The 461373-nt window shown below is 44.4% G+C and carries 449 protein-coding genes, 7 tRNA genes and 1 pseudogene (3 of these 457 cut by a window edge); 187 read left to right on the top strand and 270 right to left on the bottom strand.

The window, feature by feature from the left end; translation table 11 throughout:
- Nucleotides 1-920, top strand: partial view of a CDP-glucose 4,6-dehydratase gene (gene rfbG / locus AAAA78_RS07885; protein ID WP_340593634.1) — the 3' portion only. It extends 154 nt beyond the left edge of the window; the window shows 920 of its 1074 coding nt (coding positions 155-1074); its start codon lies beyond the left edge, outside the window; it ends in the stop codon at nt 918-920.
- The gene (locus tag AAAA78_RS07880) at nt 920-1810 is read left to right on the top strand and encodes an NAD-dependent epimerase/dehydratase family protein (RefSeq protein ID WP_340591257.1); all 891 of its coding nucleotides are present in this window, start codon (nt 920-922) and stop codon (nt 1808-1810) included. Before rfbG (AAAA78_RS07885) ends, AAAA78_RS07880 begins: the two co-directional genes overlap by 1 nt.
- 31 nt (nt 1811-1841) lie before the next feature.
- Here AAAA78_RS07880 and AAAA78_RS07875 read toward each other — a convergent pair whose 3' ends face one another.
- Entirely contained in the window at nt 1842-2525 is a 684-nt protein-coding gene (locus tag AAAA78_RS07875; protein ID WP_340591255.1) for a hypothetical protein, read from the bottom strand.
- A 217-nt stretch (nt 2526-2742) separates the two neighbouring features.
- On the opposite strand from AAAA78_RS07875, the gene AAAA78_RS07870 reads away from it, so the two are divergent.
- Nucleotides 2743-3183, top strand: coding sequence for a hypothetical protein (locus tag AAAA78_RS07870; protein ID WP_340591254.1), 441 nt, complete (start codon nt 2743-2745; stop codon nt 3181-3183).
- On the opposite strand, the gene AAAA78_RS07865 is transcribed toward AAAA78_RS07870, so the two are convergent.
- From AAAA78_RS07865 to AAAA78_RS07840, 6 genes are all read right to left on the bottom strand, one after another.
- Nucleotides 3164-5281, bottom strand: a complete 2118-nt coding sequence (locus tag AAAA78_RS07865) for an alkaline phosphatase D family protein (RefSeq protein ID WP_340591252.1) — start codon at nt 5279-5281, stop codon at nt 3164-3166. The two genes, AAAA78_RS07870 and AAAA78_RS07865, sit on opposite strands and share 20 nt — an antisense overlap.
- Before the next feature lie 164 nt (nt 5282-5445).
- The gene (locus tag AAAA78_RS07860) at nt 5446-7308 is read right to left on the bottom strand and encodes a polysaccharide biosynthesis protein (protein ID WP_340591250.1); all 1863 of its coding nucleotides are present in this window, start codon (nt 7306-7308) and stop codon (nt 5446-5448) included.
- Nucleotides 7309-7321: 13 nt separating this feature from the next.
- Nucleotides 7322-7927, bottom strand: coding sequence for a sugar transferase (locus AAAA78_RS07855; RefSeq protein WP_340591249.1), 606 nt, complete (start codon nt 7925-7927; stop codon nt 7322-7324).
- A complete protein-coding gene (locus AAAA78_RS07850) occupies nt 7918-9108 on the bottom strand; it encodes a DegT/DnrJ/EryC1/StrS family aminotransferase (RefSeq protein ID WP_340591247.1) in 1191 nt (396 codons plus the stop codon). Before AAAA78_RS07850 ends, AAAA78_RS07855 begins: the two co-directional genes overlap by 10 nt.
- A gap of 70 nt (nt 9109-9178) precedes the next feature.
- A complete protein-coding gene (locus tag AAAA78_RS07845; protein ID WP_340591246.1) occupies nt 9179-9853 on the bottom strand; it encodes a class I SAM-dependent methyltransferase in 675 nt (224 codons plus the stop codon).
- A 65-nt stretch (nt 9854-9918) separates the two neighbouring features.
- Nucleotides 9919-11145 (bottom strand): glycosyltransferase family 4 protein, encoded by a 1227-nt coding sequence (locus AAAA78_RS07840; RefSeq protein ID WP_340591244.1) that lies wholly within the window; start codon nt 11143-11145, stop codon nt 9919-9921.
- A gap of 95 nt (nt 11146-11240) precedes the next feature.
- On the opposite strand from AAAA78_RS07840, the gene AAAA78_RS07835 reads away from it, so the two are divergent.
- On the top strand, nt 11241-11885 hold the full coding sequence (locus AAAA78_RS07835; protein ID WP_340591243.1) for a PIG-L deacetylase family protein: 645 nt from the start codon (nt 11241-11243) through the stop codon (nt 11883-11885).
- 22 nt (nt 11886-11907) lie between these two features.
- Here the strand turns inward: AAAA78_RS07835 and AAAA78_RS07830 are convergent, their stop codons facing one another.
- The 16 genes from AAAA78_RS07830 to AAAA78_RS07755 all read right to left on the bottom strand — a co-directional run bounded on the left by AAAA78_RS07830 (nt 11908) and on the right by AAAA78_RS07755 (nt 29464).
- The gene (locus tag AAAA78_RS07830; RefSeq protein WP_340591241.1) at nt 11908-12828 is read right to left on the bottom strand and encodes a hypothetical protein; all 921 of its coding nucleotides are present in this window, start codon (nt 12826-12828) and stop codon (nt 11908-11910) included.
- Between the two features lies 1 nt (nt 12829).
- Nucleotides 12830-14224: an MBOAT family O-acyltransferase gene (locus AAAA78_RS07825; RefSeq protein WP_340591240.1), complete on the bottom strand. Its 1395-nt coding sequence runs from the start codon at nt 14222-14224 to the stop codon at nt 12830-12832.
- A 78-nt stretch (nt 14225-14302) separates the two neighbouring features.
- Nucleotides 14303-15154 carry a UDP-3-O-(3-hydroxymyristoyl)glucosamine N-acyltransferase gene (locus AAAA78_RS07820; protein ID WP_340591239.1) on the bottom strand — a complete coding sequence of 284 codons (852 nt, stop codon included), beginning with the start codon at nt 15152-15154 and terminating at the stop codon, nt 14303-14305.
- A 2-nt stretch (nt 15155-15156) separates the two neighbouring features.
- Complete coding sequence (locus AAAA78_RS07815) at nt 15157-16005, bottom strand: AAC(3) family N-acetyltransferase (RefSeq protein ID WP_340591237.1); 849 nt, start codon at nt 16003-16005, stop codon at nt 15157-15159.
- Nucleotides 15999-17237, bottom strand: coding sequence for a hypothetical protein (locus tag AAAA78_RS07810; protein ID WP_340591236.1), 1239 nt, complete (start codon nt 17235-17237; stop codon nt 15999-16001). The genes AAAA78_RS07815 and AAAA78_RS07810 overlap by 7 nt, the downstream gene beginning before the upstream one ends.
- 2 nt (nt 17238-17239) lie before the next feature.
- On the bottom strand, nt 17240-18319 hold the full coding sequence (wecB, locus tag AAAA78_RS07805) for a non-hydrolyzing UDP-N-acetylglucosamine 2-epimerase (protein WP_340591235.1): 1080 nt from the start codon (nt 18317-18319) through the stop codon (nt 17240-17242).
- A complete protein-coding gene (locus tag AAAA78_RS07800) occupies nt 18316-19431 on the bottom strand; it encodes a glycosyltransferase (protein WP_340591233.1) in 1116 nt (371 codons plus the stop codon). Before AAAA78_RS07800 ends, wecB begins: the two co-directional genes overlap by 4 nt.
- A 15-nt stretch (nt 19432-19446) precedes the next feature.
- Nucleotides 19447-20553, bottom strand: coding sequence for an N-acetyl sugar amidotransferase (locus AAAA78_RS07795; RefSeq protein ID WP_445291976.1), 1107 nt, complete (start codon nt 20551-20553; stop codon nt 19447-19449).
- A gap of 91 nt (nt 20554-20644) precedes the next feature.
- Nucleotides 20645-22063: a hypothetical protein gene (locus AAAA78_RS07790; RefSeq protein ID WP_340591230.1), complete on the bottom strand. Its 1419-nt coding sequence runs from the start codon at nt 22061-22063 to the stop codon at nt 20645-20647.
- Nucleotides 22060-22830, bottom strand: a complete 771-nt coding sequence (locus tag AAAA78_RS07785; protein ID WP_340591228.1) for an AglZ/HisF2 family acetamidino modification protein — start codon at nt 22828-22830, stop codon at nt 22060-22062. The genes AAAA78_RS07790 and AAAA78_RS07785 overlap by 4 nt, the downstream gene beginning before the upstream one ends.
- Nucleotides 22830-23450: an imidazole glycerol phosphate synthase subunit HisH gene (gene hisH, locus AAAA78_RS07780; protein ID WP_340591226.1), complete on the bottom strand. Its 621-nt coding sequence runs from the start codon at nt 23448-23450 to the stop codon at nt 22830-22832. Before hisH ends, AAAA78_RS07785 begins: the two co-directional genes overlap by 1 nt.
- 21 nt (nt 23451-23471) lie before the next feature.
- Nucleotides 23472-24767 (bottom strand): oligosaccharide flippase family protein, encoded by a 1296-nt coding sequence (locus tag AAAA78_RS07775; RefSeq protein WP_340593633.1) that lies wholly within the window; start codon nt 24765-24767, stop codon nt 23472-23474.
- A 129-nt stretch (nt 24768-24896) separates the two neighbouring features.
- Nucleotides 24897-25472 (bottom strand): acyltransferase, encoded by a 576-nt coding sequence (locus AAAA78_RS07770; protein WP_340591225.1) that lies wholly within the window; start codon nt 25470-25472, stop codon nt 24897-24899.
- Nucleotides 25469-26359, bottom strand: coding sequence for a Gfo/Idh/MocA family oxidoreductase (locus AAAA78_RS07765; RefSeq protein WP_340591223.1), 891 nt, complete (start codon nt 26357-26359; stop codon nt 25469-25471). The genes AAAA78_RS07770 and AAAA78_RS07765 overlap by 4 nt, the downstream gene beginning before the upstream one ends.
- Before the next feature lie 3 nt (nt 26360-26362).
- Complete coding sequence (locus AAAA78_RS07760; protein WP_445291998.1) at nt 26363-27667, bottom strand: nucleotide sugar dehydrogenase; 1305 nt, start codon at nt 27665-27667, stop codon at nt 26363-26365.
- A gap of 126 nt (nt 27668-27793) precedes the next feature.
- A complete protein-coding gene (locus tag AAAA78_RS07755; RefSeq protein WP_340591219.1) occupies nt 27794-29464 on the bottom strand; it encodes an LTA synthase family protein in 1671 nt (556 codons plus the stop codon).
- A 114-nt stretch (nt 29465-29578) separates the two neighbouring features.
- Here AAAA78_RS07755 and AAAA78_RS07750 point away from each other — a divergent pair, with 114 nt between their 5' ends.
- Complete coding sequence (locus tag AAAA78_RS07750; protein ID WP_340591217.1) at nt 29579-30817, top strand: O-antigen ligase family protein; 1239 nt, start codon at nt 29579-29581, stop codon at nt 30815-30817.
- A 2-nt stretch (nt 30818-30819) separates the two neighbouring features.
- On the opposite strand, the gene galE is transcribed toward AAAA78_RS07750, so the two are convergent.
- The 9 genes from galE to AAAA78_RS07705 all read right to left on the bottom strand — a co-directional run bounded on the left by galE (nt 30820) and on the right by AAAA78_RS07705 (nt 37790).
- Nucleotides 30820-31803, bottom strand: coding sequence for a UDP-glucose 4-epimerase GalE (gene galE, locus AAAA78_RS07745; RefSeq protein ID WP_340591214.1), 984 nt, complete (start codon nt 31801-31803; stop codon nt 30820-30822).
- Nucleotides 31804-31808: 5 nt separating this feature from the next.
- Nucleotides 31809-32639 carry an N-acetylglucosaminyltransferase gene (locus tag AAAA78_RS07740; protein ID WP_340591213.1) on the bottom strand — a complete coding sequence of 277 codons (831 nt, stop codon included), beginning with the start codon at nt 32637-32639 and terminating at the stop codon, nt 31809-31811.
- Between the two features lie 20 nt (nt 32640-32659).
- Nucleotides 32660-33664 carry a hypothetical protein gene (locus AAAA78_RS07735; RefSeq protein WP_340591212.1) on the bottom strand — a complete coding sequence of 335 codons (1005 nt, stop codon included), beginning with the start codon at nt 33662-33664 and terminating at the stop codon, nt 32660-32662.
- Between the two features lie 9 nt (nt 33665-33673).
- Nucleotides 33674-35008, bottom strand: coding sequence for an MBOAT family O-acyltransferase (locus tag AAAA78_RS07730; RefSeq protein ID WP_340591211.1), 1335 nt, complete (start codon nt 35006-35008; stop codon nt 33674-33676).
- A 174-nt stretch (nt 35009-35182) separates the two neighbouring features.
- Nucleotides 35183-35518 (bottom strand): helix-turn-helix domain-containing protein, encoded by a 336-nt coding sequence (locus tag AAAA78_RS07725; RefSeq protein WP_340591209.1) that lies wholly within the window; start codon nt 35516-35518, stop codon nt 35183-35185.
- 30 nt (nt 35519-35548) lie between these two features.
- Complete coding sequence (locus tag AAAA78_RS07720) at nt 35549-35863, bottom strand: hypothetical protein (protein WP_340591208.1); 315 nt, start codon at nt 35861-35863, stop codon at nt 35549-35551.
- Nucleotides 35864-36104: 241 nt separating this feature from the next.
- Complete coding sequence (rfbG, locus tag AAAA78_RS07715; protein WP_340591206.1) at nt 36105-37184, bottom strand: CDP-glucose 4,6-dehydratase; 1080 nt, start codon at nt 37182-37184, stop codon at nt 36105-36107.
- 4 nt (nt 37185-37188) lie between these two features.
- Nucleotides 37189-37497 carry a hypothetical protein gene (locus AAAA78_RS07710; protein WP_340591204.1) on the bottom strand — a complete coding sequence of 103 codons (309 nt, stop codon included), beginning with the start codon at nt 37495-37497 and terminating at the stop codon, nt 37189-37191.
- Nucleotides 37498-37568: 71 nt separating this feature from the next.
- On the bottom strand, nt 37569-37790 hold the full coding sequence (locus tag AAAA78_RS07705) for a BrnA antitoxin family protein (protein WP_340591202.1): 222 nt from the start codon (nt 37788-37790) through the stop codon (nt 37569-37571).
- Nucleotides 37791-37960: 170 nt separating this feature from the next.
- On the opposite strand from AAAA78_RS07705, the gene AAAA78_RS07700 reads away from it, so the two are divergent.
- Complete coding sequence (locus tag AAAA78_RS07700; RefSeq protein ID WP_340591201.1) at nt 37961-38344, top strand: hypothetical protein; 384 nt, start codon at nt 37961-37963, stop codon at nt 38342-38344.
- 64 nt (nt 38345-38408) lie between these two features.
- Nucleotides 38409-39359 carry a hypothetical protein gene (locus AAAA78_RS07695; protein ID WP_340591199.1) on the top strand — a complete coding sequence of 317 codons (951 nt, stop codon included), beginning with the start codon at nt 38409-38411 and terminating at the stop codon, nt 39357-39359.
- Between the two features lie 84 nt (nt 39360-39443).
- Here AAAA78_RS07695 and pstB read toward each other — a convergent pair whose 3' ends face one another.
- The 4 genes from pstB to AAAA78_RS07675 all read right to left on the bottom strand — a co-directional run bounded on the left by pstB (nt 39444) and on the right by AAAA78_RS07675 (nt 43125).
- Nucleotides 39444-40211: a phosphate ABC transporter ATP-binding protein PstB gene (gene pstB / locus AAAA78_RS07690; RefSeq protein WP_295902734.1), complete on the bottom strand. Its 768-nt coding sequence runs from the start codon at nt 40209-40211 to the stop codon at nt 39444-39446.
- A 5-nt stretch (nt 40212-40216) separates the two neighbouring features.
- A complete protein-coding gene (gene pstA / locus AAAA78_RS07685; protein WP_413944813.1) occupies nt 40217-41089 on the bottom strand; it encodes a phosphate ABC transporter permease PstA in 873 nt (290 codons plus the stop codon).
- Between the two features lie 86 nt (nt 41090-41175).
- Entirely contained in the window at nt 41176-42051 is an 876-nt protein-coding gene (gene pstC, locus AAAA78_RS07680) for a phosphate ABC transporter permease subunit PstC (protein ID WP_340591196.1), read from the bottom strand.
- A 72-nt stretch (nt 42052-42123) separates the two neighbouring features.
- The gene (locus tag AAAA78_RS07675; RefSeq protein WP_340591195.1) at nt 42124-43125 is read right to left on the bottom strand and encodes a PstS family phosphate ABC transporter substrate-binding protein; all 1002 of its coding nucleotides are present in this window, start codon (nt 43123-43125) and stop codon (nt 42124-42126) included.
- A 118-nt stretch (nt 43126-43243) separates the two neighbouring features.
- Here AAAA78_RS07675 and AAAA78_RS07670 point away from each other — a divergent pair, with 118 nt between their 5' ends.
- Nucleotides 43244-44773 (top strand): PAS domain-containing sensor histidine kinase, encoded by a 1530-nt coding sequence (locus AAAA78_RS07670; RefSeq protein ID WP_340591193.1) that lies wholly within the window; start codon nt 43244-43246, stop codon nt 44771-44773.
- On the opposite strand, the gene AAAA78_RS07665 is transcribed toward AAAA78_RS07670, so the two are convergent.
- Entirely contained in the window at nt 44767-45216 is a 450-nt protein-coding gene (locus AAAA78_RS07665) for a Fur family transcriptional regulator (RefSeq protein ID WP_295902710.1), read from the bottom strand. The genes AAAA78_RS07670 and AAAA78_RS07665 overlap by 7 nt on opposite strands.
- Before the next feature lie 35 nt (nt 45217-45251).
- Complete coding sequence (locus AAAA78_RS07660; RefSeq protein ID WP_340591191.1) at nt 45252-45977, bottom strand: EI24 domain-containing protein; 726 nt, start codon at nt 45975-45977, stop codon at nt 45252-45254.
- 54 nt (nt 45978-46031) lie between these two features.
- Between AAAA78_RS07660 and AAAA78_RS07655 the strand changes: the two genes are divergently transcribed.
- Complete coding sequence (locus AAAA78_RS07655; RefSeq protein WP_340591190.1) at nt 46032-46625, top strand: histidine phosphatase family protein; 594 nt, start codon at nt 46032-46034, stop codon at nt 46623-46625.
- Here the strand turns inward: AAAA78_RS07655 and AAAA78_RS07650 are convergent.
- Nucleotides 46617-48950 carry a fatty acid cis/trans isomerase gene (locus AAAA78_RS07650; RefSeq protein WP_340591189.1) on the bottom strand — a complete coding sequence of 778 codons (2334 nt, stop codon included), beginning with the start codon at nt 48948-48950 and terminating at the stop codon, nt 46617-46619. The genes AAAA78_RS07655 and AAAA78_RS07650 overlap by 9 nt on opposite strands.
- A 102-nt stretch (nt 48951-49052) precedes the next feature.
- Between AAAA78_RS07650 and AAAA78_RS07645 the strand changes: the two genes are divergently transcribed.
- Nucleotides 49053-49571 (top strand): hypothetical protein, encoded by a 519-nt coding sequence (locus AAAA78_RS07645; protein ID WP_340591187.1) that lies wholly within the window; start codon nt 49053-49055, stop codon nt 49569-49571.
- Here AAAA78_RS07645 and AAAA78_RS07640 read toward each other — a convergent pair.
- From AAAA78_RS07640 to AAAA78_RS07615, 6 genes are all read right to left on the bottom strand, one after another.
- On the bottom strand, nt 49568-50557 hold the full coding sequence (locus tag AAAA78_RS07640; RefSeq protein WP_340591186.1) for an HD-GYP domain-containing protein: 990 nt from the start codon (nt 50555-50557) through the stop codon (nt 49568-49570). The two genes, AAAA78_RS07645 and AAAA78_RS07640, sit on opposite strands and share 4 nt — an antisense overlap.
- 57 nt (nt 50558-50614) lie before the next feature.
- Nucleotides 50615-51364 carry a tyrosine-protein phosphatase gene (locus tag AAAA78_RS07635; RefSeq protein ID WP_340591184.1) on the bottom strand — a complete coding sequence of 250 codons (750 nt, stop codon included), beginning with the start codon at nt 51362-51364 and terminating at the stop codon, nt 50615-50617.
- 57 nt (nt 51365-51421) lie between these two features.
- On the bottom strand, nt 51422-52009 hold the full coding sequence (locus AAAA78_RS07630; RefSeq protein WP_340591183.1) for a mobile mystery protein B: 588 nt from the start codon (nt 52007-52009) through the stop codon (nt 51422-51424).
- Nucleotides 51966-52478, bottom strand: coding sequence for a mobile mystery protein A (locus tag AAAA78_RS07625; RefSeq protein WP_340591181.1), 513 nt, complete (start codon nt 52476-52478; stop codon nt 51966-51968). Before AAAA78_RS07625 ends, AAAA78_RS07630 begins: the two co-directional genes overlap by 44 nt.
- 249 nt (nt 52479-52727) lie before the next feature.
- Nucleotides 52728-53243 (bottom strand): GNAT family N-acetyltransferase, encoded by a 516-nt coding sequence (locus tag AAAA78_RS07620; RefSeq protein WP_340591179.1) that lies wholly within the window; start codon nt 53241-53243, stop codon nt 52728-52730.
- Between the two features lie 6 nt (nt 53244-53249).
- A complete protein-coding gene (locus tag AAAA78_RS07615; RefSeq protein ID WP_340591177.1) occupies nt 53250-54173 on the bottom strand; it encodes a polysaccharide deacetylase family protein in 924 nt (307 codons plus the stop codon).
- A gap of 115 nt (nt 54174-54288) precedes the next feature.
- On the opposite strand from AAAA78_RS07615, the gene AAAA78_RS07610 reads away from it, so the two are divergent.
- The 3 genes from AAAA78_RS07610 to AAAA78_RS07600 all read left to right on the top strand — a co-directional run bounded on the left by AAAA78_RS07610 (nt 54289) and on the right by AAAA78_RS07600 (nt 56860).
- Nucleotides 54289-54365, top strand: a tRNA-Pro gene (locus AAAA78_RS07610).
- A 37-nt stretch (nt 54366-54402) separates the two neighbouring features.
- On the top strand, nt 54403-54813 hold the full coding sequence (locus AAAA78_RS07605) for an NUDIX domain-containing protein (protein ID WP_340591176.1): 411 nt from the start codon (nt 54403-54405) through the stop codon (nt 54811-54813).
- Between the two features lie 100 nt (nt 54814-54913).
- Complete coding sequence (locus AAAA78_RS07600) at nt 54914-56860, top strand: hypothetical protein (protein ID WP_340591175.1); 1947 nt, start codon at nt 54914-54916, stop codon at nt 56858-56860.
- A gap of 31 nt (nt 56861-56891) precedes the next feature.
- Here the strand turns inward: AAAA78_RS07600 and AAAA78_RS07595 are convergent, their stop codons facing one another.
- From AAAA78_RS07595 to pheS, 4 genes are all read right to left on the bottom strand, one after another.
- The gene (locus AAAA78_RS07595) at nt 56892-57437 is read right to left on the bottom strand and encodes a MerR family transcriptional regulator (protein WP_340591174.1); all 546 of its coding nucleotides are present in this window, start codon (nt 57435-57437) and stop codon (nt 56892-56894) included.
- Complete coding sequence (locus tag AAAA78_RS07590; protein WP_063208455.1) at nt 57406-57744, bottom strand: integration host factor subunit alpha; 339 nt, start codon at nt 57742-57744, stop codon at nt 57406-57408. The genes AAAA78_RS07595 and AAAA78_RS07590 overlap by 32 nt, the downstream gene beginning before the upstream one ends.
- A 93-nt stretch (nt 57745-57837) precedes the next feature.
- Nucleotides 57838-60279, bottom strand: a complete 2442-nt coding sequence (gene pheT / locus AAAA78_RS07585; protein ID WP_340591173.1) for a phenylalanine--tRNA ligase subunit beta — start codon at nt 60277-60279, stop codon at nt 57838-57840.
- Nucleotides 60276-61301: a phenylalanine--tRNA ligase subunit alpha gene (gene pheS, locus AAAA78_RS07580; RefSeq protein ID WP_340591172.1), complete on the bottom strand. Its 1026-nt coding sequence runs from the start codon at nt 61299-61301 to the stop codon at nt 60276-60278. Before pheS ends, pheT begins: the two co-directional genes overlap by 4 nt.
- A gap of 109 nt (nt 61302-61410) precedes the next feature.
- Here pheS and AAAA78_RS07575 point away from each other — a divergent pair, with 109 nt between their 5' ends.
- From AAAA78_RS07575 to AAAA78_RS07560, 4 genes are read left to right on the top strand one after another with little or no spacing between them, the layout of a single operon-like run.
- Nucleotides 61411-62280, top strand: a complete 870-nt coding sequence (locus AAAA78_RS07575) for a 16S rRNA (guanine(527)-N(7))-methyltransferase RsmG (protein ID WP_340591171.1) — start codon at nt 61411-61413, stop codon at nt 62278-62280.
- A complete protein-coding gene (locus AAAA78_RS07570) occupies nt 62280-63407 on the top strand; it encodes a winged helix-turn-helix domain-containing protein (RefSeq protein WP_340591170.1) in 1128 nt (375 codons plus the stop codon). Before AAAA78_RS07575 ends, AAAA78_RS07570 begins: the two co-directional genes overlap by 1 nt.
- On the top strand, nt 63404-63817 hold the full coding sequence (locus tag AAAA78_RS07565; RefSeq protein WP_340591169.1) for a hypothetical protein: 414 nt from the start codon (nt 63404-63406) through the stop codon (nt 63815-63817). The genes AAAA78_RS07570 and AAAA78_RS07565 overlap by 4 nt, the downstream gene beginning before the upstream one ends.
- A gap of 12 nt (nt 63818-63829) precedes the next feature.
- Complete coding sequence (locus tag AAAA78_RS07560) at nt 63830-64588, top strand: TrmH family RNA methyltransferase (RefSeq protein ID WP_340591168.1); 759 nt, start codon at nt 63830-63832, stop codon at nt 64586-64588.
- Here AAAA78_RS07560 and AAAA78_RS07555 read toward each other — a convergent pair whose 3' ends face one another.
- From AAAA78_RS07555 to rpmI, 9 genes are all read right to left on the bottom strand, one after another.
- Nucleotides 64589-65425: a trypsin-like serine protease gene (locus tag AAAA78_RS07555; protein ID WP_340591167.1), complete on the bottom strand. Its 837-nt coding sequence runs from the start codon at nt 65423-65425 to the stop codon at nt 64589-64591.
- Between the two features lie 88 nt (nt 65426-65513).
- A complete protein-coding gene (locus AAAA78_RS07550) occupies nt 65514-66215 on the bottom strand; it encodes a DNA alkylation repair protein (RefSeq protein WP_340591166.1) in 702 nt (233 codons plus the stop codon).
- Between the two features lie 28 nt (nt 66216-66243).
- On the bottom strand, nt 66244-67131 hold the full coding sequence (locus AAAA78_RS07545) for a mevalonate kinase family protein (protein ID WP_340591165.1): 888 nt from the start codon (nt 67129-67131) through the stop codon (nt 66244-66246).
- Entirely contained in the window at nt 67121-68101 is a 981-nt protein-coding gene (locus AAAA78_RS07540) for a diphosphomevalonate/mevalonate 3,5-bisphosphate decarboxylase family protein (RefSeq protein WP_340591164.1), read from the bottom strand. The genes AAAA78_RS07545 and AAAA78_RS07540 overlap by 11 nt, the downstream gene beginning before the upstream one ends.
- Complete coding sequence (locus AAAA78_RS07535) at nt 68098-69072, bottom strand: hypothetical protein (RefSeq protein WP_340591163.1); 975 nt, start codon at nt 69070-69072, stop codon at nt 68098-68100. Before AAAA78_RS07535 ends, AAAA78_RS07540 begins: the two co-directional genes overlap by 4 nt.
- A complete protein-coding gene (locus AAAA78_RS07530) occupies nt 69008-70324 on the bottom strand; it encodes a hydroxymethylglutaryl-CoA reductase, degradative (protein ID WP_340591162.1) in 1317 nt (438 codons plus the stop codon). The genes AAAA78_RS07535 and AAAA78_RS07530 overlap by 65 nt, the downstream gene beginning before the upstream one ends.
- Complete coding sequence (fni, locus tag AAAA78_RS07525; RefSeq protein ID WP_340591161.1) at nt 70321-71364, bottom strand: type 2 isopentenyl-diphosphate Delta-isomerase; 1044 nt, start codon at nt 71362-71364, stop codon at nt 70321-70323. The genes AAAA78_RS07530 and fni overlap by 4 nt, the downstream gene beginning before the upstream one ends.
- Before the next feature lie 58 nt (nt 71365-71422).
- Nucleotides 71423-71770 carry a 50S ribosomal protein L20 gene (gene rplT, locus AAAA78_RS07520; RefSeq protein WP_295904695.1) on the bottom strand — a complete coding sequence of 116 codons (348 nt, stop codon included), beginning with the start codon at nt 71768-71770 and terminating at the stop codon, nt 71423-71425.
- Nucleotides 71771-71839: 69 nt separating this feature from the next.
- Nucleotides 71840-72031 carry a 50S ribosomal protein L35 gene (rpmI, locus tag AAAA78_RS07515; RefSeq protein WP_011164102.1) on the bottom strand — a complete coding sequence of 64 codons (192 nt, stop codon included), beginning with the start codon at nt 72029-72031 and terminating at the stop codon, nt 71840-71842.
- Nucleotides 72032-72335: 304 nt separating this feature from the next.
- On the opposite strand from rpmI, the gene AAAA78_RS07510 reads away from it, so the two are divergent.
- The gene (locus AAAA78_RS07510) at nt 72336-72872 is read left to right on the top strand and encodes a hypothetical protein (protein ID WP_340591160.1); all 537 of its coding nucleotides are present in this window, start codon (nt 72336-72338) and stop codon (nt 72870-72872) included.
- Between the two features lie 39 nt (nt 72873-72911).
- Complete coding sequence (locus AAAA78_RS07505) at nt 72912-73943, top strand: alpha/beta hydrolase (protein ID WP_340591159.1); 1032 nt, start codon at nt 72912-72914, stop codon at nt 73941-73943.
- A 9-nt stretch (nt 73944-73952) separates the two neighbouring features.
- Here AAAA78_RS07505 and AAAA78_RS07500 read toward each other — a convergent pair whose 3' ends face one another.
- Nucleotides 73953-74429 carry a hypothetical protein gene (locus tag AAAA78_RS07500; RefSeq protein ID WP_340591158.1) on the bottom strand — a complete coding sequence of 159 codons (477 nt, stop codon included), beginning with the start codon at nt 74427-74429 and terminating at the stop codon, nt 73953-73955.
- Between the two features lie 339 nt (nt 74430-74768).
- Between AAAA78_RS07500 and AAAA78_RS07495 the strand changes: the two genes are divergently transcribed.
- The 13 genes from AAAA78_RS07495 (at nt 74769) to AAAA78_RS07435 (ending at nt 87867) form a co-directional block, all read left to right on the top strand.
- Entirely contained in the window at nt 74769-75458 is a 690-nt protein-coding gene (locus AAAA78_RS07495; protein WP_340591157.1) for a MotA/TolQ/ExbB proton channel family protein, read from the top strand.
- Nucleotides 75459-75460: 2 nt separating this feature from the next.
- Nucleotides 75461-75931: an ExbD/TolR family protein gene (locus AAAA78_RS07490; RefSeq protein ID WP_340591156.1), complete on the top strand. Its 471-nt coding sequence runs from the start codon at nt 75461-75463 to the stop codon at nt 75929-75931.
- 5 nt (nt 75932-75936) lie between these two features.
- On the top strand, nt 75937-76431 hold the full coding sequence (locus AAAA78_RS07485) for an ExbD/TolR family protein (protein ID WP_340591155.1): 495 nt from the start codon (nt 75937-75939) through the stop codon (nt 76429-76431).
- A complete protein-coding gene (locus tag AAAA78_RS07480; RefSeq protein ID WP_340591154.1) occupies nt 76428-79388 on the top strand; it encodes a tetratricopeptide repeat protein in 2961 nt (986 codons plus the stop codon). The genes AAAA78_RS07485 and AAAA78_RS07480 overlap by 4 nt, the downstream gene beginning before the upstream one ends.
- A complete protein-coding gene (locus tag AAAA78_RS07475) occupies nt 79385-79654 on the top strand; it encodes a hypothetical protein (RefSeq protein ID WP_340591153.1) in 270 nt (89 codons plus the stop codon). The genes AAAA78_RS07480 and AAAA78_RS07475 overlap by 4 nt, the downstream gene beginning before the upstream one ends.
- Nucleotides 79655-79665: 11 nt before the next feature.
- Complete coding sequence (locus AAAA78_RS07470; protein ID WP_340591152.1) at nt 79666-80895, top strand: AgmX/PglI C-terminal domain-containing protein; 1230 nt, start codon at nt 79666-79668, stop codon at nt 80893-80895.
- 14 nt (nt 80896-80909) lie between these two features.
- A complete protein-coding gene (locus AAAA78_RS07465; RefSeq protein ID WP_340591151.1) occupies nt 80910-82277 on the top strand; it encodes a hypothetical protein in 1368 nt (455 codons plus the stop codon).
- Complete coding sequence (locus AAAA78_RS07460) at nt 82274-83023, top strand: outer membrane beta-barrel domain-containing protein (protein ID WP_340591150.1); 750 nt, start codon at nt 82274-82276, stop codon at nt 83021-83023. The genes AAAA78_RS07465 and AAAA78_RS07460 overlap by 4 nt, the downstream gene beginning before the upstream one ends.
- Nucleotides 83020-84066, top strand: coding sequence for a hypothetical protein (locus AAAA78_RS07455; protein ID WP_340591149.1), 1047 nt, complete (start codon nt 83020-83022; stop codon nt 84064-84066). The genes AAAA78_RS07460 and AAAA78_RS07455 overlap by 4 nt, the downstream gene beginning before the upstream one ends.
- The gene (locus tag AAAA78_RS07450) at nt 84063-85319 is read left to right on the top strand and encodes a hypothetical protein (protein WP_340591148.1); all 1257 of its coding nucleotides are present in this window, start codon (nt 84063-84065) and stop codon (nt 85317-85319) included. The genes AAAA78_RS07455 and AAAA78_RS07450 overlap by 4 nt, the downstream gene beginning before the upstream one ends.
- A 239-nt stretch (nt 85320-85558) precedes the next feature.
- On the top strand, nt 85559-86725 hold the full coding sequence (locus AAAA78_RS07445; RefSeq protein WP_340591147.1) for a hypothetical protein: 1167 nt from the start codon (nt 85559-85561) through the stop codon (nt 86723-86725).
- A gap of 175 nt (nt 86726-86900) precedes the next feature.
- Complete coding sequence (locus AAAA78_RS07440; protein ID WP_340591146.1) at nt 86901-87050, top strand: hypothetical protein; 150 nt, start codon at nt 86901-86903, stop codon at nt 87048-87050.
- Between the two features lie 10 nt (nt 87051-87060).
- A complete protein-coding gene (locus AAAA78_RS07435) occupies nt 87061-87867 on the top strand; it encodes a helix-turn-helix domain-containing protein (protein ID WP_340591145.1) in 807 nt (268 codons plus the stop codon).
- On the opposite strand, the gene dtd is transcribed toward AAAA78_RS07435, so the two are convergent.
- From dtd to AAAA78_RS07410, 5 genes are all read right to left on the bottom strand, one after another.
- Nucleotides 87864-88301, bottom strand: coding sequence for a D-aminoacyl-tRNA deacylase (gene dtd, locus AAAA78_RS07430; RefSeq protein ID WP_340591144.1), 438 nt, complete (start codon nt 88299-88301; stop codon nt 87864-87866). The genes AAAA78_RS07435 and dtd overlap by 4 nt on opposite strands.
- Nucleotides 88302-88312: 11 nt before the next feature.
- Entirely contained in the window at nt 88313-88924 is a 612-nt protein-coding gene (locus tag AAAA78_RS07425; protein WP_340591143.1) for a hypothetical protein, read from the bottom strand.
- Between the two features lie 228 nt (nt 88925-89152).
- On the bottom strand, nt 89153-89827 hold the full coding sequence (gene infC, locus AAAA78_RS07420; protein ID WP_340593632.1) for a translation initiation factor IF-3: 675 nt from the start codon (nt 89825-89827) through the stop codon (nt 89153-89155).
- 17 nt (nt 89828-89844) lie between these two features.
- Nucleotides 89845-91809, bottom strand: coding sequence for a threonine--tRNA ligase (gene thrS / locus AAAA78_RS07415; RefSeq protein WP_340591142.1), 1965 nt, complete (start codon nt 91807-91809; stop codon nt 89845-89847).
- 106 nt (nt 91810-91915) lie between these two features.
- Nucleotides 91916-92443 (bottom strand): PilZ domain-containing protein, encoded by a 528-nt coding sequence (locus AAAA78_RS07410; RefSeq protein WP_340591141.1) that lies wholly within the window; start codon nt 92441-92443, stop codon nt 91916-91918.
- Between the two features lie 355 nt (nt 92444-92798).
- Between AAAA78_RS07410 and AAAA78_RS07405 the strand changes: the two genes are divergently transcribed.
- Entirely contained in the window at nt 92799-93128 is a 330-nt protein-coding gene (locus tag AAAA78_RS07405; protein ID WP_340591140.1) for a hypothetical protein, read from the top strand.
- A 38-nt stretch (nt 93129-93166) separates the two neighbouring features.
- On the opposite strand, the gene AAAA78_RS07400 is transcribed toward AAAA78_RS07405, so the two are convergent.
- Nucleotides 93167-93706 (bottom strand): hypothetical protein, encoded by a 540-nt coding sequence (locus AAAA78_RS07400; protein ID WP_340591139.1) that lies wholly within the window; start codon nt 93704-93706, stop codon nt 93167-93169.
- A 136-nt stretch (nt 93707-93842) separates the two neighbouring features.
- Here AAAA78_RS07400 and AAAA78_RS07395 point away from each other — a divergent pair, with 136 nt between their 5' ends.
- Nucleotides 93843-94781 (top strand): universal stress protein, encoded by a 939-nt coding sequence (locus AAAA78_RS07395; protein WP_340591138.1) that lies wholly within the window; start codon nt 93843-93845, stop codon nt 94779-94781.
- Here the strand turns inward: AAAA78_RS07395 and AAAA78_RS07390 are convergent.
- The 10 genes from AAAA78_RS07390 to AAAA78_RS07345 all read right to left on the bottom strand — a co-directional run bounded on the left by AAAA78_RS07390 (nt 94778) and on the right by AAAA78_RS07345 (nt 106911).
- Complete coding sequence (locus AAAA78_RS07390; protein ID WP_340591137.1) at nt 94778-95251, bottom strand: GNAT family N-acetyltransferase; 474 nt, start codon at nt 95249-95251, stop codon at nt 94778-94780. The two genes, AAAA78_RS07395 and AAAA78_RS07390, sit on opposite strands and share 4 nt — an antisense overlap.
- A 163-nt stretch (nt 95252-95414) precedes the next feature.
- The gene (locus AAAA78_RS07385; protein WP_340591136.1) at nt 95415-96614 is read right to left on the bottom strand and encodes a molybdopterin oxidoreductase; all 1200 of its coding nucleotides are present in this window, start codon (nt 96612-96614) and stop codon (nt 95415-95417) included.
- A gap of 7 nt (nt 96615-96621) precedes the next feature.
- Nucleotides 96622-97200 (bottom strand): c-type cytochrome, encoded by a 579-nt coding sequence (locus AAAA78_RS07380; protein ID WP_340591135.1) that lies wholly within the window; start codon nt 97198-97200, stop codon nt 96622-96624.
- A 2-nt stretch (nt 97201-97202) separates the two neighbouring features.
- The gene (locus tag AAAA78_RS07375; protein ID WP_340591134.1) at nt 97203-97724 is read right to left on the bottom strand and encodes a DUF3341 domain-containing protein; all 522 of its coding nucleotides are present in this window, start codon (nt 97722-97724) and stop codon (nt 97203-97205) included.
- Nucleotides 97724-99085, bottom strand: a complete 1362-nt coding sequence (nrfD, locus tag AAAA78_RS07370) for an NrfD/PsrC family molybdoenzyme membrane anchor subunit (protein ID WP_295905103.1) — start codon at nt 99083-99085, stop codon at nt 97724-97726. The genes AAAA78_RS07375 and nrfD overlap by 1 nt, the downstream gene beginning before the upstream one ends.
- Nucleotides 99082-102216: a TAT-variant-translocated molybdopterin oxidoreductase gene (locus tag AAAA78_RS07365; RefSeq protein ID WP_340591133.1), complete on the bottom strand. Its 3135-nt coding sequence runs from the start codon at nt 102214-102216 to the stop codon at nt 99082-99084. The genes nrfD and AAAA78_RS07365 overlap by 4 nt, the downstream gene beginning before the upstream one ends.
- A gap of 17 nt (nt 102217-102233) precedes the next feature.
- The gene (locus tag AAAA78_RS07360) at nt 102234-102773 is read right to left on the bottom strand and encodes a cytochrome c3 family protein (RefSeq protein WP_340591132.1); all 540 of its coding nucleotides are present in this window, start codon (nt 102771-102773) and stop codon (nt 102234-102236) included.
- A gap of 172 nt (nt 102774-102945) precedes the next feature.
- Nucleotides 102946-104586, bottom strand: a complete 1641-nt coding sequence (locus AAAA78_RS07355; protein ID WP_340591131.1) for a cytochrome c biogenesis protein — start codon at nt 104584-104586, stop codon at nt 102946-102948.
- Nucleotide 104587: 1 nt separating this feature from the next.
- Nucleotides 104588-105988, bottom strand: a complete 1401-nt coding sequence (locus AAAA78_RS07350) for a cytochrome c biogenesis protein ResB (protein ID WP_340591130.1) — start codon at nt 105986-105988, stop codon at nt 104588-104590.
- Between the two features lie 110 nt (nt 105989-106098).
- Nucleotides 106099-106911 (bottom strand): N-formylglutamate amidohydrolase, encoded by an 813-nt coding sequence (locus AAAA78_RS07345; RefSeq protein ID WP_340591129.1) that lies wholly within the window; start codon nt 106909-106911, stop codon nt 106099-106101.
- Nucleotides 106912-107013: 102 nt separating this feature from the next.
- Between AAAA78_RS07345 and AAAA78_RS07340 the strand changes: the two genes are divergently transcribed.
- From AAAA78_RS07340 to AAAA78_RS07330, 3 genes are all read left to right on the top strand, one after another.
- Nucleotides 107014-107589, top strand: a complete 576-nt coding sequence (locus tag AAAA78_RS07340) for a cob(I)yrinic acid a,c-diamide adenosyltransferase (RefSeq protein WP_340591128.1) — start codon at nt 107014-107016, stop codon at nt 107587-107589.
- On the top strand, nt 107589-108719 hold the full coding sequence (locus AAAA78_RS07335) for a hypothetical protein (protein ID WP_340591127.1): 1131 nt from the start codon (nt 107589-107591) through the stop codon (nt 108717-108719). The genes AAAA78_RS07340 and AAAA78_RS07335 overlap by 1 nt, the downstream gene beginning before the upstream one ends.
- Before the next feature lie 94 nt (nt 108720-108813).
- Nucleotides 108814-110301: a hypothetical protein gene (locus AAAA78_RS07330; protein ID WP_340591126.1), complete on the top strand. Its 1488-nt coding sequence runs from the start codon at nt 108814-108816 to the stop codon at nt 110299-110301.
- On the opposite strand, the gene AAAA78_RS07325 is transcribed toward AAAA78_RS07330, so the two are convergent.
- Together AAAA78_RS07325 and AAAA78_RS07320 are read right to left on the bottom strand one after the other, a co-directional pair.
- A complete protein-coding gene (locus AAAA78_RS07325) occupies nt 110298-111776 on the bottom strand; it encodes a methyl-accepting chemotaxis protein (RefSeq protein WP_340591125.1) in 1479 nt (492 codons plus the stop codon). The genes AAAA78_RS07330 and AAAA78_RS07325 overlap by 4 nt on opposite strands.
- 72 nt (nt 111777-111848) lie before the next feature.
- The gene (locus AAAA78_RS07320; protein ID WP_340591124.1) at nt 111849-112418 is read right to left on the bottom strand and encodes a hypothetical protein; all 570 of its coding nucleotides are present in this window, start codon (nt 112416-112418) and stop codon (nt 111849-111851) included.
- Between the two features lie 175 nt (nt 112419-112593).
- Between AAAA78_RS07320 and gspC the strand changes: the two genes are divergently transcribed.
- The 15 genes from gspC (at nt 112594) to AAAA78_RS07245 (ending at nt 128326) form a co-directional block, all read left to right on the top strand.
- Nucleotides 112594-113511, top strand: a complete 918-nt coding sequence (gspC, locus tag AAAA78_RS07315) for a type II secretion system protein GspC (RefSeq protein WP_340591123.1) — start codon at nt 112594-112596, stop codon at nt 113509-113511.
- A gap of 25 nt (nt 113512-113536) precedes the next feature.
- Nucleotides 113537-115831, top strand: coding sequence for a type II secretion system secretin GspD (gspD, locus tag AAAA78_RS07310; RefSeq protein WP_340591122.1), 2295 nt, complete (start codon nt 113537-113539; stop codon nt 115829-115831).
- 5 nt (nt 115832-115836) lie between these two features.
- Nucleotides 115837-117528, top strand: coding sequence for a type II secretion system ATPase GspE (gene gspE, locus AAAA78_RS07305; RefSeq protein ID WP_340591121.1), 1692 nt, complete (start codon nt 115837-115839; stop codon nt 117526-117528).
- 68 nt (nt 117529-117596) lie between these two features.
- Nucleotides 117597-118814 carry a type II secretion system inner membrane protein GspF gene (gene gspF, locus AAAA78_RS07300; RefSeq protein WP_340591120.1) on the top strand — a complete coding sequence of 406 codons (1218 nt, stop codon included), beginning with the start codon at nt 117597-117599 and terminating at the stop codon, nt 118812-118814.
- A 180-nt stretch (nt 118815-118994) separates the two neighbouring features.
- Nucleotides 118995-119414 (top strand): type II secretion system major pseudopilin GspG, encoded by a 420-nt coding sequence (gspG, locus tag AAAA78_RS07295; protein WP_340591119.1) that lies wholly within the window; start codon nt 118995-118997, stop codon nt 119412-119414.
- Nucleotides 119415-119421: 7 nt separating this feature from the next.
- Nucleotides 119422-120009 (top strand): pilus assembly FimT family protein, encoded by a 588-nt coding sequence (locus AAAA78_RS07290; protein ID WP_340593630.1) that lies wholly within the window; start codon nt 119422-119424, stop codon nt 120007-120009.
- On the top strand, nt 120006-120509 hold the full coding sequence (locus AAAA78_RS07285) for a type II secretion system protein (protein ID WP_340591118.1): 504 nt from the start codon (nt 120006-120008) through the stop codon (nt 120507-120509). Before AAAA78_RS07290 ends, AAAA78_RS07285 begins: the two co-directional genes overlap by 4 nt.
- Entirely contained in the window at nt 120509-121357 is an 849-nt protein-coding gene (locus tag AAAA78_RS07280) for a type II secretion system protein GspJ (RefSeq protein WP_340591117.1), read from the top strand. Before AAAA78_RS07285 ends, AAAA78_RS07280 begins: the two co-directional genes overlap by 1 nt.
- Nucleotides 121308-122561, top strand: a complete 1254-nt coding sequence (locus tag AAAA78_RS07275; RefSeq protein WP_340591116.1) for a type II secretion system minor pseudopilin — start codon at nt 121308-121310, stop codon at nt 122559-122561. The genes AAAA78_RS07280 and AAAA78_RS07275 overlap by 50 nt, the downstream gene beginning before the upstream one ends.
- A 345-nt stretch (nt 122562-122906) precedes the next feature.
- Nucleotides 122907-124574, top strand: a complete 1668-nt coding sequence (pilM, locus tag AAAA78_RS07270; RefSeq protein ID WP_340591115.1) for a pilus assembly protein PilM — start codon at nt 122907-122909, stop codon at nt 124572-124574.
- Nucleotides 124571-125251, top strand: coding sequence for a hypothetical protein (locus AAAA78_RS07265; RefSeq protein WP_340591114.1), 681 nt, complete (start codon nt 124571-124573; stop codon nt 125249-125251). Before pilM ends, AAAA78_RS07265 begins: the two co-directional genes overlap by 4 nt.
- Nucleotides 125252-125253: 2 nt before the next feature.
- On the top strand, nt 125254-126219 hold the full coding sequence (gspN, locus tag AAAA78_RS07260; RefSeq protein ID WP_340591113.1) for a type II secretion system protein GspN: 966 nt from the start codon (nt 125254-125256) through the stop codon (nt 126217-126219).
- A 162-nt stretch (nt 126220-126381) separates the two neighbouring features.
- A complete protein-coding gene (locus AAAA78_RS07255) occupies nt 126382-126822 on the top strand; it encodes a single-stranded DNA-binding protein (protein ID WP_340591112.1) in 441 nt (146 codons plus the stop codon).
- Nucleotides 126823-127003: 181 nt separating this feature from the next.
- Complete coding sequence (locus AAAA78_RS07250; RefSeq protein ID WP_340591111.1) at nt 127004-127399, top strand: hypothetical protein; 396 nt, start codon at nt 127004-127006, stop codon at nt 127397-127399.
- Nucleotides 127400-127408: 9 nt separating this feature from the next.
- Entirely contained in the window at nt 127409-128326 is a 918-nt protein-coding gene (locus tag AAAA78_RS07245; RefSeq protein ID WP_340591110.1) for a hypothetical protein, read from the top strand.
- On the opposite strand, the gene AAAA78_RS07240 is transcribed toward AAAA78_RS07245, so the two are convergent.
- The 13 genes from AAAA78_RS07240 to AAAA78_RS07180 form a co-directional block, all read right to left on the bottom strand.
- Nucleotides 128298-130910 (bottom strand): ATP-binding protein, encoded by a 2613-nt coding sequence (locus tag AAAA78_RS07240; RefSeq protein WP_340591109.1) that lies wholly within the window; start codon nt 130908-130910, stop codon nt 128298-128300. The genes AAAA78_RS07245 and AAAA78_RS07240 overlap by 29 nt on opposite strands.
- Nucleotides 130897-133113 (bottom strand): RelA/SpoT family protein, encoded by a 2217-nt coding sequence (locus AAAA78_RS07235; protein WP_340591108.1) that lies wholly within the window; start codon nt 133111-133113, stop codon nt 130897-130899. Before AAAA78_RS07235 ends, AAAA78_RS07240 begins: the two co-directional genes overlap by 14 nt.
- Before the next feature lie 188 nt (nt 133114-133301).
- Complete coding sequence (gene rpoZ, locus AAAA78_RS07230; protein WP_295906055.1) at nt 133302-133541, bottom strand: DNA-directed RNA polymerase subunit omega; 240 nt, start codon at nt 133539-133541, stop codon at nt 133302-133304.
- Between the two features lie 49 nt (nt 133542-133590).
- The gene (gmk, locus tag AAAA78_RS07225; RefSeq protein WP_340591107.1) at nt 133591-134148 is read right to left on the bottom strand and encodes a guanylate kinase; all 558 of its coding nucleotides are present in this window, start codon (nt 134146-134148) and stop codon (nt 133591-133593) included.
- Nucleotides 134145-135023, bottom strand: coding sequence for a YicC/YloC family endoribonuclease (locus AAAA78_RS07220; RefSeq protein WP_340591106.1), 879 nt, complete (start codon nt 135021-135023; stop codon nt 134145-134147). The genes gmk and AAAA78_RS07220 overlap by 4 nt, the downstream gene beginning before the upstream one ends.
- Before the next feature lie 35 nt (nt 135024-135058).
- Nucleotides 135059-135991, bottom strand: a complete 933-nt coding sequence (gene miaA, locus AAAA78_RS07215; RefSeq protein ID WP_340591105.1) for a tRNA (adenosine(37)-N6)-dimethylallyltransferase MiaA — start codon at nt 135989-135991, stop codon at nt 135059-135061.
- Complete coding sequence (gene mutL, locus AAAA78_RS07210) at nt 135991-137871, bottom strand: DNA mismatch repair endonuclease MutL (RefSeq protein ID WP_340591104.1); 1881 nt, start codon at nt 137869-137871, stop codon at nt 135991-135993. Before mutL ends, miaA begins: the two co-directional genes overlap by 1 nt.
- 20 nt (nt 137872-137891) lie before the next feature.
- A complete protein-coding gene (locus AAAA78_RS07205) occupies nt 137892-138473 on the bottom strand; it encodes a hypothetical protein (protein ID WP_340591103.1) in 582 nt (193 codons plus the stop codon).
- 67 nt (nt 138474-138540) lie between these two features.
- The gene (locus tag AAAA78_RS07200; protein ID WP_340591102.1) at nt 138541-138819 is read right to left on the bottom strand and encodes a BrnA antitoxin family protein; all 279 of its coding nucleotides are present in this window, start codon (nt 138817-138819) and stop codon (nt 138541-138543) included.
- Nucleotides 138820-138823: 4 nt separating this feature from the next.
- Entirely contained in the window at nt 138824-139069 is a 246-nt protein-coding gene (locus AAAA78_RS07195; RefSeq protein WP_340591101.1) for a BrnT family toxin, read from the bottom strand.
- Between the two features lie 212 nt (nt 139070-139281).
- Complete coding sequence (locus AAAA78_RS07190) at nt 139282-140130, bottom strand: SH3 domain-containing protein (protein WP_340591100.1); 849 nt, start codon at nt 140128-140130, stop codon at nt 139282-139284.
- Nucleotides 140105-140800, bottom strand: a complete 696-nt coding sequence (locus AAAA78_RS07185) for a polyprenol monophosphomannose synthase (RefSeq protein ID WP_340591099.1) — start codon at nt 140798-140800, stop codon at nt 140105-140107. Before AAAA78_RS07185 ends, AAAA78_RS07190 begins: the two co-directional genes overlap by 26 nt.
- A gap of 45 nt (nt 140801-140845) precedes the next feature.
- Nucleotides 140846-141196: a hypothetical protein gene (locus AAAA78_RS07180; RefSeq protein WP_340591098.1), complete on the bottom strand. Its 351-nt coding sequence runs from the start codon at nt 141194-141196 to the stop codon at nt 140846-140848.
- A 231-nt stretch (nt 141197-141427) separates the two neighbouring features.
- Here AAAA78_RS07180 and AAAA78_RS07175 point away from each other — a divergent pair, with 231 nt between their 5' ends.
- From AAAA78_RS07175 to AAAA78_RS07165, 3 genes are read left to right on the top strand one after another with little or no spacing between them, the layout of a single operon-like run.
- Entirely contained in the window at nt 141428-142087 is a 660-nt protein-coding gene (locus AAAA78_RS07175) for a hypothetical protein (RefSeq protein ID WP_340591097.1), read from the top strand.
- Nucleotides 142088-142094: 7 nt separating this feature from the next.
- Nucleotides 142095-142769, top strand: coding sequence for a hypothetical protein (locus AAAA78_RS07170; protein ID WP_340591096.1), 675 nt, complete (start codon nt 142095-142097; stop codon nt 142767-142769).
- Nucleotides 142770-142809: 40 nt separating this feature from the next.
- Nucleotides 142810-143385, top strand: a complete 576-nt coding sequence (locus AAAA78_RS07165) for a YIP1 family protein (RefSeq protein ID WP_340591095.1) — start codon at nt 142810-142812, stop codon at nt 143383-143385.
- An 8-nt stretch (nt 143386-143393) separates the two neighbouring features.
- Here AAAA78_RS07165 and AAAA78_RS07160 read toward each other — a convergent pair whose 3' ends face one another.
- The 13 genes from AAAA78_RS07160 to AAAA78_RS07100 all read right to left on the bottom strand — a co-directional run bounded on the left by AAAA78_RS07160 (nt 143394) and on the right by AAAA78_RS07100 (nt 157273).
- Nucleotides 143394-143648 carry a hypothetical protein gene (locus AAAA78_RS07160; protein WP_340591094.1) on the bottom strand — a complete coding sequence of 85 codons (255 nt, stop codon included), beginning with the start codon at nt 143646-143648 and terminating at the stop codon, nt 143394-143396.
- Between the two features lie 179 nt (nt 143649-143827).
- A complete protein-coding gene (dut, locus tag AAAA78_RS07155; protein ID WP_295903897.1) occupies nt 143828-144277 on the bottom strand; it encodes a dUTP diphosphatase in 450 nt (149 codons plus the stop codon).
- Between the two features lie 30 nt (nt 144278-144307).
- On the bottom strand, nt 144308-145576 hold the full coding sequence (locus AAAA78_RS07150; protein ID WP_340591093.1) for a M16 family metallopeptidase: 1269 nt from the start codon (nt 145574-145576) through the stop codon (nt 144308-144310).
- Nucleotides 145577-145578: 2 nt separating this feature from the next.
- Nucleotides 145579-147672, bottom strand: a complete 2094-nt coding sequence (pnp, locus tag AAAA78_RS07145; RefSeq protein WP_340591092.1) for a polyribonucleotide nucleotidyltransferase — start codon at nt 147670-147672, stop codon at nt 145579-145581.
- A 98-nt stretch (nt 147673-147770) separates the two neighbouring features.
- A complete protein-coding gene (rpsO, locus tag AAAA78_RS07140) occupies nt 147771-148040 on the bottom strand; it encodes a 30S ribosomal protein S15 (RefSeq protein ID WP_295903891.1) in 270 nt (89 codons plus the stop codon).
- Nucleotides 148041-148159: 119 nt separating this feature from the next.
- Entirely contained in the window at nt 148160-149083 is a 924-nt protein-coding gene (gene truB, locus AAAA78_RS07135; RefSeq protein WP_340591091.1) for a tRNA pseudouridine(55) synthase TruB, read from the bottom strand.
- A complete protein-coding gene (gene rbfA / locus AAAA78_RS07130) occupies nt 149073-149468 on the bottom strand; it encodes a 30S ribosome-binding factor RbfA (RefSeq protein WP_340591090.1) in 396 nt (131 codons plus the stop codon). Before rbfA ends, truB begins: the two co-directional genes overlap by 11 nt.
- The gene (gene infB / locus AAAA78_RS07125) at nt 149468-152368 is read right to left on the bottom strand and encodes a translation initiation factor IF-2 (RefSeq protein WP_340591089.1); all 2901 of its coding nucleotides are present in this window, start codon (nt 152366-152368) and stop codon (nt 149468-149470) included. Before infB ends, rbfA begins: the two co-directional genes overlap by 1 nt.
- A 33-nt stretch (nt 152369-152401) precedes the next feature.
- Nucleotides 152402-153799: a transcription termination factor NusA gene (gene nusA, locus AAAA78_RS07120; protein ID WP_340591088.1), complete on the bottom strand. Its 1398-nt coding sequence runs from the start codon at nt 153797-153799 to the stop codon at nt 152402-152404.
- Nucleotides 153800-153814: 15 nt separating this feature from the next.
- The gene (rimP, locus tag AAAA78_RS07115; protein WP_340591087.1) at nt 153815-154336 is read right to left on the bottom strand and encodes a ribosome maturation factor RimP; all 522 of its coding nucleotides are present in this window, start codon (nt 154334-154336) and stop codon (nt 153815-153817) included.
- Between the two features lie 214 nt (nt 154337-154550).
- Nucleotides 154551-154949 (bottom strand): GNAT family N-acetyltransferase, encoded by a 399-nt coding sequence (locus AAAA78_RS07110; RefSeq protein WP_340591086.1) that lies wholly within the window; start codon nt 154947-154949, stop codon nt 154551-154553.
- A gap of 42 nt (nt 154950-154991) precedes the next feature.
- On the bottom strand, nt 154992-155942 hold the full coding sequence (locus AAAA78_RS07105) for a hypothetical protein (protein ID WP_340591085.1): 951 nt from the start codon (nt 155940-155942) through the stop codon (nt 154992-154994).
- 116 nt (nt 155943-156058) lie between these two features.
- Nucleotides 156059-157273 (bottom strand): hypothetical protein, encoded by a 1215-nt coding sequence (locus AAAA78_RS07100; protein ID WP_340591084.1) that lies wholly within the window; start codon nt 157271-157273, stop codon nt 156059-156061.
- A 277-nt stretch (nt 157274-157550) separates the two neighbouring features.
- Between AAAA78_RS07100 and AAAA78_RS07095 the strand changes: the two genes are divergently transcribed.
- Nucleotides 157551-158444 (top strand): S1 family peptidase, encoded by an 894-nt coding sequence (locus AAAA78_RS07095; protein ID WP_340591083.1) that lies wholly within the window; start codon nt 157551-157553, stop codon nt 158442-158444.
- A 138-nt stretch (nt 158445-158582) separates the two neighbouring features.
- Here AAAA78_RS07095 and AAAA78_RS07090 read toward each other — a convergent pair.
- From AAAA78_RS07090 to AAAA78_RS07070, 5 genes are all read right to left on the bottom strand, one after another.
- A tRNA-Leu gene (locus AAAA78_RS07090) sits at nt 158583-158668 on the bottom strand.
- Between the two features lie 121 nt (nt 158669-158789).
- Entirely contained in the window at nt 158790-159254 is a 465-nt protein-coding gene (locus AAAA78_RS07085; protein WP_340591082.1) for a hypothetical protein, read from the bottom strand.
- 10 nt (nt 159255-159264) lie between these two features.
- Nucleotides 159265-160110 (bottom strand): hypothetical protein, encoded by an 846-nt coding sequence (locus AAAA78_RS07080; RefSeq protein ID WP_340591081.1) that lies wholly within the window; start codon nt 160108-160110, stop codon nt 159265-159267.
- On the bottom strand, nt 160107-160853 hold the full coding sequence (locus tag AAAA78_RS07075; protein ID WP_340591080.1) for a TIGR02147 family protein: 747 nt from the start codon (nt 160851-160853) through the stop codon (nt 160107-160109). Before AAAA78_RS07075 ends, AAAA78_RS07080 begins: the two co-directional genes overlap by 4 nt.
- An 8-nt stretch (nt 160854-160861) precedes the next feature.
- Complete coding sequence (locus AAAA78_RS07070; RefSeq protein ID WP_340591079.1) at nt 160862-166780, bottom strand: alpha-2-macroglobulin family protein; 5919 nt, start codon at nt 166778-166780, stop codon at nt 160862-160864.
- 175 nt (nt 166781-166955) lie between these two features.
- Here AAAA78_RS07070 and pbpC point away from each other — a divergent pair, with 175 nt between their 5' ends.
- Nucleotides 166956-169100 (top strand): penicillin-binding protein 1C, encoded by a 2145-nt coding sequence (gene pbpC, locus AAAA78_RS07065; protein WP_340591078.1) that lies wholly within the window; start codon nt 166956-166958, stop codon nt 169098-169100.
- Here pbpC and AAAA78_RS07060 read toward each other — a convergent pair.
- A complete protein-coding gene (locus tag AAAA78_RS07060; RefSeq protein ID WP_340591077.1) occupies nt 169097-170008 on the bottom strand; it encodes an SDR family oxidoreductase in 912 nt (303 codons plus the stop codon). The two genes, pbpC and AAAA78_RS07060, sit on opposite strands and share 4 nt — an antisense overlap.
- A 2-nt stretch (nt 170009-170010) precedes the next feature.
- A complete protein-coding gene (locus tag AAAA78_RS07055) occupies nt 170011-170820 on the bottom strand; it encodes a TIGR02147 family protein (RefSeq protein WP_340591076.1) in 810 nt (269 codons plus the stop codon).
- Between the two features lie 245 nt (nt 170821-171065).
- On the opposite strand from AAAA78_RS07055, the gene AAAA78_RS07050 reads away from it, so the two are divergent.
- Nucleotides 171066-171935 carry a hypothetical protein gene (locus tag AAAA78_RS07050; RefSeq protein ID WP_340591075.1) on the top strand — a complete coding sequence of 290 codons (870 nt, stop codon included), beginning with the start codon at nt 171066-171068 and terminating at the stop codon, nt 171933-171935.
- Here the strand turns inward: AAAA78_RS07050 and AAAA78_RS07045 are convergent.
- Together AAAA78_RS07045 and AAAA78_RS07040 are read right to left on the bottom strand one after the other, a co-directional pair.
- A complete protein-coding gene (locus AAAA78_RS07045) occupies nt 171932-172687 on the bottom strand; it encodes a hypothetical protein (protein WP_340591074.1) in 756 nt (251 codons plus the stop codon). The two genes, AAAA78_RS07050 and AAAA78_RS07045, sit on opposite strands and share 4 nt — an antisense overlap.
- A complete protein-coding gene (locus AAAA78_RS07040; protein ID WP_340591073.1) occupies nt 172675-173055 on the bottom strand; it encodes a hypothetical protein in 381 nt (126 codons plus the stop codon). The genes AAAA78_RS07045 and AAAA78_RS07040 overlap by 13 nt, the downstream gene beginning before the upstream one ends.
- A 114-nt stretch (nt 173056-173169) precedes the next feature.
- Here AAAA78_RS07040 and AAAA78_RS07035 point away from each other — a divergent pair, with 114 nt between their 5' ends.
- The 3 genes from AAAA78_RS07035 to AAAA78_RS07025 all read left to right on the top strand — a co-directional run bounded on the left by AAAA78_RS07035 (nt 173170) and on the right by AAAA78_RS07025 (nt 175678).
- Nucleotides 173170-174024 (top strand): LysR family transcriptional regulator, encoded by an 855-nt coding sequence (locus AAAA78_RS07035; RefSeq protein WP_340591072.1) that lies wholly within the window; start codon nt 173170-173172, stop codon nt 174022-174024.
- 89 nt (nt 174025-174113) lie between these two features.
- Nucleotides 174114-174809, top strand: coding sequence for a CHAD domain-containing protein (locus AAAA78_RS07030; RefSeq protein WP_340591071.1), 696 nt, complete (start codon nt 174114-174116; stop codon nt 174807-174809).
- A gap of 83 nt (nt 174810-174892) precedes the next feature.
- Nucleotides 174893-175678 (top strand): methyltransferase domain-containing protein, encoded by a 786-nt coding sequence (locus AAAA78_RS07025; RefSeq protein WP_340591070.1) that lies wholly within the window; start codon nt 174893-174895, stop codon nt 175676-175678.
- 29 nt (nt 175679-175707) lie between these two features.
- Here AAAA78_RS07025 and AAAA78_RS07020 read toward each other — a convergent pair whose 3' ends face one another.
- The 3 genes from AAAA78_RS07020 to AAAA78_RS07010 form a co-directional block, all read right to left on the bottom strand.
- Nucleotides 175708-178827 carry an efflux RND transporter permease subunit gene (locus AAAA78_RS07020; protein ID WP_340591069.1) on the bottom strand — a complete coding sequence of 1040 codons (3120 nt, stop codon included), beginning with the start codon at nt 178825-178827 and terminating at the stop codon, nt 175708-175710.
- A 2-nt stretch (nt 178828-178829) separates the two neighbouring features.
- Entirely contained in the window at nt 178830-180107 is a 1278-nt protein-coding gene (locus tag AAAA78_RS07015; RefSeq protein ID WP_340591068.1) for a TolC family protein, read from the bottom strand.
- Between the two features lie 89 nt (nt 180108-180196).
- Nucleotides 180197-180649, bottom strand: coding sequence for a host attachment protein (locus tag AAAA78_RS07010; RefSeq protein WP_295900923.1), 453 nt, complete (start codon nt 180647-180649; stop codon nt 180197-180199).
- Nucleotides 180650-180794: 145 nt separating this feature from the next.
- On the opposite strand from AAAA78_RS07010, the gene AAAA78_RS07005 reads away from it, so the two are divergent.
- Nucleotides 180795-181925 (top strand): baeRF3 domain-containing protein, encoded by a 1131-nt coding sequence (locus AAAA78_RS07005; RefSeq protein WP_340591067.1) that lies wholly within the window; start codon nt 180795-180797, stop codon nt 181923-181925.
- Between the two features lies 1 nt (nt 181926).
- Here AAAA78_RS07005 and AAAA78_RS07000 read toward each other — a convergent pair whose 3' ends face one another.
- From AAAA78_RS07000 to AAAA78_RS06990, 3 genes are read right to left on the bottom strand one after another with little or no spacing between them, the layout of a single operon-like run.
- The gene (locus tag AAAA78_RS07000) at nt 181927-182931 is read right to left on the bottom strand and encodes a Ppx/GppA phosphatase family protein (protein WP_340591066.1); all 1005 of its coding nucleotides are present in this window, start codon (nt 182929-182931) and stop codon (nt 181927-181929) included.
- Entirely contained in the window at nt 182931-184763 is a 1833-nt protein-coding gene (gene kefC, locus AAAA78_RS06995) for a glutathione-regulated potassium-efflux system protein KefC (RefSeq protein WP_340591065.1), read from the bottom strand. The genes AAAA78_RS07000 and kefC overlap by 1 nt, the downstream gene beginning before the upstream one ends.
- Nucleotides 184763-185287, bottom strand: a complete 525-nt coding sequence (locus AAAA78_RS06990; protein WP_340591064.1) for an NAD(P)H-dependent oxidoreductase — start codon at nt 185285-185287, stop codon at nt 184763-184765. The genes kefC and AAAA78_RS06990 overlap by 1 nt, the downstream gene beginning before the upstream one ends.
- A gap of 172 nt (nt 185288-185459) precedes the next feature.
- On the opposite strand from AAAA78_RS06990, the gene AAAA78_RS06985 reads away from it, so the two are divergent.
- Together AAAA78_RS06985 and AAAA78_RS06980 are read left to right on the top strand one after the other, a co-directional pair.
- The gene (locus tag AAAA78_RS06985) at nt 185460-185702 is read left to right on the top strand and encodes a DUF883 family protein (protein ID WP_340591063.1); all 243 of its coding nucleotides are present in this window, start codon (nt 185460-185462) and stop codon (nt 185700-185702) included.
- Between the two features lie 55 nt (nt 185703-185757).
- Nucleotides 185758-186306, top strand: coding sequence for a hypothetical protein (locus tag AAAA78_RS06980; RefSeq protein ID WP_340591062.1), 549 nt, complete (start codon nt 185758-185760; stop codon nt 186304-186306).
- Here AAAA78_RS06980 and AAAA78_RS06975 read toward each other — a convergent pair.
- The 3 genes from AAAA78_RS06975 to AAAA78_RS06965 all read right to left on the bottom strand — a co-directional run bounded on the left by AAAA78_RS06975 (nt 186300) and on the right by AAAA78_RS06965 (nt 188640).
- Nucleotides 186300-187268: a sigma-54 interaction domain-containing protein gene (locus AAAA78_RS06975; protein WP_340591061.1), complete on the bottom strand. Its 969-nt coding sequence runs from the start codon at nt 187266-187268 to the stop codon at nt 186300-186302. The two genes, AAAA78_RS06980 and AAAA78_RS06975, sit on opposite strands and share 7 nt — an antisense overlap.
- Nucleotides 187250-187984, bottom strand: a complete 735-nt coding sequence (locus tag AAAA78_RS06970; protein ID WP_340591060.1) for a type 1 glutamine amidotransferase domain-containing protein — start codon at nt 187982-187984, stop codon at nt 187250-187252. The genes AAAA78_RS06975 and AAAA78_RS06970 overlap by 19 nt, the downstream gene beginning before the upstream one ends.
- Before the next feature lie 89 nt (nt 187985-188073).
- Complete coding sequence (locus AAAA78_RS06965; RefSeq protein WP_340591059.1) at nt 188074-188640, bottom strand: DsbA family oxidoreductase; 567 nt, start codon at nt 188638-188640, stop codon at nt 188074-188076.
- Nucleotides 188641-188745: 105 nt separating this feature from the next.
- Between AAAA78_RS06965 and AAAA78_RS06960 the strand changes: the two genes are divergently transcribed.
- From AAAA78_RS06960 to AAAA78_RS06950, 3 genes are read left to right on the top strand one after another with little or no spacing between them, the layout of a single operon-like run.
- Nucleotides 188746-189366 (top strand): murein L,D-transpeptidase catalytic domain family protein, encoded by a 621-nt coding sequence (locus AAAA78_RS06960; protein ID WP_340591058.1) that lies wholly within the window; start codon nt 188746-188748, stop codon nt 189364-189366.
- Nucleotides 189367-189379: 13 nt separating this feature from the next.
- Nucleotides 189380-190102 carry a pseudouridine synthase gene (locus AAAA78_RS06955; protein WP_340591057.1) on the top strand — a complete coding sequence of 241 codons (723 nt, stop codon included), beginning with the start codon at nt 189380-189382 and terminating at the stop codon, nt 190100-190102.
- Nucleotides 190103-190151: 49 nt separating this feature from the next.
- Entirely contained in the window at nt 190152-192209 is a 2058-nt protein-coding gene (locus AAAA78_RS06950) for a M1 family metallopeptidase (protein ID WP_340591056.1), read from the top strand.
- A gap of 200 nt (nt 192210-192409) precedes the next feature.
- On the opposite strand, the gene AAAA78_RS06945 is transcribed toward AAAA78_RS06950, so the two are convergent.
- Entirely contained in the window at nt 192410-193237 is an 828-nt protein-coding gene (locus tag AAAA78_RS06945; protein WP_340591055.1) for a phosphatase domain-containing protein, read from the bottom strand.
- Between the two features lie 46 nt (nt 193238-193283).
- Here AAAA78_RS06945 and AAAA78_RS06940 point away from each other — a divergent pair.
- Both AAAA78_RS06940 and AAAA78_RS06935 read left to right on the top strand, forming a co-directional pair.
- Nucleotides 193284-193359, top strand: a tRNA-Arg gene (locus AAAA78_RS06940).
- A gap of 12 nt (nt 193360-193371) precedes the next feature.
- Nucleotides 193372-193902 carry a GNAT family N-acetyltransferase gene (locus AAAA78_RS06935; protein ID WP_340591054.1) on the top strand — a complete coding sequence of 177 codons (531 nt, stop codon included), beginning with the start codon at nt 193372-193374 and terminating at the stop codon, nt 193900-193902.
- Nucleotides 193903-193918: 16 nt separating this feature from the next.
- Here AAAA78_RS06935 and AAAA78_RS06930 read toward each other — a convergent pair whose 3' ends face one another.
- The 3 genes from AAAA78_RS06930 to AAAA78_RS06920 all read right to left on the bottom strand — a co-directional run bounded on the left by AAAA78_RS06930 (nt 193919) and on the right by AAAA78_RS06920 (nt 197216).
- Complete coding sequence (locus AAAA78_RS06930) at nt 193919-195244, bottom strand: chloride channel protein (protein WP_340591053.1); 1326 nt, start codon at nt 195242-195244, stop codon at nt 193919-193921.
- Between the two features lie 88 nt (nt 195245-195332).
- The gene (locus AAAA78_RS06925) at nt 195333-195689 is read right to left on the bottom strand and encodes a hypothetical protein (RefSeq protein WP_340591052.1); all 357 of its coding nucleotides are present in this window, start codon (nt 195687-195689) and stop codon (nt 195333-195335) included.
- Between the two features lie 84 nt (nt 195690-195773).
- Nucleotides 195774-197216 carry a helicase HerA-like domain-containing protein gene (locus tag AAAA78_RS06920; protein ID WP_340591051.1) on the bottom strand — a complete coding sequence of 481 codons (1443 nt, stop codon included), beginning with the start codon at nt 197214-197216 and terminating at the stop codon, nt 195774-195776.
- 162 nt (nt 197217-197378) lie between these two features.
- Here AAAA78_RS06920 and AAAA78_RS06915 point away from each other — a divergent pair, with 162 nt between their 5' ends.
- The gene (locus AAAA78_RS06915) at nt 197379-197762 is read left to right on the top strand and encodes a hypothetical protein (protein WP_340591050.1); all 384 of its coding nucleotides are present in this window, start codon (nt 197379-197381) and stop codon (nt 197760-197762) included.
- 1 nt (nt 197763) lies between these two features.
- Here AAAA78_RS06915 and AAAA78_RS06910 read toward each other — a convergent pair whose 3' ends face one another.
- From AAAA78_RS06910 to AAAA78_RS06840, 15 genes are all read right to left on the bottom strand, one after another.
- A complete protein-coding gene (locus AAAA78_RS06910; protein WP_340591049.1) occupies nt 197764-198996 on the bottom strand; it encodes a putative porin in 1233 nt (410 codons plus the stop codon).
- Nucleotides 198997-199004: 8 nt separating this feature from the next.
- Entirely contained in the window at nt 199005-200129 is a 1125-nt protein-coding gene (locus tag AAAA78_RS06905; RefSeq protein ID WP_340591048.1) for a hypothetical protein, read from the bottom strand.
- The gene (locus AAAA78_RS06900; RefSeq protein WP_340591047.1) at nt 200126-200770 is read right to left on the bottom strand and encodes a hypothetical protein; all 645 of its coding nucleotides are present in this window, start codon (nt 200768-200770) and stop codon (nt 200126-200128) included. The genes AAAA78_RS06905 and AAAA78_RS06900 overlap by 4 nt, the downstream gene beginning before the upstream one ends.
- Nucleotides 200767-201342, bottom strand: coding sequence for a YceI family protein (locus AAAA78_RS06895; protein ID WP_340591046.1), 576 nt, complete (start codon nt 201340-201342; stop codon nt 200767-200769). Before AAAA78_RS06895 ends, AAAA78_RS06900 begins: the two co-directional genes overlap by 4 nt.
- Before the next feature lie 2 nt (nt 201343-201344).
- Nucleotides 201345-203936, bottom strand: a complete 2592-nt coding sequence (locus AAAA78_RS06890) for a hypothetical protein (RefSeq protein WP_340591045.1) — start codon at nt 203934-203936, stop codon at nt 201345-201347.
- 12 nt (nt 203937-203948) lie between these two features.
- On the bottom strand, nt 203949-204770 hold the full coding sequence (locus AAAA78_RS06885) for a PstS family phosphate ABC transporter substrate-binding protein (protein WP_340591044.1): 822 nt from the start codon (nt 204768-204770) through the stop codon (nt 203949-203951).
- Between the two features lie 197 nt (nt 204771-204967).
- Entirely contained in the window at nt 204968-205396 is a 429-nt protein-coding gene (locus AAAA78_RS06880) for a ferritin-like domain-containing protein (protein WP_340591043.1), read from the bottom strand.
- A 72-nt stretch (nt 205397-205468) separates the two neighbouring features.
- Nucleotides 205469-206224, bottom strand: a complete 756-nt coding sequence (locus AAAA78_RS06875) for a type 1 glutamine amidotransferase domain-containing protein (RefSeq protein WP_340591042.1) — start codon at nt 206222-206224, stop codon at nt 205469-205471.
- A gap of 81 nt (nt 206225-206305) precedes the next feature.
- Nucleotides 206306-207712 carry a sigma-54-dependent transcriptional regulator gene (locus tag AAAA78_RS06870; RefSeq protein WP_340591041.1) on the bottom strand — a complete coding sequence of 469 codons (1407 nt, stop codon included), beginning with the start codon at nt 207710-207712 and terminating at the stop codon, nt 206306-206308.
- Nucleotides 207713-207751: 39 nt separating this feature from the next.
- Nucleotides 207752-209329, bottom strand: a complete 1578-nt coding sequence (locus AAAA78_RS06865; RefSeq protein ID WP_340591040.1) for a two-component system sensor histidine kinase NtrB — start codon at nt 209327-209329, stop codon at nt 207752-207754.
- Nucleotides 209330-210547 carry a type II secretion system F family protein gene (locus AAAA78_RS06860; protein ID WP_295905130.1) on the bottom strand — a complete coding sequence of 406 codons (1218 nt, stop codon included), beginning with the start codon at nt 210545-210547 and terminating at the stop codon, nt 209330-209332.
- A gap of 1 nt (nt 210548) precedes the next feature.
- Nucleotides 210549-211592, bottom strand: coding sequence for a twitching motility protein PilT (locus tag AAAA78_RS06855; RefSeq protein WP_340591039.1), 1044 nt, complete (start codon nt 211590-211592; stop codon nt 210549-210551).
- Complete coding sequence (pilB, locus tag AAAA78_RS06850) at nt 211592-213295, bottom strand: type IV-A pilus assembly ATPase PilB (protein WP_340591038.1); 1704 nt, start codon at nt 213293-213295, stop codon at nt 211592-211594. The genes AAAA78_RS06855 and pilB overlap by 1 nt, the downstream gene beginning before the upstream one ends.
- Before the next feature lie 104 nt (nt 213296-213399).
- The gene (locus tag AAAA78_RS06845; protein ID WP_340591037.1) at nt 213400-214176 is read right to left on the bottom strand and encodes a hypothetical protein; all 777 of its coding nucleotides are present in this window, start codon (nt 214174-214176) and stop codon (nt 213400-213402) included.
- A 28-nt stretch (nt 214177-214204) separates the two neighbouring features.
- A complete protein-coding gene (locus AAAA78_RS06840; protein WP_340591036.1) occupies nt 214205-215152 on the bottom strand; it encodes a bifunctional riboflavin kinase/FAD synthetase in 948 nt (315 codons plus the stop codon).
- 72 nt (nt 215153-215224) lie between these two features.
- Here AAAA78_RS06840 and AAAA78_RS06835 point away from each other — a divergent pair, with 72 nt between their 5' ends.
- From AAAA78_RS06835 to AAAA78_RS06825, 3 genes are read left to right on the top strand one after another with little or no spacing between them, the layout of a single operon-like run.
- Entirely contained in the window at nt 215225-217105 is a 1881-nt protein-coding gene (locus AAAA78_RS06835; RefSeq protein WP_340591035.1) for a CHASE2 domain-containing protein, read from the top strand.
- Entirely contained in the window at nt 217102-218514 is a 1413-nt protein-coding gene (locus AAAA78_RS06830; RefSeq protein ID WP_340591034.1) for a sigma-54-dependent transcriptional regulator, read from the top strand. The genes AAAA78_RS06835 and AAAA78_RS06830 overlap by 4 nt, the downstream gene beginning before the upstream one ends.
- A 24-nt stretch (nt 218515-218538) precedes the next feature.
- Nucleotides 218539-219231, top strand: coding sequence for an RluA family pseudouridine synthase (locus tag AAAA78_RS06825; RefSeq protein ID WP_340591033.1), 693 nt, complete (start codon nt 218539-218541; stop codon nt 219229-219231).
- Between the two features lies 1 nt (nt 219232).
- Here AAAA78_RS06825 and AAAA78_RS06820 read toward each other — a convergent pair whose 3' ends face one another.
- Both AAAA78_RS06820 and AAAA78_RS06815 read right to left on the bottom strand, forming a co-directional pair.
- Nucleotides 219233-220324: a glycosyltransferase family 9 protein gene (locus AAAA78_RS06820; protein WP_295904968.1), complete on the bottom strand. Its 1092-nt coding sequence runs from the start codon at nt 220322-220324 to the stop codon at nt 219233-219235.
- Nucleotides 220227-221408, bottom strand: a complete 1182-nt coding sequence (locus AAAA78_RS06815) for a glycosyltransferase family 9 protein (protein WP_340591032.1) — start codon at nt 221406-221408, stop codon at nt 220227-220229. Before AAAA78_RS06815 ends, AAAA78_RS06820 begins: the two co-directional genes overlap by 98 nt.
- A gap of 102 nt (nt 221409-221510) precedes the next feature.
- Here AAAA78_RS06815 and AAAA78_RS06810 point away from each other — a divergent pair, with 102 nt between their 5' ends.
- A complete protein-coding gene (locus AAAA78_RS06810; RefSeq protein WP_340591031.1) occupies nt 221511-222644 on the top strand; it encodes a cyclic nucleotide-binding domain-containing protein in 1134 nt (377 codons plus the stop codon).
- Nucleotides 222645-222646: 2 nt separating this feature from the next.
- Here the strand turns inward: AAAA78_RS06810 and AAAA78_RS06805 are convergent, their stop codons facing one another.
- The 15 genes from AAAA78_RS06805 to AAAA78_RS06735 form a co-directional block, all read right to left on the bottom strand.
- Entirely contained in the window at nt 222647-223264 is a 618-nt protein-coding gene (locus AAAA78_RS06805) for a response regulator transcription factor (protein WP_340591030.1), read from the bottom strand.
- A 78-nt stretch (nt 223265-223342) separates the two neighbouring features.
- The gene (locus tag AAAA78_RS06800; RefSeq protein WP_340591029.1) at nt 223343-224440 is read right to left on the bottom strand and encodes a DUF3108 domain-containing protein; all 1098 of its coding nucleotides are present in this window, start codon (nt 224438-224440) and stop codon (nt 223343-223345) included.
- The gene (locus tag AAAA78_RS06795; RefSeq protein WP_340591028.1) at nt 224440-225321 is read right to left on the bottom strand and encodes a lysophospholipid acyltransferase family protein; all 882 of its coding nucleotides are present in this window, start codon (nt 225319-225321) and stop codon (nt 224440-224442) included. Before AAAA78_RS06795 ends, AAAA78_RS06800 begins: the two co-directional genes overlap by 1 nt.
- The gene (gene lpxK / locus AAAA78_RS06790) at nt 225293-226312 is read right to left on the bottom strand and encodes a tetraacyldisaccharide 4'-kinase (protein WP_340591027.1); all 1020 of its coding nucleotides are present in this window, start codon (nt 226310-226312) and stop codon (nt 225293-225295) included. Before lpxK ends, AAAA78_RS06795 begins: the two co-directional genes overlap by 29 nt.
- Entirely contained in the window at nt 226309-227460 is a 1152-nt protein-coding gene (gene lpxB, locus AAAA78_RS06785) for a lipid-A-disaccharide synthase (RefSeq protein WP_340591026.1), read from the bottom strand. The genes lpxK and lpxB overlap by 4 nt, the downstream gene beginning before the upstream one ends.
- 1 nt (nt 227461) lies before the next feature.
- A complete protein-coding gene (locus tag AAAA78_RS06780; RefSeq protein WP_340591025.1) occupies nt 227462-228388 on the bottom strand; it encodes a Gfo/Idh/MocA family protein in 927 nt (308 codons plus the stop codon).
- Nucleotides 228381-229205: an acyl-ACP--UDP-N-acetylglucosamine O-acyltransferase gene (lpxA, locus tag AAAA78_RS06775; RefSeq protein WP_340591024.1), complete on the bottom strand. Its 825-nt coding sequence runs from the start codon at nt 229203-229205 to the stop codon at nt 228381-228383. The genes AAAA78_RS06780 and lpxA overlap by 8 nt, the downstream gene beginning before the upstream one ends.
- A gap of 81 nt (nt 229206-229286) precedes the next feature.
- A complete protein-coding gene (locus tag AAAA78_RS06770; protein ID WP_295904313.1) occupies nt 229287-229787 on the bottom strand; it encodes an OmpH family outer membrane protein in 501 nt (166 codons plus the stop codon).
- A gap of 29 nt (nt 229788-229816) precedes the next feature.
- A complete protein-coding gene (gene bamA, locus AAAA78_RS06765) occupies nt 229817-232207 on the bottom strand; it encodes an outer membrane protein assembly factor BamA (RefSeq protein ID WP_340591022.1) in 2391 nt (796 codons plus the stop codon).
- A gap of 205 nt (nt 232208-232412) precedes the next feature.
- Nucleotides 232413-234221, bottom strand: coding sequence for a hypothetical protein (locus AAAA78_RS06760; RefSeq protein ID WP_340591021.1), 1809 nt, complete (start codon nt 234219-234221; stop codon nt 232413-232415).
- Between the two features lie 258 nt (nt 234222-234479).
- Nucleotides 234480-235163, bottom strand: a complete 684-nt coding sequence (locus tag AAAA78_RS06755) for an ABC transporter ATP-binding protein (protein WP_340591020.1) — start codon at nt 235161-235163, stop codon at nt 234480-234482.
- On the bottom strand, nt 235156-236385 hold the full coding sequence (locus AAAA78_RS06750; RefSeq protein WP_340591019.1) for an ABC transporter permease: 1230 nt from the start codon (nt 236383-236385) through the stop codon (nt 235156-235158). The genes AAAA78_RS06755 and AAAA78_RS06750 overlap by 8 nt, the downstream gene beginning before the upstream one ends.
- Nucleotides 236382-237518: a peptide chain release factor 2 gene (prfB, locus tag AAAA78_RS06745; RefSeq protein WP_295904319.1), complete on the bottom strand. Its 1137-nt coding sequence runs from the start codon at nt 237516-237518 to the stop codon at nt 236382-236384. The genes AAAA78_RS06750 and prfB overlap by 4 nt, the downstream gene beginning before the upstream one ends.
- A 293-nt stretch (nt 237519-237811) precedes the next feature.
- Entirely contained in the window at nt 237812-238261 is a 450-nt protein-coding gene (gene ybeY, locus AAAA78_RS06740) for an rRNA maturation RNase YbeY (protein ID WP_340591018.1), read from the bottom strand.
- 2 nt (nt 238262-238263) lie between these two features.
- Nucleotides 238264-240678: an HD family phosphohydrolase gene (locus tag AAAA78_RS06735; protein WP_340591017.1), complete on the bottom strand. Its 2415-nt coding sequence runs from the start codon at nt 240676-240678 to the stop codon at nt 238264-238266.
- A gap of 124 nt (nt 240679-240802) precedes the next feature.
- Here AAAA78_RS06735 and mazG point away from each other — a divergent pair, with 124 nt between their 5' ends.
- Nucleotides 240803-241621: a nucleoside triphosphate pyrophosphohydrolase gene (gene mazG, locus AAAA78_RS06730; protein WP_340591016.1), complete on the top strand. Its 819-nt coding sequence runs from the start codon at nt 240803-240805 to the stop codon at nt 241619-241621.
- 151 nt (nt 241622-241772) lie between these two features.
- Complete coding sequence (locus tag AAAA78_RS06725; protein WP_340591015.1) at nt 241773-242417, top strand: hypothetical protein; 645 nt, start codon at nt 241773-241775, stop codon at nt 242415-242417.
- A 195-nt stretch (nt 242418-242612) separates the two neighbouring features.
- Here the strand turns inward: AAAA78_RS06725 and AAAA78_RS06720 are convergent, their stop codons facing one another.
- Nucleotides 242613-243638, bottom strand: a complete 1026-nt coding sequence (locus tag AAAA78_RS06720) for an HNH endonuclease (RefSeq protein ID WP_340591014.1) — start codon at nt 243636-243638, stop codon at nt 242613-242615.
- A gap of 1274 nt (nt 243639-244912) precedes the next feature.
- Between AAAA78_RS06720 and AAAA78_RS06715 the strand changes: the two genes are divergently transcribed.
- From AAAA78_RS06715 to AAAA78_RS06650, 13 genes and pseudogenes are all read left to right on the top strand, one after another.
- Nucleotides 244913-245980: a hypothetical protein gene (locus AAAA78_RS06715; protein WP_340591013.1), complete on the top strand. Its 1068-nt coding sequence runs from the start codon at nt 244913-244915 to the stop codon at nt 245978-245980.
- Between the two features lie 11 nt (nt 245981-245991).
- Entirely contained in the window at nt 245992-246609 is a 618-nt protein-coding gene (locus AAAA78_RS06710; RefSeq protein WP_340591012.1) for a PilZ domain-containing protein, read from the top strand.
- Complete coding sequence (locus AAAA78_RS06705; protein WP_295906188.1) at nt 246584-247291, top strand: MotA/TolQ/ExbB proton channel family protein; 708 nt, start codon at nt 246584-246586, stop codon at nt 247289-247291. Before AAAA78_RS06710 ends, AAAA78_RS06705 begins: the two co-directional genes overlap by 26 nt.
- Before the next feature lie 49 nt (nt 247292-247340).
- Nucleotides 247341-247886 carry an ExbD/TolR family protein gene (locus AAAA78_RS06700; protein ID WP_340591011.1) on the top strand — a complete coding sequence of 182 codons (546 nt, stop codon included), beginning with the start codon at nt 247341-247343 and terminating at the stop codon, nt 247884-247886.
- A 3-nt stretch (nt 247887-247889) separates the two neighbouring features.
- Entirely contained in the window at nt 247890-248387 is a 498-nt protein-coding gene (locus AAAA78_RS06695; protein WP_340591010.1) for an ExbD/TolR family protein, read from the top strand.
- 4 nt (nt 248388-248391) lie between these two features.
- On the top strand, nt 248392-252102 hold the full coding sequence (locus AAAA78_RS06690; RefSeq protein WP_340591009.1) for a tetratricopeptide repeat protein: 3711 nt from the start codon (nt 248392-248394) through the stop codon (nt 252100-252102).
- 14 nt (nt 252103-252116) lie between these two features.
- Entirely contained in the window at nt 252117-252368 is a 252-nt protein-coding gene (locus tag AAAA78_RS06685; protein ID WP_295905808.1) for a hypothetical protein, read from the top strand.
- Between the two features lie 17 nt (nt 252369-252385).
- Nucleotides 252386-253858, top strand: coding sequence for an AgmX/PglI C-terminal domain-containing protein (locus AAAA78_RS06680; RefSeq protein WP_340591008.1), 1473 nt, complete (start codon nt 252386-252388; stop codon nt 253856-253858).
- 15 nt (nt 253859-253873) lie between these two features.
- Nucleotides 253874-254644, top strand: a complete 771-nt coding sequence (locus tag AAAA78_RS06675; protein WP_340591007.1) for an outer membrane beta-barrel domain-containing protein — start codon at nt 253874-253876, stop codon at nt 254642-254644.
- 23 nt (nt 254645-254667) lie between these two features.
- Complete coding sequence (locus AAAA78_RS06670; protein WP_340591006.1) at nt 254668-256788, top strand: tetratricopeptide repeat protein; 2121 nt, start codon at nt 254668-254670, stop codon at nt 256786-256788.
- A 16-nt stretch (nt 256789-256804) separates the two neighbouring features.
- Nucleotides 256805-257458, top strand: coding sequence for a hypothetical protein (locus AAAA78_RS06665; protein ID WP_340591005.1), 654 nt, complete (start codon nt 256805-256807; stop codon nt 257456-257458).
- Nucleotides 257459-257911: 453 nt separating this feature from the next.
- Nucleotides 257912-258504 (top strand): annotated as a pseudogene (locus AAAA78_RS19685) (methyl-accepting chemotaxis protein).
- Between the two features lie 173 nt (nt 258505-258677).
- Nucleotides 258678-260324 carry a methyl-accepting chemotaxis protein gene (locus tag AAAA78_RS06650; protein ID WP_340591002.1) on the top strand — a complete coding sequence of 549 codons (1647 nt, stop codon included), beginning with the start codon at nt 258678-258680 and terminating at the stop codon, nt 260322-260324.
- Here AAAA78_RS06650 and murJ read toward each other — a convergent pair.
- Nucleotides 260296-261804: a murein biosynthesis integral membrane protein MurJ gene (gene murJ / locus AAAA78_RS06645; protein ID WP_340591001.1), complete on the bottom strand. Its 1509-nt coding sequence runs from the start codon at nt 261802-261804 to the stop codon at nt 260296-260298. The two genes, AAAA78_RS06650 and murJ, sit on opposite strands and share 29 nt — an antisense overlap.
- Before the next feature lie 117 nt (nt 261805-261921).
- On the opposite strand from murJ, the gene rpsT reads away from it, so the two are divergent.
- Nucleotides 261922-262185, top strand: coding sequence for a 30S ribosomal protein S20 (gene rpsT, locus AAAA78_RS06640; RefSeq protein ID WP_295904469.1), 264 nt, complete (start codon nt 261922-261924; stop codon nt 262183-262185).
- Here the strand turns inward: rpsT and AAAA78_RS06635 are convergent.
- From AAAA78_RS06635 to AAAA78_RS06625, 3 genes are all read right to left on the bottom strand, one after another.
- Nucleotides 262178-262534: a PilZ domain-containing protein gene (locus AAAA78_RS06635; RefSeq protein WP_340591000.1), complete on the bottom strand. Its 357-nt coding sequence runs from the start codon at nt 262532-262534 to the stop codon at nt 262178-262180. The two genes, rpsT and AAAA78_RS06635, sit on opposite strands and share 8 nt — an antisense overlap.
- Nucleotides 262535-262599: 65 nt before the next feature.
- Nucleotides 262600-263622 (bottom strand): DNA polymerase III subunit delta, encoded by a 1023-nt coding sequence (holA, locus tag AAAA78_RS06630; RefSeq protein WP_340590999.1) that lies wholly within the window; start codon nt 263620-263622, stop codon nt 262600-262602.
- Between the two features lie 17 nt (nt 263623-263639).
- Nucleotides 263640-264215 carry an LptE family protein gene (locus tag AAAA78_RS06625; protein ID WP_295904464.1) on the bottom strand — a complete coding sequence of 192 codons (576 nt, stop codon included), beginning with the start codon at nt 264213-264215 and terminating at the stop codon, nt 263640-263642.
- A 65-nt stretch (nt 264216-264280) separates the two neighbouring features.
- On the opposite strand from AAAA78_RS06625, the gene AAAA78_RS06620 reads away from it, so the two are divergent.
- The 3 genes from AAAA78_RS06620 (at nt 264281) to AAAA78_RS06610 (ending at nt 267791) form a co-directional block, all read left to right on the top strand.
- A complete protein-coding gene (locus AAAA78_RS06620) occupies nt 264281-265447 on the top strand; it encodes a pyridoxal-phosphate-dependent aminotransferase family protein (RefSeq protein ID WP_340590998.1) in 1167 nt (388 codons plus the stop codon).
- Entirely contained in the window at nt 265444-266430 is a 987-nt protein-coding gene (locus tag AAAA78_RS06615; protein ID WP_340590997.1) for a D-2-hydroxyacid dehydrogenase, read from the top strand. Before AAAA78_RS06620 ends, AAAA78_RS06615 begins: the two co-directional genes overlap by 4 nt.
- 62 nt (nt 266431-266492) lie before the next feature.
- Nucleotides 266493-267791 carry an adenylosuccinate synthase gene (locus AAAA78_RS06610; RefSeq protein ID WP_340590996.1) on the top strand — a complete coding sequence of 433 codons (1299 nt, stop codon included), beginning with the start codon at nt 266493-266495 and terminating at the stop codon, nt 267789-267791.
- A gap of 60 nt (nt 267792-267851) precedes the next feature.
- Here the strand turns inward: AAAA78_RS06610 and AAAA78_RS06605 are convergent, their stop codons facing one another.
- From AAAA78_RS06605 to AAAA78_RS06595, 3 genes are all read right to left on the bottom strand, one after another.
- Nucleotides 267852-268448, bottom strand: a complete 597-nt coding sequence (locus tag AAAA78_RS06605; RefSeq protein ID WP_340590995.1) for a YdeI/OmpD-associated family protein — start codon at nt 268446-268448, stop codon at nt 267852-267854.
- Nucleotides 268449-268598: 150 nt separating this feature from the next.
- Nucleotides 268599-268674: transfer RNA gene (locus tag AAAA78_RS06600), tRNA-Glu, on the bottom strand.
- 26 nt (nt 268675-268700) lie between these two features.
- Nucleotides 268701-268776 (bottom strand) — tRNA-Lys (locus AAAA78_RS06595).
- Between the two features lie 244 nt (nt 268777-269020).
- On the opposite strand from AAAA78_RS06595, the gene AAAA78_RS06590 reads away from it, so the two are divergent.
- Together AAAA78_RS06590 and AAAA78_RS06585 are read left to right on the top strand one after the other, a co-directional pair.
- Nucleotides 269021-269503 (top strand): hypothetical protein, encoded by a 483-nt coding sequence (locus AAAA78_RS06590; RefSeq protein ID WP_340590994.1) that lies wholly within the window; start codon nt 269021-269023, stop codon nt 269501-269503.
- Nucleotides 269504-269574: 71 nt separating this feature from the next.
- Nucleotides 269575-272379 carry a hypothetical protein gene (locus AAAA78_RS06585; RefSeq protein ID WP_340590993.1) on the top strand — a complete coding sequence of 935 codons (2805 nt, stop codon included), beginning with the start codon at nt 269575-269577 and terminating at the stop codon, nt 272377-272379.
- Between the two features lie 59 nt (nt 272380-272438).
- On the opposite strand, the gene AAAA78_RS06580 is transcribed toward AAAA78_RS06585, so the two are convergent.
- On the bottom strand, nt 272439-273110 hold the full coding sequence (locus tag AAAA78_RS06580; RefSeq protein WP_340590992.1) for a hypothetical protein: 672 nt from the start codon (nt 273108-273110) through the stop codon (nt 272439-272441).
- Nucleotides 273111-273309: 199 nt separating this feature from the next.
- Between AAAA78_RS06580 and AAAA78_RS06575 the strand changes: the two genes are divergently transcribed.
- Both AAAA78_RS06575 and AAAA78_RS06570 read left to right on the top strand, forming a co-directional pair.
- On the top strand, nt 273310-273678 hold the full coding sequence (locus AAAA78_RS06575; RefSeq protein WP_340590991.1) for an ArsR/SmtB family transcription factor: 369 nt from the start codon (nt 273310-273312) through the stop codon (nt 273676-273678).
- Complete coding sequence (locus tag AAAA78_RS06570; RefSeq protein WP_340590990.1) at nt 273662-274615, top strand: SRPBCC family protein; 954 nt, start codon at nt 273662-273664, stop codon at nt 274613-274615. The genes AAAA78_RS06575 and AAAA78_RS06570 overlap by 17 nt, the downstream gene beginning before the upstream one ends.
- A 35-nt stretch (nt 274616-274650) precedes the next feature.
- On the opposite strand, the gene AAAA78_RS06565 is transcribed toward AAAA78_RS06570, so the two are convergent.
- On the bottom strand, nt 274651-275385 hold the full coding sequence (locus tag AAAA78_RS06565) for a class I SAM-dependent methyltransferase (RefSeq protein WP_340590989.1): 735 nt from the start codon (nt 275383-275385) through the stop codon (nt 274651-274653).
- Nucleotides 275386-275578: 193 nt separating this feature from the next.
- Here AAAA78_RS06565 and AAAA78_RS06560 point away from each other — a divergent pair, with 193 nt between their 5' ends.
- From AAAA78_RS06560 to AAAA78_RS06545, 4 genes are read left to right on the top strand one after another with little or no spacing between them, the layout of a single operon-like run.
- Nucleotides 275579-278722, top strand: coding sequence for a S8 family serine peptidase (locus AAAA78_RS06560; protein WP_340590988.1), 3144 nt, complete (start codon nt 275579-275581; stop codon nt 278720-278722).
- Between the two features lie 50 nt (nt 278723-278772).
- Nucleotides 278773-279285, top strand: a complete 513-nt coding sequence (locus AAAA78_RS06555; RefSeq protein ID WP_340590987.1) for a VOC family protein — start codon at nt 278773-278775, stop codon at nt 279283-279285.
- Nucleotides 279282-279953: a glutathione S-transferase family protein gene (locus tag AAAA78_RS06550; RefSeq protein WP_340590986.1), complete on the top strand. Its 672-nt coding sequence runs from the start codon at nt 279282-279284 to the stop codon at nt 279951-279953. The genes AAAA78_RS06555 and AAAA78_RS06550 overlap by 4 nt, the downstream gene beginning before the upstream one ends.
- A gap of 48 nt (nt 279954-280001) precedes the next feature.
- Nucleotides 280002-280652, top strand: a complete 651-nt coding sequence (locus AAAA78_RS06545) for a YkgJ family cysteine cluster protein (RefSeq protein WP_340590985.1) — start codon at nt 280002-280004, stop codon at nt 280650-280652.
- Here the strand turns inward: AAAA78_RS06545 and AAAA78_RS06540 are convergent.
- The gene (locus AAAA78_RS06540; RefSeq protein WP_340590984.1) at nt 280649-280891 is read right to left on the bottom strand and encodes a BrnA antitoxin family protein; all 243 of its coding nucleotides are present in this window, start codon (nt 280889-280891) and stop codon (nt 280649-280651) included. The two genes, AAAA78_RS06545 and AAAA78_RS06540, sit on opposite strands and share 4 nt — an antisense overlap.
- 203 nt (nt 280892-281094) lie before the next feature.
- Nucleotides 281095-281364: a hypothetical protein gene (locus tag AAAA78_RS06535; protein ID WP_340590983.1), complete on the bottom strand. Its 270-nt coding sequence runs from the start codon at nt 281362-281364 to the stop codon at nt 281095-281097.
- A gap of 128 nt (nt 281365-281492) precedes the next feature.
- On the opposite strand from AAAA78_RS06535, the gene AAAA78_RS06530 reads away from it, so the two are divergent.
- The gene (locus tag AAAA78_RS06530; RefSeq protein ID WP_340590982.1) at nt 281493-281945 is read left to right on the top strand and encodes an OsmC family protein; all 453 of its coding nucleotides are present in this window, start codon (nt 281493-281495) and stop codon (nt 281943-281945) included.
- Between the two features lie 82 nt (nt 281946-282027).
- Nucleotides 282028-282540, top strand: a complete 513-nt coding sequence (locus tag AAAA78_RS06525; RefSeq protein ID WP_340590981.1) for a hypothetical protein — start codon at nt 282028-282030, stop codon at nt 282538-282540.
- 39 nt (nt 282541-282579) lie between these two features.
- Here AAAA78_RS06525 and AAAA78_RS06520 read toward each other — a convergent pair whose 3' ends face one another.
- Complete coding sequence (locus tag AAAA78_RS06520) at nt 282580-285849, bottom strand: Ig-like domain-containing protein (RefSeq protein ID WP_340590980.1); 3270 nt, start codon at nt 285847-285849, stop codon at nt 282580-282582.
- A 265-nt stretch (nt 285850-286114) separates the two neighbouring features.
- Here AAAA78_RS06520 and AAAA78_RS06515 point away from each other — a divergent pair, with 265 nt between their 5' ends.
- From AAAA78_RS06515 to AAAA78_RS06505, 3 genes are read left to right on the top strand one after another with little or no spacing between them, the layout of a single operon-like run.
- Nucleotides 286115-286543 carry a pentapeptide repeat-containing protein gene (locus AAAA78_RS06515; RefSeq protein WP_340590979.1) on the top strand — a complete coding sequence of 143 codons (429 nt, stop codon included), beginning with the start codon at nt 286115-286117 and terminating at the stop codon, nt 286541-286543.
- Nucleotides 286540-287715 carry a hypothetical protein gene (locus AAAA78_RS06510; protein WP_340590978.1) on the top strand — a complete coding sequence of 392 codons (1176 nt, stop codon included), beginning with the start codon at nt 286540-286542 and terminating at the stop codon, nt 287713-287715. The genes AAAA78_RS06515 and AAAA78_RS06510 overlap by 4 nt, the downstream gene beginning before the upstream one ends.
- Entirely contained in the window at nt 287712-288986 is a 1275-nt protein-coding gene (locus AAAA78_RS06505; protein WP_340590977.1) for a PQQ-binding-like beta-propeller repeat protein, read from the top strand. The genes AAAA78_RS06510 and AAAA78_RS06505 overlap by 4 nt, the downstream gene beginning before the upstream one ends.
- On the opposite strand, the gene AAAA78_RS06500 is transcribed toward AAAA78_RS06505, so the two are convergent.
- Complete coding sequence (locus AAAA78_RS06500; RefSeq protein WP_340590976.1) at nt 288976-289605, bottom strand: hypothetical protein; 630 nt, start codon at nt 289603-289605, stop codon at nt 288976-288978. The two genes, AAAA78_RS06505 and AAAA78_RS06500, sit on opposite strands and share 11 nt — an antisense overlap.
- A gap of 120 nt (nt 289606-289725) precedes the next feature.
- On the opposite strand from AAAA78_RS06500, the gene AAAA78_RS06495 reads away from it, so the two are divergent.
- From AAAA78_RS06495 to AAAA78_RS06480, 4 genes are all read left to right on the top strand, one after another.
- Entirely contained in the window at nt 289726-290349 is a 624-nt protein-coding gene (locus AAAA78_RS06495; RefSeq protein WP_340590975.1) for a hypothetical protein, read from the top strand.
- Between the two features lie 138 nt (nt 290350-290487).
- Complete coding sequence (locus AAAA78_RS06490; protein WP_340590974.1) at nt 290488-292338, top strand: hypothetical protein; 1851 nt, start codon at nt 290488-290490, stop codon at nt 292336-292338.
- Nucleotides 292339-292340: 2 nt separating this feature from the next.
- Nucleotides 292341-292778: a pentapeptide repeat-containing protein gene (locus AAAA78_RS06485; protein ID WP_340590973.1), complete on the top strand. Its 438-nt coding sequence runs from the start codon at nt 292341-292343 to the stop codon at nt 292776-292778.
- The gene (locus tag AAAA78_RS06480) at nt 292775-293980 is read left to right on the top strand and encodes a hypothetical protein (RefSeq protein WP_340590972.1); all 1206 of its coding nucleotides are present in this window, start codon (nt 292775-292777) and stop codon (nt 293978-293980) included. The genes AAAA78_RS06485 and AAAA78_RS06480 overlap by 4 nt, the downstream gene beginning before the upstream one ends.
- Here AAAA78_RS06480 and AAAA78_RS06475 read toward each other — a convergent pair.
- A complete protein-coding gene (locus tag AAAA78_RS06475) occupies nt 293977-295545 on the bottom strand; it encodes an FAD-dependent oxidoreductase (protein WP_340590971.1) in 1569 nt (522 codons plus the stop codon). The genes AAAA78_RS06480 and AAAA78_RS06475 overlap by 4 nt on opposite strands.
- 223 nt (nt 295546-295768) lie before the next feature.
- Here AAAA78_RS06475 and AAAA78_RS06470 point away from each other — a divergent pair, with 223 nt between their 5' ends.
- From AAAA78_RS06470 to AAAA78_RS06450, 5 genes are all read left to right on the top strand, one after another.
- Nucleotides 295769-296878, top strand: a complete 1110-nt coding sequence (locus tag AAAA78_RS06470) for a GGDEF domain-containing protein (RefSeq protein WP_340590970.1) — start codon at nt 295769-295771, stop codon at nt 296876-296878.
- Nucleotides 296879-297057: 179 nt separating this feature from the next.
- Entirely contained in the window at nt 297058-297981 is a 924-nt protein-coding gene (locus tag AAAA78_RS06465; RefSeq protein ID WP_340590969.1) for a S8 family peptidase, read from the top strand.
- A 66-nt stretch (nt 297982-298047) separates the two neighbouring features.
- Complete coding sequence (locus tag AAAA78_RS06460; protein ID WP_340590968.1) at nt 298048-298548, top strand: thermonuclease family protein; 501 nt, start codon at nt 298048-298050, stop codon at nt 298546-298548.
- A 36-nt stretch (nt 298549-298584) separates the two neighbouring features.
- Nucleotides 298585-298926 carry a VOC family protein gene (locus AAAA78_RS06455; protein ID WP_340590967.1) on the top strand — a complete coding sequence of 114 codons (342 nt, stop codon included), beginning with the start codon at nt 298585-298587 and terminating at the stop codon, nt 298924-298926.
- A gap of 18 nt (nt 298927-298944) precedes the next feature.
- Nucleotides 298945-299604, top strand: coding sequence for an HD domain-containing protein (locus tag AAAA78_RS06450; protein ID WP_340590966.1), 660 nt, complete (start codon nt 298945-298947; stop codon nt 299602-299604).
- On the opposite strand, the gene AAAA78_RS06445 is transcribed toward AAAA78_RS06450, so the two are convergent.
- The 3 genes from AAAA78_RS06445 to AAAA78_RS06435 all read right to left on the bottom strand — a co-directional run bounded on the left by AAAA78_RS06445 (nt 299605) and on the right by AAAA78_RS06435 (nt 301482).
- The gene (locus AAAA78_RS06445) at nt 299605-300090 is read right to left on the bottom strand and encodes a MarR family winged helix-turn-helix transcriptional regulator (protein WP_340590965.1); all 486 of its coding nucleotides are present in this window, start codon (nt 300088-300090) and stop codon (nt 299605-299607) included.
- A gap of 121 nt (nt 300091-300211) precedes the next feature.
- Nucleotides 300212-300895, bottom strand: coding sequence for an RluA family pseudouridine synthase (locus AAAA78_RS06440; protein WP_340590964.1), 684 nt, complete (start codon nt 300893-300895; stop codon nt 300212-300214).
- Complete coding sequence (locus AAAA78_RS06435; RefSeq protein WP_340590963.1) at nt 300892-301482, bottom strand: RlmE family RNA methyltransferase; 591 nt, start codon at nt 301480-301482, stop codon at nt 300892-300894. Before AAAA78_RS06435 ends, AAAA78_RS06440 begins: the two co-directional genes overlap by 4 nt.
- A 105-nt stretch (nt 301483-301587) precedes the next feature.
- On the opposite strand from AAAA78_RS06435, the gene AAAA78_RS06430 reads away from it, so the two are divergent.
- A complete protein-coding gene (locus AAAA78_RS06430; protein ID WP_340590962.1) occupies nt 301588-301749 on the top strand; it encodes a hypothetical protein in 162 nt (53 codons plus the stop codon).
- On the opposite strand, the gene AAAA78_RS06425 is transcribed toward AAAA78_RS06430, so the two are convergent.
- Genes AAAA78_RS06425 through AAAA78_RS06410 form a run of 4 tightly spaced genes read right to left on the bottom strand, consistent with a single transcriptional unit; the run spans nt 301740 to nt 305506 of the window.
- On the bottom strand, nt 301740-302999 hold the full coding sequence (locus tag AAAA78_RS06425; RefSeq protein WP_340590961.1) for an MFS transporter: 1260 nt from the start codon (nt 302997-302999) through the stop codon (nt 301740-301742). The genes AAAA78_RS06430 and AAAA78_RS06425 overlap by 10 nt on opposite strands.
- Entirely contained in the window at nt 302968-303807 is an 840-nt protein-coding gene (locus AAAA78_RS06420; RefSeq protein WP_340590960.1) for an ABC transporter permease, read from the bottom strand. Before AAAA78_RS06420 ends, AAAA78_RS06425 begins: the two co-directional genes overlap by 32 nt.
- The gene (locus AAAA78_RS06415; RefSeq protein WP_340590959.1) at nt 303804-304631 is read right to left on the bottom strand and encodes an ABC transporter permease; all 828 of its coding nucleotides are present in this window, start codon (nt 304629-304631) and stop codon (nt 303804-303806) included. The genes AAAA78_RS06420 and AAAA78_RS06415 overlap by 4 nt, the downstream gene beginning before the upstream one ends.
- Complete coding sequence (locus AAAA78_RS06410; protein ID WP_340590958.1) at nt 304628-305506, bottom strand: ABC transporter ATP-binding protein; 879 nt, start codon at nt 305504-305506, stop codon at nt 304628-304630. The genes AAAA78_RS06415 and AAAA78_RS06410 overlap by 4 nt, the downstream gene beginning before the upstream one ends.
- A gap of 29 nt (nt 305507-305535) precedes the next feature.
- On the opposite strand from AAAA78_RS06410, the gene AAAA78_RS06405 reads away from it, so the two are divergent.
- Nucleotides 305536-306582, top strand: coding sequence for a polyamine ABC transporter substrate-binding protein (locus AAAA78_RS06405; RefSeq protein ID WP_340590957.1), 1047 nt, complete (start codon nt 305536-305538; stop codon nt 306580-306582).
- Nucleotide 306583: 1 nt separating this feature from the next.
- Here AAAA78_RS06405 and AAAA78_RS06400 read toward each other — a convergent pair whose 3' ends face one another.
- The 3 genes from AAAA78_RS06400 to AAAA78_RS06390 form a co-directional block, all read right to left on the bottom strand.
- Nucleotides 306584-306847 (bottom strand): hypothetical protein, encoded by a 264-nt coding sequence (locus AAAA78_RS06400; protein ID WP_340590956.1) that lies wholly within the window; start codon nt 306845-306847, stop codon nt 306584-306586.
- A gap of 149 nt (nt 306848-306996) precedes the next feature.
- On the bottom strand, nt 306997-307791 hold the full coding sequence (locus tag AAAA78_RS06395) for an alpha/beta fold hydrolase (protein ID WP_340590955.1): 795 nt from the start codon (nt 307789-307791) through the stop codon (nt 306997-306999).
- Complete coding sequence (locus tag AAAA78_RS06390) at nt 307788-309413, bottom strand: ABC-F family ATP-binding cassette domain-containing protein (RefSeq protein ID WP_295899639.1); 1626 nt, start codon at nt 309411-309413, stop codon at nt 307788-307790. Before AAAA78_RS06390 ends, AAAA78_RS06395 begins: the two co-directional genes overlap by 4 nt.
- Nucleotides 309414-309582: 169 nt before the next feature.
- Between AAAA78_RS06390 and AAAA78_RS06385 the strand changes: the two genes are divergently transcribed.
- The 3 genes from AAAA78_RS06385 to AAAA78_RS06375 all read left to right on the top strand — a co-directional run bounded on the left by AAAA78_RS06385 (nt 309583) and on the right by AAAA78_RS06375 (nt 313153).
- Complete coding sequence (locus tag AAAA78_RS06385) at nt 309583-310386, top strand: hypothetical protein (RefSeq protein WP_340590954.1); 804 nt, start codon at nt 309583-309585, stop codon at nt 310384-310386.
- 92 nt (nt 310387-310478) lie between these two features.
- Nucleotides 310479-312260, top strand: a complete 1782-nt coding sequence (locus tag AAAA78_RS06380) for a DEAD/DEAH box helicase (protein ID WP_340590953.1) — start codon at nt 310479-310481, stop codon at nt 312258-312260.
- Between the two features lie 188 nt (nt 312261-312448).
- Entirely contained in the window at nt 312449-313153 is a 705-nt protein-coding gene (locus AAAA78_RS06375; protein ID WP_340590952.1) for a hypothetical protein, read from the top strand.
- 17 nt (nt 313154-313170) lie between these two features.
- Here the strand turns inward: AAAA78_RS06375 and AAAA78_RS06370 are convergent, their stop codons facing one another.
- Together AAAA78_RS06370 and AAAA78_RS06365 are read right to left on the bottom strand one after the other, a co-directional pair.
- Complete coding sequence (locus AAAA78_RS06370) at nt 313171-313824, bottom strand: cytochrome b/b6 domain-containing protein (protein WP_340590951.1); 654 nt, start codon at nt 313822-313824, stop codon at nt 313171-313173.
- A gap of 72 nt (nt 313825-313896) precedes the next feature.
- A complete protein-coding gene (locus tag AAAA78_RS06365; protein WP_340590950.1) occupies nt 313897-314247 on the bottom strand; it encodes an STAS domain-containing protein in 351 nt (116 codons plus the stop codon).
- Between the two features lie 148 nt (nt 314248-314395).
- On the opposite strand from AAAA78_RS06365, the gene AAAA78_RS06360 reads away from it, so the two are divergent.
- Together AAAA78_RS06360 and AAAA78_RS06355 are read left to right on the top strand one after the other, a co-directional pair.
- Nucleotides 314396-315673, top strand: a complete 1278-nt coding sequence (locus tag AAAA78_RS06360) for an acetyl-CoA C-acetyltransferase (RefSeq protein ID WP_340590949.1) — start codon at nt 314396-314398, stop codon at nt 315671-315673.
- A 69-nt stretch (nt 315674-315742) separates the two neighbouring features.
- The gene (locus AAAA78_RS06355; RefSeq protein ID WP_340590948.1) at nt 315743-317083 is read left to right on the top strand and encodes a TolC family protein; all 1341 of its coding nucleotides are present in this window, start codon (nt 315743-315745) and stop codon (nt 317081-317083) included.
- A 66-nt stretch (nt 317084-317149) separates the two neighbouring features.
- Here the strand turns inward: AAAA78_RS06355 and AAAA78_RS06350 are convergent, their stop codons facing one another.
- Nucleotides 317150-317530, bottom strand: coding sequence for a hypothetical protein (locus tag AAAA78_RS06350; RefSeq protein WP_340590947.1), 381 nt, complete (start codon nt 317528-317530; stop codon nt 317150-317152).
- On the bottom strand, nt 317476-317838 hold the full coding sequence (locus AAAA78_RS06345) for a hypothetical protein (protein WP_340590946.1): 363 nt from the start codon (nt 317836-317838) through the stop codon (nt 317476-317478). The genes AAAA78_RS06350 and AAAA78_RS06345 overlap by 55 nt, the downstream gene beginning before the upstream one ends.
- Nucleotides 317839-318095: 257 nt before the next feature.
- On the opposite strand from AAAA78_RS06345, the gene AAAA78_RS06340 reads away from it, so the two are divergent.
- Nucleotides 318096-318650: a hypothetical protein gene (locus AAAA78_RS06340; RefSeq protein ID WP_340590945.1), complete on the top strand. Its 555-nt coding sequence runs from the start codon at nt 318096-318098 to the stop codon at nt 318648-318650.
- 2 nt (nt 318651-318652) lie between these two features.
- Here AAAA78_RS06340 and AAAA78_RS06335 read toward each other — a convergent pair whose 3' ends face one another.
- Together AAAA78_RS06335 and AAAA78_RS06330 are read right to left on the bottom strand one after the other, a co-directional pair.
- A complete protein-coding gene (locus AAAA78_RS06335) occupies nt 318653-319588 on the bottom strand; it encodes a hypothetical protein (protein ID WP_340590944.1) in 936 nt (311 codons plus the stop codon).
- A gap of 6 nt (nt 319589-319594) precedes the next feature.
- The gene (locus AAAA78_RS06330; RefSeq protein ID WP_340590943.1) at nt 319595-320044 is read right to left on the bottom strand and encodes a nuclear transport factor 2 family protein; all 450 of its coding nucleotides are present in this window, start codon (nt 320042-320044) and stop codon (nt 319595-319597) included.
- Nucleotides 320045-320272: 228 nt separating this feature from the next.
- Between AAAA78_RS06330 and AAAA78_RS06325 the strand changes: the two genes are divergently transcribed.
- The 3 genes from AAAA78_RS06325 to hflX are packed head-to-tail and all read left to right on the top strand — an operon-like array spanning nt 320273 to nt 324143.
- Nucleotides 320273-321865 (top strand): ABC-F family ATP-binding cassette domain-containing protein, encoded by a 1593-nt coding sequence (locus AAAA78_RS06325; protein ID WP_340590942.1) that lies wholly within the window; start codon nt 320273-320275, stop codon nt 321863-321865.
- Nucleotides 321862-322701, top strand: a complete 840-nt coding sequence (locus AAAA78_RS06320; RefSeq protein ID WP_340590941.1) for a CvfB family protein — start codon at nt 321862-321864, stop codon at nt 322699-322701. Before AAAA78_RS06325 ends, AAAA78_RS06320 begins: the two co-directional genes overlap by 4 nt.
- Before the next feature lie 8 nt (nt 322702-322709).
- Entirely contained in the window at nt 322710-324143 is a 1434-nt protein-coding gene (hflX, locus tag AAAA78_RS06315; RefSeq protein ID WP_340590940.1) for a GTPase HflX, read from the top strand.
- Here hflX and AAAA78_RS06310 read toward each other — a convergent pair.
- Entirely contained in the window at nt 324140-324478 is a 339-nt protein-coding gene (locus AAAA78_RS06310) for a hypothetical protein (RefSeq protein WP_340590939.1), read from the bottom strand. The genes hflX and AAAA78_RS06310 overlap by 4 nt on opposite strands.
- Before the next feature lie 128 nt (nt 324479-324606).
- Entirely contained in the window at nt 324607-328671 is a 4065-nt protein-coding gene (locus tag AAAA78_RS06305) for a DEAD/DEAH box helicase (RefSeq protein WP_340590938.1), read from the bottom strand.
- A 129-nt stretch (nt 328672-328800) separates the two neighbouring features.
- Between AAAA78_RS06305 and AAAA78_RS06300 the strand changes: the two genes are divergently transcribed.
- The gene (locus AAAA78_RS06300; protein ID WP_340590937.1) at nt 328801-329310 is read left to right on the top strand and encodes a hypothetical protein; all 510 of its coding nucleotides are present in this window, start codon (nt 328801-328803) and stop codon (nt 329308-329310) included.
- A 54-nt stretch (nt 329311-329364) separates the two neighbouring features.
- On the opposite strand, the gene AAAA78_RS06295 is transcribed toward AAAA78_RS06300, so the two are convergent.
- A complete protein-coding gene (locus AAAA78_RS06295) occupies nt 329365-329847 on the bottom strand; it encodes a hypothetical protein (RefSeq protein ID WP_340590936.1) in 483 nt (160 codons plus the stop codon).
- Nucleotides 329848-329902: 55 nt separating this feature from the next.
- Between AAAA78_RS06295 and AAAA78_RS06290 the strand changes: the two genes are divergently transcribed.
- From AAAA78_RS06290 to AAAA78_RS06280, 3 genes are all read left to right on the top strand, one after another.
- Nucleotides 329903-330595 carry a pseudouridine synthase gene (locus tag AAAA78_RS06290; protein WP_340590935.1) on the top strand — a complete coding sequence of 231 codons (693 nt, stop codon included), beginning with the start codon at nt 329903-329905 and terminating at the stop codon, nt 330593-330595.
- A gap of 36 nt (nt 330596-330631) precedes the next feature.
- Nucleotides 330632-331597 (top strand): cysteine synthase A, encoded by a 966-nt coding sequence (locus AAAA78_RS06285; protein WP_340590934.1) that lies wholly within the window; start codon nt 330632-330634, stop codon nt 331595-331597.
- 66 nt (nt 331598-331663) lie between these two features.
- Nucleotides 331664-332977, top strand: coding sequence for a hypothetical protein (locus AAAA78_RS06280; RefSeq protein WP_340590933.1), 1314 nt, complete (start codon nt 331664-331666; stop codon nt 332975-332977).
- On the opposite strand, the gene AAAA78_RS06275 is transcribed toward AAAA78_RS06280, so the two are convergent.
- Together AAAA78_RS06275 and AAAA78_RS06270 are read right to left on the bottom strand one after the other, a co-directional pair.
- Entirely contained in the window at nt 332974-333864 is an 891-nt protein-coding gene (locus AAAA78_RS06275; RefSeq protein ID WP_340590932.1) for a PA2778 family cysteine peptidase, read from the bottom strand. The genes AAAA78_RS06280 and AAAA78_RS06275 overlap by 4 nt on opposite strands.
- A gap of 38 nt (nt 333865-333902) precedes the next feature.
- Nucleotides 333903-334259 (bottom strand): PA2779 family protein, encoded by a 357-nt coding sequence (locus AAAA78_RS06270; RefSeq protein ID WP_340590931.1) that lies wholly within the window; start codon nt 334257-334259, stop codon nt 333903-333905.
- 154 nt (nt 334260-334413) lie between these two features.
- On the opposite strand from AAAA78_RS06270, the gene AAAA78_RS06265 reads away from it, so the two are divergent.
- A complete protein-coding gene (locus AAAA78_RS06265) occupies nt 334414-335268 on the top strand; it encodes a hypothetical protein (protein ID WP_340590930.1) in 855 nt (284 codons plus the stop codon).
- Here the strand turns inward: AAAA78_RS06265 and AAAA78_RS06260 are convergent.
- Entirely contained in the window at nt 335265-335723 is a 459-nt protein-coding gene (locus AAAA78_RS06260) for a hypothetical protein (RefSeq protein WP_340590929.1), read from the bottom strand. The two genes, AAAA78_RS06265 and AAAA78_RS06260, sit on opposite strands and share 4 nt — an antisense overlap.
- Nucleotides 335724-335902: 179 nt before the next feature.
- Between AAAA78_RS06260 and AAAA78_RS06255 the strand changes: the two genes are divergently transcribed.
- Nucleotides 335903-336784 carry a pirin family protein gene (locus tag AAAA78_RS06255; RefSeq protein ID WP_340590928.1) on the top strand — a complete coding sequence of 294 codons (882 nt, stop codon included), beginning with the start codon at nt 335903-335905 and terminating at the stop codon, nt 336782-336784.
- A 33-nt stretch (nt 336785-336817) separates the two neighbouring features.
- Here AAAA78_RS06255 and AAAA78_RS06250 read toward each other — a convergent pair whose 3' ends face one another.
- Nucleotides 336818-337207, bottom strand: coding sequence for an OsmC family protein (locus AAAA78_RS06250; protein WP_340590927.1), 390 nt, complete (start codon nt 337205-337207; stop codon nt 336818-336820).
- A 9-nt stretch (nt 337208-337216) separates the two neighbouring features.
- The gene (locus tag AAAA78_RS06245; protein ID WP_340590926.1) at nt 337217-337774 is read right to left on the bottom strand and encodes an NADPH-dependent FMN reductase; all 558 of its coding nucleotides are present in this window, start codon (nt 337772-337774) and stop codon (nt 337217-337219) included.
- Nucleotides 337775-337931: 157 nt separating this feature from the next.
- Here AAAA78_RS06245 and AAAA78_RS06240 point away from each other — a divergent pair, with 157 nt between their 5' ends.
- The 3 genes from AAAA78_RS06240 (at nt 337932) to AAAA78_RS06230 (ending at nt 340712) form a co-directional block, all read left to right on the top strand.
- Nucleotides 337932-338834, top strand: coding sequence for a LysR family transcriptional regulator (locus tag AAAA78_RS06240; protein ID WP_340590925.1), 903 nt, complete (start codon nt 337932-337934; stop codon nt 338832-338834).
- A gap of 128 nt (nt 338835-338962) precedes the next feature.
- Nucleotides 338963-339529: an SRPBCC family protein gene (locus AAAA78_RS06235; RefSeq protein ID WP_340590924.1), complete on the top strand. Its 567-nt coding sequence runs from the start codon at nt 338963-338965 to the stop codon at nt 339527-339529.
- 10 nt (nt 339530-339539) lie between these two features.
- The gene (locus AAAA78_RS06230; protein ID WP_340590923.1) at nt 339540-340712 is read left to right on the top strand and encodes a zinc-dependent alcohol dehydrogenase; all 1173 of its coding nucleotides are present in this window, start codon (nt 339540-339542) and stop codon (nt 340710-340712) included.
- On the opposite strand, the gene gntA is transcribed toward AAAA78_RS06230, so the two are convergent.
- Complete coding sequence (gntA, locus tag AAAA78_RS06225; RefSeq protein WP_340590922.1) at nt 340709-341392, bottom strand: guanitoxin biosynthesis heme-dependent pre-guanitoxin N-hydroxylase GntA; 684 nt, start codon at nt 341390-341392, stop codon at nt 340709-340711. The two genes, AAAA78_RS06230 and gntA, sit on opposite strands and share 4 nt — an antisense overlap.
- Nucleotides 341393-341550: 158 nt before the next feature.
- Between gntA and AAAA78_RS06220 the strand changes: the two genes are divergently transcribed.
- The gene (locus AAAA78_RS06220) at nt 341551-341949 is read left to right on the top strand and encodes a hypothetical protein (protein WP_340590921.1); all 399 of its coding nucleotides are present in this window, start codon (nt 341551-341553) and stop codon (nt 341947-341949) included.
- 54 nt (nt 341950-342003) lie between these two features.
- Here AAAA78_RS06220 and AAAA78_RS06215 read toward each other — a convergent pair whose 3' ends face one another.
- Complete coding sequence (locus tag AAAA78_RS06215; RefSeq protein ID WP_340590920.1) at nt 342004-342627, bottom strand: hypothetical protein; 624 nt, start codon at nt 342625-342627, stop codon at nt 342004-342006.
- A 218-nt stretch (nt 342628-342845) separates the two neighbouring features.
- On the opposite strand from AAAA78_RS06215, the gene AAAA78_RS06210 reads away from it, so the two are divergent.
- On the top strand, nt 342846-343610 hold the full coding sequence (locus AAAA78_RS06210; protein ID WP_340590919.1) for a substrate-binding periplasmic protein: 765 nt from the start codon (nt 342846-342848) through the stop codon (nt 343608-343610).
- Between the two features lie 41 nt (nt 343611-343651).
- Here AAAA78_RS06210 and AAAA78_RS06205 read toward each other — a convergent pair whose 3' ends face one another.
- Nucleotides 343652-344941: a beta-sandwich domain-containing protein gene (locus AAAA78_RS06205; protein ID WP_340590918.1), complete on the bottom strand. Its 1290-nt coding sequence runs from the start codon at nt 344939-344941 to the stop codon at nt 343652-343654.
- 283 nt (nt 344942-345224) lie between these two features.
- Between AAAA78_RS06205 and AAAA78_RS06200 the strand changes: the two genes are divergently transcribed.
- Entirely contained in the window at nt 345225-346130 is a 906-nt protein-coding gene (locus tag AAAA78_RS06200; protein ID WP_340590917.1) for an alpha/beta hydrolase family esterase, read from the top strand.
- A gap of 17 nt (nt 346131-346147) precedes the next feature.
- On the opposite strand, the gene AAAA78_RS06195 is transcribed toward AAAA78_RS06200, so the two are convergent.
- From AAAA78_RS06195 to AAAA78_RS06180, 4 genes are all read right to left on the bottom strand, one after another.
- A complete protein-coding gene (locus AAAA78_RS06195; RefSeq protein WP_340590916.1) occupies nt 346148-346693 on the bottom strand; it encodes a hypothetical protein in 546 nt (181 codons plus the stop codon).
- Nucleotides 346694-346803: 110 nt separating this feature from the next.
- Nucleotides 346804-347502: a hypothetical protein gene (locus AAAA78_RS06190; protein WP_340590915.1), complete on the bottom strand. Its 699-nt coding sequence runs from the start codon at nt 347500-347502 to the stop codon at nt 346804-346806.
- 188 nt (nt 347503-347690) lie between these two features.
- On the bottom strand, nt 347691-348719 hold the full coding sequence (locus AAAA78_RS06185; RefSeq protein WP_340590914.1) for a phospholipase D-like domain-containing protein: 1029 nt from the start codon (nt 348717-348719) through the stop codon (nt 347691-347693).
- Nucleotides 348720-348805: 86 nt separating this feature from the next.
- On the bottom strand, nt 348806-349426 hold the full coding sequence (locus AAAA78_RS06180) for a DUF1232 domain-containing protein (protein ID WP_340590913.1): 621 nt from the start codon (nt 349424-349426) through the stop codon (nt 348806-348808).
- A 126-nt stretch (nt 349427-349552) separates the two neighbouring features.
- Here AAAA78_RS06180 and AAAA78_RS06175 point away from each other — a divergent pair, with 126 nt between their 5' ends.
- Nucleotides 349553-350212 (top strand): GNAT family N-acetyltransferase, encoded by a 660-nt coding sequence (locus AAAA78_RS06175; RefSeq protein WP_340590912.1) that lies wholly within the window; start codon nt 349553-349555, stop codon nt 350210-350212.
- A gap of 106 nt (nt 350213-350318) precedes the next feature.
- On the top strand, nt 350319-351380 hold the full coding sequence (locus tag AAAA78_RS06170) for a P1 family peptidase (protein ID WP_340590911.1): 1062 nt from the start codon (nt 350319-350321) through the stop codon (nt 351378-351380).
- Between the two features lie 390 nt (nt 351381-351770).
- On the opposite strand, the gene AAAA78_RS06165 is transcribed toward AAAA78_RS06170, so the two are convergent.
- From AAAA78_RS06165 to AAAA78_RS06140, 6 genes are all read right to left on the bottom strand, one after another.
- Nucleotides 351771-353489, bottom strand: coding sequence for a DEAD/DEAH box helicase (locus tag AAAA78_RS06165; protein WP_340590910.1), 1719 nt, complete (start codon nt 353487-353489; stop codon nt 351771-351773).
- Nucleotides 353490-353528: 39 nt separating this feature from the next.
- Nucleotides 353529-354494, bottom strand: coding sequence for a S1 family peptidase (locus tag AAAA78_RS06160; RefSeq protein WP_340590909.1), 966 nt, complete (start codon nt 354492-354494; stop codon nt 353529-353531).
- 184 nt (nt 354495-354678) lie between these two features.
- On the bottom strand, nt 354679-355146 hold the full coding sequence (locus AAAA78_RS06155) for a DUF899 family protein (protein WP_340590908.1): 468 nt from the start codon (nt 355144-355146) through the stop codon (nt 354679-354681).
- A 110-nt stretch (nt 355147-355256) separates the two neighbouring features.
- Complete coding sequence (locus AAAA78_RS06150) at nt 355257-355775, bottom strand: YaeQ family protein (RefSeq protein WP_340590907.1); 519 nt, start codon at nt 355773-355775, stop codon at nt 355257-355259.
- A gap of 13 nt (nt 355776-355788) precedes the next feature.
- Complete coding sequence (locus AAAA78_RS06145; protein ID WP_340590906.1) at nt 355789-356205, bottom strand: nuclear transport factor 2 family protein; 417 nt, start codon at nt 356203-356205, stop codon at nt 355789-355791.
- A 99-nt stretch (nt 356206-356304) separates the two neighbouring features.
- Nucleotides 356305-356381, bottom strand: a tRNA-Asp gene (locus AAAA78_RS06140).
- A gap of 199 nt (nt 356382-356580) precedes the next feature.
- Here AAAA78_RS06140 and AAAA78_RS06135 point away from each other — a divergent pair.
- The 4 genes from AAAA78_RS06135 to AAAA78_RS06120 all read left to right on the top strand — a co-directional run bounded on the left by AAAA78_RS06135 (nt 356581) and on the right by AAAA78_RS06120 (nt 359114).
- Nucleotides 356581-356856 carry a heavy-metal-associated domain-containing protein gene (locus AAAA78_RS06135; protein ID WP_295904419.1) on the top strand — a complete coding sequence of 92 codons (276 nt, stop codon included), beginning with the start codon at nt 356581-356583 and terminating at the stop codon, nt 356854-356856.
- Nucleotides 356857-356963: 107 nt separating this feature from the next.
- On the top strand, nt 356964-357374 hold the full coding sequence (locus AAAA78_RS06130; protein ID WP_340590905.1) for a response regulator: 411 nt from the start codon (nt 356964-356966) through the stop codon (nt 357372-357374).
- A 78-nt stretch (nt 357375-357452) separates the two neighbouring features.
- Nucleotides 357453-357974, top strand: coding sequence for an oligoribonuclease (orn, locus tag AAAA78_RS06125; protein WP_295904416.1), 522 nt, complete (start codon nt 357453-357455; stop codon nt 357972-357974).
- A 6-nt stretch (nt 357975-357980) separates the two neighbouring features.
- Nucleotides 357981-359114 carry a DNA alkylation repair protein gene (locus tag AAAA78_RS06120; protein WP_340590904.1) on the top strand — a complete coding sequence of 378 codons (1134 nt, stop codon included), beginning with the start codon at nt 357981-357983 and terminating at the stop codon, nt 359112-359114.
- Between the two features lie 309 nt (nt 359115-359423).
- Here the strand turns inward: AAAA78_RS06120 and ahcY are convergent, their stop codons facing one another.
- The 3 genes from ahcY to AAAA78_RS06105 form a co-directional block, all read right to left on the bottom strand.
- Nucleotides 359424-360830, bottom strand: coding sequence for an adenosylhomocysteinase (ahcY, locus tag AAAA78_RS06115; RefSeq protein WP_340590903.1), 1407 nt, complete (start codon nt 360828-360830; stop codon nt 359424-359426).
- 24 nt (nt 360831-360854) lie between these two features.
- The gene (gene map / locus AAAA78_RS06110) at nt 360855-361619 is read right to left on the bottom strand and encodes a type I methionyl aminopeptidase (RefSeq protein WP_340590902.1); all 765 of its coding nucleotides are present in this window, start codon (nt 361617-361619) and stop codon (nt 360855-360857) included.
- A gap of 132 nt (nt 361620-361751) precedes the next feature.
- Complete coding sequence (locus AAAA78_RS06105; RefSeq protein ID WP_340590901.1) at nt 361752-362141, bottom strand: SWIB/MDM2 domain-containing protein; 390 nt, start codon at nt 362139-362141, stop codon at nt 361752-361754.
- 260 nt (nt 362142-362401) lie between these two features.
- Between AAAA78_RS06105 and AAAA78_RS06100 the strand changes: the two genes are divergently transcribed.
- From AAAA78_RS06100 to AAAA78_RS06085, 4 genes are all read left to right on the top strand, one after another.
- Nucleotides 362402-362806, top strand: a complete 405-nt coding sequence (locus AAAA78_RS06100) for a J domain-containing protein (protein WP_340590900.1) — start codon at nt 362402-362404, stop codon at nt 362804-362806.
- A gap of 111 nt (nt 362807-362917) precedes the next feature.
- Complete coding sequence (locus AAAA78_RS06095) at nt 362918-364195, top strand: sensor histidine kinase (RefSeq protein ID WP_340590899.1); 1278 nt, start codon at nt 362918-362920, stop codon at nt 364193-364195.
- 68 nt (nt 364196-364263) lie between these two features.
- Nucleotides 364264-366960, top strand: a complete 2697-nt coding sequence (locus tag AAAA78_RS06090) for a hypothetical protein (protein ID WP_340590898.1) — start codon at nt 364264-364266, stop codon at nt 366958-366960.
- 67 nt (nt 366961-367027) lie between these two features.
- Nucleotides 367028-371107: a tail fiber domain-containing protein gene (locus tag AAAA78_RS06085; RefSeq protein ID WP_340590897.1), complete on the top strand. Its 4080-nt coding sequence runs from the start codon at nt 367028-367030 to the stop codon at nt 371105-371107.
- A gap of 194 nt (nt 371108-371301) precedes the next feature.
- On the opposite strand, the gene ettA is transcribed toward AAAA78_RS06085, so the two are convergent.
- Complete coding sequence (ettA, locus tag AAAA78_RS06080; RefSeq protein WP_340590896.1) at nt 371302-372972, bottom strand: energy-dependent translational throttle protein EttA; 1671 nt, start codon at nt 372970-372972, stop codon at nt 371302-371304.
- Nucleotides 372973-373065: 93 nt separating this feature from the next.
- Here ettA and AAAA78_RS06075 point away from each other — a divergent pair, with 93 nt between their 5' ends.
- On the top strand, nt 373066-373311 hold the full coding sequence (locus AAAA78_RS06075) for a hypothetical protein (RefSeq protein ID WP_340590895.1): 246 nt from the start codon (nt 373066-373068) through the stop codon (nt 373309-373311).
- Nucleotides 373312-373395: 84 nt separating this feature from the next.
- Here the strand turns inward: AAAA78_RS06075 and AAAA78_RS06070 are convergent, their stop codons facing one another.
- The 4 genes from AAAA78_RS06070 to AAAA78_RS06055 form a co-directional block, all read right to left on the bottom strand.
- The gene (locus tag AAAA78_RS06070; RefSeq protein WP_340590894.1) at nt 373396-373725 is read right to left on the bottom strand and encodes a BolA family protein; all 330 of its coding nucleotides are present in this window, start codon (nt 373723-373725) and stop codon (nt 373396-373398) included.
- Nucleotides 373726-373728: 3 nt separating this feature from the next.
- Nucleotides 373729-374316, bottom strand: coding sequence for a hypothetical protein (locus tag AAAA78_RS06065; RefSeq protein WP_340590893.1), 588 nt, complete (start codon nt 374314-374316; stop codon nt 373729-373731).
- A gap of 9 nt (nt 374317-374325) precedes the next feature.
- Nucleotides 374326-375255 carry a ParA family protein gene (locus tag AAAA78_RS06060; protein WP_340590892.1) on the bottom strand — a complete coding sequence of 310 codons (930 nt, stop codon included), beginning with the start codon at nt 375253-375255 and terminating at the stop codon, nt 374326-374328.
- 70 nt (nt 375256-375325) lie between these two features.
- Nucleotides 375326-375586, bottom strand: coding sequence for a hypothetical protein (locus AAAA78_RS06055; protein ID WP_340590891.1), 261 nt, complete (start codon nt 375584-375586; stop codon nt 375326-375328).
- 215 nt (nt 375587-375801) lie between these two features.
- Between AAAA78_RS06055 and AAAA78_RS06050 the strand changes: the two genes are divergently transcribed.
- A complete protein-coding gene (locus tag AAAA78_RS06050; RefSeq protein WP_340590890.1) occupies nt 375802-376476 on the top strand; it encodes an RluA family pseudouridine synthase in 675 nt (224 codons plus the stop codon).
- Between the two features lie 68 nt (nt 376477-376544).
- Nucleotides 376545-377054 carry a hypothetical protein gene (locus tag AAAA78_RS06045; protein WP_340590889.1) on the top strand — a complete coding sequence of 170 codons (510 nt, stop codon included), beginning with the start codon at nt 376545-376547 and terminating at the stop codon, nt 377052-377054.
- 1 nt (nt 377055) lies between these two features.
- On the opposite strand, the gene AAAA78_RS06040 is transcribed toward AAAA78_RS06045, so the two are convergent.
- From AAAA78_RS06040 to AAAA78_RS06020, 5 genes are read right to left on the bottom strand one after another with little or no spacing between them, the layout of a single operon-like run.
- Nucleotides 377056-379074 carry an ATP-dependent helicase gene (locus AAAA78_RS06040; protein ID WP_340590888.1) on the bottom strand — a complete coding sequence of 673 codons (2019 nt, stop codon included), beginning with the start codon at nt 379072-379074 and terminating at the stop codon, nt 377056-377058.
- Nucleotides 379075-379096: 22 nt separating this feature from the next.
- A complete protein-coding gene (locus tag AAAA78_RS06035; protein WP_340590887.1) occupies nt 379097-379537 on the bottom strand; it encodes a hypothetical protein in 441 nt (146 codons plus the stop codon).
- A gap of 13 nt (nt 379538-379550) precedes the next feature.
- Nucleotides 379551-380480, bottom strand: a complete 930-nt coding sequence (locus AAAA78_RS06030; protein ID WP_340590886.1) for a hypothetical protein — start codon at nt 380478-380480, stop codon at nt 379551-379553.
- A gap of 1 nt (nt 380481) precedes the next feature.
- Complete coding sequence (fumC, locus tag AAAA78_RS06025) at nt 380482-381873, bottom strand: class II fumarate hydratase (protein WP_340590885.1); 1392 nt, start codon at nt 381871-381873, stop codon at nt 380482-380484.
- A 28-nt stretch (nt 381874-381901) separates the two neighbouring features.
- A complete protein-coding gene (locus tag AAAA78_RS06020; protein ID WP_340590884.1) occupies nt 381902-382669 on the bottom strand; it encodes an SDR family NAD(P)-dependent oxidoreductase in 768 nt (255 codons plus the stop codon).
- A gap of 146 nt (nt 382670-382815) precedes the next feature.
- On the opposite strand from AAAA78_RS06020, the gene AAAA78_RS06015 reads away from it, so the two are divergent.
- From AAAA78_RS06015 to AAAA78_RS06005, 3 genes are read left to right on the top strand one after another with little or no spacing between them, the layout of a single operon-like run.
- Complete coding sequence (locus AAAA78_RS06015; RefSeq protein WP_340590883.1) at nt 382816-383259, top strand: YchJ family protein; 444 nt, start codon at nt 382816-382818, stop codon at nt 383257-383259.
- Nucleotides 383259-383717, top strand: a complete 459-nt coding sequence (locus AAAA78_RS06010; protein WP_340590882.1) for an EVE domain-containing protein — start codon at nt 383259-383261, stop codon at nt 383715-383717. The genes AAAA78_RS06015 and AAAA78_RS06010 overlap by 1 nt, the downstream gene beginning before the upstream one ends.
- A gap of 3 nt (nt 383718-383720) precedes the next feature.
- Nucleotides 383721-384671: a tRNA dihydrouridine synthase gene (locus tag AAAA78_RS06005; protein ID WP_340590881.1), complete on the top strand. Its 951-nt coding sequence runs from the start codon at nt 383721-383723 to the stop codon at nt 384669-384671.
- A 3-nt stretch (nt 384672-384674) separates the two neighbouring features.
- Here AAAA78_RS06005 and AAAA78_RS06000 read toward each other — a convergent pair whose 3' ends face one another.
- The 10 genes from AAAA78_RS06000 to AAAA78_RS05955 all read right to left on the bottom strand — a co-directional run bounded on the left by AAAA78_RS06000 (nt 384675) and on the right by AAAA78_RS05955 (nt 393094).
- Complete coding sequence (locus AAAA78_RS06000) at nt 384675-385229, bottom strand: class I SAM-dependent methyltransferase (RefSeq protein ID WP_340590880.1); 555 nt, start codon at nt 385227-385229, stop codon at nt 384675-384677.
- 110 nt (nt 385230-385339) lie between these two features.
- Nucleotides 385340-386428: a tRNA-dihydrouridine synthase family protein gene (locus AAAA78_RS05995; RefSeq protein WP_340590879.1), complete on the bottom strand. Its 1089-nt coding sequence runs from the start codon at nt 386426-386428 to the stop codon at nt 385340-385342.
- 41 nt (nt 386429-386469) lie between these two features.
- Nucleotides 386470-387735, bottom strand: a complete 1266-nt coding sequence (locus AAAA78_RS05990; protein WP_340590878.1) for a hypothetical protein — start codon at nt 387733-387735, stop codon at nt 386470-386472.
- Between the two features lies 1 nt (nt 387736).
- Nucleotides 387737-388480: a TIGR02147 family protein gene (locus AAAA78_RS05985; RefSeq protein WP_340590877.1), complete on the bottom strand. Its 744-nt coding sequence runs from the start codon at nt 388478-388480 to the stop codon at nt 387737-387739.
- A gap of 70 nt (nt 388481-388550) precedes the next feature.
- Nucleotides 388551-389069 carry a DUF6580 family putative transport protein gene (locus AAAA78_RS05980; protein WP_340590876.1) on the bottom strand — a complete coding sequence of 173 codons (519 nt, stop codon included), beginning with the start codon at nt 389067-389069 and terminating at the stop codon, nt 388551-388553.
- 71 nt (nt 389070-389140) lie between these two features.
- The gene (gene acs, locus AAAA78_RS05975; RefSeq protein ID WP_340590875.1) at nt 389141-391078 is read right to left on the bottom strand and encodes an acetate--CoA ligase; all 1938 of its coding nucleotides are present in this window, start codon (nt 391076-391078) and stop codon (nt 389141-389143) included.
- 47 nt (nt 391079-391125) lie between these two features.
- Nucleotides 391126-391911, bottom strand: a complete 786-nt coding sequence (locus tag AAAA78_RS05970; protein WP_340590874.1) for a sulfite exporter TauE/SafE family protein — start codon at nt 391909-391911, stop codon at nt 391126-391128.
- Between the two features lie 10 nt (nt 391912-391921).
- Nucleotides 391922-392356, bottom strand: coding sequence for a YeeE/YedE family protein (locus tag AAAA78_RS05965; protein ID WP_340590873.1), 435 nt, complete (start codon nt 392354-392356; stop codon nt 391922-391924).
- Between the two features lies 1 nt (nt 392357).
- Nucleotides 392358-392774, bottom strand: a complete 417-nt coding sequence (locus tag AAAA78_RS05960) for a YeeE/YedE family protein (protein WP_340590872.1) — start codon at nt 392772-392774, stop codon at nt 392358-392360.
- A gap of 2 nt (nt 392775-392776) precedes the next feature.
- Nucleotides 392777-393094 carry a rhodanese-like domain-containing protein gene (locus AAAA78_RS05955; RefSeq protein ID WP_340590871.1) on the bottom strand — a complete coding sequence of 106 codons (318 nt, stop codon included), beginning with the start codon at nt 393092-393094 and terminating at the stop codon, nt 392777-392779.
- A 176-nt stretch (nt 393095-393270) separates the two neighbouring features.
- On the opposite strand from AAAA78_RS05955, the gene AAAA78_RS05950 reads away from it, so the two are divergent.
- Nucleotides 393271-394131, top strand: coding sequence for an MBL fold metallo-hydrolase (locus tag AAAA78_RS05950; RefSeq protein WP_340590870.1), 861 nt, complete (start codon nt 393271-393273; stop codon nt 394129-394131).
- On the opposite strand, the gene AAAA78_RS05945 is transcribed toward AAAA78_RS05950, so the two are convergent.
- Both AAAA78_RS05945 and dnaK read right to left on the bottom strand, forming a co-directional pair.
- Nucleotides 394114-394719: a Crp/Fnr family transcriptional regulator gene (locus AAAA78_RS05945; protein WP_340590869.1), complete on the bottom strand. Its 606-nt coding sequence runs from the start codon at nt 394717-394719 to the stop codon at nt 394114-394116. The two genes, AAAA78_RS05950 and AAAA78_RS05945, sit on opposite strands and share 18 nt — an antisense overlap.
- A gap of 67 nt (nt 394720-394786) precedes the next feature.
- The gene (gene dnaK, locus AAAA78_RS05940) at nt 394787-396709 is read right to left on the bottom strand and encodes a molecular chaperone DnaK (protein ID WP_340590868.1); all 1923 of its coding nucleotides are present in this window, start codon (nt 396707-396709) and stop codon (nt 394787-394789) included.
- Between the two features lie 410 nt (nt 396710-397119).
- On the opposite strand from dnaK, the gene AAAA78_RS05935 reads away from it, so the two are divergent.
- A complete protein-coding gene (locus AAAA78_RS05935) occupies nt 397120-397419 on the top strand; it encodes a hypothetical protein (protein WP_340590867.1) in 300 nt (99 codons plus the stop codon).
- Nucleotides 397420-397431: 12 nt separating this feature from the next.
- Here AAAA78_RS05935 and AAAA78_RS05930 read toward each other — a convergent pair whose 3' ends face one another.
- The 9 genes from AAAA78_RS05930 to AAAA78_RS05890 form a co-directional block, all read right to left on the bottom strand.
- Nucleotides 397432-397842 carry an HVO_A0114 family putative DNA-binding protein gene (locus AAAA78_RS05930; protein ID WP_340590866.1) on the bottom strand — a complete coding sequence of 137 codons (411 nt, stop codon included), beginning with the start codon at nt 397840-397842 and terminating at the stop codon, nt 397432-397434.
- Nucleotides 397832-398149 (bottom strand): hypothetical protein, encoded by a 318-nt coding sequence (locus tag AAAA78_RS05925; protein WP_340590865.1) that lies wholly within the window; start codon nt 398147-398149, stop codon nt 397832-397834. The genes AAAA78_RS05930 and AAAA78_RS05925 overlap by 11 nt, the downstream gene beginning before the upstream one ends.
- Nucleotides 398150-398284: 135 nt before the next feature.
- Entirely contained in the window at nt 398285-399217 is a 933-nt protein-coding gene (locus AAAA78_RS05920) for an HNH endonuclease (RefSeq protein ID WP_340590864.1), read from the bottom strand.
- 302 nt (nt 399218-399519) lie between these two features.
- Nucleotides 399520-399771 (bottom strand): hypothetical protein, encoded by a 252-nt coding sequence (locus tag AAAA78_RS05915; protein ID WP_340590863.1) that lies wholly within the window; start codon nt 399769-399771, stop codon nt 399520-399522.
- Between the two features lie 53 nt (nt 399772-399824).
- Complete coding sequence (locus AAAA78_RS05910; protein WP_340590862.1) at nt 399825-400169, bottom strand: cytochrome c oxidase assembly factor Coa1 family protein; 345 nt, start codon at nt 400167-400169, stop codon at nt 399825-399827.
- Nucleotides 400170-400179: 10 nt separating this feature from the next.
- Nucleotides 400180-404163: an RHS repeat domain-containing protein gene (locus AAAA78_RS05905; RefSeq protein WP_340590861.1), complete on the bottom strand. Its 3984-nt coding sequence runs from the start codon at nt 404161-404163 to the stop codon at nt 400180-400182.
- A 106-nt stretch (nt 404164-404269) separates the two neighbouring features.
- Nucleotides 404270-405391: a molecular chaperone DnaJ gene (gene dnaJ / locus AAAA78_RS05900; protein ID WP_445291997.1), complete on the bottom strand. Its 1122-nt coding sequence runs from the start codon at nt 405389-405391 to the stop codon at nt 404270-404272.
- A 110-nt stretch (nt 405392-405501) separates the two neighbouring features.
- Nucleotides 405502-406182 carry a tetratricopeptide repeat protein gene (locus tag AAAA78_RS05895; RefSeq protein ID WP_340590859.1) on the bottom strand — a complete coding sequence of 227 codons (681 nt, stop codon included), beginning with the start codon at nt 406180-406182 and terminating at the stop codon, nt 405502-405504.
- A gap of 16 nt (nt 406183-406198) precedes the next feature.
- Nucleotides 406199-406810, bottom strand: coding sequence for a type IV pilin protein (locus AAAA78_RS05890; protein WP_340590858.1), 612 nt, complete (start codon nt 406808-406810; stop codon nt 406199-406201).
- A gap of 231 nt (nt 406811-407041) precedes the next feature.
- Here AAAA78_RS05890 and clpS point away from each other — a divergent pair, with 231 nt between their 5' ends.
- The 6 genes from clpS to AAAA78_RS05860 all read left to right on the top strand — a co-directional run bounded on the left by clpS (nt 407042) and on the right by AAAA78_RS05860 (nt 415956).
- Nucleotides 407042-407386 carry an ATP-dependent Clp protease adapter ClpS gene (clpS, locus tag AAAA78_RS05885; RefSeq protein WP_295906214.1) on the top strand — a complete coding sequence of 115 codons (345 nt, stop codon included), beginning with the start codon at nt 407042-407044 and terminating at the stop codon, nt 407384-407386.
- Complete coding sequence (gene clpA / locus AAAA78_RS05880; RefSeq protein WP_340590857.1) at nt 407383-409710, top strand: ATP-dependent Clp protease ATP-binding subunit ClpA; 2328 nt, start codon at nt 407383-407385, stop codon at nt 409708-409710. Before clpS ends, clpA begins: the two co-directional genes overlap by 4 nt.
- Before the next feature lie 69 nt (nt 409711-409779).
- Nucleotides 409780-410676 (top strand): protease HtpX, encoded by an 897-nt coding sequence (htpX, locus tag AAAA78_RS05875; RefSeq protein ID WP_340590856.1) that lies wholly within the window; start codon nt 409780-409782, stop codon nt 410674-410676.
- 40 nt (nt 410677-410716) lie between these two features.
- Nucleotides 410717-412879: a lytic transglycosylase domain-containing protein gene (locus tag AAAA78_RS05870; protein ID WP_340590855.1), complete on the top strand. Its 2163-nt coding sequence runs from the start codon at nt 410717-410719 to the stop codon at nt 412877-412879.
- A gap of 161 nt (nt 412880-413040) precedes the next feature.
- Nucleotides 413041-414420 (top strand): Fic family protein, encoded by a 1380-nt coding sequence (locus AAAA78_RS05865; RefSeq protein WP_340590854.1) that lies wholly within the window; start codon nt 413041-413043, stop codon nt 414418-414420.
- A 150-nt stretch (nt 414421-414570) separates the two neighbouring features.
- Nucleotides 414571-415956: a S8 family peptidase gene (locus AAAA78_RS05860; protein ID WP_340590853.1), complete on the top strand. Its 1386-nt coding sequence runs from the start codon at nt 414571-414573 to the stop codon at nt 415954-415956.
- Nucleotides 415957-415960: 4 nt separating this feature from the next.
- Here the strand turns inward: AAAA78_RS05860 and AAAA78_RS05855 are convergent, their stop codons facing one another.
- Nucleotides 415961-416311, bottom strand: coding sequence for a type II toxin-antitoxin system PemK/MazF family toxin (locus AAAA78_RS05855; RefSeq protein ID WP_340590852.1), 351 nt, complete (start codon nt 416309-416311; stop codon nt 415961-415963).
- Nucleotides 416308-416547, bottom strand: coding sequence for a hypothetical protein (locus tag AAAA78_RS05850; RefSeq protein WP_340590851.1), 240 nt, complete (start codon nt 416545-416547; stop codon nt 416308-416310). The genes AAAA78_RS05855 and AAAA78_RS05850 overlap by 4 nt, the downstream gene beginning before the upstream one ends.
- Before the next feature lie 275 nt (nt 416548-416822).
- Between AAAA78_RS05850 and AAAA78_RS05845 the strand changes: the two genes are divergently transcribed.
- Nucleotides 416823-417146 carry a hypothetical protein gene (locus AAAA78_RS05845; RefSeq protein ID WP_340590850.1) on the top strand — a complete coding sequence of 108 codons (324 nt, stop codon included), beginning with the start codon at nt 416823-416825 and terminating at the stop codon, nt 417144-417146.
- 26 nt (nt 417147-417172) lie between these two features.
- Here AAAA78_RS05845 and AAAA78_RS05840 read toward each other — a convergent pair whose 3' ends face one another.
- On the bottom strand, nt 417173-418006 hold the full coding sequence (locus AAAA78_RS05840; protein ID WP_340590849.1) for a hypothetical protein: 834 nt from the start codon (nt 418004-418006) through the stop codon (nt 417173-417175).
- Between AAAA78_RS05840 and lnt the strand changes: the two genes are divergently transcribed.
- The 3 genes from lnt to AAAA78_RS05825 are packed head-to-tail and all read left to right on the top strand — an operon-like array spanning nt 418005 to nt 423393.
- The gene (gene lnt / locus AAAA78_RS05835) at nt 418005-419615 is read left to right on the top strand and encodes an apolipoprotein N-acyltransferase (protein ID WP_340590848.1); all 1611 of its coding nucleotides are present in this window, start codon (nt 418005-418007) and stop codon (nt 419613-419615) included. The genes AAAA78_RS05840 and lnt overlap by 2 nt on opposite strands.
- On the top strand, nt 419593-421923 hold the full coding sequence (locus tag AAAA78_RS05830) for an endonuclease MutS2 (RefSeq protein WP_340590847.1): 2331 nt from the start codon (nt 419593-419595) through the stop codon (nt 421921-421923). Before lnt ends, AAAA78_RS05830 begins: the two co-directional genes overlap by 23 nt.
- 21 nt (nt 421924-421944) lie before the next feature.
- On the top strand, nt 421945-423393 hold the full coding sequence (locus AAAA78_RS05825) for a lipase maturation factor family protein (protein ID WP_340590846.1): 1449 nt from the start codon (nt 421945-421947) through the stop codon (nt 423391-423393).
- Between the two features lie 3 nt (nt 423394-423396).
- On the opposite strand, the gene AAAA78_RS05820 is transcribed toward AAAA78_RS05825, so the two are convergent.
- Entirely contained in the window at nt 423397-424893 is a 1497-nt protein-coding gene (locus tag AAAA78_RS05820; RefSeq protein WP_340590845.1) for an FMN-binding glutamate synthase family protein, read from the bottom strand.
- A gap of 203 nt (nt 424894-425096) precedes the next feature.
- Here AAAA78_RS05820 and AAAA78_RS05815 point away from each other — a divergent pair, with 203 nt between their 5' ends.
- The 3 genes from AAAA78_RS05815 to AAAA78_RS05805 all read left to right on the top strand — a co-directional run bounded on the left by AAAA78_RS05815 (nt 425097) and on the right by AAAA78_RS05805 (nt 427516).
- The gene (locus AAAA78_RS05815) at nt 425097-426002 is read left to right on the top strand and encodes a DUF6635 family protein (protein WP_340590844.1); all 906 of its coding nucleotides are present in this window, start codon (nt 425097-425099) and stop codon (nt 426000-426002) included.
- 138 nt (nt 426003-426140) lie between these two features.
- Nucleotides 426141-426581 carry a hypothetical protein gene (locus AAAA78_RS05810; protein ID WP_340590843.1) on the top strand — a complete coding sequence of 147 codons (441 nt, stop codon included), beginning with the start codon at nt 426141-426143 and terminating at the stop codon, nt 426579-426581.
- Nucleotides 426582-426763: 182 nt separating this feature from the next.
- The gene (locus tag AAAA78_RS05805) at nt 426764-427516 is read left to right on the top strand and encodes a hypothetical protein (RefSeq protein WP_340590842.1); all 753 of its coding nucleotides are present in this window, start codon (nt 426764-426766) and stop codon (nt 427514-427516) included.
- A 34-nt stretch (nt 427517-427550) separates the two neighbouring features.
- Here AAAA78_RS05805 and AAAA78_RS05800 read toward each other — a convergent pair whose 3' ends face one another.
- Nucleotides 427551-428417 carry a PBECR2 nuclease fold domain-containing protein gene (locus AAAA78_RS05800; protein ID WP_340590841.1) on the bottom strand — a complete coding sequence of 289 codons (867 nt, stop codon included), beginning with the start codon at nt 428415-428417 and terminating at the stop codon, nt 427551-427553.
- A 162-nt stretch (nt 428418-428579) separates the two neighbouring features.
- Here AAAA78_RS05800 and AAAA78_RS05795 point away from each other — a divergent pair, with 162 nt between their 5' ends.
- The 3 genes from AAAA78_RS05795 to AAAA78_RS05785 all read left to right on the top strand — a co-directional run bounded on the left by AAAA78_RS05795 (nt 428580) and on the right by AAAA78_RS05785 (nt 430872).
- Nucleotides 428580-428897 carry a hypothetical protein gene (locus AAAA78_RS05795; RefSeq protein ID WP_295900282.1) on the top strand — a complete coding sequence of 106 codons (318 nt, stop codon included), beginning with the start codon at nt 428580-428582 and terminating at the stop codon, nt 428895-428897.
- Between the two features lie 351 nt (nt 428898-429248).
- Nucleotides 429249-429557, top strand: a complete 309-nt coding sequence (locus AAAA78_RS05790; RefSeq protein WP_340590840.1) for a hypothetical protein — start codon at nt 429249-429251, stop codon at nt 429555-429557.
- 31 nt (nt 429558-429588) lie between these two features.
- Nucleotides 429589-430872, top strand: coding sequence for an Hsp20/alpha crystallin family protein (locus AAAA78_RS05785; protein ID WP_340590839.1), 1284 nt, complete (start codon nt 429589-429591; stop codon nt 430870-430872).
- Here AAAA78_RS05785 and AAAA78_RS05780 read toward each other — a convergent pair.
- The 3 genes from AAAA78_RS05780 to AAAA78_RS05770 form a co-directional block, all read right to left on the bottom strand.
- Nucleotides 430835-431131 carry a helix-turn-helix transcriptional regulator gene (locus AAAA78_RS05780; RefSeq protein WP_295900289.1) on the bottom strand — a complete coding sequence of 99 codons (297 nt, stop codon included), beginning with the start codon at nt 431129-431131 and terminating at the stop codon, nt 430835-430837. The genes AAAA78_RS05785 and AAAA78_RS05780 overlap by 38 nt on opposite strands.
- A gap of 100 nt (nt 431132-431231) precedes the next feature.
- Entirely contained in the window at nt 431232-431468 is a 237-nt protein-coding gene (locus AAAA78_RS05775) for a hypothetical protein (RefSeq protein ID WP_340590838.1), read from the bottom strand.
- Between the two features lie 109 nt (nt 431469-431577).
- Nucleotides 431578-432219, bottom strand: a complete 642-nt coding sequence (locus AAAA78_RS05770; protein ID WP_340590837.1) for a matrixin family metalloprotease — start codon at nt 432217-432219, stop codon at nt 431578-431580.
- A 461-nt stretch (nt 432220-432680) separates the two neighbouring features.
- On the opposite strand from AAAA78_RS05770, the gene AAAA78_RS05765 reads away from it, so the two are divergent.
- The 4 genes from AAAA78_RS05765 to AAAA78_RS05750 are packed head-to-tail and all read left to right on the top strand — an operon-like array spanning nt 432681 to nt 435836.
- Nucleotides 432681-433679 carry an isocitrate/isopropylmalate dehydrogenase family protein gene (locus AAAA78_RS05765; RefSeq protein WP_340590836.1) on the top strand — a complete coding sequence of 333 codons (999 nt, stop codon included), beginning with the start codon at nt 432681-432683 and terminating at the stop codon, nt 433677-433679.
- 6 nt (nt 433680-433685) lie between these two features.
- Complete coding sequence (locus tag AAAA78_RS05760) at nt 433686-434411, top strand: coenzyme F420-0:L-glutamate ligase (protein WP_340590835.1); 726 nt, start codon at nt 433686-433688, stop codon at nt 434409-434411.
- A gap of 40 nt (nt 434412-434451) precedes the next feature.
- On the top strand, nt 434452-434916 hold the full coding sequence (locus tag AAAA78_RS05755; protein ID WP_340590834.1) for a hypothetical protein: 465 nt from the start codon (nt 434452-434454) through the stop codon (nt 434914-434916).
- The gene (locus AAAA78_RS05750) at nt 434916-435836 is read left to right on the top strand and encodes a hypothetical protein (RefSeq protein WP_340590833.1); all 921 of its coding nucleotides are present in this window, start codon (nt 434916-434918) and stop codon (nt 435834-435836) included. The genes AAAA78_RS05755 and AAAA78_RS05750 overlap by 1 nt, the downstream gene beginning before the upstream one ends.
- Nucleotides 435837-435860: 24 nt before the next feature.
- On the opposite strand, the gene AAAA78_RS05745 is transcribed toward AAAA78_RS05750, so the two are convergent.
- Nucleotides 435861-437036, bottom strand: a complete 1176-nt coding sequence (locus AAAA78_RS05745; protein ID WP_340590832.1) for a sensor histidine kinase — start codon at nt 437034-437036, stop codon at nt 435861-435863.
- Nucleotides 437037-437161: 125 nt separating this feature from the next.
- Between AAAA78_RS05745 and AAAA78_RS05740 the strand changes: the two genes are divergently transcribed.
- Nucleotides 437162-439333 carry a phospholipase D-like domain-containing protein gene (locus AAAA78_RS05740; protein ID WP_340590831.1) on the top strand — a complete coding sequence of 724 codons (2172 nt, stop codon included), beginning with the start codon at nt 437162-437164 and terminating at the stop codon, nt 439331-439333.
- Here AAAA78_RS05740 and AAAA78_RS05735 read toward each other — a convergent pair.
- Nucleotides 439330-440229 carry an Hsp33 family molecular chaperone HslO gene (locus AAAA78_RS05735; protein WP_340590830.1) on the bottom strand — a complete coding sequence of 300 codons (900 nt, stop codon included), beginning with the start codon at nt 440227-440229 and terminating at the stop codon, nt 439330-439332. The two genes, AAAA78_RS05740 and AAAA78_RS05735, sit on opposite strands and share 4 nt — an antisense overlap.
- An 83-nt stretch (nt 440230-440312) precedes the next feature.
- Between AAAA78_RS05735 and AAAA78_RS05730 the strand changes: the two genes are divergently transcribed.
- The 3 genes from AAAA78_RS05730 to pruA all read left to right on the top strand — a co-directional run bounded on the left by AAAA78_RS05730 (nt 440313) and on the right by pruA (nt 444472).
- Entirely contained in the window at nt 440313-440804 is a 492-nt protein-coding gene (locus tag AAAA78_RS05730; RefSeq protein ID WP_340590829.1) for a SixA phosphatase family protein, read from the top strand.
- On the top strand, nt 440801-441388 hold the full coding sequence (locus AAAA78_RS05725; RefSeq protein ID WP_340590828.1) for a fumarylacetoacetate hydrolase family protein: 588 nt from the start codon (nt 440801-440803) through the stop codon (nt 441386-441388). Before AAAA78_RS05730 ends, AAAA78_RS05725 begins: the two co-directional genes overlap by 4 nt.
- Nucleotides 441389-441523: 135 nt before the next feature.
- Nucleotides 441524-444472, top strand: a complete 2949-nt coding sequence (gene pruA / locus AAAA78_RS05720) for an L-glutamate gamma-semialdehyde dehydrogenase (protein ID WP_340590827.1) — start codon at nt 441524-441526, stop codon at nt 444470-444472.
- 73 nt (nt 444473-444545) lie between these two features.
- Here pruA and AAAA78_RS05715 read toward each other — a convergent pair whose 3' ends face one another.
- On the bottom strand, nt 444546-444701 hold the full coding sequence (locus AAAA78_RS05715) for a hypothetical protein (protein WP_340590826.1): 156 nt from the start codon (nt 444699-444701) through the stop codon (nt 444546-444548).
- A complete protein-coding gene (locus tag AAAA78_RS05710) occupies nt 444698-445087 on the bottom strand; it encodes a hypothetical protein (RefSeq protein ID WP_340590825.1) in 390 nt (129 codons plus the stop codon). The genes AAAA78_RS05715 and AAAA78_RS05710 overlap by 4 nt, the downstream gene beginning before the upstream one ends.
- 160 nt (nt 445088-445247) lie before the next feature.
- Here AAAA78_RS05710 and AAAA78_RS05705 point away from each other — a divergent pair, with 160 nt between their 5' ends.
- Nucleotides 445248-445625 carry a hypothetical protein gene (locus AAAA78_RS05705; protein WP_340590824.1) on the top strand — a complete coding sequence of 126 codons (378 nt, stop codon included), beginning with the start codon at nt 445248-445250 and terminating at the stop codon, nt 445623-445625.
- 281 nt (nt 445626-445906) lie between these two features.
- Here AAAA78_RS05705 and AAAA78_RS05700 read toward each other — a convergent pair whose 3' ends face one another.
- From AAAA78_RS05700 to AAAA78_RS05650, 12 genes are all read right to left on the bottom strand, one after another.
- Entirely contained in the window at nt 445907-446794 is an 888-nt protein-coding gene (locus AAAA78_RS05700; RefSeq protein WP_340590823.1) for an endonuclease I family protein, read from the bottom strand.
- A gap of 100 nt (nt 446795-446894) precedes the next feature.
- Nucleotides 446895-447842, bottom strand: coding sequence for a rhomboid family intramembrane serine protease (locus AAAA78_RS05695; RefSeq protein ID WP_340590822.1), 948 nt, complete (start codon nt 447840-447842; stop codon nt 446895-446897).
- Complete coding sequence (locus AAAA78_RS05690; protein ID WP_340590821.1) at nt 447839-449053, bottom strand: RDD family protein; 1215 nt, start codon at nt 449051-449053, stop codon at nt 447839-447841. The genes AAAA78_RS05695 and AAAA78_RS05690 overlap by 4 nt, the downstream gene beginning before the upstream one ends.
- 39 nt (nt 449054-449092) lie before the next feature.
- Complete coding sequence (locus AAAA78_RS05685; RefSeq protein ID WP_340590820.1) at nt 449093-449710, bottom strand: hypothetical protein; 618 nt, start codon at nt 449708-449710, stop codon at nt 449093-449095.
- Nucleotides 449711-449880: 170 nt separating this feature from the next.
- Nucleotides 449881-451086, bottom strand: coding sequence for a S41 family peptidase (locus tag AAAA78_RS05680; protein ID WP_340590819.1), 1206 nt, complete (start codon nt 451084-451086; stop codon nt 449881-449883).
- A gap of 76 nt (nt 451087-451162) precedes the next feature.
- Complete coding sequence (locus AAAA78_RS05675; protein WP_340590818.1) at nt 451163-451594, bottom strand: helix-turn-helix domain-containing protein; 432 nt, start codon at nt 451592-451594, stop codon at nt 451163-451165.
- Between the two features lie 198 nt (nt 451595-451792).
- A complete protein-coding gene (locus AAAA78_RS05670) occupies nt 451793-452107 on the bottom strand; it encodes a helix-turn-helix domain-containing protein (RefSeq protein WP_340590817.1) in 315 nt (104 codons plus the stop codon).
- Nucleotides 452108-452118: 11 nt separating this feature from the next.
- On the bottom strand, nt 452119-452340 hold the full coding sequence (locus tag AAAA78_RS19680) for a type II toxin-antitoxin system mRNA interferase toxin, RelE/StbE family (RefSeq protein WP_445291996.1): 222 nt from the start codon (nt 452338-452340) through the stop codon (nt 452119-452121).
- 297 nt (nt 452341-452637) lie between these two features.
- Nucleotides 452638-453144: a Dps family protein gene (locus AAAA78_RS05665; protein ID WP_340590816.1), complete on the bottom strand. Its 507-nt coding sequence runs from the start codon at nt 453142-453144 to the stop codon at nt 452638-452640.
- A gap of 201 nt (nt 453145-453345) precedes the next feature.
- Entirely contained in the window at nt 453346-453894 is a 549-nt protein-coding gene (locus AAAA78_RS05660; protein WP_295905913.1) for a hypothetical protein, read from the bottom strand.
- 192 nt (nt 453895-454086) lie between these two features.
- Nucleotides 454087-454572 (bottom strand): hypothetical protein, encoded by a 486-nt coding sequence (locus tag AAAA78_RS05655; protein WP_340590815.1) that lies wholly within the window; start codon nt 454570-454572, stop codon nt 454087-454089.
- A 79-nt stretch (nt 454573-454651) separates the two neighbouring features.
- Nucleotides 454652-455425, bottom strand: coding sequence for an AMP nucleosidase (locus tag AAAA78_RS05650; protein WP_295905911.1), 774 nt, complete (start codon nt 455423-455425; stop codon nt 454652-454654).
- A gap of 45 nt (nt 455426-455470) precedes the next feature.
- On the opposite strand from AAAA78_RS05650, the gene AAAA78_RS05645 reads away from it, so the two are divergent.
- Together AAAA78_RS05645 and AAAA78_RS05640 are read left to right on the top strand one after the other, a co-directional pair.
- Complete coding sequence (locus AAAA78_RS05645; RefSeq protein WP_340590814.1) at nt 455471-456352, top strand: pirin family protein; 882 nt, start codon at nt 455471-455473, stop codon at nt 456350-456352.
- Nucleotides 456353-456480: 128 nt separating this feature from the next.
- On the top strand, nt 456481-457560 hold the full coding sequence (locus tag AAAA78_RS05640; protein WP_340590813.1) for a M23 family metallopeptidase: 1080 nt from the start codon (nt 456481-456483) through the stop codon (nt 457558-457560).
- Nucleotides 457561-457600: 40 nt separating this feature from the next.
- On the opposite strand, the gene AAAA78_RS05635 is transcribed toward AAAA78_RS05640, so the two are convergent.
- Complete coding sequence (locus AAAA78_RS05635) at nt 457601-458464, bottom strand: LysR family transcriptional regulator (RefSeq protein ID WP_340590812.1); 864 nt, start codon at nt 458462-458464, stop codon at nt 457601-457603.
- 90 nt (nt 458465-458554) lie between these two features.
- Here AAAA78_RS05635 and AAAA78_RS05630 point away from each other — a divergent pair, with 90 nt between their 5' ends.
- The 4 genes from AAAA78_RS05630 to AAAA78_RS05615 all read left to right on the top strand — a co-directional run bounded on the left by AAAA78_RS05630 (nt 458555) and on the right by AAAA78_RS05615 (nt 460618).
- The gene (locus AAAA78_RS05630) at nt 458555-458998 is read left to right on the top strand and encodes a hypothetical protein (RefSeq protein ID WP_340590811.1); all 444 of its coding nucleotides are present in this window, start codon (nt 458555-458557) and stop codon (nt 458996-458998) included.
- 13 nt (nt 458999-459011) lie between these two features.
- Nucleotides 459012-459815 (top strand): nitroreductase family protein, encoded by an 804-nt coding sequence (locus AAAA78_RS05625; RefSeq protein ID WP_340590810.1) that lies wholly within the window; start codon nt 459012-459014, stop codon nt 459813-459815.
- Nucleotides 459816-459875: 60 nt separating this feature from the next.
- Nucleotides 459876-459951, top strand: a tRNA-Arg gene (locus AAAA78_RS05620).
- 67 nt (nt 459952-460018) lie between these two features.
- Nucleotides 460019-460618 (top strand): hypothetical protein, encoded by a 600-nt coding sequence (locus AAAA78_RS05615; RefSeq protein WP_340590809.1) that lies wholly within the window; start codon nt 460019-460021, stop codon nt 460616-460618.
- Here AAAA78_RS05615 and AAAA78_RS05610 read toward each other — a convergent pair.
- Nucleotides 460608-461373, bottom strand: partial view of a TPM domain-containing protein gene (locus AAAA78_RS05610; protein WP_340590808.1) — the 3' portion only. The gene runs 47 nt beyond the window's last position; the window shows 766 of its 813 coding nt (coding positions 48-813); the start codon falls outside the window, past its right edge; the stop codon is at nt 460608-460610. The two genes, AAAA78_RS05615 and AAAA78_RS05610, sit on opposite strands and share 11 nt — an antisense overlap.
- Nucleotides 461317-461373, bottom strand: the 3' end of a protein-coding gene (locus tag AAAA78_RS05605; protein ID WP_340590807.1) for a TPM domain-containing protein. It continues 681 nt past the right edge of the window; 57 of the gene's 738 nt are visible here — the last part of the coding sequence; its start codon lies off the right edge, out of view — the gene reads right to left on this strand; its stop codon occupies nt 461317-461319. The genes AAAA78_RS05610 and AAAA78_RS05605 overlap by 104 nt, the downstream gene beginning before the upstream one ends.

Genomic DNA, 461373 nt, shown 5'->3' with positions numbered 1-461373 from the left:
ATTTGACAAATCTCTCGAAAGAAATGGCTTCCTACGAAGGCAACACTCTTGATTTTGAAAAATTTCAGAATGTTATTAAATCTGAAAAACCAGAGATCGTTCTTCATTTAGCAGCTCAGCCTATTGTCAATGTTTCCTACGAAGACCCTGTCGAGACATTTCAATCCAACGCTATGGGAACTATTCACCTTTTAGAAATCATGAGAAAAACGGATTTCATAAAAACAGGTGTCTTCATCACAAGTGACAAGTGTTACGAAAATCAAGAATGGCTCTGGCCTTACAGAGAAACCGAAACCTTGGGTGGTCACGATCCTTATTCAGCCAGTAAGGCCATGGCTGAAATCGCGATTTCAGCTTACTATCGCTCTTACTTTAAGAAAACGGGCGCTGGAGTCGCTTCAGCACGTGCCGGAAACGTCATTGGCGGTGGAGATTTTGCGAAAGACCGCATTATTCCTGACATCGTTCAAGCAATGGATGAAAAACGTCCCGTTGTTCTTCGCAATCCTCAGGCCGTGCGCCCTTGGCAGCATGTCTTAGATGTCGCTCGTGGATACTTAACTCTCGGAATGCATTGTCACTTAAATCCATCCGAACACTCAACTCCCTACAATTTGGCACCACAGGGAGTTTTAAATAAGCACAATGTTCTCTACATCACCAAAAAATTTATTGAAGTTCTTGGCCATGGAGAATTTCAAATTGATCCCGCATCTGGAAAGTTTCACGAAGCAAATCTTTTAAGACTTGATCCTAGTAAAGCCATGGAGTTTTTAGGTTGGACTCCAACTTTTACTCCGGATGAAACTGTCTCTTTCACGGCTGCATGGTATGGTGAGTTTTTAAAGAACAAAGAGAACCTAAAATCTGTCACGCTAAGACAGATTCAGGAATACTTAAAGCTAAGTGAGGGATAATGAAAGTTTTTGTTACAGGAGCCACCGGTGGCATTGGCCCCTTCGTGGTTCAAGAACTATTAAAACAAAACTTTCAAGTCGCTTGCTTGGCAAGAGATCCTAGCAAGCTCAAACAAAATGTAACAGCCATTCAAGGTGATCTTTTAGACATTCCAAAAATCGAAGAAGCCTTTGCGAATTTTAAACCAGACACAATTGTTCACTTGGGATGGATCGGTGTTGATAAAACCGCAAAGGGAAACGATTCACAAATCGTGAACTTGCAAGCGGCTGTGGATCTGCTCAAGCTTGCACAAAAGTGTTCAGTTAAAAATTTTATCGGAATGGGATCTGAAGCTGAGTACGGTGTTCACAACAAGAAAATTGATGAATCAGCGAAGACTCTTCCGCTCACAAAGTACGCCATCGCCAAACTTGCAACTGGTCTTCTTTGCGAAAAAATCTGCAAGGATCACGGAATTAATTTTGCGTGGCTGCGATTGTTTTCTTCGTATGGCCCTGGGGACCGTCCCGGCTCGTTGATGTCTATACTTATTCAAACCTTATTAAAAAAAGAGCCGATGAAGCTATCCGAGTGCATTCAAGTTTGGGACTATGTGCATGCGAGAGACATTGGAAGACTTATCGCAATGATGGCACCTGAGGTGAAGGAATCTGGGTTTTATAATTTAGGTGGCGGACAAGCGCAGCCTATCAAAAATGTTGTTTTGAAAATTGCGAGCTTAATTGATCCCGCAGCAGAGCTTCAGTTTGGCGCTATTCCTTATGGCGTGAATCAGAATATGCATTTGGAGGCGGATATTTCGAAGCTTAAGAGGGTTTATGGGTGGGAGCCGGTTGTGGGGCTTGATGAGGGACTCAAGGAGACTGTTCGGCATTTTTTTAAATAACTAAGAACAATCTCTCGTTTCCTGATTCGGCTTATTGAATTTTAAGCTCCCAAAGTTCGACATCATCATCAGATAACACTTCGCTAAACTTAAGTTTCCTGAGCAACTTTCTCATGGTATTGACGCGAACTTGGTCAGCTTTCAAACTCAATTCTTTCTGTATTGTGATACCCTTCCCCTTAGCATCTGCAATCAATTCCTCCAAAAGAAGTTCCTCAAGTCCTTTATTTTCTACCGACGCTGTCACCTTAGAAATTTTGTATACACCTTTGTCATCTGTGATAGCCGTCAAATCAGAATGGCAGTTATCATAGTTATCCATATACTTCGCATATATTTTTACAGATTTTTTCCAAACTCCAGTCAGCGTGAAAGACACCTTTGGAGGAGACGGAGCGACATATTGTGAAATTTTGCCCGTTTGCACCAAGGTTTTAAAGCGGTCATAACAAGGATCAGGGTCTTTACTTGAGTCGTGGATATATTTATCATCATTCATCCAGACAAAATGAACGATATTTTCCTGCTTTAGAACCTCATAGAAAATACGATATTGGCTTAAAACATCAGCAGCCTTGTACTGACCTGTTCCTTTCTTATAGTCATCTCTATTTTCAGGATCAAGCAGCACGGCCGACACTGCCTTTAGGGCATTTTCATACCTCTGCTTCTCTTTTTTATTCCCCTTTTGCAATCGCAGAAGCTCCACTTTCAAATCGGCAGAATAAGCCTTTTTCCACATAATACGTCCTATACTGAGATAAACTCGCCTAACGACTCACTTGTGCATACGTTATTGACACATAGTACCGATTTTCGTCTAGATTTGCAATTATTTCATGATACTTTGTGCTAAAAAATCAATAAAAAGCTAAATTTTTGGATAAAAATACCGTTATTATGTATATATCCATAAACCTTAGAGGTAGGAAATGGCAAAAATGAATAATGAGCTTACCGTCAAAGATATCGTAAACAGTCTAGAACAGGCACTGAACTGCTCTCAGAAGTTTATTGCTCAATGTGCCGGGGTCGCCGAAAACACCATCTCTTTGAATCTGGATAAAAAAATCAAAGAGGTCGCAACTAAAAAAACAGGTCGACGACTTCTTGGCCTTTATGAAGCCGTTCACGCTCTTTCCTCGAACGCAGTTTCCTCAGTTGCTATTCACGAAGCCATTTCGGAGCATGTTTTTGAGGATTTAGAAGGAAATGCTGATTCTGTCATCTCAGCTCTTTCATCGGATAAATATCCTCGCTCTGTTTTAGTGAATATTGCAAAGCTGGGACTACAGCAGTACGTCGAAAAACTTCAAGCACGTGATAAAGTCTACCCAGCATTCAAAGAGACTGTCACTGCTCTAAGAGCGTAACTTCCCGTAAAGCACCAATCCCTACTATTCCCTTCGGACCGCATTGACAACCAAGCGGTCCCATCTTCTGAGCGACCATATCTTCAAAATAAAATTCAACTTTAATCCCACCATCTCTGCTGCCGCAGTCTATAATCGCAAAATTTCTTTCAGAACGATAAAAGATATTGAAGGCTTCCATCGTTAAATCACCAACTTGAGGCTCTCTAATTTCTTTTGTTGTCGTCAACATCTCTGCTCTGTGATTCATCGGCTCATAGGTTATCGGAGAAGATACAATTTGCGGAATTCGCACAACACTGTCCTTAGATTTTGCCGACACCATAGAAAGCCCACCTGTGTGAATATCTCCGGATAAAATATAGGGGATGATTTTTCCTTTTCTATCTAAAATGAGTTTCAAAAATTTATGTAACTCCCCTCTATTAACCTCGGAACTCCAGCCATCTTTAACGTCATCGTCAATTCCCGCAGCTTCGTCTAACAAGTTAAGAGACTCAAGAAAGGCCACGATTAGATAAAATAAACTCAACAACAAAGCCACTGTGTTTATTAAGTGTCCCCACTGCGGTTCTCTGTCAGGGAATCCAGTCCACGCAAGAGCCGCAACGGTGCCCAGTGCTAGAAGCGCCAACACAATTGCACGAAGCTTGGGCCACTTAGATTTATTTAACAAAGACACCACATAACCACCAACAACAAGAGACAAAGCCGCCGCTAAAACCTCCCAGTTATCCAAGAACACATTTGGAATGACACTCTTAAATTCTTGTAAGTAATCACCAACTGAATACCATGCATTCTCGCGCATTAGATTTAGAAGTATCGCCGCCGAAGCCAGCCCCCCGAAAATTCCTCCTGCGAACATCATAAGTTTATGCACTGTTTTGGAGTTCTTTTTATTATTACGAAAATACTCACTAATCAGAAAAAACAACGCTAGAAAAAAAAGAACTATTGAAGATCCAAAATGGGCCCCGGCCTTCGATGGAATTTGAGTTGAAAGGAACAACATAGCAAAAAAGGAAAACCACACAAGAGCCTTAATCAAACGACTTCCGGGCAATTTCTCAATCCAACGCAAAGTATTCCAAAGGTAGTTTGCAAACTCTGCAATATTCCCTTCCGTGTATTCATCCATTCGGAAATAGGTCACTGGAGAAACGAAGAAGTGACGCTTCCCATTTTTTGTACGAGAAGTCCTTTCCTCGAGTTGAGTCCAAGCGTCATCTCCCATAAGGATACCCTGAAAACTATTTCTTTCGGATCGTAAATCCAAGATATGGAAGTGATCGCCATTAACCTCCACAGATGTAGAGAAGTTTTGAATTTCGCCTACTTTAAATTTTATTTTGCTTGGATTACGAACAGCCTGCATTTCATAAAAAGCCTGAGTGAGTTTTTTTCGATATTCACTAAAGATCCCTTCTTCTTTTCCACTCTTATTAAACTGGTCATTGCGGGAACCGAAGCCATCTAGAAGATCATGATCATCCCACATCAGAAATGACGGGATTCGGGAAATAACTCTCAGATATGCAGGATCACTCCAAAACTTGTAGTATACATCATAGATTGATTCTGAATTTGCGTTCGCAAGCTTTCCCTCGAAAGCTTTATCCATATAAACTTGGTCACCTGCTAACACTACAAAATCTACATCGTCTTTTTCTACCCTCTCCGCGAGCACATTCCACATATTGAAGGTACTTCCGACAGAAGCTTTTTCCTTTGTGATTCTTTCTTCCCAGGTATCGACACCATGACAGCTTACAAGAGCGAAGCGGTTACTATTTTCAACTCCACTTAGAGTTTTAAAGCTGTATCCCTCTTTTGTTACATTCGGAAGAAGCTCACCGTTTATGAAGATTTCGTATCGATATTTAGTGCCGGGATTCAACCTGTCGACATTGGTTATAAAAACATTGTAAACAGAATTTTCAAGACGCTGAAACTTAATAAGGTTTGCCGATCCCTCAATTTTTATTTCAACTTTAACGTCTTCGAATGGACCGGGCCCAAACGCCAACCAAAATCCCATCGAAGATGTTGTTGGTTTCATTAGAGCAGGTCCCAAGATTTTTGTAATTTGTTTCAAGGTGTGCCTCCGGAAGTTTCCTTTTAATGATATTCGGCGGAAGCATTAAAATAAATATGTTTACCGATTGCTGCGAGGTATTAACTTTTTCCTGTTTACCAAAGAACCCAATGAAGTACGAGTCGTCAAACTCAAACAAAATAGTCCGCTAAACTCTTTGATTCTCAAGTTATAAGTTCCGAAGCAGGTTTATATTCACAGACAAGTTCTTTGAGAAGTAGTTTAGATTTCTCAACCTCCCCTACCTCACATGCTTGCCTCATTAATTCTAATTTGGAGAAGAGGATGGAAGCTTCGATCATTCCCTCTACAGCTCTCATAATTCGCGGATGATGGGTTTTTTCAACATTATCCCCGATGAGAAGCTCCTCATACAATTTTTCTCCAGGACGAAGACCTACGTACTCGATAGAAATATCTCCAGCTCCAGTCAGTGGATCCCGAACTTCAAGACCACTGAGCTCAATCATTTTCTTTGCGAGATCTACAATCTTAACGGGCTCACCCATATCAAGTACGAAGACATCTCCCCCTTTACCCATAGCCCCTGCTTGAAGAACTAACTGAGCAGCTTCGGGAATTGTCATAAAATATCTCGTAACCTCAGGATGTGTTACGGTTACGGGACCACCAGCACGAATTTGCTCTTTGAATAACGGCACAACTGAACCCGAAGAGCCTAAAACATTTCCAAAGCGAACCATCGTAAATCGCGTTGGATTTTTCTCTGACTTTGCAATGGCTTGCAGAACCAGCTCGGATAAACGCTTAGATGCGCCCATTACATTCGTCGGTCGCACAGCTTTATCTGTTGAAATTAGAACAAAGTTTTCTACACCGCTTTCAATACTAGCTTGAGCGACGGTGAGCGTTCCAAACACATTGTTTCTGACACCGGGAATAATATTCGCTTCCACAAGCGGAACGTGCTTATACGCAGCCGCATGATAAACAGTTTGCACGCGATATTGGTTCATTGTTTTTAAAAGATGTTCTTTATTTAGAACGTCTCCAAGAACAGAGTGAATTTCAAGATAAGCGTAGTTTTTTCGCAGCTCTTGTTCGATTTTGTACAAAGCAAATTCGTTCTGCTCGAAGAGAATAATTTGCTTTGGACCGTTCTGAACGATTTGACGACACAACTCTGAACCGATGGAACCACCAGCTCCCGTCACCAAAACACTGCGATCTAAAATGCAACTTGCAATGAGATCTTGGAACGGCGGAACGGGATCTCTTCCTAAAAGATCCTCGACACCAACATCACGGATGTCTTCGATACGCACGCGCCCATTAACCAATTCCCCCATACCAGGAAGAGTTTTTAATACAACGTCTTTTCCTTCAAATTTTTGAATGATTTCCTTGCGGCGAGTTCGTGTCGCCGAAGGCATCGCAATGAGTAGTTGTCGGCAATTATTAACAGCCATGACCTCAAGAGCGTCTTCGGGATCATGAACACGAATGCCAGCAACGTTTCTTCCTCTTAACTCCTCATTGTCATCAAAAAATGCAACGGGACGATACTCAGGGCCTGATAAAAGGGCGATCGCAGTTTGCAATCCTGCCCTTCCCGCTCCGTAAATAGCCACAGGTTGTCTGTGATCTTCAATTCGCTCAAGACTTCGCATTAGACCACGCGCAATGAAGCGACTCGATACGATATAAGCGACAGCAATAACCCAATAGATAATGACTGATGAACGCGGCAAGGCCGTTGCTCTTCCCATCACAACAACTGCAAGCAACAACAAAACTGAGAGAGTTACACCGTAAATAACTGTATAGATAATTTTATCATCCAAATAACGGATCACCGCACGGTAGAGGCCAATGCGAATAAAAATAGGCACCGTGACAAAAGGAACTGCAAAAAATAACCAAAGGTAGCTTGATACATCAGGATCGAATGAGCCAACACGCAAAGCAACTGCTGACCAAAGGGCAAGAGGCAACAATACGACGTCGCAAATAAGCATCAATAGAATTTTATACTTACGGGGCAAAGTCGCAATTATTTGAAACATGGACCTCTAACCTTTAACGAGAAATAAATATCTCTTTAAGGGTCAAAAATATCAACTTTAAATCTTCTGATAACGAAGCCCTAGCTACATATTCAAGATGGTATTTTAACTTGATAGGTAGAATTTTTTCGACATAGTCCTTTTCGGGATCTGCGGAGCCACCTAATATTTCGTTTTCATCTTTGAATTCAATTGAGGCTCTATCGGTGATTCCAGGGCGTACTGACAGTGCTTTTTCTTTCACGCCAGCTGGATACTTATCAACATATCGCGGCACTTCGGGGCGAGGCCCCACAAAACTCATGCTCCCCACCAGCACATCTATGAGTTGGGGCAACTCGTCAATTTTATACTTTCTTAACAATTCGCCAGAACGAGTGACCCGTGCATCGCGCCCTACAGTTAATTGCGGACCAATCTTTTCAGCATCGGTCCTCATCGTGCGAAACTTATGAATTCTAAAAACTCTTCCGTTAAGTCCCACTCGGGTTTGACGAAAAAAAATGGGGCCAGCGGAATCCATTTTAATCCATAAAGCGATTAGAATAAACAAAGGCGAAAGAACGACCAATCCGATCATCGCCAACACGAAATCAAAAACGCGTTTCCCTAACCACATAGAATCTCACGAACCGCCTTAATGACTCGTTGCTGATCTTGATCCGTCATTTTCGTATACAGTGGCAAACTCACGGCATTGTTGAAGCTCTCTGTTGCCATCGGGAAATCCTCAGATTTCAAAGAGTAGGTATCACTCCAGTAGGGTTGCAAATGCAGAGGAATAAAATGAACGCTTGTTCCAATGCTTCTTTCTGCCATTTGTACAATAAATTGTTCTCTAGAAACTTTTGGAGTTTGCAAGCGAACAACGAAAAGATGCCATGCATGCAGATCTGTCGGTTTTGCCGCCAACGGTGGAAGTTCCAGAGGTAAATCAGCCAATTCTTTTAAATAAACTTCCGCCATTTGCTGACGACGTTCCTGGAACTTATTGGCTTTTTTCAACTGATGAATACCCATTGAAGATGCGATGTCAGTCAGGTTGTATTTAAATCCTGGAGCAATCACTTCATAGAACCAAGCCGGTTTTGTCGAAGTGTATCTATCAAAGGCATCGCGACTAATTCCGTGCAAACGCATGACTTTCATTCGCTTTGCCAATGCCGGATCGCGCGTAACAATCATACCACCTTCACCTGTCGTGATGGTTTTCGTGGCATAAAACGAAAAGACCGTAATATCTGTCTCTAAGGTCCCGATAAGTTTTCCGTCATATAGAGTCGGCAACGCATGAGCGGCATCCTCTACGATTTTCAAATTGTGCTTACGAGCAATACGAATAATTTCGTTCATATCACAGGACAAACCTGCAAAGTGGACTGGAATGATGGCTTTTGTTTTTGCCGTGATTTTTTCTTCGATTTTTTTCGGATCGATATTGAAAGTTTTAGGATCGATATCTACGAACACTGGGTGCGCTCCGAGATAACGGATCACTTCGCCCGTCGCCGTGAATGTGTAGGTTGTTGTGATGACTTCATCACCGGGGCCAATGCCCAAAGCCTCTAACGCTAGATGCAATCCAGCTGTGGCAGAGTTCACGGAAATCGATTCTAAGCCGTCACCCAAGTATTCCGTGAAGTCAGATTCAAATTGTTTTGTTTTTGGTCCCGTTGTCACCCAGCCCGATCTGAGCGAATTGACAACTTCTTGAATTTCTTCTTCTCCAATATCCGGCAAGGCAAAAGGCAAAAAACTAGTCACTTGAATACCCCACAATGCGCAGGCAGTCTCCGCCATTCTCTATCCCGGCGCAAGTACAAACTGCATACCTTCTGAAAACAAGAACTAGATTTTCCTCACCGGACTTCTATTTTTTCTTCAAGACAGCCGTAGTGATGTATTTAGAATTATCGGATAAAAAACAATCGAAGTGGCGGTCAAAAAGATAAAATAAACTTCTCATCCTTTTGCCAATGGCAAAGGGAGCTAAAAAGCCAATACTTTTAAACTCGACAAACTCGAAGTCCTCAAAAATTTCACGCATTTCATCTGGAGTAAAATAGGACCAAGAATTTCCCCAACGACGAAATACTCTCCTCACTAACCGATGTAGGAAAGTTCCTGACGCATTTTCTGCAAATAAAATAAGCCCACCTGGTCTCAAAGCTTTCGACAATTCTTGCGCAACGGATTTCGCCAGCTTAATATCATTTCTTCGAGCGACTCCCCCTAAGACAGACTTGAATATAATGACGTCGAATTCATTCTGTAGACCAATGTTATGCACATCTAGAGCTTTATAGTGGATTTGCCCAGAGTACTCAAACCGCTTATGAGATTTATAAGCCACTGTCTCAGGACTCTCCAAATCCGAACAAACAACAAAATTTCCGTTCATAGCCAGCATCAGAGACAACCCACCTCTTCTTGCTCCGATCTCTAGACATCTTGCACGGCCACTAGGAATGTAATCCCGCCATACTTCATAGCTACGAGACCAGTTAGGTACATCCCATTCAAAATATAATTTCATTAAATCCATCACGTAATTCAATAGTACACTCTTTATCGATATTCACTAAAAACTTGTTTATCGCTTCTTATGACTTAATCAAAAATTCCTTCGATGAATTTCTGGGCCAAATATGGGTACGTCTTCGACCGCAGGACAAACTCACGACCGTTATTTCCCATCTTTACTCTTTCTTCAGTCGACATTCTCATTACATCTCGAATAGCTTGGGCTAGCTCCGCAGCATTCTCCGAACTTACTGAAATACCGCTCTTCGACTCATCGACCCAATTATTTCCGGCTTCAATAGCATATAGAATTGGTTTTCCAGCCATCAAATAATCCAGAAGTTTATTGGGGGAAACTCCATAGCGATAGAGAGAACTCTTCGGTGCCCCGATAAAAGTTGCATCAACTTCGGCCAAAAAACTCGGGATTTGTTGTTTCTCAATCGAGCCATAAAAATAAATATTCTTTAGGTCCTCTGCCTCACACATCTCGATCAATTTTTCTTTTTCTGGTCCACTTCCAAGAATAACAAGAGAAACGTTTTCTTTCTTCAAAAATTTAATGGCGTCGACTAACGTACCAACAGAGTTGGCTAAACCTAAATACCCAGTGTAGCCTAGTATCAAATGTTGCTTTGCACGTAATTTTTTACATAGATCATCAAGATCTTGCGGCATAGCTTTCACAGAGATCCATTCGTCTTCAACGACACCATTAGAAACAGCGACAAAACGGTCCTCAGAAAGCCCATGTTCTTGCATATATGGGAAAGCGGCTTCGAGCATACTCACAACTCTATCGACGTTACGGTATGAAAAGTTCTCCGCCCACTGAAGCAACACAACGAAGGGATTCATTTTCGAAAGCCCTCCAATTTCAGTCAAAGTAAGCGGCCAAAGATCATGGACTTCATGAATGACTTTCGCCTTTGAAAATTTAGCAATTAACAGCGCAGGAATAACATCCAATGGATAGGTTGATGATGCCACAACTACCTGCGGCATAAATTGTTTAGCAATTTTTCGTGAATTGAAAAGAAGCTTAAATACAAAAGTAAAGATATTCAGTAAACGGCCTAGCCCATTACCAGTGTATTCGGGGGTTTTAAACCAATAGTAGGAAAGTCCCTGAATGTCTTCGAACTGAAAATCCTCGGACACTACCGGATTCTTTTGTCGCAAATGCGAATAAGAAGCTCCCAAAATGGCGACTTTGTGTCCTTTCTTACTCCACTCACGCCCTAGATAAAAGGGACGAAACTCCATTCCCAACTTAGGAGCTCCAGCATAGTGATTGATAAAAAGTATATTCATTTTAAGCTCCATGCTGCAATGACGATAAGTTATAGAATACGGCTTTGTTGACTGCAATACATATGCTCTGATTAATTATAAATTTTGAGGTTTCAATGATTTCGAGCAATCAGGTTAAAAGAGTACTTGTTTTAGCACCACACACTGACGATGGTGAGTTTGGGTGCGGTGGTAGTATAGCTAAGTTGATCGAAGAAGGGGCTGATGTTTACTATGCGGCCTTCTCGGCCTGCGAACAGTCTGTTCTTAAAGAGTTCCCTCCCGACATACTTATTTCTGAAGTTAAAGAGGCCACAGCTGAACTTGGAATAAAGAAGGAGAATCTGATTTTATTTAAATATGAAGTCAGAACTTTTAACTTTCGACGACAAGAAATTCTACAAGATCTTGTCGATCTAAAAAAGAATATCAATCCTGATCTCGTCTTCATGCCAGCTACAAGCGATATGCATCAAGATCATAGCACGATTGCTCTTGAAGGCTTAAGAGCCTTCAAGTTGACAAGTATATTAAGTTATGAAGTCCCATGGAACAATCTTAGCTTTAATACTTCGTCCTTCGTTCATCTTGAGGATAGACATGTGGAAAAGAAAATCAATGCTCTTCGCCTTTATAGGTCACAAGCTCATAGACCTTATGCCAATGAAGAGTTTATTAGATCCTTAGCACGAACAAGAGGTGTCCAAATTGCAACTACTTATGCAGAAACATTCGATGTCGTGCGATGGATAATTAAATAATTTTTTACCAAGGTACGTAAATCTATTTAGAGGTCATTGTTTCCTTCGAGCGCCTGCCGACCGCTTCGGCAAGAACACGACTCAACCTAACGGCATCACCTGCCGTTAAATGGCTTCCATCATAAGAGGTCCACTCACCTTCAACAGGTATCTGCATTGCCCCAGCGTCCGAAAGTAATTTAAAAATATTTGATGAATAAAAGCCAGTTTGCTTTTCTTCAACATCCCAAAGATCTTTCGATATAGGGGGAACGAAAAAATAGACCTCTATTTTTTCATTTTTCCACTTTTTAATTCTATCGAGAAGTCCCTCAATTACGTGCCCCGATATATGATTTTTCTCAAATGTTTCTTTATAGGACTTAATTGCCTCTCGACTATTTCGAACTTGATAATCTGAAGCCACAAACCCATTGAGATGATATGTTTGAAGATAATTTTTATCTCCATTATTTAGCTCAAATAATTTAGGCCCTGTCAGTATCATGAAAGACTCACAACAAAGTATTGCAAATCGATCAATAGTGGGCTTCAGTGTCCACTCTTTAAGATGAAGATTCTTAGCTGATTCCTCGGTCAATGAATTGGCCGTAAGACCAATAATTATTATTCTTTCCCCATTAGATCTCAAAAAACTTTCAGCTAGATCAAAAAGAGGTGAACTCATTCCCGCGCTTGAGAACCCTAAGTTCATACCATTCATATCTAAGTAGCTCGAGATAATTTCAGTATCTACACCTCGATAAATGCGAGAATCTCCAATCACTACAAAATCTTTATCTTTCGTAGGGGTTGATTTTGCAGCCCACATCTGTCTCGAACGGGCCTCGACTATTATATTTTCCACGGAAACAACTCCGCGAGAAAATAGGTATAAATACATAACTCCAGTAAGAATTATAGATAGGAGAAGTATAAATTTAATGTTTTTAAGTGCACTCATATTAAAACTGAAAGTAAATAAACGTTGAGCCAGGCCCACGACCAAAAATACAAAATACTATCATTGTTGCCATCACGATCTTTACGAGCCTAGTAGGATAATACTGTTCAATCGCAGTTTTTGATTTTGAGAATTCATATAAATGAGGCACCAGCGCTAGCAAAATTAAAAAAATCTGCTTTAGGGAAATCAAATTGTCACCTCCGCTTAAAGTAAGCATCGCGAGATATATATTCTTTGCTTGTTGAAGACTCTCAGCCCTGAATAAAACCCAGGCGAAAGTTACCATCAAAAATGTAATAAGCACGACGAGATGCTTATTGATCTTTTGATGCCAACGTACTTCGTGTTCAAATGATAAAAACATCGCATGAAGGGCTCCCCATGCAACAAAAGTCCAACTAGCTCCATGCCAAAATCCGGATACTAACATTGTGATCCACGTATTTAAGTGACTACGGATTTTTGAAACTTTACTCCCACCAAGCGGTATATAAAGATAATCTCTAAACCAAGAGGATAAACTTATGTGCCAACGCCGCCAAAAGTCCGAAAATCCATGCGAAATATATGGCGAGTTGAAATTAAGTTTAAATTCAAACCCAAGAAGATTTGCGAGCCCTCTTGCGATGTCCGAATACCCACTAAAATCACAGTAAATCTGAATAGAGAATGAAAACATAGCTATCCACCAACTGAGGCCAGAAACCGAATGCGTTCGGGCGAAAGCTTCATTGACATAGGGGGCAAGATTATCCGCAATGACGAGCTTTTTAAAGTATCCCGCCAATATTAAATTAAATCCTTTCCAAACCATCTCGTTACTAGGCTGGGGATTGCGTTCAAGCTGCGGTAATAAATTGGCAGGACGCTCAATTGGGCCAGCCACTAGCCTTGGAAACATCGAAAGAAATGCAAAATACTGAAACACATTTTTTGTAGGTTTAATATGACGGTGATAAACATCAATTGTGTAACTTAAAGATTCAAAAGTATAAAAGCTAATACCTATTGGAAGCACCAGAAACACACTAGGAATATTGCTTGTCAAAGAAACATTCCAACCGAAATATTGGCCCAGTTCCTCAAAGTTATTAGAGAAAAAAACAGTGTATTTAAAAAGTGCCAAAACTGTAAGATTTGATATGACAGAAAAACACATCAAAATCAGTCGTTTGTTATCCCCTTTTGTACGATCTATCGTCAGAGCTAATATAAAATCAAATAGTCCCGTAGCAATCAAAAGACCTAGAAATTTCCAGTCCCACCAACCGTAAAAGAAGAATGAAGCAACCGTTAAAAGAAACCATCGACCTTCGCGGCGATTTCGAAGAAAATACCAGATCGAGAAGAATACTCCGATAAATATAAAGAACGCGAAAGATGTAAAACTCATGTTAAAAACAATTTAAATATAAAAAAGTTATCAATATACTGAGACAAAAAATCCTGCTAATTGTACTACTCGATCTACTCAATCAATCTTACGGAGAACTCTCCCCGGGTTTCCAACAATTACAGATTTAACCTCCACGTTTTTTAAAACTACCGATGCCAAACCAACATAAGACTCATCCTCAATCTTAATTTTTTCCTTTATAGATACATTGGGACCGATCCAGACTTTATTTCCTACCTGAACCCCACCGCTAAATTCGGCACAAGCCGTAATTATAGATGACTCCCCAACAGAACAATTGTGTCCGAAATGAACATGATCATCAAACTTCGTATTGTTTCCGATCATTGTTGGCTCCATTGTACCTGAAACCACAGTGACTAGAGCTCCTATGTCGACATTATCGCCGATAATAACACCTCCAACATGAGGTACATGAATTGGAACTCCATGTTCATCTCGTTCGTATCCAAAGCCACGGTTGCCTATCACAGAATTCGGCCCTATAATACAGTTTTTCCCGATTGTAACGTTTGAGCGAATAACTGCATTCATTCCAATTATGGTATTTTCACCAATTACTACGCCATCCTCAATTACAGCATTTTGTCCCACACGAACTGATGGGTGGATATCATGACGATCACCGAAGCTATCTAGATACCCATTTTCAATTAGATATTTAAGAGCCCTTGCATAATACAATCTGGGAGCGGGTACTTCAAAACCGCTACCTTCTGAAATAGCGGGAGCAATCACGCACCCCTTGAATGAGCTGCCTAATGGCTTACTGGAGAATGTTAGTGATTCCTCGTTTGCTTTTGTGAATGGTGCTACATTGCCAATTAAAAAGTCTGTCCCTTTGGAAGACCAACCCAAATAAGCCGCAAGGTCATATAAAGAAACTTTCTTTCTCAAATTTTTCATAATCACCTCTTCCCAAAAATTTTCTTTAGAAATAATGCAACGATTGTTTTTGGAATTCGCAATAATTCGTAACCACGCATACCACAAGTAAGACAATCAGCACGACCGCAGTCCACAAAAGTTGGATGTCCCTTTAGCAAATCCAACTCAGTTCTAAGAGCATTTCTAGCAGAAGGAACTACAAGAGTATATGCACTCCCAATCCAACCGGAGATAAGATTTTTATCTTCTATGTAGGACAAGTAGAACTTCCCAAAACTAAGACTACAACCTGGACTCTCGATAGGAAGCCACTTTTTAATAATGTTTTCTTTTTGGATCCATCCCCTTTGGAGATATCGGACAAAATGTTTCTGACTCAATCCTAGTTCGAATTGAGCAACGTGAACTGTCGAAAAACCAGGGCTTTCGTTCACACATCCCATGAGAATCATCTTCCCATTCATCTCAGCAAGGTGCTTGATAGGCAGAAAACAGGCCGCACTCTCGTCATGTCCACTCAATAGATCTAATGCCTTAGGGCCAATTGCGACAAATGAGTGAGAAGGGTGACTCGACCTTTTCATTTCTGGATGCTTCAAAAAAAGTTTAGAGACAGCTCCAGAAATAGGAATAGTATCCAAAGAAATGAGGTTTTTTTTCTTCTCAAAAATATTTTGAATCTTATTAAATGCCGGTGCGAGAATTGTTCCTTGAGGCCCCACTGCCTCTTTTAGGCCATTTACAATGACATCAAATAAGTCTCCATCGACTTTTCCTAGAGCTCCTAAGCTAGCTCTAATATAAACTATGTCGTTTTCCTGAATTCCAAGGCTTTTTATCTGCCTTACAAACTCTTCTTTAGTTAGCATGATATAAGCCCCTTAATAGCTTTTAAAAGTTCATTTTGAAAACCCAAGGCAAAATCGCCGCGAAGATCAAATAGAGGAATAAAATCTTTTCCTTCGTATCCTCCCTCATCGACCTGATCTTCCGTGGGAAGATAACCAAAAACGTCCTCGAAATAACTACAGATAAAAACTTTTCGTCCCCACCTGTTACTAATGATCTCTTGATATTGTGATGAAACTTCCGCGCCGACAAAAAGGAAAATACTATCGCCGACGCCCGAAAGAACTCCCAACGGATATTTGATGTCTTCTCCAGAGAGGCGGCTAAGGGACTTTAAAGCAAGACTTACCCGAGACCATTTGGGCGTTGACGAAACAGTAATCTTTGCTGAATCAAATGCATCTAGAATGGCATCACTCAAACTTTTATTAAAATATTCATACTGAGACTTTGTCGGATATGAAAAAAAAGTCGATTGAAAAGGAAACCGTAAACGACGAATAAGTTCCGTCTTGCCTGATTCATTTGTAAAAGCAGGCCGCACATCACCTGCAGGACCCGGCAAAAATACAACAGGTAAATTTTCGTTATTTAGTTTCTTTCTAAAGTAGGTTCGAATCGCCCCAGGGTAATCCGAAGAAATTTGCTCTCTTCCTGGAGTCGTCACAGGATGACACGTGAAACGCCAGAAGATGGCCGTCACTACGCCTCCGGCATCGCGAACAAAAAAACATGTCACACGTTGATCAATAGAAATATCTGGATTTGGTAAAAGGGCTACCTTGTAAGCTAAAAATGGGTTGCGGGCGAAAAGACCAAAAGCCTTTTTTCTACGAAAAACAGCCACATTCGCCTGACTTTCACCACAATATATTTCGGATTTTTGAGTCGTCGATCGTTCTTTTATGGCTTCAACAAGCTTATCTGCAACAATCTCAAAATATTCTTGATCATAGATACCAAGTTTCGTTTTATTCCGATCAAGAAAAGGAGCTCCATGCGTGTGAGAGGCTATAAGAACCGCTTGCACACCGGTCCTCTCTTCAATAATTTTTCGTAACTCACTAGTCACATAAAGAGTATCAAGCTGAATAAGGGCCAGCGGTTTTTCACAATTTTCCCAAACTAACCCATTGGCTTCAAGACGAGAAAATACTTTTTCGATGTTACGATCTAAACTTCCGTATCCTGCCACATTGCAAGGTAGATTTGGAGTGATGTCTACCTTAAAACTCGAAATCTTTAAATCCAAGCTCAAACTCCCCTGACCATAGCATCAACAATCGCCTGTGACGCCTTTCCATCGCCGTATGGAAAAATTTTTTTCCCCATTCTGTTCAATCTAGAAAGTACGCCATCACGGACAACCTCTTTAGATAGTGGAGGCACAAGAATATTCCAGCCACCCTCGATGAGCTCCTCCCATTCAGTCTCATCCCTCAAGGTTACACACGGAACTTCATAGAAAAAAGCTTCCTTCTGAACCCCTCCAGAATCCGTCGCAATTAAGGCAGAGGTATGTTCCAATGTAACCATATCAAGATATCCAATTGGATCAATAAGCTTAAGCTCCTTTGAAGGTTTAAACCATTCCGCATCGAGTAAATACTTTTTAGTGCGCGGATGGATTGGGCAAACTACAGGCATTTTTTCTGCCACATCGTTTAACCCCAAAAAGATTGCCTTTAACCGATCTATATTATCGGTATTCTCCTGTCGATGGCAGGTTAGCAAAATAAACTTTTTTTCTTCCAGTCCGAGACGTTGTAATAAGATCTTATTTTTATTAGCCAATGAGCCATAGTACTGAGACACGTCATACATCACATCGCCCACTACTGAGATCTTCGTACTAGGGATTCCTTCTGAAATTAAATTTTTTCTTCCCAGTTCCGTTGGGGAAAACAAAATAGAACTAAGGTGATCGGCCATGATACGGTTCACTTCCTCAGGCATCGCGCGATTAAAGGAACGAAGACCTGCCTCCACATGAGCAATAGGAATATGCAATTTAGCTGCCGCTAGGGCTCCTGCCAGCGTAGAATTGGTATCACCATATATAAGAACCCAATCAGGCTTTTCCCCAAGCAAAACAGTTTCGATAGATTCAAGCATTCTTCCTGTCATTTCTCCGTGCCGAGAGCTTCGAATTTCAAAATTGTATCGCGGTGTAGGAATCCCCAACTCTTTAAAAAAGATATCAGACATATTTGCGTCATAATGCTGCCCAGTATGGACTATAACTTCCTCAACATTTCTTTTGGGAAACTCTCGAGAAACCGCAGAGGCTTTAATAAACTGAGGTCTCGCACCTACTACCGTTACTACTTTCATCTTACCCCTCGTTCCAAAATACTCTGATATAGTTGTACCAGCTTCTTTTCTTCCGATCCCCAATTCAAGTGAGCTTCGACGGCATTTCGCCCTCGCTCTCCCATATTCTCAATATTTTTTTCAGACTCTAAAATTTTTAAAAGCCCTTTTCTTATTTCGTCTACGTTTTGAGGATCCACACAAACACCGGCATCATACCCTTCAACAATGCTTCTCCATAAATCAAAGTGAGATGCCAAAACCGGAAGTCCTACAGCCATATACTCAAAAAGTTTATTTGGCTGTGCATCCGTATGATTTGGTTCAGGATGATATAGCAAAAATCCCAGAGAAGACGTCTCCATTACCTCAAAAACTCTAGCTCTTTCTACACTACCAAGATAACAGACATTTTCCCAACCTGGGGTACTTTCTAATTCACTCTTTAATTGTTGATTTTCCATTGGACCAGCCATCACCAACTTAACATCAAGACCTTGAAGAGCGCGTACCATCTCCAAAGCCCCCCGAACTCGTGTGATCCCGCCCGTATAACAAATTTGCTTCGGGTCACGTTTTCTTAAAGACTTAGCCACAATTTCTTGCTCTAGAGGATAATTGTTAACGACAACTACCGTCCGGTTTATATGAGAGAATCGCTTGCCAATATGTGGAGTCGCCGTAACCACGGCTATTAGTCGTCGAGATACAAAGTTTTCAAAGATTTCGACACAAAATGATATGACATTGCGAAGCCACAGCGGAATGTAGTGTTTGCTATAGATCTGGCGAGGAAGATCCTCGTGGGAATCATAGATAACCCGAAACCCTTCTAACCTAAGAAGCAATCCTACTATTAGCAACTCAGGATCATGAAACTGATAAATATCGGCATTGAGCTTTCTTGCCTTAGCCCAAACTTTCCATGGCATTATAAAAAAACGACTCCAACGCCCTCCTCTGTGCCCCAGGTCCAAAAGCTGAACTCCAACTTTTTCTTCGTCTCCGGCGCCATCGGCCACAACCATGAATACTTCAAAACCAGCTTTTGCAAGACTAGCACACTCTTTCAAGAGAATGCGTATATCATGTCGCGGGTGAGCTGATGTTAAATGTGCTATCCTCTTTTTCATATTGCGATCCTAGGCCTACGAATAAACTCTTACTTTTCGACGTAAAGTTCTCTCTGCGATTTTTTGCAACATCTTGAGTCGAGCGTGAAGATTATTCCAATTTGCAAAGTCAGTGTAATCATGAATAGGAGCTTGCATACAACGTTCAAATTCCTCACGAGAGATTCTAAGTTTTTTGCAGAAATAAGAAATATCAGTTTCCAACTCATTGGCATCATAAAGAGGTTTCGCTAACTCAGCCAACGCTTGTTCTCGCGTCATCTGACCGGAGACTATCAGACTAGATAAATGTGGCTTTCTCTTATCGAATCCAAATTTTGTAGGAAGATAATAGTTCTGGAAAAATTTTGTAAAAATAGATTCCCCATGCTTGCGCCCATACGGACGCCATCCGATTTCCTTTTGCAAGAACTCAACAGCCATATTTTTATCGTATGGCATATAGTTGAGAGGACGGAATGTACGCATACCTTTAATAAAGGGATAATAAAAATAATACTGAAAGAAGCTGATCAGAGGGTAACTCTTCAGCTTACGACTACCAAAAGCCTTATGAATCGCTTTCAAGTTAATGGCGTCCATAGCGCTTCCATGCCACGTTTTAGGAGATATCCCTTCGGTAGCAATATTTCCACCGCTCAGAATATATTTAATATTATTCTTCGTAGCATAGTGATACAAGGCTGCAAAAAAAGCGTGATCCTGCGGAACATCCTGATTAGCAATAGCAGATCTGAAATACGCCAATTGCAAATCTCTCATGTCCTCCCAATCAATAACGTGAGTATGAAGATCATAGTTACAATGCTTTACAATTTTTTCGATATTTCCTACGGCAATTTCACTATTCCACCCGGCGTCGACATGTACAACCAAAGGTCGTAACCCCCACTCTTTCACCTTCAGCGCCATATAAGAACTGTCGATGCCACCACTAAGACCTATGATACAATCATATTCCTGCCCACGACCTTCCTTCTTAATATTCTCGACAATGGCTTCAAGACGCTTTTTTCCCTCAGCATTAGGAAACCAGTTTTTTGTCGTCACACTATCAAACTCAGAACAATGACTGCAGACCCCTTTTTCATCAAAGGTAATGTTTGAATCAGTCGTATCCATCACACATCGAACACATTGACGATAAGCAAGTTCACTTTTCTCCACTAAATTTCCCTTTTTCTGTTATCCAAAAAACATGAACAGATTTTTCTTAACAATCTGTAGTCTGCCTTTGCCAAATCCAACGGTTAAGACAATAAAGTACAATAACAATGCCCACTAGTAAAAAATAGCCATGACTTAAAATGACGGTCGCATAACCGGTCTGTGCAAAAATAAAACTATAATAAAGACACATAGCCATAAATGGAACTGACAAGACGCGCCCCAGAGTTCCGGCCAATATGAATGCAAAATCCATTGCTAATATGCCCAAAACCGACATCAAAATTGACCAATAGCCAAAGTAAATAAAATTAACAAAAACAAACGATGTGGGGGCCATAATGGATTCACCGGCTTGATATTCTTCTCCATAAATTCGCTTCACATATTTTTGGGCAAAAACATTCGCCATTTTTTTACTTTCAGGAGAATATAAATAGTACGGCCGTGCGCCAGAATAGATGCCTTCCTCTACATACCAGCCAGATATTGCAGCAGGAACAATAAAAATTCGATTAATAATTCCTTCAAAATAGCTGAGAAAACCATCCGTTCTTTGTGTTGTCCAAGATACCGGTGAATCAGCGTCCAATTGTTTCAACTCATAATTGTTAACTGCAAATAAAGAACAAATTCCTCCACGATTAGCCTCGGAATCATCAATCCGATTTACCCATGCCATACTAATCAATGCAGCAAGAGACAAGGCTCCAACAATAGTAAGCACTGCTGCTGGCAAAAACTTTTTAAATGATAAGCGATACCAAAGAGCCCCCAAAACAGCTAACGCGCAGTTCAGTATACCGACTCTTGCACCCGTAATTAGGAGATAGAATAAGACAAAGAGTAAAAGCGGCATTCCAAAAACTAGTAATGCAACTATATTTCTCCCTTTTGCGTTCAAAATTTTATCAACCCACAGAACGCACAAAAAAGGACAGACGCAAGAAAAACCAATTAGGTAAACATATCCCAGCCATTGTATCCCGGCCAACTTAAGAGACATTTCCCTTAATATAACAAAATGTTTTGGATCACAGAGTAAAGAATAAAGTCCCGTATGCATGAAGCTAATCTGAGAGAAATACAAAGTAACGCACGTAATTAAGGAGCCCACTAATCCCAGAAGAACAACCGACTTATACTTCTCTGAAAACTGCGAAGATATCTTCGGAGAATTGTTCTCCGTCTTTTTATAAAACCAGTAAATTGCACACAAAGAAAAGAAAATAACAGCAGATAATAGCAAAACTGCATTATCTATGAAAGGAGACATTCGCTTAATATGCTCATTAAGCAGTTGAGATGGAAGCAGATAAACACAATAAAGAAAAGCCACAAAAACAATTGACGGTCGTACGAAAAAAGAAAGTTCTCTTTTGAAAAAAAGTAACCAACCAACAAATGAAATGGTTGCGAGGTTAAATATAATACTAAATAAAAACGGCAAAGAAGCTGACATCATTGACTGACCTTACTATTCAGAGCGCTAAGATCATCACTACTAGGATAGCTAATAAGAACGGCGCGGTGCTTTCCATGAAATACGAACATGCTGCCCGCAGCAACAGCAGACGCACCCACCCTAAGCGCTTCTGAGAAATGAAATAATTCGCCAGCTCCTCCTACAGCAACGACAGGAATCGATACGGCAGAAGAAACTTCCTTAATAAGCTTTAAGTCATATCCTTTCATTACTCCATCATTTTCGATGGCACTTACTATAATTTCCCCCGCCCCAGCCTGTTCCGTCTCGCGGGCTAAATTTTCTGGTGATATCTTTAGATCAACTGATCCGGAACTCCCATAGCAAGAATACCCACCCAAAAAGACTTTTTTCTTACAATCAATTGAAACCACAATACTTTGACTTCCGAATACTGCAGCCGCACTCGACACCACGTCCAAATTTCTTGCCGCCGAGTTGATTGTAATTTTCTCCACACCGCAATCAAAGACCCTTCTAATTTGATTAAGATTGGAAAGTCCTCCTCCATAATTGACAGGCATAAAACATTCGCCAGCAATTTCCTCAATCAAAGAGTAATCAGGCTCTCGGTTCTCGCGAGTTGCAGAAATATCAAAGATAGTAAGCTCGTCGACTTCTTTTTCGTTGAATATTCTAACGGCATTTACAGGATCACCGACATAAACTGCGTCCTTAAACTGTTTCGTCTTCACAAGACTTCCATTATCGATTAATAAAACTGGAATTACACGATTTCGATACATTATCTTGCCTCGAGAAAACTTCTTAGAAGTGACATACCGAACTTATGACTCTTCTCAGGATGAAATTGGACACCGTAAATATTTTCTTTCACGACTCCTGAGGCAAAATCATGTCCATAATATGTATTAAATAAAACTTGAGACGAGTCGTGAACATCCATATAGTATGAATGCACAAAATAAAATCGTGGATCTTGCGGCAGATCTCTGGTAACTGCACACATGTTTCTTGTACTCACAAAGTTCCAACCCATATGCGGAACTTTTAGATTACCTTCAGGAATAAATTTACGACATTCAAAATCTAACCAACCCAAGCCTAACTCTTTCCCTTCCTCACTGCTTCTCCCTAAAAGCTGGGAGCCTAGACATATGCCGAGAAAAGGAATTTTTGCTTCGAAGGCAAGCTTCGTCAAAGGATCTATAAACTCTCTCTCCCTTAACTTCTGCATACCCGCATCAAAAGCCCCGACGCCCGGTAAGATAACTCTTGCTGCTCCCGATAGCTCCCTTGGGTCTTTTGCCACGGTCGCTGAGTAACCAATACGTTTTACCATATTTACGACAGACGCAATATTCCCTGATCCGTAGTCAATAATAGTAACGTCACAATTCGACATCTATCCCCCCATGCAACATCATCATGCCCGCAATAGACTCAATAGGCTCATCCAGTCTTTTTTTAAAAGAAGATAAAGCCCAACAATACTTAAGAGCAGCAAAAGCGAAAGACCAGTAATTGCACTCCCTCCCGCATTCTGGACCAACAGCAGGAAGGAAAAAGATCCAAAAATAAATCCAATACAGCTAAAGATATAAATCAGGATGGGCGCAGTACTGACACCCATTTTTTTAAACAAAAACAATACCCAGTGAGAATAGTAAATAGAAAACAGAAGCGCCAAGACAAACACCGCGACCTTTGGATCTTCCAAAACTAAAATCAGATACGAGCCAAGTAAAATACCCGCAAGGCCATAGAAACACTCCATCAGAAAAACAATCTTCTGAAGTTTCAAAATATCATAGGCCCTATCTAGCCAGTTCGTGCATAGTAACAAAAATGATGGGATCAGCATTGTTTTGAATAACCAGGCTCCGCTGACCCATTGTTTTCCTAAAATTAGTGTTATGATTTCATCAGAATAAAACATCAAAACGCCGACGATAGGGGCTCCGCAAAACAAAATACTCTTGAAGATACTCCTCAGAGGCTTCTCTACATTATGAATACCAACCTCTGCAGCATATCGGAAGAATACAGGACGCACTGATGCACCCAGCAACGCACTAGGGGCATTCAATAGACGATCCGTTTGTGCGTAATAACCCAAAAAAGATGGATCTTTATAAGCACCAAATATAAGATAAAGCGCACGAACACGAATAAGTGAGAAAAAGGCGAAACCCATAGAGTATTTAGGAAATTGTGAATGAGCCCTAGCAATTCCTTTCAAACGTAACAGAGTCACCCTTTGCCAATGTACTCCAGTGTATTTTACAGTAGCAGACAATGAGATAAACTGCCCCGAAAAGCCTGCTATTATGATTGAAGTACCGGTCGCCCCCAATACTTGGCCTGCAAGAAATTGGAAAAGACTTGGAAGTACAGACATAGTTAAAATTGAAATGGAATATAAAGAAAACTTCCTGTGCCTGACTAACATTTGCAAGCACGATAAATGCACACAAAAAACAAGGACATTTATAGGAATCAGCAAGGCTCCATACCCAGTAAGGTACCCCAGAGACCATAACACGGGACTTAGGAAAACAGACAAAGTAGAAAATGCCAAGCCGATCAGTAGACATAGCATAAACATTATTCGCGCATTCTTTTCCGTTTTTATCAGAACCAAAGAATCCGAATATCGTGCAGTAGAAATACCACCGACAATCGTCACAATTGTGAAGTATATTGCCCATTGAGAAAACACTTCAGGCAAATAAGTACGAGAAATGAGAGGTATGAAAAGGAAGTTTGCTAATTGCCCAGCAAGAAGGGCCGATGATGTCTTAAATATACTGCGAAATGCTCCAAAACTCAAGCAATGCCCCAACCCTATCTACTCAGATAGCAATACATCACCATTGAGAACATATGTATCACCGGTCTTCGTACAAACCCACTTGCCTTTCCCAGATAGAGGTAACTCCACCCTTTCTCCATATTTACTCATCCAACCAATTTGTTTAGCAGGGACTCCAGCAACAAGCGCATACGCCTTTACATCCTTATTAACCACAGCACCCGCTGCAACAAAAGAGTATTCTCCTAAGGTTATACCACAAACAATTGTAGCATTTGCGCCGATAGAACTACCTTTTTTCACACGAGTATCTAAGTACTCATCTTTACGTACGACACCCGAACGAGGGTTAATTACATTGGTAAAGACCATACTAGGTCCGCAAAACACATCGTCTTCTAAGAACACATTGTCATAGATAGAAACATTGTTCTGAACTTTGCAGTTATCACCAATGACTACATTATTCCCAACATAAACATTTTGACCGAAAGAACATTTTTTTCCGATTTTAGCTTTTCCGCAGATATGGACCCAATGCCAAATGCGAGTTCCTTCACCTATCTCAGCTCCCTCATCGACGATAGCGGTCTCGTGTTTCGTGAAACTCACTTCATACCTCGAATTTGCTCAACAATACGAATAGCAGAACGAGCAGCCTCTAAACCATATCCCTTGCCTGAAAGAATATCGCCATAGACTCTTTTATGAAGCTCAGTAAATCCTTCCGAGAATTCGAACTCGGAACCATCAATTTTAATAGAACGGAAAGTTGTTTTTCCTGTCTTCACAGCTTCCGCAGGAAGCAAAGAACGGTCGATAGTTAAAGACCAACTCACATGGGCATTTTTTAATTTCAAGGTACCCTTTTCAACCGTCGCAGATTTTTCACTAACATCAACTGAGAGTGGTTCTCCAAAAATCCAGGTCAGCATGTCAAAAAAGTGAACGCCGATATTTGTAGACAATCCACCCGACTTGCGAACGTCGCCCTTCCAAGATTCGTGATACCATTGTCCACGAGAAGTCATATAAGTCAGATTGATCTCATGAGAATCTTTTTTCTCTGACTCAATCTTCTTTTTCAATGCAAGAATGGCATCATGAACGCGGAGCTGAAGAACCGTGTAGACCTTCTTGTCGAATTTTTTCTCATACGTCGCAAGCTCATCAATATCTTTTTCATTCAACACCAGCGGTTTTTCACAAATGGCGTGAGCTCCGTGACTAAGTGCAAACTTGATATGGGAAGAATGCATATAATTGGGCGTACAAATAGAGACATATTGAATCTCCTCAGATGTGCCCTTTTTTGAATCAATAAAAGATTCAAATCTCTCGAAATCGGTAAAGAACTGACAATCGGGAAAATAACGATCCATAATTCCTACGGAATCATTATGGTCGTAAGCCGCTACCAACTGATGTCCTAGTTCTTTGATTGCCTCTAAATGACGAGGAGCTATGTAACCACCAACGCCGATAATCGCAAAGTTCATATATTACGCCTTCACCAAATTCGGAACTGATTGACGGAACTTACCGCGTGTATCAACAAGCAACTTCGCATTTTTCAGAATCATATCGTAATCAAACTTGTCGTGATCTGTCGTTAGGACAACACAATCATAAGACTTGATGATTTCTGGGCTAAGCGACACTGATTTTAAATCAAACTTATGCTCGCGCATTTTTGGGAAAACTGGGACGTGCGGGTCACAGTAATCCAACTTAGCTCCATCATCTCTGAGTTTTTCCATCAAAAACACTGACGGAGATTCGCGCATGTCGTCGATATTCTTCTTATAAGAAATACCAAGAACCAAGACTTTAGAGCCTTTCACTGATTTCTCTCGTTCGTTGAGAGCTACAGCGATTTTCTTCATCACGTAGTTTGGCATTGTCGTATTGATTTCGCCCGCCAACTCAATAAAGCGAGTATGAATACCGTACTCTCGAGCCTTCCATGTTAGATAGAAAGGATCGATCGGGATACAGTGACCACCGATACCAGGGCCTGGACGATAAGCAACAAAACCAAACGGTTTTGTTGCGGCAGCATCGATAACCTCGTGGATATCAATGCCCATTTTATCAGCCACAATTTTCATTTCGTTAACAAGACCAATATTCACAGCACGGTGAATATTTTCTAATAGTTTTGTCATTTCAGCAGCTTTAGTTGATGAAACAGCCACTACTCTATCAATGACGGCACTATATAGTTCCAATCCCGCCTTCAAACAATTTTCAGTATGCCCACCCACAACCTTTGGAATTGTTCTCGTTGAAAAGTTCGGATTACCTGGGTCCTCACGTTCAGGAGAGAATACCAAAAAGATGTCTTCTCCAACTTTTAGTCCCTTGGATTCCACACGAGGCTTAAGTTCCTCATCTGTCGTTCCAGGATAAGTTGTACTCTCTAGGGATACCAATTGCCCCTTTTTTAAATATGGTACAATTGAATCAGTGGTATCCAAGACAAAGCTCAAATCTGGCTCACGGTATTTATTTAAAGGAGTCGGCACGCACAGAATGATAGCATCAACTTCAGAAATTCGTTGAAACTCAGACGTTGCTGAAAAGCCCGCAGACACGGCCTTTCTCACAGAGTCACTAGAAATATGCTCAATGTAACTTTGTCCGTCATGAATTTTTGAAACTTTGTTTTTATCAATGTCAAAGCCTAAGACTTTGAATCCCACTTCAGAAAAACGAAGAGCTAGTGGCAAGCCAACATATCCAAGGCCAACAATCCCAATATTCAACTGTTTGTCTGCTGCCCTCTTCAAAAAAACACTCAACACTTCAGACACAAAACTCCCCTTGCGATAGCATGAAATAGTGGAACAATATGACTATTCAATGACACTGTAAATAGGTGATTTATAAGCACAAAAAAGTTGCGCAGCATGGCGACAAAAAATCAGAAGCTATTTAAACAGCCGATCAGCATAAACCGCCTCAGGGTAATACTGACCAAGTACTTTCAAATCTACCAATGCCTCAGGATCCTTGCGGCAGACATCGGTAGAATATTGAAAGAACGCCTCTCGAACTCCAATATCTGCAGCTATTAACGCTGGAAGGCAGAACAAAGGACGTTCTTCCATCTTCTTCACGAATTCACTAATAAGAGACGAGTTCCCCAGCCCATAACCCTTAGCATACATAGGCACCTTGCCAAAAACAATCTGCTGGGCCTTGTCCAAATCTGCAAAGCGGAAGGACTCATTTCTAGAGCCAGTTAAAGTAAAGTAATCATCATTGAACTCATGTCGCTTATAAAACGACACCGTCATCGCCGGTTTATGATCCCCAAAAATCACAAACACTATAGGCCGATTACGACTCGCGGCCAGCTTCGCCGCTGCAGTTTGAAAGTCTAAAAACTGTTGCGTCGTTTTTTCAACCTTATCTTTATATGCCTGCTCGCCCCCGTCCCCATTAACATCGGGATAAGGGCCGTGAGTATATACTGTAATCAAAAATCCAAAGGTCTTTTTACCCGCTTTTAAATTAGCTTTATATTTACTCAGGACGGAATCAAAAAGGATTCGATCTTCGGCATACTTACCCCGCTCCGCTCCCTTGATATCGTCTACGAAATAGGATTGATGAAAACCAAATTTAGGGTGAACGATTTCTCGTTTCCAAAAGAAACCTACATTGGCGTGGGCGGAAAAAGTATCGTAACCGTGGTCCGCAAAAACTCTAGGAACAGCCTTTGCGTCCCCTGAATACTTTTCAGCATAATACTGAAAATCAATTCCTTTATGACGTCGACTAGGAAGGCCCGTCAGTACCTCGAACTCTGCCTCGGCCGTCATTCCACCGTAAACCGGGGAAACTACCGTTGCGTAAGAATACCCCTGCTCTTCAATTTTAGAAATCGGAGTGATAAAATTTCCGTTACTACTGGTGTAACAAGATTCACATAGAACAAGAAAAACATCTGGCGCATCTTTATCCAAAAATACTGATGCCGTAGCTGAGGTATCTTTGTATGGCAGGCTTCCTTTAGCAGGCACTCCCCCCATCGATAAAGTTAAAAAGACATGATTGAATATTCCATTTTCTTTAACATTTGTGACAAGATTCCAATCAACGTAAGTCACTCGTGCAAGTCGAAAAAGATAACTCACAGGATTAGTCTGTATTTCCGTTGGATGACTTTCCTGTACGCAGGATACCGATAAAAGGATGAACACGGGAAAGAAAACCCATTGCCTTTTTCGCAATGAAAAACCTTTCACCACACAGATTATAAGCCCCAACACCATTAACGGAATCACCCAGTCACTATAACTCTTTAAAAACAAAGCCTGCTTCCACGCAAAAATGTCCTCAACCTCAAACGGCGTATTGGTTAAAGCCAATTTCATCAAATGAATCCGAACTAAGAGACATTCCAAAAGAAAAACAAAAGTCGCGGAGGCATAGGGCCGCAAAACAACCAGAAAAGAAAAGTACATCAACCAAGGCATCAACAATTTAGACAGAAGTGTGGAGTGAAAAACGAGACCCTGCAGAGTCATACTAAAGATACTTAAAAATAGTAATGCCCAAGCCGTCTGGTTTTTTTGTGGCAGTTTAAAACGCATAAACCTGTGTAACACAGATTCTTAAAATTCTTAAGACCAGCTGTCACAATGTGCCATAATCCTGCTAGACGAAATCCCAGTGACAACCGAAAAAAGAGAAAATACTGTTCCTGGATGTCTATAACTAAATCATATTTTTTTTCGACTTTACTCATCTTCTTTTTCCCCCTCTCACTGGCCATTAATTTAGTCAACTTCTTCTGGATGGATATCGTTTTCGTTTTAATGACGTTTGCCGCGATCGCCGTTTCAGAAAAGACCTGGCCAAAAATTCAATCTACTTTTGGTTTAAAAAGTAAACTTTTGCTTTGCCTTTTCGGGGCTTATTTTCTATCTGGCATCCTTGGTTATGTTCTCTATAGCCCGATGCAGGCCAACGAACTTACTAAAATTGGAAATCTTAGATGGATCTGGGGATTCTTCGCGTGTTTTTCAGCAGGCTATTTACTAGCAAAAAGAAAAATTCAATTTAACTGGTATTTCTCTGCTCTTGTTTTGGTATTAATTTTTATTATCGCCAAACAATTGGATGAAACTTCAGGAACACTGATTTCTCGGGAACATCGAATTCAGGGACTTTATAGTAATCCCAATTACTTTGCTATGGCTGTTGCATTGGTTTGGGCAACCATGCTGCCTTTTGCAATCTATAATCAAAACAACAAGTCGCGAATTGGCGCAGCATTGGTTCTATTCTTTGCGGGGGTCATACTCATTGCCACTTACACTCGTACATCATGGATTGCTATGCTGGCAGCAGTGTCAGTGGCCTTGATCTACAGCAAGAACAAAAAAGCATTTGCTATATCGGCATTCGTCATCGGAGTTTTTTCACTGGCAATTCTGCTTAACTGGTTCGACCTAAAAGATCGCATTCTTTATTCATTTAATATTCAGACAAACAATTCCCAAGGAGAACGCTTTGCAGTATGGAACGCTGCTTGGCATCTCTTCCTTGATCACCCAACATTCGGAGTAGGTTTTGAATATGCTGCAAAATTATTTCGAGAGTACTATGTTAAATTGGGACAATCTACTTCGTACGTACCGGGACACACCCACAATCAGTTTTTTGATGTTCTAACGGGGGCGGGCATTGTGGGTCTTGCTGGCTTTCTAGGAGCATTTATTTCGGGTCTGGTTTTCTTTCACAAAAAATTCAAAAGCGCCACAGAAGTCATAGAGAAGCAACTGTCTTTGGGCGCCATCCTTTGCATAGTAGCCTTCTTCGGTTGCTCTTTCACAGAAACGCCAATTATCCAACAAGGACCTAGGAACTATATTCTAATCATCCTAGGATTCTCATACGGATACCTTTCAGGAAAAGATAAAAAGCAATTATCTTCAGAATAAGATTACTTGCTAAGCGTCTTTTCCCAATTCAAAGCCGTACGGCAAATTGTATCAATATTATTTCTTTTCGGAACCCATCCTAGTAGAGTCTGCATCTTTCGAGAATCCGCAACAAGACTCGCAGGATCTCCTGGACGACGAACTGCCTCTTCAACAGGAAACTTAGTTTCTGCAATATTCAATGCAGAGGATATAACCTCGCGCACAGAGTATCCTTCTCCGTAGCCGCAATTTAAAGTGGCACTTTCCCCACCTCTTAAAAGATACTCCGCACCTAATACATGAATATCAGCGAGGTCCTCGACATGAATGTAGTCACGGATACAAGTTCCATCCGGCGTAGGATAATCTGTCCCAAAAATTTTTAGTCCCTGCCTCTTACCGACACCAGCCTGAGACGCCAAGTGCACAAGGTGATAAGCATTCGCCGTTCGTTGCCCATTAGATCCATCCTCTGAGGCACCAGCGACGTTAAAGTATCGGAAAATTACATGATTGATTCCAAGCAAGTCACCGATATCGCTCAACAACCTTTCGCTGATTAATTTCGACCAACCGTAAGGATTTAAAGGACTCGTCGGCGTGTTCTCTGAAATAATTCCGTCAGTACAAGAATCACCGTACACCGCTGCCGTTGAAGAAAAGATAAAATTCTTAACTCTACTTTTTTCACAGGCTTTTAAGAGAGACAGTGTTCCGCCCACATTATTGTCGTAATATTCCACGGGCTTTATAAGAGATTCCGCAACATTCAACTTTGCCGCAAAGTGAATCACAACTTCTGCGCCAACTTTCTTCATAACTTCCGCCACAAAGTCAGAATCTCGAACATCACCAAAATAAAACTCTGCCTGCTTTGGAATTGCTTCTTCAAAACCAGTGTTAAGGTTATCAATGACCGCAACTTTATGGCCGGAGAGCAACAGTTTTTGAACGGTGTGCGAGCCGATATAGCCCGCGCCTCCAGTAACTAAAACACGAGCCATATAAGTTACTCCCCGAGAATTAAGTTTGCGTATTTAGAAGTATTCTGCTGCACGTATTTTGGCAAACGATCTAGTCCAACACGCTTAAACTTCATCGGACGGTTAAAAATATCTTTGCCAGCACGAACATGAGATTCGACCCACTGAGGATTGAACATTTCCTCTGTCATATATTCAGTGTGACTATAGGCCTTCATCTTTTTAAGGATCATTTCGGTCCCACCCATGAATGAAAAGTGCCATCCCCCATCCATAACCATTGTATGCTCCTTATCTTTATAACTTCGATAAGTACGCATTTTGTGAGGCGTATACTTTTTAAAATAAGAGTACGATGCCATCACAGTTCCATGCCAAGGAATATAGTCCTTGTACATTTTGTTTGGTTCTGGATGCTCATATGCCAAGTTATTTAGATAGTAATAGAATAGCTCTTGATAAAATGTTTTGATTCCTGGGGTCTGTAAATACTCTGTGATTTTTTCTGGAGCTGGAATTTCATCTACGTCAGAAAGCAAAATCACATCGTCCGGCTTACAATTTATCAAATGCTTCGACAAAGCATTACGCTGATAATCTTCACGATCCCAGTTACTAAACAGACGAAGTTTACACCAATTGATTTTTGGAAAATCCTCAACAACCACATGCATGATTTTTGGTAGAAACTTCGCGAAGCGTTCTTTGTTTTCAACGTAGAATAAAGGCTTGTCTGTTCCACGGAATGTTTTTTTAGATTCGATGATAACGAACTTATCAACAACATCGTTAAGTACATTCAGGCGGATTTCTAACAAATCCAATTCATCGTAGAAAACAAAACAATCGTAAACCATATTCTTCCTTAGCAACCAGCTTAGAGAGCTTTATCAAGCATTATCATCATTGACTTGCAAGTTGGGTGAGCTCCATCATCCCAAAACGCCGGCCCTTCGTCATCCCCTGGAATTCCGTTCCAAAAAGAACTGACACGAATTCTATCTGACTGCAATGAATTAAGATAATCAAACCATTGTTGATGCAATTTTAAAGAATCCGGAGCATCTTTCGCTAGCCGCGCCATAAAATCGGGATGAAATGGAGGGACCAAAATCAAAACTTCAACTCCGTCTTGCGCAAGCATTTGTACGGATTGCCTTAAAGCCTCCACATAAGAATTATTGAGCCTAGAACGAAGAGTCGGGCCGAATGTGGAGTAACTAATGTCCACCTCTTTGGAAAGAACCTCCGCAGGAGTTTTTCCTTTAAAATCCGGAGATGCGCAAGCTTGGTAGTCGATATCCACACCACTTTGCGGAATTTCAAAAGTCTGAGTCAGACTTTTCTGTGCCAGTGACGCCTCAAAACTGTTGTGATCAATCAACCTTTGCAAAGACTCAAAACGATTCTTAAGCCCTCCTATTTCGGAAAGCTCTTGAGTAAGATACCTGCGTAAAACAGGTGTCTGTCGAACTTTCACGTCCGTTACCTCTCCAGCTACTTCAAAGTAATCGGCAATCCAGATAACTTTTTTTAGAGGTAGTTTGTATTCTTGTGCTATTCGCAACAATGCAAGCTTAAGTAAAACGCCAGCTCCGCCTTTAGAAAGATTAAGTGTTTTCATTCCAGTCCGGCTCTGTACCCAAACTTCCGGAGTAGTCTGCCCTCGAGACGACCCCAGAATAATAACCTCAGAGTCAGGATTAGCTGCAATCAATTGCGCAGCCTCGTAGTACACATTCTGTGTAGGGCGCTGAACTTCTATGGAATCACAACGATAGTAACACATAGGATCCGCATAAAAATTAAATGCGGCAACTCCTCCCAATAAAAGAATCGCAAAGAATGCAAAGGACAATATTACTTTTATCGTCTTATCCATCATCCCCGCCTAAAATTGGAAGTAAAGAAATGGGGACTCTTCCCCCATATAGGCCAAACAAATAACAAACATCAAGGCCAACAAGGCTGCACGTAAATACGAAGGAGTGAATTTCAGCTCCCAAGTGTTCTTTGCAAACAAAGCCGCTAACAATCCAATACCCATTGATGCAAAAAAACGGTCTTTATGTTTTAACGGAATCAGCGTGATATCCCAGCTCACTTTTCCATTGAGGAAAAATACTTTTTGTAGCCACAGAATCGCCTGTTCAAGATTGTGAGCACGGAAAAACACCCAGCCAATGCACACTAAGAAAAACGTCAGTGTCCAACTTAAGTATTTATTACTAATCACATGCCAGCCACGGTTTTTAAAGAAGCGCTCAATCCCAAGAAGCACACCATGAAAACATCCCCAAATGACGTAAGTCCAATTGGCTCCGTGCCATAGCCCACCAATCGCCATCGTAAGAAATAAGTTACGATAGGTCTTAATGGCCCCTTCGCGATTTCCTCCCAAAGAAATGTAAAGATAATCTCTCAACCATGATGACAACGTAATATGCCAGCGCTGCCAGAATTCTGTGATGGATTGTGACTTATAAGGAGAATTAAAATTCGGTGGGAACTGAATATTCATCATCAGCCCCAGCCCCACGGCCATGTCAGAGTAGCCGCTAAAATCAAAATAAATCTGCATTGTGTAGCCGATCATCGCAATCCAAGCTTCCGCTGTTGATGCTCCAGCCATATTCATGACCAACGGATCCACGACGGCGGCAATACGGTCTGCAATTAACATTTTTTTCGCAAGACCAAATACGAAGAAATAACAACCGTTCCAAAAATTATCTGCGTGAAAAACGTAGGTCTTTGAACTTTCAAGCTGTGGAACGATTTGATTATGCCTTACCAATGGACCTGAAATTTGATGCGGGAAAAGGGTCACGTAACCTGCGAACTCCAACAAATGGGCGTGCGCATCTGAAACCCGACGATATACATCGATCACGTAAGACATGGACTGAAATGTATAGAATGAAATACCAATTGGTAAAACGACATTCAGAATAGGAAGGACTTCTGCGGAAGCTCCACCTAAGTGAAAAAGTCCGTTCAACGAATCCGCGAAAAAATTGTAGTATTTAAAGAATCCTAAAACGGAAAGGTTCGCAATGATTGACGTTAACAGCAGCGCTTTTCGAACTCTCTGTGTTTTTGCGTAGTAAATATTTTTAGCGATGTAAAAATCTAGAACAACTGTGAAGAGCAAAAGAAATACGAAGGTTTTGCTCCAATATGCATAAAAGAAAACGCTCGACAGAAACAGAAACCAAAGCTGCATTTTCTTTTTAGTGATTAAGTAATAACCAAGCAAAGTTATTGGCAAAAACAAGAAAAGAAACGAATACGAATTGAAAAGCATGCCACTTGAAATAATGGATGCCTAAGTATTTGTCTATTCAGATTCGAAGCGCCGCGACGAGTTGGGGCGCCAATGAGAATAATCTTATTTATTTCATCCAATTTTCTTTTTTAAAAGAGCCTGCCCTCGCTTCGCTATCGCCCTTAACTCCTCGCTCGACTTATTAAATCCTTGCGGATACAGCAGAAGGCTTGGATGGATACCGAAGAAAGCAGCCAACTTTTCAGCATAGTAAGAAGACATTTCAATTTTTTCGTTTTCAAGTGCACTTAAGTTCGTAATTTGAATTCCTGTTACATCAGATACATCTTGAAGAGTTAAATCAAAATTTGTTCTAAATGCCCGACAAGTTCGACCTGGGCTCAGCGGAGTGGGATCCAACTCATTTAAAAAGTCTTTGAAAGATTGCACTGATTTATTTGATTTCACGATATAAACTCCTTTCTCCCATATCAGACCTCAATATTTATGATCTGGTGTAACTTTTAAAATTTCTATAATTTGAATTTTGTTATCCACTACTTTATAAATGATGCGACCCAATCTACTAAAACTTGAAGATCGACATCCTTTTAAGTGACCATCAAGATCGTGATCATTCCACAAATTCACTATTCTTAGTTCACGATTTAACACATCAGGGTTCATTCGATCCCCTCTACCCCACACTTGCCTTAATGAATCAGGCCCGTATGTTTCCACCTGCTCAACCCACTCTTTGATAACTATAATGTCATCAGTTGTTAGGCGACCAGCTTGGAAGTCTTTTTTCATCGAGACATCCACACTGGGAGCTCTTTTGATAGTCCATCTCATGCAGCTGCTTTCTTATTTTTAAATATAAGTTATTTTTAACTATAAGTAAAGTTTCAAATATAGGAATGTCCTTGCTGCATTCTCATGCCAAGCCCCAAACGCAAAGACATGAATTCTGAAAAACAATGTATTTTCAATCACTTAGAGCAGCATGCAAGCTATTGAAATGAACTTGGATCTTCCGAATCCCGGAAGGGTATCACGACCCAACAGAAAAATATTCTCTTACTGACGCAGTCAATTGCTCTGGTAAGGAATTTCCAGAAAAGTATTTCTGATACCATTTGGAAGTCTCAAGCAAAGCTTTCGTTAAGTCCCAAGAAGGAGCCCAACTAAGATCTTTTTTAGCCAACTCGCTATTAAGTCGTCCATGCAAAGACAAAAAAGATTTTCCTGTATTTTCAGATATGGAAGACCATGTTGTTCCCCATACCTGACTGAACTCCTTTATCACCTCACCGACACTCTCATACTCAGCAGCACCCAAGTTGTAAGTCTCAGCAAGTTTCGGCCCTTTCACATACAGCGCTTCGGCCAGTTTCAAAATCCCATCAACCTGATCTAAAACATGGATCCACGGGCGCACTGATTGAGGATTGCGAATATCAAAAGGTTTTTTATTTAAAAAACTCTGCACTGCTTGCGGGATCAAAGACGTTTCAGAAAAATCTCCGCCCCCAATGGCAGAACCAATTCGCGCCGTCGCAATGGCTATTTTATGTTTATTATATTTTTCCGGAGAGAAAAAAGTATTCCGATAAGAAAGAGCCGCAAACTCAGAACAAAGCTTCGCTGTCGGTAAAATGTCTTGAGCCGCAATTTTATCCGTTTCCGACAACGCCTTATTATCGGCTGCCCGAGAATAAACTTTATCTGAACTAACAACAACCACGGAGCGCACAGAAGCCGTTTCACGCAAAAGCTCCATCAATGTTGCTGTTCCTAAAACAGATTTAGAAAAAATCTCTAGCGGTTTTTTTTCAGCTTCCGTTAGAAGACCTGTTTCCCCCAGATGCAGGACAATATCCGCTTGGGCAAACTGCAAAACCTGACGGAAGGCCTCTTCGTCACGAAGGTCTCCGTACGTCATAGAAATACGCTGAGCTAAATTAGTGAGATCAAAAAGATTGGGAGTCTTCCCCGCCGTTTCAGAAAATCCAAAAACCTGAGCGCCAAGATGCTCTAAAGCTAAAGCCATCCACGCGCCCAAAAAACTTGTCGGATAAGTGATAAAAACCCGCTTGCCTTGCCAGAATGAAGACGCGGTTTTGCCGTCCATAAGATTAACCGAGAAGACCTTGCTCAACGCCTTGCCCACGGTGCTCTGGGTGAACCCAATGAGCCAGCACCTGATCTTCAAACTTCCAGTAAAAACCAATGGGATCGGTTTCATAGATTGCTACACGAAGCACGCCTTTGCCTTCAGTTGCTTTCATCTTAAGCAAAGTCTGCGCAAGAGAAGCTTGATTCAGAACTCCACTGCTTGCAGACGGAATACAATGTTCTTCATAAAGGCGAGCTAACAAAGAGAGCTCAACAAGATTGAACAGCGATTCGCGAATAAAATATTTGTCAGAGTGAAGTGCTTTCATACACAAAAGCCTAACGGCGGAATCATTTAGCTGGCACTTATTTCTGAGTTATGACGCATCGCCTAGAGGGACTACTTCTTCTTTCTTGCCCAACTCAAATCCGGCTGAAGATTTTGGCGCACACAATCTTTCAGAAATAGATTAATCAGCGTTTGATAGGGAATTTCTGTTTCGTCGGCTAAGTTCTGAAAATACTCGATAACATCTTCATCTAAGCGAATGGTCGTTCTAGTTTTTAATTTTTTTGCGTAAGGATTTTTTTTCGCCTTACCAAAATCGTATTCCTTCTTCATGAAGGCAGCCTATCACTGATTTGATATATGTACATACAATATATGCACGCTTGAGAAACAACCGATCTCCGGAACAATATGTGTTAACTCTCAACTCCCCGCATCGAAACACCGTGTCTTGACCCATCCACAGAGCACTTTCAATATGGCCACACAACAGGGAGCCCAAGATGGATGCCACAGCACAAGGGGAAAAAGTTTTAATCCAAGCCAACGTTGGTGACGAACGTCGCACTGACGGTTTTGTTTACATAAAGCATTTCTCTCCACCTGAACGAATGTCGCAAGCTCTTAAGAAACTGGCTCTGTTTTGGGGGATTGCTCTTGTTTCGGTTCTTATCCCCGTTTTCCATTTTGTGACGGTTCCTCTTTTCTTTTTTCTGGGACTGTTCTTTGCGCGACGAACTTATAAAAGCGAAGGCCGCGTTTTAAGCGGAGAAACCCGCTGCCCTCACTGCCAAACCGAAGTGAAAGTAAAACCCGCCGAACTTCAATGGCCGATCACGGAGATCTGCCAGAACTGCGCGCGCGTCGTTCGTATCGAAAGAATATAGTTCCCACTCCGAAATAATATTACGACTTGTAAGGCGTCAAAGAGGCTTCTATGCTGAAAAGCGTATGACAAAAGCCTCTTGGATATTTTTTGCCTTTATCTTTTTTACGCTTTCATCGCATGCCTTTGAACTGACTTCGGGACTGACACCTCCGAAGATGCAAAAGACGATGCTGAGCTACTCAGGACTTTTTCACGACAAATCGGATTTTCCTCAAGAGCGCGCTTCGACGTCTTACCAATCGATGAATTTTATCGCACCAGTTTACAAAACCGACGACGAGGCAGTGTCATTTTCATTAAGTGGTTCACAATTTTCCGTTCGTCCGGCGCAAAATAATTTTTCAGAACTGTACGACATGCAAGTCGGCCTTGGTTACACAAAAGCTTTAGACGAACAACGCCTTTGGTCTGTCTCCGCACGCTATGGATCTGCGAGCGACAAACCATTTGAAGATTCCACGGTCACAACACTGGGGATCACTGCATTTTATTCTTATCCAAGCGACGACACCAGCCGTTGGCTTTTGCTTGTAGACTATTCAAACAACCGTCCGATACTAAACGAAATTCCACTTCCAGGCTTTGCTTACTTCTATGCTCCTTCAAAAACTTTCCGCGGAGTTTTCGGCGTTCCTTTTGCTTCAGTAAACTGGGACTACGCTGAAAAATGGGGGCTTGAAGTCTTCACTCTCGTTCCCTGGGTTTTCAAAGGCTCGATCAATTACAAACTCAATGAATACGCTCGTATTTATACGGGACTCGATTTTTCGCAAGTCACTTATTATTTGTACGGCAGAGCCAACCGCAACGACCGCTTGTTTTACGACGAGAAAAAAATTTTCTTAGGTATTAAGTCTCCGCTTTCAAAATCTGTTTTCGCAGAGTTCGAAGCAGGACACGCCTTTGATCGCGCCTTCTTTGTTGATGAAAACTACACAACGGATCCCAAGAATCCCGTCGACATCGGCAACGCCTTTTACGGCAAAGTCACTTTAAGATTTGTGTTTCTTTAACTTAAGAGACAGCTCGTCCATAAGTGATAGTATCAAATGATACTATCATAACCTGGCGCGTTTCAAAAAGGTACGGCGTACCTTCTATCCGAAACGGCCTGTGATGTAGTTTTCTGTGCGTGGGTCTTTTGGGTTTGTAAAGACTTGGTCGCTGGCGCCGAATTCAATCAAATCGCCCAAGTACATAAACGCTGTGAAATCAGAGACACGGGCTGCTTGATGCAGACTGTGCGTGACAATGGCAATCGTCACCTCTTTACGAAGTTCTTGAATCAGTTCTTCGATGTGACGAGTGGAAATCGGATCAAGAGCGGATGTTGGTTCATCCAACAACAAAATCTCGGGCTCTGTTGCTAAGGCACGCGCAATACAAAGACGCTGCTGCTGTCCACCTGATAAGGCTGTCGCAGATGAGTTCAAACGATCTTTCACTTCATTCCAAAGACTGGCTTGTTGCAAAGAGCGCTCAACACGTTCTTCGATAAAACTTTTCTTTTTTACGCCACGAACCTTGAGGCCGTAAGCGACGTTTTCATAAATACTTTTTGGAAACGGATTTGGTTTTTGGAAAACCATTCCGATACGCATGCGCACTTCCATAGGATCAATTTCTTTACCCAGGATATTACGACGATCCGGGTGAAGTAGGATTTCCCCTTGATAGTTGGCATTTGGATAAAGGTCATGCATGCGATTAAAACAACGAAGCAATGTCGTCTTCCCGCAGCCTGAAGGTCCGATCAAAGCCGTCACACGATTTTCGTAAACCGGCAAAGTCACGCCGTTGAGGACTTTTTTATCCCCGTAAGAGAAAAGCAAATTTTTAACTTCGGCACGAAGCTGTAGTTCCATAGTCATTACCACTTCATCTTTTTACGGAAGCGAAGGCGCAGATAAATAGCTCCTCCGTTCATAATCAAGGTCATCAACAAAAGAATGACCCCGGTCGCCGCCGCATTCACGTGAAACTCAGGCTGAGGACGCGACAACCAGTTAAACATCTGAATCGGCATCACGGTAAACGGATCCATGAGCCATTTAAAATTAACAAAAGGAAAATGCCCCTCGACAGGAGGAGTTGGCAAAAACGCAATAAACGTCAAAGCCCCAATCGTAATCAAAGGAGCTGTTTCACCAATTGCGCGCGACAAAGAAATAATCACGCCCGTGAGAATACCCCCAGAGGAGTAAGGCAGAATATGATAACGGATAGTTTGCCACTTACTCGCCCCCATCGCGTAACTGGCTTCACGGATGGTGTTTGGAATCGAGCGAATCGCTTCACGAGTGGTCACAATAATGATCGGCAAAACCAAAAGTCCTAATGTCAGACCCGCCGTCAAAATACTTTGTCCTAGTTTTAACTTATAAACAAAAAGCCCCAAAGCCATCAGACCGTATGTGATCGAAGGAATCCCCGCCAGATTGATGATATTCAGTTCAATTAATTGCGAAACCCAATTTTTCTTTGAGTACTCTTCAAGATAAACGCCGGCGGCTACTCCCAAAGGAATTGCGCAAAACGCCGTTGTCAGCATAATGCAAAACGAGCCCACCCACGCTGACAAAATCCCCGCTCTTTCAGCAAATCGCGACGGAAAATTGGTGAAGAATTCAAAATTAATACGAGGCACACCGGTGATCGCGAGATCGATAATCAAAGTCAAAAGTGTGACCAAAGCAAAAAGCAAAGACATTAGTCCCAAGACAGCAAAAATAAAATCCCACATCTGACGACGTTTGATATTGCTCAGAATATCTTCTTTTGCTTCGATGGCACTGGGTTTTGAAATTTGCTGAGACTGTGACAATTCCATCACTCTTTCTCCTGAAACTTCTTACGAAGCCAAAGGCCGATCACGTTAAAACACAACGTTAAAACAAGAAGACTTAAGCCCGCGACGTAGATCGACTGATAACCAATAGAACCGTGAGGCAAATCACCTAAGCTCACTTGCACGATAAATGCCGTAATCGTTGCCGCAGGTTCTGTGGGATTCAAAGTCAGATTTGGTTGCATACCGGCAGCAATCGCCACAACCATGGTTTCACCAAGCGCACGGGAAATACCTAAAATATACGCTGAAGAAATTCCCGAGAAAGCTGCAGGAATCACCACGCGAAATGCTGTTTGCATGCGAGAAGCGCCCACAGCAAACGAAGCCTCACGCAAATGTCCAGGGACTGAGCGCATAGCATCTTCACTAAGACTGCTCACATAAGGAACGATCATGATTCCAATCACAATCCCTGCACTTAAAACGTTAAAGCCCCCCAAAGATGGAATTACCTTTTGCAAAAGTGGCGTAACAAATAACAAAGCAAAGTAACCGTAAACTACCGTCGGAACCGCCGCTAATAATTCAAGAAGAGGTTTTAAAATTTCACGCAAAGAAGGACGGATGTACTCACTTAAAAATGCCGCTGCCACAGTTCCAAGTGGAATTGCTACGGACAAAGCAATCACTGTTGATAGGAAAGTCCCACACAGAAGAGGCAGAATTCCGTAATGAGCATTTTCAAAAAGAGGTGTCCATTCCGTATCCGTCAAAAAATCTTTCAAAGACACATGACTAAAAAACGGAATGCTTTCCACAACCAGAATTCCGACAATTCCAGCTGTCACAAGAACAGAAGAAGCTGCCGCTAAGAAAAGCACCGTTTCAATGGCGCGTTCTCTTAAACGACGCATCCGCCGGACCGGGTGGTCGGCGGATGTAAATTCAGATAGTTTTTTGAGTTGGCTTTTACTCACAGGGATAAACTACAACGAACCTTCACGTTTCATCAACTCATCAATTTTAAGACCTACTTCAGAGTGACCTCCGAAAACAGTTCCTAGCTTGCCTTTTTTAACGTGTTCTTTGCCTGTTTCGTAAGCTTTCGCTGGCAAAGCAACGTATTTCACTTGAGGAACAACCTGTGCGGAGTTGCTCAAGTAGAAGTTCACGAAGTCTTTAACTTCTGCTTTTTTCAATGCCGCTTCGCTTACATAAATAAAGATCGGACGAGACAATGGGAAGTAAGTGCCTTTTTCAACTGTCTCACGAGAAGGAGGAACGGCCTCGTTCTTTTTAGGAGCTTTGTCGCCGCCAACAATAGCTACAACTTTAAGCTTCGCTTTATTCTCTTCGTAGTAAGCAAGAGGAACGTAACCCAATGCGTACTGATCATTAGCAACGCCCGTTACAAGAGTGTTGTCATCTTCACTTGCCGTGTAGTCACCACGAGAAGATTTCGCTTTACCAACGATCGCTTCAGTGAAGTAATCAAAAGTTCCAGAGTCAGAACCCGCACCGTAAAGTTTCAAATTTTGTTTTGGCCAAGCTGGGTTCACATCGCTCCATTTAGCGATTTTACCTTGAGCTCCTGGCTCCCACATTTTTTTAAGCTCTGCCACAGACAGAGATTTAACCCATGAGTTCTTTGGATTTACAACAACCGCTGTCGCATCATAAGCGATAGGAATTTCGATGTATTTTACACCGGCTGCACGACAGGCTTCCATTTCAGAAGTTTGGATTGGACGAGAAGCATCTTGAACATCCGTTTCGCCACGGCAGAACTTTTTAAAGCCACCGCCCGTGCCAGAGATACCTACTGTCACGCGAACTTTTCCCTTTTGTGCCGTTTGAAACTCCTCAGCCATGGCTTCCGTGATAGGAAACACAGTGCTGGAACCATCAATCTTAATAACTGGGACTTGGGCATGGGCCGCAGAAGCACCCACCACAAAAGATAAAGACAGAATGATATTCTTCAACATAAACTCTCCTCAATATGGCTAAAAGATCTAGCACCAATATGCCGCCCTGTATTGTTAGGGTTTTATTATGATTTAGCCGTTTCGCGTTAGGCAAAAGCCGGGTAAACTAAACAAAGTTATGGATAAAAAACAACTTCAAGACGAAGCCGCGATCCTTGAGAAAATCAATAATGCTATTTCCGATAGCATTTATATTTTTGATCTTAAGGAAGAGAACCTTATTTGGCTTAATAAACGCGGTCCTGAACTTTACGGCTACACCCTTGAAGAAATTCGCCGCATGGGGTCTGAGTATTATGCTCGGACTATGCATCCGGACGATATTCCCTCTCTTCGCGAAGGTGTTGCCAAATCCCGCAATCTCAAAGACGGCGAAGTTATGTCGCTAGAGTATCGATTTAAAGATCGTGACGGTAAATATCACTGGCACAGTGACCGTATCACAGTTTTTTCCCGCAACGAAGCCGGCGAAGTGACCGCCATCTTAGGTGTTGCAACGGATATCAATGACCGTAAGGAGTTTGAAGAAACTCAAAAAAAGACCATTGAAAAACTCAATCTGTCTTTGTCGGCAGCCAAAATGGGAACGTGGGAGTGGGATGTTGAGAAAAATCAACTTCTTTGGGACCAGCGTATGTACGAAATCCACGGTGTCCCGAACATTCCTTCCATGAATCCGCTTGAAGAAGTCTGGAAGCGTTCCAATCGTGAGGACATGGAAATCGTGAATATGAAAGTCCAAGAAGCTGCTGAGAAACATCAGGACTTTTATGTCACGTATCGTATCACTCACAAAAATCAAGAAGTGCATCACATTCGCTGTTACGGAAAATATCTTTCCAATGAGTCTTCACAACGCATGTACGGTGTCGCGTGGGATTCTACAGAGGAAATTCTAACAGAGCAGCAGATCAACGAGGCCAAAGCGAAATTGATTTCTGCAGCAAAAATGGCGGCTCTTGGTGAAATGTCTGGCGGCATAGCTCACGAGATCAACAATCCCCTCACCGTCATTCAGGCGAGAGCTTTTCAACTTTCGCAAATGGTGGAGAACGGCAAGACAGATCCCGAAAAAATCAAGCAAGCAGCTGAGAGTATCAGTCGTACGGCAGATAAAATCGCCCGCATTGTCAAATCTCTCCGCTCTTTTGCGCGAGAGGGAGCTTATGACCCTTTTGAAGTCGTTTCACTTAAACAAATTATCGACGAGACATTGGAGTTTTGCCGCACGCGTTTCTACAATCACGGTGTGGAAATTGAAGTCGGAAAAATTGACGAAGAGCTGGAAGTCGAATGCCGATTGATCCAGATCGAACAAGTTCTTTTGAATCTTCTTAATAATTCTTTTGATGCTATTCAATATTTGGAAAATAAATGGATTCGTATTTCAGTAAAAGAATGGGTCGACTCCGTGGAAATCACCGTCACCGATTCGGGTCCTGGAATTCCCTCTGATATTGCCAATCAGATGATGCTTCCTTTCTTTACGACCAAAGAGGTTGGCAAAGGAACCGGTTTAGGTCTGAGCATTTCTGCAGGAATCATGCGCGCTCACAAAGGTTCATTGAGTTTAAATCACAATTCTGCCAATACGAGTTTTGTGATTCATTTGCCAAAATGGCAGCAAGAAGAAGCTTTAAATTATTGACAGCGTGAACACACGCCAAAGAAATCCAGACGATGAGAGACCTGCTTGTAGCCCATGGTCTCAACCATTTTGATATGTTGATCAAGATCGCAAATATGCAACGGTTCAACTCGTTGGCAAAGACGGCAGATCACATGGTGATGGTGGTGACCGGACTCAAGAGTCAACTCAAAGCGCGCTACACCGTCACCAAATTCCAAACGCGAAACCAAAGCCGCTTCTTCAAATTTTTTAAGAATACGGTAGATCGTAACGAGGTCCATGCCGTCTGATTTGTTATCGAATTTTTTAAAAATTTCATCGGCTGAAATGGGCTCTGGATGATTGAGCAAAATCTTAAGCAATTGACTGCGCTGAGAGGTGAGTTTCATCCCCGCTTTGCGCACTCTCTCGTTGAGAGAATCAATATCGATATTTTTTCGCTCGTGGCCGCACTTCGTCATGCCCCATAGATACACCAAAGGCCCTTAAAAATCCACTAGGTTTCGCCACTTCGGCGCTCTTGCAAAGCATTCAGGCCATAATAAGTGTAAGAAAGTGCTGATAAAACCGGAACAAAGAAGATCGCTAGCGGGATATATGAGAGGAGTCCTAATAAAAGCCCCAATCCATAAAGAGCTCCTGATTCTTCACGCTCAATGGCTTTTCGTTCGTCAGGGCTCGCGTAGTCTTGAAGAACGTCATAAACGAAAATCTTTTTGTTAAGCCATGCCGTAAGAAAAAGTGGAACAACGACCTGACACCCAGGAATAAGCCACAACGGCAAGGTCACAACAAAGGCCACGATAAAAATTATCGTCGTCCAAAGCGTATTCCACAAACTTCCTACCGTGGTGCCGCCCTTTTTCTTTTCAAGATGCTTAAAATCCGAACCTGCCACTCGTGAAAGAACAATGGGCATCACAAAAATAGATGTGAGTAAAACAGCGCCTAAATACGCTAGAGGAATAAACACAAGAATAAGAAAAATCACCGCCGTCCATGAGGCAAAACCGTTAAGTCCCGTGAGACTTTGCAGCCACTGAAAAATCGACATCTGCGCAAGAAAGTTCCCTAAGCCTGTCACCCAGGCTGACCAGAAAATAACAAAAAGAACAAAAAATCCGAAGACGGATAAGAATGGCGGCAACAAAATCAACCAAAACATTTGAAGACGCAAAAGAGAATCAAAGGCTTGTCGAAAAGCTTTTAAAATAGCAGTCATATTTAGATCTTTTCCCTTTCCGTTCCCTCTGGCAAGTGCTTCAATAGGGGCACTATGCCAAGAATCATACACATCTTTCGACATGGGCAAACAGACTGGAACAATCTTCGTCGCATGCAAGGCCACACTGATATTCCTTTGAATGAAGAAGGCCGCAAACAAGCGCAAAGCTTGCAGACTTTCTTTAGTGAAAATCCCATTGATGTTATTTTTAGCAGCGATCTTGTCAGAGCCCAAGAAACAGCCCACATCGCAAATGCTCACTTAGACCGCCCGGTGCATCTTTTGACGGAACTGCGTGAAGTTTCTTTAGGTGTTCTTGAAGGTATGATTCAAGATGATGTTCACTCTCAGTTCGGCATGGATGCATGGCAAAAGTGGACATCGATTGATCCAGAAAATTTAGATTTTCATTTTCCTGCGGCTGAAAGCGCTCGTGAGGCCATTGCACGCTTTGATTCCGCTTTAAGGAAAATCTGCAAAGAACATGTTTTTAAGAATGCGGCGATTTCTACTCACGGTTTTGTGATGAGACGATTTCTGCACATGCTTCGCCCCGATCTCACAGAGATTCTTCCCACCCCGAACTGCGTGGTTTACACGGTTCTTTGGGATGAGAAGAGCGAAAAATTTTCTTTCTTACTTTAATTCGTAACGAGTCAGATCCAAGTAGCCAAAATTAACTGGATCCGTTCTTTTCTGATGAGCCGTCATTTCATCATAGTGCATCCAGAAAGACTCTTGAGATCTGTGCACGCCAAAATCTGTGACAAGCTTTTGATAATCCTTGGCTGATTTTATTTTCTTAACGGCACTCACAAAAATCGGAAGATTTTCTTCCTTCACATCGAAAATCATATTCGGATAAGAGCCCCAATAGCCTTCACGTAATGTCAAAGAATCTTCTTTCGGAGCCATTCGCAGTGATTCGCCTAAAATCCAAGAAATGTTTTCGTGCTCTTTATTGTGAATTAAAGAGAAAACACGAATGTCTCCTTTAGCCGGTTGAATCTTAAGATATGCAAAGTCCGGAAAGAAACGCGCAAAAGGAGTGTCATTGGCGGCCTTAACAGATGCTATCTTTCTGAGCTCAGCTTCCACGCCGGAAACCTTCCATTGGTTCTTAAGACTTTCAGGAACTTCCAAAACTTTCCAGTTCACAGTATCAAAAGAACCACGGACTTTTTCATTCATACGGTAAAACAAAATCTTTTCGACCATTTGTTTTTTTGTACTTTTGCTGTCCTCATTAAAGCGTACTCCCGTGGGCTCGGCCGACCCCACCGTAGGGAAGATGTATGTCATCTTCGCTTGCGCCAAAAGGCCCTGATACCATTTACGGCGATAATCCAGACGCTGTTCCGGCGGAAGGAACATCAAGAAAAGCTCTTCGGCCTCCATACGAATCATGTCCATATAAACGCGAGTTAGAAGTTGATGGCTGATGTTTCCAAAGACGTCGAAATTCACCACAAGATTGTAAACGAGACGCTCAAACAAGGCGTAATCCATCACAAAAGCCGTCTTTGATAAGTCTCCAACAGCTCCTTTTAAAACAACGGCGTTGTCGTTATGGCGGAACACGGTCAAGACAGCGTTCGGATTTGTTGTATCACCGTTCCAAATATCGCTGAGGTCATACCCTTGGGGTTTTAATTTTTTAAGCCATTCGGTACGAAGTTTTCTATAATTTTCGCGATGATCAACTAAGCGTTTTAAGAATACCGGTGTGTCTTTGATTTCAATATCACTTCCCCACACTCCCGGCATCATAAGAAGTCCCTGAGCCTGCCCTTCATATTCTTTTGATAAAAGCATATTGTCAGAATCAGGATTCAAGAAAAAGACGTAGAACTGTTCCTGAATCGAATTCACTGCCATGCTGCCGTTACAGACAGGTCCCTTAATAAAGGTACTCACGTGGTATTGAGCATCGTCAAGCAAGAACAGATAACGAGCCTTCACCGGGATTTGATTAAAGGCGATGAACGGATTTTCCGCCACGCCCGCTTCATAGCTCGGTAGCGTTTTTACCTCCCACTCTGTTTCCCAAAATAGTTTTCTATAACGAGCTAGTTTGGCAGCGTTCCATTCATAGGGAATATGAGTTTTCATGACGACTGTGCCGGGGAATTTTTGAAGACAATAAAAGAAACGTTTAACTCCTGGGTCGTCATTAGGCCTGCGAGTGGCAATCTCTTCAATACCGTGAGAACAATTTGTTTTTGAGCGCACCAAACGGAAGAATTCATTTTTCTTTTCAGGGAAATAGATGTGAGCCAGAAACAAATGCTCATACAAGTAACGACTGACGAGCTGGTGCGAAAGAGGCTTTTCGTTTAAAAACTTCTCCCATTCTTCGATCTGCTTTTGTATTTCAACAGGATTTTTCGCCCACTCTTTTTTGGTTTTTTCTAAAGGACCCGGAGCGCCTTTGGTAATCCACGTTTCAAGCATTTGGATTTCAGAAGCGCTTAAAGTCGGTAAACCATAGGGCATGCCTAATTGCGGAGAGCTTTTGGCTACAGTGGCAAAGTCGGTCATGGTGGCAGCACAGACTTGAGTGTCAGCGACTTGCTTTTCAATGGCTTTAGCCGGATGTTCTTGGCGCAGTTTCAGGAAACTTAAAAAAAGATTTTCCTCAGGCTTTTTAGAGGTATTGACGTCGTAAAATCCACGTTTTCGCCATTCGGAAACACCGTGCGCATCGATCCAGATTCGTGAGGGTTCTACACTTTTTGTGCGCGTTCCATCATAAACATTAAGCTTATTTGCACCACGCTGGAACGCCTCATAGTTCTGCAAATTAAGCTGGCAGGGGGCATTAAAGCAGCTGTGGCAAGCTAAGCAGCGATTGTCAAAAATCGGCTGCACCTTATGGGAATAAAAATCCAGATTCGGTTCATCCGCATTTGAGACGCTCATCATCAGAACTGAAATAAAACAAAGCATCGCCGCCGTAATAAATTGCATATTTCTACACTCCCCGTGTATTCTGCAAATATAAAACTCTTTCTTGATTATGGGAAAGACAAAGTAACGAAAAAAACTGAAGAAAAAACAAAAGAGGCTCTCATGGAAAAAATCCCGTTTCAAACTGTGCAAAATTCGATTGATAAAATCTGCAGTATCACGGAAGAAAGTGACCTCGAAAAAGCCTCTCAACATCTTTTCGAAGTACAACCTGATCTTGCGGGTTTCTTTATGGAGTTCATCGAAGACATGAGCGAAGGCGCTCAAGACTTGGGTTTCATGATGGCCCTTATCCTTAACAAATCTTTTGAAGAGCAGTATCAAAACCTACGTAAAATGAATGAAGAAGAAGTGGTTGAGCGTTTTGAGAAAAACGAAGCAGAGTTTGAAAAATATCTGCAAATCAACGATGACGTCATCGCTGACCTTCAAGAAAAATCAATGAAAGAAGGTCAACCTGAGATTTTGAACTACATCATTGAAGAGCTTTTCATGTCTCCGGAATTAGAGCCGGCCTTGGAAGCCAATGAACAAGTTCATTTGTTCATCATTTGCAAATTCTTTGTTGATTGCTTGCATGAGCTTGCTAACGAAACAGCTCCAGAGCTTGTTCGTCACTAGATCACTTTCTTAACAGTCGCAGGAGCAGGCCCTTGCAGGGCTTGCTTCAAAGCCACAAATGCGGGCTTATGAAACGGCTGTCCTAACGTCACTTCAATAAATTGAATCGCAGCTATAGCACTTTTAGGATGCGGATTATTCGGTGATTGCATCACAATCTCTGCAAAACAATCGGCTAATGCCACCACACGGGCAAAGGGATTAATCTTTATATCGCGCAAACGACGAGGATAACCCTGCCCTGGCGCGTTTTCATGATGCTCTAAAACGATAGAGATAATATCGTCAGAGATCGAAGGCATGCTTCTTAAGATTTCAACACCACGGTGGACGTGAGACTCATAAGTCGCGGCCTGATCGCGGCTCATAGCGTGTCTTGGCATCTCTAGAATTTCATCGGGAAGCTCTTTCATTCCGACGTCGTGAAGCAAGGCTCCTAGAGCTAATTTCTCTAAGTTTTGTGCCAGCGTCCACTTCATGGATTTAGCGATAATCACAGAGATCGCTGAGACCATCATCGCATGACGAATCAGTTCATCGCTGAGGTTTGACATCATATTAATGACAGCCGCGATATCAGGCTTATTTTCAACCAGCGTTTGAATGGATTTACTGACGATCTTTGAATGCTCTAAAGCTTGGTGATCAAAACCGAGGTGCTCAATTTCTTTAAAAATTGAATCTGCGGCCTTAGACAGAAAAAGCGTTTTCTTTTCTTCGCTGATTTTGTCACTGTCGATCACAATGCCTGCAACGGTCAACGTTTGCCCAACGCATTTGTGATAGTCTGAACGGCGCACGTAAAGCCATTCCGCTTTTTCAGGAAAGTGCATTTGATCAAAGCTGACCTTGGCACCTTCCTTTAAAATCATCACATAATTTGTTTCGGAAAGTTTAAGGAAGATATCAACCGGCACCTGCGTGCCCGCAATAAATTCGTCCCTGGAAACTGCAACGTAATCGTCCGGATTGAACTTCGTGTCCATGTCTCACTTATCGGTCATGCGAGACAAAGCTAGAGGGAGCGTCTCAGTTTGAGACGCTTATTCTAAGAATTTTGTTTGTAAACTTTGGCGTTTTTCTGAAGAAAGCGAGAATTCATTCGCAAAATAACTTTCCATACTTCCGTAACGCTTTTCAATCTCCCCAAACGCAGCATGAAGGAACTGCTCATTGGCCGACATCATATAGTGAAAACGCTTTAAAGCTTCGGTACTAAGACTGTGCTCAATTTGGTTAAGAATCTTTATACGGAAGGGATGAAGTGTTTGTTCAGTTAAAAGATAATCTTCAACGACCGTTTGTTTTGGAACTCCCAAAGACAACAACAGCAAAGCCGAACCTACGCCCGTGCGATCTTTTCCCACCGCACAATGCTGAACCAGGGAACCGTTTTGCAAGTTTTCAACTCTTTGAAAAAGTTTTTGATACGCAGGATTCGCAAAAGGAAGACGTTGATACAATGTCTCCATGAAATCTTTTGGCAAAGCTTCGAGCCTTTGTGATGTAAAGAAATCACCATCATCCGCAGAGGAGGCATGACTTGCCGGATTCGCCGGACAGCATTCATAATGCACTCCCTGCCACAATTGATCTTTGTCGTTTTCAGATTCGTGATGATCGCGGTAGTCGATGATGTGTTTTACCGGAAGGGTTTGCAGAACTTCGCAATCTTTCATTGTTAATCTAGAAAGAGACCCTGAACGAAAGAAGTGTCCCTTTTTCACACGACGGCCGTCTGCTGTAAGATAACCACCGAGATCTCGAAAATTAATGCCACCTTCTAATTTCATTCGGAACTCCTCTTTACAGAAAACACTATGATAACACAATTGATGGTAAAAACCGTGTTAGCTTTTCATAAAACGAATCAAAGGATCATAGTCTTGATGCTGGTCGGCGATTTTAAGAGCTTTAATATAAGTCTCTCTTTTCTCACCCATTCTTCCTAAATGCTCTTGGCCCCAGGAAAAATTTATTCCCTCATATTGCCTCATCAAGAGATCCGCTGCCAGACGAGAAAACCGTCCATTTCCATTGGGAAATGGATGAATCCACACAAGACGATGATGAAAGCGGGCGGCGATTTCTTCCATGGAAAATGTTTGATGAGCGAGCCAAAACTTCACGTCATCTAAAAGAATCGCCAAATTATTTTGAATGGATTCGGGAGAAACGCCGATGTTTGTTTCTTTTTTTCGAAACTGTCCGGCCCACTCCCAGGTTTCTTCAAACATTTTTCTGTGCAAAAGACAAAGCCCCGAGGCACTAAGAAGATCTTTCTTTAAAGTGCGGCTGTTAAAAGCCCAAAGCAGCGCTCGCGCAATTCCAGCGGCCTCAAACTCGTCAAGCTCCCCTTGGGTCGTAAGCCCCGGAATGAGCCCGCGTAAAGTTTCATCGTCGAGAGGCGTGGCCCCTGGAGGACTTTGGATTTTCACTTGGCGCTCTCCATATTCTGCGATCCTCTTTCAACAATAGTTCCTGCACGATGTTTTCAATCAATTGCTGTTGCGACTGGCGCGACGTATTTTGCTGCTCCAGTTGCATCGTGTGCTCTGTGCTGCGCACGATATCTCGCGCGGCTTTACGAGCTTGTTCTTCCAAAGTGCGCTGCAGTCCTTCGCCCTTGGGAACAAAGAAATAAACCAAATCACAATTGAGCGCTCCGGCTGTCTCTTGCAGAGTTTGTAAAGTCAGCTTCCCTGTCACTTCATCTTTTTCAATGCGCTCTACTCGTTGTTTGATCACTCCGAGTCGCTCTCCAAGATCTTGCATCGTCATCCCAAGAGCCTGGCGGATCTCTTTGACCCATCCGTACTTAGGCGCTTTGCCAAGAAGAAATGTCTTATGCTCGTTAAAAAATCTATCGAGCTGATTTCTGCGGAGCTTTGCCGTCTTTGTTCCCATAAGGCCACCTTATTAGTCTATCTATATGTAGACATATAATAACATATCGTCTATATATAGATAGACCTTTAGATATAAAAAATCTATTTATATATAGACAAATATAAGCGCTTTGGGATTTTTAACTCTAGAAAGAGCCTTCAATAACGATACAAAGGCCAAAGACTAGAGTCAAACGAATATGTAAATTATGTGTATGTTTAAGAAAAGGTCTAGGGTTTTGATTTAAAAATCAATATATGTCTTGAACTAAGTATTGATCCAGTAGCGACGAACATATTCCTCCTTAGTTTCGTCAAAAATTTTGTTCTCTAAAGAACCGCCAAATTTTTCAATGATTCTCCACGACGCCACATTGTGATCGGCACAGGTAATTAGTAATTTTTTAATTCCGAGTTTTTGGCAATATTGAAGCCCTTGACGGAATATTTCGCTCGCGTACCCTTTTTTGCGATGACGAGGACTTACGGCATAGCCGATGTGCCCGCCTCTTTCCAGGAGGTAGGTATTCAAACTGTGACGAATGTTCAAGCGTCCCACAATTTCTCCGTCGACAAAAGCGTAAAGCATGGACGATGGAACTCTGTTTGGAGGAATCTTCTTTGCATCTTTCGCGTCTTCGAGAATTTGCAAATGCTCTCTATGAGACATCCCCGGCTTCCACTCAAATGTGTACCAAGTAAGGTCTTCACCTTTCCAGTCTTCCATGCCCTTTAGAAAAGCCGCTTCGTCTTGCAAGGTAAGCTCACGCAAAATCAGATTCATAAAATCCTACTGGCAAATTGTTTGAAGTTTCTCTTCCGGATAGTCTTCGTATTTCTTTAATCCGACATCTGCTAATTTTAAATTGCGCGCATTCATGAACTGATATGTGAGTTCAGATCCTCGTTTTGCAGGCAAAGCCGGATCTAGAGAGTACACTTCATCTTTCTGTGCTTCAGAAAGTGGAATAAACTCCACACCCTTTTTCTTATACTCCGTAATAAGCTTATCAATCATTTCTGCATCGAATGCACCGATATGCAGAAGCAGCACATGCGGAATGCTGCGCTTAAAGAGAGACTGAGAAAGAACTTCCGCACGATCCAGCATGTCTATCGCATTTTTGATGTACGTCTGCTCTAGCCATGCAATGGATTCTTGATCTTGCTTTGCCACACAACGAGAGTAAGGGCCGTTCCAGCTCCAATCTTCAAAATCAATTGTCACTTGCGCTATTTGATATCCATGATCTTTCAAGAAACTGCGGATAGTATTTCTCGTTTCAAGTGTCTCCCCTTCACGCAGATAAGGATAACGGAAAAATTTCCAGTTCGATTTACCACTTAACTGTTTCAACATGGGCTCATTAAGTTCGATAGATTTTTTATAATCTTCCAGAGAAACTTTGTTGATATCCTCATGCAGATAAGTGTGATTGCCGAAAGGATATCCCGCTTTTTTCCAAATTTTTAAAACTTCTTTAGACTCATTTTTCTTTTCGACTTTACCTGCATTAATGAACCCATAGACTTCAGGGATTTTATGTTTACGAAGAACCTGGGTCATTTTCTTGGCGACCATTTCACGCGTCACCCCTGGAGGAAGATCTTGATGTGTGGGAAGATCATCGACAGTGATAGCCACTTTGATGGACGCAAATACAGAAACCGCAACAAACTGAGATAGCACAAAAAAGAGAAAAGATTTTTTCATAGAACAAGCATAGGATTCCCAACAACACTTTGTCCTCGTATTTCACACAATTGACATGTCATGCCGCTCCTTGCGCAAGTTAAATGTCATTTAATAAACTTAAGAACAACTTGATCTGCGCGTGGCTCAGCTTGGTAGAGCACTTGCTTGGGGTGCAAGAGGTCGCTGGTTCAAATCCAGTCGCGCAGACCACTTCACTTGCCACGGAGCAATTATGAGTGCCCCCTCAATGAAACGTTTCTCCGCAGGAATTGTTCCCATCTTCAAGGAAAATCACGAGATTTTATTTTTACTTTTGCGCTCTTACAACTACTGGGACTTTCCCAAGGGCGAAGTAGAAAAAAACGAAGATCCTCTCGCCGCTGCCAAACGCGAACTTCAAGAAGAAACCGGCATCGAAACAGTGCAATTTCCTTTCGGCGAGGTTTACAAAGAAACTCCTCCTTACAGTCAAGGAAAGGTGGCTCGCTATTATATTGGCGAAGTTAAAACCAAGGATGTCACCTTAGGAATCAACGAGGAATTGGGACGCCCCGAACATCAGGAATATTGTTGGGTGAACTACAAAAATGCCAAAGCCCTTCTTGGAGATCGCGTGGGCGCTATTCTTGATTGGGCGAATGAGGTTTCCAAGATTTAGGACGGAATCGTCCGAATACCGTCCATAAAGCAATATATTCGAATACAGCGCGGCACTGACATTGAAATATCCGGTTTCATAACTAAAATCGGAGGTTCCAATGAACTACAAAAAACGACTTCTTCCCCTTCTTGCCTGCACAGCCCTGATGGCTTGTCAGAAAGACAATTCCACGAATAAAGCCCTAACACCTTCACCGATCAATCCTAAACCCGTCGCCGAGACAGATTACAAAACTCCAAAAACCATCATCGATGAGAAAACAGGTCTTACCGTCACAACTCAAGAAGTGACCGATGAAGCCTTAAAACGCCTTAAACAAGAAGCGCAACTCACAACGCTCACTCCTTTCCCCGTAGATCCCCGTTACAATGCCCAGCTCTTTACATTAGATCAAAAAGAGTACGGAGATTTTGTTTTTATTGCTCCCAAAGTTTATGCTTTCTCCACCGCTGATGGCGCACGCGTTTCGATTCTTGAAAATGAAGATGGCACCGTGAGCATTCCATTTCATGTCACCATGGTTTCCGGTCTTGAAAACAAAATCCCGGGTCCTAAAGGGCAAGATCTTATCAATGTGCCTGAAAGTTATTTGATTAAAAAGACGGATGACCTTAGAACTGAGATCTCTTCGCGCAGTCGCAACAAAGTCGCCTTGCTTCCCGGATGCCCTAAGGCTTTTTCAATCAAGGTTGTTGATCGTGAGTTCGATGTCACGCCAAAAGACCTTGCTGTTTCTGACTACTGTGACTTAACGAAGCCTTTCACCGTGGCGTTACGTACAAGCAAAAGCATGGCGCAATATATTTTGCAAAGTGCACTTTACAACAACACGGTGGATCTGCGCGCCGACTACCAAACGATGGTTCCTTATTTAACTTCTAAAGTGACGGTGACGTTTGACAAACGCCGCATCTACGATGAATTGGAAATTCACTTTAAAGCGAACTACAAAGGCATTGCTTCAGTCGATGCCCGCTACTACACAGAAAAGATCATGCGCAATCAGACGTTGAGTGTGGATATCCGCGGCAACTACGATCAGCAATTGAAATTCGCTGTGGATCAAGCGATGGAGCTTTTCTTTGTTAACGTTCCTGATGTAAAAAAAGTGGAGTTAGAGTGCTCGGGAGCCATGGCGTGCGTTACGTTCAACCGCGATTATCGCGACTTCCAACAAAATCTTTCATTTAGTTTCGAAAGAACGGAAAACACTTTAGGAAGCCGTGTTTTTAGAAGCACAACGCGCTTGCAACCTCTGAACGACCGCTCTGTTGTTATCGGCGAAGCGTCTGCGGAAGTCGCAGACCAGGGCCTCAATCGACCATCTCTTTTTAACAATGATTCATCGATTGAAACAGGATTGACGATTCAGCAAGGTGATCTTTTAGAGATTTCTCCCAGTTATTTAAATATCGAAGAACGCGAACTTGAAAAACCGAAAACAACAAAAGCTTCCAATAACGTTTGTGTTGAAAGCTCAACGAAGTCTGTTTGCCATTCAGTTCCTGCCACTTGTATCAATAGATCCGTAGGCCCTGAAGTGGCATCGTGCCGTCGCGAAAATGTCTGCGAAGAAGTTAGAACTTGTGGACGCTATGAAGATCAATTCATTGTCACGACAGAATATTCTTCAAGCCTCTCCCGCATGAGAAAAGTGGAACGCCCCGTAGGACAGTTTAAAGAAATCTATGAAGGGCTAACTTTGAAGTTCACAGTGGCGACTTACGAAAAAAATGAAACAAAGTTCACGGACGTAGTTTGCCCACTAAGATACTTCCAGCGCGAGGGCAATGGTGACAGTTTGACAGTGAGAATTGAAAATCAACCGGGCTGTGAGATCTTTAAAAAGAATCAAAATCTACCGATCTTACACATTAAGAACGACATTCAAATGCCTAGAAAATTCCGAACGGGTGTCGACAAAGTAAACTGGAAGGGCGAAGTCTTGCAAAGACACTCCGAAGAGACTTTTAATCCTAAAATTGGTTTTGGCGGTACGATTCGAATTCGCGGCTATAGAATTGACAGCCAACATTTAAACTAAGAAAAGGCGGTCTCCCTTCCGGGAGATCGCTTTATTTAAAGATCTGACGAACTTTACGGATATCTAGAATAAGGTCTTCAACTCTTTCGTTGAGATTTTCTAGCTTGTGATAAACCTGGCTCATGTCTTTTTCTTTGCGGACATGGGCTTTTAATTCTTTCATCGCGTTTCTTGCACCTTCAATCGAGAAACGATCGCGGTGCAAAAGCTTGCGGATCAAAAGAGCATTCTCAACATCTTTACGTGTGTACATACGTTGATTGTTGGAAGCTTTTTTCGGACGAAGGATTTCAAACTCTGTCTCCCAGTAGCGAAGAACGTATTGTTTGATTCCCAAGATCTCTGCCACGTCACCGATTTTAAATCCCATTTTGTCTGGGATAGCGTTGATCTCTTCAAGAAGTTTATCATCACAAAGCATTGCTGGGATCGAAATCGGAGCTGACGCTGTGATAGGACCCGATGTCTCTTCAACTTCTTCGATAAACTCCAGTTGTTGATCCCCAAGTGAAAGTTCAGACACTTCCACTTCGAGATTCTCAGGACTATTCGTTGTCATCGTAATCGTCGTCATCATCATCGTCCTCATCTTTTAAGTGAGCATACTCTTCACCGTTCAACATCGCCTTCAAAACTTGAGACGGACGGAACGTAAGAACGCGACGAGCGGAGATCTTGATCTGCTCACCTGTTTGTGGATTGCGACCAATTCTTTCATTCTTTCCGCGAACAACGAAATTACCAAATCCCGAAATCTTAACCTTGTCGCCGTTTTGCAAAACATCCTTCAAGGTATCGAAGCACAACTCAACAAGTTCAGAAGCTTCCTTTTTCGAGAAACCGATCTTTTGATAAACGTTCTCGACGATATCGGCCTTAGTCACCGTTGATTTACCTAAGTTCTGGCCTGCCATATTATAACAACTCCATAAGTTACTTACCTTGAGCCTACCAAGCCCTCGAAAACAATCAAGAATTTATCTCACAGAAAGATCAAAATTCTTTTTGAGACTCTCTAGCACCTTGTTAGTCACTTCGTTGATTTGCGTTTCTTGCAGCGTGGCATTTTTATCCTGAAGCCATAGACGAATAGCGACGGATTTTTTGCCTGCTTCCATCTTCTCCCCTTCGTAAAGGTCAAAGACGTCTACATTCACAAGCAATCCCGCAGCTGCTTTGCGGATGTCTTTCATAACGTCGCCGACTTTCAAAGTCTTCGGCATCACGAAAGCGAAATCGCGCTCTACCACTGGGAACTTAGAAACACTTTGAATACGATATGGACGAGGTTGACCCTTATAAAGCTGATCTAAATCAAGCTCAGCAAGGGCCGCTGGCACACGGATCTTGTTATCATCCAAGAGAACCGGATGAAGAGTTCCGATAAAACCAACCTTCTTACCTTCAACCAATAGTTGAGCATATTGCCCTTGGTGCATAAACGCTGGCACCTCGGCCTTGTTCGCCGGCGTTACCCACGTATAAGAAGAAATATTCAAAGATTTGAGCAACACTTCAACCGCTGCTTTAAGTTCAAACACGATAGGATAATCCAAAGACTTGTTCCAAAGGTTTGAAGATTTACCCCAAAGAGCCAATCCCAAACGACTGCTTTCGCCGTAAGAGCCATCGTCTTTCACTGCGAAAGTGTTTCCGATCTCAAACAAACGACCTTGCATATTTCCATAGTGGAAATTTGTGTTCAGGTTTTTGAAAAGACCATAGCTCAATGAAGATCTCATCACGTCCATCTCTTCATTCAAAGGATTCATAATGCGAATCTCTTTTTCTGAAGAAGTCAGACCTGCCGCTTTCATTGTTTCTAAAGAACCCAAGAAAGCCTTTTCACCTTTGGAACCCACAAACGCAAAGTTGAACGCTTGCTGGAAACCTTCCGCACGCATCAACTCACTTGTTGTTCGATTGAGCATAAATGCTTTGTCATGATGAGAAGGTGCCGAAGCAAATACCGGCAAGGATTCTGGGATGTGCTCGTAACCATTGAGGCGCGCATACTCCTCAACCAAGTCCATGTCCTGCTCAAGGTCAAAGCGGAATGTCGGAGGAAGAACTTTGTAAGCGCTTCCCATTTTTTCCACTTCACAACCCAAACGCTTCATGAAATCGACAAATTTATGTTCTTCCGCTTCATAACCCAAACGATCTGAAACCGTTTGCACAGAAATAGAAACCGGAGTTTTCTTCACTGGGTTTGGATAGAAGTCATGATGATCACCATAAGCTTCGCCACCAGCCACTTCCAAAATCAAAGCGGTTGCACGGTTCAAACCACGAAGTGCTCCATCTGGATCAACCCCGCGAGAGAATCTATAAGCAGAATCCGTATCAATACCGTGAGAGCGAGATGTTTTACGCGCACTCATTGGCAAGAAGTAAGCTGCTTCCAAGAATACATTCGTAGTTGTATCGCTAACTCCAGAATTTTTTCCACCCACAACGCCGGCCAAACACACCGGATGAGACGTATCACGGATTGTGAGCTCTTCACCGTTCAAAGAAATTTCAGATCCATCCAAAGTGATGAATTTTTCGCCCGCTGTTGCGCGATCCACGATGATTTTTTTACCACCAATGAAAGCCGCATCAAACGCATGCAAAGGCTGCCCTAGTTCCATCATCACGTAGTTCGTCACGTCGACGATGTTGTTGATGGAATTAAGTCCGACACTCTCGATACGTTTTTTTAGCCACTCCGGAGAAGGACCAACTTTAACACCTTTAATAAAGCGGCCTGTATAACGAGGGCACAAATCAAAAGCTTTCACTTCAAGAGCGATTTCTGATTTTGTCGATTGAGAACTTGTTTTTGGTTCCGCTTTCGGGGCTTTCAATTCTTTACCGAAAAGACAAGCGACTTCGCGAGCTAAACCATAGTGGCTTAAACAATCCGCACGATTCGGAGTCACCTTTAATTCAAAAGTGATGTCGTCATATCCAGCATACTCTGCATAAGGTTTTCCAACCGGAGCATCCGCAGGCAAGATCGCAATACCATCAGATTCCTTCGCCAGTCCTAGTTCTTTCAAAGAACACAACATCCCTGCTGAATCCACACCACGAACGGCTGATTTTTTAATAGCAAAGTTTCCTGGAAGAACCGCACCCGGCAAAGCCACGATCACACGGTCACCGGCTTTGTGGTTTTGCGCTCCACACACGATTTGATGAACAACACCCTCGCCTGTCGAAACACGGCACAAAGACAATTTATCCGCATTGGGATGTTTGTCTTTTTCAAGGATGTGCCCAATCACTACGTGATTAAAATCTTTTGCGCGATTTGTGATCTCTTCAACTTCAAGGCCTGCGCGAGTTAATGCCTCAGCAAGTTCTTCCGGCTTTTGGAAAAACTCTGCTACGTCTACATAATCTTGGAGCCATTTTAAACTGATCTTCATTTTACAAACTGCCTTAAGAATCTTACGTCGTTTTCAGGGAATAAACGGATGTCTTCAATGCCGTACTTGATAATCGCCATGCGCTCGATACCAAATCCAAACGCGAAACCTTGCCATTTTGGATATTCGATTTTTGCTGCTTGGAATACTTTCGGATTCACAAGACCGCAGCCACCGATTTCGATCCATCCAGAGTGCTTACAAAGGCTGCAACCTTTGCCTTTACAAATCGGGCAAGAGCAATCCACTTCCGCAGACGGTTCCGTGAATGGGAAAAAACTTGGACGGAAGCGAGTTTTCAAACCCGGACCAAAGAATTCACGAACGAAGAAACTGATCGTGCCCTTTAAATCCGCCATCGAAACTTTTTCATCCACACACAAAGCTTCAATCTGATGGAAGTTTGGCAAATGCGAAATATCACTGTCACAACGGAACACAGGACCTGTACCGATCACACGCAAAGGCAACTTCTCTGTTTCAAGTGAATGAATTTGAATCGGAGACGTGTGCGTTCTTAACACATGAGTCTTATCGATAAAGAATGTGTCTTGCATATCACGCGCGGGATGATCCGCCGGAATATTCAAAGCTTCGAAGTTATAATAATCTTTTTCGATGAGTGGACCCGTGCGAACGCTGTAACCCAAACGCGCCATCACTGTGAAAATCTCTTCCGTCACAATGTGAACGGGATGTTGCGTGCCTTTAGGTTGCGTGAAAGCAGGAAGAGTCATATCGATTTCTTCTGCTGACATCTTTGCTGAGATCTCTTTCTTTTTGAGATTTTCTTCAGCTTCCGTGTAAGCCACCTCAAGAAGTTGCTTCACTTCATTTACTTTTTTACCAAAAAGAGGCTTCTCTTCTTTTGGCAAAGTGGCCATTTCTTTCATGATCTCTGTAAGAGATCCGCTTTTCCCCAAGTATTGAACTTTGAGGTCATAAAGGTCTTTGGTGCTCGGGGCCGCTTTAAAAGCCGCTAGAGCTGTTTCTTTGATGGATTCAAGTTTGGTCGTCGACATAGTCCCGTATAATCACCCCAGAACCACGTATTTTCAAGCGTTTAGCTTTTTCACACAGTGCAAAAAAGGCTTGAGATTGGGGGACTTTAGCTCTATCTTCCCCCGACCCATGGCTCATAAGAATAAGACCAACTACAGCCCCTATAAAGCTCGCCAAGAAAGCCGCAAAAAAGGCCTTGGAGGCGCAAGTTTGTCGTCCTCGGGACCACAAATGGGGCGTCATAAAAAGCCTGAGTTGATTTATGAGCTTAATGAGGCCAACGATCGTCTGGCCGATGTCTTTCGCAATCATGATTTCACGATGGTCAATCACGAGCAAAGAATGCAACTGGCGCATTTCTATCGTCTTTTGATGCTGAACCAAGAAAAAGAAAACTTCACTCGTCTTCTGAAGTTGCGCGACATTGCTATTAAACACTTCATCGATAGCATCATCATCATGAAGTATACAAAACTTCAGTTTCCTCTTTTAGACGTAGGCACAGGCCCTGGATTTCCCGGAATTCCTCTTAAAATCATGTTCCCTGAAGAAAAAATTCTTTTGGGAGAAGGCGTGCAACGTCGCGTGGAGTTTTTAAAACACGTGCGTTCTGAGATGAAACTTAAAAACTTGGATATCTTGGGTCGCAATATTAATAAATACTGCGTTTATCCCGTGAATGGCGCAATCACTCGTGCGGTGGAAGATATTGGAAACACTCTTGGCAACGTGATGAGCTGTTTGCAAATTGGCGGTCGAGTTTACTTTATGAAAGGTCCCGGAGTTGATCCCGAAATCATCGCCGCAAAGAAAAACTGGAGCGAGTACTACAAACTTGTCGAAGACGTTGCTTACTCTTTGCCAAACTCTCCACACGAACGTCGCTTGGTTGTTTACGAAAAAATCAAGAACATGCCTTTACCTGAAGAAGATGAAGGCGAAGAACTTCTTTTAGAAGAACTCTCTGGCGAAGAGAAAAAGCGCTGGGCAAAATACTGATGACGACACAAATCCCTCACCTCTTACAACTAGCTCGATTGCAAGCGCGCAAAGGCGACTTGCACGAAGCCCGTTTGACGGCTGGTGATGGTCTCGCTCTTTTTTCAAAAGAAAAAGAAGCGGCATTTTGGCTTGAGTCAGCCCGTATCTATTTCCAATCTTGCGTAGAGCTTGAGGAAATCCCTTTAGCGCAGTCCGTGATGACAGAAGTTTTAGATCTTCTTTCCTCCGGAATTCTTTCGGATGCTCACCAGGCGCAAGCTGAAACATTGATCGGCTCTTGGTTGCGCTCTCAAGGCAAAACGGATGAGTCTCAAGCTTACTTAAATTCGGCGATTGCGAAGGCGACACAAAGCCGCGATTTGGACACATTGGTTCGCGCTTTAGTCATTTGTGCCTTCAGTCTTTCTTTTGATCCTAAAAATCATTCGCAAGCTCTTTTGAATCTGGACAAAATTGAAGTTCTTCTGAGCGAAATTGACAATCCTGAACTGGATTTCACCGCGAAAACAATTCGCGGTTATATTTATATTGAAAAAGGTCTTTACGATCAGGCTTTGGATGTCCTGTGGAAAAACTATGAACACGCCAAGCAGCAAGGTTTTCTTCTGTCGATCTCGGGCGTTCTAGCCCAGTTAGCTCGCGTTCATCGTCTGCAAAACCAAGACGAGCAATTTAAGATATACGGAGAACTCGCGCTTAAAGGTCTGGAACGCACAAAAGCGCCAAGACTTTATAAATCTATTGCCGCGATCTGTCCTGAAAACTTAAACGGCCTGAAGCCTCATTATGACTTCCAAATTGATGAGAAGAGCCGTTTTGTCCGCGAGAAAACTAGAGGGCCTATTGATTTCAAAAATCAACACATCCTTTTTGATCTCGCACTGCTCTTTATTAAAAATCCGGGTCAACGTTATTCGAAAGAAGATTTGGTCTCTAAAATCTGGAGCCAGATTTACGATCCGGATTTGCACGACAACTTAATTTACGTTTCGATCAAACGTCTTCGAACTTTGATTGAACCGGACTTAGAAAGTCCACGCTACATCCTGCGCGACCGCAAAGGATACTATTTTAACCAACAGTCTATTGTCCAATTTAAGAACTTGGAGGAAGCATCTCTATGAAGTTCCTAACCTCACTCCTATTGATTCTTATTAGCGTTTTTGCTTTTGCACGCTCCGGCGACGGGCCTACAGTTCCATGGCCAACAAGTGTTGATCGCGAATCTATCTTCACTGAAGATCTTCAAGGTGAATGGGTCGCTTTTGGTCATAACTCCGTTTGGTATATCAATATTGAGCAAAGTGATATGGAACCACAGCGCTCTACAATTCAAATTCAATCTGCGGCTCTTTTCACTCGCAAGGCTTCAGGCTGGTTTATGTCAGCAGACCGCATTTTCTATGGTCACCTTAAAATGGATGAAAAACATGAAGCTGCGTTTGTGATTTTCAAAGATCATGAAGGCACGAAGCTTCGTATCGCAACAGGTTCGCACCGTTTCCTGGATCTAAAACTTTATCGCACGAAATAGGACTTTCTTTCTGTGATCGAAATCAGTTCCAAAACCAATGACCATTTCAGACGTTGGGCGGATCTTTCCTCCGCTCGCGGCATTAAGAAACACAATGAGTTTATCCTTATGGGAGAAAAACTGATTGGCGAGTTTTTGGAAAATCCGAATTTCAAAATCAAAGGTGAGATCGTTCACGAGGATCTTAAGTCCGTCACTTTGACAGCTCCCACATTGCGCGGCCAGCGTATTCCTGTTTTTAAATTGCCAAAGGCTCTTTTTAACGAAATCGATGTTGTCGGCACTCACTACAATCTTTTAGTGCTTGAGCCTAAAGAGATTGAACCCTTAACTTCTGCAAGTACTCAGGGCTTGGAAGTGGTTTCTCCTTTGGGAGATCCTTCCAATCTGGGCGCTTTGGCTCGTTCGGCACTGGCGTTTGGTGCGAGCAAAATGATTTTGACGGAAGAAAGCTGCAACCCCTACCATCCAAAAGCTATTAAGGCTTCAGCAGGTGCTTTGTTGAAATTGCCTTTGGTGAAAACCGGAAAGTTTGCTGATTTTGTAGCGAGCAACAATGAAGAGATTTTTGCTCTCGATATGAAAGGCGAAAATGTCGCGACTTTCAAATGGCCGAAGAATGTGCGCCTGGCTATTGGCGAAGAGGGCCCTGGCTTTAGTGGACTTAAAGGTCTTAAAAGACTTTCAGTCCACACTCAAGGCGTTGAATCTTTGAACGCGACAGTGGCTGCGAGCATTGCCCTGTTCAGTTACGCTTCCTTTCAGAAGTAACTATTTGCAAAGCAGTGCTTTGGTTTCAGCATCAGAGACTTGCTTTGCGATATCGCACATCTTTTGATCTAAAAGTCCGTAGACATCCCAATTGGAAAACAGTGTTTCAGCGCGGCCTTTTACGACGCCGAGTTGTTTCCATTCAGTTCCAATTCTTACGAACAGAGGCGCACCGCTGTCGCCAGCTTGAACACGGGCTTTTGATTTTGATTCTAAATTACCCGAACCCTTTGTGAGGTTATCTAACTTCGCCATTCTTTTTGTATCGTTCGTTGAAATCTCCTCGAAGGGATTGATCGTCACGACTGTGGGCCAATAATTTAAAACCTGAGGCAGAACTCCGGCTAGGTCTTTTGCTGAAGCGATTTGCGTGAAACGGAAGTTTTCTTTGAGCGACAACGGTTTATCAAACACTACGACAGCCACATCTTCTGAGGGGCCAATTCTTAGACGAACACCTGATGAATCCAAACGACGTTTAAGGTCTTGAGTAAAGAAAAACTGCGCGTTTACTTTTTCACGAAGAACAGGAGCATAACCGATGCGACGTGTTTCGCCTGCTGGTGTTTTCACGTAACGGTACTCGCCCACTTGAAGATCAATCTCGCGGGACTTCAAAGCTTCTGCAATAAAAACACAGTGAGCGGCGGTCACCATCACACGATTCGAAACCAGATTACCGTTGCAGTAACCAGGCATTTCTTCTTTAGCTTCTGGATCATAAGAAGTCGCGCTGTAAAACACAGCCGATTCTAATTCCGGTGTTTCCGCAGGAATCGCATTTGTTAGCGCAAAAGATTGCACACTCCACAATAGAATAAAAAAGAGTCCCCTCATACTCCCTCCCTCTTAAGATGGAGACCTATTGCAGGGGTTATAGAGTGTCACCAAAAATACGGATGACGCACAGAGATTTTGAGGACAGCTATTTCAAATCCAAATAATACCGACGGTCTTTGGGAGAAAATTTTTCGATGGCGTAGCGAAGCATGGTCCTAGGCATCTTAGAAGCGTATTTCTCAAGAAATCCCCGGAGTTCCTTTTCACTCACACGTTTTCCCATTTCTCTTAGCATCCAACCACTCGCTTTGTGAATAAGGTCGTGCTCGTCTTTTAAAAGAATCCTGGCAATACGAAGGGTATCTTGGTATTCGCCCTTCTTGATAAAATGAAAAGTCGAAAGCATCGCAATTCGACGTTCCCACAGACTTTTGGATTTAGCGAGTTGTTGCAGAACTTTTCGATCTTTGTCATAGAGATAACCGCCGACAATGTATTCAGCAGATGTATCAACGAGATCCCAATTGTTTATGTATTTTGTGTTCTTCAAATAAAGTTTGTAGATCTGAAACTTCTCACGCTCGTCAGATTTTGCAAAACGATTGGATAAAATGATCAAAGCAATCAAACGCTCTTCATGAATTTCAGATTTTAAAAGAACCTCAAGATCTTTAAGAGGAGTTTCAAAATATTTTTTTGCAAAGGCTCGTGACTGAGGAACTGTGAGTCCAATAAAGACATCGCCTTCTCCATACTCACCCGGATCCGTCTTAAAAAATCTTTTTAGATTTTTGGCACGAGTCGCATCGGCAGATTTACGAATGTCTTTTTGGATTTCTCTGATCATAAGAAAAAGGTACCAGGTACCTTTTTTCTTAACAAGGGATGAGTTTTTCTAAAACTTCAGCGGCAGGTTCGCGGTCCCAAAGTGACAACACATAACCGCCACCGCCGGAACCTGTTGGTTTCACGGCCAAGGCGCCGTGTTCACGAAGCCACTCGATATGTTTTGCTGGAGCACCTTCGTTAAGGCTCCATTGGTCAAAACACTGACCGGCTAGATCAATGGCCTCTGCCAAGACTGGAAGACCTTCTTTGGCGTCCATTTTTAGGGCGCGCTCCGCAATTTCAACGGCTTTACCCATTTTTGCGTCGATCTTTTCACCAAGGCTTGGATTTTTAAGAAGCAAGTCCTTCACCTTGTTCACAGCATCGACGGTGACACCCCTTTTGCCGGAGTAAGAGATGTACCAATGAGGTTTCCACGCCGTTTGCAAAGGTTTGCGTTCACCATTGCGGATAAAGTAAAGACCTTCGCCAGAAAGTGCCACGGCGATATCAACACCGCTGCTTTCGCCGTGAAAAAGATTTTCTAAAGTGCGAGCGAACTCGTAGTACTCTTCTTCTTTCACGTAACCTAAAAAACCCAACCAGCGAGTCAAAGCGACACACAATGCCGCCGAAGCTCCCATGCCCGCACCTACAGGAATTGAAGACTCAAGAAGCAAAGTTCCTTTAAGATCGCTGCGAGAGATTTTTTTTAATTCACAGGCTTTTTCTAAAACACCCCAGACGAGCAATTGCAGATCTTTACCGTGATCACCAATCAAACGAAGTTCTAAAGGATTTTCGCCCTGGGAATAACTAAGCTCTAGGTTGCGCGATTGAATGGGAAAAACCAATGCAGGGATGCCACGCAAAACCGCATGCTCCCCGGCTAGAATCCACTTTCCAAAAGCTTTGCAGGTGAAGTTAATGGACATTTTCTTTAACACCTTCAAAAGCTAAAATCTTAAAATTCTTTTTAAAATGCTCGCGGTACTCTTCAAAAGTTTTCTTTTGATCGTATCTGAAAAGCATGTGTACATTGGCACCTGCATCCATTGTCACAAGCGGACCATCCTGCCATCTATTCCAGAATTTTTGACAGTCTTCCAGGACGGCTTTTGAAGCGTCGGTCATATAGCTAAACGCAGGCTGACTTGTTTCAAACAAACGGTGCATATCGATGAACTCATCCCACACAATTTGGCGGGCCATGTGCCAGTCGTTAAACTGCAAAGCTTGAGATAAATCCGCCAAACGAAGTTCCGCACGCTCGGGACGCCCGTGGAATCTTGGACTTGTTGTTACAAGCTTGTGTGCCTCTGAACTTGAGACCTCTTTTTTAGAGGCTTCCACCACAACCACCATGTGATGCATATGCGTGATAGGAAGATTCATCGGTTGAGCGTATTCTTCTTTCCATAAAGCCCATGGGCTGTACAAAGAACGGCAAGAAGAGCCTGACCCTTGACGGGAAAGCTCAGATAAAACTTTTTTGTCATCTCCCCAGGGTTGAGGATGGATTCTTTGAAACATTTCAGACGCTGCCAACGTGAGTGCTGCAAAACTAGAAGCGGAACTAGCAAGACCACAGTCTGAAGGAAAGTTATTTGCAGACTCAATCAAGAAACTTTGAGTAACGCCCCATTTAGATTTCAAACTTTGCAAGTGCTTGATAAAGCGTTGCTGCCCTTTTTCAGAAAGCTCGATTTTTTCAAGATCCTCGCGAACCAAAGGCTTCCATTGATCTTGGTTGCCTTCAATTTCCGTCAAACGCACAAAAGTCCTCAGGTTCTCAAGAGTATAAGACAAAGACGCATTGGTCGGCTTATTTCCTGTGCCTTCGATTTTCCCCATGTACTTAATAAGAGCAATATTTGACGGAGCAGAAACTAAAACTTGATTCATAACGAGCCTCGAACCTGAAGTCCTGAAGAAATTTTTCCAGAAGAAGAAAGAATAGAAAGAGAATGCTGAGAGCAGTAATCGTGAAGAGCTTGATGTTCACCCTTTGTCGTCACGGCAAGAACGACATCCGCCCCTAAAGCTCCACAGCCTTTAACGGCTTTGACATCGTCTAAATCTTTAAGCTTTTCTAAAAGCTGCAAAGTTTCATCACACGTGAATCCCAAATCTTTTAAGGCTGCCGCATAGGAATTCACACCCTCGACGAACAATTCACTTTGTTGTTTGTCGAAAGAATCACGGATGAACGTAAAACTTTTCTCTAAAGTGCTGCTGTCAAAGTCAGATAATTTTTTAAGATGTTCGTGAGTTGCGACTTTGTTACCTGTGTGGATTAAGAAAAACTCTAAATCCTCAAACGGCCAACTTTTAACCGAGATCAAACCTTGGCGTTTATCAAAAAACGTCAATGCTCCTTTAAGCTGTCCAACGAGATCCGCACCACTCGGTCTGCGACCCACACCATTCCAAGCGACGTCGTAGTACGCTTCCAAGAGATGTTTAAAGTCCAAGATCTTTTCCATATCTTGATGATAAGCTTCTTTATGAAGCCACAAAGCATACACACCTAAAAACTGCGCCGTTGAAGCCCCAAAGCCTCCACGACCCGCGTAGGCATCTTTAAAGTTCAAATCAAATTGCAGAAAATAATCTTCATGCTTTTGCATAAAGCGGCCCGCCGGAGATTCCTTGTGAATCGTTCCTTTACCACCTGCACCTTTAGTCACTTCCAGTTCAAAACAAGGTTGAGAAAGAAAAACCAGTGCCGGCCCTCCGTGAAGGGCCAGGTATTCACCAGCTAGAAATGTTTTTCCTGGAACCGAATAGACCAAAGACATGGCCGCACCCTTAAGAGTGATGTTGCGGCGTCGAAGAAGCTCTTTGCGACGAACGAAGCTCTTTAAGAACGTCAATCGCGTTGCTTAAAGAAATACGCTTACGAACAGCCAAGATCTCTTCTAATTTCTTTTGCACCAGAGGAATTTCTTTTTCTTCAGCTCCCGCACCCAAAGCTAAATTCTTTGTGTGAAGTTTCATGTGACCTTCGATGATTCCCACGGTTGTTAAAGCTTTCAAAGCTCCCAAGTTTTGTACCAGGCCGACGGCTGCAATCACGCGAGAAAGTTCATTTGCTGAAGTCGTTCCAAGCATCTTCATGCACATCATCGCCGTTGGATGAAGAGTCGTCACACCGCCGACAGTTCCCACGATCAAAGGAGCCTCAAAGATCCCTTTAAGTCCACCCTCACCGTCACGGAACCAACGAGTGATAGAACGGTATTGACCGTCACGAGCCGCATAAGCGTGAATACCCGCCTCAACCGCACGCCAGTCATTGCCGGTTGCGATCAAAATTGGGTCGATACCATTTAAGACGCCTTTATTGTTTGTTGCCGCACGATACGGGTCTTGCTGCGCAAACAAAGAAGCTTCTTCAATTTTTTCGGCCAATTCAGGATCGATGTCTGTGATGTGAACGATCGCACGAGTGATTTTAGAATCCACAAGATTTGAAAGGATGCACATTGTGACCTTTTCACCTGTGAATGTCTCAATCGGCTCTTTTAAGTATTCACAAACCTGATTCATGATGTTTGCACCCATAGCGTCGCAAGGGTCCATCAAAACGTGAACCACCGCCATGTCGGTGCCATCACCGCGAGGCACACGGCGCACTTGAATATCGCGCACTCCGCCGCCACGACGAACAAGTCCGAACGCCACTTCACGGTTGGAGATTTCAATAAGATAGTTTTTCTGCGCTAAGATTTGTGTTTCAAATGTCGCGTAATCTTTAATTTTCGCACATTGAATTTGACCAATGATTTCAGTTCCCACAACTTCCGTTGTGATAGAGCCTGATTCACGAATCCATTTCGCCGACTTACAAACTGCAGCCACGATCGAAGTTTCTTCGACCGCCATAGGGATGACAAAGTCTTTACCATCAATACGGAAGTTTGTTGCAACTCCCAGAGGAAGTTGGAAGTAGCCAATCACGTTTTCAATAAACTTTTCGCCCAAAGCCGTGTCACGAAGACCGCCTTTAGCGATGTAGTCCACGTCTGAATCATGAAGTACGCCGACTTCCATCAGAGCTTTAAGTCTTTCCTCGCGGGAAAGTTTTGAGAAACCTTTGAAGATGTCATGGAGTTGTTTTGTCATTGTGTCACCCTCTTCGTCTGAAGATCCTTCAGCGTTCTTGAACCGGTACAGAACATCGTGATCTTCAGTTCAAGTTCGAGTTTATTAAGAAGCTCTTCCAAAGCTCCGTCCCCATTTAAAGCTGCTTCTAAGAATGGTTTTGCCACTCCGACTTTCGCAGCCCCCAAGGCACATAACTTACCAATTTCTAGACCATTTCTTACGCCGCCAGAAGCCCAGATTTCATAGGGCACACGAGCTTCCTTCGCATTGAGTATCGATTGTACAGTGCTAATACCCCAATTCGAAAAAGTCTGAGCCACTTTGTAAAGCATCTCAGATTCTTGAGAGCGATAGCCTTCAACACGGCCCCAATGCGTTCCGCCTTTGCCACTCACATCCACGGCAAAAATCCCCGTGCCTTCAAGTCGTTTCAGAGTTTCTTTTGAAAACCCGCAACCGACTTCTTTCACGACAACAGGAACATTCACCATCTTCACAAGATTTTCGATGGCATTAAGACCATTCTTGAAATCGCGAGTTCCTTCAGGTTGCAGAACTTCCTGCAAAGGATTGAGGTGAACAAACAATGCCACAGCCTCTGTTGAGTCGACAAGACGGCGAACTTTATCTATCGGAGATTTAATCAGCTGAGCGATTCCAATATTTCCAAGAAGTTTTGCTTTCGGCGCTTGTTTGCGCACGCGAGCCCACTCTTCAGCAGCATTGGAATCTTCCAGCTCACGACGTTGTGATCCCACGCCCATCAAGATTTGGCGGCGGTCGCTGAGTCTGGCTAAAGCTTCATTGATTTCGCGGCCCTTTTCATGACCCGCTGTCATAGAGGAAATAAAGATCGGAGAAGAAAGAGGAATTGCATCCCCATTAAAAACAAAAGAGGTCGAAATATCGACCTCTTTAAAATCCATTTCAGGCAGAGCCTCATGAATCAATTCGATCGAGTCTAATCCATTTTGTCCATCGGTCTGAGACCTTGGATCCAGCGCAATCCTGATATGATCGCGCTTTCTTTGTTCAAACTGGGAGTTAGACTCGCTCATGGCTGCTCCTTCAAACAGAGCTTATGGCCTACGCCAAACTGTTAAGTTGGCGTTGTCTTTAGGCCAACGCGTGTTTGCAAAGTGCAGTGAATGCTGCTGCGTCGTTGATAGCAAGGTCAGCCAAGATTTTACGATCTACTTGGATGCCAGCTTTAATCAAGCCACCGATCAAACGAGAATATGTAGTTCCGTTCAAACGAGCTGCTGCATTGATACGTTGGTTCCACAATGTGCGGAAGTTACGTTTGTTAACTTTACGGTCGCGGTAAGCATATGCCATACCACGGTCGTTTTTCTCTACCGCGTGGATGTACGCGCGAGAACCAGCGCTGTAGTAACCTTTTGCTCTTTTAAGAACTTTTTTGTGACGAGCACGATTTGTTTTACCAGATTTTACACGAGCCATTTTAAACCTCTATTACGCCACGGACTTTGCCGGGCACCGAAAGACAATTAATTTCTTTAATTTTTAAAACTAGAATACCAAGCAACGACGAACTTGTAGCATGTTCGCGTCTTCAACGTATGATGTTTTACCTAGTTGTCTTTTCGTCTTAGAGCTCATGTGAGAGTTCAAGTGACGCATGCGAGTGCTTTTCTTTTTAACTTTACCGCTTGAAAGAACTTTCAAACGTTTTTTAGCGCCTGAGTGTGTGCGCATTTTCATAGTAATACCTTCCACCGATAAGGCGTCTCTCCCGATAGGGACAGCTCTTAACCATTGCCTTAGACAGTCATAATTACGGACTCATCGTTTTAGGTCGATTGACAGGTAAAAGCAAGCTTTTTTAAGGAGTTAGAAGAGTTTCAGCCCTTCCCGGCCCTGCCCACGAAAATCGAGCATTCTTAACTGATTTCAATAATTTAAGGAACATTATACTTATTTATAACGTCTTTGCTCCAGTTCTTTGGTAGAAGCGCTTTGCCTAAAAGTAAGGCTATTACCACTTCCAAAATCAGGAGTTTCTCATATGTATAAGATCCTTGGCCTCGTCCTTTCTGTTTTTGTCACTCTTTCCGCGCATGCCGATGACGTTCGCGATTTTCAAAAAGTAAACAGCAATAAAGCTATCGTCAGCATTGAAACGGAGGACAAAGATGGAACGCAAGCCGCTGCCTACCTGGATGGCGCTGAAAATCCTCAGTTCATCAATATGCTTTTAGATGATCCGCAATCGCGCTTGAGTTTGCTTAAACAAACCTTGGAAATGGAACACTGTCAGAAAATCAGCGCCACTCCTGATGGATGGATCGATGGTTGCGGCGCTGTTGAGGTGACAGAAATCATCCGCACTTCTTTTGGCCGTGGAGGTTGGATGGAAGGCGCTTCGGATTACACTTTCTTTGTGGGCTTCCGCTCTGCCGGAACAGGACGCTACTTTGAATCCACGCACATGGTGACCTTCACAGAGCACGCTGTGGCTAATACGGATGCGAATATGAAATATCTTGGCTCTGTCACGAAAACATTGGAGCTAGGAAAGATCGTCAAGCTTCCTGTTCAATAGTGTTTGATAGATCTCTGTGAAGATGCCAGACTTTTCTTCATGAAAACAACAGAGATCTTAAAAAATTTTCGCGCTTATGATGTTGAGCACTTTCAAATTGAAACTCTGAAAATTGAAAGTGCTCTTCTTAAAAACAATCCTTTAAAAGATCCAACAACTCGCTACAACGCTCTTTTAGTTCCTCGCTCTGAGGGACCGTGGCCTGTCGTTGTTGTGCTTAGCGGTTTCACCGGCAATGCGCCTTATTATTTTAATCCGAAGTTTCACGAGCAAAATGCGATTCAAGTGATTGATCAGTGTTTCGGTCGAGGCGAAGCGCCGGAAGCTTTGTATGTTTTTGTCGATGCATTGACATCTTGGGGCGGCTCGCAGTTTATCAACTCCGCTGCGACAGGAAATTATGAAGACTACATCATGCAAGAACTTATTCCTGCCGTGAAAGAACACTACCCGGTTTCACACAAAGTGAGCGACTGGTGTGTGACCGGAGGTTCTAGCGGCGGTTACGGTTCTTTGCACTTAGGTTCAAAGTATCCTGAAGTGTTTGGTTATGTAGGTGCTATTGCCCCGGATTCTTTTTTTGAAGCGAGCCTTTTGCCGGAACTTTATCACGCACTTCCTCTTTGGGAAAAATATAAAGAGTCAGGGCTTCGTGCACTTGAAGAACTTCGCAATGGGAAACTGATGAAGATGCGCAACTGGCACACCATTGTAAATGCTTTTGGAATGGCTGCTTGTTATTCGGCGAAGGGCACTCACGGTGATTTTGAGTTTCCTATCGATACGCATACTGGAGAAAAAATCCCCTCGATTTGGAAAAACTGGCTTGCAAAAGATCCTCTGCACTTTTTGCCGGAAAGAATTAGCAATTTAAAAAAGCTTTCGGGAATTTATTTAGATTGTGGATCTAAAGACAACTTCCACTTGCAATATGGATCTCGACAGATTTCAAAAATCTTGAAGTCTCATCAAGTTCATCACGAGTATGTGGAGTTTGATGGAAATCATTTTGATATTGGTGAACGCCGTCCTGAAGTCTGGAAATGGTTAGCCTCTAATTGGAGAAATTAACGAAGATCGCTATCTTGTTCCCGTGGCTCTAGTGATAGGTGCTGGAGCCGGCATTTGAATTTCTGGAAGACGCCCGCACTTTCCTGTGAGGAGTCCCGTGCACACCATTCCCACTTGAATTGTTTTAACTAAAACCGAAGGCCCCGCGACTTCTTTATAAGTCGTCATCTTACGAATTTTCTCTGCAAGATCTTCGTCGGAAAGACGACGTGGATCGAATTCCATTTTTAGAAGACCTTTTTCTTTAAGCTTTGCAAGTTCTCTGCGGATGTTTCTAAAAATCGGCTCCATATCAGAGCGGTATTTTTGATCGGCCTTGATAAATTCATTCAGTGCCTCGACAAGAGCGTCGAGATCTCTTTCATCAATCGTCTGCACCGAAGATTCGACTTCCGTTTTGTACTTAGTATCTAAAGGATTTCCTGCTGTCGCAAAGGCACAGGAGGAAGACATCACGATAAGACTGAGGAGAATGAACGAACGCATGCGCTGCTAAACCTCTTAGTGATTGTAGCAAAATCACATCCTTAAAGAAAAGAGGTTTTAAGGTGAAAGACGCCAATTTGCGGCACCTATCTGAATCATTTATATCAAAATGGTCATCTTGAGGTTTTCCCCGTCTTTTAAATTTCCATATCATGGATAGAGTATTGAAAGTTCTTAGAAAAACTTCGCGTCTCTATTCGAAACAAAGGCTTCGCCGTGTTCCGAGGGCCCCTTTTTGTCACTTTTTACTTCTGAAAAGTTCGCCGGGCCAACAGCTCCCCTATTCTGGCACCCCCCTTGCTCCTAAGACCGCAGGATTTACCGTTGGAGGATTATTATATGGAATTCCTATTATCACTTGGTCGCGGATTTACTTCTGGCGATGCTATTTGGATGTGGGCGATTTTGGCAGCTCAAGTTGTTTCAATCGCTATTATTGCGGAAAGAGCGTTTGCCCTTTTCGGTTCTCGTAAAACCAACCAAAAAGAGCTTTCTAAAGTTCTTGCCGAAGATATTCGTGCTGGAAACTTGGATAAAGCTTTGCGCCGCTCTCTACAAATGGGCACAAAAGAGCCATTGGGAGTTGTTGCTTCTGCAGGTATTCAAGCTGCAATGGATATGGGTGGTAAAGAAGAAATCCAACTTAAAATGGATGAAGTTCTTCTTGAAGAAAACTCTCGCGTTGAAAAGCGCATCGGTTTCCTGGCGATGTTTGCGAACGTAGCAACATTGTTGGGTCTATTAGGTACAATCACAGGTTTGATCCACTCTTTCGCAGGTATTTCTAATGCGAACCCTGCTGAAAAAGCGACGATCCTTTCTCAAGGTATTTCACTTGCAATGAATACGACAGCTTACGGTTTGATCGTGGCAGTTCCTGCTTTGATCATGTATGCGGTTTTGCAAAACAGAGCGTCTCGTTTGACGGACGACCTTAATAAAGGTGCTTTGAATTTGTTCATCCAATTGGGCTACCACTACGAGCCTGTTACTGCGAAAAAAGAAGTTCCGGCTCAACTTGGGAGATAATCATGGGCATGATGGGCGGCGCCGGTGATGGCGACAAAGATTTGAATTTTGAACTTAATATTCTACCGATCTTGGATATCTTGTCGGTTCTGATCTGCTTCCTTCTGTTAACAGCAGTATGGATTCAAATCGGCACAATCGACACGCGCCAAGCGATCGGTGATAACTCTGTGGCTGGAGCTAAAAATCCTCCTTCCTTGTATATCACGGTAAACACACAAGGAGCTGTTCAACTGTCTTTGCGCGATCTTCCTGGTGCCAAAACCCATGAAGATAATATTCAAGCCGCAGGCAAAGGTGTGAACTGGGCCGCGCTTGAACAAAAACTTCAAGCTCTTCGCGAAAAGTTTCCGGATCTTAAAACCGGCATCGTACGTCCAGAAGCAACCGCTTCCTACGGCGATGTGATTCGCATCATGGACAAACTTAAACAGTTTCAATTTGACGGAGTGGGCTTGTCCCCTCTTGGGTAGGACTTATGAAAACATCGTCCTTTGCAAACGTTGGTAAAAAAAGATCTCCTCTAGGTGACTTGCAAAGCTTGAAACCTGGAATGAAGAAGAAAAAGTCTGCGGCGGCGAACTTGGCTTTGGCGCTGCCTTTGACTTCTTTGATCGACGCTTTTTCGATCATCGTGATCTATCTTCTGATCGGAACGCAAAACAGCGGTATGGAATCTAAAATTCCATCAAAGATGTCTTTACCAATGGCTGAACACAGTGTCGGCATTGAAAAAGAAACTCCGATTTTGACAATTCAAAAAGGCATTTACCGTTTGAACGACGAAGTCATTCCGGTGAAAGCTCTTGGCGAAAAATTGGCGGAGTTAAAAAACAAATCTCAAGAAAAAGCCATGGAACTTTTGGTTCAAGCTGATCAAGAGATGAAATACGAGGACTTGGATCCTCTTCTTAAAGCGAGCTCTTTGTCTGGCTTTGAGAAAATGAAATTTGCGGTGGTACCTGCACGATGAAAACACTTAACGACATCCTTATTCTAGGCGCTTTTGTTACGGGAATCTTGAGTTCTCCTCAAGCCTTTGCTGATAAAATGAATGCAGAGACTCAGGATCTCGTTATCAAAAAGATGGAAAGAGTTCTTTCCGCAATGGAAAAGTCAGACGGTGCCTGGTTGTCAAGCCAGCAGCGTTTGGCCGATCTTCTATCTGAAAGAGCGCGCACGCGCTTTATGCTTGAAGTGGAAGCTAACTGCGACGGTTGCAAGGGTTCTAAAGATGACCGTCAAAAAGCTATCAAAATTTACGAATCCATTCTTCAAGAAGTAAAAGTTAACGAACACGGACCGATCCTTTTCCAATTGGCGCACTTGTATGAAATGGCCGGCCAAGTGGATAAGGCTATTTCTCTTTATGAAAGCATCATCAAAGATGCGAAAAAGAAAAACATCTCTGCTGAGATCGTCACTCGTTCGCACGTAGGCCTGGGAGATCTTTTATTCCAAAAAGGTCGTTTTGCAGAGGCACGTGAAAACTATAAAATCGCTTTGAAAGATAAAAATCTGCAAAATCGTTATTTGACGGTTTACAATGTGGCTTGGTGTGATTTCAACACGGACAACTTGAAATCCGCTATCGCAACCTTGGAAGGTCTTTTAAAAGATCCTTCTCAAATCACTCGCGAAACGGAAGAAGGCAGCAAATACGATGCTCCTTTCCATACAGATGTTTTACGTGACCTTGCTTCTTTCTATACAAAGCAAGAAGTTACAGCTCGCGAAATCAATACATTTGAAACTTTAACTCCGGTTGAAAAGCGCAAAGACTTGATGCTTTACTTTGCCAAAGAAACAGACCGTATCGGTCAAAAGAAAGCCGCTCAAGAAATCATGAGCCGCTACTTGGCGGACGCTGCTCTTTCTAAAGAAGAGCGTGTCGAAGCTTCTATTCAGTTAGCACAAATCAACTATGACCGCGGTCAAACTAAAGAATCGGTAGCAGAGTTTTCTAAAGCGGCTATGGCTCTTCAAAAATCCGGTTGCTCTGGTGAGAAGTGCGAAGAGTTGCAAAAATCCATGAAACGTTATGTAACGGAACTTCACCGTTCTAAAAAATTAAATCCGGACCAGGATTTGATGGATGCCTATCTCACGTACAATAGAACATTCCCACAAGACATGGAGATGACTCAACGTGGGGCCGCTGTGGCGATGGAGCTTAACAATTACCCTGTTGCGGTTTCTTTGTATCGCACTATCAGCGAAAGCCGTCAGTTCTCTTCTAAAGAGCGCGAAGAAGCTTTGTTGAATGAAGTTTCTGCGGCAGAAAAATCTAAAAATCCGGCGTTGCAAAAAGAAGCTTATGTTCACTACTTGAAATATGCTTCTAAGAGCGAAAAGTCTTTCGAAGTTAGATATCAATTGGCTTACTTGAGCTACCAACAAAAACAGTTTGCTCAAGCCGCCGAAGATTTCGAGGATTTGGCTAAGGATAAATCTGGTAAGGCGGATCTTCGCAAGAAAGCCGCGGACCTTTCTTTGGACTCTTTGGTTCAAACAAAAAATGAAACGGCATTGGAAGAATTGGCTTGGGATTACTCTGAGATTTTCCCTCAGGCCCGTGCTGAATTTGAATCTATCGCCCGTAAATCTTTGATGAACAGAGTGGCGCGTGTTGCCAATGATCCTCGTTCGACAAAATCGGATCTAAAAAAAGCTTTGAACAGTCTTGATGCCCGTAAGATTCAAACAGCAAGCAATCAGGAAAAGATCTTGTTCTATAATAACCAAAGCGTTCTTGCACAAAAATTGGGTGAAGAAAAAATCTACGTTGAATCTTTGGCGTCTTTGATGGCGATCCCGGGCTTAACGAAAGAACAACGTGAAAACACTTTGGAGCAATTGACTGGTTTCTACGAAAAACGTTTGGACTTTAAAAACGCCTATGCGACAGCTTTGCGTTTGGAGAATCCAAAGATTTCTGAAAAGGAAAAAGAATTCCGTCTTGGAACATTAGCGGATCTTGCAGGTCTTAATGCTTCTAAACATTACCGTAAAGCTTTGGATGCAGGCCTTCGCGGCGAAAGATCTTTGATCGTTCGTTCTCGCCTGGTCTTAACTTCTGAAAATCCGGTAAGAGAATTAAAAGCGCAAGCTCCTGAGTTGAAACAAAGACCAGCTCTCTTAAATGAAACGACTTTGTTGGTTTATGCTCAAACTGGCAATGCTTCGGCGTTAAAGTCTGTTCTGGAGATGAAAGAACTTCGTCGCCAATCCGCTCCCCTTTTCGTGAAGAAACAAGATTTCTATGAAAAGGTTCAAAAAGAGAAATCTTTGATTGCTTCTCACCAGTTGAATTCTAGCAAAGATCGTTTGTTGCAAAAAACTATTGCGGAACGAGTAAGTCTTCTTAAGAAGGCTGATAAGGTTTTGGCTGAAAGTTTGACGTTGAAAGACGTGACAGCTCAAATGATGGCGTTGAATTTGGTTTCCTCTGAGAACGAACGTATGGTTCGTGATTTGGCTGGTTTGCCAATGCCTCAGGGTTTAACTCCGAAAGAACAAAATCAGTATATTTCATTGCTTAAAGCTCAATCAAAACCATTCTTGTATAAAGCGAGAGTGGCTCAGCAAAAGCAGCAGGAAATTTGGAATAGATCCTCGGCTTTGGCTCAAACAATTAAAGACTACCAAACAGCACGCCCTGAGCTTCGTAATTTGCTTGCGCGTGAATTGACGTTGCTAAATCAAGTGCCAGGAAAAGGTGCGATGAAAACAGCGTTGGAAAACGCTTTGGACGAGAGACCTTTTTCGTCACGCGACCTTATCGCCGCTCGCAATACAGTGGCAGAAGACCCTATGAATCCCCGCAACATTGAAAAATTGAAACAGATCGAGACGAAAATTGGCCATCCTTTGATGCCCGCTTACTTGGAAGCTCGTTTAAGCCATCTACAGAGAGGAAAAAGCTTATGAAATCAGTGATTTCTTTGGCCCTCATTTTGCTGTTGTCCCATATGACTTTTGCCGCCGGAAAACCTGCAGAGAAAAATGCAAAACCAACGGCGACAAAAAGACAGCTTGGAACTTCGTTTAAATTCAACGGGTCCTCGCTCAGAGGTAAATACCAAAGCTCCATGGGCACGGCAGCAACGGTAGAGAACGACAAACTTTTAGAAGATCTTTTGAAAGGCAGAACTCAGTTTGAGGACCGCCAAGAAAAAGAAACAGAACGTAACTAAAGGCAAAGATTATGAGCGCAGCGAAACTTCTAATACTCGAAAATCAGTTAGGCCAAAAGGTTCGCACTTTCGCGGTTGAATCAGATTCTTTGAATTTGGTTTACTTGAAAGACAGCCGCCGTGTTGAAGCCTTTGCTCATCTTAATGATCTTGATGAGAACAAAGTTAACTACACTTTGCTTAAAGAAATCCAATTGTCTCAACTTTCTGAAAACGGTCTTGAACTTCAAGGTTTGGGTCGCGTTCGCCTTTACCCTGCTTCGGGTGTTCAAAACAGCCCGACACATTCTTTGGCTCAAGAAGACGACAACGAACAGCTTAAGACAATGTTGCAGAAAACTGCAGCTGGTCACATGATCGCTGTATTCTTCTTGATCTTGGGTTCATGGGTTTACTTGAATTACTTCAGCAAAACTCAAGAGCCACCTCTTGTGACGATCATGCTTCCACAGGAAGAGCCCGTGGTAAAACAAAAGCCAGAAGCTCGTCCGACTGTGAAAGTTTCTAAAACTAAGATTAAACAAACGAACAAAGTCTACAGACCTGTTGCTAAGAAGCTTTTGACGAAGGCTTATAAAGTTAATACGGCAAAAGCTACTGATGTTCGCCGTGTTGGTGCCTTGGCAGCCTTAGGTGGTCTTAAAACAGGCCACAAAGGTGCTGAAGGTTTGGATATGCAGTCTTTGAAAAATATCCGAGCTGCAGGAACTGGCGCTGGTGGCGGCGGTATCGGTAATGCGGGCCGTGGCGGTGCGAAAGGTTATATGCCTGGTAACGGTTTGATCGCGGGTTCCGCTGGCGAAGGTGCGCGTGCACAAGGTGCCGGTGGTTACGGAACTAAAGGTTCTGGTGGCGGTCGCGCTGGTTACGGCAAGATCTCTATGGTTGGTGGAACTGCCGCAACAAGTTTACCTCTTGATGAAGAAGTGACTGTTGAAGGTGGTTTGGATCAAGACCAAATTATCGCTGTGATCAACCGTAACAAAGGTCAAATCACATACTGCTATGAAAAAGGTCTTCAGGCTCAACCAACAATCGGTGGCCGCGTGGCTGTAAGTTTTGTGATTGGTGCTTCAGGCCGAATCACAGTGGCAAAAGTAGCAGAGTCTTCTTTGGGCTCACGCATGGTTGAAAACTGCATGCTACAAAGAATGAAAACATGGCAATTCCCGCGTCCAGTTGGGCAAGTGAACGTTGACGTACTTTATCCTTTCGAACTCACTCGCGTGAGTGCTCGATAAGAGGAGATGTGAAAATGAAAAACACCAAAACTCTTCTCCCGTTAGTAGCTTTGACTCTCGCAGCGGTTGGTTGCGGCGAGTATAAAAAAGATCCAGCTTCGGGTCTTGCAGAAATGCGTAAGAATGCCAAAGTTCAAGTTCAGCAAGGTCCCGACAAACCTCGTGAGATCACAAACACAGTGATCGTTGAAAAACCTGTTGTGGTTGTTAAAGAAGAGTCTACGATCGACGAAAAATTCATCGTCATCACTCCTGATGCACAAATGACTTTCAACGAAGGTCAACAAGCGCAGTTTAAAATCCGCGCTCGCGTGCTTGTTCCAGGGATCGAGATCAAATTGACAGCTTCAGGTCTTCCTGAGGGTGCGAAACTTGAAAAATCAACTCAAGAAAAAGATCTTTATATTTTGACTTGGACTCCAGCCCTTTACACGGTTCCAGCCAATGCAGCTATGAAGAGTTATACAGCGAAAGTTTCTGCGGAAGTGACTTCTTCAAGCAGCCAAGTTGACGCTGACAAACTAAAAGGCCTTGTTCGTGAAAAAGAATTTAATATCTTCTTGTTCCGCAACCAGGAAGCTCCTTCGGCTTTGACTGTTGCAGGTCTTGCTTCCGAAGTGAATGAAGGTTCTTTGGTTCCTTTCACTGTAACAGTGAAAGTTCCTGGGACTGATAATAAAGCTCCGCAAAAACCTCGCCTTGTTGTGAGTTATGATGGCGTAAGCTACACAGCAGGTAACAGCTTCCTGGAACTTGATGGTGCTCGTTACGTTGTCGCTGATTTGAATAAAAAAGAAGCTGAGTATCTCGGTGACTCTAAATGGAAATTCACTTTGATCTTTGATACGAAAAATATCTCTGTTCAACCTCAATTGGCTAAAGATGGTTCGATCCTTTCTAACGCTGATGGCACTCGCGTTCGTTTGAGCTTTAAGGTGTACAGCCCTTACGGTCTTTCGACACCGGAATCTTTGACTCAGGTTAAAGTTCGTTACACAAAACCAATTGCAGCTCCCCGTTTTGATTTGTCGGGTCTTGGTCAACAAGGTTTGCAAGTGTCTCCGGGTCAAAACGTGACTTTGAATTTCATTGTTTCTTCAGCGGATAAAGACGCTGTTGTAAAGGTAGAACCTGCGACTTCAAGTTTGCCAGGTTCTCCAAAAGTAGAATGTAAAGCTTCAGCAGCAACGGCTGCAAAACAAGAATGTGTCCTTACTTGGTCCGTTCCTTGTGATGCAACTGCTGCGAACTTGGGTGGGGAAATCTCTATGAATGCTCAAAGCGTGGTGAACGGCAGAAATTCTGACGTAACTGCGTATAAATTGAAGGTTCTTGCTTCTCAAGAAGACAAGAAGCTCTGCCCAGCGGAGGCTGCAAAATGAAAACTATGAACATCATCGCAATCGCATTGCTTGCATGCTCTTTGATGACGACAACGGCTCAGGCTGCGTCTTCAAAAAGTAAATCTGCTGCAAAACAAATCAATGCTTCGGAAGATATTGACTCACTTGGTGGCAATCAAGAATTGATGGAGATGGCGCAAAAGATCAAATCAACAAGCCGTTCTCGTATCGTTCAAGAGCGTATCGTGGATCGCAATAACACTCTTGAGTTCGGTCTTTCTTACGGCAGTGTTTTTGGTGGTGATGCTTACGTTAAAACGCAAAGCTTGGGTGCTCAAGTGGACTACCACATCACTCCTCGCTGGTCCGTGGGTGTTCGTTACTACGACTTCGGTAACAGCCTGACTAGCGAAGGTCAACGTATCTATGACGACGCTAAAGCCGCTGAAGCAGCTGGTGGTCGTGCTCTTCCTGTAGACATCGACTATCCGTTGAACTCTACTATCGCGGTCGTGAACTGGTATCCTATCTACGGTAAAACAAGCTTCTTGGATATGGGTGTGACTCAGTTTGACCTTTACCTTTTGGCTGGTGGCGGAAATATCACTCTTTCTAGCGGCAGCACATCTGTGATGACAGGTGGTTTGGGTCTAGGTGCTTGGATTTCTAAACACGTTTCTGCTCGCGCGGAAGTTCGTTATCAACGTTACGAAGACCAAATTGCAACAGGCGCTCGTAAACTTGATATCGTAATGGGTTCTCTTGGTCTTGGATGGATTTTATGATGAAGCTGGTATTCGCTCTTAGCACTATTGCGATTGTTGTCTGTGGTTTGCACTCGCAAGCTATGGCGGCGGATCGCACGTCAGCATCTGACTGGGCCAAGTCTTGGGTGAAGTCTTTGGAAAGCAAGGGAGCTTCCTCTTTCAATACGTCTTCTTTAGAAAAGAAAGCTCTTGGTTCTTGCAGTGACTGCGACAACAAAGCTTCATTGAAAAAAGCTCGCAGCCAGTTTGCAAAAGGTCAATTTGACGAAGCTATCAGTACTTATAACGAAATTCCTCGCGGCAATACTTATTGGTTGTCAGCGGTGGAAGAAAAAGGCTGGGCTTACTTCCGTCAGGAAAACTACGAAAAAGCTTTGGCGCAAACTAAGACTTTGCTGGCGCCTCAGTTTGCGGAAGTTTCAAATTCGGAAGCATTCTTATTGCAATCATTAACTCAGTTGAAGATCTGTGATTACAAAGGCGTTTTTGAAACTCACCAGATTTTTAAAGACAAACAAAAAGCTCGTATCATGGAAGTTCAAAATCTTGCGAAAGCTGGATGGAACGATTCTTTGGCGCAGGTTCTTCGTAAAGTGGATGAGTTCCCTTTAACTTTGGACGATATGGGTGACTCTGTTCAACGTCTCCCTTTGATGATCTACAAAGATGTGGAGTTCCAAAAACAAGCTCTTCGCTTCAAGGCTTCGCAACGTGCGATGGAATTGGTGGGATCAGACTACCCTCGCGTGAAAGCTTCTTTGGATAAGATCAATCAAGAAGCTTTCCGTGCATTGAAAGACCGTGTTCAAGAGTTGGCTCAAGAAGAAACAAATGAAAACTTCAAGATCATTCAAAAATTGAATCTTGTTGAAGTCGAAGCGATTCAACGTGTTCACACTGATATGAACATGGCTGAAGAGCTTTACAAAAAAGGTAAATTTCAAGAAGTTACGGATGATAAATTGGTCTTTATGGATGACGGCAGACCTTGGATCGACGAACTTGATAAGTTCGAAGTAGCGGCGAAAACGTGCGCTAAAGGGATCAGGAGGAAGATGTGAGAAGCCTCGTTGTCATCTGCATTTATATGTCAGCTTTGATGCTCGTTGCGGCATGCAGCCCTGAGTCTGCAACTTTGAAAGTTGAAAGACCTTTGGTTCAGCCGGAAGTGCAAATTCCTCAATATGAAAAACCGATTATTAAACCCGCTGAGTGGATCACTGAAGACGGCGGCCAAAGCCAGCTCGACTTCAATCCTCAAGTAGATATTTTGTTTGTGACTGACAACTCGGACAGTATGAAGTCCGCTCAAGAAAACCTTGTGCGTAATATCGATAAATTTACGGCGGGTGTTCTTAAAAACAGAATGATCGATTACCACGTGGGTGTGATTTCTGTTTGGGATAGTTCAGATCGTTATATCCAAATGAAGAAAGACCAGTATCAAATTGGTGATCTTCGTTTTATTAAAAACTCTCAAGGTCAATCGGCGTCGAACCGTCGTTTCGTTGCGAAGTCGGATAACAATAGCAAGTTGATCGCTTCGACTTTGAATATTGGTGTAACTCCTTATGCTCAAGGTGGACCTGAGTTTGAAGAATTGTTTTCTCCCCTTGCTGCCGCTATCGAAAAAACCGGCCGTGGTGCTACGAATGAAGGTTTCTTCCGTCAAGACGCTCAATTGGTTGTCGTGCTTTTGACGGATGCCGATGACTCTTCTAAGAGTATCAATCCTGAAGAGATGGCTCAGAAGCTGATCGACTTTAAAGGCGGTCGCGCTGAGAAAGTTTCAGTCTATGGTGTGCTTGTTCGTCCTCAAGATTCTGACGACTATAAAGATTGGGATTTGAGAATTCATCCTAAGTATCACCCTGAGTGCTTTGATATGACTTCGCAAAAAAATCCAAAGAACAACGGCAAGTGTACTGGTTTTGGTCCTGACCGCCTTGAGAAATTTATTGTGGCAGCCAACCAAAACGAAGGAACTCCGGATCAAATTCGTGCGAAACATATCATGAGCATCGTAAGTCCTAAGTTCGGTGATGATCTTGCGAAGATCGGTTCTGATATCACTGTGAAGACTTTGGCGAAAGAGATCTTCTTGAGTCAACGTCCTCGCACGGATAAGAACGGTCAATTGATGGTTCGTGTTCGTTATGGCAAACAAGTGATTCCACAAAAAGCCAAAGGTGGATGGTTGTACAATCCTGAAAACAACTCCATCGAGCTTTCTGGCGATATCGACTATGAATATGTTGAAGGTGCTCGTTTCTCGGTAGACTTGGCTCCTTTGACTTTGAAGCAGCAGCAATAGTAGGCCTCTTTAAATTTTGATTCTTTAAAAACCCACGACTTTTCCGAGTCGTGGGTTTTGTTTTTTGATGTTCAGAAAATTAGGCGGAACGAGGACTTCGCGCACTCGTTTTGCATTAACTCTTCCTATGTTTATAGGCTGTCGATAATGGCGTCGCCGTGTTCCGTCGAACACTGTGAAGACACCATGAGGGTCACAGTGTTTAAGACTTAGATAGCAGTTCTTGAAGGAGTCTTGTTATGAGAAAAATGGCGTTGCTTCCTCTTCTGGTGTCGACCTTGTGCTCTCTTAGTACTCCTTTGGTTTGGGCTTTGGAAAAAGCCCCTGCTCGAGCGGATCTGCAGATTCTAAATATTAAAGATGTGGGTTTTAATGCTGCAGGTTTGAGTGATGAGTTGGCATTTCAAGTCCCTGCAAATACCAAAAGCTTTCTTGTTCAATTTTCGTCGAACTCTGATTATGCAGGAATTCACTTTGAGTTCATGTCGGATCCAAACAGTCACTTTGTTCTTGGGAAGTCGGCTCGTCACTTTGATTATATTAACAAAGAGGCCCACATTCCCTATATGGAGTGGGAAAATCCGGTGGCTCCTTCTTTTACTGGCATTACGACAGCTTTGATTGGCAACAATACTACGACCAAAATTATTCCGGGCACATGGAAAATGAAATTTTCTTGTCGGTCAGAGAATTCTGAATGTCGAAACTTAAAAGGTCTTGTGCAGATTGTTTTTAAAAAGAATGCGTCTGGTGGCGCACAAAAACCGACGATCCCACTTCGTTTGCATTTCGCGGGAAAATCAATTTGGGATGCGAAGTCTGCCCCTAAGAATAAAGATTTTAAGCTTTTTATGAAAGTGCTTGAAGATATTTATAAGTTCGCTGGAATCAACATCCAAGTTCTTTCACTAGACGACACAGCCGATGTCGTCTTTGATAGTAAGGGCCAAGGGTTGCAGCATATGCTGAAATATTCCAAAGGCGACGCTGTGAATGTTTATTTTGCGAAGACGACTTTTAATTGGGTTGGCGGTGCGATAATTGCTTATGCGGATCAACTCCCTGGTGGCTACATGTCGCCTTACACGACGGGCATAATGGTTCGGATGAAGACGATTCTTTCGGAGAAGGAACGCAAGAGTCCCAACTCTCTTGATTACGTGACAATTGATTCGCGTCTGTCGATGCCTGATTATGCGTTAACGGTGGCGCACGAGATCGCTCACTATTTGGGGCTTTTCCATGTCTGCGAAGTCCCCGTATTTGGCGTACCGATGGGCGTGCGTGATCCTTTAAATAGTGCGTGCGATATTAAGAACATGATGTTTCCGTCTACGGGTCAGGGGAATTTTTATTTAACGCCAGCGCAAGTGGAAGTAATTAGCCGTCATCCGTTGGTTTATTAAAGCTGGTTCTCGAGAGGTCATAAAAAGATACTATTTCCATAAAATTAGCCAAAATATTGATAAAAAGATCATTATTTGATACTTTTGTTTTGACCATTGAAGACTTCAATCAGGTCGGGCAATTTAAGCTTTATGAACGGTCGCAATTCAGCAACCGTTCAACAAAGGAAGTATCATGACAACACTCATCACTTTGACGAAGCATGGTTTGCAAATTTTGTTTAAGAGCCCGATTTTGACTGTCAGCTCGTCTTCTCACTCTTTAAATAGTTTTGGTGGCGGAACTGTCATCATCATTCAACGTCACGACTATTCAGCAGACTAAAGGTGACACCATGACCGATTTTAAATCGCAACAAATTAAGGATGTTTTAAAATCTCTTCTTCGTAAGAAAAAAATGACTTACGAAGAAGTTGCAGAAGAACTCGATTGCTCTGTGCCTACGGTGAAACGAATTTTAGGACCCGAGGAACTTAGTCTTTCACGTCTGTTAGAGTTTTGTGAGATTTTAGATGTTACGTTGAGTGATATTGAAGTTTTAACGAAGTCCGACTCTGATAAAAAAGAAGAATTCACTGAGGAACAGCAAATCTTCCTCGCGAAGAATAAATCATTTCTTTCTTACTTAATTCTTTTGTACAACATGACTCCAGCCGAAATTGCTGAGAAGTATAAACTTACACAACGCTCAACGGATAAGTATCTTATTGGGCTTGAAAAACAAGAACTGATTCGCGTGACCAGCAAACAGAAGGTTAAACCTCGCTACAAAGAGCTTCCAACCCTTGGTCATGGAGTTTTGGCGAAAGCTTATTACGAGAATTTCATTGCTACGGGTGCAAAGTTTTTTACTCGCGATATCTCTGACAGTCTTTATTCAGGAGCAAAAGATGGTGATAGTACCAAAAAAGGCTTTTCAATTAACTCCGTGAGAGTCTCTAGAGCCACTTATCTGGCATACATCGAAGAACGCCTTAAAGCACAAGGTGCTTTTCTGAAGCTCGCCAGCTATGAGGAAAAATCCCAACCTAAGGAATCCCTAATGACTGGAGTGATGATGGATGCTTGGACTCTCGTTGAGAACGAAAATAAAAACTTGTCTTTATTGGAAAATACATTTGCTGATATTACGAATCTTTAGACTTCGATGATCAAAGTTACTGGGCCGTCGTTGAGAAGATTTACTTTCATGTCGGCACCGAATTGGCCGCCGAATGTGGGAATGCCTTGAGCTTTGCTTAACTCCAAAGCTTTTTCGTAGAGTTTGTTGGCGATGTCTGGGGCCTCGGCACCAATGAAACTCGGGCGATTTCCTTTGGAGGCGTCTCCTAAAAGTGTGAATTGCGAGACGATCAAATGCGAGCCTCCGATGTCTTTCAGTGATAAGTTCATCTTGCCGTTTTCATCAGGAAAAATTCTAAGAGCGATGATTTTTAAAATCAGTTTTTGGAGTTGTTCTTCCGTGTCGCCTTTTGCAACTCCAAATAAAGTTAAAAATCCTTTATCGATGGAAGAAATCATTTTTCCATCAACAGTGACAGAAGCATTTTGAACTCTTTGAACTACGGCTTTCATAACTCAGGCACCTATTTGATGGGGCGGAGTTTGAATTCCATTTTTGGGAAGACGAAGCCTCCGCCGATTCCTACTTTGATTGCCGCGTGAAAGAGGTCGTGATTGCGATTTTTGGCTGGCATCCAGGATCCTTCGAGTCCTAGCAACGCGTCGGCAACGATGCCGATACCGCGACCGTAGACGGCGCCATCAAGTTGATCGACTGTGACTCCTCTTGGGATGAAGGTGAACATCCATTTGTAGGCGATTTCGAACTTCAGGCCACCATTATGAAAGTCGCATGAGTAAAGATCATGAATTGTGACGAGTTCCTGACTCCCCGGCACTTTCATTGTGGCGTCGAAATTCCAAATATCATGATCGACGAACAATGCGCCGTTCATGCCGCTAGAATAGAGATAACCTTCGATGGGAATTCTTTCGTCCGGCTTTACGTCGAATTGTTTTTGCAAAACTGAGATAAGACCGTCGATTTGTTCTTGGCTTAGGTTCGTGTTTTTCTTGAGAGAGTCGGCCAACTCAGTTTTTGAGATTCCGTTATCACTCACGTCTTGAGCGAAAGCTGTATTGAAAGGAAGAAGTGAGAAAATGAGAATACAACAAGCAATCAGTTTCTTGGTCATGGTCTGCCTCCGACTGTAGGCCCTAATCAAATCATTCTTAATCGAAAAGACCAACGCTATTTTTACTGCAATGTAGACGTAAAAAATCCCCTGGCACTTTTTTGCGGTGTAGCCAGAATAACTGCCGTGGGCCCTCCTGCGGAGGGTGCGGCAGAAGGCACCTAAAAAGAAAGGGAGCCTTTCGACTCCCTTTGCTGCGGTGTAGACCCAAAAAAGAAACAGGCACCTTTAGTCTTCGTCTTCTTCTGTGACTTCTTCTAGTTCGGCTAGTTCTTTTGTGTCTTGTTTTGATTTGTTTGGATGAAGCTTTTGGTATTCTTTGATCTTGAGTGGATCAGGTCCGAGCATCAAGAACATGTTCTTACCTTCCATTTTTGGTTGCGCTTCAACCATGGCCAAATCGTTGACGAAAGCGATCGCTTTTTGCATCACTTCCATACCCAACTCTTGATGGGCCATTTCACGACCCATGAAACGCAATGAAACTTTCACTTTGTCGCCTTCCAAAAGGAAACGACGGGCGTGATTCATCTTTGTTTCAAAGTCATGCTGGTCCGTACGAGGACGCATTTGGATTTCTTTGATTGTTACAACAGTTTGTTTTTTACGAGCTGCTGTAGCTTTCTTTTTATTTTCGTACTTCCACTTGCCGTAATCCATGATTTTGCAAGTAGGTGGAGTTGCTGTTGGAGCAATCTCAAGAAGATCGAGGCCTCTATCTTCTGCAATACGTAACGCCTCAGGAACAGACATGACTCCAAGCATGTTACCTTCATCATCGATAACACGGATTTGTTGTGCACGAATTTCACGGTTTACTCTTAATGAGTCTTTAGAGTCTTTTTTGCGATCACGGTCGAAACGTCCGCCACCACCTCTAAAATTACCTTCGAACTTGCTAATGGGAAACCTCCAGGGTTCTAGTTAGTCGTTGCAGACTTCGCAAGTGAAGACTGCAATTGTCTTGTTTTAATATCGTCTAAAATCGTTTTCATTAATTGATCCACAGTCAAACCTTTGTGCTCAGAACCATCTCTTAAGCGCAAAGAAACTGTTTTCGTCTCGGCCTCTTTATCCCCTACGATAATCATGTAAGGAACCTTTTGAAGCTGAGCCTCGCGGATCTTATAGTTTAGCTTCTCATTACGGCGATCAAATTCAACACGAACTTTGTTCTCCTTGAGAAGTTTCATCAAATCTTCACAGAATGTGTTCACGCGGTCCGTAACGTTCAAGATCGCGACTTGAGTTGGACACAACCATGGCGGCAAATGCCCTGCCGTGTGCTCAATGTAAACACCGATAAAGCGCTCTAAAGAACCCAAGATCGCGCGGTGAAGCATGATCGGACGGTGCTCCTTGTTGTCTTCGCCTGTGTATTTCAAATCAAAAGCTTGCGGCAAGTTTGGATCTACTTGCAGAGTCCCCAACTGCCAAGGACGGTTCAAAGCGTCCACGAACATGATATCCAGTTTTGGACCATAGAACGCACCATCACCCGGGTTCAAAGTGAATGGCAAATTCAAAGAGTTTAAGGCCTCGGCCAAAGCACCTTCAGCCATGTCCCAGTACTCTTCACTGCCCATGCGGTTGTCTGGACGAGTTGAAAGATAAATCTTGTAATTGCTCATACCTAGTTTGTCGTAAACGCGGTTGAGCAAGTTCATGAACTTCGCGATTTCCTCTTGAAGCTGATCCATGCGGCAGAAAATGTGTGCGTCGTCCTGACAGAACGTACGAACACGAGTCAAACCGTGCATCGCTCCGGATTTTTCATAGCGGTGCAAACGGCCGAAGTCCGCCATTTTGATTGGCAAATCACGGTAAGAGTATTTCTCAGAGTTGTATAACAAACAGTGAGAAGGACAGTTCATCGGTTTTGAAGCAAAATCACGCTCGTCCACTTTCGTGAAGAACATGTTTTCTTTGTAGTTCTGATAGTGACCCGAAGTATGGAACAAGTTCACGTCGAAGATTTGCGGCGTGATCACTTCCTGGTAACCCGTTTCGAAATACAATTCACGCAAGAACGTTTGAAGTTCTGTGTAAACAGTCGCACCCTTTCCTGTAAAGAAAGGAGATCCCGGAGCCAATTCATTAAAGTGGAAAAGTCCCAACTCTTTGCCAAGCTTACGGTGATCGCGTTTCTTTGCTTCTTCGATATTGTGCAAATAAAGATCGAGATCTTTTTTATCATTGAAAGCTGTCGCGTAAACACGTTGAAGTTGCGCGTTCTTTTCGTCCCCTCTCCAGTAAGCTCCCGCTACCGAAAGAAGTTTGAACGCTTTGATTTGGCCTGTGCTTTGGATGTGTGGTCCGCGGCAAAGGTCAAACCAACCTTCTCCGTTAAAGTAAATACCTACAACGGTTTCACCTTTAGCAGCGAGGTCCTCAATCAATTCAACTTTAAAGCGCTCGTTCATTTTTTTGAACGTTTCAATGGCTTTTGCGATCGGCCAGTTTTCTCTGTGAATAGGCAAATCTTTCGCAACGATCTCGGCCATCTTCTTTTCGATTTTCTCGAAATGCTCTTCAGTAAAAGCAAACGGAGAATCGAAGTCGTAGTAGAAACCATTTTCAATCACAGGACCGATTGTGACTTTCACTTCCGGCCAAATTTCTTGAACGGCTTGAGCCATGATATGCGCGCAAGAGTGACGGATCACTTCTACGGATTCAGGGCTTTTGGTGGTGACAAGTGCGATCTTGGTTTGATCTTTAAGTGGAGTGCGGAAATCAGAAATCTCTGAAGATCCGTTGATGTGAACGCCCAATGTCTCTTTAGCCAAACGAGGGCCAATAGACTGCGCTACTTCAAGCGCCGTGGGTTCATGGTCAAACACCTTGGTAGAATTATCCGGCAGAACGATTGTAATTTGTGACATTAGCTTGCGTGCACTCCGGTTGTGCCGGAGTAAGAAATAGTTAGAAAATGTGATGAAGAATTATGCATTTGCATCACATAAGTAGTAGTCCCGTAGCCGCTTGGGGTCAAGCACTCACAGCAAGAAATTGCACACCTATAATCTGGTCTCCGTTTGCGGCCGACACGACCCAGCGAACCTGGGACTCCACCGACACCCATTGACCATGGCGATTGCGGTACATGAGGCTGATAAAGTCCTTCAAACGCACAGTTCCCTGAGTGAGGGAGATCTGCGCCCCGCCCTTGGAGAAATCCTGCATCTGGCCTTCCCGGATGAACTGGACCCCTCGACCAGTGGGAGACTCTTCAGCTAAGACGGACTTTTTGAGCATCACTTGAGACTGCACGGCCATGCGCTCTTGTTTGCGGCTTTTTACGGGAAGCCCCATGAGGCGACGAGTCACGATATCGGTGATACGAAGACCCTCGGATTCAAAAATGAAGAGCAGCTGATTGTTGGCGAAAGCCACCTGTTGTGCTGCTTTTTCAATAGTTTGCGCGATAATGATAAAAGACAACTTCATGTTTGTCTTACCCCAGCTAATAAAGGCCTGAATCAAACGTTGGGTCATGGTTTCCACTCGAATAATCACGAAGGTCTCTCCTTGTTGAGACATAAGGTATCGCTTTAACTCTTCCGCGTTCTGACAAAAATGCCAACGCACGTCCTTCAGCGATTGAAGATACGGCGGCAAAGAATGACTCGAACTGAGATAAACGAGATTCCTTATGGGGGCTATCTGCATGAGACACTTCCATTGCAAATCGGAAGCCCAAGGTGGGCTCGCTTATAGAGCGTCTCATCGTCAAGAGCGTGGACAGGCGTAAAGAAAGCTTTAAACAACATTGCTAAATTACTGATTTACCAGAGCTAAAATACACAAGACTATCAACCTACAAATAGCGGCGTCGCCGCACAAAATAGAAGCCATAACGAAAGGAAAAAATATGAAACATTTTTTCATGACTCTTGTGACTTTGCTGGCGTTTGCCTCTTTCTCTCACGCGGAAGAGACGGTGGGCGAAAAGGTTGATAGAGGTATGCAGACCACTTCCGACAAAGCCAAAGAAATGGGTGAGAAAACCAAAGATGAAACTAAAAGGCTCGGAAGAAAAACCAAGCGCATGGCTAAAAAAGGTATGCACAGAACTCAAGAAGTCGTGTGCATGGAAGGTGACGTCGAGTGTGCGGCAAGAAAAGCTAAGCATCGTGCTGAAGAGGGCAAAGATTCTGCTGTCGACACGATGAAAGACACGAAAGATCAAATGTCGAAGTAGTTTGGCGAAAGTGCCTGGACCTTTCCAGGCACTTCGATTTAACGGCATTGTTCAGCAATTTCCCTGATCTCGCTGATTTCATCACATTCAAATTTCGAAATGCGTGAACAAACGTAATCAATGCATGAGGAATCGATGAGTCCCCGACACATATCGGTGACTTCAAAAATCTCGACCTTTTCATCACAGGCAAAACGACTGACGTGACTGCACACTGTGCGCACACAGCTGCCATCGACGTTGCGGCAAGCTTGGGTCACTTCAATCATATCGTCGCGATCATCGCATTCAAAACGGCTCATCTGCTGACAAACGGCCTCTATACAATCCGTAGGAAAATGCGTTGGAGGACAATTCGGAGGACGAACCGGTGGTCTTTCTGGAAGAGGTGGATTATTGCTATCCGGTGGATCTGGCAAAGGACGGGGTCGCGGAGCCGTCCCAAGAAGCTTACTCCACACGGTTTTTTGAATGTAGTATCCGTCGACAAGTTTTTTAATTTTCGCTGAAGGCGCCGCCAAACTGTCGAGTGAAATAAGCAAAAGAAGAATAAAGAAACTGGAAATAAGAAGACGCATAAACCCTCCCCTCTTCATGCTCGGGACGAAAGAGAAGAACCTCAACTGCTGGGTTTTGTGGAAGTCAAAATACAAGGATCTTTACCTAGAGCCTATTCGGGAGATTGCTATAATAAACAAGAACAGGGAGTGAACCATGGCGACAAATTCCATCTTAGTTCCGGATGACTTGGCCGAACGAAGCGCCCCAGGAAGACTGCGCTCTCGAATGATTCGCGATATCGCTGTTGAGTTTGCACAAAATCTTCATTGGGACATCGAACTTCTGTATGTCAAAAATCTAAAACCCGGTTTTTTTAAAAGAAAACAAGTCGATGCTCTTTTAGAAACTTATGCCGACATTGAAACGTCGATCATGAAGCAATTCATGAAAGCCTACGTAAAAGGCCGGGTGAAAATCACCTCGGGAAATCCCGCCGAAGAAATTCTTACGTGCATCAATGCTTCGGAAGGAATTTCAATGGTGGTCATGGGCACCCACGGAAAGAAAGGCCTAGAAAAAATGTTCTTAGGCAGCGTCGCCGAAGAAGTTTTAAGAAATACGGACGTGCCCGTTTTAGTTTTAGGTCCGACGGCTCAAGAAAAACAAAGAGAGTTTAAGATAGATCAGGACTTTAAAATTCTCTTACTGTCAGACCTCTCTGAAAGCAGCACCGAAGCAGAATCCTTCGCTCAAAAACTAGCTAAAGAACTTTCTTGCGAAGTAACGATGCTCCACTCCGTCGGAGACCAAATAAGAAGGACACGTCAGAGCTTGTACGGATCAGGCTATATTCCATTTGATATGGAAAAGATGTTCACGGATCTGATCAAAGACACCCAACGAAATCTAGAAAAACGAAATCGCCGCTGGCAAAAAGAAGGCTTAAAAATAAAGTCCGAAGCCACCGCAAAAGAAGAAACCTTAGATAAAACCCTGCAAAGAAAAATAAAAGAAGGTTTCGACTTAATCATCATGGGCACACACTCTGACCAATTGATGAAAGCCTTCCTAGGAAGCTCAGCAAGAAAAGTGATTTTATCGTCACCCATTCCTGTGATCGTGGTCAGATCTAAACCAGAAAAAAGTTCTTAGAGAGAAAGCAGATATTCAGAATAAGAAACAAGCTGAGGAAGCTCTTCAACGCATTCACCATTGTAAGCAAAAGAAGCTTTAGAAAGTCCACGAACCGAAGCTAGATTCCCTTTGCGAGTAAGAGCCCGAATATATTTGTAGTGAGAATATTTATTTCGGCAGTGAGCGATCAAAGCTTCCAGCAAAGAAGCAAAATATCCCTGCCCGCGAAAGGATGGATGAATAATATAAAAGATCCCTACATTGATAGGCTCCTTATCAGGATAAACCCCAACAAACCCAATAAGCTTATCCCCACTCCAAGCCGCAAAATGAAACTCAGGAGAATAAACCTCAAGAGCCAGCTTCTGCTCAATCGGAGACATTTCAGAAAATCGTTTTAAAGGAGCATCAGGCTCTTTCGACTCAAAGTAGGAGTCGTGCAAAATAATCAGTTCACTCAAAGTGAGTTCTTTAAAAACAATCTTCATAAAACCAACCTAACATTTACTAACGCAACCGCACTACCAAAAGTAAGTCCGTACTTCTCGAAAAAAGAAAAAGGGAGCCAGAAAAAGGCTCCCTTGCGCGAGGACTGTCTGAGCGTTTTGCTAGCGGCGGCACCCCACTGCTAGCAAGCCGGACCCTCGAAGTTTAGTAAGCAACGTGGTGATTGATTGCTTCGTGAATACGTGGATCTTTCAAAGGAACCAAACTGTGTTTGCTCCAGAAAGACATGATAGTCAGCAAGAACAATCCCGCAAAACCAGCAAATACACCGATTTCCCAGAATCCGAAAGTAACCTGACCTTCGAAGAAATTTGGATACACCATCCAGTAGATGTCTACGTATTGCATGATCAATACAATCGCAGAGATCAACAAAACGTTCGCATCATTTCTTTTCGCTGCACGAGGAAGCAATGCCAAGAATGGAACCACGAAACGGAAGATCAAAAGAAGCATGGAAATGCTCATCCAGCCGCCTTGAGCTCTCATGATGTAGTACTCTGTTTCCTCTGGCAAGTTAGCGTACCAAATCAACATGAATTGAGAGAACGCAATATAAGCCCAGAAGATGGAGAAACCTTTAAGGTACTTCACAACGTCGTGTTGGTGTTCTTCAGTCACATAACCTTTTACGAAGCCAGCGCGTTTCATCAACACGATAACGATCGCAAGGAAAGCCATGCCCGCTTGGAACATACCTGCAAAAGTGTAAATACCGAAGATTGTTGAGTACCAAGTTGGCAACAAAGACATCAACAAATCCACGCTGAAGAAAGAGAATGCCAACGCGTAGAATACGATGAATCCAACTGCTGGAGACACGTTTTTATTCGTTAGGTTCTCATCACCCGTTTGGTCTTGTTTCAAAGAGTTTCCAACCATCACCCATCTGAAAATCATGCAACCGATGGCGAAGATGAACAAACGCACAACGAAGAAGCCTGCATTCAAATAGCCTGTTTTAGCTGCGATCACTGGGTTTTCAGCAACGATCTCAGGATTTGCCCAAGGATAAAGATGCTTAAAACCAACTAGCAACAACAAACCACCGATCAAGATCGCTGGGATGAAAGAAGTCGTCGCTTCAGCGTAACGACGGATTGTTACAGACCATCCTGTTTTTGCTACGTTATTGATAGCAATCCAGAAAAGTCCGCTCACTGCCATTGCAGAGAAGAAGAAGAAAGCTACAAGGTATGATGTCCAAAGTCTTTCTGGACTTTTCATCAAACCCACTACGAAAGTCAAAAGACCGATCGCAATCAAAGCGAAGCTGATTGTTTTCAACTTCGCCGGAGCTTCAAATTTAGATACGTGTAGATTTACGTGATTGTGTTCGCCCATTTTAAACCTACTTAGATTGCTTCTCTAGGAAGCGAATGTAGTTAACAACTTGCCAACGATATTTTTGTGGAATGTGAGAAGCATAAGGCCCCATCACACCTTGGCCCATCGTGATCACATGGTAAAGGTGACCATCTGGCCATCCTTTTACTTTGTCGGTCAGGATTGAAGGTGGTTTCAAAGCCATTTTCTCAGACACAGAAGACTTCGACTCAGTTCCACCCTCGCCTTTAAAGCCGTGGCAGATCGCACAGTTTGTCTCGTAGTATTTTTGACCTACAAGCAAAGTCTCTTCGTCCATTTTATCAGCCAAAGGATTTTTCAAATTCTTCGCGGCACCTTCCACATCAGTCGCATATCTGTACGGTTCAAAACCAACAGGCGCTGTGTGTTCAGGCGGAACTCTCATTCCACTGTGGTGAGGAGATGTTTCGTCGTACTCCTGAGCTTTGATCGCCGGAGACTCCATCATATCTTGGATGATTTCGACATTGGGTTTGTTACCGCGCGGACCGCAGCTCGACAATGCGATAGCTGCCAAGCCTGCCGCTGCTACACCCATGGATAAATTCACAAGGCTTCTCATCTTTAGTACTCCGTCTTCTTCACTTCTTTAGCGCCAAGCTCTTTGAACATCTTTTCAATTTTGGATTCGTCATACCCTGTATCATTGTGAGGGATGAAAACCGCAAATTTATGAGAGCTCAAATCAGGATCAATTGATGGCGGATCAATGCGCGGAATTTTGCACGCATAGAAAAGCGCCCCAACAGAAGCAAGAGCCGCGAACAAGATAGTCAATTCGAACATGATAGGAATGAAAGCTGGAAGAGAGAAGAAAGGTTTACCACCCACGTTCACTGCCCAGTTCACTGCTGAAGTCCACCAAGTCAAAAGAAGACCCGCAGTTAAACCTACGCATCCCGCAACGAAAGTCACGTAAGGGATCCAAGATCTTTTAATACCGCAAGCTTCTTCCATTCCGTGAATAGGATAAGCAGAGATTACATCGAACTTTGTGAAGCCCGACTCGCGAGTTTTGCGAGCGGCTTTCAAGATCAAATGTTCATCTTCCCAAATACCAGCAATACCTTTTGTATATTGAGCCATTAGTGGTGCCCTCCTTTATCATCGTAACCAACATGGAGTACAGGCTTCACTTCCGCGATAGAAACCGCAGGGAACAAACGTAGATACAACAAGAACAATGTCAGGAACATACCGAAGGATCCAACAAGAACCCCTGTATCGAACCATGACCAAGCGTACATACCCCAGCTTGATGGTAAGAAGTCACGGTGAAGAGATGTCACAGTGATCACGAAACGCTCAAACCACATACCGATGTTTACGAAGATAGAAACAACGAACATCACTGGGATTGAACGACGCATTTTCTTGAACCAGAACAATTGCGGGATCAATACGTTACAAGTCACCATACACCAGTAAGACCAGCCGTAAGGACCGAACGCACGGTTGATAAATACGAAACGCTCGTATTGGTTGCCAGAGTACCAAGCGATAAAGAACTCAGATGCGTACGCGTAACCAACAAGCATACCTGTTGTCATGATGATTTTGTTCATCACTTCCATATGATCAAGCGTTACGTAGTTTTGGAATTCTTTGAAACCGATACGAACCAAAGTCATCAATGTCACAACCATCGCGAAACCGGAGAAGATCGCACCGGCAACGAAGTATGGAGGGAAGATCGTTGTATGCCAACCTGGCAAGTTAGAAACCGCGAAGTCGAAAGAGACGATCGTATGAACTGAAAGAACGAGTGGAGTCGAAAGACCCGCAAGGATCAAGTACACCATTTCATAGTGTGACCAGTTTCTTGCAGTTCCACGCCATCCCAAAGAAAGCGCGCCGTAAACAGTTCTGCGAAGTTTGTTTTTCGCACGGTCTTTGATAGTTGCAAAGTCAGGAACCAAACCGATGTACCAGAATACCATGGAAACAGTCGCGTATGTTGATACGGCGAAAACGTCCCACAACAATGGACTACGGAAGTTCACCCACAATGGTCCACGTTGATTTGGATACGGGAACAACCAGTAATCCAACCAAGGACGACCTGTATGTAGCAACGGGAAAAGACCCGCTGTCATAACCGCGAAGACCGTCATTGCTTCCGCAGTACGAGCTACAGAAGTTCTCCATTTTTGGCGGAACAAGAAAAGAACCGCAGAGATCAACGTACCCGCGTGACCGATACCGATCCAGAATACGAACGTAACGATCATCGTACCCCAGAAGACCGGGCTGTTAACACCCAGCAAACCAATACCGATACCGACAACGCTCGCAAGGATACCGATATAAAATAACAACAACGTCTTCGCACCTAGGAACAACCCCACCCAACCTTTGGATGGGAATCTTTCCACCGGCGCACAGATGTCGTCCGTCACATCTTTTAAAGTCTTATTGCCAAGGACTAATGGACTACGCTTCATCATGAGTGCTCACCTTGTTTTGCAGTACCGTGACCGTTGTGGTCACCAGTTGATTCTTTATCATTGTTACGGATCTTAGAAAGGTAGCGAACCGAAGGTTTCGCATGCCATTCTTCAAGAAGTGCGTAAGAACGCTCTTCTGTTTTAAAGATCTTCGCCACTTCAGAGTTTGGATCATTTAAATCACCAAACACGATACCACCTGCAGGACATGCAGTTTGGCAGGCTGTTTTCACATCGCCGTCTTTCAACTGACGTTTTTCGTTGCGAGCAACCGTTTTAGCATCCTGGATTCTTTGAACGCAGAATGTACATTTCTCCATAACCCCGCGAGTACGAACACCCACGGAAGGATTTAGAGCCATGTGCAATGGCTTCTCGATCTGCTTCGCATAGTTGAACCAGTTGAAACGACGAACTTTGTATGGACAGTTATTCGCGCAGTAACGAGTTCCCACGCAACGGTTGTAAACCATGTCATTGAGACCTTCATCAGAGTGAACAGTCGCAAGAACCGGACATACAGTTTCGCAAGGAGCATTGTCACAGTGTTGGCACATAACCGGTTGGAAAACCGCTTCAGCGTCCGCTGGGTTTCCAGTGTAGTAACGGTCAATACGGATCCAGTGCATTTCACGGCCTTCGATCACGTACTGCTTACCTACGACAGGGATGTTGTTCTCAGATTGACATGCAACCACGCAAGAAGAACAACCTGTGCAAGTGTGAAGATCAACAGCCATACCCCATTTGTGACCACTGTATTCGTGACCAGACCAGATCGACCAAGTGTGGTGTCTGTGGATGCCGGCGTCTTTCTTTTTGTTGTAGTCTTTCAAAGTTGCTTCCGCAACGATGTTACGACCTTCCATAGAGTGATGACCTTGCGTGATCGCAATTTCATACTTCTTAGATAATTTTTTGAATTCCGCTTTTTGACCAGCGAAAACAACTTTGCCGTCTTTCGCAGTAGCTAGAGCAAAAGCATTTTTACCAATACCATTACCTACTTTACCTACGCGTGTACGACCGAAACCAACAGCGATCGCCAAAACGTCGTCATGAAGACCTGGTTGGATCAAGATCGGAAGTTCGATCTTCTTATCCCCTACTGTCAATTCGACAACATTGTTTTGTCTCAAACCGTGTTTTTCAGCTGTCGCCAAAGAAACGCTGATGTAGTTGTCCCAAACAGCTTTTGTGATTGGATCTGGAAGTTCATGCAACCAAGAAACGTTGTTCAAAGAACCGTCGCCCATGTGAGACGTTGGGTAAAGAACAAGTTCGAATCCTTCAGAAGCCGCCGCTGGTTTGATAGATGTGAATGCATCTACTTTGAATGAGCGAGCCGAAGAACCTGTGCTCAATGAACCTGCGTAACCTTTTTGAAGAGTTTCTTGCCAGAAGTCTTCGAAGTCTTTTCCTTTGCCAACTTTTGGTTGGATGTCAGATTTCCAGAAGACTCTCAAGTAGTCATAGAAAGTCTCGTAGTCACGAAGACGTTGAGGACCCATGTTTGCCATGAATGCCCAAGTCATCAAAGACAACTGGAATGAACGAGTGTCATACATAGGACGGATCGCAGGTTGGCAGATTGTGTAAACACCATTTGCCAATTCAGCATCATTCCAAGATTCCAACGCGTGGTTGTCTGGAGTGATGTAGTCTGCGTAAACGCCTGTTTCGTCAATACGGTCACCTGTGTAGATAACCATTTGAACTTTTTTAATAGCGTCAGCAAAGCCCATTTCAGCAGGCAATACGAAAGCTGGATTCACACCGTGAACAACCAAAGTTTTTACTTTGCCAGCAGCCATGTCTTTAATAAGAGCGGCCATGTCTTCGTAAGAAGCTTTCAATGCCACGTTGCCGTTTTTGTGGTCGACTGTTTTACCGTCGTTATCCAAGATCGTATTCAAGAAGTTGACTGCAACTTGAAGTTCTTTAGACTTTTCAGTCAGAGTTTGGATACCACCGGCTACAACCAAAGACTCCCCTTTGTTTGCAAGAAGGTCGGCAGCAACTTTCGCGAACAATTCAGGTTCAACACCCAATTTTTTCGCTGTATCAGCAAATGGAGCCAAAGCCGCTTTTACGTTGGCGTTGCCCGCGTAAGAAGAAGCGCCTTTTTTCACGATGATCTCATGAAGAAGACCCATTACAACATCAAGTTGCTGAGAAGGTTTGATCTTCATGCGGATATCCGCGTTAGCACCAGTAAGAGAATAATTTGAATCGAAAGAAACCAAACGATTCATGTTTTTGATATCTTTACGGCCATTCACGAATTGGTTCGTGAATGCTGTTGGAGAAATCCAAGTTCCCAAGAAGTCCGCGTCGATAGACACGATCATCTTCGCTTTATCGAAACGATAAGCAGGAACAACGTCATCACCGTAAGAAGCTTTTTGACCTTCACGAACTTCTTCGTTCGCGAATGCTTCCCACACAACGTGTTTCGCTTTGAAACCTTGTGCGAAGTCGCCAATCACAGCGCGTGTTGCTGGAGACGCGATTGCGCCTGTCAAAACAACAACGTCACCTTTTTTGAGTTGCTCAACAACTTTTTTGTCTAGCTCTTCCCATTTAACGTCGACAACTTGGCTGTTCGATCTTTTCTCATTGAAAAGATTGCGTTGTGGACCTTTCAATCTTTCTGGATCGTACATCTTCAACAAAGAAGCTTGTGAACGGATGTTCAAACCAGAGATGCTGAAGGGGTGGCCCGGATTTGCTTCGATTTTAATAGGACGGCCTTCGCGTGTTTTAACCAAAACACCAAGACCTTCAGAACCTTCGAAGTAAGCTGAAGAATAGTAATTCGCTACACCTAAAGTCACTTCTTCAGGTTGCTTGTTGTAAGGAACGATTTTTTGCACTGGACGACGGATACAACCCGCAGATGCCAAAGCAATAGAAGCTCCCATCAACTTCAAGAACTCACGACGAGCCCAACCGCTTTCATCGTCTTGTGCACGAAGAGGCGAAGATTGGAATTCTGTCTCAGCAAGTTTCATGAACTCAGGATCATTTTTCCATTGTTCAAGACTTAGCCAATATTTGTTATCACGCTCCACTTGTGGGCGAAGCGCTTTCTTCATTTCTAATTCATTATCATGATGCATTTCAGACATGGTACCTTCCGAAATCCTTAGTAGTGACAAGTTGAACAGTTGAGTGGAGCCTTGTTTTCAGGCTGACGATGACAGTTCACACACCAACCCATAGAAAGATCAGCAAACTGCTCTACTTTTTTCATAGTCTCGATTTGACCATGGCAAGTTTGGCAGTTTACGCCTTTTGCGATGTGGGCGTTGTGGTTGAAGTGAACAAAGTCAGGAAGCATGTGCACGCGAACCCACTCAATAGATCCACCGTTGTCATACGCTTCACGCAATTTTTGAATACCTGGCTTATCTGTCGCCACTTGAAGATGGCAGTTCATGCACGTTGAAAGTGCAGGAATATTCGAGTGCTTCGTTCTTTCCACCTGATTGTGGCAGTACTGACACTGAATTTTGTGAGTTCCCGCATGAAGGGAGTGGTCAAACGCGATAGGCTGCTCTGGAGCGTATCCTTTGTTATATCCAAACCCTGGTTGAAATTTACAACCAACGAGAAGAGTTGAAACCATGAGCGCGCCAAATAACGCCAATGCGCTCGCCGCCGTTCTTTTGAATACCCGATGCATAATCATCCTTCGCTTATTCACTACTGTGGGCCAAAGACAAACGAATGCTGTCCTAATTTTAGTTTGCTCCTATTTAATGGTGGAAAAGTCCAGTTGTCCATATTCTTTTTGCAAACATATTGAAAAAGAAGACGACTCAGACTCTTCGCCCAAGAAGTGTGCAAAATAAAAATCAAGTAGCAGGTGTCTGTTTTTTACCCTTACCTTGCCTAATCACACTTACATAAATCACTAATAAGATGTGCGCTGCCACGAAAGCAGACACATATTCAACACCACCCGCACCAAAGCCGTACGAATGAAGCCCTGCGCCAAGAACGAAGTTCACTCCGTACCAAGCCATGATCACGAGAGAGAAAGTGATCACCGCCGTCACTATCATTCCAAAATTTTTGATCATGCCTGCGTAGCGCGCGTGAAGAACCGCGAGATATCCCAAGAGAGCGATCAACGCCCATGTCTCTTTTGGATCCCAACCCCAGAAGCGACCCCAAGAGTAGTCGGCCCAGATACCGCCCAAGATAATTCCGGGAGCCAGAAACGCGACACCGATTTGCATCGCGCGATAAATTCCCGTCACCACGGCTTTGATCTGAGCCTGATGTTTTTGTTCTCCACGGAGATAGTAGATAAGACCAATGTCTCCCAATCCGAACGCCAAGAAAAACGCGGCGTAACTGATAGTGATAGTCATCACGTGAATCGTGAGCCAATAGTTGCTGCGAAGAACAGGCTCAAGTGGCTGAAGCGTTGGATCAAGAACAGCTGGAGCAAAGTCAGCAATAACAAGACCAAAAGCCGAAACCAAAGTTCCTGCCACTAAAATCAAACGATACTTATAGATAAGCTCCAAGATCGCAGCGAATAAAATTGTTCCCCACGCGACCCACACCACTGTTTCGTACATATTAGAAACCGGCGGACGCTCCATGATGTACATGCGAAGACCGAAGCCGTAAGTGTGAAGTACAAATCCCAACACCAAGAAAACCCAAACGGCTTTCATCAACGACTCTTTGCTCAAAGTCCACACCAAAAGCAGAATGATAAATGCGATGAAGTAGCACACATAAGCCCAACGGAATGGATGGAAGTTATTGTAGTGAACTTCGGCTTTCATTTTCGTTTCGTGATTATAAAGAGCGGGATTGTTCGCGCGAGCGATGTCTTCGAAAGAGTGAACAGCTTTATCAAGTTCAGCACCTGTGGCCTCGGTGCTCTCGCCTTTTGCAACGGCACCGATGTGATTCACGAAAGCTTTTGTGAGATCCATGAACTTTTCTTGTTGAGCCGGATCTAAATCCGCAACGGCGATCCAAGCGTCGCCTTCCTTAGGCGGAACGACCTTAAGCATACGGCCGGCAGCGACTTCTTGGAAAACCACGAATTGATTTTCGAGGCGTTGCAAAGCTTGGAAATAGGGATCGAGTTTTTCTTTGGATTCACGTTTAGCCTGCAACTCTTGACGAAGAAGGGCAAATCTTTCTCCGCCAAAAAGTTCTTCGCCGGTAAACCAGCGCTGATCTTTTGGAAGCTTCATCGCATCCAAAACTTGATGGTTGCGCACTTCAAAGATTTTTTTATCATGCCATGCTTGTGGAGACAGCATCCACGTCATGACAATCTCTGTCGCCAGACGTCCTTCGTACTGCGTTTTTCCGTAAACGATTTCAAGCATTTCACGAGCAAAACTGTCGTAAGGTTTAATACGTCCACCGTCTTGCACTTGCAGATAGTTCAGCGCATCCCCTGTTTTTGCAAAAACAGAGACGCTCACAAGTAAAGAGGCAATCAACAACATCAATTTTTTCATATTACTCTTCCCCGTCTTTTTGCGATTTGCGCGCAATTTTAAAATCCAGGTGTTTAAACCACATCAATAAAACAATTCCCAAACTCATAATCAAAGAACCAAGATATTTCAAAAAACGTCCCGGATCGTGATTCACAGAGAAAATCGAAGCGACGGGCTTTCCTTCTTCTTCTTGAAAGCTCGCCTGATAAATCGTGAGACCTTTGTACTTGAGAGGCTCATTCATTGAAATGACCTGCTCGCCTTTTTCAGGAACTTCCACGACACTTTCGTAAGCCATCGCACGCATAGTGCCTTGATAACGTGTCACCGCGAAGTTTTTAAGTTTAATTTTAAAGCCGATATCAGTACGACGATTTCCGTATGTCAAAAGATAGACCGTGTTATTTGTAAACAACTTCACCATGTCATTTAAAAGGACCCAGTGCTCTTTGCCATCGAACACAATTTTGATCGCGGATGTCGTTAAAGGTGTGGGACGCTCTGATGGTTGCAAATCCCAATCTTCAATGGCTGACGGAAGAAAACGCAGAACGCGGAAATTCAAAGCCATTTTAAAACCCGGATCAAAAACTTCGCCTTCTTTCACAACACCTTTTTTGTGGAGTTTTTCAGAATCTTTTTGAAAAACAACATAGCGAAGTGTGTTGTTTGCTTCAGGTGTCAGGAAAATTTCATTGGCACCACGCCCTTTTTCGGGAGCTTTTCCTAAATGAATTTGCGCCGGACCGAAATTATGAGTTGCAACTGAATCCGGTTTTCTTTGCACCAACCACTCAATCACATTCACGTTGGGGTTTTGCAGTTGAAAACGCAGACCCGCTCCGCCTTTGCCACTTTCATCGACAACGACTTTACGTGAAGGCAAAACATATTTTTTGTAGTCGACAATGCGAATTTCGCCTTCATAAGCTGGGATAACAACAGGATGTTTTTCTGATGGCGGATTTTTAAAGAAATCCACTTCCTGCTCGAGAGTTTTGGAGTAGCGGTCCCCATCGAAAGATGTGTAGACGACAAGATCGGTTTCTGATGTTTGCACAAGATTATTGTCTTCGCCGATTCCAACACGCATCGAACCATCAAGACCGTAGTTCATCGTAAGCACAGCTCCTGCAAGCATGACGATGATCCCAATGTGCGCAAGAACAAACGCCGCATGACGCTTTTTCCACGGCCAACGATCCAACATCACCGCAGTGAGGTTGATCACCAAAAGTCCCATAATGCCGTACATGAACCAAGTGTCGTAAACGAGTTTTCGAGCAGCGTAAGAATCGTACTTCGCCTCAACGAACGTACCGACCGCCGTGATCGCTGCAATAGAAATGATAATGAAAACAGCCAGCTTAACAGAAGCTAGAGGCTTATTAAGCCTCTTGAGCAGAGATTTTTTGGGCAAAGAGGTCTTATCCAACGAGCCGTCCTTGAAAGCTAAAAAAATTTTAATTGCTGATAGCTATCAATAATTTAAGTCGGCTCGGCTGACTATGCTTTTTACTTTTCGACGCCCTACATTATATGCATCAAATTGTTGCGGATATAGCTCAAAGCAAAGAGAACTTTTTCCTGAACTTTCTTCGCCTCTTCCGGTTTGAGCTTTTTTGTTTTCTCATCCATATACAGTGAGCGATTCATTTCAACTTGCAGAGTGTGTTGATCGCGACGAGGATCTCCGTACTGCTCTGTGACGCGACCGCCAAAGTAGGGCCAATTGTAACCAACTTTAAAACCCGCTGTCACATAGGCTGCAATCACAAGATCCTTGAATCTTGGGTCACAGCTTTTTCCTTTGCTGTCGCTGACCACAATGTCGGCACGAAGTTCCCCTGGATCGCGATGCTCGCTGGTACCTACGGACGGCATGCTGTGCGCATCAATATGAAAAGTCTTTTTATAACCTTTGGAATGAAGGTCTTGATAAAGAGCGCGCACGCCGCTGTGGAAAGGTTCATAAATCAGTTTTACAAGTTCATCGTGCACTTGCGGCGTCATCGGCTCTTTCATGAGCTGATGTTTGTAAGTTGTGATCACCCAGTGAAAACCGCGATTGTGAGTTCCCGCCGGATTCGCATTTCCAACCACGGAAGACGCATCGACATCCTCAGGAATACGATTTAAATCGGCGGCATAACGATGCCACTCTGTTTTTACAAAAGGAATATGAAGTTTATGAAGAGCAGGTTCATACAAAAAGTCCACATAACGGTCGACGTCGCACATCAAAACTTCTTCTGGCAAAGAATTCAGCCACGGCGTTTGTGGGGGAATTTTTTCGCCTGAATGTGGAATCGTTACGATCAATGGGATGTCAGTGGAACTCATAATATCCTCCGGTACTGCTTCAGCTTCGCTCTGCGGGCTACCGCCCATTCACCCTTGACCTCTTACAGGGAAAAAGCAAGAATTTAGTAAAGGATAATGCTTATGACGAATGCTCCCAAAGCAAAAATTTATACGCGGACAGGTGACAAAGGAACGACACGTTTGGTGGACGGGTCTTGTGTCGAAAAATTCAACCCTCGCGTGGAAGCTTATGGGACTGTCGATGAACTCAATAGTTCTCTTGGTGTTGTCCGTGCGGCTTTGTCATCTGTTGCTGAATTGAAGTCTTTAGACGCCCCTCTTGAAAAAGTACAAAATGAGCTTTTTAATATCGGAAGTCTTTTGGCCACGGAGAAAGATGAAGTTTTAAAAATGCTTCCACCGATCACGGAAGAGCAGATTCGTTTTTTAGAAGTGCAAATTGACGAATTGACCGTACAACTTCCTGAGCTTCGCAATTTTATTTTGCCAGCGGGTCATCCTGTCGCTGCGGCTTTACACGTGGCTCGCACATCCTGCCGTCGCAGTGAGCGTCGTTCGGCGGAAATCGCGGTGAAAGATGACCGCTATATGATGCCTCTTCAATATCTAAATCGTTTGAGTGATTATCTTTTCGTAGCGGCTCGTTGGGCCAATATGAAAACAGGACACGGCGATGTTCTTTGGAAGAAGACTTAATGAAGTTAGAGATCGCAAAACCGGAAGACTCTAAGGCGCTGGTTGAATTTTACAAAGGCTTTCCTCTGCGCGGACTGGTCGAGATGAAGATTGATCGAGATGGAGATTTTTTTGCTCCCTACTCGATTCAATCCGATCGCCACCTGACTTATCAACTCAAAGACGATGAAAACAAGATCGAAGGTGTCGCGAGTTTCGTGATGCGCGATGTGCTTTTAGACAATAAAGTTCGTCCTGTCGCTTTCGGTCGCGATCTGCGTATTTCTTCAAATCGCCGTGCGATTTTACAATGGTCTCAACACTTTTTACCTGTGATGGAAGAAGTGTTTCACACCTTTGGCTGTAAACATTTGTTTTCCGTTTTAAGCATGAGCGAAGTGCAAGCGATGAATGCTTTTGTACGTCCGCGTACGATGAAGCGCCCTTTGCCGCACTATTATCTTTTCCGAAGATTCAATATGGTGTCTGTGCATGGACGGCTTCCTTGGGCACAAAATCCATTGCCACACTTGCGCATCCGCCGTGGGAATGAAAACAACGTCGACGCTTTGATTTATTATATTATTCAAAAATCTCGACAAAAGGATCTTTCCACCGTTTGGGACGCTCAGAGCTTTCACGATAAACTCGATCGCTGGAAGGGCTTAAAGCTTGAGGACTTTCTGATTGCGTTTGATAAAGATGACAACATCGTGGGCTGTGCGGCTCCGTGGTCTTCAGGTGGCATTCAAGATTTTATTCCGATGGAATATTCTCTGCGTGCACACAACTTCCGTCAGTTTTTAAAGTTTGGAAAGATGTTGGGTTGGACAAGAACGCTGACCAAACCTTATTCTCGCTTGAAGATCGAAGCGGGATTTAATTTTAAATATTTGAATTTCTTATTTGCCGATAACGGAGATATTTTTGAAAGCCTTCTTTGGAAGGCCTATGACGAAGCTCGCGATAATGAATTTTTAGTCTACAATCAAATCCGCTCCGAATACATCTATCGCCGCCCGCAAAATTGGATCGGTGCGAAGATGCCTTTTGGGGTTTACGTGCTTTTAGCTCCCGATCAGGAACCGCCTAAATTTTTACATCCTGGGAACGAAAAACCCATTGAAATGGAACCGTTCTTCGCCCTGTAGTACGCACATTTTTTGGCACCTTAAGCAGTTTCTTTAAGTCAAATCCTCCAGGAAAGAGCCTATACAGGCCCTGGTTTTGCTGTTTTTGACTGTGATGAAAACTCTTAAGAGCCGTCTCACTTTGAAACATATTGCAAAACTCCTCTGCGGAGCCAGTTTTCTATGGGCTTTTTCTGCACCTGCGCAAGATGTTCTTAACGTGGGTCCCACGGACAGCAATAACATCTCTTCAGCAGACCGTATTGCGCGCACTTTGATTGAGACTCTTCCGGATTCAGGAACTAAAAATGGTCTTTTACGCTATTACCAGATTTTAAATCCTCAAGCTTATACAAGTGATAACGATGTTGCGATCAACAATACCGGCGTTGCCCACTTCTTTGAATATCACTTTAAAAATAATGCTTGCTTTGCAGAAAAGGCATTGCGTTTTTATCATGACGTTCGTTCGACAACAAAAATTTCGCAAAAAACAAATCCCGAGGAGAAACGCAACAGCCGTCCCTCTTTAGGGGATAAATCCGGCAACACTCGCAAAGATCTTCCCGAAGGTTGGCTTTACAACAAAGCTTTAAAGTATGCTAACGGCAATCCAAATTTAGCGCTCACTTTAATTGGCATGTGCGGACATGACGACACCAAACAAGGGAACTTTGCAAACTCACAAGTCGAAAGCAAACTTGCTAATGCAGGTTTTAATCATGAAGCTCTTTTCTTAGCTAGCGAGGACGGTGCTCAAGATTCACCATGCCCTCCTTTAACTTCCGATTTTTTTATTTCTGGTTCTTTGGGGCGAAAAGATGACATTGAGGACGCCTTAAAAAAGAGAATCCTTAAAGTTCAATATCCCGGAAAAACTTCCCTTCAAATTGCTTCTAAAAACTATCATGTTTTAGGTGCAGCTTTCATGACTTGTCAGATGATTGAAGCGGGACTTTCTCCCTTTTTGGCAGTGCGTGTAGAATCCCTGGCGGCAAGTCTTTATCGTGGCATCCGTCTTTGTCAAAATATTGAGGTTCCTGCGAGCCTTTTTTGGAAATTACAAAGACATCCTGAAATCCGCAAACGTCCCGCGAGTTATCGATTTGAAGACGCCGTTATGGCGAAAGCTTTGGAGTACGGTCGCAACAAAACATGTCTTTCACAAAAATACAAAGACGATGCTCTTTGTGAACTTTTGCAAACCGTCGGTGCTCCGTTTGATCTTTCAATTCAACGCCTTGAAGATCGCGCTAAAGGACTTATTGAAAAATACATGGACAACATGATTGCTAGCGGTCTCTACGCCGCATGGCATGTCAGCGGAGAAATTGCAGGGATCAGTCTTCCTTGCTCTCGCTCACAACTTTTTGGTCCGCATCCGTTTATGAAATGGTTGGTGTCACAAGCCGAAGTGCCGCTGAATATTTGCGGCAGTGGCCTGTCTGTAGAATCGTGCCGCAAAGCTTTGGGCACGATCAGCAGTTGGGAAATTGACTTTGATTGGACAGTGTCTCAGCACATGGCTGGCGCGAAATTCGCGGCCAGCGTCTGTAAGCCTTACCCACAAGGTCGAAGTTCGATGAACGAATCCTGCAATTAAGCGGCTTTTTTAATACCCGTCAAATTCTCAAGGTTTCCAATCGTCGTTGTCAAACCTTCTGTAGAGTCATTCAAGCTTGAAGCGGCTTCAGAGATTGTCTCTGAAGAAGCGGCGTTCGTTTGGGTTGCCTGATCCAATTGATTCATCGCCTGAGTGATTTGTGATACACCTGTGCTTTGTTCCACACTGGCTGTTGCGATTTCATTATTAAGGCCTGCCACTTTATTGACTGAATCTACGATCTTTTTAAGAACTTCATAACTAGAATCAGCTACTTTTTGTCCCTGTTCGATTTGCGTGACACTTTCAGAAATCAAATCAGAAATTTCTTTTGCTGAAGTGGCACTTCTTTGCGCCAAGGCACGAACGGCGTCAGCAACCACCGCAAAACCTTTACCTTGTTCACCCGCGCGAGCCGCTTCCACCGCTGCGTTAAGAGCCAAAAGATTTGTTTGGAATGCTATATCATCAATCACGGTGATGATATCTTCAATTTTCTTAGAAGATTTTACGATGTCTTGCATAGAAGTCATAAGACTTGCGATCTCACGAGAACCTTCCTCCGCAGAACCTTTGGAAACTTGTGAAAGTTCAGAAGCCAGTTTAGCGTTATCGGCATTGAGTTTGATCATGCTTGAAAGCTCTTCAAGAGACGCCACTGTTTCTTCCAGAGAAGCCGCAGATTCCGTTGATGCTGCAGAAAGGGCTGAGCTTGAACCCGTCAAATTTGCCACAAGATTGCGGATTTGTGAGTACGCTGCCGCCAAAGCTTCTGTTTGCAAACGGATCCCTTGTTTCAATGCATTTGATGCCATTAACATTGTCAGCGAAAGACCGATGATCATCACAGCGACACTGCCTAATGCCCACTGAGCGTAAACCATCGCGGCTTCAACCGCACCACGAGTACGAGCCTCTAAAGATTTTTCGAATTCATTGATAGGCTCACCGATCGTTGCGATGAATTTGTGATAGGCTTCATCATGCATCAGCTTTCTTGCCATATTCAAATCTGGATCTTTTTTCACTGTGAATTTCCCAGTGTCATCCTGGAAAAGACCTTTCGCCGCATTCATCGCCACGGTTTCTGTTGCCACAAGAGCGTTGGATCTTTTTTCAGCTTCTTCCAAAAGAGCAAACTCTTCTGCTGTAAAGCCAGCTTCCTTCATTAATTCTTTCAACGCGATTTTGCGACCGTCAGGACGAACTTTCTCTCCGTTTCTGACAGCAATAATATCGAAATATTCTTTTTCGTATTGAGAATCACCCGTCACAACGAAAGTTCGCGCCGTGCGAGTCAAATTGGCAGAGCCATCTCTGAGCTCTTGCGCAAGTTTCATCGAAACGAACTTGGATTCATGGGCTTTGTTCAGCTCTTTTTCGTAGTAAAAAGCCGTTCCGATACACACGTACAAAGCCAGAACCAAACCGACAGAGAAAAAATTAAAAAGACGAACTTTTGCGAACACATTCATGGAAGAAACCTCGAGTTTTAAGTTGGAGGACTCTTCGGTTTCCTAACAAAAATGTAAAGCAGTAATTCTTGTTTATATGAGAGGATTTTCACCAGATGTGAAAGTTTCCCGCACTTGTGGCCAGAACCAATCCAATTGAGGATCCGAAGCAATAACGTCCTTAATTAAGACCTTAATGTCCGTTTTCGTTGAGATTTCGCGGCGAAGCCAAATCTCGATTTCGTCATACCCTGGACCAATGATGGTGATTTCCACGCGACTTAAAAAATGCAAAAGATGAAGGTCTTGAGTGGCAACAGCCTTCCCTTCTGTTTTTCCACGTATGAAATTGAGAACTTCATCTTTGATGTCGGCAAAAGACCGGTAATTGATTCGACGAAGAATTAAATCCGCACGATGATCGCGATTGATCCAACGTTGATGAAGACCTCTTTGCACTAAATTAATTAAGAAGTTGCGCAATACGCTAGGGACCAGACGAAAATCTTCGTCCGGCAACGACATCACCTGCATCAAATCAACGTAGCGGGCCGATTCCTGGCCGCGACGAAGGGAGGTGAGTACTTCTGGTATTCTCAAAAGAGATTCGCGAATCCCCAGAAGATCAATTCCTGCTCCATCCGTGAAGTAGAGAATTCTCATACTTCTATCATGACTTAACTTTTGAGAATGTGTGTAGAAATTTAAACAATCAAGACCATGGTCCAGCTTGTATTTTTTAGTGCCGATCCCCCGCCTTTTTGATAGGATTGTGAGAGGCCCAAGGACTAGGCCGATCATTAGACAAAGGGATCATTAGACAAAGGATTGTACAACTGTGATTTCACGTAACCCGAAGAATCAACGCCCTCCATTTGAAAGATGGTACGCCTACATTCTCTTTGTGTTTGTTGGTTACTGCATTGCTGACTTAGCCATCTTGGCTTACAGAGATCGCATGCTTCCCCAGTCTGCTCCCCCATCGCACCCAAAATCTGCACAGATTGATTCCAGTGTTAGTCGTGGTGCTTACAACAGCATCACAAGTCGCAATATGTTTGCTTCCAACGGACAAATTCCTGATGCCTTGGTGGACAAAACCAAAGGTGCTGAAGCACAAAAAGAAGACGAACCTGTGCCTTCACAATTGCCACTCAATTTGATCGGAACTTTGGTGCACTCCAATCCTGAAAAATCCATTGCCGCTATTGAAGTTCGTGGCAAAAACCAAGTTGTTTCTTACAGTCCCGGAAAAGAAATTGAAGGCATGGCTTCCATCCTAAAAGTAGAACGCCAAAAAGTGATTTTCCGCAATCTGAACTCCAACCGTCTTGAGTACATTGAAATGAAAAAAGAAGGTAATAAAGTGGCGTTCGGCGGAGCTCGCCCGATGGGTGGCGGTACGGGTCGCGAAGTGATGAAAACAGGCGAAAACAATTTCACCATCAAGCGTGCGGATCTTTTGAAATACACGAATGATCTTTCCAGTATTTTGATGCAAGCCCGCGCCGTTCCTAACCGCGAACCTGGAACTGGAAATATCAATGGCTTCCGCCTTCTTGATATGCAACCAGGAAGTATTTATGAACAACTCGGTTTGCAACGCATGGACGTGATTAAATCTGTCGATGGAACTCCGGTCGATAGCCCCGCGAAAGCGATGGAGCTGTACAACACTCTCAAAAATTCACCAAAGGTGACTTTGCAGGTTGAGAGAAACGGCAAAAACGAAACTATGACTTATAATATTCAATAATCCTCAAGGACAGAGGAGAGGGAAAATGAAAAAAACCGTCAGCATAGGAATTGCTTCATTGATGACAGCCCAATTGGTGGGCCCCGCAGCGAATGCACAGTTTGAGGACTTTCCACCTCCTCCTCCACCACCGGATTTTGGCGATTCTGGCGGCGGACTTCCAAATCCGAGCGATTCATTCTCTTCAGGTCCTTCAGCAACGCCTGGTTCTAACAGTGGTTCGAATCACAAAGGCCCTGCTGGTGGCAACGAAGTCATGAACAAAAGTGCGAAAGAGAAATTTGCTAAAGCTCCGATTGAAGATATCAATAGCAAAAACTTTCCTGAGACGATTGAGTCTTTCGACTTCCCGAACGTGGAAATCACGGACATCATCAAAGCGATCAGTGAGTTGACAGGAAAAAACTTTATCATTGATCCAGGTGTGCGCGGGAAGATCACAATCATCGCACCATCTAAAATCACTGTTGCGGAAGCCTATAAAGCTTTCCTTTCTGCCCTTGCGATCAACGGTTTCACCGTGGTTCCTTCAGGCAGCTTCTTAAAAGTGAAGTCGGCAAGAAATGCTCAACGTGATAACATTGAGACTTTCTCTGGCGCTTATTATCCAAACTCAGATCAAATGATCACTCGTATCATTCACTTGAAGCACATTTCAGCAGCGCAAGTGAACAGAGATCTTCGTATTCTTCCGTCTAAAGATGGTGAAATGAATATCTATGAACCAACGAACTCGATCATCATCTCTGACTACGGTTCCAACATTGACCGCGTGATGAAAATCATCAGCCAGTTGGACGTCCCGGGATTTGAAGAACAACTTGAAGTTATTCCTATTAAGTACGCAAAGGCCAAAGATCTTGCGGACCTCGTTGATAAAATTGTTAACAAAGGAAATAAAACTCAAGGCGGCGCGCCAGGAACATTCACAGCGGGCGTTCCTCGTTTCTCTCGTTCTGCGGGAGCGACATCGCAACAAGGGGCCAGCTTCTTTATGGCGATCCCCGATGACAGAACAAACTCCATCATCGTGGTTGGAAATAAATCAGGTATCGTTCGTGTTAAAAAATTGATCTCTCAACTTGATTTCAAAATCCGCGCGGAAGAATCTGGCGGCGTTTATGTTTATCACGTAAAAAACGGCGATGCAGAAAAATTGGCACAAACTCTTCAAGGTGTGACGAAAGATGCTTCTCCAAAACCGCAAACAGGCGGCAGCATTCTTTCCCCTATCGGTGTCGGCGGCCAAATGCAGGCTCCGCAAGAGATCTTCGGTGGCGATGTTAAGATTGTCGGCGATAAAACGACAAACAGCTTGATCATCACGGCCAGCAAACAAGATTACGAAGTGGTTTTGAATCTTTTAAATAAAATCGACACTCCTCGCGATCAGGTTTTTGTTGAAGCGATCATCATGGAGATGAGTGCCAACGATGGAACGTCTTGGGGTATCGGTTACTACAAATACGGTGACTCTGGTTACGGTAAAGTAGGCTTCAACGGTATCGATAACTTGAATACTTTGTTAAGTCCTACAGGCGGAAACGGTGCCGTGATTGGTTTTGGTGAAGGTAAAGTTGTCGAGGTCACAGATCCTGTGAGCAAAACAAGCTTGAAGATCCCAAATCTTTTGGGCTTCATCAACTTTTTAAAGACAGCGAAAAAAGCCAACATCCTCTCCACTCCTCAAATTATGACTTTGGACAATCAAGAGGGTGAAATCGAAGTGGGTGATAAAGTTGTCGTCGGTAAGAATGCAACGACCGCTGGAACCAGTGGGGCCACTGTCGAAACTCCCATATTTGAAGATGCGACGATCAAGTTGAACTTAAAACCGTTCATCAGCCCGACGACGAATGCAATTCGTATGGAAATCAAACAACAGGTTTCTCAGCTTTCAACAGCAAGTACTCCAAAAGCGTTCCAAGACTCCACTCAGCCTTTGGCAAAACGTTCGATCAAAACTGTGATCAACGTAAACAATGGCGACACGGCGATTCTGGGGGGCTTGATGAGAGAACAAGACATCGAATCCGTGACGAAAGTTCCTCTTCTTGGTGACATCCCTATTTTGGGTTGGTTGTTTAAATCCCGCACGATTGTGAAGGATAAAACAAACATGGTGGTCTTCTTGACTCCGAGAATTGTGAGAAGTTCTGCTGATTCGAACCAAATCGTATCGAAAAAACTAGACGAGCGTCTTGATTTCATCAAATCTCAAGGTGGCGTGGATCCTTATGGTAAAAAGATGGATGAAATTCAACGTCGCGCTCAGGGCACTGCGAGCGATGTTCCAGCCCCTGCTATTGAAGAGGAATAATAAGAATGGCCTCCGTGGATATTCAAACGATCTTAACTAAAGCAACATCCCTAACACAGGACCAAGTGCGTTCTGTGTTAGCCAATCCTTCCGTGGTGAGACCCGTCACGGTGGGCGAAGCTTTAGCTGCGAAAGAATTTTCCACGGCGGATGAAGTCGTCGCCGATCTCTGCAAAGAATTGGGACTGGATTTTATTCGCGACATCCCTGTCAGCGATATCGCCGTCGACTTGATCCGAGACATTCCTATCAACTACGCAAAACAACACAACGTCCTCCCCTATAAGGAAGATTCAGATACCCTGATTGCTTTGACGAGCAATCCGGTGAATCTAAAAGCGTTGGACGATTTGAAAGTTCTTTTCGGAAAACGCGTGCGCCCTTTGATTACAACTACGAGCCGCGTTCAGGATGCGATCAATAAAGTTTACGAAAAAAGCACGGCGAATCTTTCGGGCCTTGATGAAATCGAAGACGAAGATTACGACTTGGATGATCCGATCGTGGATCTTCTTGAAGCCGGCGAAGATGATGCGCCGGTGATCAAGATGGTGAACAGTCTTCTGTTCCGTGCCGTCAAAGAAAAAGCATCTGATATTCATATTGAGCCTTATGAAAAAGACATGGTCGTTCGTTTCCGTACAGACGGTATTTTGTTCGACGTCTTTAAACCACCTAAGAAGCTACAAAACGCGATCACGTCCCGTATCAAAGTTATGGCGAACTTAAATATCGCCGAAAAACGTTTGCCTCAAGATGGTCGTATTCCTTTGAAAGTCGGCGGTAAAGATATCGATATCCGTCTTTCCACAGTGCCGACCGCCCACGGCGAGCGCCTGGTGATGCGTATTCAAGATAGATCAAGCATCGTTCTTGAGTTGCAACAGTTAGGATTCTCGACTGAAAACTTAGAACGCTTGGATGATCTTCTTTCACGCAGTTACGGGATCTTCCTGGTGACGGGACCAACAGGTTCTGGTAAGTCCACGACTCTTTACGGTGCTCTTTCAAAACTAAATAAACCCGATGTGAATATTCTGACTGTTGAAGATCCGGTGGAGCAACGTATCCACGGGATTGGCCAGGTGCAAGTGAACTCCAAGATTGGTTTAACATTTGCGGCGGGATTAAGATCGTTCCTTCGTCAAGACCCTGACATTATCATGGTCGGTGAGGTTCGTGACTTGGAAACAGCCGAACTTGCGATTCAAGCGTCCCTGACGGGTCACTTGGTTCTTTCGACTCTGCACACGAATGACTCGGCCGGTGCCTTCCCGCGTTTGATTGACTTCGGGGTTGAGCCGTTCTTGATCGCAACATCCATTCAAGGTGTCGTGGCTCAGCGTCTTGTGCGCGTTCTCTGCCCTCACTGCAAAGCGCCTTATGAGCCTTCTGATTTTGAATTGCAATTGATCGGTGTTAGCAAAGAAGAAGCGAAGAACTCGCACATCTGCCGCGCTATGGGTTGCAATCACTGTGGGCAAAAAGGTTATTCGGGTCGTACGACGATCAGTGAACTTTTGGTTGTGACAGATGACATCCGCTCTTTGATCATGCAAAGAAAAGATGGTAACTCTATCAAAAGACTTGCTGTGCAAAACGGAATGAAAACATTCCGCGATCACGGTATCGCCAAAGTGCTTGCGGGCATTACGACGATTGAAGAACTGACATCGAATACACAGTTGGATATTTAGGCGGCGGCAGCCGCGCAGAGTGCAGCGGCCTCGGGTCGCGGAACTGAAGCAGTTAAGGAATTTGGACAATGCCTATTTTTGAGTACAAGGGCCTCACACGAGACGGAAAAAACGTAAAAGGAGTCATCGACTCTGAGAATTTGCGTGCGGCTCGCGCTAAACTCAAAAAAGACAATGTCTATGTCGTTGATATTCGCGATAAGAAAAAAGTGGACCCTAAAAAGAAAAGCGGTCCGCGTTCTACAAAAAAAATCGGCGTTAAAGAATTAGCTTTGATGACTCGTCAGTTGGCGACGTTGATTAAAGCCAATATTCCGTTGGTCGATGCTTTGACGGCAGTTTCCGAACAAGTTGAAAACCCGGTTTTATCTGAAGCCATCGCGGACTGTAAGAACATGGTGAATGAGGGTTCTCCCCTTCACAAGGCTTTGGCGAAATATCCAAATATCTTCACAAATATTTACATTTCAATGGTGGAAGCCGGCGAGATGTCAGGAAGCTTGGACGTCATCTTAATGCGTCTTGCGGAATTTACCGAAGCGCAAGCAGATCTTCGCGCGAAAGTGTCCAGTGCGATGACTTATCCCATCATCATGCTTGTTGTAACGATGGGTCTTTTAAGTTTCCTTTTCATTTTCTTGATTCCAAAAATGGTTGTGGTCTTTGAATCTGCACCGAACTTGCAGCTTCCTTGGTACACGGTCATGTTGATTGATGCCAGCCAGTTTATGGTGAATTACTGGTATTTGATTTTTGGAAGTATCTTTATCGTCATCTTGCTTTTCAGAAACTGGAAGAATACTCCTGCGGGACGAAACCAGTGGGATGCGATTTCACTCAAGCTCCCTATTGTTGGCCCCACTGTTCGCATGGTCGCGGTTTCTCGCTTTACTCGTACCTTGGCGACATTGCTGAATGGCGGTGTTCCGATGCTGGCGGCTATGGACATCGTCAAAAACATCGTGAACAACCACGTTTTAGCGATGGCGATTGATGAAGCGCGCAGCAATATCTCTGAAGGGGAATCTATTGCGGGTCCTTTAAAAAAATCCGGTCAATTTCCACCGATCGTGATTCACATGGTGAACATTGGTGAAAAAACCGGCGAACTTGAGAACATGCTTTCACAAGTTTCTGACGCCTATGACTTCCAAGTGAAAAACAAATTGGAAAGTCTCACAAGCCTTATGGGTCCCGTCGTTATCGTGCTGATGGGTTTTGCGATCGGTATGATCGTGATGGCCGTGATGGTACCGATGTTCGAAATGGCGAATATTGCGGGATAGCGCGCAGACGCCACTTTGGAACCTCAAGTAATTCATCAACAATCTTTCCTAACCCGCCCAAGGTCGAAGGGTAAATAATTTGAGTTCTCAAGTTGCACGCGTTTCATAGAAACATTCGACCGATGCTTTACCTGGGTACTGGCTTCTGCTATTCTCAACATCTGTTAACAAGGAGTATGTATGTCTCTTCTTAAGAATCGCAAAGGTATGACACTGATTGAAATCATGATCGTCCTTGCAATCATCGGTAGTATCGTTGCCCTCCTCTTGCCAAGCTTGACTGGTCAGTTGGATAAATCCAAAGTCAAAGAAACTCGCATTAAAATGACTCAAATCGTGCAAGCGCTTTCTATGTACTACACAGATTGCGGCAAATATCCTCAAACTTTGGAAGGCCTTGCGAAGCCGGATCCAAACTGCTCAAACTGGGGTCCTGAACCTTACTACACAAAAGGTTTCAAAGACCAATTCGGTCACGATTTCGTATACGAACTTGAAGGCAGTGAGTTCTCTTTGAAATCTTTGGGTAAAGACGGCCGCGAAGGTGGCGATGGTTACTCTAAAGATATCTCTCTAGAAGATCTAGATAGCAGCAAGTAGGAGCGTGATGTCTCGTAAGGGATTTACTCTTATTGAGGTGATGATCGTTCTCGCAATTTTGGGGGCCGTTCTTCTTGTGGGAATGCCCCGTATTTTTAAAACAAATACGAATATCAAATCTGTTGCTAGGCACTTCATCGTACTTAGCAAGGACATCCGCAACAAAGCCCGCCTCACAAATTCCACTTACCGCCTTGTGATCGATTTAGATTCTCAAGACGGACAATACTGGGTGGAGAGAGCCAACGGACCACAGCCCGTCGATCCTGAAGCTTATGAAAAAGCCAAAGAAAAAGAATCAGAAAAAAAAGAAGATGCACCACCGCCTCTTTTTCAAATCGATAAATCTATAACAAAAAAAGAACAGACTTTACCTGGAGGACTTCGTTTTGGCTCGGTAGAAACCGCCAATATGAAAGCCCCTTTAACTTCGGGCATTGCCTACGTCCATTTTTTTCCAGAAGGCTTTGTTGAAGCCGCTGCCGTGCAAATCACGAATGGAAATAATTTAACTTGGACGCTTGTTTTTAATCCTTTAACGGGTCAAGCTGATATAATAGAAAAAGCTTCTTCGTTAAAGGATGTTCAAAGGTGAAAAAAAACGGATTCACATTGATCGAGACCATCATGGCAGTGGTCATCCTTGCTTCGGGACTTCTACTTTTGTCGAATTCCTGGAGCGGAAGCTTTATGCGTCTTCGTAAGACGCAACTCTCTACGGAAGTCTCTGCCCTCTTGGAAAGAAAAATGGTGGAGATCGAAATGGAGTACGCAGGCAAACCACTTGATTCCATTCCTGAAGAAAAAGAAGACGACTTCGGCTCTGAATATCCCCAGTACTCTTGGAAAATGGAAACCAAAGAATTTGAAGTCCCCGACTTTTCAGCGACTCTCACCGCACAATCTGGCGGAGCTGACGAATTGACTTTAACTGTGATGAAAACTTTGGCGGAGCATTTAGGAAAATCCGTTAAAGAAGTGAAAGTAAGTGTGATCTACAAAGGCGGTAAAAAACCTTTGCAGTTCTCTGCCACTCAATACTTTGTCGACTACGATAAAGAAATCCAACTTCCTGCCATGCCGGGGGCGCAATAGTGAAACGAAATCGCCTTGGCTTTACTATGATTGAACTGATGATCACGATCTCAATTTTGGGAACGTTGACGGTTCTGACGGCGCAAGCCATCAGTCAGGCGATCAAAGCCAAAGTCAAGTTGCAAGATCAAATCGACGACGTCTCTCGCATGAGAGATGCCATGCGCCTTATTGAACGCGATATTAATCTTGCCTATCACTATCGCGATATTGAAAAAGAGCTGGAGCAGATTCTTAAGAAGAAAAATAATCCAAATCCTCCTCCGGGAGGAGCAACTCCACCACCTGGATCTATTCCCAATGAAAATGATCCTGCGAACCGCAGAGAAGTTCCGCGCCGAGATCCAGAAACACACTTTGTTGGCGCCAGCGACACATTAAGTTTCGTCACAATGAACAACGCACGCACTGTGCGCAATGTTCAACAAGCGGACTTCATCGAAGTGGGATATTCACTGAAAGATTGTAAAAACCTACGCGACGATAAAGCGTCTTCGAAATGCCTATGGCGCCGAAGTTCCCCTTATGTGGATTTAGATGTCACAAAAGGTGGCGACGAAATTGTTCTTCTAGAAAATGTCTCTGAATTCAAACTTCGCTACCGTGGCAAAGGAAAACAAGACTGGGTCGGCGACTGGCGCACAGACGCTGGTGGTGATGGCGCCACAAAAGGAAAATTCCCGCAAGCCGTGGAAGTTTCTTTGACGGTAGAAAAGAAAGTAAAAGACAGAAACAAAAAATATTCGATGCAACTGATTGTCCCGATCCACTTCCCTAACAATTCTGAGGAGGGTGCAAATGCGCAAAATCAAAGCTCTTGGCCGCCAGCTCAACCGCCCACTGAGTAATAATCGCGGGGTGGCTCTCATGATCGCGATCGCAGCGATCATGCTTATCATGTATTTCGCAATGGAAGTTTCTTACGACTCCAATGTTGAGTATTTAGTAAACTCACAAGGCCTCAACCGTGTGAAAGCATATTACGCAGCAAAATCAGGAATGCAGCTAAGCCTTTTGCGTATTAAAATCTATCAACAAGCCCAAGATAAATTCGGCGCACAGTTGGGTAACAGTGCTCTGCTCGATCAAATTTGGAAATTTCCATTTGCATGGCCATTGCCAATTCCAGACGAACTGAGCGCCGTTGATAAAGATAATTTCAAAAAAATCTTTAAAGAATCTTCTATGGATGCAAGCTACATTGCAACAATCGAAGATGAAGGCTCAAAGATCGATTTGAATGACTTAAACTCCCCATCAAAATCTTTGCAAGAGTCGACAAAAAAACAACTGCTCAATATTTTTGAACAGAAAAAACAAGAAGACGAACAATTCGCCCGAGACTACAGCAACACCCGCTTCGATGAATTGGTTAACAACATCGCCGACTGGATGACTCCAAAAGCAACGTCCCTCAACGGCGGCGACAAAAGAGCCAAATACGGCGAACTGAATCAACTGTCGCAATCAGATTACTATCCACCCAATCGCGGCTTCAGAACGCTAGCGGAACTGCATATGATTCCCGGAATGACAGACGACTTCTACAACTTGCTAGAACCCAGAGTCACCATCTACGGAATGAAGGGAATCAATCCCAACCTAGCAACCAAAGACGTCTTAAAATCCCTAGACCCAGGAATGACCGAAGAAGCCGTCACAGCCATCATCAAAAGAAGAGAAACCGAATCCGAAGGCGGTCCGTTTAAATGCGACAAAGACGGCGGCAGCGCCGACTTCTGGAACTTCGTTCAACAAAACACAAGAGTGCGCCTCATGGGCGACCCTAAAGACATTCCATTAACATGCGACACCGTCATGAATTTCAAAATCAAAAGCACCGGAGAATTCGCCGGCGCCACGAGAGAAATCACGGCGATTGTGATGGATTTGAATAAATCTGCGACAAAAATAAAGTCATTCACAGATAAAGAAAAACAACCAGATCCGAACGATAAAAACAAAACGGATCCAAACCAAAAAAATCAACAAGCGCAAAAAGACAAAATCCCAAAGGGTCCGCCAAGAATTGTCTATTGGAACGAACGCTAGACTTTAGTTTAGCTCACTCACTCATTTTTCAATCAGCAGAAACAGTTTTCCGATCTTCCACCATCCATGAGTCAGCCGTTTCCCGGCCATCGTGGCCGGGAAAGAAAAGTATTCTTCATTCTTCTTCAAAAGCTTTCGCAGAAGGCGCCACGCTGAGGTCTTTTACCGATTGGCTGGTAAGTATAGTTTAAATTACCGCCCTTCGGTGGCGCCACGATGGCGCGAACCGAGGTGCAGCCTCGGCACCGACTGAGCCTGGAAGGCGTGGCGGTAATTTAAACTATACTTACCAGCCAACGTCGCGTAAACTTTAGACTAAAAGCGTGTTCATGGAGGAGCATAGCGGTGAAATCACTCGGCATAGACATAGGTTCTAGCAGCATCAAAATTGTCGAAGTGCAAAACACTTCGAAAGGTTTTCAAGTGTCTCAATTCGTTGAGCACCCGCTCAACATCGCACTTGGAGCTGACCAAGAACTTGAAATCATTGAATTCCTCCGCAGTTTCGTAAGTCATTACGATCCGAATCAAACACGCTTTATCCTGGGGCTTCGCCAAGACCGCGTGGCCATTCGCAATAAGTTCTTCCCTTTCAACGATCGCATTAAAATTTCTAAGAGCTTGGCTTTTGAATTGGAAGAAGACATTCCCTTTTCTTCGGACAACGCGATCTTTGATGCGAAAATCATTCGCACTGTCGGTGGCGGCGCTGAAGTCTTAGCTTGTGCGGCTCCGAAAGTTCACGTGCAAAACTGCATTCAAAGAGCGCAAGATGCGGGTATTGATCCGTTTTTAATTTCCGCTGAAGGCACTGCTTTTGCCAACGTTTTTGAAAAGTGGAACGAAGCTCCCCCTGCACTACTTCCTCCAGCCATTCCGATTGATGAAGAGGCCAAACCCGTTCGTCACGTGCAATTGGTTTTAAACATGGGGCACACGCGCACGCTTGTGAGCGCTTTTGAAGGAAATTCTTTAATCGCCGTTCGCTCTGTTTTGTGGGGCGGAAAAAATATCGCCGAAGCGATTTCTAAAAAATATGAAATTCCGTTTTTAGAAGCGATGAAAGAGCTGCAAACGAAAGCCTTTATTTTGACAAACAAACAAGGCGCTACGTTTGACCAAGTGACTTTCTCAGACACGATTGCCAAAAGTGTTCGCGAGATGGCGCGTGATCTTCAGCTTTCAATCTTGGAACTGAAAAGTGAATTCAATGCACACATTGACATGATCAATCTCAATGGCGGCGTTTCACAAATTCAAAACCTGGGCCCTTTCTTGACTCAGATTTTAGAAGTCCCGGTGAACCGCACTTCTTCATTGGATTTGGTTCCGAATGTTCTTTTTGAACGTTCCGTGCAAAACGGAGCTAAAGCCGGTGTGGCTTTGGGTCTTGCAATTGAAGGTTTTAAAAAACCGCGCAATCCTCCGATCAATTTCCTTCGTGGTGAGTTTGCAAAAGAAAATCACCAGATGAAAATGTTCTGGGAAAAATGGGGCCACACTTTCAAGATCGCAACAGCGGCCTTGCTGGTTCTTTTCGTTTACACTTCTTTACGCGAAAGTTTTTCCTTAAGTCTTGCTGATCGCACACAGGAAGTTTTGAAAGACCAAGCCAAAGCCGTTGCGGGTCTTAAAGGTAAAAACGCTTCGGAAAGTGGCATTCGTAAATACATTCGTGAAAACAAAAAGCGCGCCGCCGATCTTAAAACATTGGCGAGTGTCGCAACGATGAACTCCGCTCTTGATATCGTGAAAAAGATCAACGATGCGACTCCTCCGAAAAATTCTGTGACGTTGGATGTGCATCAACTGCAAATCGAAGACACGCAAGTGGTCATGCAAGGCTATGTCAGCTCTCCGCAAGAAATGTCGCTTTTGCAACAATCACTCACGAATATCACAACCGATGGTCAAGTGAAGACGCAAAGATCTACATTGGGAACTCTTCCTGGAAAAACAGCTTTCTCTTTCAGCTTTAACGTCGATCGCGGTATCCAAAAGGTGACAAGATGAATTTAGATGATTTGAAAGATAAATTAGTTTCTGATGCCCGCGTCACTTGGGAACGTATTCAAGAAAGCGGCACTTACAATCAACTGCGCGACCGTTACGAAAACATGTCGCCGTCCATGCAAAAGGTTACTTTGGTGGGTGGAGCGGCGTTGATTGCGTTTATGATTCTTTCCGTCCCCTACCGTTACTATTCACAGTCTCAGGAGTACGTTGGAGAATTTGAAGGAAAGCGCATGACAATTCGCGAGCTTCTTAAAGTCAGCCGCGAGTCTTCAGATATTCCGCAAATCCCGCAAGCCCCTAGCATGGACATGATTCGTTCCAGCGTTGAAAATCAAATTAAAAACGCGAATCTTTTGCCGGAACAAATCAAGGGTACGGAAGTCGCTGATAACAATTCCAAGGTGATTCCTAAAAATCTGACAGAAGGACTTTTGCAAGTGAGTCTTGCAAAGCTCAATCTGCGTCAGGTTTTGGATTTGGGTTATCAATTTCAAACGATCAATCCCAGTGTGAAATTAAAAGACATGGTGATGACGGCCAATCGTGAAGATGCCCGTTATTTCGATGTCGTTTACAAATTGGTGGCTCTCGCTGTTCCGGCAGCTCCGGAGCCTCCTCCGGAAGTTCCTGCTCCTCGTGGGAAGAAGAATCGTAATAACTCTGGAGGCGAATAAGCATGGAACAATTGCGCTCGCTGATTCAGCTTATTCGTAAGGGCAAAGGCAAGATCTTCGTAATGGTTGTTTCCGCCTTGGTGTTCTTGTTCGTGCTTTTCCCGTTTGACGATTTAAGTGATTTGATTTCTTCGCAGGTGTCTAAACTTTCAAACAATTCAGTTTATTTGCAGTTTGAAAGATTGAAGATGAGCTTGTTCCCGCAACCGGGTGTGCAAATGGATCAAGTGTATATTGAATCCATTCGTACTCCGGCTCTCTCGGCTCAAGAGCTTGTGATTACTCCGTCAGTATCGGGCCTCATTGCGCAAAAACCTTATGGCCACGTTTCTGCTAAAGGCCTTTTAAAAGGAGACGTGGATCTTCACGTTGGCAAAGGCACACGCACAGAGAATGGCGTTGAAAGACATCGCATTGAACTCACAGCAAAGAAAGTTTCTTTGCATGATTTGCGTGAACTTGCGAACTTGCCTGTTTTGTTAAAAGGTCAGTTGAATTTGGAAACGACAGCGTTGGCCGATCTTTCTTTTCAGGAACAACCTGAAGTGGAAGTTGATATGTCGATCAATAAATTCGAATTGCCTCCGTCAAACGTCAACACACCGATGGGTCCTTTGACGTTACCGGATTTGAAATTGAGCACAGTGGAGCTGAAAGGCCGTTTGGCAGCCGGTCGTTTTGTTATTGAAAGTGGAACCATTGGGAAACCAGGCGATGAGCTTTACGGAACGATCAAAGGCAACATTGGTCTTACGATCGTCAACCGTGGCGGTTCTTTTGGTCAGCAGATTGGCGCTTATAACTTTGAGATCGATTTGAAAGCTCGTAAGAGTTTCCAAGATCGCGCCGCTTTATTTCTATCCTTTATTGATGGCTATAAAACACCCACCAGTGAAGGCGCTCAGTATAAGTTCAAAGTTTCAGCGACAAATCCTATGATGCCGCCGAGCATTGGAGCCGCGCGTTAGTCCGGCTTTAGTCTCCCCTATGGAACCCCTTCTAATTTAAACTGAGAAGGGGTCTGCCTAAATATTGCTCATCCTATTCCACAATAAAAATGCGGTCTGAAGTCCATTATTGACTTCGATCATAAAGAGAACAAAAACCAAATGGTTTAATTTGGAGGGAATATGTCAGGTGTAAATAAAGTCATTCTAGTAGGTCGTTTGGGCGCTGATCCAGAAGTAAAAGCTATCGGTAGCGGCAGCACTGTAGCTCGTCTTAACATCGCAACAAGCGAAACTTGGGTTAAAGACGGTCAACGCCAAGAAAAAACAGAATGGCACCGTGTAACTGTATGGGGCAAACTTGCAGAGATCTGCGGTAAGCACCTTGCAAAAGGTCGTCAAGTTTACGTTGAAGGTAAACTTCAAACACGCCAATGGGAAGACCAACAAGGTCAAAAACGCTACACGACTGAAATCGTAGCAAGCACAGTTCAATTCTTGGGTGCCGCTGGTGCAGAATCTGGCGCAGGTCGCTCTTCTTCATCTGCAGGTAACGACGATTTCAACTTCCAAGATTTCGGTCCAGAACCTAGCTTCAACTCTAACGATGAGATTCCGTTCTAGCGCGCACGCGCACAGTGCTGAAGCGACGACAGTCGCGTAAGCTGGAGTAGCTCGTCTTTAAGTTCGACAAAAAATACAGCTTTATCCATAAGGAACAAAGCCGTGCTTAAGCCCCGATTTAACCCATCGGGGCTTTTTATTTATTCTTATTTAGTCCAGTCTCTTCTATAATTAAAAGGCTATGAAGTGGTTATTGCTCTCCACAGTTTCAGTCCTTTTTTTAAGTGGTTGCACGGTCTACCGCTCGGATGGTCGTAAGCAATTTGAAACCGAAGCTCCTGGCAAGGTTTCCACCACTGCCACCGCATTTCAACTTAAAAGCTGTAAAAAAGAAGGCCGCCTTGAGACTTGGTTCAATGAAGAGTTCCCTTCTCGCACCTATGAACTTGTTGTTTCGGAACCGGATTTAGAAATCTGGCGCACTCACCGCGATCAGCGTGTTGAGGTGAAGGCTTTGCAAAAGACAGAGACGACAACACAAGCTTGCGTCTATGAATTTGCCAATGACGTGGTCTGGAACCTTTATAAAGATCAATTCATTCGAGAACTTGAAAACAACATGATGACTCTTGAATAGGAAAAACAAGTGATCTTGAGAACTCACATCTTCGTTGCCTGCCTTTTAATGTTTTGGACTTCCGCTGCTTATTCAGCTTCTGTTTCAGCCGTCAAAGGACAAAAAGTTCTGATCAATCTTGAGGGCGACGCCACTTCCGAAGGTGACGAGTTTTATTTGCTCAATCCTGCGAATAATAAAAAAACCGCGATCATTCGTATCAAACAAGTCAAAGGATCCAAAGCTCTTGGTGAAATCGTCAAAGGTCGCGCGGCTCAAGGATATGCTTTGCAAGCTAAAGCCGCTTCAAAAATGAGCGCCGATGTTCCTGCCAGTGAAACTTCAGAGGAAGAAGCAGCACCCGTTTCTCGCAATGACATGAGTTATTTGCGTGTGGTGAAAGATTCTTACGGTGTTACCGGCAGCTACATCATGAACTCGATGAACGCGGATGTAAGCTACAAGGATGGCTTCGGTATCAGTCACAAAACGTCAACCAGCATGAGTGGTTCCGGTTTCGGCGTCGGTGGTTTTTATGACTATGCTTTAGGACAATCTCTGATCGGACGCGGTTCTGCAGCTATCGAACAATTCAATGTTTCTGGAAATGCTTCAGAGGCGGCCTGTGCGGGCTCGACAAGCTGTGATGCGAAGATCAATTATCTTTCTTTGTATGGCCTTCTTAAGTGGTACCCTATTCAGGGAAAATACCGCGGATGGATCGGCGGAGGCATGGGATATATGCTGGCGGTTTCAAAATCCAGCACGGCCCTAAATGAATCACAGATTTCTACAAATCAAGTTTTCACATTTGCTGTGGGGACTGACATTCAAATGAATCGCAAGAACTACATTCCGATCAGCATTGAATACAATCTCTTCCCCGCTTCGGATACGGTGAAGGCCAATATGATTGTGATTAAGGGTGGATGGGCTTGGAATCTTTAGGCTCAGGCAACCAAATCACGAATTTGGTTTTCGCAGAGTTTTCATCCAAATAAAATTTCCCATTGTGTGACTGAATAATTCCTTGAGAGATACTTAAGCCCAAACCAACACCTTTTCCAACTTCTTTGGTTGTGAAAAACGGCTCCATGATTTTACTGCGCAAATGATAAGGAACTCCGGGACCGGTGTCGGCCACACTGAGTTCCACCCCCTCGCCGCTTCGCTGTGCAGCCAGTGTGACTTTTTTTAGCTTGCTCGTCGAAACCGCATCCAAAGCATTGTTGAGCAAATTCAATAAAACCTGTGAGATCTGATAAGGACGTCCATAGACAACCAAATTAGGCTCGATCGAAAGCGCCACTTCAACCCCTTCTGCGCGGAATCTTTCGTGACAAAACGCCATCGTATCTTCGATCAAAGTTTCAACCTTCACGCTTTCATCACTGCTTAAATCCGATTCACGCGCGTAACTGCGTAAGCCACGAATGATTTTTGCGATACGATGTACTACGTGTTCGATAGCGTCGACTTTCTTGTTTAAATCCGTTTCTTCAGCAAGACCCTTTTGCGCCAAGAGTTTTCTGAGAACCCCCACGTGTCCACCAATAATAGCCAAAGGATTATTGATTTCATGCGCGATGCCTGCTGCCATTTCACCGAGCGAAGCCAAGCGTGAAGAAGCCAAGATTTTCTGCTCTTGTTCTTTAAGAACGCGTTCTTTTTCTTTTTGTTGGGTGACGTCTTCTACGACTTCGAGATATCCCGTCACTTCGCCGTTTTCATCCCGAATTTCACTGGTAGAAATCACAACGGAGTAACGCTTCCCCGTTTTAGAAATCATCGTCCACTCGGAAGCCTTGTTGTATCCCAGCGCAAAGAATGCATGAAGATAATCAGCTCCCAAAGTCACCGTACGGCCCAACTCTTTTTCAATTTTGTCTTGAACATCGCGGACTTCATTGGCGTCATGAAAAATAAAAGGCGAAGTTTTACCGGCCACTTCCGCTGATGAATATTCTAAAATTCTTTCTGCCGTCGCATTCATCTCACGGATCATCGTGTTTGTATCCATGGAGATCATCATCAGTGGAACCGCGTTCATGCTGGCTTGTTTTAACTCGAAGGACTCCTTGGCAATTTTCTCAGAATCCCGCGAGCGATTGTAAAAGTTAAGAGCCAAGCCTAAAAGAATGGAAACGCTGACCCCAAACAATAAAACTATTCCAGGAAGGGCCGACGTGTTTTCACGCACTGTCGTGGCCGTGGGCACAAGCACAATGTCCCAACTTGCGCCTAAGGTAGAATACCGAGTCTCTGTTTTCCAATCCCGGGCAAAGACCGGATCGGGAGATCCCTTGCTATAAATTTCTTTTCCGTCTTCAAGAATGGAAAGATCATAACCGTCCATTTGAACAACACGAGAGAAAAACGGCTCCGCCATTAACGCTGCGGAAACCGACCCGTGATACTTATCGTTTTGAAAAACTGGAACGATTAAAATAAATCCGCGCCCGCCTGTTTTAAGTTCAAAGATACGGGAAAGAAAGGCCTGATGCTCCGAGGTCGCTTGTTTAAGATGTTCGCGCAATTCACGGTTATCAACAGCGGTATTGATGACTCGGTCACCGCCGTTACTCATCGGGTAAACCCAACGAATGATATCGTCGGAGTCCGCCCACACCAGACGCTTTAATCCCTCAAATTCTTCAAAATAACTTGAAGCATCCACCAACCACATTTTTTGATTGGCATAAGCTCCGGAAGCAAAACGCCGAGACATGTGCTCTAAGGATTTTTCCAAAGGCAAAAAAACGTTGTCTAAGCTCGCCTTCAAACTTTCACCGCGAATCTGGATCACGCGCTTATTGCGTTCCTGATCGCGCAAAACCAAAAGCTGCCAGATCAACATCGAAGTGAGAATTCCCACCATCACAACATAAAAAGGAACCAAAGCGCTGCGACGAACCGAGTACTCGCGAATACGCAAACGCAGCTGCCACAACGCCGCAAGCGAAAGCAAAATAAAGCAAACACTCGTATGCAGAGCCATGCGAGAAAAACTTCCCCACCCGTATTCCGCGCTAAATCCTAAAGCGTAGCCGGCAATCCCAAAAAACGAAAAACCGATGACCAGCGTGGAAATTGAAACGCAGGCCATTTGATAAGTATATCCGGGACGGCGGAAGAAAAACAAAAGAGACAATACAAAGAAACAAGCAGAAGCGCTGATCGACATGCGCCCGGGCACCACAACACCGACACCGTAAAACGGTTCAATAAAAAGTTTGTCGATGCCGAGATTCCATCCGAAAAAATATTGAGCCAGCGTCAGGACAGAAATAAAAATCACGATGGCGGACATCATTTTAGATACAAACGGAGATTTGAACTCAGAAAATAAAAATCCCACCGACAATGCGGCAAACGAAAAGGCCGTATTAAATACCATCGGCGCCATGGAAGGACTGAGCTGGATGATCTCCGGACTTCTTAAAATCCAACCGATCATCACCGTCATTGCAACACCAAGAACAGCAAAGGCTAAAATGAAATGAGCGTTTTTGGAAATCTTAATGGATGACACGAGTCACACCAATGATACCTTTGATCTTTTGAATTTCATAGATCGCTTGGTTTAACTGGCTTGCATCTTTCACGCTGACTTCAAAGTGACAGATGGCTTTTTTGTCTTTTGTCGTACGAATCTGTGCCGACTGAATATTAATTCCCTGCTGCGCAAAAGCCTCCGACATTAATTTTAATAATCCCGGAACGTCTTGAGAAATAATTTTCAAGCGCACGACACGCTCTTGGCCTTCACCGGCCTGCTTCACATTCCAATTCACGTCGACCTTGCGAAGCTGATCGAATTCAAAAGCTTTACGGCAGTCACTGCGGTGGATGGTGATACCGCGTCCGCGGCTGATAAAGCCCACAATCGGATCCCCCGGAATAGGATGACAGCATTTTGCATAGTGAACCAAAACGTCATCCATGCCGTCGACACTGATCAAAGAATTCGTCTTGCGAGTCTTTTGCGTGGCTGCACGCATGACTCTTTCCATGAAAGTCGTGTCGTCATTTTTCGCCGCTTCTTTGGCGATATTTTCCGGAGTAAGTCTTTCAACAAGAATGCGCGTTTCAAGTTTTCCGTAACCAACCGTCACGTACAACTCATCTAAATCTGCAAGACCGTGATCTTTCAAATACTGATCAAATGCAGGGCCTTTAAGATACTTCACCGCAGCCATGCCGAATTTACGGAATTCTTTTTCGACAAGCTCTTTACCCAGAAGAATCGCACGACGGCGTTGCTCTTCTTTTACGAAAGCGCGAATTTTTGCTTTAGCTTTGTTCGTTACAACGAATTTGAGCCAATCTTTTGATGGCACTTGGGTTTTCGAAGTAATAACTTCGACAGTATCACCATTTTGCAGTTGATATTTTAACGGCACCATCTTGCCGTTCACACGAGCACCGACAATTTGATTTCCTAATTCCGTATGAACGGCATAGGCAAAATCTACAGGCGTTGCGCCCTCAGGAAACTCACGAACATCCCCTGTCGGAGTGAAAACGTAAATCTCGGTTTCAAAAAGATCGGTCTTTACTGTATCCAAAAACTCATCGGGACTGCGTACTTGCTGGTGCCATGTCACAAGGTCACGAAGCCAGTTTGCTTGTTGGAAATCAGAATCATCGACCATCTTACCGCGCTCTTTATACTTCCAGTGAGCCGCGATACCGCGCTCTGCCACCAGATGCATTTCTTGAGTGCGGATTTGAATTTCAATACGCTCCCCGCCAGGCCCCATCACCGTCGTATGCAGTGATTGATAGTTATTGGCTTTCGGCATCGCGATGAAATCTTTGAAGCGACCCGGAATTGGCTTCCACAACGAGTGCACAAGTCCAAGAACAGCGTAACACTCTGCCACGTTATCAACGAGCACACGGAACGCCAGCACGTCATAAACCTGATCGTACTCGATGTTACGTGATTGCATTTTTCTATAGATCGACCACAAGTGTTTTGAACGGCCGTAAACTTCGTACTTAAAGCCCGCTTTGTTCAGCTCTTTAGAGAGCATGTGTTTGACGTCTTCGATATAGCGATTTTGTTCAGACTCTGTTTTTTTGATGTGCTGAACAAGTTCGTAGTACATGTCCGGGCGATAGTAACGGAAGCACAGATCTTCAAGTTCAATTTTCAAAGAACTGATACCCATACGTCCCGCAAGAGGACAGTAGATTTCCAAAGTCTCAAGAGCAATGCGCTCTTGTTTTTCAAACGGCATGAAATTCAAAGTGCGCATGTTGTGAAGACGGTCCGCCAATTTCACAAGAACGACACGCACGTCTTTACCCATCGCCACGATCATCTTGCGAATATTCTCGCCTTGTTTTTCGTGACTGTTTTTAAATTTCATCTGACCGATTTTTGTAACACCATCTACGAGATGCGCGATCACGTCACCAAACTCTCGACGAATATCCTCAAGAGTTGCGGCCGTGTCTTCGACGGTGTCATGCAAAAGGCCTGTGGCAATCGTATCTAAATCCAGATGAAGATCCGCTAGAATCGCGGCGACAGAAAGTGGATGAGAAATGTAAGGCTCACCACTGCGACGAATTTGTCCTTCGTGAGCTTTCTCAGAAAAGTAGTAGGCCTTCTCGATGATTTTTAAATCAGCATTCGGATAGAAATTGCGAATGCGTGACAGAAGATCATCAAGTGTCTTTACTGGCTTCTGACTGACTCCGCTCTCTTTCAGGACTTCTAACATATTAAATAAGTTTACCTGAGGAGACCAATGAGTCCAACTAAGTTTTCAATAAGGTCTTGGATTTATTAGTTATTTTAAGCGTTTATGGAAAAAGCCGAGGGCTTTTACAAAAGGAGCTGTGAGAGAAGCTTTAAAACAAAAAAGGAGGCTTGTTGGCCTCCTTTTAAGCAATATATTCGATTTAAAGACTATTTATTTAGGTCTTTTTCGATTTGGCGAGTTGCCTCAGCGTTTTCCATAGCTTCTGTGTAACCTACGTTACCAATCGCCACTTCACGAAGAGCACTGACGATGTACTTATTGCTGCGAGTAGAAACTGTCGCTTCAGCTCCTTTAAGAAGTTGCTTCGCTCTTTTTGCAACCATCAATACAAGAGCAAATCTGTTAGGAACTTTTTCCAAGCAATCTTCAACAGTTACGCGAGCCATTTAGCCTCCAGGCACTTTTTTAGACAAAGTAGATCCGGACAAGTTACAGCTAAGCTAGTAATTCTTCAACGATTTTTTTAAATTGCGAGTAAGATTGCTCAAACACGTCGTTCACGATCTGATAATCGAATTTAGAGGCCTCACGGATCTCTTTTTCGGCGTTAGCCATACGGACCTCAATATCCGCTGGAACTCCCCCGTCCCTTTTCTCGATTCTGCGGCGCAGCTCGTCAATAGAAGGAGGCAGGATAAAAACGGTCTTAGCATCCGGAAACTTCGATTTAAACGTGGCAACCCCTTGGATATCAATATCCATGATCGCGCATTTGTCTTGTTTCCAGGCATTTTCGATAGACTCAAAAGATGTTCCGTAGAAGTTTGTATGGACCTTCGCCCATTCTACGAAAAACCCTTCTTTGATTTTTTTCTGAAAATCTTCGGAACTGATGAAGTGATAAGGCTGTCCCTCGCTTTCGCCTTTTCTCATCGCGCGAGTGGTGTAAGTAATGATATCGACCAAGCGAGGATTTTCCTGGCTGAGCTTTTCGACAAAACTACTTTTTCCTGCACCACTTGGAGCGGCGACGATAATAAGACGTGTCTTCATTGGACGTTTTGTACCTGTTCTCTCAATCTTTCAATAAGGGTTTTTGCTTCTACCACGGCTTGAGTGATCTTGGCTACTTGAGACTTTGAACCAATCGTATTCACTTCGCGGAGCAGCTCTTGGGTATAGAAGTCCAACTTCTTCCCTTCTGCCTGCTGAGATGCCACCAACTGACGGTAGTTCTTAATATGCTCACTCAAACGAGAGAGCTCTTCATTAATGTCGGCTTTCTCAAGCTGAATCACGATTTCTTGCGACAGACGGTTTGGATCAATGTCATTTCCTTTAAGACGCGCGCGGATCTTTTGTTCGAACTTGTCTTGAAGTTGTGCATTGGCTTCGCCACGCAACTCACTGATAACCTTCACTTGTTTCTCTAAAGCGATCAGCAGCTTTTGCAAATCACGACGCAAAGCTTGTCCTTCGCGGCTGCGCTCTTTATCACAATTCTTGCAAGCATCCGCGAATGCTTTTTTAAGAACCTTGTCTTCGCCTGGGAAAAGTTCGTAAGTTTCTTCCACTTTGATGATCTCTGGAAGACGCGCCACCACTTCAAGATGAACTTGAAAAGGAACACCCAACTCTTTGGAAAGATGCTTGTAAGCCATCATATACTTTTTCGCCAAAGCGTCGTTCACCGTCATTTGCGCTTTGTTCGCGGTGTTCTTCACACGACGAGAAACAAACACATCCACTGTTCCGCGATGCAAAGACTGGCTGAGAATTTTTTTAAGTTCCCCTTCATGGGCTACAAATTCACGAGGAAGATGAAAACGAGGTTCTAAGAAACGGCCGTTCACGGCGCGAATACTGACTTCAACTGTGACGTCTTTAGATTGAACTCTAGCGGTGCCGTACCCTGTCATACTTTTCATAATAACTCCATTTTGAAACGGCCCCTCTTATGGGGTCAAGGTTTCAGAAATTTCTCGACCATGGCGCGAGCTTCGGAAAATCCATCACTTCCCGAAAACCAATGAATGTCTTTGTCTCTTTGAAACCAAGTTCTTTGTCTTTTGGCGAGCTGTCGTGTGTTCTTCGAAATTTCTTCAAACAGTTGCTCAGAGTTCAGGTCGTTTTTCAAAAACGCGATGGTTTCTTTGTAACCGACACTGCTCATCGGCGCCCACTTTTCCAAACCTTCGTCGAGGAGGTTTTGCACTTCTTGAACCAAACCCTGCTCTAACATTTTTTTCGTACGAAGAGCGATACGTTCTTTCAAAACTTCACGATCCCAACTTGGACCGATTTTTAAAAGTGGAAATGGAAATTCACTGCGTGTTTCGGCAAATTCATTTTGAATCTGTGTCACACTTTTTCCCTGACTGCGAATCAGTTCAATGGCGCGACCGATACGATAGTGATCGGAAAGATGAATTTTTGCGCCGTACTCGGGATCTTTTTCTAAAAGTTCTTTGTGAAGTTTTTCAGCACCCTCGGCAGTTTTAAGTTCTCCCTCAACAGCTTTTTGAATTTCAGGAGGCACCGGAAGAACCGGATACATTCCCTTTTCAATCGCCATAAAATAGAAACCCGTTCCGCCAACGACGAACACAGGAGTGTTTTCAGGAATCTGCTCCACGCATTCGTAAAAATCACGGCAGTACTGCCCGGCTGTCATTTCTTGCGGAGGATTTACGTAGTCGAGCAAGTAATGGGGAACTAACGCTTGCTCCTCTTTTGTGGGTTTTGCAGCACCAATATCAAGCTTTTTATAAACTTGAATGGAGTCACAGTTAACAATGACTCCGCCAAATTCCTGCGCGAGCTTTAGGGCCCACTCGGATTTTCCGGTGGCCGTAGCTCCAACGACAAAAATCACGGGCTTTCGCAGGTTCTTCATTAAACGATTCGACCGAAATCTTTTTCAAGTTTGTAGAAAGGATATTCCACGCTCACAGGACGGCCATGCGGGCAGAAGCTGCTTAAGGGGAACATATCCATGTCTCTTAAAAGACTTTTCATCTGATCAATTCCCAAAGCTTGTCCCGCACGCACAACTGAGTGGCAGGCCATCGTCGCGCAAATATCACCGACCACGCGTTCAAGTGAATAGCTTCCACCTTGTTCGACGATTTCATTCGCCATTTTATCAAGCACAGTGCTTAGAATAGATTCTTTAATCATCAGTGGTGCAGCCTTCACACCGATCGTGCCTGGGCCTAAAGATTCAATATGAACGCCCAGGCGTTCGATGTCTTTCGCAATTCCCAAAAGAGCTTCGACTTTTTCTGGCGACATATCTATAGCGAGCGGGAACAAGAAATCCTGCACGTCGACCTTGCCCCCCTTCCACGCACTCATAAGTTTTTCAAATACCACACGCTCGTGAGCGGCATGCTGATCGACGAAAACAATTTTATCGCGAGCTTGTGTCACGATGTAAGTGAGATTTGCCTGCCCCAAAACCTCAAGCGAAGACCAATACCCTCGCGGAGCTTCCGGTTCCGCAGATTTAGGACTCATAGATTGAGTGGCGAGCTCTTCGCGAGAAGCTGCCGCTTCCGCCAAAGTTTGGTAATCAATTTTTGGTTCATTGATTGTCGCCTTAGGAAAATTAAATTCTTTTTTCTGAAATTGTGTCGCACTTAAAGAAGCATCTTGGAATGCCAGATTTTCTTTTGGCATCGGTGCGTTTGCAAAATTCGGAAGACCCTGTGTTGAAGGATAATCCTCTGCCGACACATCTGAAAGAGGTTGTGGCGGACGAGGTCTTTGCGATTCTGCAAGCCAAGGTGCTTGCTCCAATGTCGATCTTAAAGCCCCGGCCACAGCACGGAACGCGAGCGAAGGTTCTTGGAACTTCACCTGTGACTTTGTTGGGTGAATATTCACGTCAACACAATCAGGATCGACTTCAACCCACACGACGGCAATCGGATATTCGCCGTGCATAAGAAGACTGCGATAAGCTTCATTCACCGCCGCTTGCAGGCTGCGATCTTGAATCCAACGATTCTGCGCAAAGAGCCAAATATTTTTTGCTGTCTTCGCAACATTGTGAGGATCTGCAAACACCGCATAAGCGCGCACGTTTTCACGAGTGGCTTCGCCTTCAAAGAGAGGCTTAATTTCTAAAATTTGCTCAACGCGGTCTTTGCGATTTTTGCAAGCCGGCCAAAAACTTACCAACTTGCCGTTTTCCTGAATACGGAATTCAACATTGTAGTGAGAAAGGGCCATGGCTTTGAGAGTCGTTTTAATCGCCGTGTTTTCAGCGGCGTCTGATTTTAAAAACTTCAATCGCGCAGGCGTGTTGTCGAAAAGATTTTCGATTAAAATCGTCGTCCCCTGCGAGCCGCCGACTTTGTCGATGTGTTTTTTACGACCGTATTCGCTGATCAATTGGTGAGCTTGCTCATCACCCTCGCGACGAGACGTCAGAGTCAACTTACTGACAGCGGCGATACTTGCCAGTGCTTCCCCACGAAATCCGAAAGTACGAAGCTTCCAAAGGTCATCTGTTTTTGAAATTTTACTGGTCGCAAATCTTTCCAAAGCTTTGGGAAGATCTTCCGGCGACATGCCTTTTCCGTTGTCGATCACTTTCACGATACGACCACCGTCAAAGAATTCAACGTGAACTCTGGTGGCTCCGGCATCAATGCTGTTTTCTACAAGTTCTTTAACAAGGTGGGCGGGACGCTCCACCACTTCGCCAGCGGCAATTTGATCGACGACTTCAGGAGGTAAAACTTGAATAGACATGGAAGGAATCTGCATGAGATTCCCTCCCAAGTCACCTATTGCGCAGCGCGTGCGCACTCTCCCCATGCCTGACATTTAAGCAGCTTCATACGCAGCGCTCTAAACTCAGAGAGTGTTAATTCCAGCTCCATATCAAAACCGTATTTAACGCCACCCAACTGAGAGATCGAACGATATTCCGTCGCAGCGTCAAACTGTTCGGCTTTTAAATCCAATTCTGAGTAAGAAACGAAATGCATCTTTTGAGGAAACTTCGTCAAATTCCAAATGAAACGCTGTCTTTGCGATACCACTTTATCCAAAGCTTGCTTTAAATTCTTCCAGCACTTTACTTCCGTGACTAGAACTACTTTCTGAGTCGCACGGTTGATGACAAGGACATCGAGTTCTCCCAATGTCATTCCCCCGGCATCGTATTCAATGCCACTTGCAAGAGAGAAATCTTTGTCAGGATACTGTGTCGCCAAAGTCAGGCGAGCCACTTGCTCACAGATGGCTCCGTCCGGTTCAAAGTTCGCACCCGATTGCTTTAAAGCTTCAAAGTACGGCTCAATATCTGCGGCAAAAGTTGTAAGAGAAAAAAGAACAAGCAGGAACGACAAAGAAAAAATACGCATCAAAAAGCCCCCTCAAGCTGAGGCCTTCGTTTATATCAAAGAAGTCGCATTATAAAGAAAAAAATCCTTAGCCGACTTTACCTTTAAGAACGACTTTTTCCAAACGCGCCAAACGCTCTTCAAAAGACTGACTCATAGAGGCCTGTTTCAAAATAGAGTTCGCAAGAGTCGTGTAAGGCAAACCACGCTTCTCTGCTTCTTCTTTGAGCCAATTTAAAACTTCCAAGTCCAAACGAATCGAGACATTCACCTTTACTTCGTGAGGGCCCAGCTGTGCTTCCACTTTTTGTGGTTTGCCCGTTTCTTTGGCAGCCTTCATCGCTTCTTTTAAAGTCTTGTGTTTCATATCTTCACCCATGTTTACGAGCCGAAATAATTCTGTAAACGTTTTCTTCCGGCTCAGTGTGAACAACCAGAATAATACCGTGATGGTCAATCATTCCCTTCGTTATATAGCGATCTTCATCAAGAGTAGAATGAGCTGCATCGTATGACATCGAAAAGTCGCTATCAAAAACACTGATAGCCTCTTCAAAACTAATTCCGTGCTTGATTTGATTCTCAATATTCTTGTTTTCGTCCCAAATGAATCTCATATACAATGTACCACATTGTGATGCATTAATAAATAGAGATTTTTAGCATTAGGAAGGACTAAAAAGCAGTCTATTGAAATTAAAAGCATTGGGTCCCCTTAAAATCGTTTTTAAAGGACACCATGCAAACCTATTGCTAAAATTAAAAAGAGATAGCTTGGGAGCAGCAGTGCTCCCAATTCGCGATTCGGACTTTTACCAAAATTTTAAACTTAGAATTCCCAACCCAGATTCAGGCCGAAACCGTAGTACTTTACTCGCTCCCAATAGTATTTCGCGTCTGTGCGCAAAGAAAGACTGCCTAAGCGGAAAGCCATACCGACATTAAAAACCGCGCCCAGATTCATATCATCCGCAGAGTAACTTAATGTCTTTGTGCCGTTAGGAACTTCCAAAGTGAAGTGCGAATACTTAAACATGGGACCGAATCCGTAATAAAACAAATTTGATTTGCTTAGAGGACTGACCGTTTGCAAAAGAAAATTCGAGATAAAAATAAAACCGTCGGCACTTTTTTTCGTGACGTCCGTGTAGTAACTAGGAGCGCCGACGTGGAACATGATGTTGCCCTCGGTATAGATCTCCCCACTGATGATCGTATTAAAACCATTGAATTTCACGCCGTAAAAAGGCAGAAACGTCGAACGCTCCTGCCCTAAGGTGTCTTCCGTAAAATTGATAAAATCCAAAGCTGGCCCGCGATAGCGAGTGGCAAAGAACGGTTTTTTACGCTCTTCTTTCTTATCAAAAAGTTTTTTCTCTTCAGGAGGAGGCGCGAGCTTCACGACACCCATTTTCAAATCGGTGTCGGCAATCCAGCCCACCGTCCCGGGCTTCAGACGAATTTTATAGAAAGGTCCCTTTTTCCCGGTAGAAATGCTGTAAACACTTCCACGTTTCAAAGTCTGAATCACGGGAGCATCAAAGTCCGCGTCTTGATAAATCAAAGCGCCATCAGTAATAACAGTCGCCTGTTGAGCTGCCGCCCACGACAACACTGGAAAAAGGAAAGTAATAAAAAGAAGGGCCAAACCCTTAACGGAAACGCATGAGCCAAACACGATAGAAGGCCTCAATGACAATCTTCAATGACATCTTGCTTTGACCGACGCGACGATCTTCAAAAACAATCGGTGACTCCGCACCCTTGAAACCCTTTTTCATGGCTTTGTATTTCAGTTCAATTTGAAAGCTGTAACCGTTGGACTCGACAGTGGAAAGATCAATGCCTTGAAGAACTTCTTTCTTCCACGCATTAAATCCCCCCGTCCAATCGTTCAAAGGAAAACCTAAAATCAAACGCGCATAAATACCGCCACCGCGGGAGATAATCTTACGCATAATGCCCCAGTTGACCGTGCGCCCGCCCTCGACATAACGAGAACCTACTGCAAAGTCGTGGGTTTCTAACTTTTTAAGCAATGGCCCCAGGTCCTCAGGACGATGAGAAAAATCCGCATCCATCTCAGTAATGGCTTCGTAACCATGATCCATGCCCCAACGAAAGCCCGCGATATAAGCTTTTCCCAAACCTTGTTTGCCGGGACGAGAAAGAAGATGAAGCTGAGGAATGTTTTTTTGCATTTCACGAACAATGGCACCCGTTCCATCTGGAGAGTTGTCGTCAACAACCAGAATATCAACGCCCAAGTTTTGAGCTAAAACGGCAGGCACGATCGCCTGAATATTTTCTTTTTCATTGTACGTCGGAATCACGATGAGTGTTTTCATGCCTCTTTAAACTGTCATAAAGAGGGCCTTTAGGCAACTCTTAGATCAAACAGAGCGAGAGACCAAGCGGCCTTTTTCTTTAGCTTGAAGAGCTTTGGCCTTTTCCGCGGGAATTGCGGGCAAATTAAGCGGCTTTGCAAGCAGATACTTTGGATCCTGTTTACGAAGATCCAACTGTTCCTTCACTTTTTGCGCAGCTTGCTCCGGATGCTTTAAATATAAAACCGGATCAAATCCACAAGAGCGGCACACCACAGAAAGGCGCCAACGAATCTTCACGAACACTTCTGACAAAGCCAAGCACACCACAAACGCAATCATCACACGCGGATCATACTGTTGCCAGATCGCGAACATCACAACAATGGAAGCTAAAGCACTACCAACAATATTCATCAAAGAAATATTCTTCTTACGATAAATACGGCGGGGGCTTTTACAGAAAGCGCAAAAACAATTGTGACGTTTATGGAATATTGAGAACATTTTTTAAGTCCAGTTCCGCGAGCCAAGCTCGCTCCACATCCTGCGGCGCAAGCCGCGCATATACATCTAGTTTGCCAAAAATGAGGTCTAGAACGAAAGATGAATTTTTGAAAAATGACAAAGCCTTGCTAGAATCAAGGAATGCAAATATCTAAAACAATCCAATTCGTTTTGATCGCATTAGCCCTCTTTTCCGCTCCCACCTTAGTCCAGGCCGCAGGCTCCTCTTCAGAGTATGAAGAAGTCAGCTACGACGACTTGCTTAATGAACTGAGCGCGAAAAAGAATCATTTGGCTAAAAAACAAAGCAGCTCTTTCGATGACGTGCGCTTGCATGCGGGAATTGGTTACGCGAATTCCTTCTCGAATATTTCAGCGAACAAACAAAACTTCAACCGTCACGCGAGCGGCATTCAACTTTCGCTAGGAATGGATTTGTTTTCGCCAAACTGGTACTCCGAAGGTGTGTTTAGAAATTACGGTCTCACTTCTTCCGGCAGTGAGGAATTCACCTTGCGCGAGTTTGATCTTAAGATTGGCTACACAAATAAGCTTGAGAGCGTTTGGAACTACACCGTCAGTTCCGGTCTCTCCAATCGCTTCTTGAAATTCTCGGACCCTTCCAGAGACATCAGCGTAGATTCAACGACACCGTCTTTGGTTATCTCGACAGGATTCCTCGCGCAAGTTCACAAAAATCTTTCTTTGGGTGCTGAGGTCAGCGCAAGAACAGCTCTTGTGAACGACACTTCTGATAAAAACTCCTTTGACTTTGCATTTCGTCTGAACACCTCTCTATAATTGAGGGGTGGATGTTTTAATACTTATACTCTGCCTTCTTGTTTTCACTTTGGGTCTTGCGCTTTTCTCCAATCAAGCAAGATCCAACCAAGACATTCCCTTTGAACTAAAACCCAACTGCCTGCTCACCCGTTTTCCTTTGCTTTTCGTCACAGGTCCTCGCTCGATTTTCTATTTTAAATCTTACTGGAATATCTATACATTGTTTTTGGCGGAACATGGCTATGAAGTTTTCACCTTGCACCTTCCCTGGAACAATCCGCAGCAACGTCAGGAACGTTTTTTATATTTTCTAAAGCAACAAGAAACCCACAACCGACATTTTCACTTGGTTCTTGATGCTGTGACTTTTCAAGAATTTGAAGGCGTGATTCGCCAGCATAAATCATCGGCGATCATGAGCTTAACCGAAATCGTGGACCCGGGACTTTCTCTTAAGTCGCATCATCTGTCTGCCCTCCCCATTCCGACAGCAGAAGTCGTGTGTCTTCCCTCACAAAAGAATAGTTTATTTCTTAAGTTCGCTTACGGTCTTCACCAATGGCTTACGAAAAAGAAAGACCTCCCTTCACTCAGCACTCTGGGAGCAAATAAAGACACGGCGATTTCCAATAGCTTGCTTCTGCTTGAGCGCGCCCAAACTTTAGCGGAAATGGATCTTCGGGAAGACCGTCCCCTTTAAATCCCTTGCTTAAGTACAGGCACGGTGGTGCAATAAAATCATGAGCGACTACAGAGACGTGACACCCCAGAATCAGCCCCACTTTGAAACGGCCAAAGAGGTCGTTCGTTACATTATCAACTACCTTCGCCATCCGGTTGAAAAAATCAAGACATTGCCTGACTGGAATTGGCCGGTGCTGATTATCACGCTGGTTGTTCTTTCGATGGCTTCAGGTATTTTAACAGGGCTTGTTCCTCCGAACTTTTTCAGAATCATGGGCGGCTTTATCATCTCGCCTATTGTTGGAGTGGTGACAACATTCATCGGCTCTTTGTTCATATATTACTATTTTCAAGTGTACGAAAAAAGAACATGCTCTCTTCGCAAGATCTTTACTTTGGTTCTTTTCGCCAACATTCCGTTTTTTGTATTTCAAGTAGGTTCAGAAATGATTCCGCCAATCACTTTGGTGGGCTTCGCATTCACCGCCCTTTTGATGGCGGTGGGTTTAACTGAAAATTTCCAAATGGAAAAACGCAGATCCATTCGTCTCGTCACGATCCTTTTTGCGATCGTATTTATCTTGTGGTTGTGGAATCGTATCGATATCTCTCGCCTGGAAAGACTCGGATAATTTAGACATCATTTCAGAACAGAAGAGCAAGTCAGATCAATGTGGTAATAGCCTTGATCCATCAAATCCATTTGAATTGTTAAGAGACCAGAAAAAGATTTAGCCGTCTTGCCCGTCGCGGCGTCAGGAATATAAACCATAGCATCCCAGCGTCCATTTTCATCAGAACCATGAAAGCTGCGATAAGCTTGACCATCGAACTTATAAGAATATCCTGACCCTGCTTCTTCAATACTGTTTGCATCATAAAGACCTGTAAGCAAGAAGCGACCGGAATAAGGTTTTCTAAATTGAGCGGCACCTAAAGTGTAAGGACAATGATCGAATTTCCTTTGGCATCCTTTTGCCAGTTGTCATCTTGAGCAACTGTAGGATCGTAATTTAAATAGACAGGCACAAGAAGCCCTATGGAGGGCTTCTGCAATTAAATACTTAAAATTCCCTAAGCACGACCTGTGGAACCAAAACCACCAGCACCGCGCTCTGTGGAACCCAGCTCGTCAACCAGTTGAAAGTGCGCTTGGAGAACCGGAGCAATCACCAGCTGAGCACAACGCTCCTGATCTTCGATTGTCACAGTTTCGTTACCCAAATTGATGATGATGATTTTAACTTCACCGCGATAATCAGCGTCGATCGTGCCCGGAGTATTCAAAACCGTCACACCATTTTTCGCTGCAAAACCACTGCGCGGACGCGCTTGAATTTCGTATCCCAGTGGAATCTCAAAAGACAAACCCGTTGGAATCAACGCTCTTTCACCAGGATTTAAAACAACAGGCCCTGCAAGTTGCGCGCGAACGTCAAAGCCACTCGCACCCAAAGATTGATATTGAGGAAGTTCACCGTGGAAATTTTCAAGTTTCTTAACTTTCACTGCGATCTTTTGCATACGATCTCCTTACCTGCCGGCCTTCGCCGTTTATAGCTCTAAATCTTCCCACCAAGTTTTAAGTTCCGTCACGCCCGGGCCTAACAAGACGCCCGAAGCTTGCGACAGATCCAATTCTTGACGGATGTAGTGGTTCACGGAATCGACAGAAACTTTTTTAATTTCTTCGATCACAGAATCCACCGAACGATATTGGCCAAAGACGATCTCATTGACTGCCAAAGATGTCATGCGATTTTCAATATCATCCGAGCCTAGCAAGATGCTTCCAATGACTTGCGTCTTAAACATTTCCACATCGTGTTTCGATACGCCCTGCTTACGGATCTTCTGCATTTCTTTAGAAATCAAATCGCCGACTTTGCGAGCGTTTTTAACTTCCGTTCCCGCATAGATCGTGAGCATTCCGGAATCCATGTGCGTATTCAGACTAGAATGAATCGTGTAAACGAGGCCTCTTTTTTCGCGCACACTTTGGTAAAGTTTGGAAGTCATTCCCCCGCCCAACAAAGTGTTCGTGATCACAGCTTCAAAACGATGTTTGTCTTTAAAGCTGGCCGTCGGGAATCCCATAAGCATGTGCACTTGCTCTGCTTGTTTCTCCACAACATGACGACGCTTCAACCAACGAGGCACGGAGCGCTTACTCTTCAGCGTCGTGGTCTTTTTAGGTCCCAAACGCTTCGTAATTCCCGCCATCAATTCGTCATGATCCAGGCAACCTGCCGCACTGACGATGATGTTTTTTCCGGTGTAAGTTTTTTTATAATAATCCATCACTTGTTTTTGCTTCATCAAGGCGATGGACTTTGGAGTTCCTAAAATAGGACGGCCGAGCGGATGCTTTCCATAAACAACATCATAGAAGATGTCATAGATAAGCTCTTCATGGCTGTCTTCAGACATCGCGATTTCTTGCAGAATCACGCCTTTTTCAAGACCGAATTCTTTTTTTGTGAGATGCATGTTTGAAATGAGATCTGAAAGAACATCGAGAGCTTTCTCCCAATGATCCTTCAAAACCATGGCGTGATAACAAGTGTATTCACGAGTGGTGTAGGCGTTAAGATCCCCGCCCAAAGCTTCCAAAGACTTGGCAATTTGATACGCCGAACGAGTTTTTGTGCCTTTGAAAACAAGGTGCTCAAGAAGGTGCGAGATCCCCGCCACCTCAGGAGTTTCATCACGAGTTCCGGTTAAAACCCAGACACTGATAGAAACGGCACGGGACCCTGGATGAAGTTCACTCACCACGCGGATCCCGTTAGAAAGTTCAGATTTTTTGAACTTAGTATTCATTCTTATTGCAGAAGCGCCTTACGAGAAAGCTTGATACGACCTGCGCGGTCTACTTCAAGAACTTTCACGTCGATGATTTCGCCTTCTTTAAGTACGTCAGTTACTGCGCGCACTCTTTCGTTAGCGATTTCAGAGATGTGCAAAAGACCTTGTGTGTTTGGCAAGATTTCAACGAAAGCACCGAATTCCGCGATTTTCACGATACGGCCTTTATATGTCTTACCCACTTCCGCTTCTGCAACGATGTCGTTGATCATGCCGATAGCTTTTTTAGTTGCTTCAGGATCAGCCGACGCGATGTGGATTGTACCGTCGTCTTCGATCTCGATCTTAACGCCAGTCGCTTCAGTGATACCACGGATCACTTTACCACCAGAACCGATCACTTCGCGGATCTTATCTGGTTTAATTTTGATCGTTTCGATACGAGGAGCAAATTCAGAGATTTGACCACGAGCTACTTTGATCACTTTTTCCATCTCATTCAAGATGTGCGCGCGACCTTCTTTAGCTTGCGCCAAAGCTTGATCCATCACATCGAAAGAAACAGAGTCGATTTTGATATCCATTTGAAGAGCTGTGATACCTTGTGGAGTACCCGCAACTTTAAAGTCCATGTCACCCAAGTGATCTTCGTCACCCAAGATGTCAGTCAATACAGCTACGCGGTCGCCCTCTTTAATAAGACCCATTGCCACACCGGCAACGTTTCCTTTGATAGGTACACCGGCATCAAGCATCGCCATCGTTCCCGCACAAACAGATCCCATTGAAGAAGAACCATTCGACTCAAGAACTTCAGACACGATACGGATTGTGTAAGGGAATTTCTCGTGATCAGGAAGAACCGCTTTCAAAGCACGCTCTGCCAAGTTACCGTGACCGATTTCACGACGACCTTGACCGCCGAAACGCCCCACTTCACCAACTGAGTATGGAGGGAAGTTGTAATGAAGCATAAATTTGCGTTTTTGAGTTCCCAAAAGCGCATCCACCATTTGCTCATCGTCACCAGTTCCCAAAGTCACTGTGCCCAAACATTGAGTTTCACCACGAGTGAACAAACCAGAACCGTGCGCACGAGGCAACAAGCCCACTTCGTTAGCGATAGGACGTACTGTTTTCACATCACGGCCATCGATACGAACTTTTTTATCCAAGATCATAGAACGAGCTTCGTGGTATTTAATTTCTTCCACGATAGTCGCCAATTCTTTTTTACGTTGTTTTGCCAAATCTTTGTCAGTGATAGACGCCAACAAAGTCGCTTCCGCTTCGGCGTGAGCTGCGGCTACGGCTGCATAACGATCTTGTTTTACTTTGATAGAAAGAGCTGCGGCGATTTTAGATTTCAACAAAGACTCTGCTTGGCCTTTGAAGTCAGCATCAATCACTGGAGCTGTGAACGCACGTTTTGCTTTCGAACCCATTTTTTCGCGAAGTTCGTCTTGCGCATTCAAAAGAGGCATCATGGATTGGTGACCAAATTTCAAAGCCGCCAAACAATCTGCTTCAGAGATGAATTTCGTTTCGCCTTCCACCATCAACAAACCATTGCGAGTTCCCGCAACGATCATGTCCATGTCAGATTTTTCCAACTGTTGTGGAGTTGGGTTGGCAACGAATTGACCGTCAACGCGAGCTACTTGAATAGCTGCTGTTGGGCCATTGAATGGAATATCAGAAACGTGAAGAGCTGCAGAAGCACCCAAGCTTGAAAGAATCTCAAGAGGGAATGCACCGTCTGCAGAGAGAACCGTCGCTACAACTTGTGTTTCATGACGGTAGCCTTCTGGGAAAGAAGGACGAATAGGTCTGTCGATCAAACGCGCTGTCAAAACAGCGTCCGTTGTCGGCTTACCTTCACGTTTGAAGTACCCGCCTGGAATTTTACCAGTCGCATAGAATTTTTCGATGTACTCAACTGTGAGAGGGAAGAAATCAAGCTCAGAGGCTTTTTTGGAAGAAACCGCAGTAACAAGAACCATGTTGTTACCACAAGTGACAAGAGCGGAACCATCCGCTTGCTTTGCCAAACGGCCTGTTTCGATGGTGATCTGTTTTCCGCCCACCGAAGTAGTGACAGTCGTTTTCATTAAATCTCCTTGAAAATATCGCAAAGCCTTTATGCTTTGCTGGAAGTTACGTCTATTGCTGGAAATTCAGAAGGGGCACGAAGCCCCTTCCATTTCGATTACTTACGGATATCAAGAGCTTTGATAAGCGCTTGGTAACGAGTACCGTCTTTGCGGTGTAGGTAATCCAAAAGTTTTCTTCTTTTATTAACCATAGTCACAAGACCACGGCGACCGTGATGATCTTTCTTGTGAGTAGAGAAGTGAGCTGTCAAATCGTTGATTTTCGCAGTCAAAAGCGCCACTTGAACTTCTGGAGATCCAGTATCAAGGTCTGCTGTTTTGAATTTTTTTACGATTTGTGATTTGTTCTCTTTAGTGACTGCCATTAAAGTCTCCTGTTCTTATTTTTTTCGATTTTAGTAAGCCTACAAACCCCGCCGTCGTCATGGCTGTCGATCGTTAGAGTCCGTAAGATTTAACTTTCTAACCCTTAAGCCCCACCCCGTCAATATTTAAAGACTCGGCGGAGGACAAAGCCTTTTCCAGGCTCTAAGCCAATTAAAGCGAGCATTTGCCCGTCATCTTGACCGATAATTTGGACGTATTGGTCCTCAGAAGGCTTAAAAGCGGTAATCAGTTGAGTTCTCAGGTCATGGCTGATCTGCCCATTCCCTAAAAGCACCCTGTCCTGCCCTTTAATACGGATTCTTTTAACCTGAGGTAACGCCAATTCCATGGGGACAAAAGCGGCTCCCCACAAACCCTGTTTCACCGAGGCCTCAATAGCTTCCAACGTCTGCGCCTGGGGAAGCAAATAGGGAGCGGACCACGTTCGGCGCAAAGCACTCATCGCAGCCCCACACCCCAAAGCCTTCCCTAAAAGATCGACCCATGTGCGGATGTAGCTGCCCTTGGTGCATTTGATATCAAACTCAGCCCAATCAGAACCGATATCGACAGGAGTCACGTCCCAGAACTTCATGATCTTTTTCGGAATCACGACCTGCTCTTCTTCACGGGCGTATTCGTAGAGCTTTTTCCCTTGAACCTTGATCGCTGAATAAATAGGCACTTCAAGTTCCATCTCGCCTTGAAGCTTTGCAGCCTCTGCCAAGATGCGTTCCCGGGTCAAATCTACAGGCTGTGTTTCTAAAACAGTCCCGGTGGTATCCAAAGTATCCGTGCGAACACCAAACTGCGCACGCACGCGATACCCCTTATCACCTTCTAAAATATACTGACTGAGTTTCGTGCCTTCGTTAATAAGACACGCCATAAGCCCCGACGCCATAGGGTCGAGAGTTCCCGAATGGCCGACAGCCTTTGTTCCAAGAATACGGCGAAGCCTCGCCACGACATCATGACTGGAAATCCCTGGTGGTTTATCAACCAACAAAAGACCATTAAATTGTTTTGTATTATTCGTCATCAGACTCTTCTGTTTTGCCCGTCGCTTTTCTTTCTTCTTCAAGTTCATGAAGAATGCGTTCCACTTTCAAAACCTGTTCTGTTGTGTGATCAGGATAGAAAGTGAGCTTCGGACAATAGCGCATTTTGAGTTCTTTACCGATGAAGTTTTGAATCTCAAAAGCTCGTTCTTGCAAAAGCTCCAACGCCTCTTCTTGTTGGGCGTCAGAACCTAAAACACTGATATAAACTTTCGCGGCACGAAGATCCGCCGGCATTTTCACCTGAGACACGGTCACAAGACCTGGCAAAGGAGTTTTAAAACCACGGATCAAAAACTGAGCGATGGTAGCTTGAATTTCTCTTTCTACGCGAGCGACTCTGCGCCCATCACCCATGTTCTTCATTAGTGAGTCCCCGAGCTTAGTTCACGTGCAACTTCTTTTTTCACGTATGCTTCCATCATATCGCCCACTTTAACGTCGTTATAGTTTTCGATACCGATACCGCATTCGTAACCTTGCGCCACTTCTTTCGCGTCATCTTTGAAGCGTTTAAGTGAAGAGATCTTTCCTTCGTAAACGATTTTATTTTCACGAAGCAAACGGATCATGTTGTTACGTTGAACTTTACCATCAATTACGAAGCAACCAGCGATAACGCCGACCTTAGGTACGTTGAATGTGTTACGCACTTCTGCGCGACCCATGACTTCTTCCACCACATCTGGAGAAAGAAGACCCGCCATCGCAGCTTTCATCTGATCGATCAATTCGTAAACGATAGAGTATGTTCTGATGTCGACGCCCAATTGTTTCGCTTTAGCTTGTGCGCCCAGGTCTGGACGTACGTTGAAGCCCAAAACGATACCTTTAGAAGTGTTTGCCAAGGTCACGTCATTCTCCGTGATACCTCCGACAGCGGCGTGGATCACACGCGCTTTCACTTCTGGAGTTGAAAGCTTCGAAAGCATGCCGTTGATCGCTTCAAGAGAACCGTGAACGTCGGCCTTCAAGATGATTGCAAGCTCCTTCACATCGCCCGTTTTAACTTTCGCGAAGATCTCATCCAAAGAAAGTTTTTGTGCCGGAGCTGATGCTGCAGCCAAAGCTTTGTTCTTACGAAGAGTCGACATTTCTTCAGCAGTTCTTTCATCTTTAACGATGTCGAACTGGTCACCCGCCGCTGGAACACCATCAAGACCCAAAACTTCGGCCGGAAGACCCGGACCGACAGATTGAATTCTTTCGCCTTTGTCGTTCATCAACGAACGAACACGGCCCTTCATAGTGCCGGCAACGATGTACTGACCCACTTCAACTGTTCCGTCTTTAACTAGAAGAGTTGCCACAGGGCCTTTGCCTTTTTCCATTTTCGCTTCGATCACAAGACCTGTGCCGGAGCGTTTTGGATTGGCTTTCAATTCACCGACTTCAGCCAACAGTTTGATTTGCTCAAGAAGCTCTTTCAAACCTGTTTTCTTCAAAGCGGAAACTTCAACAAAGATCGTGTTACCGCCCCATTCTTCAGGAACGATTTCAAGCTCTGTTAATTGTTGCTTGATACGCTCTGGGTTTGCACCCGGCTTATCCATTTTGTTCACAGCAACGATAATTGGAACTCCCGCCGCTTTCGCGTGGCTGATAGATTCTTGAGTTTGCGGCATCATACCGTCATCCGCCGCAACGACGATGACAGCGATATCTGTCGCATTCGCACCGCGCGTACGCATAGCCGTGAAGGCTTCGTGGCCCGGAGTATCCAAGAATGTGATCAAAGAACCGTCTTCAATTTTTACAGAGTACGCACCAATGTGCTGAGTGATGCCGCCGGCTTCGCCCGCAGCAACGTCAGCATTACGGATCGCATCTAGCAAAGATGTTTTACCGTGGTCGACGTGACCCATGATTGTCACAACAGGTGGACGAGTGACTTTTTCAGCATCCAATTCACCGAATGCTGTTTCTTGCGCCACATCTTCCGCTGTTTTGAAGACGTTTTGTGCTTCCCAACCGAACTCCGGCACGATCAAAGCGATCGTATCGAAATCAAGATCCGTGTTCATGTTGGCCATCACACCGTTGGTCATCAAAACTTTTACGAGTTGTGGAGCTTTCAAGCCCATTTCCATCGCCAAGTCAGAAAGCTTCATCGTGTTGTTTACTTTAACAACGCGTTTATGAGCTGCTGCCGTTGTGATTTGCGTCTTCATTGCTTCACGATCCAACATGCCTTTTTTCTTTTTAGGCTGGAAGACCATTTCGCGCTTACGGAATTCAACCGCATTGAAGCTTGCTACTTCTTCTTCTTTTTCTTTTTCGCGCTCACGAGTCGCACCCGCAGCTGCCGCTGGGCCCGCACCGATTTTTTTGCGCTTATCAAAATCTCTTCTAAAATCACTGTCTGGCATTGGTTCAGGAGGCTGAGCCGCCGCTACGAATCCTGTACGGATGTTGCGAGTCGGTGCACCACCTGCTGGTCTATTGAATCCACCAGGACGAGGTTGGAAACCACCGCCAGGCCCGCCACGTTCACCGCGATCGCCACCAGGCCCACCAGATCTTGGCTGATAACCGCCTTGAGGGCGTTCACCGCGTTGCGGAGTTTGCGGCTGGACACGGGAAAGATCCATACGACCGATGATATTTCTTTTTGCCGTTGTTGTCGCCGGAGTAGATGAACTTGCAATACCGCTTGTTCCCACAACCACTTCCTTCTTACGAGCTTGTGCTGCAGGAGCCGCCACAGGCGCTGGTTCAGCCGCCGGAGTCGGAGCTGCTTTTGCAACCACCGGTTCAGATTTTGTTTCTACCGGAGCCGCTTCTTCTTTTGCGACAATTTTTTCTTCAACAGCGGAAGCCGCCGGAGCTGCGTGAGCTTCTTCGGTTTCTTTCGCGGCTGAAGTTTTCTTCACAACCACACGAGTTGTTTTTGTCGGAGCTGCCTCTTCCGCTTCTTCAGCTTCAGGTTTAGCTATGACTTTCGCCTTCGGAGCTTCAACAGGAGCTTCGTCTTTTTTACGACGAATCACAGAAGACTTCGCGGCTGCAGGAGCTGCAGTTTCAGTCTCTGCCGCTGCTACGGCTTTCTTCGGAGCTGCCTTACGGGTTGCTGCTTTTTTCGGTTTAGCCTCTTCAGCAGGCTTATCGCCGCCAGAGAGTTTAATTTTAATTTGCTCTAGAACTGTCGGATCCAGCTCCGCCATGTGACTTTTCACAGGCAAATTCCACTCACGGATTTTATCCATGAGGGCCAGCGGGGTCATCCCGATCTCTTTTGCAAATTCAAAAACCTTTGGATTACTCACTCAGTCTCCTGTTTTTCTGCCGGCTTCCGCCGACTACTCCTCATCCGCCTCTTGAGCATCAAGTTTTTGCAACTCTTGCTTCAAAAGAAGGTCCGCTTGTGCTTTCGCGGAAACATTAGATTTATTATCTTTTGCTGCTGTTGGAGCTGTTGGCACTGGTACGCCTTCAGCTTCATATTTCGCGACAAGAGCTTTCGCTTCTTTCGCCAATTTTTCAGCTTTATCTGGATCGTCATAACCTGGGATCGTCATCAATTCTTCCACAGTTGCTGTCGCCACTGCTTGGAAAGAACCGAAACCAGATTGGAAAATGTTTTGCGCCATTGTCTCGTTCATGCCCGGGATCAACATCAAGTTGAAGATTGATTCCGCCGTACGAGAAGCCGCTGAAGATTCAGAAATGATATCCAATTTCCAAGTTGTCAATTTCGCTGCCAAACGCACGTTTTGACCACGCTTACCGATAGCCAATGACAATTGAGAATCTGGAACAACGATTTCCATTTCACGGTTCGCATCATCAAGGAACACGCGAGAGATTTCAGCCGGAGCCAAAGCGTTGCACGCAAAACGAGTGATGTCTTCATCCCAAGGAACGATATCGATCTTCTCGCCACGAAGTTCTTGTACGATGTTTTGTACACGAGAACCCTTCATACCAACGCAAGCACCCACTGGATCTACAGAGTTGTCTTTAGAACGAACCGCGATTTTCGCGCGTTGGCCCGGCTCACGAGCCGCCGCCATGATCTCAACAACACCGTCATAGATCTCTGGAACTTCCATTTCGAAAAGCTTCATCAAATAGCGCTCATCCGCGCGAGACATGATGATTTGTGGTCCGCGAGTTGTTTGACGAACTTCAGACAAGTAACCTTGAATACGGTCCCCTGGCTTGTATTGTTCGCCTGGGATTTGTTCACGAGGTGGGATGTACGCTTCCGTACGGCCCAAGTCGACAACAATCGCGCCTTTTTCCACGCGACGAGCGATACCCGATGCGATTTCACCTTTACGTTCTTCGAATTCATTGAAGATGATGTTGCGTTCAGCATCACGCACTTTTTGCATGATGATTTGTTTTGCTGTCTGAGCCGCAATACGACCCAAATCAGAAGCTTCCATTTTAATACCGATAGAGTCATCAAGTTGAACATTTGGATCCAACTTTTGAGCTTCGTCGTAAGGGATTTCAACTTCTTCGTCGATGAACTTTTCACGAGGGACGACTTCTTTGAACTCAAAAAGTTCAACTTCGCCGGTTTCTTCGTTATAAGCGGCTTCAATTTCACGGTATGTGCCGTACTTCTTGCGAGCAGCTACCAACATACCTTGAGTGATTGCATCGATAACAACTTGCTTGTCGATACCTTTGTCTTTTCCGACTTGATCAATCACTTTAGAAAGATCTGAAAACATATTTTCAGCCATGACTTTCCTCTCTCGTTACTTTTTTTGACCTTTGGTCATTTCAAAAACTACTTTAGCTTTGTCGATCATGTTGTAAGGGATTTTGATCTCCACATCTTTCACGACAAATCGGATGCCGCCTTCATCAGCCGATTCCAAAACTTCTTCGACTGTTTTAGCTGCCTTCCATTTTTTATCCGTCACACCAGCACTCTCCAAAGCTTTGGAGGTTTTGATATAAATCTTTTTCCCCACGGCTTTTTGGAAGTGCCAAGGCTTGCGCAAGACACGATCTAAACCCGGAGTTGAAACTTCAAGATTGTAAGCGCCGCCAGGGATCAGGTCTTCATTGGCATCAAGAAATTCATTAAGACCTTTAGAGACATTCGAGCAATCATCAATGCTGACGTTGCCGTCTTCTTTGTCGATGTAGATACGAAGTGTTCTTCCTTTGCCCAAGCCTACGAACTCAATGTCGTAAATAAGGACGCCTTCTTGAGCGGCAACCTCATTGGCTATAGCTTCTACTTTTTCCATCCAAGATGGGGTCTCTGACATTTTAAGGTAATCCTTTATAACATATACGGCGACTGGACGGAGTCCAGTTCCTGCGAGATTTGCAGGGGCTAGAAATTTGATCGAAGAATCGATCCACCCGTCCGGGCGCAAAAAAAAATGGGCCTACTGGGCCCATTGGAACGACTTGAAACTAGCAAAAAAAATGAGCGAGGGCAAGGGTTTATCTTCACTCCCCGAAGGGGCGACACTCCCTTTATGAGTGTGAGTACAAAATGGCCGTCGCTCCGTCCTTGTAGTAACGGGGCCGCCGACGAACTTCCTTAAACCCTAGTTTTTCATAGAGTTTTTGCGCCGGAACGTTCTCCTCATGCACCTCCAACCAAAGCTCGCGCTCTTGACCCTTTGCGTTGACAAGATGTTCAATCACCTTCTCCATAGCTCCTCGACGTCGGTACTGGGGATGACTTGCAACCAAAGAAATCTCAAATGCCTCGGGAAGCTCACGATAAAGAACAAAGCCAATTAAAACATTATTCTCAAAAGCCCCGACCGCTTCCGCTGTCGCCATCTCCGCCCCCAAAAGATCTTGAGGCCAGTAAAACTGTGGAAGCAACCCCTGCTCAGCATGAATGGCCTCAATCAAGGCACGCATGGCAGGTTTATGAATGCTAGTCAGAGTTTCAATGTGCATAAATTAATCCGCAATAAAGTTACGAACTTTGTACTTACGCTTAATCACTTCAAACCAAGCGCGGATGCGCTCTTCCAACTGCTGCTGCGCCAGAAAGGTTTTGATATTGTCTTTAAAAGATTCAAAAGGAGTCGAACCAAACTTCACACGATTCTTATCGTAATAGGCCTGTGCCTCTTGATCGGTAATAATGCTCGACATCGAATTCGATTTAAATTTCCAAAAACTCTTAGCCGTTAACTTACGAGCCGTAAACTTCTTAACTTCATCAGAAGAAACCTCAAGATCCCCCCAATAAGCTCTCCCAGAAACAGCTTTCTCAACCTTACTGACAGCCGCTTTCAGATCATCATCAGAAATAGCCGCCACATTAAAGTTTTCAGCCTCCATAGCCACAACAGCCTCAAGCAAAACAGCCGTTACCGCATTACGAAACTCCGGCTGCACCGGCCGAATTTCATAAAGCCCCTTCAAAGGAGTCTTAGGAGGAAAAAGAATATTCTCAATAACCATAGAAATCTGAACTTCCCGACTAGTAACAACATGCTCAGAAACCTGCCCCACAGTTTCAGTAACCACAGAAGCAGCAAAAGCATTCAAAGAAAAAAGAAAAGGAAGAAGAAATCTCATAAAGAAAACTATGATAGAGAAACCCAACAAAGTCCAGCCTTCGCCAAACCCACGGCTCAGCAGGCCAGCAAAACACAAAAAAAGCGCGCAGCGCCAGACCCCCCCCCAAACGCAATGCCGACATCTAACAAAAGAAGTTAACATTCCACTTTCAGCACACGCAAAAAAGGGGATTTTATTTTTCAACGATGAGGTGGAGTTAGAGGAGGCTTGGGTTGAAGCAGTTCGAAGGACGGCCTTCAGCGGGGCCTGGATGGCCCGAACCGCGCAAAGCGCGGCGCTGACTGAGCCAGGAGGGCGTACCGACCGAAGCAACTGCTTCAACCCAAGCCCCCTCTAACTCCACCGCTCTTCGCCTGAAACAAAAAAAACAAACCCCGCCTTTGCAGACGGGGTTTGAAACCACTGAGGAATTAATAAAACTACTTATTCATATTAGATTAGAAATTAACTCGTCCGACAAGCGACATCACATAGTACTGAAGCTTTTCGATCGGAGTTCCATACTGAGGTCCAGCCATCCAAGTGTTTCCAGCGTTCACACGGCTAGACAAGTTCCACATATATCTGAAATCCAAACCCAAAGAGTACTTCGGAGAGAATTCCAAATCCGCACCAATGATCGTACCGATATCGATCGCGTGAGAATTAGCCTTCGTGTCGTTGTAGTATCCGTAGGATTTGTTATCCCAAGAGAAACCTCTGTAAGAGTAAGATACCACACCACCGAATACGGGTTTTACGATACCAGAGAACAATTGAACTTTCGCAGCCAATGAACCTGAGTATTGTTGTACGTCGATAGAGTCTGGAACGTAAACTCCGCCACCGCCATACGCGTAACCATTTGTGTAGTAACCTTGTCCTTCAACTGTATAGTTAGAGTACAAGAATGAACCTTCGATAACGATATTGTCGTACTTCGTACCGAACGCCACACCGAGAGCATAGTTTCCTTTTACTTGGCGAGTGTCTGGATAGTCACCGACTCCCAAGATACCTGCCACGTATTTAGTTTCAAGAGGAGCAACAGCCGCTTCTTCTTCCGTTTTCATAGCCGCAGCTAATTCTTCGCGGATGATGTCGCGTGTGTTCTCTTTAGGTTCTTCAACTTGTTGAACTTGCACAGGTTGTACTGGTTGTACAGGCTGAGCATAAACAGGTTGTTGAACTTGTTGAGGTTGCTGTTGTTGTTGGTCTAATTGGTTGAACTTATCACCAAATAAAACCGAAGCTCTTTTCTTCTCGTCTTCCATACGAGATTGCTCGAGCTTTTCAACGATTCTTTGTTCAGTTTGCAACTCAGCATCTTGACGTGATCTGCGGATTTGTTCCGCGCGAGATTCTGTCAGTGGAGAAGCTTCAATCACAGTCGTTGGCTGTTTTTGAACTTGTGTTTGTTGCAACTGAGCATTGGACGTCGGTGTTGCCTGATTCAAAATATAAATAGGCTGACCGCTGACCGGTGCTGTGTTGGCAATACCAGCTTGAGCCTGAGGCTGAGCTTGTACTGGAGCGGCCGCTGCCGCAGGTGCCCCTTGCTGGCTTGAATACATTTGATCAAGCTCGGCATCGACATCACTTTCGATACTCTGAGCAAGCGCATAAGTAGGCGCAATACTCAAAGCCGCAAGTATATAGAAATACTTTTTCATAGAGTCTCCTCGTGGTTCTGGTTTCAAAAACCTTTTTAAGTCACTTGGGCGTAAAGCAAGCCTGATGCCAACAAGGCCGAAATTCGTCCCCGCCGTCTAAGTTGTTGATATCAAAAGTAAGTCGCTGTCTGACCCTTGAACGCGAGTCCCGGTCACTGACCACAAATGTGACAACTTACAAGACGCTTTCTGAAATTCTTGCAAAGAGGAGTCATTTCGCCCCTGACCATGGAAGGATTTGGTAAAACTACGCTCTATATATAAGGAGATATCTCTCATGATGTCGAAACTCCTCAGAGCCAGCGCACTTGTTCTTTCTCTTTCTGCTCTAGCGGCATGCTCTTCTGGCGGCGGTGGCAGTGAAGATCTTAAAGTTGAACCTGCAAACTGTGAAATCAACGGAAAATCTTTTGGTATTGTTGGCGGCGAAGTTCTTGGAACTGGAAATGAATTGAGTGCCAGCACTGTGATGGTTGTGCACGTCAATTATAAAGATGACGTCAGCATCTGCACAGGCACTCTTATAGATAAAGACAAAGTTTTGACGGCAGCTCATTGTATTTCCGCTTTCGGCGGTAAATCCGTTATTGCGTTCACCAATAATATCGATTGCGCGGCGAAAGCGAAAAACAGAACTCTTCGTCCTGTTGTGAAAGACACCTATCATAAAGATTATTCTTATTGGACGAAGTCCTTGGAAAATGCCTCTTATGATTTGGCAATTTTAAAATTCACCGGAGGCATTCCTGCTGGATACAAGGTGCGCGAGCTTCCTGCAAAAGATTTCCAACCTGTTGCGAGTGATACGATTGTGATGTCTGGCTACGGTAATACGGAAGAAAAAAATCAAGACTCCGGTGTTCTTCGCTTTACAACGGCAACGGTGTCTCGCCTGGTGAAGGATTTCTATTTGGCTTTGATTGGCTCCACTGTTTCTATTCAGAATACCTGGATGCTTCAACAGTATGACAACGGTGTTTGCACAGGAGACTCTGGCGGACCTCTTTATGTGAGTTCTGAAAAAGGATTAACTTTGATTGGCGTGACATCAATGGGCGTCGATAACCGCGCGACAGATGAAAAGAATGTGCGCACTTGTCACGGCATGGCCCTTTTCACAGATCTCAGACCTCATCTTGATTGGATTCGTGGGAAAATGAATTCTCTTTAGTGCTCAAGAGCGGATTTAGAAGCTTTAAAAACTACAGGCTTCGCTTGCTAAGTTTATGATTTTTAAGAATTTTGAGTAAAGTTCCACCATGAAGTGAGTAGAACCGTAGAACCGTAGAACCGTAGAACCAGAATTAATTGGTGCGGGTGGAGGGACTTGAACCCCCACGGACGTGAATCCAAGAGATTTTGAGTCTCTCGTGGCTACCATTACACCACACCCGCGCGTGAGGGATATTTTGTAAATAAAAGTGCCCTAATACTCAAGCTCTTTTTTCTAAAAAGTGCATACGGGGGCTAAAAACGCAGTGTTTCAATGGCTCCTGCATGCTTTGTAAGCAAAATCTTAAATATTGGTCCATACGGCGCAGGCGATGTTGCTTATTTGGATTTGATCTGTTGCTGAATGACCGGGGCCTTTCCAAACTCTGATGAAATTATTTTTTATTGGTTGAGTTTTTCCTTCTTCGATCACTGATTTTTGATCCATATCCACGAAGTTCGGGCCGTTGTACTTGATCGATACAGGAAATTCTTTTTCAGCATAAGCGGCTAGTCCTACGATGGCTGAATTATTGGCGGGTTCGTCGTATTCGAAAAATTGTGTGATCTCTTCTTTTGTAAAGCGGTAGCCGAATTTGTTTTCTTCGGTTTCGAAAATCACTTCGCCGCTTTCGGGGGTTCCTGTGGCTCCTGTTGTGTTGATGTGGACTGTGACCCAGGTGTTGTCACTTGCTCGACCTGTGCATTCTGAGACTGCGAAGGCTTTTGCTGAACAGATCAAACTTGCTAATAGAATAAAATATTTCACAACAAACTCCTTAATTTCTTAGAAACCAAAAAACTAATTCAACTCCGCCGATCGTCATCTTTCCAGAGACTTGGCAGACGCCTTTTTCAGGAAGCAGGCAGGCTCCCCATTCGGGTTCGAAAATCATTTCGCCTTTCAATGTTTTCGTTCTGTCTAAAACGGTGATTTCGTATTTATGAAACAGACCACGAGCGTTGCTTGACGGTGGTGTTACTCCCGCCTGCTTTACAATCTGCACTTGCCGATAAGAGTCTTGGCAGTTTCCGGCGGTTTCCATTATCAACGTTTCCTCGGAGAGTTTGACGTCGAGTTTTCCTGGCTGAATCGTGCAACCCTCGGGAGCAAACGTGAGTTGCGCTTTGACGTAGTTTGCAGGGTTTACCGGATTCCACCAAATACTGGGGCTGTAGTTATTGATGTTAAGCAATTCAATTAAATGTTCTGAGTGAATAAAGTTCGTGTCATCCACTCCACTGATCCAAAGGTATTCATGCAGAACAAGACGCAAGCGTGCTTTAGTTTCCGTCGAACGACGGAGATCCGTCCAGCGCGAACGATTGACTTTAATAAGGCGCTTCGTCGGATAATAATTCACGGCATCCCGTTCAAATCCATCGAGCATCACGTGGTCTTCGGAAACCACTTCCGTTGTCATGATGGCGGCCCTTAAGTTCGTTGCATCGAAAACGGGTTTGTTATTTTCAAACAACAGCTCGAGTCTTTGCAGAACGTCTCGACCGCTTAAAATAAATTCTGATGCGACAGTGTCCCCGGCGTTTCCGTGATCCCACCCCGCTGCGGCGGCTTGAACGGTGAAACCTAAGAGGATCATGACAATAATGAAGCAAGACCTCATGATTTTTTCTCCTGTGAAAGAGGAAAAAGTTGGATATTGAGTCGATAGACGGCGTCTCTTTCCCCGTCTTCTAAGTAGGTAGACAAACGACGGCGAAAATCCTGGATCATCACTTTGGCTTCCGGCAAACGCGATTTTGAAATCGCCATTGTGATGCCGCTGATATCTCGGGCTTCGACGGGATCAGCCTCTAAAGAATGCAAGGCTTTGGAAATGTATTGTCTATGTCCCTCTCTCAATGCCGCTGAAGGAATTTGCGAAGGTGTTGCCATATTTTTTCCTGTGAGCTGCCAAAGACCGTTTTTATTTTCAATAAGACTCAACTTTTCTAAACGCACCAAACATTCAGAAACAATTCCAAAAGGAATATTGAGGCGTTCTGAAATATTTCTCTCTTGTCCTTTGAAATCTTTAATTTCAAGCAAAGCTAAAATCGCAAAGTGCTGCCAAGATGAAATCGCTTCGGCACTTTCCATCGCAAGTTCACTGTAATTAGGAACAGCTTCATTTTCTTCTTTCACGAAGGTGCTCATGATCAGGGCCTGCGCCTCAACGGGATTCGTGATATTTAAACCCTCGACGATTTTTTGCGCCGTTTTGATTGTGAGCGGACGCTTGCCTTTCAGAATCGCTGACACCGTGGAAGAATCCATTCCCAGCGAACGTGAAAAAGCTCGCAAGGAATAGGAAGAGTTCTTCCGACAGCGTTCAGCAAAGGTGCGTTTCATATGCTCGATCAACATTCTTTCACCTATTTCACCGTCATAGTCGCATTCGGTGTTTCACCAAAAATACTTGGCGCATACAAACCCTCTGCGCGTGTAGGCGGAAGTTTGAAGATTCCTGGATTGTTAAGCTGATATTGGTATTTCACCGTCGTGCTACCTGAAAAAAGCCGTTCGAAATAAAACTTGTATCCCGAATAACCTTTTTGGCCGGAGCTATAGTAACCATAAGCTTCACTTAAAATATTACTTCCGGCAGGAATAGGATCTTGCATCGCTACATTGTTCACATCACCGCTTGAATGAATTCTTAAAGTCACTTCGATCACGTCGCCGGATTGAAATCCTGAATCTCGGGTGACGTTACGAATCTCTTTTTCAATGGAAAGCCCCTGACCGCGTGGCTCTGTCAATGGCACTGCCGTCAAACCTTGAACACCCACCCACGGATTTCCTTCACCTGCGTGAGTGACTTGCACTGTGGCTTGTGTCTGAATCCAAGGAGTTTTTAGTTCAACGCCACTTGTGCGACTCCAGTCCACGGAACCATGGGCTTGTTGTTCAGGGATCGAAATCACCGAAGAGCCTATCACGGCTTCAGCCTCATACGCTTTCGCAAAGACTTTAAGGCTTTGCGCTACGGACATCATAGTTACCGTGTTATACCAAGCACTCGTGTTGAGATTTACAAGCCCCACAGAAAGGCTTCTTGCTCTATTTCTGTCTCCGTGCAAACGAGCATGTCCTAACAAAAGAAAGGCCGTTTCTATTGTTTCATCTGAATAGAACCAGCCGTAACTGGGAGCGCCCTTGAGTTGCGCTGTGTTTCCCGTGTAAATCAGACGAGAAGGTTCCGTCAGTTGCATATAGAACGGTGAACTCATTGCCATCTCTGGCGTTGCAAAAACCTGCAAGAGCCAGACATTCACGAGATCACTGTTCGTCCACTTATCAACCGTGGGCCCGTACACTGCGGGATTTTTTTGCAGCTCCGTTGCAATCGTCACACTCACGGCTTTGGCAGAGGCTTGCAGGTTTTGATCTTTGAAAGCGAAAGCACTTCGCCCCATTACAGCTTGGGTGCGCACCCAATCCAGAGGTTCCTTACCGACGTACACAGGATCTACAGATTTAGTAAGAACTTGTGAAACGGCCCCTTTCAATTTTTCATTTAAAGCTGTTGGAACATATTTGAGTGCCCACGGTTCTTCTTGAAGAGCATTCAGGATATTTGCCGTCAACCACACACTTCCGCGACGTGCTTGCGGATAATATTTTACGAAGCCATTAAGGTCCGTGTATCCAAGGAGCATGTTGAGAACTTTTTTGATCTCTTCGGGTTTTGCCTCTGAACTATTGAGCAAGGCCTTATAGAACTGAGACTCGATAAAAAAGTCAGCGAAGGTATCTTGAGAAACACGCTCTTGAATTTGTTTAAGAGCTCCATTGACAAGACTGTTCGACAAAGAAACACGGATCTCGCCTTTTTGAGGAAGAGCTGTGGCCTCTTTATGAAGTTCCCGCATGAAGCTGTCATTTTCCATTTGCACGATAAAAGAATTATGTATCGCAAGAGGAACAGACGGCAGAATCACTTGGGCTTCGGGCTCCATGCTATCCACGAGGTTTCCGTTTTCATCGTAAACATTCACAACGTATTCGATACGACCCGCTTCATCAGAAATCGCGAGATCACCGACATCCACAGTCTCAGACGATGATGGCTTAATCTCTGTCTGTTTTGTTAAAGTCTTACGAGCTATTTCTTTGCCATTGCTATCTTTAACAATCACTTCCACTTCGGTTTTGTATTTCGCCGATTTCGCACCATTGTTTTGAATGGTGATTTTAACGGGATAAGAGTCACCGTGATGCGCTACCGATGGAATATTGGAGTAGGCTTGCGTGTCTTTCTCAGTGAAGTAAGTCGCTTCACCTGTTCCAAATTTTTGCGAGGAATCTGTGGCAATGGCGAAGACTTTAAAGCGTGTCAGGCTGTCATTGGTCGCAAAAGAAAATTTTGCGACACCATTAACGACCGGAATGCCCGGCTGAAAAGAAACCAACGCGTTGAACAGTCTTCGTTTAAAGTCTGCCTTCGCACTTCCGTCACCGCCTTCATCTCCACCTTTACGGGAGTTTTCACTTGGGATATCGGCGTTTTCATTCGATGTGACCGTTTCGATTTTTTCAAGCGGCGTCACCGTTTCCACACTGTGACCACGAAGCTGCATTAAGGCCTCTAAAATTTTGTAAGTGTCATTGGCTTTAAGTTCAAGAATCTTTTCTTCAATCGCTACGAGTGTCACCGTGCCACTTCCCAGAGATCCTTCTTGAGCTTTGACCAGGACTTGGCCTTCCACCGCTTCACCTGGCTCGTATTTTTCTTTATTCAACTTCACCGCCACTTTGGATTGGAAATGGCTCCAATTGACTTTCATATTGGCATAACCAAGACGGTATGTGGGACGGCCTAAATCCATTTCTCCCGGTTTTAACGTCGTTGTCGGCGCTCGTCCGGTGACAGCATAAATCGACAAGAAAGTATTCGGAGCTTGCGTGGCCCTAACTGGAACTTCGACAAATCCTTTTTCACAAGCATTTGCAACAATCGCCGCTTCCATCACGTCACTGCGTTCTGTTGTGACCAGAGCTCGGCATGTTTTAAACGGGCTTGAGAAACTCACGACTGCGCGGTCTCCATCTTTGTATTGTTTTTTATTCAATACCAAAGGAAGTTGCTTATTGGCTTCTCCGTCGCCGAAGTTATAGTAATCACCGGCGCCGTAAACTTTTCCGTCGCTTCCGATTTTAAAAAAGACGTGCGCGACTTGGTTTGAAGTTTTTGTTTTTACTTCAAAAGCATAATTTCCCGCCCTTAAAGAGCCAATTCGGCAAGTGGCGATTTGTTTTTGCATTGTACAAGAATTTGTCCAACGAACAGACTTTAGTTCCCTTTCAAGAGTATTTTTAATTAAGCCACCGTAGAGTTCTTCACCAATGACTTTGGTTTCAACACGAAGAATCTTAAGCTCAAGATCTTTAAGGTTCGTGATATTTTTTTGATTCACATCCATCACCGCGGCGCGAAGACGCGCTTCATTGCGATTTCCGGAAACCAAGTGCGTACCGGCATATTCTTGAGAGTTAAAAATATCCTTTGCCTGGGAAAGAGTTTGATATTCTCCCATTTGATCTTTGTAGCGCACGCGAGCCACAAGTTTTTTAGGTCGATCCACTGTTTTTAAAACTTCAGCGACAGAACGTCCGTCGCTGAGAATTTCTTTGGCGATATCCCTTGTCAACGAACCATCGTCCGCTGTCTTTAGATTAGGAATCGTAGCGGGACGACTGTAGGTAGGTAACGGATCTGAGTCTCCACTGCTCTCATCTTCGCTCAATTTGACAGGACCGTTTCCGAAGGTGAATTCGCGGAGATTTTTATTCGTAATAGAGGTTGATTCAAAGTAGTAAGATATATCAGACGCCAGATTTTTTGCGCCGACTCCGTTCGCATAACGGATCACGGAGTTGACAGGGATAGAATCCGGTTTTACCAGAGCTTGCGTTGGGAACGACATAATTCCTGACATCAACGGAATCTTGAATTCAGCGACTTCAATATCTCCCGATGCCACCCCCACATCTTCAGTATTATGACCAAGAAGTTTGACGTAGTAACGACCTAGTTTGACGGAAGAATCATTAGGGACATTCCAAACGATATTTGCAACACCGTTTTTCCATGTCAGTGGAAGTTCATAGTAAACGTCCCGCTCTTCAGCACTTGAAATTCGTGCGAGTGTCGGAAGCTGGTTTTCTGCCACTTCACTGAAGCCTTTGGCCTGAGGAATTTTTGCGATGAGCTCGATAGGAACTTCTTGACCCGGTTTTACCAGGTTCACACCTATCACGCTGTGAAAATGCGGTTGGTTTTCGGTGATATCACTGTAGTACCAATCAATCCCGGGGGCCGCCAACGCGTAAGTGTTGGGACTTGTCCAGGAAGAGTGCGAAAGAGTGATGTCATCAGCAAATTTAGCAACGACGTAAAAGCCGTCTTTCTCTAAATACGGCGAATAAAGGGATTCAGGAGAGTTGCAATTCGTGGCCCATTCTTCCCTGGCAAAACTCACAAGACCGGAACCATCCGTTTTTAAAGTTTTTACCTTCTCACCAAGGCAGTTGTAAATTTCAACATCGGCTCCGCTGACTGGTTCCGCGTTGGAAAGTCTTGTGACCCAAACAAGATTGCTCGTTGCCCCTTTTTTTAGATGAACGGCAAGATCCGTGACCTGCGCAAGAACGTACTTCGGATTGTAGTATCGCTCTTCTTCTGAATCCGAATGTCCCGCTTCAAATGTGGGACTTGAAATTTCAATCGGATAAAAACCACTTTGAGGGGACGTCCCTGCTTCCGCGAAAGGAAACTGCAGATACAACGGGCGATTTTTTTCTCCGGTGAGCTGTTGGTTTACGACCGTGTTCACTACGCCTAAAGTATCCAAAGGGCTCACGTAATTGGGCGAAGATCTATAAGAACCGCGCGTTTCATAGGCGCGGATGATATGAATCATCTCTGCGACATTTCGAATCGGCGCCCACACCTTGCTGTCTTTGCCGGTTTTACGAATGGAGATTTTTTGATTTAAATTAACAATGCCGACTGGGAGATAGACATTCGGAACATTCTTTTCAAAAAAGGAAACCGCTTGTGGAACATGAATCACTTCACTCATGGTTCCAATGCGGATGTGAAACTCGACAATGGCATTTGAAAGACGACGATTGTCGATATCTTTCAGGCCCTGAGGCAATACCACCTTCGCCTGAGTTTCGGGTTCGATATTCACGTTGAAAACCACGGAATCAACAATGGTGTCGCTGTATTTAGCGAGAAACGGAAAGTATTCGGCTAAAATATCCCAGATGCTGTCCCACAGACCCACTTCTTGATTGAGTTCAGGGTAACTTCGCACCAGCTTTCCATCTTTGGATTTATACGGCACATAATCGATGTAAGCTTCTTTAACGTCGAGCCATTTTGCATGACCATTCATCGCAACTGTTATGGGAGATTTTGGTAAACAAGTGGCATTCTTTGCGCTGGGATTAGCGCACTGGATTTTTGCTTGGAATTCGCTTCGAACAGAAAATTCTCTTGTGAACTTTCTCTCGGAACGAACATCACTGTTTTCACTGCTCGCTTGATTTTCAACTGTCAGACCTACCTGCGCCCCAGGGATCAGGTTCTGATGAATGGTCGCCAAGATCCAGTTTTTGGATTTAAATTCCACGCCCATGTAGCGATAGCTGCTAAAATAGGAAAATATCTTTTCAACTTGATCCGGAGGCACTGGGACCAACGGAATTTTCTCACTCGGTGCATTGGAACTGAGATAGTTTAAGTATCCGTTTTGTTCCGCAAAGAACTTCGTGCGATCTACCGGACCATCAAAAACCAAAAGTAGGACCGCCTCTTTTTCACGAAGCGTTCCCTGAAAACCGCGTGCGGCATAGACTTCTTTGACGTTGGGGCCGCTGACAGTCACAGAGTAATGAATCGTTCCGGCCTTCCAGACAGTTCCGCTGCTGGCGGCAATGTCCTCTAGCTGAACGACATCACATTTTGTACCGCCGACCGTTTCACCTGCGGCGTCTTTATCTTCAGAGGTTTTAAAATTATAAGTCCAGATGGTGTCGTTATCAGCCCAGCTTGGATAACCTTGCAGCGCTGGCGAGCACATCACCTTGAAAATTTCTTTCTCACCGTTTTTGCTTTTATCAATTGTCGATGGAAATTTGATTCTCAACTGCGAAAGAGGTTCATCGACTTTGTTGATCGGTTCCGGAATTACTCCGTTGAAATCTTTGATTTGTTCTTTCGAATTTGCAATAAATGGAAAAAACAAAAGGACACTTAAACTTAAGATCACGTGCTTCATAGTTTCCTCGCTGTATTTTTTATTTCGATTCCTCGGCGTTGTAACAAGCGAGTGGATCATCATCAATAGATCGAATGATTATATTCCCGCAAAGTGCGGCAAAAATTTTTCACGCATCAGCATAAGATTTGAAATCTCTAGCAATTTTTTTGATTTGGGTTAAGTTCCGCACCCTATGCAGAAGAACACAAAAAGACTTCTATCAATCATTCTTGGATCTTGCATTTTCGTCACGTTCACTTGGTTTCATACGCCCAGCAAAAACGACGTGATGAAAATGTCCTTGGGGTCAGATCGTGTTTTGCTTTCTTCGGCCGGCGAATCCTTGCAAACACTTCGCACGGATTTTAAAAAACGTCGACTGGCGTGGCAGCCCCTTAAAAGATTTCCGCAAAGCCTGCAACAGGCTGTGATTTTGGCAGAGGACCAAAGATTTCCATATCACTTGGGCTTTGATCCACTGGGATTCGCGCGAGCACTGATAGCTAATCTCAGAGGCTCCCGTTTACAAGGTGCAAGCACCATCACCATGCAGCTCAGTGATTTAATTCAAGAAGATGTTTTGCTTCATAATCATTCGATTAAAAAAGGCTCGGTTTCTCACAAGCTCCTGCAAATAGCTCGCGCTTTTTTTATTGAACTTAAATGGAGTAAAGATGAAATTCTTGAAGCCTACTTAAACCTTATTCATCTGCGCGGAGAATTTCAGGGCGTTCCCGCATTTAGCACTGCTTATTTGGATAAAGATCCCCTGGCACTCGATCCCGCGGAGTCGTTTGTGATTGCTTCCTTGATTTCTTCCCCGAATCAACGGGCAAAACATTTAAGAAACAAAGTCTGTACTCTTTATCAAAGAAGTGCTCTTCATAAAGGCACTTCATGTTTAAACATTCTTGCGTCCGTGGATCAGTTTTTTAAAAATCCTCCGTCTATGCCAGCAAGTCCCTCCTTGGCTCCTCACCTGGCTCGTCGTCTGTTTAAAAATTCAGATGACACATTTTTGACGTCCACTCTTGATGGAGACCTGCAAAGAAAAGTCACAGCGATCTTAGAGAAAAATATTTATCGATTGAAAAATTCCAACGTGCGTGACACGGCGGCGATTGTTATCGATAATCATACGGGGAAGGTTTTGGCCTATGTCGGAACAGTGTCTTCTTCTGAAAACCCGTATGTCGATGGTGTGACATCGTATCGTCAAGCGGGATCCAGCTTAAAACCTTTTATCTATGGGAAAGCGATTGAAACAAAAACGCTGACGGCGGCTTCTATTTTGTTGGACGATCCCACGGCGATTTCCTGGGGTGGTGATGTTTATCGTCCGTCTAATTATGATAAACATTTTTATGGCCCGGTGGCCGTGCGTGAAGCCTTGGCGTCTTCTTTGAACGTTCCGGCAGTGAAAGCCGTGACAATCTTAGGACTTCACGAAACTTACAGCACTTTGCAGTCCCTGCAATTTTCGAATTTAAAAGAGCCTGACTATTACGGTGTTTCGATGGCCTTAGGTGCCGTGGAAGTTCGTCTTGATGAACTGGCCAATGCTTATCGTATGCTTGCAAATGGCGGAGTTTGGTCTCCTTTAAAACTTACCGAAGCCGATTCGAAAAATGCTTCTACGGCACAACGGATTCTTTCACCGGAAGCCGCTTACATCATTGGCTCCATTTTATCCGATCCCGATGCTCGCTCCATTGGTTTTGGTTGGGACAATCCCTTGGAAACTCCCTTTTGGACCGCGGTGAAAACGGGAACAAGCAAAGACTACCGCGACAACTGGTGCCTTGGTTATAGCGAGCATTATACCGTAGGTGTTTGGGCCGGAAATTTTAATGCGGAAGCGATGAACAAAGTCAGCGGCGTTTCCGGAGTGGGACCGTCCTGGTATGAAATCATGAGTGAACTGCACAGAGACAAACGGAGTTCCGCTCCGGCCCCTCCGGCTCACGTTGTTGAAAAAGAAGTGCGACACGAGTGGGCGCTTCATCCTCATAAGGAATATTTTATTCAAGGCACAGAACCTCAGCAGGACGTGATTGAGACGGCTTTGCAAAAGCGCGTGCAATTTATTTTCCCCGCCGAAGGATCTATCTTAGTCAAAGATCCTCACATTGCTCAGGAACATGTAGCTCTCTTCATTCGCTTTAAAGGGGATGTTCCGTCAAAAAGCCAACTGCTTTGGGATGGAAAAAACTTAGGAGAGGCCATCAGTCCTTTTAAAGTTCCTCAGCCCGAAACCGGCCGCCATGAACTTGTGATTGCCAACAACGGTAAAATCCTAAGCAAAGTCCTTTTCACGATTCGTGGAGCTGAAGATTAACGATAGCCCGTTGTATCTGCGGGTTTCCCCGCCTCTTGGACTTCGACAATATATTTCCAGGCATCCGGTTGGCTGCCATCAAGATCGGTAAAACCATAGACTTTGGCTAGTTGTCCGCAAGAAAGACTTTGGCCATTCCAGCGGGCAACTTGCGGGTCTTTGGCTAACGCCACAACCGCGCGACCGACATAGTGAGGGGATTCCGAAATCGCGAAGTGAGGTTGTTTTTTTGTGGCGTCTCTCCAGTTTGATTCCTGCACCTGATAAATTTCTAACATTTCTTCAGATCTCAACCACCCTGGCGAAAGTACAACCGCTGTTCCCGCATATTTTTTCAATTCATGACCTAAAGAAAATCCCATACGCAAATTGGCGGCTTTAGCGAGATCATAGAAAAATGAAACACGGTAATTCTTGTCGTTGTACTCTTTGGTACCGTCAGTGATTTCAACAACCAGAGCTCCCGGATTTTTAATCATCAGTGGCAACGCAAAATGACTGGTGATTGCGTGTGTATCAATAGCTAAACGCAAAGTGCGAAGTCCATAATCAAGATCAGACTCCCAAACCGTTTTTCCCCACTCCATTTTTGTGGCGCCCCAAATATCGTTCACGAGAATATGTAAATCCCCTTGCTCTTTTTCGATACGCTGAACAAGTGCTTTCACTTCTTCTGGAATAAGGTGGTCTACTTTCACCGCAATCCCGTGACCGCCGGCTTTGGTCACAAGCTCCGCTGTTTCTTCGATCGTTTCAGGACGGTTCATTTCTGAACGAGAGGCGCGTGTCGAGCGACCTGTACAATAAACAGTGGCCCCCGCAGCGCCCAACTCAATGGCGATTCCTCTTCCTGCACCCCGTGTCGCTCCCGCAACCAACGCGATTTTTCCGGATAAAGGTTTTTCCATAATTAAGGCTCCGTATCTGCGACGGTGAAGATATTGTCAGAGACAAAAACGACCATTGTCGCTTTTTTACATTCGTCATTCATCTGACGAAGTTTCTCATGAAATTCCGTGAAAAGTTGAAAAGCTTTCTTTTGTTTTTCTTCATCGAATCTGTAAGCGCACATATAATATTTCATGGGCTTAAATTTGTGTGGATCCGCAACGACGTCAGCCGCAAGTCTTAATCCCGTCCGCGCGACCGTAAAGTCATCCGTCGGAGAAAGAACGGCGTCCACAGATCCGGGCGCAATATCGTTTTTTTTAAAAGTTTCTAAAACGTGTTCAATATCCTTAAGGGTCACCTTTGGGTCTTTAAGATACTTTTTGATCCAAGCCGGATCTTCTTGGTACCCCTCTAACCGACGCATGTTTTGCATCGTCATGCTGAGAGAACTATTAAAAACCGCGTTGTTCACGCGAAGTTCCTCGACATTTGGAAAATAAGAGCCTTTGCGGGTGGCGAGAGTTTTTAGGATCCCGTCAAAAAAGGTTCCCATTTCTTTGTCGTCCACGGAGTTTCGACACGCGAGAAAAATAAAATAATTCTTTTCATCACGCTTCATCTCAAAAGTCTCAGCAACGGCAGCTAGCTTATCGAGTGAGATATGGCGATCCCCGTCCAAAACCATTTTTAAAAATGACTTCGAGATTCCAATTTTTTTTGCCAGATACTCTAAAGAAAGTTTTTTCGTCGTTGATTTTAAATACTCAAACTTTTCTTTTAGCAAAGCTCTGTAATCATCGTATTCGTAGAAGCTCTTTGTTTCGTACATACCTTTAATGGTAGAGGAAGCCTTTCCTACAAACAACCAACTTTGTATGCTCAAGCTCCAAACCTGTTTCCAGGACTTTCATGGATTATGGGGTTCTCCGAGGGAGCCTAAGCGCGAATTCTGCCACCGAAGCAAAAAACCTAGACGATATTTTCCTCTCAGAACGTCTTTAGAGGGGCTTGGGCTGGAATAAATCTCGCAACAGGTCCCTTTCGTGAATTTCGGGAACGTAGGAGGTCTGCCTCATGAAACGGGTGATCGTTTTCTTCTTAGCCTTGGTTTTAACAAAAAATGCTGTTGCAAGCTTGGGTCATAGCCACGATGACGAGTCTTTGGGCTACCAAACTCTGTGTATCGGTGAAGGCTGCGTAAACGCATCTACTGAGGATGACAATCTTCCAGAAGACATTGCTCCTCAAGCAGAATACATTCAAGCGCGCATTGTTCCGGGAACGCTGCCTCTTAGAAAAATCACTCTTAGGAACCCTGAAACTGATGAGATCATCACTGTCGATCAGGAAAATCCAGATATCGATTTTATGACAGCAGATGGAGCTTTGGCGGAGAACCTAGAAACGGCGGCCTACGTCCTTATTCCCAACTATTACTTCCCCTCTGATTACCTGCGAATCGCCGCCAAAAACGGTGGAGGAGGTATTTCTCTTTCCACTTTGACAGTGTGGAATGAGTGTAAAGGAAGTATTATCGGTCGCTATATTCTTGGCGGAAAATGCTCTGCCCGTCCGATTCACCCCAGCCTTATGAACGTGATGCAAAAAGATCTTTTAAACATTGTCGGTGGAAGCAAGGTCATTCTGGTTCATAAAGGTATTATGGGAGACGCCCGTCACCAGGCTAAAAAGAGTTTGCACAATACAGGTCGCGCCATCGACGTGGCCGAAGTGATTGTTGACGGTAAAAGCTATCAATACTCCAAAGCCGTGGCTTCTGAGAAATCTTCAGAGCGTGCATTTTTCCTTAAACTCATGGCGGGCTGGGAAGCCGCTGTGAAAAGACACTGCGGTAATACGGTGGCGGCAACCACCATCAATTGGACGAACAAAGACCACCGCAAACACTTGCATTTAGGAACGACTTACAACTGCAAGAACTAAAATCCGCGTAAGAAATCTTCCAGTTCATATTTTTCTTTTTCTGACAAAGAAAACCCCGGAGGCGGCATCTCGCCTCTTTGGACTAGCGAAGTGATCGTCCCTGTCTGCTGACGCTGCAAAATCCCCCGCGCTAAAAATCCACTTTCGTTATGACAATACGTGCAAGTTTTCACTTTTAGCTCAGCGCGATCCTCTTTCGAGTGATAACTAAACGGTGTAACTAAAGTTTTATCCTCTTGATCATGTTCAGTAGCATAGCGAATCCGCCCGTAAGTTTTTATACGCAAATTCCACAATTGAATTTTTAATCTGTCCGACCACGTTAACGACGCTTCGGTGCTTTCACTTAAAGGTCGTAAAGCCCTGGGCCCGTTGTTGTGACAGATAAAACAGCTTGCGCGATACTCCACTCTTTTTTGAATAAGATCTTTTTCCCAAACCAAAGCCCCCGGCTCAAGTTGATAATACCTTGCCACCATCGGTTTTTGAGTTTTATCGATCACGATTGCAAGACGCTCCCATTTGTCGACACCAGGATGGCGGCCGAAATGACTTTGATTCATCATCCACACGTCTTGATCTTTACCAGGAATCCAACGGATTTCATTAAAGACCGACGTGAGATCTTTCGTCTTTGACTCTTCTGACTCAATAACGACAGGTTTCGCGTCACTGATGGTAAAAAACAGGCCTCCCGCGATGAGAAGGCCTGTAAACAGCAATTGAGCAGAGAAACATTTTATTCGTGACATGTGAAATTATACTCTTGAGTGTCCACTTTAAGTTTAGCGTAATACTTCTCACCCCAATCATCACCGCAACGTCCACATCGTCCGCCGTGATTCGTTGCTTTTACGACTTGCAAAGACACCGGATCACCCGCTTCCGAAGACAAGAAATAACCATGATCATTCTTTACGCCTTTAAACTCAGAGGCAAATTCATCGGTTATTAGTTGCGCGGTCACGTTTTGATCCATATCAAGCTTTTGAAAACGATCGACATGAATGATTTTTAAAGATTGGTTCTGGTCATTAACACAGTTTAATTCCCACGTATTAAAAGCCAAGGCCTGTGAAGTTCCACATAAAAAAGCCAAGGCCAACATCCATTTTTTCATTTCTTTCTCCCTTTTTGCGACGTCATTAGCGACGTTATAGGGCTTAAGTACACCCTCCAGAGAAATAATTAAAATTCATTGTTTTTATGTATCCATTAGAATATTTAATTGCCCATGAAAATATCAAATTTAGGACTTCAAGCCTTTACCCAGACAGCGTCAAATCTGAACATCACCCAGGCCGCCAAGGAGTTGGGGCTCACTCAGTCGGCGTTATCGCAAAGAATTGCTCTTTTAGAAAATGAACTCGAGGTCACACTTTTTATTCGGGAACCCCGAGGTCTTAAACTGACAGAAGCCGGAGAGCGCCTATTGCGCTTTGCAAGTCTTAATCAAAAAATGGAAGAAGAGCTTCTCACAGAGTTCAAAGGAAGCAAGGAAGAGCTGGCGGGAAGCTTTCGTCTTGCCGGGTATTCTTCCGTTTTGCGATCCGTGATTATTCCCGCGCTTGCCGGTTTTTTAAGAAAGAATTCCAAAGTGCACATCGATTTTCAATCTTACGAAATGTTTCAACTTCCAGAGATTCTTAATACCGCTCGTGCGGATTTGATTATCATGGACTATCAGTGGAATAAAAAAGGTGTTGCGGAAGCCTGTCTTGGCTTTGAAGAGTTTGTCGTTATCGAAAGCGCCAAGCATGAAACACCTCATGACTTGTATTTAGATCATGGGCCTCTAGACAACGCCACCGAGGAATTCTTTAGACAACAACCTCGCGCACCGAAAAATATTCGCAGATCTTTTATGGGCGATGTTTATGGGATTATTGATGGAGTCCAATTAGGACTGGGCCGTGCCGTGATGAGCCGTCACCTTATTGGTGATAACAAACATATACGCATTCTTTCGGGCTACAATAAATACAAGCGTCCGGTGACACTTCATTATTTTGAGCAACCTTACTATTCCCGTCTTATGACAAAGGTTCTTACAGAGCTCCACGATCAAGCACCCTATTATCTCGAATAAATGCCAACTAGCAGCTTTGTGTAATTCGCAGCATATCTGGACGAGGGTTCTGGGATTTTTTAAATTTAAAGAAATCAGCAGGGATCACTATGACTGAATCCGAACGTCAGCTACGAGCGAATATCCAAGAGTTTTCTGTTTTAGTCAAAAAAGTGGCCAAAAATCCTAAGTCCAAAGACATTCATGAACTGCGTATTCTTTCCCGAAAGTTCCGCGCCGCTCTTTGGATTGTGGAACGAGTATCAAAAAACGCTATTCCTAAAGGTCTTAAAAAAGAGTTGCGGACTTTAGGAAAAAAGCTAGGCACATGTCGAGAATTGGATGTTTTACTCAAAGATACTAAAACCTATAATCTAAAGGACAAGAACTCAGAAAAATCTTTAAAAAAAGAATTGCAAGACCTGCAAAGATTTTTAGACAAGTCCTTTTCCCGCAAACTCCAAAAAAAACTGGAAAGCTTTCTTTCAAAAATTCACGGAATTGTTCTTCCCAAAAAAGATTTGGTCGTACAAATAAAAAAAGGAATTATAAAATGGCCCCAGCAAATGCCTGAGGGAAAAAAGGATTTGCATAACATCCGCATTGAAACAAAAAAGATGATTTATCGATTGGAATTTCTTGGCATCCAAATGCCCACCCTCAAAGCCCTGCAAAAAAGTTTAGGGCGAACGCATGATCTTGAAAGTCTTAAAAAAAGTGCAGGCTCTCATAAAGAATTGGACCTGGATTTGAAGGCGCTCCGCAAAAAGGCCGAGCCTACCTATAAAAGAATTATCGCAAGTTAAAATCCGACAACATCTGCGTTAAAAACGGAATCGAACTGTACAAGCTTTTGCCGTAGGCCTACTGTGAAAATCAGGAGGCTTCTGTGAAAAAAGACAGTTGGAACCCCTCTCAATACGAAAAGTTCAAAAATGAAAGATCCCAACCCTTCTTAGATCTTCTTGATCTAGTGCAGCCTTTTTCTGAGGGGAAGGTGATTGATCTCGGCTCCGGAACCGGTGAGCTCACAAGCCTTATGCATGACACCTTTAAGCCGCGTGCGACAGTGGGCTTTGAGTTGTCTGATGCGATGTTAGAAAAAGCAAAAAGGTTTTCTAAGCCCGGCCTTTCTTTCGTGCAGGGAAATATTGAAAACTGGAAACCTAACGACACTTATGATCTCGCGCTCTCTAATGCCGCCATTCAATGGTGCAGCGATCACGTTGAGATTTTTAGTAAAATAAAAAGTGCATTAAAGACCGGTGGCCAGATCGCCGTGCAAATGCCGATGAACCACGACTACCCCACACACGTTTTAGCCAAGAGCCTGAGCGAAGAACCTGAATGGTCTGGCCTTCTAAAAGGACAAACTTACAACAAGTTTAACGTCATGCTGGCACCGGAAGACTATGCGCGCTTGCTCTTTAAGCTTGGATTTAAAGAACAAAATGTTTTTGTGAAAGTATACGGACACACTCTTGAATCGCGCGAACAAGTCGTGGAATGGGTGAAGGGCTCTATGCTCACTCATTTTCAAAGCCGACTCTCTGAAGAGAACTACGATAAGTTTTTAAGTGAATTCCGCGAAAGGCTTTTTAAAATTCTTCCTGACGAGCGACCGTTCTTTTATCCCTTTAAAAGAATATTTATTTGGGGACGACTCGATAAATAAAAAAGGCGCTGAAACCAGCGCCTTTTTTATTATTGCTCAACAGCGGCTTCTTCAAACTTTCTTTCTCTACGATCGAAGAAAGCAAAAAGACTGTACACGCAAGGCACGACGTACAACGTAAGGAATGTCGATACCAACACCCCACCGATCACGGCAATGGCCATTGGCTGACGAGCTTCGGCTCCAGGGCCGAAACTCATTGCTGCAGGTACGGCACCCGCGATCGTCGCGAAAGACGTCATCAAGATCGGTCTTAGACGTGTCGGACAAGCTTCAATCAATGCTTGGTTCACGTGAACGTGTTCTTGATCGCGTCTTTGGTTTGTGAAATCCACAAGCAAGATCGAGTTCTTTTTCACGATACCCATCAACAAAATCAACCCGATCATACTGAAGATATTTAACGACTGCCCACCAATCAAGAGAGCCAAGAATGCTCCCGAGAAACTAAAGGGCAGCGCCATAAAGACTGTGATCGGATCAATAAAGCTATTAAACTGCGATGCCAAGACCATGTACGCGACGACAAATCCCAATACCAGAGCAAAGATCAAGCTTATGAAGCTCTTTTGGAATTCTTCTGCCGATCCACTTAACTGAACTTGATAACCTTCTGGCAAAATCTTTTTGGCCACTTCTTGGGCTTTATCAACGGCTTGTTGTTGGCTGAGACCTTTTCCGATATTTCCGAAAATCACGATATTGCGCTGACGGTTTTTACGAGAAATACTCGACGCCACCGCAGATTCCTTGATATCGACAACATCGTTAATCGGAACAAGTTCGCCACGGTTGTTACGAACTTTAAGTTCTTTAATGCGATCTTGCGGAGATCTTCCGTTTTCCTGCATCTTCACACGAATGTCGTAACGGTGTCCGCCCTTTTCATAGCTGCCAACGACCACGCTTCCCATCATGGCATTCACAACTTCACCGACAGCGATCACACTCACGCCACGGTCGGAAGCTTTTTGACGGTTCGGAACGATTTGCACTTCCGGTGCTCCGCCTTGGTAGTCGGAGTTCACATCCGTCATGATGTTTTGTTTTTTAACTTCTTCGACGATCTGTTCAGAATATTTTCCCAGCTCATTCCAATTCGGACCCTGAATACTGAACTCCACCGGGAAGCCCTTACCTCCGCCGCCACCGAAACCTTGTGTGGATGGATCTTGCACTTGAGGTTTGGAATCAGGAATTGTCTTATTTAAATACTCGCGAACGACTTCGATAAATTCCTGCTGACTTAATTCCTTCTTTTTCACGGCATCTTTGCCGCGCTTTCCTTTAGGTTTTAAGTCGACAAAGATAATCGCATTATTCGCTTCACCACCTGTAAAACCACCGGCCGCCACGAACGAAGCATTCACTTCTGAACGCTTATGCAAGAAGTCTTCGATGATTTTTACTTTTTCATCAGTAAAAGAAATAGCTGACTTCGGGGGATTGCTGATTTGGATCATCAATGAGCTTTGATCTTGCGCCGGTTGAAACTCCCCTTTGAGGAAAGCGACAGACGAGAAGCTCAAGATAAAGAACACCAGAGAAGCAATAATGACCTTCCAGCGATTTCTTAAAGCGACATTCAAAGATTTTGTGTAAACGTCACGCAACTTATCGAAGCCCGCTTCAAATCCTCGGCCCAAGCGAGTTTTACGATGACCCGATTCTACGAATTGCGATGCACGCATCGGTGTTAACGTCAAAGCTTCCAGCAATGAGATCATCACCGCCGCACTCATCGTCACGCCGAATTGGAACAAGAAGCGACCAATCAATCCTTCCATGAAAGCAATCGGCAAGAAGATCGCAACCAGTGAAACCGAAGCTGCCATCGCAGCAAACGTGATCTCACGAGCACCGACTAAAGCCGCTTCACGACGCTTTTTCCCCATCTCCAAGTGACGGATGATATTCTCTAAAACCATGATGGCATCATCGACGACGATACCGATGGCGAGACTCAATCCCATCAACGTAAAGATATTCAGCGTAAAGCCGGCAAAATAAAGAATGATGAAGCTTCCTAAAACCGAAGTCGGGATCGCAAGCAAAACGTTGAAGGTCGACGACCAAGATCCTAAGAACAACCAGCACACTAGTGATGTCAAAAGAGCTGCCAACACCAATGTCAAAACAAGTTCGTGAACAGATTCTTCCACGAACTTCGTTCCATCATAGTTCACAACAATCTGGGTTCCTTCAGGCAATGTCTTTTGAATTTCCGCGATACGCTCTTTTACTGCATGGGCAACAGAAACGGCGTTTGAACCACGCTGTTTAACAACACCCAGACCGACCGCTGATTTTCCATTTGCACGGGCAAACTGCACGACATCAACCATGCCCTCTTTAAAGTCCGCCACTTTTCCTAAAGAAATCGGATTGTAGTTTGGTCCCCCGCCGCGTGTGTTCACAAGAATATTATCAAACTGCTCAAGCTTCTTAGCTTCACCCAAGGTGCGCAAAGAGTATTCTGTTTTATTGTATTCCGAACGACCCGCCGGAGGTTCCGCATGCTCAGAACGTAAAGTGTTGATCACGTCCGTCACGGATAAAGCATACTTATTTAAGTCTTTATTACGAACCCACACGCGCAAGTTAGGTTCTAAGTAACCTGGCATCCATAAGTTACCAACACCAGGTACCGTTGTAAGACGGTCACGGATATGATCTTTCACAAAGATCATCATCTCTTCCATCGGCATTGTTGAACTGGAAAGAGACAACCACATGATCGGGAAATCTTCCGGGTTGATTTTCATCACCGTCGGAGGGTCCATATTGCGAGGCAAGGCCGCTTGAATTTGCGACATCTTGGCTTGTACGTCTTGGAAGGCCACATCGATATTGCGTTCCAAATCAAATTCAATCGTCACGTCAGCCGAACTGTTACGCGCAATTGAAGTGATATTTTTAACGCCTTGAATACTGATAAGAGCATCCTCAATCGGATCGATCACGTCAGCTTCCATCACCTCCGGAGCGGCCCCTTCGTAACGAACTGACAAAGCGATCACTGGGAAATCCACGTCGGGAAGTTCGCTCACCCCCATACGCATAAAGCTGATCGCACCAAAGACGATCAAACCAAACATGAGCATCCATGCAAAGACGGGTCTACGGATGGATAAATCGGATAAAGTCATTTCTATTCTTCCTTCACAGCCGGTGCTGTGATTTCTGCTGAAGCAATTTGCAAGTGAATCAAATCAAGTTGAACGGCAAAGCGGGCTTGATCCAAGCTGCGTGTGGCCGTACGGAAATCCGTCAAAGCCTGTTGCACGTCGATATTGCGCGAAAGACCGCGACGGTAATCTCTTTGCATCACTTGATAGTTCTTCTCCGCAAGGCTTGCGGATTTTTCCAAAGCTTCCACTTGTTTTTGTCTTGTTTGGAAAGTTTCGTAATAAGAAGAAATTTCCTGAGTAGCCTGGCGACGGATGCGGCTTAAGTTTAAATCCGCTTCCATTCTTTTCGACGCCGCTTCACGCACTTTACTTTGCGTGGAGCCGCCTTCAAAAATCGGCAGAGTGAAACGGAACTGCAAATCCCAATTCAAATCTTCTGTGAAACCTTCGGGACGTTTAAAATAATAATTGCCCGTCAAATCCAAAGAAGGCCAATGCGCTCCCTTGGCAATGGACACTTCTTCTTCCATGGCGCTGAACTGTTCACGAGCCGCTTTCACATCGTAACGTTCTTCCACACGTTTCAAATAATCAGCTAAAGGGGCGAGTTTTTTACCTCCCGCCAAATTCGGGTCATTTAAAACTTCTTCGGAAGACAAGCCCGTCACGAAAGCGAAATTTTCTCGGGCCATGCGGAGCTGACCGCGATTGAGCTGAGCTTCGGCCTTCAACGCCGCCTCTGTGGATTGCGCCGTTAAAACCTCATTGGAGTTCGACTCTCCACGACGAGCACGGGTTTGCAATTCAGAGACACGGTCTTCATAAAGTTTCACTTGAACATCGAGATTTTTAAGATCTCTTTCCAAAGTCAAAACACTTAAGTACGCCGTTGCGACTTCTTGGTAGAGCTGCACCATAGTTAGGTTGCGAAGTTCTTCTTGAGAAGCCACCAAGTCTTTTTGTTGGCGAAGACCTGCAAACTCTCGGAGGCCACGGAACAATACTTGGTTCGCCGAGAGATTGATCGTCGTCTGCTTCTCAGGAAAAAATTCCCGCGCCACCGGATCCGAAGGCCGCGGTTGAATCATGTGCGTCGCATTGAGCGCCACCTGAGGATAAAGTCCACCACGAACCTGGGACACTCTTTCTTGAGACTGAACCAGGCGTTCTTTACTCAAGCCCACAGTCTCATTTTTTTGCAAAGCAGACTGAAAGGCTTCTTGTAAAGTGGCAGCGGATGCGGATTGTAAGGATAAAAGAGAAAAAACAAAAAGAAACAATTTTAAATTAGTACGCATGATCAACATTCTTACCAAGGTCTTTGAATTTTCAAAACAAAGATTTTTAACATACTAAAAAGTATGCTTGCGTCATGCGCACTTCAATCCTACAGAGGAGCTGAAGCCGAGGGTTCCGGCCATAAACGGATTCTAATCTCTTCCGTTGTCACGGCTCCAAGATCTTTAGTGATCTCTTTAGACACGCATTGGCGGAGTTTTTTAGTAAATGCGCTTCTCAACCGGCCTAAAAAATGAGGGTCGGCAAAAAGGACCAAGTCATCAAAAGCACCCTGCTGTCGAGAAATCTCCAAAAAGTCCGATATCTTTTTGGCGAACTCCTGTGCCACTCGTTCCGTAGGTGATTGAGGTCCCACAAGGCGAGTTCCATGGGACATAACGCTTGAAAAAACTCCGGGCTTATCCGCATTGATTTCCTGAGCCTTCAAACGACCTCGTGGGTTCTCCAGTTTAGTGACGAATTCCACGTCACTGCTCTGTTTATTTGCGTATTCAAACACTTTTGCCTCGGTTCTGCATGCTACAACTATCCAGGTTTTCATGTTCATCCTCGCTTTTCCTCTATGATACGAAGCTCTGCCAATTCTCTCAAGATGACCCCTCACACTGGACTGTTAAATGACGTTTTGAGTTTCAACGTTCTTCACGAGATCATGAAAAAACTGAGCTGAGTGTACGGAGGAAACTATGATTGAAAAGCTGACTCATGATGATCTCTTACGTCTCACCTCTGTCCAGGATGGGCCGTGCATTTCGATATACATTCCCGGCATGCCAGAAAAAACTCTTCAACTTGAATACGAAGCCCTCGTGCGCAGAGCGACTTATCTCCTTTCTTTTGATCCTCGCGAAGAGCTGCGCGAAAATCTCTTGCAAACGCTTTACAAATTTAATCCCGCGGAACCCCTGTCGTCCCGGGAACAAGGTCTTGCGATCTTTGTTAACAAACATTGGAACGGCTATTTCATTGCCAATCATGAAATGCCTTCCAAAGTCGTGGTGGCGGAAACTTTTCACCTCAAACCTCTGCTTGAAGATTTGCAGGGAGATCATACCTATCATGCGCTTGTTCTCTCTGCAGAAGAAGCTTTGCTCCTAAACTGCGACGGTGGGACCGGCACGGAAGTGCACACTTTCTTGTTTCACCAGGGACAGCACAGCAATAGCATTCACTGGAAACATCATGATGAGTCCGAGACCGCACAAATTCCCCATTTAAAATCCCAACTGCGCGGACGTGGTTCTCAAGATACACAGTTTAAGAAAAAATCCGGCGCAAAACTTTTCTTGCGCTGGATTGAAGCGAAGATCAGCAAGGAACAAGGCTATAAAACACTGCCTCTTTTTGTTTTTACCAATGAAACGTTTTTCACCGCCTACAAAGAAGTGTGCACGCATCCTGCTCCGGTTCTTTGTAAAATCGATCCAAGCAAAGGTATGCCTCGCATGGAGGCCTTAATTCATCAAGCGAATTTGCACATCCAAAACAATATGACTAAGCATAAAAATCTTTCGACTCTGGAAATGGAAGAATTGAACCGTCAGAAAAAAGTCATCGATGATCTGATCAAAATTTCACGGGCGGCGCTGAACGGCAAAGTAAAAACTTTATTCCTTCGCAACAACAGCGAGATCTGGGGACACTTGCATCGCCGTAGCAGTCAGATCACTTTTCACGAAAAACAGATAGACTCTAAAGACGATGATATCTTAGACGATATCGCGTGTGAGGTGATCCGTCACGGTGGCGAGGTCATCGTATTAACTGATAAGGATATGCCGACACAGTCCCCTGCAGCGGCGATTTTAAACGCTTAAATTATTTGGCGTGAAGAGCCGAGTAAATCAGCCCTTGTCCAAGTGAAGCTTGGGCTGTTTCGACTTTAGGGATTTTTAGCGCCTGCATATATCCCAAAACCAAGGCGAGATTTGAAATATCTGAAACTCGGTAGTCACTTTCAATTTGCGAATCCTGCAAAAAGACCCGTTGCTTTAAAGCTTCATCAAGCTCCTCTATCGCAAATTCAGAGGAGTTTTTCTTCGTTTGTTTTTGCACAGACATCGAAAGAACCCCACCCACACCAATCCAGCGTGCATGAGGTGCTTTTTCTTTAAAGAAAGTAGGAACATTTAAATACGCATGATTTTTTGCCAACTGCAAAGCGGCTTCTCGCTGGCGACCGATAGGATTGGGCGAAGAGACTTCTTTGGGATTTTTAAACTGCAAAACTTCAAGAATTTTATTTTTGAACGTCACCGAAGCAAGGTTTCCCTGATAAATATGCACTTTTCCATGTTCTCGGGAATACATTTGCATGGAGCCTCCGCCGATATCCCAAACCACAATGGAATCATTTGTAGAAACCTTTTTTTGTGCTAGAGCCGACCAAAAACCCAACTCCGCTTCCCGCTCTTGAGAAATGATATTGACGGGAATTTTGAGTTCAGTAGAAATCTTCTGAGCGATGTCTTTGCCATTTGTAGCGACTCTAAAAACGGATGTCGCCACCGCATAAATCTTCCCTACTTCCAATTCTTTCATTTTTTTGACAAGGCCCTGATAACGAGGCAGAGCTTCGCTAATAACAGGCACCGGAATTTCATTGTTCGGAGATTTCTCTAAAGCTTCATTCAAAGCAATAGGAAGACGCTCTTCATAGATCACTTCAATAATTTGTTTTTTACAGACATCGACAAGAGCCGCAAAAGCTTTCGTTGTTCCGGATCCAAAATCCAAAGCACCCTGTTTTTCCTGGCAGTTACCGGCGAAGCTGGCCTCTCCAAGAAAAACAATTGCGCTCAGTATTAAAACATATTTCATCATCAATCGCCGCCCCAAGTTTGATCTGAAAGCTCTAGATAATGATTTTCCTTTTGGAACATTTTTTCAAGATCATCGCGGGCTTGTTTCGTTTTCGCGATCATTTCGTCCGGATTGTCTCTTCTTTGGTGCAGGTCCTTGATCATTTCCAAGTTGTGATCGCGAAAGATATTCGCAGCCACAACGCTTTGGTAGGCGGGCCACCCTAAAGCGCGCAAGACGGAAGAGCCCATACGCAAGGAAGACTCAAATGTCTCACGCTCGATCACCTCCACCTTCCGATCCATCAACAAATACATATGATTGACGTTGCGAGCGCGGGCATAAATTTTTAAATGCGGAAATGTTTCTTTAGCTAGATCCACGAGCTTAAGACTGTCATCCACGTTATCAATGGCGACGATTAAAATTTGCGCTTGATGAGCGCCCGCTGATTCCAATAGGTCCATGCGAGTCGCATCACCATAATAAACTTTAAAACCAAAACGGCGAAGCATTTCAATTTGACTGGGTTCATGGTCAAGAACCGTCGCTTTAATACGATTGGCATAAAGGAGGCGACCGATGATCTGACCAAAACGACCAAAGCCCGCGATGATCACAGGATTGTTTTCGTTTTCAATCTTGTCGTTTTCAATCTTGTCGTCTTCCATGTCTTCTTTTCTTTTAAGAAACTGCAGCAAAATTTTGTCATAGAAGAGCACCACTAAAGGCGTCATCAACATAGACAAAGCGACGATCGCTACCAAAGTTCCCACCAAATCGACATCCAGGATTTTGAATCCCTGCGCAGCTCCCAATAAGACGAATGCAAACTCCCCGACTTGCGAAAGAAGAAGTGCAAAAAAAGGAAGTTGTTTGGATGGAATTTTAAAAACGGTTCCTAGGATCGCATGAATGATTGTCTTTACAGCAAATACCAAAAGCACCAAACCGATGAAAATTCCGGGGCTTTGCAAAACTTTATAAAGATTCACCGACATACCGACGGAGATAAAAAACAATCCCATCAGCAAACCTTTAAAAGGTTCGATGTCTGTCTCTAGAGCGTGGCGATATTCGCTGTCAGCTAATAGGACACCCGCCATAAAGGCTCCTAAAGCCATGGAAACACCCAGTTGCTGCATCACAAACGACATGCCCACAACCAAGAACAGTGCAAAGGCCGTGAAAATTTCCCGCAGGTGTTGAGCTGCAACCCAGCGCAAAAGAGGACGCAGTAAAAGTCGGCCTCCGATAACCATTAAAAGCAAAACGCCTATGACACGCAAAACTCCCAACAGCGGGCTTCCCTCTTGAGTTTCGGTGATCTTCGCTGTCGTCGCCATCAAAGGCAGGATCGCGATCATTGGGATGACAGCGATGTCTTGGAAAAGCAAAATGGAAAAGGCAGATCTCCCGGAAGTCGTCGTCATCAATCGGCGTTCTCCTAAAAGCTGCAAGCCAATGGCCGTTGACGAAAGTGCGAAGGCCATTCCGATCAAAGCTGATGCCGAAGCTGAGAGTGGAAAAAGAAGGTAAGCTCCAAAACCTATCACCACACTGCCCACCAAAACTTGCAATCCGCCCAATCCAAAAATTGAAATGCGCATCTCCCAAAGTTTTTTAGGTTCTAATTCCAAACCGATAATGAACATCAAAAGCACGACACCAAATTCGGAAAGGTGCATGATGTCTTCGACTCGTTTGATGAGTCCCAAACCAAAAGGACCGATGATAAGTCCAGCTAAGAGATATCCCAAAACAGAACCAAAACCAAGGCGCTTGCAGATCGGCACGCAAATCAAAGCGGCCACAAGAAAAATCAGAATATAATAAAGCCCGCTTGCTTCCATTAAGGACACCCACAGTACATCAATAAGGTTTGTCGAACTTTTTCAGAATGCATAAGAATTTCTTCGTGAGTCGCGTTTCCTGTCGAATGCATTACCAAAGGCGTTTGCCAATTCATGCCGCACACTTTGACGGTTTGCTGATAAGGTGCAAGAAAAGGTTCAATGTTTAATTGTGAATTGCCCGGATCAGCCAAGCCTCCGGTCGTCAAAGACAAAAGAAAATCTTTTCCCTGCAAACGAGAACCATCCGGGCCATAGGCGAAATCCCGGCGCAAAACTTCATCACACCAAAGTTTGAGTAACGGCGGCATGCTGAACCAATAAAAAGGATGCTGCCACACTACAAGATCGTGTTCCAGGAGCAGCTCTTGTTCGCGATCAACTTTGATATGAAAGTACGGATACTCTTCGTAAAGATCGTGTACATGCACGTTATCAAGACCTCGCAAAGAATCCATGATCGTGCGATTGACTCGAGATTTTTTTGAAAACGGATGCGCAAAAAGAACCAAAGCTTTTTTCATGGCTCATCCTAGCCCAGCACCAAGTCGTGGTCAAATGGGGCAAGTGTCCCAGAGCGAAAAGGGCAGATTTCCCTCTGGACTTCGTCCGCTGCCACTGAGATCGCGAAAGACCTGGCATCTTTCCTGCTCTCTTCTATTCAGTGCTTACCAACAACCACAAAAAGGAGTGAACATGGAAACGACACCCAACGATTTCAAAAACAGCATTGGCAATATCAAAGAGAACGTCAAAAAAGGCGTGAAGCAGGAACTTCAGAGCAGCGGTTGGGAAGATCGCTACCATGCTGTTCAGGACAAAGCTCGCGAAGCTATGGATGTATCCGAAGATTTTGTAAAAGCTCATCCTTATTACACAATTCTTGGAGCAGCCACTGTCGGCTTTGTTGCTGGCATGTTAATCCGTCGCAACCAATAAAAACAAAAACTGGGAGGTGCTGCGAAGCCCTCCCCTTCAGCTTAGGAGTTTTTCTATGCAATGGATAGCCATGATTGTCTCGTTTGTTGTGGGTCGTCTGAATGCCAAAGCTCGCAGCCTGCGTGAAACCGCCGAAGAAGTTTTTGATGAAGTCAGCCGCAAAAGTCGCAAAGTGGTTTCGTTGACTTTGGCAGGACTTTGCGCTGTGATTCTTTTCTGCGGTGGATTTTTTATTGCTCTGCTTAATGGAACAACTCAATACGATCGCACCGGCGCCGTCACTTGGACCGCCACGCTAAGCGCTGGTATTGGCCTTATCGCCATTGCAGTTATTACTTTTGCTATTGTCTTCTTACGCGCGTGGCCTGGTGCTCGTCATCCCCATCATAATCATACAGCGCCTCATCATCGTCGTCATGAAGCAACACCGCCCTCTTCTTTAGAAACAGCGATGTCCGCTCTTGTCATGGATTTTGTGCGCGAAAGAGAACTCCGCCGCTCCCGCCGTGAAACTCGCAGAGCTGAACGCGCAGAAAAAGCCTGGCGCCATACCAAAACTGCAGAACAAGAATCTACCACAACAGGTTCGTCACCGCTTCACTGAAGGCGGTGATGCGTTTTGCGATATAAAGTTTTTCGATCTATCCCGAGATCGCGGGCCGTCTTTTCGCGTGCGCCTTTATTGAACTGAAGAGCATATTCAATATATTGACGGTTCAACTCTTCGAGAGTGACCAACCGGCGTTCTTTTTGACAAAGTCGATCAAAGGCATTTTCAAAAGAAGGATTGCGCCGCTGTCCACTCTCTAAATCTTTGACGGAAATTTCAGAATGCGAACTTAAAACCACGGCTCGTTCTATGGTGTTTTCTAGCTCCCGCACGTTTCCCCACCAGGAATGAGACAAGAGATAAGAACTGACATCTGCGGTAAAAGACTTCTCCGCCGAATGATGTTTCAGAGAATATTTTTTTAGAAAATATTTGGCCAAAGGCAAAATATCTTCCGCCCGATCCCGCAAGGGCGGAATTTCTATAGGAATTACATTTAGACGGAAATATAGATCTTCGCGAAACTTTTTATGTTGCACGTCTTCGCTGAGATCATTGTGAGTTGCCGCCAGAATGCGAATATTTAAAGAACGATAGTGATTTTCTCCGACCCTTTTAACTTTCTTTTCTTGAAGCACACGTAAAAGCTTGGCTTGCAAATGCAAATCCAAATCTCCGACTTCATCTAAAAACAAAGTCCCTCCGTTGGCTTCTTCAAAAAGACCGGGCTTTGCCAGCGTCGCTCCCGTGAACGCTCCTTTGGCATATCCAAAAAGTTCCGACTCCAAGAGTTGATCTGGAATTGCAGAACAGTTGATGGGCACAAACGTCTCACGGTTTCGCGTGCTCAAATCATGAATCATGCGCGCGACGACTTCCTTGCCTGTTCCGCTTTCTCCTGTGATAAGAACGTTGGCAGAGCTTGCGGCGACTCGACGAGCCACACTCAGCACCTCTTGGAAGCGCGGACTCTGTGCAATGATTTGCGGATTCTCCGTCACAGTGGAGCCCTCCATTCACACCAGTTTTGTTCAGGCACGCTTCTGCCTTCATCGATAAAATCCAAAACTTCCATCACGGCCCTTGCAAGATTCGTTGTCGAGGCGGGATTTTGACCAGTCACCAAACGGCCACTTTTAACAACGTGAGGAGAAAAACGCGGTGACGACGTATGATGCGCGCCCCGCTCTTCCAATTTGCTTTGCAATAAGAACGGCACTGCTTTTTCCATGCCCACAGTTTCTTCTTCCTCATTCGTAAAGCTTGCCACTTCGTGGCCTTTGACAAGATAGGCTCCCGACGATAAGCGCACATTTACCAAACCCGCAGCGCCATGACAGACGGCACTGACGACACCGTTATTTTCAAAAATTTCCGTGGTGAGTTTTTGCAATTGGAGATTTTCCGGAAAATCAAACATAGCGCCATGCCCACCCGCGAAATAGATCACGCCATAATCTTTGCCAGTCACTTGCCAGGGCTTCATCGTGTTTTCGATTTTACTCAGAAACTCTTCATCGTTCATCCACGTGGCATTAATTGGATCATCCATTTTCACGCCGTCCAAAGGAACTTCTCCTCCTAGGGGACTGATCACGTCGACGTCAAAATTCCATCGCGCGAACTCATCGTAGGCATGAGTAATTTCTGAAAGATAGGCTCCTGTTTTATGACCAGTATTTCCGAGCTGGCTGGCACTCGTTAAAACAAAAAGTATCTTCTTATGGCGCATAAAAAGTCCTCCTTGCAAACAAACTACCACCAGCATCTCGCACACAGAGGAGGAACTCAAATTTTCCGAGGGGACTTGCGAATCAACAATTAAATGTCGAAGAACTTTTTAAGGTCTTCAACAGACATAAGACCCACGGCGACTTCGCCGTCTTCTCTTTGCAAAGTAGGAACTGAGCCCGTGCCTAAGAGTTCCCACTCCCTTTGCCAAACATCAGCAAGACTCTCACTCGCCGTATCCACGCGCAAATCCGGCATGCCAAGATCGCGCGCTAAATCGATCAATAATTTTTCATTCGAAATATCTTCCCCGTTCACCCAAAACTCACGTCCAAGAGTGTGACGATAAACAAGAGCCAACATCGGATCTTTTTTCTGAGCCGCTATCACGTATTGAATCGCGCGGAGTGTGTTCGGCTTTCCAAGCGGGAACGAAATTTCAATCTCAGGAGCAACCTCTCGGACCTGCAAAACTTCGCGCTCTAAAGCACGACTTAAAGAATAATTCGCGATCTCCATAGGCACCGAGAGACCTTGGGAATGCTGAACGCCTCTCCATTCGACCAGAGAATTGAGATGCAAAGCCACCAATCGCTCTTCCAAAGCGTAACAAAATGGACAATTCAGATCGCTATACAGGTTCGCTCGGTAACGCATTTCGCCTCCCTCTTAAGTCTAGTTTAACTCTGAAGGACGTCAAGTCCTCCTCAGGGACTCCGATCTGATTTGCAACAGTCAAAAACATTTTCCGGAGTCGCCACTATGACAACGTCTTTGCTCTCTTTTATAACCAGCTTATTCTTATTCATTCCCGCATTTGCACAAAACGCGGCTCCTCTTGCGGATCTTTCTAAATACGATTACGTCGACCCAAAAAGAGAAATTCCCACAAAGGCTTTGGAAAAAGCTCTGACGTACTACGATGTTTATTACAATAAAATCGTTAATAAAAATTACCTTACGGTGATCGACTTTACTCAGTCTTCCAATAACAAACGCATGTACGTTGTGGATATGAAATCCGGTGCTGTGACTCGTTATTTGGTGGCGCATGGAAAAGGCTCAGATCCGAACCACACAGGCATGGCGAAGAAATTTTCCAATGTGGAAGGTTCTAATATGTCCTCGATCGGTATGTACGTGACCGGCACGGAATACAGTGGTAAGCATGGTCGCTCGATGCGTTTGGTGGGTTTGGAAAAAACCAATGACCAAGCCATGGATCGCGCGATCGTTGTGCACGGCGCGTGGTACGTGGATCCACAATACAAGCCCTTGGGTCGCAGTCAGGGCTGCCCCGCTGTGGAAGAGAAATACATCAACACTCTTGTGACACAGCTTAAAGGTGGCAGCGTTTACTACATTTGGGCGGGACAAAACTAGTTAGGAATTTTTCGTGGAGCTTTTGTATAAGGATGAACATTTTATCGCCGTGAACAAACCTTCCGGCTTTCACGTTCATCCCCACGAAAATGTTCAGCATCGCGTTTCGCGAGATAAAATATGTCTTTACCATGCCCGTCGAATGATGAAACAACACGTGTTTCCCGTGCATCGTCTGGATGCAGGCACCAGTGGTGTTCTTCTTTTTGCTCTTTCTTCAGCCTCTGCAGGAAAACTTTGTAAGCTCTTTACCGAACGCGCCACTTTCAAAACATATCAAGCCGTTGTGCGCGGTTATGTGGAGGAAGCGGGAGATATCGAAATTCCTCTGGAACTGGATTCCACCGGGGATCTTGTCGAAGCGCGAACCAGCTTTAAACGCTTAGGCACCGTGGAGTTTCCCGTGGCCGTCGGGAAAAAATTTCCTACAGCTCGCTACTCCTGGGTGGAGGTCACTCCTCACACGGGTCGCTATCATCAGATCCGCCGTCACTTCAATCGCATCTCTCACCCTCTTTTAGGTGACGCCGTTCATGGCGACTCTCACCACAATCGATTCTTTAGAAACCATATAGGAATTGAGGGGTTATGCCTTAAAGCTCTACGCTTAGAGTTCACTCATCCGTGGAGTGGCGAGGCGGTTTCGATCGAGGCTCCGCCTTGCGAAAAGTGGAAGAAAATTCAACTTTTGTTTAATCACACAGAAGCTCCACATAACCCACCGAATACCCTTTGACCTCCCTCTGGAGCGGGCGTAGAAATGGTCCTCGTTTTAGAGGTAATTCATGACCAAAGCGCAAGCTCTTCACAAGTTGATGATTGTGATCGGCCTTCTTTTTATTTTGCTTGTCTCCATGCAGTCTCATTCCGCTCCTTTGCATCACAAAATGCAGGTGGAGATTTATCCAGGATTGAAGATGATGAAAGCGGAGGACACACTCACTTTTCCGAAAGATTCTCCTCGCAAACTAAGCTTTCTGCTACACAAAGATCTGCGCATTTCCATAACGAGTGCTGACGATTCTTTGACTCTTTTGCATGCAGGGACTGCAAGTGAACCCTATTCTGAGTACGGTTTGCAACTAGGAACTCAGGACAATAAAGTTTCGGTCAGTTATTACGGCGTGATTTACGATGCTGTTGTGAACGACAATAGTAATGGTTTGATTGCCCCTGAAGGAGCGACTCTCTTTGGGAGCACTTACTGGTATCCGTTTTTCTTAGACACACAGAAAAGTTTTGATGTGACTGTGCAAACTCCGGCGGACTGGCGTTCTTTAGTACAAGGCCAAATCGCCAGCACTCAAGTTGCTAATGCCATCCGCACATCTCGCTTTGTTGAAATCTATCCGCAAGAAGAGATCTATCTGGTTGCGGGCCCCTTTCAAAGTTACGAAGCTGACGTTGCCGGAAAGAAAATCCAAGTTCTTTTACGCAAAGCCGATCCTTCTTTAGCTCAGACTTTTTTATCTCTGGTTCCTGAATATCTTGAGCACTATAGCAACACCATTTCACCTTATCCGTATTCCAGTTTCACTGTCGTAGAAAACTTCTGGGAAACAGGTTACGGAATGCCTAGCTTTACTTTGCTGGGGCCTACGGTTATCCGCTTGCCGTTCATTTTAAATTCTTCTTTGCCACATGAGGTTTTGCACAACTGGTGGGGTAATAGCGTTTACGTTGATTATGAAAAAGGCAACTGGAGTGAAGGCTTAACGACGTACATGGCGGATTATTGGCAACAGGAAAAAGTCGGCAACGAACGCGGCTATCGCATGAATGCTTTGATCAATTACGGTGATTTTGTTTCTGCAAATGCCGGGAAAGATTTTCCGGTACGCCAGTTTAAAGGCCGTCATAATTCCAGCTCTCAAGCTGTGGGCTATAGCAAGTCCATGATGATCTTTCACATGTTAGAGTTTAAATTCGGAAAAGATCTTTTCAAGAAAGCTCTTCAAGATTTTTATACTGAGAATCTGTTTCAACGCGTTTCTTTTAATGAGGTTCAAAAAAGTTTCGAAAAAATCACGAACCAAGATCTGCAAGGCTTCTTCACGCAATGGCTTGATCGCACTGGCGCTCCCAAAGTTGAACTGACAGACGCGAAAGTAATGAGATGGCTGGACGGTTCTTATAGTACCACTTACCTGCTTTCTCAAAAACAAGCTGAAATGTACGACTTGTCTATTCCCGTAGTTTGGAAGTTAGAATCTGGAGAGGAAGTTCGTCAGCTTGCTCGCCTCACCGACAAGTCTGGTGTGTTCTCATTGATCAGCCGCTCAAAGCCCGTGCATATTTCTGTCGATCCTGATTTTCATATCTTCCGCGATCTTTATTTAGAAGAACGTCCTGCCACATTATCCTCCGTTCTTGGTAGCGCTTCTGTGAATTTTTATTTTGATAAAGAAAACGCCGATGCGGAAAAATTCGCGCAAACTTGGGCTCAATCTGCCGAAGGTAAAAGCACCCTCACCGCAGTAACGGACTCTTTACAGATCGCTTTGGAAGGAGCTTTGGTTTTCGTCGGCGATAAAGATGCTTTTGCGAGTTTTATGAAAGCGCAGCTTTTGGATCAAAAGTTCTCACTGACTGACAAGAAGATGACGATTGACGGTCAAGAGTTCTTGCTTGAAAACACAAGCACGGTTTTAGTCACAAGACTAAAGAACAATCCAGCGCAACCCCTCGTGTGGGTTCGCTGGAGCAAAGATAACAATCCCGTCGAGTGGGCTGGCCGCTTAACTCACTATGGAACTTTCGGTATTCTTGTGTTCCAAGGCCGTCCAGCTGTTCTTAAAAGCACGTGGCCTGTGCTTCAGTCCCCTCTGCAAAAGAGTTTATAAATGTTAGAAGCCATCACATGGATGGCTTCTTATTTACCCGACTTATTATAAAATAAAAAAAGATTTTGAAGTTTTCGTAAGACCAAGGAGGGGCTTATGGCGAACAAAAATCAATCCGGAAAAATCGGTTGGATTTTATTATGGCTGATAGGAGTTCCGATTCCTATTTTGCTGATTCTTTATCTGATTCGCGGATGCACTTAGTGTTGCGCGCAAACGGACTGTAAATGTTTTTGGACGTCTTGGCAGAGCGAAGCAAGTTCTGCGCTGACTCCATTGCATCTCATTTCTGACGGGCAAAGAGCATAAGAGGGAATTATTTGCTCTGCATGGGGTTCTTTGAGAATCGCCTGCCCTACAGCTTGCACTTCTTCTGTTGTCATGCGACCGGACGCGAATTCATTCATCGCGATATCAAAAGCGGTGAAGAACGAAATGGCTGATGATGGGGTTTCTTTTTTAACCACCTCACGCAGATAGATCGCCTGGATTTTATCGCCAAATTTTTCGTGAAGGGCTGTCGCCATCTGGACGCTTGGCTCTGAGTTATCAAAGATCACAATAAATTTTCTTTGCGGATGATCTTCCACGATTTTTTCAATGCGCGAGATTTTAAAATCTTCAATCGACCACTCTGTGAGCCAGTTTCGTAAATAACGGTGATTTTCAGGATAACCGGAAGCCCTTAGAAAATCGGAAATGCGTTTTTCAAACCACGACGAAATCGCACTGACCACATAAAAATGCGGTGCGGTTTCCTGTTTTGAAATCACCGAATACAACTCCGGCATTCCTGCAAAGGTTTTGTCTTTTTCTAAAATTTTAACAGCAGATTTAACCAATCCCGTATTTTCAGCCTGACGTAAAACATCATCAAAGCCGCTGATGATAAGAGCCTTTTCGTTTGCGTAAAGCATTGAAGGCCCTATTAGAATGATTAAAAGGATTTTAGAGATCGTCCGCATAGAAATCTTTTTACCACGATTCCAAAAATACGGCATTAAAACTTGTGCCTTCTGGAGCTCCATGGCTTGCGTGCCTTATTTTACCTCATATATATTTATACTTAACAGCGACCCCATAGCTCAACAGGATAGAGCAATGGTTTCCTAAACCGTCGATCGTGGTTCGAGTCCACGTGGGGCCACCAAAAGGATCGAATATGATTGAAACGGAACGTCTGGAAATAAAGCCTTGGCTTGAAAGCCAAACTCAGGATTTTTTCAATCTAACTCAAGACAACGGCTTCAATCTTCATCTTATTACTATTTACCGTCAGACCGACCATGCATCTGCTCTAAATTGGATTCGCACTTCTATCCAACTGTATAATGAAACTCGTCTAGGAAAATGGGGTGTCTGGGAAAAGAGCACGGGCTCTTTGATTGGCATAGGCGGTTTAACACCCTGGCAATATAACAACGAGAACTTGGTAGACATCACTTACCGCCTTCGTGAAACCGCTTGGGGCAAAGGTTATGGATTGGAAATTGCCAAAGCGCTTTGTGACCATGCTTTTCAAAAGCTGAATTTATCCGAAATCACCGCAACGGTGACTCCAGACAATGCAGCCTCGAAAAAAATTCTGGAAAAATTGGGCATGAAATTCGACCGTAGGATACTTCTTCTCGATGTTGAAACTGATTTATTCAGATTGAAGAAAGCAGATTTTTCACTTCCACGGTGGCAGTGAAGCCATCTTTCCCTTTTTATCCCGGATTCGAATAATACTCATGCGGAACAGAGACGCCACGGCGGGCGATCTTTTCAGTCATGATCGTGTTTTTCATCAAGACGGAGGAAACCAAATACGCGATGGAGCAGCAACCTAAAAGCGGAACCATTCCCACGGGCTGTTGCGTGCCTTCAAGCGCAAACAGTACGGATGCAAGAAGCGCCCGCGAAGAACCGGCAAAAAGTGCTGCCATTCCGATCAAAGCCATTGTTGAAACATCTGTGTGAAGTTCTGGGAAATAAAACGCAAGCCCCGTTCCCACTAAAAATCCAAAGGCAGATCCTAAAGTCAAAAGCGGTGCTAGCGTTCCTCCAGAAGTTCCACTTCCCAAGGCAACCGACCATGCAAGAAACTTCCAAACAAAAATACTGACAGCCGCGCCAACACTCAGCTTACCTGCAAGACTCATTGTGATGTTGTCATATCCGACCCCCAAGGCGCGAGGCTCGATAAGTCCGACCAAGCCCACAACCAGACCGCCAATCACAGGCCACCACATCCAATGAATAGGAAGTTTCTCAAACATGTCTTCGATCCAGTAAACCGACTTCGTAACTCCAACGGCAAGAACTCCCATCAACGCACCGAAGGCGAGATAGATAAACAAGCTGATCAAATCTGGAGAGTGAATCGGAGGCATCGTAAAGAAAGCTTCTCCACCCATCACTGTCGCGCGCAAAGTGGACGCCACGACAGTTGCAAGTGCTACGGGGATAAATGATTTTGCTCTGTATTCAAAAAGCAAAAGTTCAATCGCCAACAACACCGCTGAAAATGGTGTTCCGAAAATAGCGGTCATTCCCGACGCCGCTCCTGCTGCCAAAATAACTTTGCGCTCATAACTGCTCACCGGAACAATTTGTCCCAACCAAGAACCTAAAGCACCACCTGTTGCGATGATCGGTCCTTCGGCACCGAAAGGTCCCCCAGAGCCAATCGCAATTGCTGACGAAATAGGTTTTAAGAATGTCATTCGACGTGGGATTCTGCTCTCTTTTTGCAGAATGTTTTCCATCGCTTCAGGAATGCCGTGACCACGAATGCCGGGCGAGCCGAACTTCGCCATAATACCAACAATCACCCCGCCAATCGCCGGAATGAAGATCGCCCAAATTCCCAGGTGATTATCCGCAGGCGAAGAATATTCGATAGAAAATTTTTGGAAATAAAAAAGGTTTGTGAAAAGTGCGATGCCCATCAACAGGATTTTCGCGACAATCATGCTCGCTACCGAAACCAAACAGCAAAGAGCGGTTACTAACAAAATACGACGACGTTTAACAAGTTCATTTGAAACCAACTGGAGCCTCCAAGATATTGAAACTCTCTCTGGTTGGAACTTCCGTCAACGCGTTGGGCCGCGCATCGAAACGCTGCGTTAAAGTGAGCTATTTACAACGGCTCACTTTCACAACAGCCGCTTGAGTTGTCGTATCAATGACAAGTTCAACAAGACATTTGTTTAAAGAGTTGCGCGCATCCGCACGACCTTTTTCACACGCTTGCAAAGAGCCGAACAAAAATGTTTTTCCATCTAAGTCCGTCAAGCGACTGTCGACGATCATTACCTGCGGTGATTCGGGATTGCAAAACATCGTCGCAAAAGCATTGCCATCTTGTCCGTAGAATCTCTCCACTTTGGGAGTGATTTGTTTTGAAGAAAAAACCGTGAAGGATCTTTGAGCCGCATTTCCTGTTAAAGAGAAAAGAAATCCCAGAGCGATAACAACAAACTGAACGCGCATAAAAATCTCCTAAAAAACAATTAAGATGATTCTAACCAATGATACTAAAGGGTCAACTTTTGCCTCTAAGGACCGACAAGCCCTTTACTTTTTACTTAAAGAACCCAAGATTCCCCGCAATAACGACTGACCAATTTCACGGCCCACTTTTGAACTGGCAGCACGAACGGCACTTTTTGCAGCTATCTCCCAAACACTGTCGGGTTCTTTGCCAGACCTTTTCTTTGAGTCAGGCTCTGCGACTTTCTCTTGCGTTCGGGCTTGCAGTTTTTCATACGCCGACTCACGGTCCACAGCTTGTGTGTATTGATCCTTAAATGGAGAACGACTCATCACCGCCTGGCGCTCCTCCATCGTGATCGTTCCCATGCGTGACTGCGGAGGACAAATTTTTGCGCGCTCTACTGGAGAAGGCACGCCGCCCTCGTCAAGCATTGAGACCAAGGCCTCCCCGACAGCCAACTCTGTGATGACCGTCGCCACATCCAAACCGGGTTTGGCACGAAACGTTTCAGCAGCAGCTTTCACGGATTTTTGATCCTTGGGAGTAAACGCCCGAAGAGCATGCTGCACCCGATTTCCCAACTGACTTAAAATTTTTTCGGGCACATCCAGAGGATTCTGTGTAATAAAATAAACGCCCACTCCTTTGGAGCGGATAAGGCGGACGACTTGTTCCACTTTTTCTAAAACAGCTTTTGAAGCATCGTTAAACAACAAATGGGCTTCATCAAAAAAGAAAACCATCTTAGGCAAAGGAGCATCACCCGTTTCAGGCAGCGTCTCGAATAATTCGGAGAGCAGCCACAATAAAAAGGTCGCATAGAGTTTGGGATTGGCAAAAAGTTTTTCTGCCGCCAAAATATTAACGTGTCCGCGCCCTTCCAGTGTTGTTTGCATAAAATCTGTTAACTTCAACGTCGGTTCACCAAAAAACTTGTCAGCTCCTTGCTCTTCAAGACTTAACAGTTCTCTTTGGATGATTCCTAAGCTCTGTTTGCTTACGGTTCCGTAGTCTTTACCAAAAATTTCCGTGTTTTCTGAGGCAAAACTTACCAGAGCTTTTAGATCTTTCATGTCCAAAAGCAGAAGCCCGTTATCATCGGCATATTTAAAGATTAAATTGAGAACTCCGGTTTGTATGTCATTCAGATCCATCAAACGCGCCAACAACAAGGGGCCCATCTCTGAAATGGTTGAACGCACCGAGTGCCCTTTCTCTGAAAAGACATCCCAAAAAATAACCGGATAAGCGCGGAACTGAAAACCCTCTTTTCCTAAGGACTGTGCCCGCTCGATAAGTTTCGGATCGTTTTTTCCAGCTTGGGAAAGACCTGCCAGATCACCTTTTACATCCGCCAGAAAAACAGGAATTCCTAAATCTGAAAAGCCCTCTGCAAGTACTTGCAAAGTGACCGTCTTTCCGGTGCCCGTAGCTCCTGCGATAAGTCCATGTCGATTGGCGTAGCGGGCCTCCAAAAGACATGGCACATCCCCTTTTCCGACAAGAATTTGAGCGGACACCATAGATCCTCCTTGTCAGATCCGAGCAAAAACAGGGTTTGAAGTCAAAACGCCTTGGAGGAATACATATTTTAGATAGAAATTTGTTAATAAGGCGAAATGAAGAATTGATAATTGGTCTTTTTTAAAACTCAAAGCTAAGACTTCCCTTTTTAGGAGGTCATCATGAAAATCGTCATCACATCATTAGCATTTCTTTTTACTCTTCCCGCTTTTGCGGCGCCGGTCAGTCGCTGCGTAGGAACCACGCAAACTCACCAGCTTGTTGTCGAACAAACGGGTTCTGACACACAGGTGACTTTAGAAGATATTAACCTTCATAGGTATCAAGATCTCAAAGATCCTAAAGAAGGTGTTTTCAAAATATCTGGAAAAGAAAAGTCGATCATTGTCATTGAAAACAAAACGGTGGATGACTTCAGCAAAGCTCGTCGCATTTCGCAAGAACTTGTCGTGTCTTTGATGATGGGACGCCCTGAGTTCCAAGGCGAGGAAGATATGCTTTACGCTTACGCCAGCGATATCATCCACACCCTGGTTTGCAAATAAGTTAGAACGTCATTAAAAGATCTATGTGAGTGCGGTCATAGTTCATCGGAATGGTGTCGATTGAATTTTCATTCTTAAACACTGTGTACTGCACTTGCACTTTCTTTGTGATTTTATATGCGAGACTCCACACCTGACCACGCGTGGAAGTCACACCTCCACCAAAATCAGAGTCTGTGAAAACACCCAGCACGGCATCCTTTTGCACTTCCTCTTGAGTCCACGTCAGACTCCAAGCCTTGTAAACGGCAATCAGACCATAAGCGTGGGCCTTATTAAGTGTATCTGTATCTTTGTTTTTAAGAGTTTCATAAAACGCTGAAAGATCCCAAGAGCCGAGTTTCTTTTTGACTTCGATAAACGCCTGTTCGATGTCAAAGTTTGTCGGATAGTTGCCATTGATATCCAGCGTATTGCCGTTGCCTGTTGCGCCCGATGTGATATTCGCCGGAGGATTGTCCTTAAGATCTGTATATGAGAATGAACCCACGCCCAAAAGAACGGTCCAATCTTGTTTCTTCCACTGCGCTCCGATTTGAATCGCATTTAAAAAATTATCCGTCTGTTCTTCACCGAATTGGGAGTCGTAGTTTTCACGCACCCAGAACATTCCTCCCTGAGTGAAGAAACTCCATTCATCGTTTAACGGCTGATTGTATTTAAGACCTAAACCCTCCAACGTGATGTCACGATCCAAAAGCATTTGGTTTTTCCCCGCAAACGTCAGTGGCTGTGGCATCTTGCCGCCGTAAATATTTAAAACTGAGAGGGGCCTGTAGTCAAAGAACGCTTGATCCAAGCCAAAATTACGGCGAGGCATCCCGGGGGATTTTTCGTCGCCCAAAGTTTGATTTCCGCTATTCGCAGAACTTCCCGTCATCAAACGCAAAGTCACTTTTAAATCTTCATGAAGCTGACTGGTTAATCCAAAACGCGCTTGAATACGCTGAATGCTTCGCTGTTGTTTTGGAGCTTGTGTTTCCATCTGCTGGCGATAACGGAAGTCACCAAAAAATTGAAAGGGCTCTTCTTTTGGAGTTTCTTTTTTTGGAATGACATCAGCGACGGTGGTTGCCACAGCTGGTGGTGGTGCAGGCGCCGGAGTTGGCGTCGCTTCCTCTTTTGGCATCGTCATTTCACTTGCAGCTTTAGTCTCAGAAGGTGTCACAACGGTAGTTTGCTCTTTTGCAAAACACGTTACGATAAGAATGAATAATACAAGACCGAACTTCATAAAAACTCCTACAAATAAATATGTGCAATCAACCAAACCACATTTTGATATTCATCAAGCTGTGACGAGTCTTTTGTTTTTTTGTACGTGGCAAAGAAATCAAAATTAGGAAATGGGAAATACTGAACACCAATACCGTAAGACTCCAAATGGGGATCTGTCTTCTCAGTATCTGCGTTGTAATATTCTTGAGTCAGGAAAAGTTGCACACCTTGAGTGTACTCATAACCCAATTTTAAGAAATCAACGAATCCTGTTTTTCCGTCGGGATAATAAATCTTATCAGCTTGAAACAGTATTGATATTTCCGGAGTCCAGCCAATCAAAGCGAAAATACCTTCGAACGCTTTATCCTGATCTCCACCTTGTTGTGAGAGTTTACTACGATAGATATTCACACCGGCACGCGCTGTTTTTCCAAATACCTTGGAAACTTGCAGAACGTAACCTTTTTCATCGTCGTATTTGTCAAAGCGAGCGCGCTGGGCAAGACCCGTTGCAACGACCTGGTAGTTTTCATTGCTCCACGCAAGTTCCGCTGAAACTCTTTCTTGTCCCGGATTAAAATCTAAATAACGACGGGTCACATAAGTGTGCTCAGCGATATTCAAACCGTACACAGGATAAAAACGTCCTGCGCGCAAAGAAGCGGCTTCAGCTCCGCCGCGCCAGTTTTCGGAATACTGAGCCCACGCTCTTGGCATATAGATAAAATCTCTCCACTCAGCATCAGACTTTGACGGTTCATAGCGACCGACAGAGACATACACAATTGTTTTATCGCTCACCTTAAAAAGCGTATCGATATCCACTTGCATAAACATAAAGCGGCCCTTGGAAGCCACTGAATTTTCCGTCATGGTTTGTAAAAGACGAACGTTCGCACCGACACGCAACCATTCGGGCGTCTCAATTTCCCAATAATTTTTCTCAGCATTAGGAGCTTTAAAAATAGAATCGTTGCGGGAGAACAGCTCTTTCCCCAGCTCCCGGCCATATTTTGAGAGCATGTCTCCGCCTTGATGAGTCGTGTGACAGGCCATGCAGTTCACGTAACCGTGTCGAATCATTTCAGGGTAAGCGAAAGATTTATTAGCAAATAAAAACAGAACAAGAACGAAAAAATACTTCACTCTGGCATTCCTTGCGAAATCCACTTCATCAGGGCTTGTTTTTCAGCTTCCGTCAAAGCTCCATAAGGTTCTAGTGGCATGGTTTGCTTCACAATGGCCGAATCAAAAATACGTCCGATGTTTTTTCTCACAACATCCAGTGATTCAAAATCAAGCCCTGCATCCGCGTTGGCACCACGATGACAATCAAGACAGCTTGATTTTAAAACTTGGTTTTTAATCACAGGCCAGTTGATAGGTCCTTTGATCGGCCGGGCGTTACCGCGACCTGTGTTGCGCTCAGGTCCTCCGGCTTCAATCCAGGCTTTAAGCAAATCATATTGAGCTGCGCCCAAACCACCTGACGGCATGTCTCTTTTTTCGATCGAGCGATAATAAATGCGGCTTAGATTTGCGCGCACTTGTTGATAGGTTTCAAGATTCAAACCTCCCTGAACACCCCCCGGAGTTGAATGACAGCGAAGACACTCTGGTCCAATCACTGCCATATTCAAGCTTTGGTAATCAAGGCTGGCAGCAATCATGGCTTCCTGTTTACCAAGACCTCCACCCATTGCCGCATTTTCTTTTTTGACGTGATTGTAGTTGCAAGCCCCAAGAGCCGTCGCCACAAGCACTGCAAAAAGCAGATTTATTTTCATTGCAGCCTCTCGACTGTAGAAGCCGTGTTCACTTCAACCTGGTCAGCCACCGTGATGCCCGCAAAAGAAGGAATCACGATACCAAAATCAGAAAGTTTTAATTGAAAGCTCGCCGTCATTTTGAGGCCTTCTTTCGAAGACTTCACAACAAACTCGCCTTGCACAGGCTTCTTGATTCCATGCAGATCTAAAGTTCCAGTAAACGGCAACTTTGTTTCTGATTCTTTAGTCACCGCATTTTTTGGAACCGTCAGATCGTTGACTGTTAAAGTCGCATTTTCGAATTTACCGACTTCAAGATATTTTTCTTTCATATGACGATCGCGAAGAGCAATACCGGTATCCGTGTTTTTAAGGTTCACACGAAGGTCGCCCGAGACAATCCAGTTTTCGCCCTTTTCTTGCGCCAACAAAGTTCCTTCAGGTCCTTCGCCTTTTCCGTCAATACGGATCGCGCTGGGATTTCCAATCGCTAAGAAATTTGTCGTGCCGCTTTCCTTCGTCATCTTAAAAGACGTCGCCGCAAAACCGGGAGAGCACATAAAAAATAAAACAAATAAAACGTATTTCATAACTATTGCTCCTTCTTAGGATAAAGAACTTCACATTGGTCGTTGCTAGGTCGAACAACACCTTGAGACATATCTTTTAAATAATAGAAAATCGCATAACCAATATTAAAGGCCGCGCGATCCAACCACGCTTCCACTTTTTCCGGATAGAGTGGTTTATTGGTGTTTGGATTAAACGCCAAATCCGGATGCCCTGGATGCAAGTTGTTCACAAAACAGACTTTATTAAAGATCTCGTGATCCATAAATACAGGCGATGATGTCTTGGCCGTAGAAATTTGGTTTAAACATTTCTCACGCATTTGATTGAGCATCTGACCGCCGTGTTTTCCAACGAAGCTTGAAAGCTCCGGAGGGAATTGCACCCGAGTTCCCTCCATGGCCATCCAGAATAAATACTGAGGCGCATAGTTTTTTCCACCACTATCAAATGTTTTTAAGTTTTCCCCGTGCTTACCGAACATGCCGTTAGCAAGATCGGCAACACGCACACTTCCGCCTGACCACTGCATAATTCCGCGAGCCAGTGAGGAGTTTCCATCAGCATTCGGCCCGTGGCATTTCATACAAGACGTGCGGAAGTACCACGACCCTGGTGTTGAATAATAAACTTCACCAAACGGACGTTTCGGTTGAGTTCCCTTCATCATCCAAGGACGCTGTTCTTCTTTAGGAAGATTTTTATCGGGAAAACTGCAAATCTCTTTTTTATTCCAGTAACCCACAGGAATTTCCTGCGTGATGGCCTTTTCTAACTCGGGCGTTAACTCAAGACTGCGGAACTTCACTGGCATTCCTGAAACCGGATCATTCCAATCCGATCTTCTTGGCACAAACACATCACTTGTTGAGACCGTGAAATCCTGATCGATCCATTTAAAATCATTTTCTTTTTTGCAAGTGGGTTCCCAAAGCTCCGCGGCTTGTTCGCTTTCAAAGCTGCGCACCCATTTACCCATGATGCGCAAAATGCCACAGTCAGGTCCGCCTGGAGTATTCATCGGCATCTGGCTTGTTAAACCCAACTGTTGAGAAGAATCCGCCACTTTTCTCCAAATATGGCTTTGATCCAAATCGCCGTTTTGGTGAACGATCAAACGCGATGGAATCTGTGTTGAACGAGTTTTCGTATTGAAAGAGAAAACAGATCCTGCCGTGAGGTTTAGCGTAATGCCATTTTCTTTTGTGAACGCAAGACCATTCGGGTTGTGACAGTGGGCACAGTTACCAACCATATAACCCGCGGCACGCGTTTCATAGACATTGCGCGCGACACTTGTTCCAGTTTTTTCCAAGATCGGCCATTCTCGTTCGACAGGTGCATTTTCAATAAATCCGTAACTTCTTAAACGCTCCACTTGTGTAAGATCAGAATACTGCACAGGCTCTTCCCGTCCGGCTTCTCCAATGTTTCTGCGATGAAGTTGCAGAGGGGAAAATCCAATCACGAAGTTTTGACCTTGCGAACCCATATGACAATCAATACAGCGCTGACTTCCTGGAATTGCATAGTTACGCACTTTTTTTGCGACTTCATCCACCGTCACAGTAAAGACCGTGTCTTTAAATGGAGTTCCGTCACGATAGGGAGTTTCGACAAGAGTCGCTGTTTGTTCCGAGTCGTCCCACTTGTAAGTGCCAAAAAGACTTTTTTGCCAAGGTTTGCGCACAACAATAATGCGTGTCTCGATACGCTTGTAGCGAGTTTTTCCGTTGGCCATTTTAATTTTTTTATAAAAGAATTTATAAAGGCGCGTGTTCTCCGGCATATCAAAGAAGTTTTCTTGTCCTTCGATGTACTTTGCCTTTTGACGAACAAGTTTTAAACCTTCCAGTTTCATAGGAAGATGAAGCCAACGGCCTTTGCCGTTGTTGTCGGCCCACAAAGGATATTCCACGGTGTAAGCCACCGTTCCTTTTTTCGCGAGCTCATAAGCATCTAAAGAAAATAAATCCGTGTCCGCTAAGTTTTGCGGCAACTTTTCCATGCTCGCAAACTCACGGTCTTTCCAATAATCAAAGCCGATGATTTCTGAATTCGGCGTGCAGTTTCCACTTTGACTGCCTCGGAAGCGAGGTTTACGTGGAGCTTCAGGCAGAGCATTAGGATCTAAAGAAAAACTGCCATCAGGTTTTCCTGCGGCAACCCAAGCTTGAATCTTTTTTCCAAGACTGATGAAAGCCTCTGGATTTTTTTGACGGCGATCCGTCGGAGGCATGCGTTTATCGGGATCTGCGTGGAAAATATATTCTGTGACTTTATCCGCGATTTCCACAAATCCCGGATAGAATTGTGTTTTCCCTGCGATGGTTCTGACTTCACCACGATAGGAATCAATGTACGAAAAGCCCCCGCTTTGTGCGGGAGCCTGATGGCAACTCATGCAGGCCGAATTAATTCCATCGCGGAGGTCGCTGAAACTAACGAGGCCCGTGCCTTTTCCGCCTTCATACTCGATTTCGTCGTAACTGTACGTCTTATCGGTATTCGGGCATTGCATTGCTCTTAAAGGGTCTTGCTCCCCGGGAGTGTATTTTCCTCCGCAGGAAGCAAGCGTGAACAATGATATAAGCAGAAGTGTGAGTCGCTTCACTTAAACACCTTATTAATCAAGAGTGACGAAATCGTGATCTTGAACGATAGGATCAAGGAAAGAACGATCCAAAAGTTGTTCAAGAAGTTGCGCTTCCGCTTTGTTTGGAGTGCGTGCACCAGAAGCTTCATAAACGAACAACTTACGAGAAAGTGGGTAAGTTCCGTTGCGGATTGTTCCCGCAGTTGGAGCTACATAAGCAGTTCCCGTAGCAGAGATCGCCAATTCACGGTTGTGTTCGTTCTTACCGCTCAAACCTGCGTAACCGATAGCATCTGCATCCGTTGCCGTTTTTTCAGCGATATCAGCCGTTTCATGAACGATTGTTACGCAAGCTCCGAATTTTTTAACGCCCACCAAAGTTTTAAAAGTGTCTGTTGTTCCAGACAAGTCATCACGGCGGAAAGCATTGATCGCACCTGATTTACCAGAACCTGGGATTTGCGCCCAAGAAGTGATTTCGCAAGAGAAAATGCGAGCCAACGTGTTCAAATCCAAACCTGGAGTGCCGTTTGTACCGTTAACGAAAACAGAAACGCCATCCAAAGCAATCACGTGTTCAACAGGAGTCACACCGGCTGCTTGCGCTTGCGCAATAGCTTCAGGTTTCATCGGACGTGACATTGGAGCGATACCGATTTCGCCGTTAACCAATGCTTTTTCACCAACGCTAGAGCCACCACCAACATAACCGATGGATTGATCAAGACCAGCTGCGATAATAGCATCTGTCATCACACCACCAAGAGTGTCAGAGCCAGAGAACAAATGTTTAGATTGAGCGAATGATGCTGAAGAAATCAGCAAAGCCACCGCTAAAACGGAATATTTCATGGAACTCTCCTTTTTTTCTGAGCCATTTCAGATGGCGCGAAATTTAGAAGATTCCAGAGCGAATATCACGTTGTGATTCCGCTAAGCTTATGTCAGGACCCTGTTTGGGAATTGTTAAGACCGCCCGCGTAGGACACAAAAAAAGCGGATGTTTTAAGCATCCGCCTTTGAAATACAATATATAGAGATCTTTGATCTTAGTTTGTGTCGAGCATCTTAACGACTTCTTCGATATGCTCTGTTTCCAAACGGATCATACCGCGAATCATTTCTTCCAAAGCCACATCGTCTTCACAATGCTTCAACACTTCTTTGTATTTTTTCAAAGCCGCTTCTTCGAAATCCAAGCTTTCTTTAAGAATGTCCAAAACTTTGTGTGTTTTGGTTTCAGGAACTGGAGTCACCTTCAAAGAAGGATGTCCACCCAACGCTGTGATCTTTTCACCAATCAAAGATGCATGTTGATAACCTTCGTTGGCTTGTTCATGAAACCACTTCACGATAGGAATACGATTAGGACCTTTGATCATCAAAGCATAGTGCAGATAACGAACTACACCTGAAATTTCCATTTCGATGATTTCATTAAGAAGAGAAACAACCTTTTTATTTTCTTTTGTCGACATCGAGCCTCCAGACAGATCTAAGCAAAACATCTGCTGACGAAGCTCTCAAGCTGAAAATACCCGAAACTCGCCTTAGGTCAGAAGCTTCTGCAAATACTTCGTCGCAAAGAGATGTGCATCGCCGGGCCATCGTGCAGAAAGATAATTTCGATCCTCCACGACGAAACCTCGGTTTAACTTCTCGGCACTATCGCGCAACAAAGCCACAGGGCCCGTCTGAAAATCTCCTGGCGTACGAAGACTGGCTGTCACTTCATCTTCCACCGTTTGCGGATACGTGCGGTAATAATCTTTAAGCCACAAACAAGTCAGCGACCACGCTAACAGCTCCTGGGATTTTAAAAGCGCTGTCGTCACTCTTCCCCATAAAACACTTTGACCATTCTTTCCAACACTGCGAGAAACCAAGACAACGCCGTGACAGATGGCTCCGACAAGTTTGTGCATTTCAAAAAAATCCACAATCACCGACTGCAACGTTTTAGATTCCAAATACTCTTTCATTCCTGGCGCGTGGCCGCCCGGAAGAAGAACACCGTCATAATCTTCGGCTTTGATATGGTCCCAAGAAATAGGATTTACGAACTCCGCACTCGCAATCATACTGCGATAAGCGGCTTGGCCATTTTTATCAGCCACAAGAACGGGTGCCAGCAGTCCCAAACCTTTTCCCGAAATCATGCGCGGATCACAAGAAGCGGCTTTTCCGTCAGGAGTGGCGAATACAACCTGCACACCCGCTTTGGTAAGAATGCGCCAAGGCACCGCGGATTCGGTGGGGTCAAAGTCAGTGCCGGGAAGAGGGATTAAGACTTTTTTTACGCTCATGTTGTTAGGATAGCGAAACTTCGCAAAAAGAAAAGGGAGCTAACGCTCCCTTTCACAAGAATTAATGTTTCTCTTTAAGAATTATTCATCATCAAGTTCGTCATCACCCACAACACCTAAGTTGTATTTTTCGATGCGATAACGCATAGATCGGAAAGAAATATGAAGAAGCTTGGCAGCTCTCTTCTTAACACCACCGGCAGCGTGAATGGCTTTGATGAGCAATTCTTTTTCGATTTGTCCCATCACCTTATCAAGATCAACACCATCATCACCGATTTCGATTTCATTCGATGAAGCCATCTTGCGACCTGAAGACGTATTTACCATTGGAGGCAAAGACTCAGGCAAGATTGTCGCGCCACCTTCAAGAGCCACAGTGCGCTCGATTAAGTTTTCAAGCTCACGCACGTTACCTGGGTAGTCGTACTTTTTAAGGATTTCCATCGCCTCTGTGCTGATTGCGCCGATGTTTTTTCCCAAGCGCTCGTTGTACTTCTTAAGGAAGTGACCAGCGAGCAAAGGAATATCATCACGACGATCACGAAGACCCGGAGTTTTAATATTGATAACATTCAAACGATAGAACAAATCTTGACGGAAGCCGCCTTTTTGCACCATCTCTTCAAGATTTCTGTTTGTTGCAGCGATGATACGAACATCGACTTTCATGTCATCTGTCGCACCCACTCTGCGGATCACACGCTCTTGAATCGCACGAAGTAATTTTACTTGGATCGTCAGCGGCAACTCACCGACCTCATCGAGGAACAAGGTTCCGCCATCAGCCACTTCGAATAGACCCGCTTTATCAGCCACAGCACCCGTGAAGGAACCTTTTTTGTGACCGAACATTTCTGATTCCATCAAATTCTCAGGAATGGCACCGCAGTTCACTGTCACAAACGGACGGTCTTTCAACGGACCGTTGTAGTGAATCGCTTTTGCTACAACCTCTTTACCTGTTCCCGACTCTCCCGTGATCAAAACATTTGTTGGAGTTTGGGAAACTCTTTTCACCATGTCGTAGATGGCGTGCATCGCAGGAGAATTTCCCACCATGTTTTGGAAAGAGTATTCTTTAACGAGTTCTTTTTTAAGAGATCTATTTTCGACTTCAAGATTGCGAGAGCGAAGAGCGTTGTGAATGTTCAAACGAACTTCGTCGATCTTAAACGGTTTTGTCAAATAGTCATAAGCACCCATCTTCATCGCTTCCACAGCCGTTTCCGTTGTACCGAAAGCGGTGATCAGCATGAACACTGTGTCTGGGTAAGATTCTTTTACGTGTTTTAAAAGTTCAATCCCTGTCACATGAGGCATTTGCAAATCGGAAATGATCATGTCGAAAGTTTTTTTAGTAAGGAGGTCTTTCGCCTTTTGGCCGTCCTCAGCCAAAGTGACTTCATACCCTTCTTTCTTGAGCATGATCTCCAAAAACTCGCGAATTGATTCTTCGTCATCGACAACAAGAATTCTCGACTTCATTTATACGCTCCCACGTCCTGTGTATTAAACACTATTCTCTCAGTTTGCTCTTGGAAAAGTCAAAATAAACTCAGTCCCTACGCCCACTTCGCTCTCGACAAAGACTTGTGCTCCATGCCCTTCCAAAATTTTATGAGTCACAGCTAGACCAAGGCCCGTGCCTTTTGGTTTCGTCGTGTGGAAAGGTTCAAACATTTTCTTCTTCGTCGCTTCACTCATCCCTGAACCTGCGTCGCGAATACGCACTTGCACTTCTTTTTCAGTCACAAGAGCTTTCACCGCGATCATCGGTTTCTGAGAATCGTTCATGGCCTGGTATGAATTGATAATGATATTTAAAAACGCTTGTTTCAATTTATCGCGACGGCCGAGGATTTTTAAACCCTCCGTATACTCGCGCACTTGCTCGACATCTTCACGCACTTGCTTGTTAAGGCGCATGGAATCCAAAATCTCATTAAACAAAGAAGATAAATCCACGGGATCTGTCGGAGGAGTTTCCGGGCGAGCATAATCCAAAAATTCCGTGATCAAATTATTCAATCGGTCAATTTCACGAAGAACGATTTTCATGAGCTTTCTATCGTCTTCATTGCTCACCGTTTGTGTGAGCATTTCAATACTACCGCTGATTCCCGCTAATGGATTACGAATCTCATGAGCAATCCCCGCCGCCAAACCACCCACGGCTGCTAATTTTTCATTCTGACGGGCACTAAATTCCAGTTGACGAATTTTTGTCAAATCATCAAAAAGAGCAATCGACAGATGCGCCTGCAGTTCAGGGCTGTAGATTTTTGAAACTGTCATTCCCAAAATTTTTGAACTGTTGTCTTTATGATCCGTGTATTTAACGTCGCCCTTAAAGAGACCTTCCGACTTTTGCACTTCCGGAAAAAGCGCAAACCAATTCAATTTAGTAAAATCAGAAAATCCTAAAATCTCAACAGCAGAAGAGTTGGCTTTAACGACTTCGCCCGCTTCCGTGAAAGACACCATTCCTGTAGGAATATTTTCGATCAAAACCTCATTAAGCTCTTGCGCAGAACGCAGACTCAAACCGGTCTTTTTTAATTCGCTACCGACACTTTGTAACTGTTCACTTAAATAACCTGCAAGCCCTGCCACAGAAAAGAAGGCAATGTTATTAAGCGCCAATAAAAAAAAGAAATTAAGCGCTTTCATCTCCGGCGAGAACAAAGCCGCCACAGAGAAGAAAATACTAGTGAAAAGAGCCAGCGTTACAGCTCCTACACCACGGCAGGCGATCCCCGCCAAAAGAATGTTCACCAAATGTAAGAACAAGAAAAGAGACTGATTGATCCCTGAGTAATAAATCAAAAGAGAAATAAACAAGGAATCAAAAACAAAACCTAAGAAAAATAAAACGGGACGTTTTAAAAGTTCATTCCAAAAAGAAAACCAAATCAGGTGCAAAGCAAAAGCGACCGTCAGGATTCCGTAAAAAGGTCCCAAGATAGACCAATTGATGAATCCCTCTTGAACAATACTGGAAATCACACTGATCGCGAGGATCAATGCAAAGAGGCTGATGCGTGCAAACTCCACCATCAGCCCTTGATTTTTATTGTTCTGAAACGCCAGACTCAGACGCATCTATTGAACCACATCCGCCATATTGAAGATCGGAAGATACATCGCGATTACGAGAACGGCGATAATACCACCGAGAACCACCATCAAAAGAGGTTCTAAAAGTGACGTCATGGCTTTCACCGCAGTTTCAACTTCGTCTTCATAGAAGTCGGCGATTTTTCCAAGCATCACATCGAGCGTACCTGACTGCTCACCGATGGAAATCATTTGTACAACCATCTCTGGGAATGCTTTTTCCTTACCCAAAGGAGCGGCAAAGGTACGACCTTGAGTCACAGAATCTTTACATCTTAGAAGAGACTGCTCAATCACGATATTGCCTGCGGTTTTTGCCGAAATCTCAATGGCTTCAATCAAGCCCACGCCGGAACCTAAAAGTGTTGAAAGGGTTCTTGTCAAACGCGCAATCGCGGACTTTTGAATCACTTCGCCAAATACAGGCGCTTTCATCAAGAAGCGATCGAAAGTATTTTTACCGTCGTCGGTCTTAATCCATTGCATGAAAGCAAAAGGTCCCACCACAAGGACAACGAGATAAATATACCATCTGTGAATCATGGAGTTACTTAAGTTCACCACCATTTGCGTGAGCATCGGTGGCTCTTTACCGGAAGAGGCAAAGAACTCCATGAATTTAGGAATAATGAAAACCAGAATACCCGCGATAACGATCATCGCAACCACGATGATGACCATTGGATAAACCAAGGCACCTTTAACTTGTGCTTTGAGTTTTTCTGATTTCTCCATGTAGCTTGCAAGACGTTGCAAGATACCATCAAGGATACCGGCTTCCTCACCGGCTTGAATCATATTCACGTATAATTTATCAAAAACATTTGGAACCTGCGCCATGGAGTCCGCCAAACGACGTCCCCCTTCAATCGAAGTTTTTACCTGCGCAGAGGCCTCTTTGAGCAGTCCCGGACGAAGACCTTCGGAAAGAATTTTTAAAGAGTCCACAACAGGAATACCGGCATTGATCAATGTTGCAAACTGACGAGTGAAAATTTGCAAATCTTTACCCTTCACACGAGCAGCAAAGATGCTGGCATTTTTTCCGGCAGAAGCGCGAGCAGCTCCGAATTGCACAACACGTACGGGAAGAAGTTGTTGCGCTCTAAGACGAATGATGGCCTCTTGTTGGGAAGCGGCTTCGATTTCTCCTTGAACCATTTGGCCCCCGGAGTTTTTGGCTTGGTATTGGAATTTAGCCATCTTAGATACCTACCTTCTTAAGAAGTTGATCAAGGTTGTCTGGATCTCTAGAAACTTCAAATGCTGTTTTTAGATCCACGCGGCGACGGATCAAATGCTGTAACAAAGACTGATTCAAAGTCAGAATGCCGGAGTTCTCTGGCGAGTTCGTCATCAGATTCTCTAGGCCTTTCACATCTTCTTCTTCAATCATGTTTCTCACTTGAGGTTTCATTAACAAAACTTCATGAGCAAAAACTTTTTCTCCGGATAAACCTGCAACCGCATATTGTCCAGAAGCCATGCTTAAAACTTCCGCCAAACGAGGCGCCCCATGCTCGCCGTATTTTTCACCCAATACAGACAGACAACGGCGAAGAGCATTCGTGATGGAAGGAGCTTTCATTGAATAAACAACGAAAGTTCCTCTTTCTGCCAAAGCCAAAGCTTCTTCAAAAGATTCTTCGTCAGAGTAACCGTCAAAGACCACCATGTCGACACCCGCCAGAAGACTTCCTTTTTCTTCCGCACGAGCGAATTCACCATTGTGATACAGGTAACAAGCCTTTGCTTCACGCACTTGCGGGAAAGCTTTGCGCGAAAACACAACACCGACAAAAGATTTTTCTTCGCTGAGTTTTTGTAAAATTCTGTGCAATGCCCAAACTTGCCCCGCTTCACCGGGACCTGAGAGTAAAACCAACCCCTTCATGCGAAGGCATGTTTCCAAAAGCGACGGAGGAAGTTGAATCTCTTGGCGTCCGCCATCCAGATCCATATCCAAAATCGCTTTCATCGTGGTGTCTTGCTGAAAAAAAGAAAATCCAATACGAACACTTTCAAAAGACGCTTCCCCTTGCACAACACCTGTTGTTTCAAGCACCGCTTTTTGCTGATTGCTCAGCAAGCTTTGCTGCAAAAGATTCCACTCTGTCACCAGAGCCGGAGACGTTCTTAAACTCGTCCATCCCGAAGGCAGACGCACGCGAGGCTCACTTCCCACGACAAATAAAAATTCTTCCGCCTTTTTCGCTTTTGCCTGCAAAAGAAGTTCCGTCAAACTCATTATGTGTCCTTCACTGATGCATTGAGTACTTCTTCAATGGTTGTCTGACCACGTTTTAATTTTAACAAAGCACTACGGCGCAAAGTTCTCATCCCTTGTTCGCGCGCGAGATAACGAAGCTGTCCTGTTGAAGCTCCCTTGAGGATGGCCTCTTTCATTTTCTCCGTCATGTGCATAAGTTCAAAGATCGCCGTACGACCTTTAATTCCTGTGTTATTGCAGTTAGCACAACCCTTCCCGTGGAAAAGTTTGTACTCATGAATATCATTTTGTGCCACCCCCAGATTGATCAAGGTTTGTGCTGGCACTTCAATTGGAGCTTTGCAAGATTCACACACTTTACCGACCAGACGTTGCGCAACGATCAAGTTCACGGTTGACGTGATGATGTACGGAGCCACTCCCATTTCGGTCAAACGAATCACCGTACTTGGTGCGTCGTTCGTGTGTAGAGTACTTACAACCAAGTGACCTGTTGAAGCCGCTTTAAAGGCGATCTCTGCTGTTTCCAAGTCACGAATCTCCCCCACCAATACGATGTCAGGGTCTTGACGAAGGAAAGATTTCAAAGCACTCGCGAAGGTTAAATCAATATCAGGATTCATCTGCACCTGATTGATCCCCTCTAAGTTAAACTCGACAGGATCTTCCGCCGTGGAAATATTCACATCCGGTTGATTCAAATCCGAAAGAGCTGAATAAATTGTATTCGTTTTACCGGAGCCCGTCGGTCCCGTGATCAAAACCATTCCTTGCGGAAGATTGATTTGCGATTTGAAGAGTTTCAAATCGTCTTCTTCAAATCCGAGCTTTGTCATGTCCAGCTGCAAATTCGATTTATCCAAAAGACGTAGAACGACTTTCTCACCCCAAAGAGTTGGCAGAACGCTCACGCGGAAATCCATCTCTTTCCCTTTGGACGTACGAACTTTCAAACGACCGTCTTGGGGACGGCGTTTCTCCGCGATATCCAGTTTGGACATGATCTTGATACGTGAAGCAATCGCCGCACCCGTTCCCGCCGGAGGAGCCGTGGCTTCGACCAAGTTACCGTCGATACGGAAACGTACGCGGTATTTTTTTTCATAAGGTTCAAAGTGAATATCAGAAACTTTTTTGCGGATCGCGTCCCCTAAAATGGAGTTCACGAATTTCACAATCGGCGCATCATCAGTCATGCCGTCCTGATCGATGATCTCTGCCGTAGGACTGTTCACACTGAACTCTTCATCCAGTGCATCCGCATTCATGCTGTTCAGGTTCTTCATGCTGATACTTCCGCCGTAGTATTTTTCAATACCGGAAGCAATCGCACTCTCCGTTCCAACAACGGCTTGAATACGGCAACGAGTGATGAAACGCAAATCTTCTTTGACTATAATATTAGAGGGGTCCGCGAACGCGACCACCAACGTGGTTCCCGCTTTTTGCAAAGGGATCAGCGTGTTTTTTTCGCAGACATCTTTAGGAATCAGCGCAATCACAGTTTGATCGATTTCAAATGTATTTACTTCGACACCCGGAACCGCAAAATGTTTTTCAAGCGCGCGAAGAATTTGGTTTTCCTTAAGAAATCCAAGTTGGATAATTGCAGACGTCAGCTTTTGACCTGTCTTTTTTTGTTCTTCAACAGCCAAAGCAAATTGGTCAGGTTTTAGCAAACCTTGCTTAACTAATATTTCACCTATTTTGAGTGACGACATTAATGTCTCCCTAGACTCACTTTACTCTAGGGTGCCATTTTTTGTAACTAGGCCTAAGAATAGTTTTCTTTCACTCGACAGAAGATAATTTTCCCGACCAAAATCTAAGTGGAATTTTGTTTTAAAAACTCTCTCCAACTTTCGGTAATCTCTTCGTGCGAAAGTTCACTTCCCACTTCGAGACGATCCAACCACAGCTTCGTGTACACAGAAGCGACTAAGATCGGATGAAGAACGCGCAAATCCGCCTTCACGGCTTCTTCTAAAAGAAGATTATGTTCCGGAAGAATATTTAAATCCAACGCATACCCCGCTGGACTCATAAAGTTGAAATAAGAAAGATCCGTCAAAAGGGATTTCTGAGAAGAAAGATCCACAGTATTGACGACAATTCCCGCACTCACCGCTTGCAGCGTAAGTTCTTCAGCAGGAAGAACATGAAAACGAATTCCCAACTGCGAGCGCGAAAGAATATCCTTCTGACGTTGCATCTTGCGCCCTGATCCCACCATGTAAATATCCGCGATGCCCATCTCCGCTAAAGCTGAAGAAGCCGTTCGGGCTTCTTCATTATCGCCGATCACAAACGCGGGCGCGCGAATGTCTAAATCATTCGACTCCTCAACAAAAACCAAGCGAAGAGCTTCATGTAATAAAAGACGTGGATACCAAGTTCCGTTTTCTGCAAAAAAAGAATCCGTGCACTCAAGAGTGCGCACCAAAGTTGGCAACACTTGCAATTGCGGGAGAATATTGGGAGATAATGAAGGCGCGACCTTCACGGCCATTGCCCCTTGCATGAGGTCTCTTGAAAATTCAGGATGAACTTCAAATTCCCAGCCCCAGCCTTTTTTCTCAGACAGGAACTTTAAATACCTCACAAAGTGCCCCATTCCTTCGGGACGGAACTCAACTATTTTGTGGGTGCTCACGGAAATACCTGCGCGTTTCAGAGATGTCGTTTTGGATTTGGGCTTTTAATTCATCAATGCCGGAGAATTTCTTTTCGTCGCGAATAAAATGCAACAAGTACACCTCCACTTCCAAACCGTAAAGATGCGCATCAAAATCAAACAGATGTGTTTCAATTTTGATGGGACCTTTGCCATTCTCTTGGAACGTGGGATTCACACCAATATTGGTGATGGATGGATGCATGTGTCCACCGAATTTTGTCAGCGTACAATACACACCCTTGCGCGGAATGAATTCCACATCAGGATGAATATTTGCCGTCGGAACGCCAATCGTACGACCGCGCTGAAAACCTTTTTCCACATGACCGCGCATGTAGTACGTGCGACCTAAAAGTTCGTTGGCTTTTTCAACGTGTCCGTTTTTAAGTTCTTCACGGATGCGCGTTGAGGAAACAACAGCACCCTCGTACTGAAACGGCGGAATGATAATCAGACGAATGCCTTTTTCAGCGCAGTATTTTTCTAAGAACGGAATATTTCCCGCGCGGTCAGCTCCGAATGAAAAGTCATGCCCTACGACCAAAGTTTTTGGATGCAAACGTGAAACAATATAGCGATCCAAAAAATCTTGCGGAGAAACCTGAGAAAATTCTTTCGTGAATTCTTCGATGATCACGTATTCAATGCCTCTGGCTGCAAACTGTTCCTGCTGATCTTTCAGATCAAAAAGGCGATACGTGGCTCTCTCAGGATGAAGAACTTTCACTGGATGCGGATGAAATGTATAAACCACCGACGGCACCCCGAAGTACTGAGCTTCGCGAGTCACATTCTCGATAAGCTGCTGATGCCCTAAGTGAACGCCGTCAAAGTTCCCTATAGTGACAACAGAGGATTCTAGAGGAGAGCTGAGCTGATGAACGCCTTGATAAACATGCATATTTTTCAATATACCCTGTTCCAAGCTCGTCTGTAAGCCCTTTTAATAGTTGAATTTTTTAATAAATTTGCTATGTTGCAACGCGTGCAAAAAGCCTCTTTAGAACACCTCAAATTCCGTCTCGAAGTCCTGCTTCGTTTCTTCTCCCGTCGTCGAGGGTTCTGGCTCCGCTGTATTCTGTGTTGGGCGATTGGATGCCTGGCCCTTTCCAATGACGAGATCAATGCTTACGACCAAAGATTTCAACTGCGCGGAGATCAAAAGGCTTCCTCGCAAATCGTCCTGATCACCATTCGCCAATCTGACTTCGCCGCGATTTATGAATCTCGCACTAATTTTTTAGACAACATGAGCGAAGTCACTGACATCACGGACAGCTTCTTCTGGAACAAACAAATCTGGTCTGAACTTCTTTTGCGCATTCTAAGACAAAATCCTCGTTCCGTCGGCGTGACGTTGTACTTTGGCGACAACGTCGGAACCGTGCGATTGTCTCCTGAAGAACAAAAACTATTTTTAGATTCACGTGTTGTTTGGGCTTCAACGACGAACAGTTTAGAGCGTGTATTAACGCCGGTCTTTTCAAATCGCGATCATACAAATCTTGGAAACAATGAAGTCCGCCGCGACGAGGATGGCGTTGTTCGTCGTGTATTCCCGCAAAGATCAGACATGCCTCATCTTGTGGAGATGATCACTCACAAGAAATTTCCTACCCAACAAGCGGGGCTTCCGATCAACTACCGCGGCTCTAGCCGAGTTTTCACTCAGTACACTTTAAGCGAAATCATGTACGACGAAGTTCCCAGCAATGCATTTTCAGATAAAATTGTTCTCATTGGAGCTGAGACATCTTCTTCCCCGACTTACATGACTCCCGTAGGAACTTTATCGCGCACGGAAATTTTGGCGCACGCGACAGATACGGTTTTAGGAAACAAGTGGATCAAGAGACTTTCTTTTTGGTGGTATGCTTCAGGATTTTTTGTCTTGATGCTTATTGCGGTTTTCTTAATCACGACTTATCCGCAATCCGTGGCGTTGTTCTTTATTCTTTGGATCGGGACCTTGCTCGCGGCCTTGTCGGCGTGGGTGTTTGATAGTTTTTATTTCTGGTCTCCGGCCTTTTCGCCGTTTGTACTTTTAGGGGCTTCGTGGATTATCTTTATCGGCTATCAAGCCACAAAGATTGAAAAGAAAAACTTCCGCTTGCAACAAGAGCAACAATACCTGCAAGAGCTTGAACAGTTGAAAAACAACTTCGTCAGTCTTATTTCCCATGACTTAAAAACACCGATTGCCAAGATTCAGGCTATTGTCGATCGCCTGATGACACAGCATCAAGACTCAGAACTTAATCAAGATCTTCGGTCTTTGCGTCTTTACGGTGATGAACTGAATCGCTATATTCAATCCATCTTGAAAGTCCTTCGTGTTGAGTCTCGCGATTTTAAAATCAACACGGACGTCGGTGACATCAATGAAGTGATCGAGGAAGCTCTGCAATCACTTCGTCCTTTAGCGCGTGAAAAGAATATCGCGATTCATACTTCTTTAGAACCCATGTTTTCTTTGGAGTTTGATACGACTTTGATCAAAGAGGTTGTGATCAACCTCATCGAAAATGCCGTGAAGTACACTCCGGCCGGGGGCCGCATTGAGGTGATCTCGCACGAGTCTGATGATCTAGTGCACGTCATTGTAAAAGACACTGGAGAAGGCATTAAGCCCGAAGACATGGAAAAGGTCTGGGGCAAATTCACTCGCGGAAGCGACCAGGATTTAAGAACTAAAGGAACGGGATTAGGACTTTATCTCGTTAAATATTTTATCGAACTGCATGGCGGAAAAGTGAAAATGGAAAGTACGGTGGGACACGGAACCACTGTGTCTTTCACTTTGCCGCTGGATACTGAATACGATACGGAAACTGAAACTGAGGTGCTTGCATGATGAACAAACTCCACACACTGATTGTAGATGATGAAGCTGAACTGCGCCGTTCAGTGATTTCTATTCTGAAATCAACAATGCCTGAAATTGATTTTACAATCGACGAAGCTTCCACAGGAAAAGAAGCTTTAGAGAAAGTAAAACAACAGCAATGGGATCTGGTCTTAATGGATGTTAAAATGCCAGAGATGAATGGTCTTGAAGCCTTGACGGCGATCAAGGAACATGACCCTCGTACTTTTGTGGTGTTGATGACAGCGCACTCAAACTTACACGACGCCGTTCTGGCGATCAAAGAAGGCGCTTACGATTACGTCGAAAAACCGGTCAATCCTCAATTGCTTGCAGAAATTGTTCGCAAGAGCTTGGAAGCGCGTGATTTGGTGTCAAGCCTAGCTCTTTCAAATCCGGTTTTTGATGATGACATCGAAAGTGAATTTGTCGGTGGCTCCTCAAAAATGAAAGAGGTCTTTAATCTGATCTATCGTCTTTGCAAAGTCGATACGACAGTTCTGGTTCGCGGTGAAAACGGAACAGGGAAAGAACTCGTAGCTCGTGCCATCCACTTTAACTCCCCCCGTAAATCAGGAAGCTTTGTGGCTATCAACTGCGGAGCGATTCCAGAAAACTTAATGGAAAGTGAACTTTTCGGTCATGAAAAAGGGGCTTTCACAGGTGCTGTTGAAAGGAAAATCGGTAAGTTCCAAATGGCGAACAACGGAACCTTGTTCCTTGATGAAATCGGTGAGCTTCGTCCGGATATGCAAGTGAAACTTCTTCGTGTGCTTCAAGAAAGAAAATTCACTCCTGTCGGCGGGACTCGTGAAGTGAAAACCACAACACGCATTATCGCAGCGACAAATCGCAATTTAGAAAAAATGATGGAAGAAGGAACTTTCCGCGAAGATTTATTCTATCGTCTGAATGTGATGCCGATCTTCTTGCCACCTCTTCGTGAGCGCTATGACGATATCGAGCCTTTGATTCAAAACTTTATTAAGAAGTTTGCAAAACAACACGGCCGCGTGATTAACGGTGTGACTCCGGAAGCGCTGGATCTTTTAAAATCCTATCGCTGGCCGGGAAATATTCGTGAACTTGAAAACGTGATTGAGCGCGCGTTTATTGTTGAGAACACTCACTCTATCACGGCGGATTCTTTGCCTGAGTCTATTAAGCTTGCGCCGAAAGAGAGCGGCGATAAAACGGCGAACGTGGGTTATTCGGGGCCTTTGGATTTTGATGCTTTCAAAGAAGAAATGGAAAAGGAATTTATCATCAGTGCTTTAAAAGCCAACAACGGACGCATCAATCAGACTGTGGCTCAGGCCAATATTCCTAAGAACACACTTCTGCGTAAAATCCGTAAGTACGGAATCAACGTGAAGGAATTCACTAGCGAGGAATAGTCCTCGCTTTGTTTTAAGGACTTCATGAAAAAGATCCCTAAGAAATATCAACCCAAAGGCTTTGAAATTCTCCACGAGGATTTAGATGTCATTGTGGGAAACAAAGCTCCGGGTATGCTCACGGTCGCGGCGAAGTGGGAAAGGGATTTTACCGTTCATGGAGTTTTGAATCAGTACATTCGTAAAGGCAATCCTCGCTCTACAAAATGCGTTTACGTGGTTCACCGTCTTGACCAAGCGACTTCCGGAGTTTTAATTTTTGCTAAGACCGAAGAGGTTCAGCAATATTTAAAGAACAACTGGAAAGAGACTAAGAAAACTTATTACGCGATCATTCACGGTCATATGGCGAAAAAATCTGGCACTATTCAAAGCTATCTGACGGAAGATGAAGACTATGTTGTTCATTCCAGCAAAACTTCCGATGACGGAAAATTGGCGATCACTGAATATGAGGTTTTAAAAGAGACTGATAAGTTCAGTCTGGTGAAAGTGAACTTAGTGACTGGCAAAAAGAATCAGATCCGTGTTCATTTTGCGGGTGAAGGTCATCCCCTTGTTGGAGATCCTAAATACGGAAAGTCTTCTACTAACTTTAAAGATTTAAGGCTGCATTCCGCGAAACTTGAATTTACGCATCCACACTCTAAAAAGCGCCTCAGCATTAAGGCTCCCGTGCCTGCTTACTTTCGCACTCTGATCGATTACGAATATTAAGTTATTTAAGAATAAATCCAGCGGTGCGAAGAACCTCTTCAGCAGAAATACTCTTCATGCATTCGTGAGTTTTAATGGGACACACTTTATGGCCGTGCTTGCCGCAAGGACGGCATTTAAGGCCTTCTCTTTGCACGACATAACTTTCTGCCGACCACGGACGATAACCAAATTCTAGAATTGTTGGACCGAATACAGCGATCAGCGGAGTTTCGCAAACAGCCGCTAAGTGCGTTGAGGCACTGTCGTTGCCAATCAATAAAGCCGCTCTTGCAATCAACTGCGCTGATTCAATGATCTTTGTTTTTCCAGCAAGAGATTGTGACCCTGGGATTTCTGAAGCCACCTTTTCAGCTAAAGCTTCTTCGCCAGGTCCGCCCATCACATAGATTTGAAAACCTTTGGCTTGCAGAGCTTTACCTGTGCGAATAAATCCCTCTTCGGTCCAACGCTTAGTGGCCCATACGCTGCCAGGGAAAAGCAAGACGGCTCTCCCCTCTTCAAAGGCTTTAAGATCAAATTTTTGCTGAAGAGATCTGTAAATATCTTCTTGCTCTAAAACTTGATGACGAAGACTCATGGACGCCCACTTAGGTGGCGCCTGCAGTTTACCTTGTGCATCCGGAGTATAGGGTTTCGCATCCGTCACGTACTGAGCAAGATCACTGGCCAAATTTGCATCTTCAGGCGCTAGAAGACTTAACTGCCTCATTGCATCCGGCAATTGTACATTGCGCTGAGTTCTTTTAGAGAAAACTAAAAAATTCCACGCTTTTTGGAAACTGATTTTGTGTTTGGCCTTTACCTGCGCACAGAAAAAAGCCGTGCGCAAAGATTGATGTGGAGAAATTAAATTATCAACTTCCACGTAACGAAGATGCTCTAGGATTTGAGCGTACGTTTCGGATTTGCCTTTTTCGATTTCAAAAACTTGATCGACCAGATGAGTTTTAAGAAAAAAATCACCCAGACCTTTGCGGCAGACTAATGCGAGCTTATGTTGAGGCCAAAGTTCCCGGCACTTCTTCAGAAGTGGAATGGAGAGCAGTAGGTCTCCCAGAAAGGCTGTTTGCACAACAAGATTCAAGGGCATGAACGATTTCCTCTAACGAGACCTGATCGTAACACATAATGTTTTTTTCACAAGTCCTCTTCCAGCAAGGGCTGCACGGACTCTTTGTGAGAATCTTAAAACCCCTGTCGTAAAGATCAATTTCGTGAGCGCACGTCGGACCAAACCACGCGATCACTTGTTTTTTTTGCGAGATCGCCATGTGCATACCGAGACTGTCTCCCGTTACCACGGCATCACACGCCGCCACACTGATGAGTCCGTCTCGCAATCCCGACTCTGTCTGTGATGAAATAACGGGCAAACCTTGTGCTATCAAGGCATTGCGGTCCGTGTCTTCAGGGCCTCCTAAGAGCACAATCTCTGCCTTGGGAAAATCTTTGAGGATTCTTTCAATCATCATGCGGTGATAATCCACGGTGAGTTTCTTATAAGGGATCACGGGACTGCAACCCGTATTAAGACCGATAATGATTTCTTTATTTCTTTCGCTCAGCCACTGGTAATGGCGCAGGGTCGCCTCACGAGCTTCGCTCTCTGTCAGAGGCAACCAGTAATCATCACGCTGATAATCGCCAAGTTCTAACGCTTCAATCATCAACTGTGTTTCAGGTTTTTCATTCTCAAAAAATTTTTTGTGATTGTTAAGCCCCAGTTCCCACAGCTCTTCTGCTGCAGAAGTGGCTGGCACTATGGCGCCATTGTGGGGATTTGCGGTAAAACCAAAAACTTGATCCACGGTTGTTCTTTTTAAAACGCCTATGGCTTTAAGAGATTTATCAATGACTAAGGCCACTTCAAATTCCAACGCTCCTAACTGAAGCATGTCCGCTTCAGAAGTCGTCAACACACGGTCAATTGCAGGATGATTTTTTAGAAGATGATGAGCTGGTGCATCTGTCACCCATGTCACCATGGATCCTGGATATTTTCTTTTAATCGCCTTCAGCAAACTGGTGCTGCGAACAACAGCTCCGAGAGCGCCCAGATGCACGATCAATACAGACAAGATCGGCACATCCCTGCTTGCGCAGGAGGAGTCACACTTTTCACCCTTGTTGCAAGGTTTGTAACCTGAGAAATGTCTGCAGTCGGTAATGGCCATAGGGCTATTGTATGACAAACCCTTACTTTTCCTGAGTCTAAGTTCCTCTTTCCCGACCTTGGTTCGGTAAGCTTAAGCTTGTTTTTTCCGATAAGTCTTCGGATGAAGATCGAAAGTGAAAAGGTCCAGCTTCAAGGATTTCAACTGAGCCCCCAAGGTGATGGGGGAACTTTGACCGTTTTGGAAACTCGAAAAAGTTTTCGTTTGAGCTCTCTTCAATATTCTTATCTGGATGTACTTCGCAATTCCGGAAGCATTGAAGGCCTTGTGAAGTTTTTCCTGGGACAAGGATGGCTGGTCAGCTTTCGCGAGCTTTATGGTCTTTTGCAGTTTTTAGTGAGCGAAGGTCTTTTAGTAAATCCCTCTTTCCGCGAATACTTTAATAAAGCAGAAGCGCAAGAAATCAAATATCAAAACTCGGCCTTTGATAAAAAAATTCAGCACGGAACAAAAGTTCTTCCGCGTGATCTCCCCTTCTTTCGTTCTTTAGAGCCGCAGCTTGCAAATTACCTTTTGCAAAAGGCGGAACGCTTTCAAGTTCCTGCACAAATGCGTTTAACACAATCAGGAATGATGGATCGCGATCTGTATATTATCTTACAAGGGCAAGCTGCGATTTACCGAGTGCTCGATGCCAGACGCCGCCAGATGGTTTCTGTTTTAGGAAGCGGATCTATTTTTGGTGAGCGTGGATTTTTATTAAATCAGCCGCGCTCCGCAGATGTGATCACGACACTGCCTTCAGAAGTTCTGCGCATTCAACATTTGCCGGAGTTTGATCAGTTAATTAAATCTGAAAAAGCACAAAGCCTTCAGCACCGCTTTTGGGTTCTGCAAGCTCTGCAATCCTCCCCGTTTTTTAAAGATCTTCCTACGGACAGCTTAGACAGTTTGATTTTCACAGGAAGACTTTGCCAAGCACCGGCCCATCAAATGCTTTTTCAAGAAGGCCAACCAGGCAACACTTGTTATATCCTGATCCAAGGAAATGTGGTTATCAGTCAACGCGGAAGAAATATCAACGTGCTTGGACAAGGTTCCGCCTTCGGAGAGATTTCGCTTTTGATGAGTGGCGGACAAAGAACAGCCACGGTCACAACACAGCAAAACTCGGTTCTTTTAGAAATTCATCAAAATGATTTTTACCGCGTGCTCTCGCAAAATCTATTGCTCGCAAAAGAAATCGAAACCCTCGCCGCCGAACGCCTCGCCAACGACGCAAAAAGAAATCGTTAAACTTAAATCAATCCGTTCTTAGTAGCCCACACGCTGACTTCCACCGTGCTACTAAAACCCAATTTCTCCATGATATTGGCCTTGTGGGTTTTAATCGTGTGGTCTGTGCATCCTAGAACGTCTGCGACTTCTTTATTGGAGCGTCCACTTGAAATAAGGCGTATCACTTCAATCTCTCGCGCCGTTAAGAGACTTTTATAGTTGGCTTCAATGATGTTCACAAAATTGGGGGAAAGATATCTTTTGCCCGCACTGACCGTGTGCAAAGCCGCCTGCAAGTCGCTCAACTCCAGCGCCTTGCTCACAAGAGCGACAACACCGTTCTTCCAATAGAAGTGCAAAATATGCGGATCCGTCACTTGAGTGAAAACAAATACTTTGGTGGAAGTAGTCTTTAAATATTCAAGAATGCGCAAACCATCAGACGATTTTAAAGAATGATCTAAAAAAACCATGTCGGGTTTCAAGTCCGTAATTTGCGTAAGAGCAGAGGTTTCATTTCCTGCTTCGCCTACCACATAAAACTTGTCAGAAAACTTTTCGATTTCAGCTCTCAGCGCGGCCCGGGTGATTGCGTGATCGTCTACAATAAAAATACCAACTCGATGTTCACTACTCATGATGAGAAATTCTCACGGTCAGAGGATTTTTAGTCAAAGAAAAACTACCCTCTTTGACCTCCTCCATTTGGGTGAGATTTACTGTTTGCCAGGATTGATCGAAACGACTTCTGAAACGAGTGTTCCGATTTTAATTTTCGATTCAATTCGCAAAATGTATCTGCGATCGTCATCTGACAACCAGATAAAATTGTCACCGATAGGCTTGAACTTTCCTTTTAGAACAATATTTGGCTGAATAACAATGGCTTTCATGGGGCCAAGTTTTGTATCGAGAATTTCGCGGCGAAGAGCCTTTCCGGAAAACACCAAATTTTCGTTATCGTTGCCAACTCGGAACGCAATTTCTTTGCCTGGTTCCCACTGGAAATTTCTCATGTAGAAAGCGGCGCTATAAACGTTTTGCGTGTAAGGCAAGATTTCCCACTGCTGCTTCTTTTCTTCTTCGCCGTGATCCTTTGTAACCTTCTTTTCCCAGAAAGTCGCCGTGTTCTTTTCAACATCAAAAAGCATCTTCGCTTCGCGCAACTGGCCGGATTCCTTCACGTGCAATTGGAAAACACGTGGCACCAGATCTTCATAATCAACAAAGGTCTCAACACGGTCTTCAACACTGTAGAATGTTGAAAATAACGAGCTTGTTCTGATTTCAATCGCAAACGTGTAAGACTTGCGATTGTTCACCATCGAAAAAGGTTCGACTTTTAAACGCAATTCTCCGGCAGAAACTTTAAAATAATGAACGTCATGAACGACTTCTTCACCAACACGGAAAGGATCAACAACCGGACGACGTCCTTCAAAGCCCGCCTCGTCTTCAATGTCTGGTTGGCGGCGAGTCACCTCAGGCGCGGCTTTTTGTTCCGCTTTGCCTTTGGTTTTCTTTGCTGTTTTAACGGGAGTTTTCGCTACAGGTTTGGCGCTCTTTTCAGTTTTTTTACCGACAGATTTTGCAGCTTCTTTTGCTGTGACCGCAGGAGTTGGAGTTTCTGCTGGTGCCGGTGTTGTCCCTGCTGTTCCTTCTGCAGGCTCCGAAGGTTTTACGATTTTGACGGCTTCTTCGAACTCTTCATTCTTTTTGAGCTGATCTGCTTTTTCATATTTAAGAAATGATGTCGAACAAGACACCAAAAATACTGCAAAGAAGAAAGTGCCAAGAAGAGTCGAGCGTTTCACTAAAAGTCCTTCCACCGACGATGCACCCACATCCATTGTTCCGGGTGCTTACGCACAATCTCTTCAAGCTTATCGTTGAAGGATTGGGTTAAGTTCAAAATGGTCTGATCTTTATCATCAGTCACGTGCTTCAAAGTGTCCATAGCTGGTTCAATCACCACATGAAGTTTTTTATCATTTCCTTCATACGTGTAAATTGGAAGCACCGGTGATTTTGTTTTTTGTGCGAACAGAGCTAGACCATAGGCCGTTCCCGTTCGTTTTCCAAAAAACGTGGTCGCAATCCCGTAAGGTTTTCCCATGTACTGGTCAAGCACAAACACCAAAGCGGCGTTTTTTTTAAGCGCCTTTAAAATTTCAAAAGCGTTGTTCGGTCCATGCGCATCGATGTACTGCACACCTTTGGCTCCCCTCACGGAAAACCACAAATCATTGAACCACTGAGTCTTAAAACGTTTCGTGATAATAAAAAGCTCTTGGCCTTTTTGTGCAATCGTATTGGCCGCGAGATCACCGTTTCCTAAATGCAGACTTAAGAAAAACATTCCTTTGCCAAGCGCACGCGCTTTCTCAACGTTTTCCCAACCTTCAAAGACGACGTTTTTCTCAGCCCACTTCGGAGTCACTGACGGAATAAAAAAGAATTCCGCAAAGTTGTATCCCAGTTGATAAACGGACTCTCGACCCACTTTGTATTTTTGTTCTTCGCTCCACTCTGGGAAAGCGATATCGAGATTGTTCATCACGATTTTTTTTCGAAAGCCCATGACATCGAACCATAAAAATCCAACCCACGCTCCGGACTTACGAAGCCAGGTGCGTGGAAACAAGGAGCTAAAAAACACCATGATTTTAACGAAGAACTTGACCAATAATTTCACTAAGACGTCCCTTCTTGCCAAGCTCGGCCACTTCCAAGGAAGCACTCCAGAGTTGAGACGGGTTTGATAAAATATGACGAAGCTTTACAGAGTCTTTTTCCGTAGAAACCAAATACTTCGCCTGAGACTTGCGGAATTCCTCTTCAATATGTTTGCCGTCGTGATCGGTGTACTGATGATGGTCACGGTAGTGAATGCTTTTTTTCGAGACTTCTCCCAACTCACGCATCATTTTTTCAAATACATCGGGACGAGCAATCGCGGAAACCAAAAACAACTCTTGCCCCTGCATTTCAGCACAAGATTTGATTTCTGCCGATTTGCCATTTCTGAAATGACGGATCTCATAGCCGAAGTACAAAATTTCTTTATTCTTCGGAAGTCTTTCTTCCAAAGCTTTAAGATCATCGTCCTTCGCCAAATTGCATTTTGTCAAAATCAAGACATCGGCTCTTTGCACACCGGCCCACGATTCGCGAGCGCGGCCCTCTGGAACCACGGCGTAATTATCAAGACTTTCAGTGGCATCTAAAATCACAATGTTTAAATCACGAGCAAGCTTGCGGTGCTGAAAACCATCATCGACCAATAAAACGTCAAATTGATCTTGAGAAACGGCATACTCGGCTGTTTGCCATTTGCTAGGCCCCACAAAAACAGAGACATCGGGATTCGCTTGAGCAAGCAACACCGGCTCATCACCGAAGTAGCGAGCCGCAAAAGGATGATCGACGTCCACTAAAACCGGAGACTCTGCATCCGCACGGTAAGAGCGACTGATCACCGCCACTTTTTTTCCCTGAGCGACAAGATTTTTTAAACAGAAATCTGTGATCGGTGTTTTTCCCGTTCCACCTACCGTCAAGTTTCCGATACTCACAACAGGCACCGGAGCCTTATAAGCCCCAATCACTCCCCTATCGTACAAAGAGTTTTTAACTCCGACGATAGAATCATAAAGGAATGAAAAAGGTCTTAGGTAAAACTTCATTTCGTGAAAAACTCGTCGAGGGCTTTCACCACACGTTGAGTTGCTCCCTTATCGCCTAGATACTGACGAAGCTGAGTCAAATCAGATACGACTTGAGCTTTGTATTGAGGATCAACAATGTATTTTTCCAAGAGCGAAGCCAAAAGTTCCGGATTCACGTCTGACTGGAATCTTTCTGGCACGGCCTCTTTTCCAAGAATCAAATTCACAAGACCGAAATATTTTGTCCCACGGACAAAGAGTTTTGCAAAAACTCCGGTGAGCCACTTCATCTTGTACATGATGACCATCGGCTTTTTCAAAATACCGACTTGCAAAGTCGCCGTTCCTGAAGCCACGAGCATCATGTCCACCAAGTGGATCATGCGAAAAGGTTCGTCTTTCAGCAAAATATAAGGAAGACGGAAGTCCTCAAGATATTCCAACATTTTTTCTTTCGTAAACGTCGGCGCCGTCAAAATTACAACTTTCAGGTTTGGATATTTTTTAGAAAGAATGCGAGCCGTATCCAACTGAATTTGGAAGTGCTGCTTTAATTCCAAACGACGACTTCCCGGCATCAGACCCAAAACGATTTCGTCGTCACGAATGCCGCACTGATTGCGATGAGTTTTTAAATAACCCGGGTCAGTCAATAAACGATCATCCAATTCATCTAAAAGAGGATGTCCCACGAATTCGCACGGAACTCCATGCTCTTCATAGAAAGGAACCTCGAATGGAAAAAGAACGAAAACTTTTTTGCAGTATTTTTTAATCGTCTTTACGCGGCCTTTGCGCCACGCCCAGACTTGCGGAGAAATATAATAAACAACCGGAATACCCAAAGCGTGAAGCTTTTTGGAAAGCATCAAGTTGAACTCTGGATAATCCATCACGATCGCCACTTTAGGACGGCGTTTTTCAGCTTCAGCGACGAGGCTGTCAAAAACACCTTTCAAATGACTGTACTGAGCGATGATTTCAGCCGCACCCACAACAGCCATCTCTTCGGATTTGCCCAGGCGTTCAAAGCCGATGTTTTCCATATCCTGACTGCCGACGCCGAAAGCATGGATGTTTCTTCCCTGCTTTTTCCAGGTCTCAAGAATTCTTTGCGCATAAGTGACACTGGAGGCTTCCGCCGCAACAATCAAGACTTGATCCACATCAACCCTCGATCATTCTTTGAATGTCTTCGATAGCTTTCAAAGCTTTCAAACCATCAAGTCCTGTGACCACAGGTTTTTTATCATTTAAGATGCAGTCGATGAAAGCGTCCGTTTCTCTTTGCAGAGCATCTGCTTTTTCTACCGTCCACTTTGTGACTTTCACAAGCTCGTCACCACCAGGTCCCACTTCCACTTTTTCAAGTTCGTGAGTTCCTGTTTGCGCAAACAAAGTACAATCGTCTTGAGCCACACGGATAGATCTTTGCGTCGTCGGAGAAACACGGCTGACATTGATAATACCATGAGTTCCATTTTTCATTTTGAAAGACACAGAAGCTGTATCAAGTTCTTTAGAAACAAGTTTTGTTCCTGAACACACCATGCTTTCGATTTCACTGCCCGTCAGCCAGAAAAGAAGATCCATATCGTGGATCATCAAGTCGTGCAGAACGCTGACATCCGCGCCGCGCGCTTTGTAAGGCGCCATGCGAACAAGTTCAATCGTGCGAGGGTTTTTAAGATGTTTTTTTAACTCATTCACAGAAGGGTTGAATCTTTCGATATGTCCCACTGCCAGTTTCAAATTATTTTTTTCAGCCAAAGCCACCAGCTCTTCAGCTTGAGGCACTGTTGCTGTGATAGGCTTTTCTACATTCACGTGAACGCCATTTTGCAAAAACATTTTTGCCAACTCAAAGTGGCTCAATGTGCTTGCTGCAATCGTTACTAAATCCACGTTGCCGATAAGATCGGCGGGACGGTGAAAGCTCTTCACACCCAATTCGGCTGCAATTTTATCAGCTTGTGCAGGGAAATGATCGCAAACGCCCACAAGTTCAACATGTGGGTTGTTTTTATATTTTTGAGCATGGAAGTTACCCAGGTATCCGACGCCAACAACGGCGCCACGTAATTTCTTACTCATCGTCTTGCCATCCTTTAGGACTTCTATCTACTGCAATACCGCGTTTTGAGCTTCTGATGAAGTTGATAAAGTATTCGATGTTAGGACTCATAGCGCATTCTTGTTTAATACGCTCGATACCCTCTTCAACCGTGTGAGAACCCATGATGATGATACGGATAGCTTTATGCACATTTGAAATTTCAGCGCGATCAAAGCCTTTGCGAGCAAGACCGATTTTATTTGTTGCACGAATCGTCGCGTAAGTTCCTTGAGCGCGGCAGAACGGCAGAACATCTTTGTTCACGATACTGCTGCCCGCGATGAACGCCATTTTACCAACTTTAGTGAACTGATTCAAAGCGGACATACCGCCGATGAAAACGCCGTCTGCGATTTCACAGTGACCACCCAAATGAGTATTATTCGCCATAATAACGTTGTTACCAAGTTTGCAATCATGTCCTACGTGCGTGTAAGCCATGAAGTAGCAGTTATCACCGATTTCAGTTTTTTTATCACCCTTGCTCGTCGCAAGATTCACTGTCGTAAATTCACGGAATGTGTTGTTGTTTCCAATAATCAAACTTGTCGGCTCACCTTTGTAGGAAATATCTTGGGGAGCTCCACCGATCGCAGCGCCCGGGCAGAAATGATTGTTTGCGCCGATCTCTAAAATCCCATGACGAGATCCCAAAGTGACGTGCCCTTCTACGTAAGTACCTTTACCGATTCTAACTTTACCTTGGATCAAGCAGTAAGGACCGATTTCAACGTCATCGGCGATTTCTACTTCTGGAGAGATAACACTGCTTGGATGAATTTTATAATTTGCCATTTTTTACCTAACAGAGTGTTTTTCGTTTTTAAGAACACCCAACTAAAAAAGGGCCTTTTTGAGGCCCTTTTGATTTCATTACTACTTTTCTTTTTCGTAGGCCGTGATCACTTCTTGAGTTAAATCCGCATCTGGAGTTGCATAAAGCACCATTTGAGAATTTTCGATCACCATTGTGTAGCCTTTGTCTTTCGCAAGTTTTGCGATCACTTTTTTCATCTTTTCCAAGATCGGAGCCGTCAATTCGCGCTCTTTCTTTTGGATTTCGATTTGGCTCTTACCTACGACGTCACGGTATTTAAGCATTTCTTCTTGGAACTCAGCTTGTTTTTTACCAAGAGCTTCTTCAGAAAGAACAGACTTTTTCTTTTCCAAGTCTTCGCCCATTTTTTTCAAGTCAGCTTCTTTTTTCTCGAGTTCTTTTTTCTTTTTGTTGAACTCAGTTTCCAATTCACCTTTTGCTTTTTTACCAGCTGAAGTTGATTGAATAGCTTTTTGCATGTCTACGTAGCCAACCTTAGCTTCTGCGTGTGCGAAAGAAGCTGCCAGAAGCATGCTCATCGCGATCAACATTTTCTTCATTCTTAAAATCCTCCTTAAAGATTTTTAAACTAAAAACTAGGACCGATTGAGAACTCAAACACTGTTGCGTCCTGGTACAGAGGATCGCGGTTTAATGGGAAGCCCCATTCAAAGCGCAAGACCCCAATCGGAGAGTACCAACGAATTCCGAACCCCACGTCAGCAAAGAAGTTCTTATCTTCAAGAACGTCATCTGCCGCACCGATATCAAAGAATCCAGCTCCCATGATGCCAGCTTCTTTTACCAAAGGGAACTGTAATTCAGTCTGGTACATTGCCTGCTGAGTACCACCGTAAAAACGCATCGCGCGTTTTGTGGCTTCTTCGTCACTAATGCCCGGATTATCAGTGATAATCTTCTGCTTAATTTTGTTAGAAAGCTTCATTCTACCAACGCGGTAAGAGCGGTAACCCCTTAGAGAATAAGGGCCTCCGAGCAAGTACAATTCACTGAATGGAACATCTTGACCTTCCAAAGAATCGATACGTGCGTAAGTGATGTTATTTCTCCACACTACGTCCCAGAAGATATTTTTGTAATAACGGAATGAGGCATTTCCGCGAGTATATTTCAGATCTCCACCTAGACCCGCGTACTCAAACGCACCCATTGTGTAAATACCTTTGCTCGGCATTTGGCGGTCGTTACGAGTGTCGTACTCAAGCGTTGCGGTCAAAGAGCTAGTGATGCCTGAAGCGGACTTCAAAGGGAACAAGTCTGGATCGGTCACAACGCCATCAGAATCTGTTTTCGTTGAAAGTTCTGTGTCGTCATATCGGTATTTCAAGTAGCCACGAGTGAACTCAGCCACAGGATGACCTAAGCTGATGGTTCCACCTTTGTGATTTTCATCGAAGTCTACGCGACCCGTGTTAGCACTTTGATAAATACTTCCACCCACGGACCAGAGAGTGTCGTTGAAATAGGGTTCAGTGAAAGAAAGACTGTAGTAACTTCCTGTATTACTTAAGTTCAAAGATGCACCTAAGTTTTGTCCTTTACCCAAGAAGTTGGCTTGATTGACTGAACCTTGCAAAGTGAAACCTTGCGATGTTCCGTAACCCGCACCCAATTGAATCTGCCCTGTGTTTCTTTCTTTCACGGAGATATCAACATTCATGACTTCCGTGCGTTCAGGATCAATTGAAGTTTTAAAATTCACTTCATCGAAGAAACCAAGACGTTGGATGTTTTCCAAAGACTGACGACGACGAGTTTCGTTGTAAAGCTCACCCTCATGGATTTTCAACTCACGACGGATGACTTTGTCACGCGTCTTGGAGTTTCCAACCATGTTGATCTTACCGAAGTAAACTTTGGAACCTTTGTCGAACTCAAAGATCAAATTCACTTTGCGTTCTTTGGCGTTGAAAGCCGTGCGTGGAATCACGTTGGCATAGGCATAACCCAAGTCACCGTATTTCGCCGTCAACTCGCTGATATCTTTTTGCAAGACATCGTATGCAAAAACACCGTTGTCATCGATTTTGATCGCTTCATAAAGTTCTTGTTTTGGGAACAAGATGTCGCCAGCGAAATCAACATCACCGACATCGTACTGCTCACCCTCCTCGATGCGAATAGTGATGTAGATGTTTTTCTTATCTGGAGTCACCGTCACTTGCGGACGATCGACTTTGGCTTGCACGTATCCTTGGTTCCAGTAAAGGAAGCGCAAGATTTGCACGTCACGCTCAAACATTTCTTGCTTGTACTGACCAGAACCAGAAAGTCCTGAGAAGAAACCGCCCTCTTGCGTGAGCATTTTTGCTTTTAACTGGCTATCGCCTAAGTGTTTGTTACCAAGGAAAGTGATTTTTTTCACTTTCACTTTGTCGTTCTCACGAACTTTAAACACCAAACGAACTGTTTCGTCTTTTTTCATGATTTGGACTTCAGCTTCCACCTTCGCAAGGAAGAAACCTTTGTCCTCGTAAAGCTTTTGAACTTTTTCAACGGCTTCTTTTACTTTTGCCATATTGAGAAGTTGGTAGGCTTTAATTCCCGTAGCATCCGCGATGTCGTCGGATTTAACTTCACTATTACCTTCGTAAGTGATTTCGACAATCGAAGGTTTTTCCAAAACTTTGTAAGTCAGAGTGACATCTTTGCCACTCACCTGACGATCGACTTCGATGTCGTTAAAGAAACCAAGCTTAAACAACGCCTCAACGTCTTCGCGAATGTGTTGCGCAGAATAAGACTCGCCCACTTTTGAAACGATCTTTGTAAGAATCGCATCTTTTTCAATTTTACGATTGCCGGAAACTTCGATGTTTTTAATCGTCAAACCAGAAACAGCCGGAGCCGCCGCCACTTGCACAGAAGAAGTTTTCTTGTTGGTTTTCTTTTTGGCTGGAGCCGCCCAAACCGTCGAAGTTAACGAAGTGATTAACAATGCACAAAGAAGCTTACTCAAAGTTTCAATTCCCCAACAGTTTTGACAGTCGTTCTGACAATCAGTTTTTTAAAATCAATAAGATTTTTCAATACTTACAATTTGATTGGGGAATCGTAACTTAAGACTAAGGTCGTGTCAAAGAAGACGCGCTGCGAGGGGTCGCTGCGCGTCGCGTTTCAAATAGGTACGGCGTACCCCAAAAGGGTGCGCCGTGTAGAATTCATTATTTATTGAGATAGAAAACGTAAGACTCACGAGTGCCGTTGAACTTCGCTAAGCATGCAGGTTTCGATGTGCTTGTTGTGATAAGCGAAGACTGGTAAGTCGCGAGAAGTTTTGTGTCGCTGACTTTCTTGATCGTCAAACCACCGACATCAATCACGCGGCAGTTCACCCAACTAGTTCCATCCACACTCACACCCTCGTAGTGTTCTTGACGAGTCATCAAAGAACCACCACTGCCATCTGGAAACGGCGCGTATTTTTCAAAGAACACCAAACCTTGCGGACGGATTTTATCCACGTGCGCAAAGTTTGCAGAGTTCGTTGCCGACCAATCCATATCTACGCGAGGAAGGCAGGCATTTTCTGTGCGCTCCATACCTGAACGCCAGTAGTAATCGGCGTAACACTGAAGTTGCGCCATTTTCAAAGACTCAGAACTGCCGCCATTGGCAATCGAAGCACACGTTGTTTGACCGTTGTTCGAAGAAATTCCATTTGCAGTGTTAAATGCGTTCCAATCAAAGTTCACGTTGTCAGCTCTAAGAACGTCGTTTGAATCCGTCACAACCCATTTATTTGTGCAAGTCACAGCCTTAGATTGTCCACTGATTGTCACGTTGCCATTGCAAGTGTTCGTGCGAATGTGGTTGCTATCAACAGACATCGAACAAGCATTGCCAGTGAATCCAGACCAATCATTCACTTCCACAGACTTACCTGTCGAGTCCACACAACCACCACCCAAGCTCACTTGATAGTTATTGGAACCGTCCGCACCACACACCCAAGCGTTTGAGTACATCACGCCACCGATTGTGATATCGCGAGGACCGCAACCTGTTGTGATGTCACGTTGAAGAGTCGCCGTGCTCATCTTCCAACCATCCGTCAAAGTCACAGTGCTTGTTTGATTTGTGATCTGATCAAGGAAATTTGGAACTGATGTTGAGAAAGAAAACTCCGCATCAGCCGCGCCGTTTGCGCTAAAGTTCACACCCAACGCTGTTTTCATGTCCGCCGTTAAACCGATTTTAGAACCGCAAGTTGCAAAGGAGTTTGCACCTTCCCACACTTGCAATCCAAAGATGTCAGAACTGTCCGCTGTCACAACACCTTTCCAAAGTTTTAAATAAATCGCCTGGTTGGCGCGGGGACCATGACAATCGTTATCATTACTCGGGCACGGCGATTTCACACCCCGAGGCAATGTAAAATCCACGGAGCCAATCGTCCATGCCCCCGAAGGATCAAACACACTTGCTGCCGCAGCTTTCTTTTCTTCCACAACACTTGCGATATTACTTTTTGGAACTGTCACTTCACCTGCATTCGGGTCAAAGTTGATTGTTCCTAAATTTGCATGCTCTTTAAACGCCGCTGTCGATGACGTCTCTGAGTTTCCGTTCAGATCTTTTTTCGACGAATCCGCGATAATAAAGTCTGCAGCTTTATCGCCGTTGGAATCCACAAGGAAACAACTCAAAGGTTGACCTTTCGCACCTGGAATACTCACAGTGAATGAGCCGTCGTTACCTACGCTCGCCGACGCACTTTGAATCGGGGGCGTGGTCGTGGCGCAGGTCACTTTATATAGCGCTAAGTTCACACTCATGGCAGAGACTGAATCTTCCTTCTCTGCAAAGCTTTGCACTTTTTCTAAACCTTGAGTGCTATTACCAAGACTGAGAACTCCTGACACATCCAATGTATCTAAACTTGCTCCGCCACCACTTCCTGTACACGCTGACAGACTTAATCCCAAGGTGGGAACAAGACATATTTGTAAAATCCGTTTTGCGTTTCTCATAAACTCCCTCTCTTTAATGGTACTAAGTACCGGACGTGGCTTTATCGGCGGGTTTAAAAAAACTAAAGAGTTAAATTTTTGATTGCGAGTTTATCCTAGGATTACTGAATCGAAAGCGCACATCGAACATCTCATGTGGAAGCAACGTGGACGGCAAGCCACAATTATTGTTGCACAATTACCGCAGTGGTAAACGCAAAATGATTTTGAAAAATTACAACAATTTTAGACTCACAAATATGTCTCAAGCAGTTTTTATTATGACTGCCACTGACCGTCTTTCATTCGATAGACTTTAGGAAATCGCGTTGCGAATGTCAGATCATGCGTGACGATGACGAGTGCTAACTTCATATCTTCTTTCAGACGGAAAAAGAGTTCCTGAATCTTTCCACTCGTTGTGGAATCCAAGTTTCCTGTAGGCTCATCGGCGAAAAGAATTTTCGGATGACGAACAAGAGCTCTGGCAATAGCGACACGCTGAAGCTCCCCGCCTGAGAGCTGACTTGGAAAGTGTTCAGCGCGTTCGGCAAGTCCCATAAAATTTAAAAGATGCATGGCTTTTTCGCGCGCGACCTTGATGGACTCCCCCGCCACGCGGCAAGGGATCATCACGTTTTCCAAAGCTGAAAATTCACCTAACAAGTGATGGAACTGAAATACAAAACCCATTTCGGAATTCCTAAAACGGGAAAGCTCTTCGTCACCCATCGCTAAAAGATCACGACCTTCACAATAAAGTTCGCCGCGATTAGGGCGATCCAGAGTTCCCATGATCTGTAGCAATGTGCTCTTTCCTGCGCCCGAAGCTCCGAGAATCGCGAGCGCTTCCCCTTCTTTGATTTCAAGACTCACACCGCGAAGGATTTCAAGTTCGCCTGAACCCTGTGCGTAAGATTTATGAATATCAACGGCTTTAAGAAAAACATTGCTATCACTCATTGCGAAGCCCCTCAACAGGACTGAGTCTTCCGCCACGGCGAGCGGGAGCCAAAGTCGCGATAAAACAAATCAACATCGTTGCAATACAAATAGCGACGGAATCGACAAGACGAATATTTAATTCGATCGAATCCAGACGATAGACTTCTCCAGCGATAAGTCCCAAGCGAGACTGCGCAAAGGCGAAAAGCCCACAGAGAATAAATCCTAAAAGAAATCCAAAGAAAATACCGATGCCACCCAAGAATAGACCTTGGAACGCAAAAACCTTGATGATGTCCTTACGGGAAAAACCGACAGTTTTTAGAATAGCGATATCTTTATAACGACGAACGACGTTCACAAACAATGTCGCAGAAATATTAAAAGCTGCGACCAACGTGATCACAAGAACGACAAAGAAAATACCCGGACGCTCGACTTGCACGGCCTCAAAAAGATTTTCATTGGAATCGCGCCAATCGCGCACCCAATAGGGGGAACCTAAAACGCCGCTCAGATTAAATGCCGCATCTCGGGCGTGGTCCACATCTTCAAAGCGCAGCAAAAGACCTGAATAACGATCCCCGATGTCCGCTAGATTTTGTGCTGCTTTAAGATCCGCAAGAATAAATCTTTCGTTCCACTCGTATTTTCCAAGATCCAAAATTCCTTGAACTTGAAACTGACCAACACGGCGTTGGAACTTTGACGGGTCTACAGCATCAGCGACGGGAACAACAACGCGGAACTTGTCGCCCACTTTAAGGCCCATTTTATTAGCAAGCCCTTTACCGACGAGTGCGAGCGGCACTTCGCTCGGTGGAGTTAAATCGTCTGATCCACTCACCACGCGATTTTTAAAATTTAAAACTTTATTAACGCGCTCGGTGTCGACACCTTGAATAAGAATTCCGGAAATTTTTCCTTCATGCGCAAGAACAGCTTCAATAAAAACAAAACGCGAAGCAGACACCAATGTTGGCTCGGCTTTACGAATGCGATCTTCCAATTCCTTCCAGTCATCAGGAAATCGTGAGCGCTTCATGACTTGTGCATGTCCTGAGACATCGGCCATAGCTTTTTTTAACGTCGATTCAAAACCACTCATCACGGCCATGGAAGCAACCAACGCTGCCACGCCCAGCACCAATCCCAAAAGCGACAACGGCGTTGAGCCCCCGAATAAAGTATTTCGGGAGATCAAAAGTCGCCATGAGATCCATGCTAATGATTTATTCACGAAGGTTGAGCCTCGGTTTTAATTTGCTCTTTTAAGTAAGCCATAATGAAGCCATCCAGATCTCCATCCATCACATCATCTACCTGATTGGTTTCATAATCCGTGCGGTGGTCTTTCACCATTTGATAAGGGTGCATCACGTAAGAGCGAATTTGCGATCCCCACTCGTTGGCTTTCTTTTGCGAATTCATCGCGTCTTTTTCGGCGTTGCGTTTTTCGATTTCAACTTCGTAAAGGCGCGCCTTCAACATCTTCATCGCCTTTTCACGGTTTTGAATTTGTGAGCGTTCCATTTGGCAAGAAACAACGATGCCCGTTGGAATATGATACATACGAACCGCAGAGTCCGTCTTATTGACGTGCTGTCCACCGGCGCCGCTCGATCTAAATGTTTCGACACGAATGTCTTCAGGACGAACTTCGATATTGATATCGTCATCAACCTCGGCCCAAGCAAAGACAGATGCAAAAGATGTATGGCGCCGAGCGTTCGAATCAAACGGAGAAATACGCACCAAGCGATGCACTCCTGATTCTGCTTTCAAATATCCGTAAGCATAAGGGCCTTCAATCAAAAGCGTGCATGATTTAATACCCGCACCCTCACCCTCGGTCATCTCGACGATTTGAACTTTATAACCATGCTTATCCGCGTAACGAGTGTACATACGCAGAAGCATTTGCGCCCAGTCGCAAGACTCTGTTCCACCGGCGCCTGAATTGATAGAAAGATACGCGCTGTTGGCGTCAAGCTCTCCGCTCAAGACACGTTTTAGTTCTAATTCTTGTCCGTACTTTTCAAGAGAAGCGACTTCGTTTTTCACTTCCGTGAAACTGCTTTCATCCTGCGCTTCCATCGCCATTTCTAAAAGCACTTCGGCATCGCTCAGACGATTGGCAAAAGAATCGAACTCTCCCACCGCTCTTTCAAGCAGGGATTTTTCTTTGTTAATCTTTTGCATTTCGGCAGGTTTTTCCCAAATAGCGGGGTTTTCGGCTTGAATGGCAAGCTCGTCCAGACGTTTTTTCTTTTTATCTAGGTCAAAGATACCCCCGAAGTTCCTTTGAGAAACTTTCGAGAGCCGCGATTCTACTTTTGATTTCGGAAGATTCCGTAATGATAGACATGCCAAAGAGTTTATCCGGGAGGACACGTCTGTCAAGAAAAACGCCTCCGAGAACAGGGAGGGGGAAAGCTCTCGGAGGCGACAACTAGGGAGAACACGAAATCTCCCTATTACAATCTCAGTGCCAAGGGGCCTTTTTTCGACGATTTGCGAAATAAAGAGGATTGAGCGCAATGCACTCATTGCCGAGATGTGAATCGCCTAATGTTTAAACAAATCAAGGTGCGCAAATGGGCGCTTTCGGGGATTTTCCGCGAGATTTTTCTGTGAGAGCGAATATATAGGATGAGGAGCTAAATTTATCTAGAAACTTTTTTCAAAAGCTTCTCAAAGACAGCGTCTTGAAGGCCGAACATTTCACGAGCGTCTTTCTCGTTTGTTTCATGATCGTATCCTAAAAGATGCAGAACTCCGTGGAGGAGCATGTAACCCAGCTCTTGCTGATACGTGAGTTTATGTTCCTTGGCTTGGCGTTTTAAAACTTCGGGGCACAGAACCAATTCTCCGAAAGAACTTGGATCCATGGAGTCAAAGCTAAGAACATCTGTTGCGTAGTCTTTGCCACGAAATTCAAAATTGATTTTTTGTGCGGGCTTTTTATCTAAGAACACCAATGTGAGTTCGCGCGAGGCTTGAGCCATCTTAAGAACTTTGCGCTTTCTTAGTTCCGCTGTGATGTCTTCCATCCATTCATTAACGAATTTGCGAGGAACGGCGTGTTTCGACTCATTCACGATCAGAACTTGCATGTCTACCCTTGCGATGGCGTCACTTGACCGACATCTCCTAAACCGCCACCGGCGCTTTTTGGATAATCGATACGTTGATGGTAAATACCAAGAAGAATGCGCACAAAGGCGGCTTCCACTTTAGAAATATCTTTGAGGGTCAGATTACACTCATCCAACTGTCCGTCTGAAAACTTTCTTTGAATGATATTACGAACGATGTTTTGCAAACGTGTTGGCGTTGGCTCATCCAAAGAGCGAGCAGCGGCTTCGATACTATCCGCCAACATGCACAGAGCAGATTCGCGGAATTGTGGCTTCGGTCCCGGATAGCGGAAGTCGTTGTCGCTAATTTCTGGATCATCTTCTTTTTTTAGATCAAGAGCCTTGTTATAGAAGTAAGAGATCAACGTTGTTCCATGATGTTGGATGATGCCATCAAGGATCGGTTTACCGAGTTTGTAAGACGTTCCCATCTCAATACCGTCTTTGACGTGAGCGACAAGCAAGGTCTTACTCATAAACGGAGAAATATGATCGTGCGGATTATGTCCTGGCTTTTGATTCTCGATAAAATAATTGGCGTGCTCCATCTTTCCGATGTCGTGGTAGTAGCACATGACTTTTCCGAGTAAAGGATTTGCGCCGATTTCCTCGGCCGCTGCTTCCACCATCGACCCTACCATCATAGAGTGGTGATAAGTTCCTGGCGCTTTCACGATCATTTCTTTTAAAAGCGGATGATTGAGGTTGCTCAGTTCTAAAAGTTTTACGTCTGTTGTGTAGTTGAAGATGGATTCCAAAAGTGGAATGAACATCATTGCCACAAGTGCACTAAAGATTCCGCCGATAAAGCCTGCTGGAATTGAAAGAAGAATTTCTTTTACTCCGCCCTCTTGATCGAACTTCGTCATTGTAAGAATGAAGGCGATCATGAGCGCATTAATAAGCCCTGTGCGCACACCAGCGAAGTAAACGTCATTACGCGTTTTACAGTTGAAAACACCGCGAGCTGCGGCGATACCGCCGACAAGTGTGACGAACATGAATGGATAGTTGTAGTCCACCATGATTCCTAAGCACACCGATAAGAACGCCGTGAAAAGCCATACGATTTCGCCGTAGGTAATGAGCAAACCAACAAGCATCGGTCCTGCCGCCACCGGTGCTGCAAACAAAAACACTGCTGGCGGAAGGATGTGGCCCATCTTTGACGCGAAGGCGGCGTCTGTTACGAAAAGATAAATTTTTGTGAAGAAGATTACTCCGAACGCAATCAACATCATGACTGTCACGTCTTTAAAGTCGATCTTTACTTTGTTCATCGTAAAGCGCTTTAAGTACGAGAAGAACACCATGATCGCCACTGAAAGCATAAACGCCATCGAAAGAGCCATCACGTCTTTGCGCTTATCAGCACGGATGTTTTCGATCTGTTTAATCACCGCCATTTGGAATGGCTGGATCACAGAACCTTGCGTGATGATTGTTTGATTCTTTTTGATTGTGATTGTGACTGGAATGACAGCATCGCGAGCAGCTTGTCTTCTTGAGGCGGTTTCTTGTTTGTTCAAAGTGAGGTTTGGCACAAGAAGAGAGCGAGCGAAGTAAAGTAAGTTGGCCTGGTCTGATTCAGAGAAACGATTGAGGTCTTTTTTAGAGTCAAACTCGAAGTTTTCAGGGGCTTGAAGATCTAGAATCTCTTCGCGAGCAATGGGAAATTCTTTACCTAAGTTATTTTTATGAACAACGCGAGCCAAGACGTTCAGTTGGTTGGCTGGAATAAAACGATCTGGCGCTTCCGCGATCCTTTTATCGTACCAGCTTTCAAGGTTTCTAATGATCACGGCTTCAATACGAGGGTTGAACTTAAGATCAATCAGCCATTCAAACATAAAGTCAGAAACGCCGACTCCCAATTCTTTTTCAAATTGTTTTTTGTATTGGAAGAAGTCTTTTACTTTTGCACGATACGCCGCTGGCGCCGTGGGCCACTTTGTTTCGCGGTAGTAAGCACGCATCGTTCTGAAGGAGTGAATAAGATTTACCGACACTCTTTCAAAAACGGACGTGTCATAGTCATAAACGATAGGCACGGCGTATTCTGATTTGAGACGCTTCTCCTCTGTTGTCACCTCATCGGTCATTTCAAAACCGATTGGTGAAGCCACATCAAACTTCGCGACGTCACCGACGTTGAAGTTATACGGAATATCGAATTGATAGAAGATTGTGTAGGACAACAGGACGCAATACAGGAAGATCAAAGCCGCACGACGGATGAAGAACTTTTCTTCCATGATCTGCACGATGCGGCCGAAGAAAGTTTTCTCCAGACCAATAGAATCCACCCAGTCCAAAAACTTAAGACTGTGATCTTCATAGCTGACTCGAGTCGCGGGACTCTCGCCTTTTTTGGAATTCTTTGCTCGTTGCATATCCTTAGTCTGTAATCCTTAAAAGGGCATTAACACTACCCTAACGTGTTTTACGAAAATTGTCGAAATCACTCTGTAATTGTGCTAGCTATGAAGAGATTCCATCAGAAAGTCGAGGCTTTTCATGGCGCGCATTCCTTCTAACTTACGTCAAATTGAGTCCTTAGTCGAGATCGTATCCAGCCTTCGTGGCCCTGATGGTTGTCCTTGGGATAAAGAGCAAACTCACGAATCCTTGACTCAATACGCAATCGAAGAAACTCATGAGCTCGTCGAAGTTCTTGAAAACCCCGCCAGCTCTGAAAAAGACGCGAAAATGAAAGAAGAACTCGGAGATGTTCTTTTCCAAGTTGTTCTGCACGCACAACTTGCTTCTGAACGCGGCGCTTTCACGATGGATGATGTCATTGCTTCGATCTCCGAAAAACTTGTGCGCCGTCATCCCCATGTTTTTGGTGACGTGGCTGTCGCAGACTCTGCTGAAGTTGTGCGCAATTGGGAAGATATTAAGAAAAAAGAAAAAGCCGCTGCGGGAGAAGCCTCTCCTTACGCATTGAACGTACCTCCACTTCCCGCTTTGCAACGCGCTTACAAAATCGGCACACGCACCGACAAGTTGCAATTCGACTGGGACAATGCTGAAGGCGTGATGACGAAAGTGGAAGAAGAATTTGACGAATTGCGTGAAGCCTTGGACGAGGGTTCCTCTGCTGAAATCGAACACGAATTGGGCGATGTTTTATTTTCTTTAGCCCAACTAGGTCGCCATTTAGATATGGAACCAGAGCAAGTTCTGCGCAAAGCCAATCAGCGTTTTGAAGGCCGCTTTAACAAAATGATTGAGATCGCCAAATCCGAAGGCAAAGACTGGGGTTCTTTGACGTTGGATGAAAAAGAGGCTTTTTGGTTGAAGGCCAAAGCGATTTTGAAGAATAAAAAATAAATTTAAAAAGAAACAAAAAACTAAGCGCCGTCTCTAAATGTGACGGCGTTTTTTATTTATTTAAAAGTTTGGCAAATTCTTTTTAAACAATCTTTAGCTTACGAAACACTGTGCCGTTAGTTCTTAGGTCTGCGGACTTTAGGAGATGAATGTGGCACAAAAAGAATATCTTCTGCGCATCAATGGCAAAGTGAAAAGTTTGATGATCGAGTGGGGTTGGTTTTCTAACACCCTCACCGTTTCGCTTGAGAAAGAAACTCTTGGAGTTTTAAAAGGTTGGAAAGGGATCACCAAAGGTAATAGCTTTTCCTTGGATGACGGAAGTTCTGTGACGGTCCGTTGGCAGATGGGCTCTTCAACTCCTTATGTTTCTCACGGAGATCAAATTCTCGACGGCACTTCGGAAAGTTTGCAGGAGTCTCGAGGCGCAGGTTATGGACTTCTTGCCTTCTTAGGTGTTCTCAATTTACTTATGGGAATTGCCGTTGTTTTTGGCCTGTTCCCTTCCTTAAAATTAATCGGCATGGGCTACTACAATTTATTTTCAGGAGCATTTTATTCCGTCTGCGCCATTGTCGGCTGGGAAGACAAACGCCGTTCATGCATCAAATGGGGCTTCGGCTTCTTCTTATTTGAAACCGTCCACATGCTATTGCAAGGCCTGATAAATCCAACCGCCATCTTCGTAAGAGCCATGTTCATTCATGCATTTTATAAGGCATTAAAACACAAAGACGAAAAAGTACAACGCACACCTTCCGCACTTGCTCCAAGCGAAGATCGCAAAGTGGGGTAAAGCTACCTCTGAAAGTCTGAACTAATAACTTCTCCATTGGCCGGTTCACTGACACTTTCGCCTATCCACATCTATCTATCTATCTATCTATCTATCTATCTATCTATCTATCTATCTATCTATCTATCTATCTATCTATCTATCTATCTATCTATCTATCTATCTATCTATCTATCTATCTATTAAATAAAACAGCTATGCTGTAATACCGGCTTCTTTGAAGTATTTCATTCTGTTATGAGCCGCACACAATAACTGCAGATTTCCCGGCTCATTTTTCCCACCAGCCCAAACAGGTTGAATATGATCAATCTGCAACTGCCATTTGGAAGTACATTTCCTGCCCGTAGCTTTCTCAATGTGCTGACAACATTGATCACGCTGAAAAATCATTCTGCGCATTTCTGCAGGAATGTATTCTCTTTGAATAGAAACTTCTTTTTTTAAATTCACTTCTGAATGATTCAAAATATTTTCCTCCAAATCTTCATTTTCCTCTTGCCTCAGATTAGAACCGTGTCTCTCATGGATATTCCCTGATTTAGCTGATCTAATTATCTTAGATCTTGGAGTCTTCGCTTCCTCAGAGCCTTTTGAAGTTCTTCGAGTTTTCTGCTGAATGACTTTATCTGCGATAAATTCCAAAACCTCATCCCAACTTCCATTTGGCAGTGAATGTGCCAACAATGAACGCATTTCTTCCATCTTCTGCCATTGATCTTTGGAAAGGCTCACTTCAAATCGAACGGACTCGTCAGCTTGGTGTTGGATTTTTGGTGTTTGTTTGATTTCGATATTCAGCGCCTTGGCAACAAGAACTTCAGATTCTTGATAGGATTTACCTATAAGGTCATTTAATATTTCTTTCTTAGTCCCTACAGGAACCGCCATATGTGCTTCCTTTTGAGTCTGGCGGATCGCCTTCTGCAAAAGACTGATTTGAGAAAGATTCAAACTTCCAGCTTCAAGGCTCTCAGCAACTTCCGGAATATCACGAGACAATCGAGCCGCATCAATTCTGCGCTGAGCACTTCCCGCAGAATATCCAAGGTGTTTAGTAAGATAATCAAAAAGACTTGGGTAAGCTTTCGACAAATACAATTTCCGACGATCCACTTCCGCAATATGCAAAAGGATATCAGACAGAATTTCTCTTTCCTTTTGAACGAGTGATTTTAAGTTCTGTTCAAGATTTTCATCAGATAAATATCGAATATTCATAACTCACCTCTTTCAGAACTTGTATAACATGAGTTTCAGAACCGAATTTTTGAAGGTTTTCCCAAGGGAAATGGAATTTTAGGAATCACTCAATTCGCTTATTCATTCACTCGAGATTCGATTGCATTGAATTAATAATTCCAATCCAAGATGCTTCCTGTTTTCAAATAAGAAGCATTACTTAGCCGATTTTACGGAGTCAAAAACACCGTCAACATAAATATTCAAAAAATATTTTTGTAACGGAAAAACAACGCGGCGCTTGAACAAATGAACAAATGAACAAATGAACAAATGAACAAATGAACAAATGAACAAATGAACAAATGAACAAATGAACAAATGAACAAATGAACAAATGAACAAATGAATTATTGAATTATTGAATTAGATTTTTTTACTGCCAAATGGAAGTGGACTTTTGTTTTTTACAGCTGTGCGGGTGTCTTTGTGGGCTGTCCGTCCTTGAGAAGGCTGTTTCCTGGCCGTCGTGGCCAGGAAAGGAAAGCATTAGGGGAGATTTAATTTATTGGGGATTTTATATTTATCTTTCTTAGAAATTATTTTTCTATTTATGATTTTCTGATTAGAGGATCTCCTTTTCCCCCAAATTTTAAATCCTCCTCCCTTTATCTCCCCTGACGAGCACGATGCTCGTCAGGAAGGCCTTCTCATGGATGGAGGACACTCGCACAATTGTCTCTGCTGGAACAACAACAACAAAACTCCACTGCCAAATGGAAGTGAAACATTAGCGATTGCAAACTGACATAGAAAAACAAAAAGATAGTGTGTGAGTGATTAGTGAGAGTATGAGGCTCCATGAAAATCACTTCACCTTTCAACATCACTATCCCAACTACGCGATTGAAAGCTCTCAGAGAAAAATCTGTCTCTCACACTTACCGGCCTTCACAACACCCAAGATTACGCAATTCCACGAATGAAAACCCGAGCCCACTCAGCTTCGCGCCAATGGGAGTGGCTAGAAGTTCGGCAGTAAGAGGGAACTTCCCAAAAGTACGCGTACTTAGCTGGTAATGAGTTTGAGAATCTTCCGGAAAGTGTCGAGAGGTTCTACAGAAGAAAATTTTTTTGAAAATGAATGATTCTGCAACTCTCTATGATTTCCAACACTTAGCGTGCCTCACAATGAGACCACTTAAAAATAAAAAAACAAAATCAGGCAGTTATCGCAAATTTCAGTTTCTCGCTGAATTGAACGAAACTGATTTCATCGCAAAGCATGGTGGGGCTCAGGAGGGCATAACCGTATGATTAATCAAGTCGCACGCAAAGCAATAGTAATGGCTTCAGCTGTGGCACTGTTTGCAGGATGCAACAAGAGTTCAAGCTCTTATTCTCTCCTCAACGACGCCAATGATTACAAACAACAAGCTGTGATCATTCCAAAGAAGATTGATATCTTGTGGGTGATCGATAACTCCGGCTCCATGGAAACTTCGCAAAATAACTTGGCTTCCAACTTCCAGGCATTCATCAATCGCTTCAATCAATACAACTATGACTTCCACATGGCAGTAACAACTTCTGATGCTTGGGAAAAACAATTTCACTCAGACAGTCTTAAAGCCCGCATCAGGGATGGCGCGGTTCTTCAATCGAGTCCAAAAATTGAAACTCACTCCGGTGTGTTTGTTATGGATAAGAACACTCCAAACATGAGCAGCGTGTTCAACACAAATATCAAGCAAGGAACGCTTGGTAACGGTGACGAGCGCGTGTTTGAAAGTTTCAAACAAACTTTGCTTGATCCCTGGAACTCAGCGTTCCGCCGCGATGACGCTTTCTTGGCGGTTATCATCGTGAGCGACGAGGAAGACTTCTCTGGTTCATCTGAATCAGCGTTCGAGGATGCTTCTAAGAACTACACAGTACAAAGCTACGTGGACTTCTTGGATACTTTCACCAACGCCAGTGTGAATGGTAAAAACTATTCTGTTAACACGATCTCTGTGCCAGATACAGCTTGTAAGAATCAACTTTCTACAGATGGTTTCGCACGTAAGATCTCCACTCGCCTTCCTCAGCTTGCCGATTTAACTGGCGGTGTGAAAGGTTCATTGTGCTCTAACTTTGGTGACACATTAACGTTGATCTCTGACTCTATTATCCAACTTTCAGCAGTGTTTAAACTCAGCCGCGAACCTCAAGAAGATACAATCAGCGTTGTGGTCGACGGTGCAGTTATCAACAAGGATGCAACTAACGGCTGGACTTACAACGCTACGGACTTGACGATCACCTTCCACGGAAGTGCCGTGCCTGGTGCCGACGCCAAAATTCAAATCGACTACTATCCGAAGTCGATTAAACTCTAAAAGGATTTAGTATGGGTGGGGTACAAACAGCTACAAATACGACTCAGTGGTATATCCTTCGTGGGGAAATGAAATATGGTCCCTACGAATATAGATCCCTGATTACAATGATCCAAACTGGGGAGCTCTTTGATTACAACTATGTGTGGGCTTCTCACTTGGACAATTGGACTCTTGTAGGCGACCTGCAAGATTTTTCAAAAGACCGTTTGTGCCGTTTGATCGAAACAAAAGATCATCTTTCCGGCGCTTTCAAAGACCGTAAATTTCCTCGCGTGGATCTTGTGACTCCTATTTATGCTCACAATGAACATAACTTCTTTGACGGACAAACTTTAAGTGTGAGTGAAAATGGAGCGTTGGTTCTGCTTAACGATCCATTGCTACAACTCGGACAACAAGTATTAATTCATTTTAGAACATCTGAGGCAAATCCTCAGAGCTTCAACGTGCTTTGTGAAATTGTTCGTAAGAACTTCTCAAAGCAAAGACTCAACGTAAAATCAGGTTTGCATTACGCAGTTCGTTTCCTCCAAGTGCAAGACCAAGGCAAGACTCAGTTAACAAAATGGACACGCGGTGGCGTTTCCAAGGAGGAAACAAATGGCATTCTTAAAGTTCATGAATGATTCTGGCTTCGTAGGCTGGTGTATTCTATTGGTGGGAATTGGCGCCCTGGTTCTCGTGGCAGAACGCGCGCGCGCACTTTATAAAGACTACGGCATGAATGTCGAAGAGTTCATGGGTAAGATTCAAAATCTTATTCTCGCTAAGAAAATGGACGAGGCTTTACTTCTTTGTGCACAGCTTGAGAAAAAACCTTTGGCGAGCGCATTCAAAACAATCATCGAGAAAGCAGATCGTGACGATGATACGATCTTCCAAGCTCATGACATTGCTTTGAGTGAGAATATGCCGCTTTATACAAAACGCCTGCACTATCTATCAATGCTTGCCAACGTCGCAACGTTGATGGGTCTTCTTGGTACGATCCACGGTCTTATCCTTTCGTTCCAAGCGGTTGCAACTGCGGACCCTGCACAAAAACAAACATTGCTCGCACACGGTATCTCCGTTTCGATGTATACGACAGCTTTGGGTCTTGCCGTAGCGATTCCTGCGATGGTGTTCTTCTCTTTCTTGACTGCCCGTCAAAACCAATTGCTTGAGCAATTGACAGAGAAGTGCGGAAAATTAGCAGAGCTTTTGACTAGCGCTCATATCCCTAACCTCACTCGCCAAAACGTGTTCCCTGATCACGTAACGGCTCCGACAGCGACTCCTCCGTCTCCTGGTTCAAAAGCTTCCTAAGGGAAGCTTTTGGGTGAGCGGTGGAACCTTATCAAGGATGGGATAATTTATGAGACGCATGAAAAAGATCAAAATTAATCATCACAGTGAGTTCGAGTTGGACTTGGCTCCCCTCCTTGCCGTGATGGTAAAACTTGTTCCGGTTCTTCTGCTTTCATCTGCCTTCGTACAAATGATGGTGATTGAAACAGAACTTCCGCAAGTTGTCAGTGAAGCGATTCAACGTCAAGAACAACAACCAACTCCGACAAACGTGGCAATTGAGGTCGATGCAAAAGAAGGCATTAACATCGTTGTGACTGAAAAAGGTAAAGACCAGGTAGAAAATATTCCTCTTAAGAATGGCGCCTTTGACTACCCGACTTTGCATCAAAAATTGGTCGCAGTTAAAAAAGCGCACCCAGAGATTTTCAAAATTGAACTCAACCCTGATGGCAAAGTTCCTTACAACGAAGTCGTCAAAGTCATGGATGAAGCTCGTCAGTCTCGCGACAACACTATCAAGTTCCCTGTGTTCGATACCAAACAAGGTAAGAACGTAGAAACGAACTATATGTTTCCAGAGATCGTCTTCGCCAATATGATGGAGGGCTAAGATATGTCACGTCGTCGTAGATTTGAACCAAAAGTAAATCACAACTCGACTTTCACTTTGAATATTACATCCATGACGGACATGTTCGTCCTCTTGCTGGTGTTCTTGCTGCAATCTTACTCAACGTCTGAAGTGCAAATCAATCCAGTGAATGGATTGCGTCTGCCTAGCTCTGCATCCCTTGTGAATCCAACAGAGGCTGTGAAGATTTCACTTTCACAAGATGAGTTGAAGATTGATGAAACCAAGATCGCTGACGTGAAGAATGCTGATTTTCTTCCGCAAGATCTTGAAGATAAAGACACAAACTTTATTAAACCGCTTTTTCAAGAGTTAGATAAGCTTGCGAAATCTTCTTCTGATAAAGCACACATCAAGGAAGGCCGCATCCTTCTTCAAGCCGATAAGGAACTTCCTTACGCGACTTTGAGAAAGGTGATGTACACGGCTTCGATGGCAGGTTTCCCTCAGTTGAAACTTGTGACCATGGTTGGAGAATAAGTTTATGATGCGCACAGTGGTTTTGCTTCTTGCATTTCATCTGTTCTCACTTTATTGCTTCGCTGCCGAAAAAAATGCGAAAGGCCTCTTGCCTGAAGTCCGTTTGAATAGCAGCGAAGACGAAAACGAGAAAAAAGCTTTCAGCAGCGAGATTATGATCACTCGCTCTGAAAACAAGGCTATCGAATCACTGCAAGCCATCATCAAAAAGAAAAAAGGTTCTAAAGAAGAAGCGGATCTTTGGTATCGTTTGGCCGAAATGTACATGCGCCGTTCAAAATCCGGCCGTTTCTTTGATTTACATCAAGATACACCACTCTTAAAACTTTCTCCGTTCCCAGTTCCTAATGAAAAAGGTTCTGAGGCGGTTAAACGCGCTATTAAAATCTATACAAAAATTGAGATCGACTTCCCCAACTTCAAACAAATGGATGCAGTGTTATTTAATAACGCTTTTGCAAACCAACAAGTCGCTCAATACAAGCAATCAGAAGCTCTTTATCAAAAGCTTTTGACTCGCTTCCCTAAGTCTCCGCTGATTGCTGACGGTACGTTGGCGGTCGGTGAATTGCTTTATGACCAAGGTAAATTCAGAGAAGCCTTGGAGCATTTTCTTAAAGTAGAGAAATTCCCAAACAGCCGTGTTTTTTCCTACGGCATGTATAAGGCCGCTTGGGCTTATTACAACCTTCGTGATAGTGACAATGGAATCAAAAAATTAGTTGAAGTCGTAAAAACAAATCCACCATTGCAAGATGGTGAAGTACCAACAAACCGCCACAATCTTCGTCGCGAAGCTTTGCGCGACTTGACGGTTTTCATTGGCGACTCCTACCCTTCGAATAAACTTTTCTCTTTCTTTGAAGACATCACTACTGAAGACGAGTTGGGCCAAGCCATGATTGATTTGGCAAAGCTTTACGACTCTCACAGCCGTCAAAAAGAAATGAATGTGTTCTTGGAAGAATATATCGACAAGCGCTCTTCAGGTCCTGACGTCGTGAAGTCGCATTTATTGTTGGTTGAAGCCAACGAGACTTTGAAAAAACGCGATAAAGTGATCGACCATTTACAAAGCGCCAGCGATCTTTGCAAAAGAGATTCGACTTGGAGAAGTTTGCAAAAAGCTGAAGACGCAAAGGTATCGTGTGAAGAAGAGTTCCGCCACACAAGCCTTGATATGGCTAAAAAATGGTGGGAGATCTGGCTCAAGAACAAACAAAACGTAGCGTTCTCTGATTTGACGCAGAAATTATTTAAATTGATTCTTGAGAACGAAGATCCTACAAAACCAGATCTTAAGACTCGTTATGCTTACGCTGAACTTCTTTTCCAATTGGAAAAATTCGACGAAGCCAGCACGCAATACAAAATGGTTGGCGACAAAGCGACAGAAGAACCTCTTCGTCATGACGCGAACTACGCCGCTCTTTACTCAAAAGAGAAAAGTCTAGAAAAAGGCAAAGATCCTTTAAAAGAAGCTGAACGTAAGGAACTTGCTGCCAATTATTTGGCGAAGCACCCTACGGGAAAATACTCTACATTGGTTAGATTCAAAGTGGGCCATATCGCTTATGAAGAATCGAACTATGTGGAAGCCGAAAAACTCTTAAGACCGTTGGCTCAGCTTAAAGGCGCTGACAATGCTGACATTAAGAAAAAATCAGAAGACTTGATCTTGGATATGCTCAATATCCGTAAAGACTATGCCGGTATTAAAGATTTCTCTAAGCAAGTCATGAATTCGACAACGGATGATTCCCGCAAGAAGAACATGAACAAAATCTTGGAAGAAGCTCATTTCACTGAGATCCAGGAATTTGCTAAAGGCGGAGATAAAGACCAAGCTTCTCAAAAGTTGATTGCTTTCGCTAAAGAACACGAGAACTCAAAACTTTCTCAAGATGCTTTGTGGCAAGCGCTGAGCCTTCTTTATGCTGAAGGTAAGATCTATGATGCTGCTGAGCTTTCAATGAAGTTTGTGCAAAAATATCCCGAAGACAAACGTAACTTGGATGCTTTGAAGGATGCAGCAAAAGCTTATGCGGACGTCGGTCAGATTTCAAAATCGGCTGAGACTTTATTAAAAGTCGCAGACTTAGATAAGAAAAACCGCAATGCTCACCTAGAACTTGCAGCTGACATCTATCTTCTTGAAAAGAAAAACAAAGAAGCACGTGCAGCTTACATGGGCATGCTCAATGGTGCTGACAACAAAACATTGTCACGCATCTATGGCAAACTGATGGATTCTTATAAAAACGAACCGCGCTCTGCTGAACTTGAAAAATTGCAAAACCAGGTTTTAGCAAAAGGAATTGAGCCTTATACAACGCAAATCATGATTGATCGCGCAAAAGCTCTTCTGGATTCTGGTAAGTCGACAGCGGCCTTTGACTTGGCGATGAAAGCCAACGGTCGTGACGTGGCTCCTGAGATCCGTGCCGAAGCTCGTTTGATCCAAGCCCGTATTCTTGAAAAAGAGTTGGCGCAACAAAGTGTGAAAGCCCGCGAAGAAAAATTTGCGATGGTGCTTTCATTGAAAACAGAAAAACTTGATAAGGCTCACACGGCTTACTTCACAACTTTGAAAATGAGCAAAGACCCTTATCAACAATTGGAAGCGATGCGTGGTATTGACCGTTGTTACGGTAACTTTATCGAGAGCTTGCAAACAATGCCTCTTCCCGCTTCATTAACTCCGGCGGATCAAGAAGCCTTGCGTGCTGAGATCGCGAAATTGACAGCGCCAATTCAAGAAAAGAAAAACGAGAATGAAGCAAAACTCAAAGTCCTTGCCGCTTCCAAAGGTCAAGCCGCAAGCACAGAGCGCGTTTTCGCCAACATTCGCGTCGATCAAACAGTGCCGCCTCTTGTGCAGTATCCGGCTCCAGAAAAGATGACGGCATTCTTGCCATCCTCTGGAGACATGACAATTGGAAAGGTGTCTCGTTTTGAGACTCGCTCTCCGAAGGCGTGCAATAAATCCGCTATCATGACGGGTCAATTGCAATCCGTGAACACTTACGAAGTTGCAGGAAATTGTTATTATTCTAAACAGTACGAGATGGTCGAAAAACTAGGTCTTGAACTTGCGAAGAACAAAGACACTCGCGCTTTGGGACTTTTCTACGCAAGTCTTGGTTCTGAAGGAAAAGGTTATAACGACAAGGCCTTGTGGATGATTGAGGCGGCTTTAAAAGCACAACCAGAAGCTTCTCCTTACGTGTATCAAAAAGCCCGTCTCACTTACAAAGAAGATGGTTTGAATTCCGCGATGCCATTTTTCGAAAAAGTTTTAGACATGCAAATGCCATCGACAGAAATGCAAACTTTCGCTGGTGTGAAGGCATTCTCAGAGGGAGATTTTACGAAGGCAATCGAAAAATTTTCTTCTCTGTCAAAAGAACAGTTGTATACTTTGAGTGTGGGAACCTTGATGAGTGAGTCGTATGCTCAGAAGGGTGAAGTCGACAAAGCATTAAGTTTGATCAAAGATTTACTTAATGTTCGCAAAGAAAATGCCGATTTCCTTCTACAACAAGCACACTTGTTTGAGACCTACAAAGAGAGCCCAACGTTAGCGTTGGATTCTTATGAAAAAGCGTTTAAAGCCAGTCAGCAATTGGAAGTGCGCGATTGGTTAGGTAAGAAAATACAGTATTTGAAAACTCAAAACAAAGTCGGTCAGCACGTAATCTCGGGAGACTTGTAGTATGGAGGGTACAAGTGAAATCTTTCATCACAGCGATGATCGCTTTCATTCTCTTGGGAACAGCGACGACTGCCTTTGCCAAACAAAGAACAGTCCGTAAAGTCCAGGAAGTAAATTTTGGTGAGATGAACCTCAAGGGAACGATTCGTAACCCTGATGGCGCCTATCTTGTGCAAAAAAGAGGTATCAAGTTTATGCCTCTTTACGATGTGCAAAAAGATATGGATGGCCGCATTCGCGAATCTGCTCTCTATTTGAATAACTAATTAGTTAGAGGTGTCACATGCTCACGTTGATTGTACGTCAGTCTCTAAAAAACGGGACTGCAAAAACCTGGAAACTTCGTTCCAATAATGCCACACACACTTTCGGTTCATCCCGATTGGCTGATGTGATTTCAATTGCTCCGCAAACCAAGGGCATTCAAGGTCTCTTTGAATTCCGCGATGGCCGCTGGTGGTATGTGAATATGGATCTGGCGACAAGCGCGCAAGGCTCTACCTCCCCTGCTCTTTGCCTGGATGAGGAAAAGAGCATTGAACTTGCGGACTGCGTGTTGAAATTCACGCCTGTTACAAAAGAAACGGATCTTTACTTGCGCTTGGATAAAGCCGGTAAAGAACAACGTGAGTCCGGTAAAAAGTTTCAGCTCTTTATGGTGAGACAATCCGGCAGAGTTGTTGAAACAAAAGTTTTACCTTTGAATAAAAAATTTAAACCTGCTGTGTCTGTAACTCCGGTTACGATTGCCTGCACTCCTTCTGAGGAATGGCAAAAACAAACAGTGGGAGATCTTGAAATCAGTCAAAGAACGGTGTCTTTGGAAAACGCGGCAAAACTGGGCCACCTTTCCGCAGACCAGTTGGTTGACGATGAGTCCAAGCGCGGCGTTTACATCGTGTTGGGTGCAGCCCTGTTCCTAGTGTCTTTGGGAATCTTCACTCCTAAAGAGCAAAGCATTGAGACTGTTGCGACTCCACCAAAAGTGGCGCAAAAAATTATCGTAAAAACAGAGCTCAAACAAAAACGTAAAAAAGTGGAAGCTGCTCCTAAGCAAGAGGTTGTTGTGAAAGAGACAACTCCTCCAGCAGGCGGCCCCAAAGTTGAGATGCCTACAAGCGGCAGCCAAAGCAAGGTTTCTAAAATGATGAAATCCCTTGCAGGTGGTCGTATTTCTCAACTCATCGGTAAAGTTTCAGCGCAAGCGGCAAAAAGCGGAAACGTTGTTTTTGCTAATGGCGTGAAAGCCGGCTCCGGTCCTTCAGGTCGTGCTCTTGCCGCTGTCGGTGGCATGGAAAGATCTGGTCGTGATTGGGGTGCGGAAGGTAACGGTACGGGAGTTGTGATTTCTACTGCCGGTAAAGGTGGTGGTAAGAGTGCTTCTGGTATGGGCGGCCTTGTTGCCGGTGGTACTGGCGGAGCGGGTGTTGGTTTGATTGAAGAAGAAGGCGAAATCACTGGCGGCTTGGACCGTGAAGTGATCGCTCAATATATCAAATCAAAACTGGGACAAATTCTTTATTGCTATGAAAGACAACTCAGCGCCAATCCTGATCTGTTCGGGAAAGTCGCTGTGAAATTCACCATTGGTCCATCGGGCCAAGTCGAACAACAGCTTATTGGTGATACAACACTTAAGAACGCAACCGTTGAGGGATGTATATTGAATAGGGTTGCCGCATGGAAGTTTCCGAATCCACAAGGGGGAACTCGAGTGCTCGTAACGTATCCATTCTTATTCAAGAGTACAAACTAAGGCGGGGGTAATATCATGTTGAAGAAGACAATCTTAATGTTCATCTTGGCTGCATCTCAAGCATTTGCACAACAAGGAACAGAAAACAAGCCGGCAGCAGAGCAAAGAGGCAGTGATAAGTTAGACATCAAAAAATTGGAACAAAAATATTGGGCAGCCAAAGACGATGATTTCAGTGTCGTGCAAAATCGTCGTTACACAAAAGCAGAGCGTTTTTATTTAACAGCTTCTGCGGGTATCCCATTTAACGACCCTTACAGCACAGGAAGTATCGTGAGCGGAAGCTTGGGTTATTTCTTTAATGAGCGTTGGGGCTTGGAAGCCACTTATAACTCTGCAAATTTGAAAGACAACGATGCGGTAAAACAATTCGTTGATTCTTACGGAGCGATTCCAGACCACAATATTTTAAAATCATCTTACTTCCTCTCTGGAATCTGGGTTCCTTTCTATGCAAAAATGAGCGTGGTCGATAAGGCCATCATCTACTTTGATATGGGTCTTTCTGTGGGCGCGGGAAATCTTGATTACGAGATCGCGCAAAAAGAAGGAAATCTTTCAAAGAGCTCTTTTGCGTATAAGCTTGGAATTTTCCAGCAAATTTTCTTCTCTGAGAACTTTGCGATCAGAGCGGATTTAATTAACACATGGTCGACTCAAGATAAAATGAAGTATTACGCTCCCGGTACAAACGTGGGTGGCACAACGGTTTCAGGAACTCGTGATTTGGGCTCTGAGTCCATCAACGATACTTCATTGATGATTGGTCTTACTTACTGGCACTAATTTTCTCCATGGGTGGGGGATTTATGTACAAGCCGTTACAAATTTTAATTACAATTCCCCTTCTCTGCGGAACAGCTTTGGCTGATCCCGCATTGAAGGTCACAAAATCAGGCCGTGCTCCTGCATCAAGCCTGAAAGTAAAAACGAGCCTGGTCCCTACTTTTGATGTCTATCAAAAGAAAGTTGTAAAAGGGAAAGTGGAAGTTTTCAAAGTTAAAAACATTCCTGTCTTAGACCTGGGTGAAGAACGCCAGGTTGAAGCCGCAGACATGAGTCCTCTTCGCCTCCCCGCTTCTCGTGAAGTGGTGGTGAAAGAAACTCGCCGTCGCGAATCGCCTCCGGTTTTGCAATTCCAAGTGGCACCTTACAATGTCACTGTGGAAGGTTCAAAAACTTTGACGAGTGCAGAGGCTTTCAAAAAAATTCCTGACGTCAAAATCCTAAATCCAGTGATGGACCCTACGACCAAAGATCCATTGGTTCAATTGGTTAAAATGGATGACATGAAACCTAACGACTACAAACTTTTGCAGGCGTTGATTTTCTTGGAAATCCAAAAGAACTATGAATTGGCCATGGGACTTTTTGCAGAGTTGATGGATGATCCTGAACACCGTATTGAGTCTTTGTATCACTACGCAATGACAGCAAAGGGCATGGGTCTTAATTCTGAATTCCGTCAGTATATGATCCAAGTGGCTCAAGAAGCAAAAAACAAAGACTGGCAACAAAAGGCCACAGAAGCTTTGGTTCAGCACATCACTGTGCTTGAGACTTCAGACATTGCTTTGATTGATCCTTTGGTTATGAAGTACGAAATGGATGTTACTAAGAACGACGACTATCAATTGACTCGTGCTAAATACTATTCGGAAAAAGGCCAATTGGGTTTGATGGAAGACGCTTTGATCTTTATTTCAGAGACGTCCCCTCGTTACCCAGACGCTTTGCTTTTGACGGCTTTGTTTAACTACCGTCAAGGTAAAGTGGACGACGCTGTGATTCAGTTAGAAAAACTGATGAAAGTAACTGAAAACAACAAGACATCGCAATTGCGTTCTGTCGGTGCTTTGACGCTCGCTCGTATGCAATTCCAAAAGAGCGAATACAAAGAAGCTTTCCAATCTTATTTGAAGGTGGATAAGTCCAACCCTCTTTGGTTGCAAGCGATGGTCGAAAGCGCTTGGACGCAAATCTTGGGTGAAGACTATGAGGGTGCTGCGGGAAATATGTTCTCACTTCACACAGACTTCTTTAAGAACGCCTTTGCTCCAGAGTCTTACGTTGTTCGTACCGTCGGTTACTTAAACCTTTGCCAATACGGTGACGGTGTTCAAGTTCTTAATGAGATGAACAAGAAGTACGCTCCTTGGAAGAAAAAATTGGAAGACTACCAAAAGTCGAACAAAACGTCTTTGAACTATTATGATACGGTGAAAAACTGGATTAAGAACTCGGACCTTAAAGAGGTTGACGGTCTTCCCCGTTCTTTCATCGTGGAACTTGCCCGCCACCCTGCTTACATGAGCGTGCAAAAACAGATCAATAACTACGAAGACGAGGTTGTTCGCTTCAACAAAATCGCTCTGACTCTTGTGAAAAAAGAGCGCGAGTTGATTGCAAAACAAAATGAAGCCAACAAACAATTGGTCGATGCGAAAAAAGGTATTAAAGGTGATAGCCCTTCTGAGTCTGCGATTGCCAGCGTGCAACTGGCTGAGAAAAAGCTTTTAAGCTATCGCATCCAATACCATATCGCGAAGAAAGCCCGCACTTCGATCAAAAACTTGAGAGAAAAAGGCTTAGCGCGTATCGAGAAAGAAAAAACCGTACTTCGTGCACAAGCTTCTCAAGCTCTGCAAGGTCGCTTCACTGAAATGCTTGCGAGCTTGAACAAAGTTCTCGATCAGAATGAAGTTCTTCAGTACGAACTTTACTCTGGTGCCGGCGAGCACATCCGCTACCAAATGGCTGGTGGAGAAGTGAATGAAAAAGACCGCCCTGAATTGAAAGTTCAAAAAGAGAAAAGCTTGAACTGGAAATTCAAAGGCGAAATCTGGGAAGACGAAGTAGGTCACTACCGCTCTTCTTTGAAAAACGTGTGCCCACAAGATTCAAATGTGGCTGGTTTGTCTGAACAATAAGGAAAGGATTTTCAAGATGAAATTCGCAAAAGCAATGACGACTTTGACTATCGGTGTTTTGATGAGCCTGCAAACGACAGCTTGGGCACAGAATTCTGCAAAAGAAGGTCTGGAGCGCATCAAAGCCAACGTCAATAACTCTAAAACAAACTTGCAAGAGTATGAAAAGAACTTAAAAACTGTTGAAGGCAATATCGCTGAAGTCGGTAAAGCCAAGTCTCAGGTTGAGGGACAACAAAAACAAGTTCTGCAACAAGTTGAAGAAAACAACCAGGCCATGGGTCGTATCGGTGGTCAGGAAAAAGAGATTCAACAGCTGATCAACGACGAGAAAAACAAAATGACTCAAGAGAATCAGAAGATTCAAGAGCTTGAGGCTATGATCGCGAAGATCAAAGACAACCAGAAGAAGCGTGAGATGAATATCAATGATTATCAATTGCAGCTCACTCAGCTTCAGGAAGAAAAGAAGATCTGGAGTTCTCGCGCGGGCACTTTGAAAGAGCAAAACGATCAGGTGAACCAAAAGCTTCGTTCATTAGCGAGCGAAGAGAACGAGTGGAAAGCCAAACAAAAAGGCTATCAGGGTGAAGTGAAACGCTGGAGCAAAGAAGTCGAAAGACAGCAAAAGATCAGCGACAGTTACAATTCTTTGGCTGAAGTTAAATAAGATATACAACTAAAAGCCTGAATTAAAAGGGAGCATAAACTGCTCCCTTTTTTTGGTCTAAAGTTCCTATTCATTGCTCACATTCAAAAAAATAGACTTATCCCCGGTGGAGAAACACCGAAAAAATCCTCTCAGTAAAAAATCTAGCTTTCTAAAATTACAGAGGATTATGTGCAACAGTCTTCCATCAGTTCTTGGTTCCGCGGAATCAAAGGCAAATTACTTTTTGCCGCAACGTTGAGCAGTTATTTGGAATAACTCTCATAACAATATTACTCCTAACATTCAGGCCTTAGGAGAAATGCGCCAATCACGAAATAACTTTGGCTATCAGATTGTGTCTGCCATGATGAGCCCTGAAAAACGAGAAGAACATTTAAAAATCGCTCGCGAAGCCATCACTGAATTCCAAAAGGCTATGGATACATATGAGTCCACCCCTTTTACTCCGAGATGGAAAAAACTTACGCGCCAGCAAAAGCTATAAAAAAGGAGTATATCGAACTTCTTAATAAGTCCGTCGATATGGTGGCTACCCCGAGCCTAATCAAAGACTCGGTATCACAAATTGAGCACGGAAGTGAAATTGCAGATAAGAGTGGCGCTGTTCTTAGCAATATCGTGAACTCTGTTAAAAAGGTTTCTGATTTGAATAACGAAATCGCTGCAGCCAGCTCGGAACAAACAACAGGATTCAGCAAATCAGCAAGGCGATGAATCAGTTGGATCAAGCGGCGCAGTCTAATGCGGCCTCAGCTGAAGAAATTGCGGCGACAAGTGGCGAGATCAACAATCTTGCAGCTGCGACACAAAACATGACTATCGAACTGAACAATGTTGTTCTAGGAGGTCATACAATGACAAGCACCCAGACAACGACAACCAGGACTACAACGAAGAAAAATGAGGTTGTGAAACTTGCGGCAAAAAACAATGTCATTAAAATGAAAGCCCCTGCCCCCGTTGCAGTCAAAACGGAAGCAAAAGAAGTAATTCCATTTGATGAAGATGCTCGCGCTAAAGTCGGAACGACCGACGGATTCTAAAGCTAAAGCAATCAAAATTTATTTACAGAAACCCCTCGACTTTCGAGGGGTTTCTTCGTTTTAAATTAGACTAATATCACATTCACAAAACTAGACTCAGCCCATTCGGTTAGTATTCCGAATAAAATTCGGTCAAAGTTGTTAAGAATTATTAAAAATAACTGGAGTCGAAAATGGAAAAACATGGAATTTCGAGTTGGTTTCGCGGAATCAAAGGGCGTTTGTTGTTCGCTGCATTTTTACCGATGATCGGTTTTGCAGTTCTCGGAACGGTCGCCTATTCAGGGGTCGGAAAAGTTCTTCACCTTTTAAGTGCGGCCAATGAGCAAGTCATCCCGACCTTCGATGTCGTCGGAGAAATGCGCCAAGCCCGCAATAAATATCTATATGAAGTTTGGGCAGCTATGCAGTACGCGGATAACAAAACGGAACTTGCAGCTCACCTAAAAGGCGCTCGCGAAGGTTTCGAAGAATTTAAAAAAGCCCAAGAAACTTACGATCCGGTTCCACGCACTCCAGAAGAAGACAAAGTTTATCAAGAAGTAAAACCAACATTTGCCGAGTTCTATGGAGAGATGGAACAAGTTCTTCGTCATGTTGAAACCGGAGAGCCCGCAAAGATTGAAGCAGCCAAAGTTCTTCTCAATGGCCGTATGAATGAGCTTGCCGCAGGAATCCGCAAGTGGAATGGCGCTGTGAAAGACATCTATGCACAAATGGCTAAGGACGGTGTTGTTCAAGCTGCGGAAACAGAAAAATTTGTGAAGAACATGGTCATCATGGTCACGCTATTCAGTGGTATTGCGATTTTCGGGGTTCTTCTTTGGATCGCCGCTCGCATCTCAAGCTCTGTAGGCTCTATCGCAGATCGTTTGACGACAGCGGGAGGCCAAGTGGCAAGCTCGGTAGAACAATTAAACGAAGCCGGTAACAGCCTTTCTCAATCTTCAACCGAAGCCGCGGCTTCCCTTGAAGAAACCGTGGCCGCTCTGGAAGAAATGACTTCGATGGTTCAGATGAACTCAGATAACGCGAAACAAGCAGCAGCATTGTCGTCATCTTCTCGTGATTCGGCGGAACAAGGTGAAAAAGAAATTCAAAGTCTTATTAAGTCGATGACAGAGATTTCTCAATCTTCGAAAAAAATTGAAGAGATCATTCACGTGATTGACGATATCGCTTTCCAAACAAACTTGTTAGCCCTGAACGCTGCGGTGGAAGCCGCTCGTGCGGGTGAACAAGGAAAAGGTTTCGCGGTTGTTGCTGAAGCGGTTCGTGCCTTGGCACAACGAAGTGCCTCTTCAGCAAAAGACATTTCAAGTCTTATCAAAGAATCCGTGTCGCAAATTGAAGAAGGAAGCAGAATCGCTGACGAAAGCGGTACAGTTCTTACGAACATTGTGAATTCAATCAAAAAAGTTTCAGATTTGAATAACGAAATCGCCGCAGCAAGTGCAGAGCAAACAACGGGCATCCAACAAATCGGTAAAGCCATGAATCAGTTGGATCAAGCTTCTCAATCTAACGCTGCTTCGGCAGAAGAAATCGCAGCTACAAGCGGCGAGATCAGCAATCTTGCTGTAACAGCACAAAATCTTACAGTGGAATTGAACTCGGTCATCTTGGGTACAGATAAAACGACTCACTCCCCGTCTGTTTCCGAAAAAACAGAGTCGAAAAAGACATCGGTGAAGAAATCCAATGTTGTGAAGTTTCAAGCAAAAGCGAAAACTCCAACGCCAGCTCCAAGCAAAGCTTCTGAAGTCATTCCTTTTGACGACGACGGCCGCGCTAAAGTCGGAACAACGGACGGATTTTAGTAAACTCCTCGCAGCGAAGTAGAGCTGCGAGACCAAAATAAACAACCACTGCACCAAGAATGGTGATGAAGAGGGCGAGCGTTTGCAGCCCTCTTCCTATTTCTTGCGAAATGAAATCGTAGATTTTTAATGTGAGCGCAAGGCCGGCACCTGCGATAACAAATTTACCTAGAGATTTTAAAAGACTTCCCCACGCAAAAGATAAATTCCAAAATCGAAGACCTACTAAAAGAATTGCCGTATTTAAAAATGCCGAAAGAAGACCCGAGAACATCAAACCTATCAAACCATAAGACTGCATAAAATACGGCGCCAAAGTCACGTGCACAGCCAGGCATACGACAGAAACCACCGCGGGAAACCACGTGTTCTTAATCGAATAATAAAGCGGCATTAAAACGCGACTGCAGGAAATTAAAACCAAACTCACGGCATAAACTTTTAATACAGACGACGTCGCGACGGCATCGGCAGAAGTAAATCTTCCGCGCAAAAATAAAACTTCAATGATAGGCTCTGCTAAAAAGAACAAACCTAGAGCGGCCGGCCACGCCAAGAACAAATTCATCAAAAAACTTTCTTGCGAAGTCTCACGGAATTTCTCTTGGTCTTTTGCCGCAGCTAAAGCACTTAATGTCGGCAACAATGCCGAACCAATACTCACTGAAATCAAAGATAGCGGAAGTTCCAACAAACGATCGGCCCAGTAAATATAGGAAATTGAACCTTCGGGAAGATAGCTTGCGAAATACAAATTCACCAGCGTTGAAAATTGCAAAAGGCCCATTCCTATAAGACCAGGAAGCATATTGCGCAGAACTTGTTTGATATCATCGTTCCAAATTTTAAATTGAAGGCGCGGAAGATAGTCGCGACTCTTAAGTGCGACCCATAAAAGAAGTGCCTGCAAGAATCCACCGACAAACACACCCCATGCAAGCCCGTCTCCCCTCACAGGAAACCACTCAGGCGGCATGAAGGTAAACACTAACATCGAAATATTCAGTAACGCCGGAGCCGCCGCCGGAAGACCAAAACTCCCCAGCGCATTCAAGATCCCCATAAAGTAGGCGTACGAACAGACAAAGAACACGAAACCAAACATGATGCGACCCATGCGCACTGTGAGGTCCCATTTCTCAGGCAAGGAACCATACGAATCCGAAAGTAAAAGTCGGAAGATGTCTTCGGTAAAGATCACTCCTAAAAGTGTCAGAACTCCCAACACAATTAAAAGAAGCGTATAAAGACTGTTGGCTAAGTTTTTGGCGCGAACCCCGTGCGAGTCTTCGGCCTGGGCTTCCATAAAAACGGGAATAAAGCTCACAGAAAGGGAGCCTTCGCCTAAAAGTCGGCGGAAGAGATTGGGAATACGAAAGGCCGCCGTCCATGCGTCAGTGACCGTGCGATCGAATAAGGCACCCAAAGCCACGTCCCTTAATAAGCCCAAGATGCGGCTAGTTAAGGTCCCTGAAGCCATCAAAAAAGCCCTTTTAAAGACCTTTTTGCGATCTTCCTTTAATCCGCTTGCTTCCCGAGACACCCTATGTTAATCCCTTTGTTTCTGTTTAAATAAGATTACTGTGGAGGTTATCCCTTGGCAAATCATAAGTCTGCAGCAAAAAGAGCTCGTCAGTCTATCCGTAAAACTGCTGTTAACAACGCTCGCAAAAGCACTGTTAAAACTGTAGAAAAAAGCTTGGTAAAAGCTATTCAAGCTAAAGATGTTAAAGCTCTTCCTGAGTTGTTGAAGAAGTTCACTGCTCAAGTAATGAAAGCTGCTAAAACTGGCGTTATTAAGAAAGAAACGGCTTCTCGTAAAATCAGCCGCCTTTCTACACGCGTTTCTGCAACTAAGTAATCGCGTCTGTTCTTGCTGATACGAAAGATCGGATTTGTCTTTTGATAGCGAATTCGATCTCGTTAAAGCTCAAGCCGTGGGTGACTCTTTGGTCACCCTCTTTTTTTTGCGTGGAGCGAACGACACCGCGTAAGAAAACGAAGTCCCCACCGGGAACTTGAAAGCTGACAACAAGCTCGTGGCCTTCACTCAGGACATACTCTGAGAGAATCGACATGCCACCCTCGCCCACTTCTCCGGAATCACACACAAAATAAGATCCATCACAAAGGACACCTACTTTGCGTTTCATCGCGCGACGTGGATACTGACGGCGGAAATAACCTTTATCTTCAAATGGCTTGTTCATCAGGATTCTTATCGGAATCTTGAAGGGAAAACTAAATTGTCGGGCTGAGATGCTGGACTATAGTCTTAGCTTAACGAGTAAGACGAGTTCGAGCCGCATGTCTTAAGAACCATGTTCTCAAGCCAGATGTGACTTGAAAGCGGAGACGACTTCAAAGCCTTATCCGTCTCAGAGAGCACCACCAATGTTTGCTCTAGCTTCTTCATCGTCCAAAGTCGGGATTGATCCAAGTAGCTTTCTAAGAAGTATGGCGGCACTTGCGCATAGTGAGCAAGCTTAGCTCCATGAAGGCCTTCTTCGGCTCCTCTTTTTAGAGTCAAAAGAATGCGCACATGGCGGGCCACCAAAGAGATAATACCAATCTCGTTTTGTCCCTGATCGAGCAAATGAACCAAATGCTCCAAAGCTTTGACGCGATCATTTTCACCAATGGCTTTTGTAAAATCAAAAACGTTTTCTTCTTTAGAGCGCGACACTGCTTGCGCGACATCGGCCATTTCAATGCGACGATTGCCGCCGACGAAATCACCAAGTTTTTTTAATTCGGATTCGATTTCCGTCAGATGATGACCCACAAGTTTGTGAAGCAATTGAATCGCATCATTGCTGATCGTTAGCCCCAAAGATTGCGCGATGTAATTGATCCAAGAAGGAATTTGATTTTCGTAAGGCTTTTTAAATTCGACACAGTCGGCTTTATCGAGCAACAAACGAATTTGTTTTTTTCTTTTATCTACACGCGAAGCCAAGATCACGAAAACAGAACTGTCGACAGGTGTTTCAATTAAAGTTTCAAGCTCTGCCCATTCTTTATCTGTCAGTTCTTGCGCTTCTTTTAAAATAATCAGACGACGAGCCGCCATCATCGGCAAAGTTTCAACAGCATCGCGTACGACATTCACATCAGCGTCGCTTGCATAGAAAAGACTGTAGTTGAAATCAACCGCGCCCTCTGTGAGAACGGCGTATTTAAAACGTTCTACAGATTGGTTCAGGAGATAAGGCTCTTCCCCGAAAAGGAAGTACAAGGGCGCAAGCTGACCTTTTTCAAGATCTTTATAAAATTTTTGCGCATCAATGAGTGCCATCTAGTTGCTAAACCCTATTAGAAATTTTCAGTAATACGATCATGCGCTTCCGTCATAATGTCGTTAGCCATGACGTCAATGTTCTGCCTTCGCGCAGAAAGATTGTAAAGAGGATTTACGGAGTTCACGCCCGCGAGCGTCACCTGAGGTGCTACATAAGTACGCTCTCCGCTGAACGATCCACTCCAAAGTTCCGTTCCGTCCGCCTGTCTTACAACTTTGACAGTCACTGTAAGAAGGATGCGATATTCTGACGCAATGACGGTGCCTTTAGGAAGATACAACTCCCCTTCTTTTCGTGGCGAACTTGGTAAGTACTGAATCGTATCGATTTGTCCCACCACAGCCACTTCAGATAAAGAATTGTCCACAACACGAGCAATGCGCGAACGTTGGAACTCTTGAATTAAAGCATTTGTGAAAGCGACTTCGATCCCCGTTTCTTGAGTTTTATTTTTAAAAACCGGGACCGAGATCTGGCGATAACCACCAGGAATGCTGCGAGTCGCAGCCCCCAAACGGTATGCGCAACCTGTGAGCAAACCAGAGAGAGAAACTGCCAGAATGAGAAGACCTTTAAAGATTGCGTCCACGACCCCAGTTGAGTATAAAATTAGGGAGAAGTCATCTCAAAAATGGCGACTATCAAGGAAGAAAAATGACATCTCTCACTGACGAATACAGTTTATTGGCGCCGGGCCCCGTGAACCTCCATCCTGAGGTGCGCAAAGCTTTGGCACTTCCTATGATTCACCATCGCACTCCGGAATTCGATAAAATTCTCAAAAGAGTTTTGACCGGAATTAAAACCGTTTTTCAAACGAGCGAAGAAGTTTATCTTTTGACGGCAACAGGTTCCGGCGGGATGGAAGCACTTCTGGTGAACATTCTTTCTCCGGGAGAGAAAGTCATTGCCATTGTTTCAGGCAAATTCGGTGAGCGTTGGGCCGAGATGGCAAAAACTTTTGGCGCCAATATTCTAACAATCGATGTTCCCTGGGGCGAGGCTGTCAAAGTTTCTGATGTTGAAGAGCTGTTGAAAAAAAATCCCGACACTCGCGCGGTTCTTTGCCAGGCTTGCGAAACCAGCACGGCTGTATCTCATCCGATTAAGGACATTGCGGCTGTTGTTAAAAATTATTCTGAGACTTTATTTTTAGTCGACGCTATCACCGCTTTAGGTGCTTACGAAATTCCGATGGATGCTTGGGGTATTGACGGAATTGTCGCAGGTTCGCAAAAAGCTTTTATGCTTCCAACGGGAATGGCCTTTGTCGCCTACTCTCAAAAAGCCTGGAAGTTTGTCGATCAAGCGAAGTGTCCAAGATTTTATTTTGATCTTCGTAAAGAGAAAAAAGCCAATGGCGCAGGAGAAACTTTTTATTCTTCCAATGTCGCGATCATTCGCGCTTTGGATGTGGTTTTAAATCTGATCAATGCCCAAGGTTTGAATAAACTTTTCGACGATATTCATCGTCGCGCGGAGTTTACTCGTCAGTTCGGACAAAAACTGGGTTTCACGCTTTATGCGAAATCTCCGAGTGATTCTGTGACTGCTTTGGTTGTTCCTCCGCAAATGGATGGACAGAAAATTCGTTTGCACTTGGAGCAAGTTCATAACATCACAATCATGGGCGGACAAGATCAGGCCAAGGGAAAGATCATTCGCATCGGCCATATGGGCTACATCCAAGATCATGAGCAAGTGCGTTTGATTGAATGTTTAGGTCATACTTTGCGCCACTTTGATCCGGACTTTATGTCGCTAGAACACGTTTCCAACATCGCGCAAGAGGCTAAGAATTATTTGGAGCAAAATCCATGAAGAAGAAAATCTTAATCACGGATCGCTTTGCGCAAGATAGTTTCTTGTACTTGCAACAGCATAGTCATTTTGAAGTGGTGCGTGCAGATCATCCTCACCATCTGCCTTTAGAACATTTGGTTAGTGCTAATGCGCTGATCATTCGCAGTCGCACACGCATTGATGAAGAACTTTTAAAAAAGGCCCGTCAGTTGCAATTGATTATTACCTGCACAAGTGGGTTTGATCATATTGATCTGGAGGCGACTCAAAAATGGGGTGTCACTGTGATGCACACTCCATCTGCGAACGTTGAATCTGCCGCGCAACTCACTTGGGGATTGGTTCTTAATTGTGTGAACAACATTCAACAGGCGCACAAAATGGTGAAAGCCGGAGAATGGAAACGCGATTTAATTACGGGCATTGAGCTTGCGGGTCGCAATTATGGAATTATCGGCTTAGGTCGCATCGGAACTCGCGTCGCTGAAATTGCGCAGGCTTTCGGTATGAACATCGTGGCTTATGATCCTTACCAGGAAGATTCTGTATTTGAACGTCTGAAAATTCCTCGTTTAAGTTATGAGGAAGTTTTGAAAACGGCGGATATCGTGAGCTTCCATGTCCCCAAAACTTTAGAAACTGAGCATATGCTCAACCGCTCCCAGTTTGAATACATTCATCGCGGCATTATTTTGATCAATACGTCGCGCGGGTCGGTGATCAACGAAAATGATCTCTGCGAGGCCATCGAAAACGGCTGGCTGCGGTCCGTCGGTTTGGACGTATTTGAGAAAGAACCTCTGCAAAGAAATTCCAAACTTTTGACTTATCCAAATGTTGTTTTGACTCCCCATATTGGAGCAAATACGGAAGATGCGTTTTTTAAAGCGTCCCAGGTTGCAGCTAATAAGCTTATGGCGTTCTTTGTGGACGGCTCGACCTCTGACACCCTCCCCCCAAGAGCCCCTTGGTATGGAGCGGCTCCATTTAAAGGCGAATAAAACTTGCCTCGGCTCCTCTCTTAAGAGACATTTTCTAGGGTCTTTTTTGAGGGGATTTTTCCATGGCAGGTATTGTTGTTGTCGGAGCCCAATGGGGCGATGAAGGTAAAGGTAAACTCATTGACGTGTTCGCTGAAAAAGCCGACATGGTTGTTCGCTACCAAGGCGGAGCCAATGCGGGCCACACTCTGGTGGTGAACGGTCAAAAAACAATTCTTCACTTGGTTCCAAGTGGTATCTTAAGACCTGAAACAACATGCGTGATTGCTCCGGGAGTCGTTGTTGATCTTTTCGCAATTCGCGATGAAATCAAAAAATTAAAAGACTCAGGCCTTTTGCAAAATCCAAAACAATTGATGATCGCTGACACGGCGACAATCATTCTTCCTTATCACAAAGCTTTGGATGCCGCTCGTGAAGCAGCTCTGGACGACAGCAAAATCGGAACAACCGGAAAAGGTATCGGTCCTGCTTACGAAGACCGCGCTTCTCGCAGAGCGGTTTTGTTCGGCGATATCTTTGATCGTGAATCTTTGAAAGCCAAAATTGAACTCGCTTTGCGCGAGAAAAACTTCATGCTTGAGAACTACTACAAAACAAAAGGTTTCAAGCTTGAAGATATCATGGCGGATCTTGAAAAAGTGGCGGAGGAGTTGGCTCCGTACCGCACAAAAGATGCTTCATTATTTATTTCTAAAAACTTGAAGGCCGGTAAGAGAGTTCTTTTTGAAGGCGCTCAAGGAACAATGTTAGATATCATGCACGGAACTTATCCGTTCGTGACAAGCTCTTCAACATTGTCTGCTAATGCGTGTGCAAGTGCCGGTATTGGTCCGATGAATATTCAAAAAGTCATCGGTGTCTTCAAAGCTTACGCAACTCGCGTGGGTGGCGGTCCGTTCCCGACTGAGTTGACAGATGAAGTAGGACAAAAAATCCAAGCTGACGGTCATGAGTTTGGCTCTACAACAGGACGTGCGCGTCGTTGCGGTTGGTTGGACCTTGTGGCTTTGAAGTATGCGATCCGTGTGAACGGCATTACGAACCTTGCGATGATGAAGTTGGACGTGTTGACGGGTCATGATCGTATTGGCGTGTGCACTGCTTACAAAATCAACGGCGAGATCGTGACTGAGCTTCCGACGTCTCCTTATGAGCTTGCGAAAGTGGAGCCAGTGATCGAGTGGATTCCTGGTTGGAAAGAAGATTTGACGAAAGTGAAAACGCTTTCTGATTTGCCAAGACCGACAACGAATTACATTGATTACTTGGGTTCTCAATTGGGAACTCCGATTGATGTGATCTCTGTAGGTCCTGGTCGTGAGCAGACTTTGTGGGTGAAGCCTTTGTTTAACAACTAAGGTTTTCGAGAATATATTTTTTAATAAAGAAGTCGAGCGGAATGATGCTCGGCTTCTTTTTTAATGGAACTTCTCGCCTTTCGCCATCATTTCCAAAATTAACTTCATCCTCTTTTGACGAGTTTCAGGCGTCTTGGCCGTTTGAAGTCGATAAGCTATCGAGAAGAGATTTGTTTTGTTCAGCGAATTAAAAAATGCTTCCGCTTTTTTATTCTTCTTCAGAGCCTTAAGAAAATCCTCCGGAATGGTCGCTTTGCTTGGAGAATCATAAGCCGCCTTCCAGCGTCCATCCTTCTTGGCAGCTTCGATTTCAGCAAGTCCCGCCTTCTTCATTTTTCCAGCACGCATAAGTCGCTCAGCATGCTCCGTGTTCTTTTTTGACCAAATACTTCGAGGACGTCTGGGCGTGAATCTCTGCAGCCAAGAATTTTCGTCATAAGCTTTTTTCTGTCCATCGATCCAGCCATAGCAAAGAGCAACGTCGAGCGCTTCAGCATAAGTCGGAGATTTTTCGGTGGAACTCTTTTTCTGCAACTGAAGCCACACTCCGCTTGAGCGAGTATGGTTCAACCTCAGCCACGATTGCCACTGCTTCGCCGAAGCGAAAGAAAGAACATCTTTTTGATTAGATTTTTTCTTGGCTCGAACATTAGTCATAGTATTCAATATAGCTAATTGAAATATTTGTGCAAATAAGTTGGTGCCTCAGCAAATAGAAAGAAAAACACTACTTCGGCGGAGCCGAAGTGAATCAGAACGTTTCAAAATCAGGTGAAGCGTAAGAGAAACAGGATCAGTGAGAAAAGTTGGCGTTCCCAAGGGGATTTGAACCCCTGTATCCTCCGTGAAAGGGAGGTGTCCTAGGCCCCTAGACGATGGGAACGTGTAGAGAAAACAACGAACAAAAAATGGTGGCTCGCGATGGATTCGAACCATCGACCCCTTCATTAAAAGTGAAGTGCTCTACCAGCTGAGCTAGCGAACCACTGTCCGTTTAGGAAGTGCTAATTTGTAGTAAGCGGGGGACAAAGTCAATACGATTTCTTGCAGTTTTTTAAAAAATTTAAAGTTTTTTTGCTGCATTTCTGGGGCTTTGCTTAAGCCATGGGCAACACTTCCGAAAAAGACTTAACTATGCTTAAAGATTGGTCAAAAACGGATTCAAACACAAGCCTTCTCTGCCCTCTTATTTATGATATGTTGCCATGCAACCCTCACAAGGAAACAAAATGGGACTTAATCTCTCTAATCTTGGAAGCGCTCACACACTGATTAGTTTGATCGCGATCGCTAGCGGACTTTTCGATCTTTTCCGCTATGGGAAAATCACTCCGCAATCATCCACCGGGAAACTTTATTATCTCACGACAATCATCACATGCTTCACTTCATTTGGTCTTTCCAAATTAGGAGGCTTCAACCCGGGTCACGCCGTTGCGATCCTTGTGCTTGCATGCCTTTCTGTCGGTTGGATTTTAGAGGCAAAACAAATAAAGTTCGGCAAAGAGATTCAAACGCTCGCACTCTCTTTCAGTTTCTTTCTTTCGCTGGTTCCCGCAACACTGGAAGTTCTAACTCGCTTGCCTGTGGGTGCGCCTTGGGCTGCGGGACCGCAAGATCCTTTGGTCGCCGGATTTATTTCTTTCTGGTTTGTGCTTTTTCTTGTTGGTTCGTTTTTACAGCTTAGGACGCTTAGAACTCTAACGAATTAAGAGACGCACTTAGTTGCGACTCGATTTAAACTAAGTTATGTGTATGCTTGTATTTTCACAAGGATACTCCAATGAGAATTCATTTCATCTGTCTTCTTTTGCTCCTCACGACCACAGCGGCCCATGCGCAACTTGATCTCGCGCAAAGTCCTCCGTCTATTAAGTGGGAAACAATTTCTAACGACTCTGTGCAAGTGATCTATCCCGATTATTTACAGGCCGAGTCTGTTTACATCGCAAATCTTGTCGAGCATTACTCGAAGTTCGTAGGACAAACTTACGGTATTGAAAAGCCCGAGCAATTCAGCCTTGTGATTCGCCCGCAAATCGCACTTCCCAACGGCTTTGTTACGCTTGCACCAAGACGAAGTGAATGGTTCACGTCTTCCACCTTCTTTCCTTTTGTTGGGACGACGGAGTGGTATCAAACTCTGTCCATTCATGAATATCGTCACGTCAATCAGTTTGATCACTTCAATCATCGCGGAACAAGATTTCTCTACTACATAATGGGAGATATGGGAGTTCAATTGGCAACGGCTCTTTCAATTCCTTCTTGGTTTATGGAAGGCGATGCGGTTTGGACAGAGACGAAATACACTGACGCCGGTCGTGGACGCTCGCCACGCTTTATGGCAAGACTTAAAGCGCTTGTTTTAAGCGGTGAGATTCCAACATATGACGAGTTCTTAAGTGGAACTTACAAAACAAATCTTCCTAATCAATACGTCTACGGTTACGCGCTTATTTCTTACGGTACGAACAAGTACGGCGAAGAACTTTGGAAATACGTTCTTGAAGATGTCTCGAGATTTCCGATTCCCTTGCGTCTTTACGTTTCGTTTAAACGCGTGACAGGGCAAGATTTCCGCGACTTCTACAATGAAGCGATGAACGATCTAAAAACAAAAAGGGCGGCAGATGCTCCTCCGGCTGGCGAAGCCAAAGTCGACTTCCGCGAAAATCTGGTTCCAGTGAAAGTGGGAAGTACTCTTTACTACGTCGGTCAGACTCTGGACACCTACCCGACACTTTATAAAGAAGAAAACGGACAAAAAGAAAAAATCGCCGAGATTTCTTTTAATAAAGAGTTCATGCAATTGAATATTGGAAAAAACAAAGCAGTGATGACGGAGTTTAATCCTGACAAACGCTATGCTCACAAAGGTTTTTCTGAGTTGGTGTTGCTGGATCTCAAAACCGGAAAGAAAAACAAATTCACTCACGGTCAGATTCTTTACAATCCAAGTTTGAATGAAACAGAAACAAAAATTCTTGCGACGGATTTTAGGCCTGATCAATCGTGGAATCTTTCTGAATTTGACTTACAAGGAAATCTTCTTCAGACGGTTTCTCTTCCGAACTCGAAAGTTTCAGAGGCCCGCTATCTGAATGATCAGACTGCTGTCGCGATCATTGAAAACAAAACTGGTTATAAGTCCATTGTTACGGTGGATTTACAAAAGAAAGCTGTCGAAAGCGTTCTTGTTCCGCCATCGCGCAATCTTCTTTATTCTTTGCATGTTGATAAAAACAAAAATGTTTTCTTTGAAGCTCAATACAAAGGGCATAACGAAATCTTTATGATGAACGGCTCGGGCCTTGCTCAGTGCACGCACTCAAAACTGGGCGCTTATATGCCTTCGTCGGATGGAACTCAGCTTTATTATAGCAATATGGATACCTATGGTTCCTCTGTTGCAACGGCAAACTTGTCGGATTGCCAAACTTTCTCGGCTAAAGAGCTTGTTGATTTTAACTATCTCGATAAATCCCCTTCGGATAATTATAATGACTTCCCTCCTCAAAGTTTTCCAGAGCAGGAATCTCTTTACACGAAGAATGCGGAAAAATATAATGCAGCACCTTACGGCGACTTTGATAGAAGACTCATAATTCCTCACACATGGGGGCTAAATGTCGGTCGCGGTGGCGGATTGGTTATAAAAACGGACAACTATCTTCGAACTTTAGGATTCACCGGCCAAATCGGAACAGATGCCGAGGAGATGAAATCTTTTGGCAGTCTTAGTTTTGATATCAAAAAATATTATCCGTTATTAAATCTTGAAGTGGAAACTCGCGGCCGCAAGGTCACGGACTTCGATACGGATGATGAGCTTGAGTGGACAGAGAAGTCCGCTGGCCTTGGAGTCAGCGTTCCCTACATCAAAAAAAGCGGTCTTTATAACTTCACGGCTCTTTTACGCTTGAAGGGTTTTTACACGGACACTTCAGAGTACCAATTGAACAAATTCAAACTTAATGGCAGCAGCTATTTCTATAAAACGTCTTCATCTTTAGGCTTTTCATGGAGTAAAGATCCCAAAGCCAGATCTATCATTGCACCTTGGCTTTTAAGCTATGAAATCCAGTACGATGACGCCGACCAACCTTCGGACCCTTTGCAGTCTTCGTACCGCATTCTGCAAGAGGCGAACTTGCAAACTCCGGGAATATTTGCCAACGACGGATTTGCATTCACACTCGATGAACAAAGACAGACCGATACAGGCTATCGCTTCCTTCCTGAGAGTACCTTCATGGGTTATGTTTTCTCGCGCGGATATGCTTACAAAGACGTACCGAAGTTCCAAAAACTTTCAGGGAACTATGTCTTCCCTGTTGCCTATCCTGATCTTTCACTTGGCGGTTGGTATTATTTAAGAAGATTGTATTCTACCGTGTTTTTTGATTCGACTTACGTGCAAAGCACAAAGCTTGATTCAACACTAAACAGTTACGGAGCGGAACTGAGATTTGAATCGGTGATTCTACGCTTCTTACCGATGACTTTCGGAGGACGCGTGCTTCAAAGACTTTTGGATAATGAAGTCAAAGGTGAATTTTTCCTAGCAACCTCTGTGGCATACTAAATTAAAAAGCCCGATGCTTCCATCGGGCTTTTTCCTGAACGTTCTTTAAAAAATAAATTCTATTTGCCGACGGTTCCCGGTACACCATCAAATATCAAACCGATCGAGACATAAGATCCCGATAGATCCAAAGTATCAATGCTCGTGCTTGCTGAGCCCGTGCGTTTAAAGCCATCGACTTTGTTTGTTTCATAGCCGCCTTCAAAAACCAAGTAAACTTGTTTGTAACCGATGGCAAATGAAGCTCCTGCGGAAGCATAAGGTGTTGCCAACCAATCTCCGCCGGCACGACGGGTGAACTCGCCGTCTTGGCTCGCGGTTTTTACTTTCAGTGTTGTGTTACTTCCGCCGACTCCGGCAAACACATCGAAGTGAATCAAATCTGATTTCACAATCGGTACACGTGCTAATACCAGCATCGAATCTTGATCTACCTTCGCGCTATAATCTGTGCTGCTGCTTTCAGGATTTTCCTCAACAGAAGCCAATCTTTTTGTGTAGCGAATACCGACGTCCAAATAGCGATGCAAAGGGTACGTGATCTCGATGCCAAGACGAGTGTAATTATCTAACTTCTTAAGTCCTTGCGCTTCGATCGTATCGTTCACGTTCGTAGGATTAATACTGGAAACACCCGCAAACAAACGGCCCTGAACAGGAATCTCTTTCGCGAAAGCAAAAGAAGAGGGAACGACCACCGCCGCTAACACGACCAAGACAGACTTCATCATAAACGCATCCTTTTAGTTAGTAGCCCTAGGTTAATGTGCAATGGCAGACGACCTCAAGGTCCGGGAACCTTTTTCGCGACCTTTATCTGACTTTTAACAAGCAATAGCGTCCTCATTTCAAGCACTTACCTACCCGCTTGACAGTTATTCTGTTACAGACTATATTTAACCTATAAGTTAATTAACCAAAGGGTAAAATATGCAAGACCATCTTAGCCAGACATTCGCAGCTCTTGCCGATCCCACTCGGCGCGCAATGCTTGCGCACCTTTCAAAAGGTGAAGCGAATGTTTCCGATCTCGCAAAACCTTTTCTGAATGAAATGAGTCTCCCCGCCATCACAAAACATCTCAAGGTTCTAGAAAAAGCGGGACTCATCACCAAAACCAAAGAAGCCCAATGGCGCCCCTGCAAACTCAACGGTGAAGCTTTGAAAGAGGCTTCCGATTGGATGGAGCAGTATCGAATTTTCTGGGAAGAAAGTTTCGATCGCCTGGATGCTTATTTAAAAACTGTGACTGCTGAAAAGAAAAAAGCGAAAGGAAAAAACCATGGCCGCAAAAAGTAAATCTAACGAGATCAAGATCACTCGTCTCTATGATGCTCCCGTCAAACTTGTCTGGGACGCATGGACCGATCCAAAACAAGTAGCACAATGGTGGGGCCCGCGTGGCTTTACAATCACAACCCACAGCAAAGATTTAAAACCTGGAGGTCATTGGGCTTATACAATGCACGGTCCTGATGGCACAAACTACGAAAATAAAACAATCTATCACGAGGTCGAAAAATATTCTCGTCTCGTTTATGACCACGGTGGCAACGATGACCGCCCGCCTCTTTTCCGCGTGACTGTGGAGTTTGCCGAGCTTAAAGGCAAAACAAAAATGGACATGACCATGGCCTTGCCAACTCCGGAAGCTGCTGAACAAACTCGCAAGTTCATCAAACAAGCCAGCGGAAATTCCACTTGGGATCGTTTGGCCGAATACTTGGCAAAAGAGACCGAAGGCAAAGAACAGTTTGTTATCAACAGAACTTTCGATGCACCGATCAGTCTTATGTATGAGATGTGGACGAATCCAAAACATTTCTCGCAGTGGTTGGCTCCAGCGGGATTTAATATGGAGTTCATTCGCTCAGACATCAAACCTGGCGGCAGTACTTTTTATTTTATGACCAATGGTGATGTAAAAATGTACGGCAAGGCTCAGTATCTAGAGATGGAAAAACCACATCGTATCAAGTACACGCAACAATTTGCGGATGAGAAAGAAAATACGTCTCGTCATCCAATGGCTCCGACGTGGCCCGAGACGATGCTCACAACAGTTGTTCTTAGCGAGGAAGGTCCCGACCAAACACGAGTGACTGTGACTTGGGAAACTTTTGGCAACGTCACTCCAGAAGAGCTTGAGACATTCATCAAAGCCAAAGCTGGTATGACTCAAGGCTGGACAGGTTCGTTCGATAAACTCGAAGATTACTTAGAAAAACAAGCTTAACAGGACACAGAGGCTCCATCACGGAGCCTCTGTCTTTATGGCTTCACTGCCGCGACCATTAAGAACATCGGTCGGCGCATTTCATCTTTTAATTCTGGAATTTGATTTAACATCTCTGGAGATGGCTCTGGTTCAATCACTTTTTTAATTTGAAACCCGGCCTCCACTAAGGAGTTCATATACGTCGCAAAAGTGCGATGGAATTTTGTCACATCTCCCGTCAGCCATTTTGTGTTGCGGGGACCTTCAAGCTGATAATTATCCACAGGCCAGTGCAGACGCTCGCCCGTCGGACCGATAATCCAATTCTGTGATTCTAAGGAAGTAAAAATCGGATGCTCTACGGAAAACACAAATGAGCCACCGGGTTTAAGCCAACGATAAGTTTTGCGGCATTGCTCTGCGAAGTTTTCGATATAGTGAAATGCTAGAGAGCTAATTACAATGTCGAATTGATTTTCTTTGTACTCGACACCTTCGATGGAACCTCGCTGGTAAGTGATGCGCGAATCCGCCGTCATCTCTTGAGCACGCTTCAGCATTTTTTCTGAAAGGTCGACACCAATAACCGAGGCGGCCCCTTGCTCAACCGCATAACGACAGTGCCATCCAAAGCCGCAACCGAGATCTAAAACTGTCTTTCCCTTAAAATCGGGAAGCATTGTCCTCAGAACATGCCACTCCCCTGCAGCTTCAAGTCCTTGTTGCGAACGAGGCATGTTACTGTAGCTCGCGAAAAAATCGGGATCGTCGTATTTATTTTGCGCCATTCTTAAAAGCTAATTCCTTTGAGTTTGAATCACAAGTATCTCTGACATTCTGCTTCAATATTGGTCCCAGAAAGCTCCTGAAAGATTGTCAAAAACGTGCTTTCTTCCGGCATATTTCTTGGATATACAACCGACGCAGGTCCATTTGCCCGTAATTCAGTGTCGAGATGACACTAAAAAGAAAGAGCCGCCAATGAGAACAAAGAACCACCTCTCTCAGCCAAAATATTTTACATCACTGCTTCTTTCAGCATTGTTGATCGCGGGCTGTACAAAATCTTCTAAAGGCACCTTAACAGGTGCTGACTTTCTAGAAGGGCTTTACGTTACTCGTCCTGAGGTGGAAGAGCCGATGATTGCAATTCTTAAATTGCAAAATCCTGCGCTGCTTGAAACTTCTAAAAGACAAAATGGCGAGCTTGTTATCGACAAGCGCCTTTTAGCTGCGATTCAACAAGAGCAAGATAAGACGATCGCGGAGCTACAAAAAATTTCTCCGAAGATTCGTGTTTTGATTCGCTATAAATTAGTTCTCAATGGTCTTGCGATCTGGGCTCCGGCTGACGCTTTTGAGGCGATTAAAGCTCTTCCCAATGTTGTGATGGGTGAAAAATCGGGAACGTTTGCGCGACCTCAAGCTAAAGAAGCAGACACGAAAGGTCTTGTTGGTGCAAACACATCTGTGAACTTCATCGGTTCTGATGCGGCTTATGCTCAGAACATTCATGGTGAAGGAATGAGAGTCGGCATCATCGATACAGGTATCGATTACACTCACAAAATGTTCACAGGCGAAGGAACGGAAGAGGCTTATAAAAATAATGATCCTGCAAAACCCAATGCGGCTTTTCCGAATAGAAAAGTTGTTGGCGGTATTGATATCGTAGGGACAGAGTACAACTCTGCTTCTCCTGACGTTGAAAAACGCATTCCCGTTCCAGATGCGAATCCTTTGGATGAAGGTGGACACGGAACACACGTGGCGGGCTCTGTCGCGGGTCTTGGTGATGGATTAAATACTTACAGTGGTGTGGCTCCGGCTGCGGACCTTTATGCAATCAAAGTCTTTGGCGCGAAAGGTTCAACAAGTGATGAAGTTGTCATTGCGGCTCTTGAATATGCGGCAGATCCAACAGGAGATTTAAGCTTTAAAAATCAATTGGATGTCGTGAATCTTTCTTTAGGAAGTGGTCACGGTAATCCGCACATTATGTACAATCACGCGATTCGCAATCTAGTGCATGGTGGAACTGTGGTTGTTGCCGCGGCTGGAAACAATGGAGATAAAAGCTACATCGTTGGTGCACCGGGTGTTTCTGATGATGCAATTTCTGTAGCTTCAACCATCGACAATCAAAATCAAAACGTACAATTCCCTGCTGTGGAATTTAAATTCACTGATGACAGCTTAACTTCGGAAGCTTTGGAAGGCGCAATCACAAAACCTATGGCTGACATTGTTGAGCTTAAAGGCGAAATCATTTCTTTGGGTTTTGCAGATGCGGATTTTGAATCTCCGATCAAAGAACAGATCAAAGGCAAAGTGGCTTTCATCGATCGTGGTAAGGTGGCTTTCGCAGACAAAATCAAACGCGCACAGGACAATGGCGCTATTGCTGTGATCGTTGCCAATAATGCCGATGGCGAATCCATTGTTATGGGTGGCGACGGAGAATTCGACATTCCAGGCGTCATGATTTCTAAAAAAGATGGCGATCTTATCAAAGAAAAATTAAAGCAAGGTCCTGTCACTGTTGATTTAAAACCTGCTACAAAAATTGAAAAGCCTTGGTTGGCCGATACGGTTTCTCCGTTCTCTTCTCGCGGTCCTCGCTCTGAAGACGGATTGATTAAGCCAGAAATCTCGGCACCGGGTTCAAATATTATTTCTGCGATGATGGGTGGCGGAGACAAAGGTGTCTTGAACTCTGGGACATCTATGGCGAGTCCTCATATTGCGGGTGTCATGACTTTGCTTAAGCAAAAGTTCAAAAATTTGACTCCTTACGAACTTAAATCTGTTCTTTTAGCTCACGGAAAAATTATTTCTGATGCGAAGAAGAATCAGTACACTGTAAGCCGCCAAGGTGCGGGCCGTGTGCAAGTTGCAGAATCTTTAAATGCGAAAGTTGTGACAATCCCAGCGACATTGTCCTTTGGAATCACGGACATTGAAAAACAAAAAACTTTGCGCCAAGAAATTGTCGTGAAGAATATCAGCTCAGAAACTTTAACCTTAAAACCTGAATGGAAAGGTTCTAAAGGCTTGCAAGTTTCTGCTTCAGCCGTGACGTTAGCTCCGGGCGAGACACAAAAGGTTGTTGTCTCTGCGAAGGTCACAGCTGCTTTGATGAACAGTGCCAATGATGAACTTGATGGCTTCTTGGTATTCTCAACAGAAAAGGAACAAGTCGCACAGTTGCCTGCCCTTGTAGTCGCTCGTCAAATTTCTCAAATCAGCGCCAAGTCTTTGACTGTGCAGGCGACCTCCCCTGCTGATGCAGCGGGAAGTGCTGTGGATCTGGTTTTAGAAAATGCTGGTATTAATAAAGGAACTGCTTACCTTTTCAACCTTTTAGGCAAAGATGCTCGTAAGAAAGATACAAAGCCCGATCTTGCTCACAATAGAAACTGCGATATGCAATCTGCAGGTTACCGTATTGTTGAAAAAGACGGTGTGCGCGTTCTTCAAGTCGCTGTGAAACTTTACGAAGGTCAAACGACTTGGGACACTTGTGAAGTCAACGTGCAGATTGATGCCGATAAAGATGGCAAGACTGATCAGGAGATCGCAGGTCTGCCTGCGGAAAATGTTCCAGGCTTAAGCGGAGATACTTTCGTCAGCATTCTTCTTGATGGCGCAACAGCGCGCGAGCTTCGCAAGAAATTTGAGACGGATTTCTCAACAAATCCAGAGAAAGCCAAAGAAGACTACACAGACGCGGTTATCGATCAACGTGGTATGGCCGTTTTTGATAACTCGACTTTGGCGATCATCGAAGCGGATATCTCTGCTTTGGCGTTGGCTGATACTGGTGAATTGAATATTAAAGTTTCAACGACTCATCAAGACGCCGGTGCCATTGAATACGATGATTATTTGGAAGGTCACGAAAATCGTTGGGAGAAGATTTCTGTAGCGCCAAATGCCCAAGCGTATGCACAGATGCCTGAAGAAATCGAGCTTACCGGAAAAGAATCTGTGACGATTCCTTTACTTAAGGGATATGGCTCAGGCGATTTGATCCTGTATGCTCCTCAGAACAAATCTGTTCGCGATGTTTTACTTGAAGATGCTCAGTCGCAGATTGTGCCTGCGACTTATGATGCACCTTAGACGTAAAAAATCCCCTGGCACCTTTTTAAGCTCCTTGGTACAAGGAGCTTATGCCTATTCAAAATGTGATTGGTGATTATACGGCCTTTTTGGATCGTATTTTTGCCAATATTCAAAATGCAGGAATTGATGTTGCGTCTTTTGAGATGGATCATGCCTGCTACCGCGTTAGCACTCTTGAACAATATGAAATCAAAAAAGCGGCGTTGCTTACGTTCGGCGATCTTTTGACAGAAGCCGATGTGAATGGACGACCGATTGCCACTTTTAAATTGCATCACGCCTTAAAATATAAAAATCGCGAATTGTTTTTGATTGAACTTCCTGCCCCTAAAAAAGGCAAAGATGTTCCTGAAGGCCTTGAACACGTGGAGTTTGTTGTTGGTGATTTGATTTCAGCCCTTATGAAAAAACATCCCGATCTTGTTTGGAACACGAGTGGTCTGCAAAAAACTTTAAATCCTGAGTTAGAGTTAAAGTTTGATGACGGACTTGCCGTCAAGTTTCATCCGGAATCTTTAAGCGAAGTAATCAGAAAAGAATTAGCTATGGAGCACTCATGACTTATCACGTACACAGTGACAAACCCATTTTCGATCTTGTTATTGGCGATAAAGCCTACTCTTCCTGGTCAATGCGTGCGTGGCTTGTTGCTGTGCAATCCGGGCTTCCTTTTCGAGAGATCAATATAAAATTGGACTCCCCCAAAGCAGTGGAGCAGCTTTTAAAGCACTCTCCTTCTAAAAAAGTCCCAGCCCTGAAACACGGGAAAGTGATCGTATGGGATTCTTTGGCGATCGCGGAATACCTTCATGAACTTTCTCCCGAAGCTAAATTATGGCCTGAGGATTCTGCTTTGCGCGCACTCGCTCGTAGTTATACGGCGGAAGTGCATTCGGGTTTCGCCAGTCTGCGCGCCGAACTCAGTATGGACATTCAATTGAAATCCAAAGCACGTCATCTTTCCCGCGGTGCGATTGCTGATATCGAACGCATTCTTGAAATGTGGAAGATCGCTTTAAAACAAAGCGAAGGTCCTTATCTGTTTGGTGATTTCACGATTGCCGATGCTTTCTTTGCTCCGATTGTTTTTCGCTTCTTATCTTATGGTGTTCAGATCAAAGATAAAATGGCTCTTGAGTATATGAACAACGTTCAAGAACATCACGGCGTGCAATTCTGGGTGGAAGAAGCTCTGCAAGAGAAAAACAACAGTCCAGTTTTTAAGTAAGCTTCTGATTTAATTTTTTTCCCGCAAAGAAAGAGCTAGGCTTAGTATATGAATGTGGACTCTTTCTTTGCTCAGCACAAAAAACTCACACGCTCTTTAAAAAAGTTCATTTTAGATTATGAAAAAGAGCTTTCTTTGGATGTGTTTGAGGCCTTTCTTGAAACTTTAAGCGAAGAACTAAAGTCCGCGCGTATTGAGCTGCAGAAGTCTCCTGCCGGTCCTTCCCGCGCCAAAAGATTGCATGAATTAGTTGAAAATGAAATCGCTCAAAGTGCTAACATCGAAACATCCTGTCAAAAAGGATGCTCTGCGTGCTGCCATATGGAAGTGGAAATTACGAGTTATGAAGCAGAGATTTTGGGAAGCCTTGTGCATGCAGGTCATTCTATTGAACGCTCGCGCTTGCAACGGCAAAGTCAGCGCACTTTGCAAGATCCTCTTTGGCGCGAAGGGGTTCGTGATTTATCCAACCGCTGTATTTTTCTGAATAACGAAGGCGCATGCAGTATATATGAAAACCGTCCCGTCATGTGCCGTCGTCACTCAGTGACGTCACCTGCAAAAAACTGTGAAACTCAAGACGGCAAAATCGTGATTCGTTATTTTCCCAAAGTAGATCTGCTTATCAGCGCCGCGAATGAAGATCCGCAAGTGGAAATCGGTCCCCTGGCAAAAATGCTAGAGATGAAGCTTCGTTAGGCCTTCTTAGCAAAGACAGCCTTTTCAAGCTTGATAATTCTGTCTTCTAACGAGACTTCATTTTCCATCGACTTTTTTAAAAACCAGTTCAAGAAAGTTTGATAGCCCATCCCCTGCCTTTCACCTTCTTCTTCTAGCCATTGCAAAACATCGGAATCAAGACGAACCGTTTTGAGAACTTTAACTTCTTTAGCGACTTTACCTCTCTTAGCTTTGGAAAAGTCGTATTCTTTTTTCATAAAAATCCTCTAAAAGAGTATTGTTTCTCTTCATGTTTAGTTGCTGATCGCGCCGAAATAATCCTTCATCATCCCACTCGAAGTCCATATTACCACACTGTTATTACGATGTAAATACAAGGTTAAGTAACCAATTTACTTTGCAAAAACAGTGTTTAAGTGGCTCTTATTACGTAAGATTTGGAAAGACTTTATGTCCGAGCTTAGGATAGGATTTTTTTGAGTTCTTCGCGGTCTTCGGCTTCGGGGACGAGCCATTCTGCTGGCAGGTGTTCGACGACGTATTTCCAGGACGCTTGCACCATAGGCTTTGCCAATGGCTTTCCGTGAAGATCTTTCAGTAGATTTAAATGACGCAATAAAATTGTGCGCGTGGGTTTATAAAAACCTTCTTGATCCGTTCCTGCGTTGGTGACGATGTCGGATTCTTCGACTTTCTTAATTAAATTTTGAAAAAAGACTGTAAGGCTCATAGCTCATTTCACTTGATTTCTGGGTTAAGGGCAACCTGAACATGTGGTCTAACATATTTGTATTTTAACGACGGACTACTCCTTCGTCGACGTGCGAATTAAAATCCTCTGCAAATCAGGAGGTCCTTATGGATAGAAAAGCAACCGCAGTCTGGAGAGGCAATCTGCAAAATGGAAAAGGCGAAATCAGCACCGAGAGTGGTGTCTTAAGAAACACTCCCTATTCTTTTTCCACGCGCTTCGGGGAAGCATCGGGAGCCAATCCCGACGAGTTGATCGCAGCGGCTCACGCCAGTTGCTTCACAATGGCCCTGTCCGGAGCGCTTGCCAAGAAGGGCTATATTGCCGACAGCCTCGAAACATCCGCCACGGTCACAGTGGAAAAACAAGGCGACGGGTTCGCTATCACTTCTTCCAAACTGAGACTCAGAGCGCAGGTCCCCGATATTGACCGAGGCACATTTGAAAGCATTGCGAATGATGCAAAGGCCAACTGCCCGGTATCGAAAGCTTTGAATTTAAAAATTTCCTTGGATGTGGATTTCCACCAGTCTTTGCATAGCACAAGTGCTTCGCATTAAGCGGAGCACTCTGTCACAAAAGTTTCACTGTTTACAAAAATCAGCGCTGTTTTCATAATAAGGATTCAACAAGGATTCTTTTATGAAAACAGCATTGGTTTTAGTCAGCTCTGCCCTTTTACTTTCTTCTTGCGCGATCACAGGCAAAAGCATTCGCGATGTTCCTGCGATTAAGTCACAAAACATTCAAGTGTCGGCTTTAAGCGGCCTTCCGAAAAGAAATCTTTCCCTTAGTGTCGTTGATGAACGAGATGATAAAAATCAATCCACAGAGTTGCGCTCGGAAATCACGCGTGCTGTGACGGAAGCATTGGCTCGTGAAGGCACAACGGTGTCAACTCCGGGAGCTAATGATCTTGTTCTTACAATTCACAATACAGAGATGGGCAAATACAAAGAGGGCTGCGTGAAAATCACAAGCTCTTTGACCATTCCTAAGAAAGCCAAACTGGGAGCTGAAGCTTCGAGCTGCTTTGAAATGAAAAATCCATTTGGCGCTAAGATGAGTGTGGATATCACGAAAGCTTACGAAGAAGCGTTAAGCTTGATCTTTAAGAATTTAGATCAAGGCTTAGGACAATTGAATAAGTTGTAATTAGAATGCGCCGCAATTCGAAAAGGTACGGCGTACCTCTTAGCGATACGCTTTACCGCGGCCGTTATTCCAGAATTTGATTCCGGTTGGAGCGTTGACGCTTTGGCTTGTTGTTGAGGAGAAGGTTAAGGCTCTGTCCTTTGGATTGCTATCGCTAACGATGTTTGTTAGGTATTTTCCAGAAAGGTCATTCCATACGCAACCAGCGATTTGACTTCCACCGCCAGGAGTAATCACAACATTAATATCTCCAGGATTGTTTACTGATGTCGGAACTTCAATAGCAGCCCCACCGTGTCCACCATTATAGCCATTTCTATCTGAGTTAAGGTTACCGCCAGAACCCATATCTCCGAGACCTCCAGCGCCGCCGCCGCCGCCATAGTGACCGCCACCACCGCCGCCTCCGTATGTTGTCGAACAAGCTCCCGCACCACCACCAAATCCGGCTCCAAATCCGCCACGGCCAAAATCTGCTTCGCCAGACGTATTGCCTTGGGCTGCTCCAATCACGCAACTACTTCCGCCTTGGCCTGCGGATCCACTTGTTTGCGCGACTCCCCCATCGGCTGGTGCCGGTGCATAGTCTCCTACAGGAGTTGCCCCACCTGCCGACGCTGTTCCTACCGCACCGCCAGTACCACCAGAACTTGCTCCAGCGGCTCCTGAGACTGCCGATGTCATAGGACCTTCTCCCGCGCCACCAGCTCCGCCAGCTCCCGCATCTAAGTTGTCAGTACCACCACGACCGCCACCACCACCGCCGCCGTAAATAACGCCGTTGTTGAGAATCGTGACGTTGTTATAGAGAGCTTCAACCTTAAATGCAGTTCCGCCGGTTTGTCCCATGCGGAGCGGACCAGCTGTCCCTGATGGTGCAAGCCCACCAGTTCCAAAAGCGCCAATGATTTGACCGTTGTTGATCAAACGAACTCTTGCGCCTGTTGATAAACTGCCCGTTCTCATCGCAGGTAATGTCGGATCATTACTTGAAACTTTCACGGCAGAATTGACTGTGACTACGAATGTGCGATTGGAAGCAGCCACTGTGGAATTATATTGTGCGACAGCTTTGTCATAAATGTTGTAATTTAATTCATCCGCCGCGATCGGCGTCAACACCACCGCATCCGTCATCGAAACGTTGATCGTCGCAACAGCGGATTCATCTGTTCCTCCGCCGCTGTCTTTTACTTTTACTGTCACGACAGCAGAAGAATCCACACCTGCTGTTGCAGTCAGATTCACCGTCAAGTTTCCATCACCTGTGCGGGTTTGCGAGCAATTCACAGTCAAGCGTGACGTATTTGAATTTGTACAAATCAACGAAACTGTCTGTGCATTTTCATTCGGCGGCCCTACATCTACGGTCAGATTAAAGCTTGAATTGGTATTGCCGGATGGATTGAGTAAAATTTCATGTGCAGTCGGAATAGCCGTGATTGTTGGCGCATCGTTCACAGGATTAACAATGATCGCGATTTCCTGATTCACTACAGAGTTCCCTGCTCCATTGCCATCATCAAATTGAATTTTTGCGTAACAAGTTCCGTAATAATCTGCACGAGGCTTAATACTGACGGCTCCCGTTCCTGGATCAATCACAAAATCAGTTGCGGGAGTTGCAACAACAGATGAGTCATTACAAGCTGTACCGGTGAGCCCCGTATAAATTAAAGAATAAGTCCCCATGGTCTCATCCAGAGATTGCACGGCAGCGTCTGATAAAACTTCAACCAATGATGAAAAACTTGGATCATCCTCGGTCAACACTACGGGCGTTCCAATCGTCAATGTCGGAGTCGCATTGGCAACCGTGATAGACAATGACTTCATATCCGTTGCCGATTGAGGATCTGTTGCCAAAAGTGCGAGCGTACAAGTGCCGACGTGGGCGTTTGTCGGAGTTCCCGCAATCGTCACGGTTCTTCCATTTGCAGACGGAGTCGCTGTCAACCAAGTGCAGGTATCTGAAGCATCCCTGATAACTGTCACGTTCTCAGGGTCTGGGTCCGTCACAGGTACGACACAATTGTAAGCCACATCTTCTGTTGCTGAGGCAGAACACGGAGCCAGAGCCGCCGCAATCACAGGAGCGTCTTGAGTGTTCACAACATCAATTGCGACATCAACATATCCAGTTGAAGGAAATGTATCGGTCAATGCAATACGGATTTGACAAGTCCCTTGATAATCAGCTGCCGGACGGAATGAGAACTCACCGGTTGAAGCATCAATAGAATAATTTGTCGCTGTTGGTGCCATCGCATGGTCTTCGCAGCGATCACCCGCAACAACAGGAGTCACCAGAGAATAAACACTGCCTCCGCCCTCTTCAATTGAGGAAACATTGGCTCCAGGAATAACGACGGCCAAAGCCGCATCCTCAGAGATACTATAAGGTCCACCCGTGACATTAATAATTGGCGGAGAATTTTCCACAGTGATTGTCCACGAGAAGCGCGCACTTTCTCCAGCGACATCATCTTCTGCATAGACATCCACTTGGCAACTCGTACCGACTTCAGAACCACTTGGAGTTCCGCTCACCTCACCTGTTGAGGCGTTGATAGAAAGCCAAGGGCCGCAGCTTGTAGCTGGATCGAATTTATAAGTCAAAGTCGCAGGCCCCGGCAAATCCACATCCGTTGCCGTAATTATACAAGAGTAGTTATGATTTTCTCCGATAGTCGCGGCACAAGCCAAAGTCGTGATCACAGGAACGTCATTCACCGGTTGTAAATCCAGAGTCACCGTTGCAACCGCAGATTGGTTGCCCGCACGATCGACGACTTTATAAGTGAAAGAGTCATCAAGCTCGTTATCGTGATTTGGAGTATAGACACATGCCAAAATATTGGAACCGTTCTTACAGCCCGTCAAAGTTCCTTTGGTCGGAGTGGTCACAAACTCGATATGATATTGATCATTTTCGGTAGGAGAATTAATTGTAAACGGAGTGATCGTGTCTTCTGTCACAGAAACGGTTTGATCAGCACCAGCAACAGGTACTTGGTCATCAAGAAGAAAACTTCCTAGATCAATAGTCTCTGAACTTTCTTTGATAACCGCGATCAGACGAACTTTATAAGTCGTTGCAGGCAAAGTGCTGATATTCCAGTCGTACTCACCATCGTTATCGAGGCGAGATTCCACCGTCGTCCACGTTGTGCCACTGTCATTGGAATATTCAAGACGAAGATAATCCGGAGTGACGCTACCACCGTTGGTTTTCCAACGAACTTCGACAATATCAGCCGGTTTATAGGCAGGTTTGAGCGAAGCTGTACTTTCAAGCTTTGAACTCAATATCTCCCAGCTAGCATTCATACAGCCAGAGAGCAATCCTAAAGATGTGATAAATAAAATAGTACGTACAAGCATCACGTTGATACTTATCGGAATTTCACGAAAAAACTGGATTGTTTCCACGAGAAAAAACTGTCATGATCGTCTCATCATGAGACTTTTGGTTTTTATTGGGATCGTCTTCATTATTTCCATGACAGCTCCGCGAACTTCCTTAGGACTTTCGTTGAGTGCGTCTCCCCTGAGTGGCCAAAAGAATAACAAAATGGAATTCTCTGAGCAGCCGCTGGCTTTTGCTCAGATCATTAACGCCGATTTCAGTGGCAGCTCATTTTCGCAGAACACCTGGTTTCAGATTTCCATCAAAAACACGAACTGGCTCCAATCTCGGCTTACCGGAACCCGGATCTCGAAGGCAGATCTTTATTTCGTTCAGTTCATAGGCTCAGATTTAGCTGGAGTAAAGTGCACACATTGCCTACTTCAAGATGTGCTTTTTGAAGATTCTTATTTGGATGGCCTCCACTTTCTGGCGAGCACTCTAAAAAATGTTCGCTTTGTTCGTTCCGATCTAAGTCGCGCCGATTTTGTTTCGACAGCTTGTACAAATTGCAGCGTGGACTCGGCTACCGCCAAAACGATTACTTCAGAGCAACTCAAAAAATGGAACTTTGTCGTCAAGGATTCCCCATGAGAGCTTACTTTCATCGACAGCTCCAAGAAATTCTAAATTCCAAAGCTTTGCAGATCTACGGCGGACTGCTCGCCCTCACACATGTTTTGAGCGCCTACTTCTGGACAGATCGGTCCCTGGATTTGGTCGTTAAGGCGTCCCAAATTTCTTCGCCTCTTTGTTGGCCCATGGTTCCTTTTTGTGATGCACTTCGTTTCACGAATTCTTTGGGAGCCGCATATTTCCTTGAGGTTTACGCCTTGGTGGGTATTGCAACGGCCGCTCTTTTCTTTTTAGGAAAGATTCGCTTTGGTTATGCCGGGCTCATTTTTCTTTTACTTCTGAAAGTGTTTTTCACAAGTCTTTCTTATGGATTGATGGGAAACTATCACTACATGAGTTTTTTCACTCATCTTGGGTTTCTCTTCTTTCCTCGTAAAAAAGTCATCATTCCGTTCTTTATCGGTATATTTTATTGGGGCGCGGGAATTTTAAAATTTGATCCTGAATGGCTGTCCGGCGTAGCACTTATTTCCCCTAGTTTTTTGCCGTCTCAGCTTCAGCATTTCAGTCTTATTTACGCTGTTCTTTTAGAGTGTATTTTTGTCTTGGGTCTTTTTAACCATAACAAGTGGATCCGTGCCGGTGTTTTTGTCCAGTTTCTTTTGTTTCACATCTTCTCATGGCACATCGTAGGTTATTTCTATCCGCTGACGATGTTTTTACTCCTTGGCCTTTTTATTCTTATTCCTCTTTTTAAGGAAAACTGGGAAGCTTATTTAGATCGATCCACATTAAAGAATAAAAGCACGGTCATTTTGTGTTCGCTTTTAATCTTGCTACAAGTGATCCCAAGTATTGCCTTTCAAGATCCCGCAACCACAGGGGCCCCACGGATTTTATCTTTAAATATGCTGGACGCCCGGGTGGAATGCGAAACCCTTCTGATCCGCCATAAACATAGTTCCGAAGAGGTTTACGATCCTTTCGTTAAAGCACCTTCAACAAGAACGCAATGCGATCCTTTGGTTTTTCTTTCTCAAATTAAATCTGTTTGTAAAGATCCCACAGAAAAATTTGATTTTTGGCTTCAGTCGCGCCGAACGACAACCGGCAAACTTGATACAAGACTCTTTGTTAAAGACATTTGCAATAAAAACCCGTCATCGATTTTATGGGCGGAGTTTTTATGAATAAAAAAATTCTTTTAAGCTTTTATTCATTATTAATCGTAGGACTTTTGATTCGTGCTGAAGTTAAAACCCTTCCGCTCTTGGAAAAAGATCTTCATTTTGAGAAGTTAAAAACTCCTGTGAAAGGCTCCACCCTTCAGTATGAATTAAGCACGGAAGAGAATAAAAAGGCTCTTTCTACCTACCGGGGCGGCCCCGAGCGTTTAGGAAATGCTTTTGTTACTGAGCCTGACCGCTTTTCCTCATTCCAGATAAAATGGAAAGTGGCCCAGCTGAATAACGGTATTCATCGCGCAAGTAAAAGCTCTCCTGCCGTCGACGATTCCGGATTCTATGTCGCTGACGATACGGGATATTTACGTGCCTATGATTGGAGTGGAAAACTTCTTTGGCAGTTTTATAATGATGTCAGTTCCCGAGGATTTCACTCCACACCGCTTACGGACAATGATAGCGTTTATATAGGTGACTATGCAGGCTATTTCTATAGCCTCAACAAACAAACCGGAAAAATCCGCTGGATTACTAAAACCGGCGTTACGATCGGCTCTTCTCCTTTTATGCATGAGGGTCTCTTATATGTCGGAGTAGAGTTAGCGGATCCGAACGGCTATCTTTTAGCGATTGATGCGAAAAGTGGAAATTGGCTCTGGACATCTCCATTGATTGGAAATCATCCGCACTCTTCCCCGGCCTTGGATCTTCTCCACAAACAGATTCTGCTCGGTTCAAACACCGGACAAATGCAGGCTTACGAACTTTCTACTGGAAAAAATATTTGGTCTTTTCAAACTAAAGACGACATTAAATGCGCCGCTTTAATTCACCTCGACAAAGCTTACTTCGTTTCCTGGGACGGCTTCTTTTATGCTCTTGATAGTACCTCCGGAGTCCTTCGCTGGAAAACAGCACTGGATGATGGCGGCATGAGTTGCCCTTCACTCAGTGCTGATGGAAAACGTCTTGCTATCACTGGATACAAAAAGAATTTCGTTTTGAATTCAGAATCTGGGCAAATTCTTTGGTCTTCAAAAATTGAAGACCGTAACGCCCGAGCGCAAGCAAGTCCTTTGATTCTTTCTTATCGTCGGCAGGAAGCAGTGATATTTCTTTGCGAAGACAAAGCCCTTTGCATTCACGATCTCACAACAGGAGCAGTTCTGCAAAAAATAAAACTAGAGAGTGCTTTCTCAAGCTCTCCAGTTTATTACAACAGTCATTTGTTCTTAGCGACTTCAGGAAAAGATGGACTCTTGGTTCTTACTCAGTGACAGAACCTACAGGTCCTACGCGCAATTGGTATCCATTTTTACTTGTAACCACTTTGTCATATTGGGTACCGACAGTCGCAGTCATGCGCCAACCGCGTGGATTTGAAACCTCTTGAACATCACCACCAGAACTTCCAATCGTTGTTGTCTCTTTAACGGGAGCATCAAATACGACATCCTTTTCCGGATGAAAATCAGCTGTATTTTCCAGACGAACTGTTTTAATTCCAGAATCGGTCGAGCGTAAAGAGCAAATCGACACACCGAAGTTATCACTGGCTGTACACGCGCCTTTGATAACGCCGGTGCCGTTCGTAATACTGTATTCCGGAACATAGCCCGCAACCACAGTGTTATCTGAATTCATCAGCCGCACGACAATTTGCAAAATCGTCTGTCCATCGGCAGTCCCGTGCGATCCTACTAAAATTTCGGTATTTAAAAAATCGGATTTGTCCGGATCAGTCACAACGCCCGCAACGGGTCTTTTGGGAAGTTCAATACCCGGGGGAAGTTTCGGCGAGGACAGGCCCGCAAGATTTTCAAGGCTTGCTTCAAGTCCACAACCCGTTAAAAACATGAATGTTACCATAAGCAGTGCAAAGACGTACCGGTTCATGACTGCCTCCATCACCTCTATTTATCGGTAAGTTTATGAGATTTCTTAAATGGCTTGCGATGACAACTCATATTCAAGACCTTAAGTAACTAAGAAAAGCCTCCGACAATATATATAGATATGAACACCCGGAACGTCCTCCTCCTTATTATTGGTACTGTTTTTATATCTGTGTCTTCGGCACTGATCGCTGTGCGTTTGACTCAAAACAATACAGTTCCAGTGATTCAACAACAACCGCAACCGCAAATTCAATCACAGCCTCTTCCGATTGCCAGTGGCCCTATTCAAATTGCACCTTCGAAGCAACCGATTCCTCCGCCTCCGAAAATTGAAGCTGTCGCTCCCATAAAAGAACCGCCATTGGCTGATCTCTCAAATTATACCGTTCCAAAAGAATTCGATCCTCACTACGATCCTAGAAAACCTCTTCAACCTGAAGAAGTAAAAAGAACGCTTCTGAAGGACACACCTGATTGTGCGGATGAATATGAAAAACTCTGCACTCAGAACCGTTTTCTTGCTGAGCATCCATTGGCTTGCCTTAGAAGCAAGAAGGACCAGCTTTCGCGAGCGTGCTTTAGCCAAGTAAAAACTGTTCAGGAAGTCTTTCGGAAAGCCTGTTCAACAGACATCGCTAAGTTCTGCCCTAAGCAAAGTCACTTTTTCGGTTGTTTAAAAGAAAAGGTCGCAGAGCTTACACCAGATTGCCGTAAAAACATCAAAGAATCTTCTCGCCAATAATTTGTCTCATTCCAAAACACTTCCGTTCACTTTTAGTAATTTTTAACAAAGGCTATTTATAAATCCTCAAGATTACCCGATAAGATGGGTAGAAAAGTGTGAGAGTCCTTACTTGAACGTATATTAAAAGGAACACGTATGAACTTCTCAATTAAAAGAACTTTGGTAATTTTGGCCGTTCTTTCGATGACGGGACCCGCGTTCGCGCAAGTCTCTTTCTCTGAAGTTCCCCAAGGTTTAACAGTCCAAGGTCGTATCATCCAACCTGACGGTCTTCCACTTGAAGATTCTAATGTCACCTTTAATATCAAGGTTCTTTCACCTGGTGCTGAATCGTGCGTGCTTTTTGAAGAAGAGCGCGTTGTGAATATGAACAACAGCAAGGGTGTGATTAATTTCGTTCTTGGAGCTTCTGAGTCAGGAGCCTCCGTCGTAAATGTCGGCCCTAGCCTTCCTGTTCATAAAGTTCTTAAAAACACCGGAACTCTTACCGGCCTTACAAAGTGTGCTTCCGGATACAACAGTTATACGCCTCAAGCTGGAGATACTCGTAAAGTGCGCGTCTCTTTCACTGTAGGTACTGAGACTGTAGCTTTATCGCCTGATTTCAGCATGCGCTCTGTTCCTTATGCGATGGAGTCAGAAAATGCCGTCGCTTTGGAAGGCAAAAAAGCCGCTGACTTTATTGCGAAATCGGCCAATGTCACTCAAGAGCGTGCCGAAGTTTTATTCTTGCCGTCAAACTTTGATGGTCTTCTTTCGCTCTTAAATCCTAGTGCAAGCTCGCCAACGACAGGCGCTATCGGTATTCCTTCTTCCGACGGAACGGCCGCAGCTCCAGCTCGTGACGGTCTTATGCGCTATGATGAAACTTCGCAATCTGTCCAAGTTTCCATTGGTGGTCAATGGCAGGATGTTGTGACAGGCAATACGACCGTAGGTTCTTCTAACATTGAAGATGGATCTATCGGCACAGCGGATCTGGCAAGCAATTCTGTGACGGGCGCAAAAATTATGGATAACGCTATCACAACTGATAAGTTGGCAGATGAGTCTGTGAGCACAAACAAGATTATCGATCTTTCTGTGACAAACTCAAAAATCGCCGACGGTGCAATTACATTTAATAAGATCGCAAATGGTGCTGTCAGTACAAATAAAATCGTTGATTCAGCTATTACTTCAGCAAAAATTCTGGATGGTTCTATTGCGACAGTAGATATTGCGAATAGCGCGATTACTACAGCTAAGATTGCGGATAGCAATATCACTACGGCAAAAATCGCCGATAGCAATGTAACGACAGCCAAAATTGCAGATGCAAATGTGACAACCGCAAAGATCGCTGATAGCGCTGTAACAACGGCTAAAATTGCTGATAGCAACGTGACTACAGCAAAGATCGCAGACGGAAATGTCACTGACGCTAAAATCGCTTCGGTTTCCGGTGCGAAAGTAACAGGAAATATTCCAGGTAATGCCGCTGGATTCTATGGCGCACTTTCTGGTGACGTTGCCGGAGGACAAAGCTCCACTGTTGTGCAACGCCTGCAAGGTCGCAACGTATCTAGTGCAGCTCCAGGAGTGGGACAAGTTTTGAAGTGGGATGGCTCTCAGTGGATCGGTCAACCAGATAACAACTCTGGTGGTACCATCACAAATATTTCCGTCAGTAATGGACTTGGCGGTGGTGGTTCCTCTGGCTCTGTTTCCGTATGGTTGAACAACACTGGCGTGGGTCCTGGTTGGTATGGTAGTACGACTTACATCCCGCAATTCTATGTGGACTCCACAGGCCGTATTACTGCTGTTAATAACGTTGCCGTTGCAGCAGGTGCTGCTTGCGGAGGCACTCCTCATGGTCGCGTTTACGTTTCATCAAGTAGTTGCAGCTCCGCGACTCTTTCTCAATGTATGAACGGAAGCATCGTAGGGGTTGGCACTTACTCCACAGGTGGGTCTTGCGACGGTGATGGTGACGGATTCTAAGAATGAAGCGCCTTGGTCTTTACTACGGTTCTATTATTTCAATTCTTTTACTAAGCCAGCTGACCCCTTGGGGTCAGCTTCTGTTTCCAAAACCTAAAATCAATTCTTTAAACTTTCCGTCCCAAGATCAAGTGTTCACACCCCTCTTTCCTGTCCTGAATCCCGGCGTTGAGCCTCAATTCCCAGCTTCTGAAATCATCCTGCAAGAAAGACTTTTCGCTCCGTTTATTATTTTAAAAGATCAAAATCTTTCACACAAAAATCTAGCGAAAGCGCATTTAAGTTTTGCGGATCTTCGCAATGCTAACTTGCAAGGAACGGATTTATCGAAAGCGCTACTTTACGGCGCACGACTTGAGGGGGCGCTTTTTGATAAAGAGACGCAGCTGCCATTTTCCAAAGATGTGGCTTTGAGTTTAGGCATGAGGGAGCAGCCATGAAAAACCTCATTGCTGAATTAAAAAAATATCCCGCCTTGGCTGGCGTCGGCATTTTGCTAAGCCTTGAACATATTCTGACTTTTGTTTTCTGGCTCACAGAAAAACCCTTGCATTGGATTCTATCGCCTTCGACACCTTCTATTTGTTGGCCGCTGATGGATGCGTGTGAAAAATTCAAACCCAGTCATAAAATTTTAAATGGAGTTTTAGGGTTTTACTTAATCTTAGCGGTGGCATCCGTACTTCTCTGGGCTCTTCGTAAATACCGTTTTGCTATTCCTCTTTTGTGGGCGCTGCTTATCATTAAAAATCTGATCATCTTGCAAGACTATCGACTGACAGGAAACTATCACTATCTGCCAACTCTCATCACACTTGTATTTTTGCTTGTTCCACAAAGAGCGTACTCTCTCCCCTTCACATTTTTTGTTATCTATTTTACCGCGGGTCTTTTAAAAATTGATACTAATTGGCTTAGCGGGGCTGCGATCAATGATCTTCTAATTCCGCCTTTTCTAACAAGAATTGGCGTGTGGTACGTGTTGATTCTTGAGCTGGGATTGATCTTTCTTTTATTCGCACAGAAAAACGTTTGGTTTTACTTTCTATTTATCCAGCTCACAATATTCCATTTATATTCATGGCACCTCACAAGATTTTTTTATCCGTCGGTGATGCTCTTGCTTTTAGGAATTCTTCTGATCACTCGTCCTTTGGTGCCTCCGCTTAGAATAAAAGACACATTTAAACTCGTGCTTAAACCGAGAGCCGCCAAAGCACTGTTAGCTGTTTTCGTGGCTTTGCAACTTCCTCAGTATTTTATTCCGGGTGACGCCGCAATGACAGGAGAAGGTCGTATGTATGCGATGATCATGTACGACGGTCGCGTGCAGTGCCAACCTCATCTTTCGATTTGGAAAAAGAACCAGGAAAAAGAAGAATTGCCTCTGCAACCTCCATGGCTTATCACGCGCACCCATTGTGATTCGATGGTCTTTTGGCGTTTGGCCCAGAATGCTTGTGAATGGGCGAAAAAAGATCCTGAGGTTTTGCAAATTGATTTGATGATCCCTGCACGCTATGAGGGTCAAAAAGAATGGCAGCCTCTTGTAGCTGCCACGAATATCTGCGAAAAAGAATTGAATTACTCCAGCTTTTTTCCCAATGCCTGGATCAATAAACTTTCCAAATCCGGAAACTAGCGCGCTTCAAACCGATGTTCAAATTTTCGGATGATCTCATGCACTTTATTATCATCCAGGTGCACAAGGCCCTCTTCCACCAAGAGATTTTCTTTATCACGTCCGACAGTTAGAAACGATGCGATTCGCTGATCTTCATAGTAGGCCACTGCAAAGTCGTCTTTCTCCATATCGCCGATCACATCCATCCGGTCAAAGCGATCCGAAAAGCCGACATAATTGAGTGTCACGTCGTAGTGCTGAGTCCAGAAGAACGGCACCTCTTGAAAGCGCACCCGGTCACCTAACATATTTAAAGCCGCTATTTGGCCTTGGCGCTCAGCCACTTCCCAGTGTTCAACACGGATGGGCCTTTGACTGCGCGGATCGGGCCAACGAGCAATGTCCCCTGCCGCAAAGATGCCAGGCACGCTGGTTTCTAAATACTCATTGACCACGATACCATGATCCGTTTTACATCCCGCTTTTTCCGCCAAGGCGACATTCGGTTTAATACCCGTTCCGACAATCACAAAATCACAGGGAATTGTCTGGCCTTCGTCGAGAACTATGCTGCGGTCACGGATTTCTTTCACCGTATGACCTAAATGAAAATGCACGCCATGTTTTTCATGAAGCTTCTTTAAAAAACTTCCCACATGAACGCCGACAGCCTTGAGCAATGGCATTTCTTCCGGAGCGACAACGTGAACTTCCATGTTGCGCATTCTTAAAGACGCTGCCACTTCAAGACCGATAAAGCCCGCACCAATAAGAACCACTTTTGAAGCCCACGAAGTCCGTGCAATAATGCGACGGCAATCCACCAGGGACCGCAACATATAGACATGATCCTTTTCAATTCCAGGGATCGGAGGAATGATTGGAGTTCCCCCGGTTGCGAGCAAGCAGCGATCATATTTCAAAGTTTTACTGTTGGATAAAAGAATAGTTTGTCGATGAGGATCTATTCTTTCAACCCGCACCTCAAGTTCCACATGAATTTTATTTTCTTTATAAAATTCTTCTGAATAAAGGGGAAGCCAGTCTTCTGGCGCATTTCCCGCCAAAAAATCTTTGGATAAATTGGGCCGGTCATAAGGCAAAGACTTGTCTTCGCTAATCAGCTGAATCGTCCCCTGGAAGCCATGACGGCGCAACATCACGGCCGCAGCAGATCCGGCGGCTCCTCCACCAATAATGACAAACTTTTGCGACGCCGTGTTTTCTCTGGGTTTAACGACGGGCGCTTTTTTATCAATGACAAAAATCTTTTTGTCTCGTACTTCGACGTGCCAGGCCGCTATGGGATTTAAGGCCGGAGCTTTTAACACTTCGCCGGTCTTTAAATCAAAACAGGCATGGTGCCAAGGACAGTGCACGGTATCGCCGACAATCAAACCTTCATTCAAAGGTCCGCCATAGTGTGAGCACTGCGCTCCCACGGCATAGAATTGGCCTTCTTGTCGCACTAACAAAACCGGTTCATCCCCAATGTGACCTAAAAGACTTTCACCGTCTTTCAGAGCCTCTTCAGAAATACCCTTAGAGAAATCAGGACCACTGGTCTTCGCGCTCACAGCCATGGGATTCTCCTTGTTGAACCCTTATTGTAGTGTCAATCAGAAAGTCCCGCAGGTCGTGTGCGGAAGTTATGCAGAAAAACAACAATTCATGTTGCATCTTTGTCAGATGTTTCAGGATGAGACACCACTTTCGAGAATTTTTAAGCCGATATCTTCATTAGGACCGACCAAATTCCGATGAGAATACTGGATTTGTTTACGCTACGTAAGTAGGAGGCGGCACTTGAAACAATGGGTGAAAAAACTTGTTGAGCAGTTTGATATGGACTGGGGCACACCCTCCAACGGGAAGGAAGCACCTCAGGCTCCTTCGTTGAGCGAGGACCGTGCAACCCTGCTCTACATCTTAGATGTCTACAACAAACATCTTTTTGAAATTCAAAATCACCAAGTCCGTAAAGTTCGCGCAAAGCTCGACACGTTTGCCAAGGAATTGGTGCAATCCGATGCGGAAGAAGTTGAAAAGGCCCTTTTTAAAATACGCCAGTTTATTTCAAGCTATCGCATTGACGAGTACACTTATGTGCAAAACACGTTTGATGATTTTAAACGCATCATCTGGGATTTTGCCGATCATTTAAGTGAAGAGGCTCACATTGAAGATTCTTCGCAAGGAGATATCAATCAAAGCCTTGAACAACTGCGTGAAGCGGTAGAGTCCAACTCCATCGAAGAGCTGCGTGCGCGTTCCCGTGAGTTTATTAACTTCTATTTAAAGCATCAGAACGTCAATAATGAGCGCCGTTCAAAACGCATGGAGTCCATCAAAAAGAATCTCACCACCGTGAAAAAGCAGTTGATGGAAGCCAATCAGACTATGCGCCGTGACCACTTAACAGGAGCTCACAACCGCAAGAGCTACGATGAGCAAGTTCGTCGCTATTTACAACTTCACGACATTGACGGCGACCCGATGACGTTGATTCTTTTGGACATCGACTTCTTTAAAAAGGTCAACGATGCCTACGGGCATGATATCGGCGACTTTGTCTTGCAAGAATGCGTGCGCCTGCTGCAAGAAAGCTTTTCTCGCGAAGAAGACTTTATCGCCCGCTTGGGAGGTGAAGAATTCGCTGTGATTCTTCCGGGATGCAACACAGAGGCTGCCATCCGCATGGCTGAGGAAGCGATGAATCGCATCCGCAAAGAAGTTTTTGTCCATGAAAAGCTAGAAATTCGTTTTACGGTCTCTATGGGGATTGCAGAAATCACGAAAAACGAAGGCGCCGATAGCTGGTATAAGCGCGCTGATGAGGCTTTATATGAATCTAAGCAAACAGGCCGCAACAAATACACGATCTCTAAAGGCACTGCGATAAAGCGTGTCGCCTAGAGGGAAAGTGTCAAAAGTTTAGACACTCGTAAATGAAATTTTAGTGACCAGAAAAGCCTGAACATTCGTTCGGGCTTTTTTTATGTTTAGAGATTTCTGAACACTCGCAGCGATTTTCCGGCCGAGTTCAAATTAAACTCGCCAACGACCTGGCCCTGCCCTTGCTTTGTGTCTCTGTCATGAAGACAAGAGCACTCCACCCAAAAATTTTATTTCCTCTTTTACTAACAACTCTTTCTCCTGTGACTTCTTTCGCTCAGGAAACTCGCGACATCGTTGTGGCGATCATCGACACGGGCGTTGATGTGAATCATCCTTTGATAAAAAAACATCTTTGGGTGAATCCGAAAGAAAAAGAAAATTCATTAGATAATGATGGCAATGGATATGCCGAAGACCTCCATGGATGGAATTTTGTTTCTAATAATAATGACATCTCCGACAACCACGGACATGGAACTCACATTGCGGGAATCATTTTGCAAAAAGCAAAATCTCACCGCGTGAAGTTTATGATTCTAAAATATTACGATCCAGAGAAGTCAGGGGACGACAATCTCTTAAATACGGTGAAGGCCATTCGTTATGCGACGAAAATGAAGGCTGATATTATTAACTATTCAGGTGGTGGCGACGTACGAAGCCCGCTGGAGGAAGCTGCTATCCGCGATGCACAAAGACAGGGAATTCTTTTTGTTGCAGCGGCGGGAAATGAAGGGCGCAATACCGACCGCGTCGGCTACTATCCAGCGGGCTACCGATTGAGCAATATTATTTCTGTGGCTGCCATGGATGCACGCAAGCGCCTTTTAGCAAGCAGCAACTATGGCGCTAAATCTGTCGACATTGTTGCACCCGGAAACCATATCCTTTCTGCTCTTCCCGGAGGACGCTACGGGTATATGACAGGCACATCACAAGCGACCGCCTGGGTGAGCGGACTTGCGGCGTCCCTGATGATTCAGTCGGATAAATCGTGGAAGCCCGAGGATATTAAAAAGTTTCTAGAGAAAAATGCCGTGAAAGACAGCATGCTTTCAAAGAAAATACGTTCGCAGTCCCGTATTTCAAGTCTTCAGGCTTCTTTCAACTTCTCCCCTTAGATTGACGCAAAGGGCTTCTTCGGAAGCCCTTTGCCAATATGCCAAGAGACAACCTAAAATAAAAACATGAATCAACATCTGCGTTTTATTCTTCCTTTAGTTTTTCTTTTCACGGCGTGCACGGAAAGCACCCATGCTCGCACAGAATCCACGTCTACGAATTGCGTCCACGATGATACAACTTTTCGCTGCGTGAAAGTTTTAAAGAACTATGATGGCGACACCCTCACCGTCAATATTCCTGACGTTCCGGCTTTGATTGGAAAAAACATTTCTGTACGTGTCTATGGGATTGATACACCGGAAGTAAAGACCAAGAATCGTTGTGAAAAAGAAGCCGGTCGCGTTGCTAGAAATCTTGTCGCCACGACTTTGAAAAATGCCAAAACTGTAGAGCTGCACAACGTTCAGCGTGATAAATATTTCCGTATCCTTGCTGACGTTATGGTGGACGGACGCTCTCTTAAAGACATTCTGCTAAAGAACAATCTCGCTTATTCTTATGACAGTGGAACAAAGCAACATCTTGATTGGTGCAAGGTTCTTCGTCAGCCTGCCAGCAAATAGCTTGCGCGGATTTTTAACCTAGGGGCACACTAGGTTATGGAACTAAAAGCGAAAGACCCCGAAAAGCTGTATCGTTGGTATAAAGACAATTTAGGACTCACTTTAAATAAAGAAGGTGTTTTCGTTGTGCCTAATGTTTCGCCTTATAACACCCGTCGCTTCACGCCTTCCAATCCACCGAACGATCTTAATTTTCAAGTCAAAGACCTTGCAGAGTTGATTTCGCGATTGGCCGACAAAGGTGTCCGCATTGATGACCACCTTGAAGTGAGTGAGGATGGACGCTTTGCGTGGATTTACGATCCGGAAGGCAATAAAATTGAACTCTGGGAAGCTCCCGGCAGAGAGTCTTTGATCAATTTGCCAGAGCCTGAATAGTACGCCTAAAATAACGTCATGGAAAAAACCAAAAACGCCCCTCACACCGAAGAGAAAAAATGGTACGAGCTTTTTAGCAATAAGGCTCGCGTACTGTATCCACACTCGGATCCCGCCCATGATTATCTGCACATCCAGCGTGTCGTTAGCACAGCGAAAAACTTATGTATGGCTGAACACGGTGATTGGAATATCGTGATGCCTGCGGCGTTCTTTCACGACTACATCAACGTTCCAAAGGGGGATCCACGCCGCCCGTATGCCTCCCAACTTTCGGCAGAAGCGGCAATTGAGTATCTAAAGTCCGTCGGTTATCCCGAAAAATATTTTGAAGGCATTCGCCATGCGATTGAAGCTCACAGCTACAGTGCGAATATCAAACCGCAGACTTTGGAAGCGAAGATTGTTCAAGACGCTGATCGTTTAGATAGTCTTGGTGCTATTGGCATCGCCCGCTGTTTTGCGACGTCAACTTTGATGAGCCGTCCGTTTTATGCTGAAGAAGATCCGTGGGCGGAATCACGAAATCTGGATGATAAAAGTTTTGGTATTGATCACTTCTATCAGAAAATTTTTAAATTGGTGGATCATCTCAATACGGAAACTGCAAAAAAAGAAGGCGAACATCGTGTCGCCTTCATCAAAACTTACTTAGATCAAATCAAAAGAGAAATTTGATTATTTATTTTCCATCATCGGAGCCGCGGCATTTTCTACAATGCCCGCCTGATTGACGAACTCTTTCATCAACATCGCCAATGTCGCTGTTTTTTCTGGATTCATTTTCTGAAGAGAATCAATCATCTGCTCCTGCACAGTGCGAGGAATCTCCCCAAGCTTGCGCTCTCCTTCCGGAGTCAGCGACACAACCACACGGCGTGAGTCTTCCTTGGAGATCGCGCGAGACACCAAGCCTTGCTCTTCCAATTTCTTTACGACAACGGACACGGAGCTTTGATGTGTCGTTGTTCTCGACGCAAGATCATTGATCGAAAGACCCGGTTCCTCTTTGAGCTTTTTCAGAACGAAAATCTGAGCGGCACTAAGACCCAATTCTTTCTCAAACTGACTTGATGAAACGCGAAGAGCTTTGAAGATATGGCGAATGTAGTCCATAACTTCACTCACCTCTGAACGATATTGTGAAAACGAATCTCTGTTCATTTCTTCATTTAGAACGATGAAACCAAATCACGCAACTTTATTTTTGTATGCGCTCTCATACATGACATTTTGCGAGGCTCAAAAATGATGAAAGAAATTTTTCGAAAAATATTTTTGCGCACTAAAGTGATGTCAAAGTGACATCACTTGGAAGCCCTAAAGGCGTTGCTCCGGGCGCATTGGAAAAATCAATTTTGTAAGCGCGAAGTGCGATCCGATCCACTCCCCAATCTACTTTTGATCCATACAGTTTATCACCAAGAATGGGAAAACCATGACGACTGAGATCAAAACGCAGTTGGTGTGAACGACCTGTGACAGGCTGTAGATCCCACATCAAATATCCCTGTTCATTCACTCCTAAGTACTCTGCAAGAGTTAAACTGTCTTTACCTTGCGCACTTTCGTAAGCGCGCTTTTTCCCTCGAAGAATGTGCGATTTCCATTCAAATTTTAAACCTGGCTGTGTAAGTGAAATCGCCATTTTTTGGTTAGGAACATTGGCGGGAATGTGGGAATAATCTTGCGCCGTTGTCAGTGCTCTGTAAGTCTTTTGAACTTGTTTGTGTTCAAACCAAGCATTGGCTTTGCGATGAGCTTCCGGCGTCTTTGCATACATCACTAGGCCTGAAACTTCGAAGTCTAAACGATGAATCGGATAGATTTGCTGCTTTAAAAAATCTTGCAAAGCAGTGCCTAAACAACACCGCTTATCGCTTTCTTCATGACGGCTCGGTGTCGAAAGCACACCACTTTCCTTGTCACAGATGACGAAAAAATCGTTCTGAAAAATAATGCGAATCATTTTTTTCCGATGCCGACGAGGAAGATTTCTTTGGAAATTTTACGTGTTGAGTCCGGTTTCACTGCCTCACATTTATGGAACGTTTTCTTAATTTCATCGCGAAGCTTAGAAAAATCGTCGCTGTGAAATAGTTTGCAAACAAAGTGACCGTCTTTTTTTAGAAAACGACGAGCCACATCCAACGCCAGCTCACAAAGCTCCATCGAGCGTGCCTGATCCGTCATACGAATGCCCGTTGTCTTTGGAGCCATATCGGAAAGAACCAAATCAAAGGGCGGCACAAAACCGTGCTCTTTGAAAATGTCTTCAAGATTCAAATCACGCAAATCGGCTTGAATAAAAACAGCATTGTTCAGCTTCACTGTGACAGGGCTTAAATCAACACCCAAAACACGTCCTTTTTCACCGACACTCTTTGAGGCGTACTGCGACCACGACCCTGGAGAAGCCCCCAAATCCAAAACCGTTTGTCCCGGTTTAAAGAGTTTGTATTTTTTGTCGATCTCTTCGAGTTTAAAAACAGAGCGCGCGGCGAAGTTTTCTTGCTTGGCTTTTCTAAAATAGTGATCGCGAGGATTGTAAGTCATATCGGAGGGTTATGTCGTTTTCCCGTCTTAAAGTCCAATACTAAATTTTGCATTCCCTTTTGCGCCCATTTATACTAGAAAAGATACACTCTTTTGGGGGGATTCATGAGCATCGTCATCGCTATGGGCATCTTTTTTATCGTCGTAACAATGGTCTTCGTGGCGATTGCTGTGTTCTTACCCGAGTGGATGGGAATTACCGGCAATAAAGCAAAAAAGATCATCGCCGAACAACAAGAAGATTCCTCAAATCCGCCTCACGAGTGAGTGGAAGGTTCTTTAACAAGAGCCAACATCAAACCACCGGCGACAAACAAAATCAGCAAGCCCATCATTCCTAGACGAGAGTCGCCCGTCACGGTGACTCCCACGGCCACCACCATCGGTCCTAAAATGGAAGCAAAACGTCCAACAAGATTGAACAGCCCAAAGTATTCGCCACTTTCTTCCTTACGAATCATTCGGCCAAACATAGAGCGGCTTAAAGATTGAACACCGCCTTGGAACATACCGATCACAGTGGCCAATAAATAAAAATGCCATGCTTGAGACATTCTTGTCGCCAGGATGACCGTGATTGCGTACATGACAATGCAAAGAAGAATCGGTGCTTTTGTTCCCCACTTTTTTGTCACGGTTCCAAAATAATAAGCGCAAGGAAAACCAATAAACTGAGTGATTAAAAGAGCGGCGATTAAGTCTTTTGCTTCAAAGCCAATGGCGATTCCATAATCCACAGCCATTGTCATCACTGTGTACACACCGTCAATATAGAGCCAGTAAGCAATCATAAAGATTAAAAGATTTTTTTCATGCAAAAGAGACTTCAAAGTTCGTTTTAAAGTCCGAAGGCTCTCTTGGGTGAGTCGCCAAATGTTGTGACTGTTGGCTTCCACGTGCGGTTCAGGAACATTCTTGGCAAGAGGTAATGAAAATCCCATCCACCACACGGCCACCATCACAAAAGAAATTTTAATAGCGATCACACCATCCGCAAGACCAAAAAACGCCGGGAAAAGATACATCAGAACATTGATCAAAAACAAAACACCGCCACCAAGATATCCCATTGAATATCCCAACGACGAGGCATAATCCATTTGTGCCCCTTCCGCGACATAAGGAAGAAGCGAGTCGTAAAAGACGCTGCTCGCATTAAACGCCATCATCGCAATTCCATAGGCAAGCATTGCCGCCCACCAGTCTCCCATCGGAATAAATCCCATCCATGCACAGGCCACAACACCGACAAAAGTAAACAGAAGACAAAAAAGTTTTTTAAAACCTTTTAAGTCGGCAACAACTCCCAAGGTCGGACTTAGAAGAGCAATGATTAAACTTGAGATGGAAATCACAGTCCCGAGACGAGCGGTTGTGACGATGGCATCAGCTCCGTCACTCCAGTATTTTTTAAAAAAGATGGGAAAGAACCCGGCCATGACCGTTGTGGAGTAAGCACTGTTTGCCCAGTCGTACAACGCCCAACTAAAGATTTTTTTCTTCTGCGCTTGATCCATTCTTCCCCCGATTCTCTTCAAAGAGAACACGGAAAGCTGAAGAACGGAAGAAGAAAATCAACGCTGACAGAGTCATTAAAAACATCATGCTTGAAAGCGCATTGAGCTTGGGACTCACACCAAGCTTCATCGCCGTATAAAGTTTTACGGGCAAAGTATCTTGTCCCACACCATTCACGAAATATGTGATGAGGAAATCATCAAACGACAAAAGAAAACTTAAAATAAATCCGCCTAAAATCGCCGGAGCTAAAAGCGGAAGCACCACCGTTTTTTGAATCTGCCATTCACTCGCGCCAAGATCGCGAGCGGCGTCTTCAAAGGAAGCATCCACGGTCGCTAAGCGAGAGCTCACGGTCATCATCACATACGAAACCGAAAAACTCACATGCGCAAGCACGACTGTCGTTAATCCCAATTCCATTTTTAGAATAAAAAACCAAGAAAGAAGCGACAGTGCAAAAACGATCTCAGGAAAAATCAAAGAGACAACGGAAAGACCTTCCACAGCCCACGTCCACGCACGTCTATTGTGGCGCAGCCCCAATGCTCCGGCGGTTCCGATCAGCGTCGAAAGAACACTTGCACAAAGTCCGACAACAAAACTATTCCAAAGCGCACCCATTAAGGCGTCGTCGTTAAGAACTTCCACAAACCATTTCAAAGTCGCCTGAATCTGTTCATTTTCCCGAACGAAGACCGCACCTAAAATCATCACGGCAATGGGCAAATACAAAAATAACAGCGTCATCCATAAAACAATACGAGCTGCAAGAGGGGCCTTCGGACGAGAACGTTCGTTCTTCATGACACCTTCCCGCGCCGTCTTTGCATCACAAAAACAAGCCCTACTAAGATCACCATCATCACAACAGAAAGAGCGGAGCCAAAGGGCCAGTCACGGGATTTCAAAAATTGTTCGGTGATAAGATTTCCATAAAGCATATTTTTAGCGCCACCTAATAAATCCGGAATGACGTATTCACCTAAAGAAGGAATGAACACCAACAAAGCTCCACTCCACAGAGCTTTTTTTAGATTTGGCAGAATCACAGAAAATAAAATCTTCCAAGAGCCTGCACCTAAATCCTGAGCGGCTTCGACCAGGTTAAAATCAAATTTTTCAAAAGCGCCATAAAGAGGCAATACCATGAATGGCAGATAAGTCGTCACCATCCCGTACAACACAAGAAACTTATTTTGCGTCAAAGAAAAAGGATCAAACGGCACGCCTAAGAACTGCAAAAACAATTGCAACGGACCATCCACGCCGACAAAGACACGAATGGCATAAACGCGAATCACAAGATTGGTTAAAAAAGGAAGTGCCATCGCTAAAACATACAACCGTCGGACCGAAGAGTCTGCCGTCGCCATAGCCCACGAAATCAAAATTCCCAACACCAGACAGAGGAACGTTGTCAGAGAAGCCAGTTTTAAACTTTCAAACAAAATACCGGCATAGGTTTCTGAAAAAACGCGAAGGTAGTTTTCAAAAGCAAAAAGCCATTCAATGCCGCCGTAGGTTCCGCGAGTGGCAAAGCTCACCCCCACAACAATCATTAAAGGCGCAAGGATAAAAACTAAAAACCATAAAAGAGCCGGAAGAAGAAAGAAATCGCGGAGTCTCATTTCCCGCGTTCCCCAAACATCATGGCCTTCCGTACATAAGCTTCTAAACTCATGCCGAGAACAACTTGATCAGGAGGAATATTAACTTTGCCTTTGATCAAACTGCCATCACCCAAACGAATGGTAGCCAGATCTTCACTCACTTCGACAAGCTCCCCTTTAAGCATGCTTGTTGATTCAATAAACTGAGCCGCAAAAATCGTTTCAGGATTTTCGTAAATCTCTCGCGGCGAACTCACCTGCTCCAAAAGGCCGTGGCTCATAATCCCGATACGATCCGACAAAGCCAGAGCTTCTTCTTGATCGTGCGTGACACAGATAAAAGTCAGTCCTAGTTTTTTTTGCAGAGCGCGCAACTCTTTTTGCATGTGCTCTCGCATTTTTTGATCTAAAGCCGAGAGCGGTTCATCCAAAAGAAGAACCCGCGGTTCATTCACGAGAGCTCTGGCAACGGCCACTCGCTGGGACTGTCCGCCCGACAGTGTTTCGGGCTTACGATCACGGAATTCCGCCATATCCACCAACGCAAGCACTTCAGCGACCTTGGCTTCGATCTGATCTTTGGAAAGATTTTTGATTTTTAAACCATAGGCGATATTTTCACCGACCGTCAGATGCGGAAACAAAGCATAGCGCTGAAATACCATATTGAAAGGACGCTTCTGAGCCGGCAGATGGTCGACTCTTTGACCATCTAAAAGAATTTGCCCGTGAGTAGCTCTTTCCAGTCCCGCAATGATGCGCAAAAGCGTCGTTTTACCACAGCCACTGGGGCCCAGCAGAGAGAAAAACTCCCCTTCAGCGATGGAGAGATTGACTCCCTTCAACGCCGTTTGACTGGAAAAACTTTTACCGATATTTAGAAGTTCTAACATCTGCTTAACAATAAGAAGGAAATAAAAAAATGTCGAGAATATTGATGATCGGGCTGCTTCTTTGTGGGCTTCTTTCGGCGTGCACGAAAAAGGAACAGGTCAGCTACGACAAAAAAGAAGTCAATTTATCGATTTGGGGCAATTATCTCTCCCCCGAATTGCAGGCGCAGTTTGAAAAAGAGACCGGCATTAAGATCAATATTTCCAACTACTCCTCAAATGAAGAGCTTTTAGCAAAAATCCAAATGGGTTCTTCGGGCATTGATGTTGCGGTTCCTTCCGACTACATGGTCGATATCATGCGCAAAATGAGCCTGCTCGAGCCACTGAAAGCCGAACTCATTCCCAACAAGAACTTGGTCTCTACTGAGTTTCTGAAACAAAACTTCGATCCGGAAAACCAGTTTTCATTGCCGTACACTTGGACTACCGTGGGCATTGCGGTCAATCGTGAACTTTACAAGGGCGCAGTCCATAGCTGGAAGGATCTTTTAGACAATCCACAGCTCAAAGGAAAATTTGCTCTGTTGGATGACGTCCGCGAGACCATGGGCGCGGCTTTAAAGCTTCATGGCTACAGTGTGAATACGAACAACGCCGCAGAAATTCAAAAGGCTAAGAACACTCTTTTGACGGCGAAGAAAAATATTAAAATGTTTTCTTCTGACACGATTGATATTTTGAACAATAAAGAAGTCGCTGCGGCTCAAGCTTACTCTTCGGATGCTCTGCAAGCGGCTGTAAAATCTCCAGGAAAAATTGAGTATATTATTCCTGATGAAGGAACGACCTTCGCCATCGACAACCTTGTAATTGTGAAGGGCGCCAAACATCCCGAGGCGGCTCATCAGTTGATTAATTTTTTATTGAGTGAGAACGCCGAAATCAATAAGGTCAAAACCATTTTAGGCGGCCCTGTTTTAAAAGACACTCAAGGAAAACTTCCTAAAGAACTTCAAAACAACCAAGCTCTCTTCCCTCCTGATAGCACTCTGAAAAAAATGGAGCGCATTCATGACTTAGGAGAGCACAATAAGCTCTTTGAAGACTCATGGACTGAGATCAAAACGAAGTAATCTATTTGCGGGCGGGCTCGACGGCCAAAGTCTCCGCCTGCTTTTCTCCCGCAGCCTCTTCCGGCACCTCTGTTTTAAACTCCACGTAAAGGCAGGCGGCCCCAATGACGGTAAAGACAACACCCGCCCCGAGATACAGCACCACACTTCTGCGATCTTGTTTAAAGAGATAATAGCAAAGCCCAATCAAGATAAGGATCGGACCAACCACGACTGTAGAAGCCAACACTTGCCTCAAGGCAAATGCACTGAGCTCCGAATTCATATAACCACCACCTACGTTCAATATTTGGTTATTCTGTAGAACTCTTCGGCAGGACTTTTACCGGGCTTAAAGGAAACAAGTTGTTTTTCACTCTTTGCGGAAGCTTTTAATGTTTCTCAATCAACTTGGGAAAAATTATGTTTTGATTTTTAAAAACGAGACAAATAGGCATCCGGTTTTGAGACAAGAGTCAAATGATTGAGTCCCTCAACAACTTGCACGGGCACATTGATAGAGGAAAAAAGCTCTGCATAGCGAGAAGGAATATCGACTTCATCCTCTGCACCAATCACGACGCTCAAATTTGGTTTTAATTTTTCAAGACGAGTTAACACATCATCGGGCGCGGAAACCGCGGCGGAATATTCCGGACTGTAATGAAGTTTTTCCTGACCGGATTTAAAGATATCCGCCATGTTCACACGAAAACCACCGTCTGCTTCAGGTGAGATCCATCCACCATAGTCTTCGTAGAAAGCATTCAAAGATGTCGGAAGTCTTGGCGCCAATGCCACAAACTTTGCAAACTGCGAGCGCACTTCAGAAACCGCCACCCGCAAAACAAACCCGCCTCCCATCGAATGCCCGGCTAAGATCACTCGCGAAACGGCTCTTTGCATTTTTATATGAATCAACAACTCTTCAAGATCGATTTCGAGTTGTGACGGAGAAATTTTATCTGACAGCGCAAGACTCACTCCATGACAACGTAAATCCGGAGTCACCACATTGGCAATTCCCGCACTTGCGATCGCCGAAGCCAGAACGCACATATAGCGGCTGTCACTTCCAACGCCGTGATAGAGAACAACCAAGTCATCACACCACGCAGGATAAAACCGGTAAGAGAGAAGATCACCCTGGCGAGTGCGAAAAGATTCCTGCGGGGCTAATTTCCCCAGAGGAATCTTAAAGCTTCGCAAATCCAGATTCTTCTTTATCATGCCATCTCTTGTTTTTTATGTTGGTAGTAATTGTAATCGCCTTCGTAGATGCGAATTTGGTTTTTATCTACTTCAAACACACGGGTCGTCACCTCACGCAAGAAATGGCGATCATGGCTTACGATCATTACTGTGCCTGGGAAGTTTTTAATCGCTTCCAAAAGAACTTCTCGAGATTTGATATCAAGATGGTTCGTCGGCTCATCCAGAATCAACAGATTCACAGGTTGCGCTAAGATTGTCGCCAGAACCACGCGGGATTTCTCACCGCCCGACAAAATGGAAATTTTCTTTTCTGCTTCTTCGCCAGAAAACTTGAAGGCGCCCAAAAGACTGCGCACAAAACCCAAACCCGCATTGGGAATGCGAGAGTGAACTTCATCCAAGATCGTTGCCTTTGGATCTAAGACATCCAAAGAATTCTGACTGAAGTAGCCCACGTTGATAGAAGCACCCAAAGTCATTTTTCCTTCGGACGGATCGGCGTGGCCTGCGATAATTTTTAACAAAGTGGATTTACCTGCTCCGTTCACGCCGACAACCGCAATACGGTCCATGCGTTTCACCAAAGCATTGGCGCCAGAGAAAACTAATTTCTCTTTTCCGTCATCACGCTTCCAAATTTTAGCTAAGCCCTCGAACTTAACAACCTCTTCACCGCCGCGTGGAGGAACAGGCCATTCAAATTTGATTTCAGCTTCTTCAGGTGGAATTTCAATACGATCAATTTTTTCAAGCTTCTTAACTCTAGATTGAACTTGCGCTGCATGCGATGCACGCGCGGCAAAGCGGGCGATAAACTCTTCCTCTTTTGCGAGCATGTCTTCTTGGCGTTTGGCCGCTGCAATCAATTGTTCTTTACGAATTTCACGTTCACGCTCGTAGAAATCGTAATTTCCACCGTAGACCGTGATAGTTTTATTCGCAATCTCCACAATTTTTGTAACCAGACGATTCATGAAGTCGCGATCATGGCTTGTCATAAGGATCGCGCCCTTATAGTTCGAAAGCCATTCTTCAAGCCACACGATCGACTCCACGTCCAAGTGATTCGTCGGCTCGTCCATCAGCAATACTTCAGGATTCAAAACAAGAATTTTCGCCAAGGCGATACGCATTTTCCAACCGCCAGAAAAACTTTCCGTCGGACGATGATAATCATCAGGACCAATGCCAAGACCCGTAAGGATTTCTGCAGCACGAGATTCAAGATCGTAACCGCCCAAACGTTCAAACTCCGCCTGAAGCTCTCCGTATGTCTCAAGAATCTTTGTCATCTCATCAGCATCTAGTTCAGGATCTGCAAGCTTTGCTTCGCACTCTTGCATGCGAGTTTGCATGTCACCGATGTTACCCACAGAGGATTTCACTTCATCCAAAGCTGTACGCCCGCGCATGTCTTCAATGTTTTGTGAGAAGTATCCAATGACTGTGCGATCCGATTTTGAAACCGTTCCGCCGTCAACGCCTTCTTCCCCTGTGATAATGCGGAAGATGGTTGTCTTACCGGCACCGTTAGGCCCCACAAGTCCGATTTTTTCACCAGCATTGATTTGAAAAGAACCATTGCGGTAAAGGATTTTATTTCCGTGCTGCTTAGAGATATTTGATAAATGAATCATAGGACCTTTGTATAACCTGAAATTCGTGAAGTTTCTCGCAATATTTTAAAATATTTTGCCTAGTTTGTATGCACATTCGCGAGTGTACACAAAAAGGCGGACTTTAGCGAATTTTACGGCGGTCTCACTTGGTCTTCGTGTTGCTTTGTTACCACTTCGGGGGTAGCAAATGACTGCAACATCGAACCACACTCACTCGAGAAACAATATAATCGCAGCGACGGTGATTTTCCTCTTAGTCCTGTCGACGGGCTGTGCGAAATCAGGGCAATTTCCGGTCACAAGCATTGATAATTCAAACCAAAGTTCTGGGGTCACTGATCCAGGAATAGATGATGGAACAAACAACGGAAACAACACGGAAACTCCTCCTCCCTCACCGACGCCAGAGCCCTCTTACAAAATGGTGCCGCTGGCTTGGGAAAGCACGAAGTATCCTGAGCGCACGCAGTGGTCCGAGTATTTACAAAAAATCATCTTGAATGATTGGAACAGTCTGCTTCCCGGCTCTAATGACATCACAAATTTCTGCCCTCGCTATCACTCCTTGGACAACAACGAGCGCGCGAATGTGTGGGCTCAACTCTTTGTCGCGATTGCAAAATATGAGAGCGGCTACAGTCCCACTTCACGCATGCAAGAGACCACAATGGGAACAGATCCCGTCACACGACAACCTGTTTACTCCGAGGGACTTTTGCAACTTTCCTATCAGGACATTGAGTGGGCACCGTGGTGCAAATTTGATTGGTCGAAGGATAAAAACTTAAGCGGCTCAGATCCGAAAAAAACTATTTTGAGTCCCTATCTGAATCTCGACTGCGGCGTTGGCATTATGGCAAAGCAGATTAAGAGCAAAGGTTCGATTGTCGTGAGTTCGGGAGTGTATTGGGCTGTGATCAAATCAGGTGGACGCTATCAGCAAATTAGCAACATCCAAGGAATCGTAAAATCACTCTCATTGTGCAAATAGTACACTGTCCAGAGAAACCCAAGAAATAGAGAGCTTTTGGGCCCGAGATCGTTTATCTTGGGCCCTTCCTATATCTGAAAGGTTCCTCTAGAATGACTCCACTTACAACTGTTGATAGTTTCGAAAGCTTTGGTCTTAGCGCTCCCCTTTTGGCAGCGATGCAAGACATGGGCTTCTCGACACCGACGCCCATCCAACGCCAAGCTTTGCCACTATTGCTCGCAGGAGCACAAGACTTCATCGGTCTTGCTTCAACAGGCACTGGTAAAACTGCAGCCTTCGGTATTCCTCTTGTTGAGAATATCGATGCAACGATCAAAGACACTCAAGCGCTCGTTATGAGCCCGACACGCGAACTTGCTTTGCAAGTAGCCGAGCAATTGACTTTGCTTGGTAAGAAAAAAGGCGTTCGTGTTGTGACGATCTATGGTGGCTCTAGCTACCGCACCCAAATGGAAGGTATCAGAAAAGGAGCGCACATCATCGTGGCGACTCCAGGCCGCTTGGTTGACTTCCTTGAACAAAAAATCATCAAGCTTCAAAACGTAAAAACAGTGGTTCTTGATGAAGCGGACGAAATGCTTTCCATGGGCTTTAAAGAAGACATGGAAACAATTTTGAAAGCAACTCAACCGGCAGATTCCGATTCACTTCGCGCGGCTTGCCGTACGTGGTTGTTCTCTGCGACGATGAGCCCTGAAGTTCGTCGTCTTTCTTCGACTTACCTTGAAAATCCTGAAACAGTTCAGGTGAACAAAGTCGGCGCTGCTGACACGATCGAACAAGTTTACTACACAGTTAAAAATTCCTACAAAACAGAAGTCATCGGTCGCTTGTTGCAAACTCTTCCTGAATTCTACGGCATCATCTTCTGCCAAACGAAAATGGAAGTGGCAGAGCTTGCCGACGTATTGACTCAACGTGGTTTCCCAGCAGACTCTTTGCACGGCGATAAGAGCCAGCAAGAGCGCGAAGCGACTTTGAAGAAATTCAAATCTCGCCAAGTGAAAGTCATCGTAGCGACAGACGTTGCCGCTCGCGGTTTGGATATCAAAGATCTTACTCATGTGATCAATCACTCTCTTCCTTGGGATGCAGAGTCTTATGTTCACCGTATTGGTCGTACCGGCCGTAACGGTCAAAAAGGTGTGGCGATCACTTTGGTAAATCCAGAGCAGCTGAACCTTCTTCGCCGTGTGATGATCACAACGAAAGCCGTTCTTACTAAAGGCGTGGTACCTTCAGCTGATGAAGTTGCCGGTCTTAAAATCAAAGACGTTTTGGATCGCGTAAGCTCTATGGGAACGGACGCTCCTGAATTACAACTGGCGATGGATTTGATCCAAGATTTGATTCAAGCTGGTGACATCAACTTCAAAGAACTTTCTAAAGAAGATTTATTAGCCCGCTTTATCGTGGCTTACTTCCCGAACGTGTTCGTGAAAAAAGACATGATGCTTGATTATATGGGTGATCGTATCCCTCGTGAACTTTTGCCTCGTGATCCCCAAGACAATCGTTTCACTCGCGGTCGCGATGGTGGCCGTAGTGGTGATAGAGACCGTGGCGGCTACCGTGGCGGCGGCCGTCGCTTTGATCGCGGCGATCGCGGTGGTTACCGTGCAGACCGTAATGACCGTGGTGGCGAGCGCACTGAAGAGCGCAGCGAACGTCCTCGTTTCGCCAGCCGTGATGACCGTCCTGCTCGCAGCGAAGTGACTGGTTATCGTCCACAAAAGAGCGCAAGCTCTTCGAGCGATCGTCCTCAGCGCAGTGAACGCTCTGAACGCTCTGAGCGTGGCAGCAACGAACGTCGCGAGCACAGCGGTATTAAACGTTTCCGCGGCCCTCGCAGACAGCACCGCGACGCCTAAGCGACGGAAGTCGGCAGAGCGTAGGGCCAGTGGCCCGAAGCTGAAGCAGCGTCTCAGTTTAAGACACACGCATTTTTGGCATCGACATGTTCTAAAGATATACAATGGGAAGGCATAGAAACCTTCCCATTTTATTTTGAGACTTCGGCATCATGATTGCTTTGCAATCATGTATGGAGAAACTGCCGATGAAAACTCTAATCATGACATTCGCTCTGGTTCTTTCTGGAGCCTCTGCAGAAGCTAAAATCAGTTCGCGCCTTGAAGGCAATACATGTATTGAATGCTCCAGCGCCACCAATCGCGCCGCTCAACAATTAAGAGATATTCGCAACACGATCACATCGGAAGCTAAAGTGGAAGACATCTTTAGTATTAACGAAAAAATGAATTTCGCGGATAAATGTGAAAACTTCGCCGATGATGATGGCTTAGGACGCTGGGGCACGACGATTGTCAATGAATTGCATCGAGAGCGTTACGCTGAACTCTATGAAGGCACGGCGGATATTAAGGCCGTCTGTCCTGCTTTTGCCACTTTGAATGACAATGCAAAAGAACTGGTTTGGGTGATGGTTATCAATGCCATGGTTCACTTGGAAAGTTCTTGCCAAAAAGGTGAAACTGCAAAAGGTCCCAACGGAACGTTGATCGGATTGATGCAGCTTCATAAAGGCCGCGAAAGCGTCTATGCGAAAGGCTGTCGCAATGGTGATGGTAACAGTCCTGATACGACTTTCCGCTGCGGTCTTTCGATGTTGAACAAACAGCTCGCAAATGATGACGCTTTATTTAGCCGTAAATCTTACTGGGATGTTTTGCGCCCGCAAGCACGCTCTCAGAAGTATAAAAAGGTTCAGTCCGCTGTTAGAAAACTTTCTTTCTGTAAATAATAAAAAAAGGGAAGCTTCTAGCTTCCCTTTTCCTTCTCTCCTCCGTGAATCATGTCTGAGACCAACCCCCGATCCCCGCGGTTTTCAGCTATAACGACTCCAAGTAAATGTCCTACAACAAAAACAACAAAGAACCACATCATCATTTCATGGATTTCTTTGATGACGCCAATGGCTTCTTTGCCAAGGCCTAGTTCTGTTTTAAATTGCATCAAAATGCCGGAGGTCACCATAAAAAGTGTCGCCAGATAAAAGAACGCGTAACCGGTCTTAACCAGCGTGTAGTGAATGGCAGAGCCTTTTTCTTTCTGTGGAACTTTTTTAAGGTTCCAAGCACTTTGCACCGCGTGAGTCGCTGGACATTTTTTAACGACCAAAAGACCAACCATAATTCTGATCAACAAAAGCGCACCAAGAGTAAATCCCAGGTAGACATGCCAATCCCACATAGGATTACGAATACTCACCGCAATATCTTTGGCGACTTCTGGAGTGATGGCTGTCCCTGCTTCTTGCAATTTGGCTTCAATCAAAGCGGCATTGCTTCTCCAGCTCAGAAAGGTCTTTCGCAATAAGACCGTTGCCAAAAGTCCTAAGATGGCCAAAGCATTTAGCCAGTGCCACAAACGCAAACCTAGCGGCTGATACTTACGAAAACTGTATTGAGTCATTGTGCCTCCTCACAGTTCATGACTGTACAGTGGGTTCGTAAGAAAAAATATGATTCGTGTCATACTGCACGGCTAAAAAGATAAAAGAGCCGTTTTTAAGTCGTCAGCCACTTCCAATCCCCGCACCACTCCCATACGAACGAGTTTTTCTCGCAAATTTTCTTTCAAACACAGACGAAGATCCGCCGGTTTTGAGCGAATTTCTCGCTGAATTTGTGCAATTAAAGGAATGGCATCCATGCTGATCGATTCAACGTCTTGAAAATACAAGACGACGCGGCTGACTTCGTGCTTTCCCTGCAGTTCCTGACGACAAGCTTCCAGCGACGGCAGCACGTGACTTGTAATTTCTCCTGTTAAAGAGACGACAAGCATATTGTTCTTTTGATTAAAACTGTAGCTAAACGACTTCTGATCTTCCAACGTACAAACTCCTAGAAATCGATTTAATTTTTAATTTTCTTTAGCTTAACAATGTCATCCTATTCATTAAAGATTTCTCATCCAAGCATCCCAAGCTGAAACAAAATCCCGATTCAATGTTAGACTTCCTCGGAGAAAAGAGGTTTTTATGCGCACACGTCCTGTTTATATTTCCGGCGGAATCCGCACTCCCTTCGTTAAGTCCATGACGACTTATATGGATGTCACTTCCTCTGAATTGATGATTTCGACTTTAAAAACACTCGTTCAAAAATACAAATTAGAAGGTCAGATTTTAGGAGACGTCGGCTGTGGCGCCGTGATGCAAAGTGCTTCGGATTGGAATTTCACTCGTGAATGTGTCTTAAGCTCAGGTCTTCATCCTCATACACCGGGATACAATGTTCAGCGCGCTTGTGGAACAAGTTTGGAAATCACTTCGCAGCTGGCCCTTAAAGTCGCAGCCCATCAAATGGATGTCGCCATCGCTGGCGGCGTTGACACGAACAGTGATCTTCCGATCATGGTTTCAAAAAGTCTCTCGCACAAATTAGTGGAACTGAATGCTGCGAAAGACAACTTGGAAAAAGCCAAAATTTTGGCGTCAATTCGACCCTCCGATTTAAAACCACAACTGCCTGCTGTCGTTGAACCGCGCACGAAAATGTCCATGGGTGAACACACTGAAAAAATGGTGCAAGAGTGGAAAATCTCGCGCGAAGCTCAGGATGAGTTGGCCTTGACCAGCCACAAGAATGCCACGCGCGCTCATGAAGATGGATTTTATAAAGATCTTGTTTTTAATTTTCATGGCCTTGATCGTGATGGCATCATTCGTCCTGACACTTCGATGGAAAAATTGGCAAAGCTCAAACCGGCTTTTGAAAAATCAGAAAAGGGAACTATCACGGCGGGCAACTCCAGTCCTCTCACCGACGGAGCTGCTGCGGTGATAGTGACAAGTGAAGAGGCTGCGGCAAAATACAATCTTCCCTTATGGGCCCGTTTCATCGACTGCCAGGTTTCTGCGGTGAACTTTGTTGCCGGTGAAGGTCTTTTAATGGCGCCCACCATTGCGGTGAGTGAACTTTTAAAGCGCAATAACTTAAGCTTTAACGACTTTGATTTTTTCGAAATTCACGAAGCGTTCGCAGGCCAAGTTCTTTGCACATTGAAGGCTTGGGAGTCCGATGAATACTGTAAAAAAGTTCTAGGTCGCGCGACCGCTCTAGGCCCTTTGGATCGCAGCAAGATGAATATCAAAGGAGGCAGCGTGGCACTCGGACATCCCTTTGGCGCCACGGGAGCTCGCATTGTTGCGAGTTTAGGGAAAATGTTGCATGAAAAAGGCGGTCGCGGGCGCGGGTTGATCTCGATTTGCACAGCGGGCGGCATGGGAATCGCTGCTATTTTGGAGTCCGTATAAAGACCCGTTTGACAAGCGTCTCCCCTCCTATATAACTCTATGGGTCACATATTTGAGGGGAGAATCTTTATGCGATTTCTTACACTGATTTTTACTGCCTTCTTAATTACGGCAACAGCGTTTGCGGCTCCCAAGCAACAAGGACCGGTGGTCATCAATCCCAAGTCTTTGCGCACAATGCTTCTTTCTAGAAACATCGATATCGCCATCGCTCTCAATGAAGTTCAACAAGCTAAAGCCCAAGTCGCTCAAGCTCGCGGAAATCTTTTACCGTCCGTCAATTTAGGTACGGTGATTTCAAGCGGACCTAGCTTCATGCTGACTTCGGTTTCTTTCCTTTTGCCATTCTTAATGCCAAGCAAGTGGATGGATTTAAAAGAGAGCAGTTATCTTTTGAAGGCCCAAGGGACTTCTTACTACTTAGCTCAACTCAATCAGTTTGCATCAGCTTATTCTGTGTATTTGACAGTTGTGGGTGACATGCAATTGCGTGGAGCTTTGCAAAAACAATATGAGAACTTCAAGGCCATTGAAGAACAACTTCGTTTGCCTGCTGAGGTTGGTATCATCCGTAAGGAAGACTATCTTCAAGCTCAAGCGCAGGCTCAGTTAGCGTTGGTACAAGTGTCGCAAGTCGATGAATTGATCAAACGTGAAAAAGCGTCTGTGCGCCAAATGTTGGGTCTTGAGTTGAACCAAGAAATCGTTTTCGAAGCGGTGCACGTTCCCTCTTCCTCTGCCGAAAGCATGAGCCCGCAAGCTTTGCTTGATAAAGTTCATGAAAGTTCTCCAGAAGCCGTACAAATGACAGCTTTGATCACGGCCGCTCAATACAACAAGTGGAGCAAAGCATTTAGTTTCCTTTCTGGGAGCTCTTTGGGGGTAAACCGTCCTTCAACTGGCGGCGCGTTTAGTTCTGTGACACAAACAGGTTCTGTCAACTTGGGTTTTGGTTACTTCCCGGCTTTGGAAATTTCAAACTTGAATATCGAGCAATTGAAGCTTCGTAAAAAAGAACTTCGTTTGGACCAAGCTCAGTTGATTGAAACGACTTTGGGTGCTCTTGAAGAAGCACAAAAACAATACACAGCGGCTTCCCAAGCCGAAGATAACATGCGCCAAGTCTACAATGCAGAATTGATGAGATACCAAGTCGGCATCACGGACATCTTGCACGTGCTTGAACTCGGAAATTCTTTAACGAGTGCGGTTGTGAACAAAGTGAAGGCTGCAACGGCATTAGACACTCTTCGCATCAGTCTTCACCGCATTATGATCTCTGATCAGTTTGCTGGTGTTGAGACTTGTGAAATTGAACGCCGCAGTTCTGGTGGCATCCGCGGAAAATTGGGACGTATCTTTAATCCGGATAAAGATAAAGTCACTTTGGACCAAATCTGCGGCCAGTAGTTCGTTTAATAAATTTAAAAAAGTAAAAGAGCGCCTAATGAAGGTGCTCTTTTTTTTATCTCCAGATTAAAAATTTAAACTTGTATAAAGAGTGAAATCGTTTTTAGCCGCTTTAAAGAGTTCAATGTCTTCTTGACCCTCGACGAAAAGATTATCCAGATAAACTGTCACCGAAAAATTCTTTGAAAGAGTTTTTGTCACACCAGCCTCCAACAAATAAATCGTCTGCTCATTTTTTAAAAAATTCTGGGATTTTAAGAGCCCGCGGTGTCCAAGCATCGCATAGGCCGACCAGGAATCCGTAAAGTTATAAGAAGCCAGTGCATGCTCTCGGAAACTGAGGTTGGTCGCTCTTTCGCCGTCATTGCGAGACTCTAAGAAAAGGCGCGGATTTAAGTAATAGTAAAAAATCCACTTACCGACGGTCCAAGGGATGAATGTATCCAAGCGGATGATTCCGCTCCTGAAAAAGTTTTTCCATTTTGAATTTCGTCATTAATATTGTGGGCCTTATCTTTTTCTAAAGGCACAGAGTTGATTTCAAATGTCGGCACTACTTTCAAAGTGGTCGTCGCGTCGTAAGAGTATTTGACGCTCGCTAAATGATAGGATGTCACTTTGCCATCACTGCCTTTGTCATTCTGCTCTTTTTGATTGATGTAAAACTCCGAATCCAAAGAGAAATGCCACGGGCTTTCTGAAACTTCCCGAATAGAAATCGCACTGGTTGTCACGTCGTCTGTGGCTGCTAACACTCTCACCGACAGTATTAGAACAAATAAAAAAATCCCCCCGCACTTCATCCCAACCTCCCGGCAAAGCCTTGATAGGCGCGGGCCATATTACAGAAGTCGCTTTAAGAATTTCAAATTTTAAGAGGAAAGGTACGCCATTAAGTGCGTCGAGGGCTGGCCCCGCCAGGTATCTAAAAGTTCGACATTTTCAGTGTCCTTTGCTGACGCCGACCTCTTCGTGCATACTAAAAAGAACAAACACTTGCGGGGGACCTCTCATGAAATGGGCCTTGGGAATTATTGCATTCACAGCTATTGCTGGTTGTACGACGGCACCAAAAAAAGAAACAACGTACATTCCACCGACACCCGCTGAGACGGCTCCCGAACCAGCATCTTCTGCAATTGACTACAATGCTCTTCAAAATCATTTGCACATGGATCGCGAGCGTGAGTCCTTAGGATATTCTGAAAAATCATTCAATACCTGCGACGCTGGATATGGATATTCGCGTTCGCAGAACTGTCATAAAGAACATTTTGTCGTCATTCACTTTCGTTTGTTATGCAGGGATTCAGAAGGGACGATTTCCACTGTGCTGACTGAAGACGACGTTCGTCCTTTAGACCGCCGTACAGTGAGATGGTCTTTAAAAGGAACTCAAGGCACCGTGCAAACAGATGGTGATGGTTACGGACAGATTGTGACGGCTGCGAATCTCTCACAAAAAACACAGCGCCTGCGTTTGGCTGTAGGGAATGAATTTCTTTACATGAGAGCCAACGAAATCCAGAAGGTCATCACGCCTCAACCTTGGTGCAATCAATACTAATATTATTGGAGAAGTTTAAGCTGGCGCTCTTTTTCCTGAAGGGACGCCTCTAGGGTCTGCACTTGTCGATTCTGTGTTTCAAAATCTTTTTGCATTTGGGTTAAGCGAGACCGCGTCGTCATTTGGCTCGTTCTTGTTTGATACTGCATTCCTTGCAGTCGATTGATTTCTATTCTTAAAGAAGCGATCTCATCCTGCAAGTCGCTGCGACTGTCAGCAAGATCACTGAGGGCCTGTTCCTTTTCACTTTGTAAAGCCCGCGTGTTTTCTAAAATTTGTGCTGATAGCGCCAAGCGCTGATCACGCATTCCTTGAAGCTGCCTAGTCTGCGTCTCTAAAAGAGTTTGTAAATCCTGAAGCCGGGCTTCACGTTCATTCACGTAAAATAAATTTCCCTGCCAATAAGCGATCTGCTCTCTGGTTTGCCTGATAAGATTTTCTTGAGTGCGGATGTTTTCATCAATTTGATCACGCGCCACTTGCGCTGCACTGCTTTGCTCCCGCAAAGCTTCTGTTGCTCGGCGGTTGATGTCTTGTTCTGCATATTCGTAATTTTTAAGCTCTTCCATAAAATTTTGAACTTGAGAAGTGCGTTCGGTGATCTGCGAAGAAATCGCGGCAGGCGTTTGCTGAACGCTTTGCTGCTGTTGTTGGCGAGCTGTTGCTTCGTCCAGGGCCATCTTTTGTGTAACAAGTTTTTGGCGTTCCTGAGTGATTTGCTGTTGCAAAGACTGAATTTCTGTCTGCAATTGATTTTTAACGGCGTTATTCGGGGTCATTGTGGGCGAAGGGAGCGAAGCCACCCGCCTTTGCGGTCTTGTGGCTTCTTGAACTATCACATCCTGGGTTGTCTTAAGGCTTTTATTGACAAAGAATATCCAGACGGAGACTCCGACAATAAAAGCGATCACAATAAGGAATAAATTCTTTCGCGTCATGCACTCCTAAAACATGGTGTTTCCATTCGCTGTTTTTTCCGGCACGTCCTGAATCACGTCCCAGTGCTCCACGATCTTGCCATTTTCAACTCTGAAAATATCCACAATCGCGCGACCACGGTCTGTGTCGTTTTGTTTTGAAAGCAAATGAAGAGCCACAAGATCGCCATCGCCCATCACGCGTTTGATTTCAACGTGAGATTTCGGGTTTTCTTTAAAATGTTTTTCAAAGTAGGAATAAAAAGCTTCCGCGCCGTTAGGAACGTAAGGATTGTGTTGAATGTACTTAGAACCAATATACTTTTTTGCCGCTTCAGTGGGCTTATGTTGGTTAAAAGCCATTTCATAAAAATCGCGAACAAGCTTCTTATTGGCTTCGACATTGGAAGTCGCTCCAACTGCAAATGCCGAAATTGAAAACAAGCTACATAAAACTATTAAAATCATTTTTTTCATGAAAACTCCTCTAGGAATAGGATCGGTCAGTCTTTCCTGGAGCACAAGTTGCGGTGCCAAAACGCAAACTTGTTGAGAGAAGGCTAGTTTTAGAGGCGAATTCATGAAAAAAGTGCCTAAGGACAGGGTTTATAGAGGTCGCTATTTCGAAGGTCTTAAGAAAGCTGCCAAATTATTGATATTTTTCCGGATTCAGAGTATCTAAGGACCTCCTATAACTGAGGTCCCATGATCAGCACTTCCAACGTCAGCTTAAGATTCGGTGGCAAAAAACTTTTTGATGAAGTGAATGTTAAATTCACTCCCGGCAACTGCTATGGCCTTATTGGTGCCAACGGTGCCGGTAAGACCACCTTCCTAAAAATTCTTTCTAAAGAAATCGAACCTAATACAGGTGAAGTGGTAATCCCACCGAACTTGCGTTTGTCAGTTTTAAAACAAGATCACTATGCTTATGACAACGTCCCTGTTTTAAAAACAGTGTTAATGGGAAATGATCGTCTGTTTAAGGTGATGGAGGAAAAAGACAAGCTTTATGCGAAGCCCGATTTTTCCGAAGAAGACGGCGTGAGAGCTTCTGAACTTGAAACAGAGTTTGCGGAACTCAACGGTTGGGAAGCGGAGTCTGAAGCGGGCGTGATGCTGGCAGGCCTTGGTATTTCTGATGCTCTTCACGCAAAACTGATGAAAGATCTTGATCCCGGTGACAAAGTTAAAGTTTTGCTCGCGCAAGCTTTGTTCGGTCAGCCCGATATTTTGTTGCTGGATGAGCCGACGAATCACTTGGATATCTATGCGATTCAATGGCTTGAAGAATTTTTGTTCAACTTCGAAAACACCGTCATCGTGGTTTCGCATGACCGTCACTTCTTAAACAAAGTCTGCACACACATGGCAGATATTGATTATAGCAAAGTGACAATCTATTCCGGTAACTACGAATTCTGGCGTCAGGCTACGGAGCTGAGCCAACGTTTGCGCGCGGATCAAGCTAAGAAAAATGCCGACAAAGCCGAAGAGCTTAAAAGTTTTATTCAGCGTTTCAGTGCGAACGCTTCGAAATCTCGTCAGGCCTCTTCTCGCCAAAAACAGCTTGAGAAATTGGATCTGGGTGATTTGCCTGTGTCGACTCGCCGTCAACCGTTTGTCGGCTTTGATCCAAAACGTGAAGCCGGTAACGATCTTTTGACGGTGAACGGACTGACGAAATCTGTGAATGGCGAATTGTTGTTAAATAATGTCAGCTTCACGATTAAAAAAGGCGACAAAGTCGTTCTTCTTGGAAAAAATGACGTCGCAAAAACTTTGCTTCTGGATATTTTAGCCGGAGAGGTTGAGCCGGATTCTGGTTCTTTCAATTGGGGTATCACAACGACTCGCAGTTACTTCCCCACTGACAACTCTAAGTACTTTGACACTGACGCCAATTCTTTGGTGGAATGGCTTCGCGAATACTCTGACGATAAAGATGAATCTTTCTTGCGCGGATTCTTAGGGAAAATGCTTTTCAGCGGTGACGACGCTCTTAAAAAACCTCGCGTGCTTTCCGGGGGCGAAAAAGTTCGCTGCATGCTTTCTAAGATGATGCTTTCAGGTGCTAACGTTCTTTTGATGGACGGTCCGACAGCTCACTTGGATTTGGAATCAATCTCTGCCGTGAATGAAGGTGTGAAGCGCTTTAAAGGGACTGTGATCTTCACGTGTCACGATCATGAGTTTGTACAAACAGTGGCAAATCGTATCATTGAACTTGATGGCGGCGTAGTTGAAGACCTCGTTACTACTTACGATGAATATATCGAGTCAAAGAAGCCACAATGATTCAAATCGGACGATTTAATAAGCTCAAAGTTCTTAAACACGTCGACTTCGGTGTCTTCTTAGATGGCGAAGACGACGGTGAAATCCTTTTACCTTTACGCTATATGCCTGAAGAATGCGAAGTCGGCGACACGGTAGACGTGTTTGTGATGTTTGACTCTGACGACCGCCTGATGGCAACGACAGAAACACCTAAGGCCATGGTTGGTGACTTTGCCTTGTTAAAGGTCGTTGCCGTTGAATCTGTTGGCGCCTTCTTAGATTGGGGTCTTTCTAAAGATCTTTTTCTTCCTTACGCAGAACAAATTCATACGCCCAAAGTAGGACAAGATATTATCGTTTATATCTATACAGATAAGAGCGACCGTATTTCTGCTTCGATGCGCTTAGATCGTCATGTTGATAAATCCCCTGTCGACCTGAAAGAAGGTCAAGAGGTGGAGCTTTTAATCGCAGGCAAAACAGACCTAGGCTACAAAGCTATTGTTAATAATAAAATCTGGGGCGTTCTTTACGCGAATGAAGTCTTTAAGCCTCTCAAATATGGACAGCGCACTCCGGGCTATATCAAAAAAATCCGTACCGATGGTAAAATTGATTTGAGTCTGCAAAAAACAGATAAAGTGGGTCATGAAGCGGCCGAGGATGTCGGTCCTTTGATCTTGGATCTTCTGCAGAAAAAAGGCGGCTATCTTGCGATCAACGACAAGACTCCGCCAGAGACGATTTACAATCTGTTCGGTGTTAGCAAAAAGAAATACAAGATTGCTTTAGGCGGTCTTTATAAAAAACGCCTGATCACAGTGGATGACGACGGGATTCGCTTAGCGAAATAAGGATCTTCATGGAAAACGTACACAGCGACAAACCTCTCAATGCGTTTCTTGTCGGCATTCAATTGCCCCGCGTTTCTGATGAAGAAATGAAGGCATCTTTAGCCGAACTTTCTCGTCTCGTAACGACTTTAGGCTACAACGTCATTGGTCAAACTTCACAGCGCCGTCAATCAGATCGCCGTGCCACAGTGTTTGGTGATGGAAAACTAAAAGACATCGCGACATGGACTGGCGGTACCGGTGTGGTCGGACCTACATTCGTTAAGAAAAAACACAAAGCGGCTTTAAAATTTAAAAGCAATGATGACGACGCCGATGATGATTTTGATTTCGAAGATCTCGATGCGGACCTCGATTATTCAACAGAAGCCGAAGATCCCAGTGAAATTGAAAATCCAACATCACATAAGGAACTGGCTCAAGTTCTGGTTGTGGACTGCGAACTTTCGCCTTCACAGATTAGAAACTTAGAGAGTGCTACCGGTGCGCAAGTTTTAGATCGCACAGGTGTTATTATTGAAATTTTCAGTCGTCACGCACGAACACGCGCCGCTCGCCTGCAGGTTGAAATCGCAAAACTAACTTATGTAGCTCCCCGTTTACGTGAAGTCGGTGGCGGAGAAGATCGTCAAGGCGGCGGTATCGGCGGAAAAGGTGCCGGTGAATCCAGCATCGAACTAGATCGCCGTAAAATTCGTGACCGCATCAAAGAACTCAAAAAAGAATTCGCGTCCATCGCGCAAGAACATGATGTGCGTCGCGCGCGCCGTGGACAAGAAATCACGGTGGCTCTTGTTGGTTACACGAATGCGGGGAAATCTTCCTTGATGCGTGCTTTGACTGGCAGTGATGTCTTGGTGGCCGATAAACTTTTTGCGACCTTAGACACCACGGTTCGTATTCTTTATCCTGAAACAAAGCCCAAAATTTTGATTTCTGATACGGTCGGCTTTATCAAAAAACTTCCCCATGATCTGGTGGCGTCTTTTAAATCTACTTTGGATGAGGCGCTTAATGCTTCTTTGCTTTTGTATGTTGTCGATTGTGCGGATTCAACATTCCGCTCGCAACTGGAAGTCACAAAATCTGTTTTAGCTGAAGTCGGCGCTGGCGAGATTGAGAATATTTTAGTCTTAAACAAAGTTGATAAACTCACGCCCGAAGAGCTTGCAAATTTAAAAACCGAATATCCGGATGCGATTTTTATGTCTTCTTTAAATCCGGAAGACGTAGCGTCTCTGCGCGAGTTCTTGGTTAAGCACTTTGAAACAGCCATGGTCGATCAGGATTTATTTATTCCTTATGATGTTCAAGGGGCTATTGGCGAGATTCGCGGAAAGCTGCGCGTGCTTTCTGAGTCTTATGATGAGCGCGGAGTCACTTTAAAAGTGCGCGCTCATGCCGATGATGTGAAAAGAATTAGAACCCGCTTTGGGATCTAATCCATATCATCGCCAGAACCGGTACATTTAAAATTCGTGTGCATTTTATAGGAACCATCAAGGCGATTTTTCGTTGTGATGGTTCTATCTTGATAGTTCAGCGTTACAAGCAATTGTGAGTTTGAATAAGTAGCGATGTCTCCTTGCTCCCCTTGGTACGATAAGAACTTAGCATCGCCTTGAACACCACGAAGGATAGCTACTTCAGGCTCAATCACAATCACATCTTCCCTTTGATCACTGTCCTGATTAATTCCCGAGCAAGATAAAACGCCGTCAGCGAAAGCTGAAGACACAGACATAGATACGAGCAGAATGGCGAAAAGGGCTTTCATAGGGAACCTCCGAAATGAATCCGTTCTTTTCCTGCAAAGACCTAACCTGGCAGGAACGAATTTAACGGAGTTTTATCAGCGAAAACCCATTTAAGACTGTAAATAGTGACGTTTTTGGCAATTCACAATTATTTTAGACCGATAAGAAGGTCGAAATCTTCCTTCGTCAGGGCTCCACTGCCGGGGCCAACATCGATATCATTTTCTGTCGTCGTAAAGAGTGATTGGAACTTCTTATCTTTACGATTTTTTAGAAGTTCGATTTTTTCCTCTAAAGACTCATGCATGATGTATCTGAAAACCTGCACGGCCTTACTTTGACCCAAACGATGCGCACGGTCTGTTGCTTGGTTTTCCACCGATGGATTCCACCATGGCTCTAAATGGAAAACATAACTGGCTTTCGTAAGGTTCAACCCCACACCACCCGTTTTTAGAGTCATGATTAAGACAGCTCCGCCGGGAACTTTGTTAAAATCCGACAAGATTTTCTGTCTTTGTTTTGTTGGAATTCCACCATGCAAAACGAAAACAGGAATACCCGCCTTATGCATAAGATCGGCCGTGTGCTCTAAAGTCTGCAAGAACTGCGTAAAGACCAGAGCACTTTCGCCGGACTCCACGATCTCTTGAATAGAATCCATCAAGGCCTCAAGCTTTGGCGGAATACGATCATAGCGGACATTTGGAAGAGCCGCCGGGTCAGAACACGCTTGGCGAAGACGCAAAAGAGCCGTGAGCATTTGCAATTGCACGCTGGCTTCTGCTTGTGTCAAAAGACTGTCTTGCACTTTTTGATTATAAGAAAGAGCGATGTCGCGATAGATCTCCATCTGTCTTTCTTCAAAGGCAATGCTGACTTTCGTTTCTTGTTTTTCAGGAAGCTGATCGAGAATTTCTTTTTTCGTGCGACGAAGCATCAAAGGTTTGATTTTGAGTTTCAAATCTTCGATCTCCTCACGAGTCACCATTTCCGTATTTACGAACTGACGACGGAAATCTTCGATCTTTCCAAGACTGCCAGGCACCAAAAGATCTACCAGAGAATAAAACTCTCCGTAGTGATTTTCCATCGGTGTTCCCGTAAGACAAATCTTAAAGCGTGCCGTCAATGCACGAGCGGAGCTTGTGCGTTTCGTGGTGATATTCTTTAAGTTCTGCGCTTCATCGAAGATCAAAACTTTCCATTTATACTGATTAAGGAAACTTTCGTTTTCCATCAAAAGACCGTAGGTCGTTAGCACCACGATATCTTGCTTGGATTCAAGTTTCTTTCCCACCTTCATCATGTCTTTGGTTGTAAAGACCGTAAGAGGAATATCCGGAGTGAATTTTTCAACTTCACTTTGCCAGTTAAAAATCAATGACGACGGAACGACAACCAAGACTTGGCCCATGTCGCCTTTTTGACGAAGATCTTCAAGGAATGTCAACGTCTGCAGGGTTTTACCTAAACCCATGTCGTCAGCCAGCAAAGCGCCTAGTTTTAAATTGTAAAGATCCTGCAACCACTGAACGCCAGAAACCTGATACGGCTTTAAGTCCGCTTTCACCGTCTTTGGAATTTCCACAGTGCGATCCGCTGATCCCATTTGGTCATAGAAAGCGCAAAGCTTTTTCCACTCTTCGTCACCGCGAATGCCGACACCTGAAGCTCGCAAAGCCAAAAGTTCCAGAACTTGATGGCGCGGCAAATGATAAACTTTTTCGCCACCTTGTTTTTTGCTGGTCTCAGTTTTTCCGCGTTGCAGTTTTTGCCAGAAATGTTCTAGACGTCTTAACGACGGCATCTGTTTACGAGGAACTAAAAAAAGTTTCCCGTCGTATTCAATCACCCCGCCGCTGCCAAAACCTGACATAGTTTGCGGATCAATTTCTTGGCCACGCAAGAAGAATTTTGGATTAAGTTCAAACCAATTAAAATCGCGATGCTCTTCATCTGTTTGCAAAATAAAGTCGACTTTAAATTCATCTTCGGTCAGTTCTTGCAAGGGCAGACCATTGTAATAAAGTGCGAAACCGTAAGGAATCAATCCTTGCAGAGTTTCTAAGGTTTCGTGAATTTGCGATCCTTCTTTTTTTACTCTTGGCAGATGAAACTTGCCGTCAAGCAAGTAAGGATCCTTTTCTACGTCGCCGGTCCAAATTTTTGACAAAAGCGACGTGCGAGATTTTTTAAAGGCATCGCCTCCTGTTGAAAGGGCCATGCGCTTAAGAATTTCATACAGAAGATGGAATTCTTTTTCGACGACACCTTCAAGAATCACTTCACCTTGTTCTGAATAAAAAGATTCACTGGCTTTCAGAGCTTTTAAAGTTTTTGCCACGAAATCTTCAAAATGATTGAGAACCGTTTGCGAGCATAGTTCCGTCAAAGTTTGCTCGCGGGCCAAGATAACGCCCGAACCGCTGATCAGAAGTGCTTGAATATTGCTGTGCAAAGATAAGAAGATTTTATCCTCGTCTGGAACCGTGCCATCGGTGAGCATGCCTTCAAAGTGATAGGACAACAATTCCATAAAGAGGTATTGCAGAACGCCGAGATGTTTTAAAATTTTTAAATCCCAATCGCGTTTGCGACGAGCGCGACTTGCGACATCTTTCACATCCGCATTCATAAGGAACGGCAAACCTTCAGACAAGGTCTTAAGATAAAGAACCGTTCGCGGCGTCCAACCTTTACGCAAAAGATTTTTTTGTCCCTGAACGCGAGCATCGTGTTGCACGAAGAAATCACCGGACTCATCTAAGTGAATCTGCAACTGACTTTGTGATGGACTTAAGGTTCTGGACTCACCGGCAAGACGAACTGGCATTGCGCGAGTGCGCAGATATTTTAGAACGGTCTTCGCCTCTAGCTCGCCTTCCAGATGAATTGTGGGCCGGCCTTCAACTGAAACATAGAAATCATTTTCGTCTGCAGAAATGCTGCTGAGAACTTCGCGGATTTGATTCCATTCATGCAACCACGGATGAACCAAAAGCATTCCTTCTGTGGGTTCTACAGCAAAGGACTCAAAATAAACGAAAGGCTTTTTATGAGCGCTCATCAGTTTAAACTCAGCTTCAAGCTGGGCTTTTTCCGTAAACTCGACGCGCCAGTTTAATTCCACTCCCGGATCGAATTCGATGTAATGCAGAGGCAGTCCCAAGCGCGGATGATTTTTGGATTGCAAGAAAAGTTTGAGCTGACCTTGATTCACTTTTGTGGCGACATTTCCCAAGAGAACTTGCATGATCTCTTCAAGCTCGCGGAGATTTTGGCTTAAGAACAGATGCTCTTTTTGCTGCGTTAAAGGCCAGCGTGAAAAAGCAGAATTTTGTGTTCGTGCTTGAGGCAAAAGTTCTTTTGTCACCGCTCTTTGCAAAGGATGGCGCAAAATATCTTTTGCCGAAACTTGCGTCCCATCCGTAAAGTTATAGCGGAGCATTCCTGCTAAGCGATTTTGCTCGTTCACTTCATTGAGATAAAATCCGGAGTAGGCCGTTACTTTTTTGCGGAAGATCTCTGGCATATTCCACAATAGCGGAGAAGGAACCTCAAGATCTCTGGTCATTTCTTGGTGTTTGAATTTGCCTAGATCCGAGGTCAACAAACTTCCGATGGATTCGGAGTTGAGCAAAGGATGATCCTCGAGAAAAAGACTGACAGATTCAAGTTTGATGTTTTGAGAGAAACCAAAGCGTGCTTGCGAGGCTCTAGCAACACTTGTTTGCAGAGGCTCTTCCAAATCTTGCGCCAGTTTTAAAAGCTTGCGATTGACGATGCCTTCTTGCTCTGACGTCAAAGCCTGCCACAAATAAACAAACGCTGTCCATTGGTGTTCACACGTTTTAGGCGTTTCCATGGAGGTTTTGCAATGATCGCAATGAAACTCCAAATCACCACCCGGATTGACTTCGTTGACCTTAACGACGTAACCCTTTTTTGAGTTTTTTGCGGCAAAGAACAGCTGCAACTGCAAAGACCCTTGCGGAGTTGTTTGGACTTCGTGGCCTTCAAAAACACTGTCTTCAATAAAGCTGAGACCCTCTTCATAGGTCGCCAGCTCCCCCAAAGGAACTTTCTCATTGGGAGCGCGGAGTTGCGAAATATTCTGCAGCGTCAGAGGGCTTAAAAACACAGGACCAATCCTTACCTGCCCCGGAAAAAGGGCATCACTTAGGATGGCCCAGATAAGCCAAATTGTCACGTACGAACTGTCAAAACTTTGGGCAAGCCTGAAAGTTTAGCCTTAGCAAAAAACTAACAGGGGAAAAATTTTCGAGAATTCATTATTTTAGGAGCGCTAATAAATTAAAACCTAATGGAAGGAATTTTTATGTCTAAGATGCTTGGTATTGCATTGGCTTCTCTCCTGTTTGTCTCTCACAACGCAAAAGCACAGGAAGTATTAACTTTGAATGGCACTGGTCTTAACGGCAAAGCCTGCACTGTAAAAGTCGTTAAAGATGGAGACACTCTAAAAAGTGTTGAGCTTCAAGGTGCTAGTAAGATTTTTGAAACTCTCTCTGAAAACGGTGGCAGTTATGGTCCAGACACTCGTATTTCAGACAGAGGCGGCGACGAAATCCTTCAGGTTCTCCAGGAAAATCCGGATCTTTATGCAAAAATGGATAAATCAGAAGCCCTTTTCTCAGATTCTGTGACTTACACATTTGATACAGCAAAGCTTCCTAAAGCGGACGATGAGCTTAAAGGCATCAAAATGGTTATTAAAATCAAACTTTCTTACGATAATGGTCAACTTTCTGAAGTGAAAGTGGGCTCTAAAGCGAAAGCACTTTGGGTTGCAACTTTAGCGTCATCTCTTTTTGAATGCGCAAAATAAAAGTGAACCTAAAGTAAAAACTAAAAAGGCCTCTTATGAAGAGGCCTTTTTTATTTAGCGACGTCGTCCTGTTACTTGAACTGGTACGGCTGTTCCGCTCCACGATTGAGTTTGATAGGAACCCTCGCGGATTTTCTTCGAAGTTAAATCCACATCCACCAAACAATTAAAACCAGCATTGGCAGCAAGAAAGGCCAAACGTAAAAGCGTTTCTTCGCGATCGGCGCAGTTTAATACCTGAACTGGTTGCGCTTTTCGGCTCATCAAGCGTGTTTCTTTACTTTGATCTTTCAAATACACAGCTAGATTTTTAGCGCGCTCCATTGTTTCGTTATAGGCTTCAAGTGCTGAAACAACCTTGGCGTCAAAACATTGAGGGCAATAAACGTTATGAGAAAGCTCCTCAGAGACTTTCTCTAAAAACGAGAAACTGTCTTCCCCTAGAAATTGGGCGCACTTCTTACAAACGGAGTCTTTACAGATCCCGCACTGCAAAGTCGCCGACGGTTTTAAACATGAACAACATGAATTTTCCATAGCGGCAACCATACCAGATTGACTCTAAAAAAGCCCCTATTTAATATCCCGGGCGATGAGAATTCTTTATCAGGACGACTACTTCTTTGCGATCGATAAGCCTGCCGGGTACTTTGTACACCCGCCAGAGCTTTCTCCTTATCCTGTTCCGAAAGAAAAAATCTGTCTTTATCATCTGCGCGATCTTATGAAGCGTGATGTATTTCCCGTTCATCGCCTGGATGCTCCTACAAGTGGCGTTCTTTTGTGGGCGACGTCCCGGGAAGCCACCCGTGAACTGAGTCGCCTTTTTATGGAAAGGCAACTTCAGAAGACTTATCATGCGGTTGTGCGAGGACATGTTCAAGAAGAAGGTTCTATTGATATTCCTCTTGAAGTTTTGGGCGAAGATGGACTTCTTGAATCACTCACGGTTTACAAAAGACTCTCAGCCATAGAGCTGCCGTTTCCTGTTGGAAAAAAGTATCCAACCGCACGTTACTCTTTGGTGGACGTCAAACCTGTGACGGGTCGATGGCATCAAATCCGTCGTCACTTTGATCGTGTTGCTCATCCGCTTTTAGGTGACATAGAGCACGGCGATTCTCATCACAACCGGTTCTTCCGTGATCACTTGGAAATCAAAGGTCTTTGTCTAAAGGCGCTCAGTGTTGAGTTCAAACATCCTTGGAGCGGAGAAGATTTAAAAATTTCAGCACCACCTTGCGAAAAGTGGGAAAAGATCTATTCACTTTTTGGTCAGAACTAGTAAGCTTAGATAATAGCGCAACCAAGGTGGTTTACCGTGCTTTATCCAACTCCGCTTATTAAAATCAATTCCTTGTCTGAAATGACCGGCTGTCAAATTTACGGAAAGGCTGAATTTCTGAATGTTGGCGGCAGTGTTAAAGACCGCGCCGCTCACGGTATTATTGAGCAAGCTGAAAAAGATGGATTGCTAAAAGCTGGAGGAACCATTGTTGAGGGCACGGCTGGCAATACAGGAATTGGACTTGCAACGCTGGCAGCACAAAAAGGATATAAATGTTTGATTGTGATGCCCAACAATCAAGCCGCGGAAAAATATCAAACTTTAAATGCCTTGGGCGTGGAACTTGTCACCGTTCCTCCTTGTCCTTTCGCAGACCAAAATCATTTTTATCATACGGCAAGAAGACTTGCCGAAGAGCGCGGCGCTTTTTGGGCGAACCAATTTGAAAACGTGGCCAATTATAAGAGCCACTACAAAACAACCGGCCCTGAAATTTGGGAGCAAACAAATGGCAAAGTCGATGCCTTTGTTTGCTCGTCAGGAACCGGCGGAACCATTGCAGGAGTTTCTCGCTATCTGAAAGAAAAAAACACCAAAGTGCATGTTCGCTTAGCTGATCCTTTGGGATCAGGTCTTTATTCTTATTTAAAAACAGGTGAAATAAAATCAACGGGATCTTCGATCACCGAAGGCATCGGAATCATGCGCTTAACCGCGAACTTTAAAGAAGCTGTTATTGATGACGCCGTTCAAGTAAATGACACAGAGATGATATCCATGCTTTATCATCTGGCACAAAAAGATGGATTGCTCGTGGGAACATCCGCTGCTTTAAATTTGTATGCGGCCTACAAGTACGCGCTTGAAAACCAAGGCAACGGGCTGAACATTGTCACCGTTCTGGGGGATTCTGCACTTCGCTACACGTCTAAGATTTTTAACGACGCGTTCTTAGCGGAAAAGAATTTGCTGCCTCACAAACTGCAAACATTTTCATGACGAGAACCTAACTTAATTTTTTTTAAAATCCTTGCTGAACTTGATAAATCAAAAAGGATTTTGAACATGAAAATACAACGACGTCATTTCTTAAAATTAGGTTTGTTCCAGGCTGTCGCTTTAGGAACTGCACAAAAAACTTTCTCTGCACCTGTTCGCAGTACTGCACAAAGAGCCGAGCCCTCGATTCTTCAGGGAGCTACGGACGACACGAGAACACAGTTCTCGATTGTGTATGACCGAACAGATCTGGAAATTTATGCCGTGAATTCTCAGGGGCAAAGGCGGCTTCCTGATGAAGTCCGACCGATTTCCTTCCCAAACCATCCTAAAAAAATTCTTAAGGTCTTCTTTTCAAATCTGCTTCCGAATGAAACTTATCATTTAAATATTATGGATCCTCTGACAGGAAAAACCATTGATGAGAGGGAATTTCAAACCCTCGATTTGAACAAACCCACCGTGCGTTTTGCCATCTGCTCCTGTATGAATGAAAAGGAACACTCACCGGATATCTGGCGGAACATGGTTAATAACAAACCTGATGTCTTGTTTTTTATCGGCGACAGCGTCTATGCCGATAGCGGCTCGAGCGGCGCCCCAGATCCGGCTTATTTATGGCAACGCTTTTGCGAAGCTCGATCTACTTTAGAAATTTATTTTAGTAAAAAACTAATTCCTATCTTTGCCACGTGGGATGATCATGATTTCGGATTTAATGATGCCAATTCGCTGAGTTACTCTTTTGTTAAAGAGTCTCAGCAAAACTTCTTAAGCTTTTTTGCGCAAGATGAAAGCCACTGCCGACTTTTGGAAAAAGGTCCCGGCGTGAGCAGTGCACTTAAATTTAGAAATCATCTGTTCTTATTATTGGATGATCGCAGCTTCCGTCTGCCTCGGGGTTCAAAAGAAAGATACGCCCATTGGGGACAAGAGCAAGAAACTTGGATGCTCAATCATGTTCGTCAAAACCAGGGACCTTCTTGGTTGATGAATGGCAGTCAGTTTTTTCCGGCGGTCCCATGGAAAGAATCCGTTTCAGGCGACCACCCTTTTCAATTCCAAGCCTTTCTGCAGGAACTAAAATCTATTCCCAATAAAGTGATCTTTGCTTCAGGTGACGTTCACTACAGTGAGATCTCTCGCATTGAACCCGAAGCTGTCGGTTATGAAACGTTTGAATTTACATCGAGCTCCATTCATAGCAGAAATTTCCCTGGTGTCCCTGATGTGATCCCCAACAATCGCCGTATTGCGGGAACAGGACAAAGAAATTACATCATGGTGGATTCTGAAATTTCCGGTGGCGTCAGCGTATTTAAAGCAACGAGCTACGCTGGTAATAATTCCGTCAAATTTCAGAAGGACTTTAAGATTTAATTCGTCCAGGTTTTTAAGTTTTCCGCGAAAATATTTTTCTCCGCCGGTGAAGCGTACTTTAAAGCTTCACTGGCAGATTTTTTTGCTTGTTCGCGCTTTCCATTCGCGGCAAAGGCAATGGTTAGATTGTGCCATGCGATCGCTGAGTTGGGATGACTCCTTGTCGCCTGCGTGAGATATTCCTCTGCCTGCCGTGTTTTATTTTCTGAATACTTGATATTTCCTAGGCCTATCAAGGCTCCTAGGCTATGGGACCATTTTTTCAGAATCTGCATATAAGCTTTTTCGGCTTCTTCTTTTTTGCCAAGCTCCTCCAGAGCGGCCGCAGCCTTCACATGATCTATTTCTTTTGCCGTGACCGTAAGTTTATCTGGCGGCAGAACAACAAGTCCCCAATAATCCCCTAGCATCCACGATCTTTCAAATTTTCTTAGATCCCAAGATTTGTTTCTTTCAGGACCCGAATGCATAAGAGCGACTTCTTGGCGCAAATCATATCCAAAAACCACAGCGTAATGCCACTGTGGAAGCCAAGAGACAGAAAGGTTTTCAAAAACGATAACAGGATGTCCGTTTTCAATTTCTTTTAAAAGATCACGCAATCCTACAATCGGAATCGCCACCATTCCTTGTCTGCGCGCGGCAGTTATCATATCTATTTGAAAGCTTCCCTTCATACCTGGCGTGTAGGCTTGCGGCGCAATCTCTTGAAAGGAAATATTCTTCTGCCAGTAACTTAAAACCATTGTTAACGCCGCTGGACCGCAGTGACCGGCGCTTTGCTCTATAAAAGGAACATTTTGAATCCGATGTGCGGAGGGGCCATGATAAAAGCCTGTCAAAAGTGCTTCTGTCTGCTTCGGAGCGCTCGCACAAGACAGAAGCATGAGATAAATACCACAAAGAAAAACTCGCACGGCAGTACCTAGATTCGTTTGATAAGAAAGATAATCAAAACAATCACTAAAATGGTGACCAGGATATCACCGCCAGCTTGTGCCTTATGAATCTGCTCAGAAAGCTGTTTAAGCTCTGCTTCAGAAAGACTCGCCAATCGAGAGGAGGCTTCTTCTGCCGAAAGCCCGCGATCCATTAACGCTTTCTGCACATCCGTTCGCGATAGATAGTCTTGAACTGTTTGCAGATCTTGAGCGCGCGAGCTTTGCTCAACAAAGTTCCGCGTTGGAATCATACCAGGCGCTGCCAACGCCACCTGCGGAATATGACTCACAAACGCCGACATCGAAACGGCACCTGCTATTTTAAAAGGTTTTGAAAACATAAGCTCACTCCCTTCTAAAAACTCAGTCTTTAGAGTACGGAGCATTCGCTTACGGTGCAAAAACCAATGCGCTTGTATGCTTATTCGCATGTCTAAAACTTTGACAAAAACCATGAGATTTTTATTTCGCTCTGGACCATGATAGACTTTTCTCATGATCAAAGAGCTATGGCATTCATTCCCACGTGTGTTGGAACAAAAGATCAATGGCCTTTTGGATGTGGCGGAGCCAAATCAGGCAAAGGCCTTTCAACTTTATAAAGCTTGTCAACGCGATGGCTTGTGGCATGAGTCTTTTGAAAAGTTCTCTGATCGTATTGCTTCTTATTTTTCGACTCCGAAGTTAGAACGTCGTAAGAGTGACCTTGATCAAATTCTGGATCGCCCTATTGATAGCGTTCTTTACGCCGACTTTCATTTGAATTTTCATAATGCTCTTGTAGACAACAGATCTGTTTTAAATATCGTAAGCTGGGCGCATAATCTAATGCGTGTAAGTATTAAAACGAACAGTGTTGTGATCTCGTTGGATGTTCTAACAAAAACACTACACTACATCACAAATCCGCCGCTCTTTGAAAAGGCGCAGGATATTACATTTGAAGATTTCTGTGACGCCTGGAAGAAAATCGTCTTTCGTCTTTTTGGTAAAGTTCACGATGCGGAATTTACAAGAATTATGAATGAGTTGCAATGGCTCAACACTCAGCTTCAAGAGTCGGAAAAAAGTCCTGTCGATAACTCATTTTTTCCTACGATTTATCTGACCCAAACGGAAATTGATTGGGTGAATGATGTGCAACTGGCTGTTTCAGCCCACTTACCGGCTCCGAAGTTTCCGCTTTCAAAAGGTCCGCAAAAGCAACGCTTGATGGATCTTGAAAGAGCTTTGCGTCTTTATAAAATCGTACAGACCAGCAAACTTCCCGATTTTGTTCAGCACCGTGAGAATATTCGCGCAACGATCTTAGATCGCTGCGCAAAGCTTCTGCAGGAACGCGCTCGTTAACCGCACTCATCACCCCACGCTGCTTTCAATGTGCAACGAGGATTGATAGCCGTTCCACCTGAGCCGTCTTTGTTAACCTGGCATTTGATGTAGGTTGCCTCTTCAATAACATGTCCTGCGGCGCCGTCAGGGTAAACTCCCATCTCTGACATTGCATCAAACAAAGCTTTTGCCGTGATCTTTCCTACGCCCGACGGTTTTGCACACATATATGCAGGCATTAAGTCAGGCAAAACGCCGCGATTCGTTTGGCGGCAATTCAGTTTTGATAAAGACCAAGTGACCGTCACGCCGGAAGTAGATTTAGAGGCAATCGAAGAATTCTTTAAAATATAAGTCAACGTGATCGCTTCATCCCCATTAAATGTTCGCTCACTCAGGTCACCGCAAGCTGCTTGAGCTGTGGAGAATTGAAACACTGAAACCAATGCCGCTAAAAGCAAATAAGTTTTCATTTGAAATGCTCCTTTTTATTTTCCGTTAAAATGAGCCTAAGAGCTTTGAGCTGCAATATATTCGCATTCACCATGCAAAGGTACATTATCCAATCCAATGGATAATGTTTCTAGATTTTACCGACTAATCAAAGGGGACGAAAAGTTGTAGATTAACTTTAATGAAAGGAACCTGACCTATGAAAAAACTATTATTCTCTCAACAAAACAACCAACGTCATTGGGTCGGCGACGGCTTCCCTGTTCGCACTATCTTTACATACAATGATTTGGCAAAAGACATTTCTCCATTCTTGTTAATGGACTATGCAGGTCCCGTTGAGTTTCCTCCTTCGAAACACGTGCGTGGTGTTGAAGAACATCCTCACCGTGGTTTTGAAACTGTGACCTTGGCCTATCAAGGTGAAGTTGCTCACAGAGATTCCTCTGGCGGTGGCGGACTTATTAAATCCGGCGACGTGCAATGGATGACAGCGGCTTCGGGCCTTGTGCATGAAGAAAAACACGGCCAAGAGTTCTCTGAACGCGGCGGTCTTTTTGAAATGGTGCAGTTGTGGGTGAACCTTCCTAAGAAGGATAAAATGACAAGCCCTCGCTACCAAGGCATTCAAGCGGCAGATATCCCCAATGTGAACTTGCCTGACAATGGCGGTTATGTTCGCGTGATTGCGGGAGACTACGATGGACATCGTGGACCTGCGAAAACTTTTACGCCGATCAACCTTTGGGACATCCGCATGACAGCAGGTCACTCTGCAACATTCAAAGTTCCAGTAGGTCATACGACAGCGGTCTTTGTTCTTGGTGGCAAAGTGCAACTTGGAACCGGTGAAACCATTGGTGAAGCCGAACTTGCAGTGCTTGAAAAAGAAGGAGACACCTTCACATTGAATGCGCTTCAAGACGCGAAGGTCTTGTTCTTAGGTGGTGAACCTATTGATGAACCGATCGTTGGCTACGGACCTTTTGTGATGAACTCGGTTGGCGAAATCAAGCAAGCCTTTATTGACTTCCAAGAAGGACGCATGGGCTCTTTTGATCGAGCTGCTGAAAACAAATAACAAAAAACCGGGAGGAAACTCCCGGTTTTTCTTTTATCCTAACATTTCTGTTTTAATTTTCGCACCGGCAGAGAGAAACTTATGGATCGGGCATTTCTCTGCAATCATCAGAAGATTCTTTTTCTGTTCGTCCGTCAGATTTCCAACAAAACGAATTTCGCGAAGAATTTCGTTTCCTGAAGAACTCTCCGACGTGATCTGCACTTTCACATCTGAATACTCTAAGGGAATTCCTTTTCTTTTTGCATACATCTGCACAGTGATCGCCGTGCAAGAGGCAAGTGCGATTTCGATATAATCGTGAGGCGAAGGAGCTTTGTTTTCTCCTCCTTGATTTTCTGGAACATCCGTCAGAACTTTGAAATCGTGAGAGGTGATTTGAAAGTTATAACCATTTAAAATTCGACTAGACTCTACCGACATCCTAAGCCCCTATTTTCCAGACAGACTGTGAGCAAAATAGACGTAGTTCTGTAGAACCGTTTTCAATTTTTGTTTTGTCGCTGAATCAACCAGATCTCCTGTTAGAGAAAACGCTTCAGCCGCTTTAGGTACAGCGAAAGGTTGAGGATACAAAAACGAACCCAAGGTTTCAAAAGGAGCTCTTGTATATCCAAGCCCGCGAATAGAACCAAATGCTCCCGGTGATGTTCCCATCAACAGCACCGGCTTTCTTTCAAATGGGACCGGACGAAGACGTGACACCCAATCAATTGCATTTTTGAGGGGACTAGAAATCGAAGCATTGTATTCAGGACTTGCGATCACCAAGCCGTCCGCCGCTTGAATCATCTGTCCTAAAGACTTTACAGACTCGGGCATTCCCGCTGCTTCAATATCACCGTCATAGACGGGAAACGCCAAAGTTTTAAGATCCGCCACCGTAACCGTAATATCAGGAATTTCAGAGAGAAGCTCCTTGGCAACCGCAAGAAGTTTTCGATTGTAAGAATCCTGGCGCAGACTACCTGCGAACAAAAGCAAATTCATGAATGACCCCTTTAATAATTTTCCATCTCATCATAACGAGGCTTCCGCTTTATGACCAGCTGAAGTTTATGGAACCTTTATTCAGATATATGGATAATCTTTAAAATTATGCAGAAAATTCATTAACAGACAGTTCAAGCATCGCTATAGTGGAAGCATGGATTTAAATGAAGTCGCTATCTTTGTAAAAGTCGTTCAAGTCGGAAGTTTTCATCAGGCTGCTAAACAGCTCGACATGCCGAACTCCACGGTGAGTGCTAAAGTTTCTTCCTTGGAAAAACGCCTTGGCGTCACGCTGCTTCACCGTACTACTCGAAAACTTCAAGTCACGGAAGCCGGCCAAGCTTTTTTCAATAGAAGTCTCAATGCCATTCAAGAATTGCAGGGAGCTGAAGAGGAAGTGACTTCCAATCAAGGCGAACCGCAAGGTCTTCTTCGCATCACGGCCCCTTCGGCTTTGGGAAGCAGCCTTTTACCGGACGTCGTTGCCAAATGCCTTAGCAAGTATCCAAAAATCCAAGTCGAACTGATTTTTGCGGACCGCATTGTCGATTTGATTTCAGAAGGAGTGGACCTCGCCATTCGCGCCGGAGAATTGAGCGATTCAAGTCTCGTCGCAAAAAAACTAGGCGTCGGTTATTTTGCTCCTTTTGCGTCGGCAAGTTATTTAAAAAACCACGGCACTCCCCTTCATCCTAAGGAACTTCGCGAGCACTCCTGTTTGCAATTCAGTCCGTTAGGAAAAGAAAAATGGGAGCTTGTGAATAAAAACAAAAACAAGGTCACCGTTTCTTTAAGCGGACGTTTGATTGCGGATGATTTAAACGTTATTAAAGATTTGGTGTTAGCTGGAGAAGGCATTGCACTTCTTCCCACTTTTATTTGCGAGATGGAAACTAAGAAAAATAAACTTGTGCGCATTCTGCCAGATTGGCGTTCGGATGTGCGACCGATCAGTTTTGTTTATCCACCACAAAAGTTTGTGAATCCAAAACTAAAGGCGTTCATGAATCTTGCCATTGATGACTTAAAAGAACGCTTGAAAGACAATGAAATTTAAAAAAGACCACATTCAGCATAGTCCTGGACGGCCTAAAATCAAGGAACTCCTCTGAAAATTCGCAGTTCTGTTGCTGGAGGCTTTTCCTTTCCTGCCGAACGATTACCTTAAAAGCAAAGAGGTGTTCTATGGAAAACCAAGAAACAGTGGTGACTCCGGAAGAGCAGCAGCAACGCTTAATAGATCAAGGTCTTTATACGTCCGAGGCTGTCACCGTCTTAAGTTCTCCCGAAGAGCTTTATAACTTTTGGCTTGATCCCACTAATTTCATGACATTCACCGAACAGCTCGAAGCCGTTCATCAAATTTCTGAAACAAAATCTCACTGGGTGTGGCGGGCATTGAAGGGCGGAAAAACCATCGAATGGGTCAGCGAAATCGTCGAACAAAAACCGTACTTACTGATCGCGTGGCGCTCAACGCCGGAATCAGATCTTCGTCTTTCAGGTCGCGTGGAATTTGTGCCCTTAAATTATCACCGTGGAACCGTCGTGAGAGTCAAAATGGCCTATGATCTTCCGACAGGGAAACTTTTAAATCTTATCGAAAAGACTCTGGGAGAAAGTCCGCACCGAAATCTAAAAATCAACCTTATAAAACTTCGCGAATTGTTCGAGGCTGGAGAAATTCCTAAAGTGGAAGGCCAACCTGCCGGTAACAAACGTGAACATGAAACAAAAACCGCCCTTCACTAAGGAGTTTTTTATGAAAGCCGTTTGCTGGCAAGGAACAAAGCATGTCGAAGTTCAGAAGGTTCCCGATCCTCAAATTTTAAACCCTCGGGATATCATAGTTAAAATCACCTCCACGGCTATTTGTGGTTCGGATCTTCATCTTTTCGATGGCGTGATTCCGGCTATGCAAAAAGGCGATATCCTGGGACATGAGTTCATGGGCGAAGTTGTTGAGCTAGGCCCTCACGTTAAAAATCTGCGTGTCGGTGATAAAGTCGTTGTGCCATTTAATATCTCTTGTGGTCATTGTTTTTTCTGTCATCGCCAAGAGTACTCGCTTTGCGACAATAGCAATCCCAAACCCGAATTAGCTGAAAAAATTTATGGTCACGGAGCTTCGGGACTTTTCGGCTATTCGCACATGTACGGTGGATATGCCGGCGGCCAGGCAGAATATGCGCGCGTACCCTTTGGAGACGTCGGCCCTCTGAAAGTTCCTACGGATATGGACGATGAAAAAGTACTTTTTTTAAGTGATATTTTTCCAACCGGATACATGGCGGCTGCCAACTGCAATATTCAAATGGGTGACACTGTCGCTGTCTGGGGTTGCGGTCCTGTCGGGCTTTTTGCAATTGAAAGTGCTTATTTACTTGGAGCTGAAAGAGTTATTGCCATTGATCACGTTCCGGAACGATTGCAGATGGCGAAAAATGTTTGCAAGGCGGAAGTTTTAAACTACGAAGAAGTCGACGTCTTGGACGAACTCAATATTTTAACCGGAGGCCGCGGCCCCGATGCGTGCATTGACGCTGTCGGTTTAGAAGCCCACGGAACGGATTTATACAGCAAATATGAAACCGCCAAGATGAGTGTTAAAATGGCGACGGATCGCCCCATTGCTCTTCGCCAAGCCATTCAAGCTTGTCGCAAAGGCGGAACCGTTTCAATTCCAGGGGTGTACGGTGGCTTCTTAGACAAAGTTCCATTAGGTGCTGCCTTCGCCAAAGGTTTGACATTTAGGATGGGACAAACACACGTTAGAAAATATATGGAAGCTCTTTTGGAGCACATTGTTCAAGGAGACGTTGATCCTTCGTTTTTAATCACTCATCGAATCAATATTGAAGATGCTCCGGACGCTTATAAAACTTTTTTGGATAAAAAAGACAATTGCATCAAAGTCGTGATTAAAAATCACTAAGACTTGGTCGTTCCCTTCCGGAAAGGACATTTCCAATCAGGTGGATTGTGCTTTCCGGAATACTGAATGGCTTCCCAGGTGTTATCGTAAGTTTCCACCATGGGATTGATCGAGCCTTGAAATTTTAAATCTCTTTCGCGAATCAACGCCGCTATGGAGTCAAACTGCCCCTTCGCCCTCAGTTCATTAAACTGAGAATAAAGATTAAATACCAAAGCATTATACGGAAGACGTCGCGCCTTACGACTGCTTTGGGGATGAAGACCCACGACGAAAAAAGCACTGCCATCAAGACTAAAACAGAATTTTTTATCATCGGGATCATCACTGAATTGGGTATCCCATTCTCCTGCAATGTCAGGATGATCCCAGATTGCTGAAAGCTCCTTAAACAGTCCTTGTTCAAACTCAGCTTCATCGCGGGAAATATTATTGGGGAAAACAGCAAAATAACTTAAAAACGAAAGATGATCTTGAAGCTGTTTTCTTTTAAAAGAAATTAGGTTTGAGGCTAAGGTCCGACTGTTCTTGCCCGTTCCGAAATCTTCGTAAACGTCCCACAACATCTCTTTACGAAAAAGAGATTGGACTGCGGCAACACAAGGATAATTTTTTTGAGATATTAAGTTTCTAATATCCTCTTCAACACCTTTGATACTCATATTTCTAATCGTAAACATGAGTACTTTGAGATCAACGAAATCCCCTATGTCTTTAATCAGAATAATAAATGAGATGTGGAAATTTATTTAAAATAACTGACCTTTTGCTCAGTATCTTATTTTCCTTTTTCCGGCGCTGTTTTAACACTATGTCTTTCAAGAGATAATAAAATACATTGAAAGGAGGTCTTTATGAAAACCCTGGTTATTTTTGCTTTAACATTGGCCGCATCCACGTTAAGTTGGGCGCAGATGAACTCACAGCTTCCACAACACAGCCATCGACGACTCAACCTAATACTGCTCAACCATCAACATCTTCAACTTCGACTTCAACTTCACAAACAAGTCCTTCTGGTGCACCGACAGGTCCTTTTGAAACAAACCCTTCGCCAACGGCAACACCTCAAACTTCTCAAAGTGACTTGCAAGAAAATCAGGATCAAATGCAACGTGATTTGGATGAATCTCGTCGCAATATGGAAGAAGATCGCCGTATGTTGGATGAACAACGTCGTAACACCTTACCAACAACTCCAGCCAATCCTCCCACGACAACTCCTAGTACATTCTAAAACGGCTTCTCCATAAAACAAAAACCGCCACGAGAAGGCGGTTTTTGTTTTTCTTTATCGTACATCGGCTTTGGCAACGACTTCCACGGAACACTGGTATCTATAACGAGACTCGGGAGCGGCCGAAGCATCGGCAAGGCACTCATGTCTAAGTTCTTTAGGTCCCATGATAAAGTATCTGCGTCGTGTGTAGGAACGCGCCGATGTCACTTCTCCCCGGGCTGAGATTATGCAGGAGACTCCGTATTTTTCTGAACAATTTGAGAGGGCGTTTCTTTCGGCTTCATTAATGGCGGAAGAACGACAGGTTTCTTCATTGCTTTTACTTTCATTGTAATCGCCGTTGCCGCGAACGGAGGTGATGTAAGAAGGATAATTAACGATTCTTTGCGAAACGATTTCGCAGTTATAAAACTCACGGGCTTGATCGTTACATCGATTGAGAACCTGATTGGTCTTTCTGCTGGCTTTTACCCGCGCCTGTTCAACACAATCCCGTTCATCAATACCGACGGCCGTCACTGTTTCAGAAGATTCCGCCTGTCCCGCCTTGATTCTTCGGCGCTCTAACTCCTCTTGTCTTTGCTTATCTGCTTGCGAAGGTTCCGTCGCAAGTCCAAGAGACCCATGGGAGATAAGAGAAAGGAAAACCAAACTTGCAACTACGTGAACTTTCATAAATTCCTCCGCTTTAAGTGCGAAAATTTGCACAGAAAGTCCCTTAGCAAGTCGAATACCAAAACAATTAGGAGCATTTTGTCACTCTATACTTTTTTCTAAAGACACACTTGATCCCGTGGAACACTATTTCCAGAAAAAATTCGAACATCATTAAATTTAGCGAATAACTTTTCTTTTTCCTTGGTCCGGATTTTCATTTGATATACAAACCGCCAATGATCCGATTTATGTTATTTACTCTTGTATTTCTGGGCTTCTCACCTGTTTTTGCAAAAACCATTGTGATTAACGGAGAAGATGATTGGGCTCCTTACTCTTCGGCGACGAAAAATTATAAAGACGTTGAAGGCCTTGCTCCTGATATCGTGCGAGCTGCTTTTAAAACTCAAGGAATTAAAGTTGTCACACGTCCGGTGCCATTTGCGCGATGCCTTCACGAGGTGGACGAGGGAACCGCGATTGGCTGCTTTGATACCGTGATTAGCAGTGAAACCCAAGACCGCTATATTTTCCATCCCACGCCCCTTTTTACAGCGGACATGGTTATCTATGGCAGTATCAACGAGGCTCCCAAGACGTGGACCTTTAAAGATCTTGAAGGAAAGACCGTGGGCACCACCAACGGCTACACCTATCCCACGGAGTTTATCAGCAATAAAAGAGTCCTGCACTCGCCAGGCCCTACGGAAAAATCACAGTTAGAAAAACTAGCCAGTGGGCGCATTCAATATGCAATCTTGTGGGGGCTTACGGGTTCTTTGATTTTAGAGGAACGCCCCGACCTGACTAAAAAAGTGAAGGCGTTAGGAGTTATTTCTCGAACGAATCTTTATTTGAGCTTTTCAAAGAAGCATAAAGAAGGTGCAAAATATGCGGCACTCTTAGAAAAAGGACTGCAAAAAATTCGCTCCAACGGAACTTATGCCGAAATCGTCGATCAGTTTAACTCAAGACATGTTGCTGAAGAATCGCGATTATAAAAAAGCCCGCCTTTTTCCAGACGAGCCTTCGTAATCACTCATTAAAGTTTAATTTCGAACAAAGTTCCATTCTCAGAAAGAATGACTAAGTATTTCAACATCACTTCTTGAGGATACTGAGTCGGATCATTGTATTTAGCTTGGTACTCAACGATCAGTTGGTATCTCTTTTCACTGTCCATTTGTTGTACTTCACGAGTCAAAGCCTGTTCTGCCACCGCGTATGCATTCATGCTCATCTCTTGATGAGTCGGCTTTAAGAAGCTGTCCGGTTTGCTTGAAGTAAAGAGTTTGTAGTACTTGTACCCTTCAGCATCGGCTTGACGGAAGTTGTAGTTTTTCGCCGCAAGTTCTTTGCGATACTGAGTTGGAATAAATTTTCCAATTCGCGAAATCATCATTTCATAAATTTTTCTTGCACGGCTGTCTGGCTTGCTCGCGTCGTATTTCTTTTGGAAATCCAATGCGATATTTGTGAGACCTTCACTGGACATCTCACGACACTCTTGATCTTTTTCGTTTTCAAGAGAAGCTAAGAAAACTTCAAAAGTTTCTGTCGCCATGTTTTTATAAGCTTGTTCAGCCGCACTGCCCGCACGACTTGCATTATGACGCTCCGTAAAGAAGTTCAGAAGTGTCAAAGTGTACTCTGTTGAAAGATACGACGCTTTTGAATCTCTTAAAGCCGCGATAAATTCGTTAACGTATCTGTTAAATTCCTTCGTCGCATACTTTTCTTGAATAGATCCCTGTGCACTTCCCTCAGCTCTGCCAGCCCATACTTGAACAGTGTCGAGCTTTTCTTTTAAAGCCGCGTCCATCTTTTTATCGCAAGACATAGGTTCACGAAGAGCCAATTGCGGAGTTTCTTTGTTTGAGATCGCACTAACATCCAGACCTGCCGCTCCCCACATCGCTTCTGCTTGAACTTCAATTGTTGCAATTCCAGCATCGCCTGTGATGTTTTCAGAAATCAAAGCTGGATCCGTATTAGCAACAATAATATTGCTCAAAGTTTTTACCGGAATGCGTTCTCTTTTGTCAGTCACCAAAGTTACGCTGACCAATTTCACGCGACCGACGGACGGCTTCGCTTTGATTTGTGTCAATGGAACGGGCTTTGCCAAATCAAGCCTGTATAAATCCCCGCCCGCTTTACGAGTGATGTCTGCAATTCGGCCCACGCCTTCATAAGGCTGTGCCGCTTGTGCACCAGGATCTGCCGCCAACTCATTGAGGAATGAGGGAAGAGTTGTTTCAGCATGAGCAACCCCCGCGACTTGAAGTACAAGGATTGACGTTAAAATTCGTTGCGCCCAATGACGATCCATTGTGATTCCTTTCTCTTATTGTTGTTAATGCAAAGTTCGTTAGACTTTCGCCGAGTGTGATTCTGAAGCTGTGAGTGGAAAATTTTGAAGAACAAAGAAAGAGCGTTGTTTAAAATCAGCGCTTTTATGTGTCATTTAAATTGTTCGATTACGAAATGCGAACGGGACATGTTTTTCGAGAAATGTCCCTATGTCAAAACCTTGGATGATTCTCGTTCTTCTAAATTGAAATAAGAGGAAACCGCCTGGATTTGAAATTGCTTTTAAGATCGCAGGAGACTTTATGTTCTTAGGACTTGGGCGGCTTCTTTTATTAATTGGTTCGATCGTGATGGCGACATCTCAGGCCTGCGCCATTGAAATCGCCTATTCTTATTTTAATGAAAGTATCACCGTCTCAAATCAAGACGCCTCAGTGAAAAGACCTTTGCTCTTATGGATTCACGGCTGCAACCAAACCGATGAAAAGTTTGTTGATGTGACAGACATTGTAGAAAAAACGAAACATCTAAATCCTGTGATTATTGCTCCTTATCAAGTTTCTAAGATGAATCTTCTGAAGTGCTGGAACTTCGCCTCATCGGAAATGCAAAAGCGTGATGGTGACTTCATGCAGGTCATTGACGAAGTTAAAAAACATATTGAAGCTGGTGAGGTCGACCCCAACCGTGTCTTTGTAGGAGGGTTTTCTTCGGGAGCCATGTTTGCCAATCACTTGGCCTTATGTTTTCCGGATATTTTTAAAGGGGCCTTGATACACTCTGGCGCTCCTTTTGACGTCACAGGCAGCATGACAATAGATTCCGCTCGCACCAATGTGCAAGAGGCTTTAACCTGCGCGGGGGAAAACTCGTCTTCGGAGACCCATCGTTTAAAGACGTTGTTTTACATTCATGGCAAGAAAGACAAAGTCGTTCCCGCCTTTATGGGCAGAAACGCCTTCGCCCAATCTATACTTTATATGGATTCATTGGACGATAGACAGTTTAATTCTTCGTACAAGGCGACCCACTTGATAGGTCAGGATGGATACTCGGTGCGTTTTGCTGATGGCAGCTCGACAAGTTATATTGAAATTGAAAACATGTCCCACCGCTGGTCAGGAAGCAAGCCAGGTTCTGACTTTAGCTCCCCTTCGACTCTTTCAAGCATCGACGTCTTTTTGCGCCTGACAGATAATTTGCGCTGACGTCAAGCCCTGCGACTTTAGAAGCATTCACCTTCTGAAAGAACCGTTCTTTCCGTGTACTTGTTGTCGTAAGAAAATTCCGCCAAGAGAGTGCTCATAGAAGAGTCCATGATTTGCACGTGCACAAAGCGAATGCCTTTGCGAGTTTGCATTTTTAAAAGACGTTTTTGCGAAGGTGTTTCGCACTCTTCGTAAGAGTCATACACGGCAGTACTTTGCGCCTTAAATTCGCTCGCACCCTGCATGGAAATATTTTGATTGCGGATTTCATGAGCCGGAATTGTGAATTCTCCATCAAGAGGAATCATCCGAAAACCCGCGAAATCAAATTTCGCAAGTCCTGCCGAAGTCTCAGAATCAGAGAAGAAATTAGCCAAGAAATCAGAACCGAAAATGGAGTAAGGCGTGATGTACACCCGGTAGTTTTGGCCTTGTTTTAAAACAACGTCAGCGCCTTCTGTGGAAGTTAACGTGAAATCCTGATGAACAACCAAGCTCCCGTTATCTGAATTACATCCCGCAAGCATCAAAAGCGATGCAAAAACCAGCATTAACTTTTTCATAAAAAACCCCATGTGAATGGAGTTTGTGTACGCTTCGACACCTCAAACGCCAAGGACTGAGAAACAATCTGTAAAAAAGAAAAAGGCAGTCGTTAAGACTGCCTTTTTTGCTACTGCATTATCACTCTATAACCACTGGTCAGAACTGGAGTTACTCCAGGTTCCGCAGGCTTCGCAATAAATCCATTGAAATCCCCGGATACAGGCCCTGTGATTTCGGTACATGAGCCATCTTTCTCTTTTTTAGATCTCGGATAACAATGTTCAACGATTCCACTTAAACGATAATAGCGATCCCAATACACAATACGATCGGCCATTCCGAAAGCAAATGAATGAACATTTGGATTTGTTTGATAAATCCCGTCTCCGGTACAATCTCTAGAGTTGTAATAAAGGGCCGTATCTCTCGGATATATCATGCCGTTTTCATATTGAAGTATCGCTTTTTCTTTTTCAATCCAAACTGTGATGAGTTCAGCGTTGTTATTCTTTGTTACGGAAATTAAATAATCTCCGATCGGCATATTTTGCACGGAGGGGTTGTTGCCAGGGTTGCCATTGATAAGCCGAGGAATTTTTGGTGGGGCACTAGCTCCAGCTGGAACAAAAACTTGAGTCTCTCCACAAGTGATTTGCGCTCCACCTTCGACATTGGCGACAGAACAACCTGACTCTTGGCTCTTAGAAACAGGCGCCACCGTACTAGGTAATTCATTGGCTCCGCTTGTTTCTCCGCCTTCCTGTTTACAACCGATCCCTGTTGCAAGAGCTACCGTTAGTAGCCACGAGATATTTTTAGTGTCCATACTCACCTCCGCATAAACAATCGCTGGTATAGAATACCATTGACCGTAAATACGGTGGTTAACGGACAGTGAATATTGATAAGCCGCTGAAATTGCAGTGAAAGGCTTGTGTCACTCTTATCCGTAAAAAAATTGAGTAGCGGGAAAGTCACACTCCTAGAGAAAAAATCCTCAGGATGAGACACCATCTAATTGCAGGAAGCCGAATCTAAGGCACCACCTGAAATGCCACGGCGGAAGTCCGCTTTTATGATTGATTCAACTTTCGCTGTGATGTCTGGTTGGCGCTCAATAATGCCCAGTTCGCGAGCCAGATCTAAGCTGTTATGACTTAAATTCTCAGATCCCACAAAGACGGCCTGTGAATCTACGACGATAGCTTTAGCATGGATGTAGGGATTTTCCGCTGTGTACGGCGACACCGCTGCCAGGGCTTTGACACCGCTGGCTGCCAGATCCTTAAGAAATGGGACATTTCTTTTTTGATCCATACCGCCTTCGACACACAAAGGAACTAGGACCGTCACTGCGATTCCTTCACGACTTTTTTTCTGAAGCATCGCGATGACTTCAACACTTCCAAGATTTTCAACCTCAAGGGAGATTGATTTTTTAGCCGAATCTAAAAGAGCCAGAATTTTTTCCTTGGAATTCACGGGGCTCCAAGCAAGTTTCTCATTTGAAAGTTGCGGGGTGGGAGGCATTAATTGCATCGAACTATTAGACCAATCAGACTCAAAAACGCTTCCCATCTCATTAATCACACCGGTATCACTCGTAAAAATTCCGAAATCTCTGGTGAAGGCCCCATTGCGAGTGAGATTGATGGAAGAAATAAGAGCCGTCTTTTTGTCAATCACCATCGCTTTTTCATGCGTGATTGAAAAACCTGGAGGGCTTGAACGAACGTCCACGCCCTCGGCAACGAGATGGTCTTTAATTTGAGCGGCGGAGCCTTTTTGTACCAACTTTTCATCAAGAATAATGCGAACCTGCACCCCTCGCTTTTGGGCTGCAATAAGATGATCCACACTTTCCAGATCAGAGAGGTGAAACATCACCATTTCAATGGAAGACTGAGCTTTGTCGACGGCACTATTGATTTGTTCGTGATTGTCTTCAGGGGTCACCGTCAGAATATCCTGTGCAGCGTGAGCACTGCAGACTTGAAGAAGGAAAGAAACTACCAAAAGAACGTTTCCAAAAGCCGATTTCATAACGACTCCTCTTGGAATAATTCTTAACAAATGTTAATTCCTATTTAAAGAACTAATTTTGTAATGTGGATCTTTTTCGCCGCGTCTTAACGGGAACGCACGTAATAGTTATAAGCCACCGTCAAAATTCCGAAGTCATCCATAAATCCTAATGCAGGAAGACCATCGGGAATAAGATCAAATGGAAAGAAAAGATAGAACAAAGCTCCGAACGCGATGTACTTTTGAGCTCTTTGCATTTCATCAGAACGGACCACTTGCCAAAGTTTCTGCGCCATCTTGTAGATGTTGGGATTTTTTTTCTCAAAAGACTTAATTTCGCCACTATGCTGATTTACAAAATCCAGGTTGTCGCTCTGCTGTCCGAGGTTCAAGCAAAGGTCTACAATTCCCTCATCCATGGAGCTGTCTTTTCCGAGCTGATCCGGAGTGACGTTCATGCGATGAAAACTGTTTTGAATATAAGTCGTCTGCAGGAATTCGAATGCTTCGATGACTAGCGGATGATCTTTGGAAAGCAAACCGTCTTTTGATAACGATAAAATGCCGGCATAAAGATTGGCTTCATATTGCGCCGGAATCTGAAACGTCCCGGGATTTTTACCCCAGCGTCGCACCGTCATATTGGAGATTTGCAAGTACTCCGCAAGCCGTTCAGGGCTAAGCTTTGTTTCTTTCAGAAGTTTATTAAGCTGGGCGACTTTCATGACGCTACTATAACATTTTGGACCAAAATCTCAATATTTCCGGTCTTTTTTTGTGAAACTTCCTTGCTTTGGCACTTTTAAGGTGGCGATGACCAAAACTTTATGAAATATTAACAATTGTTAAGGTTGTTTCATTGGGAGGAACGCATTACGTTTCAACAAAAGATAAAGATCTCTTTTGAAACCGGGCACTACCTGGTCAGAACGATTGAAACTTCTGACGAACTTCACAAAGTCCTCGCTTTGCGCCGTCGCGCCTTTCCTCATTTAAGTGAGCGCATTAAAGAATTTGACTACACGGCCGACCACCTCATTGCCCAAGATAAGCTGACAGGAGAAATCTGTGGAGCTTATCGTCTTTCATGCTCCAGTCATTCCAAACATTTCGAAACTGAAGAAGACTTTAACGTCAATGCGATGATCAAAGGTCCCGGTGTGAAGGTGGAATTGGCGTGGGCCTGTGTCGCACCTGAGTATCGCAACGGTACCGTGATCTCCGCTTTGTGGGAAGGTATTCGAAGTTACTTGCAATTAACAAGAGCGCAGTACGCCTTTGGCGCAACGAGTGTGATGGATTCCGACGGTCAGCGTATTAGCGATATTCAATCTCTTTTAAAAGATCTCAACTCACATCCTCAGAATAAATCGAATAAAAAAATTCTTCGCGCTCTTCCGACCCTTTTAAGAGCTTACATTTTAGCGGGAGCGTTCGTGTTCGCTCAGCCGATCTTTGATGCTGATTTAAACTGTTATGATTTTATGACGGTGCTCGAAGTAAATGCCTAGTTGCAAAGATTTTGTGAAGATGGAACGCATTAAATCCCCCATTTGAATGCTTTTTAAAATTCCTTTTTGTGACTATCATAGATTTTTGCAATAAAGGAGAATCGCCATGAAATACAACTTCCGCCCCGGCCCACGCAATCTGATCACCGATGTTGAAAACACCCGAGTGGGGCAATCTGAAAATCATGAAGTGTGGAGCGGTACTTCCGTCGTCCTTTTTGATTCTGGCGCTGTAGCCGCCGTCGACGTGCGCGGAGGAGGTCCCGGCACTCGCGATACGGATGCCTTAAACCCAAGCTGTCTCGTGGACCGAATCGATGCGATTGTTTTAAGTGGTGGCTCCGTTTTTGGTTTGGGTGCTTCGTCAGCAGTGACAGACGTTCTTGCTTCCCGTGGTATTGGTTTTCCGATTGGCCCCGCACGCGCTCCGATTGTTCCGAGTGCTGTGCTTTTTGATTTGCTTAATGGTGGAAATAAAAACTGGGGCGATAAGTCTCCGTACTGGGATTTGGGTCGCGCCGCTCTTGATAATGTTTCTTTGGATTTCAAACTAGGAACTGCGGGTGCAGGTTATGGAGCTAAAGCCGGCCCTGTGAAAGGCGGACTTGGCAGTGCTTCTTCGATTTCTGGAGACGGACTGCAAATCGGAGCTTTCGTCGCCGTCAACTGTGTTGGCAGTCCGATCATGCCAGGGCAATCTTCTTTCTGGGCTTGGCCTTTTGAACAAAACAACGAGATGGGCGGACAACCTATTCCTCAAGCTGCCATTGATTTTGATTCAGCCGGAGAGGCTTGGACGGGCTCCCCGTTAGACAGTCTTCTTACGACAAATCAAGCTGGCAAAAACACGACAATTGGAATTGTCGCAACCAATGCTCGCCTGACAAAATCAGAAGCCCAGCGTGTCGCGATCATGGCACAAGATGGCTATGCGCGCTCGATCCGCCCGGTGCACACACCCTTTGACGGAGACACTGTTTTCGCTGTCTCTACAGGATCATGGGGACAAGACATCGAAGCCCGCGCCGATCTTGTCAACCGCATCGGCCTTGTCGCTGCGGATTGCCTTGCGCGTGCGGTGGCTCGCGGTGTTTATGAAGCGACAGCGTTGGGCGCTTTGCCTGCGTATCGTGACGTGCACGGCGCGAAACTTCGTGTGAAGAAATAAATCGAGTTTGATTTTTTTGGAATGAAAAAGGCAGCTGTTTTACGGTTGCCTTTTTTTATGGTTCAACTGTTCCGACCTTACCTGTATATGGATTAACATTTCCCTTAGTACTCCAGTTATCATACTTAGTCGAATTAGCCCGAGTGCGATAATGAGGGGCCACATAAGTTCCATTCTTTCTATAATACCCTCTTACTCGAACCGTCCCACTGCTAGATGAAGATTTATAACTTCGCCCCGAAGAGCGATGACCACCGCGAGCATATGACAAGTTATCGAACGCAAAAAGGACGAAGAAAATACCGAGAATGTATATTGAGAATCGTTTCATCGAGAAACTCCTTAGAAAGACAATCAATCATTATCTGATTTAACTATACTCTCCTGAAATCAAGCCGCTTTTTTTATATAAGTCTTTCCGTGCCGAACCCATCGCAAAAATTCATTCAAATCTCGTGACTGTGCTCCATATGAATTTTCAAATAAATCAGCATTGTAGAGACAATAAAATCTAGATTTTGCCCGAGTAACTGAGACATTCAATCTCCTTGGATCGGATAGAAATCGAAGATCTTCTTGAGATTTACCAGCACTACCGAACGACAAAAATATTGCTTCCTTTTCTTGTCCTTGAAATCTCTCTACTGTATCAACAAGAATCTTAGAAGCGACATCGACACCAAATCTATTTTGAAGTGCCGCATTCACGACGCCCGCTTGTGCACGATAAGGACATATAACACCAACATTGTTTATGTTCTCTTTGCCTTTTATTAACTTATCTATTTTGTCGGCAATAAAATCTGCCTCTTTCTTAGAATATTTACCGGACGAGTCAGAGACAAACTGCTTTGGTACCACAAAACCATCAGTTAAGAATGCTGGGCTATGAGAAAAATAATCTCTATTAGCTACTGAAACATGAGGAATCAATTTTCCTTTATAAAACTTTTCGGAAGACCATGCTTGAATTTCTCTTCTCATACGATATTGGATTTCAAGCATGGGAGTTTCGTCACTAATACATAAGGAAAAAACATTATCAAAAGGTAAAGTTTCTTGGCGAGAAGATAAAACCGGAGGCATTTGAAATTGATCTCCAACGAGCACCAGTCTATTTGCCATACGTTGAATAAATGGCCAAAAGAAAAGCGGCACTTGCCCTGCCTCATCAATAACTAGTAAATCAAATTTGAGAGAGTTGTTACCAAGTGCGAGTTTGTGAAGAGTAGACCCAACCAATTTGGGATCGCTTTCTTCCATTTTAAAACTCGGCGAAATAAAATTTATATTTTCCGTGTTTTTTTGATAAAGCTCTTTTCGAACCCTTCCGGAATCTCCAACCCTCGCCCATTCATGTTTAAAATCATCTCCCACAATTTTTCCTAATAAATTATCTACAGCCGAATGCGTAAACGAGGCCACGCAGACTCTCATATCAGAATGTAAAGCCAAAGAAATAACGGTTTGAAGCAGATGTGTTTTTCCCGTTCCTGGTGGTCCTTGGACCGCACCGCTCAAATTGTTACCAACTAAATAGTGAATTGCGCTCTTTTGCACATCGTTTAGCTTTTCATATAGCTCTACAAATTGAGGATTCTTTACAGCTAGATCATACTTCCCTCGTCCCAATAGAATAGTGGCATCCGAGCTTGGCATTTCTCTAATTTTTTTAATAAACATGTTCTTAAAAGAAGACGAAGAACTTTTAAAAAGAAATATTTCTTTAACTTGATCATCGTCTAAAGGTTTCTCTCCCGAGACGATAAGTTCAATTTTTCCTGGCGCAGGATATTTAATAGTCTCCACTTTCCAACCGTCACTAAATTGGACGGAGATGTCAGCATTTGGTTTTTGAGCTCGAATTTCGACACGCTCTCCGGCTCTAAACCGGCAGTAGAAAAACTCACCGGATAGTCTCCAACGAGAAAATCCAAGCTTTTCCGCCAAGACCAAGGGACCTAAAGCATCACCGCTATCGCAGATACTGCTTAGGGGAGATTCAATTTCAAATTTATATCTAGCGTACTCTGCCCGTTTCTCAGTCTGTATCATTTTGAGAAGAGCATTCGTTTCTATTTTTATTTTTGGCTTCATTCCGATAAACACATCGGAGTTTTCATTTGAAAGCTTAAACTTTTCTCACAATCATCGATCCATTTGTTCTATGGATTGATTTAGCCATTTTTTTGATTTTGGCGATGTCACATTGGTGTAGTACGACGTACTTGAACAAGTAATGTCTGACATTGCGGCGACACCAAAGAGAAGATATTCGCCGTTGTTATTCTTGATAAATGCGGGGCCACCGGAATCACCGGAACAAGCCGCCCCATTTTCATTTTGTGAAAACGCGACGATTTCATTCGGTGCTTCTTCTTCGTATTTCACTTCAGCGGTCTTCAGTTGAGATCCTTGTGCATACGAAATTGCATAAAGTTTTCCTTCGTCTTCAACAACGACAGAGCCTAGCATTTCATATCTATGACGGTCTTGCTCCGAAATCTCCTCCACGCCAGTTTCGACAGCACCAAATCCCGCAATCTGAATGGATGCATCCTTTTTTAAAAGCTTGGTATTATCCAAAAGACGAGCTGGCTGATATCCCGCAGGCAAACCACCTTCGAATTTCAACAAAGCTAAATCTCCCGTATCATTTTCAACAGAGGCTTCTTCCTCGTTCTCATTATAAAGATCGTTAACGATGACTTTGGAAGCCAAACGCGCTGACTTATGCAAAATAAATTTCTCACCCGTTTCCGGGTCGACGAGGCTGACGTACGCTCTTGGATCGCCTTCCATCATTGTGTCTTCTATATTCAGAGTAAAATAAATTTGATTCTTGTAAGCCACCTTATGAACACAGTGTGCTGCCGTTAAGATCAGATCATTGCGGATAATAGTTCCGGTGCAAGCCCCGCCGTTGGCTAAAATGGCGACGGTGTGTTTACCGATTTCTGAATTAAGAGAAGTGATTTCTTCTCCGCCGACGATGCTGCTGCTGGCTGACGCCGGAGCTACCGTTTCTTTAGAGGGTTCATGATTTGAGCAGGAAATAGCCATGAATAAGAAAGGCAGACATAAAATGAATGAGCTCACTGACGAATTTTTCATATTTACTCCGAACTGCGAGCATCATAAGTGCGGAGCCATTCTTACGAAAGACGTCGGGCGAGCTTTTGAATTTACTTCCTGAGACTGACATTTTTTGTGTTCCACAAATAAAGACAAACAGCGCCTCATGCGTCTTTACTGTCAAGATCCTCTACAGGTTTGAAATTATTCTTCTATAACGAGCTTATTTGTACTCATCATGGAATTGCCACCAAGTGTACATTTCAGTTTGTGGCCACCCTTTCGGTGAGTCTTCCCATTTTTCTTGGCGACCGAATGGAGTCATATCCAAAATGGCCCACGGTGTTCCCATGTACTCGACTCCCCGTCCTCCAGTGTAGTAAGTTCGGTAGACTTTGTTTCCATCACGAACAAAGACGCTTAAGGCGTGCTCGCGATTGCCATCAATGCCAAGATCTTCGTTAAAAGAAGTAAGCTGCTTGCGACACTCGAATAGATCCAACAGGGATTTCTCACCGTAAGGGCCTTTGAAAATGTATTCATTTTTCATTTCCATCATCGGAAGACGACGACGAAGAGCACTGACTTTGTCGCGTTCTCTGGTGTTCTTCTTTTCTTTCACGCGCAGCTTTTCAACCGCTTTACGAAAAGCTTTTTCAGACACGATTTTAGGTAAGGATTTTTTAGCCATAAATGCTCCTCATAAAAAAATCGTATCGAACCTTTTAAATTTGTTCATGTCAAAAAAACAGCGTTGCCATTTGTTAACGACGCAGGGACAAGTTTAGAAACTATCTAGTTCTAAAACTTTTTAAGCTCACTTGAAAAGGTTTGGTCTCCTGCAGTTAGGTCCAACTGACCTTGTTGAAACAGCAATGACCAACGGTTGTTCTTTTCTGTAAGCGCCCCTAAAGAATCTAGAAATTTTGAATCAAAGGAGAATATCTGAAGTTCGTTAGCGCGGTGAACTTCGTTGTTTTTAATTTCAGTTAAAAGAACTTCCGGATTCTTATAAGTGAAGACCATCACATCTTTTGCAGCCTTCGTGGCTTTGTGGAGTTTTCTTGCTGAAGGATTGCCGATCTCGATCCAAAGATCGATGGAGTTATGACCTCCGAGTTTACGTAATGCGGGGGCCTCGGGATCAGCAAGTCCTCCCGGTGTAAATTCAAGTCCCTCTTGATAAGCTAAGCAATAAGCAAGAACCCGGCTAAGCATATAAGGATAAGTTTCAGAAGGATGTTGAGCCACGCGAAAATCCAGAGACTCATAAACGCCGCGATCAATATCCGAGAACTCAATTTGGAAACGATAAAGCACTGAGGTGCTCCTTTTACTTAATACCAGCCCAATTCAAAGCTTGCTGCTTTTCTACGAAAGTACGCATCTGTATGACTTTGCCATTTCGGAATGTAAAGCCATCTGCGATATGGGCGTCAATCCATTGAGGATTATTTTTCAACCTCACGCGAACCCACACAAACACGACAACTTTATCACCAGAAACAAAGAACTGCTCCGGCTCGCAACTTCCCTCCGCCCAAGTGGCACGCGCTTGAGAGAAATGCGCTTCTATTTTTTCAAGCCCGCGGTATGTGCCGGAAGATGGAAATCCCTCGGGCTCGATGCGCTCGATCTCGGGATCAAACAACCTAAGTACCGCAGGAATGTCATTTCGGTTGATCGCCGCGTAGAGTTCTTTTAGGACTTCTATTTCGTTTTGCGAGTTTGCGTTTTGATTTGTGGGCATAGACTATCTAAACACCCGGAAATAAAAAAAGGAAGCCGAAGCTTCCTTTATATTCCATCGTTTGTATCGTTTGTGAGGTCGGCCATTTTCGCTAAAAAATGGCGGGGTGGACGGGACTCGAACCCGCGGCCTTCCGCGTGACAGGCGGACGTTATAACCAACTTAACTACCACCCCACATCGATTTGGAGAATCTTTTATAGCTACAGTGACCGCGTAATTCAACACTTTTTTACGATCCCTTTAAAATACCCGCTCTTTCCTCTGAACCCTGGGCATGACAAGGCTCATTATGCCCTCTTTTTCAGCAAATTGGCCCCTTGGAAAAGCCCGATTTCGGGTATAGTGTAGTTTCCCATATCCAAAGGAGAACCCCATGAAAAAAGCTCTGGTTTTGACAGCTTTGTTACTTTCTCAAACTGCTCTTGCAGAAACAATCACCTACGCCGTTGAAGGCATGCACTGCGGATCTTGCGCGAAGGCCATCAAAGCTCAAGTTTGCAAAATGGATGGTTTGGAAAAATGCGACGTTACTATGGGTAAAGTAGTGATTTCTCCAAAAACAGGAATCAATATTTCTCAAGAGCAAATCCAAGCGGCGATTTCTAAAGCTGGCGAATACAAAGTCACTGGCTCAACAAAAAGCAAATAAACATTTTAAAGAGTTCTTAACAACTTTTGTTTTTGCACAAAATAATTTGACGACGTCATCGCCTCTCTGGCGGTGACGATTTTCTTAATCTTTGTCATAATGCTCTTATGACGAACAATTCTGAAAACATAGCAAGCAAAGGACGTCTTCTTATCATCGATGATGAGTCCGAGTTGCGTGAAGTTTTAATGGCTCTGCTTGAAGAGTCTGCCAGTGAGATTCAACAAGCCGCAAATGGTCTTGAGGGTATTGATCTTTTAAAATCACAAAAGTTCGATGCTGTTCTTTCTGACGAAAAAATGCCTAAAAAATCAGGTCTCGAAGTTTTAAAGTGGATGCGCGAAAACGGGCTCAACATTCCATTCATCATTCACACGGGCTACGGCCAAAAAGAAATGGTTTTGGAAGCCCAGCGCTTGGGCGTGTATGCGTTCATTGACAAACCGTGGGATGAGCGAGCGCTAATTAGCACGGTAGAGAACGCCCTTCGCTCCGGCATGGGGCAACAGAAGCCGTAAACCTTCTTGTCTTTTACACCTTAAATCCATCATCATAGAGGAAGTTTCGGGTCAAAGACCCTAGAATAGGATTTCCTCATGCAGAAACTTTTTTGGCTCGATATGGAGATGACAGGTCTCGATGTCGAAAAAGAAGTGATCATCGAAGTTGCAGCTATCGTTACTGATTTAAACTTTAAAGAGCTCGACACATTTGAAACCGTTGTTAAACAACCGCAAAAGTATTTAGACGCCATGGATGCGTGGAATACAGAGCACCACAAGAAATCGGGTCTCACCGCAAAAGTTCCTTTCGGCATGGACCCAGATCAAGTCGAAGCAAAGCTTGTCGACATGGTGAAAAAACATTTTCCAGATCCAAAAGATCGCCCGGTGCTTGCGGGAAACTCGATCATGCAGGATCGTCTTTTCATTGATAAGTACATGAAGGATCTTTCTCCACGCTTGCACTATCGCATGGTGGACGTGTCTTCATGGAAAGTGATCATCAACAACAAATTCAATTACGTATATCAAAAAGCCAACAAACACCGTGCGCTTGATGACATCCGTGAGAGCATTCAAGAACTTCGCGCGTACTGCGACAAATTGAAATTCTAAGAACCTATGCCACAAAAAAACGAGATCGAAACGGAATCAGCATTTAAAAACTGGATCAATGCCGGTCTCGTGGCCCGCATAGCAAAGCATATCGCATTTCATTATCCGGAATTTGACAGCAAAGCTTTTAATAAATTAAGCAGCCAACTCCCCGCTCTGGAAATGAAACCCAGAATGAAGTTGATCTGCGATTTTTTAAAAGAGCACCTGCCACAGGATTACACAACAGCCCTAGATATTCTTATCGACGCCACAGCAAAACCAGCTCCCAAAGTAGAACCCTTAAAAGGTTTTGATCTCTGGGCCTTCACAGAATACGTGCATAGATACGGATTAAAAGATTTCGACGAATCGATGAAAGCGTTGCACGAGTTCACACAAAAATTCACAGCCGAATTCGCCATCCGCCCCTTCTTGATTCAAGAAGAAGCAAAGACATTAAAAGTTCTGCACAAGTGGACCAAAGATCCCAGCCATCACGTAAGACGTTTGGTTTCAGAAGGTTCAAGACCAAGATTGCCGTGGGGTGAACAGTTGAGATCTTTCATCAAAGACCCAACTCCAACAATTGAACTTCTAGAAAAACTAAAATACGACGACGAATTGTACGTAAGAAAATCCGTAGCCAACCATTTGAATGACATCTCAAAAGATCATCCGGCGATTGCAATTAAAACTGCACAAAAATGGTTGAAGGAAGCGCCAGCAAAACAAAAACCAAAAATCGATTGGATCGTCAGACACGCCTTAAGAACACTTCTAAAAAAAGGCCATCCAGAAGCACTAAAACTTTTGGGCTTTGAAAACAAAGGCAAAGTCGAAGTCAAAAATTTAAAGCTAGAGAAAAAAGAAATCCGCATCGGCGAACACCTAGAATTCTCGTTTGATTTAGCAAGCACAGCCGCCGCTCAAATCATGGTAGACTATTTAATCCACCACAAAAAATCCAACGGCGAAACAAGCCCGAAAGTTTTTAAGCTAACAACAAAAAGCCTAAAAACAAAAGAAGTCTTACCAATAAAAAAGAAACATTCATTCAAACCAGTAACCACAAGAGTGTACTACCCGGGAACACACTATCTAGAAATAATGGTGAACGGAAAACTCTTAGCCAAAGTCCCGTTCAATCTAAAAAAATAAACGCGCCGCCAGGGCGCCAGATCCCAAAGCGCAAAACGAAAGAAAGTTGAAGTCCTTCCACGCGCAAACTCGCGCACACTCCAAAGACCCTTCACCAAACCCTAAAGTTAAAATCTCCAGCTTTGGGTCTTAGAGGGGGCTGTGCTGCTGGCAAAACCGAGTTCCGCAGCGCCAAGAAAGAAATGCAGTAGAAATCAGAAGACTAAAGAAAATAAAAAAAAGGGAGCCAGCACGGCTCCCCAAAGCGCGAGGACTGTCTGAGCGTTTTGCCAGCAGCACAGCCCCCTCTAAGACCCAAAGCGGGTTAGATTAGTAACGATAGTGTTCCGGCTTGAACGGACCGTTAGGACTTGTGTGCAAGTATTTAGCCTGCTTAGAAGTCAACTTAGTCAGCTTAACACCAAGTTTTTCGAGATGAAGAGCCGCCACTTTCTCATCAAGGTGCTTAGGCAAACGGTAGACAGCGATGTCTTGGTACTTATCACGGTTGTTGAAAAGTTCCATTTGCGCCAAAACTTGATTCGAGAATGAGTTACTCATCACGAAGCTTGGATGTCCAGTTGCGCAACCCAAATTCACCAAACGGCCTTTAGCAAGGATGATCACTTGTTTGCCGTTTTTCAAAGTGTGGATGTCTACTTGTGGTTTTACTTCGCGGATTTTTGAGTTCTTGTTCAACCAAGCCATATCGATTTCGATATCGAAGTGACCGATGTTGCACACGATCGCGTTGTTCTTCATAGAGTTGAAGTGCTTGTCAGTGATGATATCGCAGCAGCCTGTTGCTGTTACGAAGATATCACCGATCTTTGCAGCTTCATCCATCGTCGTTACTTCAAAACCTTCCATCGCCGCTTGAAGCGCGCAGATAGGATCGATTTCAGTGATAAGAACGCGGGCACCAAGACCACGCAATGAGTGCGCAGAACCTTTACCTACATCGCCGTAACCTGCAACAACGCAGATTTTACCAGCCACCATCACGTCAGTAGCACGCTTGATACCGTCTGCCAAAGATTCGCGGCAGCCGTACAAGTTGTCGAATTTAGATTTTGTTACAGAGTCATTGATATTGATCGCTGGAACTTTCAATTTTCCGTTTTTCAACATCACTTCAAGATTGTGAACACCTGTTGTTGTCTCTTCAGAGATACCGATGATCTTTTTCAATTCTTTAGCGAAACGTGGCTCATGCATCATGTTTGTCAAATCGCCACCGTCGTCAAGGATCATGTTGAAGCCTTCTTTGCCCCAACCTACGATTGTCTGTTCGATGCACCAGTTGAATTCTTCTTCAGTCAAACCTTTCCAAGCAAATACTGGGATGCCTGCTGCTGCCATAGCAACTGCTGCGTGATCTTGAGTTGAGAAGATATTGCATGAAGACCAACGGATTTCAGCACCAAGCTCGATAAGAGTCTCGATCAAAACCGCCGTTTGGATTGTCATATGAAGGCAACCCGCGATTTTTGCACCTTTAAGTGGTTGAGATTTTTTGAACTCTTTACGAAGAGACATCAAACCTGGCATTTCAGTTTCGGCGATCTTGATTTCTTCACGACCCCATTTTGCCAATTTATCGAAAACTTCTTGGCTCTCCATCGCTTCTTTGCAAACTTTGAAATCGCCAGAAGGCAATTTAACTGCAGATTTTGCTGGAGCTGCTTTTACATTTTTTTTCATAGCGGATTTTCCGTTCGTTGTCGTTAGTGACATTGATATTGATCCTTTGGTTGTTTTCTAAGGTAATGTTAAAATTTCGTATCCAGTATCTGTCACAAGTACCGTATGTTCAAACTGTGCGGATAATAGACCATCCGCAGTATGATAGTACTTAATGCTCGATCCAGGGATTGCGTATTCGATGATCTCGTCAGTTCCTTGGTTGACCATCGGTTCTACCGTGATGCAGTGAAAAGGAACTAAACGGTCGCCCTTGCCCTTTTTACCGAAAGAGGGCACGAAGGGTTCTTCGTGGAAGATTCGTCCAACGCCGTGGCCGCCGATCTCTTTTACGGTGGTATAGCCCTTACGGGTTACAAGTTTATTGGTTTCAAAGCCAATGTCTCCGGTCCAACCGTTGGGAGTGATCGCTTCGATCCCACGATCACGAGCCATGCGAGCGGTCTCGACAAGATCTTTCGCGTCTTCAGAAACATCACCAATCATATACATTTTTGACGTGTCACCGAAGAAACCATCAATCCAAGCTGTTACGTCAACGTTGATGATGTCGCCGTCTTGAAGAACCGTTTTATCATCAGGAACACCGTGGCAGACCACTTCATTCACCGAAGTGCAAGTGTACTTAGGATATCCATGATATCCCAAACAAGCGGACTTCGCGCCTTTGCTCATCATAAAGTCATTGCAGAGTTGATCGATCTCGTTCGTCGTCATGCCGATTTTGATGTACTTATCAAGGTAGGTCAAAGTATCGGCCGCGATACGGCAGGCACGAGTCATTTTTTTGATTTCTTCTAAAGACAGAGGCTTGATTCCCATAGAGGGGATTTATAACACAGCGACCTTGGGTTGGATAGGCCAAAACACCGATGAGACGGGGCTCAGAAATAACAAAAGCCCGGGTTTCCCCAGGCTTTTGAATCTTGTTCAGCTTTAAAACTGATTCTAAGACTATTTCAAGTGCTTAGAAACAAGTTTAGTCATGTCGAACATAGAAACTGTAGTTTTGCCGCCGAAAACTTCTTTAAGTTTTGCATCAGCATTGATGTTTCTTTTGTTCTTAGCATCTTGAAGACCGTTCTTCTTGATGTATGCCCAAAGTTTTTTAACAACTTCAGTGCGTGGAAGTGGAGAAGCGCCAACAACTGCTGCCAAAGCTGCAGATGGAGTCAAAGCTTTCATGAATGCTGCATTTGGTTTGCGAGCAGACTTAGCTTTTTTTGGAGCTGCTGCTTTTTTAGCAGCTGCTTTTTTTGGAGCTGCGGCTTTCTTAGCAGCTTTTTTTGGAGCAGCTTTTTTAGCTGCAGCTTTCTTAGTAGTAGCTTTCTTAGCTTTTGCCATTCTAAATTCCTCCGTTAGGTTTTTAGTCTCGTTTATACGAATGAGCTTAGTGTGTATCTAAGTCGAGGCGTTTGTCCAAAAAAAAATGCATGCTAAATCATTTTTTTTTCGCACTGGAAGCAGATTTACCCCGTTTTTCCCTCGGAAAACTGGCTTTTCCCCTCCCAAACACCCCCTTTTCCCTAGGAAAAAGGGCCATTTCTCGATGGAAAAACCCCTTCTGGACTGAGGAGATTGAGGGTGCAACCGATAAGAAAGGCATGAGTTTTCAAGCAAGTTTTAAGCAAATTCTTCGAGAGAAAATGGGTGAAACAAGCTCTTCTTCCCAGGGAAATAGCTCTGCAAACTTGCACGCAGATCCTCTGCATCTTGCTTATTTGCTTGGACAAATCAATCGTTTAGAATTCCAAACACCGCGAGGACAATACCCAGCACCGAAGGTTCGTCCTCAGAGAAAGCCGCATACTCTCTCTGCTTCCCAAAGACTTTCCTATGAGTTCCTCAAGACTTGGATCCATGACTTCTCAGAGGGGTTCACGGCTTCTGAGCTTAAGAAAGCGTTCCGCCAAACAGCGATGATCCTTCACCCCGACCAAGGCGGCAACGTGCAGCAGTTTCTTGAGCTGAAGGACCATTATGAAAACCTTCGCTCACTTGTGCCGTGAAATTTGTATTAATATAAGACACTAAACAAGATTACATTGTTGAAATGACCTCAGTACTTCTACTATAGAACCGATATTCATAGTAGAAACACAGCGGAAGACGATGGCACCATGTATGACTTAGAGTTCACATCTGAGGATGCGTATAAAAAACGACTGACCTATTTTAAAGTTATTTACTTTATTGGCGTCGCTGTATCTTTCGTCTATATCGTCAAATATAACTTCGAATATAAAATCTCCGAATACAACCCTGTCCTCATCCCGGGATGGTTGGCTTTCTTGTTGCTCCCGCCTTTAGCCCTTAAATTCACCAAGAACTATCTTTACTCGGCGATCTCTCTAGGCACTGTCTCCATCAGCCTCCTCACTTATCTGCTTTACACGGCCGGAGGAGGAGACGCCCCAGGGGTCTTTTGGCTTGCCGCCGTTCCTTTGGTCTTGGGAATTTTGATCGGACTTCCTGGCGCCGTGGTGGGTTACTTCATCGTTGCTTCGATCATCATCTTTTTCTGGTATCTTAAGGCCAACGACCTAGGACCGAATGTTATTGCAGACTATGGCGACTACGGAAAAGAAAAGCTCTTTAACCTTGTCACCTTTCTGATCTTCTCCTGCTTTACGACGCATCAATATATAATGGGCGAAGAACGTTTTATGAAACGCCTCATGGAGAAAAATCTCGATATCGAGAACCTTTTACGCGTTTTGATTCATGACATCGCTAACACTCTTTCTTCGATGACTTACAATTTGGTCAAAGCCAAAGAAGATCGCGAGAACAGCATCAGCTCTTTGGAGTTTGAAAAAATTGAAAAGGCTGTGGATGATATCAACAATCTGCTTGCGCAGGTGCGGCATTTAAAATCTGTTAAAGATGGAAAAGCTGCTCTGCCTTTGAAGCCGATCTCTCTCACCCTGGTTTTGCACGAAGTCTACGAGAGCACCTTGGGTGTGGCTCAGAAAAAAGGCATCAAGCTGTCTTTGGATATTTCCCGCGATCGCATGTTGATCAACGGTGAAAAAACCATCTTGAGCAACGTCGTTCTATTAAATCTTTTGAACAACGCCATTAAGTTCTCTCATCCGGGGGATCGCATTGATCTTAAAGCGTATTCGACCGATGAACAGGTTATCATCGAAATTCAAGATTATGGCATTGGGATTCCTGAGCATATTCTCAATCAGATCTTCAATCTCAATGCGCAAACGACTCGCTCTGGAACTCAAGGAGAAAAAGGCACTGGCTACGGCATGCCACTTGTAAAAGAATATTTACAGATGATGGATGGAACGATTGAAATCCACTCTCAAGAAAAAGCCACACAGACACAACCTCGTGGTACTCGTGTCACTTTGAAACTCCCTCTGGCTAAAACGACAGTATAGAGTCTCGCAGCGAACCAATATAACTTTGCAAAGTGAAGGCCTCCTCGGAATAGACCGATAAGGTCTCTATGAATATTCGGAACTTTTTGGTGCATTCATTGCTGGTCTTACTGGCGGTCGAGAGAGTATGGGGCGTTCCGGGTTCTCTCACCTATCAAGGCCGCATTCAAAACACTCAGGGAACCGCTCTTGAAGTGAATGGCGTGCAATTCGAATTTTCTATCACCAATCCGACGGGTTCCTGCACGATCTACCGCGAAATTTCCAATGGCATCGACATGAGAAACTCCAAGGGCGTGTTTGATGTCCCCATCGGAACGGGAACAAAAGCTTATCCCGGAACACCGAGCTTTAAACTCCTCGACAGTTTTGATAACTCCACGACATATAACTGCGAAAGCGGAGGCACCTACACACCCGTTTTAGATGACAAACGTTTGTTGCGCGTGCAGTTCTTTGATGGTGTTGGTTGGAGATTGATCACTCCCGACAGTGAAATTCGCGCTGTCCCCTTTGCGGCTGTTGCAAAGTCGGCGCAAAAACTGGGGAACAACTCTGCCGCGGACTTTTTGTTAAAATCTTCAGTTCCTCTTTGTACGGCTGGACAATACCTAAGACATATCGCCCCCGTTGGAACCTTTGAGTGCACCACACCGTCTGTTTCCGGAAGCAATGTGAGTGGAAATATTTCTGGAAGCTCTGCGGGATTTACGGGATCTTTAAGCGGAGATGTCTCTGGCACTCAATCAGCAACGAGTGTGGATAAAATCAAAGGCGTCGCTGTTTCTATGACCGGAAATGCTTCGGGAAAAGTTTTGAAATTCAACGGAACGAATTGGGCTCCGGCAGACGATAATGTTGGCGCAACAGCCAACCTTTCTGGAGACGTCACTTCAACTTCAGGAAGTGCCGGAACGAAGGTTGAAAAAATTCAAGGCGTCGCGGTATCAAATAGCACACCTTCAGCGGGCCAAGCGTTCGTCTATGGTGGCACTCAATGGGATGTTCAGTATTTTGGTTTGGGTCAGCTTCGCTCGACGGTCACGGGTGCGACACAGATGCCAAGTTCCTGTGCGACGGCTGACAAAACTTTGACTTGGAGTGCGATTACCGATTCGCTGTCTTGCACTTCGATTTCAATTGCGAATTCTCAAGTCACGGGACTCGGAACTGCAGCAACAAAAAATGTAGGAACATCCGCAGGAAATGTGATTGAACTTGATGGCTCCGGTCGGGTTCCCGCTTCTCTTCTTCCAACGGGAGCCAGTGGTGCCCTTTTAGACGGCGGAAATAGCACGGGTGCAACGTTAAGCGTGGGAACAAATGATTCTCAAGCGCTTTCCTTTGAAACAAATAATATTTCCCGCATGAAAATTTCTTCCAGTGGTCTTGTCGGTATTGGTGTTTCTTCTCCATCAGAAGAGTTAGACGTGCGCGGCACTGACAGCGTTTATCTGCAAGTTGTAAAAACCAACGGCTCGGGAGCTGGGAATGCCGGGGTGATTGCGCAAAGTTATACGAACTCGGGAATTGGAAGTTCCTATATGGGAATGGCCTTCCGAGGAAGCGAAGCAAGTCCCGCCTCTTTGCAAGCTCAGGATCAAATGTTGTATTTGACAGGATACGGAGCCACGGATTCTGCCTGGAATGTTGGAAAGTCAGCGCAAATTACTTTTGCGGCGGCTGAAAACTTCACGGCGACATCTTCGGCGGGAAATATTCTTTTTGAAACGACGCCTTCGGGTGCAACGACGGTGGCTGAACGCATGCGCCTTACAAGCAGTGGTGAATTAGGAGTTGGAACGAACGCACCTGAGTTTAGACTGTCTTTAGAAAACGACGGCGGAATTCTTGCCAAAGGAGATTTCGCTTTAGGTCGCACTTTAGCATCAAGTGGCGCTGGCACACGCATGATCTGGTATCCGCGCAAAGGTGCTTTTCGTGCCGGATCAGTTACTGGCACTCAGTGGGATGATGCTTCCATCGGAACTCACTCGCTGGCTGTTGGTTATAACACCACTGCCAACGGAGCCAATTCCGTGGCTATAGGAAGCGGAAATACTGCGAATGGACCTTACTCTGTCGCCTTAGGAACTGCGGCTCTTGCAACTTCATCACAAAGTGCGGTTGCTATCGGAAATACCGTCACTGCAAGTGGCATGTTTTCAGTTGCTATGGGAGCGGACACTGTGGCCTCGGGCACTGCTTCAACAGCCTTGGGAAGAAATAATTTGGCACCCGCCATTAATCAGATTTCAGTCGGAATGTACAGCGCAACCACGGGCACCGAAAATCCTACGGCGATTGTCGCGACCGACCCTTTGTTTGTTATCGGTAACGGAACTTCAACAAGCGCACGCTCCAACGCCGTGGTTGTTTTAAAAAATGGAAACACTGGAATCGGAGTTTCGGCTCCAACAGCCAAATTAGAAATCAATGGCTCTGTGAAATACGGCGGAAGAACTATAGCCCGCATGACGGTGTGTTCTTATAATAGTACATCCATCAATCTGGATGCTGGCACAAACACAGCATGGCACTATTGGACGACAGGTGAATGTGACAACGGACTTCCTTCGGGAAATTGTTTGAGCTACCTTGCTCAAGCAGTGGCTTCAGGAAACGATACAGATTGGCAGGTCTTAAATCCGGGAGAGTCTCCTGGATATGGGGTCGCCGGTGTCGCCACAAATGGCGGATTTCATTTCAGCCTTACAACTCCAGGAAGTCTTTTTAAGTTGCGCGCCGTTTATCAGTGCGACTAGCTCATTTTGAGACAGGCAACTCTCGGGAACAGTGAAGTTTTTTTGACAAAATTCCGATAAGTTCCCCATGAGATCATTGTACTTACTTGGTATCTTACTTCTCGCTTCGCTTTCTATTTTCCCAATACAAGGCAATGCTTCTCCGTCTTCATTAACTTATCAAGGTCGTATTATTAAATCTGACGGAACTCCGCTGGAATATTCCAATGTCAGTTTCATTTTTCAAATCATGGATCCTTCCGGTCAATGCGTGATCTATCAAGAGCAAGTGACTGGTGTAAATATGGCGAACTCTAAAGGCGTCTTTGACGTTCCCATCGGAAAAGGTGGAGTCAATTACCCTTTAGGCGGTGGATTTACGGTTCTTGATTCTTTCAACAACTCTTCGACTTTCACTTGCGGAGCTTGCAGTGGATATACTTGCTCTGATAGCACGAGCAATTATTCTCCGGTGCAAACGGATGGTCGCCTTTTAAGAGCGCAGTTTCACGACGGCAGCGCTTGGCGTTTGATTTCTCCGGACAATGTGATTCGTTCCGTACCCTACTCGGCTTATGCACTTTCTGCGAAGAAATTGGGAACTAATATCGCTACGGATTTTCTTTTAAAGACGAGTGTGCCGACGTGTAATTCCAATGAGTTTTTATCTTGGAATGGAAGCACTTTCGTCTGTGCTCCTGTAACTGGTGCGAGTGGCGGGACCGTGACTAATGTTACATCGGGGAACTCTTATGTAACAATTACGAACAACACTTCGACTCCCCTTGTAACTTTGAATGTTGGCACAGGTGCGGGAACCGTCGCGGCTGGAGATGATTCTCGTTTTACGAATGCTCGCGTTCCTACGGGAGCTGCGGGTGGAGATTTGTCTGGAACTTATCCGAATCCTTCTGTGGCGAAGATTCAAAATGTTGCAGTTGCTAGTGCTGCACCAACAAATGGAAATTTTTTGAAGTTTGATGGCACTCAGTGGATTGGGGCTGCCATTGGGATGAGTGATGTTACTAATTTGAATTCCTCTTTGAATAATTACCATACCGTGGCTGCGTTTAATTCTGCTGTTGGGAGTGCGAACTGTGCTGCTCATCAGACGCCGTATTGGAATTCTGTCTCTGGGTCTTTTCAATGTCAGGCGATCAATGTTTCTGTTGCGGGTGATGTGAGTGGCACTATTGGAGCTGTTTCCGTTAATAAGATTAAAGGTGTAGACGTTGATACAACTGGATTAACTTCTGGCCAAATTTTGAAATATGATGGAACGAAATGGGCTCCTGCGGCGGATTCAAATGCAGGAGGTACTGTTACTAATATCGCAACTGGTACTGGTTTAAGTGGCGGGCCTATTACTACGACAGGAACCATTTCACTTGCGAATACTGCCGTGACTGCGGGTTCCTATGGTTCAACAACACAAGTGGGAACTTTTACGGTTGATGCTCAAGGACGCTTAACGGCGGCTTCAAATACTGCCATTGCATTTCCTGTGACTTCTGTTGCATCTAAAACTGGTGCTGTGACTCTTGATTACGGTGATATCAACAGTGCTGCATCAAAATACTTAACATATAAACCGAACAATGTCGCTTGTACTGATGGACAAGTTTTAAAATGGATTGCTGCTAACTCTCGTTGGGAGTGCGCGAGCGATACAGATACCAATGCTGGCGGTACCGTTACAAATATTGCGACAGGTACAGGGCTTAGTGGTGGCCCGATTACTTCTACTGGAACTATTTCATTGGCAAATACAGCTGTGACTGCAGGATCTTATACTCGTGCAAATATCACAGTCGATTCTCAAGGTCGTTTAACAGCTGCAAGCAATGGTGCTGCTGTAAATTTAGCAACTGAAGTGACAGGTACCTTACCAATTGCAAATGGTGGTACGGGACAAACGACGGCGACCGCTGCCTTCAACGGTCTTTCTCCAAGTACAACAAAAGGTGACTTGATTGTTCACGACGGAACGAATGACATTCGTTTGCCTGTTGGTACAAATGGACAAGTGTTATCAGCAAACTCAGCGCAAGCTTCAGGTCTTCAGTGGATCACTCCAACAAATGGAACTGTGACTAATGTTACAGGTACGGCACCGATTGTCGTTGCAACAGGCTCAACAACACCAGCGATTTCAATTAACGACGCCACCACTTCAGCAAAAGGTGCCGTGCAAGTCGGTGCGGGTATCGCTGTCACATCAGGAACTATCAGTGCTGATCCGGCAAACTTCCCTTCTGCTGTACCGGTTTCAAAAGGCGGTACGGGAGTTACTTCACTGACGGCAAATAGACTTCTTGCTAGTGATGTTACTGGCTCGACAATCACCGCATTCACTTGCGCTGTTGGGCAGCTCGTGACTTTTGATGCGGCTGGCGTGATGGGATGCACGAACTACTCGGCTTCAGGAATTTTCGCAAATGGTGGAAATAGTTTTGGGGGCAACGCCACACTTGGAACAAACGACGCTTATTCACTAGCATTTAAAACAGGTGGATCAACACGCATGACGATTTTATCCGGAGGAAATGTGGGAATCGGGGTTGCAAATCCCGCGACACCATTGGATATAAGTTTCAGTGCAATGTCGAGTGGGATTCAAGCCTCCAATACAGATGCAACAGGCGCGTCTTCTCTGACTTTGAATGCGGGAACGAATAAAGTTTACTTGGGAGTTTGGGGGCAATCCGCAGGGGGAACCATCACCTACCTCCAATCAAACGCGACAAATACGTTTGACATCAGCACCTTCCAAGCACAACCAATGACCTTCTCCACAAATAAAGTCGGCGGAGGAAGCACAGAGCGCATGCGAATCACGTCGAGCGGTTACATCGGTATTGGAACGGCGGCGCCGACTTATCCTGTGCATATCGTCTCGAATTTACTAACCGGACAAACTTCCACTCACTATGTCACTTCGACAAATACGACGTCTTCAGCAAATGCCTCGATTAATACGTCAGGTTTTTATAGATACACGGACAACAGCACAGCTAATTCAGGCTCCAACCAAGTTCTGCGCGCAGAGTATATTCGCTCTGCTACAGCTACCGGAGCACCGACATCATTCGACGCGCAGATCACAGCTGCCAACGCCAATATCAACGGCAATGCTCCGTACATTCTTAAGGGTGTTAACATCGAAGCTCCTGTTGTGGCCAGCGGCATGACACTGGATACATGGCAAGGTCTTTACATCTCTGCTCCGACAGGTGCCGGTACGATCACAAACAGATACGCGTTAGTCACAGCAATGAATGCAGGTAACGTGGGTATAGGGACAACTACCCCGTCCGCCAAACTACATGTAGCTAGCACCGTGCGCATTGATGACGCCGCAGTTCCTTTAGCATTCACTGAAACAGATCAAGGCGCAGTCCCTGGAAAATATTGGCGCGTCCCTCTTGACGGAGCCCAGCTACGCTTCGACGCCGATCAATCAGGAACAGGCTCCTTCGCGACTTACATTTCGCCATTAGCACTTTCCCCGAATGGAAAAGTAGGAATGGGAACACTGACGCCAGCAGCGCAACTGCACATCACATCGGGAACCGGCTACGCCTCTTTGATGTTGGGTAACGACGGAGGTTCCAGCAACATCCACATGACCCACGAAACAGACGGAACCTTCGCATTGTTCAACGGAACATTCGGCGCCGGCGTAACATTGATGTCCGTATCCAACGTAGGAAATATGTGGATCAAAGGCACCCTCAGCCAAGCCTCAGACGAACGCCTGAAAAAAGACATCCACACCATGGACAACCAATTAGAAAAAGTCTTACAAATCCGCCCCGTAACCTACAACTGGAAAGACCAAGAAAAATACGACAAAAAACAACAAGTAGGTTTGATCGCCCAAGAGATAGAAAAAATCTATCCCGAAGTAGTCCAAAACAACAGAGACGGCTACAAATCAGTAAGCTATTCAAACCTAGTCGCACCAGTCATCGCCGCCCTCAAAGAATTCTACAATAAGTGGCAAGACCAAAACGAAAAAGTAGACCGCTCCATAGCCTCAATCCAAGAAGAGAATCTACAATTAAAAAAAGAAACCGAAAAACTCAAAGCCGACAACGCCGAAATGAAAATGCGTCTAGAGCAAATAGAAAAAGCATTGCACTCAAGTCAGAATCAAAAAAAGTAAATTTAAAGATCGTAGGAAAAACGAATCTGCGTGGGATTTGCTGGCTTTAAAGGCCTTTGGCAGTTCTGCGCAGTCAGACCTCCGCGCCGACACGATGTCGTACCAAAGCGCGGCGAGGCAGGATGCCGTGTCTGACGGAGCGGAATTGCTAAAGGCCTTTAAAGCCAGCAAATCCGCCCACCAGACGTCGTGTATTAAACCATCTTGAAACGAACTCGTTTTGGACCAGCATTCTCGCCCAAACGTTTCTTACGATCTTCCTCGTACTCAGAGAAGTTCCCCGGGAAGAATTCAATTTTAGATTCCCCTTCGAAAGCCATGATATGCGTGCAAACACGATCTAAGAACCAACGGTCATGCGAAATCACCACGGCAGATCCACCGAACTCAAGAAGAGCTTCCTCAAGAGCACGCATTGTATTTACATCCAGATCATTCGTCGGCTCATCCAGAAGCAAAAGGTTCGCACCTTCTTTAAGGATCTTCGCCATGTTCACACGGTTTCTTTCACCACCCGATAACTGACCGACTTTTTTCTGTTGGTCTGTGCCAGAGAAGTTAAACCAAGAAACGTATTGACGAGCATTGATCTCGCGGGTTCCTAACTGAACGACATCAGCGCCGCCAGAAAGCTCCTCATAGATCGTCTTGTTTGGATCCAACGTCTCACGTGTTTGATCCACGTAAGCAATCTTCACTGTATCCCCGACTTTGAAAGTTCCAGAATCTGGTTGTTCTTTTCCAGTGATCATGCGGAACAAAGTCGATTTACCCACACCGTTCGGTCCAATTACGCCGACGATCGCGCCGCGAGGAATTGTGAAACTCACATCGTCCAAAAGAACTTTGTGGTTATAAGCTTTCGTGATGCCTTTAGCTTCAACAACGATATCACCCAAACGAGGTCCCGGTGGAATGTAGATAGACATCTCTTGGATTTTTTCAGGAGATGCTTCCTTAATTAGATTTTCATAGTTAGAGATACGGGCTTTCGATTTCGCTTGGCGAGCTTTCGCGCCTTGACGAATCCAATCCAACTCGCGCTCCAAAGTTTTCGCTTTGCGAGCTTGGTCTTTGGCTTCGTTCGCCATGCGCTTGTCTTTTTGTTCAAGCCAAGATGTGTAGTTCCCTTTCCAAGGAATACCTTCACCGCGATCCAATTCTAAAATCCAACCAGCTACATTATCCAAGAAATAACGATCATGCGTAACAGCGATTACGGTTCCTGGGAATTTTGAAAGATATTGTTCAAGCCATGCTACAGATTCTGCGTCCAAGTGATTCGTCGGCTCATCAAGCAACAAAATATCTGGCTCTGACATAATCAATCTTGCCAAGGCGACACGACGTTTTTCACCACCCGATAAGTTTGTTACCGGCAGATCACCATCTGGACAGCGAAGAGCGTCCATCACGATTTCAATTTTTTGATCCACATCCCAAGCGCCCAACGCTTCTAATTTTTCCTGAATAGCGCCTTGTTTTTCGATGAGTTTGTTCATCTCATCCGGATCCAAATCAGGATCGCTGAATTTGTCATTGATGGCGTTGTATTCTTTCATCAACTTTGGAAGTTCGCCCATGCCGGCAAAAATATTTTCTTTCACCGTCATTGTATTATCGAGCTGTGGTTCTTGCTCGAAGTAACCGACTTTCATTGTCTTCGATGGGAAGGCTTCACCAAGAAAATCTTTGTCTACGCCTGCCATAATTCTGAGCAAAGTGGATTTTCCAGAGCCGTTCAGACCCAAAACTCCGATTTTCGCTCCATAGAAGTAAGAAAGATAAATATCCTTCAAAACGTATCTTTGTGGAGGATATACTTTACTTACGCCCTTCATTGTGTAGATAATCTCTTGAGACATGACGTCCTCTCCTGTAAAAGGAAGTGTTATAACACTATCTGCCCCTGTGCATGAAGCACTTTTGGTGGAAAATAAGCAGAACTAAATTAGCGAATGAGTGACGGCATCTTAGAGCGACAACAAAACCCAGCAGACACTTCGGCTTCCACCGAAAAGAAGGAATCCGCACGCAAATCCGTGTTCGGAAGTCTGAATCAAGACCTGAAGCAGGCCTTGGACACATGGGATGTCCTCACCGAACAAATGAGCAACAAGATTTCCCCTGAAGAAGAGCAGCTGCAGGAAGTCAAAAAACTTCTCGGCGAACTCAAATCCAAACTCCAAGAATTCGGCGAATAAACATTTACCAAAAACCGTTCAAAAAGGTTCAGCCGCGAGGCGGAGGAGAACAGGAGTCCGACAACGAAGTCGGATGGGCCTTTTTCAACGGTTTTTATCGTGCTTGCTGCCGCCTAGGCACTCAGGTGATTCAAATTGCATTGTGGATTTTTGCTTTTCCCACTCTGTAGGCGTTAAGGTCTTTTGCGTCAATGCGTGTAAACCGCTTTGAAGTTCTTCTTTAAGAAGATCATTGACCATTCTTTGACGATCGATGCGTGATTTGCCTTCAAATGCAGCAGAAACAATCAGAACTTTGAAATGAGTTTCGCTTCCCGGAGGAACAGAGTGCATGTGGCTCTCGTTTTCGATCTCCATGTGAATTGGAGCGAGAGCCTTTTCTAGAATTTCATTCAAACGGGAAGCTCGGGACATGATTTAGTAGTTTTTCTTTTCAATTTTAGATTTCACGAAATCGATGCCCATCTTCGCCATAGCGATGACACCTTTTTCTTCTAACTTTTTCTCGACATCTTTCGCTGTACGCAAAGCTTTGGCCGCCGCCATCTGCGCAATTGGATTTCCGACAGGAAGACCTTCAAACTGACCATCGTGTTTCCATTCATCGGCCACAGTGTCAGCAAGCTCCATCACTTTCGGAGCTTTTTGACGAATCAATTCGCTTCCGTAAAATTCCAAGTGAACTTTGTCAGAGTTGTGACCGTGCGTGTGTTCGGAAGGTTCGTCACCAAAAGCCGGACCGCCTTCAGCCACCATTTCCGCTTCCGCTTGCACTTCATCAACGTAGACATCGTGCTGAACGCCTTCGTTTTGCGCTTCGGTGTTAATCGCTTCTGCTTCATCAGCCGCTTGTTCAGTGGCTACATACTCTTCTTCCGGAGCATGTTCAGCCGCCTCATGATGAGGGCGACGCTTTTGATGCGTTTTAGACTCCGGATGCGCTTTCGCATGATGAGCTTTGGAGTGATGTTTCTTTTTACCGTCGTAATTTTTGATTTCTGGCATAACAACCTCTTAGACAAATCCTAACATTTCACGTGTCACAAAATCGTAATCCGCTTTCACCGGAGATTTTCCGGCAAAAAGGCTTTTTCCCGAACGAACGGTGTTTTTCACCTCTGACGAAGTTCGAATATAACCCTTCATCAGGGAATCCTCAAAAGATTCGATGCACTTCTGTAAAAGTTCATGACTCGTGTTTTCACGGCCGTCGAACTTCGTGAAAAGAATCCTTTTGGTGAATTCCAAATCGAAATCACGCTTGATATCGTCAAGCTCAGTCAAATTCTTCTGCAAACCTAAGAACGCAAATTTATCGGGGTTCACCGGCAAGATCACTTCATCCGACGCCACCGTCACGGCCGTATTCACTGCACTCAATGCCGGAGCGGTGTCGATCAAAATAAGATCATAGCGATGCTTGATCTTTTCAAGCGGACCTTTCACGATTTGCGCCCAATTACGATTGGAATTTAACAAAACACGATCCAAAACTGAATTGTTTAAGGAAGACGGAATGAGGTCCACATGCGGTTCTACAAAACGCACACACTCTTCAATACTTTTGCGTTTTTCTGCAATATCCACCCAGACCGGAAGACTTTCGTCCTCGACACCCAAGGCAAAACTTAAATTTGCTTGCTGATCCAAATCGATAAATAGAACACGCGCGCCATACATCGCCGCACGCAAGCCCATGTTCAACACGGAAGTTGTTTTCGCAACTCCGCCCTTGAGCATTTGAATGGAAATGACTTTGTGAGGATATTTGTAGCCTTCCGCAAGCAAAACCGCGCGAACTTCCTCAGGCATCAGCCACAAGGATTTGATTTTTTTCTTCAGTGCGGTTTCGGCCTTCTTTTTGACTTCGCTGGAAGAGATTTCCATGAAAGAGGCCAAATCACTGAGAGTGATGCAAAATTCCTGCTGCGCCAATGTGGACATCGGGACCTCCTCTTGCCTCAAGGGTACATAGAGGTTTTCGCAAGGGCAAGAACAGCGCACAGAGTTATTATCACAACCCAGGAGGACTAAAATCTTCAAGATGCTGGACCTCTTCCTTCAACTGAGACCTCATGTCTTCAATGTCAAACTGATAGGACCAGAGTAATTGCTCGCGCATTTTGCGAAACTGCCAGACTTGTTCGGGGGTCAAAGGGCGCATGGATTCGATAAGGCGACGCAAATGCAGATCCACCTCCCTTTTAAAATCGCCGTAATCAGTATCATCTTCCGTATCAAGAAACTGCAAGAATTCTTGGACTGCGGGATTCATAGCCACCTCATTCCCCTATTGTGCCTTGCCTCTTAAACGGGACAAATACTGAGGCCGCCTCCTATGCCAAGAATCAGGCCTGTTTCTCTCCGGCTGGGAACTTTTTTCTCGTTCTTAAGCCCCACGAAGCGCCTTTCTGAGACCTTCGTTTTTATTTCCGTGCATTCCTAGGCCGTCTCCCGTAGAAATCCAGGACACATTTTGAAGGACCGCGAATGAAACCTGTAACTAAACTTCCTGTTGTCGAAAAATCTAAAAACTGGCTGATCGTGAATAAACCGCCAGGAATTTCTGTTCATAACGAAGCAGGTGACGTTCGCAGTGTTCTTAAAAAGCAACTGCACCCAGGAACTTTCCATGACATCTACCCCGTTCACCGTTTGGATAAAGAAACCAGCGGCCTTTTGATTGTCGCTACCGAACAAGAAACCGCTGCCAATTTGTCAGAGCAATTCCAAACTCACAAGGCGGAGAAAATGTACTACGCCGTTTTGCGTGGAGGCATGGACGTATCTGAAGAATGGCAAGAGTGGTCGTTTCCCATTTCTGACAAATCCGAAGGCCGTAAAAATCCACAAGGTCTTTTGAAAGATCGCATGGACGCAAAAACTTTGTACCGTGTGATGAGCTCTAATAAATTTTTCTCTTTGGTAGAAGTGCGTTTGCTCACAGGCCGTCAACATCAGATTCGTAAACACGCGGCTTTGGCAAAACATGCTATCGTCGGCGACACTCGCTACGGCGATCCAAAGTACAACGACAAAATGGCAGAGATCTACAAAAACGAACGCATGTATCTGCATGCATTCCGTTTAAGCTTGCCAATTGGAGGGCGCGTGCAGACATTTGAAACGCCTCTGCCAACTGATTTCCGCGAACTCATGAAATAGATTTTGATAGTCGGCAGAAAAGTCATGATTCGCTTTTTGAGCGAGCGAGGGCGCGCCACAATCGAATCATGAAATCTTTGATGCCGTTCTTATTTATCATGGCAATCATTGGCTGCCAAAACTCAGGCTCTGCGACAAACGCCGACTTTGTCGGTCCTCGCGAGTATGTAGGTGACCCTGGGGACTTTATAGGAAACTGGGAAGGCCCTTGCCTCGTCGAAGAATCAATCATCTGCAAAGCTGAAATGCGCGTGAACATGGTGCAAAACCAGTTTTTCATTCAAGTGGGCTATTCGATCGGAAAATCTTTTTTTAGCACTGTCTTCGAGCCTCGCCGCATCTCCAAAAACGCCTTGATAGACCCTGAAACCTCGATACAAACCGGAGCCATTGATAAGGATGGTTTTTATCTGACTCGCAAGCACGTCGGCAAGATCATCGTTGAACTTAAAAGTGCCGGAGCCATTGCCCTTTCTATTATCCAAGAAGAGAAAAGTAAAACCACCCGCATTACAGGCACAATCAAACGCATAAGCCCCCGTCCCTGCGACGCTTTTGGCTGCTTAGGCGAGAACTAACTTATTTTTTACTGCCAAGCTGACTGTCTAATTTTGAAAGAAAGTTTGCGACCAGGTCCTCACGCTCTTGTCCTACAACAGGACGTGCTCCTAGAGGATATTCTTTGTAGAGTTCCTTCGGAAGCTCCAACAGGAATCTTGAAGGCGTCACAGGACGAACTGCCCCGTTTTTCTTGCGTTGCTGACAGCGTGACATCACCAAGCGTTTTTTCGCACGAGTGACACCGACATAGAACAAACGACGTTCTTCATCAATATCAGAGCCCAAGTTCTTGTGCGGTAAAAGATCTTCTTCAAGACCCGCCAAAATAACAACAGGGAACTCAAGACCTTTTGAAGCATGCAAAGTCATAAGCTGGATTTTATTCGGCTCTTCTTCTTCCTGAGACATATCATCGCGTAAAAGCATCGAGTCTACGAAGGACTTGATATTTTCAATGTCATAGGAGCGACGACCTAAGTAAGAATCTAAAATACGACCAAAGATTTCAACGACCATCCATTTTTTTTCAGCACTTGTCGGATCAGCCGCTGTGCCATAGACGTATTCGCGGTAACCGATGTTTTGAAAGATCTCAACCATCTTAGCACCCGGCGAAGAACCCACCTGGAAGTCTAAAATGTTTTTAGGAAGGTCTTCGATGAATTTCATTAAATTATCAATCGATTCCCCGGCTTTGTCTTGCACTTCGGCTTCCTTCCAGAAACGGCAGGCGTCGACAAAGTTGATTCTTTTTTTCAAAGCGAACTCACTGAGTTTTTCAATCGTGGTGTCACCAATGCCACGTGAAGGCACGTTGATAATACGACGAAGAGACACTTCATTCGGAGCCAAGGCTTGTTTTAAATACGCCATCAAATCTTTGATTTCACGTCGATCAAAAATCGAAGTTCCACCGGAAATACTGTAAGGCATATTCGCACGACGCAAAGAAGACTCAATCAAGCCCCCTTGTGTGTTCGAACGATAAAGAATCGCAAAGTCTTTGTATTTATAACCTTGGCGTTGGAAATTTAAAATTTCAGAAACGACGAATTCACACTCGTCTTCTTCACGATCAAGCACAAACAACTCAGGAAGTTCGCCTGTATCTTGCGCTGCTTGAGAGCGCAAGATCTTGCCATGGCGGTTTTTATTCTTAGAAATCGCCGCATTGGCGATGGCAAGAATTTCTGCTGAAGAACGATAATTTCTTTCAAGCTTAATCACTTCGCAGTTCGCGAATTCCTGCGGAAAGTTCAAAATATTTTTTACTTCCGCGCCACGCCAGCCGTAAATCGACTGATCGTCGTCGCCAACAACAGTGAGGTTGTTATGAGACTTTACGATCTGCGCGATCAAATCCATTTGCATGCGATTGGTGTCTTGGAACTCATCCACCATCACTTGGCTAAAGGAATTTTGAACTTTTTCTAAAATATCTGGATGCTCTTTAAAAAGCTGCAAGGGTTTAATCAAAAGACCTTCAAAATCCACAACGCCCAAGTGTTCTAGGCGTTTTGCAAACTTCGGCGCTAAGACTTCTGCCATTTCATGGTATTCGTCAAAAGCTTCGTTTTGCACGGCAAGGCCCGTACGACGGTCATTGATCATCGAAAGAATTTTATCGACATCAAATTTATCTTTGCCGGAATTTTTAATATCTTTAATCAAGTCTTTCAGAATGGAATTGCAATCGCTTTGATCGACGATTCCAAAGTACGGAGACAGATTGGCGTGTTTGTGAAAACGACGCAAAATTTGCAATCCAAAAGAGTGGAAAGTCCCTGCCCAGAGACCTTTCCCAGTATTGCCCAACTTTGCTTGCACGCGGTGTTTTAATTCGCGCGCGGCTTTGTTTGTGAACGTAAGAACGCAGATCTCTTGAGCCTGTGCGACTCTTTCAGAAATCACTCGTCCCGTTCTTGAAACAAGAACCGTCGTTTTACCTGAACCCGCACCTGCTAAAATAAGCAAAGGGCCGTAATTGTGTTTTACGGCCTTCTGCTGCTCGGGGTTCAACCCTTTAAGCCAATCCATGAAATCTCGTATCTAAAAACTACTAAGTGCGGTTGTGAATAAGAGTGCGAACTTCGTCTTCGAAAACCACTTCGATTTTGTCAGACATCGCGTCTTTGATGAAACCCATCCCGAATTTGGGATGTTGAAGTTTTGTGTTTTTCTCAAACTTAGACTTCATATTGTAAGACGCCGTTGGAGCGCCTTCGTTCGACATCAACATTTCGTATTCGTTGCGGTGGCTGGATTTGCGTGAGTTCAATGTTTGCTCACGTTTTTTCGCCGCCGCACCCGTCAATGGTTTACCCGTGCGAGTTTGCGCTTTCGGAAGAGAGTACGTCTTTTGCGAACCGCAGATTTCGCATTTGATTTTCGCCGAAGTCGAAGACGTGTGAGCTAGAACTACGTGGTATCTATCTGCATCACATTTCTTACAGAACGCAAAAAAAGACTTCGCGACAGGGGGCAGGGTATTCATCGACATTTTTTCTTCCTATCTAGTATTGTTGTTTCAAATTATAAATCATCAATTTTTCATCTAACTTCTTTTGAGCGATCTCACCTGCGCTGAGGTAAAAAGGCCCTTCACTGCGCTCAATGCGCTGTTGGAAGTTCAACATGCTCTCTTCATTTTTCGGATCAATGAAAGTTCCCGTTGGTCCGTAGTTTTCCAAGAACGCCAAGTCAGGTTCCTTATTGAAGAACTTTTCCCAGCAGTGCGTATTTACTTGCACACGATACGTGATCGTCTTTGCATGCGAGTGCACCGGAGCATAAGCACCGATCACTTCCAAGTGACCGTAGTGAGAGTGTAGTTTTAAAGCCGGGCTCCCCCACTGAGTCATTCCTGAACACTGTTCGACGTTAGCATACCACAAACCGAACGCTTTTGACAGAAAGCCCAGACCGTAAAGTCCGCCGTCTGGAAGCAATGAGTTGATCGAACACAGATTGTGCGCCACCCACTCCCCGCGATGCATCGTTGGAATGATAATGAAGAGAGACAATGGCACCCAGTCCATCTCATCCAACGAAGTGATTTCTTTCATCACACCGGATGTTTTGATGGGAGAACCTGTTGCTGGATATTTTTTGGGATCAAGAACTTCACGCATCTCTTTTGTAAGCGCGGAAGGTTTTGCGGCGAATCCCGCAACAAAGCCTGGCATCACAGCGCAATCGTAAAAAACCCAACGAGGCATGGCCATATTCGAAGGACCAAATGCACGCTCTTCGATGGAGTAAATGCGATCTGCGAAAGCGATCTCACTGATATCGAGAGGATCTTTAAAGACCGGTTCTTTTTTAAACCAATCCAAACGATGAACGGAGCCTGGCAGTGCGATTTGATTTTCTGGACGAACAAAAACATAAGGGCGAATATCATCGCGCTCCATCCAGCTCGCTTTTGCCAACAACGAATTCATTCTACTTAACTCCAATCATTTCCCCAGGTTTTACTATCTTATCAAATTCTTCGCCAGAAAGGAGTCCAAGATTGATGGCTTCTTCGCGCAGTGTTGTGCCATTTTTATGAGCAGTTTTGGCTATTTTCGCCGCATTGTCGTAGCCAATGTGAGGATTCAACGCTGTTACAAGCATCAAGGAGTTGTCGAGGTGCTTCTTAATCTGTTTTGTGTTTGCTTCAATGCCGACCACGCAATGATCCGTGAAGGACTCACAGGCGTCCGCAAGCAAACGGATTGAGTTGAGCACGTTATAAACAATCAAAGGCTTAAACACATTGAGTTCAAAGTGCCCCGTGGCTCCGCCTACACTCACGGCCACGTTATTTCCCATCACTTGCGCACAGACCATGGTCATGGCTTCGCACTGAGTGGGGTTCACTTTTCCTGGCATGATTGAACTGCCCGGTTCATTTTCCGGCAAATTCAGCTCACCAATACCGCAGCGAGGTCCAGATCCAAGCATACGGATGTCGTTGGCAATTTTCATCAAGGACACCGCAACAGAGTTCAGTGCACCACTCACTTCCACCAAAGCATCGTGAGTCGCTAAAGCTTCAAATTTATTTTCAGCAGAGACAAACGGAAGCTTCGTTTCATGAGCAATAGCTTTTGCCGCTTCTTCTGCAAATTGCGGATGAGTGTTAAGTCCGGTGCCCACCGCTGTTCCACCCAAGGCCAATTCATAAAGATGCGGCAACGTGTTTTTCACTCTTTGAATGGAGTGTTTCATTTGAGTTGCGTAGCCAGAAAACTCTTGGCCGAGTGTTAATGGTGTTGCATCCATCAAATGCGTGCGCCCGATCTTCACGATGTCTTTAAAGTCTTGTTGCTTGTGCTCCAAAGCGCGGTGCAACTTTTCCATCATTGGAATTAAACGGTGATGGATTTGCTCTCCGACGGCGATGTGCATCGCTGTTGGGAATGTGTCGTTAGAAGATTGACCTCTATTCACGTCGTCATTGGGATGAATATCTTTGCTTGGAAGTTTAATACCCATCATGTCCATCGCACGATTGGCAATCACTTCATTGGCATTCATATTTGTTTGAGTGCCAGAACCTGTTTGCCACACCACCAAAGGAAAATGCGCATCGAGTTTTCCAAGGATTACTTCGTCGGCGGCTTTTACAATGGCATCGGTTTTCTTTTGATCCAAAAGACCCAGCTTGTGATTCGTCAAAGCGGCGCATTTTTTAAGAATTCCTAAGGCGCGAATCATTTCTCGAGGGAAACGGTCTCCACCAATACGAAAATTCTGCGTGGATCTTTGTGTTTGTGCTCCCCAGAATTTATCTGCTGGCACTTGCACTTCACCCATAGTGTCTTTTTCTATGCGAAAACTTTGTCCCATCTTCTACTCCAGTTCCGGGCTCTGCCCTTCACACTTTGCCGTGACGGGCGACTTGCCCGACGTGAGCTTGATCTGTTGGATAAATAACTAGTTCTTGAATATTCACGTGAGCTGGACGTGCCACACACCACGCAATGGTTTCTGCAATGTCAGAAGCTTGAAGTGGCGTCATGCCTTCATAAACTTTATCGGCCTTGGCTTGATCGTTAAAACGCACCATCGAAAACTCTGTGCTTACCATGCCGGGTTCAATATTCGTCACGCGAATTTTACTTCCTAAAAGATCCATGCGCAGTCCTTCAGACAGCGCACGCACGGCAAACTTTGTTGCGCAGTAAACGCCACCGCCTGGATAAGTCCAACGTCCCGCAACAGAGCCTAGATTGACGACGTGGCCCGAATTTTTACGGACCATGTGCTCGATCACTCCGCGGGTCATGAAGAGCAAACCTTTGATGTTCGTGTCGATCATTGTCTCCCAATCATCTAATGAAGACTCTTGCATCTTGTCGGTGCCTTTGGCGAGGCCGGCATTGTTCACTAAAACCTCAACTTGAGAAATTTCTGTTTGATGTGAGTTTAAAAACTCACTCACTTCAAAACGATCTGAAACATCAAACTGCGCAAGCTTCACCGAAACGCCGGGAAATTTACTTTTAATTTCTTTTTCAAGCTCTTGAAGTTTTTCCTGACGGCGGCCCGTCGCTAAAATTGAAAATCCTTGTCCCGCCAGAGCCAAAGACGTGGCCCAGCCGATACCTGAAGTGGCTCCTGTGATTAGTGCCCATTTCGCCATAGTTTCACCTCAAACTAAAACGATAACAGCCCACTCTCGTAAAGGGTATCAAGCACCTCGATAATGCCCTGCAATACAGATAGGTACGGCGTACCTTTTCTGGTAGCTTCGCGTCGACGACGGACGTCTGTGGAGAGTGGGAAAATATGAAATGTCCCTGTGGTTCTGGAAAATCTTATGTTGAATGTTGTGGTTTTTATCACTCAGGGAAAGCGTTGGCTCCGACAGCGGAAGCTTTGATGCGCTCTCGCTATTCGGCGTTTGCTAAAAATCAAATGCAGTACTTGCGTGACACGACAGACCCACAAACCTTGGATCAGATCGACGATGAAGCCAACAAGGAATGGGCTGAACGAGCGAAGTTTTTAAAACTTGAAATCGTGCACGCCGAAGAAAAAGGCACAAAAGGCACGGTCGAGTTTAAAGCTTTCTATTCCGTGGATGATGAAGAGTATGTTCATCACGAAGTCAGCACCTTCCGCAAACAAGCGGGCGAATGGTTTTTTAAATCTGGAAAAATCAAAGACGCTGCTTCAGCTTCGGGCCAGCGGCCCTCCGCTCTGCCGGCGTCCGCCGAGGAGAAAAAATAATGAAATATTGGCTGATGAAATCCGAACCGGATGTTTATTCCATTGATCAACTCCACAAAGATAAAACAACTCCGTGGGAGGGCGTGCGCAATTACCAAGCCCGCAACTACATGCAAAAAGACATGCAAGTCGGTGATCTTGTTTTGTTCTATCACTCAAACGCGGAACCACCTGGGGTAGCTGGTATTGCGAAAGTTTCGAAACTAGCATTCCCTGATAAAACTCAGTTTGAGAAAAAATCGGAATACTTTGACGCCAAAGCCACGAAAGAAAAACCTATTTGGTTTTGTGTGGAAGTCGAATACATTGCGAAATTTAAAAATCTTGTGAGCCTTTCTGACCTTCGCGATAACGAGAAGCTTGCTGATATGGTTGTTTTACAAAAGGGCTCCCGTCTTTCTGTTCAGCCTGTGGAAAAGAAACACTTCGACATCGTTAAAAAAATGGGTGGCCTTTAATTCATGAAACTGTTTTTGGCTCCGATGGAAGGTGTGGTGGATTGGGTGATGCGTGATACGCTGACTCGTATTGGTGGTATTGACCAATGCGTGACAGAGTTTTTGCGAGTCACAGATCGTCTGCACCCTGAAAGTGTTTTTTATAAAAACTGTCCAGAGCTAAAAACAAATTCGCGCACTCGTTGGGGAACACCCGTCTTCGTGCAACTGTTGGGTGGCCATGCTGAGCCTTTGGCATTAAATGCACAAAGAGCCGTGAAGCTAGGCGCCTTGGGTGTTGATTTAAATTTCGGCTGCCCTGCTAAGACGGTGAACCGTCATGACGGCGGAGCAAGTCTTTTAAAATCCTGCGATCGCGTTTTCACCATCGTCGATACAGTTCGCAAAGCCATTCCCGCTGAGATTCCTGTGACGGCGAAAATCCGTTTGGGATTTGACGATCCTACTCGCTGTGTTGACATTGCCCAAGCGGTGGAAGCTGCCAATGCCACTTGGCTCACAATTCACTGTCGTACAAAGACCGATGGTTACAAACCACCTGCGTATTGGGAATGGATTCCACGTATTAAAGAAAAAACAAAAACCAAGATTATCGCCAATGGAGAAATCTGGAACGTTGCCGATTTTCATCGCTGCGTGGAAGTCACGGGCTGTGAAGACTACATGATCGGCCGCGGGGTCATGAGCAATCCGTTCATCTTTAAACAGATCAAACAAAGTCTTTCCCAAGAACCAGTGGAAGACATGTCCTGGGAAAAAGCGAAACCTCTGCTTCCGCAATTCTTTGAAGCGAGCACGCTTTATATCAACGACTACTTCGCGGTTTCTCGCACGAAACAGTGGTTGAAGGCTTTGTCTTTAAAAAATGGCGAAGCGAAACAAGTTTTTGATGAAATCAAAATTCTAAAAAAACCGGCTGAGTTTAAAGAATATCTTGAGCGTATCTGTCAGTAGAAATTAAAACATTTTTTGAAAAATCCAATACGGACTTTTTGCTTTGATCACGTGCAATTTAAATTCGCGCGCAATCCACTCCATGCTTTTTTCAGAAAAGAACACGACGTGCGTAAGATCACGACGATAATGCCAATCATGAAAGGCCGCCTCCCCGCGATGAGCGGAGGTCATAACACCTAAAAGGCCGCCGGATTTTACAAGACGAAGCAGTTTTTCAATTTCTTGGCGTGGATTATAAAAATGCTCCCACACCTCAGTGCTTGTGACGAAATGATAAGTGCGACGAAGCTGGTCTTGATCTGGGTGATAGAACAAATCGTAGTTCGACGTTTTATAACCCTTCATCTCAAAAAGGACTGAAAGTGAAGGCTTCGGACCACATCCAAAATCCAACATCGAAAGTTGCGTGCGCGCAAGGCCTGCGGATTTAAAATAAGTATCGATGTCTTTTACTAAAGGCTCTAGAAAAGCGATGTGTCCCGCACTTCCCTGATTTTCGTGATTGTCGTAGCGCGCTTTTTCATCTTGCGGGCTCAAACGTTCTACAGGATTCATAAAGATGAGATCACACTCGGCACAATGGAAATAGCTTCTCTCCGGCTTTTTCTCTACTTTAAAAGGTGCTGAATGGGGGGATTGGCATAGCAGGCAATTCATCTTAAAATCTACTGCCTTAATTCTGTGCGAGGACTCATTTCGATAGAGCCCTCAAAAAATTTCGCAACTCCTGCCGTCATCTCTTCGATGTTTTTTGCTTTCGCACAAATTCCCACCAAAGTATTTCCAAACGGCAGCCACACACTTGTTGTGCGCACATAGAAACGCACTTTTCTCATCGCAAGGTCTTCGCCAAAATAATGACGGCAACGCTCGATTAGTTTTAATAAACACTTTCCGTACTCAGCACCCTCTTCTTCAGCTGTGCGAGGAGCTTTCAGACCTTCTTTACCTAAAGGAGCGGCAAAACCTAAGTCTTCACCGAGCTGCCACAACATCCACGGACGAGCTGCCAATCCGCGACCGGCCATCGCCATATCGCAACCGGTTTCTTGCAGCATCATGATCGCATCTTCAGAAGTTTGAATATCGCCATTTCCAATCACAGGAAAATCAACCGCCTTGTGAAGCTGCTTGATTTGCTCCCAATCCGCCGAACCGCGGCGTTTCTGTGCTGCCGTTCTGGGATGCAAACACACCCAGCTTGCGCCTGAATTTCGAAGACCTGAAACAAAGCTTAAAAGCTCGTCAAATTCTTTGGTACTTCCCACCGCCCGCAACTTCACACTGACAGGGATCGACGAATTTTTGACGGTCATACGCACGACTTCAGCGGCGTAATGAGGATCACCCATCAAAGCCACGCCGTAGTTATGCTTAAGAGCCTTTTGCACAGGACAACCCATGTTGATGTCGATGGCTTCCGCTCCCCACTCAATCAAACGCTTTACACTTTCCGCGATGGCGTCTTCTTCATTTCCTAGAATTTGTGGAACTAAGCCCGTTTCGTGGGACGCACGCATTGTCTCGGGTGTCTTTTCTAGATTTTCGCCAGGAATACGGCGGGAGTTAAGCATTTCTGTCGGCCAAATTGTGAATGCGTCTTGCGGCAGATATCCGCGCATCACTTCACGCAAAGCTACGTGTGTCAGTCCCACCATGGGTGCCAAACACAAAGGAAAGTTCACCTTCCCATTTAAGATGGGTCTGTGAAGTCCTAGTTTATTTGTGGAAGAACCTGCCATATCCAAAGCCATGAGCGTCGTTGTACCCGGAAGGCCTTCTTCTGGCAATGGGTTTAAGGAATGAGACAGGCTCCGAGAGCCTCTACTTCCCGCTCTAAGCCCTCGTAATTAAAGAAAATATTTGACCCTACGGTCGTTGCATTCATGCGGACCGTTTTTTCTGCCGGATCAAAGCACGCTGAAGTTCCTAGCATAAACTCAGAAATTCGTTCGTTATCGTCGAAATTAAACAGGAGGGGGATAATGATCTGCGGTTGAGCCCCAAATTCAAATTTAATCCCTTTAAGATGAAAAGCAATCTGCACTTCCGAGTTCACATTGTAGTCGCCAGCTAAGGTGATCAGTTGTCCAGCTTCATTGAATGACCAGCGAGTGCCGTGCAGGCGGAGTTTAGTCTCTGCATTTTCATAATCAAAGTAAGGAAGCCCGCAAAGATCCGGGAAAGTTTGGCGAATAGCAAGAAGGCGGATTTGTCCCTGCGGAAAAAAGGAGACCACGGTTCCAACGTCGGTCGCCTCTGCAGCACAACGGCTGTCATAGACAAACTTTCCACGTTTAAAATTTTGCACGTTATCTAAAGTCGCCGACTTCAGATGATCCTGATCAAAAAAATCGACAGGAATCTTGTACCAACCGCCCTCTAATTTTTTCTCACCAACTACGATGATGAGATCACCATAATCAGCTTTTGAAAAACGCAGCTCTTGCAGTGTTAAGATGTACTGTTGATAACTGAGTTTTTGAAACTGCTCCGAGTTTAAAAGTGCATTGAAATAGCGAGCGGCTTCCGAGCTTTCGTGAATATTCGGAGGAAGGGTGAGTTCTCGATAGATCAACTCATGCATCACCAAAGCGGCCTGATTTTCTATAGAGAGCGCTTGCCACAAATCCAGATTAATCACGTAGCGAAATTGATTTAAAATATTAGGCGCTCTTTGAAAAACCACCTGCTCTAAAGAACAATTTTTTGGAATATAGCCAAAGCCAATGTCCCCTGTCGGATTGAACTTCGCATTAGGAATAAACTCCGCTTCTTGAAAAAATTCTTTATACCAACGGCGATACAACGAAGCCCGCGATTTATTGTGTTTATCGAATTTAGCCAAAAGATATTCAATTCGCTCATCCAGGCTGCCGAGGGCCCGACTATCAAAGCTCATTTTGTAGCGAACTTGCGCCTCATAGAGATCAAAAACCATCAGCGCTTTTTCGTCGCACATGACGACGAAACCACCGTTCCCTTTTTCATACCAGTCTCCACCGCCTAAAGCGAAAGACAGACTTGGTAAAAGAAAAAGAAACACGAAAAATTTTTTCATTTTAATTCTCTTTCGAAAGAGGAAAGAGTTGGACATTGATCATGTAAACCTGGCTCTTCTTTCCTTGCGAAAGAAAATTAGCGAGCTTACGACGGAAAGTGCGGATCATCTGTTTGGCTTCGGGAAGTTTTTTTTCGTCCACCGCCAATGTGATGGAGGACAGATCTCTTTTCTCTACGGCAACCGCTGAAATATTATCCACGATATGGCGAAGAGCATCTTGGTGAGAGAGGCGCAAAAATTCGTTAGGCACGTCCGAAGAAGTCGCTATGGGACCTTTTTCTACCAGAGCTTTTCCGTCTTCAATGGTTATAAACTTCAAGCGCTCCAGGCGTTGCAAAGAAGATTCAACGATAGAAGTAGGAATTCCCAATCGTCGCGAAATCCACTCCGAATCCAATCGGAAATCTTTGGTGGAAATCAAAGACAAAACCGCAAAGTGATACCACTCCACCACAAGAGCGAGTTCATCATCACGCAAGATGCGAGGATCGACAACGCTGCGAGACTTTTTATCGATCTCTGTAAGATAACAAAAATAGGCTTGTTGTTCTTTATCAAGTCCCAGTTTCTCTGACATTTTCTGAGCCGCTGTGGCGGTGATGGGACGCTCGCCTGCGAAATACTGCGTGACTCGGCCTGGATTAACACCCAAAAGACGTGCGAACGCCCGCTGTGAATAGCGCGGATTCTTTGCCTTACGTTGATTAAATTGTGCGAGCAGAAATTCTGAAGATCTGGACATGAAGGAAGTCGTATTGCGACTTCCTAGAAAGTGTCAAAAATAAAAATGTGTTACACGTTTTGCTTGGGAATTACTTTTGAGCCGACGCCCCAAGCATTTCAGGAGCAAAGTATTTCACAGCTTCGTAGCCACCGAACAACAAAGCAGAGAAGAAAAGATCACCATAAATTTGGTTATCAAAGAATGGAATCGCCGCCACATAGCAGTTCACAAGACCTTGCCATGTGGGAGCGTACATTCCTTCCATCGCCCAAACACCGAAGTTTGAAATCAGGAAGAACAAAGAACTTGTTACAAGGGACAAAGTTCCGATACGCACAACACTCTTTGATTCACGCAAAGTCCAACCCAAAAGAACGATCGCTGCGAAAGCCACGTAGACAAAAACCATTGTCGAGTGCAGACCTAAAACAAGATCGCTTACGAACAACGCTGCCAAAGGAATGACCAAAGACAATTTTTTAGATGGGAAGTAAGCACCACCAAAAAGCGCCATCGCTCCGATTGCTGTAAAATTCCAGGGATGTGGAATCAAACGACTGAAAGCTGCTGCAAGCACCATCAAAACCAAAGTCATCAATTGTGTCATAGTCTTCTCCTTGAGTCGCTGCTGCTGCAGGCTCCTGGCCTTACGCTCTGCGGGCTACCGCTCACGAATTATCATTTATTCATTCTATTGTCCACCAGTTCTTGGACTACACCCGGCTCTGACAGAGTTGTCGTGTCACCTAATTGATCTGGATGGTTTTCAGCGATCTTACGCAAGATTCGACGCATGATTTTCCCTGAGCGCGTTTTAGGAAGTCGTGGTGCCCACTGAATCAAGTCCGGAGTCGCAATCGGGCCGATCTCTTTTCTCACACACTGGATAAGGTCCTTGCGAAGCTCCTCACTTGGCGTCTCTCCGGTCTTTAAGGTCACAAAAGCGTAGATCCCCTGACCTTTGATATCGTGAGGATAACCAACCACCGCAGCTTCAGCGACTTTGTGGTGCGACACCAAAGCCGACTCAATCTCAGCCGTTCCCAGACGATGCCCCGAAACATTGATCACGTCATCCACGCGACCTGTGATCCAGTAGTAGCCATCTTCATCACGACGGCAACCATCCCCTGTAAAATAAAATCCGGCGTAATTAGAAAAATACGTATCTTCAAAACGTTTGTGATCGCGGTACACCGTGCGCATTTGTCCCGGCCAAGAATCTGCAATTACCAAAACACCTTCGCCAGGTCCGGAAATTTCTTGTCCTTCATTCGTAAGAAGTTTTGGCTGAATACCAAAAAAAGGACGAGTCGCCGAACCCGGTTTTGTAGGTGTGGCTCCTGGCAGAGGAGTGATTAAAATTCCTCCCGTTTCGGTCTGCCACCAAGTATCAACAATAGGACAACGTTTATTGCCGACAACATCGTGATACCAAATCCAAGCTTCTGGATTGATGGGCTCTCCGACAGAACCTAAAATACGCAATGACTGGCGAGACGTCTTCGTGACGAAACCATCCCCTTCACGCATTAATGAACGAATGGCTGTTGGTGAAGTATAAAAAATCGTGACTTGATGTTTATCTACAATCTCCCAAAAACGAGACGGCGTTGGGTAATTCGGAATACCTTCGAAGAACAGCGTCGTCGCTCCATTTGCCAGAGGGCCATAGACAATGTAACTATGCCCTGTCACCCAACCAACATCCGCAGAGCACCAGTAAATATCGTTTTCATGATAATCAAAAACATACTGATGAGTCATGCTGGCGTAAACCAGATAGCCGCCTGTTGTGTGCAACACTCCTTTGGGTTTTCCCGTCGAACCTGATGTGTAAAGAAGGAACAATGGATCTTCTGCATCCATGTGTTCCGGTTCACATTGATCACTGACTTCGTTAATAAGATCGTGGTACCAGAAATCGCGATCCTTCTGCATATCGATTTGATTGTTGGCGTATTTAACAACAACGACCTTTTGTGCGATCGGAGCTTTTTGCAAAGCCTTGTCGATGTTTTCTTTAAGAGCAATCAATTTGCTTCCACGGTAACCAGCATCGGCCGTGATAACAAATTTAGATTCTCCGTCATTGACTCGGTCAGCGATAGAGTCCGGAGCAAAACCGCCGAAAACAACCGAATGAACAGCACCAATACGCGTGCAAGCCAGCATCGCAAAAGCAGTCTCTGGAATCATAGGCATGTAAATCGTGACAACATCGCCTTTTTTTACGCCCATTTTTTTTAGAACGTTTGCAAAACGACAGACTTCTTTGTGCAGTTCTTTGTAAGTGATTTTTCTGACTGGAACAGAAGGATTGTCCGGCTCCCACAGCATAGCGACTTTATCACCACGCTTTGCCAAGTGGCGGTCAATGCAGTTGTAAGAGACATTGAGTTTTCCGCCTTGGTACCATTTAATGCTGACAGGTTTTTTGAAAGAAGTCTCTTTGACCTTATCCCATTTTTTAAACCACTCTAATCGCTCCGCTTGTTCGGCCCAAAATCCTTCAGGGTCTTTGACCGAACGTTCGTACATTTCTTTGTACTTCTCTTCATTGATAAAAGCATTTTTAGCGACTTCAGAGGGAACAGGATAAATTTCTTTGTGCATATAGACCTCACCTTTAAATCGTAATCCTTAAGAGGCTGAGGTCAAATTTATAATTTCGTAAGTTGCTGCGCAAAAATTCCTGTCCCCAATATGAGAACGAAGACACCAAACGCCGGTTTTAATTGGGCCTCTGAAGTTCTTTTTCCTAAATAGGAACCGACAAAAATCCCGCCAACAGCAATAGATGTGACCAAAAGAAGAAAACTGAAATCTACAGCGGTGTTGACTGCCACGTCACTTGCAAATCCCAAAAGTGAGTTCACCGCAATAACCCCCAATGAAGTGCCCACGGCGTGTTTCATTGTGAGTCCACCTAAAACGACCAAAGCCGGGACAATAAGAAAGCCTCCTCCGGCGCCAACAAAACCAGTCACGGACCCCACCAAGAAAGCTTGTAGTGCAAAACTCAAAGGAGCCGTTTTTTCAACCAGGGCTGTATTCTTGCGCGGACGCAACATCGATAGAGAGGCCGTTAACATCACAAGAGCGAAACTGGTCATCACTAAAAATTCTTTCGAGACATTCCAACTTAGCAGATTCATATTTTCCGGAATGTACGGCATTAAAAACCGACGAATAAAAAGAACTCCCAAAAAAGAGGGGATCGCAAAAAGGACCCCGCTAGATAAATGGATGTTCCCCGCCTTCCACGCTTTTGCAAATCCAACAGCACTAGCGACACCCACCACAAAAAGCGAATAACTTGTCGCTTGCGTTGGTGGAAGTGCAAAGAAGTACACAAAAAGAGGCACTGACAAAATCGAACCTCCCCCACCTAAGAGCCCCAAGGAGACTCCGATTAAAGCGGCACCTATGTATCCTAGAAGCTCCATATTATCTCCTTTAAGTCGTGATTTTCGAATACAAACGATGTAGCAGCATTCCCGCAATCATCGCGATCACAAAGTAAATAACTTTTTCACCGCCCGTTCCAAGTGACGTCAGCGCAGGACCCGGACAATACCCAGCAAGGCCCCATCCGATACCAAACAAAGCGCTGCCTATGATTAAGGGCTTCGTGATTTCCTTACTTTGGGGCACATGCCATTTGGTATCAAAGAGCGGACTTTTCTTTCCGCGAATCCAACGATATGAAATCGCGTGAACAGGAATAGCCCCCATCATCACAAACATCAGTGACGGGTCCCAACCGGAACCCAGAGTCAAAAAGCCTAAAACTTTTTGGGGTTGGGTCATTCCCGAAATGGCCAGCCCCATCGCGAACAACAAGCCCACAATTAAAGCCATCATTGCTTGAAGAACTTTTTGATTTTTCATTTTAGGCTCCCACAAGATTTTTAAATAAAGTTGCGATCAAAATTCCCACCGCCATAAAAACCGCCGTCGCGGCCAAAGATCGAATCGACAAACGTGATATTCCGCAAACGCCGTGGCCACTGGTACAACCACTTCCCATCACAGTGCCGAAACCGACGAAGAGTCCCGCCAAAATCGTGACAGAGAGGGAGCGTTCCGTTTGTTGGAAAAGTTGAGGTTGATTTATGGCGACGATCGCCCCGCCTCCGATGAGTCCCAATAAAAAAGCCCCCCGCCACAGTCTTTCACCAGAAACGAAACTTAAAAATCCGTTGGCAATGCCACTGATTCCCGTCACCCGTCCGTTAAAAATCAGCATAAGAGACGAAGCAAGTCCTATCACCATTCCTCCAACGAGGGCCATCACGATACTTTCCATTTTTAAACCCCTTTTTGAATTGGCAGTTTCAATTCATTCCAGCGGAGCATACCGCCGACCATATTTACAGTATTTGTAAAACCCATTTCCTCACTGAGCAACGTCACTTGTCCAGAACGGGCACCGCTGCGGCAGACGAAAATAATCTTCTGTGCCGGATTAGCACTTTTGAGGAATTCCAAAACTTCATTTCCCAAAGGCAAAAGTCTTGCTCCTTCAATATGTCCCAACTCACCGACAAATTCTTCGGGAGTTCGTACATCAATGAGAGTCCACTCATTCTGTTTCAATTTGACTTCTTCGCAAGTAAATTCACGCATAGAGTCCTCGCTTTTAATGCTTCACTTGGACTCCATCCTAAAGCTATTCTTCTTAAAACCTTTATGTTCGCGGACATATTTAATTCCATTTTCTTTATGCCCGCCATCATAACGGTCGGGGTTTAAGCAGTCTTACTCTGAGATCAGCTTTAAGCCTTAAATTGAGGAGAATGACCATGGCTTTACAAATTCAACATTTCTTCGATCCTGCGACATCCACTTTGACTTACGTTGTACATGACCCAAAAACTTTGGATGCCATTGTGATTGATCCTGTTTGGGATTATGATGCCGCCTCTGGAAAGCTCAGCACAAAGTCTATCGACTCAGTGATCGCTTACCTTAAAGAAAATAAGCTAAACCCCCATTACGTTCTAGAGACACATGCCCATGCGGATCATTTGTCGAGTTCACAGCTTTTTAAAAACTTCTTCCCGAACATCAAAGTTGCTATTGGTGAGCGCATCACAGAAGTACAAAAAACTTTTAAAACGGTTTTCAATCTTTCCGACGTCAACACCAACGGAAAGGATTTTGATCTTCTTTTAAAAGAGAATGACGTTTTAGAAGCGGGCTCTATTAAAATCAAAACTCTTTTTACTCCGGGCCACACACCGGCCTGTGCTTCGTATTTGATTGACGATGCACTGTTCACGGGTGATGCGATCTTTATGCCGGATTCAGGAACAGGCCGTTGCGATTTCCCCCAAGGAAGTGCCGAGGCTTTATATAGCTCTGTGACTGAGAAAATTTATTCTCTTCCGGAAAAGACACGCATTTTTGTCGGTCATGATTATCAGCCTGAAAACCGCGAGCTTCGCTTTCAAACAAGCGTTCAAGAACAAAAAGAAAAAAATATTCAACTGAGTGCCAAGGTTAAAAAGGCAGATTTTATACGCTTCCGCCAGGAGCGTGACGCGACTTTGTCAGCCCCAAAACTTTTGTATCCAAGCTTACAAGTGAATATCCGTGCAGGTCATTTACCTGCTCCAGAAAGTAATGGCGTTAGCTATTTGAAGTTACCCTTGAGAAAGTAATAAGTCGCGGTTGAGAATCACGATCTCTCGACCGCGCTGTTCAATCAAACCGTCATCGACAAATTTAGCCAAAGTCCTAATCACTGTAGGCGTTGTACTTCCGCAGAAATCAGCAATCTCTTGTCTTGTCCAATCGTATTGAGGATGAAGTTCCTTGAGATAGACGACCGCTTCAGCAATACGAGCTGTGGCGTCTTTTTCACTTAAGATCAACTGTTTGGCTTCAGCCTGACGAAGCTCTTTAGCGAGAGTTTCTAAAAGTTTTTCCGCTAAGTCACAGTTTCCCTTCATGCGCTCGCGCATTTGGGATTTATTTAGAAAACGAATTTGCGATTCATCGATCACTGTGGCCGTTGCATGATATTTTTCCTGAGCAAACAGGCTGCGATGACCAAAAATTTGACCTTGTTTAAACAGACGAACCAGATGATCTTTACCGGATTCTCCCCAAAGCGCCAACCCCACGAGGCCTGACTCCACAAAATAAATATTCTGCGGCTCTTCACCGGCACGATAAATCACGTCACCGCGCTTGAATGTTTTTAAGGGAGCCTCTGCAAAGAGTTCTTTAAATTCGACTGTATTCATAGAAATTGTGCACTCAGCGCGAAAAAAAAGCCGGGTCTATTCAACCCGGCTTCGAAAAGGAACATTCTTAGTTTACGTCTTTGTAGTCAGCGTCGATCACATCGTCGCCTTTGTTTTCAGAAGACGATTCGCCGCCTGACTGTTGACCACCACCGCTGCCGTCGCCGCCACCTGCTTCACCTTGAGCGCCTTGCTTTTTGTAAAGCTCAGACGTCAATTTGTGAGTGATCGCTTGCAACTTCTCAAAGTTTGACTTGAGTTCATCCGCTTCAGCGGCTTTGTTCTCAAGAACTTTTTTCGCATCAGCAATCGCGTCGTTCGCAGATTTCACCTCAGCTTCAGGAAGTTGAGCGCCTGAATCTTTGATCAACTTCTCAGTTTGGTAAACCAAGTTGTCGAGGTTGTTTCTTTGTGTTGCCGCTTCTGCTTTACGTTTATCTTCTTCAGCATGTCCTTCAGCATCGTTCACTGCGCGCTTGATCTCTTCTTCAGAAAGACCTGATTGCGCCGTGATCTTGATCTGTTGAGACTTACCAGATGACATGTCTTTTGCATTTACATGCAAGATACCGTTGGCATCGATATCGAATGTCACCTCAACTTGAGGCACACCACGTGGAGCTGGAGGAAGACCTACAAGCTCAAAGCGTCCCAAAGTTTTGTTATCAGAAGCCATCTTACGCTCACCTTGAAGAACGTGGATGTCCACTGCGGGTTGGTTGTCGGCCGCTGTCGAGAACACTTGTGATTTCTTAGTAGGAATCGCTGTATTTCTCTCGATCAATGTCGTCATCACGCCACCCAAAGTCTCGATACCAAGGCTGAGTGGAGTTACGTCTAGCAACAACACATCTTTCACTTCACCGGCCAAGACACCACCTTGAACTGCGGCACCCACTGCCACAACTTCATCTGGGTTCACTGTGCGGTTTGGCTCTTTACCGAAGAAGTCTTTCACTGCTTTTTGGATCGCAGGGATACGAGTCGAACCACCGACTAGAACCACTTCATCGATTTCTGAAGACTTGATACCCGCATCAGCCAAAGCTTTACGGCAAGGCTCCATAGAGCGTTTTACTAGGTCTTCTGTCATTTGATCGAATTTTGCGCGAGACAATCTCGTTTGCAAATGTTTCGGACCTGATTGATCTGCCGTGATGAACGGCAAGTTGATTTCAGTTTCTTGCGCAGAAGAAAGTTCGATTTTCGCCTTCTCTGCCGCCTCTTTCAAGCGTTGCAAAGCCATTTTGTCGTTCTTAAGATCAATACCCTGATCTTTTTTGAACTCTGTAATCAACCATTCCAAGATCACTGTATCGAAGTTATCACCACCCAAGTGAGTATCACCGTTTGTAGCGCGAACTTCGACAACGCCGTCGCCTACTTCAAGGATAGATACATCGAACGTTCCTCCCCCGAAGTCGTAGATCACGATTTTTTCATCTTTCTTTTTATCAAGACCGTAAGCAAGCGCGGCTGCTGTTGGTTCGTTGATAATACGTTTTACATCAAGACCCGCGATACGACCGGCATCTTTCGTTGCCTGTCTTTGCGCATCGTTGAAGTAAGCTGGAACTGTCACAACTGCTTCAGTTACCGGCTCACCCAAATAGTCCTCAGCCACTTTTTTAAGTTTAGCTAGAACCGCTGCACCGATCTCTTCTGGAGACACGTTTTTACCTTGTACCTTGAATGCACAGTCATTGCCTTTAGCGACAACAGTGTAAGGAACAAGTTTGATTTCTTCTTGAACTTCTTCAAATCTGCGACCGATGAAACGTTTCGCAGAGTAGATTGTGTTCTCCGGATTCGTCACAGCTTGACGTTTGGCAATTTGACCGACCAAACGATCACCATCTTTGGTGTATGCGACAACTGAAGGAGTGGTACGAGCGCCCTCTTCGTTCACGAGAACTTTAGGCTCACCGCCCTCCATAATCGCAACGCACGAGTTCGTCGTTCCTAAGTCGATACCAATTATTTTACCCATACCAAAATCTCCTTAACTTCCATGAATTTAACTGCATTTAGCACTTTAAATGTGGGGCCTTGTTCAGTTTCGTCAAGCTAGCGCAGTTCTTTTTTTATGACAATATTTTAATGAATAATTTCAGCATCTTACAGCTATTTAACTCGTGTTATCAGGCACCCTTAGGCATTATGGGTCCTCGCTCCTCTCTTAAATACCCAAACATTTAAGCCCCTCTAGGCCTCGGCGCAAACCCTTCAACGCCGGGGCCTCAATTTTTCTAGAGCCTAACTGCCTTGTTTTGAGGCAGTGAAATTAAAAAATTTAAATCTGATTCTAATGTCGTTTTCATGAGCCCGGCGTATCCTATTTGTGGGTGAACATGCAGAACCTTTCAGAAAGGAATGAATATGACTCATTTGACTTTGAAAATGGCCGCCATCATCGCCTCCTCCCTTGTGATCTTCACACTCGCGCAAGCCGAAACCCGCGAAGAAAAACGTGCCGCCCGCCAGGAAAAACGCATCGAACAAGGAGAAAAATCCGGTTCGCTGACAGAAAAAGAAGCGGCCCGCCTTGAGAAGCAGCAAGAACGCATCAACGCAGCAGAAAACAAAGCCGCCGCTGATGGAGATGTCTCAAAGAAAGAGAAAGCACATCTGGAGAAAATGCAGGATCGCGCAAGTCATAATATTCATCGCGCGAAACACAATAAGAAGCGTGGTGGGTAGGATCTCTGCCCTTTAGGCTGCCGCTTTAAAGATTAACTCGTATGGATGTTGCGGAAGGCGGACGACTATTTTGTCGTATTTAAACTTTAATCGCGGCACGACTTGGCCGCGACCTGTTTTTTGCTTCTCAAGAGTTATAAAGCCCGCCTGTTCCAACGACTCACAATCCTTTTGCACCGCTGAAAGGCTGCGCTCAAGAAGTCGAGTCAATTCATAAATCGACTTTGGCTCAACGCTTGAAATCATAGTTAAAATTTCAAGCTTTTGCAGTGACATAAAATTACGAAATGAAGTCCAGCTATCAAAATATACCACATTTGCAGGCTGCACCTTAGCCGCTTTGGTCTTGATAGCTTTGATAGCATCACGTCCTAAATCTTCCAGAGACTTAAAAACAATCACCATTTGATTTTTAGCTTTCATTTTCAATCACCTCTGAAGCCGCTTGCATAAAGAATTCGATGGCTTCTTCATAATTTTTAACATCAACGCTAATCCTGTACGATTTGTCATGAGGCAGCTTTGTATGAAGATGGTATCCATAAGGCTCGTGATTATCCAACAACAGCCTAGGGACTTTTTCCTCCGTATCCAAAAGAACACAACTGAGCTTAATACCGTCCGGAAACTTTTTGCTCTTGGAAACTTCGTAAGCCACTATTCGAGCCTCATAACGTCCGTCTAGCAGCTTTACTTTTTCATCGTAAAGAATCCTAGCCGCCGGCATCACATATACCTTAATTGAGTGTATATCATTTTGTCAATCCTTTTGGAGGATTGCCTAGCTTGTTTCGTGCCAGCTTTTCACAATGCCGAAATCGAGTTCCCGCATATTAGTATCCGGGTCTCGACCATTCGACTTCATTTACCGCGAAATATATTTAAGTCCGGCTTCCTGCCGATATTTAAGGCGATTATGCTGAGCACAAAGAAGCTGAGCATTTTCAATAGTACTGATTCCATGAGCCCACCGACTTTGTTTGTGATCGGTTTGCAAAAACCATCGGCTGCGACACTGTCTTCCCGTCATCGGATCTTTGTACTGGCAACATTGATCTTTATTTATAAGTATTTTCTTAGTTCTCGGGGAAAACGGTTTTACTTCCACGGTGGCAGTGATTTTTGGTTCGTATACATTGTTGGTGCTGCTCGCATCACCTTCTTCGGCTCGATTTTTTACTGAAGTCTTCTGCTTAATCACCCGGTCCGTCACATAGGTAATGTAATCCACGATGTCATTAGAAGAAAGAGCATGAGATAAAAGAGCTTGCGCTTGTTGAATTTTCTCGGCCAATTCTTTGGAAATTGTTAAAGACAGACGAACGCTTTCATCCGCCTGAACAGTTTGAGTTGTTACTTCAACCACAGGTAAATCAAAGAACGAAGCTATTTCCTTTTGGGATTCTTGAAAGTTCTTCGAAGTGATTTGCTCTAAGATTTCTTTCTTTTCTTCAGCAGTCACTTTTTTATGTGTGGTTTTATAAATATCGCGCGCCGCTTTTTGGATTAAAGAGACTTGATGAAGCTTTACTTCCCCGGACTGAATTTTTTCACCTAAAGAGGGAACTTCATTTAATAGCCTTGCAGCATCAATACGACGTTGTGCACTCCCGGCAGAATATCCAACACCATCAACCAAATATAAAAATAAGTTGGCAAACCCAAATTCCAAATAAAGTTTACGCTGGTCTATTTCTTTGATCGTAAGAAGAATTTCGTGAAGCAACTCACGTTCTTTCCCAACCAAGGATTTGATTCGTTGATCCAATTCCATTTTATTTAAAAGTTTAAGATTCATTTTTCCTCCGGTTCAAAACACAATCACTGCCACGGTGGAAGTAACATACCACGGTTTTTTTCGAGTGAAATTTGCGGTTTTTAGACGGAGGAACGGAGGCTGGAGTTGTTTGATAAAAGATGTTTTATTGTTTCGGGTAAGCTTTTAAAGAGGACTTTATTTCAGAAACGAGAAGGGTCTTTCGGGAAGAAAAATCTTTTAATGGAGGCGGAACAAAAGCTTGAGTAATCACCGCCAAGAGAAATTTTCATTACAAATTGAATTAACGAGGAAGATTTAAAAATATCACTATTCATATTTCATCAGGGATCTTCCCTGAGATCTGTTTTTAAAAATGTTATCAGAGTTGTAACTGCAAGCAAAGCCCCTGATACAATCATCACTTCATTCTGCGGAACGAGCGAGATAATCTCAGGAAAATTGATTAAGAAGAAACAGATAACAGCAATTGCCCAAGTGACGTATCCTTGAGGGGTGTTTGGCACAATCGTCCACCCCCAACCGAAGGTCTTCTTTTTTGACTTAAACCAATAACCATAAAGCCATTTATCCATGAGATCCTCTGTTTAAAGGGTAACTATAGCCTTGTTCGCACAAGCTCCATCGTCTATTGTTTCAGGATAATGATATCCTTGTCCTCCAGAAGAAGATGTGCCTTATCTACCTTCCACATTCCATCGGTCTTGATCGACGTAACAATACCCTCCGCAGCTCCATTAGTACCAATAATTTTAATATGATACGTAGCGCTTCCCTCTCTACCATAATCTTTTAATTCGGAAGCCAAAGGTATTAAGCTAGTTTTAGAAACTGCTCCGACCACTTTTCTCACTTCCGAATTATCTCTTAAATATTTCGATGCAACATCAACTCCATCTGAATTCGCGACCAACAGATGAAATTCTGCAAAAAAGACTACCAACAAAGCGACCGTAATGATCAATTTCTTCATTTTTTATCCATTAGAAAAAAGATAACTCAACTCCTACGGAAGCACCACCTCCAACACCCATAGATGTTCCTAGTGTATTAGTTGGACTGGAATACAGATAGTACGGTGCGCTTCTCTTGGAAGATACCCCCCCTCCTCCAGAAACTCCAACCTCGTGAGGTCCGTTAGTCACAGATGCATCACCATACAAACCTATAGAAGCATTAGGACCGTTTTGAGGACATTGGGGTACCGGTGATGACCCTTTTTCATCATATGAGGCACCGACACCTATTCCATAACCAAATCTAAGAGTGATAAACGGTCTTCCAGAACTATTGTCTGCTCCAATTGTAATAGAACCTCCCGCGCCGGTAAAAATAGACGCTTGAATAGACCAAAGACCAATAGGATCTACAAAGTTAACCGGATCATTTTGCACATACCCAAAGATGTTGACATCTCCCCCTTTGAACAAGATCGGATCTTTGCTTGTCCACCGACCAGTCTCCGGATCATAATCCCTCGCGCCAAATCTCACCAATCCAGTTTGCTGATCGTAAAGACCTCCCGCAAAACCAAACGGAGTGAAATCCGCGCTTGTGTTCACCGTGACTCGGCCGAACTCATCGTGGTCCATTCTTTGCGCAATGGAACCGTCAGACATTTTCACAACAAGTCTTGGAGAACCCAAATGATCAGAAATGATTCTGTATTTTGTGCTTCCCATGATCATGTAATCCGGAATATTAGATTTTGAACCATAGACGAAACGTTTCGTGATGGCTCCGGAAGCATTAAGTTCCGCAGCGATGCGGTACTGATCCATATAGACCCAACGTCTTTGCAGGACTCCATTTACTCTTTTGCCGATGCGTCTGTTAAGAGCATCGACTTCATAAGTAATCACGGTTCCACTTGGCAGTTGCACTTGTTTCAAATTGCCGAAGACGTCGTATGTGTACTGAGTGGTCTGACTAAGAGTATTGTTGGTTTTACTCGCGAGATCTCCGTTAGCATTATATGTGAACGATAACGTGTTGTAAGTTAGAAGACGATCTTGGTCGTCATATGTCGCAGACGTTGGTTGAGCGCCAATCGTTCCTCCATTGCGGTTGCTGTTGGAGTCATAGTTGTAAGTCGCAACTGTCGCCGTATTTTTCTTGGTCTCTGTCAGTCTGCCCGTAACGTCAAACGTATAATCATAGGCATCCGTCGTACCGTTCATCGTTTGAGTTTTTCCGTTGATGCGCCCTGAAGCATCACGAGCAAGTGTTAAACTGTAGATCGTCGTTGTGCCTCGTTTAGCTACGTAATCAGTGACTTCGCCGTAGTTGTTGTATGTATACGCGTCTGTGATCGCAGAAGTCCCAGAGCCCATACTTGTGCCAGTGAGTTGGCCGTTAGGTGTGTTGTACGTGAGAGTGACGTCTCCTGCTTTTTTGAGGTCTTCGTCGTCGTTGTATTGGTAAGAAATCGTTGATGTTGTTCCAATACTGTTTGTCACTGTATCAGACTCCACCAATGCGACACTTGAGAATGTCGGAGCATAACTTCCGATCATTGACGAAGATGAATCGTAGTTCGTAGAACCAATCATGCTTGTTCCAGCATAGGAAATTGATGTCCACGAATTATCTGGTTGATAGATTGTTGATGGCAATCCGTTCGTTGTATCCATGGTTTGAGTGTAAGTTCCGTCAGGAGTTACGAAGCTTTCTAAAACACCCGTTGTTAATCCGTAATTAAAATCAATCGTAGCCCCATCAGGTCTCGTGATCTGGGTAAGTTGTTTATCGAGATTGTATTGATAGGTTGTGTTGACTACAGAAACTCCACTTAATGTCGGCGGTTCATAAGAACCGACAACCTCGTGAGCGTTGATTCCGAATACATGTGCGGGTTTTCCTGGAGGAGTTACGCTTGTGACATTTCCGTTGGCATCGTAGCCGAAACCTATGACTCTTGAATCTGGAAGTATCTTTGAAGTAACTCGTCCCGCATTATTGTATACAAAGGTTGTTGCCTGATTCAATGGACTTGTGATGCTTTCAAGAAAGCCAGATGTAGTGTTATAATCAAGCGTGGTTGTACGGGACCCTTGAGAAATAGAAGCTAAATTTTCACTGCTATAGTTGAATAATACAGCATTTAAACTCCCTTTTTTCCAGGATGTCACTCGCTCATAAGAATCAATTTTCACTTCCGTCGTTCGATTTAAATATGTAGTGGAAGTGAAGGTTTTAGTAATTGGATCATAACTTGTGCTCACCTTTGTATTTGTACCACTAAGTTGTGACTCAAATAACCAAGATGAAACAGAAAAAGGGTCATTTGTATCGTTTAAGGTTATATCCTGGGTGCTGGTATTTTGCCTACTGCCCGCTCCATTTATAGAGAGCGTTTCGTTCTGTACAAATCTAACTCCTTTTCCAAAACGCTTGTCGTCAGAGGATAAGGCCATTCTAGAGTATCCTGGCATTACATCGTAACGATTGTACTCCGAACCTTGCTTCGTATAGGAAGATGAAGTGTTTAGTCCTGAAGAAGAGAAAATATTTCTGTTTATTGATTCAGACCCTACTGTAGTTTGAACGTTAACCGTCCTGCCCATGGAAGAAGTTACCGTTACATCAGAGCCAACCCCGAAATTTATACCTTTTACTAGATCAAAAAAATACCCGCCAGAGTGCTCATCTTTTACTATATATCCCTCGGTATCGTAGTAAAAACTACTGAGTTCGCCGCGAGGTTTTTGAAATGTATAAAGGAGCCCACCTATTCCATAGTAAGTAAAGTTGTAGGTCTCATTATTTGGATTTTTTATTGAAGAAATATAGTCGTTAGTATCCAGACCGATGGTCGTTATTTGACCTTTCGGTGACGTAATAGAAACTATTTTTCCGCTGAGGTTGCGGTTAAAAAATGTAGTTCTCCCAAAAGGTTGAGAAATAGAAATCAAGTATCCATTCACGTCATAGTTAAATGAGAAGATTGTAGCGCCTGTCAATCCAGTTCGCGTTTGAATATGCCTTCCTGTAGCATCAAATATATAAACTTCATTTCCTGAACTACTTGGAACATACAGATAGGTTAAATCAATAGGTTTTGCCTCAACTTCTGTAAACCCACCCTCAGCAGAATACATTCTCATTGCAAGCGGATCATACCTTTTTAAAATACTTGGCAACCATCCTCCAAGACCGATACCTTTGGCGCTAAAATGTGCTAGAGTGATCTCATGCAACACAGGAAATGTTCCAACAGGAGAAGTTTCATTTATCGCTACACTAAATTTCGCGGAAGGCACTTTAGTGGTATTTGAAGCATCCATACCATTCCAAATGTATGAATAATTTTGATTTGCCGACGAAGTTGGATACGTTACGGTATCAACAAGGACGCCATTCCTACGGTTCTCAACCACAAATGATTGAATATAGTCTCGAGGCTCATCACCCGAAATATCTATTTTGATTTTAAAATTTGCCGTTCGTCCCTCTTGAAATGAAGAGTGGTAAAATAATGAAAAAGGCGCTCCAACAATAGGCACACTCTCAGATAAAGAGCGGTCTTCCAAATGCACGATAGAACCTTTAATCGGACACGAACCAGGAGGACCACTTGACGAACTTGGGCCAGACGGCGGGTTACTTGGTGGAGGAGGTTGAGTATTACATCTGCCTATATAGTATTCCACAACCCAATGAGAAACATCATGAGTAGGAGGAACATCTGGAGGGGCTGGGTCATCATCCCAAGTGTCATAAACCTGAGTTCCCACGCAAGATATCTTTTCGCTATTATTTTCTGCGGAAGTCACACTGACGCCAGAGTAACTTATGCAGGATCTCCAGTAAGACCCTTCCTGGCATCCCGCATCTGCAGAACAGCTGCCATCCTGTACCCACTTAATATACTCAGCACGGTATTGTTCACACGTAATTTGCGCAAAAAGAGCTAAGGGATAGGTAAAGAATAAGAAAAAGGCTGTACAACGTAAAACAGACTTCATTTGGTTACTCCTATAATGATAAACAACTAATTGTTAATTTATGGGAGATTTATGTCATCTGCTTTTGCATTACTTAGTGGAAACTGGACTTTCCTATCGCATGACTCTACTTCTTCCGTCCAAAAAAGCCACCGCCCTCAGGCGCGACTTTTAGACCGCGAGATTTTGCGATGTCGCGGAGAAGTTTTTCTTCATCTTTATTGAGCTTATCTGGGAACTGCACGTTGATATGGAAATAAATATCGCCGCGACGATTTCCACGTAGTGATGGTAAACCCTCACCTTGAAGTTTTACATTGTCCGCAGGATGCGCACCCTTTGGAATTTCCAAATTCGCTTTGCCTGTGACAGTTGGGACTTCAATCTCTGCACCTAACAACATTTGTACATATGGCACAGAAAGTTCTGCGAAGAGATCATCTCCACGACGTTCAAAGTGCGAATGAGGTTTCACACGAATCTCAACATAAAGATCCCCTGGAGGACCTCCCATGTATCCACCCTCACCTTCTGTCGCAACACGAAGGCGTGTGCCTGTGTCGACTCCAGCAGGAATGTTAAGACGGATCTTACGATGTTCGTTCACGCGGCCTTTGCCTTTGCATGACTTACATGGATTTTTAATCTGTGTGCCTTGGCCGTGACACTGCGGGCACGTTGATGCCATCGCAAAAAAACCTTGCGAGCGCACGACTTGGCCTGAGCCTCCGCACATTGTACAGGTCACAACTTGCGAACCTTTTTCTGCGCCCGTGCCTTTGCAATCATCGCAGTTTTTCTCTGTGTCGAATTCAATTTCTTTTTCAAGACCTGTGATGACTTCTTTCAATGTCACTTCAGTGACGTAGCGAAGATCAGAACCACGACGAGGCTCATTGCGATTGCGGCGTTGTCTTTGTTGACCACCCATACCTCCGCCAAAGAAATCCCCGAAGATATCGCCAAAGTGTGCGAAAATATCGTCAACATCTTGGAAGCCTGCGCCTCCACCACCGCGACCGGTGAATGCATCGTGACCGAAGCGATCGTACTGCGCGCGTTTTTGTGGATCACTTAAAACTTCGTAAGCTCCAGCAGCTTCTTTGAATTTTTCTTCGGCTTCCTTATTCCCCGGATTTTTATCCGGATGAAATTGCATGGCCAATTTGCGATACGCTTTTTTGATCGCATCTTGTTCTGCATCTTTGGGTACGCCTAAAATATCGTAGTAGTCTCTTTGAGCCATAATCTTCCGTAAGTCATTGAATGTACGAGTGCAATTCAAAATATGGTGACGACAGAGCTTCCGTCAATGCTTCCTTGGAAAATTTAGTGATTCTCGTATTGGACGCAATGCTTCTATTTAGAAGATTCCGCGTTTTTCATGGAATTGATTTTGTCTTGGAGGCGTTTGATGAGAGTTGGGTCTTGTTCGTTGCGAATCATTTCTCTTAGAAGTTTTTCCGCTAATTCCATCTGGCCAGCGTCGGAATAAAGCCTTCCTGCCAATGTAAATACCCATGAAGGAGCACCATGTTCCCCAGCCTGAATTAATAACTCTGCAGCTCTCTTTTTATCTTTTACTTCATACAAATAATGATACGCAGCCCTGTAAAGAATTGGCCAATCATGAGGAAACGCTTGGACACCCTTATCAAAAATTTTTGTGGCACCATCAATATCCGTAATAATAACAGTCAATGCTAATGCACCTGAGGCATACGGCGCTCTAAAATTAGGCGATAGATTGGTAACAGTATTTAACATTTTGTATAGCCAAGAGTTGTTTTGACATGTTCTCTCCGTAATTTCGGCTTCACAATAATCAAAATCCTGAATCGCTCGAATCCATATTAAATCCGCGATTGACTCTTGGAAACCAAAGCTGAATTTCTCGAGTTGCGGCGGCGGAGCAATAAGATGCCGACTTCTAGCGCCTTCGTTTTCTCTCAAAGAATTAGATAAGAATATTAACAACAAAGAAAAAATCCCAAGCACTATGCTTGGGATTTTGTTTGCGAGCCTTAAACTCAGTTGCATCAGATAACCTTTAGTATTAGCGAATACCAAGCTGAGAGTTCAAAAGAGTTTTGTTACTGTCAATTTTCCAATAATCAGGAACGGCACCACCACCAGACTGGATCTGCGCACCTGCACCAGCTTGGAATGTATCCCCGTTTGGTGTACAACCAGCAACGATTGGCGCGCCGCCCGCAACAGCAGGACACATAGCGGCCACAATATTCGGAGGTGCCGCATTCGTAGCACCATTAGCCAAAGCACACTTATTCGCATTCATCACGCCAGCAGCACCACAATAAGTATTCGCAGCAATATTACCAGCTGGGGCTGTTGTAGGATTGTACCCATTGGCAGGTCCAGCCTGAATTCCGTTCGCATTGAAACCAATATTGTATCTCATAGTTCCTTCCGGCGAATATCCAATAGCCGCGAAGCGAGAATCATAAACATTGTATTCGGCATAAAATGCTTTTTCTGCAGTATACAAAGACGACAAGTTAGTCTTCGCTTCAGATTGACGGGCTTTCGCCATGTATTTATTAACTGAAGGCACCGCAATCGCCGCCAAGATACCGATGATCGCCACAACGACCATCAACTCAACGAGCGAGAAACCGCGCTGAGAATTTCTAGATGAAAAAGACATTAAAGACCTCCATGGTTCTTTTTTTCTGTTTACCCACATAAGTGTGTCAAAATTAAAAGATGAATGCAAGAGAGTGCTCTAAATATGAACCCACAAACCGTTCCCTTTAACGTCCATCAAACACACTTAGGTTCATAATCTATTCTCGACTTTTCTACAGCTTTTCACAAGGGACTAGACTTGCTAAAGACGAAAGAGTGCTCAAATTGAGTCATAAGGTAGAATAAAAGCATGGGTGATAATAACAATAATAATAACAGCAACTATCCATTCTCGAATCCTGAGGGGGAAGCGGGCGTCCAGATCGTCCCGAAATTAGACACACCTAAGATGTATAAGGTGATTCTTCTCAATGATGACTATACCCCCATGGATTTCGTCGTCCTTGTATTGCGTCGTTTTTTTGCAAAAACAGAAGAGCAAGCAACGCAAGTCATGTTAGATGTACATAAGAAGGGTGCAGGTGTCGCCGGGGTCTACAGTCTAGAGATTGCCGAGATGAAAGTGATGCAAGTCAACCAGTTCGCGCAACTCAATCAGTATCCCCTGAAAAGTACACTGGAGGAGGAAGCATGATGAGCCGGGAACTTGAGCGCAAGCTCGCAGAAGCTACAGAACTCGCGAAACGCCACCATCATGAATTCGTGACGTTGGAACACATACTCTTAGTCCTCACCGAATCGCCGGTGATGGTGGAAATCTTAGAGGCCTGTGCCGTCAACGTCCAGAAACTTCGTCAAGATCTTCGCGATCATCTTAAAGTCGGTATTCCCCAAATAACTGATGACCAACTTTCTTCTTACGGAGGATTTGAGTCGTGGACTCCAGAGTTTACTTTGGCCTGTCACCGACTGATCCAGCGCGCTGCCATTCAAATGAAAAGCGCAGGACGCAATCAAATCAGTGAAGGAAGTCTTTTGGTTTCGTTATTTTATGAACAAGATTCGCACGCAACGTTTGCGTTGGCGCGACAGGGTCTTACTCAGTTCGATATCATTAATTACATTTCTCACGGAATCACAAAAGACGGAAAAGAACACGACATTCCTCCGGCAGCGTCTCCTCGCACTTCAGAATACCAAGGCGAAGCGTACGAGGAAGGCCGCGGCTCCCCGCTTGAAAGTTTTTGCGTGAATTTAAATGACAAAGCCAAACAGGGAAAATTAGATCCTTTGATTGGCCGCGAAGATATTTTGGATCGAACGATTCAAGTTCTTTGCCGTCGCACGAAAAACAATCCGTTGCTCATCGGCGAACCAGGAGTTGGTAAAACAGCCATCGCCGAGGGACTTGCGCAAAAAATCGTGCAAGGAAATGTTCCTGAAAAATTAAAAAACGCCGTGATTTACTCTTTGGATTTAGGAGGCTTGCTGGCCGGAACTAAATTCCGCGGAGATTTCGAGGGACGTCTTAAAGCGGTCGTGAAAGACATCGCAAAACGCCCGGGCGCGATTTTATTTATCGACGAAATTCATACGATTGTTGGAGCTGGAGCAACAAGTGGCGGCTCTATGGATGCCTCGAACTTGTTAAAACCCGCTCTTGCAAGTGGTGACATTAGCTGCATTGGCTCAACAACTCACAGCGAATACCGTCAGTATTTTGAAAAAGACCGTGCTTTGAATCGTCGCTTTCAAAAAATTGATGTCAATGAACCTTCAAAAGAAGATTGCGTAAAAATCCTCAAAGGACTTCGCAAATCTTATGAAGAATATCACGAAGTCAAATTCACGGACGAAGCTTTACGTTCAGCTGTTGAGCTTTCGCAAAAACATATTCACGGAAAACTTCTGCCCGACAAAGCCATCGACGTTTTGGATGAGGCTGGAGCTCACTTCCGTTTGAAATACGAAAATGCGGAAGATATTAAAATCGATGCACCAGAAATCGAAGAAGTGATTGCGAAGATGACAGGTCTTCCGATCGCAAGTATTTCTTCGACTGAAAAAACGCAGCTTAAAGATCTTGATAAAAAACTCAAAGCTCTTATATTTGGTCAAGACGACGCGATTGACCGCCTTGTTGCAAACATCAAGTTTGCACGCAGTGGTTTAGGTCGACCAAATAAACCGATTGGCAGTTTCCTTTTCACAGGACCCACGGGTGTCGGTAAAACCGAAGTCTGTCGTCAACTCGCACAAATCATGGGTGTTCACTTTGAACGCTTTGATATGAGTGAGTACATGGAAAAACATGCGGTGGCTCGCTTAGTCGGAGCGCCTCCGGGATATGTGGGTTACGAAGAAGGTGGCTTGCTCACCGAAGCCGTGACCAAACATCCTTACAGTGTTCTTCTGCTTGATGAGATTGAGAAAGCCCATCCTGATGTGACAAATGTGTTGTTGCAAGTGATGGATGCAGGACGACTCACCGACAGCAACGGACGCGTGGCTGATTTCAAAAACGTCATCATCGTCATGACCTCCAATGCGGGAGCTTTAGAAACTTCGCGCGGCACAATTGGCATGGTGGAAGAAAATCGCAGTTCTCTTTCGATGGACGCGATTAAAAAAGCGTTCTCACCAGAATTTATCAATCGTTTGGATGCCGTGGTTTCCTTCCGCGATTTGTCGGAAGATATGGTTCTTAAGATCACTCAGAAATTCGTGGATGAACTTAAGATGGTTCTTCTAGAGAAAAAAGTAGAACTGAATGTTTCTCAAGAAGTAATTAAGTGGCTAATGAAAAAAGGCTACGACAAAGTTTACGGAGCGCGCCCTCTTGCTCGCTGTGTAGATGAACATCTGAAAAAAGCTCTGGTCGACGAACTTCTTTTTGGACGTCTTGTCGACGGCGGACGTGTCAATGTGGAACTGGAAAAAGATATTTTGAAGTTCCATTTTAGCACCACCCCTAACGGCACTGGTCAAAAGAATCAAAAGCAACCTGTTACGACGTGATGTGATGGCATTGACATTCCTTTTAGAGTTATCATTATTAATAGTGTGACTCTAAAAGGAGTGAACTTAATGGCATTTCTAAAACGTATTGGCTTATTTATCCTCACAAACATTCTTGTGATCACTACCATCGGCATTGTTTGGTCTTTGGTAAGCCGCTTCTTGGGCCTTGCAGGTCTGAACTCTTACATTCCATTCCTCATGGCGTTCTGTTTGGTTTGGGGTATGGGTGGCGCTTTCATCTCTTTGCTTATGTCAAAGTGGATGGCGAAAATGTTCCATGGCGTGAAAGTCATTGAACCCAACAATCCAAATCCAGAACTTCGCGCTCTTGTAAATAAAGTTCATGAGCTTGCTCGCCGCGCACAGATTTCTAAAATGCCAGAGGTTGGTATTTACGAATCTATCGACATCAACGCTTTTGCAACAGGTCCTTCGAAAAACAATTCTCTTGTGGCCGTGTCCACAGGACTTTTGCAGAGAATGAATGACAAAGAAGTCGAAGGCGTTCTTGCCCATGAAATCGCGCACGTTGCGAACGGCGACATGGTCACAATGACTTTGATCCAAGGTATCGTGAATGCTTTTGCGATGTTCTTCTCGCGCATTCTTGCCAACATCGTGGCTTCCAACGTGGACGAAAAATTCCGCGATATTGTGCGCTTTGCCGTCACGATCTTGGGCGATATCGCCTTCACATTGCTAGGCTCTATCGTCGTGAACTACTTCTCTCGCCGCCGCGAATTCCGCGCGGATGCGGGCGGAGCTAAATATTCTTCTCGTGAGAATATGATTGCGGCTCTTCAAAAGCTTAAAGCTGTCTATGAGCTACCGATTCCGCCGGAAGAGGGAGCAACAGCAACATTGATGATTTCAAACCGCGACAAAGGTGGTCTTGCTAAGTTGTTCATGACTCACCCACCACTTGAGACTCGCATCAAAGCTTTGCAAACAGGCCGTCTGTAAGCTTGTTCTTTTCTTCGAAAGGGCGTAGCCTAACAGGGCTATGCCTCGAATTATAATCGCCCTTTCTTTTTTTTCAGTTATCATGGGTTGCGCGACGACTTCGCGCTATGATACGCGTATTGATAAACGCCTCACACCACCCATTCCTAATTTTTTAAGCAAATGGAAATCAGCACCGCTTTCTGATTTGGAAAAATTAGAAGTCGGAGCCAAAGAAGACAACATTCGCTGGTGGAAAACCTACACTGTCGCTTTAGCAAAAAAAGAAACGGCGCCCGAGCAATCTTGTGAAAGCTTTAAAGGTCTTTCAACAGAGCATGATTTCCCTTTACACGATTTAGCCCTGCTTCGCGCTTATGAAGTTTGTTCTGCGAAAGAAAAACTCACCGAGCTTCCTGGCAACGTAGCCCCTTGGTATCGCGATCTTTATGTTGATATCAAACTGAAAGAAGCGCTAGAGACAGAAGATCTACGCGATGATCTTTCCGCTTACATTGAAAAGGCCAAACTTGAGAGCAGTAAAAAAAATAAAGAAGACCTTTATTTGAAAGCTCTTTTGATTGCGCAAAAACTGGAAGCGAAAGAAGATGTTGCGCAAATTCAAACACAGCTCTACAAAAACTCTCCGCGCTTAAATCCTCTACCGACATTCCGTGATTTGAGTGCTGTGGCCGCAGACTATCGCTTTCATCGTGATTTTGATGAGGCTTTAAAAACTTACAAAAAGATTTTGGCTTCAAAGCAAGCGACAACAGATGACACTTTTCAAGCTTTAAAAAATATCCGTCAAACTTATAAGGTCGCACAACGCCGCAGTGAATACATCAATGCGACAGCGGATCTTGTGAATTGGGCTAAAAAACAGTTCCAACAAAACAAAAAAGATCGCCGTGTGATTGCGCGCTATCACGATGCTCAAGTTTTATTCGCTAAAACTCTTTGGACGGAAGATCAAACATCGCAAGCCGTGAAAGTTTTAAATGAAACTCACCGTCTGCTTCGTGGTCTTTATCCGATGGACGAAGTTTACTTTATCTTAGGTCGTATCGACGAAGAAAAAGGAAACTTCACAAAAGCTCTTGAGTACTTTGAAGCAAGCTATCAGCAACCGATCAGCCTTCCTGGTCTGCGCGATAAAATCTCTTGGCTTAAATCTTGGAACTACTACAAGTTGGAAAAATGGGAAGATGCTAGAAACAGCTTCCAGCAGATGAAAGAACTCGTTAAAGATCCATCAGACAAAGCCCGCGCGAGATTTTGGCTGGCACGTTCATTTGCTAAGTTAAATCAAAATGTCGAAGCCACAGCAGAACTGCAAAGCCTCGTTAAAGAAGATCCTCTTGGATATTACGGCGTTATTGCTGTTCGTGAACAAAAGCAATATTTTCCACCGCTGAAAGTCGACCATAAAGAACTTGAAGGTTTAAGTCTGCTGGGTGTCGGTGAACTTGATCCGCAAACTCGCTTGAACACTGAATGGCTTATCGCCGTGAACGAAAAACCATTCGCGGAAAAAGTTCTTAATGGCGCCGCTGAAGACCTCCGAAAGCGCAATGTCACTGCTGAAGACACATGGCTTGCAATGTCTTCCGGTTACGCTCGCACAGGACTTTACTTGCCTTTATTCTCGACAATTGGCGCTCTTCAACCCGAAGTAAAAGATCGTTTGCTTAATGACCATCCTGATCTTTTATTCCCACAAGCTTTCGGTGACATCATTGCCGATGCTTCTCAAAAAAGTGGCATTCCTCAAGAATTTATTTTCTCGATCATTCGTCAAGAGTCCGCGTTTAATCCCGAAGCTCGCAGTCCTGTAGATGCATTCGGCTTGATGCAGCTTTTGCCAAGTGTTGCGAAACAACTCGCAAAACAAAACTCTTTACCTTACAGCGAAGCTTTGGATTTGTTTAAGCCTGAAATCAATATTCCACTGGGTGCGTTTGAACTTAAGACCTTGATGAAAAAGTATAACAACCAATTCATCTTGGCGGTGTCTGGATACAACGCCAATGACGGCGCGATTCGTGGATGGCTTAAGACCCGTTACAGAGACGACTCTGTGGAGTTTATCGAAGAAGTTCCTTACGAAGAAACACGCGCTTACATCAAACTTGTGATGCGAAACTACGTTTTCTATCAAAGATTGCTCAGCCCGGAAAAGAGCACTCAGTTCCCTGAAGAGCTTCTCGCTTTGAGAAAATAGATATCCTGGCCCTAGAGAGGGCTTTTTACGCTAAAATCGCGCCAACAATTGGCGCGATACTTGAAATCGCGCCAATCTTATCTTATATTCTAAAATATAACGAGCATAACAAAAATCACGCCACCAATTGGCGCGATTTTAAATCGCGCCAGGAGCTGTTTGTGTCTAATGAGTTCGACCTAAAAGAGGCCCTTTTAAATATTTTAAAAGAAAACTCTCCCCTCGGAAAAGCAGACCTTCTTGAAAGACTTCCAAGCAAAGTTTCAGAAAGAACTCTTCAACGAACTCTCGGCTTGCTGGTCGGTGACGGACAAATTCTTTCCGTTGGAAAGGCGCGCGCTACAAAATATTCTTTACCGCCAGTAAAAGCACAGGAAGAAATTTCTACGCCCCACCTCCCCTCTACAGCATGGACTATTTCCTCACTCAAAGGCCCCGCTCTTAAAGCCTTTAAATACGTAACTGCGGATATAGTCACAAGAAAACCTGTTGGCTACAACCAGGACTTCCTAAGAGATTACATTCCCAATAAAACATTTTATCTCGACACAACAATCCGAAAGAAACTTCTGGAGCTTGGTACCGTCGACAGCAAACAAAAGCCTGCTGGCACTTATGCACGCAATATTCTAAACCGCCTGCTTATAGATCTTTCTTGGAACTCCAGTCGACTGGAAGGAAATAATTATTCTTTGTTAGAGACAAAACGTCTTCTAGAACTGGGTGAGTACGCCGAAGGCAAAGAGGCCACAGAGGCGCAAATGATTTTAAATCATAAAGCCGCCATTGAGTTCTTAATCGAAAATGCCAGTGAGATTGAATTCAATTCTTATACAATATGCAGCTTACATGCACTTCTCTCTGATAACCTTTTAGGAGATCCTGCGGCTTCCGGAAAGCTTCGCGAGAATCTTGTATCTATTTCCGGAACAACATATTTACCTCTAGAAAATCCGCATATCATCGAGGAGCTTTTCAATCTTCTTTTAGAAAAAGCGCAAAAAATTCAAGATCCATTTGAACAGGCTTTTTTTGCTTTGATTCATATTTCTTACCTGCAAGCTTTTGAAGATGTTAATAAACGCACATCGCGCCTAGCTGCCAATATTCCGCTGGTAAAAAGAAATTTAAAACCTCTATCATTCACAGACGTCCCTAAGCAAACCTATATCACAGCGCTTGTTGCCGTTTATGAACTCAATGATATTTCTTTGTTTAAGGATCTCTTTGCCTGGGCCTATGAAAGATCTACGCATAAGTATTCCGCGATTCAACAATCCTTAGGTGAGCCTGATTTGTTCAAGCTAAAACATCGCGATAAAATTCAGGAAGTCATCAGTGATATCGTATTAAGACAAGTCCCTGGGAAAAAAATTTTGGCGGCGATACAGGAGGCCGTGAGGCAATTTCAAATGAACACGGAAGACTCCCAAAAGCTTTCTGAAATAATAGAAAAAGAGATCATTCATCTCCATGAAGGAAATATCGCAAGGTTCAAAATTCGTCCTTCCCAATTCAGGGACTGGAAAGAAAAACAGTAGCTTTGATAAGACGAGGTCTTCTGTACTTCGTCTCAACTTGATACAAGACCAAAGTCGTCTGAAGACCTCGCTCTGAAACAAAATCCGCAAACACTATTATGAACCCTCCCCTAAACACCGATAAGAGATGGTGGAGAAAGGGGAAAATTCATGTTTTCTCGCAAAGTGTGGATTGCAGCAGCATGTGTCGGTTTGGTTTTCTTTGGCGGTTTAGGGATTTATCTCTATTCAACAGAATCGTCATCTCCATCACGCACACAAAGTTCGAGCAAAAAAGACAGCAATCGTATTTTTGAAAACTCTTTCATCACTTCCAAAACAGACAAAGTTGAAGACGAACCCAGTGCCCTTTTCAACGACCCTGCCATCAGCCAAGCTTGGGGACTTAAAAAGTCCGACGCCGCTCGTGCATGGTCTGTGACTAAAGGCAGCCGCGATATCGTCGTTGCCGTGATCGATACAGGTATTGACGTTAAACACGAAGACTTAGCTCACAATCTTTGGAGAAACCCTGGAGAGACAGGCAAAGATGCTCAAGGCCGTGACAAAGCGACAAACGGTATTGACGACGACGGCAATGGTTTTGTTGACGACGTTTATGGTTGGAACTTTGTAAGCAACAATCCAAAACTCGACGACAATCACGGTCACGGAACTCATATCGCCGGTATCATTGGCTCTGAGGCTGGGAACGGAAAAGGTATTACAGGTATTGCCCCTGAAGTGAGCTTGATGATTCTTAAGTATTACGATCCAAAAGTTCCCGGCACAGACAATTTGAAAAACACGGTCGCAGCAATTAAGTACGCTGTGAAAATGGGTGCGAATATTATCAATTACTCCGGCGGCGGAACTGAGTTTTCTCAAGAAGAGCACGACGCTATTGCTGAAGCTCAGAAAAAAGGAATTCTTTTTGTCGCAGCAGCAGGTAATGAAAGATCGAATTCCGACCAATATCACTACTACCCTGCCGATTATAAGCTAAGCAATATTATCTCTGTCACCGCGATTGATCCTTCAATCCAAGTTCTGGCGTCTTCCAACTATGGTGTTGAGACCGTGGATATCGCAGCTCCAGGACAGAATATTCTTTCCTGCCTTCCTGGAAGTTCTTATGGATATATGACGGGAACGTCTCAAGCGACGGCCTTTGTGACGGGTGCTGCGGCTTTGGTGATGGCTCACAAACAATCTTTTAAAGCTGAAGACGTTAAAAAATATATTCTTGCAACAGGAGACGCGCAAACTCAATTGGCGTCTAAAACAAGAACGTCTCGTCAGTTAAATCTCTACAAAGCTTTGACGATCTTAGACCAAGGCGTTTCTTCGTCTGGCGGCGTGGCTTTGAATCCGCAGAATTTGAAATTCACCGTTGATCCAAACGACACAAATACAAAAGACGCGATTGATGACGGTATCGATCCGACGGCCAAAGAGATGACCCACTTCGGAAAATCTTTGATTGATGCGATCGGCACAGGCTCAAAAATGCGCCCAACAAAACTTGGTACAAAACAAGGTACAGAGGGATTTTAAAACCCTATAAATCTAAAAAATCTTTGATAGCGGCCTTGATGTATTCTTGAAGACCTTCGGGAATTTCACCAAGGTCTTTTTTAAAAAGAGTTCTATCCCAAGCTAAAATTTGATCCACAAGGGCTTCACTTTCTTTCTGCAAGCCGCAAGTTCCTTTCGGAATTCTTACACGAATAGGAAAAGTATCTTCCTCAAAAATATTTGCAGTTAAAGGAATAACGAGGGCAGATCCAAGCCCCGCTTCGCAAAACACCGACGGCTGTATACACAGACATGGGCGCTGTTTTCCCGGTTTAGTTCCAACTCGTGGCTCTAAATCCACAACATAAATGTGCCAACGTTCAGGAGTGATCATGGTAGTTTCTTAAATCTATCTTTAGTTTGAAAATCTTTAGCGACATCAAGACTAGATCTACCAACAATCTTAGCCGCTCTTTGCCAGCGCTGAATTTTCTCTGTTCGCTTTACATCATGCTCTAGCAGAGTCAATGCAGCTCGAACCACGTCGATCTTTGTCTTCGCGCCCGTCTTCTTTTTTAAATCCTCAATACGCTTATCATCATCTAGTTGGATCATAAGTGGCTTACCCATAAAAAAGCTCCATATATATTCCCAAGTATATCAGGAAATATATTAAATGAAAATAAGGAGGCAATTTGTTGATTTCATTGATCTATTGCAGATCTGAAGCCAAAGCTAAATTTAAAATAAGCCGTCTTGAGAATTTATGTCGCCCGAAAATAGGAAGGAACGCCCCTGCAATTTGCATTTAAAAATTGAAATTTACTAATTGTACGCAATAGCGTATATTTATTGAGGTTTCATTTTTGAAGAATGGTTGAAGCGGCAGAATCGGAATACAAAACATGGCCAAAGCAAAGACATTGAAAAAGCAAAAAAGCTCCTCAAAGAAATCAAAACCCGTGGTTTTAGGTCCACATAAAGTTCTCGATGAAACTAAGTTAGATAAAGAAACCCTAAAATCAATTTTAGCTGAAGCACTGATTGATGGAGACATTGATATGCTAAAAGACGTGCTCATTACTCAAATTCGCCTACAGAACAAAGCTGAACTAGTAAGAAAATCGAAACTAGGCAGACAAACTCTTTATGACCTTATTGAGGGAAAAAGAGAGTTTAATCCCACAGTGAAGACGCTAAGTTCTTTATTAAAGGCGATTGCTGCATAAAAAAGGTACCTGGTACCTTTTTTTTCTTAATCGATAAAATCTGAAAGACTGATCTTACCGCGGATCATGATGATCAGTCCTGCTGACATGAATGCCAGAGCGACGCCGACGCCGATCAGATTGCGGTGACCTAGATTGATCATGCCTAGAAGAATCAACAAAGCACTTAAACCAAACGGACCCCAGTAAAGATACTTTTGCCATTTTGGACGGACTGGTGCTTCGTTCTTTGCTAAAGGCTTTTGCGAAAGTCCTACCAACATCAAGCTGTTGATACGTGCGATCATTTGATCACACTGTGGATCCCCACCTTGAGCGGTTTTTAATTCTTCGTACTTCAATGTCGCGAAACGAAGAGCATCCAACTCGTGGCAGGCACGGATGAATTCATCGTGAAGACTTTCGTTTTCAAAATTCTCCACCAAGTTTTTCCATTTGCGCACCAGACTTGGTTGCGCTTTCAAACTTGGATCTTTTGGAAGGCCTTCCAAGCGCTCAAAAAGCACGTGGCAAGAGTAACACTCCTTCGCGCGACGGCCGTTCAAAGCCCCGCACTTAGGACAAGATTTCATTTCGTGCGCGCCCGGCTCGACGGTTGCGACCTCTTGATGCTGAGCATCAGTCACAGTCGACGTTTCCGTCACAACAGGAACTAGAAAACACAAGACGTTTTGCGGGTCCGTTGGAGGAAATTCGAAACTGAATCGACTCTCACATGAGATGCACTGAAACAACGGAGTTTCCGAATGAATATCATCACTCGCAACTTCGTACAGCTTGGCGCATGAGGGGCATCGAATTTTCATTTTCGTCGTTAAATTCACAGTGGACTCACTCACTCTTTGTGTTACTAATACCATGATGAAGAGATCGATTCAATTTTTCAAGCATAAAGCCTACGATTTTCGTTGGGCGATTCTCTCAGGCATTTTGGTTGGAACAAGCTACATTCCTTTTCCGCCTTGGGCGCTGATCTTCTGCTACACACCACTTTGGCTTTACGCGACTGAAGAAAGTCGCACGGTGAAAGATTCTTTCTGGGCAGCATGGGTCACGCAATTTGTTTTGAGCATCATCGGTTTTCACTGGATCGCTTACACAGCGCACGAGTTCGGTCAAATCCCGTGGTCCACGTCTGTCATGGCTTTGCTGCTTTTTTGTGCGTTCATGCATCTCTACATTCCCGTGGCTGTCGCTCTGGGAACGTGGCTCCGTCTGCGTTTTTCACTGAGTGCGGGAAAAAGTCTTTTCGTTATTGCGATTCTACAGTCTTTGCTTGAGCGCGTGTGGCCAGTCATTTTCGACTGGAATTTAGGTTATACGCTTTTCTGGGCAAAAATTCCGACGTACAACCTTGCTGACATCGTCGGGTTCTTGGGGCTTTCTTCGATCGTGTTGCTGTTCAATGCGTGGATGGGCTACATCTGGCTTAAACAAAGTTACGTTAAAAAAGCCCTCACTCACTTAAGTTTTCTTACATTGACCTTTGCTGCATTAGTGGGCATCGGCTACTGGCACGGACAGAAATGGAATCACTTTGATGGAGAATTCCGCGCGACTGTCATTCAGGCCAATATCGGAAATCTAGAAAAGATTTACGCCGAAAAAGGCCGAGGCTACCAAGAAGCGATCACGAATAAGTTTTTGGATATGACTCGCGATGCTGCGCAGAAGTTTCCGCAAACAGACATCTTCGTTTGGCCAGAGACCGCTTTCCCCGACTACTTGGATCAACATCTTCTCGGAAGAAAACACACGCAGCTTCTTTCCAATGGCTTGGCTCCTCTTGGAAAACCTTTGATCACGGGCGCTTACTCTAAAGACATCAATACGGATGAGAAAATTGATCATTCCACTTACAATGGTCTTTTCTTAGTTGATGCCAACGGCAATAACCTTGATAAGCCTTATCGCAAGACAGAGCTTCTCGCTTTCGGAGAATATCTGCCATTGAGTGAACAATTTCCGGTGTTATTAAAACTTCTTCCGTTTGTTTCTAATTTTGGTCGCGGTCAAGGACCGACAGTCATGAAATGGGAACGCAACGGAGAATCCATTCACTGGGGTGGGCAGATTTGTTACGAGGGACTCTATCCTGAGTTTACACGCGGGCTTGCGAAAAAAGGCGCAGACGTTCTTGTCAACGTAACGAATGATTCTTGGTTTGGTCGCCCTTCAGAACCGCAGCAGCATCTTTATATGACGCTGGCTCGTGCGGTTGAAGTGCGTCGCCCTTTGATCCGCTCAACTAACACCGGAATTAGCACAGCCGTTTTAGCAAACGGTGACGTTCTACAAAAATCACCTCTTCACCAAGAGTGGAGCGGTCAGTTTGTGATAAAGTATCTTAAAAAAGCGCCAACCACTTTGTATGTGCAATGGGGACACTGGGACTGGGTTCTTCTCCTTATTGTTTTAATCGCGCTGGTAACTACAGGAGCTCTTCATGCAAGATCTCGTCGTTCTTGATTGGGTCGAAATTTTAGAAAAAATCCGCTCTCATGCTACAAGTGAAGCGGCTCGCGAAACTGTGATGACAACAAAACCTTTGTCTTCACCGGAAGCGGCTTACGCCAGTTTCCAAGAAATCGCGCAAGCTACGGAAGTCTTGAATCAAGGTGTCCGTCCTTTCATGCAAAGCTTGGATTTGTATTCCACATGGATTGCGCGTCTTCGTAAAAGTGCGGTTTTAAAAAATCTTGAAATCAAAGACGTGCGCAGTTTCTGTCTTGAAGTGTTGGCGCTTAAAGAAGCGCTTTCTCCGATTGAAAACGAATGGGCGCAAAATATTTCTGCAAGCCTCATGAAAGCAGAAGAGCCTCTTTCGGCGATTGATCAGATTCTGACTCCTAACGGAGAAATCCGCGCGGATGCCAGTGAAACATTGTTCCGACTTTATAAAGAAAAAGAACGTCTTGCGCGTGAGGTGCAAAGCACACTAGATCGTTTGGTCAAAGACCACCAAATGGAAAATGTATTGCAGGACAAATACGTTACCACTCGTGATGGCCGTTGGGTTCTTCCTGTGCGCAGTGGAATGCAACATCATTTGCCTGGCGTGATTCACGGATCTTCGCAAACAAAACAAACTGTGTTCATGGAGCCTGAAAAGGTCATTCCGACGAACAATCGCCTGCGCCAAATTGAAGTGGAAATCGAAGATGAGATCGAAAGACTTCTCACAGAGCTTTCTCGTTATCTTTCTTCAAAAGCTTCTGACATTGAAAGCAGCCGCGTTCTTCTTGAAGAGTGCGACGTGCGTTTTTCCCAAGCGCAGTTTGCTTCACAAGTAAATGCCCACCCGATTCAGTTTTCAAAAGAAAGTATGGAACTGATCGAAGTGCGCCACCCGCTTTTGCAACTTTCAGGAAAACCTGTGGTTTCAAATTCGGTTTTGCTGGAAGGTCGTAAAAGTATTTTGCTTCTGAGCGGTCCAAATGCCGGTGGTAAAACTGTTTTGCTTAAATCTATCGGTCTTGCCGCACAAATGGCGCGCTGTGGACTTCCGATTTGTGCCAGCGAAACTTCGAAGATTCCGTTCTTTAAAGATATTTTGATCGGCATTGGTGATGCGCAAAGTGTGGATGAAGAACTGAGTACCTTCGCTGCTCATTTAAAGATCCTTTCAAAGGCCGCGAGCCTAAAACATCGTGATAATTTAATTTTGATCGATGAGATCTGCGGATCAACGGACCCCGAAGAAGGAAGTGCTTTGGGAAGAAGTTTCATTGAAACATTCTCAAACAATGATGTCTTCGCTGTGATCACTTCGCACTTAGGACCATTAAAATCCGGTTGGGATGAAGAAAGTCGCGTCCTCAACGGCAGCCTTGAGTACGATCCAAAAACAGGCCGCCCGACTTACCAGTTTATCGCTGGGATCCCTGGGGATTCATTGGCCATTCAAACAGCCAAACGTGTCGGCGTTTCTCAAGCCATCGTGCAAAGAGCGTTGGACGTCTTAGCTCCAGCGACTCGTGCGCGCCTTGAAGGCCTTGAACAGATTGAACAACTCAAAAGCGATATTTCTATTTTGCAAGAGCACTTACGCAAAGAAACCAATGCGGCTCTCGCGATGAAAAAGAAATACGAAGGTCTTTTAGAGCAATTTAATAAAGACAAAGACGAATGGTTGCAGCGCACAGTTAAAAAAGCTGAGCGCAAAGTGGAAGAAGCGATTGCTCAAGCCAAAGTCACAGAGACCTTTAAGCGTCACACGGCCTTGCAAGAGATCAAATACAAACTTCCTGAAATCGTGAAAGCAAAACCGATCACACAACCTGGCGCTCCTGAAAATGCAGAGGACTTTGCAAAAAGATTCCCGCCAGGATCAAAAGTTTTTGTCGTTTCACTAAACCAAGATGGAATCGTGCAAAGCACGCCGAACTCTAAAGGTGAAGTGTTGGTGCTTTCTGGTTCCGTAAGACTGCAACTGCACTGGCAGGAATTACGTCTTCCGGGAAAACCGCAAAATCCAACATCACAGCTTGTGCGCCAAGGAAGTTCTTTCTCTGTCGCACTCGCTGACGATGATCGCACTTTGGATTTGCGTGGAAAAACCGTGGAAGATGCATTATCAGAATTGGAACTTGCATTAGACAAGGCCGCGCAGTCCCGTGAAGATCGCATGAAGATCATTCATGGACACGGCACGGAAGCTTTGAAAAAAGCCGTGCGTACCTATCTGTCACGTTCTATTTACGTGAAGAAATGGAAAGCAGGATCGCCCGAAGGTGGCGGAGACGGTATTACTTGGGTAGAACTCGGCGAAGCGTAAAAGCGGCCTCACAGGAGTCCTATGTTGCTTGTCGACTATAATATCTCAAGCTGGATGTTTTCAAAGACCTTGAGCCTTTGTTATTTTGTGGCGTTTCTATCTTTGATGCCGCAACTTCTGGGGCTCTTTGGTCGACAAGGTATTTTGTCGATCGATCATCTTCTGAATCTTTTAGACAACGAAATGAAGGCCGAACGATTTTATCACGTGCCTTCTGTGTTTTGGTTGTTCTCTTCGGATTTTGCTCTGAAAGCCGTTTGCTTTATTGGGATGATGGCATCGTCATTGTCATTCTTGGGTTTCAGCCAAAGCTTTATGCTGCTGATTTGCTTTGTTTGTTACTTGTCTTTTGTAAGTTGCGGGCAGCTTTTCTTAAGTTATCAGTGGGACAGTCTGCTTTTAGAGTTTGGTTTTTTAGGACTGTTCTTTGCACCTTACCAGTGGGAGTGGATTCCGTTTGGAGCACACGTTCTTCATCCGATTCTTTATGGCTTAACTTTGTTTTTATTATTTAAGCTGATGTTTTTATCAGGTGTCGTGAAACTCACAAACAAAGACACATCGTGGAAAGATCTGACTGCGATGACATATCACTACTGGACTCAACCGCTGCCTACACCGCTAGCTTTTTTTGCTAACAAACTGCCTCTTCATTTTCAGCGCTTCAGCACTCTTGTGTTGTTTTTTATTGAAATCGTAACACCGTTTTTTATTTTTATTCCTGGTCCGCAACAAGTGCTTGCCGTGTTCTTCCTAATTCTTCTTCAAGTTTTAATTGTTCTTACGGGTAACTATGGCTTCTTCAATCTTCTAACTTTAGGTCTTTGTTTAGGAGTTTTGCCTGATTCAGCTTGGGGATTTAAGATTAACTGGATTGAGACGACAACAGTTCCCACATATATCGCGGCAATTCCGGCGATCTTGTTAATTCCTTCTTCTTTGTTTTGGATCTACAAAAGTCTTTTTGAAAAAAGCAAAGCAGTGGATTTTATGCTCCCCTACATGCGCTTTTTTTATCCTTTCCGCATTTCGAATCCCTACGGTCTCTTTGCCGTGATGACAAAAAATCGCCCGGAGCTTGTTTTAGAAGGCAGCAACGACGGCCATCATTGGGAAGAGTATGAATTTAACTATAAGCCTGTCTCTTTAAAAAAGATGCCGCCTATCGTAGCTCCACATCAACCGCGTTTAGATTGGCAGATGTGGTTCGCAGCTCTTGAAGGCTTTAACGAAAATCTGTGGCTGCAAAACCTGATCACTCGTATTTTTCAAGAGTCGCCTGACGTTCTTATGTTATTTGCAAAAGACCCGTTTAAAGGAAAAGCACCGAAAGCCTTACGCATTCAACGCTACGAATATAAGTTTGCGAGTTTTAAAGAACTTCGTGAAGAGGGACTTTGGTGGAAACGGGACTTCGTCGGATCTTATGGTCCCGTCTTTCAAAGAGAAGAATTCACAGAAGAGGCGTAATACTTACGCCTCTGTATAAATCTCTGCATATGTTTTGATAACGTTTTCTTCCACACGTTTGTGAAGATGATGACGGCGCAGTTCACTGTGATGAGAAACACCCATTGCACCGATCATATGAGCCACAGACTCTAATGTCTCTTGATGGAAGTTCTTTACGCGCTCTCTTTTTGTCGGCACGTGAAGACCTTTAACCAAGTTTGGATCTTGAGTCGCCACACCCGTTGGACATTTATTGTTGTTACAACGAAGCGCTTGAATACATCCCAACGCGAGCATCATGGAACGAGCGGCATAAGTCGCATCAGCACCAATGCAAAGTAGTTTTACTATATCAAATGCTGTTGTGATTTTTCCTGTCGCGATGACTTTGATTTGATCTTTAAGACCTGCTTTTTTTAAAGTATCAACGACGACAACGAGCGCATCCATTCCCGGAGTTCCGATGTAGTTCGTAAACTCCAACGGAGCCGCCCCCGTCCCACCTTCGGCGCCATCGACAACGATAAAGTCAGGATAAAGCTTAAGCTCTTTCATCAAAGCCACAAGCTCTTCGAACTCCTGGCGATGGCCTAAGCAAAATTTAAAACCGACGGGCTTGCCACCAGAAAGCTCACGCAAAGTAGAAATAAATTGAAGCATTCCTTTGGCGTCGGAAAAAGCTTTGTGGCCCGGAGGTGAAATCACGTCTTTACCCAAAGGCACGTTACGAATCGCCGCGATTTCAGGAGTCACTTTTTTGCCGGATAAAATCCCGCCGTGACCTGGCTTGGCCCCTTGAGATAATTTTAGCTCAATCATCTTCACTTGCGGATGACTGGAGTTTTTCTTAAACAATTCCGGATCAAAATCACCGGAATGTGTCCGGCAACCAAAATAGCCTGTGCCGATTTGCCAAATTAAATCTCCACCTGGTTCTAAGTGGTAAGGAGAAATACCACCCTCCCCCGTGTTGTGAGCAAAGTGGCCGTCTTTAGCGCCACCATTTAACGCCAAGATGCTGGCTGTGGAAAGTGAACCAAAGCTCATCGCAGAAATATTTAATAGCGACATCGAATAGGGCTGTTTGCAAAGATCACTGCCGATGGTGACACGCAGATCTTTGCGACTTAGATGTTTTGGATAAAGAGAGTGCGTGACGAACTCATAACCTTGTTCGTAAACGTCGTGCTGAGTTCCAAAAGGAACCGTGTCGAGAACTTTTTTAGCACGTTGATAAACAACCGAACGCTGTTCACGGCTGAACGGCTTTCCGTCGGTGTTGGATTCAATAAAGTATTGATTGATCTCGGGACGGATGGATTCAAGAAGATAACGGAAATGACCAAAAACAGGAAAATTAGATTTGATCGCATGACGATGCTGGCGAATATCGCGGAAACCTAAAGCAAAAAACGGAATAAAGAAGATCAGTGAATACAATCCCGGCGGCCAAGCTAAGTAAAAAATAAAATTCAAAACAATCGCCGCTACAAATGCGATATAGAATTCCCGTCTCATGTCTAAAAAACCTCTTTTGTTGAAACCAAATTATTATCTATAAAACGCCATCAATATAGATCAACTGGACTCAATTTAATATCTACAAAAGCTCGCGTTCGTGACTACAGGCTATACAGAAAAACGGACATTCCTACAACAGGACACTGCGAGGAATTTCTCTTTATTTCCCATGGTTCTTTGAAAAAATAGACCTATCACGGATGGAAAACGTCATGGATCAACAGACTTTGGCCCCCATTTTAGGAGCCCTGGACGAGTGCATTGAAAAATACATCGAGGACCGTAAGAGTCGCATCGGCGATTTCATCGAGCGTCATTTCTCTCTTCAAGAGACTTTCGCCATTCAAAAGAAGTCCTTTCCATTAGATTTGCTCTATAGCCCCTTAAATACTCTTTGGGCCATCCCCTATCTTTCCGCCAAAAAATCGGTCGAAACCTTAGATAAGATGGGTTGGACAAAGCTCAGCCCCGCAATGGAAAAAGTTCCCTCGGGAATTAAAACAGGTTATCAACGAGAAATTGAACGCCTGATCGCCACGGAACTTTTAGACTCCGAAGCCCTGCTCACTGACCTTCGCAAACATCCCACGTTTGCAAAGCTGATGCTTTCTAAAGAACTGCAAATTGATGAATCGAAAATTCAAAAAGAATTTATCAAAGAAATTGAAAAGTACACCGCAAGCCAAGCCTTTATCGCAGACCTTGCCGGATCTTTAATGACCCTCGCTGCGGGCTGGTGGTTTTTCGGAGATAAAAGTTTAAGTCTTTTGGGATTAGGCAATAAGATCGCAAGAAAAATGGCGCGCGATAAAGCAGCCTCGCATTTCTTTTTAGGTGAGAAATTAGGTTCCACTTTTTACGGAATCTTTCCTCCCGTTCCGACTCGCACGGAAATTTATATGGCGACTTTTGCCGTCGGGACTTTGCTGACCATCTTTAGTATTTTCGCAGCGATCATGAGTGATCCGGTTCGTAAGAAGCTCGGACTTCACAACAAAAAGCTCACGACGCTTGTCGAGAATCTCGAAGAGAAACTATTTCTTTTGCTTAAGAAAGAGATCAAACAATCTCTTCGTCACTCGGCAAATGACAAACTTGCCAGCTAATTTTTCACGAGCGTCTAAAGCCTGAACAGCAATTACCGGCAAATACTTGTTCGATTTCTAAATTCGAGCAGTTCTTTAAACACGCTCTAGAAAAGAATTCTACGCCCATGATAGAAGTCCTCCCATAAAGGAGTTCTTATGAAAAAAGCGGTTTTACTTTTATCGGCTCTGTTTGTTTTCGCAGGCACAACGGCTCAAGCCAAGCTTCAGGAAATGAACGACAGTGAACTGGCTTCCGTGTACGGCGCTTCTAATATCGCAGCTTATCTTGTGAAAGTCCTCGAACAAAAAATCAACTCAGGACAAAACATCTCTGGCGAAGAACTTATGTCAGACCTCGCTTTGATCTCAAAAGCTTTCGGTGTCAGCTTTGAAAACATCCGCGTTTCAGGTGCTACTTACGGTGGCTTGAGTGTCTCGCTCATCAAAGACGGTCAGGTGATTGGAACAACGCAACTTCCGTCTCACATTGAACACGTTTATATCGGTTCGGTTCGCGCAGGCAATGGCCCTTCAATGGGCGCTCTTGAGATTCAGGGCCTCAATGTCACAGGCCAGATCACAGTGACCGTGCACTAAGAAGCGCAAAAAGTGACGCTCCTTGTGCGGCACTGTCACAGAAGTTTGACGACTCACTCTGAGAACGCCTCAGAGTGAGAACAGCCCCTCTTGTAAGTCATCAAAAACACAGCGAAAATCAATTTGTTTCAGAGTGAAATATGGCACCGCCATTGCTTTATAGTATGGCATCAGGGGGCTTTATGAAAAATACGAAACAAATCTTCACAACAATCCTTACTCTAAGTGCAGTCGCTTTCCTTACAGCTTGCGGCTCTAGCAACCAAGTAGGATCTTCGGATCTTTCAAGCCGCGTGACTCCAACTGGAAACACTTCTTCTTCTACAAAGCCTCTTGCTTACTGCAACCAAGCATCAGGTTCTGATATCACGGCAAAACTCAGAGCTTATGTTGATTCATCTAACAATGTTCGCATGGACTATGCTTACGCTCGCTTAACAGCATTGCCTGCGACGTTCAAATCTGACCAAACTTACATCGCTATGTGGAAGTGGATGACAAATACAAGTGGTGCGACTTACTTGGATCCTACTCCACTTCAATTCCTAGTTGCTAACGCTTCAACAGGCCAGGTTTTGACAGCTTGGAAAACGACTCTTCGCTGGAGTGATGTAGTTACGATCGCTTCTGGCATGGGTATCACAGATCCACAAACATTCTTTAATAGCGTGAACATCTTGGTTGATTTGAAAGACACTCAAGGCGAATACGATGTGTTGAGAATCTCTAACTACGATCTTTCAACGAATAAAATGTTGAACCAAGTAGATGGCTTGCTTCCACTGTTCTACGCAAACCCTGCTGACTACGCTTTCGAAGCAACAGGTGCAACACGCGCTACAGTTCTTCAAAACTTGCATCCTTTCAAAAACTACAAGGACCAAGGTTACTCTGCAGCGCAATTCACATCAATGGCTCAAGGCTTGTGCTTCTAAGACGAGGAAAAAGGTACCAGGTACCTTTTTCCTTTTAATGAGCGGATTCCTGAGAGACCTCATCGGCTTGCAGATTATCACCCTGACGATAGCGATCTACCAAAGTGCGATCCGTAGTCGGGAAAGAAAACAAAAGAGAGTGAACGTTAGATTCTTCATCTTCCTGAGTGACCGCGATATAGACCAAATCTTTCGTGGTTTCGTGATCTGGGAATTCTTTAATAAAACTCACTAAAACGTTTCCGTCTAAATCATTCTTACGCCAAATCTCATCGGCATTTTCAATCGTGTCTTCGCGCAATGGAGCGAAGTCTTGAAACTTCTCTTGAGGAATGTCTTTTTCGCCACGCACTTTAAGCATCGCCAAGTAAAGACCCATCGCCAATGGATCACCCTCACCGAGGGCATCACCTTCAATGGCTCCGCCGGCGACTTCTTCAAAAGTTTTGTCGTAAACCAATTCGCCGCGCTGATAGTTTTGCCACAAACGACTGTCTTTTGTCGGGAAGTGAATAAAAACAAAAGTCGGATATTCGTCTTCAGAAGATACGTAAGCCACAGCCACGTATTTGAAAATCTCATTGCCTTCTTCAAAAGCTTTGAGGAAGTGATAGATTGCATAGTCTTCCATGGTTTTTTCATCCATCCAGACTTCATCGGGCTCATCCAATGTCGCTTCTAGATAATGCTCATGGGCAATCTGTTCTTCGTCAGTGAAATCGTCAGGAGATCGTAAAGATTGATACTCTCCCTCTAATTTATTGATGGCGTCTTCAAAATAACCGAAGAGATCCTTCTCTGATTCAAAGATAAGACCTGCCGCTTCATCGACAAGAATATACTCTTTTTCCGAGGGAGAGCTGGGAGTTTTCTTTTTCGCACGGGATTTTGTTTTCGCCATATCGTTCGTATCCTTCACAATTTATTATCGAGAGATTCTCGACTCTCAACAATAGAAAAGATGGACGACACGACAAGCCCCGTCATAGTTCTATTTTTGGTCTTGCAAGGTGAAAGATTATTACTCACCATCGAGTTAAGACGTCGCAACAGGAGGCGCTTCTTGGTCAATATAGAAGAGACAAGTTTGGAAAGAATGGAGGCTTTGCTCTCTCATTCAGCCATGGGTGTTCATGTTCTTTTTGACAATAAGTCTATCGCGGATGTTCTCAAGGAAGTGAAAGACGACAAGGACTTTTACAGCTTCGACAAAATGAAGAAAGTCCAAGACGTCATGACAGAGCTGATTGCGAAGAAAAGCTATTTCGAAAAAATGGCTTACCTACAGGCTCTCGATCCAGAGTCCTACCAAATGCTAGTGAGAGCTTACTTCCACATCGTAGAAAACACAGTCAGAGCCAACAACGAACACAAACACTAACTTCCCTTTCCCGACCACGATGGTCGGGAAAAAAATAGCATCATGCTATTTTTTTCGCGCCAGCCCGCAGGGTTGAGGGCAGGAGCCCGAAACAAACAGCCTGCTCAAGGACGGCGGAAGCTCGTGCTATTGTCACTGCTGAATTTTCCCGAAACGTCCAAAATTTATGCATTTCCCTCAACATTTCCCTTCTTCTTCGAGGGAAAACTACGAAGTTCATAAATCTGTCGAACTCCTGGAGTTCTATTTCGACATCACTTTCGATATTTAATGCGAAGCGTTGACTGTCTGGTTATCCTGAGCTCATCGGGATTATCAAGGTTTCCCACCGCAAAGCCGATAGGAAGATTTGTGAAATATCGGATTTTCTTATCGGCTTTCTTTTTGATCTTGGCCCCGACACTCAGTCATGCTGAGTATCGCGTGTTTCTTTTGAAGATCACAAAAAAATCCGCCGACCCTCAAAATCCTTCCCAGGACTTCCGTCTGGTTGAAAGCACGCTCGATCATATTCAGTACCACTACTACTATCCCGTCGGTGCCGACGAAGAGGTTACTTACATCGATACGTGGCGCTGTTACGGGCGCACAGGCGATTTCCAAACTCTCTGCCCCAACCCGAAAGGCCAGATTCCTCAAGGTGAAAACGCGGCCCCTTAATGTAGATGTATTATTTTGATACACTACATTCATGTCGTCGATAGACAATTCTACGCGCAAATCCCAGCAAGCGGACTTGAATGACCTTCAAGCCGAATACTCACGCAAAAAGAAAGACATCGCTCGTAAAAACGAAGCGGAGATTTCTGATCTTAAAGAATACTACGACGATAAAAAAACAGCGATCTCGGAACAAAACGAAGCCGCCGTAAATCACATTCGCAACCGTCAAAGGGAAATGGCTGAAGAAGCTTCTGCCGAAAGACAGCGCCTCAGCGACAACTACAATGCTCGCACGCAGGCGATGCAAAAAACTTACGACGAAAAATTAATCAGCACGCGCGATAAACGCCAACAACAAGTCGCAGCGGCGCAAGCGGATGCTCGTCAAAAAGTGCAAGAGATCGAAAACAGCTCGCAAGCTCGTGTGGACCAGGTTCGCGAAAAAAGTGCGGAAGACCTTCGCAACGCCAAACAAAAATACAATAAAGACATGACTCAGATGAACGAGTTCAGTCAGAAACGTTTAGAACACCAGCGCGAACAAAACGACATGTCGATCACAAATGAAGTCGAGCGCGGAAGAAACGCGCAAGAACGTCTTCGTGCGCGCAATGAAAAAGAATACGCGCAACTGCAAGCCAAAGGTGATGGCGCTCTAACTCGTGAGCAAGAAATCCAAGAAAACAAAATCACTCGCCTGCAAGACAACTCGGCCCGCCGCTACGAACAACAACAGAAGCAGTGGGATTCTAAAGAGCAGCGCTTGAATCAGCAGTACGCAGATCGTTTGATCCACTCTAAAGTTGCTAATGAAAACCAGCTGAAGACTCAGAATGAACGTTTTCAAAATCTCTATGCAAAAAATGAAGACGCTCAACGTGAGTCTTTAGATATTCAAAAGCAACGTTATGTGCGTGAGCTTGCGGAGACACGTAAGGATTTCGTGAAGGCCGCTGAAAAATACGACAACAAAGGCAACGATCCCTTCTACAAGGTCGAAGATCGCGGCAGCTTCATGCGTGAAAACCCTGATTTTTACGTTTTAAAAGCTTTTGTTCCTGAACATGAAAAAGACAATGTGAAAGTCACGATCCAAAAAGATCGTGCGACTATCACGGGCCAACGCTCTTTCAAAGATAAAGTGGAAGACGACGGAAAGATTGTAAGCAGTTCCAACTTTCAAACTTTCCGTGAAGAATTTCCTTTTGAAAAACCTGTTATTACAGAAGGCATGACTCGCGAGCGCGATGGTGACTGGGTCGTGTATCACATCCCTAAAGGGAATCTGAATCGTTTTGATCGCAAGGCGTAGTTTCACTTCCGCTTGCAGATAAAAGATGTTCAATGAAGAAAGCCGACAATTGGTGACGCCCCTCTAGCGAGGCTTTTTTATAAAGGCTCAGAGCTTGCTGACGAGTTGTCGTCTCTGATGTTCCTCTTTGTTCGGCGATTTCGCGAAGACTGTAACCACGCAGGATGAGAATGCCAATCTCGCATTCCGCTTTCGTAAGTCCCCACTTTTCAAAGTGAAGCTGAATGTATTTTCGGAATTCTCCGAGATTTGTTCCCATATCCCGATTAAATAGGGATATTACGGAGCTGTCATCTAACACAAGTAGGGAATTACTCACATTTCCACCTGAGGTGGAAAGCGTTGCTCGGATAAAGGACTTACACTTTCATGAGATAGCGCACTTCTCTCATCACAAATGAAAGACGTGATTGAAGATCGCTGAGCATTTCGATATTGGATTGAAGTTGCGCCAACGCATCGACTTCAACAACAGGAGTTTCTGCGAGTTCATGATAAGACTTATGAGTCACAGGAGACGCTTCGGAAAAAGAACCCAAATAAGACTCAACCGTTGCTTCAGCTTGTGTGTTCTTATCTAAATTGATCACTCTCATTTGGTTCTCCTTCGCCTTTCTGTCGGCGCAGAATTAAAAGTCTAGTTAGCTTTTTTCGATTCCAACAACTTAAATAAACTTACATGGACATTTTACAATGCTGAGCGCCTTAGTATTCGCACTGCAAGGCCGTTTGATCGGTTCCTGCGAGGTGCACGCGATCGTCTCCGCTCGCTAAATACGTCGCCATAACCGAACCCTGTCCATCTTTATGCTTTAAACCTAGTACATGTCCCATTTCATGAAGCACCAAAGCTTCAATGTTTACGGGAGCAGAATTGGCGCGATCCATTTTCGCCGCGCGAGTCAGCGTTTGATTGTTCCAGTAGAATCCGAAATCAGCGCCATTCAAGCGAATGTCCGCTTCCTTAATAAGATCACCAATCCAATAGACACTCGTGCGCCCTTGCTCAGAGCCACGGTTGTCTTCCCACGTGTTCATTAAATAGATAACATTCACACCGTCTTTGTGTGGATTGATCGGACCTGAATAACGAGGGTATTGGACGATATTAAAAAGTTTGCGACCCGCTGTTCTTTCCCACGTCTCTGCCGCAGAAAGAATCGCTGGAACCATAGAGTCAGGAACAGAGGAGTGAATCTGCATTGTCACTGGGACATCGCTCTTCCAAGAAATGCGCTCGCCATAGACGTTTTGCACGAATCCGCAATCGTCTTGAGCCTTCGGCGCACAGGCTTGAATTGTTAATGCTATAATAAGAACCAACGCGGTCCCTAGCCACTTCCACATGAGAGCGACCTCCACTGTCTTTCTTCAAATACAAAGAAAGCGCCATCCGCTGGAGTCGCGATACCACCACCTAAACCTCCAAAATCACTAAGCATTTAGTGTTAGCCGTCAGAGTGCTTGAAAAAGAGCATTCGTTTAAAAGTCGGTGTCTCAAGAACAGACAGCCTCCGAAAAAAGCCTTAAGTGCTGGATTTTTTTAGGCTTTAGAGGTGTCAAAGATCCCAACACCCCCTCGCCGCAAAGTGTGGTGCAAAAGGAACCCGAAGGAGCTGGCCCAGCGCTTGCTCTAAGAGATAAGCAAGTCTCGAAATGAGACACTCCGGCTCCAGCCCCACTCGGGGAAACCTAGAGAGCCCTAAAGCCATTCACCACATCCCACCTTCCCTGGTAAGGAGCAAGAAAAGCTCCCCCTACCAGCGCGCGCGTGCTAAAAATAAGTCATCAATAGAAAGGTCTTTGTAATGACGAAACTGACTGTAATTCCTGGTGATGGAATTGGTCCTGAGATCATGACTCAGGTGATCCGCGTACTGAAACACGTAAAAGCTCCCTTTGAATACGAAGAACATCAAGCCGGCGAAGTCGCGCTGCACACTTTGGGAGATCTTCTTCCGCAAGCGACGTGTGATTCTATCAATAAAACAAAATTGGCAATCAAAGGTCCTACAACAACTCCCGTCGGCGGTGGTCACAAATCCATCAACGTTACAATGAGACAGAAATTCGATCTTTACGCCAACGTCCGCCCCGTTCGTTCTTTGCCAGGCGTGCAATGCGTTTGTAACGACGTGGATTTGACGATCGTGCGTGAAAACACCGAAGACCTTTATGCAGGTATTGAGCGCATGGTCGATGAAGATACGGCCGAGAGTATCAAACGCATCACTCGCAAGGGTTCTGAGCGCATTGCTCGTTATGCTTTTGATCTTGCGCAAAAAACTGGAAAGCCACGTGTGGCGATTGTTCATAAAGCCAATATCATGAAAATGTCTGACGGTTTGTTTTTGAAAGTCGCACAAGAAGTCGGTTGGCAATATCCTAACATCACAACAAAAGATGTGATCGTCGATAACGCTTGCATGCAGCTTGTAACGAGGCCGCAACAGTTTGACGTGATCGTGACTGAAAATCTTTACGGAGATATTTTAAGTGATCTTTGCGCAGGCCTTGTTGGTGGTTTGGGAGTGGTTCCTGGCGCTAACATTGGCGAAAAGGCTGCGATCTTTGAAGCGGTTCACGGATCTGCTCCTGATATCGCAGGCCAAAACAAGGCAAATCCAACAGCGTTATTGCAGTCTGCTGTAATGATGCTTCAACATATTGGTGAAAATGCGAAAGCCGACGCGATCATGAAAGCTTTAGTGGCAGCGTTGTCAGATGTGAATGCTCGCACTGGTGACTTGGGTGGTAAAGGAACAACAGTTTCTTTCACAGATGCGATCATTCAAAAGTTAGGATAGTTTTTTGTGACGAAATCAATGATGATCTCCCCGATTCAAACTTCTGTGTTTCGCCAAGGTGATGATTTGGTGGAGTTCATCTTAAAGCACGTGGATGTTTCTTTACTTCATGAAAAAGCGATCTTAGCTATTACGTCTAAGATCGTAAGTATCGACGAGGGCTGCCTAGTTCCGCTATCGAGTATCGACAAAAAAGATTTGATCCGTCGTGAAGCCGATCACTATTTGGGTGAAATCGGTTTTGGCGTGAGTCTGACAATCAAACACGGACTTTTAGTTGCCGCTGCAGGAATTGATGAATCGAATTCCGAAAGTGGGGACTATATCGTTTATCCGAAAGATCCCTATGTCTCGGCCGAAAGAATACGCCAAGCTTTGATGAAACGTTTGGGACTTAGCGAGTTAGGAATCATTCTAACAGACTCTCGCACTGGACCTTTGCGTTTGGGTGTCGTTGGAGTTTCATTGTCTTATGCGGGCTTTCATCCTCTGCGCAATATGATTGGGCAGAAGGATATTTTTGGCAGACCTCTTAAGATGACGAAAATCAATCTCACAGACAGTCTAGCTGCCGCTGCCGTTTTAATGATGGGCGAAGCCGCAGAAAAATGTCCTTTGGCGATCATTCAAAATGCTCCTGTCGAGTTTACGGATTTTCCTGAACGTTCCGAGTTGGAAGTCGATCCCTCCGAAGATATGTATCTCCCGATGTACCAACATATGATGAAGTAAGAGTTTGCAAGACTCTTGTTTTAAACCTAGAATTGTCTATATGAAATTACAGATTTTGCTTCTTGGATTGTGCTTCTTTGTTTCAGCGTGTGCGACCAACCAAAAAAGCCGTTTGGCAGCAACCGCCGTCGGCGTCGGTGTCGGTGCTGCGATCGGAGCCGGAACAGCTCCCAGCGATGAACGTCCCGAACTGCATGCCCTTTATTGGGGCGGAATTATCGGCGTTGTGACGGCCGTGGCTGCGAATTATTATTTTAATGATGAAAAAGATCTTGAAGTGATGAAGCTTGAAAACGAGAAGATGAAAGCTCAACTTGATTTCTTCCAAAACGGCCCTTCTGTTTTAGAAAAAGAAACCATTGGCCCTGCTGATAAAAAATATTTCCAAAAAGGCAGAGCCCGCATCAAACTATACAAAGTGGATCAATGGGTTGATGAAGGTCCCAATAAAAAATCACACCGTGACCGCGTGATTGAAATATTACCAATTGAAAAGAACGACTGATGAAAACTAAGATTCTTTCTGCGCTTCTGATTGTTAGTATCATCTGGGGATCTGTTGTCAGTTACCTCTATTGGAAACTGAAAAGCAATCCCCGTGTTGTTGCGATCAGCATGGAAGCAGGAAAAGAATCTCTGCAAAACATCCAGCTTGGTGAAATGGAGAAGATGACTTTTCTTCGCCAGTATTTGGATCGTTTTTATAACTATGACTCTAACAACTTCTGGCAATCACAAACATCGTTGGCATTCTTGATGGCACCCAAACTTAGCGAAGAGCGGGTTCGCGAAGTAAGTCGTCTCAGAGAAAAAATTCAACAAAAGAATCTTTCTCAACTAGGACAGCTTAAAAGTTTAAAGAAATTTGACGACGGCTCTTATGAGGCCGGCACCTACCTGCAAGTTCATCAGGAAACTCAACAAAAAGGCGAACTGCAAAAGAACGAACTTTATGTCACCTCAAAATTAAAACTACAAAATGCCGAACGCACACTTGAAAACCCTTGGGGTCTTTTGGTGCAAGAGATGACTTTTTCCTCTTCGCCTCAGGTATTTTCGTTCACTCCGCAAATTCGTGTAGAAGCCCAGACACCGACGCTCGTCACGTTTCCTTGCGCAATTGAAAACATTGAAAATCCCGCAGAGAAAGATTTAAAAATCAAAATCACGACTTTGAATGTCAGTGAACTTCAAATCACCCCTTCTAAAGAGTTGAAGCTCCCTGTTTCCCTCACGGCTATTTGCAAAGATACTGAATATAAGTTTGAGCTTCTGGCAAAAAATAATGAGCGCGATCTTTATGTCTCTTTCCCGAAAGAATCTGGGACGATTCGCAAAAAAGAAACGACCCCAGCTAAAGCGCGCAAAAAAGACGTCTACGAAAAAACTATTGAGAATGTCTTGGGCATTAAGCTTGATCAATAATTTGGATTTCTTCGAAATTCTAAACTAAGAAATCTGCGCAACGGATTCTAAATTTTTCGGGAATAATAGAACGACTTGGGTTCCGACACCGACGCGGGAACGGATTTGAAGTTCTCCACCGATGGATTGCAATGTTTTACGAGCGTCAAAAAGGCCTAGGCCGTGGCCGTTTTCTTTGCCGTGACTGACTCCCTCTTCCATCAACCGAGGTAAAATCTCTTCGGGAATCCCGCAGCCGTTATCCATGATTTGCAACAACCAATGCTCTTGTCTTTCCATCAAAGTCATATTGATGGAAGCTTCTTTTTCCGGCAATGCTTCGAGGGAATTATTAATTAAATTACTGACGACCCTTTGAATTTTAATTGATTCTAAGCTTACTGCTGCTTTTTCCGAGTGAATATGCTTATGCCAAGTAAAGTCCACTTTAGGATGAGAAAAACGATATTCTTTGAGCAACGATTCCATCAAATTAGAAAGATCCGAACCCGCGTCCTTCACGACAACGACATCTTCTTTCTTTTCTTTTTTACCTTTGGTTAAAAGGTCTTCCGCAATACCACGAATACGAGCCACAGCGAGATCCAATAATTCTTTCTTGTCAGAACCCATTTCATGAGAAAGCTGGCTCAGCGTTGTGAGCGCCATCAACGGGCCGCGAATATCGTGCGCCACTTGGCGAGAGATCGTGGCAATTTCTTTATTCAAAGCCAATTCAGCTTCAAGTTTTTGTTCGTGCAATTGATTTAAGAATTCACGACGAACACCGACACCAAGGAAAATCATTCCTAAAAGAATTCCCAACATAAAGAGCGGCGACAGCAACGCCTTCACGGCCAAATCTACAGTGTTAAAGCAAACTCTCATGCTTCCCGATGGCAAAGAGTTGTAAGTAATCGGAACATCTGTTGAAAACACACACTGAAGCTTTTCCGGATTTTGAACTTCGGTAGCTCCCACAGCCGCATGAACTTCTTTAAGCTGTTTTAAAATTTTATTTTGCAGCGTTTGGTCGCCTTGAAAAATCTTAGCTTGGGCGATGTCGTCTTCCCAAATACCGACGTATTGCTCAACAGAAGACTTCGCCGTGTAAACCTCATAGGAAAAGCTTAGGATCGCAACGATCGCACTGATTCCTAAAAAGAGTGACACCCACATCAAGGGAATCGATTTAGAGGTTTTAAAACGGAATATATTCATACCCTTAGAATAAGCAAACCCCACTCCTAGCCCATTGACACCACAACCCTGTCCAGGGTGTCTAAAGTTTTGACAGTGCCTAAAATAGTTCGGGCAAATTCCGATGAGAACTCCTGGAGGAATGTATGTTTAGAAATTCCGGTTTTGCCCTCATTCTGCCAATGATTCTATTATGCTCTTGTCAGACGTTTCAGAGGGAACCTGCTTCCTTGATCGACAACAGCATGCCTCTTTCATTGGTAAGACTTTATGACTCTGAAGTGAACCTGCAACTCCAAGAAGATCAACTGATGCGTGCGCAAAAGGCGCAAGATCGCGAGAAGGAAGATTCTCTTTCTAAATCCGTTCAAAAACTTCAAGAGCAAAAGAAAGTTTTCCAAGAACAATCCTCCTCTTACACAGCAAAATCAGCCCATGGCGATACTCCCCGCACTTTCTCAAGCACTATGCACTCCACATGGGGCGTGAAAGAGGAAGAACTGACTTTAGGCGATCTTTCTTATTACATCAAAGGCACAGGCCAGCCTCGTTTCTTTTCTATGGGTAACGTCAATGCGGGAAGCTACGAACTTCTTTTACGTCATGAGACTTATTCCCGTGCGGGCTCTTCGGTTACACGTAATGATGATGAACAAAGAGATGCGCAAAAATATTTTGAAGCACGCATTCTCTGTGATGGTCCCTTTGCACTAAAAACAGGACTCTTTAAGGCGGACCAATATGGTGCTTTCCAAAGTGCGAAATTTAGCTGGTACGATGCCAAGCTCAATGGACAAAAGGTTCGCTTCCGTCCTTCTGCGGAAGTGAAAAGCTGCGATGTGATGTTCAAAAATCCTTGGGGTGATACAAGCAAAGAGTACACATTCCAACTAAAAACGGAAAAAGAAAAGCTGGGGTATTTGCAAAATCTCGCGCGCACTTATGAAGCTTGCGTGTTTCCTTCGGCGGCAGGCCTTACAAAACCGCAGCAGTTTTTCTTAAACTCCAATTTCACCAGTATGAATTGTCCTCTGAGCGCAGACTCTTTAACAACTTTGGAAGATCCTGAAGAGGGATTGCAAGCCAAAGTAGAAATGCTTTTGGGACAACGACTGCCGCAGAAGTTTCTTACAGAGAAAAATCCCTTCCTGCCTTTGGATATGTCCAAAGCGCCAAAACTTGATGCGATTTTCGTTTCTTATTTAGTTTATCGCAGTGATTTCTACGGCAACGTTTTGGCGCGATTACTGAAATACCATGCCGATCACGGCGCCCAAGTGCGTGTTCTTATTTCAGATGTTATTACACTTAAAAAAGACCAAGCGATGTTTGAAAAAATGGCTTCTGAGAACGGCAACATCAAGGTCGTTCAATATCGCTATGATAATGCCGCAAGAAGTGGTGGCAAGCTTCATGAGTTTCACCGTACAAATCACGTGAAAATCTTCCTCACTCTTTCTTCGACAGACCCTTCGGCCAACCGCGTGGTTCTTGGCGGACGTAATATTCACGATGGTTTCTTATTTAGGGCAGCACCGAACTTCACAAGTTTTCCTTCTTTAGTGAACTACTCTAAAGGTGAAGAGTCTTTCGTTCACTGGCGCGACTTTGAATTTTTAATTAAATCAAAGACGTTTGCAGAAAAGCTCGCCGTTCAGTATTACGCTCTTTGGATGCAAGACTCTGATACGTTCAATGTGCGTCCCACAACAGCACAAAGCACATCGAGCGCTCGTCCTGATCCGCAATACTTCGCTGATGCCGACACTCACCCACTGATCAGACACTATGTTTCGATTCCTTTTAAAGACAATCGCAACCTTGAAGACTATTACGCGGAATTGATCAATCATGCTTCGAAAAAGATTTTGATTTCAACGCCGTACTTCCGCCCTCTTAAAAAAGTCGGTGAAGCTTTAAAGAACGCTGCTGACCGTGGCGTAAAAATCACGCTGATCACACGCTTGGATTTAGAAGGTGACACGGCTGACTTTATTTTAGGTGCCGTTAATAAAGACGGCGTGAATAAATTTAAAGACTCAATCAAGATTTATGAATACATCGAACCTAAAATCATCCTGCACTCAAAACTTGTGATGATTGATGATGAGATGTCTTTCATTGGTTCTGTGAATTTAAACAAGCGCAGTTTCATTCATGACATGGAAAACGGCGCTTTGATTTACAGCCCGGCTTTCACGAAGAAAATGACGAGTATTTATAATAGCTACCTCAAGCTTTCCCGTCCGATCACGGAAAAGCAAAAGGTGCATTTCTGGCAAAAAGCCATCATTGGAATGTTCGATAGCGAATTCTAGTGAAGCGATTCTTTATGCAAACGATCTTTGATATCTTGGATTTCAGGGATCGTCACTGTGTAAGGACGACCGCAGATTTGGCAAGTAACATCCGCCGTTTCGTTTTTATTGATCATATCTTGAAGTTCTTCTTCGCCTAATGTTTCAAGAGCGCGCACAACACGCTCTTTTGTACATGGGCAGAAGTATTCAATCTCTTGATTGTGTTCCACTTCCGTAAAATCAATGCCCGCCATAAATGGTTTTACCAAATCAACAGGCTGAGCTCCATCGAGCAACATTTGTGAAATGTTTGGTTTCCAGTCTTCATAGTTTTGCTGAATCATCTCAACAACAGCTTCTGAAACTCCCGGCATCACTTCAATCAAAACACCGCCAGCGGCTTGAACTTTTCCGTAGGTATCAAGGTAAACACCTAAAGACACCAACGAACGGATTTGATGAGACTGATGAAGATAGTGAGCAATGTCCTGCCCGATTTCACCACTCACCAACTCCACCGTTCCGTGAAACGGTTGCTTTTGGAAAGGTTGATGGCGAGCGACACTCAAGGTGCCGTTTCCGATCGCCTCTTTAAGGCTTAGACCATTGTCGTAATTCGGTGGTTGATACTGCGGATTCGGAGTGTAGCCACGAACCTGGCCATTGAAAGAAGCCTCCGCATAAACGCTTTGCAAAGCGCCGTTTCCCCTAAAGAGCAAGCCCACCATTTGACCGTCTTTCAATTGCGCGGCCATCAGCAAAGCGCCTACCATGCTGCGTCCTACGGCCACCGTCGCCAAAGGATATGTATTTTGCAGACCTTGCATATGTTTAACAACTTCAGTCGCGTTCACTGCGGCAATTCGCACCGTCAAATCTTTGGAAACAAAACGATGAACACGCTCTTTACTCATGACAAACTCCTGCACTCTATGGAAAACTACTTTCGCAAAGTAACAAAGCAGGCTGTTAATTTCAAGCAGAGAGAACCCAAATCATGAAGATCTATCTCTTTAGACATGCACAAAAAGCCATGGACTTTTCCGGCGATCCTGATTTGACCGCCGAGGGCCACGCTCAGGCCTCGAAGGTTCTCGACAAGGTGCTCAAAAACGAATTGCCGAAGCCGACAGAATTATGGGTTTCTCCGAAAAAGCGCACGCACAGCACGTTTCGTCCGCTCTCTCAGCATTTTAGTTTGCCTTTGCAAATCAATACGTCCCTGCTTGAACAACAAAGCGATGAAAAACTAACTGATTTTCGCTCACGTATTGAAAAGCTGTTTGAGAGTGCCGCTGAACACAAAGACGCCGTGATTTTTCTTTGCAGTCACTATGATCTTGTCGTCGAAGCGATGAGCATTGTTCCCAGCGACAAAGATCTTTCGGATTCAGAATTTTCTCATTGGAGTCCTTGTCAGTACATCGGCTTTGATGTGAACAAAGACGGAATTTACGAATTCATTGAATTTAAAAAGGTGCTTTTATGATTCAAAATATTTGGGCCGTGGGCCGCAATTACGCTGAGCACGCCAAAGAACTTGGCAATGAAGTTCCGACTGAACCCATGATCTTTTTAAAAGCCGGAAGCACTTCTTCCATCGCTGCGAAAGAAATTCACATGCCCTCATGGACGAATGAACTTCATCACGAAGTGGAACTCGCACTTCGCTTTAACGACAATTTGCAAATTGATGAAGCCTGCATCGCTATTGATATCACGGACAGAGCCAAACAAAATCAATTGAAGTCCAAAGGACATCCTTGGACCTTGGCAAAAAGTTTTAAAGACTCCTGCCCGCTCTCTGGCTTTTTTCCAGTGAACGACTTGGATGAGTTAAAAAACTTAGAGATTATTTTAAAAATTAACGGCGACGTTCGCCAACATGGCAACACCGCCCAAATGATATTCTCTCTGGAGCAGCTTTTGGATTTCGTGCGCCTTCACTTTCCGGTGATGCCCGGCGATCTGCTTTTAACGGGCACCCCGTCGGGGGTCGGCCCTTTTAAAAAGGGCGATGTTTTGGAAGCCGAGATCGTCTCGAAGGCGAAGCATTCTTGGAAAGTGATTTAATTCTTTTTTAGGCTTAAATCACACCAATTGACGCTTATCGTTATTCCGTTTTTACACACCCTCTTTAGTCCAGCAAAGTCCTTGAGTTTTCTCCCTAGCAGAGCGAATATGCGGCCTCTCATTTGAGGTAAAAATATGAACGACATCCAATCGCAAATCGTCGCCCGTGGCGAAGAGATTATGAAGCGCATGGAAAGCCAATCAAAGGCTTCCATTTTTTCTAAAGATTTCTGGTATGGCTCCATCATGGAATGGAGTATGAAAAACGAAAAATTCAAAACGAACATGTTCCGCTTCGTGGACGTTCTTCCTTCCATCAACTCCGGTGATGAAGTCGCTCGTCACTTGAAAGAATATTTTGCTGAAGACGGTGGAAAACTTCCTCCGGTTTTCAACGTCGGTCTTGGCTTAGGTTCCTTGGCTCCGGGCTTGATGGCGAGTGCCATCAAAAAGAATGTCGTCGGCATGGCGCAAATGTTCATCACAGGTGAAAATCCTGATGAAGCTCTTCCCGTTTTGAAAAAAGCGCGCAAAAACAAAATGACTTTCACAGTCGACATTTTGGGTGAAGCGATTTTGTCAGAGAAAGAAGCTCAAGAGTACACAAACAAATACGTGGAGCTTGTAAACTGGCTCGCTAAAGATGCTGAGAAGTGGGACGAAGTTCCGCAAATCGATCGCGATCATGAAGGTGCGCTGCCAAAAGTAAACGTGTCCGTGAAAATGACAGCGCTTTACTCGCAAATCAAAGATCTTGCTTGGGATGAAACTAAGAAAATCCTGAAAGATCGTATGCGTCCTGTGTTCCGTCTTGGAATGCAAAAAGGTGTCTTCATCAATCTGGATATGGAACAATACTCTGTCAAACATTTGACTTTGGAAGTGTTCACAGAACTTATCAACGAACCTGAATTTAAAAATTATAAATTCTTTGGCGTTGTGATCCAAGCTTACCTTCGCGATTCTTTTGAAGACGTCAAGATGTTGACTGAGTTTGCAAAAACTCGCGGCACTCCGTTCTGGGTTCGTCTTGTAAAAGGAGCCTACTGGGATTACGAAACTATCGAGGCTGAACAACGTGGCTGGCCTGTTCCTGTTTACACAAACAAAGCAGAATCAGATGCAAACTACGAATTGTGCGCAAAATACTTCCTTGAAAATATCAAGTACATCCGCCCTGCTTTTGCGTCTCACAACGTAAGAACAATCGCAGCGTGCATGGTTTACGCAGAAAAATTAAACATCCCGAAAGAAGCTTTGGAATTCCAAATGCTTTACGGAATGGCTGAGCCGATCAAGAAAACTTTGGTCGACATGGGTTACCGCATGCGTGAATACGCTCCTGTCGGAGAACTCATCCCAGGCATGGCGTATCTTGTTCGTCGTTTGCTTGAAAACTCTTCGAATGAATCTTGGCTTCGTGGAAAATTCGCGGATAACAAAACCACAGCTGAGCTGTTAAAAGACCCAGCGCAAGGTTTGACTCCAACGTCTCCTGTGATTCCAAAAAAACCAGGCAAGTTCTATAACGAACCTCTTTTGGATTTCGCAGTGAAAGCGGATCGCGAAAAAATGTTGAAAGCATTGGCGGAGGCTCGTGCCGCTCTTCCAGTGAATGTGCCTTTGATGATCAACAACAAAGAAATTCGTTCTGAGAAAATCTTTGACCGCGTGAACCCATCTGAAAGCTCACAAGTTGTCGGTAAGATCAGCATGGCGAATGTGGAGCAAGCTGAACAAGCTATGCAAGCGGCTCAAACCGCTTTCAAAACTTGGAAAAATGTTCCTGCGGAAGAACGCGCAGCTCTTGTTGATAAACTCGCTGACATCATGGTTCGTGATCGTTTCAAATTAATCGCAACTCAAGTTCTTGAAGTGGGTAAACCATGGGCGGAAGCTGATGGTGATATCTGTGAAGCGATCGACTTCTGTCGTTACTACGCTCGCGATATGCGCAATCTTCAAAAACCACTTCGCGTGGGTGGCCTTCCTGGTGAACTTTCTCACTACATCTACAAACCTCGCGGTGTTGTGGCGGTGATCGCTCCTTGGAACTTCCCTCTGGCGATCCTTGCAGGCATGGTGACGGCAGCGGCTGTAACAGGAAACACTGTTGTGATGAAACCTGCAGAGCAATCTTCCGTGGTTGCTTGGGGCCTGATGAAGATGGTTCAAGAAGCTGGCTTCCCAGCAGGTGTGATCAACTTCCTTCCTGGATTCGGCGAAGAAGTTGGTGAATACATTGTGAACCACAAATACACGACAACAATTGCCTTCACAGGTTCTAAAGCAGTCGGCTTGCACATCCTAAATCGCGCTTCTGTTGTTCAACCAGGACAACAACACGTGAAAAGATGCATTATCGAAATGGGCGGCAAAAACGCCGTGATCATCGATAACGATGCGGATCTTGATGAAGCGGTGGATGGAGTTCTTTACTCGGCGTTTGGTTTCTCTGGCCAGAAATGTTCTGCGGCAAGCCGCGTGATCGTTCTTGATGAAGTTTACGATCGTTTCACAGATCGTTTGGTGGAAGCAGCAAGATCTATCGAAGTCATGTCTGCTGAAAATCCAAAAGCTTACATGGGACCGGTTGTTGATAAAGAAGCTTATGAACGTATTCTGAATACGATTGCTGAGACAGAAAAAACGAATAAGCTGTTGTTCAAAGGCCAAGCGCCAACAAACGGCTTCTTCGTTCCGCCAACAATCTTTGGTGATGTTCCAGGTGATTCAAAACTGGCTCAACAAGAAATCTTCGGCCCAGTTGTAGCTGTGATCCGCGCGAAAAACTTGGATCACGCTTTGGAAATCGCGAATAGCACAGAGTATGCATTGACAGGTGGCGTGTTCTCTCGCTCCCCTGCAAACATCGCTCGCGTGAAAGAAGAATTCGAAGTGGGTAATTTGTATATCAACCGTGGTATCACAGGTGCCATGGTCGATCGTCATCCATTTGGTGGGTTTAAAATGTCAGGCATCGGTTCAAAAACCGGCGGCCCTGATTACATCAAACAATACATGGAACCAGCAGCAGTGACTGAAAATACTCTTCGTCGCGGTTTCGCTCCAGCGGAAGAATAGTTTTTTAGAAAATTCGATTTTCGAAATGAAAAGCCAGCTCGATGAGCTGGCTTTTGTTTTTTAATCGTTCACCTCACCGATGATAATTCGGAGAAGTCACTGCCGTCGGACGTTTATCAGGTGTAGATCCGTCATAAGTTGCGTCGTTATATCCAAAACTCATTTCACCTTCTTTACTTCCTGTGCCTGGATAACCAGGCACATCTGGCAGAGTGATTGGATAGATCATGTAGATATCATAGTAAGTTGTACCCACGGTAGGAAGGTTACTTCCTCCACAGTTGTATTAAGAGGTTTAACGGTAAGCGCCCCAATAGTGAGATCCAACTTTATAGAATGAGAACCTTCTGATATTGGGCCACCAATAACATAAGTCCCCGTTTCTCCAGTCTCTATTTGCTGAACAGAACAAGAAGCGTCGCTATAAATTGTCATTGAGTGAGAGTAAGAACCGCCATCGAACTTGGCTGTGCGTTTTTGATAAGCTCCATCTTTGGAAAAACAATCTGCATACCAAGTTCCACCCTCGAATTGACCAGCAGATGGCAAAGTGATTTCTTCTTTAGAGCACGCGATGACCGCCATAGACAGAATCAACAATATTAGATTTTTCATGCCTAACAAATCGGAAATTCATTTATAAACTTAAAGCAATTTATATTAACTACAAACAGCGAGCCTCAATCTGAGACAGATTGCTCGACCCGAGACCGAATAATTCAGGGAAAACCAGATCTTACTTGAAATACACAGTTGGTTTTCCGAAACTAAGGTTATGAAAAAAATCTTGTTTATCACCATGATTTTGATCGCCGGTTGCTCAAGCCAACCTACCTCATCAACCGTAAATTCCGATGAAGCTACTCTGCCTAAAGCAGCCCCGCCTCCGAGTGAAGGAGAAAGAGTTTATCGTGGGGCCGCTCCCACGGCCGTCAAAGCTGTGCCTGCTGAAACAAATCCCGTGACTGAAATTGAAAGAAAAGGTTGCGAGACTCCGCTGGGATTTATTCCTGATGGCGGCAAAGCGACAGGTTATCTTAGTCCAACGGTGCCTGTGGGAGAAATCTGCATCTCCGACACCATCACATGCAGCGACGGCAAGTGGTCAGGCCAAGCCATCCACCCTAGTTGCAAAACAGAAAAAGCAAAGTAGAACGCCCAAAAGAGAAAAACCCACAGTGTTTCCACTGTGGGTCTCAATAATCTAAAAATAGAGGTGAGAACATCATGCTCCCCTATACCTTCCTTGGTATCACCCCTCCCGTAAAAATGATTGCAGCATAACAAAAACACGATGGCAAGCGGCTTATTACAGATTTTTTAAGATTTTCAAGAAAAGCACGTTTTTAACTCGTAAATACGAACTCAAGATAAAAAAAGCCCGCTTACGCAGCAGGCTTTAAACAAAAACTAATTAATTATGTAAAACAGAAATTAGAAATCAGCGATACGATCCGCAAGCTCTGGGAAATCGATGAATGGATTTCTGTTACCTTGAGCTTTGAAGATCTCTTCGTTTCTTTTCATTTCTTCGGCATCGACAGGATCTTCTTTGTTCCACTTGCGAAGGATGACCTCTTCAAGCTGGTTGATCGGCATATCGTAACGAACAGAGAAATAGAAAAGCGCACGAGCGACATTTCCTTTATGATCTTGAGGCGGTTCGAAAACTTCATCAGAGCCACCGGAACCCAAACCGAAACGAGACGCCGGGCATTTTAGCTCCATCAAATCATGAGAAACTTCACCGAACATGTTGTTGCCGCGAATCGCATTGATTTGTGAATCTGTTGGAAACAAGTGATGAAGATCTGACTTTTGCACTTCGTCCGGGAATCTTCTTGTGAAGTGACTTTGTGGCCATGTATGCTCCACGTTAATCACTTTATTATCAGGAATAGTTCCAGGTGCTGGGAAGTCTCTGCGGAAATCACTCACGGGACGGTCTTTATCACAATAAACATCGCGAATCGCATAACCTTTGTTACCGTCTTTAATGAGGTAATAGTTCCCCATCAAAAAAACTCTCGCAGCATTGTAACCAATCGCTGTGTGAGCGTAACAACGACCTTGTCCTTGCGCTTGCATGCAAGAATTCACGATCAAGTCATTTCCGCTCGCACGCTTCACGTGGAAACTGCGCAAGACAGATTTAATTCTGTTTTCTAAATCTTCGTTGGAAACTCCCGCTTTCAAATCGCGGTAGAAATCATCCCCGTAATAGGGAACGACACGAGTGGTTTGTTGTTGAGCCGCTTGGGCCACACAAACAGATAACGATGTAAATACAATCACTGACTTAATGAGCTTCGCTAGCTTCATTCAGGTCCGCCATTTCTAGTTGGGGGTGATGTTCAGCCTCTGGCGGACAATGTGTCCTATCGGTAATATTCGTGTCAACGGGTATATATTAATTACAGAGCTAAATCTGCGGAGCTGTTGGAAGCGAAGAAGGAGCCTTCCATCTATAAGCAAAGGCTGCCAAAGCGCCTATTAGCGTTCCTCCGAGGTGAGCCGCGTAAGCCACGCCACTCCCCAAGCCCTCAGGGGTTGCCCACAAATTGGCCAAATCTACGACCAAAAATAAAGGCACAATTAAAAGCGTCGGCAAATAAATAGCACCGTATTGCCCGGGCATAGGAGACACAAAATAAAGAAACCGAACTCTTATTCGGGTTTCGGCAACACAATAGAAAGCTAAAAGTGCACTGATCGAAGCACTCGCCCCTACCATCGGGACCGTTCCGTGAGAGTCAGAAAAAAGAAATCCCGCGCCTCCGGCAATACCACCTAGCACGTAAATAAATAAAAGCGCTCCACTACCAACAAGGCCTTCGACAGCGACACCAATCAAAGCCAGAAAGGCAAGATTGGATAGCAAATGAATCCAATTGGAATGAGAGAACTGATATGTGAGCCAAGCCAACGGCCCTTTTTCTGAAGAGCTTAAACCAAAGCGATACAACAACTGCTCTTGATATTTCTTACGAAACTCAACGAAGTCCGTTTTCCAATTGGCGATCTGCACATCGTCGCCTTTATAATTTAGCGTCTCAGCACTTTCTAAGAATCTGGCATCACGAAGAGCATAAGCCCCCAGCACCCCCATCTGTTCGATGTTTTGAGATTTGATCTCATGAATCCAGGATGGCTTTTCGTAAAGAGCTTCAGAAGAAAGATTTTGCAGATATTGGTAATAAAGACGGCCCGTTAAAGTCAGCCCCTCCCTTTGCAAAATGGAAGAAGAAGAAATTGTCGAAGAAGCGCCGCTAAAAATTAATACGAAGATAAAAATATTCAGAACCACCAACGTAATCGTTAATGGAAAGCGTGTATAATCGCGGAAGTCTTCAGGACAAGGAAGAATCATTGAACTTCGTACCTTTCCTTAAAGCGCTCAAGCCATGAATCGTCCGTAGCGCTGGCAGGCAAACGACCGCCTTTTTGCGTGTATTTATCTGCGTTTTCATTCAAAGCCCACACCAAACGTACATAGCGCTTTTCAAGAGCCGGTTTCAACGCCGGAATCTTTTGCAGATCTTCGACCATTTTTAAACTGCCAGCATAGTCTTGGCTCGTGTATTTTTCATCAGACAAAAGAAGCTGCGTAATCCAGAGTTTGCCATTTGCTTCCTCAAGATCCTCTTTCTTTCCGTCCTCGTGCATGTAGCGAGCAATCGCACACGTTGATGATGAAGAGTCTTCGCAGATTTTTTCAAAATACTTTTCTTGAGCTTCCCCGTCCGCTGTTACGAACTTCGCAAGATAAGCCATATCCTGAGAACTCACCGGATCACCCCATAAAGAGACTTCGGCTTCTTTATCCAGGCACTCTGCTGAAATTTCGTTAAGCAGGTATAAAGAAAGCGCGGCATCCAAACGGGAAGTTCCCGCAAGATCTGACTCTTTGATTTCTTTGCAGGTTGCAACGACTTGATCCTTTTCACGGAAAGCGCCACTTTGCAAAGAGTGATAAGTTCTAAAAAATCCCAAAACGCCAAAGAGTAGTAAAAACAGAAAACTCATGCGCAACCACGAAGAGATGAAACGTGATTCCAGAGGGTGAGGTCCGTCGTCGTAAACTTTTTTAAGGGTCACGACCATTGTGTCCGAAGCTCTTTCATGGAAAGCACGTCTTAGTGGATGACTTGCAATTTCCAAAAACGGAACCGCAATCAAAAAGAATCCGCTGCAAAACATAAAGGCGCGAATCAAACATTGATTGATACTTAAGCGAGCTTGCTCTTGCGGATAAGACACTACACGCAATTGCAAAAAGAATTGCCCTGGTGTCGCCTGCCAATAATACAAAAACACTGTTTGCAGAAGTGTCGTAAAGAAAACAATCGTTAGGAGCACAAGCCCCGCGGCGACGGCTCCCTCTTGCGAATTTGTATTGAGCAAAAAGAATGTTTTAGTTTGGCGAACCAATCCCGCGATCAGAAGACTCACGACCGGAGAGAAAATGAGGAAATCCAAAACGAGCGCTAAAAAGCGATCAGAAATAGATGCAATTGGTGTCGCAACGGGCTTATTTGTTTGTGGCTTAACTTCTGGAGCCGATAGATCTGGAAATACCATACAGATCGTATCGGCTTGGGACGGAAAAGACTAAAGCGACTATTGTGTGAAATTGATGGCTTGAACGCGACCTTGCTCGTCTTTTACAAAATGAGCTTTGCCGATGATTTCTTTGCCGGAACCCACCAAGGTATAGACCTCTTCGTTTTCAGCGGCGTTTTGGGCAACGCTGACTTCGCTGTAATTCATACCGAAGGCTTCGGAATACTTCATTAAGAAATCGGCTTTGTCATTGATCGACATAGGATGTTCACCTGCTTGAGCGTCAATGAACTCCAGGCTTTCGATACGACCTTGCGCGAGCTTCATGCCGTACTTGCCTTCTAAATATCCAAAAATCAATTCATCACGCAAAGTCGGCGCTTCCGCCAGGTTTGCTGAAAGAGCTGCCTTGTCTGATGCTAAACGTTTTGCGAGATCGTGTTCCCACTTCACGTCTTTTGCGAAAGCTGCCGGTTCAAAGCTTGCGACATTACGGCGACCGCCGTTTGTCAAAGAGTCAGGACCTTGCACCAGCCACTGATTAAGGAACACGGTCATGATAAGAACAGATGCGATAGAAAGAATCAAAATAGCTTTTTGCTCTTGAGCTTTATCCTGCAATCTTTTTCTTACTGACTGAGCTTTTGGAAATTCAATCACTTGTGCGTTCCTCATTATTTTTACCCCTCGCAATTGTATGTCATTCATCAATGCGAAGGCTGTGCCGTTTATAAGTCTAACCTATTCTCTCTTGCTGAAAAAGAGATTAACAGACGAACAAAAGATGTTTGACGTATTAAAATGATCATCTCATTTTGAATCACAAAAATCTTGTCTTCGAGAGTCTAGTCCAGAGCCTTTTTCACCCAAGAATCAATCCCCGCCTGCATTTCCGAGAGATTGTAATAGAGCACGCGATCCAGCTCCACACCGTTTCCCTCGATGCGATGTTTCTTTTGACTCAAATAGAGAGCTTCCGGAATAGAGATCTCCACACCTGGACCTACTTCACTGAGCGGATACCAAACGCCCACCAGGAGCTGGCCTCGGCTGGGTGAACCTAAGAGCGGAGCTTTGCGGAACTCTTTCAAGGCTTGCGCCACAAGCTCTGCCACGGAAGATGTTTTTCCATCGACGAGCACGCGGACGTCGCCGCGATAACATTCATTTTGTTTGAAAGTTTTTAGAATCACTTCGCGATGTTGATCAAGAATTTCCAATTGTTTTTCATCACGAAGATCATTGGGAAGTTCTGCTGAATTGTTTTTGGCAAATCGGGGTTTGATAAGGCGACCGACTTCTTCAGGAGTACAGATTATCAGAGAAAGAAAGCGAAGACCCGCAACGAAGTTTCCACCGACGTTTCCGCGAAGATCGACAACAAGGCGACGAACGTCTTTCAGTTTTATTTCCAGTTCTTTGATTTTTTCATCTTTAAAAAAATCCGCACGGAAAGAAGGAATCTGAATAACGGCGGCGTTGTTTTTTAGTTTTTCGAACGTCACGCTCTCTGAACGTATGATGTTTGTCGCTTTGATATCAAAGGTGTGCGTTTCTTTTCCGCGCTCAATGGTGTAAGTACCAGACTCTGTCTGTGCCTCCCAGGGATTCGGCTGATCGCCGTTGATACTTTTAATCACGTCCCCTTTACGAAGACCTTGCATCGCTGCCGGAGATTTGGGATGGAGTTTAAAAATGACAAGTTCGCTATCGACGAACTCGCTTTCGATTCCTGTTTCTAAAGCTTCTCCTCTCCAGATGCTCTTCACTTCCGAAGAGTCATAAACCTCGAGATGAGAAACGTTAAGCAGACCCAATACGTTATTGATGTCTTTGATCACTAATTTTTTGGGAGAGTAAGGCGTCACCAAACGGCTGCGACGATGGCACGTGCGTTTCCATTTACGAACTTGTTCGTCTTCTAAAAAAATTTTCTCGGCCACCAAATCACAAACCACCGGATACGGATTGACGAATCCCCTTTGTACGGTGATGTGATAGGCCGCGAAGGCACAAGAGATAGCCAGAAGAATGGCAAGAAGTCGGCTCATGGTGATCTTTCAAATGAACAAATGAAAAGACCGAGCGTTTGTACACTCGGTCTTTTGATTCCAATTCAAAAGGGAATTAAGCAGCCACTTTCTTCTTGCGAGCTGCCGAAGGATCGATGTGGTATTGCTTCACTTTACGGTAAAGAGTCGCACGGCCAATACCCAAAGCTTTTGCAGCTTCAGTCAAGTTTCCTTTGTATTGTACGATCGCGTTCTCGATAGCTTGCGCTTCAAGTTCTTCCATTTTTTGTACGTTGGAAGAAGTTGCAGTTGCCGTCGGGAATTGGATTACGTTTCCACCCGCTTCTGAGTTGATTGGGCTTGAGCCGGAAATCAACGCAGGAACACCTGCTACTAGTTGTTGTCTGAAAAATGCGTTATCAAGCCCTTCACGCCATTGCGCTGAAGAATATGCTTGAACTGTCACATCGTGGTTCTCCCAGTACTTCTTTGTATTCTCGATAGTTTCCTGGTTATCGCTCACCACGATCATTACTGTGCGTGACATTTAGTCCTCCCCTTTTGAAACATTAACAAATGCTAATTGACTCACTTTGTACCTATCGGCGTTTCATCGTGAGAATTTAGGGCTAGTTGCAATTTTTTTTTGAGACACTTCAAAGGGGCTAAAACACTGGACTTTTGGACTACTAAAAATACCCTCTTGACGAGGTTTCTAGACCGATCGCCTATTTTTTGTACAAACCTAGACAGCCTTTTTCGTAGTTTTATTTCGAAGCTGCTTCAATTCTTCAATCTGACGAGGTTGTATTTTCTTCGTTAAAGGCCAATTGGGAAATAATAAAACAGCGGGATGAACTCCAAGTGCTATAGCCAAACGCTCTGCACGTTCAGCTCCAAGTGGAACTCTGCCAGATTCAATTCCAGAAATAGTCGACTGAGGAATGTCTGAGGCTTCCGCTAATTCATTTTGAGACCAGCTGAGCATTTCACGTGCGATACGAACACTTGTACCTGGTGTTAATTCTACTCGGCTTTTTGATTTTACAAAATCTGACATATTATTCTCCATTAACGTCGGCGATAATCATGATGGTTTACATCAATAACGTAAACCCGCACCTCATCTCGTTCCACCGTATAAATAACTCGATACGATTCACTTAAATAGGAAGAGCGATATCCTTGCCATTCTCCTTTGAGCGAATGATCTTTAAACCCCTTAAAGGCTCTAAGCCCATCAGGTCCTGATATTTGAATGACATTTTTCCAGAACTCATACTTCTCTTGAATCTGACGAGGGAGTTTATCTATGTTTTTAACGGCAGACCTTTTTCAAAAACCTCCCACATACTAAATATATACTATACCAAAAATGGTATGTCTATCCTTTCTGTTTCTTTGTAAATATTGAAAATCATTGAAGGCCTTTGCAAACGAGGCTCTGACATAAAACAGCTATGACGTCGATTTAAGAACCGAACTACGACTTACCTTATATAAATCGGACGAAGTAGTTAGACTTCCATAAAACAAAAACGCCGACTCATCGCCGGCGTTTTTCATTTTAAACAATTTCAGAAGTTAAAACTATTCTTCTAAAAGACTGCGAAGCATCCAGGCGTTTTTCTCATGGAGCTGCATTCTTTGAGTCAAAAGATCGGCACTGACTTCGTCCCCTGCTTTTTCTACGCGGGGGAAAATAGAGCGCGCTGTTTTTACAACCGCTTCTTGGCCTTCAACAAGTTGTTGGATCATTTTTTTTGCTGAAGGAACGCCGTCTGGTTCTTCAATTGAAGTCAGCTTAGAAAATTCTTTGTAGGTACCCGGAGCAGGAACACCTAAAGAACGGATACGTTCTGCAATCAAGTCCACAGCCAATGCAAGCTCCGTGTACTGAGCTTCAAACATCAAGTGCAATGTTTGAAACATCGGACCTGTGACATTCCAGTGGAAGTTGTGTGTTTTAAGATAAAGAGTGTAAGAATCGGCAAGAAGACGAGAAAGACCTTCTGCGATTTTTTCGCGATCTGATGTCGAGATACCAATGTCGATCATTGGTTTGTCAGTTGTGTTTTTCTTTTTGGATGATTTCATGACTCACCTTTCTTAATGGGATACTCAAAGACTAAACCAAAAGTAGATGATGAGGTAGAACTCGAATTATTGACGTCAGTGCGTTAGGACCTGCGAGGGCAGAAAAGAAAAACGCCAAGCTTTTGAGGGCTTGGCGTTCTAGTGGTTCTAAATTTTATACTGCTTCAGCTACGCGACCCGAGGTCGCTTCGCTCTGCCCGCCTAGCGGCGGCCTGATTTGATCTTTACTTGAAGTTTAGAGATCAAGTGAACAGCCATTTTCTCTTGAACTTTGCACATCTTCAATTCGTCACGGCGATAAGATCTTTGTGACGGAGTCAAAGTTCCTGTTTCAAGTTCCATTTCATAGTCCAACTTAGAAGAACGGATGCCTTCTAGTTCTTTTGTTTGTTGCTTGAAAAGTTTTGTCACGCCAGAAAGAGGAGCCACTTCGATCCACTCTTCTTTACCGCGGTACCAGCTCACCATTCTTAGGAAACGAGCTTTGTTTTTCGCCAATGTGAATTTCGGATACGTCGTATCAGACAATTCAAGAATATTTTCGATTTCATCAAGGTTGAGGTCGTCTTCTTCGCCTTCCATCAACAAATTGCCGGGAATGCCAGCTAGAGCCATCTCGCTCTCAAGGTCATCATCCATATCTGCTTCGAAAGCAGAGGTTTTCTTCATCTCTTTTTCGTTCTCTAGATCCGAGTCCAAGTCAGAGTCGATCATTTCTTCAGCGTGCATATTATTGCCTGGATTGATCAAAGCGAGCCTCCCCAAAAGTGCATCATTCAATTGTGTATTGATTCAAAGTGGGCCCAGTTATATCGCAGTTTTCATAATGACACAACATGTTAATTGCATGAAAAAAGGTGAAAATAAGAAAAAGCACCCGATGAAAGCGAGAGCTTTTTCTATTTTCATATCTAATTTTCATGCTCAAAAAAAGTGCACTTGTTATCTCACAGCGGTGATGTCCACTCGATAGCTCCCCGGCTTTTTCCAGAAATAGGAAGACGAGGCCGTGATTTCAATACGATAAATGCGACGTCCATCTAAATAAGCTTCGCGGACGCCTCCCGCATTCAAGTCCCCGGGAAGTGAACGTTCGTATCGTTCACCTGAATTGTCAGCGTAAATAATTCGGACCTCTTTAATCTCAATATTGTTTCGTGCACCCACTAAACGAATTTTCGTGACGCGATTTAAATCCGGTCGTGGAAAAAATTGATACGTGCGTGATCCGAAACGTCCCGTATCTCCGTTACCTATCGAATACAAAACTTCTTGGCGTGGTGGAGGTGGCTCCGGACGTGACGGAGGAGGTTCTCCAGGATAAGGCTCTTGCGGATAAGGATCATCCGGTAAAGGCCGTGGCAAATTATCGGCAGCAAAACTTTGAGATAAAGAAAAGACGGTAAGAAATAGAATCATCCATTTCATGCAGGCCTCCTCGCAATGGTTCACATGCTACAAAACCTGCACGAATTTGGAATTTAGAGAGTTTAAAATTTGCGCGAAATCAATCCCAACGCAAATGCTTCACAGACTCACCGGAGTCACGAAGCTCGCGAAGAGCGTCAATACCGATGCTCAAATGCTTTTCGACATAGTTCGCAGTGACTTTTTTATCGCTCTCTTCTGTCTTCACACCGTCTGGAATCATTGGGTTGTCAGACACAAGCAACAAGGCTCCACGGGGAATTTCATTTACGAAACCCGTTACGAAGATCGTCGCTGTTTCCATATCCACTGCCATCGCACGGGTTTTTGTCAGATAATCTTTGAATTGATCATCATGTTCCCACACGCGACGATTGGTTGTGTAAACCGTGCCTGTCCAATAATCGCATTGATGTTTTGCGATCATCGAGGAAACCGCTTTTTGCAAACGGAACGACGGAAGAGCCGGGATCTCTGCCGGAAGATATTCATTGCTTGTTCCTTCGCCGCGAATGGCCGCGATAGGAAGAACAAAGTCACCAAGCTGGTTTTTCTTTTTGATGCCGCCGCACTTACCAAGGAACAAAGCGGCTTTCGGATTGATGGCCGACAGAAGATCCATGCATGTCGCGGCAAGGGCACTGCCCATTCCGAAGTTCATGATTGTGATATTTTCCGCTGTTGCTGTTTGCATCGGCTTATCAAGTCCGCGCACGGGAACATTGAATTGATCGGCAAACATCTTTACGTAATTGCCGAAGTTTGTAAGCAAAATGTACTGACCAAATTCATTGAGGGGGACGCCGGTGTAGCGAGGCAACCAATTATCAACTATTTCTTTTTTTGTTTTCATGACCTAAGCTAACATGACTTTCGATAGAATAAAAGGGGGCATAATATGAGTACCACACAAAATAATATTCTTATGGAGATTGCACCGCGCTTAGTCTCTGTGGGTGGCCCTGTTGTGCACCGTTTGATTCCCTACGCGAAGAAGCGCATGGTGGGGCCTTTTATCTTTTTCGATTATTTTCCTGCGACAGACTTCGCCGCGGGCCAAGGCATCGATGTTCGTCCTCATCCTCACATTGGGTTGTCTACTCTGAGCTATCTTCTTGAGGGCCACGTTTTACACCATGACAGCCTTGGGAACAAACAAGTGCTCTCTCCGGGAGACGTCAACTGGATGACGGCAGGAAAAGGCATTTCTCATTCAGAGCGCATGCCGGAAGAGTTGCGCGACAAAGCTCACCGCTTACATCTCTTGCAGTTTTGGGTGGCATTGCCCCTGAAAGACGAAGACACAGAACCTTCTTTCACGCATCATCCGCAAGAAAGCATTCCGCGCTTTCAAGTGAACGGTGCGGATGTGGTGCTCGTGGCCGGAAGTGCGTTCGATAAAAAATCTCCGGTGAATGCTTACTCCCCGCTTTTCTTTATGGATGTGAGCTTAAAGAAAGATCAAACGTTCGAATATGATCCGGGAACACACGAGTTGGCTTTTTATATCATCAAAGGACAACTGTCTGTCGGTGAGAAGAAAATCAATCCGGATGATTTCGTTGTGCTCGAAAAAGATTCGTCATTGAAAGTCACTGCAACCGAAGACACTCGCTTTGTTGTTTTAGGTGGAGAAGCTTTCCCCGAACCTCGGCACATTTATTGGAACTATGTTTCGTCATCCAAAGAAAAAATCGAAAGCGCGAAACAACAGTGGCGCGACGGAAGCTTTCCGCAAGTTCCTGGAGAGACCGACATCATTCCGTTGCCAGCAGAGTGACAACTTTTGTAGTCACTTCACTAAGAGTTTGACACTCTTTTTGGGTGAGATCGAATTTAATGAGCTCCCTGCTGTTTCCTTTTCGGCCTGTTCTTCGCAATTCCGCGAAGCAGTCTGGAGGAACGTGTATGCAAAGAAAATTTATATCTCAGCTAATTAGTAGCGTTTTATTCCTCGCCGTGGCTCCTTTTAGCTTTGCCCATGCCGCAGATGAGATGGATGGAACTCTCTATTTAAAGACAAACAACTCCATTCATCTTTTTCTTGCTACGCAAATGTCAGACGGCGATCGCGCCTTGACCTCGCAACTGGAAGTTCCTGAAGAAACCATTCTTGCTATCGACATTAAAGACATTAATGATTCTTTGAGCCTTGCCCAAAGCAGCCCTGAGCGCGTGAACTATCCTTATATTATTCCAGGACAAAAAAATATTCAGAAGTCACGCCATGGCTGGGCTTGCGGGATTCGCGTCGTCGACGTGCTTGACGAAGACATTCGCTCTTCTGACGTGATTGATCGCACGGATTTCTGTATCTCTCTTCCGGATCTTCGCCAAACATCGTCTTTAGAAAGTAACGGCAGCGCAATCAGACAATCGTTCTTTGAATATAAAATTGCAAACACTCTTGGCAAGATGAACTCTTTGGCTAAGGAAATTGACCTTCTTCGTAAAGACCGCGAAGAGTTTGGTATTGTCGATAAAGCAGGATCTACAGAGACGATCCTCAGTCCGATTAAAAATTGCGGCAAGGGCTGCATCGTAGCGACAAGTGAATTCGGAATGCGCCGTCACCCTGTTTTAAAAATCAACCGCCTGCATAAGGGTATCGACCTTCGCGCTGGTATTGGCACTCAGGTTGTGAGCGTTTATTCAGGGAAAGTTTTGGCGACTCGTACAGAAAGAAACCGCCTTACCAAGAAAATTTCTGGTTATGGCAACTACGTGATCGTGGTTCATCCCAATGCAAAACTTGAAACTTTGTATGCGCATCTTTCTGCATTTAAGACAAAAGCGGGAGCGAGTGTAAATCAAGGTGATTTGATTGCTCTTTCAGGCAACACGGGAATTGGTACCGCTCCTCATTTGCACTTTGAAACTCACGTGCAAAACAAACGCGGCTATACAGCCGTGAACCCAAGAAACTTTATTGGTTCCATGCTACAAATCGTAGCTTCCTTCTTTCAATCATTTCACTTTAACGTTTAGTTGATACTACGACCGAAAGCCGTTGGCCTTCGGTCGTTTTTTAACAACGTTTGCGGAGAATCCTTGCGATGGCTTTCATTTCCTTGGTTTCTTCTCTATTTTTTCTTTTTACCAAATAGATGTCCCTCGCTGCACTTTTTAAAACCGCACGATGTGTTTCGTATTCTAACAAATGAAGGCCTGGCGTTCGCTGCTCATTTATAGCTGCTGCTAAGAAACGAGGAATGAAAATGGCGGCAGCTCCCGCATCGACAATTCCTAAGGCTGTCGGCAAAGTGCTCGCTCCATAAACTAAGCGACGCTTTAACTGTTCGGGCCAACCGTCTCTGGAACGAAGACTTAATGGATTGTTTTTTATTTCTGAGTTGGGGCCTACGAAAGGGATTTCTTCTAAAGAAAGATTTTTGAAGTCCCGATTTTTATGGAAAACCCCCATAAAGGTTTTTGTTATTTTTAAATACTCCAGATGCTGATGCGGAAATGGAACCGTCGAAATTGCAAAATCAATCTCATCTTCAAGAAGTTTCACCTCGATTTCGCCAGAGTCGAAGTCATAGATGCTCACAGGCGTCTCGAGACTTTCAACAATGTCGCGGGCCAAAGCCACTGAAAAGATCTCTGTCATTCCGATTCTTAAAACTTGTTTGGCAACGACGGTCTCTCGCGCTTTAAGATCCTCTACCATCTCGAGAACTTTTATACTTTTTATGTAAAGAGTTTTGCCTTCTTCGGTGAGTTCCAACCCACGCCCTTGCGGACGAAAGAGTGTTTGATTTACTTCTCCCTGCAACTGCGTCATGGCCTTGGAAAGACCACTGTGGGAAATATTTAAAAGCTCCGAAGCTTTAGTCAGGCTTCCCGTTTCCGCGATAAGACAAAAGTACCTCAAACGATCTGTATCCATAAGTCACATAATATCATCTATTATACACTTTTATTCAATAGATAGTTCACCTAAATTGGCCCTCAGTTCTTAACCATGAAAGGAATAAAAATGAAATATCTTCTTTACTCCCTTATGTCTCTTTTGCCTGGCATCGCTTCAGCCCACGTATTGCCACAGCTGGATGGAAACTATCAAATGCAGCTTTTAATCGGAGAACATCTGTTCCTCGATCAAATGGAGCTCAAAGGTCAGCAGAGTCCTTTACATCTGAATTGCTTTGACGGAAACATTGAGGGGACCATCACTGTTCCAGGTATTTTTAGTTCTCCATTGGTTGGCGAAGCTCAATGTTCGAGCAGGACTTCATCTTGTGAACTGCGATTTGAAATTGTCGCCGTGGAAGCGGGCCGCTCCTACAAAGTCATCTATAAAGCGCAACTGACACCGGAAAATTTCAATAAGGTCCGTCACGGTGATGCTCCAGTGTTAACTGGAAGTGCGTACTTAGAGTCCGGCGAACTTTTGGGAAATTTCACTGCAACAAGACAATAATTGGAGAGGCAAAATGGGCTCAAACGAGATCTTTGGTGTGATTCATAATCACACGTCCATTCGATCTTACAAAAACACACCTGTGCCTGAGGAGACTCTTAATAAAATTTTGCATGCAGCAACGCGGGCTTCATCTTCGGGAAATATGCAGGCGTACTCGGTTATTGTGACGAGTGATCAAAGAATAAAGGAAGAATTGTATGAACCCCATTTTAAACAAAACATGGTGCTCGACGCTCCCTTGCTTCTGACTTTTTGTGCGGATTTTCATCGCATGAAAAGATGGATTAAGTTGCGCGAGGCCCCTGAAAACTTCGATAACTTTATGAGCTTTATGATTGCAGCCATCGACGCCGTGTTAGCCAGCCAAAATGCCGCACTGGCGGCCGAAGCGGAGGGCCTAGGAATTTGCTATATGGGAACGACACTGGCAAGCTGCGATCGAATTGCTAAGATTTTAAACTGCCCGGAGGGCGTCGTGCCTGTCGTCGGGTTTTCTTTAGGTTATCCTGACGAACAACCCAAAACTCGCGACAGACTTCCAACAACAGCCCTAGTTCATCGAGAACAATACCAGATGAAAACCGATGACGAAATTCTTGAATCTTACAGCGATCGAGAAATAGCAGGCTGGAAACGCTACATGAACCACCCAGATCTCAGAAAAGCCATTGAGGAAAGCGGCGTAAAGAATCTAGCACAAGTATACACAAAACTAAAATACACCCGCGAGTCGCACGAAATATACTCTGAGACAGTCTTTAATTGCCTGGAGAGACAGGGATTTCTCCGACGCGCGCTCCCATTACAGAACTAAAGGCGACAGCCCCTCTCTTGCCTTTCTCTACCCTTGCTTGGTAGTGTTAAGGCTCATTGTGCAGTCGTAGTTCAATGGATAGAGCACTTGGCTTCGAACCAAGGGGTTGCAGGTTCGAGTCCTGCCGACTGCACCAGTTCTACATCCTTGCTTTTCTCGCAGTACCATCGCTAAAAGTCAGTCAACTCAAAGGAGTCGTCTTTATGAAATTAAAGGACTTTTTTAAGAATCAAAATCCTCAAGTACTCGAATCGGAAGTTATGGCTTCTTCTGCTCTTTTCCGCTCGGGTCTTAGGACGCTGTCAGATCTCAATGCCAGAGGACTTCGTCAAGAGTTTAACTTTAAATTTACGGATCTCGACGAGAACGAAGATATATCGTTTCTTTTTCAAGAAGAGTCTTTTAAGCATGCACTAAAAGAGCTCGATACAGCTTTTCTAAAATATGTTCAATCAAGAAATGTAGAACGCGTCTACACCAGATGTTTTGAGAACAATGGCCTTTCACTTAATTTCAATTCTATTCACGACTACTTGGCTTCGCCTAGAATTACGATCTTCGCCAATGAGTTTGTTCACAAATTTTCCGGAGATTACAGAAGTTTCACTAAAACATCCGCCCTTAGACAGAATGAAGTTTTTGGAGTTGTCGGCCTTGAAGGAGATATAAAGTATGGTCTTTCACATTCATTCAAGCAGGAAGCCAGCGACTTTTACATAACTCTAGTACTGAACTGTGATCTCTCAAAAGTAAGATTCGAGAAATCCGCTTTCTTTATTGATGAACTTTCATTTATTCTTTAACAACGAGGTGATTCTTAAGCTGATTTTGTCGTTCTGACGTTACTGGGAAGTGAAGTTTCAAGTGCTCACCGCAGTTTTCGATGGCACTGGTGAAACCTTTGGACCACTCATCGGCTCTGAGGTTTTGGCCGAGTTGTCCTAAAATTTTGTCCCAGGTTTCTTTAGGAAGTTTTGCGGAAATGCCTTCGTCCGCGAGGACGACGGCCTTTTTCTCCATCACAGAGACGAAGATCAAAATGCCCGTACCGCCTTCGGTGCGATTCACACGGTTTGTGTAGAATTCCAAGTGCGCGCGTTGATGAACTTGCTCCACTTCATCTTTTTCAGGAACCAGGATTTTTTGAATCCAGGGAACTTTCCCGAGAACGTGTGAAATATAATAAATCACGATTAAAAGAACGGGCCATAAATAAACCCAAGGCCTTACCCACAACCAATCACTGAATGGAAATTCAACGATCACAATCAAAAGCGTGATCAGCAAAGTTAAGGTCAAAGGCACATGACCCACGGTCGAAGAGCGTTTCACAATAACAGGAACGATCTCACCTGAAGTGGATTCTTCAACACGAGAAATCGTGTCTTCAATTTTTTTAAGATCCTCATTTGAAAGATACTTATTAATCCACGCCATTAAAACTCCAAGAGCTGCTTCAGTTACGCGACCCGAGGTCGCTCCACTCTGCGGCCTCACGGCCCTACCAATTTCCCGAGGCGCCGCCGCCGCTGAATCCTCCGCCACCGCCGGACCAACC

The sequence above is a fragment of the Bdellovibrio sp. BCCA genome (assembly GCF_037996825.1).
Lineage (GTDB): Bacteria > Bdellovibrionota > Bdellovibrionia > Bdellovibrionales > Bdellovibrionaceae > Bdellovibrio.
The sequence above is the reverse complement of the archived record's forward strand: the minus strand, read 5'-3'. Positions and strand labels throughout refer to the sequence as shown.

Coding starts and splice junctions, on each gene's coding strand:
- AAAA78_RS06295 (WP_340590936.1), bottom strand. CDS start 329,847: ATGGAAAATTCATGTTGTTCATGTTTAAAACCGTCGGCGACTTTGCAG.
- AAAA78_RS06445 (WP_340590965.1), bottom strand. CDS start 300,090: ATGAACAGAGATTCGTTTTCACAATATCGTTCAGAGGTGAGTGAAGTT.
- AAAA78_RS06045 (WP_340590889.1), top strand. CDS start 376,545: ATGAAATCTTTGATGCCGTTCTTATTTATCATGGCAATCATTGGCTGC.
- clpS (WP_295906214.1), top strand. CDS start 407,042: ATGGGTGATAATAACAATAATAATAACAGCAACTATCCATTCTCGAAT.
- AAAA78_RS06575 (WP_340590991.1), top strand. CDS start 273,310: ATGCAAGACCATCTTAGCCAGACATTCGCAGCTCTTGCCGATCCCACT.
- AAAA78_RS07175 (WP_340591097.1), top strand. CDS start 141,428: ATGCAAATATCTAAAACAATCCAATTCGTTTTGATCGCATTAGCCCTC.
- AAAA78_RS06050 (WP_340590890.1), top strand. CDS start 375,802: ATGAAACCTGTAACTAAACTTCCTGTTGTCGAAAAATCTAAAAACTGG.
- AAAA78_RS06390 (WP_295899639.1), bottom strand. CDS start 309,413: ATGATTCATTTATCAAATATCTCTAAGCAGCACGGAAATAAAATCCTT.
- AAAA78_RS05725 (WP_340590828.1), top strand. CDS start 440,801: ATGATTCAAAATATTTGGGCCGTGGGCCGCAATTACGCTGAGCACGCC.
- AAAA78_RS06935 (WP_340591054.1), top strand. CDS start 193,372: ATGATTGAAACGGAACGTCTGGAAATAAAGCCTTGGCTTGAAAGCCAA.
- AAAA78_RS07390 (WP_340591137.1), bottom strand. CDS start 95,251: ATGAAGATTGTTTTTAAAGAACTCACTTTGAGTGAACTGATTATTTTG.
- AAAA78_RS07035 (WP_340591072.1), top strand. CDS start 173,170: ATGAAAATATCAAATTTAGGACTTCAAGCCTTTACCCAGACAGCGTCA.
- AAAA78_RS06460 (WP_340590968.1), top strand. CDS start 298,048: ATGAATCAACATCTGCGTTTTATTCTTCCTTTAGTTTTTCTTTTCACG.
- AAAA78_RS07275 (WP_340591116.1), top strand. CDS start 121,308: ATGCGCAAAATCAAAGCTCTTGGCCGCCAGCTCAACCGCCCACTGAGT.
- AAAA78_RS07360 (WP_340591132.1), bottom strand. CDS start 102,773: ATGCATCGGGTATTCAAAAGAACGGCGGCGAGCGCATTGGCGTTATTT.
- AAAA78_RS07000 (WP_340591066.1), bottom strand. CDS start 182,931: ATGATGAAATATGTTTTAATACTGAGCGCAATTGTTTTTCTTGGAGAG.
- AAAA78_RS07795 (WP_445291976.1), bottom strand. CDS start 20,553: ATGGATACGACTGATTCAAACATTACCTTTGATGAAAAAGGGGTCTGC.
- gspE (WP_340591121.1), top strand. CDS start 115,837: ATGGCCTCCGTGGATATTCAAACGATCTTAACTAAAGCAACATCCCTA.
- AAAA78_RS06770 (WP_295904313.1), bottom strand. CDS start 229,787: ATGAAGAAAATGTTGATCGCGATGAGCATGCTTCTGGCAGCTTCTTTC.
- AAAA78_RS05945 (WP_340590869.1), bottom strand. CDS start 394,719: ATGAATACAGTCGAATTTAAAGAACTCTTTGCAGAGGCTCCCTTAAAA.
- AAAA78_RS05700 (WP_340590823.1), bottom strand. CDS start 446,794: ATGAAGCTAGCGAAGCTCATTAAGTCAGTGATTGTATTTACATCGTTA.
- AAAA78_RS05680 (WP_340590819.1), bottom strand. CDS start 451,086: ATGAGCCGACTTCTTGCCATTCTTCTGGCTATCTCTTGTGCCTTCGCG.
- AAAA78_RS06155 (WP_340590908.1), bottom strand. CDS start 355,146: ATGGCTAAAAAATCCTTACCTAAAATCGTGTCTGAAAAAGCTTTTCGT.
- AAAA78_RS07855 (WP_340591249.1), bottom strand. CDS start 7,927: ATGTGGTTAGGGAAACGCGTTTTTGATTTCGTGTTGGCGATGATCGGA.
- AAAA78_RS07220 (WP_340591106.1), bottom strand. CDS start 135,023: ATGAAAAGTATGACAGGGTACGGCACCGCTAGAGTTCAATCTAAAGAC.
- AAAA78_RS06160 (WP_340590909.1), bottom strand. CDS start 354,494: ATGAAAAATTCGTCAGTGAGCTCATTCATTTTATGTCTGCCTTTCTTA.
- AAAA78_RS06720 (WP_340591014.1), bottom strand. CDS start 243,638: ATGAATATTCGATATTTATCTGATGAAAATCTTGAACAGAACTTAAAA.
- AAAA78_RS06605 (WP_340590995.1), bottom strand. CDS start 268,448: ATGACTAATGTTCGAGCCAAGAAAAAATCTAATCAAAAAGATGTTCTT.
- AAAA78_RS06715 (WP_340591013.1), top strand. CDS start 244,913: ATGATTAATCAAGTCGCACGCAAAGCAATAGTAATGGCTTCAGCTGTG.
- AAAA78_RS07180 (WP_340591098.1), bottom strand. CDS start 141,196: ATGAATATTGTTGGTAGTGCTTTAGCTTCCATTGTTGTGATGTTCGCG.
- AAAA78_RS06185 (WP_340590914.1), bottom strand. CDS start 348,719: ATGAAATCGGCTTTTGGAAACGTTCTTTTGGTAGTTTCTTTCCTTCTT.
- AAAA78_RS05780 (WP_295900289.1), bottom strand. CDS start 431,131: ATGGGAACAAATCTCGGAGAATTCCGAAAATACATTCAGCTTCACTTT.
- AAAA78_RS07095 (WP_340591083.1), top strand. CDS start 157,551: ATGATGTCGAAACTCCTCAGAGCCAGCGCACTTGTTCTTTCTCTTTCT.
- AAAA78_RS07440 (WP_340591146.1), top strand. CDS start 86,901: ATGACAACACTCATCACTTTGACGAAGCATGGTTTGCAAATTTTGTTT.
- dut (WP_295903897.1), bottom strand. CDS start 144,277: ATGCAAAAGATCGCAGTGAAAGTTAAGAAACTTGAAAATTTCCACGGT.
- pruA (WP_340590827.1), top strand. CDS start 441,524: ATGAACGACATCCAATCGCAAATCGTCGCCCGTGGCGAAGAGATTATG.
- AAAA78_RS07400 (WP_340591139.1), bottom strand. CDS start 93,706: ATGCGTCTTCTTATTTCCAGTTTCTTTATTCTTCTTTTGCTTATTTCA.
- AAAA78_RS07730 (WP_340591211.1), bottom strand. CDS start 35,008: ATGCAGCTTTGGTTTCTGTTTCTGTCGAGCGTTTTCTTTTATGCATAT.
- fumC (WP_340590885.1), bottom strand. CDS start 381,873: ATGGGACAAAGTTTTCGCATAGAAAAAGACACTATGGGTGAAGTGCAA.
- AAAA78_RS07395 (WP_340591138.1), top strand. CDS start 93,843: ATGGCGACAAATTCCATCTTAGTTCCGGATGACTTGGCCGAACGAAGC.
- AAAA78_RS07100 (WP_340591084.1), bottom strand. CDS start 157,273: ATGAAAAAGTATTTCTATATACTTGCGGCTTTGAGTATTGCGCCTACT.
- AAAA78_RS07640 (WP_340591186.1), bottom strand. CDS start 50,557: ATGGACACGAAGTTCAATCCGGACGATTACGTTGCAGTTTCCAGGGAC.
- rfbG (WP_340591206.1), bottom strand. CDS start 37,184: ATGGACGGCAAAACCGCGTCTTCATTCTGGCAAGGCAAGCGGGTTTTT.
- AAAA78_RS07425 (WP_340591143.1), bottom strand. CDS start 88,924: ATGACCAAGAAACTGATTGCTTGTTGTATTCTCATTTTCTCACTTCTT.
- AAAA78_RS06760 (WP_340591021.1), bottom strand. CDS start 234,221: ATGAGAAACGCAAAACGGATTTTACAAATATGTCTTGTTCCCACCTTG.
- AAAA78_RS07800 (WP_340591233.1), bottom strand. CDS start 19,431: ATGAAAAAGAGGATAGCACATTTAACATCAGCTCACCCGCGACATGAT.
- AAAA78_RS06530 (WP_340590982.1), top strand. CDS start 281,493: ATGGATAGAAAAGCAACCGCAGTCTGGAGAGGCAATCTGCAAAATGGA.
- AAAA78_RS06820 (WP_295904968.1), bottom strand. CDS start 220,324: ATGCCCTTGAATCTTGTTGTGCAAACAGCCTTTCTGGGAGACCTACTG.
- AAAA78_RS07850 (WP_340591247.1), bottom strand. CDS start 9,108: ATGGCGGAGACTGCCTGCGCATTGTGGGGTATTCAAGTGACTAGTTTT.
- AAAA78_RS05655 (WP_340590815.1), bottom strand. CDS start 454,572: ATGAAATGGATGATTCTATTTCTTACCGTCTTTTCTTTATCTCAAAGT.
- AAAA78_RS06230 (WP_340590923.1), top strand. CDS start 339,540: ATGAAAGCCGTTTGCTGGCAAGGAACAAAGCATGTCGAAGTTCAGAAG.
- AAAA78_RS05695 (WP_340590822.1), bottom strand. CDS start 447,842: ATGATTCTTCCTTGTCCTGAAGACTTCCGCGATTATACACGCTTTCCA.
- kefC (WP_340591065.1), bottom strand. CDS start 184,763: ATGGAAGCAAGCGGGCTTTATTATATTCTGATTTTTCTTGTGGCCGCT.
- AAAA78_RS06485 (WP_340590973.1), top strand. CDS start 292,341: ATGAAGCGCCTTGGTCTTTACTACGGTTCTATTATTTCAATTCTTTTA.
- AAAA78_RS07570 (WP_340591170.1), top strand. CDS start 62,280: ATGACGACACAAATCCCTCACCTCTTACAACTAGCTCGATTGCAAGCG.
- AAAA78_RS05710 (WP_340590825.1), bottom strand. CDS start 445,087: ATGAAAAATCTAATATTGTTGATTCTGTCTATGGCGGTCATCGCGTGC.
- AAAA78_RS07015 (WP_340591068.1), bottom strand. CDS start 180,107: ATGCGTACTAATTTAAAATTGTTTCTTTTTGTTTTTTCTCTTTTATCC.
- AAAA78_RS06755 (WP_340591020.1), bottom strand. CDS start 235,163: ATGAGTGATAGCAATGTTTTTCTTAAAGCCGTTGATATTCATAAATCT.
- AAAA78_RS07435 (WP_340591145.1), top strand. CDS start 87,061: ATGACCGATTTTAAATCGCAACAAATTAAGGATGTTTTAAAATCTCTT.
- AAAA78_RS07620 (WP_340591179.1), bottom strand. CDS start 53,243: ATGAATCTGATTTTGCGTGAGCTTACCTTGCAAGACGAAGCGGCTTTT.
- AAAA78_RS05995 (WP_340590879.1), bottom strand. CDS start 386,428: ATGGCTTTGGATATGGCAGGTTCTTCCACAAATAAACTAGGACTTCAC.
- AAAA78_RS06430 (WP_340590962.1), top strand. CDS start 301,588: ATGAGCATCGTCATCGCTATGGGCATCTTTTTTATCGTCGTAACAATG.
- AAAA78_RS06060 (WP_340590892.1), bottom strand. CDS start 375,255: ATGTCCACATTGGCGCAGCAGGAATTTTGCATCACTCTCAGTGATTTG.
- AAAA78_RS05645 (WP_340590814.1), top strand. CDS start 455,471: ATGAGTACCACACAAAATAATATTCTTATGGAGATTGCACCGCGCTTA.
- AAAA78_RS06580 (WP_340590992.1), bottom strand. CDS start 273,110: ATGATGAAGTCTGTCTTGGTCGTGTTAGCGGCGGTGGTCGTTCCCTCT.
- AAAA78_RS06065 (WP_340590893.1), bottom strand. CDS start 374,316: ATGCCAGAAATCAAAAATTACGACGGTAAAAAGAAACATCACTCCAAA.
- AAAA78_RS06700 (WP_340591011.1), top strand. CDS start 247,341: ATGAGACGCATGAAAAAGATCAAAATTAATCATCACAGTGAGTTCGAG.
- AAAA78_RS05985 (WP_340590877.1), bottom strand. CDS start 388,480: ATGTCCAGATCTTCAGAATTTCTGCTCGCACAATTTAATCAACGTAAG.
- AAAA78_RS07840 (WP_340591244.1), bottom strand. CDS start 11,145: ATGAATATACTTTTTATCAATCACTATGCTGGAGCTCCTAAGTTGGGA.
- AAAA78_RS06670 (WP_340591006.1), top strand. CDS start 254,668: ATGTACAAGCCGTTACAAATTTTAATTACAATTCCCCTTCTCTGCGGA.
- gspN (WP_340591113.1), top strand. CDS start 125,254: ATGGAACAATTGCGCTCGCTGATTCAGCTTATTCGTAAGGGCAAAGGC.
- AAAA78_RS06490 (WP_340590974.1), top strand. CDS start 290,488: ATGAACTTCTCAATTAAAAGAACTTTGGTAATTTTGGCCGTTCTTTCG.
- rimP (WP_340591087.1), bottom strand. CDS start 154,336: ATGTCAGAGACCCCATCTTGGATGGAAAAAGTAGAAGCTATAGCCAAT.
- AAAA78_RS07075 (WP_340591080.1), bottom strand. CDS start 160,853: ATGTTGATCGAGCATATGAAACGCACCTTTGCTGAACGCTGTCGGAAG.
- AAAA78_RS06320 (WP_340590941.1), top strand. CDS start 321,862: ATGATTCAAATCGGACGATTTAATAAGCTCAAAGTTCTTAAACACGTC.
- AAAA78_RS07030 (WP_340591071.1), top strand. CDS start 174,114: ATGACTGAATCCGAACGTCAGCTACGAGCGAATATCCAAGAGTTTTCT.
- rpoZ (WP_295906055.1), bottom strand. CDS start 133,541: ATGGCTCGCGTAACTGTTGAAGATTGCTTGGAAAAAGTTCCTAACAGA.
- AAAA78_RS05615 (WP_340590809.1), top strand. CDS start 460,019: ATGAAATTAAAGGACTTTTTTAAGAATCAAAATCCTCAAGTACTCGAA.
- AAAA78_RS07455 (WP_340591149.1), top strand. CDS start 83,020: ATGATGAAGCTGGTATTCGCTCTTAGCACTATTGCGATTGTTGTCTGT.
- gspG (WP_340591119.1), top strand. CDS start 118,995: ATGTCTCTTCTTAAGAATCGCAAAGGTATGACACTGATTGAAATCATG.
- AAAA78_RS06950 (WP_340591056.1), top strand. CDS start 190,152: ATGACCAAAGCGCAAGCTCTTCACAAGTTGATGATTGTGATCGGCCTT.
- AAAA78_RS05895 (WP_340590859.1), bottom strand. CDS start 406,182: ATGCAACTGAGTTTAAGGCTCGCAAACAAAATCCCAAGCATAGTGCTT.
- AAAA78_RS06455 (WP_340590967.1), top strand. CDS start 298,585: ATGGAACTAAAAGCGAAAGACCCCGAAAAGCTGTATCGTTGGTATAAA.
- AAAA78_RS06030 (WP_340590886.1), bottom strand. CDS start 380,480: ATGAATTCGTTGTTGGCAAAAGCGAGCTGGATGGAGCGCGATGATATT.
- AAAA78_RS06170 (WP_340590911.1), top strand. CDS start 350,319: ATGAAATACAACTTCCGCCCCGGCCCACGCAATCTGATCACCGATGTT.
- AAAA78_RS06200 (WP_340590917.1), top strand. CDS start 345,225: ATGTTCTTAGGACTTGGGCGGCTTCTTTTATTAATTGGTTCGATCGTG.
- AAAA78_RS06300 (WP_340590937.1), top strand. CDS start 328,801: ATGTCTAAGATGCTTGGTATTGCATTGGCTTCTCTCCTGTTTGTCTCT.
- AAAA78_RS07380 (WP_340591135.1), bottom strand. CDS start 97,200: ATGAGAAGCCTTGTGAATTTATCCATGGGTGTAGCAGCGGCAGGCTTG.
- AAAA78_RS06135 (WP_295904419.1), top strand. CDS start 356,581: ATGAAAAAAGCTCTGGTTTTGACAGCTTTGTTACTTTCTCAAACTGCT.
- galE (WP_340591214.1), bottom strand. CDS start 31,803: ATGGCTCGTGTTTTAGTTACTGGAGGCGCGGGCTATATCGGCTCGCAC.
- AAAA78_RS05775 (WP_340590838.1), bottom strand. CDS start 431,468: ATGAGAGTGATCAATTTAGATAAGAACACACAAGCTGAAGCAACGGTT.
- AAAA78_RS06570 (WP_340590990.1), top strand. CDS start 273,662: ATGGCCGCAAAAAGTAAATCTAACGAGATCAAGATCACTCGTCTCTAT.
- AAAA78_RS06095 (WP_340590899.1), top strand. CDS start 362,918: ATGTATGACTTAGAGTTCACATCTGAGGATGCGTATAAAAAACGACTG.
- nusA (WP_340591088.1), bottom strand. CDS start 153,799: ATGGCTGAAAATATGTTTTCAGATCTTTCTAAAGTGATTGATCAAGTC.
- AAAA78_RS07815 (WP_340591237.1), bottom strand. CDS start 16,005: ATGCTAACTAAAGAAGAGTTTGTAAGGCAGATAAAAAGCCTTGGAATT.
- AAAA78_RS06075 (WP_340590895.1), top strand. CDS start 373,066: ATGAGTGACGGCATCTTAGAGCGACAACAAAACCCAGCAGACACTTCG.
- AAAA78_RS06985 (WP_340591063.1), top strand. CDS start 185,460: ATGGAAACGACACCCAACGATTTCAAAAACAGCATTGGCAATATCAAA.
- clpA (WP_340590857.1), top strand. CDS start 407,383: ATGATGAGCCGGGAACTTGAGCGCAAGCTCGCAGAAGCTACAGAACTC.
- AAAA78_RS05785 (WP_340590839.1), top strand. CDS start 429,589: ATGTCGTCGATAGACAATTCTACGCGCAAATCCCAGCAAGCGGACTTG.
- AAAA78_RS05730 (WP_340590829.1), top strand. CDS start 440,313: ATGAAGATCTATCTCTTTAGACATGCACAAAAAGCCATGGACTTTTCC.
- AAAA78_RS06005 (WP_340590881.1), top strand. CDS start 383,721: ATGAAACTGTTTTTGGCTCCGATGGAAGGTGTGGTGGATTGGGTGATG.
- AAAA78_RS07765 (WP_340591223.1), bottom strand. CDS start 26,359: ATGAACTTTGCGATTATCGGCGTTGGTGGTTACATAGCTCCTCGTCAT.
- AAAA78_RS05970 (WP_340590874.1), bottom strand. CDS start 391,911: ATGGAGCTTCTAGGATACATAGGTGCCGCTTTAATCGGAGTCTCCTTG.
- nrfD (WP_295905103.1), bottom strand. CDS start 99,085: ATGATGAAGCGTAGTCCATTAGTCCTTGGCAATAAGACTTTAAAAGAT.
- AAAA78_RS06360 (WP_340590949.1), top strand. CDS start 314,396: ATGCGCACACGTCCTGTTTATATTTCCGGCGGAATCCGCACTCCCTTC.
- AAAA78_RS05960 (WP_340590872.1), bottom strand. CDS start 392,774: ATGGAAAGTATCGTGATGGCCCTCGTTGGAGGAATGGTGATAGGACTT.
- AAAA78_RS07290 (WP_340593630.1), top strand. CDS start 119,422: ATGTCTCGTAAGGGATTTACTCTTATTGAGGTGATGATCGTTCTCGCA.
- AAAA78_RS06275 (WP_340590932.1), bottom strand. CDS start 333,864: ATGCTTCTGTCTTGTGCGAGCGCTCCGAAGCAGACAGAAGCACTTTTG.
- AAAA78_RS07325 (WP_340591125.1), bottom strand. CDS start 111,776: ATGAATGTGTTCGCAAAAGTTCGTCTTTTTAATTTTTTCTCTGTCGGT.
- AAAA78_RS07845 (WP_340591246.1), bottom strand. CDS start 9,853: ATGGATTTAATGAAATTATATTTTGAATGGGATGTACCTAACTGGTCT.
- hflX (WP_340590940.1), top strand. CDS start 322,710: ATGGAAAACGTACACAGCGACAAACCTCTCAATGCGTTTCTTGTCGGC.
- AAAA78_RS07710 (WP_340591204.1), bottom strand. CDS start 37,497: ATGAAAGCACTTCACTCTGACAAATATTTTATTCGCGAATCGCTGTTC.
- AAAA78_RS07505 (WP_340591159.1), top strand. CDS start 72,912: ATGAAAACAACAGAGATCTTAAAAAATTTTCGCGCTTATGATGTTGAG.
- AAAA78_RS05965 (WP_340590873.1), bottom strand. CDS start 392,356: ATGAAAAATCAAAAAGTTCTTCAAGCAATGATGGCTTTAATTGTGGGC.
- AAAA78_RS06945 (WP_340591055.1), bottom strand. CDS start 193,237: ATGGAGCTCCAGAAGGCACAAGTTTTAATGCCGTATTTTTGGAATCGT.
- AAAA78_RS06380 (WP_340590953.1), top strand. CDS start 310,479: ATGACTCCACTTACAACTGTTGATAGTTTCGAAAGCTTTGGTCTTAGC.
- AAAA78_RS06190 (WP_340590915.1), bottom strand. CDS start 347,502: ATGGACACTAAAAATATCTCGTGGCTACTAACGGTAGCTCTTGCAACA.
- AAAA78_RS05665 (WP_340590816.1), bottom strand. CDS start 453,144: ATGAAATCATCCAAAAAGAAAAACACAACTGACAAACCAATGATCGAC.
- AAAA78_RS07235 (WP_340591108.1), bottom strand. CDS start 133,113: ATGTTAGAAGTCCTGAAAGAGAGCGGAGTCAGTCAGAAGCCAGTAAAG.
- AAAA78_RS07475 (WP_340591153.1), top strand. CDS start 79,385: ATGAAATCAGTGATTTCTTTGGCCCTCATTTTGCTGTTGTCCCATATG.
- AAAA78_RS05640 (WP_340590813.1), top strand. CDS start 456,481: ATGCAAAGAAAATTTATATCTCAGCTAATTAGTAGCGTTTTATTCCTC.
- AAAA78_RS05830 (WP_340590847.1), top strand. CDS start 419,593: ATGCAAGATCTCGTCGTTCTTGATTGGGTCGAAATTTTAGAAAAAATC.
- AAAA78_RS06260 (WP_340590929.1), bottom strand. CDS start 335,723: ATGAAAACTTATTTGCTTTTAGCGGCATTGGTTTCAGTGTTTCAATTC.
- AAAA78_RS05855 (WP_340590852.1), bottom strand. CDS start 416,311: ATGATCACTCCTGAACGTTGGCACATTTATGTTGTGGATTTAGAGCCA.
- AAAA78_RS06325 (WP_340590942.1), top strand. CDS start 320,273: ATGATCAGCACTTCCAACGTCAGCTTAAGATTCGGTGGCAAAAAACTT.
- AAAA78_RS06400 (WP_340590956.1), bottom strand. CDS start 306,847: ATGAATTCGGAGCTCAGTGCATTTGCCTTGAGGCAAGTGTTGGCTTCT.
- gspD (WP_340591122.1), top strand. CDS start 113,537: ATGAAAAAAACCGTCAGCATAGGAATTGCTTCATTGATGACAGCCCAA.
- AAAA78_RS07675 (WP_340591195.1), bottom strand. CDS start 43,125: ATGTTGAAGAATATCATTCTGTCTTTATCTTTTGTGGTGGGTGCTTCT.
- AAAA78_RS06100 (WP_340590900.1), top strand. CDS start 362,402: ATGAGTTTTCAAGCAAGTTTTAAGCAAATTCTTCGAGAGAAAATGGGT.
- AAAA78_RS05705 (WP_340590824.1), top strand. CDS start 445,248: ATGAAAAAAATCTTGTTTATCACCATGATTTTGATCGCCGGTTGCTCA.
- AAAA78_RS07080 (WP_340591081.1), bottom strand. CDS start 160,110: ATGAGGTCTTGCTTCATTATTGTCATGATCCTCTTAGGTTTCACCGTT.
- map (WP_340590902.1), bottom strand. CDS start 361,619: ATGGGAATCAAGCCTCTGTCTTTAGAAGAAATCAAAAAAATGACTCGT.
- AAAA78_RS05825 (WP_340590846.1), top strand. CDS start 421,945: ATGTTGCTTGTCGACTATAATATCTCAAGCTGGATGTTTTCAAAGACC.
- AAAA78_RS06020 (WP_340590884.1), bottom strand. CDS start 382,669: ATGGCGAAATGGGCACTAATCACAGGAGCCACTTCAGGTATCGGCTGG.
- AAAA78_RS06540 (WP_340590984.1), bottom strand. CDS start 280,891: ATGAAAAAAGAATACGACTTTTCCAAAGCTAAGAGAGGTAAAGTCGCT.
- AAAA78_RS06815 (WP_340591032.1), bottom strand. CDS start 221,408: ATGGCCATTACCGACTGCAGACATTTCTCAGGTTACAAACCTTGCAAC.
- AAAA78_RS05890 (WP_340590858.1), bottom strand. CDS start 406,810: ATGTCTTTTTCATCTAGAAATTCTCAGCGCGGTTTCTCGCTCGTTGAG.
- AAAA78_RS05905 (WP_340590861.1), bottom strand. CDS start 404,163: ATGAAGTCTGTTTTACGTTGTACAGCCTTTTTCTTATTCTTTACCTAT.
- holA (WP_340590999.1), bottom strand. CDS start 263,622: ATGGCACTCATTGATGCGCAAAAATTTTATAAAGATCTTGAAAAAGGT.
- AAAA78_RS07615 (WP_340591177.1), bottom strand. CDS start 54,173: ATGAAAAAATCTTTTCTCTTTTTTGTGCTATCTCAGTTTGTTGCGGTT.
- AAAA78_RS06555 (WP_340590987.1), top strand. CDS start 278,773: ATGCCTATTCAAAATGTGATTGGTGATTATACGGCCTTTTTGGATCGT.
- pheS (WP_340591172.1), bottom strand. CDS start 61,301: ATGTCGACGACCAAACTTGAATCCATCAAAGAAACAGCTCTAGCGGCT.
- AAAA78_RS06990 (WP_340591064.1), bottom strand. CDS start 185,287: ATGAAAAAAGCTTTGGTTCTTTTTGCGCATCCGTTTTCAAAAAAATCT.
- AAAA78_RS06875 (WP_340591042.1), bottom strand. CDS start 206,224: ATGAGCGTAAAAAAAGTCTTAATCCCTCTTCCCGGCACTGACTTTGAC.
- AAAA78_RS05670 (WP_340590817.1), bottom strand. CDS start 452,107: ATGTCAGATTTTGTAAAATCAAAAAGCCGAGTAGAATTAACACCAGGT.
- AAAA78_RS06515 (WP_340590979.1), top strand. CDS start 286,115: ATGGAATTCTCTGAGCAGCCGCTGGCTTTTGCTCAGATCATTAACGCC.
- AAAA78_RS07070 (WP_340591079.1), bottom strand. CDS start 166,780: ATGAAGCACGTGATCTTAAGTTTAAGTGTCCTTTTGTTTTTTCCATTT.
- AAAA78_RS07330 (WP_340591126.1), top strand. CDS start 108,814: ATGAAAACTCTTAAGAGCCGTCTCACTTTGAAACATATTGCAAAACTC.
- AAAA78_RS07545 (WP_340591165.1), bottom strand. CDS start 67,131: ATGTCCATTAACTTCACCTGCAAAGCTTTTGGAAAGTGGATTCTAGCC.
- AAAA78_RS06440 (WP_340590964.1), bottom strand. CDS start 300,895: ATGATTCGCATTATTTTTCAGAACGATTTTTTCGTCATCTGTGACAAG.
- truB (WP_340591091.1), bottom strand. CDS start 149,083: ATGACGAATAATACAAAACAATTTAATGGTCTTTTGTTGGTTGATAAA.
- AAAA78_RS06335 (WP_340590944.1), bottom strand. CDS start 319,588: ATGACGCGAAAGAATTTATTCCTTATTGTGATCGCTTTTATTGTCGGA.
- pilB (WP_340591038.1), bottom strand. CDS start 213,295: ATGTCGTCACTCAAAATAGGTGAAATATTAGTTAAGCAAGGTTTGCTA.
- AAAA78_RS06545 (WP_340590985.1), top strand. CDS start 280,002: ATGAATGTGGACTCTTTCTTTGCTCAGCACAAAAAACTCACACGCTCT.
- AAAA78_RS07060 (WP_340591077.1), bottom strand. CDS start 170,008: ATGGAAAAACCTTTATCCGGAAAAATCGCGTTGGTTGCGGGAGCGACA.
- AAAA78_RS06210 (WP_340590919.1), top strand. CDS start 342,846: ATGATCCGATTTATGTTATTTACTCTTGTATTTCTGGGCTTCTCACCT.
- AAAA78_RS06240 (WP_340590925.1), top strand. CDS start 337,932: ATGGATTTAAATGAAGTCGCTATCTTTGTAAAAGTCGTTCAAGTCGGA.
- AAAA78_RS07465 (WP_340591151.1), top strand. CDS start 80,910: ATGAAAAACACCAAAACTCTTCTCCCGTTAGTAGCTTTGACTCTCGCA.
- AAAA78_RS06310 (WP_340590939.1), bottom strand. CDS start 324,478: ATGAAAGCCCTTTTCGCCATTCTGCTCGTATCTATGTCTGTGTCTTCA.
- AAAA78_RS05850 (WP_340590851.1), bottom strand. CDS start 416,547: ATGGGTAAGCCACTTATGATCCAACTAGATGATGATAAGCGTATTGAG.
- AAAA78_RS07870 (WP_340591254.1), top strand. CDS start 2,743: ATGGCAAAAATGAATAATGAGCTTACCGTCAAAGATATCGTAAACAGT.
- AAAA78_RS07500 (WP_340591158.1), bottom strand. CDS start 74,429: ATGCGTTCGTTCATTCTCCTCAGTCTTATCGTGATGTCTTCCTCCTGT.
- AAAA78_RS07490 (WP_340591156.1), top strand. CDS start 75,461: ATGGGCATGATGGGCGGCGCCGGTGATGGCGACAAAGATTTGAATTTT.
- AAAA78_RS06465 (WP_340590969.1), top strand. CDS start 297,058: ATGAAGACAAGAGCACTCCACCCAAAAATTTTATTTCCTCTTTTACTA.
- AAAA78_RS06340 (WP_340590945.1), top strand. CDS start 318,096: ATGAAATGGGCCTTGGGAATTATTGCATTCACAGCTATTGCTGGTTGT.
- miaA (WP_340591105.1), bottom strand. CDS start 135,991: ATGAAGAACCTGCGAAAGCCCGTGATTTTTGTCGTTGGAGCTACGGCC.
- rbfA (WP_340591090.1), bottom strand. CDS start 149,468: ATGAAGAACATGGGTGATGGGCGCAGAGTCGCTCGCGTAGAAAGAGAA.
- AAAA78_RS07040 (WP_340591073.1), bottom strand. CDS start 173,055: ATGAAAAAATGGATGTTGGCCTTGGCTTTTTTATGTGGAACTTCACAG.
- AAAA78_RS07575 (WP_340591171.1), top strand. CDS start 61,411: ATGGCTCATAAGAATAAGACCAACTACAGCCCCTATAAAGCTCGCCAA.
- AAAA78_RS07445 (WP_340591147.1), top strand. CDS start 85,559: ATGAGAAAAATGGCGTTGCTTCCTCTTCTGGTGTCGACCTTGTGCTCT.
- AAAA78_RS06070 (WP_340590894.1), bottom strand. CDS start 373,725: ATGTCCCGAGCTTCCCGTTTGAATGAAATTCTAGAAAAGGCTCTCGCT.
- AAAA78_RS07655 (WP_340591190.1), top strand. CDS start 46,032: ATGCCAAGAATCATACACATCTTTCGACATGGGCAAACAGACTGGAAC.
- AAAA78_RS06885 (WP_340591044.1), bottom strand. CDS start 204,770: ATGAAATATTCCGTTTTAGCGGTGGCTTTGCTGATTTCTTCAGCATCA.
- ahcY (WP_340590903.1), bottom strand. CDS start 360,830: ATGTCACTAACGACAACGAACGGAAAATCCGCTATGAAAAAAAATGTA.
- AAAA78_RS06880 (WP_340591043.1), bottom strand. CDS start 205,396: ATGTCGACAAAAGAAAATAAAAAGGTTGTTTCTCTTCTTAATGAAATC.
- lpxA (WP_340591024.1), bottom strand. CDS start 229,205: ATGGCAAATTATAAAATTCATCCAAGCAGTGTTATCTCTCCAGAAGTA.
- AAAA78_RS06505 (WP_340590977.1), top strand. CDS start 287,712: ATGAATAAAAAAATTCTTTTAAGCTTTTATTCATTATTAATCGTAGGA.
- AAAA78_RS06265 (WP_340590930.1), top strand. CDS start 334,414: ATGATCAAAGAGCTATGGCATTCATTCCCACGTGTGTTGGAACAAAAG.
- AAAA78_RS07480 (WP_340591154.1), top strand. CDS start 76,428: ATGAAAACACTTAACGACATCCTTATTCTAGGCGCTTTTGTTACGGGA.
- AAAA78_RS05715 (WP_340590826.1), bottom strand. CDS start 444,701: ATGATCTATCCAATCACTCTGCCAGATGTGCCTGGTTATCCAGGCACA.
- AAAA78_RS06610 (WP_340590996.1), top strand. CDS start 266,493: ATGGCAGGTATTGTTGTTGTCGGAGCCCAATGGGGCGATGAAGGTAAA.
- AAAA78_RS06915 (WP_340591050.1), top strand. CDS start 197,379: ATGAAAATCGTCATCACATCATTAGCATTTCTTTTTACTCTTCCCGCT.
- AAAA78_RS05815 (WP_340590844.1), top strand. CDS start 425,097: ATGGAAAACGTCATGGATCAACAGACTTTGGCCCCCATTTTAGGAGCC.
- AAAA78_RS07625 (WP_340591181.1), bottom strand. CDS start 52,478: ATGGGAACAAAGACGGCAAAGCTCCGCAGAAATCAGCTCGATAGATTT.
- AAAA78_RS05820 (WP_340590845.1), bottom strand. CDS start 424,893: ATGAGACGGGAATTCTATATCGCATTTGTAGCGGCGATTGTTTTGAAT.
- AAAA78_RS06280 (WP_340590933.1), top strand. CDS start 331,664: ATGAAAATACAACGACGTCATTTCTTAAAATTAGGTTTGTTCCAGGCT.
- AAAA78_RS06805 (WP_340591030.1), bottom strand. CDS start 223,264: ATGAGTAGTGAACATCGAGTTGGTATTTTTATTGTAGACGATCACGCA.
- AAAA78_RS06205 (WP_340590918.1), bottom strand. CDS start 344,941: ATGGATCGTCATTGGGCGCAACGAATTTTAACGTCAATCCTTGTACTT.
- AAAA78_RS05920 (WP_340590864.1), bottom strand. CDS start 399,217: ATGAATCTTAAACTTTTAAATAAAATGGAATTGGATCAACGAATCAAA.
- AAAA78_RS06145 (WP_340590906.1), bottom strand. CDS start 356,205: ATGCCCACAAATCAAAACGCAAACTCGCAAAACGAAATAGAAGTCCTA.
- AAAA78_RS06510 (WP_340590978.1), top strand. CDS start 286,540: ATGAGAGCTTACTTTCATCGACAGCTCCAAGAAATTCTAAATTCCAAA.
- AAAA78_RS07195 (WP_340591101.1), bottom strand. CDS start 139,069: ATGAGATTCATTTGGGACGAAAACAAGAATATTGAGAATCAAATCAAG.
- AAAA78_RS07250 (WP_340591111.1), top strand. CDS start 127,004: ATGAAGTGGTTATTGCTCTCCACAGTTTCAGTCCTTTTTTTAAGTGGT.
- AAAA78_RS06495 (WP_340590975.1), top strand. CDS start 289,726: ATGAACACCCGGAACGTCCTCCTCCTTATTATTGGTACTGTTTTTATA.
- AAAA78_RS06385 (WP_340590954.1), top strand. CDS start 309,583: ATGACTGCAACATCGAACCACACTCACTCGAGAAACAATATAATCGCA.
- AAAA78_RS06195 (WP_340590916.1), bottom strand. CDS start 346,693: ATGAAAAAGTTAATGCTGGTTTTTGCATCGCTTTTGATGCTTGCGGGA.
- AAAA78_RS07255 (WP_340591112.1), top strand. CDS start 126,382: ATGTCAGGTGTAAATAAAGTCATTCTAGTAGGTCGTTTGGGCGCTGAT.
- AAAA78_RS06865 (WP_340591040.1), bottom strand. CDS start 209,329: ATGCGTCTGAGTCTGGCGTTTCAGAACAATAAAAATCAAGGGCTGATG.
- AAAA78_RS06780 (WP_340591025.1), bottom strand. CDS start 228,388: ATGAGTAAGAAATTACGTGGCGCCGTTGTTGGCGTCGGATACCTGGGT.
- AAAA78_RS07540 (WP_340591164.1), bottom strand. CDS start 68,101: ATGAATCAAGTTTTAGTTTCTGCTCCGTCAAATATTGCTCTTATTAAG.
- AAAA78_RS05810 (WP_340590843.1), top strand. CDS start 426,141: ATGAAAAAAGCGGTTTTACTTTTATCGGCTCTGTTTGTTTTCGCAGGC.
- AAAA78_RS07530 (WP_340591162.1), bottom strand. CDS start 70,324: ATGACAAAACAACTCCATGACATCTTCAAAGGTTTCTCAAAACTTTCC.
- dtd (WP_340591144.1), bottom strand. CDS start 88,301: ATGAAAGCCGTAGTTCAAAGAGTTCAAAATGCTTCTGTCACTGTTGAT.
- AAAA78_RS07405 (WP_340591140.1), top strand. CDS start 92,799: ATGAAACATTTTTTCATGACTCTTGTGACTTTGCTGGCGTTTGCCTCT.
- AAAA78_RS07165 (WP_340591095.1), top strand. CDS start 142,810: ATGAGCGACTACAGAGACGTGACACCCCAGAATCAGCCCCACTTTGAA.
- AAAA78_RS06355 (WP_340590948.1), top strand. CDS start 315,743: ATGCGATTTCTTACACTGATTTTTACTGCCTTCTTAATTACGGCAACA.
- pstB (WP_295902734.1), bottom strand. CDS start 40,211: ATGGAACTACAGCTTCGTGCCGAAGTTAAAAATTTGCTTTTCTCTTAC.
- AAAA78_RS05625 (WP_340590810.1), top strand. CDS start 459,012: ATGGGCTCAAACGAGATCTTTGGTGTGATTCATAATCACACGTCCATT.
- AAAA78_RS06035 (WP_340590887.1), bottom strand. CDS start 379,537: ATGTCGATGAATACCCTGCCCCCTGTCGCGAAGTCTTTTTTTGCGTTC.
- AAAA78_RS07510 (WP_340591160.1), top strand. CDS start 72,336: ATGTATAAGATCCTTGGCCTCGTCCTTTCTGTTTTTGTCACTCTTTCC.
- AAAA78_RS07835 (WP_340591243.1), top strand. CDS start 11,241: ATGATTTCGAGCAATCAGGTTAAAAGAGTACTTGTTTTAGCACCACAC.
- AAAA78_RS07050 (WP_340591075.1), top strand. CDS start 171,066: ATGAAACGGGTGATCGTTTTCTTCTTAGCCTTGGTTTTAACAAAAAAT.
- pbpC (WP_340591078.1), top strand. CDS start 166,956: ATGCAGAAGAACACAAAAAGACTTCTATCAATCATTCTTGGATCTTGC.
- AAAA78_RS05805 (WP_340590842.1), top strand. CDS start 426,764: ATGAAAAATACGAAACAAATCTTCACAACAATCCTTACTCTAAGTGCA.
- AAAA78_RS05750 (WP_340590833.1), top strand. CDS start 434,916: ATGAAAACTAAGATTCTTTCTGCGCTTCTGATTGTTAGTATCATCTGG.
- AAAA78_RS07020 (WP_340591069.1), bottom strand. CDS start 178,827: ATGACTTTATCCGATTTATCCATCCGTAGACCCGTCTTTGCATGGATG.
- thrS (WP_340591142.1), bottom strand. CDS start 91,809: ATGTCACAAATTACAATCGTTCTGCCGGATAATTCTACCAAGGTGTTT.
- AAAA78_RS05870 (WP_340590855.1), top strand. CDS start 410,717: ATGCCTCGAATTATAATCGCCCTTTCTTTTTTTTCAGTTATCATGGGT.
- AAAA78_RS06925 (WP_340591052.1), bottom strand. CDS start 195,689: ATGCGCGTTCAGTTTGTTGTTATCGCTCTGGGATTTCTTTTCTCTTTA.
- AAAA78_RS07375 (WP_340591134.1), bottom strand. CDS start 97,724: ATGGCTCAATATACAAAAGGTATTGCTGGTATTTGGGAAGATGAACAT.
- AAAA78_RS06010 (WP_340590882.1), top strand. CDS start 383,259: ATGAAATATTGGCTGATGAAATCCGAACCGGATGTTTATTCCATTGAT.
- AAAA78_RS07335 (WP_340591127.1), top strand. CDS start 107,589: ATGAAGTTAGAGATCGCAAAACCGGAAGACTCTAAGGCGCTGGTTGAA.
- AAAA78_RS06860 (WP_295905130.1), bottom strand. CDS start 210,547: ATGGCTAAATTCCAATACCAAGCCAAAAACTCCGGGGGCCAAATGGTT.
- AAAA78_RS05690 (WP_340590821.1), bottom strand. CDS start 449,053: ATGGTATTTCCAGATCTATCGGCTCCAGAAGTTAAGCCACAAACAAAT.
- AAAA78_RS06255 (WP_340590928.1), top strand. CDS start 335,903: ATGAAAAAACTATTATTCTCTCAACAAAACAACCAACGTCATTGGGTC.
- AAAA78_RS06535 (WP_340590983.1), bottom strand. CDS start 281,364: ATGAGCCTTACAGTCTTTTTTCAAAATTTAATTAAGAAAGTCGAAGAA.
- pheT (WP_340591173.1), bottom strand. CDS start 60,279: ATGAAGATCAGTTTAAAATGGCTCCAAGATTATGTAGACGTAGCAGAG.
- AAAA78_RS06565 (WP_340590989.1), bottom strand. CDS start 275,385: ATGGCGCAAAATAAATACGACGATCCCGATTTTTTCGCGAGCTACAGT.
- wecB (WP_340591235.1), bottom strand. CDS start 18,319: ATGAAAGTAGTAACGGTAGTAGGTGCGAGACCTCAGTTTATTAAAGCC.
- AAAA78_RS07735 (WP_340591212.1), bottom strand. CDS start 33,664: ATGGATAAGACGATAAAAGTAATATTGTCCTTTGCATTCTTTGCGATT.
- AAAA78_RS07670 (WP_340591193.1), top strand. CDS start 43,244: ATGGATAAAAAACAACTTCAAGACGAAGCCGCGATCCTTGAGAAAATC.
- AAAA78_RS05765 (WP_340590836.1), top strand. CDS start 432,681: ATGACGAAACTGACTGTAATTCCTGGTGATGGAATTGGTCCTGAGATC.
- AAAA78_RS07695 (WP_340591199.1), top strand. CDS start 38,409: ATGACAAAAGCCTCTTGGATATTTTTTGCCTTTATCTTTTTTACGCTT.
- AAAA78_RS05635 (WP_340590812.1), bottom strand. CDS start 458,464: ATGGATACAGATCGTTTGAGGTACTTTTGTCTTATCGCGGAAACGGGA.
- mazG (WP_340591016.1), top strand. CDS start 240,803: ATGGCGCGCATTCCTTCTAACTTACGTCAAATTGAGTCCTTAGTCGAG.
- AAAA78_RS06550 (WP_340590986.1), top strand. CDS start 279,282: ATGACTTATCACGTACACAGTGACAAACCCATTTTCGATCTTGTTATT.
- AAAA78_RS07385 (WP_340591136.1), bottom strand. CDS start 96,614: ATGGGCGAACACAATCACGTAAATCTACACGTATCTAAATTTGAAGCT.
- rpsO (WP_295903891.1), bottom strand. CDS start 148,040: ATGGCAGTCACTAAAGAGAACAAATCACAAATCGTAAAAAAATTCAAA.
- AAAA78_RS07660 (WP_340591191.1), bottom strand. CDS start 45,977: ATGACTGCTATTTTAAAAGCTTTTCGACAAGCCTTTGATTCTCTTTTG.
- AAAA78_RS05935 (WP_340590867.1), top strand. CDS start 397,120: ATGGCCGCCATCATCGCCTCCTCCCTTGTGATCTTCACACTCGCGCAA.
- AAAA78_RS07565 (WP_340591169.1), top strand. CDS start 63,404: ATGAAGTTCCTAACCTCACTCCTATTGATTCTTATTAGCGTTTTTGCT.
- AAAA78_RS07665 (WP_295902710.1), bottom strand. CDS start 45,216: ATGACGAAGTGCGGCCACGAGCGAAAAAATATCGATATTGATTCTCTC.
- AAAA78_RS06665 (WP_340591005.1), top strand. CDS start 256,805: ATGAAATTCGCAAAAGCAATGACGACTTTGACTATCGGTGTTTTGATG.
- pstC (WP_340591196.1), bottom strand. CDS start 42,051: ATGCGTCGTTTAAGAGAACGCGCCATTGAAACGGTGCTTTTCTTAGCG.
- AAAA78_RS07595 (WP_340591174.1), bottom strand. CDS start 57,437: ATGATGACGACGATTACGATGACAACGAATAGTCCTGAGAATCTCGAA.
- mutL (WP_340591104.1), bottom strand. CDS start 137,871: ATGCAGATTCCTTCCATGTCTATTCAAGTTTTACCTCCTGAAGTCGTC.
- AAAA78_RS05735 (WP_340590830.1), bottom strand. CDS start 440,229: ATGAGTAAAGAGCGTGTTCATCGTTTTGTTTCCAAAGATTTGACGGTG.
- AAAA78_RS07460 (WP_340591150.1), top strand. CDS start 82,274: ATGAAAACTATGAACATCATCGCAATCGCATTGCTTGCATGCTCTTTG.
- AAAA78_RS06330 (WP_340590943.1), bottom strand. CDS start 320,044: ATGAAAAAAATGATTTTAATAGTTTTATGTAGCTTGTTTTCAATTTCG.
- gmk (WP_340591107.1), bottom strand. CDS start 134,148: ATGAAGACACGTCTTATTATCGTCGCCGCTCCAAGTGGTGCAGGAAAA.
- AAAA78_RS06290 (WP_340590935.1), top strand. CDS start 329,903: ATGAGAATTCTTTATCAGGACGACTACTTCTTTGCGATCGATAAGCCT.
- AAAA78_RS05630 (WP_340590811.1), top strand. CDS start 458,555: ATGAAATATCTTCTTTACTCCCTTATGTCTCTTTTGCCTGGCATCGCT.
- AAAA78_RS07045 (WP_340591074.1), bottom strand. CDS start 172,687: ATGTCACGAATAAAATGTTTCTCTGCTCAATTGCTGTTTACAGGCCTT.
- AAAA78_RS07605 (WP_340591176.1), top strand. CDS start 54,403: ATGAAACGTTTCTCCGCAGGAATTGTTCCCATCTTCAAGGAAAATCAC.
- AAAA78_RS05955 (WP_340590871.1), bottom strand. CDS start 393,094: ATGCGTGAATTTACTTGCGAAGAAGTCAAATTGAAACAGAATGAGTGG.
- AAAA78_RS05915 (WP_340590863.1), bottom strand. CDS start 399,771: ATGGATAAATGGCTTTATGGTTATTGGTTTAAGTCAAAAAAGAAGACC.
- murJ (WP_340591001.1), bottom strand. CDS start 261,804: ATGGCTTCAGGGACCTTAACTAGCCGCATCTTGGGCTTATTAAGGGAC.
- AAAA78_RS05910 (WP_340590862.1), bottom strand. CDS start 400,169: ATGAAGAAATTGATCATTACGGTCGCTTTGTTGGTAGTCTTTTTTGCA.
- AAAA78_RS06620 (WP_340590998.1), top strand. CDS start 264,281: ATGACATCTCTCACTGACGAATACAGTTTATTGGCGCCGGGCCCCGTG.
- AAAA78_RS06180 (WP_340590913.1), bottom strand. CDS start 349,426: ATGAAAGTCGCCCAGCTTAATAAACTTCTGAAAGAAACAAAGCTTAGC.
- hisH (WP_340591226.1), bottom strand. CDS start 23,450: ATGTCGAATTGTGACGTTACTATTATTGACTACGGATCAGGGAATATT.
- AAAA78_RS06375 (WP_340590952.1), top strand. CDS start 312,449: ATGAAAACTCTAATCATGACATTCGCTCTGGTTCTTTCTGGAGCCTCT.
- AAAA78_RS05755 (WP_340590834.1), top strand. CDS start 434,452: ATGAAATTACAGATTTTGCTTCTTGGATTGTGCTTCTTTGTTTCAGCG.
- AAAA78_RS05770 (WP_340590837.1), bottom strand. CDS start 432,219: ATGTGGAAGTGGCTAGGGACCGCGTTGGTTCTTATTATAGCATTAACA.
- AAAA78_RS07860 (WP_340591250.1), bottom strand. CDS start 7,308: ATGTTTCAAATAATTGCGACTTTGCCCCGTAAGTATAAAATTCTATTG.
- AAAA78_RS06920 (WP_340591051.1), bottom strand. CDS start 197,216: ATGGTGTCCGCTCAAATTCTTGTCGGAAAAGGGGATGTGCCATGTCTT.
- AAAA78_RS06705 (WP_295906188.1), top strand. CDS start 246,584: ATGGCATTCTTAAAGTTCATGAATGATTCTGGCTTCGTAGGCTGGTGT.
- AAAA78_RS05650 (WP_295905911.1), bottom strand. CDS start 455,425: ATGAAAACAAAAAAAGAAATAGTTGATAATTGGTTGCCTCGCTACACC.
- AAAA78_RS07365 (WP_340591133.1), bottom strand. CDS start 102,216: ATGTCTGAAATGCATCATGATAATGAATTAGAAATGAAGAAAGCGCTT.
- AAAA78_RS06970 (WP_340591060.1), bottom strand. CDS start 187,984: ATGCGCCATAAGAAGATACTTTTTGTTTTAACGAGTGCCAGCCAGCTC.
- AAAA78_RS06975 (WP_340591061.1), bottom strand. CDS start 187,268: ATGGAGGGCTCCACTGTGACGGAGAATCCGCAAATCATTGCACAGAGT.
- AAAA78_RS06810 (WP_340591031.1), top strand. CDS start 221,511: ATGAAGATCGAAAGTGAAAAGGTCCAGCTTCAAGGATTTCAACTGAGC.
- AAAA78_RS05675 (WP_340590818.1), bottom strand. CDS start 451,594: ATGTCACGCACAGTAATGATCGTGGTGAGCGATAACCAGGAAACTATC.
- AAAA78_RS07150 (WP_340591093.1), bottom strand. CDS start 145,576: ATGAATACTAAGTTCAAAAAATCTGAACTTTCTAACGGGATCCGCGTG.
- pstA (WP_413944813.1), bottom strand. CDS start 41,089: ATGTGGGATTTTATTTTTGCTGTCTTGGGACTAATGTCTTTGCTTTTT.
- AAAA78_RS06450 (WP_340590966.1), top strand. CDS start 298,945: ATGGAAAAAACCAAAAACGCCCCTCACACCGAAGAGAAAAAATGGTAC.
- AAAA78_RS06015 (WP_340590883.1), top strand. CDS start 382,816: ATGAAATGTCCCTGTGGTTCTGGAAAATCTTATGTTGAATGTTGTGGT.
- AAAA78_RS05685 (WP_340590820.1), bottom strand. CDS start 449,710: ATGAGGAACGCACAAGTGATTGAATTTCCAAAAGCTCAGTCAGTAAGA.
- AAAA78_RS06475 (WP_340590971.1), bottom strand. CDS start 295,545: ATGGCTGTGAGCGCGAAGACCAGTGGTCCTGATTTCTCTAAGGGTATT.
- AAAA78_RS07055 (WP_340591076.1), bottom strand. CDS start 170,820: ATGTACGAAACAAAGAGCTTCTACGAATACGATGATTACAGAGCTTTG.
- acs (WP_340590875.1), bottom strand. CDS start 391,078: ATGCACAAAGAAATTTATCCTGTTCCCTCTGAAGTCGCTAAAAATGCT.
- AAAA78_RS06120 (WP_340590904.1), top strand. CDS start 357,981: ATGCCACAAAAAAACGAGATCGAAACGGAATCAGCATTTAAAAACTGG.
- AAAA78_RS06635 (WP_340591000.1), bottom strand. CDS start 262,534: ATGAACAAGCCATTTGAAGATAAAGGTTATTTCCGCCGTCAGTATCCA.
- AAAA78_RS06675 (WP_340591007.1), top strand. CDS start 253,874: ATGTTGAAGAAGACAATCTTAATGTTCATCTTGGCTGCATCTCAAGCA.
- fni (WP_340591161.1), bottom strand. CDS start 71,364: ATGAGCGAGTCTAACTCCCAGTTTGAACAAAGAAAGCGCGATCATATC.
- AAAA78_RS06965 (WP_340591059.1), bottom strand. CDS start 188,640: ATGCGTTACCGAGCGAACCTGTATAGCGATCTGAATTGTCCATTTTGT.
- AAAA78_RS06980 (WP_340591062.1), top strand. CDS start 185,758: ATGCAATGGATAGCCATGATTGTCTCGTTTGTTGTGGGTCGTCTGAAT.
- AAAA78_RS06480 (WP_340590972.1), top strand. CDS start 292,775: ATGAAAAACCTCATTGCTGAATTAAAAAAATATCCCGCCTTGGCTGGC.
- AAAA78_RS06130 (WP_340590905.1), top strand. CDS start 356,964: ATGACGAACAATTCTGAAAACATAGCAAGCAAAGGACGTCTTCTTATC.
- AAAA78_RS06500 (WP_340590976.1), bottom strand. CDS start 289,605: ATGAACCGGTACGTCTTTGCACTGCTTATGGTAACATTCATGTTTTTA.
- AAAA78_RS07880 (WP_340591257.1), top strand. CDS start 920: ATGAAAGTTTTTGTTACAGGAGCCACCGGTGGCATTGGCCCCTTCGTG.
- AAAA78_RS07340 (WP_340591128.1), top strand. CDS start 107,014: ATGACGAATGCTCCCAAAGCAAAAATTTATACGCGGACAGGTGACAAA.
- AAAA78_RS05840 (WP_340590849.1), bottom strand. CDS start 418,006: ATGGTATTAGTAACACAAAGAGTGAGTGAGTCCACTGTGAATTTAACG.
- AAAA78_RS06590 (WP_340590994.1), top strand. CDS start 269,021: ATGGGACTTAATCTCTCTAATCTTGGAAGCGCTCACACACTGATTAGT.
- AAAA78_RS07740 (WP_340591213.1), bottom strand. CDS start 32,639: ATGGTTTACGATTGTTTTGTTTTCTACGATGAATTGGATTTGTTAGAA.
- AAAA78_RS06710 (WP_340591012.1), top strand. CDS start 245,992: ATGGGTGGGGTACAAACAGCTACAAATACGACTCAGTGGTATATCCTT.
- AAAA78_RS06695 (WP_340591010.1), top strand. CDS start 247,890: ATGTCACGTCGTCGTAGATTTGAACCAAAAGTAAATCACAACTCGACT.
- AAAA78_RS07650 (WP_340591189.1), bottom strand. CDS start 48,950: ATGCAATTTATTACGGCGGCGATGCTTTGTTTTATTTCAGTTCTGATG.
- AAAA78_RS05800 (WP_340590841.1), bottom strand. CDS start 428,417: ATGGCGAAAACAAAATCCCGTGCGAAAAAGAAAACTCCCAGCTCTCCC.
- AAAA78_RS07550 (WP_340591166.1), bottom strand. CDS start 66,215: ATGATCAGAGAAATCCAAAAAGACATTCGTAAATCTGCCGATGCGACT.
- AAAA78_RS07110 (WP_340591086.1), bottom strand. CDS start 154,949: ATGCGTGCCTTGATTGAGGCCATTCATGCTGAGCAGGGGTTGCTTCCA.
- AAAA78_RS06650 (WP_340591002.1), top strand. CDS start 258,678: ATGGAAAAACATGGAATTTCGAGTTGGTTTCGCGGAATCAAAGGGCGT.
- AAAA78_RS06910 (WP_340591049.1), bottom strand. CDS start 198,996: ATGAAGTTCGGTCTTGTATTATTCATTCTTATCGTAACGTGTTTTGCA.
- AAAA78_RS07785 (WP_340591228.1), bottom strand. CDS start 22,830: ATGTATCGAAATCGTGTAATTCCAGTTTTATTAATCGATAATGGAAGT.
- AAAA78_RS05860 (WP_340590853.1), top strand. CDS start 414,571: ATGTTTTCTCGCAAAGTGTGGATTGCAGCAGCATGTGTCGGTTTGGTT.
- AAAA78_RS06105 (WP_340590901.1), bottom strand. CDS start 362,141: ATGGCAAAAGCTAAGAAAGCTACTACTAAGAAAGCTGCAGCTAAAAAA.
- AAAA78_RS07750 (WP_340591217.1), top strand. CDS start 29,579: ATGTCTATAACTAAATCATATTTTTTTTCGACTTTACTCATCTTCTTT.
- AAAA78_RS07635 (WP_340591184.1), bottom strand. CDS start 51,364: ATGAAATTAGAAGGTGGCATTAATTTTCGAGATCTCGGTGGTTATCTT.
- AAAA78_RS07720 (WP_340591208.1), bottom strand. CDS start 35,863: ATGAAAAAAGACTTCCAAGCTGGTCGCCTAACAACTGATGACATTATA.
- AAAA78_RS06560 (WP_340590988.1), top strand. CDS start 275,579: ATGAGAACAAAGAACCACCTCTCTCAGCCAAAATATTTTACATCACTG.
- ettA (WP_340590896.1), bottom strand. CDS start 372,972: ATGTCTCAAGAGATTATCTACACAATGAAGGGCGTAAGTAAAGTATAT.
- AAAA78_RS07700 (WP_340591201.1), top strand. CDS start 37,961: ATGGATGCCACAGCACAAGGGGAAAAAGTTTTAATCCAAGCCAACGTT.
- AAAA78_RS07600 (WP_340591175.1), top strand. CDS start 54,914: ATGAACTACAAAAAACGACTTCTTCCCCTTCTTGCCTGCACAGCCCTG.
- rplT (WP_295904695.1), bottom strand. CDS start 71,770: ATGGCTCGTGTAAAATCTGGTAAAACAAATCGTGCTCGTCACAAAAAA.
- AAAA78_RS07790 (WP_340591230.1), bottom strand. CDS start 22,063: ATGATGTCAGCTTCTTTGCCGTTTTTATTTAGTATTATATTTAACCTC.
- AAAA78_RS06420 (WP_340590960.1), bottom strand. CDS start 303,807: ATGAAGAACGAACGTTCTCGTCCGAAGGCCCCTCTTGCAGCTCGTATT.
- AAAA78_RS06410 (WP_340590958.1), bottom strand. CDS start 305,506: ATGTTAGAACTTCTAAATATCGGTAAAAGTTTTTCCAGTCAAACGGCG.
- AAAA78_RS06735 (WP_340591017.1), bottom strand. CDS start 240,678: ATGCAACGAGCAAAGAATTCCAAAAAAGGCGAGAGTCCCGCGACTCGA.
- AAAA78_RS06090 (WP_340590898.1), top strand. CDS start 364,264: ATGAATATTCGGAACTTTTTGGTGCATTCATTGCTGGTCTTACTGGCG.
- AAAA78_RS05745 (WP_340590832.1), bottom strand. CDS start 437,036: ATGAATATATTCCGTTTTAAAACCTCTAAATCGATTCCCTTGATGTGG.
- AAAA78_RS06435 (WP_340590963.1), bottom strand. CDS start 301,482: ATGACTTACAATCCTCGCGATCACTATTTTAGAAAAGCCAAGCAAGAA.
- AAAA78_RS06235 (WP_340590924.1), top strand. CDS start 338,963: ATGGAAAACCAAGAAACAGTGGTGACTCCGGAAGAGCAGCAGCAACGC.
- AAAA78_RS06690 (WP_340591009.1), top strand. CDS start 248,392: ATGATGCGCACAGTGGTTTTGCTTCTTGCATTTCATCTGTTCTCACTT.
- AAAA78_RS06370 (WP_340590951.1), bottom strand. CDS start 313,824: ATGACTCAATACAGTTTTCGTAAGTATCAGCCGCTAGGTTTGCGTTTG.
- AAAA78_RS07825 (WP_340591240.1), bottom strand. CDS start 14,224: ATGAGTTTTACATCTTTCGCGTTCTTTATATTTATCGGAGTATTCTTC.
- AAAA78_RS06250 (WP_340590927.1), bottom strand. CDS start 337,207: ATGTCGGTAGAGTCTAGTCGAATTTTAAATGGTTATAACTTTCAAATC.
- pnp (WP_340591092.1), bottom strand. CDS start 147,672: ATGAAAACGACTGTCACTACTTCGGTGGGCGGAAAACAGATCACCATC.
- AAAA78_RS06245 (WP_340590926.1), bottom strand. CDS start 337,774: ATGAATTTGCTTTTGTTCGCAGGTAGTCTGCGCCAGGATTCTTACAAT.
- AAAA78_RS07470 (WP_340591152.1), top strand. CDS start 79,666: ATGAGCGCAGCGAAACTTCTAATACTCGAAAATCAGTTAGGCCAAAAG.
- AAAA78_RS07820 (WP_340591239.1), bottom strand. CDS start 15,154: ATGAAAAATTTGAGAAAGAAAGTTTCTTTATATGACCTTGCGGCTTAT.
- AAAA78_RS07185 (WP_340591099.1), bottom strand. CDS start 140,800: ATGAAAACACTCATCGTGATTCCGACGTACAATGAAAAAGAAAATATT.
- ybeY (WP_340591018.1), bottom strand. CDS start 238,261: ATGCAAGTTCTGATCGTGAATGAGTCGAAACACGCCGTTCCTCGCAAA.
- AAAA78_RS05990 (WP_340590878.1), bottom strand. CDS start 387,735: ATGAAAAAATTTTTCGTGTTTCTTTTTCTTTTACCAAGTCTGTCTTTC.
- AAAA78_RS07495 (WP_340591157.1), top strand. CDS start 74,769: ATGGAATTCCTATTATCACTTGGTCGCGGATTTACTTCTGGCGATGCT.
- AAAA78_RS06830 (WP_340591034.1), top strand. CDS start 217,102: ATGATGAACAAACTCCACACACTGATTGTAGATGATGAAGCTGAACTG.
- AAAA78_RS06085 (WP_340590897.1), top strand. CDS start 367,028: ATGAGATCATTGTACTTACTTGGTATCTTACTTCTCGCTTCGCTTTCT.
- AAAA78_RS07830 (WP_340591241.1), bottom strand. CDS start 12,828: ATGAGTGCACTTAAAAACATTAAATTTATACTTCTCCTATCTATAATT.
- AAAA78_RS06840 (WP_340591036.1), bottom strand. CDS start 215,152: ATGCATGTTTATCAAGGCGTTCATCAGCTCAGCTCTCCTCTAGAATCC.
- AAAA78_RS07010 (WP_295900923.1), bottom strand. CDS start 180,649: ATGAAAACCTGGATAGTTGTAGCATGCAGAACCGAGGCAAAAGTGTTT.
- AAAA78_RS07005 (WP_340591067.1), top strand. CDS start 180,795: ATGATTGAAAAGCTGACTCATGATGATCTCTTACGTCTCACCTCTGTC.
- orn (WP_295904416.1), top strand. CDS start 357,453: ATGCAGAAACTTTTTTGGCTCGATATGGAGATGACAGGTCTCGATGTC.
- AAAA78_RS06215 (WP_340590920.1), bottom strand. CDS start 342,627: ATGAAAGTTCACGTAGTTGCAAGTTTGGTTTTCCTTTCTCTTATCTCC.
- AAAA78_RS07345 (WP_340591129.1), bottom strand. CDS start 106,911: ATGAGTTCCACTGACATCCCATTGATCGTAACGATTCCACATTCAGGC.
- AAAA78_RS06270 (WP_340590931.1), bottom strand. CDS start 334,259: ATGTTTTCAAAACCTTTTAAAATAGCAGGTGCCGTTTCGATGTCGGCG.
- AAAA78_RS07205 (WP_340591103.1), bottom strand. CDS start 138,473: ATGCGTATTTTTTCTTTGTCGTTCCTGCTTGTTCTTTTTTCTCTTACA.
- AAAA78_RS06855 (WP_340591039.1), bottom strand. CDS start 211,592: ATGAGTTTGACGGAACTTCTTTTGCAGGCAAAAGCGAAAAAGGCGGAA.
- AAAA78_RS06000 (WP_340590880.1), bottom strand. CDS start 385,229: ATGAATCCTGTAGAACGTTTGAGCCCGCAAGATGAAAAAGCGCGCTAC.
- gntA (WP_340590922.1), bottom strand. CDS start 341,392: ATGTTTACGATTAGAAATATGAGTATCAAAGGTGTTGAAGAGGATATT.
- AAAA78_RS07705 (WP_340591202.1), bottom strand. CDS start 37,790: ATGAAGAAGGAATACGATTTTGGTAAGGCGAAAAAAAATCCTTACGCA.
- AAAA78_RS06680 (WP_340591008.1), top strand. CDS start 252,386: ATGCTCACGTTGATTGTACGTCAGTCTCTAAAAAACGGGACTGCAAAA.
- AAAA78_RS07355 (WP_340591131.1), bottom strand. CDS start 104,586: ATGAAAAAATTGATGTTGTTGATTGCCTCTTTACTTGTGAGCGTCTCT.
- AAAA78_RS07200 (WP_340591102.1), bottom strand. CDS start 138,819: ATGAAACACAAGACTTTAAAAGAAGCGATGAAGGCTGCCAAAGAAACG.
- AAAA78_RS05980 (WP_340590876.1), bottom strand. CDS start 389,069: ATGACACAATTGATGACTTTGGTTTTGATGGTGCTTGCAGCAGCTTTC.
- AAAA78_RS06525 (WP_340590981.1), top strand. CDS start 282,028: ATGAAAACAGCATTGGTTTTAGTCAGCTCTGCCCTTTTACTTTCTTCT.
- AAAA78_RS06900 (WP_340591047.1), bottom strand. CDS start 200,770: ATGAAAATAAATCTGCTTTTTGCAGTGCTTGTGGCGACGGCTCTTGGG.
- lnt (WP_340590848.1), top strand. CDS start 418,005: ATGATGAAGAGATCGATTCAATTTTTCAAGCATAAAGCCTACGATTTT.
- lpxK (WP_340591027.1), bottom strand. CDS start 226,312: ATGAAGTTTTACCTAAGACCTTTTTCATTCCTTTATGATTCTATCGTC.
- AAAA78_RS05930 (WP_340590866.1), bottom strand. CDS start 397,842: ATGAAAGCTAAAAATCAAATGGTGATTGTTTTTAAGTCTCTGGAAGAT.
- dnaK (WP_340590868.1), bottom strand. CDS start 396,709: ATGGGTAAAATAATTGGTATCGACTTAGGAACGACGAACTCGTGCGTT.
- AAAA78_RS07645 (WP_340591187.1), top strand. CDS start 49,053: ATGGAAAAAATCCCGTTTCAAACTGTGCAAAATTCGATTGATAAAATC.
- AAAA78_RS06895 (WP_340591046.1), bottom strand. CDS start 201,342: ATGAAATACGTTTTATTTGTTTTATTTTTTATGTGCTCTCCCGGTTTT.
- AAAA78_RS06040 (WP_340590888.1), bottom strand. CDS start 379,074: ATGGATTGGCTTAAAGGGTTGAACCCCGAGCAGCAGAAGGCCGTAAAA.
- AAAA78_RS07485 (WP_340591155.1), top strand. CDS start 75,937: ATGAAAACATCGTCCTTTGCAAACGTTGGTAAAAAAAGATCTCCTCTA.
- AAAA78_RS06825 (WP_340591033.1), top strand. CDS start 218,539: ATGAAAAAGATCCCTAAGAAATATCAACCCAAAGGCTTTGAAATTCTC.
- AAAA78_RS06415 (WP_340590959.1), bottom strand. CDS start 304,631: ATGAGACTCCGCGATTTCTTTCTTCTTCCGGCTCTTTTATGGTTTTTA.
- AAAA78_RS07320 (WP_340591124.1), bottom strand. CDS start 112,418: ATGAGAATTCTCTACTTCACGGATGGAGCAGGAATTGATCTTCTGGGG.
- AAAA78_RS06405 (WP_340590957.1), top strand. CDS start 305,536: ATGTCGAGAATATTGATGATCGGGCTGCTTCTTTGTGGGCTTCTTTCG.
- AAAA78_RS06960 (WP_340591058.1), top strand. CDS start 188,746: ATGACAACGTCTTTGCTCTCTTTTATAACCAGCTTATTCTTATTCATT.
- rpmI (WP_011164102.1), bottom strand. CDS start 72,031: ATGAAAATGCGCACACACTCAGGCGCTAAAAAACGTTTGAAAGTTCTT.
- AAAA78_RS06835 (WP_340591035.1), top strand. CDS start 215,225: ATGTTGCAACGCGTGCAAAAAGCCTCTTTAGAACACCTCAAATTCCGT.
- AAAA78_RS07755 (WP_340591219.1), bottom strand. CDS start 29,464: ATGCGTTTTAAACTGCCACAAAAAAACCAGACGGCTTGGGCATTACTA.
- AAAA78_RS06870 (WP_340591041.1), bottom strand. CDS start 207,712: ATGAAGTCGAGAATTCTTGTTGTCGATGACGAAGAATCAATTCGCGAG.
- AAAA78_RS06395 (WP_340590955.1), bottom strand. CDS start 307,791: ATGATAAAGAAGAATCTGGATTTGCGAAGCTTTAAGATTCCTCTGGGG.
- AAAA78_RS07555 (WP_340591167.1), bottom strand. CDS start 65,425: ATGAGGGGACTCTTTTTTATTCTATTGTGGAGTGTGCAATCTTTTGCG.
- AAAA78_RS07265 (WP_340591114.1), top strand. CDS start 124,571: ATGAATTTAGATGATTTGAAAGATAAATTAGTTTCTGATGCCCGCGTC.
- gspF (WP_340591120.1), top strand. CDS start 117,597: ATGCCTATTTTTGAGTACAAGGGCCTCACACGAGACGGAAAAAACGTA.
- AAAA78_RS05950 (WP_340590870.1), top strand. CDS start 393,271: ATGGCTTTACAAATTCAACATTTCTTCGATCCTGCGACATCCACTTTG.
- AAAA78_RS06055 (WP_340590891.1), bottom strand. CDS start 375,586: ATGAATCCCGCAGTCCAAGAATTCTTGCAGTTTCTTGATACGGAAGAT.
- AAAA78_RS06585 (WP_340590993.1), top strand. CDS start 269,575: ATGAGAATTCATTTCATCTGTCTTCTTTTGCTCCTCACGACCACAGCG.
- AAAA78_RS06425 (WP_340590961.1), bottom strand. CDS start 302,999: ATGGATCAAGCGCAGAAGAAAAAAATCTTTAGTTGGGCGTTGTACGAC.
- AAAA78_RS06615 (WP_340590997.1), top strand. CDS start 265,444: ATGAAGAAGAAAATCTTAATCACGGATCGCTTTGCGCAAGATAGTTTC.
- AAAA78_RS05740 (WP_340590831.1), top strand. CDS start 437,162: ATGTTTAGAAATTCCGGTTTTGCCCTCATTCTGCCAATGATTCTATTA.
- AAAA78_RS05845 (WP_340590850.1), top strand. CDS start 416,823: ATGGCCAAAGCAAAGACATTGAAAAAGCAAAAAAGCTCCTCAAAGAAA.
- htpX (WP_340590856.1), top strand. CDS start 409,780: ATGGCATTTCTAAAACGTATTGGCTTATTTATCCTCACAAACATTCTT.